The sequence below is a fragment of the Caldicoprobacter guelmensis genome, assembly GCF_016908415.1.
Classification (GTDB): Bacteria; Bacillota; Clostridia; order Caldicoprobacterales; family Caldicoprobacteraceae; genus Caldicoprobacter; species Caldicoprobacter guelmensis.
This window is the reverse complement of the sequence record NZ_JAFBDW010000004.1, coordinates 1-359,478: the sequence shown is the minus strand read 5'-3', so window position 1 is coordinate 359,478 and position 359,478 is coordinate 1. Positions and strand designations below refer to the sequence as shown.

The window sequence follows — 359,478 nt, the reverse complement described above, 5'->3', positions numbered from 1 at the left end:
TCCTATGAAGTTAAAGAAGATGGTTTTGAAACTCCCGTGTGTATTCTCTCCACCGATATAGAGCTTGGTAATGAGATAATATTGAGATACTATGCAGTACGTTGGACAATAGAGACCAGCTATCAGTATTTAAAGGAGAGTCTAGGTTTTGATGAGTACAAAGTAAGGAGTCTTGTTTCAATTGAAAGGTATATGTTGCTATGTTTTCTGGCGTATAACTTTTTAGAATATTACAGGGTAAGGGGGAAGCAACTAAATCTTGATACTATAGGGGATACGATAGAGCATATGAAGAAGGAGTCTATCAAAGATTTTGTAGATTTTGTGTATTACCATGCAAAGAATGATGTTCCATTGGTGGATATATACGCCAAATTAAAGCTTGTTGCTTAAATGTTTAGTGCTATTATACCAATATAGGATTATATAACCAATATTGGTAATTTAACTTTCAAATTTGCAGAACAAGAGTTAATAATTTCATGTACTGAATGCTGAATGTATTCAAAAGGATCTTTAATAGGAAGCATTTTCCCATGTTGCGAAATTAGATCAAAAAGTTTCTTGAGGGATACGCTAGTCAGGTTAGACCATAAAAATGCAATCACCAGTCCCAGAATAATAGCACCTGAGAAAACATTACAACTTATCTTTTTGATGTTAGACACCTTTTTCATTACATTCTCATACGGTTGGACCACCACATATCTCCAACCAGTATTTTGAGAAATGATATAGATAAAAAGCATGTCTTCCCCATTAAACATCCGTCTCTGATAACCTTCAGTTCCACCATCCATATCAATGAAGACTGGAATTTCATCAATTTGCGAAGGAAAAGCACTTAGAAGATAGCCATTCTCATCAGTAATGTATGCACATCCTTGTTCAGAAAATTCAAATCCATTCAATAAATTTCTTATCACATCTCCATTTAAGAGAAACATTACTTTACTCCGTCTACCTGTAGGTGTTGCCCCCAAATCTCTCATATATGTAAGAACTTTATATGAATTCCCCTTAAAGAACGCCTGACGCTCAGGAATAATAGTTCCTCGGTTATATACTCTGAATATTTCTTCTATCCATTCATTATAGTCAATACCTTCATAATTAAAGAAAAACCTATAGAATTGTTCTAACCGATATGTCTGTTCAGGACCTATGACAATTCCACTATTTAGATATAACACATAATAATCTAGAATAAAACTATTGGTTAGGCTATAATTATACAGTTGAGCTCTAGTTTCCAAAATCTTATAGGTATTCGCACCTTTAAAAGGTTCATTTATCATATTAAATCTGCTTATTTTACTATTCCAAGCTATCTGTTCAATAATACTATTAACCTCATCTATACGACTTTCCAACATACTTCTGATCTTATCAAGCATCTTAATATTAGAGTGTATAGTATATTGTTCTATTACCTTTAAAGAGCTAAAATAAATTATAGAAATAATAAAAATTGGTAAGAGCATAACTACAATATAACGAAACATAAAAATTTTTATAAATTCCCATTGAAACTGATTCTTAACCCTTTTCCTCAACGCAACCCCTCCTAACCAAAAACACATTTAAACTTTTTGTTAGCTTGCCTTATAACTCACACGAAGGTTTGTCAATCTTTAAGTTTAATATCTCTAAATCTGTTTTTTTATCCTATGAACAAAGATGCCTCAATAATAAAAATTAGTGTAACTCCATCAGTTCATGGAAGAATCAATAGGTTGAAACCGCACTTAAATTTATCACCTTTTCCTGTATTAATCATGTACCTTTGAAATCCTATATTCTTGCTCCTTAGACGGCTATAGAAAGTACCATAGTTCTACCATCAAGAAGTTAACTTCGAAATCTTGGCTATAATACGAGCTGCAAGATTGAGTAGAAACACAGTCCAATTAGTAAAAGGTGAATTCAGAAATTTCTCTACAACATCCTTTGCAAAGCCCACATCACGTGTTCCGCTACCATGTTCAATATACATGCTTTTCTTGGTATAAACAAGCTGCAGAAGATACATGAAAATATGGATTACAGGTATTCCCTTGGATTTATAAGCATTGGCTTCTTTGAATACCTTGTCAACAGAATATTCTTTACAAAAAGATGAAATTAATGTAATTATACTCTTTTCATCGTAAGCTTTTTGTGTTAAAATATTTATCCAAATATTTCTTATTTTTGGTATTTTTGTATTTTATAACCATTTACACTTATACCATAAAAAGGAGGAGGTTTTTATACTTTCATGCTGAAAAATGTTGATTTTTCAAGGTCCAATATATTTAAGGTGCGAAGTTCTAAGCATTTTATCTGATTTTTATACATATCCCTTCAATATCTCCATTAATATCAATAATTTTTCTCAATTCTTCTGGTATTTCATCCCACAACAATTCAAATTTCCCTTTCTCAATGTTTTGATTTAAAAATTCACCAAATTCCATAAAAATCCTTTTCATCACTGCAGACCTATGGATCATACAAGGTTCAGGGTCATTAAAATACTCTATACTCCTTAAGATGATAACTTCTTCTTTTAGAGGTATAGCAGTTAACTTTCGTTCGAAGAGCATTTTCCCTTGTTTATTTAAAAAACCTAGAACAATATCTCTCATATCTGCCACCTCTGATCATCAATTTGACAAATTACATATCAAAACCAAATAAGCACAACTATCCCAAATGCTAAAAATAATATTGCATTTATCAACTTAATGAAAGGCATCCTTCGACGAATAGCATCTGATACGTCAAATACTTCTTTTCCCTTATATATCACATATGTTACTAAAAGCAGAGGAATAATAAAAGCCAAATCGTATAATATAAAGTATAGTAATGCCTGTAAATTGAATGTAAAACTGCTTCTTAAGAAATATACAATGGTAGCTAGATATATCTGACCAGTACATAAAAACTCTCCTACCGAAATCATCGCACCCAACCCAAAGCTTAATACGAATAACCACCTACTATTTTGTCTTGAAAACAAATTCTTTATCCATTCATGATTATATCTTCTAAGCCAAGCAGGAAGCTGCAGACGAATCCTATCATACTTTTCATGCTTTGCTGCAAAATAATCTTGTATATTTATTAAAACTATAATGAATACCCCTACCAGAATAATTGTTTTTACAATAGTAGAAAACCATGGTATCTGAAATTTAAGAAACACATTAAAAAGGAGCGTCCCTAAAAGCAAATAGCTAAGGAACTTTCCGAAACAAAAAGCAAATCCCGTTCTCAGTATATTCGTGCCTTTGGCCACAACGAGTGATAAAAAAAACAATAGCATAGATAAAGAACACGGATTGAAACCATTCACTAATCCGGCCATTAGCACTCCTATAATATCATAACCGTTTAAACTCATGACAAAGCTTGAATCATGATACTCGCCTTCACTCAAATCAAGAGTAGTAATACCTTCTCCCGTCTCTATTTTTTCTATTAATTCTTCCTTGATTGCTTCCAAACCCGCTAAATAGGTATCCCCTATAAAAACAATGGGAACAAATTGATCATTTTCTGGTACCTTATAAACTTCAAAATATTTCTTTATTAGCTCCAAGTTTTTAGGTTCCCCAATGCTAAATTTTTTTATATTCACATATGTATATTTAGTACTATCCTCAAATTCCACCAGATAACGTTTTTTCAAGGTACTCAAAAACTTATCCACTTTTTCACACTCTCTACAATCAGGTACATAAAAGTACACAATAACTATTTGATTATTATTACTGTCCTTGTTATTTTCAACAGTATTAGTCCCTATACTATTCTTTTCCTGTAAAAATATATCCCTGAGGCCTGCCTTAATAGCTGTATCCCCAGCAAGAAATTGATCGTTAATAAAAAGTATGGGAGTAATTTGCTTTTCCTTCGGCACGTTATATCGTTCAAAATACTCTTTCAGTAGTTGTAACCCACCTCCCTTAAATACATTATACATAGCAATGTTTACTTTTACATTTTCTTTATCCGTTCCTACCAAAGAATTAAATAAGTCAATAAACTTTTCTTCCTCATTACATGAGGCACACGGATTATCATAAAAATAAACAATATTTATTTTTTGTAGTGATAAATTTGTTGCTTTTACTACAGTAACGTGAAATAATACAAAAATCATAACACATACAACACATAAAAAAATAAATCGCCTTTTTAAACATAATTTCAAGTTGAACATATTTATCTCCCTCCTATAATATCACATATGTACGTTCTCGAAAAGTCCGAGGATTTCACTTCGTTTTGTTTGCAGGTTCGGTCCAGAGGATTTTACACCCAAATTCTTGTAGAAGGTTGTCTTACAAAATCAATCACATTACGTCTATATAATTCAGCTACTTTTCTAGAGTATTTACACATAATGTATCTCTTTTATCCTCATCTCTAAAAATAATAATAGCATCTCCCCAAATTGTTATCAACATTAATTCCCATCAAAACGCCAAAAAAACATAAAAGGCATCCCTACATGAGGGATGCCAGACTTTCTTTGTCCAGTATGACGATTTTCCTTCGCCACCCAGCTTTATCGAGACCATCTTCTGGAAATATGAGAGCTTTCTGCTTAACATCTCGGGTGACATCCCGGTATAGGATGCCAGGTCGTCCTTGCTGAGCTCAAAGATCACTTAATCGTTATATAACTTTTAAGCCAAAACATCACAAACTCCTTACAAAGCGCTGGCCAAATTCCCTGCACTGCTCAAGCGCCTGCTCATCAGGGTTCCACAGAGCCCTTACGCCCTCATCTACAACCTCAAAGCCGGCATCCTTAAGCTCCTCATTGATAATCTTTACGCTTTCGCCGCTCCAGCCATAAGCTCCAAAAGCGGCCGCCTTTTTGTTCTTGAAGCCCAGGCCCTTGATCATCTCCAGGATACCCGATATGGAAAAGGAGATCCCCCTATTTATGGTGGGCGAACCCACCAGCACAGCTTTGGATTTGAACACCTCTGTGATTATATCGTTTTTGTCGTACTTAGAAGCGTTATATAATTTAACCACCACGGCATCATCGGCAGACCTTATACCTTCTGCAATTGCCTCTGCCATTCGCCTGGTGCCGTTCCACATGGTATCATATATGATGGTGATTTGGTTTTCCTGATAATTGTCAGCCCATTCCAGGTACTTGTTGACAATCTGAAGCGGGTTGTCCCTCCATATAATGCCGTGGCTGGTACATATGATATCGATGGGCAATCCCATATCCATAACCTCTTTAATCTTCTTTGTGACAAAGCTGCTGAAAGGCGTCAATATGTTGGCATAGTACTTCATGGCTTCGTAATACAGCTCATCCTGGTCCACCTGGTCATTGAAAAGCTGCTCCGATGCGTAGTGCTGACCGAACGCGTCATTGCTAAACAGTATATTCTCGCCCGTCATATATGTAAACATGCTGTCGGGCCAGTGGAGCATCCGCGCCTCGATGAATACCAGCTTACTTTCCCCTATATCCAGGGTATCGCCGGTCTTCACCTCAACGAAATTCCAATCGTGATGATAATGCCCCTTGAGCGATTTTACGGCATTGGCAGTGCAATATATGGGGGTATCAGGAATCTCCCTCATAAGCTCGGGTAAGGCTCCGCTGTGGTCAATTTCCCCATGGTTTATGACAATATAGTCGATCTTGTTGAGGTCTATCTCCTTCTTAAGATTTTGGACAAACTCACCTGCAAAGGGCTTCCACACCGTGTCTATCAGGACAGTCTTTTTGTCCCTTATGAGATATGAATTGTACGAGGAACCCCTGTGGGTTGAAAGCTCGTTGCCGTGAAACCTCTTAAGCTCCCAGTCTATCTTGCCCACCCAGGTAACCTTTCCTGTTATCTTTCGCGACATTAGCAGCACCTCCAATATACCTGAATTGATTATTTTTTAGTCTATAATCTGTAACCTTTATACAATTAATACACCCAAAGCTTGCATTTGAAACCATTTTATATTGAAATCACAGTACAAAAGTGATATTCTTACAGTGTAGGGTTTTGTTTTTGTTTGTTAAAATTTTGACAATGTTAAAAGCTGAACAGTTGTACTTATTGATACTCGCTTCTTTGACAAACAGCCTTATAAAAACACATCTTTAAGGAGGGATTCCATGAATAAATATCAGGAAATTGTTCAAAATTTAATCGATCAACTCGGAGATTGGTTTTTAGATGAAGAAAAGCTAAGATGGGGTAGAATGACAAAAGATCTCTATCCTTATGAGAAGCTTTTTTCTCCTATCCAAGTGAACTCTATAATAATAAAAAATCGCATTGTAATGGGACCCATGGGCAACATATCTATGGCCGAAGAGATGGGAAGGCCTAGCATTAAAATGATCAAATATTTTTCGGAAAGAGCCAAGGGTGGAGTAGGGCTAATCACAACGGGTTTGGTCCCTGTCAGCCACTATATTGACCCTACCGTAACAGAAAAAGGTGATAGGAGTTATTTCCCGCGAATAGACAAATCACGTACTGTATTTGCTGGATGGCGAGATATTGCAGAATCAGTCCATGCATACGGAGCAAAAATTTTTATTCAATTAACTCCTGGACTTGGAAGGGTAGGTTCTCCAGAATGCCTTATTAAAAAATTTAAACTTCCTGTATCGGCTTCGTGGAATCCTAATTTCTATATACCAAATATCCCTTGCAGACCTCTTACGGACAGAGGGCTTTATAAAATTATAAAAAATGCAGGACAGGCAGCCGCAGATGCAAAGGCATCTCTTATGGATGGGGTTTATTTACATGGACACGAAGGGTATCTTCTAGAGCAGCTTACAAACCCTGCATTTAACAGGCGAAAATGGGGTAAATTTTCAGATTGGCAGGCTTTCGGCATTGAACTGGTTAAAGAGATAAGAAGAAGAGTAGGCCCAGACTATCCCATAATGTACAGAATTGACCTTTCACTTGCTTTAAACGAGACATACAAAGAAAAAATGGATAAAGTAAAACCACTACGACTCTTTAAAAACGAAAGAACAGTTGAACAAACTCTAGAGTATATGAAAAATCTAGTTAAAGCAGGCGTGGACATGTTTGATGTCGATTTGGGATGCTACGATAATTGGTGGCTTCCTCACCCGCCTAACTCGATGCCTCCGGGTTGCTTCCTGATAATTTCAAAAATAGTTAAAGATTACTTTAGAGAAAACAACATAAAATCAAATAAAGGCCTCGATATACCTATTGTGGCAGTTGGAAAGCTAGGATATCCCGACCTTGCCGAGAAAGCGTTAAGAGAAGATATGTGTGACATGGTCATGCTTGCAAGACCCCTCCTTGCTGACCCAGAGTGGTGTAACAAGGCTTATGCTGGCAGGGTAGAAGACATAACGCCTTGTATAGGCGATCAGGAAGGTTGCATCAATGAATTTATAGAAGGCGGACATCCGCAATGCGCTGTCAACCCAAAAACCGGAAACGAAGATTTATATAGTGAAGAAACACCTGCCAGGGAAAAGAAAAAGATTGCAGTAGTAGGTGCAGGTCCTGCAGGTATAATGTGCGCCATCACCTTAGCAAAAAGGGGACACGATGTTACACTTTATGACAAGAAATCTCAAATAGGAGGCACATTGTTATTAGGGGCAATCCCCAAGATAAAATATGACATCGTTAACTATTTGAATCATTTGGAACATCAAGTCAAAAAAGCAGAAAAGGTGTATGGCCTAAAGCTTGAACTAAACAAAGAAGCATCCGCTGATTTATTAAAGAGTATGAATTATGACATAATCGTATGTGCCACGGGGACTAAAGAAAAGAAATTAAACGTCGAGGGAATAGACTTACCCCACGTTGTTACAGCACTCAACTTGCTACAATACCCTGAGCTTGCTAATGGAAAAGAAAATGTTGTGATCGTAGGTGGCGGCGCAGTAGGTTGTGAAATAGCCTATTGGCTGGCATATGAAAAAAATAAAAACGTTACAGTGATAGAAATGCTCCCATATTTCATGAAAGGTGTATGCACCGCTAACAGAGGGCATATAATCCATTACCTGGAGAGAAAAAATGTTAAACTGTTAAATTGCACCAGATTGAAGTCCATCAAAGAAGATTGTGTACTGGTGGCCAGAAAGTTGAAGAATGTACCTGACCCCTATGCTGTTTGGCAGCCTATTTTGCCGGAAAATATTGAAAATCCATTTGAGAAGAAAATCGGTGAGGAGGAAAACGAATTTGAAATAAAAGCAGACCTGGTGGTAATGGCAGTCGGACTTGTACCTGATGATTCGCTTTATTATCAGTGCATAAAAGAAAGGGCAGCACAAAACATATATAATATTGGTGACGCTTTCAGCCCTGCAAAAGTTTTCGAAGCCGTAAAAGCAGGTTATCTATTAGGACGCAGCCTGTAGAAAGTAGGAGGGATTTATATGAGATTAGAAAAAGATGAAATCGAAATGCTTGAAGGAAAAAGAGGCCCTCTTTGGCAAAAAATTATAAAATCTGTCGTCATGTATGGGGAAGCTTTTGGAGCTGAAAAGTTGGTGCCCCTCGATGGGGCACCCCATTTCGTGACATCATTTGGGGCAAGCATGATAAAACCTTATTTTGAAATATTGGACGAAATAATACAAAACGGTATCAAGACTTTTAAACCCTTTACGGTTGACCCTAGGCCCTTTGACCCACAAAATATAAATTATTCCTTTTTAGAAAAAATACTTTTCAATTTTATTTACGGGAAGCAAGAAAAATGTGAAGAACAGCTCAAAAAGCTGGGGCTTTTGGACGATAAGGCTTTTACTTGTACTTGTTATTTAGACGAGGTCGGGAACATTCCCAAAAAAGGCCAATATTTGGCATGGTCTGAGTCCTCAGCAGTTGTATATGCAAATTCAGTGATAGGAGCAAGGACAAACAGGAATTCCGCAGGCATAGACGTATTGTGCAATGTTTTGGGCAAAGCACCTTATTTCGGATTTTTAACCGATGAAGGCAGAAAAGCCTCTTGGCTCGTAGAATTAAAAGTAAGCAAGGTGCCCAACCCTCAGCTTTTAGGGAGTGCAATCGGCCTTAAAGTAATAGAAGATGTGCCGTATATTGTTGGCCTTTCGGAATTAATAGGAAATGAACTCACAAAAGAAGTAAAGGATTATCTAAAGGATATGGGAGCTGCTGCAGCTTCAAATGGAGCAGTGGGGCTTTATCATGTGGAAGGTCTTACTCCTGAAGCCAAGGAATATGGAAAGTCCCTTTTAAAAGAAAACTACAGAGTGTATGTAATTGATGACGATGAACTCCAAAAAATATACAATTCCTACCCCGTGCTTTGGAAAAATAAAGAAGCCAAACCAGTCGCTTGCTTTATAGGTTGTCCTCATGCCAGTTTAAATCAAATACACTGGTGGTACGAAAACCTGACTGCACGGCTTAAAAAACAAAAATTAAGTATCCCCGTCTATATTTGCGCTGCTCCTGACGTAATAGACACATTTAAAAAAGAGATAAAAACTTTTGAAGCCCTGAACAGTATGGGAGTCAAGCTCACTTCTATCTGCCCTCTCATGTACATGAATAATCCTTTATGCGCTAAAAAACCGATAATCACTAATTCAAATAAACTGAGGACCTACTCTACAGCAAGATTTTACACAGATGAAGAGCTTTTGGATATTTTAACAAAAATAGAATAGGGGGACCGCAGTCATGACAATTTTTAAAGGCAGGCCAATTATTCCAGGGAATGTTAAAGGGCAAGCCGTTGTAAGCAAAAAAGGCTTTAATACCCTTGCATCCTTCCAAAAGAGCATAATAATGAGAGCCAGGAAGGCAATATGTTCAGATCAAGACAACACAGATTTATACAAAAAGGTTTTAACAGATAAAGTGTTGTGCATACCTCAAACTATAGGCTCTACTACCGGTGGCCTTGTAATCTTAACTATTTCTAAGATGAACATAGGCCCCAGAGCCATTTTATTTTCAGAGAAGATTGATTCCCTTGCTGCGGCGGGAATAATTTTAACCGATGTGTGGTTAAATAAAAGAATAGTTACTGTAGATTCTTTAGGAAAAGATTTTCTAGAAAGCATCAAAGAAGGTTCAGAGGTAGAAATAAAAGAAGATGGTACTGTTATCATAGAGTAATCTCCTCGGACCGAAACCTAAGCCAGCGTAATATAAAAACTCCCACCGCGCTTACTGGCGGTGGGATATATTTTGCCGTCATTCAATATTCTAAGCCCAGCATTTCCTGCTATAACAAGACCACAGACAGTTTATCAAGAAAAACTTTAAGCAAAGCTTTTTTCGCATTAACAACGAACGATATAACACCTCACAACGACCCGCGCTTTTTCTTCGAGCCAGACTTTGGAGCCGGTTGCTTCTGCTGCTTCTTGCCCTGTTCTTTCGCATCCTGCAGCTTTTCCCTCAATCTGAATATCTCATCCCTGATTTGAGCAGCCTTTTCAAACTCAAGGGCTGCTGCGGCGTCCCTCATCTCCTTCTCCAGCCTTTCTATGCGGGAATATATCTCCTCGACCGACAGCTGCTCTTTTACATTATAATCGGCGGGCTGCTCGGCCACGGCTTTTGTAGCCTCTATGATGTCGTGTATGCCCTTCACAACAGTCCTGGGGGTAATCCCGTGCTTTTGGTTGTACTCCATCTGCAGGCGGCGTCGCCTGTTGGTCTCATCTATGGCCCTGCGCATGGAATCGGTTATGGTATCGGCGTACATTATGACCTTGCCGTTGACGTTTCTCGCCGCACGGCCAATGGTCTGTATAAGCGAGGTCTCGGAGCGGAGAAAGCCCTCTTTATCAGCGTCAAGTATGGCCACCAGCGATACCTCAGGAAGGTCCAAACCTTCCCTGAGTAGGTTTATCCCCACCAAAACGTCAAACTCACCCTTTCGCAGGTCGCGAATGATTTCCATGCGCTCGATGGTATCGATGTCCGAATGCAGATACCGTACCCTTATGTCCATTTCCCTCAAGTATTCGGTGAGGCTCTCGGCCATCTTCTTGGTCAGAGTGGTGACCAGTACTCGTTCGTTTTTTTCAACCCTTTGACGTATCTCGCCAATCAAGTCGTCGATCTGACCTTCAACCGGCCGCACCACCACCTCGGGATCAACCAGTCCCGTAGGCCTTATGATCTGTTCAACCACGCGCGATGATTTTTCAAGCTCATACGGTCCCGGAGTAGCGCTGACGTATATGACCTGGTTTATCTTGCTTTCAAACTCCTCAAATGTAAGGGGTCGGTTGTCATAAGCTGCAGGCAACCTAAAACCGTACTCCACCAGGTTGTCCTTTCTGGAGCGGTCTCCGGCATACATGGCCCGCAACTGCGGTATGGTAACATGGGACTCATCTATGAACATGAGGAAGTCTTCGGGAAAATAATCCAGCAGGGTATAAGGAGGCTCGCCAGGTTGCCTGCCGTCCAGATAGCGGGAATAGTTCTCTATGCCGTTGCAGTATCCCACCTCGCGCATCATTTCGATGTCATAGTTGGTGCGCTGCAGAAGGCGCTGGGCTTCAAGTAAACGTCCCTGGTCTTTAAGCTCCTTAACCCTTATCTCCAGGTCGCGTTCTATCTGTGCGATGGCCTGTTCCAGGTGTTCGCGCGACGATGCATAGTGCGAAGCAGGGAATATGGCCACATGAGTGCGGTATCCCAGCACTTCTCCGGTCAAAGCATCAATCTCGGCGATCCTGTCGATCTCATCGCCAAAGAATTCCACACGGATGGCCCGGCCCGAAGACCCTGCGGGGAATATCTCCACCACATCTCCCCTAACCCGGAAAGTTCCCCGCACGAAGTCTATATCGTTTCGCTGGTACTGTATATCCACCAGCTTGCGCAGTATTTCATCCCTGTCCTTTACCATCCCGGGACGTAGTGATAGCGTGAGGTTCCTGTATTCCTTGGGATTACCCAAACCATATATGCATGATACGCTGGCCACAACTATTACATCCCGGCGCTCAAGGAGCGCCGAAGTAGCCGAGTGGCGCAGCTTGTCTATCTCATCATTAATAGAAGTCTCCTTCTCGATGTAGGTATCGGTGGCCGGCACATAAGCCTCTGGCTGATAGTAATCGTAATAGCTCACAAAGTATTCAACGGCGTTGTCTGGGAAGAACGCCTTAAACTCGCTGCACAGCTGAGCCGCCAGCGTTTTGTTGTGCGCCAAAACCAGAGTCGGGCGCTGCACGCGCTCGATTATGTTGGCCATGGTAAAGGTTTTGCCCGAACCGGTAACCCCTATCAGGGTTTGGTGCTTTTCGCCTTTATTTAAACCCTCCACCAGGGCCTCAATAGCCTTGGGCTGGTCTCCCTGGGGTTTGAAATCCGACTTCAACTTAAAACGCATTGCCCGCTCACTCCTCCAGAGTCAATTATATCACAATTCATACGTCATCAAAATCTTCATGTTGATGAACGCTGTTACGTTATGTGAACTAGGTCCATCTATCGTACTTATAGATTGCTAAAATTGTCCAAACCAGTTTCACTGGTGGCTCTATAGTAAATATGCGAGCATCCTGACTGTTCATATTCTATTAATGACCAAAATAATGGAAAAAGCAGGTAACATTACCTGCTTTTTTATATTACCCTTATCCCTTTAGTTTTAATCTCTTTTACAAATGGGTCATCTTCTGCAAATGCATCGCTAGTGAATGGCCGTGGTGATATTCTGTTGTCAATTTTCCTCCTGAGCCGCATTAACAACAAAGTATCTTCTACTAAATCTCCTGAAAATGTATCAGATACAACCGCAACATCTATATCGCTGTCCTCGGAATAATTTCCGTTAACATATGAACCATACAGATACACTTCCTTTACACCTATTTCCCGTTTAAGCAATTCAGCATAATTTTTGACGATATTTTCCACTATTCCCAGAGTAAACTTAGCAGCCATTTTTTCATCTCCTTTATACGTTCAATGTTCTCCGATGCATATTCCTTGGTACACTTTTTATAAAACTCGTACTTATAGTCAGGATACCTAACACTAATGTTAAATGTTGTTAACAAATCCAGCACATCTTTTTGCTCATCTGTAGTATGAATATCAAGGCTTTCTCAGCTAATCTAGAAAGGTCATGAATTCTCGGAGGATTATCACTTACATTTTTCACATATATCGCCTTAATCAGCTTTTCAATAACCAGATGCCCTATAAAAAGACTCCAATGATAGTCTCCAGTCTCATACAAGTGGAGCATGGTATTATAATCTCGCAAAGCCGTATCAACCCAATAGCGAATTAATTCTTTTTTATCCATCAGGAATAACTCCTCTTAAATTAAACTATAGCCTCTTTACTAATTATATCGCTATACAACGATTTTATCAAGAAATAACAAGGTTGTCCAAAAGAAAGGACTCTATTTCGTAAGCAGGGAGGCACTGCACCAACTTGCCTCAGGAATTATATCCCTGGCCCCGCTTGAACGTCACACAGGCAATCACGAAAATGTAGGGGATACAACCTGAAATTGCAGCTTGCATCATCGCAATAGCAAAAATATAATAAAAAATGTAAAAATTTTAAAGGAACTGGAAGATGGTCACATATGGAAATAGTATACGTTAGCATAGACCAAGGAGTACCGCGCTATGTTTACACTGGTTGTAAAAACTGCTCAAGCATCATGGGCATAAGCCTGTGCAGCATTAAAAATAGAGGTTGCTGTTATTATTATCCCAGGTTCACACTTTTGGACATACAGAGGATGGCCAGGTCGCTGGAAGGATTGCGCGTCCTGGAGACCATAAGGCGGCTTCCCTCTGTCGAGATACACCCTTTCGAGATTCACGCCAAAGGATATTTTGATGAGGAAGGCTATGTCAGGTACATGGAAAGCGGGAATAGGATTGACGCAAGAGACATCCGGGACCATTCCATATTCTTCAAGGCGTGTCCATTTGTCAAGAGCGGCTATGGCTGCTCCCTTCCTCCGCGCTACCGATCGTACGTCTGCAACTTTTTCCTGTGTAATGAAGTGATAGAAAAGATAAAAAGCAGCAGCTCTTTTGAAGCTTATATAAAAGAGCGAGAAAGATATGTAAGGTGGGTGGAGTGGGAAAACACCTCTTTGAGGGAAATACTCTTTGAAAATAAGCTTGACCTTGTAAAGGACTTTAAAAGCACCATAAAGCTGCTTCAGGACATACCGCTAAATATCTATGACTTCCCTCAATTGCAGCGTATAACAATAAGCGCAGGGTTTAGCCGGGGAGCTTGATATTTGGTTCTCATTTGTGGTGACAAAAACTTGCCCCGCCTTCAATGGTTCCTACAAGCAACTTTTGTATAACACTCTCAACGCTGCCCTCCACTCCTGTTATTACCTCAATACCATATTCCTCCAACAATTGGGCTGCCTGCTTGCCTATACCACCGCAAACAATACAATTCACACCCTTGTCATGCAAAAACTTTGGTATAAATCCAGGAGAGTGCCCTGGATTGTCTATTACCTGTCCGCTGGTAACTTCTCCATTTTCGATGTCTATTAAAACATATTTCTGGCATCTGCCAAAATGAGGAGACACATATCCCTGATTAGCTGAAATCGCGTACCTTATAATTTTATCTCTCCTTTCACAATCGTCAAAATAATAAAAAATGATAAAAATTTGAAAATTTGGGGAGGAGAACCCCGGAACTTTCTCCTCCCCAACCGACTTATTTATCGTCTTCTTTTTCTGACTCCTCAATTTCTTTTATCCTGTCCTGGATATCCTGCAGCTGCTGTTTAAGTACCTCAGCCTGCTCCTTCAAGATGTCAATTTCCTTGAGCTGACTGGCATCGCCCACATAATAGGGGTATGCATAAGGATTGACCCAGCCGCCAAAGGCAGGATAGCCGTAAGCTGCCCGTATCCAACCAGGAAGACCGGTAGCCCAAAACCAGTGCCTGTAGCCCCGTCCCCTGCCGCGCCCGAAAAAGCGCGGATCACACCAACCTCTACAATGTTTGTTTAAAGGGACTACGCAGTATCCCCTCCCTCCACCTGTCATGGGCCCTTGCCCCAGAGGTCCCGTTCCATCAAAGCCGGGCATAAGATACACCCCCTTCTTCCCTTTTTTGAAATGCAGATGACAGTAAAGACATATGTAACGCAATTCATTCTTTCACACAGTCAGCTTTTTCAGTTCATCCACAAGTCTGTGCCACAATTTCACTACCTCATCGGTAAACCCGACGTTCCCTGCCTCCACTGGCGTCTTAAAGTTTTTCTATCACTGGAAAACCGTTTTGTTGGCAAAAACGGTCAATTTGTTTGGTTATCTCTGGGTTTAAGTCATATTTGTTTATGCATACGAAAGCAGGAATTCCAAAGTGCCGCGCCACATCCAGAACTCTTTCAAGCCCCCGAAAACCATTTTGGGCATATGCTCTAAATATATTCTATTTATATTAGGGGCATATGTCAATAATTTTACGCAAAAAAATTTTAAAAAATTTTTGCCCGAAATTACCTTGGTGACCTCCCCTCGATAAATTGAGGAGGGGATTACTGCCCCCCACACTCCCCCATATCTCTAAAACTGCTCCATAAATCGTTCGGCCACTGGTTTGAAAAAGTCAGGATACAGGTGATGCACCAGCTCAATTCGCCCTTCGTCGCCCAGCTGCGTTATATCAGGCACAAGAGGCAGGCTGCCCAGGAAGGGGATCCCTGTCTCCTCTTCCACTTGCTTTCCCTTACTCCTGCCAAAAAGCTCTATAACCTCTCCACATTTAGGGCATTGCAGATAGCTCATGTTCTCCACAAAACCCACAACGGAGACATTCATCGTCTTTGCCATATGTATGGCCTTCCTTACAATCAATCCCACCAGCTCCTGCGGCGAAGTCACCACCACTATCCCATCAAGGGGTAAAAACTGCATGACCGTCAGAGGAGCATCGCCTGTTCCAGGCGGCAGGTCCACAAGCAGGAAATCCAAATCACCCCAGTCCACTTCCTCGTAAAACTGCTTGACAACGCCAGATATTAAAGGCCCGCGCCATATCACCGGCTGGTCTTCTTTATCCAGCAGCAAATTTATAGACATGACCTCAATACCTTTGACTGTAACAACTGGCAGCAACGCCCCTTCCCTGCTCTTTGCTTTGCCTTTTATGCCGAACAACTTGGGTATGCTGGGGCCGGTGATGTCGGCATCGAGAATTCCCACTTTATATCCTTTCTCCTTCAGCCATGTGGCAAGCAGTGCCGTCACCGAGGACTTCCCTACCCCTCCTTTTCCGCTCATCACCGCAATCACGTGCTTTATATTGCCGTACGGGTTAGTGGATTTGGGAATATTCCCTTGGACCCTGTTTTTTTGATTTTGCATTTCCTGTGACATATACAATCTCCTTTCCTTGACTTTGCATTTGTTTATGATCTATTCAAAGATAGGAAAGCTGGCATTGCCTTTTTTTGTATAGTTTAACCCTTTACTCATGCAAACTATTTCTCACTTTTTTAATAAGGTACTGTTCAGACAATTTATTTCAGCTAACAAACACCGCAGTCTCTCAGGGTAAAAATTTATTGGCATATGCCAATTTTATTTTAACCTCATTTTGTCAAGCTGTCAACACCACGTCAACACCTATTGACTTTAAAAAAATGGAAGGCGCATTACATATTGTAGCTATATGAAATACAATGCTTACCTTCACCTTAAAATAAGAACCCCCTAGCAAAACTTTTGCATGTAAAACCTGTAAAAAACAAAGAGGCACAGTTACTCACTCTGTGCCTCTTTCAAACTATGCCGTATTCGTTTCCACAGCCTGAATATGATTCCCTTCTGTTCATCTATACGGAAATATCTGCCGGTGATACGCGGGACGAATATAATGCCCAGGTTCTCGATGGGATTCTGATAATCCCTGTACTCCAGGGTTATCACCTTATCCTTGCGTTTGACATCCACCCATATGAAATACATACACTGACTCAAAACCTCCTGCAGCATATCCTCGCTGTTTATGTCCTTGCCATTTAGCCTCAGCAATATATCCCCGCGCTGAACACCCATCTTTTGTGCCGGACCTTCTGGAAGCACCTCCAGCACCCTAAGCCCTCTCCATGGAACTGCAAAAGCCGGTTTCCCTTGCATCTGACCTCGCTTGCTCAAAATGATGAACAGCTCATGAAACAGAGGAGTACTCACCGCCGCAACGTATTTTACCCAGTAAACCCGTGATGAAACCACTGCCATGATTAAAATAGCCGTACTATATATTCCCAACCACACCCCCGACTCCCGCGTCCTCTCGTTCGGCAGCTGGGTTATGGCAATATCACCATACCCTAAAACAGCCACGATGGGTAGAAGGGCAAACACCTGCGCCATATTTTGTGGTTTAAATAGCGGCCACCAGTCCGGCATGGCAACGCCCCCACCCGAGGCCAGGCTGGCGCTCGCTTCGGGTATGACCAGCACTACCAGAGGTATGGGCCACACCTTTTGCATTAGATACGCTCCCACAGGCTTGAACATCTTATGCTCTATCCATACAGGAAGGCTATCCTTATAACCATCTAGTATGATGAGCAGGCTCTCCATGAGATGCAAGACCCCCACAAGAGCAATCAATGAGGATACATCTATCTTGGGCCAACCCATAAGCAGGCTTACCAGCGAGACTATCCCCCCAGCATAGGAAAAGCATATATACCTTTGATTGAACAACATAAGGAAGAGCGCCAGAGGCCAGATAAAAAGTATGGCATTGTAATCGATGGCAATGCCGATGACCACTATAAGAATACTGGCCATCAATCCCACCAACATGCCATACAGCACCACGTCAGCAAGCTGGGTAGACACTGGATTGCGCAAAACGCCCAGCCATGACTCTTCAAGCCGTGCATTCCTCTGGATATACAGATAAGCCACCATCACAATGCCAATAAAGAACAGGCTGGTTATAGCCTGCGCAAAAGAAGAAAATATAAGCTTTACTAAGGCCAAAACAAAGCCCCCCTACTTCTTCTCGCTAAGCATCTTTTTTATCTCCTCAATGCCCTTTTGCAGCTGAGCATCCAGTTCCGTGGGCAACTCTTTGCCGGGATTTTCCTTTAAGAATTTCTTGGCTTCCTCGCTCAGGTCAACCTCTATATCGGGTACAACGCCTTTTTGATGTATATCCCTTCCCTTTGGAGTAAAGTATTTGGCAATCGTTATTTTAAGCGCCGAACCATCCCTAAAGGGACCGCGCAACCCCTGGACCAATCCCTTCCCAAAGGTAGTCTTACCGATTATAGTGCCCACGCCGTAATCCTGAATGGCACCTGACAATACCTCGGAAGCACTGGCGCTGTATTCATTGACAAGCACCACCAACGGAATGCCCAAGTATTCTTTGTCAGAATAATACCTTTCGCCTCTACCCTGGCGGTCCTTGCTATATACTATTAACCCCTCGGGCAACAACATATCAGCGATCTCAGTGCACGCCTGAAGAAGGCCGCCTGGATTGCCACGCAAATCCAAAATAAGCCCTTTCATCCCCTGACCTTTAAGGTCCTCAACAGCTTTCTTGAAATTCTTGGGCGAATTTTCATCAAATTGGTACAGCCATATATAGCCGATTCCATCTCCTATCATCTTGTATTCCATATCGGGGATTTCAATAACTGCTCGTTCCAAAGTAAAGTTGAGTGGCTGACCATCCCTCAATATCGTAATATTCACCTTTGTGCCCGGCTCTCCCTTCATCATGCTGACCGCTTTTTCCAGCTCACTCCCACTCACTTCCACATTCTCGACTTTGATGATCTTATCTCCTTGCTGTATACCGGCTTTGGCAGCAGGGCTGTCCTTAAAAGCCCTAACAACAGTTATCAGGTTGTCATTTTCATCCACAGTAACCATAAGGCCCACGCCAGCGTAGCTGCCCTGCGTCTGCACAATAAATTCCTTATACTCTTTCGCAGTAAAATAGGTGGTATAAGGGTCACCCAAGGCAGCAGTCATACCCTTTATAGCACCCACCATCAGCTTATCCTGATCAGGCTGCTCTATATAGTCCTTTTCAATGGTCTGCCTCACTTCCTCAAGCATCTGATACTTTTCAAGCAGTTGATACACTTCCTTGGTTACCACATACCTGTTTCCGCTCTGTATGTCGATATACTTACTAACCTGAAAAGTTAAAAAGGACGAAAAAAATGCTGTGATGACGACAATTACAACTGCACCCAATGCAGCGGCTTTCTTGCTTATCATTTAACAATATTCCTCCTTAACACTTATAACAAATATTGACAACATAAAATATAATAGGATTTTGGCTTTATTATACCATCTTCTTTGAACTTTTCAAAATACTTTTTTGAACTTTTAAATACCAAAACCACAGGCCAGAGGAGAAGTTGTTCTCCCCTGGCCTGTGCGCTGAACATACTTCACCGTCCTAAATACGGTAAGGGATCAACAGGCACCCCATCCTTTCTCACTTCAAAGTGGGCATGGGGACCGGTTGATATACCCGTACTACCCACCTTCATTATCGGCTGTCCTCTTCTTACTTCCTGCCCTGCCGATACCAGTATTTGTGAGCCATGGGCATAAAGGGTAGTTATACCCCCTCCATGTTCAATAATAACACAATTACCGTAACCGCCATACCATCCTGCAAATATAACCGTTCCATCGGCGCCAGCCACAAAGTTTTGACCGTATACGCTTTGCCCTGGATTTGAGCCTATATCTATTCCTGTATGTAGTCTCCTGACACCATAAACAGGGTGTATGCGATAACCAAACGGCGAAGTTATGGTATAAAATCCTGGTACCGGCCATGCTAATATGCCGCCTGTATATTGGTTAACAGTTTTCTGGCTGCTGGTATCCCCATTCCCCCTAGATTGAGCCTGCCTTTTACGCTGTTCCTCCAGCTGCCTGAGCAATTGTTGGATGGTCTTTTCAAGTTCCTTTGACGTTCTCTCGAGCTCCTCCAAATCTCGTTCATAACGCTCCTGCTGTTTTTTCAATTGCTGCAGCCACAAGCTTTGCTCCTTCTTCTTTTGTTCGATCTCCGCCTTCTGTCTAGCTACTGCTTGCTTTTTCTGTGTAAGGGATTGTTCCAATGCTTCCAGCTCTGTTCGCTTTTTGTCCACCTGATCCTTATACTGTTTCATCTGGTCAAGAACCTGGGTATCAAACGCTATCAGCTGCCGTACCATGACCATCCGATCCAAAAACTCATTTATGCTTTTGGACTCCAAAAGTAACTCCAGGTACGAAGGCATCCCATTCATATATATAGCCCTTATTCGATCAGCCATCAACTTCTGCTGTCTTTCAGCTTCTTCAATAGCCTCTTCAAGCTCTTTACGCGTCACCTCCAGCTCTTCCTGCGTTGATTGCAATTCTTTTTCAAGCTTATTCAACTCACGTTCTTTTTGCTTAAGCTGCTTCTCTATATCCTGCAACTTAGCTACTACCTCGTCCTGTTGTTGCTTGACCTCTTCCAGCCGCTCTTCGGTATTTTCTATTTCCTCATTGACCTTTTTGAGTTCCTGTTTCTTCTGATCAATATTGGAAGCTGCCACAGCAGTAATTCCAGTAAACACAAACAAAACAACGCACAACAATACAACAATCCTATATCGCACCCCACTCACCCCCATATATCGTATTTACCCTATCCAGCCACATCGCCTTTCTGCAAATTAACAGCATGACATCGGGTTGACAAACCAGCCTTCATCTACGTATCTGCCCGGTTTGCCACCACACCTCTTGCCATATCAAAAAACACTTACAGACCCATTTGATACGCATGACCATCTTATACCTTCAAGTGCTTCCTAATCGACAGGCAGCTGGCCAACACGCCTACACACGCCCCTATAAGCAAAGAAGCTTCAAATACATACAACATTACTTTATTCAATGGCAGCAACTTAAATATTCCTAAATACCCCCATTTCATGTTTATATAGCTACTCTTATCAAGCAAATATTTATATCCCAAAGCCACTACACCCGTAGCTATTAAGCTGCCCATTATGCCTAAAATAAGCCCCTCAATGATAAAAGGCCAGCGAATAAACCAGTCGGTAGCTCCAATGTATTTCATGATCCCTATTTCTCTTCTTCTTGAATACACCGTCAACCTGATGGTATTGCTGATGACGATAACAGCCACACTCGCCAAAACAGCCACAAGGCCCATACCAATAAATCGAATGGTTCGTGCGAGCCATTTTATAAATTCAGCCACCTTACTGCTATAGTTCACCTCTTCAATGACAGGGATGCTTTTTGCCTTTTCCACAATAACACTCGCATATTCAGGCTTTTCTATTTTAACCAAAAAGGAATCCGGCAAGGGATTATTCTCTCCTGTATATCCATCAAGCAGATTCCCTTTATCACCCAGCTGGCGCTTCCACTCCTCAAGAGCCTGGTGCTTAGAAACAAATTCTACATCGTAAACGCCTTTCCAACTCCTTATCTCATTCTCCAAAGAAGAACGTTCATTGTCCGTCACGCCGTTTTTCAAAAACAATGTAATCTCCATCTTGGATTCCACTTCTCTCATCATTACATCCAAGTTGACGACAATAACCAATATTAAACCCAACACAATTAAAGCAACCATTATAGCCGTTACAGAAGCCAGCGACATGACTCGGTTCCGAAGAATATTTTGGAACCCATGGCAGACAAAAAATCTCCAGCTTCTAAGATTCATCAAAATATCCTCCTTCCCGTTCATCCCTGATGAGAACGCCCTTACGGAATTGAAGCACCCTTTTTCTCATGGCGTTCACGATACTTTTAGCATGAGTGGCCATAATTACAGTAGTACCTCGACGATTTATCAAATTTATTATCTTCATGACTTCCATGGCAGTTGCGGGATCCAGGTTGCCAGTAGGCTCGTCCGCAATGAGAATAGACGGATTGTTGACTAGTGCCCTGGCAAGAGCCACCCTCTGCTGTTCCCCACCCGATAATTGATGCGGATAAGCATGGGCTTTGGAGGCCAACCCTACCATACTCAACACAGCTGGCACTCTCCGACGAATCTCCTTTGGAGAAGCCCCCACAATCTCCATAGCAAATGCTACATTTTCATAAGCTGTCCTATCAGGAAGCAATCTGAAGTCCTGAAACACCACTCCCAGCTTCCGGCGATAATACGGAATCTCCTTTCTTTTCAAAGATGATAAATCAATATCATCTACAATTATACTGCCCGATGTGGGCTCAATTTCCTTAAGTAGCAATTTTATCAGCGTAGTCTTACCCGCACCGCTGGCCCCTACTATAAACACAAATTCTCCATTTTCAATTGTAAAATTTACGTTTGATAGTGCGCACAAACCATTGGGATAAACTTTTGTCACGTTTCTAAACTGTATCAAGAATAACACTCCCGTTTCTCTGATTATTTAGCATCATCATAATTTTGAATGTAACTGCGTCATGGAAGTTTCTCAAGTCAAGTCCCAGCGTCTTCTGGATCTTATCCAGCCGATATACCAATGTATTACGGTGAATATAAAGCTGTCTAGCTGTTTCACTCAAATTCAGGTTATTTTCAAAAAATCTATTAACAGTGGTTATCATCTCTTCGTTTAACACCTTGCGCGCCTCTTCGTTAAAAATCGTCTTACAATACTTTTGTGAAATCTGTATAGGAATCTCGTGAAGAAATCGCTCTAGAAGCAAGCTATCATATCTATATATTCTACCTGGCACACCATATATCAACCCTACTTCTATGGCCTGTATTGCTTCAAGATATGATTCCCTCAACTGAAAAATATTAGGCTTAATCTGCCCTATCCCAATACAAATCTTTACAGTGATTTCGTTCAGAATAGTCTCTTCCATAGCAGCTGCCATCTGTCCCAGTTCATCTTCACCTATATCGTCCTGTACCCGCTTAACAAGTATGACCGTTCGGCTATCAAACAATATCAAGATATCTCCCTGGCTTTTGGGAAACACCTTTAACAATAGCCTGTAAACATTTTCAGCCTCCATGCTAGAAGTACGTATAACAAGTACACATCGGGGCACGTTAGGTTCAAGCTTATATTCCCGAACAAGTTCCTGAAGTTCAAGGTCAGATACCTGAGCCAGTATCACCCTACGTACAACTTCTTCCCGATTCAACTTTTGCATATTGGACTTTAAATATAGCTCAATAATAGATGCAATTAGCACACAGTAATTCCTAACAACGTTGCCCACTCCATCCATTGCTATAAAATAAGCAACGGCCTTATCTATTGTGAACCTCATATAAGTCCTTCCATTGTAAACAAAAGTAGGCTTTCCATTTATGGCATCGTAGTCCTTTACAATAGGTTCAGCCCGCCCCACTCTCTCCCTGTCACTACTTGCCACAATCACTCCTGCTGTATCTACAATATCGGTTGTCACCTGAATATTGTGTACCACCTTATCCAATACCTTTTGTATCCTCTGCTCGGTTAGCATAATATTACCACCCGAATATAAGTATACATGAATTTCTAAAATAAAAAAAGCAGAAATATTATCCATATAGACAATATTTCTGCTTTTTTTACAAAACTCCTCTTTAATTTTATAAAGATATTTATCTGAGCAGAATAGTCTCTTCCGTATCCTTATCGAAGAAATGCAGCTTGTTGGTATCGAAAGCGATCTTGATGGTGTCGCCCACTCTCGCCTTGGACCTTGGATTAACCCTTGCCACCAGGTTTACACCCGATACCGTCAGGTACAGGAAGGTCTCAGAACCCAACAGCTCTACAACGTCCACATGGGCCTTTACTGTGCTGTCTTCCGCGCTTGCCAAGAATATCTCCTCATCATGGAGGTCCTCAGGACGAATACCCATTATAACTTCTTTGCCGATGTAGGAAGGATCTTTCAGCTTCCTTACTTTACCAGCCGGTACCTTGATCTTGTTGCCCTCAAACACAGCGTATACGTCATCGCCCTCTTTTACCAGATGCACGTTGATAAAGTTCATCTGCGGGCTACCGATAAATCCTGCTACAAACAAGTTAACAGGATAATCATAGAGATTCTGCGGAGTATCTACCTGCTGGATAAATCCGTCTTTCATAACGACGATACGAGTACCCATGGTCATAGCTTCCGTCTGGTCGTGCGTCACGTAGATGAAGGTGGTTTGCAGTCTTTGATGCAACTTTGTAAGCTCGGTCCTCATCTGCACTCTCAGTTTTGCATCCAAGTTGGACAAAGGCTCATCCATCAAGAACACCTTAGGTTCACGAACTATAGCACGCCCTACCGCCACCCTCTGTCTCTGTCCACCCGACAGAGCCTTGGGTTTTCTGTTCAAGAGATGCTCAATATCCAGCATCCGTGCGGCTTCCCTTACACGCCTATCAATTTCAGCCTTGGGTACCTTCCTCAACTTCAACCCAAAAGCCATGTTGTCATATACCGTCATATGTGGATACAGAGCGTAGTTCTGGAAAACCATCGCAATATCCCTGTCTTTAGGAGCCACATCGTTAACCAATCTATCACCGATGTAGAGTTCTCCTTCCGTGATCTCTTCCAGGCCAGCAACCATACGCAGCGTCGTAGTCTTCCCACATCCAGAAGGGCCTACCAAAACTATGAATTCCTTATCAGCAATATCAAGATTAAAATTGCTTACAGCAGTAACCCCTCCTGGATATACCTTAGACACATTTCTAAAAGTCACGCTTGCCATTTAAACCCCTCCATAACAGTATTTTCCGCATCCCTTGGATGCAAAACTTAAAAATTTAATTATAGAGTATGCTTATATTATAATGTCTTCAGGACAATCTGACTATAGATATTATTAACAAAAAAAGCGCTAACGTTTTTGAAAGTATTGCATAAATTCATTCGTAAATAAATCAAGCGGCCTTACTTCTGCCCATAATAGGCATTGGGTCCGTGCTTGCGCAGAAAATGCTTATCAAGTAGCACCTGATCAATGGTCTTCACATCGGGCGATAGAACAAAGGTATTGAAGGCCATCTTGGCCACCTCTTCCATCACCACTGCATTGTGAACCGCTTCATGAGGGTCTTTGCCCCAGCTGAAAGGCCCGTGGCCTTTAACCAGTACACCGGGCACATGCATGGGATTTATACCCCTTGCCCTAAACGTTTCCACTATGACGTTGCCAGTTTCAGCCTCATACTCCCCCTGGATTTCTTCAGCCGTCATAGCCCGCGTACAAGGGATCTCACCATAAAAATAATCGGCATGGGTGGTGCCCAGCGCAGGAATGCCTCTTCCCGCCTGGGCCCAGCTGGTAGCCCACGGCGAATGGGTGTGTACCACACCTCCGATCTCAGGGAAAGCGCGGTACAGTACCAGATGCGTAGGGGTGTCGGATGAAGGCCTAAGCCTCCCCTCTACCTGATTACCCTCAAGGTCTACCACAACCAGGTCTTCCAGCTTTAACTCTTCATAAGGGACACCGCTTGGCTTTATGACCACCAAGCCCTCTTCCCTGGATATGCCGCTGACATTGCCCCAGGTATATATAACCAGGCCTCGACGGGGCAGCTCCAAATTGGCCTCGAGCACAGCCTCTTTAAGCCATTTAAGCATATCAAAACATCACCCCTTCTTTATCCTCTAGTTCTAATCGATACAATTGAAAGCCCGTTGTTTCGCCAATACATTTCCCTCTCCTTTCAATCACTAATGCTTTGCTGCTTCAACCAAAACTCAATCAGCCTTAATTATTCCCATGAATGAAAGACGGGCGTCATTTCCCTAAATTCAACATTTCCTCCACACATCTCCCTCAGCATACCACAAAACTCATCCCAGCCCACAGGAACGACAACCTGCAAAGTAACTTTATCGGTATATTCCGCCTGCGTAACATGTACGCCCTTCTGGCGCAAGAAATACTCCACCTGTCCTATGTAAGCATAGTCTAAACATATAATACCTCTGGGGCTCAATACCATACGCTTTGTCCCGGCCCTATCCAAGACCTCAGCAGCAGTTCTAGAATAAGCCCTCACCAGCCCATTGGCACCAAGTTTTATGCCCCCAAAATAGCGCGTCACCACCACCAATACGTTTTTGAGTCCCCTGTTTTGTATTACCTGCAGAATAGGCATACCCGCAGTGCCCCCGGGTTCACCATCATCGTTAAACCGTTGAATCAAACCCTCTTGTCCCACTATATAGGCATAACAATGATGAGTGGCATCAGGAAACTCTGCCTTTACATTTTGAAGCCTTTCAAGGGCCTCATCCTCTGAAGTCACATAGAACGCGTCTCCTACGAATCTGGATTTTTGTATCACGACTTCATGTCGAGCCCTTTGCTTGATAGTGCAGTATTCCTTACCCATAATATTCAAGCACAAGAGGCTCCTCTTCGCCACGAGAAAGCCTCTTGTGCCTTCCTCCTTTTCTGACACTAAAATCTTTTACCTCATTGTGAGTTTTAACTCGCCGTATACCTTATCCGCCGAAAGATTTCTTAAAACAAAGTAACCGCCCCTTACACCGGAAAATATCCCTTTCTCTTGCCCATCGCGTTTTACATAATGCCAGATGCCTCTCATCTTTGAATCCCAGTATTACATCTACCGCCATCGACTGCATCCCTTTTAAATTACACCCATCTTCCTAAGATTATCTATGCTCAGCTTAACACTTTCCAACGGCGGCCTTTGACAAACATCCTGCTCAACTATTCCCCATTGCACACCTATTCCCTTTGAAACCTTTATAATACCAGCTATATCTATGCAACCCTCTCCCACCTCAGCAAAGGGCGGTTCCTGGCCCTTGATCATATCTTTGAGATGCACCATGGTAACGCGGCCCGATAAGCCCTTTAAATAATCAACAGGGTCGACGCCTGCATACTGAACCCAGAACGTGTCCACCTCAAGCTTGACCACATCGGCATCGGTGTTATCAATTAGGATATCCAGCCCATACTTGCCATCAAACTTTTCAAACTCAAAGGCGTGGTTGTGATAGTGCAGGTTAAGGCCCGCCGCTTTAATTCTCCCGCCCAAGTCCTGCAACTGCTTTGCAACGGCTATCCACGCTTCCTTGCTGTTTCGCCTGTTTTCAACAAGATAGGGTACTGTTATATCCTTAAGCCCGATCCCCAGCGCATAGGAAATCTCGGCGTCCAAATCTTTCTCTAGCTTCTCTATTGCCACATGGCTGTTTACTGGGACCAAATTAAATTCTCTCAACGCATCCCTTAGCTCATCTGCTGGGAGTCCACCATACCCTGCAAACTCTACACCCTGATAACCAAGTTCAGCCACCTTTTTTAAAGTACCTATAAAGTCTTTTTCTGTCTCACTCCGCAGAGTATACAACTGTAAAGCGATAGGTATTTTAACAGACATAATAAACACCCTTTCTTTATTTGATATGTACCTATATGACATTATACCACAGTTTAAACTCTTTTGAATACGAATTTGGTCTTGAAATTAGATTTTCAATCCATTAAACTTAGAGCATGTATACATACTCAAGTAAACGACGCCAATGAGTGCTGGCTTGAAAGCTTTTAATTTTAAGCTTTGCTAGAGGACGTTTTATGTTTGAAGTAATGCCTATATAAAGTGTCACCCCCATTAAACTGAAAAATTTTTAAAATTAAAAACAGGAGGGACCATATCATGAACAGGAAAGAAATGATTCAAAGGGCAAAGGAGCATTTCGGGAAGCTCATCGAAGAGCAACTCGAAAGGATAGAGAGGATGAAGCAGGATCAGGACTTTATTGATTACAGCAAGCTGCCCACAATAGTGATTGGCATAGTCGGCGGCGATGGCATCGGCCCATACATCACCTCTCAAGCCCAAAGGGTGCTGGAGTTTTTGCTTCAGGATGAGATAAAAGCTGGCAAAGTAACGTTCAAAGCCATAGATGGGTTGACCATCGAAAACCGCGCAAGGCACAACAAAGCCATCCCCGATGATGTATTGGAACAGCTCAAACAGTGCCACGTAATACTCAAAGGCCCCACCACCACGCCAAGAGCGGGAGACCCTTGGCCAAACATAGAAAGCGCCAATGTGGCCATGAGAAAAGAGCTTGACCTCTTTGCCAACGTAAGGCCTGTCAAGATACCTCAGGAGGGCATAAACTGGACCTTCTTCCGCGAGAACACCGAAGGTGCCTATGCTGTTGGCAACAAAGGCATTCACGTCAATGAAGACCTAGCCATAGACTTCACCATAACCACCTACGAAGGGTCATACAGGATCCTCAAAGCCGCTTTCGATTATGCCCGCAAGACCGGCTTAAACAGGGTAACGGTAGTGACGAAAGCCAACGTGGTTAAAACCACAGATGGGAAGTTTTTGGATGTAGCCCGAGAAGTGGCCAAAGAATATCCCGAAGTTGAGTGGGACGACTGGTACATCGACATCATGACCGCAAAGCTCCTCGACCCCAAACGCAGAACACAGTTCAAGGTGATAGTCCTACCCAATCTTTATGGAGATATACTGACCGACGAGGCTGCGGAACTACAGGGAGGTGTTGGCACCGCCGGAAGCGCCAACATTGGAAAACGCTATGCCATGTTTGAAGCCATACACGGCTCTGCTCCGCGCATGGTGGAAGAGGGCCGTACCCAGTACGCCGACCCCAGCAGCATAATCCGGGCTGCAGGCATGCTCCTTGAACATATAGGTTATGGGGATAAAGCTCGAAGGTTGGATATGGCGCTGGATATCTGTGGAATTTATGAGAGAAGAGTGGTCATAACCGGCAGGGATACGGGAGCCACAGGCGCACAATTTGCCGATTATCTAATGGAAGCGCTGTCTGATGAAAGACTGGAGAATCGCTGGGCAGAATATACAAATGCCTCTAAAGCTTGAAATGTGCAGCCGTGTTAAAAATTCCGCCTAAAAAGCCAGGGCAAATAAGGAACAACACGTTGTCCTGGCTTTTTATTTTTTAAAGCAAAGATTGTACTCCTTTATTATTTATATTCAAAATCGTATTGGGATAACAATATGCAGCGTTAAATTTTCCATCGGCATCTAAAATCTCACAATAAGTATTTACACCCGTTGAAGAACCTACTATTCCAGCTTTTATCTCTTTTCCTGCTATCAGTATCCCACCCAACACTACACTTTTGGGGTCTTTAAAAGAATTCTGTCTTTAGCTACTATCTTGGATTGATAGCTTCCGCGCCCCGTTACAAAGACACTACCACTGGATAAAATAAAGGAATTTTCGCAATAGCTAAAGGATATATTCACATCAGCCACATATCGTTGCTTAAGTGCAGCCTCATACTCTGCAAGTTCACTGCAAATTAAGCGCATTTTATCCAATCAATCTATCTGAAGAATATTTATGTTAAGCAACTCACCTTGTATTTTATTCAATAATTTAGAAATGTCCGTGGCCACTTCATCTTCTATCAACGGCAACAGACTTTCTAAATGCTCAATAAGCGTTTTCAGGTTAGTAGTCTCATTTATAACTCTATACATAAGCTGACCTAAATTTTGAGCATTTTGCTGTGAATATATCGTGGCTACCCTGTCAATAGCCGCTTTCAATTCATTGTTAATTTTGACTACAACAGGTCGTACATACAGATGTTCAAGTACGTTGGGACCAGCTGTAACTTTACAATTGATAACTTTACCGCGTATCTCTACATTTTTGCCAGTTTTTATTATAGCATGATAGCAGTTACCACAAATTATGATATCTCTACCTGCTATCACTTTTAATCCGTCCTTTACATCTCCTTTAACAACCACATCTCCATCAAACCTAATATTGCCTGTACTGACGTCTACATCACCTGGAACATTCATGACTGGATTCACGCTCACTACACCTTTCTCTAATAAAGGCCTCCCAGAAATAGCTGCCACAATTCTGTTGTTATTCAAAATCACGGCACCTTTTCCTGCTTTAAACACCGCCTCCTTCGCAGGTCGTGCTTTAATAACCTCGCCTGTAACCGTCATCCCATCCACACCTGGTATAGCAGGTATCACCTGTCCCATCGATGGCCTTATCTTTTTTAACCATCTCTTCTCTTTTTTTGGCTACCTCTACCCTGTAAATTCCTCTCCACTTGATAATCCCCCAAAGAATGACCCCCGGTGGTCTTATAGTATAAACCTTTAAACAATCTCTGGGGCAGTTATAATATTTTTCAGCGCGGAATAACGCCTCCTCTATATTATATGCCTTAATCAACATACCCCCCACCTTCTTTCATTAAAAAGAGGGTATTTTACTAAGATCGCATTTAATATTTTTGAAGAAGTAATTACCAAACAATGTTATATCAAGCGTTTCATTATCACTCACACTTCTGAGTAAATCATTTTTCACTACATAGCCCAATCACAAAGCTTTAAATTTTAGCGTATAGGTAAATATTACTTCATACAACGTGCCCTTTTATTAAATCGTATTTAACTTTTCTACAGCATCCTCTCCAAATAACTCTAAAAAAACTTCAACCACCTGGGGATCAAACTGTGTTCCAGCATTTCTTTTTAACTCTGCAAATGCCTTTTCTCGAGGCATGGCTTTTCGATATACTCGATCGCTGGTCATAGCATCATATGCATCTACCACCGCCAGAATACGGCTCAGCAGAGGAATCTCTTCCCCTTTTAACCCTCTCGGATACCCCTGGCCGTCCCACCGCTCGTGGTGGCACAGTATATACTCTGCTATATGCGTAAGCTCAGGGATGGCCTTTGCAATACGCCAGCCAAATTCGGAGTGTTTCTTCATCTCCTCCCACTCTTCAGAAGTCAACGGTCCTGGTTTTTGCAGTATGCTTTCTCTTATGCCAACTTTGCCTATATCGTGTAATATAGCTAGAAGAGCCAATTCATCCAGTTCCCTTGAAGAAAGCCCCATTTTCCTACCTATTATCAAACAGTAATCCTTAAGGCGCTCAGCATGTTCCTCGGTCTCTGCGCTCTTGGTAACCAGTGCCATAAGCATGCTATTCACTATGGCATTGCGATAGCTTCTCTCCTCCATAAGCTTTACTCGATACATCATTTCCTCTGCTTCTCTAACAATTTGGTTCAGACTTTCCACCGGCTTTTTCTTCACCGCATAGCCAAAGGCCATGCTCAAGGGTATTTTTTCGTCCTTTTCTTGCGAACACTCACCCTTTATCCTCTCTATGATTTTTTCCACCCCTTGCTCAGAAATTTGAGGTAGTAGTATCAAAAACTCGTCGCCATCCCACCTTGCTACTATATCGGTCTTCCTGCAGTTTTTCGCCAACATTCTAGCAGCTCTTTTGAGCATGTTATCCCCTTCCTGAACGCCGTACACATCGTTGATCATCTTAAGCCCATTGATATCGGCCACTATAACCGCAATGGAAAACCCTCTGGGAGAAGCCTGCCACCTTGCAAACTCTTCTTCTACAAAACGACGGTTATAAAGCCCGGTCAACAAATCGCTGTAGCTTAAGATATAAAAATTTTCATTCTCCCTCAGCATGGGCGTAGCTGTCGCTGCCTCTGTTCCATAGTATAATTGAAGCTGCGTATATTCTTCTAAAATGTTCTTGAGTTCTATTTCCCGGGTAATGTCGATAAAAAACGAAACGAATAGCTCTTTATCTACCGCAAAAACCGTTAACCTGTACCAGCGTTTTCTCAAAGGCAAATATATTTCAACTTCTTGGGGCTGTCCACTCAATGCCGTCATTTCATATAAGTCCACCCAACCCAAATCTTTAAAACCGATATCAAGCAGGACCTCCTTTATTCCCTTACCTACAATAGCATCCATCTTAACTTCAGTGATAGTTTCAAAATAAGGATTGGCATAGACGAAAACGTAATCTCTATCCCTTCCCTGTTTTTCAACTAATCTGTGAATTGCACACGCCATCGGAATACGGCGCAGAATATCCCATAAAATTCCCTCTATCATTTTATCCCCCTGTCCTTATTAAGCTTTATAATTTTTACAAATAAAGGGCTGTTGTGCACCTTACCACATAAAACCACGTAGCACAAATTTGAAATATACAAAGTATGGTGCTCAACAGCCCTTGACGACGCACCAGTCAAATATTTAACATTTATAGGGCTATTTTCCATTTTATTACATTTAATACGCAAATTACCCCCCCCCCCCCCCATACAAACATATGTTTGCGTATTTGCATAACACACTCAACAGAGGAAACCACGCTTATAATTCTCACGCCTGTAAACCTGTGTATATATGCCAAAAGAGACATATATTTTCACCACCGTACCACTCACTTAAACCACTTTTCATTCTATGCCCACACCTTAAAATAAAAAGGCTCTGCATACCGATTGCAAAAAGAGCATACCCAATCCTATGCAGAGCCATTACATATCTTTGCCTCACCCTTTGTGCAACCGGCTGCCATAGAACGACAACGTTCCGTAGGCCCGTGGCTTTGCGCCCCTGCCTTTCGACAGGTTTGCCCTTTGACAAAGGTTGCTTAATCTTCATTTTTATAGATTTCAGCCACTTCCTATACAGCATTCCAAGCTGTATATAGTAAAATTTGCTAATTTAATTATAGCAACATTTACCTCATATTTCAACAAATTACTTCATTTTTCTGCAATATTTTTATTGGACCTTTTATACACAGCCAACGAAAACCACTTGACGACAAAAAAAGCAAACGCCATCAAGCCTTCCTTATCAGCTCCTGCCTTTCGTATGCAACTGGTATTCCTTTCCCAATACATTTATCTCTCCAAGCTGTAGCTTAAGGTCGTGGATTTCCTTCTCCAAGGCATCTAGCTCATCCCGACACTGGTCATACTTAAGCTTTGCAGCCAGATACTCTTGCCGCTCTTTTTCCAGCCGTTCCTCTTTCGTCCCCAGGATGGAATAAAACAGGTTGGTAAGGCTCATCCCTTCCAGCTGGTCCACATCCCTTTTTTCTTTCTCAAGCTGCTTTTTAAGGTCATCAATGCGCTTGTGTAACTGGTTATAGCCCTTCTCTGCAGCCTCCAGCCTGCGCCGAATTTTGTAGTCTTCCTAGATTCGGTGTTGAAGCTCTGTCAAACGGCTATTCAATTCATTTTAACATGACAACACATCCTTAGGAATTCTGATTGTGGTATTAAGCAATACAAAAATTCAGCGTAAAACATCGACAGGGGTGTTTTATTCAAACACCCCTGTCTCAAGGTTACGCTTTCCCCTCATTTATAGCCCTTATCTTGCTCGGGTCAATTTTGGGCTTCCTATCATATGTCATAAGGCCGTTAACCTCCTGCTGCACATCGGTAAGCTGGGTATAGCAAAAACCGCATATATAGTCTATAGACATGATAGCACGGGTCAAATCCGCAAAACGCTTCAAAAACTCCTCCTCATCAGCCACCTTATCACCGTATCCCCATCCCTTGCTAGATGCAAAGGCTATACCACCATATTCGGTTATAAGCACAGGCTGGCCTTTATAACCATACCCTTCAGCAAATATGAATTTCCCTGCAGGAGCGCCATTTACCACCTTATCCTTATCTGCATAAACCCTCCTCAAATCCTCGCCATTTGAACGGTAATCGTGTATGGTACACAAATCTGTATCGGTATGCTCCCAGCCGTCATTGGACACCACCAGCCTGGTCCTATCCAGGCTCCTTATCATATTGACGAGCGCCACAGTATGGCTCTGCTGCTGCCTATCCACCATTACGTTGGGTACACCCCATGACTCATTGAATGCCGTCCAGGCTATGATGCAGGGATGATTGTAATCCCTCTCAATGACCTCCTGCCACTCCCTAATATACACATTGGCTGCCCTCGGGCTGTATTCATAATATGAGGCCATCTCGCCCCAGACCAAAAGCCCTAACTTATCGCACCAGTAAAGGTACACCGGGTCCTCCACCTTTTGATGTTTCCGTACGCCGTTGTAGCCAAAGGCCTTGGTCATCTTTATGTCGTTTATCAAGGCCTCTTCGCTGGGAGCGGTGAGGTTTGAACCCGGAAAATACCCCTGATCCAGTATAAGCCTTTGATAATAAGGATGATTGTTTAATAACACCTTACCGTCCTTGACCGACACCTTGCGCATGCCAAAATAACTGGCTACATGGTCAACCGTATCCCCTTTTTCATCCACCAACGTAAACGTTATATCGTAAAGATTGGGATTCTCGGGGCTCCACAGCATTAACCCCCACTTAAAGGCATGGCTTATGACGCTCACCTCGAAGATGACTCGTCGCTGAAGACAAGGCACAGTAACCGAAGCGACTGACACGCCATTAAAAGATATACAAGTTTTTAAACTGCAGCCCACGGCCTCCGGAGTGAGGAAAGCCTCTATGCTCACAGTGCCTTTGTCAATGTCAGGAGTCATGCGGACATTTATTATATGCGCCGGGTTCACGGACTCCAGCCAAACCGTCTGCCAAATGCCAGAGGTACGGTCATACCAACAATCAAAAGGCTCATCCAACCACGACTGCTTTCCACGGGCCTGCTGGCGGTCAGACGATATGTCGTCCGCCTTTACAACCACTTCATCTTTACCATCCCACTTTAGAGCGTCGGTTATATCAAAGCTAAAGGGCGTATGGCCGCCGGTATGACTGCCCATATAAGCGCCGTTTACCCACACTTTAGCGTGGTAATCCACTGCCCCAAAGTGCAATATGATCCTTCTGCCCTTCCAGTTGTCCGGCACTGCCAGCTTGCGCCTGTACCACATGTGATCATGGCGTGACGTATCTCCTATGCCGCTTAATTCGCTTTCAAAACAAAACGGGACATTTATGGTACGTGAAAAAGCGCGTTCCTCATACCACTTCTCTTTCTCCCCGATGTCTTCATCATCGAATTCAAACTCCCACACCCCGTTTAAATTGAGCCAATCTTTTCTTACAAAATTGGGACGCGGATACTCAGGTCGCGGTATGTTTGACATAAAAAACCCCTCCTTTTCAAGCTTATATACCAATTCGCTCATTGCTCAAAAGCGCTTTCTTCCTCCAATTACCTTTTTTATAGAAAACCGTGGTGATAATGGCACCGCACACCCAGGCAATCAGCAGGGATATAAACACAGACTCAGGCCTTCCGTTAGGATAAGTTTCACTTCGCGTCAAATAAGCGATGCCGTAAGCAATAGGCACACGCAAGGCGATGGTGGTGATAAGCGAAATCCACATGGGCGTTATAGTATCTCCAGCCCCGCGCATAACCCCTGACAGAACCTGCGTCACCGCCATGGCAATATACCCCACCGCAAGGATACGCATCATATGCATGCTCAAATCCACAAGTTCAACGGTATTGGTAAATACGTTCATGAGATATCTTCCAAAGAGCAATATAATTATTGTAATCACTGTAGAAACGCTAACTGCGATTATAAGGCCCTCCCGAGTTCCCCTTTCCACTCTGTCCATCTTTTTTGCACCAACGTTTTGCCCTGCAAAGGTGGTCATGGCAACGCCAAAGGTAAAGTTTGGCATCATGGCAAAACCGTCCACGCGCATGACCATGACGCTGCAGGCAATGACCATTTCACCGAAAGTGTTGGTCAAAGATTGCACGGCAACCATAGCAAATGAAAATATAGCCTGTGTAAGTCCAGACGGTACACCCAGCCTTATCAGCTGAGTCACATACTCCTTAAGAGGCTTAAGCACTTTCCAGTTGAGGTCAAATATACTGCTCATCCTTTTAAGCTTAATTAAACACAAGATAGCAGATACCACCTGTGCAATAACGGTGGCCAGCGCTACCCCTGGCACCCCCATGTTGAATCCCGCCACAAACCATATGTCCAGCACCACATTGAGAGCGGTGGATATAAGCAAAAACACCAGTGCTGAAAGCGAATCACCCAGGCCGCGTAGGATTCCCGATAAAATGTTAAAGTACGAAAAACCCCAGTTACCCACCAATAGTATCAAAAGGTAATTGGCGCACCAGTCCAAAATGGACTCGGGCGTGTTTATAAACACAAGTATAGGACGAACCACGATGGGCCCCACCACCATTATTATCAATGATGCCATAGCCGTAAGGGTGATACATACACCAATGGAACGGGAAAGCCTTTCACGGTCCTTTGCCCCGAAATACTGTGCCACCATTATGCCTGCCCCGGTGGAAACCGCCACAAAAAGCACAAGCAAAAACATCAATACAGGAAAAGCAGTGCCCACGGCAGCAAGGGCATTATCCCCCACATACCTTCCAATGACAATCGAATCAACTGTATTATAAAGCTGCTGCGCCACATTGCCAATCAGCATGGGAATCGAAAACTCGATTATTCGCTTCCACGGTTCCCCCTCTGTCATGTCCCTTGGGGCAAACAAGTCTGCAAGCCTTGCCATATGTACATTACCAACCCCTTTTCTTTATACTTTGCTGCTATTCCAGCCATCAAAGACAAAGCGCTCAAAAAATTTTGAATATCCTTTCAGCTCACTTTAACAAGCATCCCACACAAAGTTAAATGTGCATGACTATTACTCCACCCCCTATGTATCACATATCAAGCAAAACCCAAAAATTATTTTACCATATTTTTGTGAAATAGTCTCGTCTCACAGACTTTTTGTCAATTCTCAAATCCCCAAAAGAAAGCTTTTGCTGCTGTCACAAGTTATTGACAAATAACACGGCTGTGATTATTATATTACTCATATAGGATTACTTAAAAAATATTCGTTGCCAAAGAAAGCCGTATAAAACTTTAGTAGGTAGTAGCAGGAGAATAAGAATGTAATAGAGAAAAAAGAGGTTTCACCGAGAAAACAAAACTGGTTTAACAAAAATCATCCTCAGCATATAAGCTTTTAATATTGAGTAAGTGATGAAGAGGAGGTAAAATAATGCCTACTGATACACATGTCAATGAGGCACATGCCAAGTTGGAAGCATTGAAAGATTTGCTCAAATCGATGGAAAGCGTGGTCATCGCCTTTTCAGGAGGAGTGGACTCGTCTTTCCTGGTAAAAGTAGCCCACGACGTTCTGGGAGATAAGGTATTGGCCATAACAGCCAGGTCCTCAATGTATCCCGAAAGGGAATTCAACGAAGCGGTGCAGTTTGCAGCCGAACATGGGATCCCGCACAGGGTAATAGTGTCGGAAGAGCTTGAGGTGGAAGGCTTTTGTGACAACCCTTTAAACAGGTGCTACTTATGTAAACATGAGTTATTTCAAAAGATCAAGAAGATTGCAGAGGAAGAAGGCTTCAAGTTTGTAGCCGAAGGCTCAAATTACGATGACCTCACCGGGGACTACCGCCCCGGCCTTCAGGCGGTATCAGAGCTGGAAGTGGTAAGCCCCTTAAGGGAAGTCAAGCTCACTAAAGAAGAGATCAGGATGCTGTCAAAAGAGATGGGCCTTGCAACCTGGAACAAACCCTCTTTTGCCTGCCTGGCATCAAGATTCCCTTACGGAGAGAAGATAACGAAGGAAAAGCTGGAAATGGTGGACAAAGCAGAGCAGTTCCTTATAGACCTGGGCTTTAAGCAGGTCCGCGTAAGATATCACGGCAGCGTAGCCAGAATCGAGACAGATGAAAACGGATTTGACAAATTCCTGGATAGGCGGATGAGGGAAGCCATATACTCAAAGCTGAAGGAGCTGGGCTTTTTATACGTTGCCCTTGACCTTAAGGGATACAGAACAGGGAGCATGAACGAAGGTTTTTTTAAAAGGGGTGAGGCAAATGCATAAGGCCGTGCATACCGATAAAGCTCCCACTGCTATAGGGCCATATTCTCAGGCTATAGACACAGGGACTTTGATTTATACATCAGGCCAGATCCCCATAGACCCTTCAACCGGCCAGGTGATAAGTGGCAGGATCAAAGAGCAAACCGCTCAGGCGCTGGAAAATCTAAAGAACGTGCTTGAAGCGGCAGGGAGCGGCATGGATAAGGTCATAAAGACCACCGTATTTCTGAAGGACCTCAGCGATTTCTCGGCCATGAATGAGGTTTATGCAAAGTATTTTTCTGAGCCGTATCCTGCCAGGTCGTGCGTTGAAGTAAACAGGCTGCCCAAAGATGTACTGATAGAGATTGAAGCCGTTGCGCTAAAGTAAAAAAAGGAGCGATGACGTTTCATGGGAATATCCAAGCAATTAAAACTTGAAACCAAAGTGGTACATGGATATAAGGGTTGTGACCAGTACACCGGTGCGGTAAGCTTTCCGATATACCAGAGCGCTACCTTTAAGCACCCGGGGCTAAATCAAACAACGGGGTACGATTACTCCAGGGTTCAAAACCCAACAAGGGAGGAGCTTGAAAATACCATTGCAAACCTTGAAAATGGAAAATACGGCTTTGCATTTTCAAGCGGTATGGCCGCCATTTCAACAGTGCTTTCTTTATTTGAGCCAGGCCAGCACATCATCGTTTCAGATGACCTTTATGGCGGTACATACAGGCTGTTTGAAGAAATCTACAGGCGATACGGCATTGAATTCACTTATGTAAATACCAGCCGCATCCATGAAGTCGAACAGGCTATAAGAAATACCACAGCAGCAATATTTATTGAAACGCCTTCCAATCCCATGATGAAGGTCACCGATATTGCCCTTACAGCCGCCCTTGCAAAATCAAGAAAAATACTGACCATCGTGGATAATACCTTTCTTACCCCATATTTTCAAAGGCCTCTCGAACTGGGAGCCGATATCGTAATCCACAGCGGGACAAAATACCTCGGAGGCCACAACGATACCTTAGCCGGGTTTATAGTTGCAAACGACGACGAGATAGCCGAAAGGATAAAACTGATACAGAAATCCGAAGGAGCGGTTTTGGCTCCTTTCGATAGCTGGTTGATCCTCCGGGGAATTAAAACGTTGGCAGTAAGGCTTGAAAGACAGCAGGAAAATGCACTAGCTATCGCTAAATGGCTGCAAAACCATAAAAAGGTTGAAAAGGTGTATTATGTGGGGCTCAGCGATCATGAAGGCTACGAGATCTCCAGGAGGCAGGCTTCAGGTTTTGGCGCGATGATATCATTTTCAGTCAAGAACGCAGCACTTGTAGAACAGGTCCTTAAAAGGGTACAGGTAATCATGTTTGCCGAAAGCCTTGGAGGTGTAGAAAGCCTCATAACCTATCCTATTGTACAGACGCACTCAGCTATACCCGAAGAAATGAGAAGGCGAATTGGCGTTACAGATAAACTTCTTAGGCTGTCTGTAGGGATTGAGGCGGTCGAAGACCTTATATCCGATCTAGAACAGGCGCTGGACTAAGAACTGGAATGAATTTTGATTGCCAGCCTCGCCATATGCAGGTAAACGATATTCTCCTACAATCAAGCTAATAATCAGGGACAGGTGATATTTATATGAGATTCGCAACAAAATTAATTCATAACGGAAATGAAATGGATAAAAATACGGGAGCGCTCAGCATACCAATATACCAGGTTTCAACCTACCACCTGAGAGACATCGACCAACCACAGGAATACGAATACTCCCGCTCGGGCAATCCAACCAGAAAGGCCCTTGAAGAAACCATAGCCATACTGGAGGGAGGCGATAAAGGCTTTGCCTTTGCTTCCGGAATGGCCGCAATATCCTCGGTACTCTCGATTTTTTCGTCGGGTGATCATATTATAGTGAGCCAGGACGTGTACGGCGGAACCCACCGGATCCTTACATCCTTCTTTGCACGCTATCACCTCTCCGCCAGCTTTGTTGATACAACAGATATCGATGTCGTAAAGGAAAGCATTACCCCTAATACCAGGGCAATTTATGTTGAAACGCCTTCAAATCCGCTGCTCAAAATAACTGATTTAAGGAATATAGTTAAAATTGCCAGAGAGCATAACCTTATCACCATTATCGACAACACCTTTATGTCGCCCTATCTGCAAAGGCCTATAGAACTTGGGTTTGACATTGTAATTCACAGCGCTACAAAGTTTATCGGCGGACACAGCGACGTGATTGGAGGCCTGGTAGTGGTCAAAGGCGCTGAATTGAGCCAAAAGATATATGCAGTGCAAAATAACTTTGGTGCAATTCTCGGCCCTCAGGACAGCTGGCTACTTTTAAGGGGGTTGAAAACGCTTAAGGTCAGACTCGATTATCAGCAACATAGCGCGCAAAAGCTGGCAGAATATCTGCAGAAGAATAAAAATGTAAAACAGGTATACTATCCAGGGCTTCAAAATCACGAGGGCAGAGATATTCATTACAGCCAGGCGGATGGAGCAGGAGCTGTGCTCTCCTTTAAAACCATCGATGCCGAAAAAGCGAAAAGTTTTATGAAAAAAATAAAATTAGCCGCCGTGGCTGCAAGCCTCGGCGGCGTTGAAACCATCGTATCCTATCCGGTTAAAATGTCGCATGCCGCCATACCCAAATCAGAAAGAGAAAGGCTGGGGATAACAGACGATTTAATAAGAGTATCGGTGGGGCTTGAAGACATCGATGATTTAATTGAAGATTTCGAAAGAGCATTATGCTGATTCTTGAAACCCCTAACTAAAGGCTTACCTTAACTCAAGGTAAGCCTTTTTTATGAGTTTTTACAATTGGTGGTATTATTCATACATATTTATACTATTCATATAGGAATTATTTAAAATAATCGTTGACAGCCACCGCGTTTTTAAATAAAATTAAATAGTACTAATCATATAGGAATAGTATTATTTGCAGGAGGGTTGGAAATGAACTCGCACCATCCGTACCACTATCATCATACACACCTCGGCCATAAAGAGCGGGTTTACTACCATCATGTTGAAAACTTTAACGACTATATCCAGGCAGTAGAGGAATATAAAAAAAGCTTCCCTTCAAAAAGCGATGTACTGAAATACACCCCCGATCCGGCAGTCAGAGAAATGCTTCTACATATGGAAAAGGCCGGATGCGAAACATGTTTTGACCGCTTTGACAGACAAAAACCTCACTGCTCTTTCGGCATAGCAGGTGTATGCTGCAGAAACTGCAATATGGGCCCATGCAGGATCACTAAAAAAAGCCCCAAAGGAGTATGCGGCGCAGACGCCGACCTCATTGTGGCCAGAAATCTTTTGCGCTGGGTTGCAGCAGGAGTGGCAGCTCACGGAGCAAGGGGCCGCGAAATAATGCTGGCTTTAAAAGCTGCCGCTCAGGGGCTTCTAGATATGCCCATTGCAGGAGCTGATAAGTTGAAAAAGTCGGCCCTACAGCTTGGAATCAATACAGAGGGAAAAACCTTGGAAGAAATAGCTTCTGAGGTAGCCGATATTCTCATCGAAGATTTATGTAGAGCGGTCCCTGGCAAACATAAAACCTTGCACGCCTTTGCACCGAAAGAAAGAATAAGGGTATGGGAGGAGCTTGATATTCTCCCCATCGGAGCCTATCACGAGGTGTTTGAAGCTCTTCACAGAACAAGCACGGGGACCGATGGAGATTGGGAAAATGTCATGAAGCAGTTCTTAAGGTGTGGGCTTGCATTTGCCTGGACCAGCGTACTTGGTTCCTCCATCGCCATGGACAGCCTTTTTGGCATACCACAAAGAAGGACAGTAAGAGCGAATTTAGGAGCCTTGAAAGAAGGGTACGTCAATATTGCCGTCCACGGACACTCTCCATTATTGGTGAGCGAAATCGTAAAACAGGGAAGAAGCCCGGAGTTTGTGAACCTTGCAAAGCAAAAAGGTGCTTTGGGCATTCAATTTTACGGCATATGCTGTTCAGGACTTTCCGCAATGTATCGTTACGGCGGAGTCATTCCGCTATCAAATGCCATTGGCGTAGAGCTGGTGCTTGGCACAGGCGCTATTGACCTGTGGGTAGCAGATGTTCAGGATGTATATCCTTCCATAATGGAAGTGGCGAAATGCTTTAAAACAACTGTGGTGACAACCAGCGATTCTGCAAGGCTACCGGGAGCCGAGCATTACGGATACGACCACATACATTCGAATCTGAGCGAGACCAAAGCGCTCGCAAGGAAAATCATAAAAAGAGCTATTGACAGCTTTGCATCGAGGAGGAATGTTCCTGTTTTCATACCCCAATATGAAGTAGAAGCTGAAGTAGGCTTTTCATTGGAGTATGCCATCAGCCATTTTGGAAGCATAGAAGTAATAGCTGATGCCCTGAGAGACGGCAAGATCGCGGGAATTGTAAATCTCGTGGGTTGCAACAACCCAAGAGTGATTTATGAAAAGGCGATTACAGACATCGCATCGATCTTAATACAAAACAACATCCTCGTTCTGACAAACGGCTGTGCTTCATTCCCTTTGCTGAAATTGGGCTTTTGCAATAAATCCGCCCTTAGCATGACCGGGAGTGAACTAAGAGAGTTTCTCCAACCGGATCTCCCTCCGGTCTGGCATATGGGTGAGTGCCTTGACAACGCGAGAGCATCTGCGTTTTTCAGAGCACTGGCCGATGCCTTGGGTAAAGATATAAAAGATATGCCTTTTGCCTTTGCAAGCCCAGAATGGTCCAATGAAAAAGGAGTCGGGGCAGCTTTGGGGTTCAGGCTCCTCGGAATCAACTCCTATCATTCGGTTTATCCACCGGTGCAGGGTTCCGAAAAGGTGATGAAATTCCTATTTGAGGATACGCAAAAGACTCTGGGCTCGGTTATGGTTGTGGAAGTAGACCACGAAAAGCTTGCTGAAAGAATAGTGTCAGATATAAAAAACAAGCGAAAAGCCTTGGGATGGGAATAAAAATCATTACAACAATCATAGACAAATCGAAAGTAAATATTGGAGGGAAATATTAATGAAAGAAAAATTTATTCCAATCACCTTTATCCTTATATTAGCGCTTTTGATACTCAACCTGGCGGGCTGCAAATCAACATATGAGACAAATACACAGGCAGAGACAAAAACGATAAAGATAGCATATATTCCAATTACGCATGCAGTCCCGCTGTATATAGAAAATGAACTATTAAAACAAAACCCACAGGATATAAAGCTTGAACTCGTTAAGTTTAGCTCATGGCCTGAGGTTATAGAAGCTTTAAATGCGGGTAAAGTGGATGGCGCCTCCATATTGATTCAGCTTGCAATGAAAGCCCGAGAACAGGGAATTGACTTAAAAGCCGTTGCTTTAGGCCACAGAGACGGAAACGTTGTTGTGACATCAAAAGATATAAGCAGCGTTGCCCAATTAAAAGGGAAGACATTTGCAATTCCCCATCGGCTTTCTACCCACAATATTTTGCTGTATATTATGCTAAAGAACAATGGGCTTTCATACAATGACATAAACGTAATAGAACTCTCCCCGCCAGAAATGCCCGCAGCTCTGTCGGAAGGAAGGATATACGGCTATTCAGTTGCAGAACCCTTTGGAGCTGTGTCGGTTGCCAACGGTAAAGGAAAGGTATTGTTTGACTCTCAAAACCTGTGGGGGAATTCCGTTTGCTGCGCTCTTGTGCTGAGAAATGATTTCATTCAAAACAATAGATCTATCGCAGAAAAATTTGTACAGGAGTATGTAAATGCAGCCCATAAAGCAGATTCAAAAGACCGCGCTACATTGGATATCCTAACAAAATACTTAAGAACCGACTCACGCGTTCTTGAGCTATCGCTCAAATGGATTTCTTATAAAAATTTAAAACTTGAGGAAAAGGATTACAATGACCTTTCAAAATACCTTGTTGAAATGAGGCTTATAGAAAATCCTCCTCGATACAGTGATTTTGTAGACAATACACTAATAGATAATGCGAAGTGATGCTGTTATGGGGAAAATAGTAAAAGTTTTAAAAGTTATCTCAAGTTTGGCTTTATTCGTTGGAATATGGGAGCTGATAGTGCTTACAGGAAGATATGAACCATCCCTCCTTCCCTCCCCTGTAAAAGTGCTAGAAGGAATGGGAGAACTGGTAAAAGACGGGACCCTTATTACCCACTTTAAAGTCAGCCTGTCAAGATTTATAACGGGATATGCTATGGCTATAATTACAGGAATCAGCCTTGGACTTGTCTTAGGCTACAATAAAAAAGTATGGGAATTCGTAGAGCCCGTTGTGCAATTATTAAGACCTGTGTCTCCCATTGCCTGGTTTCCTTTTATCGTTCTTTGGTTTGGTATAGGCGATGTTCCTGCAATCATTATCATTTTCATTGCCGGGTTCTTCCCTACCCTTCTTTCCACCGTTTCCGGAGTTAGAAAGGTAGATCCTGTTTATTTGAATGTTGCAAACAATTTTGGCATCCGGCAGCCACACTTGCTTTTTAAAATCATACTTCCCGCCGCCTTCCCAATGATTGCCAACGGGCTGCACATAGCGCTGGGTACAGCGTGGGTTTTCCTGGTTGCTGGAGAAATGGTAGGAGCGCAATCCGGCTTAGGATACCTGATAATAGATTCAAGGAATTCCTTAAGATCGGATCTGGTTTTGGCAGGCATAATTTTTATTGGCATATCAGGGCTCGTTTTGGATCGGCTGATAAAACTCCTGGAAGGCTATATCGAAAGGCAATGGGGAGTTTCAGAGGGGAGGAGGTAACTAATATGTACATTTCTATCGAGAAAGTATCAAAAGCTTTTACGTTGAAAGATAAAAGCACCTTGACAGTGCTTGATAAAGTTGACTTGTATATAAAAGAAGGGGAATTTATATGCCTTCTTGGCCCCAGCGGTTGTGGAAAATCCACCCTTCTAAACCTGATAGCGGGATTTGATACACCGTCTACCGGCACCATCAAGATAGACGGAGATACCGTTACACAGCCCTCTATTGATCGCATAGTTATATTTCAAAATTATGGATTACTGCCGTGGAGAAATGTAATAAAAAATGTGGAACTTGGCCTCGAAGCTAAAAAACTGAAAAGAAAAGAGCGCCGTCAAATAGCGGAGGAATATATTAAGCTCGTGGGGTTATCGGATTACAAAATGCATCATCCGCCACAGCTGTCTGGAGGAATGCAGCAGAGAGTTGCGCTGGCAAGGGCCTTAGCAGTTGAACCCAAGATTTTGCTCATGGATGAACCTTTTGGGGCATTGGATGCCATGACCCGTATGCACATGCAGGATGAAATAGAGAGGATATGGCAGGAAAAGAAAAAGACAATTATATTTGTAACACATGATATTGAAGAAGCTGTCTTTCTAGCCGATAGAATCGTCATCATGACACCCTCTCCCGGAAGGGTTAAAACCATTATTGAAGTACCATTGCCAAGAAAAAGAGACAGAACAAGCCTTGATTTTCTTAAAATCAAGGACAAAGTATTTACGGAGTTCAATCTCAAACCAGCTGAAACAATTGAGTATTATTTGTGATTGTACTTCCTGCCTCCTCCTTTGTAAAACTTAAGAAAAGGCATGGGAATGGCTGACAATAGTTTAAAGCTTAGTGAATTGTCAGATATTTTGGAGAAACATAAGGGTGAAGCATGCTTTGCTCATTCTTATTCGTCATAGGAGAGAGCCAGCAATGAAAGATAAAACAATATAATGAGCGATTTATACCTAAAGGTAAAGCGATAAAAGGTATACCATTGCCAGAGATCAAAAACATAGAAAGGCGGATGAATGAATGCCCAGCCTCCATATAAATGCATATAAATAAATGAGTCGGGCATAGCTTTCTTATGCCCGACTTTTTTATTACACGAGGTACTTAAATGGCATCTTTGCCCTCCTCGCCAGTACGAATGCGAATGACACGTTCCACATCATAGACAAAGATTTTACCTTCGCCCATTTCGCTACCGGTTCTCGCACTGGCTATAATCGCCCGAATTAATGGGTCGACATCACTATCATTTACCACGATATCCACAGAAATTTTTTGATACGTCCAAAGCTATTACCTTTTTACTTGCCGAACACATTAATATATCCCTGAATAAGTACCACTATGATAATAGCAGGCAATATCCAGGTTAAATATCCTTTTAGCATACGGGGCATTTTCAGGCCCTCACCTGTATTGACTTCCTTTAGGTAATTGTCAAATCCCCATCCGTAGCGGGTAACGCAGAAAAGCACGTAAACCAGTGAACCCAAAGGAAGCAGATTATAGCTAAGTATAAAATCCTCAAGGTCCAGTATACCGGTACCCTCTCCTAAAGGCTGAATCCAGCTGAGAACATTGAAGCCTAAAACACACGGCATGGAAAGTACAATAATTAAAAACATATTAATTATAGATGCTTTCTTTCGGCTCCAGCCCCAGAGATCGACTCCAAAGGAAATAATGTTTTCAAACACGGCAATAACCGTAGAATACGCAGCAAATGACATAAAGATAAAAAATAGTGAACCCCAGATTCTCCCACCGGCCATTGAATTAAAAATATTGGGCAGCGTTACAAACACAAGACCTGGGCCTTGACCTGGGTCAACATTAAAAGCAAAGCAGGCCGGGAAAATAATAAGCCCTGCAATTAGCGAAACTGCAGTGTCCAGCATGGCGATATGAATGGACTCGCCAAGAAGGCTGCGTTCTTTCTCAATGTAGCTTCCAAATATGGCCAGAGAACCAATTCCTATGCTCAAGGTAAAAAACGCCTGGCTCATAGCTGCAAATACTACTTCCCAGATACCATATTCTTTTATACGATTAACATCGGGCATTAGATAGAACCTTAAACCTTCGCTTGCATTTGGAAGCGTCATGGATTTAACCGCAAGTACCACGATGATAGCCAGCAGCAATACCATCATGACCTTGGTAACCTTTTCGACTCCCTCTTGCAAACCAAGTGAACATATCCCAAAACAAATCACGGTTGTTATAACCATCCATATAGTCATTTCTACCGGATTTGCTATAAAATCTGTAAACACTTGACCAATCTGCTGAGTATCAAGCCCCTCAAATTGGCCTACCATAAACTTGTAGAAATAAGCCAGCATCCAGCCTGCGATGGTGGTATAAAACATCATAAGTATGTAATTCCCGGCTACACCAGCATAACCCATCCAATGCCATTTTTGGCCTTTTTTCTCCAGAACGTTAAATGAAGTAGCAATACTTTTTTGACTAGCACGTCCTACTGCAAGCTCCATTGTGATGACAGGCAAACCAAGCAAAAAAATGAATATCAGATAGACTAGAACAAATATTCCTCCGCCATATTGCCCTGTGATATAAGGGAAACGCCAAACATCACCCAATCCAATCGCACACCCCGCAGAGATCAAAATAAAACCTAAACGGGAAGCAAATCTCTCTCTTTTTTCCATTTCTCAATCTCCTCACAATTATAAAAATCAATCCACAACATTGAAAATGAACGGTTTACCCTTCAGGTCCGTTCATTCAATATGCACTAATACGCATTAGATTATATTACATTTTCTGCCCAATATCAACAAAACATTTTCAGCTACAGCTGTGAGGAGTAAATTTTTTAATAATTCCATGGTATCTTGTCACCGTCGGTGTATAATTGACCCAGGAGTAATGAAAAGGAATTGACCCACCCCCTGGCGAATTATCCTTTTGATTAATCTCTTACAAAAAATTAGAGGGAAATAAATGCTAGGGAGTGGATCTATTAACACGAATTAAAAGCAAAGGACAAGAATATTTGTGCAATCGCTAAAGAAACGTGATAATGCAAAAACAAGCAATGCTTTTTGCCCATAGACCAAAAATATAAAAATATATTTTTAAAACAGCTTTGAAAAATTGAATTTGCCGTAAAAACTTCATTTGCAGAACGTTCATTTTATAAAGCAACGCTTATAATATATGCAATTTTTCGCTTACTGTCAATTTTGCCTCAGAATCGCATGATAATATAAAAAGGGCTGCACCTTAGGTTACCCCATCAGCAGCCCTTATCTTTATGGTGGAGGCGAGGGGAATCGAACCCCTGTCCGAAGATGCTTCGGCGAAAGCATCTCCGAGCGCAGTCAGTGTTTTGGCATTCCCTTCACCGGGCTCCCACTGACAGGATCCCGGTGTCGGTAGCTTCATTGAAGTCCGGCCTGCCCCGAAGCAAAGGCAGGTTCGTTCCCCACTGAGTCGGCGCCCAGCACCTGTAGCGTGGGCACTACAGGGTGGACGTTAGCTGCTTCCTTACGCAGCTAAGGCTAATTGTGCATCGTCTGCACTTATTTTTTCTCCAGGTTGTTGACGCGGTCCCGGAGTCCGCGGCTCGCTTCTTTCGCCTCAACTATCCCCGTCGAAACCCAGTACGCCCCCACGTTATATCTTGTCTATATGAATGCACCATTAGGTGCATTTTTAAGCACGCTACATCTTCTGGCGCTGGCGGAAGGCCCTTTCTATTTCCCTTTGAGCATCGCGCTTGGCAATGCTCTGGCGCTTATCGTAACTCTTTTTACCTTTGGCCACCGCCAGCTCTATCTTCACCCATCCCCTCTTTAAATAAACCTTAAGTGGAACCAGGGTATAGCCCTTTTGCTGCACATAACCCGTCAGCTTGTTAATTTCCCTGCGGTGAAGAAGCAGCTTGCGTGTCCTCAAAGGGTCACGGTTAAATATATTTCCCTTTTCGTAAGGGCTTATGTGCATGTTATAGAGGAAAACTTCTCCATCTTTGATGACAGCATAGCTGTCTTTTATGTTTACATTACCCTGGCGTACCGACTTGACTTCAGTACCCGCAAGCACAATCCCTGCTTCGTAAGTTTCCTCAATGAAGTAGTCGTGCCTTGCCTTCTTATTCTGCGCTATTATCTTTATACCCTCATCTGCCATTCAATAAACACCTACTATCGACAAAATAACCCTACTTGAACTGATCAAGCAGCACAAATAGGGTTCATCTCACTGCTACCTCCTGTTCAATTGCAATCCAAGTATACCACACATCAAATAACATGTCAATAAGGGGACGGGGCTGTTTTTACTGCTCCACCAGCACAAAGTCGATATTTCTCGATGCTAGGTCCACTCCAACAACTCTTATCCTGACAGCGTCTCCGAGTCGGTATATCCTGCCTGTCCGCTGGCCGATCAGGCAATAGTGCTTTTCATCGTAGACGTAATAGTCATCGTCCATCGTGCTGATGTGCACCAAGCCCTCAACGGTATTGTCCAGTTCCACATATATGCCGTAATTGGTGACACCCGATATGATTCCGTCATACTCCATGCCGATCTTATCGAGCATGAACTCGGCTTTCTTCAAATCGTCAACCTCGCGCTCCACTTCATCAGCAACGATCTCGCGCTCCGAGCAGTGCTCAGCCATCTCGGGCAGAATGCTTTCAAGCCTGGCTATTCTATCCGAATCCAATCTGTTGTGCAGCATATCCTTTATTATCCTGTGGTCCACCAGGTCAGGATACCTCCTGATGGGCGAGGTAAAGTGGCAATAATGCTCTGCCGCCAGGCCAAAATGGCCCGTGTTGTCGGGGCTGTACCTGGCCTTTTGAAGCGACCTGAGCATGACGGTATTTATTATAGCTTCTTCCCGGGTCCCGCGGATCTTCTCCAGCAGCTGCTGCAGCGTCTTGGGATGTATCCTCCCACCGATGCCCTTCAGGTGATACCCGAAGTTGTGTATGAACTCGTTGAACTCCAGCATCTTTTCAATGTCGGGGTCCTCGTGTATGCGGTACATGAAAGGTACGTTCCTCCAGAATACATGCTGCGCTATGGTCTCGTTGCATATCAGCATGAACTCCTCTATCATGCGCTCGCTGACGCCGCGGGTATACAGCCTAACATCAACCACCTTACCTTCTTCGTTTAAGGTTATCTTGGCCTCGTTGAGGTCAAAGTCTATGCTGCCCCTTCTCATCCTCCGTCTGTGAAGTATTTCGCTCAGGCGCTGCATGTTCCTCAAATCCTCCAAGAATTCGGCGTACTTGGGCAAAAGCTCCTGGTCATTGTCTTCCAACACCCTGTTTACCTCTTCGTATATCATGCGCATCTTGCTGCGGATGACGCTCTCGTATATCTGGTAATCCACAACTTTACCTTCCTCGTTAATCTCCATCATGACCGAAATGGCAAGGCGGTCCTCGTTAGGATTTAAGCTGCATATGCCGTTGGACAGCTCAGGCGGCAGCATTGGTATCACCCTGTCCACTAGATACACGCTGGTGCCCCGTAAATATGCTTCCCTATCTATGGGTGACCCTTCCTTCACGTAATGGCTTACATCGGCTATGTGCACGCCCAAAAGGAAGTGCCCGTTGTCCATTATTTCCAGGGAAACCGCATCGTCAAAGTCCTTTGCATCGGCGCCGTCGATGGTAAATGTCCGTAAGTGCCTGAAATCCTGGCGTCCCACCATGTCCTCTTCCCGCACCGTCTGGCTGACTTCAGCGGCAGCAGCCTCAACCTCGGCAGGGAATTTTTCCGGCAACTTATACTGCCGTATGATGGACAGCACATCAACCCCAGCATCATCCTTGTGGCCCAGAACCTCGATGATTCTGCCTACCGGATTTCTCCTTTGTTCGGGCCATTTGTAGACCTCCACCACTACCTTGTAGCCCGTTCTGACATCAACGCCGTCTATTGAAGGAACAAATACGTCCATGCCAATCCGTGGATCGTCGGGCACTACAAACCCATGATGGCCCTTGCCGTTGGCCTCAAAGGTGCCGACTATAGTCTTGTTGGCACGCTCAAGTACCTTGTACACCTCGCCCTCACGGGACGGATAGCCATACACGTTGGACAAAAGGCGCACTATCACCCTGTCATTGTGCATGGCGCCGTTCATGTTCTCGGCCGATATATACACGTCCTCCTCTGCAGGGTCATCTGGGATCAAAAATCCATATCCCCTCGGATTGCCCTGGATCCTGCCTATTATATACCCCAGCTTCTCGGGCAGGGCATACTTCTTTTTCTTTGTCTGGATGATCTGCCCATCCTTGACCATCTCATTCAGTATGGACTGGAGCATCCTCTTTTCTCCGGGCGAAATGCCAAGGACCTCCATTAGCTGCTCGATGTACATTGGCGGTCTTTTGTCTTCATCTAAAATCTCGAGTATCTTTTCCTTTATCTTCAAGCCTTCCTTCCTCCACTTCATCTGTGTTAGTTTACCTAACACTTAGCTTACAATTTTGCTCAAAGCATTACGCAGTGTAAAAACGCTGTACGTATTTTCATAGCTTTTTCATATAGTTTAACCCTTTTTACCCCATCACAAACAGAAAACATTCTAAACAAGTTACAACCTCCAAGCAATTTGAGCTATAGCCGCAATCACAGCCCCAGATCGCCGCCTATCGCCCGCATGGCGTCAATTGCCAGGCTAATGAACTCTTCCAAAGAAAGCCCTAGCTCCTGACAGCTCATGATTTGCTCTCTCGAAGCGCCCCGAGCAAATGATTTTTCCTTGAACTTTTTTAACACAAACTCTGTATCCACGTCTGCCAGCTTTTTGCTAGGCTTAACCAGCGCAGCAGCCACTATCAGTCCGGTTACAGGGTCGGCAGCATACAATGCCTTGTCAAGCTTGGTCACACGTTGAAAACCCGTAGCCTCATTGTGGGCCTTGACGGCGTTTACCTCTTCCTCTCCCATTCCTGCCTCAAGAAGCATCTGAGCACCTATAAGCCCGTGCTGCGACGGAGCGTCGGCAGTCTTTTCATAGTCGACGTCATGGATAAGGCCTACCACTCCCCATTTTTCCTCGTCCTCACCCAGCCTCCTGGCCAGAGCGCGCATGACCGCTTCGGTGGCCAACATGTGCTTTACCAAGTTGGCATTTTTGACGTTTTCGTTTACCATCTTAAGCGCTTCTTCCCTTGTCATCCTTACTACCTCCCAAATAAATATAATTGTGCGTTCAGTGTGCCTGCAATGCCATGGTGAAAACGAATTGCAGCCTTATATAACAGAAAAAAACGACCACTGGGTCGTTTTTGCCATCTACCTTTATATCGTGATCCAATATATAATCCAGCTCATCTATTTACTGTTTATTAATGACGTCTTTACCTTATAATAACTTAAATAGAGGGTTAATAACCCTTTTAGTTCCTCATTTTCCCTAAATTATCGCTCCATTATTACCCTCTTTCACATTCTCACATTCATCAAAATGGTGTCCACAGCCACTTCTACTATTCCAGAATGACCAGAACCAGCGCAATCACTATAAACAACACAGCCGATACCTTAGTCCACCGCTGGAGCTTCCCCTCAAAACTCCTAGCCTTGTTCTTACCGAAAAACGTCTCGGCACCCCCTGCAATAGCTCCCGACAATCCGGCTTTCCTGCCTGACTGAAGCAGCACAACACCTATCAGAAAGATTTCTACCAATACAAGCAATCCAGTAAGTATATTCTTCACAACGGCCAAAGGAACTCCTCCTTCCTACAGATGACGGACTTATTGTACCATACCTTTCTGATAAAATCAAGGCAAAATTTTCAGTGGCCAGCAACTCACCTTCTGATGATTTTGGCTGCAACATTATTGGGCTGGAGCATAAAATAAATCCCCCCACTTTGTAAGTGGGGGGGATATCGCCTTATTTATTCTTCAGATTGAACCAGGCATTGAGGCCAGGATACTGCGCCACATCGCCTAATTGCTCTTCTATGCGGAGCAACTGGTTGTACTTTGCAACGCGGTCGGTACGGGATGGAGCGCCCGTCTTGATCTGGCCGGCATTTACTGCTACCACCAGATCTGAGATGGTGGTATCCTCAGTCTCACCAGAACGATGAGATACAACCGCTGTATACCCTGCGCGGTTTGCCATCTGTATGGCATCCAGTGTCTCTGTCAAAGTGCCAATCTGATTTACTTTAATGAGAATTGAGTTTGCAACTCCCATCTCGATACCCTTTGCCAGCCTTTGGGTATTAGTTACAAACAGGTCATCCCCCACCAGCTGTATCCTGCTGCCCAATTTCTTGGTGAGCAGCTTCCAGCCATCCCAGTCTTCCTCAGCTACGCCGTCCTCCAGCGATATGATCGGATACTTGTCAACGAGATTAACATAGTAATCTACCAGTTCGGCTGCCGTCCTTACAACGCCTTCTCCGGGGAAGTGATACTTTCCATCTTCTTCATTGTAAAGCTCGGTGGCGGCAGCGTCGATGGCGAGGCGTATGTCGTCACCCGGCTTATAGCCTGCCTTTTCAACGGCCTCAAGGATGACCTCGATAGCCTCCTCATTGGTCTTCAAGTTTGGAGCGAAACCGCCCTCATCGCCCACTGCGGTGCTGTAGCCCTTCTTATTGAGCACAGCTTTCAAGTTATGGAACACTTCGGAACACATGCGCAATGCCTCTTTGAAGCTGGTTGCTCCTACCGGCATGATCATAAATTCTTGAATGTCTACGGTGTTGTCGGCGTGCTTGCCGCCGTTCAGTATGTTCATCATGGGTACCGGCAGGACTTTTGCATTCGCACCGCCTATGTACCTATAAAGTGGCAAACCTACTTGCTCTGCAGCGGCTTTTGCAACCGCCAGAGATACGCCCAGTATAGCGTTAGCACCCAGCTTACTCTTGTTAGGCGTGCCATCAAGCTCTATCAACAGCTTGTCGATTCCCACTTGATCCAACGCATCCAATCCGATGATTTCCTCGGCAATCACGTTGTTTACGTTTTCTACAGCTTTTTGTACACCTTTGCCCATGTACCTCTTTTTGTCGCCATCCCTTAACTCGACGGCTTCAAATGCACCTGTAGAAGCGCCCGAAGGAACAGCAGCCCTACCTACCGCTCCCCCCTCCAGATACACCTCCACTTCTACAGTAGGGTTACCCCTTGAATCCAGAATCTCTCGCCCTATTACATCAACAATAGTCGTCACGGCTCTACTCTCCTTTCATTACAAGCTTATGTCAACTACTCCTACTTATAGAAGTAGGAGCTTCGCGCTTCAACAAGGCTCCTCCGCCTTTCGACAGGCTTGAGTTGGGGTAGTTCTTACCCTCCTATTTGTAAGGTGAGTGATTCCATTATCTGCCGCAATTCATCTCCAGCTTGTTATAACATTGTAAAAGATGTAGATTTCTTCTAAAGACGCAGCTAAATAATCGCCATTGTGTTCACTTCTTTAAAATCAGGCTCTCTCCTGTCATCTCCTTAGGTTTCTCAATCCCCATCAATTCGAGCATGGTGGGTATGATATCTGCAAGTCGTCCCCCTTCCCTCAAGGTCACATCCTTCCGTGTGTCATCTATCAATATAAAGGGAACGGGGTTTGAAGTATGAGCGGTATGCGGCTCACCGGTCTCATAATCTATCATCTGTTCAGCGTTGCCGTGGTCAGCCGTCACGATCACCTTGCCACCCCTTGCTCGAACGGCCTCTACCACTCGCCCCACGCATTTATCCACCGTTTCAACCGCCTCAATTGCCGCTTCCATGACGCCAGTGTGCCCCACCATGTCACAGTTAGCGTAATTTAAAATAATCACGTCGTATTCCCCTGAAGCGATCCTCCTCTCAACCTCATCGGTCACTTCAAATGCGCTCATGGAGGGCTTCAAATCGTAAGTTGCAACCTTGGGTGACGGTATGAGTACCCTGTCTTCGTTCTCGTTGGGGTACTCCACGCCGCCGTTAAAGAAAAACGTCACGTGTGCGTACTTCTCGGTCTCGGCAATCCTAAGCTGTTTTTTACCCAACTTACTTATATACTCGCCAAAGGTGTTGGTAAGAACCTGGGGCTCATAGGCTACATGGATGTTGGTAAATGTCTCATCATACTGGGTCATGGACACAAAGCATACAGGGAAATAGCCTTTGGCCCGCGGAAACTCATTGAATTCTGGCTGAATAAAAGCACGGGTAAGCTGCCTTGCCCTATCGGGCCGGAAGTTGAAGAATATAATCGAATCGTTGGGCCCAATTGTAGTAACCGGCTTACCATTCTCCAGCACCACTGTGGGGCGCACAAACTCATCGGTTACATCCGCCCTGTATGACTGCTCCATGGCCTCCACGCCTGAGGATGCAAACTCCCCTATACCCAAAACCAGCGCATCATAAGCCTTTTGCGTGCGATCCCATCTCTTATCCCTATCCATCGCATAATAACGCCCCATTACAGTGGCGATTTTGCCAAACTTATATTCATCAAGCTTTCGCTCAAGGGCCTCGATATATGACTTTCCGCTTGTAGGCGGAACATCCCTTCCATCGGTGAAGCAGTGTATGTAAACCTGCGGGAGACCACTTTTCTTTGCCAGCTCTACCAGTGCGTACAGGTGTTCAATATGGCTGTGAACTCCTCCATCCGAAACAAGGCCCATCAAATGCAGCTTTGTACCGTGCTTTTTGACATTCTCTATCGCAGTCAAAAGCGCCCTGTTATTAAAAAAGCTGCCATCCTCTATGGCCTTACTGATACGGGTAAGCTCCTGATATACTATTCTCCCAGCACCAATATTTAAATGTCCCACCTCAGAATTCCCCATTTGCCCTGCAGGAAGCCCTACATCAAGGCCGCTTGCCCCTATAGCTACATGCGGGTACTCATTCCAGTACCTATCCAAATTGGGAGTCCTGGCTTGATAGACCGCATTACCTTCCTTGCGATCGCTCAACCCAAACCCATCCATTATGATGAGGACGGTCAAATCCTTCTGCATATCTTCCTCCTAGTATTTCACGATTTTAGCAAAGTCCTGCGCTTTCAAGCTGGCCCCGCCCACCAGTGCGCCGTCAATCTCAGGCATGCTCATGAGCTCAGCGGCGTTTTCTGGCTTCACGCTTCCGCCGTACAGTATTCTCATCTGCTGAGCCGCCTGGCTGCCCAATACCTCTTCCACAACCTTGCGTATATAGCCTATTACCTCATTTGCGTCATTGCTGGAAGCCGTCCTGCCCGTACCTATAGCCCATATAGGCTCATAGGCGATGACCACTCTATCGGCCACATCAGGACTTAACCCTTTCAGCGCAGCGCGCGTCTGCCTGTCCACCACTTCCTCGGTAATCCCCTGCTCGCGCTGCTCCAAGGTCTCGCCAACACATATGATGGGGATAAAATTATGAACCACAGCCGACAGCACCTTTTTGTTTACCATTTCATCTGTCTCGCCAAAGTACTGCCTTCTCTCGGAATGGCCGATTATGACATACTCCACGCCTACCTCTTTGAGCATACCGGGAGCTACTTCTCCTGTAAATGCTCCCTGCTCTTCCCAGTGCATATTCTGGGCGCCCAGCTTGATGTTGGAGCCTACCAAAGCATCCTTCGCAGCCGGTAAACAAACAAAAGGAGGACACACAACCACTTCAACCTGTGCATCCTTCACCAAAGGTTTCAATTCATTTATGAGAGACACCGTCTCGGACGGCGTTTTGTGCATCTTCCAGTTTCCTGCTATGATAGGTTTCCTCATACTCAACTCTCCTTACATCACATCCCAACCTACCTGCCCGGGAAAACCCCGGGCAGCCATTGGTTGGGTAATCTATATAAAATTTAGGGGGCAATGTTGGCAACCTCACACTACCTTAATAAAATTACTTCTTAATTCAACACAACATTTATCTATTTAACATAACATTTATCGACATGTCAATACCTGTTTTAATTTGTAGAAAGCAATTTTTTGTTCTCAATCTCATCTATCGTTAAGGGCCGCAATTCCCGGTAGTACCTTGCCCTCCAGGAACTCCAGAGAAGCGCCACCACCTGTGGAAATATGCGTCATCTTATCGGCAAATCCCAGCTGCTCAACAGCGGCGGCCGAGTCGCCGCCACCAATGATGGTGGTACCACCGCATTCGCTTACATACTTAGCTACGGCCTTGGTCCCCTCGGCAAAGGCGGGCATCTCAAATACCCCCATTGGCCCGTTCCAAACGACGGTCTTGGCCTTCTTGATCTCCTCACCAAACAGTTCCCTGGTCCTAGGCCCTATATCCAAACCCATCCAACCGGGTTCTATCTTATCGCTGTCCACCACCTTGTGCGGTGCATCGGCCTTGAACTCCTGGGCCACCACGTTGTCCACAGGCAGTAGAAGCTTTACGCCCTTCTCCTTTGCCTTCTCCATAAGCTGCTTTGCCAGCTCGATTTTGTCCTCTTCTACTAAGGAATTGCCCACCTCATAGCCCTTGGCCTTAAGGAAGGTATAAGCCATACCCCCGCCTATAAGGAGGACATCCACCTTGTTGATGAGGTTCTCAATTACCCCTATCTTGTCAGATACCTTGGCACCCCCCAGAATAGCCACAAAAGGCCTGTCGGGATTCTCCAGGGCCTTGCCCATGACCTCCAGCTCTTTCTGTATCAGGTAACCCGCCACAGCCGGCAAGTAATGGGCAACCCCTTCAGTGGAAGCATGAGCCCTGTGAGCGCTGCCAAAGGCATCGTTGACATATATATCCCCCAACTGGGCCAAAGCCTTGGCAAACTCTGGGTCGTTCTTGGTCTCTTCCTTGTGGAAGCGAACATTCTCAAGAAGGACAACCTGCCCTTCCTTCATGTTGGCAACAGCATTTCTTGCGCTCTCCCCTATGACGTCTTTTGCCATAATGACTTCCTGACCCAGCAGCTTGCTCAAGTGCTTAGCAACGGGTGCCAGGCTGTATTTGGGGTCAAACCCTTCCCCTTTCGGCCTTCCCAAGTGTGACATAAGTATTACTTTGGCATTGTTTTTAAGTAAATACTGTATGGTGGGAAGAGCGGCCCTTATACGCGTATCGTCGGTGATGTTGCCGTTTTCATCCATTGGAACGTTGAAGTCAACGCGGACAAGCACGCGTTTACCTCTTACATCTATATCCTCTATGGTTTTCTTATTCACAAAGACCACTCCTTTACATTACAGGCCCTTGGATGCGATGTACATTACAAGGTCTGCCACCCTGTTGGAATAACCCCACTCGTTGTCATACCAGGCAACCACTTTTGCGAGAGTGCCATCTATCACCATGGTGGACAGAGCATCTACTATGGACGAACGAGGATCTTGCTTGAAGTCTATGGATACCAGCGGTTCTTCCTCATACCCGAGGATACCCTTCATGGGTCCTTCAGCAGCCTCTTTCAATGCAGCGTTGATCTCCTCTACAGTAGCAGGCTTCTCAAGGTCAGCCACAAAGTCGACTACCGATACGGTGGGTGTAGGCACCCTCATGGCAAATCCATTGAGCTTACCCTTAAGCTCGGGCAATACCAAAGCAACAGCCTTAGCAGCACCAGTGGTGGTAGGAATGATGGACAGTGCAGCTGCCCTTGCTCTCCTCAAATCCTTATGAGGCAGGTCCAGAATCCTCTGGTCGTTAGTATAGGCGTGAACGGTGGTCATAAGCCCTTTCTTAACACCAAACTTCTCATGCAACACCTTTACGACAGGAGCCAAGCAGTTGGTGGTGCATGAAGCGTTGGAGATGATGTGATGCTTTGCCGGGTCATACTTGTCCTCATTTACGCCGATGACGATGGTGATATCCTCTTCTTTGGCAGGAGCAGTGATTATGACCTTCTTGGCACCACCTTCGATGTGCTTGATGGCCTTATCCCTAGAAGTGAAGAGCCCTGTAGACTCGATTACGATGTCTACCCCAAGGTCCTTCCACGGCAGATTGGCAGGGTCTTTCTCAGCTAAAACCTTGATCTCTTTCCCGTTTACAACCAGCTTGTCGTCCTTTGCCACAACCTCGCCGTTGAACTTGCCAAAACAAGAGTCATACTTCAGCAGATGAGCCAGCGTGGCAGCATCGGTCAAGTCATTGATAGCCACAAATTCGATGTCGTTGCCGTATTTGTCCAAAGCTGCCTTGAATGCGTTTCTCCCTATTCTCCCGAAACCGTTAATACCAACCCTGATTGCCATATGTACATTCCTCCTCATTTTAAATTTTTATTGTAACCCATGAAAACATGGGACCCATACTAATGATATCAACTACACACGAAAAGTTCAAACTCTTAATTCGCATCGGGCTTATAATCCTCATTGTCCTCACATAATTGTATCATCTCTCGCGCTGCGCCTTCATCGGTCACTAATATGCCTTTTTTCCAATGTTTAAACACCGCCATTATGGCCTTTGCCTTTTGCCTGCCTCCCGCTACAGCTATAACCTTTGGAATGCGCTTTAAATTGTCCATCTTGAACCATATGGAGTTGCAGGCATAAACTATTTCGCCTTTTGAATTGAAAAAGTAGCCAAACGCCTCGGCCACAGCGCCACGCCTCTCTAGCTCTTCTTGCTGCTCATAGGTAAAGTTCCTTCTCTGCATCATATCCTGTGCCCGACCTATTCCATAAATAAGTATATCGGCATTTTGCAGGTTGTCAATAACGCTTTTTATATCCGGCTCACTTAAAAGCGTCTCCATCGACTCAGCCCTCAGCTGGTCAGGGATGTGAAGCAACCTGTACTGGCCTCCTAACTTTTTGGCAAAAATGGAGGCTATCACGTTAGACTGATGCTCTACCTCCCTGCCCATTCCACCCCTGGCGGGCAACACCACTACATCGGTACTATCGTTGACAGGCGAAAGGGCATCAGCTACCGCCCCTACGGTAGAACCGCCGGTCACAGCTATTATATTGCCCCGCTCAATAATGCCTTCTAAAAATCTGGCTGCAGCTTTGCCTATATCTTTCAAAACCAGAGGGTCCTCATCCACGTCCCCACTTACCACTATGGCGCGTTCCAAACCCAGTATATTCTGCAGCCTCTCCTCCAACCTATTGAGGCCTTTGAGCTCGTGAGTAAAATCTTTAAGCCCTTCCAGCAACAACTCGCCTTCTCGAGTCACTTTCATCCCCAAAGGGCTAATCTCCAGAAGGCCCGCATTTCTCAAAAATTCCGTCTCGTTACGTACCGTCCTTTCTCCCATACCCAAACGCGATGCCAGGGTTCTCCTGCCTATTGGCTGTAAGTTATATACATTACGCAATATAGTATATCTCTTCTCATATACTTCTATTAACTCTGGTACTATCTTTTTCAAAAGTATATGGGGCTGTAACATAGACTTCCCCCTGGACTAAAATTGTCCCGCCGTGCAAAAAACGTCCCACCGCGAATATAAAAACACCTCTAACACAAATGTACATCCACCTTATATTTACTCTATTTATTTTATACTAAACAACCAAAAATTTCAATACAACAGCGGAAAAAAGTCAAAAAATATTACAATCATCAACCACCGTTTGTCTCAGACCTTAATCTCCCCTTAAGCTCCAGTCCAGGAAAGCCCAATTGCCTTAACGCTTCATATACTATGATGGCCACAGAATTGGACAGGTTCAAAGACCTGGCCTCAGCCCTCATAGGAATCCTTATACAGCGATCATAGTACCTCCTTAACAAGTCCTCGGGAAGCCCGGCAGTTTCTTTCCCAAAAAATATAAAGCTGTCAGGGGTATACCGCACCGAAGCGTAATCCCTGGCCGCCTTGGTGGTGGAAAAGTAGAAATCCCCCTGCGGATACCGAGCAAATATTTCATCAACCGAATCGTGATAATGTATCTCCACCAGGGGCCAGTAATCCAGTCCCGCCCTTTTGAGGTATTTATCCTCGGTGGAAAAGCCCAGCGGCCTCACCAAATGAAGGATGCATCCGGTAGCGGCACAGGTACGAGCTATATTACCTGTATTTTGAGGAATCTCTGGCTCCACCAGGACAACATGTAAAGGCATGATGACCCCCCTTAAAATCCCGCTTCTTTTAACCACCCTTTTAAAACCTCGGCTGACCTTCTGAAGCCTTCCTGCTCAGATTGGCTTAAGGGAAGCTCTAACACACGTGCAATTCCCTTAGCATTGACCAGCGTGGGAAGGCTCAGGCATATCTCCTCTACACCATAATAACCCTGCATAAGCGACGATACCGGAAGCACCACATTTTCGTCTCTCAATATAGCCTCAACTATGCGCCTTACCGCAAGGCCAACAGCATAATAAGTAGCACCTTTGGCTTCGATTATTTTGTAGGCCGCATTCTTCACCTCCTCAAATATCTTCATCTTTACGTCCTCTTCACAGCTTCGCCCACACCTCAAGCAATACTGCTCTATCGGCATACCGGCTATATTGGTAATGCTCCAAGCAGCTACCTCGCTGTCACCGTGCTCGCCTATTATATATGCATGGACATTTTGAGTAGCCACATGGCAATGTTGCCCCAGCAGGAATCTGAAACGCGCACTGTCCAGGACGGTACCCGAACCCATGACCTGGGAGGGAGGCAGTCCCGAAATCTTGAGCGTCACATATGTCAGTATATCCACCGGATTGGTTACTACCAGTATTATGCAATCCTTATTGTGCTCCACAATCCTGGGTACAATGGAGCGAAAAACCTCTATGTTTCTCTTAAGCAGGTCAAGGCGGGTCTCACCCGGCTTTTGAGCCACTCCTGCGGTTATTATAACCACATTGGAATCAGCACAATCCTCATATGTGCCGGCGTGTATTCTGACCGGAGGAACAAAGGCTATGCCGTGATTCAGGTCCATCACCTCACCCTCCAGCCTTTTCTGGTTTATATCCACCAGTGCTATTTCCGAAGCCGTTCCGCCCATCATTAACGCATAAGCGGTAGTGGCTCCCACAAAACCAGACCCAATTATGGTCACTTTGTTACCATAAAATTTTGTTTTCACAAACAATCACCTATCCCTTTCTATCCTTAGATTTACGGTTTTTATTTTAACATTTTTTTGTATATTTTACCATTGCTTTTACCAGCTTTTTAATGCAAATGTTAATTCTCAATTTAAAGTAATCCCTGTAGAGCAACTTTTTATTCAGCAAATACCTGTGCCGTCCTAATCCTAAATCACTCAACACCAAAAACTTCGACAACCTTTAAAATGAAAATAGGACAAAGGGGTGCTTGCTTAAACCTCCGTTCAGTGGTAAAATGTGCAATGAGGTGATACCCCTTGTCCAATATAGTACGCCAGATATTTGAAGAAAAGCTAACAGAAATACAGGGACGTCTGCCTTACGGCGTAAACTTGGGCAGGCATGAGAGAAATGCCATATCATTTAAAGAGGTACTAAAACAGGCTGAAAGCGTTCAGCAAGCGGCTTTAAAACAGCCAAGTCAACAACAAAAAGAAGAAAACTCAAGCGTAAATACACCAGTCAAAAGCATCAATCGTACAAGTTTTCCCAATATACACATTCAACAACTAAATAGCCAAAACGTGTACAACCCCTTACTGTTTACTGCCCTTCTAAGCTCCTTAGGCTCAAGTGAGCTGGGTATGAATGAAATTTCTTCGCCATTTGGCTTAAGCAGCACCCCTTCACTTATCTATACAAACCTACTGCCTCTCATGGAATTATATTCACAACAAGCATATGGGGCGATGTATGCCTGGCAGCCGCTGATATATCAGCTAGGCTTACAAACCCAATTTGATGGCATCATCGAACAGATAGCCAACAGGTATGGGATAGATCCAGCGCTAATTAAGGCCATTATCAAAGTAGAGTCAAACTTTAATCCGTATGCCGTCTCTCCTGCCGGAGCCTTAGGCCTCATGCAGCTAATGCCAGCTACTGCCAAATCCCTTGGGGTTACAAACCCGTTTGACCCCGCCCAAAATATAGACGGCGGGGTGCGGTACCTGCAAAGCCTACTTAATCGCTTCAACGGCAACCTAGACCTTGCTTTGGCAGCTTACAACTGGGGACCGGCCAACATTGAATCAAGAGGCATCACCGATTTAAACGACCCTATACAGTTTGCAATGCTTCCTGCCGAAACGCAGAATTACATAAAGAAGATTCGTCAACTGCTCTCAGCTTAAAAAATAAACTGGCATATGACCAATCGCTTGAGAATCGGTTTGTGAAAATCCATTTAACAAAATATATTCGATGCAACGCTGAACGTATACAAAAACGCGCTTTGATTCATATTTATCAAAAAACAGCAGGCTCAAAATTAACTAACAATCGTTTAAGAGCATGAAAAGGGGGTTACAGCCATAATAGGCCGTAACCCCTTTGTTCTTCCCCAAACCGTTAACTGATATCTATCTTCCTGCCGCGCCGTGTGTATTCCTCGGCCTTGGGCAGCACAACTCTTAAGATACCATTCTTGTACTCTGCCCTTACGCCGTCCTCCTTCACACCTTCCAGGATGAAGGTGCGGGATACCTCGCCATATCTCCTCTCGCGGCGTATATAATCTGCTCTCTCTTCATCAACGGCCTCTTTGCGCCTTGCAGAAATGGTCAACCTGTCATCAAACAGCTCGATATCGATATCTTCTTTATCAAATCCTGGCAGTTCAGCCTCAACGATGTATTCCTTATCGGTTTCTTTGACGTCTGCGCGCATACCGGCTAAACCAGAACCAAACCCGGTTAAAAATCCCATATCAAAGAATTCATCCAAAAGGTCTCTCCCGAAAAAGTCTCTAATCCACTCACTCGGAGTTAATGCTTGACGTCTCCTCCTGAAGGGAGTAATATCACGCATGTATCACCACTCCTTTCCTAAAGAATAATTTTTATTCTGTTTTTTTACTTTTAAGTATCTCCTCTTGAGTTCGCTTTTATTATAAAAACTAAAGTCAAAGTAAGTCAAAGTCAATTGAATGTTATTAAAGAAGAATAGGCCCAAATTTTGCCTATTCTTCTCATCTAAAACAGTTTTTCCCCAATAATTCTCCTTATTACTTTAATTTTCTTATATAGCCAAATCTATACATAGTGTACCATAGGGCCTTATGGACAGAACGGTCACCGATCCCTTGCCAAATATGCCCTCCATGAGTTTCACATACTCATCCAGCAGCTCATTAGGCATGAACACCAGCACTGTTCCGGCAAAGCCACCACCGTGTACCCTATAAGCACCTTTCCCGCTGCCTTTCAAGAAATTTTCGGTCACGCTCAAAGCTAGCGTAATTCCCTGCTCATGTGGATTTTGGGTGGTATAGCAGTTTTGAAGCCATTTCCACGAACTATTTCCCGATTCATTCACCAGCCTCAAAAATTCACTAAAATCCCCTCTCTCCAGAGCCTCCACCTGCCGTACTACCCTCTGGTCCTCGGCCAAAAAGTGCATAGCTCTTAATATAGCACGGTCCCCCACCTGCTTCCTAAGCCTGGGAATATTTTGAATGACTTCTTCCATGGTGAGCTCTCTACAAACCTTCTTACCCAATGCGCTGGCCACCGCCTTCATCTCCCGGGGCACAGAGGCATAGTCATCGGTAAGGTCGGCATGGCTGCCCCCTGTATTGATAACCAGCAAAGAATAGTTTTGGGCTGCAAAATCGAAGTCGATCTTTCGAACAATGGGGTTGTCAAAATCTTTAAAATCAATGGTAACAAATCCGCCTACCGCACAGGCAATTTGATCCATCAACCCGCAGGGCTTGTTGAAGTATACGTTCTCGGCATACTGCCCTATTTTAGCTAAAAGTATCTCGTCGATTTTGCCGTCATTGTACAGGTGATTGATGATGCTGCCCAGCAGCACTTCGATACAGGCCGAGGAGCTCAGCCCCGAGCCGCCTAACACATCGCTGGTAATATAAGCATTGAATCCACCGATTCTATAACCCAATTCCCTCATGCGGCTGGCGATTCCTCTTATAAGCGCGGAGGTGGTCCCTTCCTCTTCTTTTCTAGGGGCTAGGCTGTCCAGCTCAACCACAAACGGGTCTGGATACCCTTCGGAATACACCCTTATGACGTAATCCGGCGATGGCGTTGCAACCGCGATGGCGTCCAGGCTGACGCCTGCCGCCAGTACCCTTCCCGCGTTGTGGTCGGTGTGGTTTCCGCCGATTTCTGTGCGACCAGGAGCGCTAAACAGATAAAACCCCTTGTGCGCCTCTTGTGGAAAAATTTGATAATATCGTTCAACCGCCTGTACATACCTGTCAATCTGCTTTTCAACGATTTCCGGAGCCTGGCCGTAGAGCTTTGCCAGCAATTGCCTGCCTTTATCGGAATTCAACTTCTCTTTAAGCTGCTCCAAAGTTATCATAGCCTTTTTACCTCCCAACTTAAACGATTTATCTAAATAGAGCATTTGCTAATATACCGTGTATTTACCAGCTGGTCTACGGCGTAAATTATATCACCACATCCCATGCAGAGATGTTGTGGCTCACACGCTCACTGCTGACTCCCTGCTTAGCCGCAGACTCGCCAGTTACTTTGGTGTACATATATTTTTACCCGCAATTCATCTCCATCTTGTAGAAGATATAAAATATACACATACACATTAAAAGCGCTCCGTCGACGGTAAAGCCAGTCAAACCCTCCTTATCCCAGCCATCTCCAGAAAGCGATCAAAAGCCTGACGCCCTTCTTTCGTAGCCTTAAACACGCCGGCATGATGCAACACCTGCAGGCACTTCTCGCCCACCGAATCCTTGATTATCCTGCGGGCAGCTTCATCATCAAGATTGGTGCCGTACTTGCTAATCAACTCTTTAATCCAGTGAAGGTGTTTATTGAGCGGATGAGACTCGTGATAGGTATCATCGCTCACAGGCTTTTTACCCGTCAATATATCGCAAATGTCTGCAAGTTCATCCTTCAGGCGCCCGGGGAGTATAAACAGCCCCATTACCTCGATAAGCCCTATATTCTCCTTCTTTATATGGTGGAGCTCTTGGTGTGGATGGAATATGCCCATAGGATGTTCTTCGCTGGTACGGTTATTCCTGAACACAAGGTCAAGCTCATAGAGACCATCCTTGCCTATCCTAGCAATCGGGGTAATGGTGTTATGGGGCACTTTCTTTCCCTTTTCATTTGTGGTAAATGCCAAAATATCCACCGACGGGTCGGAGTAACCCCTCCACAGGTGAAGCAGCTTATCGGCCAGCTCCACCAACGCCTGCGGCTTTGCATGGCGAAGCCTTAATACCGACATGGGCCAGTGAACCACACCCATAGTGACATCTGGATACTCCTCTGACTTCAGGTAATACTCAACGGAGGCCTTTTCCATAGGAAAAGTATAGTAACCCCCTTGAAAGTGGTCGTGATTGAGTATGGACCCTCCCACAATGGGAAGGTCGGCATTGGAGCCAATGAAATAATGGGGGAAATACTCAAGAAAATCAAAAAGGCGTTCAAAGGTCTCCCGGCTGATTTTCATGGGAACATGTTGCTCGCTCAACACAATGCAGTGCTGGTGATAATACACATATGGCGAATATTGAAAATACCACTGCTCACCCCTGAGCTTGATGGGCAGCACTCGAAGGGTCTGCCGCGCAGGATGGTTGATTCGTCCGGCATAACCCACGTTTTCGGGACACAGCAGGCATTTGGGATATCCCACCTGCGGTGCGTTTTTAAGGGCAGCTATCTCCCTGGGGTCCTTCTCGGGTTTTGTAAGGTTGATAGTTATCTCTAGCTGACCAAACTCGCTCTCATACTGCCACTTTATGTTGCGGGCAATGCGGCTTACGCGTATGTAATCGGATTTTTGACAGAGATTATAGAAATCATCAGTAGCGGCTTTGATACCTTTTTCAGCCTTTATCCTGTTAAAACGCTCAATTACCTCCGACGGTTTTGGCATCAAAAGCCCCATTATACGCGTGTCAAACAGGTCTCTGTAGGTAAGCGTGTCTTCAGGTATAAGCCCCCGCTGTACGGCATAGTCCAGCAGTTCTTCCAGTATAGGCGTTGCCGTCTCGGGCACCTCCAGGCTTTCAAGGTCTAGAGGCTGCGGATAAGGCTGGTCTATCTTTAGAAGGTCCAGCAGCTGATTCCTGGTATAGGTGACATCAAATTTAGAAATCATGTCATTAGCCAATGCAAAAGCCAGCAGCCTTTCAACCAGATACGCCGCACGTTGCTGCAGTTCGTCCATGTTTACACCCCTTTCGGCTGGTCGTTGCGGCAACCATCGCCGTGTTGACAACAGAAAGATTTATCTTCAACACAATGGACAAAGTAAGAGCCGTTCTCCTTGTTCATCCCAGTGACAATTATAGCATATTATACTTCAGCATTCCACAAAATAACCAAATGCGTCAGGCAAAAAGGGTTAAAGATTGATTCTGCTGCAAACTTAACTTGCTCAATGTAGCTTGATAAAATAACGCTTATGCATGTAATTTTTCGCTTACTGTCATTTTTCTTCGAAATTGCCGCGGTACCAAGCGACTGACTAATTTTTGCAGCTCACATTCAATAAAATTTCGTTTTGAAAAGCAAAATTTAACTTTACACCAAAATCTAGATTAAATGGCTCTAGCACTACGAACCAAGCTCAGCGTTCACAACATCATGGCGTTCTTGCCTTTCAATGTTTTCAAGGATTAACAGCAACATAACGCTGACCCCAAAGGTGACCATGATGAGCACAAAAGGAAGCTTTGGCGATACAGAGGAAAGCAACCCTCCTATATAGCCAAAGGGCGTTGTAAGCCCCAGTACCAACACATACAGGATGGACATGACCTTGGCCCTGTCTTCGTCGTTTATGCTGTTGGCCACCAGAGATTCAACAAAGGGATAGATCAATGCCATGCCTGTAGCCCCAATAGCCACGGCAAGCACCGAAAGATAAAATCGCCCCGACGGGGACAGCACGAAGATGCAATTGCTTATTATAGACAACACATACCCCCACAAAAGCGGACGGGTGATTTTGAGTTTCCCCAAAGTAGGCATGACGAACAGGTATATAAACAGCATTATGGCAGACGTAATAGTTGCAAACGTTGCAATGGTTCCCTCAGAAAGCCCAAGTCCCTTGGTGTAAAGAATTGCCGAAAAGGTGTTGCGCAGGGTGATTTGTACGTTATTAAAGAGCATAAGCGCAAAGGCCAACAAGGTATGTGGGGTTTTCAAAAGGTGTATGCATATCCTTCTATACTCACTAAATATCTCCATGATATTGAATCCCTTTGTAGTCCGCATCTTTATAAGCCCCATCTTTGTCTCGTGGGTAATCCTATTTCTAATAAAAAACATGCTGGTCATGGAGACAAAGGCAAATAAATAAAGCCCCCTCATGGCAGGAACCACGCCATACCTTTTAACGAGCCACCCCGCAATGGGTGCAAAAAATCCCGCTAAAAGCCCTGCAACCTGAATCCAGGTATACACGTGTACCCTCTCTTCAGGGCTGGTATCCTCTACCAGCAAACAGGTCCACGAGGTGTGCACTATTCTAAAAAAGCTGTTCACTATGCTGGCTGCCAAAAAATAATAAAAGTTCTGTGCAAGAGCCCATATAAGTACCGCCAGGCTCCAGCCGATACAGTCAAATATGAGGGTAGTCCTCTTTCGCCCCAGCCTGTCTGTGATATATCCGCTTATAAACGAAAAGAACATTTGGAAGAACAACCCTACCGAAGTTATAATACCTATGTGCTCATCAGTGCAACCCAGTTCAAGCATGTACACCGACGCATAAGGAATAAAAAGATTATAAGGTATTCCCCACAGAGGTTCAACCACTAAACATCCCCTTGCGTTACCCTTAAAGCTTTTTAATATATTCCACGACTCTTGAAGCTGTTTTTTGATTATACCCAACCCCATCCCCACCCTCTTTTTTTATGCACATTCAACCTTATTTTGATAATACCAACGCAAGCCTGATAAGCAAAAAAATAAGCCCGGCTAAAAAGAACAAGCCGAGCATCATTATACTTGATATTGGGAGATTAAGCAAGGAAGTGCGTAATTTTTTGTCCGTGTCTCTGTAGTGAATTTCCCACAAAAACACTATTTATTTCTTTTTTCTTGACAATAATCAAATTCCCACTCCTGCCCTGATAGTTGCCTATACTTTTGACTTTGTCAGTTAAAGTTTCAAAAACCTTAAAATCAAACCATTTTTTCCTTTTTTAAATACGCAAATTGTACCCATACCTATCCCTTACCAGGTAAAAAAGCCCTCGCTTCTTCAATGGATAGGACATTATTGGGTGGCGCCATTCGTAATACCCCCAATACCTTGTTCGCTTCTTCGCTCAGTTTCATCTTGAGCAAGTAAAGTTAACCGTTTATTTCCACCTCCATAAACGTCATCGAATTTAAAGTCTCCCTTATTTTGTTGGGACTCATCATAATCCCTTTCGTCTTCAAAACTTCTCATCAACCGCAATCGCTTCTTCGTTGACAATATTAATTTCTTCCTGTTACCTCATTAATTTTGTTGTTTTTGCTAAAACTAAAATCTCTAAAATTACTCCTGTTCTGCAAATTTAAAATCTAAATTACCAATATTGGTTATACAATCCAATATTATAAGATAATGATCCCTTTTTTAGGCAACTAACTTTAATTTGGCGTATATATCCATTAATGGAACATCCTTCTTTGCATGGTAATACACAAAATTTATAAAATCTTTGATAACCTCCTTCTTCATGTGTTGTATTGTATCCCCTATTGTCTCAAAATTTAGATTCTTCCGTGTTACCCTATAATATTCTAAAAAGTTATAAGCCAGAAAACAAAGTAACATATACCTCTCAATAGAAACAAGGCTCCTTACTCTGTACTCATCAAAACCTAGATTCTCCTTCAAATACTGATAGCTGGTCTCTATCGTCCAACGTACCGCATAGTACCTCAATATTGCCTTACTATCAAGTTCTATGTCAGTAGAAAGAATACACACAGGAGCTTCAAAGCCATCTTTCTTAACTTCATAGGAAATTAACAGAACAGCATTATCAAATGTACCGACTTTCCCCTCATATCGATATACCCTGTACTCCTTACCCTCAACGGTAACTAGGTCAAGGGTAGATGGCTCAATGTACTTCATAAACTGAGAAATCTTAATCTTGACTCCGCAAGGAGATATCGTCTTATTGGGTTTAACGCACCCAATAACATGATACCCTTTACTTAAAGCTTCTTCAACTAGCGAGGTACTTGTATACCAGCTATCAGTTAAAACATATAGCTGTCTAATATTTGAGGGAGTATGAAATTCCTTTATAAATCCTTTGGCAATATCTACTTTGCTCTCAAATTTAATCCCTAGCTCCTTGCACTTCTCCTCCCTATAATAAGGTTTGAAATGAAAGGGCATAGCATATGGTCCAGCTACAAAATTTGAGGTCACTACACAATGAGACCAGCAAGTCTTGTCTTCTGTATGGGAGTAATGAAAATCTAATCCTTCCATATGTTTAGTTCTTATATCTTTCAAGTTGGTAGTATCATCAATAACCAGAAAACCAACCTCACCTGGTCTTATGTTGTGTTCTAGATGATAACTAAGAAAGCTTATACGGTTTCTGTTCAATTGTTTATCATCCCAGGGGAATTTACTCAAAAACCTGTAAATACAGCTCTTATCCTTAGAAGTCACAACATTCTCTGCTATTTTGGATATCGATAGTTTGCCTTCAATCTGGATGCTGCCTTCCACCATTGTAATTAAATGATTAAATTGTGCTTTGTTCATTCCATAATTTACATCTTGCAAAAAGGCAACTAATTCGTTATCATGATTTACAATGGTTGTTGGCATAGTTACTAACCCCCTGTGATTGTTTTTTTATGATAAATCAATTTACCACAGGTTTAGTAATTATGCCATATTTAATTTTTGGTAACTCTACCAATTCCGCTTTTATTTTTGCAGAACAAGAGTAAAATTATCTTTTCTTACACTCTCAATTCAACTAATCGCTTTTCCTCTGAATTTTTACGATCCACTCAACATCCAAACCCCCTTAGACACAGCGCTTCTTATTACTCCTTTATCAACTCAGGATTTCGCACAAAGGGATCAGCCAGCGACATATGCCCAAACTCATTAGTTATTTTTCCGTTTACCAAAAATTGAATCTGCTTGACGTTATCGGTGTTAACAGGATCAGTGAGAGAGTTTACGATGGCGTAAAGGGCCATAATCTCACCCGTGCTCCCAAGCCCTGAAGCATTAAACTTTGATGGTAGATTCACAAAAGCGGTTTTTCCGCTTACATACGCCTTAATATCGCCCACTGAAATATTAGGCGGAATGACTGCCGCGTGCTTTTCTTGACAAGGACCCTCAATCAGCTCATTTAATATCTCATTTACTACATCTTTAGAATCATTACTTATAATCCTATACTCCGGAACTAGGTTCATCGCATCTTTATCGCTGAAATACACCTTGATCCTTCTACCCAGCCTAAAAGGCAAGCTGTCCTTGTCAAACCTTACATTTAAACCCATGGATACCACAGGCATGCCCACGTATTCGCCATTTTCATTCTGGTAATATACCCTTATCCAGTCCACGCCAGGTAAACCTACTAAGCTATAAACGAGGGAACCCACCATCAAGGTTTCAGAGTTGATTTCCCTGTTAAAAGATGATTTAAATTCTTTTGAAAAATACAGTTCAACTCCTTTTGATGAGTCTCCATCCTCAACAAACTTAACGCTCATAAGCTGCGTTCCATTGGGTATAGTAGGATACAGCCCCCAATCTACGTTTACTGGTCCCTTTATTAATTCACCCACGATGGCCTCAACGTATTTCCCTTGACTGACGGGAATATCCCTTATTTCTGGAACTAAAAATCTCTTCTTACCATCCTGAAAATATATTTCCCTTTTAATATATCTCACATCGCCTTGCGAAATGAGTTTCTGCTCTTCCAATCTAATTTGCTCTACATCATTTGGGTATTTCTCCAAAAGCCCCAAAATCTGTCCATCATCCTTACCATTATGAGTGAGTTCCCGCCCTTCCACGTATATCTTCACATACTTTGCTCCTTGCGTCTCCAATATGGTGTTTACCAGCGCAGCCCTGGCAACAGATATATCTTCGCTTTCCAAAAACTCCTTTGACAAGTATACGCTTACCACTTCCCCATACTGTTCTACTTTTTGTAACTCCACGTTAGGAGATACAACAGGTTTAAGCGTTTTAACCTTTGGCCCTTTCAAAAATTGCCTTATAACCTCATCCAAAATTCGATCGGTATCCCTAATGTTAATAGTTCGTCTTTCAGGTTCTAACTGATCGGTATCAGGATTATAAAAATACAACACCATATCAACAGGATAGGCGTCATTGTCTTCTAATACATACAAATTCTCACTTTTCTCAGAATCTTTTAAACTTTTAAATAGATGGCTTTGAGTTGATTCCCCCCTACTTTGCTGTGTTTCCATCTTTTCCTCCACCCTACTTCTCGGTGTTGCGCTACAGGAGGCAAACATCATAACCATAACTGCAGACGCAATCGTTAGGGCAATTACCCGAATGCACCTATACACCTTTACGATCCCTCCTTTGTCGTCAGCCTGTTGACCATTCTCCGTTGTCTACTAAATTACATCACCATCCTTACATGTTATTTATTCACAACCAACACCTGATGAGACTTTTACTAATTCTTAGTCACATTCTCAAAATATAACCAATTTTATACTAGCATCACTTTCAATCTTCTTTAGATTCTCCACTCTATTTAAATGACTTCTCCCTCTACAACACAATTATTGAACATTAGCAAAAAACCCCGGCAGCCTTACCTTCCAAATTCCCTCCTCATTTACCACCCTCAACACATCGCTGTCACGGCTTTCCTTTTTGCCATTGACATACTTAATTGCATATGTTAGCGTAACAAAAGCCTCCCCGTCCGGTTTAATCTCCTCGCTCATTATAAAATTGTTACTGTCAAACTCTACCCCTGCAATATAAGCCGAATATACCTTTTGTATCTCCTCTATAGGTGGGCGTTCACTCCCATCAGCATTCTTTCGTGCCAAGAAAGCATCGATTCTTTCCCAATCTGGTTCCCCTGCAAGAGAATTAAAAATTTGCCTTACCGTCTCAGAGGGGCTTAGAATAAAATTCTTGTTACGCGTAAGGGCCATAACAGGGTTACCCTTGTCAACATTTACCGTCTGTGAGGCTATAAGTTCAGCACCAATTTCCTCATAGCTAAGCGCCCGGTTATTGACTAAAATTTTCACCCTGTTTACTCCATCTAGTTCCGTCAACGAATTTACAATAGAATAAATGCACAGCCTCTTCATCTGAGCCAATACATTTGCTTTTTGCTCTTCCGGCACGTTATTTTTTCGCACCGCGGCAAGGTCAATATTACCCTTAAACTCCTCGCTTAAATTTACAAATACCGTATCGCCGTTACGGGTAACATCCAGCACCTTGACGTTAGGAGGCATTATAGCTACTCGTTCAAATTTTGTTGGCCCTTTTAATAGCTCAGATACTACCACGTACTCAAGCGACTGACTCCCCTTTTGCGCTACCCTTTTTTCAGGCACCAAATAATCGGCCAGATAGTGCTTGAAATACAGAGTCACATTGACCTGGCTGATTGGAGGCTCAGGGTTTATATACTTCTGCTGCTGTTTACCCCCCAAATTGCTTCTCCTGTTAAAAAATATTATCCTGTCAAAAAGAGCATTACACCCTGTAAGGATAGCAATTATAGCCAAAATCAACGCCAATATTGAAAAACGCTTTAAAGCCTGCATTTCCCTATCCCTTCTCCACCGTTATCGTTTTTATTATAACAAATTATTTTTACAAAAAATTTAAATAACTCTAACAAAATAACAACTTCTCATTGCTTTTCACTTTTAAGCGGCAGTTCTACATAAAAAGTACTGCCCTTCCCTTCCTCGCTCACCACTCGTATATTTCCACCATGTTGCAATACAATCTTCTGCGCTATAGAGAGTCCCAAACCTGTGCCACCTGTAGCTCTAGACCTTGCCTTGTCCACCCTGTAAAACCTCTCAAATATATGTGGCAAGTCTTTAGCTGGTATGCCAATACCTGTATCGCTCACCTTTATTACAGCATTTTCTACTCCTTTATAAACCTCAACGGTTACTCTACCGCCCTCAGGAGTATATTTAATTGCATTATCTACAATGTTACTTACCACTTGACGCAACTTCACTGCGTCACCATACACCGTCAAGTGGTCATCATAAAAAGTCTCCAGCCGTATGTTTTTATGGTGAGCCAAAATCTGCAAACCTTTTACAGTGCTGTCAACCAGTTCTACCAGGTCCACTGGTTCCTGTTTTAACTGTTCGCCCTCAGTATCTATTTTTACCAACGTCAACAAGTCGTTTATAATCGCATTCAACCTATCTATTTCCGAATTTATATCCTCCAAAAATTCTCTATAAATAGAAGGGTCATCAACATCCATATGAAGGAGGGATTCCGTCAATACCTTAATAGCACTCAAAGGTGTTTTAAGCTCATGAGAAGCGTTTGAAACAAATTCGTTACGTGCCTTATCAAGATTTTCAAGCTTTTCACTCATGATATTGAACGCTTCGGCCAACTGCCTTAACTCCTTGCTCCCTCGTATCTTCACACGCTGATCTAAATATCCCTGACTCATCTTCTTGATGACATTAGTCAATTCTTTGATAGGTTGTGTGATAAATCCGGATATTATATAGCTGGCCGTGATAATAATAGCGCTAATAATGATTAGATATGCGCTCACCCTGGTTTTTACCTCGGCCAACATGTGCTCAATCCTAGACAGCGAAGTAGAGATAATTACCATACCAATTATACCTTGTTTCTCATGTTGAATCGGAGCATAAGTATACAGCACCAGCTTTGGCTCACGTGACCCCTCTGGCCTTATATACAGCTCTTTAGGCTCCACCCTCTCCCCCGCCAGCACGGCATTAATTTCAGGGAAAACCTCACTTAAGTCCTGTTTTAAAAGGCTGTCAGACCCTCTCACTATGTTATAGGAATCGTAGTCAACCACCCCATGCTTGTTTAATATAAGTATCCGGGTGGCTTCCAGCTCTTTGTTGAAGATCTCCTCTCCCAAAGCCTGAAGGTCATACACTATGCTAGCAAGAATGTCGGGATCACCGCTGGCATAATCATAAGCAACAGCCTGAGCAACCCAGTTAGCATACAGCCTAAAAGCATTCTTCTTATTATCGATCATATATTTCCCTATAATATCCAAAACAGATACGCCGATAAAGGTAAATCCTATTAAAATTATTACCAAATAAGTGATCACTATCTGCCATCGAAGGCTTAAAAAAAAAGTCCTATTTGTCAGCAAAATAGTACCCCACTCCCCATTTTGTAAATATAAACTCGGGCTGGCTAGGATTTTTCTCTATCTTCTCTCTCAACCGGCGTATGTGAACATCCACTGTTCTCACATCGCCAAGATACTCATACTTCCATATGAGTTCCAGCAAATTTTCACGGGTATAGACCTTGCCAGGATTAGTGGCAAATAACTTGAGCAGCTCAAATTCCTTTGCGGTCAGATTGACTTCCTTACCATCTATAGTCACGCTGCGATTTGCTAGATTGATGGTCATATTTTTAATTCGGATAACCTGATGATCGTTTTTTGCAACCTCATTCATCCTTCTAAAAATGGCTTTGATCCTAGCCTTTAACTCCAAAATATTAAACGGCTTGGTTATATAGTCATCGGCACCATATTCCAGGCCTAGTATCTTGTCCATATCCTCACCTTTAGCCGTCAGCATTATAACAGGCACTGACGATTTCTCCCTTATCCTTTGTAGTACCGTCAAGCCATCCACTTTAGGAAGCATTACGTCCAGAATAACTAGGTCATATTGATTGGCCTCAAACATCCTTATAGCTTCCTCTCCATCATAGGCAGCATCAATCTGATAGCCATCTCTTTCGAGGCTAAACTTAAGCCCTTTTACAATAGCAGGCTCATCATCCACCACCAACAGCTTTTTTGACATAAGCCCTGTCCCTTCCTTTCAAACCCTTTCATACACAAATTTTATTGTACCATATGCCCAATACAAAATCAATTTTGCCGGTCAATCGGGTCAAGGGTGTCTCCCAGAGTATAGGATGCAAAAACCCATCAGTCATGCTCAACAATCAGTTGACTGTAATTAAATCCTTAATCTGCTCAAACGTTTTTTCACCGATCCCCGATACGTTTTTAATCTCTTCTATGGACTTAAATGGCCCGTTTTGCTCTCTATATTCTATAATCCTTTTTGCTTTGCTGGGCCCAATACCCGGCAAGGTATCCAGCATAGCCTCATCTGCGGTATTAATATTCACTTTCTGCTGTCCCTTCCCTGATGCAATGCCCGACGTAGTATTTGAAACATTAGGATCAGGGACCATCAACTCTTCTCCTTTCTTAGGAATTTTATACATGCCCTCATCCTGCACCTTCAAAGCCAGGTTTACCCTTTCAAGGTCAGCCTCCTCTGTAGCTCCGCCCGCCAGCTCAAGCACGTCTATCAGACGGCTTCCTTCTTCTACCTCTATAACCCCTGGATATCTTACCGCCCCTACTATGTATACCTTTATCTTTTTAACGGGCTGGTTAATTACGCCCTCTTTCGAAACAGGTTGGCTTACTTTATCCTGACCACCTTGCCCACCATCTTCCAATTGGGACACCACCACAATATCCTGCTCCCCGCGTGCGGCTGCCGGCCTAACGTTATCAGCAAATACATCCTTTAAAATGTATCCCGTCACTAACAAAACCAGAATAGTACCAAACACAAGCAGAACCCTTTTTTGATTGAGATCAAGGTTGAGCATAAAACCTCCACCCCGTAAACCAATTTCTGCACAAAGAGAGGTATAATTGCTGAACTGGTCCATCGAAGTTTGGAAAAACATTTTCGAGAATATTTTACCACATTTTTGCAACCAATTCACCATTCTTCAACTTTTTCTGTACAAACCCACCGATAATTTGTTATACTAAAAAGGCGAAATATCATTACAAGGGTAAGGAGTTTTGATGATGAAACGATTTTGGGCTTTATTAGCAGCATTATTTGTGCTATCATTTCATATTCAATCATCAGCTGCCATGCTCAACCCTAAAGACGCCGCCAAGCAAGTTGAAAGTTCTGGCTCAGCAGAAACTACACAGCCTCCAACTGCTTCAGAAATATTAAACCTCGATGCTGAAGGCGCCGTCCTCATCGAACAGGAAACCGGTAAAGTGTTATATGAAAAGAACAAGGATGAAAAGCTGTATCCTGCAAGTACAACCAAAATCTTAACGGCTCTGCTGGCAATAGAAAACGGAAACCTGGATGAAATAGTTACGGTAGGCAACGAGGCCAACCTGGCACCAAGGGACAGCAGCCTAGCCTGCATCGATATAGGTGAACAGATAACGCTGAAAGACCTGTTGGTGGGTCTTTTGGTATCTTCAGGCAATGATGCCGCCCTTACCATAGGCGCTCATATAGGCCGCATTGTAGCAGGTAACCCCGCCTTACCATACAATCAGGCGCTAGACAAGTTTTATGAGCTCATGAACAAAAGGGCCGCAGACTTGGGGGCCACCAACTCCCATTTTGTCAATCCTCACGGCTATCATAACAAAGACCATTATACCACAGCATATGACTTGGCTTTGATTGCAAGAGAAGCCATGAAACATGAAGCCTTCAGGGAAATCGTAAAGATTACTTATAGAGAATATCCTGACTGGAACGAAGTCGACAAAAACGACCCAAGCAAAAAAGCCACTCGTTACTGGGTCAATAAAAATAGGCTGCTGGACGAAAAAAGCGAATATTATTACCCTTATGCTACTGGCATTAAAACTGGCTATACATCGTATTCGGGCCATTGTCTGGTTTCGTCGGCCACAAAAGATGGCTTAAGCCTCATCGCTGTGGTACTAAAAAGTACGCGGGATGGGCAGTGGCTCGACTCAATAAAACTGCTGGAATATGGATTTGAGCACTACACTATATATGAACCCTTAAAGCAGGGGCAGGTAGTTGCTACTACCCAGGTGAGCAATCACGCCTCCGAAGATCCAGGGGCTGTGGACATTGTGGCAGCACAGGGATTTCGGGATGTAATAGCAAAAGAGGACGTGAACAATATACAGCAAAACATTGAATGGTATTACACTGACGAAAATAATCAACTACATCTTGAAGCTCCTGTTTACAAGGGGCAGGTGGTAGGGAAACTCACTTATACTTTGAACGGCAAAACCATAGGAGAAAGTGACCTTATCGCCGCAAGGGGCATAGAAAGAAAAAAGACTATAATTGACATGATAACCCCCGGGTCTGGAGATAAATTAGCTACCAGCGGCAAAGAACATTCCCGTTCATTGATTGTGGTTGTTGTATTGCTCCTTGCATTTATCGGCGCAGCATTTTACACCCTAAAGCGCAGAAGGCGAAGAAGATATATTCTGCGGCGGTATCGATAAGATTCTTTACTAAAACTTCATATGTGGTATATATATATAAAATGGGGGATTTCCATGAAAGTAATTAAAAGAGATGGGAGAACACAAGAATTTGATATTGAAAAGATTAAACTCACCCTGGAAAAGGTATCCGATGAGTTAAATGAACCTTTCACAAAGTCAGACATCGATAACATGACTAGAGAAATATATAAGGCCATATTGAGCATGGGAAAAGAATATATACATTCTTTCGAAATACACCGCATTGTGGTAGAGCAGCTCAAAGCTGCCGGCTTCGCCCATATAGCACAGGCATACGACGATTACCAAAGAAAACATTAGCACGTGTTCTTTAAATAGAAAGAGGGGGATATCCTAGACGAATATCCCCCTCAATTGCTCTTTCCGTGGTCATTTTATCATTACCTCAACTTTCCCATCATTTGAGACTGATGGCACAAAGTCGTCTTTATTTTACCACAATGTTGACCAACTTATTGGGCACCACAACCACTTTTACGATGCTCTTGCCATTTATGAATTCCTGTATCCTACTTAAGTTTAGCGCCATATTCTGAACCTCTTGCTGAGAAGCATCTACCGGCACCATCATGCGATCCCTGACCTTACCGTTGACCTGCACAACCACTTCAACCTCTTCCCGTACCAGAGCCTGCGGGTCGTAAGCAGGCCAGGATTGAGCGTGTATGCTCCCCTCATGGCCGGTTAGCTCCCACAATTCTTCTGTGATGTGCGGTGCAAACGGCGCCAGCAGCAACAGCAGATGGGTGATGGCTTCGCCCAACACCGACATATTCTGCTGCGACTCGTCAACCTTATCCCTATACTGCTGTATAGCGTTCACCATCTCCATGATGGCGCTTATGGCCGTATTGAAATTGAACCTCTCCTCTATGTCAACCGTTACACGCTTAATGGTGTTGTGCACAACGTACCTGAGCTCTTTATCACTCTCAGAGAAGTTAGCGGGCTTGTCGCCTATGTTGTAATGCTTGCACGCATCCTTGCACTCATTGACCAGTCTCCATACCCTGTTGAGGAAACGGTAACATCCTTCAACCCCCTGGTCGCTCCACTCAAGGTCCTTTTCGGGCGGTGCTGCGAAAAGTATAAACAGCCTGGCGGTATCAGCGCCATACTTGGCCACAATATCCTCGGGACTTACTATATTGCCCTTGGACTTTGACATCTTGGAGCCGTCCTTGAGCACCATCCCCTGCGTGAGCAGATTGGTAAAAGGTTCATCCACCGGAGACAGCCCTATATCGTACAGCACCTTGGTGAAGAACCTGGCATACAGAAGGTGAAGTATGGCATGCTCCACCCCGCCCACGTACTGGTCTACCGGCATCCAATATTCGGCTTTTTGGCGGCTAAAAGGCGCCTCGGTATTCTTGGGGTCGGTAAACCTCAAGAAATAGAATGACGAACATACAAATGTATCCATGGTATCGGTCTCACGCCTTGCCGGGCCACCGCACTGCGGACAGGTGGTGTTAACAAACGATTTGCTTTCAGCCAGCACCGACTGCCCTTTGCCGGTAAACTTCACATCGGTGGGCAGTATCACCGGCAGCTGATCCTCGGGTACCGGCACGATACCGCATTTATCGCAGTATATAATAGGTATGGGTGCTCCCCAGTAACGCTGGCGGGAAATCAGCCAGTCCCTCAACCTGTAGCTTACATGCCTCTTGCCTATACCCTTTTCTTCTATGTATTCGATGATCTTTTGCATGGCCTCCGTATTAGACAGGCCATCAAACGGCCCGGAATTTATCATTATGCCCTGCCCTTCAAAGGCATGTTTTAAATTATATACGTCTACACTATCATCTTCCGGCTTGATGACGGGAACTATTGGCAATCCGTACTTGGTGGCAAATTCGAAGTCGCGCTGGTCGTGAGCCGGAACGCCCATCACGGCACCCGTCCCATAATCCAGCAATACGTAGTTTGCTATATACAGCGGGACCCTCTGTCCGCTCAACGGATTGATGGCATATCGCCCGATAAATACGCCTTCCTTCTCGGTCTCCTCCGACGTGCGCGTGATCTCGTTCATGTACTGCATCCTGTCTATAAAGACGCGCACATCGCTTTCATATTCGGTGCCCTCAACCAGCTTGAGTACCAGCGGATGTTCAGGCGCCAGCACCATATAAGTCACGCCGTAAATGGTGTCAGGCCTTGTGGTAAAGACGGTGATGGTCTCCTCGCTGCCCTCCACCTTGAAATCCACCATGGCGCCTTCGCTGCGGCCGATCCAGTTCTGCTGCATCACTTTTACCTTTTCCGGCCAACCGGTCAACCGGTCAATGTCCTTGAGCAAACGCTCGGCATAGTCGGTGATCTTGAAGAACCACTGTTCCAGGTCCTTTTTGCCTACCAGCGTACCGCAGCGCTCGCAGTGCCCATTGACCACCTGTTCATTGGCCAGCACCGTGCTGCAAGAGGGACACCAGTTGACAAATGCTCGTTTCTTATATGCCAACCCTCGCTTAAAGAACTGCAGGAACATCCACTGGGTCCACCTGTAGTAGCTGGGATGGCAGGTAGCCACCTCTCGTTCCCAGTCATAGCTTATTCCCAAGCCTTTTAATTGCTCTCTCATGTTGTTTATGTTGTCCCATGTCCACGTACTGGGGTGGATTTGGTGGGCGATGGCAGCGTTTTCAGCCGGCAAACCAAATGCATCCCACCCCATGGGATGCAGGACGTTGTATCCTTGCATGGTCCTATACCTGGCTATGACATCGCCTATGGAATAATTTCGCACATGCCCCATGTGCAGTTTACCCGACGGATAAGGGAACATCTCCAGCATGTAAAACTTCTTTTTTGTAGGGTCCTCCACCCTGCGAAAAGCCTTCTCCTTCTCCCATCTCTCCTGCCACTTTTTCTCAATCTCACTGAATCTGTACTCCATAACAAAATTCCCTCCATATTAAAGTAAACCGCTCCATCTTAATTAACAGAAGATGGAGCTTTCTGCCTCAACCACATCACTAGCGTTTCCGCGTGCGGAAGCTTTAGTGTCGACTGTCAACCGATAGGGGTAAACTGTCGGCCCATAACCTCTCCAGATTGTAAAAAGCCCTATCCTCCCGATGAAAAATGTGTACCACCACATCGCCGTAATCCACAGCCACCCATCTACCGTGCCTATATCCTTCTTGCCCTCGGGCTTCTATGCCTTGTTCTCTTAAAGCCTTCATCATCTCGTCGCACAAAGCCCTTACCTGTATCTCGGTATTGCCACTGGCTATAACAAAATAATCGGCTATAATAGTCAAGTGGCTTATCTCAAGTACAACCACGTCCATTGCCTTTTTGGCATCCAAAATCTTCGCAATCTGCAAAGCCAACTCCTTTGCGTTATTATGCAACTCCTTCCCCCCATCTGCGTTTTCTTTTCTTTATTATATCCAATATACACAATTTGTCAACATAAGGAGAATCAGCCCGGCAGTTTTTGTAGCTTAAATCTCTTTAACATGTCATTCCATGCCTCAACCGTTCGGGGATGCAGAAAGCGGTCGGTATCCAAAACATATTTAATGGTTCGTCGTACCGCCAGCAATACAGCCTTATCCAGGTCTTCCATGGCTACACGCCTCAACTCCTCCACCTCTGGAAAATCCCTGTTGGGCTCTATGTAATCAGCCAGGTATATTATCTTATCAAGCAATGACATATTCCTTTTCCCAGTGGTATGGCACTCAATAGCGCTCAATATCTCGGGGTCTTGTATCCCAAACACCTGCCTGGCCATCACTGCCCCCACAGGCCCGTGCAATAAAGCCTCAACCCGGAACTCCTCAGGTCCAAGCTCTATCCCAACCTCCAACGCCTTGCCTATCATTTCTTCCCTCACCAAACCCTTAGCGCAATCGTGAAGCAGCCCCGCAATCCTCGCCTTGGCCACATCTGCACCGTACCTTTTCGCCAGCATGACAGCACTATCTCTGACACCCAAAGAATGCTCATACCTCTCCTCATCCATCAAAGTCCTGAGTTTTTCACACATCTCACTTTCCTGCATCATCTCGACCATCACATTACAAACCTCCTGTTGTCAAAATTGGACATACAAACGGTTATTGCTAATATACTCTTCCACCCTCTGCGGCACAAGATAGCGGATCGACTTCCCCTGCCTTATCCTATCCCTGATATATGTAGAAGATATATCGAGCAGCGGTCCTTGTACGGTATGCACAGACGCCCCCATGGTTTCCTTTAAAAATTGAACTTCCATTTCGACCACTTCATACCCAGGCCTTGTATACACCACAAATTGGCAGTATCTCACCACTTGCGATGCTTCTCTCCAGCCCTTGACTTCGGGCAAAGTATCGCTGCCTATTATGAAAAAAAACTCTACATTTTCAGGGTATATCCTTTTAAGCTCCCTTAAAGTGTCAACGGTATAAGTAAAACCTTCCCTTTTTACCTCTATATCGCTTATCTCAAAATAAGGGTTGTCCATTATGGCCAACCTGACCATCTCATACCTGTGAATAGCTGGCGTAACGGTGTATCCCCGTTTGTGGGGAGGGATACCGGTAGGGATAAAGAGCACCTTATCCAAATGGCATTCCTGCCTTGCTACCTCTGCAATTATGAGATGGCCTATATGTATGGGGTCAAAAGTTCCCCCTGCTATGCCCAACCTCACAGGCTGTATATCTTTATCATAGGCAACAGACGCAGCCCAATTTTTGGTAATGCTCGTCACCTCAAATCCCGCCCTTTTCAGGAGTTGTTGAATACAACACTCGTACAGTTGTGGCAAATTGTGGATACCATCCAATTCCCCGTAAGTAACTGTTGAATACACTCCCCCTTATGCCATTTTACCAAATTAAAGTGTCCATGCTGACAGCATGTAAACCGATATTTATTATAACACAAATTCATCCAAAACGATGAATAAACAAACGCCTTTTAGGGAAAAATTTCCTAAAGGGAGGTTTTGTAGCATGAATTCTTTGAAACGGCTTTTTTCAAAAATAAGCGAATGGAATTATTACATTGAAGGAGATAAGCCCGCATCAATTTTAAGCTGGGTGGTAGATGCCATAATATTGAGCATACTCACCCTTTGCATGTCATACCTATGGTTTGTTTACCAGTCTAAAATTCCCTGGCTGTCACTCATATTTGCTTTAATGGCAACAGCGACCGTTAACATAGTATATTTACAATGGAGAGCAGGGCAGTTCAAAAGAAAAAAACAGGCGAAACTCAATAAAATAGCTGCCGCCCACAGAATAAAAAGCCTTATGCAGCTTACGCCCACACAGTTCAAATGGCAGCTTGCCAAGGCACTGCTGCACAGTGGAAAATTTGAAGACATAAAAGTAGGCAAAAAGTTTTTGAAGGCTAAATACGATGGCAGGCAAGCGCTCATAAGCTTTTATCATACACCTTATAGCCAACAGGTACCTCCTTTTGAAATATATAAATTTTTAAATGTACTAAAACACAGCGGATATACAACAGGTTTTTACTTTACCTTATCAAGCTTTAGCAATACGTGTAATGCCATCCTTCAAGACCATGATGACATCGAGCTTCACCTCATCGATGGAAATAACCTGATCAAAATAATGGAAAAGGCAGGTATTTTCAATGACTCGGATGCCATAAAACTGCACCTTAGGGACGAAATTGAAAAATCAAAAATTAAGAAGAAGCAGGCCAGGAAAAATCTCTTCACCCCTGCAAAAGCCAAAACCTATATCTTTTACGGCTTTTTGTTTTTGGCAGTATCTTTTCTCTTCCGCACCTATTTTATATATTACATTATACTATCGGTGTCATTCGTATTGCTGGGAATACTGGTGTACATCGCTAATCCAGGGACTAAAGAGACTAAATCACAGGATGAAGTTTTAAATGATTAGGGCATAATTTATCAAGCTTATCAATCTAAAGAAGTCCCTATGCCCCTAGCTACTGGCAAAAACGGGCTAACCAAAAACTCGAAAGGGCAAGCCTAACATGGCGTTGCCCTTTTATACTTCCACTTCTTTGCGGTTTTTCCTTCTGTGCAGCTCATATTTCGGGTCGCCTTTTTTCCAACCACTCCTGGTCTTTTCTATTACCGTCGTCTTAGAAGTGTCGATTATAAATTCACCTTTGGCAGCACAATAGTACATAGGCTGACCCATCTTGCAGTTCTGGCACTGAATGCACTCCATAGCCGCTTTTCTTGACCCCCTACTAAACGAATTGATAACAATCCATCACTCGATGAATTCAAACTCCACATCATTGATACGCACCGTGTCACCATTTTGAATACCCTTTTCCTTTAAAGCATCAATGATCCCTCTCCTTCTCAGTACCCTTTGAAAATACTGCAGGGAGTCGTAATCTTCTAGATTGACGCTAGCCATCAGCCGATCCACAGCCGGGCCTGATACCACATACACATCTCCATCACGAGTAATTTCAAAGGGCTCCTGTTCTGGTATATGTTCATAGGTTTCTACCACCTCTTCCTCAAAGGATTCAACAGGCGGGAGCTGGTCAAGCATATTCACAATCTCCCACACCAGTTCCTTGAACCCCTGATTTTGGGTAGCAGAAACCGGAAACACCTTAATACCCTTAGGCTCCAATTCCTCTTTTAAGCGTCTCACGTTGTGCTCTGCTCCTGGCAGGTCACATTTATTGGCCGCCACAATCTGGGGGCGCTGCGCTAGCTGTGCACTATAGGCTTCTAGTTCTTTATTGATGATATAAAAATCCTGGACAGGGTCCCGACCTTCTAGTCCCGACGCATCTATCACGTGAACCAACATACGTGTGCGCTCTATATGGCGTAAGAAATCATGACCTAACCCTAATCCCTTATGCGCCCCTTCAATCAAACCGGGAATATCTGCCATGATAAAGGAATGTTCCCTGTCAACCTCTACCACGCCTAAATTTGGCGTCAAAGTGGTAAATGGATAATTGGCTATCTTAGGCCGCGCAGATGTGAGCACCGACAGTATAGTGGATTTGCCTACATTGGGGAAACCAATCAACCCTACATCGGCAATTGACTTTAACTCCAATACAATCCACCGTTCTTCACCCTTTTCGCCCGGCTGAGCAAATCTGGGGGTCTGACGCGTAGGTGTAGCAAAGTGCGCGTTTCCTTTTCCACCACGGCCTCCCCGTGCCAGAACTTTTTGCTGCCCGGGATGTGTCAAATCCGCTAGAACCCTGCCTGTCTCAAAATCCCTTATGACAGTACCGGGAGGCACTCTGATGATGAGGTCTTCACCGTCTTTACCTTTCATGTTGTTAGGACCACCGTTATGCCCCGACTCGGCCCTGTAATGCTTTTTGTACCTGAAATCCATCAAGGTGCGCATACCCGGGTCCACAACAAATATGACATCGCCACCGTCTCCCCCATCGCCTCCATCCGGGCCACCGCGGGGGATGTATTTCTCACGCCTGAAAGAAACAGCTCCTCTGCCTCCATCACCAGCTTTTATGAATATCTTGGCTATATCTACAAACATCTCATCACCTGTAATTCTACCGTGTGTCAATATTATATAATAAAAAATCGAGGATTTTCAACACAATCCTTATTTAAAACTCCTTTGATTTTTATTATTTCGAAAATTTGTAAAAAAATAAAAGAAGGTATTCAATCTTCTCATCCTGTATTCTGGGAAACTTTATATCTCTGAGAAATACACACATAAATACGTAAATAGAAATTTACTGGAAATGTTTTTGCTCATCTATAAAAGAACCTTCTCAACACTTTAGTACAAACAAATGACACCACAGCCCAATCTCCTACCAGCATTTCCAGCAGGTTGAGAGCGATAATCATCTGGGTTTTCATGGATAATAACTGATCGTCCCACCACCTCCCATACCTTGAACTTATCAGTGAAAAAAGTCATCCTGGCATAGCCGTTGTTTGAAAACAGTACCGGAAAATCCCCTGCATGGTTCCCGTGGAGTTGCTGTGTCGGATTCCAGTGTCCTCCCGCCTGCTGAAATGGGTCTTGTGGGTCTCCAACATCGCAATCACCATACTCGTGGATATGAAAGCCGTGTGGTCCTATGGGCTGCCCTCCAGGAGAGGCTGGCTGATACTGTGGAAGCCCCATCACCTCAACATAAACCTCTGTACCACCGGGCACATCAGTAAACACCACCACTCCTTTAAGTTGGGGAGCCAGTGGTCCCCCCTTTATCTTGGCAATAGCCATATACGGCCTAAACACTTCAACCTCACCCACCCTACAGCTATTTTGTTCAATCACACATGACCAATTGGCTTATTTGCCCTGTCTCCCTCTTTTGAATACGGAAAGACCATTATAGTTTATGCCATTATCTTGGGCTTTGTATTCAATATATTCACGCATATTAAAATCTGCCATCACTTTCCCACCCAAAAAAATAAAAGGCCTGCCGCATAACAGGCCTTTTATGCGTCACCTTATCACTGGTGCGCAGCAGCAGCTTCCGCCAGCTGCTCCATAGGATATACGCTTACCTTCTTCTTGTCCTTACCAAGCCTTTCAAACTTTACCACACCGTCAACCTTAGCAAAGAGGGTATCATCCTTACCCAAACCAACATTTAAACCTGGATGTATCTTGGTTCCTCTCTGACGTACCAAGATGTTGCCTGCACGTACAAACTGGCCATCAAACCTCTTTACACCCAGGCGCTTTGATTCGCTGTCACGCCCGTTACGTGAACTACCTACCCCTTTTTTGTGTGCAAAAAGCTGAAGATTCATCCTAAACATCTACCTCAACCTCCTTTCCTCAACTTTAATGTATGTCCCGTACCCCTCTTCTATGCTCTTTAATCCGCACAGCATGGTTTCCAAAATCACATTTGCCTTTTCTCTAAGGTCCTGAGAAAGTGCCTCAGAAAGGTTACACCGCGCTTTCCCCGGCCTCTGCTCATACTCAACTTCCAGACCCAACACATCCGTCAGGCCCAGAACGGCGGTCTGAACAACCGCCGACACGGCAGCACACACTATATCTTTACCGGCCTCGGCATATCCCGAATGGCCATATACTTCAAAACCTACTATATCTCCCCCATAGTCCCTCTTTATAACCACACGGATCATAAGTCAAACCGCTATCAAACCACTATAATCAACAAATTTTAACCGATAATCTTGGTGATGCGGATCTGGGTATAAGGTTGACGGTGGCCATATTTCCTACGATAATTCTTCTTGGGCTTGTACTTGTACACGATAATCTTCTTGCCCTTCCCATGCTTCAAAACCTCGGCCTCCACCTTTGCACCTTCCAGCAGAGGAGTCCCCACCTTCAGCTTATTTTCATCATCACTTACAGCCAGTACCTCGCTGATCTCAATGGTTGACCCTTCCGGCGCATCCAGCTTTTCAACATTCAAAATATCCCCTTCATGCACCCTATACTGCTTCCCACCTGTCCTAATGATAGCATACATATTGCATAACCTCCTCCAACCAGACTCGCCGAATGTTGGTATCCCAATAAAGGGGATTTTAGAACCACATTCGAGCGGTTCATGCACTCGCTAATTGTAGCATAAACGCGCTTTGTTGTCAATTTCGTATTGAAAAATTCGCTCAAAATTGGGTCTTGCATTTTTGAGGAATTTGTAGTATCATTGATAATGCTCAAAATGGTTATCTGGGTGTGGCGCAGCTTGGTAGCGCGCTTGAATGGGGTTCAAGAGGTCGGAGGTTCAAATCCTCTCACCCAGACCAACGCAAAGCCGCTCATCCGTAAGGATTGAGCGGTTTTTTTCATGCTCGAAAAATGAAACTAGCTAAGTGCTTTTTTAAAATTTTTCTAAACACCCTCTACTTTTCCTACATGACAAGCATTATAATTAAGATATAACGGAGCAGTGACCATATAACCATAACTTAATATCACCAGCCAGGTATCAACGGGAGGAGATTCTTAACTTATAAATAACCAATAACATGAACACTATAGAAAAGTAGCCACACAGCATAGGCACAACAATTGGTTAGAGTAACCTTGCAGAATAATTAGGGGGTGAAGCCCTCAAATCGAATCTGTAACAAAGCTAAAATAAAATTTTTAGACTTTTCAGGAACCTAAAACATAATAAAAGGGGGCCAAAAAATGTCCAATAACGCTATCAATAAAAAAATAAGAGGCAAAACGCCTCTTATTTTTTATGATGCTATGTTGGGATAGACGTAAATCTTATCCAGGTAATTCTTCAACACCACCTTATCATTGGCCATTGTTACAATGTAGTCCGGGCCTATTGGAATTTTTCCTCCACCACCAGGGGCATCGATTACGTAAGTGGGAACGGCATAACCGGATATATAGCCCCTGAGATTCTTTATTATGTCAATACCCGTCTCTACCGGCGTCCTAAAATGGCTTATCCCTTGTGCAATATCGCACTGGTACAAATAATAAGGACGTACCCTGGCTTTAACGAGTTTCAACAGTAGCTCCTTCATAGTTTCCACATTATCATTAACACCCTTTAATAACACCGTTTGATTTCCTAAAGGTATTCCTGCATCCACTATCTTTTCACAGGCTGCTACAGATTGTGGCGTAAGTTCGCTCGGATGATTGAAGTGAGTGTTGATCCAGATAGGGTGATATTTCTTCAACATGTTTAACAACTCGTCAGTAATCCTCATGGGCAACACCACAGGAGTTCGCGTTCCTATTCGTATGATGTCCACATGCGGAATATCCCTTAACCTTGAAATTATGCGCTCCAAAAACTCATCAGAGAGTATAAGTGGATCTCCACCTGATAACAGAACATCCCGTATGTTTCGGTTAACCCTTATATACTCTATCGCCTGGTCTATAGCCTTGTTGCTTATTGAAAAGTCCTCCTCGCCAACGAAGCGCCGCCTCGTACAGTGCCTGCAATACATGGAGCACTTGTGAGTCAATATAAACAATACCCTATCAGGGTAACGGTGCACTATATTGGGGACAGGGGAATCCGCATCCTCTCCAAGCGGGTCTGTTAACTCGTCTGGCCTAAACACCAACTCGTTGACAGTTGGAACCGCTTGTGCCCGTATAGGACACCTTGGATTCTCTGGATCCATCAACGTGGCATAATAAGGGGTAATGGCCATCCTGTATTTACCAAGACACATCTCTATCTCTTTTTGTTGCTCATCAGACAGAGATATGACCTTTGCTAACTGTTCTACAGTGGTAACCCTGTTCTTAACCTGCCACCTCCAATCGTACCACTGGTCAGGCTCTACATCTTCCCATAATTCTATTGAATGATAATCTCTCACACCACCATCTTCTTTCCTTAATAATTTTTAAAATCAAAAACGCCCGACAAGCGCGCATTGAGAGATTGATTTTTACATAACGGGAGCCATGCCATACCGCTTTAGGGCGCTATTCAATATCATCTTTATCAATGTATTATATTCCACTCCACAAAACTCTGCTATCATCGGATAATCGCTGTATCCTGGTGCCAAACCCGGAAGAGGATTAATCTCGATAAAATAAAACCTATTGTCCTTTGACATGCGGAAATCCATACGCGCAAAATCCCTGCACTGTAACGCACGGTAAACCTTGCCCGCAATATCCATAAGCTCCCTTTGCAACTCAAGGCTTAAATCAGGCGGACACACATACTCAACATATTTTTTATAATCCTTTTTAACATCAAAGCTGTATATGTTTCTCCCGTTCCGATCCTCCTTATACACGATTTCCATTGGAGTAAAAACCCTGGTTTCAGGGCCATTGCCTATAACGCCCACCGTAAACTCTCGACCAGGAATGAACTCTTCTATCAGCATAGGCTGACTATAGAGTCGGAAGTTTCTCTCAAGCAAAACCTTGAGCTGTTCCATATTATCCACTACAGCCATACTGGATATTCCTTTGCTGGAACCCTCGGCATTAGGCTTGACGATGATGGGAAACTTCAAATCACGCCTTATCCTTTCGCCCTGATAAGATATGAGCTGATGCTTGGGCGTCAGAATCCTAAAAGAAGTGAGCAGCCTTTTGGTAAGTGCCTTATCAAGCGCAATGCATAAAGTGGTTTCGTCAGACCCAGTGAAAGGTATGCCCAAAAAGCTAAGAATAGCGGGAACGTGCGCTTCCCTTCCCCGTCCTCCTAATCCTTCGGCAATGTTAAACACGATGTCCACTTTTGTCCGTTTAAGCTTATCCAAAAAAGTGTGGTCGGCCTCCATCAGTTCCACCTGACAGCCGGTGGCCTCCAACGCATTTTTAATGGCCATTACCGTATCTATGCTGTCATACTCGGCCTCGATGTCCTCCACGCTGCCTTGGATGCCTTTTTTCAAATTAAAGGCCAAACCTACTCTGTATGATGAGGCTTCACCGTCCAACTCAATCACTTCCTCCTTAAATACAATCTGCTAGAGCGCAAATTAATTTTGTTTTATCTAATTATAAGCATATTAAAACTCAAATAAAATCCTCAAAAAACAGCATCTGATATTATTTGAGAAAGCGTTGAAGCCTTACATCTCTTTATCTCCCTGTATTATTTCATATTGAAGTATTTCAAATGTTTACTCATTTCCACACTTTTGTAATTTTAGCCCAACCTTTAATCTGAAAATTTGCTATTTTTTCTAGAACCTTATTTCAGCCTATTTCATAGAATGTTAATGTTAAAAGATAAATACACAAATTCCTGGAGGTGAATAAGGTGTACAGATATAACGGTACAAATTATCATGATGACTACAACTATTACGATGATTACTATAATAATTACTTCAATGGTTACTACCCCGAATACAGCAATTACAACATGGATAATGAGCACTACGGCTGCTGGGACCCTTACGGTCCAGAAATGGGACACCACTGGTATCCTGTACTGCCCGACCTTATAAGAAACCTTGAAGAATATATTAAAGACGAGCTCACAGACAGCAGGTATTACGAACTTTTAGCACAAAAAGCACCTACCCAAAGAGCAAAAGACCTACTTATGGAATTTAGCAGAGACGAGAAGATGCACGCCCAAAACTTCATGAGCGCCTATTGTATGTTAACCGGGAGAAGGTATCAGCCCCCGAAAATCGAGGACCCCAAAGTCCCCGACGATTTCATGGAAGCATTACAGCAGAGAATACTAGCCGAAACTAATGACTACAAGAAATACGGAGAAGAATACCTCAGAGCCCCCAACGCTTATCTCCGTGACCTGTTCTTTATGACCAGGACATCAGAGGCACAACACGCCATGAGAATCCCTTATTTGATGCATGAACACCACAGGGGCACCATGAATTAAAAGGCATATAAACGAAAAAGGCAATTCACCCCTGCCTTGTCAAAGGCAAGGATGAATTGCCTTTCTATTTTATGTAAAACCAGTCGTTAATTTATTGCAGCTTCCAATATCTCCTGCTCGGTAACTGTAAGCACTTTTGACAGATCAAGGAGTATAACCAACCCGCTCTCTAATTTAGCAACGCCACTTATGTAATCCTTGTTTATCCTGGTCATCTCAGGGGGAGCACTTATCTTAGAAGAATCAATCCTCAAAACCTCTGTGACCTCATCCACTATAAAGGCTATTTTGTTTTTGCCTACCTCTGCTACAATAAAACGCGCCCCCCGGCCATAATCCGACTGCCCTAGTTTAAATCTCTTTTTAAGGTCTAGCACCGGTACAACCTCTTGACGGTAATCTATCACACCTTCGATGAAGTCAGGATTGTTCGGCACCTTGGTTGGCTTTACCGGCAAAATGATTTCCTGTATGTTGTGTATTTGCGCTCCGTATATCTCATTACCCAGCCTGAACACCACAAACTGCATCTCCCCCATTCGACATCCCCCTCTCTTTTTCCAGCTTTTCATTAATCCTATTATAATGTTTTTCTACATCTTCAATATGTTTTCCTGCTTTACGAGGAAAAAAACACAATCCTCGCTTCAATAACTTCAGCAGTAAACAAGCTAAAATAGAGCTCTTGGGCATTTCGAAAGCGTTACAAAAAAACATTCTAGAAAAGTGACTAAACAATATAGGCACAGCAATTGATTTTGTAGTGCAACCTTGCACAATAATTAGGGGGTGAAGTACCCAAGACGCAACCTGCAAGCAAGCTAAAATAAAGCTCTCAGACTTTTCGAGAGCACCCAAAAAAATAAAGAGGGGATGGGCCTGCAGCTTTAAGAAGCGTTGGCCAACAAATAAGCGTTTATAAACTGGTCAAGCTCACCATCCATGACTGCTTGAATGTTGCCGGTCTCAACCCCTGTACGATGGTCCTTTACCAGGTTATAGGGATGGAATACATAAGACCTTATCTGGCTACCCCACTCTATCTTTTTCACCTCGCCCTTAAGCTGCCTGAGCTTCTCCTCCTGCTCCCTCTCCTTAAGTTCAAGCAACCTTGCTTTCAGCATCTTCATGGCCGTTTCACGGTTTTGTATCTGAGAGCGTTCGTTTTGACACTGCACCACAATCCCTGTAGGGATATGGGTTATTCGCACCGCCGATTCGGTCTTGTTTACATGCTGACCACCCGCCCCACTGGCCCTGTAAGTATCTATGCGTAAGTCCTCGGGGCGAATCTCTATCTCGTTGTCATCCTCAAGCTCAGGCATGACATCCACCGACGCAAAGGAGGTGTGCCGCCGCCCTGAAGCATCAAACGGCGAGATCCTTACCAGGCGGTGTACCCCCCTCTCGCACCTTAAATAGCCATAAGCATTGGGACCAATGACGTGGAAGGTGACGCTCTTTATGCCGGCTTCTTCCCCCGGCAGCATATCCAAAACCTTGACTTCGTACCCCTTATCCTCACACCACCGGGTATACATCCGGAACAGCATGGACACCCAATCCATGGCTTCGGTACCGCCTGCTCCGGCATGAAGGGATACTATGGCGTTGTTTCGGTCATAAGGACCGTTAAGCAGGGTCTCCATATTAAATGCATTCACTTCTTTTTCTAACTTACGGAGGCTGCTGGTCACCTCATCAGCCACCGAATAGTCCTGTTCCTCCAGTGCAAGTTCTATTAAAACCTCCAGGTCCTCGATTTTAGACCACAGCTTTTTAAACCTTTCAACCTTGTTTCTCAAAGCTTTTATCTCACGGTTTACCTTTTGAGACCGCTCTATATCATTCCAAAAATCAGGATCGTTCATGGACTGCTCTAATTCCTTTATCTTTTGCTCGCAGCCCGATATGTCAAAGTGAACCACCTATCCTGGCAAGTGAATCTTTTATCGATTTAAGCTCAAATCTTGCATTTTCGAGTTCAACCACTCTATCATCCCCTTTCTTAAATTTTATTTTGACACGTCGCACTCAAACAGCGCGTCCGCAACACTTCTTATACTTCTTTCCACTCCCACAGGGACAAGGGTCATTGCGCCCTATCTTCTCGCCCTTTACTACAGGCTTTCTCACCGCCTCACCATGGGTGGCGGCAACAGGTTCAGCTACTTTTTCTCTCTTGGGCATATTCTCTTTAATCTTAAGCCTATAGAGCAACGATACCGTCTCCTCCTGTATGCTGCGTATCATCTCTTCAAACATCTCATACCCTTCTATTTGGTACTCAATCACCGGGTCTCTATGGCCATAAGCACGAAGGCCTATACCCTGCCTGAGCTGCTCCATGTTGTCTATGTGGTCCATCCATTTTTTGTCCACCACCCGCAACAGGATCACTCTCTCGGCCTCGCGCATATTTTCAGGGCCGTTCTCCTCTTCCAACTTGCGGTAGGTAGCCTCGGCAACCTCCAAAATTTTGGCTTTAAGCGATTCACGGGTCAAAGCAGGTAACTCATTTTCATTTATAACCACAGAACCTTTGGGCAAAAACAGCTCTTCAAGGTACTCGATAAGCCCCTGTATATTCCACTCCTCTGGCCTATCCACCCCTCCAGTATACATGGAAATGGCGTTTTCCACCACAGTAGCAACCATCTCCATGATGGCATCCCTGAGGTTCTCGCCCTCAAGGACCCTTCGCCTCTGGCTGTATATGACCTCGCGCTGGACGTTCATGACATTATCGTACTGGAGAAGGTGTTTACGGATCTCGAAATTACGCGCCTCCACCCTCTTTTGCGCCTGCTCAATTTGCTTGGACAAAAGGCCATACTCTATAGGCTGATTTTCATCTATCTTAAGGGCCTGCACTATCGACTTGATCCTATCGGAGCCAAACAACCGCATCAGGTCGTCCTCAAGGGATATATAAAACCGCGAAGAACCCGGGTCTCCCTGACGACCGGCACGGCCACGAAGCTGGTCGTCGATACGTCGGCTCTCATGGCGTTCGGTACCGATTATATGAAGGCCCCCAAGAGCGACTACTTTTTCCCGCTCCTTATCGGTCTCAACCTTGAATTTCTCATAAAGCTCCCTAAATACTTTCCTGGCTTCTAATACTTCAGGGTCGTCTATATCCTCAAATCCAGTGGCACGATTTATGAGGTCATCGGAATACCCCATCCTGCGCATTTCCTTTTTAGCCATGAATTCAGGATTGCCGCCCAGCAGTATGTCAGTACCTCGACCGGCCATGTTAGTAGCAATGGTGACTGCCTTGTACTTGCCGGCCTGGGCTATTATCTCAGCCTCTTTTTCGTGGTATTTGGCATTGAGCACCTGGTGGGGAATACCCCGCCGCTTGAGCATCTCGCTGAGCAGCTCGGAATTTTCAATGGACACTGTACCCACAAGTACCGGCTGCCCTACCGCATAGCGCTGGGCTATCTCATCCACCACCGCCCTGAACTTAGCCTCCTTGGTAAGATAAATTACATCATTGTAGTCCTTTCGGATCATGGGCTTGTTTGTGGGTATTACCACCACATCTAGGCCGTAGATGGTCTTAAATTCGTCTTCTTCAGTTTTAGCGGTACCCGTCATGCCGGCCAACTTTTTATACATGCGGAAATAGTTCTGGAAGGTGATGGTGGCAAGGGTCTTGCTCTCCCGCTCCACCTTTACCCCTTCTTTGACCTCTATGGCCTGGTGCAAGCCATCGCTGTAGCGCCTGCCCAGCATGAGCCTTCCGGTAAACTCATCAACTATTATGACCTGGCCATCCTTTACCACATAGTCCCTGTCCCGCTTCATGAGGGCATGTGCCTTAAGCGCCTGCTTTATGTGATGGGATATGGTTATGTTCTCAGGATCGGCCAGGTTTTCAACGCCGAAAAACTTTTCAGCCTTTGCCACGCCCTCCTCTGTCAGGTGGACGGTATGGGCCTTCTCATCGACTTCATAATCAATATCCTTTTTAAGCTGCAGGACAAACCTGTTCGCATGGTAATACAGGTCAGTCGATTTTTCGGCCGGCCCTGAAATGATAAGGGGGGTACGCGCCTCATCTATGAGTATCGAGTCCACCTCGTCTATAATGGCATAGTTGAGCTCACGCTGTACCATATCCTCCTTGTATATCACCATGTTGTCCCGCAGGTAGTCAAACCCAAACTCGTTATTTGTACCGTAGGTGATGTCAGCAGCATAGCTCTTGCGGCGTTGATCGGGCGTCAGGCCATGAACTATAAGCCCTACCGACAAACCCAAAAAGCGGTATATCTTGCCCATCCACTCGCTATCGCGCCGGGCCAAATAATCGTTGACGGTCACGATGTGCACCCCTTTGCCGGTAAGGGCATTTAAATATGCCGGCAAGGTAGCCACCAAGGTTTTACCCTCGCCAGTTTTCATCTCGGCGATCCTGCCCTGATGGAGCACTATGCCGCCCAGCAGCTGAACCCTGAAATGCCTCATGCCCAGCACGCGCCTTGCCGCCTCACGTACCACGGCAAAAGCCTCGGGCAGCAGGTCATCCAGCGTCTGACCGTCGGCCAGCCTTTTTTTAAACTCCTCCGTCTTCCCCCTAAGTTGGCTATCAGTAAGCGTCTGCATATCTGGCTCAAGCGCTTCTATCCTGTCAACCAGCTTTTCAAGCCGCTTTATCTCCCTCTCGTTGCTATCTCCCAGTATTTTTTTTAAAAGCGAAACCATATTACAACACCTCGATAAGCGCTACACCTTAAAGAGCGCATTCATTTCTATGGATTTATAACCATTTCATTTTAACATTTATTCAACAAACATTCAAGGATTTTCGGCAGCAATATGGTATTACAATTCTAAAAAATCAATGGAAAACCAAATGTGACAAAAGCTGCCCAAAGCCCGTAAATGGGTAAATAACGGGCAATGGCATCTTGTATGACATTAAGGCCTGCTTTATTCTTGAGATATCTGATATAAGGGAGCATAATCCATACTAGGTTAATATATACCACAATATTTAGGCCTAATACTGCCAGCCTATTGGGAGTGACTCCGTAAGAAGTAATTCTGAACACTATGGCTGATAAAGCCACACTATCAATGACAAGGGCAAGGAATATCAAAGCACAGTTTACATAATCGATGATGTTCTTTTCCTCACGAAAACGGCGCTCGATTATGGAAAATATTGTTAGCGCCAATACGCCCAGGAGTATTCCGTTAAATGATAAGAGAAAATTGCGATCCAAGAAGGGATTTTTGCCCATCCAAACAACTGTAATGAGATAAACCGACAAGGTAACCAAGAAAAGAGGGCTAAAAATTTCGGCCAGATAGGGGACGATGTTTTTACCAAGTTTAAAGCTTCCTGACACCAGGTATGCCGCCACCACAGCAAGGGCAGCGGCACCAAACAACACAACGTTTTCAAAGTACAATTCAGAAACATCCATACCGATGAATCTAAAAAGCTGGGTAGTCAACAGTGCGAGCAACATCCCACTTATTGCCATACTGGCATATAACACTATAAATTCCACGTTAAACTTCAAATAGTTCAACCTTGCAACGCTCTTTTTGTGTTCATTTCCTACATAGGCAAACCCCAGTAGCACCCACAAAAAAACCGGAAGGTGTAAGTATGCCAAAATTATACTGTCCTTTGGCTTCAGTGGCAATAAATTGATATATACCGCTGACACAAAAAACAGAGCTGCCACGGTATAAACAATACTCTTCTTAAGAGCATTACGGTAAATAAAATAAGCAGCAATAAACGGAAATACACCAAAGATAAGGTTAACAGAAGCTATTGTTCCTTTTTCTGCAAAATACAAGATTAGCCTGGTACTTATACCTGCAAGCACTGCAAGTACAGCTATCAACAAAAAATCTTTTCGATATAATCTGGTCTTCCTCTTTTCCACTTCTTCTCTTCTCTCATCATAATACAGCCTTTCATACCACACAGCAAGGACCTGTGAATCAGGATTGTGCTCCCACGCATATGTAAAAGCCTCTTTAAAGGCTTCCGGGTCTTTCCTATACATTTTTTCCAGCTCTCGCGGCCTATCAATATTCTCGATAATGAAGTTTTTAATATCAATTGAATCCACTGTTCATACCTCCTAGTTTAATTGGTTGATACTATTGTACTATAACAGTTATCATTACTTCAATTACAAAGTGAACAAAGAACATTACACTTTTCTTCAACTTGTGACACCGTAATCCTTGTTCGATAATAGTATTTCCATATAAAAAGGGAGCTTAACGGCTCCCTTTTTTTTACATGTATTCGGGCTCAATTAAACCGTAGTTGCCATCCTTGCGCTTGTAAAGCACCTTTACATGGTCATCATCACCATCGATAAATACGAAAAAGCTATGACCCAACAGCTCCATCTGTAGAATAGCCTCATCCACCGTCATAGGCTTTAACGGAAACCGTTTTGTCTTCACCACCCGGGGTGGTTCTTCATCCAACTCTGTTTGCTGGCCAAAGTCAGCATTATCATACCTCAATGCGCCGTTCTTAAACCTCCTTTCAAGCTTGGTCTTGTGCTTGTGTATCTGCCTTTCGAGTTTGTCAATGACATTGTCGATGGAAGCGTACATGTCATTTGTCATTTCTTCTGCGCGGATGACCAGCCCATTAAAGGGTATTGTTACTTCAACTATATGACGAAAGTTTTGGACCGACATGGTCACCTGCACTTCGGTTTCAGATGGAAAATACTTCTCCAGCTTTCCAACCTTTTTGTTTACATGCTCCCTTAAGGCATCGGTGATAGCCACGTTTTTACCAGTTAATTTAATCACCATAAGGCCAGCTCCTTTCATAATTGCTTTTATCTATTAGATTCGATAAAAGTTGAAAGACTCCTCCTTTTTTATTCATCTACTAAATTTTTACCCTTTGTCTAATTTAGCCAAACGCCTTTTAAAACCAATTATTTTTTGGGGGAATAATCCTATAATTTTGTGGTATTTTGTAATATTTCGTCATTTTTTTCCCACCAAAAGAGCGAAATGTGTCACAATATAGGAAAAGGAGGTGCAACAATGGATGAACAATGGCTAGTTAGGCAAATTGAAGAAAAGCGAGAGGCCTTGAAAAAATTGCTTCTCGTCAAAAATTTTAATTTAAACGATCAAGAGGTAATAAAGCTCAGCCAAGAGTTGGACGAGCTGATACTTCAATACGCCAAATATAAAACCCAAAAATAACTTCACCTGTTTACGACTTTATCTCAATAAACCTGATACCCGATACCTTTTGTATCTCCTCTTGGGGAACAACCCAGTGTTCCAGGGCCTTCCATTTATTTGCGGAGAATTTAAACCTCACAGCCGTATAGATGGCCCGACCTCCCCCTCGATGGCGGGCATACATGACAGCCGTATCACCGTCATTGTCATAAACCTGCTCGCTTATGTCCACCGAATACTTCTCTCCCTTTATAAAACCTACCTCCGTCAACTCCTCATCAGGTATAGGCCTAAACCCCACATCCACCAATCCCGCATCCAATAGCATTTGACGGTAGGTAGCCGTATCTATATCGCCCTCTACGCGCTGGGTGAATATGTCAATGGTTCGTTCCATCACCAAAGGCAACTGATACCCCAATGTAAACTTATACAGCGATATTAAAAACACTACAATAACCACGCATGCAATCAAAACCACAGCCAAACGAGTATATGCCATCTTTACTTCTTTGTTTTTCCACTTGCGCCATATGGTTTTGGCATTCAATACCACAATGGGCGCAAGGATTAATATGCCAATTAACCAAAAAACTATTGTAGCAGCCCTCAATTCTCTTCCTCCTTTATAAAACTTTGCTTAAGAAGGTACGGGTCCTTTCCTTCTTCGGATTGCCAAACAGCTCTTCAGGCGTACCCTCCTCCAAAATGACCCCTTCATCCATAAAGAGGATTCTGTCCCCTACTTCCCTGGCAAAACCCATTTCATGGGTTACCACCACCATGGTCATACCCTCCATGGCCAGCTGCTTCATGACAGCCAGTACCTCACCCACCATCTCTGGGTCTAAAGCCGACGTGGGTTCATCAAACAGCATGACCTCAGGGTCCATGGCCAAAGCCCGTGCAATGGCCACCCTCTGCTTTTGGCCCCCTGAAAGCTGGCTGGGGTAAGCATTGTCCTTATCGGATAAGCCCACCTTTCTCAGCAGCTCGATGGCTTTACGCCTTGCCTGATCCTCGGGCATTTTTTTGACCTTTACCGGAGCCAGCATGATGTTCTCCAGCACCGTCATATGTGGAAACAGGTTAAACTGCTGAAACACCATGCCTACCTTTTGCCGCAGCTTGTTGATGTCTTTCTTGTGTTCCATAAGCGAAATCCCGTCAATGTATATCTCCCCTTTAGTGGGCTCCTCAAGCAGATTTAGGCAGCGCAGGAAAGTGCTTTTGCCCGAGCCGCTGGCCCCTATTACGCAAACCACTTCCCCTTTTCGTATCTCGGTGTTTATGCCCCTTAGCACCTCCACATTGCCGAAAGACTTGTGCAGGTCAACCACTTTAATCACTTTGCCTGAGCCTCCTCTCCAGCCTGCCCATGAAGGCCGTCAAGATAGAAGTAAGATAGAGATATATAAGCGCCACCAATATGAAGGGGGTATAAGGGTCAAAGGTTCGCCCACGCACGATAGTCCCCGCACGAGTTAGGTCATCCAGAGCAATATACCCGGCCACAGCAGTCTCCTTAAGCAGGACAATGAATTCGCTGACCAGTGCAGGTAGAATATTCTTTACAGCCTGGGGTACTATGACATATCGCATAGCCTGAGCGTATGACAGCCCCAGCGACCTGGCAGCCTCCATCTGCCCCTTGTCGACCGCCTGTATCCCTGCACGTATGAGTTCGGTAACATAAGCCCCGCTGTTTATGCCAAAGGCCAGCGACGCCACCAACAATTTGGGAAGCTGACTGCTCCCTAGTATAGCATAGTATATCACAATCAGCTGAACTACTGAAGGGGTACCTCTTATAACATCAGTGTATGCCGTGGCAATCCTGTTCAATATTCTATTGTTTGTCAGCTTGGCTATAGCCATCATAAGGCCTATTATAACGCCTATTATTGCAGCAAAAACAGTGAGCTGTATTGAAACCTTAAGCCCGTTTACAAATAACATGTACCGCTCTTCCTTGATTAGATTGAAGTATATTGCATCAGATAAAACCCTGAATATACCCTCCAACACAATATTCTCTCCCTTTTCAATTAAATTTTACAAAAAAACAAGCTAGCACCGGCCTTGTACCAATGCTAGCTCATGCTTTAACTCTCAAGGTCATTTATTCTCCCAGGGAATACTTCTTCACCAGCTCTTCTATCTCTCCGCTCTTCTTCATCTCGTCAAGAACCTCATTTATGATCTTTTGAAGCTCGGTGTCGCCCTTGCGCACGGCCAGAGCATACTCTTCTTCCTCAGATGGGCTCTTATCCAGTATCTTTACCTCAGGATTCTTCTGTGCCAGCATCTGTGCAGGCAGGTTGTCAATTATCACAGCGTCGATATTCCCATTTTTGAGGTCCATGACGGCTTCCATACCGTTGTTGTAACGCTTAACCTCAGCCCCTTCAATCTCAGAAGCCACAAAGTCGCCGGTAGTAGCATTCTGTACGCCAATCCTTTTACCCTTCAAATCTTCAGGTCCCTTAATTTCCTGGTTATCCTTCATCACAATTATGACCTGTACCGCTTTAAAATAGGTATCAGTAAAAAGGACTTGCTTGGCCCTGTCAGGCTTAACGGTAAAACCAGCGGCTATAAAATCGATCTTGCCCGATTTCAATGCCGGCATGAGTGCCTCAAACTCCATATCCTCAACCACCAGCTCAACGCCCAGCTTGTCAGCAATCCTCTGCGCAATCTCGGCATCGATACCGATCACCTTATCCCCTTGCCTCATCTCAAAAGGCGCAAAAGCAGCATTGGTACCCCATATAATCTTTTTGGTCTCCTGTATGCGCTTCATGGTATCGATCTTCGAGCCACAACCCATTAACGAAAACACCAACACAATGGCAAGTATATAGATAAGTACTCGTTTCATTAAAACCTCTCCTCTCCCATTTTTTTAAACACAAAGATATATCAACTTTGTTAATTATAAACGAATATTTAACAAAAATCAATGCATATTTATGTGCCAAAAAATTCCTCAAATTTTGACATGCCATGTTATATGTCGGACAGGTATTTAGCGTTCTTTTGTGGATATGTGAATAATGAACTTGTGGATAATGTGGATAACCCTGTGCATAACTATGTTTTTGGCACTTTTTTCTGTGGATAAAATTTGGATATCCAATTACTTACACGTATCTTAAGCGCAATTTTCGACAAATACAGAGCAAATAAAAAAGCTCTGGCTTTATACCACCAGAGCTCTTGTTGACCAGCCATTTTTATCTGTGATTTCTATAGCAATCACTGCAGTAAACCGGTCTATCATTTCTGGGAACGAATGGAACCTTCGTCGGTGCACCGCACTCAGCACATACAGCATCGTACAGCTCCCTTCTGCCGTTCCCTCCGTTCCTCCTACCATTGGCCTTTCGAGCATCACGGCAGGCCTTGCAGCGAACAGGCTCGTTTTGAAATCCCTTTTCAGCGTAAAACTCCTGCTCTCCTGCGGTGAAGACAAACTCCGCACCACAATCTTTGCACACTAAAACCTTATCCTTGTACATGGAAATAACCCCTCACTTTGATAAATTTTTCCGCTCGCCATTTGAGCCCCGGCCTTCTCCCCTCATCCACCCATGATGCCATTCCTCAACTATGATCAAAGCAGGGGGTAGAGAAACCAGTGACCCAGGCTCGTTTGTGTACCACTATCAACTTCCGTAGGGAATCCGTAGGGATTATTTCCACTGGAAAACCTATGGACCACACAAAACAGAAAGACGCCGTTTCACCGTCAGGCTCTACAGCCTGCCATGTCATAGCTTCCATACACATCCATGGTCTGAGCGCCTTTTAAAACCGCAGGAGATACCCTGCAGGAGGCAACCTATGGATAACCACCGATGTCACGGACTTGGGGTGAACCCCAGGACCAAATATTGAGCGTTTATGTACATTATAAACCCTTTAGACACAAAAAGCAACTAGAAATTTTGGAATTTTTGCCCCCACTCTATCGAAAACGTAACGTTACTTTCTCTGATCTATAAACACGCCATCTGCCTGCGGCACTTGCTGCTTGTATGCGCTATACCCCCTTTTACCCCTATTTATATTGCTTATCCTGGCCTTTACATCCTGTAGAATATCACGAACCCGTTCTTGGTTTTGAACCTCAAGGCTGTAAATGGCTTCTACCACATCCTTTATTTCGCTGACCCTTGCACGGAGCTTAACATACAGGCCATACCCTTCAGGGTTATCATGCTTGAATCCATCACGGCATACCTCTTTCTTTATTCCACCAAAGATACCGCTGAACTCCTCATCCAGCGCCTTTATGGCGTCGATATGCTCTTGCTTGTCCTGTATGTACTTAAGCAGCTGGTCCACCTGCTCGGCTGACAAAACCTCCGACTGCTGACGCGTAAGTTCAAGAATGCAGTGCATATGCTGCTTTTTGAGCTCGGCAAGCTCGATCAACCTTTTTAACCCCTCATTTATCCTTTCATTGATTTTTAATCCATTGCTTTCCATCATATCCGAATTTACCGCCTACTCCTTTTTGTATACCTGCTTTCGCGTAATCTTCAAGGCCTCAGCCCAGGTATCGCGAAGCTCGGTCACAAACATAAGTACCTCTTCCAGGATGGCTACATCTTTCCTGGTATTGGCTTCTACAAGGCGCCTGTACAGATAATCATAAAGCGCCAGCAAATTGTGCGACACCTCATATTTCATATCCAAAGTGGACATAAACTCCAAGATGATATCCTGCGCCCTTATTATGGCCTTATGCGCTCCTTCCAGGTCTTTGTCGTTTATGGAGTCTATCGCCTGTTTGATGAACCGTATGCAGCCGTTATAGAGCATTACCACAAGCTCGCCCGGGCTTGCCGTCATGACGCTCTGCTGCTGATACTGCTGATAAGGGTTGTTTATAGCCATAGCCTTTTCCCTGGTCATCTAAACCGTGTGAGCCCTTCAGTTTAGATGGCTGGGGTATTTTTTACCGCCTCTTTAAGTTGCTCCACCCCCAGCAGGCGGTATTTGGAGCAACCATCTATTCATTCATCGCGAACCATTGTTAACACTGTCACAATAGCGACTTACTAATAGAGGAAATCACTATTCAACGCATATAAACATACGAATTAGGTTGAGCAAAATAAAGTCTGAACGCTATGAAGACCGATACATCCCCAGCTGCTGCATGAGCCACATGCTCTGAGCGTTCATTTTCTGAATAGCCTTCTCAAGGGCGGTAAACTGCGCCCAGTACTTGTTCTCCTGCCTTGTCATGGCTTCAACCGCCGCATCTATCCTCTTATCCAGGCGTTTGAGCTCAGCATCCATCATGTTTTGGAACTCGGTTATATCCCCCACGATGCCGGCCTTTTCAAGCAAAATACCTTTTCTGCCCTTTGCATCTCTCGTGGTGCGGATGTTGTCCATGAGCACGTCGTAAATCCGGTACATGAGCCCCGACTCGTTGTACCTTTGCGTTCTCGAGGTAGAATCCAGATTGGGCGAATAGTCGATGCTGGACTTCTTTATGAAAAGCTGCATCACCTGTTCAGGGTTATTCCTCAATGCGTCTTTTAGCTTGGCCTCATCGATATGGAGCTTTCCCCTTTCAGAATAGGAGCCAGTGGTGATGCCGATGGACGAAAGGCTTATGCCCACACCTGCCACAGCATCGCTCAAAGCCCTACGCATGCTATACACTATGTTTTGGAGTATAGAGTCGCCCCTTAAAAGCCCGCTCTTTGCCTTCTGCTCCCAAAGCTCTATCTCCTTTTCGCTCATCTCCTTCTTTTGCGCGTCTGTCAGCGGCAGATAATCGCGGAACCGCTCTTCATTGAGCTTGCCGTTTATCTTATCGATGAGCTCGTTGTACTTGTCAACGAAGTTCTTTATGGCGTTGTAGGCCTTGTCCACATCCTGCGTGACGGTGATGGTGATGGGCGCCATGCCCTCTGGTGTGGTATTTTTCAGCGTATAGGTGATGCCGTCAATGGTGAAGGTGTTGGTGGGGCTTGACCAGGTTATAAGATTACTGGGATCGCTAGGATCGCTGCTTCCTACTTTGAGGAAAGAGACTGTAGCGTCTGTGCCAGGTATTTTCTCTGCTCCGGTAGCCAGCAACCCTATATCCTGTAGGAAAGTACCCGTAACATCACTGAGCGCAATATCTGTAGCTGCACCAGTAGCCTTGGTCTGAAGTATAAACCTTTTCTCTATACTGGAATAAAACAAGTTAACTCCGGCCTTGTTATTGGTGTTTATGATATTCATGAATTGGCGCATGGTGGTCTTTGTGGGATCTATAACCACAATATCGCTTGGTGGCTCCTCTCCTTCTGCTGGAGTTCCTATTAAAAATTTGACTCCATTTATGGAAAACTCTGCCCTCCCATCCGCCGCAACCAGTCCAAGCTGTTCAAGCGTGCTATCAACGCTCTTGCCATCCGGAAATAGCCAATTTGTTCCTTTTATAATGGTGGGGGCAGCCAAGCTGGTGATGTTAGCAATAGTATATGTACCCTCCATGGCATTGGCATTTGCAGTAGCCGTCACGTAAAATTCAGCACTGGAAGTCACGCTGAACGTCCTATATGTATTCGATGAGAGCATGTATATATCGGTTTTTATAATGTTGAAGAACTCATCCTGGAAAGACCGAAGGAGATTTGTTATCTCCCTATAGGCTTCTTTGCGCCACTCAACCAGCTGCCTTTCCTGCTTTAGCCTGTCCACCTTCATCTGTTCAATGCGCATCAAGTCCTGGATTATAGAATCTACATCAAGGCCGCTAGCCAACCCACCTATGCGGAACATACCGGTACTGTATGTGTTGTAGGTAGAATTAACAGGCATCTTTTCACCTCCAAACCCCTATGTGCCTTTTATCCGATTACCCGCTCTAGCACCATCCTTCACTTGTACCATTTCCATTCTATCTTCCCACTGATAACGAGGCACTTATCCAAAATACTTATATTTACACCACTTCGTATTCACCTGTAAAATCTTGACAGTCTATATCTTTCTTGTCAAGTGTAACGCATCATGTTTTACGCTTTCTCGCTCGCATTAGCATCCCTTTTTATACCTTCTCATCCACAATTATCCCGGCCAGTTCCCACAGCTTGGCAATTAAGTTGAGTATCTTCTCGGGGGGAATCTCGCGTATTACCTCGTTTGTCTCGGTATCTATAACCTTTATCACTATAGTATTTGTCTGCTCATGGATGGAATACTCAAAGCGACGGTTTGTGCCTTCCAAGGCTTTGTTGACTTGCTTAACAGCGTAAATGATATCCTGATGATTCACATTCGTATCGGAATTAGTAGAACTCATCTCCTGCATATTGGAACCAAACTCTTTTGCTCCGGTACTTTTTATCTGATGTGCAATCCTGAGCACAGATTTTGTACCTATAACAGCTGGAATTCCTTCCACTCGCATGCAAACTCTCCCCTTCTATAATGTCTTCTGTCTTCTATAATAAAAATATCGGATTATTACAAACAAATCTTTACAGGATTCATGAAAATTAAAAGGCCTTCATTATACTGTTGAATTTCCTATTTACAGCAACATTACAGCTTATAGACATAAAGTTAAAATATTCCTACATACTTACCCCAAAATCCTTCAGCCTATCCTTGCATCTATGCTTAAGCCGGTATGTATTCATACTTTACCTTTTACGGTGCTACACTGATCTCAAACATCATTTGAAAATTCAGCTCTTCCTTTTTCCACATTGTATCCCTCCAAGTTAACATCTTTACTTCTTTGAGAAGCTAATAAACCTCGTCATTAAAGTTACAGTACAACATCCATAAAATTCCAGATGTTTTCGACAATATCCAGTATACGAGTATAAATATATAAAAAAGCCAGAGGAAAATTCCTCTGGCTTTTCTCATGCTTACCTGAGCAACTGTAACACCGCCTGAGGCAACTGATTGGCCTGCGCAAGCATTGCCGTTGCAGCCTGCTGCAGTATGGTCTGCTTAGTAAACTCCATCATCTCTTTTGCCATATCTACATCACGGATACGGGACTCGGCTGCCGTGAGGTTCTCTGCAGATACCTCAAGGTTGTTGATTGTATGCTCAAGACGATTCTGGTAAGCACCAAGCTTAGAACGTTCAGCAGATACCTTTTCAATAGCATCGTTAATAGTAGTAATTGCAGCAGTAGCTTTGTCATAACTCGATACATCAACACCCTTTACTTCAAAAGAAGTGTTACCACTAAGAGCCGCTCCTAATGTAAAAAGTTCATTCCCGGCAGCATCTTCAAAAGTTTGGCCATTTGAAGATCTAGCAACAACCTGACCGCTTGCATCCTTCAGTTCACCACTACTTGCATCATAAGTATAAGTTCCTGCCTCTAAACCTTTATTGGTCACTGTAGCAGTCCCTTTTGCCTCTAGAGTACCACTATTATCATAAATAGTAACAGTCCCGCTGATTACACCATCACTAAATGAAATTTGATCTGAAGCATTAGCTTTTGCAGTATATGTCTTGCCCCCATCGTTACTTGTAGCAATCACTAATCCATTACTATCAACAAGTTGATACTCATCCCTTGATGCATCATATTTTACTGCATACGTACCGGTTTCGAAACTACTATTAGTATTACCAACTGTACCAGTAATTTCGTACGTCACACCGCCCACTACACCTAATGCGAAACCTCTCATATCGCTTATCTGCAGTAATAAATTCTGCTTTTCATTGGCTCCAATCTGGAAAACACCATTAAAATTACCATTTAAGAGCTTCTGGGTATTAAATTCGGTAGTATTACCAATCCTTGCAAGCTCCTGGGCCAACTGATCTATCTCCTTTTGTATCTCTGCCCTATCAGTTTCTGTATTGGTATCGTTCGCCGCTTGGACAGCCAACTCTCTCATACGCTGCAGTATAGCATGTGTCTCATTCAAAGCACCTTCTGCAGTTTGAATCAATGATATAGCATCCTGAGCATTCTTGGAAGCCATAGTGAGGCCTTTGATCTGACCCCTCATCTTCTCTGATATGGCCAGTCCTGCTGCATCGTCTCCTGCACGGTTAATCCTCATACCAGATGAAAGCTTCTCCAGGGACTTTTGAACACCAGTATTATTAACGCTTAACTGTCTGTATGCATTAAGAGCGATAATGTTGTGATTAATCCTCATACATCATTCCTCCCTGAATTTTTATTTTTGCCCAAATCCTTTTGGGCATTTTAATTAAATGCCCCTCCTTTGCCCGGCCGCTGCAAAGGATAAGGCTTAGTTTTTGTTTTCACTTATATAAATCGACAAAATCTTATATAAACTTTAGTGGCTAAATTAGAATTTTTATAGACTTTTTACTGGCTTTTTAGAAACTTTTTATTGGTTTTTAGTAAATTTTGCCTGTACCTTTCAACACTCTCCTTTTGAAATCTCCAGTGGTCTCAAAAATTTTTAATTAAAGCTTCTCTACGGCTCCTATGGGTAATAACATACTTAACGCCACAATCTCCCACAACTCATACAGTTTTTCACCGTGGTAGCAATTATCTTCCTCAATACTACTCTCTCAGCACCCTACCCAGCTCTTCAAGCGAAATAGCGGCGCTGTCCACCACCGCCTCACGGTTGGCCTGGCTGACCTCATCCATGAGCTCCTTCCTTAGAATGGATATATCCTTTGGAGCATTTATCCCTATCCTGACCTGGTCTCCCTGCACCTCTATTATCTTCACCTCTATGTTGTCGCCGATTAATATCGATTGGCCCGGCTTTCGGCTTAAAACCAGCATGTCTCCACCTCTTAACTTTAAGTTACATGCAAAGCTCCCAATACTTTCAACAATAACCCAAAAAGCCCCTCATGCCTTGATTTGTAATTATTGTCCGTGAGCTTCTGCCAAGTACACCGTATTAGACACTTATCACACATGCCATAAACCACCACTTATGCCACTCCATCCCCTTATGCTACACAGCATATAATGCTTTTACCCCTCTATGCCCCTTTTCTCATCTCTTCGAGTATGTAGTGTCTTGTCGTGTACTTATCATCGTCCAGTATCACCTGCATGGCTATGTTCTTCTTGGCATTGATCACTATAGGCCCCTGTAAGTTAGCAGTCATCTTTGACATATCCTGCGGAATGACGACGATGGATAAAAAGCGTATATCTGACGGGTCATCCACCTCCAGCTTCTGTAAGACCTCCTCATTTATCGAAGGCGAATAGTCCTTTTTAAAAACAAACGGGTCTATGACCACAAAGCACACATTGGGATTATGTACCGCATGAAGCCACATGAAGGGGTTGTTGTCCCCCACTTTACCCAACAGCACATATTCCTTTATGTCCTCAAAGCCGTAAAGGCCGTAAGGAAATCGTATGATCTCCTCCTCGGATATTTCAATATAGCCAAAGTGCTTGGATTCAATGATCAATTTCACACCCTCCTGTCCAAATTACGCCCCACATATTCTATGGTAATGCTGGGGTACTGCCTTAAGTAAATATCGACTTTGTGAAGCGTAACCCTGTATCTCACGGGATGCACAACTGCATTAAAATGAACCTCGCCAGGATAATAATCTATGCTAACCCCACCCGTCACAAAAAACCTAGGTTTAGGGAAGGGTAGACTAATCGGTTCCGGTTCGGGCGTGTGGTATGACCTTTCCTCTGCAATATCGGCTATGGGGTTTCCTCCCTGCTCTATAGCAGCCAGCCTGTCGCCGTCCTGTGCTGTCTGGGCAATATACTCCATCACCCGCTGGTAACCCTTTTGAGCTTGAGCCCGTGCAAGGTCAAGAAAATTCTTATATCCCAACTCAGCAAAGCACTCATATTGATCAATGTACACTTTTGCCGGCTGGGTCTGTATATTAAGCCTCGGTGGTTGATGCTGCATCTCAACAAAAGGTCGAGAGGTATCTATCTCTAGTTGGGCCGGCTGCGTACGGATCCCTATCAAAGCCGGTGTGGTAGTGATACGCAAAAGCATGACTTCTCTCCTTGTATTGCGTAAAATTTCCCTCGTCTGTAAAATCCAAACAAAAGCATATAACCCATTTAACTAAATATTAAAAATGTTGCAAAATTATAAACCTGTTGTTTTATAGAGTTTTAAATGCCCATCATAAATTTACACTTATACATCAACAACACTCTTATCTCAAAAAGTCTACAAGCGTTGGCATGATGATGCGTGCACCTGCCGCCAACGATGCCCTGTACACATTCTCGGCCTCTTTAAGCCGCACTATCACCTCGGCGATATCGACATCCTCGTTCTGCGAGAGCAGATTCGTGAAGTTTATCTCCTCCTCCTTTAGCCTTGCCCGAATAAGCTCAAAGCGGTTTACCTTGGCGCCCACAGCCGAGCGTTGGGACAATATCTGGGTCATGCGCTGGTCTATCTCGCCGATGTAGCTGTCCAGGTTGGTATTCGCACCGCTTCTTAGATCGTTTTTAAAGCGCTCGAACACGTCGTAAATCTTGTCTATCTCGGCACCGCCATCACCACCTAGGACGTTCACCTCTATGCGGTTGCCAACACCTATCTCAAAGGCTATCTTGCCACCGTCGCCTTGATAAATAAGCTGCCCATTCTGCTCGACAAACGCCGGTTGATCCGTCCTGTACCCCGCAAATATGTACCGTCCCGCATAGGTGGCATTGCCTACCTGCACGATATGTTTCTGCAGCTGCTCGATCTCGTCGGCTATGGCCATCCTGTCCTCGGGGGCAAGGGCCCCGTTGCTGCCTTGGACCGCTAGCTCCCTTGCCCTATGGAGCACGTCGCCCAGGTCCTTGAGTGCCGACTCTGTAGCCTCAAGCCACGATATGGCGTTGTCGGCATTGCTCACATACTGCTGGTTATATGCAAGGTCCGCCCTCAGCTTGAGCGACTTGGATACCGCCACCGGGTCATCCGACGGCTTCAAGATCCTTTTACCGGATGAAAGCTGACCCTGCAGCTTTTCAAGGTTGCGCATATTTCTAGCATAGTCACGCATCATATTGGTGATGAGCATCCCATTGGTTACACGCATCTCTCAAACCACCTTTTTGCTGTTTCTAAGTTCAAATTTCCCTTGTAAATTCACTAACAACAAGCCATATTTATATAGCTATATAGCATATAATAACTCAAGCATTTCGCTTGCCTTCAAACTCCATCCAAAAATAAGTAACTTGTTTCTTCCGTTCTAAAGTCTATCCGCAAGCCCCAAAAACTACCTTCCCACAACACCCATCCTGTTTATCAGCACCTCTAGCATCTCGTCAATGGCAGTCAAAATCCTGGCAGAAGCGTTGTAGGCGTGCTGGAAGCGCACCATATTGGCCATCTCCTCATCCAGCGACACACCCGATACCGACTGGCGCCGTTTGTCCATCTCATTGACCAGGATTTCTTGGTTGTCAGCCATATGTGCTGCTTGACGGCTGGCTACCCCCAGGGTGGATATAAGGGCTTTGGTAAAGTTATCCATATTATCGCACTCCGGCACGTAGGTCTTGTGCCTTAAATCGAGAAGCCTCAGTATGTTTTTGTTGTTGCCCTTGGCTTGGGTCGGGTCAAACCCATTTTGGGGATCCATCCCGTTAAGTTTATCTTCTTCATCAAAATAAATAGCCGCGATATTGTTCCAGTCGTTTCTTATCTCGTCCGATATGGTTATGAACTTGGCTATGGGCTGTCTAACGCTAGCCGGGTCAAAATTGGCACTGCCGTCCGAGAAAAAGTATACACCGGTCTTGCCGTCCAATGTGTATCCCTGACTGTGGATTTCGTTGAAAGTAATCATAAGGGTATGGGCAAACAGGTTCCACATGCGCATGTAGTACGGTATACCGTATTCGGCGTTCTGGTTGGGTGCAGGCTGGAACTGGGCATTGGCGGATGAGGTGCCCATCTGGCCACTCGACATTCCTGGCTCTAGCAGCTCCTCTGGTACCCCAGGCAATGGCTGCTCCTTACCCCCTATGCCATCCCGCATGTCGATGAAGCCCTTCAACGTGCCCCCTGTGATGTTGACCCTTTCATCAGTGTCCTTCCACACCACTTCCACCAGCTCATCCACATCCACGTGGTTGTTCTTGGGGTACGGCATGCCGTTTATACTGCTGCTTCTGGGTATAACGTCCAGCTCATAGACTTTGGTATGACTAACCAGCGTCTGCCCCGCTATGTCCACCCTGAACCTGCCGCTGGCATCCTCATACACCGATACCTGCACTATCTTGGACAGGTTATCCACTATCAGGTTGCGCTGGTCGCGCAGGTCGTTAGCTGGTCGACCGGTAGACTCAAACTTGAATATCTGTTCATTTAAAGCCGCTATCTCCCGTGCAAAGGAATTTATATCGTTTACATATGAGATAATGGCTTGATTGGCCTCGCGTTGTAATTCTTCCAACTTCACATAGACATTCCTTATATTCTCAGTAAGTGCCAGGGCCTTTTGCTGCACCGTGGCGCGGGTAGTCGGGTCCTCAGGATTTAAGCTCAAAGCTTGAAGTGCATTGAAAAACTCGTTGAGCACCGTGTTTATTCCCGACTCTGAAGGCTCGTTGAATATGGCCTCGATGTATGCCAGCATATCCCTCCTTACTTCCCATTCGCCCAGAGCCGTCGATTCCTTGCGGTATTGCATGTCCAGGTACGCATCGCGTATCTGGCGCACCTGCTGTATGTCAACGCCACCTCCCACGGCATATCCGCCGTAGGTGGTAAACAGCCCCAAGCCAGTCCCAGGCTCTATAGCCTTCTGTATTACCTGCTGGCGGGAATACCCCTTTGTATTGGCATTGGCGATGTTGTGCGCCGTAACCTCCAGATTTGCCTGGTTGACGTGCAGCCCCTTCCTTGCAATCTCCAGGCCGTAAAAAGTAGAACGCATGAAGCTCACTCCCTGCTTTATACCTTTTTGTCTATCAGGCTGCGGCCCTGCTGCTTGGTACTGGCTTCTCCGGTTTTACCGTATATGCTTCCTGCCTGTCCCCGGCCGGTGATCAAGCCTATCGAAAAATTGATAAACTCCAGGTTGTTCTTGATGAGCCGCTCGTTTATCTGGTTTACCTGCTTCTGCTCCTCTATTATGCCGGACAAGCGATCCTGCAGCTGCTTGAGTTTCTCCTTAATCTGACCCTCTGACTGCGATACAAGATAGGACACCGTCACATCTTCAAAAGATAAACCCTGCTCTTCTGCAAAACCGGATACCAAATCCTCTCTTTTATCCTCAAGGCTCCTCAGCTCAAATATGAGCCGCTCCTCCATCTCCACGATCTTTTCAAGCTCACCTATATCGGCATTTGCAATAACCTGCGTCTTCTTTTTGGACAGTTCCAGCAGTATACCGTAAAGCTCGCACTCCTTTTCCAACACGTCAACAATTTTTTGAAGGTCCTCCATGAAACATCAGTCCCTCACACGCGATTTCGCCTTCACCGCTTGATACAAATCGTGCTTCCCTATGCTACCTATCCTGTTTCAGCAAGTCATCTACCATCTTTGAAGCGACGCTCCGGCTATCTATACGGTACTGCCCGCTTTGAATCCGCGCCCTTATCTCCTCCACTTTAGCCACACACACACCAGGATCCGATTTAGCAGCCTTTAAAGCCTCTTGAAACACTTTAGCCTCCTTTGACAGTATCACCTCATCGGCCTTGCCGCCTTTGTTCTTAACGCCGCGGACCTGCAGGTCCTGGCTGGCGTACAAATTCAATATGCGGGAAATGCGCGTCGAATCTATCTTCAAACCCTTTCACCTCTTTAACACGAGTCATATATAATATCGGCAAGAGCGCATAAAAAATTTAGGGGCAGTTTGTACTTTCCCCTTTAAAGCGCATTTTAGAACTTTGCTTAGTCATTTTTTGTTGATGTGTTTCACTCTTTGTTTTTCTTAATGATATAGTCAGCCAGGTGTATTTTGCCCACCTCATGCTTCAAATCAGCAACCTTTCTGGCGGACTCATTCAAGCCCTTTTTAAGGCCTCTTTCAAAGGCCGCAAGGCAATCCTTGCACATCCTCCCAGTGGTGATGGGCTTGCCACACCGCTCACAGGTCAGCGCTAGTGAGGGCTCTTTAAGCTCCAGCCTCCCCTCGCGCAAAAACTCGAGAATAATCTTCTCCTCCACCTCCGTAGCCTCTGAAACCTCGACTATTGTGGCATCGGGATGCTCGTACAAATAATCCCTCACCTTTTTGTACATCTCGTCCAGCTCCATAACACAGCTAGGACAGTACTTTATACCATTATACTGAAACAGCCTGTTGCATCGTTTACAATTGCGAATATCCATGTTTCCTCACCCCTTATAAATAAAAGTACGCCCTCGAAAAGTCCGGGAGCTTCATTTTGGCTTGTTTGAAGGTTCGGCCCAGAGACTTTACCCCCAAATTATTCTGGAAGGTTGTCCTACAAAATCTATCGTTATGCCTACATGACCCGGCTACTTTTCGAGAGTGTCCTAAAATAAAGCCTAACGGCCAGTAGCCAACGTAAACACATACACCTTTCGGGCTCCCGCCTCAAGCAGCACCCTGCTGCACTCGTCAACCGTACTACCTGTGGTAAACACGTCGTCTATCAGCAAAACCGACTTGTCCCGCACTGCTTCAGGCGCCTTAACCTCAAAGGCACCTTGCAAGTTTTGCATGCGCTGGAATTTACTAAGCCCTGCTTGTGGGGACGTATACTTCTTACGAACGAGCACATCCTCGTTCACCGTCACGCCGATGTATCTCCCCAGCTCTCGAGCCAGCAACGCCGATTGATTAAACCCTCTCTGGCGCTGCCTCCTTGAATGCAGCGGTACTGGCACAATGACGTCCACATTCCAGTTGCAACGCTGCTCAAAGGCCTGAACCATCCACCACCCCAGTGTACGGCTGAGATACGACACGCCGCCGTACTTAAAACGGTGTATGAGCTGTTTTATCTCAGGAGTATAGTGCAGGACAGATACGGCCTGCTCAAAATGATAGAGCACATAGGCACAATCGTTGCATATGCCCTCCTCAACCACTGGCCTGCCACACTTAGGACACACCGGCGGGACAATGACCGGGAGTGCATCAGCACATGCCCTGCAAACCCCTTTGTCGTCTATGTCCCTAACCCTTTGCCGGCACAGGATACAAGCTATGTTCTGGGGATACAGTATATCGAGAATAGCTTCCTTAATTGCAAACAGATTCAACAGCACCACCTGTTTCAATTTTTTAATATGATGACATAGAAATTTTGGGCTTATACACCTCTAATTTTCCTATAAACCAAAAAGTGTATTTTGCCGGTTTCTATCTCAAACCCCTTTAATTGAAAAATGTGGTGCCGCAAACAGTTTCCTGAAATGATGCATAAGTCCCGAATACCGCTTTTCCACGTAGTCGTTCCTCACCATGGCCTCGATGGCCCGTTCTCGCCCCACTATGACCACCATCTCCCGGGCCCTGGTCACCGCTGTATAGAGCAGATTGCGGGTCATGAGCATGGGCGGCCCCCACGCCAGGGGGATGATGACCACCGGAAACTCGCTGCCCTGGCTCTTATGAATGGATATGGCATAGGCAAGCTCCAGCTCGTCCAGCTGGGAAAAATCATACACCACTTCCCTGTCGTCATCAAATACAACGGTTACGCTCTGCTCTTCATGGTCTATGGCAGCGATGTAGCCTATATCGCCGTTGAAGACCCCTTCACCCTCCTCCACCACCTTACCGTAAACCTTCCTCTTCCACGATGTGCGGTAATTGTTTTTGATCTGCATTACCTTATCGCCTTCCCTGAACAATGTGTTTCGAAATAGCTTTTCCTGCTTTTCATGCGACGGGGGATTGAGCACCCTTTGCAGCTCGGTATTCAGATTGTTAACTCCAATATCGCCTTTGCGCATAGGCACAAGCACCTGTATGTCCTTCAATGGATTGTAATCTCCAAAAGCAGGTAACCTCCGGCATATGAGTTCCAGAACGGTATTCAATATCTGCTGCGGTGTCTCACGCCTTACAAAGAAGAAATCGCCGCCCTTTACGTTAAGTTGGGGCACCAATCCCTGGTTAATCCTGTGAGCGTTGAGCACTATCATGCTCTCCTGGGCTTGCCTGAAGATCTCGGTTAAACGCACCACTTTTATAATCCCGCTTGTGATTATATCCTTAAGCACGTTGCCCGGCCCTACCGAAGGCAACTGGTCCACATCCCCCACCAGGATCAGCCGCGTGCCAGGCACTAGGGCCTTCAAAAGGTGGTTCATAAGGAGCACATCCACCATGGATACCTCGTCTATTATCACCGCATCAGCCAGTATAGGATTGTCTTCATCCCTCTGAAAATAAGGGCCTTCATTGCCGTAGCTGTATTCCAGCAACCGGTGTATTGTCCTAGCCTCTCGGCCGGTGGCCTCGGTCATGCGCTTTGCAGCCCTGCCGGTAGGAGCCGCCAGCACCACAGTCATCCCCTGCTGCTCCATCAACTTTATGATGCAGTTTATAATAGTAGTTTTGCCGGTACCGGGCCCACCTGTTATGACCGTCACACCGTTCGATAAGGCTTCCATCACGGCTTCACGCTGCTTGAGCGCCAGGAGTATGCCTTCCTCTTTCTGAAATCTCCTGAGCATATCCTCCAAGTCAAACTCAGCCGGCCTCACATCCACCATGGACAGCTCAACGAGTCGCCTGCACACGCCCACCTCAGCGTAATAAAAAGGCGCAAGATACACCGCCGTCTGACCTTCGATATTCTCCAAAAAGGCCGACTGTTTAAGGGCAAGGGACGTAATGGCGTTTTCGACCAGGCCTTTGTCCACTCCCAGCAAAAGGGAAGCCTGTTCCACCGCAACATCCCTGGGCAAATAGGTATGCCCATCAGCCGCCGCCTGGGAAAGCACGTATTTTACCCCCGCCTCAATACGGTATGGCGAGTCAAAAGCCACGCCCATGTTTTGCGCTATCTTGTCGGCAGTTTTAAACCCTATGCCCGCTACCTCATCGGCCAGACGATAGGGATTTTCCTTTATGATGCCGATGGCGTCATTGCCGTACATTTTGTATATCTTTATGGCGTAAGTGGTGGTGATGCCATAGGACTGAAGGAACATCATGACTTCCCTGATTTCCCTGTGCTCGGCATAGGAAGCGACTATCATCTCGGCGCGCGCAGGACCAATCCCCTCTACCTCTGTGAGGCGCTCGGAATGAAATTCTATCACCTTTAACACATCCATGCCAAAGCGCTCGATGAGCTTCCTGGCGGTGGATGGCCCTACCCCTTTTATAAGCCCTGATGCAAGGTATTTTTCAAGGCCGTCTAAAGTAGAAGGCACGACGCTCTTCATGGCATGAATTTTAAGCTGCTGGCCATAATCGGGATGCATAGTCCACTCGCCCACGATTTGCACTTTCTCGCCCACATTGGCATAGGGCAGGCTGCCCACCGCCGTCACCAGCAGCCTGGTTTCATCATCCCGCACCTCTATGACGGTAAAGCCGTTGTCGTCATTGCGAAACACCACTTCCTCTATGACACCCGTAAGCTCCACCACTTTTACAAGCCACCCACTTCCTATGGACGCATTTTCAATATATGAGATAACATTTGCCAATACACTAAAATTAAGCACTTTGTGGTTGCCTAAAAAGTAAAAATGTTTTGTAGAAGTACAAGTGGTTTTAAAACGATTGATATAACCTCGTTTGGTAATTATTTCTTCAAAAATATTAAATACGCCCACTTCCTATAAATATTACTATAATACAAAAAAACACCTCACCGCATATCACAACATCGTATTATACTAAAATTTATGGTATAGCCAGCAACTGTATGCCTTTTAAGATATTTTACCATATCCCTTAAGATGATTCATCCCTTTTCTCCAATTTTGCTTTCTCTTACGCCGAATCTGTCGGGTAACCCCTTGTTAGCAATACCACATCACAAGAGAGATTACAGTTGCTTGTATAGCAACACATCTTTTAACCTACGAAAATTGCAAAATGGCGACGAAAAAAGTTACAATTGCTTGTACAGCAGGCATCTTTACCGACAAATCAACATTGAAACAGCACTACAGACTAAAGCTCACGCCCAACTGCCTGCGCCACTGGCTTTAGCGCCTCCATCAATTGGGCAAACTTATCCGGGTGGAGGGACTGCGCTCCGTCGCTGGCCGCATTGGCAGGGTCGGGATGCACCTCTATCATGAGCCCATCTGCCCCGGCGGCTACAAAAGCCTTTGCTACCGCCTCCACCCATCTCCAGTTTCCTGTACCATGGCTTGGGTCGGCTATAATAGGAAGGTGGGAAAGCTCCTTAACCACCGGAATGGCGTTGATGTCCATGGTGTTGCGCGTCGCCGTCTCAAAAGTGCGAATCCCCCTCTCGCACAGTATAATGTTTTGGTTGCCGGCATCGGCGATATACTCGGCGGCCATGAGCCATTCCTCGATGGTGGCCGACAGGCCGCGCTTTAAAAGCACCGGTTTGCCTGAAAGGCCGCATTCTTTAAGCAGTCGAAAGTTCTGCATGTTGCGCGCCCCTATCTGCAGTATATCTGCATATTGGCTTACTAGCTCCACATCTCTGGTATCCATCACCTCGGTAACCACTTTAAGGCCGGTCATTCGGGCAGCCTGATATAGCAGCTTAAGCCCCTCCTCTTCCATACCCTGGAAGGAATAGGGTGAGGTCCTGGGCTTGTAAGCCCCACCCCTGAGCACGGTAGCACCTGCCTCTTTTACCCTGCGGGCCACTTCGCATATCTGCTCCTCGCTCTCAACAGCACAGGGACCGGCCATCACCACCAGCTTTTTCCCGCCGATTTTCACATCGCCCACTTCCACCACCGTATCCTGCTTTTTAAGCTCGCGCCCCACCAGCTTATACGGCTTCATTATGGGGACTATGCTTTCCACCCCCGGCAATTGCGAGAGGTTATGCTCTTTCACCAGCTTTTTATCGCCTATGGCGCCTATCACCGTTTTTACCTCGCCGTGTATGGGATGGGTTTTAAAACCCAGCTCCCTCAACCGCTTTTCGACGTTTTCAATCTCTTGTTGAGTAGCGCCGGGCTTCATGACCACAATCATTTTAAAGCACCCCCTCCAAACATTTTGTGATAAACCCTCAAAATTACGGTTATAAAAAAATCCCCGTCCTGTTTAGGACGGGGAGCCTTTCCCGCGGTACCACCCAAATTGGTTATCGGTATACGATAACCCTCTCGTTTAAGGATACTTGCCATTGCTCAATTTAAAAAGGCAAGGGCGCCATATCCCCCTTCCTGTATAACGGCGAAGGCCACCGTCTCAGCCTACGCAGGGAACACCCCTCTACGCCCAATTTCACTGGTTTACACTTTCCTTGCCAGCCCTTACTCAATGGCCAGCTGCCCTGCCTATACCCGCTCATTCTGGCTCTTGGGTAGTTCCCCTTCAGCCTGCAGCTCCCGGGAGAACTTCCATATACCGCTCACCACCGGGCTCGCACCTTACCCCGGCTCTCTGTAGGCTCGCAGTACATGTACTTTTCCCGTTCACAGCCTTTTTATACGATATTTCCATTTTTATTGTGAGAAATTATACTATATCACTGCGGTAAGAGTCAATACCTCTTCCTAAATTAGGGCTATGACTTTTCCCGCCTCACCAAGCCATTTTTCAACGTTCCATAGCAGTTATGGCACGTGCCAGCTCGTGAATGGACTGGGTTAACCCCTCCAGCTTTCCCTCAATGCGCACCAGCAGATACACCGATAACACTATGGGAAAACCGACGTTGCCAACAAGGCTAAGCAGTTGTTCCATACATTTACCTCCCCAATTCATAATATTTTGTAAAACGCTCGATTGTACCTATAACAGCAATGTCACTTTGTCAAGATGGGTATCATTTTATGCATTTTATGCATAACAACAGCTCAATTGATGGCACAATATCATAAAAAACTAAACTCTAGCTGAAATGAAGAAAAAATCCTTTAACCTAGTCTCCTTTAAAAAAGATAGAGGAGTGGCGAGCACCCCTCTATCTTTCCTTCAAATCAGCTGCAAAGGCTGGACTTCCGTATCAATTATATTAGCTTCTGCTATCTCGACCAGCCCGCCTTCTATATCGAAGGGATTTACGCTGAGCACCAGGTCCATAAACGCTTTAACCTCAGCCGGCGTAAGGTCAGGGCGTGGGTCATCCAGCGTAATGCGGTAAGTTCTGCCCTGCCCTGTTTTAAAGACCATCTCCAGCGTCTGTGCCACCTGTCTCACCTCCCATACCAAAGTTTAAGCCAATTATACATTGACGTAGTCAAACTGCGCTGTTTTGCGTATGGCTATCACCGGGTGTGACTGAAGCGATGCCAAAGCCGCAGCTATGTTGTACAAGTCAGCGTCAGATACAGTGGGCTTTATTCTGGTCAAGCTCCTGGTTCTGGTGATCCGCCTTCCATTTTGGCCCTGCCCCATATCCAGCTGAATCTGAAGCCTTGTATCCATGGGCCTTACCTCCAACGCCATCGCCCTCACCTCCTTTTCTTTATCTACTTACTAGAATTCAAAACCTGCCTCTGAGAGACACATCATCCTAAACTTTGTCCAGATGTTCTCGCAGCGATTTTAAAGCCCTGTCCTTTAGCCTGAGCACCGATTTGTAATGGCTGTTCCTCAGCCTGGCTATGTCCTTATACTTCAATCCATAAAAGAAGTGCATGAGTATAATGCCCTTCTGTTTAGGCGACAGCTTGCCTATGGCGCTGTACAGCCGCCTTATTTCGCCGGATTTCTCCACCGCTTCCTCCACATTACCCTGAGGGTCCACAATTAAATCGCTTAAGGTACAGGTGTCTCCATCATGCCCTTCAATCTCCTTATCCAGCGAGATGGCTGAAACCCTTTGTCTGGCAGCATTCATTAGACTAAAATACATCCTCTTTTTTACGTACACCAGGAAGGGTACACCCCTTGAAGGGTCAAAATCCCTCAAACATTCAAGGACCACAAGGCAAGCCTCTTGATAAAGGTCCTCCCATTCATGCCCGGCTCCACATCGCCTTATGGCCGAGCAGACCAATGGCCTCAGCCTATTGATGACCTCTTGAATAGCAGCCCTTTCATTGGACTTGGCTTTTTCTACCAGCTCCTTAAACAAGTATTCCAACGCAATACGCCCTCCTTAAGCGAGGGCCGGCCCTGCATTTTTCAGCTGTACAGCTTCACAATACATGATAACCCAGGTATAAAAGACACCAAAAAGCCGGGGAATAACCTCCCCGGCATCAAATTAATTGGTTATTTTATCCATTAATTTAAAAACATGGGCCTGTATCTTGAATAAAACCCCATCAGGAATCGTGTATCAACCTGTTCAAATAACCACACAGCTCTCCCGGTTTCAGGAATTTTATACAGGGGTACTGTTTGGAAAGGCTCTCCATAACCTTTGGCGTATCATCGCACGAACCCACATCCACCAGCACGATGTTAATCAGCGAATCCTCATTTCCATCCACCGCCGTTTTAAACATAAACCCCCTCACAATGCCTTCTATGACATCCTCCTGATTTTGCGCCGTTATAACCACATTGAAACTCCCTTTTTTATTACCCAAAGCCATTGATATGTCCCGCAGTACCAACACCACGAAGCATATAAACCCGAATATGGCAAACACCCACAGGGCAATGGCAAGGTATGTATCAAGGTACATCACTACTCCCCCTCTGCGGCATAATATAATCCACCCACGCATTCATAATATGTTGCCGGGCTTTAAAGGGTGAGCATATAGATATAAATAAAAAGCCCCAATCTGGTTTTCAGACTGGGACTTTTATTGCAAGCTCACTCACATCAATTATCTGACTTATCTTCCAAAAGCCTGCTCCCTTAAAATCTCGGCCTTGTCCGTCTTCTCCCACGGCAGGTCTAAATCAGTACGCCCAAAATGTCCGTAAGCAGCCGTCTGTTTGTAAATGGGCCTTCTCAAATTGAGGTCCCTTATGATAGCACCGGGCCTTAGGTCAAAGTTCTTGTTTATAAGCTCCAGTATGAGCTCCTCGGGCACCTTCGCCGTACCAAAGGTATCAACGCTGATGGACACCGGTCTGGCCACGCCTATGGCATAAGCCACCGCTACCTCGCACTTGTCAGCTAACCCGGCTGCAACTATGTTTTTGGCCACGTACCGCGCTGCGTAGCTGGCAGAACGGTCGACTTTAGTGGGGTCTTTGCCTGAGAAGGCACCGCCGCCGTGGCGTGCATAGCCACCATAGGTGTCCACTATGATCTTTCGACCGGTAAGCCCTGAATCGCCTTGAGGTCCCCCCACCACAAACCGGCCGGTAGGATTGATAAGGTAACGTGTTTTGTCATCCAAAAGCTCGGGGGGAATAACGGCCTTTATGACCTTTTCGATTACATCCCTTTCGATGGTGGAGTGGTCGACGTCGGGGCTGTGCTGCGTTGAGACGACGACGGTATGTACACGCACCGGCTTGTCCCCTTCATACTCCACCGTAACTTGGGATTTCCCATCGGGCCTTAAATACTCCAGCGTACCGTCCTTGCGCACCTGGGCCAATCTCCTGGTAATCTTATGGGCCAGCGAAATCGGAAGAGGCATGAGCTCAGGTGTCTCGTTACAGGCAAACCCAAACATCATGCCCTGGTCGCCTGCACCAATGGCCTCTATATCGTCCTCCATCTCGTGCATCTTGGCTTCAAGAGCTTTGTTTACCCCCATTGCGATGTCTGGCGACTGCTCATCTATAGAGGTGATAACCGCACAGGTATCTGCATCAAATCCAAATTTTGCCCTCGTGTATCCTATCTCACGAACAGTATCGCGCACAATACTTGGGATGTCCACATAACACTCAGTGGTGATCTCCCCCATTACCAGCACAAGGCCTGTGGTCACAGCCGTTTCGCACGCAACTCTGGCATATGGGTCCTTGGCCAAAATGGCATCCAGCACGGCGTCAGAGATCTGGTCACATATCTTGTCGGGATGCCCCTCGGTAACAGATTCTGACGTAAACAACCTTCTCCTCATTTGCTCGCCTCCTCACACGGTAAAAATACTTGTTAAATCGTGAAAATTCTTTATTTTACAATGGATTTAAGTATAGCATACCCCCATCAAAAAATCAATAAAACACAGGAGCAAAATCTTCCCTTAAAAATTGAAAAAATATCAAAAAGGGTGGCTGACACAGATATATCAACCACCCTTTCCCTTGGTGGAGGGGGATGGATTCGAACCACCGAAGGCTGCGCCAACAGATTTACAGTCTGCCCCCTTTGGCCACTCGGGCACCCCTCCATGTCGAAAATTACAATCATACATCTCAATTGCAGTATATAATTATATGATAAGAACCCCATAAAGTCAACCTTTATTTTTAAAATCCAGCGGTTGATTAACCTTAATCCCAGCGGTTATAATAGGAAATAACCCTTAAATTCAAGGAGTGTGTAACAATGCAGATGGTTCACATAGATGATTTAAAAGGATGTCACGTTCACTTTGTGGGTATAGGCGGCATCAGCATGAGTGGCCTAGCTGAGATACTGCTCAAGCGCGGATATACAGTCAGCGGCTCGGATTTAAAGGATTCGCACATCATACAAAGGCTTAATGAAAAAGGCGCCAGAATATATATAGGGCATAGTCCCTCAAATGTTGAGGGCGCCCACCTGGTAGTGCACACCGCAGCCGTCAAGGCTGACAACCCAGAAATACAGGAAGCTTATAAGAGAAGCATCCCCGTAATCGACAGGGCTACGCTGCTGGGCCAAATCATGGAATCCTACCCCTATTCCATAGGGGTATCGGGCAGCCATGGAAAGACTACCACCACATCCATGCTTTCGACCATTTTACTTCATGCAAACCTGGACCCAACTATACTTGTAGGGGGAGAGCTGGATACAATAGGAGGCAATGTACGCATAGGCAGCAGCCCCTACTTTATAACTGAAGCCTGTGAATACGTGGAGAGCTTTCTCCACTTCAAACCGTACATAGCCATCATACTGAATATAGACGCCGACCACCTGGACTACTTTAGAGACATAAACCACATATACCAGGCATTCAGTAAGTTTGCACAGCTGGTACCACAGGATGGTTATGTGGTGGGCTGTGCCGACGACCCGCTGGTGAAAAAACTGCTTTCGGAAGTCAAAGGCAATGTCATAAGCTATGGGATAAATGGTCCATCAGACTGGCAAGCCTGTGATATATATTACAAAGACCTAGGCACAGCATCTTTCAAAGCATACTACAAAGGAAAATATATGGGCGATATAAGCCTGGCCGTGCCCGGTAAGCACAACGTGTACAATGCCTTGGCATCGGCAGCTGCTGCCCATGTATTGGGCGTACCGTTTGAAATAATACAGGATGCCCTGAAAACCTACCGGGGGACACACCGCCGCCTGGAATTTAAGGGCAAGATGGGCGAAGTCACTATAATAGACGATTACGCCCATCACCCCACTGAAATAAAGGCTACCTTGGAGACAGTTAAAAATTATCCTCACAATAGGATATGGTGCGTATTCCAACCCCACACATACAGCCGTACCAAAAAGCTATTTAATGAATTTGTGCAGGCTTTCAAGCAGGCCGACCTGCTTATAATAACCGATATCTACGCGGCGCGGGAAAAGGACACAGGTGAGGTCCACTCCCGCAACCTTGCACAGGCCATTTCCCAGGCTGGCCAACCGTGCATATACATGCAGTCTTTCGATGAAATAGCAAACTACTTAAAAGAAAACGCCAGCCCAGGAGATATAGTGATCACCATGGGAGCAGGAGATGTTTATCGTATCGGGGATATGCTAGTGACGTCCTTTCCTCAATGAATTGAGGGATATCCTCAAGCGGATGCACACATAAGGTTACCCTCGTGCTTCGGCTCGGCGACGCCGTGCCATCCCAGGTGGTATGACACAACCGCGGGCCGCGCCACACGGCCACTACTCCCCTTCACGGGAGATACCTTGTATGCCTTCTCGTAGATGTTCAACGCACCGTTTACGACCGACTGCGCCCTCCACTCGCAGGAAGATACATACAGGCCCCGGTGTATGCATTCCTAAAACAACCCCACTATAGTACCATCGGGCATTATGTCCATGTTTTCAGCAGCCGGATTTTTGGGCAACCCGGGCATAGTCATCATGGACCCGGTCAATACTACCACGAACCCTGCACCGGCCGATACCTTGACCTCGCGAACGTTTAGCTTCCAGCCCCTGGGCGCCCCTTTCAATGCCGGGTCATCCGAAAACGACATCTGCGTCTTGGCTATGCATACCGGAAGGTTGCCATACCCCAATTGTTTCAAGGTATCTATGGAGCGTTTGGCTTCCCGACTGTATATAACCCCATCCGCTCTGTAAACCCGACAGGCAATGGCTTCGATCTTTTCCTCAATTGATGCTTCAAGGTCATAAAGCGGCCTGAAATTGTTGGGCTCATGCATTGCCTCCAGCAACGCATAAGCAAGTTCAATACCCCCCTCACCACCGCGGGTCACCACTTCAGAAACCGCCATTTTCACACCTATTCTCGCACAATGCTCTTTAAGAAACTCTATTTCGGAGTAGGTATCGCTGGGAAACCTGTTTAATGCCACCACGACCGGCAGCCCAAAAACGTTTTTGACGTTATCTATGTGTTGATTGAGGTTAGCCAAACCCCTTTCGAGTGCTGCTAGATCCTCCTGATTTAAACCAGACAAAGGGAGACCGCCATGAAACTTAAGAGCACGGATTGTGGCTACCAGCACCACCACATCTGGCCTTATATTCGCAGTCCTGTAGACTATATCGAAGAACTTCTCGGCACCCAAGTCGGCCGCAAACCCACCCTCGGTAACGACGTAATCAGCCAGCTTCAAAGCCATGCGCGTAGCCATGATGGAGTTGTTGCCATGGGCGATGTTGGCAAATGGGCCTCCATGGATAAAAGCGGGCTGGCCTTCCAATGTCTGGACTATATTGGGCTTTATGGCATCTTTAAGCAATATAGCCATGGCGCCCACGGCTTTCAAATCCCTTGCATACACCGGCTGCCCATCATAGGTGTAAGCCACAACCATCTCCCCTAACCGTCTTTTTAAATCCTCCATGTCGGAAGCCAAACACAATATGGCCATAATCTCCGAGGCAGCCGTGATCTCAAAACCCGATTCCATGGGGATGCCGTTGGCTTTTCCTCCCAAGCCGGTAATTATGCTGCGCAACTGCCTGTCGTTCATATCCATAACCCGTTTCCATACCACTCGAGTAGGGTCAATTTTGAGGTCATTGCCCTTCACGATGTGGTTGTCGATCATGGCAGCCAATAAATTATGGGCTGACCCTACGGCGTGTATGTCGCCAGTGAAATGGAGGTTTATGTCCTCCATGGGCAGCACCTGAGAATAACCGCCGCCGGTTGCACCGCCCTTCATGCCGAACACCGGCCCGAGGGAAGGCTCCCTCAAGCACAAAGCCACCTTTTTGCCAAGTTTGCCCAGCGCCTGGGTAATACCCACGGCCGTTGTGGTCTTGCCCTCACCTGCAGGAGTGGGGGTAATGGCAGTGACGTATATGAGCTTGCCATTTGGCTTGTCCTTGATCCTATCCCATACCGCCAAGCTGACCTTGGCCTTGTATTTGCCATACAGCTCCAAGTCGTCCTCATAAAGCCCAATCTGAGCCGCTATATCAACTATGGGCCTGAGCTTTGCCTTTTGTGCAATCTCAATATCACTCAACATTATGTACGCATTTCCCCTTTCTTTTGTTATTTGTTGTTTCATCCGTTTGATCATTTAAACAAAATATGCAGCAATTGCTCTAATCTTTAATGCAATCTTTTCAAAATAAACTCTCTCTACAAATTTACACAACAAAAACTACATCATCGTAGAGCAGGATTAGCGTTTTATAAGGTTTTAACCTGTTTAAAAAAGCGTTTGCAAAAAACAGCTTTAATAACGGTTTCTGATTACATATAGAAATAATATAACATATCATGTAACATAATAAAAGGGGTATTATGACTGAACAAAAATACAACCTTAACCTTATATTTCAAGGCATATTAAAATCACAAATAACGCATACTTAAATATGAGGAGGGAACAGCCATGAAAAAGGCTTTAGCCCTCGCGCTTGCAATAGCCTGCTTCACGATACCCACCCGGATAGCGGCACAAACCAATTCAAACTACCAGGAAACTATAAACGAATATGTAAACGAGATATGCGCTATCACCCATTGAAAGCCAGAAGAGGTTCACCTGTTGGCCAGAGTGATAAACGCCGAAGCAAGAGGGGAACCATACCCAGGTAAGGTAGCAGTAGCCGCTGTAATAATGAATAGGCTAAAATCCCCTCTCTTCCCCAAAACTTTAAAAGAGGTCATAATGCAGCCCCACGCCTTTACATGCGTCCAGGACGGACAGATTTATCTCCCCCCTGATGAGGAATGCTATCAAGCCGCCCTGGATGCAGTAATGGGGCATGACCCAACAGGTGGATGCCTCTTTTACTATAACCCGAAGACCGCTACCTCTCGATGGATGAAAGAACGCAAAGCCGTAAGCAGCGTCGTTATAGGCAACCATGTATTCATGAAATGACCGGACAGAATCCGGTCATTTCATGTTTGGAGAAAGCCTGTCAAAAAAGCACAAAGCCATCCCCTTTTAAGAGATGGCTTTTTATAGTAGCGGTCAGCTTTCACTCGCCTGTACCGACACTTTACCATCTATATCCATTTGTTAAATAATTAATCCGGCATCAATCATATTAAAGACACCAGCTGGCTCAACAGGTCCATAAACAATATGGGGAATAATACGGCCAACATTAATATAATAGAAACTATGATTCCGGTAATTCCTCTCCCGATGTCACTCCTGAACAACCTGTACATGGGCCTCCCCCCTCTTTTTGGCTGTTTATATTATACCCCAAATATATTGCAAAATTTTTACATAACTTTTATAAAACCTTTAATAAGCATAAAACAAAGTATTACATGCCATATTCACAGCACCACAATTCTCCCTGTCAATGGGCGGGAAACCCAATAAAGGTCATTAAAATCATAATCTCTTATCTAGAGCAATGTATCGCTCAGCTTTGCTTCAAGATAATCTATAAACTGGCGAGCTGTACGGCCCGAACGACCGTTGTACCTCTTTTCCCAGCGAAGAGCCTCTTCCCTTAAGGCATCAACATCCATCTCAATCCCGCGACTTGCAGCAAGCCGTTCAACCATCTCCAGGTACGTCCTTTGGTTGGGAGCGATAAACGTCAGCGTTATGCCAAATCTATCCGACAGCGACAGCTTCTCCTGCATCGAATCGAGAGGCGAGATTTCGTCATCCTGGCCTGGATAAGTACCAATCCTATCATGATGGTATTCTCTTACAAGATGCCTGCGATTAGAGGTGGCGTACACCACCACATTGGCGGGTCTGGCCTTAAGCCCTCCTTCAAGCAGCGCTTTGATATGTTTGTATTCCACCTCACCTTCCTCGAACGACAGGTCATCTACAAACAGTATAAATTTCTGCTTGCGCCCTTCAAAATTTTCCAGTATCTGATAATAATCCCTTAAGCAGTCCTTGGGTACCTCTACAATCCTCAAACCCTGGTCAGCATATCTATGCACCAGCGCTTTGACCAAGGATGACTTGCCGGTGCCTTTATCGCCATAGAGCAACACGTTGTTGGCTTTGTAACCCTTAAGCAGCAGTTCGGTATTCTCGATGAGTTTTGCCTTTTGCTCCTCGTAACCCACCAGCTGGTCCAAAGTGATAGGATCCACAGCAGCAATTCCCTTAAGGCGTCCCCTGCCTTCCACTCGCTCCCACCTGAAGCCCTTGAATATCCCAAACATGCCAGAGCCGTTGCGGTAGAAATGATGTGCCAGCTCTTGTACCCCCCAGTTTACCACACGGTAATAGGGCACTGGGCGGGTTACACCCCCGCACGCAACCAAGGAATCCATCGCTACGACCTCGCCTTCAAAGGCAGTGAATACCTTCACATCAAATATATTTGCCCAACCATCCATGTTGGTTTTATACCTTGCCAGGGTCAAAAGCCCATTCCAGTCCACCATGGCTATTTGCCTCAAATTCTCAAGTTCAAATTCCATGGCGCTCTTTAGCCATCCCGGCACCCCTTCAAAACCTGTATGTTCGGCAAAGCGGCTAAAGGGCGTCTCGTGGCTTAACATAACGTATCCCCAATAAGCCTTCCACAGAAAATCCCCCACCACATTCCCCTGCCCCTGCACAGTACTCATATGATTACTTCCACAACTACTGGTATCGTGTACATTGTTGCAGCAGCCCATATCCTGCACATCGTCTGTATGCTGCATTTTTCCACAGCTGCATAATATATCGCTTACCTCTGACTGATATACACTTCTCCCTGGTAGGTAAACACCATCATTATACAATAATGCTGCTTTTTCACCTAGTGAAAGGCTGCTTACAGTAGGTTCACCATTGTGCCATGAATGACCTCCACCGTATTGAATGATGCCGGTTTCCACCAAGGCGTTCATCATACAGTACACAAAACGATGATAGTCATCCCACAGCTGCCCAGCACAAACGCCATCGGTTACAAGACCGGCTACAAAATCCTTGAATGCTTGAACAACCGGCTCATTCTGCAGCTGCCTGTACAAGACCAGGCCCTTTAAAGCCCTGTCAACCTTCCTTGCCTCTTCTTCAAGGCGGCTTATTGCAACATTTTCATAGGACATCTTCGGTTCCCCCCATAACCCTGCACCTTATCTTTTCAACCTCGTAATACACCCTCTCTACGTCCATGCTGGTCAGTTGCCGTTTCCTCATCAATATTCTGCCGTTTACAATAACGGTATCAACGTCAGCATCGCGCCCGCTGTACACCAGATGGACAACTGGGTCAGCAGCAGGATGATAATACGGCGCATCGCACCTCACCAGTATTATATCGGCCTTCCTGCCTACCTCCAGTGAACCTATCTCGTGACCCCACCCTATAGCCTTTGCTCCGCCAAAGGTAGCCATTTTAAGGGCTTGTTTTGCTGGAATGACGGTCGGGTCTTCGTTTATACCCTTGCCCAGCAGGCTGGCAAAGGTCATCTCTCGCATGACGCTCAGGCTGTTGTTGCTTGCTGCGCTATCGGTACCCAGCCCCACGTTTATCCCTTTTTTAAGGAGCTTAGAAACTGGCGCTATGCCGCTACCCAGCTTTAAATTGCTGACAGGGCAGTGCGCCACCTGTACATCATACTCTTTAAGTATATCCATATCGTGCTGCGTGAGGTGGACGCAATGTGCAGCCAAAACTGGCAGATTGAAAAAGCCCATGCCCTCCAGGTATTCAACTGGAGTTTTGCCGTACTTTTTCAATGCCTCTTCGACTTCAGTACGGGTCTCAGCCAAATGGATGTGAAGCCCCACTCCCAGTTGCCCCGCCAAATCCATGCAACGCTTTAAGTAGTCACCATCACAGGTATATATGGCGTGTGGCCCCACCATAACCCTTATACGGCCTTCAGCCTCGCCATGCCATTCCTCCCACAGGCGACGGTTTTCGATAAGGCGCTGCTCCGACCTGGCGTCCGGTCCCTGCAAACCCCGTGCCAGCACAGCCCTAATCCCTGAATCCTTCACCGCCCTTGCGGTTTGATCCATGAACATATACATATCAGCAAAAGCGGTAACACCGCTCATGAGCATCTCAGCAATGGACAGCATGGACAGCCAGTAAGCGTCCCGCGACTGCAACCTATCCTCAAGGGGCCATATCCTTCGTGCCAGCCACTCCATAAGAGGAACATCGTTGGCATAACCCCGAAACAGGGACATGGCCGAATGGGTATGGGCATTGACAAACCCCGGCAAAGCCAACATCCCGCCGCCATCAATTACCTCATCCGGCACAAAACGCGCAGGAAGACCTTTTTCCCCTCCTACATATACAATTGTATCGCCCTCTATTCCAATGCAGCCATCAGGATATCGATTATCCTGATGGTCCATGGTGATTACATAAACGTTTCTTATGAGAACCTTCATAAGGCGCCGGCGCAGCATACCCCATCTCCAGACAGGATATCACAGATACGCCCATTGCCTCCTTTCGCTCATTATACGATTTTCACCCCTGGTTTCACACATTGAGCCCATTTCACCCTTCGAAAACGCCTACTTCAAGACTGCATTCGTGTGCAAATTCAATAAGACGCAAGATAGCGCTCCTGCTCAGGAGTCAAGGAATCTATGTTAATGCCCATAGTCTGAAGCTTCATCCGCGCCACCTTGTAATCGATATCCCTTGGTACGCTGTACACTTTGGGTACCAGCTTATGGCCGTTTTCAACCAAATAATGCACACACAGGGCCTGCAGCGCAAAGCTCATATCCATAATTTCTGCAGGATGGCCATCGCCAGCTGCCAGATTGACCAACCTTCCCTGGGCCAAAAGATTCAGCACCCGCCCGTCCTTCATCACATAGCCCTCGACATTGTGGCGCATCTCCCGCTTTTCCACCGCCAGTGCCTCCAGATCAGGCTTGCATATCTCTACATCGAAATGCCCTGCATTGGCCAAAAGCACCCCATCCTTCATCCTTTCAAAATGCTCTCGCCTTATGACCTTGGTACAACCGGTGGTGGTTATGAATATATCGCCAATCTCCGCAGCCTCAAGCATGGTCATCACCCTGAAACCATCCATGGCAGCCTCTAAGGCCTTTATCGGGTCCACCTCGGTTACAATCACGTTTGCACCAAGGCCCCTTGCCTTCATGGCCACCCCTTTCCCGCACCAACCATACCCTGCCACCACCACGTTCTTGCCTGCAATGATGAGGTTTGTGGTGCGCATGATACCATCCCATACCGATTGCCCTGTACCATACCGGTTATCAAAGAGGTATTTACAGTAGGCATCGTTTACGGCAATCATGGGAAACTTAAGCTTTCCTTCCCGTTCCCTGGCCCGCAGCCTGAGAACCCCGGTAGTTGTCTCCTCACAGCCGCCTATCACCCTGTCACACAATTCCTGGTGCGATGAGTGCAGCATAGCCACCAGGTCTCCTCCATCATCGATGATGATATCCGGCCCTATGTCCAAGGTCCTGCTTAAGTGCTCTCTATATTCCTCTTCGGTAGCGCCGTGCCATGCATGAACTGTAAGCCCGGCTTTTACCAGCGCTGCCGCCACAGCATCCTGTGTGGACAGTGGGTTGCTCCCCGTCACGGCAACTTCTGCTCCTCCTGCTGCCAAAACGAGGCACAGGTAAGCCGTTTTAGCCTCCAAATGTATCGATACCGCAATTTTCTTGCCTCTAAAAGGTTTCGTGTCGGCAAACTCCTTTTCCAGCTGGTTAAGCAAAGGCATGTAGCGCCTAACCCACTCAATTCTTCTTTGTCCTTCATCCGCCAGAGTTATATCCCTAATAGTGCTGGCCATAAAAAAGTGCCTCCCCTTATTGATTTCAGCAAATACAATATAACCATATTTTAGCACATTGTCACAAAAAAGTATTGTTAAATTCTAAACTTATGACAATCCTTACCCCTTTTATCGGTTTTATGGGCGTGCTATAATTAATATAGCATCCCGTTTGCCGCTGCACTATATCTACAACACATATTTGCATATATATTATACCGTATTCCTTAGCGTTTTACTTCAACGGGAGTAAAAACGTATAAGGAGGAGTGGATATGGGGGCCCAGTATGTAAAGGAGTTTAACGCCGATTTAGGGGAACTTTCATTACTCGCAGGCGGCAAACACTGGAAGAGATTTCATGCCAGCAAAATAATCAAATTTCAACGCACCAGCGGTATAAAAAAAGTACTATTTTTCTCCAAGCCAGTTGAAAGGATAGAGGTTTACGTTCAAGGAGAAGATGCTCCTTACATCATCGAAAAAGGCGTAGTAAAAGATGATTTCCAGTGGATCGTCGACGTGCTTAAGAGGTTTGCAGAGAAGAACAAGGTGCCATTCAACGAGTAAAGTCCAGGTTAAACACCTGGACTTTATGTTTTACTCTGTAATTTTTATTAAACCTCATTAGTGACGTCCTCACCTCAATGAATTGAGGGACATCCTCAAGCAGATGCACACAGAGGTTTATCCTCCTAAATATTTTTCAACACTTTATGACTTTATGATAGGTGAACGCATATTTTTTATTCTCATTTTTTTATTATCATCAAATTACCACATACTATTCTAGGAACTTCTCTGGTATAATCTCATTTGCGGTGGGGTATTTTTTCATCCCTATACGTCATGTGGTATAACCGCTAGATGAACCTGTATTCATATAGAGGTGGGGTTTTATAGCCTTGCATAGAAGTCCTACAATTACCATGGAAATTATAAGCTCGGGAAGCAGGTAAGAGCCATTGTAGATTATTGAGTATACCCATGGGCTTTGCCCTTCTGGGGCATAGCTTGCAAACACCACTACTCCAGATATGACATGGCATATGAATCTTCCTAGTACCCCCATAAACACGCCGGCCATCACGCCAACCATACCCTTGTGCCTCAGCACGCCTGCCAAGCCAAGGCAACCAAAGGCTATAACGTAATCAAACAGTATGGACACTATATGGAAGCTATATTTTTTCCCCAGGATAAACTGCAGAATTCCATAAACCATACCGGCCAAGAGCCCTCTAGGAGTACCCCACCTCAAGGCAAAGATAAATATGGGTATCATCGAACCTGCCGTGACAGAACCACCCTGTGGCATCTCAAATAGTACGACATAGCTTAATACCTGCGCCAGAGCTATCATAACCCCGGCTTCCACCAGCATCCTGGTGTTACTTCTTTGCATATTACCATCTCCTCCCTTTTACGGGGAGAAAAAAAGACTACATGCCAAACCATAGGGCACGTAGTCCCCTTCCACAATTCGTTCCCTACGCTGGCATTACCCAGGTCAGGTTCAGCGGGTCGGAGTCACACAACTCCCTCTCAGCCGAATTGCTTCAGCTCCCCGTTTGATATTGAATTTTCTTGCCTATGATAATAACACTCTATATGAATTGTTGTCAATATTATGATTATCTCATTATCCACAGCCCATCCACAACTTATAATTGAGGAGTATACCCAAACATACATATACAGGCTACCATTATCTTGCGCTCAATTCTCTACACATTTATATGCAATATCCAAACCGCTAAAGTAAAGTATATTGTAAGGGAAATAGCGTCGGCAATGGTGGTGATCAAGGGACTAGCCATAACGGTAGGATCCACCCCTACCTTATCAGCAATCATTGGCAGCACCCCACCAATAATTTTAGCAATTATAACGACAAACACCAAAGTAAGGGATATTGTTATTGCAATACTAAAGCTATAGCCTTCAATAAAATATACCCTCAGGAAGTTAATCAAAGCCAACGCCAACCCAGCCAATGTACCAATCTGCATCTCTTTCCATATAACCTTTAGGATATCCCTAAACTCCAGTTCCCCCAGGACAAGGCTTCGTATCACCGTAGTCGAAGACTGTGACCCGGCATTGCCGGCAGTATCCATGAGCATCGGTATAAAGGCAGCCAAAGCCACCACTGCTTCCAATGCCACCTCGTACTTTCGTATTATATACCCACTGACAGTGGCAGAAATCATCAATATAAGCAGCCATAATAGCCTTTTGCGCGCTATCATAAACGGTGTAGCATCCAGGTATTCCTCCTCTGTAGGCTGAATGGCAGCCATGCGCTGAATATCTTCTGTGGTTTCTTCCTCAATTACGTCCACGATATCATCTATGGTGATTATACCGACAAGCCTCTTTTCCTGGTCCACTACCGGCACAGCCAAAAGGTCGTATTTCTTAAACACCTCAGCAACTTCTTCCTGGTCGTCATAGGTATCAACATATATCACATCTTTCTTCATTATATCTTCAACCTTGGTATCTGGAGAGGCCAAAACCAGGTCCTTTAAAGAGACTATACCTTCCAGCTTGCGCCGGGCATCGGTGACATAACAGGTATAGATTATTTCCCTGTCCCGACCGACTCTGCGAATCTTATCCAAAGCCTCAGCTACCGTCATCTCCTTCTTAAGGTCAACAAACTCAATGGTCATCAAGCTGCCAGCCGAATTCTCGGGATACTGCAAAAATTGATTGATCAGCTTGCGCTCGGCTTCAGATGTATTCCTCAGTATCCTCTTGACCACATTAGCCGGCATCTCTTCCAGGAAGTCGATCTTATCGTCAAAAAACAGGTCGTTTACAATCTCACTAAGCTCATTTTCATCTATCATCATGGATATTTCGCCTTGACGTTCAGAAGAAAGATAAGAAAAAACGTCGGCTGCTATCTCCTTGGGCAGCAACCTAAACAAAATAATGGCGTTTTTGGTATCCAGCTCATCGACAATCTCGGCTATGTCTTGTATCTGCATATTCTTTATCTTTTCTTTAAGCTCACTATACCTCTTTTGGCTGATCAGTTGCTTGATGTCATCGATAGCCATACCATTACCTCCTTTACGCTATATGATTTTGAAAGCACAATTAACCATCAAAGCTGTCCCATTTGAAGGCTATCCTTACTCTTCCCCATCTACTGCCTCGTGTTTTCCATTCATAAAGCCCCAACTTGATTCACAAACTTATTATTCCTAACATTTTCAAAACCATATAGCTCGGTAGGCAACGTATGGCCGCGACAATGGCGAAAAGCCTTCAATGCCAAAGTATGTTTAATTTTTAATTAAATGGAAAACAGAGGCAGTAGAACGCACCACCCCCTTATTTTCTATGTCATTAATACTCTTAGGTAAACTACTAGGGCCGGCGTCCATTCTACCACCTCCGCAATGCATCAAAATTTGTAAACTTTACGCGAATAGAATAACACATACCTGTCAAAAATTCAAACATAAATTTTAAAATGCCAAATAAGAAAGCGGGCTGAGTTTTGAAAATCAGGCCCGCTTATGCAACAAGCATTATCACATATACACAGTGACATTTTCACCACAGGAAGACACTCCTGAAAAACAGGAGGTCAAACTGTCTAATTCCATTTATTATCGGCCATAAAAACCTCGAAATCCTCGGAATTTCATTATATAAGCAATTACCCATATTACTCGCAGCAGCTACAGCAACACACTATGTATCTCTTTACCACCTCGTCAATTTCTCGCTCGTCATTGGAAGGTGCCTTTACATCGCCGATGAGCTCCCATTCTTCAATATGAGACAGCGTATTGCCAGGCTCAACAAGGGTCATAGGCGACAAAGTCTCCATCTCAAGCATGAAATCAGTAGTATAAGTCTCATACGAAACGCCAAAATCAGGATACTTTTTGCCCATCTGGTGCACAAACCGCTTGATAAACAAATTGCCGTGGTTGAAATATGCCGCCCAGCCATCTTCATTGTTTATACCAAACTTAAAGGGATGTTTGGTGCCAGGGTCCTGCTGCAATACGATATACTTATCTCCCCAGTATACCCTATGGTCGTTCATTTTGGAATAGGGCCACAGCGCAACAACACGATTGCCCAAAAGACCGGTATCCCTCTGAGGCTGGGGTACCACCTCTTTACCGCCGGGTGCCATGACAGTCAAGGCCCATGCAGCAAACTCCACAGGCCATGCATTCCTGTTTGTCAGGCGATGGACTATCCTTACCCTGTCGCAGCAGGATGCCAAAGTGATCTCCATCTCCTTTTCGATCTGCACCCATGGCTCCACCTTTTGTTTGACTTTTACGCCGCTTTCGATCTCCTGCCACTCCACCGGCTGGTCATCGGGTACATAGGTACGGGGGTTGTTTTCAGGGCTGTGCCACAGCCTGTGTCCACCCTTTATCTTCCATACCCCTCCTACAGGCTCCAAAACCGGCTGTGACGCCTGAGGTGCCTCACACAGCTCATTTTCCCTGCCTACAAAACCAAACCTTATAATCCTAGGCCCCACATCGACCGTCACTAACAGGTCAACCGTCCCGTTGGAAATCTCGACGCACCTGCCAAACTCCCTGTAGCTCACCTCTTTAACTGTAACAGGCATAACTTGACTCACTCTCCTTTCTGAATTTTTGGTATTGGTTTTTAAAAGGCCACATATGGCTTTTTACAATGATATTAAATTCTTCACAAACAGTTGAAAATCCTGCTACAGCGAACTCTTAAATTTGATTTCACACCAAACTCTATTTGCAGAATGCTTGTTGAAAAGTAAATTAACAGCCTGCGCTACAACATTCCTCACCCATATATCTTTCCCTCTGGCAAATACCTTTTAAGGCCCTGATAAAAAAAGTCCCTGAGCTCCTTCTCATCTTCATACGTCACGACTTCCCCCTCACAGCATACCATGGGAAAAGCAAATACATCGGTATCGTTCCTCATCCTGCTAATTCTCTTGAAGTGCTCCTTGCTCATGCGGAAGACCCCTATGTTGGCATCAAAAATCTTTTCCGCCGGGAGTATGCTGAAAACCTCATCCAAAAACTCATTATATACATGTTGCCAGCTGTATACCTTGAGCAATGGTTCAAAACACAACCTCACCTGCCATCCGTCTTGCAGGGCAGCTTTTATAGCCGTCAGCCTGGTCTTCAAAGGAGGGGCCAGCCTCTCATAGCGCCGTGCAACCTCACCGGGCGACAGTGACCATGCCAGTATCACCTGCTCTGCCGGTTTCAGGTGGGCAATGGCGCTGTAATTGGCGCTCTTGGTCCTCAGCTCGATGACCAGGTCCTGCCTGGTAGCTGCAAACTCTATCCAGCGTGAAGCATAAGGAACAATCCCTTCCAAAGCCAGCAGGTCGGTATCATATGAAGGACACAGGTACAAAGGCCCGCTCTCAAGCTTTCTATCCACAGCCTTGAAAAAATCTTCTATGTTTACGAAAATTACAATGTTGGCTGAAGGGTAAAGCCCCTGCAAATAACAGTAATCGCAATCATAGATGCAGTTCAAAACTGGCGATGTGTAGTAAAAGTTTGGGTGTCCGAAATCCTCGCACACCTCGGGACCGGGGTACAGAAACGGCTCCTGCTTGACAGCTAGTATAAGCTTGGGTGAAGCCTTTTGGCGCCGGAAGTTTTGATGTGGCCTGTTGAATACATCCTTGTAGTGCCGTATCGCCACCCTTATGGACCGAGGAAAACGGCTCAAGACGTGCTGTGTCACAGGATAGGCTGTAGCGCCTTCCTCTATATATATGTGGGAAAATTTACTCATAAAGGAGCAACCTCCTGATCTTCTCAAGCGCCTTTCTTCCCTCAGCCTTGACCTTTACCTCTGTTCTAGCAAATTCAGAGAGGTCAGGGAGCGACCTACCGGTCCTGAGCTTATACCTCCTCGCCATATCCATAAGCTGGTGGCTCTGCGTCACCGTAAGCCGCAGGCTTTGCTTAACTTGACCCAGCTGAAGGCGCTCATCCGGCGTCAGCACATCGCTTTCCACCCTGCATACCTTTTGAACCTGCTTTAAAAGCTCGTCCATCGCCTCCAGCGCCCCAGTTATACACTGGGTAACACGCTGGCCATTAAAATCTACTACATCCAGATGATCCCCCACCACCTTTACAATGTATATCTGGTGTGGAGCCAAAAAGCGGGATGCAGCCTGAAAAAAACCTGATGCCTCCATATCCACCAGATTAGCCTGCAGCTCTACTCGACTACTTAAAACGTCCTCCCGCCTTACCACTTGGTTACATGTTTCGACACTTCCCTCTTCAAAAGGGTGCTGTATTAGAATATCAGGGAAATATTGCTTGCCGGTCTCGTGGTCTATGACCTTATATATGAGGACCGACGTTCCAATCGGATACCGCTGGTCCACTGCGCCACATACCCCTATATTGATAACAGCCAGGCTTTCCTCCTCTTTAGCTTCTTCATGCTTCATGTTTTGAGCAAGCAAGTAAGCGGTAGCCATTGCTGAAGCTAGCTTGCCCACGCCGCTCACTATGAGAACCATATTATCTGCCCTGTAAAGCGGAAAATGCCTGCATGCCTCATCTCGCTTAAGACCATATTTTTTTATAATAGGGCTGGCTTCATACGGCAAAGCGGTCACAACGTATATCATACAACATTTCCTTTCGGTTTTGAGTTGGTATTATCCCAATTCACGCGTTTAACCGGCCTATTAAAAATTTTAGCGCATGGCATCATGGATAATCACGCTTATTTTATCCTACCTAGTCCAAAACTTTCCCGTATATACCTCCGCCTCCATGGGCTATGGTCAAGCGCCCCTGACGCCCTTTTATTATCAGGTCAACAATTGTTTGCGGAACCACCCTAGCCAGGTCTTCCGGTTCAACCCTGTGAAGGATGTTCATTTCTGTGCCAAATGCAGCAAGCAGCCTGTCTATGGTCTTCGGTCCCACGCCGGGTAAAAAATTAAGTGGCACTTGATAATAATAGGGAGGACGTTTACTATCTAATGGCTTTTTGCCAAACCCGTCTTTCACATCATCCGGGCTGACATCTCGATTCTTGATGACCTCTATCCGGTCTCTGACCCCCACAACTACCCTGTGTACGGGGTCATTGGGACATTCAAGCACTGGTGGCGGTAGGTCGGTAATCTCCTTACACTGCAGGCAAAATGTTCTGTGGTACTTCCCCAGCTTGGGGTCAAGGCCGTAATTTGCCACTATGCTCCTGCCGTCCTGCCCTTTTAGGGCTTTAAGCACCTCCTCATAGTTCAAAGCAGCCAGCCTCATAACGTTGTACTCCCTACCCATATTGATCAATGAATGAGCATCCGAGTTACTGGTAAAGGCCTTATCATCAAGCTCGGAAAGCAAACTGGCCATGTAGGTATCGGCGCTCAACCCCAGCTCTATAGCAGGAATTTTGGCAAAGGAACTCTCATCAAAAACGGTGTGCATGCTATGGGTACAACTGCCGTAAAAGCTCTTGTGGGGCGTAAATGCATGTGCCGGCATATAAAACCCGCCCAGCCAATCCACTATATCGAAAAGCTGCTGACCTGACAGCCTACTCATGGTGGAATTCTCCATCAAACTGGGCATATAGCCCTCCATTATGCGAGAAAACTCCTTGACCTGCCAAAGGTAAGGAAAGAACACCACAGAATGGGCATGGCACCCACCCTTTTCCCGTGTTTCGAGCTCAGAGCCCAGGAGTATGACCAGGTCGTCACGGTATACCATGCCCCCTTGAGGCAATTCCTCAAGCTCGCCCTTCCCTAGCATGTCCTCTATGTCCTTTATAACCCAGGGGGAGACACAATCCACCACCCCTATGATGTTTATGCCCTTGCGGTACCGAGCCTCATAAGCGATGTTGGCAAAAGTCAGGTCGTTGGCAGTACCACGCTTTACCACTTTACCATTGGAAGCCCTTCCGATATGGACATGCAAATCCACAAAGCATTCCTTCATCCTATTGCTACTCCTTTTAGTAGACAGATACTTCAACTATTTTTATGCCCTGGAGCTCTTTTTGTCTAAAAAATCTTTTATAGTTTTCTTCTTTCAAGCCAATTCCTTTTAAGGTCAATCTTCAGCTCCTAATATCGCTCTCACAGGCGCTCCATCGGCCCCAGCAATCTTCATGGGCAGGCAAATTAAATAATACATCCCCGGCTGTACGCCAGACAAGTCTATCCCTTCCAGAGCTACTGTGTCATTGCGTCCCAAAAATACGGTATGTATGTCCTTGGTATCACCATAGGCACCTATAGAAAAATAGTCTAAGCCAAGTAGCCTTACACCCTGGTCAAGCAGCCATTGACCCGCCTCAGCCGAAAGCCCAACATAGTCCTTATGGAATTCTCTGTCATTTATTATTCGCGAGTTGGTGGTCTTGATCAGCAACCTCTTGACTCCCGGCACTACAAGCCTTTTCAGAGCCTCAAGGTCTACATAAACGCCCCTTGAAGGAACCTCCACCACCTGACAAGGGCCAATGAGCAGGTTCAAATCCAGCTCATCCACCTTCTTGCCATCAGGTATGAAATGATAAGGAGCGTCCAGATGCGTGCCAAAATGAGCACTGCATTCAATGGTGGATACATTGGCATTGGAACCTTTGCCTATCTCGCGCGTCACACGGCGAGTAAACGGAGTGTCACCCGGCCAACACGGGCGCCCCTCTTCCATAGGCAGAGTTATGTCTATCCATTTCATCCTAATCCCTTCCCTTCTTTGAAACTCTTTATCCCATTTTTAAACAAATCTTTTGCTCGATTGCGACATTCAACCATAATTTGTGTTACACCATTTTTATTGTGTTATTTAACATCCCAACCATGACCATAGCAGATTATAAATTCCCTGTCAATTACATTTTAACCCTATTCTTATAAAATCAAAAAAGGGAACAAAAAGGATGGGATAACACCCCATCCTTTTTGTTCCCCCTACTTCTTCACCACCGTAAACGTTACCCTCTCATCGTTAATGTTCCATTCCTTGGTATATCCTTCGGCGCTTCCCTCCATTATCTCCTGCGCCAGGACCTCCTCGGCTATTGCCTCCTTGTTACGCTCAATTATGGCAGCAATCCTATCGTTGTCGCGATAATACAGAGCGATCCGGTCTGTTACCTCAAAGCCAGCTTCCTTCCTCATGTTCTGCACCTTGCTGACGATCTCGCGCACAAAGCCTTCCTCTATGAGTTCAGGTGTTAAGTTGGTATCAAGGGCAACGGTGATGCCGTGCTCGCTCTCCACCACAAAGCCCTCCATGTGTCCGGTCTCGATGAGCACGTCATCCCTGGTGAGTTCTACCGTCGTGCCATCCACAGTCAGCACAAACGGCCTGCCATTTTCAAATTCCTGTAGCGCTTTCTTGCCGTCCACAGCCTTGAGAGCCTCTGAAATTCTAGGCACCAGCTTGCCGTATTTGGGCCCCACGGCTTTGAGCTGGGGCTTGACGGTCACGACGGTAAACCTGTCAACGTCGTCGGTCAGTATCACTTCTTTGACGTTGAGCTCATCCTTGACCAGCTCGATGAAGCTTTCGGGCAGGCTGTGATTCAGCTTTGCATACAGGGCTTTAAGCGGCTGGCGTATCTTTATGTTGGCTGTATTGCGGCAGGCACGGCCCAGGCTCACAAGCTTGAGCACCATATCCATGTTCTTTTCCAGTTCCTCGTCTATCCATTTTGGATTAGACTGTGGGTAATCGCACAGGTGCACGCTCTCAGGAACATCATCCCTCACACTCTTCACCAGGTTGCAGTATATCTCTTCTGTGACGAAAGGCACAAAGGGCGCCGCCAGTTTAGCCAGCTCCACCAGCACAGTATATAAAGTCATATAGGCGTTTATCTTGTCCTGAGGCATGCCCTTCTGCCAGAAGCGCTCACGGCTTCTCCTGACATACCAGTTGCTTAAGTCATCAACAAAGTCCTGTATGGCCCTCGCCGCTTCAGTGATGCGATAGTTGCTCAAGCTGCAATCGACAAAAGCTATAAGCGAGTGCAGCCGCGACAGTATCCACCTGTCCATCACCGACAGCTTATCGTAGTCTAGCGCATACTCGGTGGGATTAAACTGGTCAATGTTGGCGTACAACACGAAAAATGCATAGGTATTCCACAGGGTGCCCAAGAACTTCCTTTGAACCTCGCTTACAGCCTCCTCAGAGAAACGGCTGGGCAGCCATGGTGCGCTGTTTACGTAGAAGTACCACCGTACCGCGTCGGCCCCCTGGCGATCAAGTACCAACCACGGGTCAACCACATTGCCCTTGTGCTTGCTCATCTTCTGACCATCTTTGTCCAGCACAAGGCCCAGCACGATGACGTTCTTATATGCCGGCTGGTCAAACAGCAGCGTAGAAATCGCCAGCAAGGTATAAAACCATCCGCGGGTCTGGTCAATGGCCTCGCTTATGAAGTCGGCAGGGAAGTTCTCATTAAAAAGTTCCTGATTTTCAAAAGGATAATGCCACTGGGCAAAAGGCATGGACCCAGAATCAAACCAGCAGTCGATAACCTCGGGTACCCTCTTCATTTTATTGTTGCCGCACACAGGACACTTCAAGAATACCCGGTCAATATACGGCTTGTGAAGCTCGATATCATCAGGCACGTCCTGCCCCATTTCCTTAAGCTCTGCTATGCTACCCACCACATGCCTGTAGCCGCATTCGCACTCCCATATTGGAAGCGGAGTACCCCAGTACCGTTCTCGGCTCAAACCCCAGTCAACCACATTCTCCAGGAAGTTGCCGAACCGGCCATCTCTTATGTGCTCGGGCAGCCAGTTGATCTGGCGGTTGTTCTTGAGCAGCTGCTCCTTTACCGCCGTCATCTTGATAAACCAGGTATCCCTAGCATAGTACAGCAGAGGAGTATCACATCGCCAGCAGAAGGGATAAGAGTGCTCATACTCCATGACGTCATACACCAGGTTTCTCTGTTGCAGGTGCTTTATTATCTCGGGGTCAGCATCCTTGACAAACATGCCCTTCCACGGCTCAACAGCGTCCACAAACTTACCTTCAGTATCCACCAGCTGAACAAAAGGCAGGTCGTACTGCCTACCCACCTTGGCGTCATCTTCACCGAAAGCAGGAGCGGTGTGGACTATGCCGGTACCTTCACTTAATGTCACAAAGTCGTCTGCCACTACATAATAAGCCTTTTTGTCTACTTTGACGAATTCAAACAGCGGCTCGTACTCCATACCTACCAGCTCTGCGCCGCTCATACGCTCCAATACTTCATACTCTTGTTTGAGCACGGTAGGAGCCAACGCCTCGGCCAAAATGTATATCTCGTCTCCACACCTTACCTTTACATAGGTCTCTTTGCCGTTGACGGTAAGCGCCACGTTGGACGGAAGCGTCCAGGGCGTGGTTGTCCACGCCATGAGGAAGGTGTTATCCTGCCCCTTCACTTTAAATTTTACGTAAATAGACGGGTCCTTCACCTCTTTGTAACCCTGAGCCACTTCATGGCTGGACAGCGAAGTACCACAACGCGGACAATAGGGTACTACCTTGTGACCCTTATACAAAAGCCCTTTCTCCCATATCTTCTTAAGGGCCCACCAAACCGACTCGATGTATTCGTTGTAATAGGTGACATAAGGGTTTTCCATGTCGGCCCAATAGGCTACCCTTTCGCTCATCCGCTCCCATTCCTGCTTGTATCTCCACACGCTCTCCTTACACCTGTGAATAAATGGCTCTATGCCATACTTCTCAATCTCTGGCTTGCCGTTTATACCTAATTCTTTCTCTACCTCAAGCTCAACCGGTAAACCGTGGGTATCCCATCCTGCCTTACGCAGCACCTTGTACCCTTTCATGGTCTTATACCGCGGGATGATATCCTTTATCACGCGGGTCAATATATGCCCTATGTGTGGTTTACCGTTTGCCGTAGGCGGTCCATCGTAAAAGGTAAAGGTAGGACAACCTTCCCTAATCTGTATGCTCTTTTCAAATATGCGGTTTTGCTTCCAGAATTCCAGTATTTTTTGTTCCCTCTGTGCAAAATCCAGGCTGGTTGAAACCTTTTGATACATACCGTCCCCTCCATTAATTTTATTAAATTCATTAGAACATATTAATGGATTACCGTGCACATCAGGGAGTAGATGCTCCTTATTTTATAGAGCAAATTTACCATCGGTAAGATATCCACAGGGCAGTAAAAGCCCAATCTCCCTCAGGTGTGCATTTATTACTACCTCTTTATACAATCAAGCGCAAACAGAAATTTTTGTTTAAAACCTAAAAATCTGGCGGTACAGCTACAAAACTCCCACACTATGCCAAAAACAAAAGCCTTTCATCCATAACCAGGACGAAAGGCTTTCCTTCCGCGGTACCACCTGATTTGGTACACGACAGGCGTGTACCCTCTCTTTACGCATACAGGGATTCCCTATATGCTCCCTCTGTAACGGCAGGGCTCCGTCCCAGCCTACTCATGTGTTGCTCTCTGGCAACACTTTTCGGTCGGCCGTTCCGGGGTGATATTCAGCACCTTCGTTGTGGACCGGGCTCGCACCATCCCCGGCTCGCTGCACCATCAAAGGTACCTACTCCTCCCCTTCATCACGTTTTTCTCAAGTATCTTATCTGCTCGATCCCCGTTTGCAAGTATTATAATCAAAATGTGCCCATTTGTAAAGGCCTGGTTGCAATTTTCATTTACAGTTGTCCACAAAAGCGTAGTAGATTGCCCTAACTGCGCGTTCCATATCTTCGTTTTCAACTCCTACGATTATGTTGATCTCGCTGGACCCCTGATCGATCATCCGTACATTGATGCCTTCATTGCCCAGTGCTGTAAACAACTTTGCCGCTATGCCAGGGGTGTGGGCCATACCACGGCCAACAGTGGCAATGAGCGCCATGTTGGAATGAACCTCCACTGAATCGGGCTGAAGCTGCTCTTTGATCTCCTCAATCACCTTTTCCAACTTGCCATCCAGTTGAGAATCGGCAATTACCAGCGATATGGTGTCTATGCCCGAAGGCATGTGTTCAAAGGAGATCCCATTGGATTCGAGGATGGAAAGAAGCCTCCTTCCAAACCCCAGTTCCACGTGCATAAACGTCTTCTCTATGGCAATCACCGTGAACCCCTTTTTGCCGGCTACTCCCGTTATAGCCCCTGTACAGGTAACCGGTTCGGCTTCATTGACAATTAAGGTCCCTGGCTCCTCGGGCGCATTGGTATTCTTTATGTGGACTGGAATGCCGGCCTTTTTAACCGGAAATATGGAATCCTCATGAAGCACGCTGGCTCCCATATACGCCAGTTCCCGCAACTCACGGTAGGTGATCTTGCGAATGGGCTTTGGATTTTCGACTATGCGCGGGTCAGCCATCAAAAAACCCGAAACATCAGTCCAGTTTTCGTATACTTCGGCATTCACTCCCCGCGCTATTATAGCGCCTGTAATATCGGAACCCCCTCGAGGGAAGGTCTTTATCTCGCCGTTTGGCATTGAACCGTAAAAGCCGGGTATAACAGCCCGTTCATGCCGGCTTAAGCATCTTGCCACAGCTTCATTGGTGCGCTCGCTGTCAAACATCCCTCTTTCATCAAAAAATATTATATCGGCGGCATCAACAAAGTCATATCCCAGAAACTTCGCCATGATAATGGCGTTCAAATACTCGCCTCGGCTTGCAACATAGTCTGCAGAAGCTCCAGCAGCAATCCTCTCCCTTATCTCCTTAAGCAGCGGCTCCACATCCAAATCCAGGTTTAAGTCCCTGATTATATCCCTAAAGCGCTGCGCTATAGCCTCAAATACCTCGCCAAACTCCTCTCCCAGGCTGGCTTTTTTATGACATGCATATAAGAGGTCGGTTATCTTGGTATCGCCGCTGTGACATTTCCCGGGTGCAGACACCACAACATACTGCCTTCGTGGGTCTTCCATTATTATCCTATACACCTTGCGAAACTGTACAGCATTTGCAAGGGACGTGCCCCCAAATTTTGCAACTATCACTCCCACTTCTTTCAATCCTCCTAACGCTAGAATAACAAGGATTATTATAGAATTATGCAATATAAAAGTCAAGTGTGACTGCTGCATCTTATCCGTGCACTATTCAAAATTTTGCAATTTTAATATATGTATTTTGCATTTTTGCAGTGGCTGTTAAATTCATCTTTAACAAAGCTGAGTGGACAAGCTCGAAAATAGTTTTGAATCCTGTGAGGTTTTGAAATACATTTTAGTATATCCTGCATTTTCTTCCTTTTATCCCATGCCAAGGCTCCAAAAAACACAAAAAGAAAAGCCCAAGGAAATCCTTCCCTGGACTTTATTAGCTAAAAACCTTTACCATTTGGGCTGATATGGATAAGGACACCGCGCACCTTTAAGCTTTGCTTTAATTTGGACCAAGCAGCCACACAACCTGCAGGTAGTACCATAATCGAGATATGTGCATTGCCTACAAATCTCAAGCCTAGCGTTATACTCCTCCTGAGTTACCAACTTGACGTTTCTTATCTTGAGCGTTTCGCCAAATATCTCTTCTATTTCATGCTGCGAAAGCCTGACAGTGGCACTGCATCCTTTGCATTCACCATTTTCCACAACGCTGCACCCCATTCTCTTTACTCCAAAGTCAGCACTACCACCGACTTAGACGGGAGCTTGATATCCAGCACATTACCTAGTAGAGCCGCATCGCTAAAAGCCACCGGCTTTACAGCATTGGGCTCGTCAAATGTATTGTGGGCATTCATCTCGGACGACGTCAAAATAGTTCCACTTACCTTGGTTCTGCTGGTTCCCCTAAGCTCACACTGTATATGCGCTGCCGAATTGGGATCTAAGTTGCACAGCGATATATTAATCCTGCCCTGCCCATCTTCGGAAGCAGAAGCGCTTATCTGAGGTATGCTCTCGTCTCCATAGGTGTACAAGCTGCTTGTGAATTCCAAAGACAGAAGCTGAGCATCTTGATGCACCTTGTACATGTCAAATACGTGATATGTGGGTGTGACTATCATCTTTTCGCCCTCGGTTAAAACCATGGCCTGCAGCACATTCACCGTTTGAGCCAGGTTTGCCATGTGCACCCTGTCGCAGTGGTTGTTGAATATGTTGAGGTTAACCCCAGCCACCACTGCATCCCGCAGGGTATTCTGCTGATACAAGAACCCAGGATTGGTACCCGGTTCTACGTCATACCACGTACCCCACTCATCCACGATGAGCCCTACCCGCTTTTCGGGGTCGTATCTATCCATAATAGTGGAATGCTTGGTAATCAGCTCATCCATAACCAGCGTCTTCTTCAAGGTGATAAACCATTCACGTTCATCAAACTGGGTGGCTGACCCCTTCTTCTGCCATGTCCCTGGCACTGTGTAGTAATGCAGGCTCAAACCATCCATATAGCGTCCCGCTTCCCTCATCAGCACCTCGGTCCAGTGATAGTTGGCATCCGAAGGCCCACAGGCGATCTTGTATATCTTGTTGCCGCTGAAGTTGCGCACATAAGTAGCATACTGACGGAAAAGGTCAGCGTAATATTCGGGGCGCATGTTTCCTCCACAGCCCCAGTTCTCGTTGCCTATACCGACAAAGGGCAGTTTCCAGGGCTTTTCCCTCCCGTTTTCCCTCCTCAAATTAGCCAGCCAGGAATCACCATCAAACGTTATGTACTCAATCCATTCCCGCAATTCCCTCACTGTACCGCTGCCCACATTGCCGGTAATATACGCGTCTGCCCCCAACAGCTCACACAGCCTGAAATACTCATGGGTCCCAAAGTGATTGTTTTCCACCACGCCACCCCAGTGGGTATTAATGGTCTTAGGCCGCTTCTCATAAGGACCTATACCATCGCGCCAGTGGTACTCATCGGCAAAACACCCTCCCGGCCATCTCAATACAGGAATTTTGACCTTTCTTAAAGCATCTACTACATCGTCGCGTATGCCATCGGTGTTGGGAATGGGTGAGTCTTTACCTACCCAAAATCCCTCATAGATGCACCTGCCAAGGTGTTCAGCAAAATGCCCGTAAATATTCTTGTTTATCTTTCCCTTTTTGATATCGGCATTCAAGATCATCTTGACCACTTTGAACCCCTCCTTTTTTCGTGTGCCACTGTTTAATATTTTTATTAAATGCTTAATATATTTATTTGTATACATTATAAATCAGTAATGCAATATCTGTCAATTTCGATTTTGCCAAGAAAACAACATCGGAACATCCGCTTTACTCAGTTCGCCTAAGTGGTTTATAATGATGTTAACCGTAAAACTATAATTACAACAAACATAAAAATACTTAGGCTATTACAAAGATTATGGCGTTACAATGGCGTAGGCAATAACAAAAACTTGTGGTCAACAACTGCAAAGTGTTATGATTTGCGTCCAAATATACATTAATTGAATATATGGGAAATACAAAGGCTGTGAAAGGAGGATAAGGCGCACCATTTGCCGGCAATTTAAAAGGCTACATTTTGCGCCACACATACATGAAGATAGACACGACAGAAAAATGGCTACCTGTTTACGAAGCATTGGCCAGCAATGTGAGGTTGAGAATAATAAACTTTCTAGCTCAAAGGCCCATGAACATAAAAGAACTGGCCGAAAGGCTGAACCTAAGCAACGCCATAATGACCATGCACATAAGGAAACTAGAAAAGGCCGGAATTATAAAAGTCGAGGTTACCCCATGCAGGGGCGGCTTACAGAAGCTTTGCAGTTTGGCCATAGATTCACTCGAAATAACCTTTCCTAATGCTAAAAAGCATGAAAGGAAGTACCATGAAGTGTCTATACCCGTGGGACATTATACCGACTTTAAGGTAACGCCCACCTGCGGGCTGGCCACTCTCGAAAAGGTCATAGGCCATTTTGATGACCCCCGTTATTTCCTTGACCCTGAAAGGGTAAATGCCAGAATCCTCTGGTTCACCCAGGGGTATGTGGAATACAAAATCCCCAACTATCTCTTGCCCAACCAGCAGCCCGAAGAACTGGAAATTTCGATGGAGCTGGGGTCTGAAGCGCCGGGCGTCAATAGCAACTGGCCATCAGATATATCATTCTTTATAAATGGAGTATACATAGGCCAATGGACCAGCCCAGGCGACTTTGGAGGCGAAAGAGGAATATATACTCCCTCCTGGTGGAGCAATAACATAAACCAATACGGGCTCCTCAAGGTGCTCCGTATAAACAGCGAAGGAAGCTTCATAGATGGCCAAAAAATATCCGACATTACCATCAAAGACATATTCCTTGACTTAAAGCAATGGACGTTTCGTATAGCGGTGCTAGAGGATGCTACACACATAGGAGGAGTAACCATTTACGGCAAGGGGTTTGGAAACTACGACCAGGACATCGTGGTGCGGGTGTATTATATATAAATAAAAACCAGCCTTTCTTTTGTAATGCAGGCTGGCTGTTATCACTAAAGCTTAATTGTCAGACAATTAAGCATCCTTATACACCTTCTCATAAGTATCTAACCATGCTTTTACTTCTCCTATATAACCGCTCAATGCGGACAGCTTTTGCTCATCGGGCAAATCCACAAACCGTCGGTTGATGGTCGCCAACTGTCGCACAAAGTCATGTAGCTCCTCTATCTTGTTTTTTAGCTCCTTGTTCGCTTTTTCCAGACGGACAAGTTCCTCGCCATTCACCTTTTCTCTGCCCCTTGCCGCCATGTCCACCAGCCGTTTTAACCCTTTGAAGAATTCCTCCACCGAGAAATCATCAAAAGTGGCCATGCTGGCAACAGCATCTCCAATTATCTCTATCAAGGAATCCTTGCGGGCATCCCCCATGCCCACATCATTTATGGTATCTGTGGTGATGTCTTTATTAGCAGAGGCTGATGCAGAATTGCCACCCACTACTTGCCTGGTATAAGGGTTGAAATACTTAAGTCCTTTTTGTGACATTTCGGCCATCAAACTCTCGACATATTCACGCTGGCTGGCTATGACGTTTCTATACTTGTTTTGTAATCTCAACATCTTCTTTGGATCTCCACCTGCTAAGCGATTGGCACACGAACGTACCGACTCACCTTCGGCCTGTGCCATCAATATAGACATGACCAGGTCTTTAACTTCATCTTCTGTGAAAGACTTGCCCGCTACTCCTTTCAAGGTTCTAACCTTTCCCTTCTTATCGCTTGACTCGGCCTCACCTATAAGTTGAGAATGCAAATAGCGGTAGTAATAGTTTCTTATGGTATTTACCTTAAGGCCGCTTTTTTTGGCAACAGCTTCAAAAGCCTGAAGCATGGGTACATTTTCCTCTTTGGCGCGAAGCACTTCTTCTCTCATAGAGGATATGAGTTCGGCATCGATTCCCGGCGCATTGTTTTCCATAGCGTTTGTGTTCTTCACGGTTTCATTCCTAGCCACCAGTAATCCCTCCTGTTTATTAATTTTTACCTATATTATTAACCATAATTATCCTGTTTATACAATATATTATAAAAATATATCATTCTTGCTCTACAATAACAATGGTTACTGTATCAGACTCAAAATTGGTTCCCACTTCTTCCACTTCTCCCAGCAATTCAAGCTCCTTATACAGAGCTTTACGCTGTTCAATAGACGTAACTTTCAAAGTGATGCTGTCTTCTGTCTGATCAACCATATCTATACCGTGTTGTAAAGCCCTTATTAAGACAGTTTGAGGAGTTACACATACCTCCTGTACCTTAAGCCTCACCTTATCCGATTTGATATAACCCTCAGCCTGGCGAAGCTGTGCCTGTGTTTCAGGCTCAGCATCAGAAGCGCTTGCATCACCTTTGCCTAATCTTTGCTGGACTTCAACCCTCGTTGCTGTACTATTGCTCGACTCTGTTGATTCTTGAACCGCTGAATCCTCTACTGAACTCTTGGACATATCCTGCGGAGCTGCCAAATCACTCTGCCCTTTCTCGCGCGAGTATCCAAACAAAAACCCATCCACGCTCAGTACCTTGATAGCCAAGACAATGACAATTGCCGCTGCAGCTATGCCCACCCACTTTATCCATCTTGAAAATTTGCCGTAGTTCTTATATGTCACCCCTGTTACTTGCCCATTCTCCAAGCGGGCACACAACCTATCCACAAAACCAACAGGTAATTCCTCTTCCTCCAGCCTCCTCACCATTTGCACTGCAGCCTTCATACGTTCAAACTTTCGCCTGCAATCAATACAGTCTTCTATATGGCCCTCCAGCTGCTGAGCCCGTTCTTTATCCAATTCACCATCTATATACAGGGAGATAAGTTCCTGCACCACACCGCAATCCATAAGCTCACCTCCTGTCACTCCAACATCTCCCTAAGTGCATCGCTCAGCGCAGCTCTCGCACGACTTATATGAGATTTAACGGTACCCAAAGGGACCTGCAAAATTTCAGCAATTTCCTCATAGCTGTAATTCTGTATATCCCTGAGTATAATGACGGTTTTGTATTCTGGCTTCAAAGCAGCAATACAAGCCTGCAGCTTTCGATATCGTTCCTTCTTTATCACCTCTTCCTCTGGCAGTGGGTCACCAGATACAAGCTCAATTCCAACGGCATCTTCATCTTTACCCGGATTTAACGATACAGTATCTACTTTACTGCCCTTTTTATATTTATCAATACATGTATTATATGCAATGCGGTAGATCCAGGTTGAAATCTTGCTGTTCCCCTTAAACGACTTTAGATTTTTATATACTTTTATAAACACCTCTTGAGCCAAATCCTCCGCATCTTCCTTGTTGTTTGTCATTCTATAACAGTAGTTGTATATCTTTTTTGCGTAAAGGGAGACCAGCTCTTCAAACGCCACCATATCGCCCTTCTTGGCCTTTTCCACAAGCAAGGCCTCATCGCCCATTCAATCCCCTCCCCTTTTTTGGGACTACATCCTCTTTCCACCGTGAACTACCATCCACACGACAATTTAAGGGCTTCCCCTTCCTACCATCAAGCCCAATTCATCTCTACCTTGTTGGCAACGCAAACTTTTTGCATGTTTTATGGCACATCATCAGAGATTTCAACCAATAATGACAATATATAATTTACAGTAATTATACCACACCCCAGGCATATATTTTAATATACACTATAAATTTTTTGACATTTTGTATAATTTCTTGTGATTTTTTGTGCACATTTAACCATTTACCCCACTAACCTAAAGGTTGAACCCTCCGGGGTCTTTATAACCTCAATCTGAACCGGAAATGCATCTTTTAGCTCCTGCACATGCGTAATCACCAATATCTTATCAAACTCATCCCTTATGGCATTTATAACTTCCACCAGGCGTTCCCGCCCCTGCTCATCCAACACGCCAAATCCCTCATCGAGTATCAGCATACGCATGTTGGCCCCCGCCCTGTTGGCCAATATCTTAGCAAGGGCAATGCGTATGGCAAAGTTTATACGAAATTCCTCTCCACCTGAATAGGTCTCGTATTTCCTGGTATCCATGCCATCGGATATTTTTATATCCAGCGTCTCTATCACATTGCCCGACCTGGTATCGCGCTGGGTCAAAAACTCTACAGCCAGGCGCCCATCGGTAATTTTAGCCAAAATTCGGTTGGTCTCGTCCTGCAGCTCGGGTATGGCATTTTCAATGATGGCAGCCTGAATGCCCCGCTTGCCATAGATTAAAGCCAGCGCCTTATAAACCTCGAGCTGTTCATGTAGCTGGCGCTGCTCCTCCTTTTTCTTTTCAAGCTGCTGCTCAGCAACCAAAATATTGTCCATACGCTCTTTTAAAGCCCCTCTCCTGGCCTCCATAGTGCGGATATCCTTTTGAACGCTTTCAAATTCTCTCTGCAGCTCAGAAAGTCTTGCCAGTATCTCAGGCAGGTCCTTTATAGAATCCCCAAGCGTCTCAAGCAAAAGCTCCATGTCCTTAACATGCTTTTTTCTGTCATCTATGAGATTGAGGATTCGCTGCAGGCTTTCAATGTCAGAATCCATTTGCACTTTAGCCTTCTGGGCATACTCCCACTGTTCTGGCACTTTTTCCAGACTATGCAGCTTATCTCGCACAATGTTGTGTTGCTGCGGGTCATAACCCACCTGTTGTATTTGACGTTCTATCTCATCTATCTGTTGCATGGCATTTTTTGCATATTCTTTTGTCTCCAACTGCTCTTTAAGAAAATCCAGCTGTGGCCGCAATTCCTGCAGCTTCTGCCGTGCCTCCTTTATTTCATTAAGCTGGCGATCTATCAACGCCATACGAGACTCTAGCCTGCTCCTACCTTTAAGCCTTGCCTTTATGCCATCAATGCGCAGTTGCGCCTGCTTCTTTTCGTTTTCAAGGTCAGCCATCGCTTTTTTGACCTTTTGTAAAGATTGTTGGATGGCCTTCCCCTGGTCTGCTATATCTTTTAACAACTCATCCCTGTGCTGGGCATCCAGCGGCCTTCCACAAACCGGACAACTCGACTCTACACCCTTAAGGGCAACATACCTCTCTCTCAGTTCCTCCAGCTGCCTTCGCAAAACACCTTCCTTCCCAGCCAGCTCCGCTGACTCGTGTCCAATGTCTACTACCCTTTTCTCCAGCACTTCCAGCTCTTTCTCCAAGACATTCAGCTCATCAATGCCTTTCTGGCAGGTTTTATACTCCTCCTGCAGGTCCTTCGCCTGAGCAATCACACCCTCGAGCTGTGCCTTTTCCTTCTCCAGCATATCAATACGGTGGCGCAACTCCTGCTCTTTGATGCGCAGTTCACCCAACAGCCGTTCCTTTTGGGTTTTAAGTTCAGCAATACGCTGGTATTTATAGGCAAAGGCCTTTTCCTGCTCCTCAAGAGCCTTAAACTCAGCGTAATTTTTCTCTATCTCGTGCTGGTTCTGCAGCACTTTTTTATAATTCTCAATTCGCACCTCCAGGTCTTTTTTGTCCTTTTCAAGAGCATCCAACTGCTTTTGTTCAAGTACAAGCTGCTGACGATGGTATTCAATCCTTGCCTTAATAGCATTTTTCTCTTCCCTCTGCCTGTTTAACGTTTCAAGCTGCTCCCTTAACCCCTTCTCCCTAGCCTGCAATTCACGAATAACATTTTCCACCTGAGCCATATCGCTGCGAACACATTCTTTTTCAGCAACCTGCTGCTGCAGCAAATCCATTTCCCTTTCTATAAGATCCAGGCGGTTTTGTACCTCGTTACGCTTATCCAGCGCCTTTCTCTCCAGCTTATCGTAAACCGCTAAATTGAGTATCTCGGCCAGTATCTCCTTCCGCTCGCTGGGTTTTTTAGTAGCAAACAGGTCAGCCTTACCCTGGCTCAAATAGCCGGTACACAGGTAGGTCTCATAATCCAGCTTAATGACCTCCTGGATCTTCTGCTGGGTCTCATCTATGCGATTCCCGCTTATGGGCACAAATGCGTCAGCCCTCTTTATCATGAAGTCCAGGGATGACAGACCCCTTCTCTTGTCACGCTTGCGCACCACTTTGTAAACCTGGCCATCTTCTTCAAACGTAAAGGCTACTTCCATTTCATCGGCACCCGTCCTCACCAAGTCATCCACGCCACCCCTGCCATCCATGCCTTTGCACTTTCCCCATACGCACCAGGCTATGGCATCAGCCAGCGACGACTTGCCGTTGCCATTATCGCCGCTGAGCAGTGCCACATCAAACATGTTAAAGTCCAATATAGGCGCTTTTTCACCATAAGACTTAAAATTGCGGAGGTATAAACTGATAGGCCTCATATGGCGCCCTCCTCTTTAAGCTCCTCAAAAAGCTGCTCATTTGCCTTAAGCAACGCCTGCAGCATGCCCTTATATTCTTGCTTCTTTGAAATGTATTCGACCACAGCCTGCATGGCATCCATCCTCTCGGTAAGGCCGGGGTGCCTCAAATGTGAAAGATCGGAAATTATATCCTTTTCTATCCCGGCCACATAAAACGCACGCTGGCGCAGTATACTGTAAAGCTCTTTTTCCTTAAGGCGGGACAGAGCATGCGCAGGTAGCTTCACTTTCACCTTTACAATCGCCTCTCCTAAAGAGTATCCTTCAATGGCATCCAACACCTTTTTGAAGGGGTCACCAGCGGTAGCATCTACATAAAAGGTTTTAAATGGACGGGTATCTAGCTTGATAAACTCAAAGGAAGCCTCGCCTTTTTTGAGCAAAACCTCGACAAACCCCTTATCCTCTTTCTCCTCGTTGAAGTCCACCCTATCCAGGCTTCCACAGTAGACAATAGGCGGCTTATCATAAAGCACCTGATGTTTATGTATGTGCCCCATAGCCACATAATCAATTTCGGGCCTGGCAAAGAATCCTACAGGAAGCATCACTTCTCGCCCCAACATGATAACCCTCTCTGACCCCGCCATAGCGCCTATCAGCGAGAAATGTGCCATGACCACAACAGGTAGAGACGGATCTAGCCTTTGTATCAGGATATTCAGCAAATTTCCCAGCTTCTCCCGCATACCTATGGAAATTTCCTCCATAGTAGCGGCTTCAACGGCCAGGTTAGTAGGCGATGCATAAGGAAGAGCCACCACCTGAAAAGCGCCGCGCCGTGTATCCAAAACATCTACGGTAGGTCTCCGACGCACATACACGCCCGGCAGGTCAACCACATCGTATATCTCCACCGATGTAGCCTTACCCGCAGCATTGTGAAGGTCATGATTGCCCACTATTATATACACCTTTATGTCGGCATCGGACAAGCGCTTCACCCTTTTGGCAAACTCCCGCTGCTGCGTAACGTCGGGTTCCCTGTTCTTAAAAACATCACCGCATATGAGCACGGCATCAACCTGGTTGCCTATAGCGTAATCCACCAGCTTATCCAAAGTGGCCAAAAAGTCAGCAATACGAGAATGGATGCCGGTAGCGCTATCCAGCCTACCGTAATTCTGCATCCCTATGTGAAGGTCTCCGGTATGAATAAGGCGTATAGGCTCCGTCATACGCCATACAACTCCCTCATGAGGTCCTCAAATTCTTTACCCGGCGGAGGTTCCTGCACCCCAGGGCTCTCTGCAAAGCCGCTGGTGTCAGAAGCCTGTTTAAACCCCACCATCGGCCTTCGACTAAACACGCCATCTTGGTCTTTGGTGATGTCCCTATAGAAGTTTTCATCGTACGTCCTGGTCTTTATAACCACGGGCATGGGAACAGCGTGCCCCATGATTATGGCCTGCTGTTTTGTGTCCAGGCTGGCAAGCACGTTACGCAACATCCTTGCATTGTTTACACCGCACAACACCGACTCTATATCCTTTTCCTCGGTGAGCAACGCCACTATTTTGGTCCCCAGCTGCGACAGCACCTCCGGGTCAATACCCGATGGACGTTGGTCCACCACCAGCAACGTCACGTTGTACTTTCTCATCTCCCTTGCGATCATTCCGAATATAGTTTGGCGCGACAACTCAGGGCTTAGAAATTTATGGGCCTCCTCGATGACTATAACCAACGGCGTGTTGTTGCCCTGCATTCCCCCCAGTACCCTTTCGCTGCGCTTGACATACAGCTCGTGTATACGGCGCGTCAAAATATTGGCCACCAGCATATAAGCCAGCATGCTCCTTTGATGGCCAAACTCCAGCACCACGTTCATCCCGCTATCCAGATACTGCATTATTCGCTCTACTGCGTCATCTGCCGGGTTTTCTTTTATAAACGGCAGCTTCTGGAGCCTGAACAGCTTGCGCTGCAATGCCAGTATCGCACCCGCATGAGCCCCCGTATTCTTAGCAAACTCTTCTATGGCAAACGCATCCATATTTAAAAAGGTGATCAGCCAGTCCTGCCCCAGATGCTTTTGTAACACGTATATTACCTCCAGGGCAGTGGGGTTTAAGTTGAGCTCATCCCGCACCATCACGATATCCTCGGCTTCAATAGCACGGTAGGGTATCTCCACTACAAAGTCGGGATGCACCCCGCGGTTGCGAGACGACTCGGCGTCCAGGGTGAAGATGGCCACCTTGGAACCAAACAGCTGCTTGAGCCCCTTGGCCTTCTTGCGCGTCTCGTCCTCGTCCTCGCCTTCCCAACCATACTCCGAATGCATGTCAAACACCAGCACGTTGCACAGCCCGCTTTTTATCATACCGCACAGCATTATACGGGTGTAAAAGGTCTTGCCGGTACCCGACTTTCCAAATATGCCATTAGACCTCTCTATGAACTTCTTCAAGTCTATGCACACCGGTATGTGGTCCATATCCAGGGGAGAACCCACGTGGAAATGCGTTCGGTCAGGCCGCCCAAATATCTTGAAGACGTCCTCCTCCCGTGCCTCACGGACACGGGACAGGTAAGAAGGTATGCTCTTTACGGGCTGCACCTTGCCGTCATCTCGCCTTATGGCAATCATGGGCTGAATCTTCACCTTGTCTATTATGCCGGTACCTCTAACCACTTCATTGAGAATCGAATTGTCCGACAGCGTCTCGTAAAAGGCCTTTGGATTGGCAGCTTCTATATCCTCATCCACCACCATAGAAAAAAAGTCATGTGTTTTGCCCTCTACCACGCAAAAGGTGCCCACCTTAACCTCTTCTATATTCTCACCTATATCCAACCTTACTTCCAGGCCACCAGAGAGCGAACCCCTAAGTATCGTCCCCCTCACGCCATATCCACCCTCTCTAAAATGGACTTGAGCCTCTGGGTATCGTAATTTAGCATCTTGAGAAGCTCGCGTCCCGCCCTTATAATGTATTCACGGGGTTCGGAATGAAAGCGCGCCACCGTGCGAATAGCCGCAGCCGTTAACTCTTCTCCGTTGCCAGCTGGACAGTTCAATGTCTTTTCGAGGAAACTTAAGTGCTGGGAAATGGTCAACACCTCTTGCTCATCCGCCTTTTCCACCGGCAGATGAAGGCTGAGGTGTATGGGCGGATAATATGGGTGATACCGCCCATTCTGAGCATACCCAACCACTACGCAAGAAAACTCGGTGCGAAGCAGATCAAAGATCTGCGGCTGTTCCATCTTGAGCTCATCGATGGACTTAAAGAAGGCCTTTGCCTTGCTCATGCCGTCCAGGCTACCCGTATAGGCCCCCGAAACGATGCCGTATACCCGCAGCTCACCATCCCTGACCCTGACAAATGAGCCATAGGCCGGCACCTGGTCATACCTGACCGCCTCTGCCACAAACTCGGCTGTCCTGCTTTCTATAATCTCACCTATCAAGGTATGCACCCCTCTCTAAAAAATTCTGGTGCGCTTGCGCAGCTCTTTGTTGGTAATACGGCTTGGAAGCCCCCGCCTGACAAACTGGCCTTCCACCAGACGGTAAAACGCCTCCCGCTCTTCACCCTTTATCACCGCAAAATGATGTGCCTCCTGAAGTGCAATGGGATAACCCATACCCTTTTGTGCCTGGTCATACACCGCCCAATGAAGCAGGTTGAGCAGGTGGTCGTTCTCCAGCACGTAATCGGGCGCCTCCACCCGTGCTATCTCGCTGCCCACGTTCAGGTAGAAAAACCCTATACGGTACAGTGGCCATTCACTACGCGGCAAAGTGTTGATACCACCGTAAAAGCAGGCCGACCGCTCTCCTGGCTTGAGAATGTGCGCAAACAAGGTAGTATCCCTTAAACCTTCCAGCCTGTGGCAGGGAGCTGTCACGTCGTTTCGACATTCGCAACTTACGCAGTTCATGACGGGTTGAGTACAGTCACCAGCCCGCAAAGTATTTATCACAAGGGAAGTGCGTGACCCCGATATGTACCCTGCCACCGGAATGCCAAGATTTTGCCCAATTTTAAAAACATCCTTAAAATGTGGTGCAGTAAAACCGCCTATGTCCTTTTTAGCCGATGCCGCCTTATCCCATGAAACCAGCGTTCCATCAACCAGCACCACTGCCGGAACACCCTCTTTACGCTGATTTAAAATCAGGTCTTTTAAGTGCTGGGCCTCCATAGCGGCGCGCTTCTCAGCCAGGTCTTCCCCCCTCAGTAGAAATACCTCCAGTTCCCCCTGCTTGTACAGGTCCTCATCACGGTAGTACAAATAAGGCAGGCTGTCCATGAGTGGCGGGTCCCCTGTACCGTAATGCAGCACCACCCTGCCTATGTTGAGCACATAGCACAGCACAATCTCGTGAGTATCAACATCAATCTGAGAGCCATCCACTGCCATGACAGTATATACTGGAATTGGCTGAGGAAGAGGAAAAGCATCATCCAATCTACCCTTTGGAAAAGCCACAAAAAAGTGGCGTGAATCGGAATCTATCTTTTCTATGTAATCCTGCGGTTTCTCCCGAAAATGACCCACAGCTTCCATCAAGCAGCTTTTCTTCTCCTTAATCCGCTGTATTTCCTGCTGCTGAGCCCACACCATCTCCATCAGTTGTAGACTTATTTTACTCAAATCAAGCATGCTTACCCTCTCCTGTTCCGTACCAATTTTGGGGGCAGTTTAATTTTTCCCATTTTTAGCCACATCAAGCAGGAAAGCAATAAAATTAGATTTCGGTACCAAAACTTCAATAGAGACGTCTCGAGGGTACAGTTATACAATCCCAATAAATACTCAACACCATCTGTCTTTTATCAAAAAACTCGTGCACCCACCTGTTCTTGTCAATAATCCTTTTTTAAGTGAACCCTCTCAATGATAAGTTAAAAAACTACACAACAATCCTTTTTATAGATAATATCATACATGAATAACATAGCCAACAGTATTCTATCATTTTTTGACCATAACATTCAAAATATTTATAAGCTCGACCTTTGTTTCAAAAGCAGTTAAGTAAATCATCATGTCATGCTGTTTTACCAAAAAGTATATTACAAAAAATTCATTATACAAAATATGGTGGACTCTGGTATAATATAATTTGTATCGGAGCAGTATAAATGTACAGGAGCGAGGTGAATGGCTTCATGGCCTCAGAACCAATGAGCAGATGCGACGTTTTAATAGTTTCTGCCAGCTACGGAGCAGGACATCACCAGGTAGCCAATGCACTGGCTACAGCCATAAAACAGCAGCGTCCCCATTGGAGCATCGAAATATGCGATTTCTTAAACTATGTAAACCCTCTTTTCAAGCAAACGTTGCTATTTGGCTACCACCAGGTTATCAAGCACTTTTCGACTGGATATAAATGGTTTTACGAGGCCACACGCCATCTACCTCCTGACTCAAAATGGCGCCGCATGCTGAACCAAATAGGCAGCCAAAAGATGCTGGAAGACATATACAACCGTTCCCCCAGCGTCATAGTATGTACCTTCCCCACTCCGGCGGGTGTGATCTCATACCTCAAATCCCGCGGCTACATAGACACACCATTGGTAACCGTTATCACAGATGTAGCTTTTCACAGCCAGTGGATCCACCCTTATGTGGATGCCTATATAGTAGCAGCCGACGTAGTGGCCAAATACCTGAAAAAGAAGGGCATACCCCCCTCGCATCTGTACGTCACGGGTATCCCCCTGCGACAGGAGTTTATGGCTTCCTGCCATGACCCCTCGATATGGAATCGTTATAGCCTTAAGCAAGGTCTTTTTACACTTTTAATGATGGGTGGAGGCTGCGGCCTGCTGTCAGATATAGAAGATATATGTGAAAGGCTTGCAAAGCTTGAGCTGCCCATGCAGGCCATAGCAGTAACCGGTACCAATTATGCACTGGCCAAAAAGTTAGAAGATATATCACAGCATTCTAAAGTCCCCCTTCGCGTGCTAGGTTATGTAGACAACATAGCTCAGCTCATGGAAATATCCGACTTACTGCTTACAAAAGCCGGAGGGGTGACTATATTTGAGGCTTTAGCTAAAAAGCTGCCCATGCTAATCTATAAACCCCTGCCTGGGCATGAAAGAAGCAACGCCCACTTCCTGGTTCGCCATAAAGCAGCTATACTAGCAGACGACCAGGATGAAGTGATCAAGAACATCATAAATTGCGTCACTGACCCATCCATACTTAAAAATATGGCCCAGGCCATGGAACCTATATCAAAACCTTTTGCTGCCATTGATGCCGCAAACATTATCGTAGAAATTGCCGAGAATTACAAGAACAATTCTCAGCAATCCCGGCTGTTTATATCATAAAGTGGGTTTGTCTGTCTTCAATGTATTTGCAGCGCGGTATGTAGCTAATGCTAGCCCTTAAACATCCAAATCACTTATAGTGTATTGCGCAGTGACTAAGCATACTGCAAAAGTTTATCTTTATAAATACCGGATAAATACCGGTGACATGAGAAATATGAGCTAGCCGCCATAGCCGAAAAAGCCAATCCCACTACTAAGGCAGAATCAACAATTTTTAAGTAGAAAATATGGAAACAAGCAAATGACAAATCTGCAACAAAATATATTCATGAGGAAAGGATAATAAAAGATGTGGGCATTCATCTTTATCACAATAGCTGCGACCATGATATTTGCCATTTACTGCATTATACCAAATTACTGGATGCGCAACCGCTCAAAGCGTGTGTTGCGGCATGGAACAGCTGAAAAGCCGTGGATCGCCCTCACCTTTGACGACGGGCCCAACCCTCTATATACGCCCCAACTGCTGGACATCCTAAAAGATGCCGGCATAAAAGCCACATTTTTTGTGATGGGAAAGCAAGCACTCAAGCATCCTTACATACTTGAAAGGATGCATTCCGAGGGTCATACAATTGGATGTCATTCATTTTCTCACCGCCATGCATGGCTTATGTCCCCCTGGCACACCTTCAAAGACCTTGAACTGACCTACCAGACTATCGAGAGCTTTTTAGGATACAAACCCCGCTGGTATCGACCGCCGTGGGGCATGTTCAATCTCTGCAGTGCAGCAGCCGCTCGAAAGCTTGACCTCAAAATCGCTTACTGGTCCATTGAAGCGCAGGACTGGGAAGCCACAACTACCGCTCAACATATATACGACACCATCATTTCCCGCGCACAACCCGGCTCTATCATAGTGCTACATGATAACAGGGGAGCACCCGGCGCACCTGCCAAAACGCTGGAAGCACTCCCTCCTATAATAAAAGCTTTAAAGAAAAAGGGTTACACCTTTGTAACCCTTGACCAGCTGAAAGGAGATACGACATGATCAAAAAGCTGATAGTCCCAATATTTATACTATGGGAAAAAATATTTGCCAGGTTACACCATATATATACGGTTGAAAATTCGCCTTATGGGCTTTTGAGGATGAACATACATCCTTACACCGGAGACCCCCTTCCCTTAGAGGATGGCTCAATCCTTCAGCCAGGGGAATATGTGGCCGAACTCCACATCTCCAACACCGTCATATACAGCGGTAAGGTAGGCAACGTGACAGTGGCTTCTGACATACACCTGCTTCCTCTATTTAGAGAAGAAATACAAAACTTGGCAAGGCTCGCCCGGAATGGTAAGCTAGATCCTCGGGTAAAGGCACTGTGGGGCATTACCCTGTTTGGTCCAGGAGTAAAACGCATGGGCTTTCAAATGCGGCCACTGCCGCCTAGCAAAAACGCTGTAATGCTCAAGATGTGGATGGGATTCCTGCGCTGGATCTTCTCACCATCCACTGCCCGCAAACGCTCCAAGACCAGCGCCGCCAGACAGGCCCAAGAGTTCTGGATGTCCATCAACCACCTGCTTGAAAAGTATAGCAATTAATCTCCATTTACAGCTCTGTGTTTCAAACTTTTACGCCTCTTGAAGAAGGACAGCGAATCCCGCACAAGATAGATAAGCATTCCGGACGTCAGAATAATCAAAAATATCACTACAGTAAGGGCAGTTTTAAGAATGGCCACCTTTCCTGAGTCTAACCCCCCTGGGTTTTGTGCCTTATCTGTAACTCCAACCGTTACTTCAAATTGCTGGCTTCTGAATTCCAGATCATTTCCTTCCTGATCCTGCGCTTTGACCACCACGACAAATGAGCTTGTTTCCTCCACACTGAGGTAGGGCAAATTAAAAGTCTTCTCCTCCCCAGGATTGAGCACAAGCGCGCTCCCCATCCCAACCTTTCTCTCTTTTATCAGATCCTCAATGAATACTTCTATATTCCGCAAAGCCACACCGCCATCGTTTTTTATGGTACATTTCACCCGTACAGCTCCCGCTTTTTCCAGACTAGGCGGTTCCACTTCCACATCAATTGATACATTAGCCGCCTTTTCGGATACTTCGGCAGGTATCAGCAGTTCATCGGCTTCATATTTATAAGGAGCTCCCGTCAACTCATCTTTGGCTGTCAAAATCGTCTTACTCACTATTCCGTCATCATCCATTTCCTTTTCTATTGAGACCACTTTTTCCTCGCCCGGCCTCAAGCTGTCAAATGAGGCTATATTTCCCATCTCGGGTTCATACACCTCTACACCTTTCAATGCTACTTTACCGGTATTACGGATTGTATATGTCAGCGTAACAATACCGCCTGGCGCCACTTTTGGGGGTTCAAACTTCCTTTCGATCTCTACTGCCGCTTCTACTTTGGATATCTCTACAGTATAACTGGCTTCCACCTTTTGTGTGCTATCTTCGGGTACGCCGCTACACGTTATGGTGTACTTTCCCGCTGAATCAACCATAGCTTTATAGGTTGCAACCGTCTCCTGCCCCGGGAGTAGCTGAATTATCTCATAAAAGTTCTTACCCTTCCAGTCGATACACTGAATATTCTTCAGGGTAACATCGCCGGTATTTTTAATCCTAAGGGTAAAGGTCACTTCCTGTGGCGAGGCTATTTGCCTTTTATCAACACCGCCTTCTAAACTAAGGGAATACACAGGCTGCGGCTTTACCACTTCAACCTTGACCCTTGCGTTTTGAAACTCCTGCTGCATATCCCCTCCTATCGCCAGAGGGTCTTTGTATTTCAATATAAGGTAACTCTCGGTACTTTTTTCTAGATTAAATTTGTTCTTCACAGTCTTCTCTTCGCCCGGCTCCAGCCTGGAAATTCTGCCCAGCTCGCCCAGCTGGCTGTCCATGACAACTATATCCTCCAAAACCACGTTTGATGTTGACTTAACCTCCGCAACGTATTCCACTCTTTCACCCGTTTTAATCTGGGGTGGGCTGGCAGAATAACTTACGCTAAATCCTATATTGAATATATCAAAAGTACCTTCTTTAAGAACCGCCCACTCACTTTGCCCTTCAACCTGATATTCCACCCGATAGGTCACATAACCATCAATAGCCACATAAGTACTACCCCCATCGGCGCTGCTTATTTCCTGCTTTTCTCCTGGTGCAATACTTCTCTCAAACACAGTGGTCTCATTTTCATTGGTACGATGATTATAAAAATCCTCCCTTATGCGTACCTTGATAGGTTTATCCATAGAATTGGTTATGCTATACATAATTTTAAAAGGCTCTCCCGGTTGTATCACAGAAGGGCTCACTTCTACCGAGATGGTGACTTTCCCTTGAGCAAGTACCATCACATCGCTCAACAATGCCTGGGCAATCAACATAAAAACCATGAAAATGGGTAACCATTTCCAATACCTGCCGTTCATTATTCCCCTCCCCCTGTTTCAGTAATTCACGCTGTTGTTATATGATCACGTCCTCCAAACTCTCACTCAGCTTCACAAAAAATCAAGGTCAATTACCAGCTTCGCGAGCTCCCCCCACCTCCGGCACTACCACCGCCGCCAGAGCGTCCGCTTCCAAAACCTCCACCGCCAAATCCGCCACCTCTCGTGCCCGGACCAAACCAGCCTCCATATCCTCCACCACCCCTGGAACGGAATACGGTGGAGGTAATAGCCCCTCTGAAGAAGGCAAAATCGAAAAAGATAAATGCCACAACGAGTACCAGCCATAATATAAATCTTGACAAAGAAAAACCATCTTCTTCAGGCTGCTCAGCAGGTAAACTCGGCTCTTCGAGCAGCATATCGTCTCCCACCAATTTGTCTATATAGCCGTACTCCTTATAAATCTCATTCACTATCGCATTGAACCCTGCAACAATACCTTGACTATACCGGCCTTGTCGGAAAAAAGGGATCATGTACTCATCCTGTATCCTGCCGGTTTTTCCGTCCGTAAGCACTCCTTCAAGGCCATATCCCACCTCAATTCTGGACTGCCTCCCCTGCACATCCACAAATATAAGCACGCCATTATCTTTACCCTTCTGGCCTATACCCCACTTACGGAATAGTCCAAGGGTGTATTCCTCCAGCGGCCTGTCATCAATACCTTCAACGGTTACCACCACTACCTGAGCAGTAGTGGTATCTTCCAATTCCTCAGCAACCCTTAAGATATGCTCCTTTGCATCGGCATCCAGAATATTAGCATAGTCATTCACATAAAAAGCATCAGTCGGTTCAGGATAATTATCCTCTTCAGCGCTGCAGCCAGAAAATAAGAATATAAGCGTCACTATACATATGACTATCCTCATATCATTTACATGTTTCATCTTCAAACACCTTTAATCCTCAAACAGTTTGCCCACGTTAGGCACCTGTTTAGCATCTTCAGATGCCTCGAAATACTCAGCACGTTCAAAGCCAAATATGCTGGCTACAATGTTCATCGGAAATCTTCTAATAGTTGTGTTGTAATCTCGTGCTTTTTCATTATAATCCCGCCTTGCAACCGTAATCCTGTTTTCAGTACCCGCCAGCTCATCCTGCAGCTGAATAAAGTTCTGATTAGCCTTAAGTTCAGGGTAGTTCTCCGCTATAGCAAGTAGCCTGGACAAAGCGCTTGACACTTGAGCATCTGCCTGTGCCATGTCTTGAACAGTAGCAGCACCGGCCAGCTTTGCCCTAGCCTCAGCAATCTGGGCAAAAACCTCCGACTCATGGGCAGCATATCTTTTAACCGTTTCCACCAGATTGGGTATCAAATCGTTTCGCCTTTGAAGCTGGTTATCTATCTGACTTAGAGCCGTTTGCACCTCTTCGCTCTTTGCTACAAGGTTATTGTAACCGTTTATCATCCAAACAGCAATCAAAACAAGTATTATTCCTATAATTAAGACCGCTTTCACCCAATTTTTCATGTCTTTACCCCCAAAGCAAAAAATTTATATACTCAACTTATAATTATTCTACCAGCATTTATACACCATTACAACAAGAAAAAATGGAAACCACTTGTAGTGTACTTGTTTATGCTATCAATTCATTTATATGTCTTTTTCAAAGTTTTATTATGAAAGTTTTTAAACAGTGTTTTTTACCTTGCTTACCTTGCTTAAGCGTGCATTACAGATAAGTTGTATTATTCTCGATAACAGGTATAATAATGAACAAGAGAATAAATTCTTTTGACCTTTATTGACTTTTGCTTTTGAGTATGATAATATAGTGTTGACAAAGCCAATAAATGCCTGTTTTAAAAGATACAGACACCCGAAAGGAGTTGAGGCATATGCCGTTTTTCTGGTACGACCCAACCATGGTACTGCTTTTACCGGCAATACTTCTGGCTATATACGCCCAATTTAAGGTACAGAGCACCTTTGCCAGGTATTCCAGAATTCCCGCACGCAGCGGTCTGACAGGTGCCGAGGTAGCCCGAGAAATCCTTCGTGACAACAGGATCTACGACGTAAGGGTTGAGATGACGCCGGGAATGCTCACAGATCACTACGACCCTCATAATAAAGTGCTAAGGCTTTCTCCTCAGGTATATAACTCCAGCTCTCTGGCTGCACTAGGCGTAGCAGCCCATGAAGCCGGGCACGTGATACAACATCAATATGGATATATACCTTTTAATATTCGCACGCTTATCGTGCCAGTAGCTGCCATCGGTTCACAGTTGGCATTTCCTCTATTGTTCCTAGGCCTGGTATTTGGTCTCAGAGAATTGGCGCAAATAGGCGTAATAGCCTTCAGCTTAGCTGTACTGTTTCAATTGGTCACCCTCCCTGTAGAATACAACGCCAGCAGCAGAGCCATAGAAGCGCTAGAAGTGGGAGGGTATCTCACCAGAGAAGAAACGCCGCATACGCGCAAAGTATTGAACGCTGCAGCTCTCACTTACGTAGCAGCCACTTTAACGGCTGTATTGCAATTGCTCAGGCTCATGCTCATATCAGGATTTTTCGGCAGAAGAGACGAATAATGGTACAGAAACATCAAAGCAATAGCAAAAGTCGGGGCTTAAAGCCCCGACTTAGCTTTGTTCGCATAAAACCCTTTTCAACACGCCAATAGAATAATCTATGTCATCATAGGTTAACGCATCCGACACCTGAATCCTTATTCTGGCCTGGCCTTCAGGAACGACCGGATATCCAAATCCCACTACATATACTCCTTCCTCCAACATCCTTGCAGCAATCCTTATAGCCTTTGCTGTGTCATAGATCATAATTGGAATGATAGCGCTATCACCTTCAATAGTAATAATGCCTGCTTTCTTAAGTTGGTCCCTGAAATACTTAACTTTTTGGTGTAGTGAATGCACCTTTTCCGGATGCTCTTCTAAATATCTAGGGCTGCAAGAGCAATAGCAGCCAATACCGGCGGTAAAGAATTTGAAAATAAATGAGGTCTCGACCGTTGTATGCATAAATCGATCACCTCTTTTCGCCCTGCAATAAAACCGCCTCCTGCCCCTCCTAAAGCTTTACCAAACGTACCGGTTATAATATCAACCTGCCCAAGCATATTGTAATATTCCGCAGTACCACGACCTGTATCACCTATTACGCCGGTTGCATGAGAATCATCTACCATAACAACAGCATCATATTTCCTTGCTAACTCTATAATACCAGGAAGAGGTGCGATATCCCCTTCCATAGAAAAAACCCCATCAGTGACAATAAGTGCCACACCGCCTCCCGCAGTAGCCTCTTTTAGCTTTTCCTCAAGTGAATCCAGGTCCGCATGGCGGTACACCAAACGCTGCACACCTTTTGAAACCAATCTACACCCGTCTATAATGCTGGCATGGTTTAATTCGTCAGATATTACAGCATCCCCTGGATTCAATAGTGCCGGAATAACAGCCGTATTGGCACTCCAGCACGAGGTATATGTCAATGCTGCCTCAGCATGAAGAAATTGTGCCACTTTATTTTCTAAAGTTCTGTGTATATCATATGTTCCGCAAATAAATCTAACGCTGGCAGCTCCTGCCCCATATTTCTTAAGTGCTTCAATCCCTTTTTCAATAAGTTTAGGATGGTTTGCCAATCCTAGATAATTGTTAGAACACAGTACGACGACATCGCCGTATTTTTCAACAGCACTCCTACCACTTACTGATGATACGAGGTAACGATATTCTTTATAGATTCCCTCTTCCTTCAATAAATTAAGCTGAGCGTTAATCCTCTCATACAGCCGTCTGCTCATAAAAACCCTCCTTTTTATTTTGAAACCTTAAGCAAAACCTTTATTGCCCTGTTTGCCTCCATCTCCATAAACCCTTTTTCTACATCTTCAAAATCCAGTACATGGGTAATTATAGGGTCTATCACTTTACCATTCTTTAGAAGAAAGCTTTCGCATTGATACCAAGTTTCAAACATCCTTCGGCCAGTAATTCCTCGCAGGGTAACTCCTTTGAATATTATCTGTTCGGCTAAATTGAGTTCTACTTCACGGGGCGGAATGCCAAGCAAGCTCACTTCACCGCCATTACTCAAAAGCTCCAACCCCAACCTTAACGATTGGCTATTCCCACTCATTTCAAGGAATACATCAGGCCCTAAACCATCTGTATACTCTATTATCTTTTCTCTCACATCAGCATCATAAAAATCCAGCACATGGTCAGCCCCTACTTTGAGAGCAATCTCTCTCTTAAAAGGATTGGGTTCCACTACTATAACCTTTCTGGCCCCATTCTCCTTGGCAATGGGTATAGCAAAAAGCCCTATGGAACCTGCACCGGTTATAAGAACGTTCTTCATGCTAACCGGCTGGGCCATGACAGTGTGCATGGCATTCCCTAAGGGGTCAAACAGAGCACCATAAAAGTCAGGAATGTCAGGATGTACCGTCCAGACATTGTCGGCAGGAACGCATACAAACTCGGCAAAACAGCCGTCTCTGTCAACACCCAGTATCTTCACGTCTTTACAAATATGCCCCTGTCCATTTCTGCAATATTTACAATGTCCACACGTTATATGCCCTTCGGCCGATACCCTCTGCCCTATCTGTAAATGCTTTACATTTTTCCCTATCGCATATACCGTTCCAATGAATTCATGGCCTATGATGAGGGGAGGTTTAACCCTGCCCTCAGCCCAAGAGTCCCATCTGTAGATATGCAGGTCAGTACCACAAATACCCACGATTTTCACTTTAATGAGCACCTCATCAGGACCTGGTTCTGGAATGACAGCAGTAGTGACTTCTATCCCCCGGCCAGGACCTTGCTTTCTCACAACCTTCATGGTGGACATATCAAATCCTCCCCTCCCCTACTTTGTTTAACATATCGAACCTTATGTTTATTATATTAAATAAACTATGCGCTGTCAATCCAAATAATTCTTAAATTTTAACAGTTGACCTGCGGGACATCCTGCAGCTATAATACAATTGCTACAATATATGAGGGCAAAATAGATTGAGCTGCAAAAACCTTCTATTTTCATTTAAAACTGCGATGACATACGCCGTAAGCAGGAAATAAATAAAATTTACTCTTTACAAGGCAGGGAAATCACAATGGATAAAAAGCAACCCCCAGCAATCGGGAAAAACATCGCCAACTACAGAAAGCAAAAAGGGATGAGCATGGATGAACTGGCCAAGAGGTCAGGGGTGTCAAAATCAATGCTTTCTCAAATTGAACAGGAAAAGACCAATCCCACAGTAGTTACATTGTGGAAGATCGCCAATGCGCTCAATATACCCGTTGAATACTTATTAAAAGCCCAATCGGTTTCACAGATAGAAGTGCTAAGGAAAGATGATGCACCCATATTTTACTCCGAGGATCGCTCTTGCCTCATACGCGTAAACTCCCCTGTCCACATGATAGACAATCTTGAACTTTATGACATGACTTTCAAGCCGAGGGGCAAACTCCATTCTAAACCCCATTTTCCCAACGCCGAAGAATTTTTGACTGTCATTACCGGTAAATTCAAAGTTACCGCCGGCGAGAGTTCAGCAGTACTAAACGAAGGGGATACAGGAAGATATAAAGCCGACAGGGAACACATAATAGAGAATTTAACCGACCAAGAAGCAAAGGCTTATTTGGTGGTGTGGTTCCCCCAGTAAGGCAAAAAAAGAAACCGCTCTTTTTAAATCTTTCAAAAGAGCGGTTTCTTCTATAATATATAATAACTTTCTTTTTTGTCACTTATACTCTCCCTGGCTTTGGTTAGCATAAAGCAGCCTTATTTCACCACTATCCTGTGATACGTCTTCTTGCCCTTGCGTACCAGCAAGCTGCCATCCTGCAGGTCCTGTTCAGTCAGCTGGCGTTCAATGCTGTCCACCCTTTCACCGTTTATATAAAGCCCGCCCTGTGCAATCAGGCGCCTGCCCTCACCCTTTGAGGGAATAAACCCTACCTTGTACAGCAGATCGATCACGTTGGCATTTTGCCTGTACTCCTCCAATGTTATCTCAGTTGTGGGCACGGCATCCAAATCCCCGCCGCTGCCAAATAAAGCTTCAGCAGCCATCTGCGCCTTCTTAGCCTCTTCCTCGCCATGGACGTTTTTGGTCACCTCATATGCCAGTACCTTTTTGGCCTCGTTTATCTTCTCACCCGGAAGGCTTGCCAGGCGCTCAACCTCATCCATGGGCAGGAATGTAAGAAGTGCGAGGCACTTCTTAACATCGGCATCGGCTATATTCCTCCAGTATTGGTAGAAATCGTACGGACTGGTCTTATGGGGGTCAAGCCATATAGCCCCCGCCCTGGTCTTGCCCATCTTCTGCCCATCACTGGTGGTGAGCAGGGTAAAGGTAATGCCGTACACCTGCTCTCCTTCCACCCTGCGTATTAGGTCAACACCCGCTAAAATATTGGACCACTGGTCATCCCCACCCATTTGCAGGCGGCAGCCATATCGCCTATAAAGCTCAAGGAAGTCGTAGCTCTGCATCAGCATATAATTGAATTCGAGGAAAGAAAGCCCTCGCTCCAGCCTGGCTTTAAAGCACTCAGCCGTCAACATGCGGTTCACCGAAAAATGCACGCCTATCTCTCTCAAAAACTTTATATAATTAAGGTTAAGCAGCCAGTCAGCATTGTTGACCATAATGGCTTTGCCTTCAGAAAAGTCTAGAAACCTTGAAAACTGCCTTTTAAAAGCCTCAGCATTTCTGGCAATGGTCTCTGCGCTCATCATCTCCCGCATATCGGTACGGCCACTGGGGTCCCCCACCATGGCAGTACCCCCACCTATGAGTGCTATAGGCCTGTGACCAGCCCTTTGCATGTGCGCCATGGCCATAATCTGGATGAAATGCCCCACGTGCAGGCTGTCAGCAGTGGGATCAAAGCCTATGTAAAAAGTGACGGCTTCCCGTCCCAAAAGCTCCCTTACCTCTTCCTCGTGAGTAACTTGCGCTATAAAACCCCTCTCTTTTAATACGTCAAAAACGTTTGACACTTCGATTCCTCCAACCTTTAATTATTTTAATCTCAGGAATAAAACAGCGATTCATTCAATGATTGGCTTTTCACAAAATTTTAACTTATACGCTCTACAAATTCAAGCCCCCGAGCTAGTAATTTATAAGGTCACCCTCACAACCTGTAAAATGCGGCGTTTAAGATATATTTACAAACTCCTTTCTCAAAATTGGCAGCGTATCCTCAACAATTTGATGAGGTACTGCCTTTTTCCGCACTTTCTTTAATGGTCAGCTCTTCGCAACTTTGCCCTTTTGGTATCATAGTCTAATGACATTCCATCAGCCTGTTTGCCTGCAACAGCGCTCAACTTTTCCATCCACAAAGAAACGGTATAACCGACAAGGAAAAATGCAACGCTCAACATCATCTGCACCGTGCTCGAAAAGCCTGAAGGTATAATCAAGAGAGTTGAAGCCACCACTATGCCTAAAATGACGTGATGGATAAAAACATGATACCTCTTGAGTAAAAAGTTGACAAACCTTGCCAGGCCTACTGCTGACAGCACGATCCCCACAAACAAAGGCAATATTACGTCCAACCTCATATCAGCAATGCCGGCTGCCATTGGCTGATAAAGGCCCAGGAATACGAGTATGGAGGATGAGCTTAAACCAGGTATCACCAAGCTCAATCCCCATATGGCGCCGCATAGAAAATACCATGCAGTGGTAGGAGCAATCTTGATGGTTTGCCCTGCTTTCAGAGAGGATAAAAACGCATAAAATATGACCAGGCTAACCACAAAATACGACCAGGAAACCGCCCCAGTACCCTTTTTTTCAACCTCACGAAAAAGCGAGGGAAACATACCCGCAATGAGTCCAACAAATAAAGAAGCCGCCAGGGCTGAAGAAGCATCAAAAAGCACTTCCACCACCCTCGCCAGCCCCAGAAAACCTATCACCCACCCTATCGCTATGGGTATGAACAGCCTGTAATACCTAATCAGTGACTGTACGGGATGAGAAAGCAACGCGATCATGGGCTGGTATATACCGAAAACCACGCACAGCACGCCTCCGCTAACGCCAGGCAATATGGCGCTGCTTCCTATAAGGGCACCCTGGATAATCCTCAAGGTCCATAATCTAATCAGGTATTTCAAATGTGATTGTTTGTTGCTTCTCATATTTTGCATCACTCTTTCATGAAGGTTATCCGTTTTGTTATACTCTTATATATTAGCAAATATTAGCAAATAATCAACGCTTAGGCCAGGAAACATAAGATAAAACTTTTAAACTAAAAGGCCTTTCACTTTGTATATCAGAGTACATGCAATCTGAGTTTTTGTTTTACTTCTTCTATAGTATATTTACAGCATTTGTTAACCTGTTCAAAATCATATACAACAGCTTTTACTCCTTTACATTCACACTGATGTCTCACTTTTTTAGAAAACTTTCTAGCTACCAATATCCCACCCATACATTCTTCTCCAATTTCATCCATATAACCTTTAAGCTGGTCAATATCTTCTTTCCGTGCCTCACCAGTTTTTACTTCTATAATAATCTTTTTAGAATATCCTACGGGCATACGACTTTTTATAAGAATATCAACATGCCCTTCTGATAAGGCTTTTTCACCGAGAACCTCATAATCTTCTGCATGTAAATCCAGCAGTCCTACGCTACTAAATAATGCCTGGAGATTTTCATACTGCGATAAATGCTGTCTTATTAAGGATTGAAGGATAATTTCCTGAAAAAAGAAAACCTCCGGCGTATTTTGAAGCTTTCTATCCCACACAATAACCGGTGTAAATGTCTCATATTTATCTAAATCCAAATTCTCAAGCTGTCCAGAATAAATTTGGCCCATTTGAGAGACTGATTGCAAAGTGGTTTGATCAGCCTGAAAGTGAGTCTTTCGATATCCTCCTCTTAACAACAAATTTTCGGCTACATATGCGAATTCCGGTTTAACCATCGATTCAACAAATTGGCGAATCGGCTCCAAGTGAAGTCTGAAAGGAAAATAATAAGTCTTTCCCGAACTGAAAGTAATTAGGGGCCATGGTGGAAGATATTGAGCATCCTTTAAAGCTTTCTTCTTGCTAACTCTATAAAGGTTATATACTTTTGCTCCGTATAAAAATGACACGAAATCTCCTTCCTGGATCTCCATAAAAGTCCACAAACCATTGATGCTATTTGTGAAACCTGCCAGTCCATATTTTATACATAAATCCAGATTGGTCTTATTGGACACGGAGATTAAGAAGTATGCCATGATATTACCCCCTACATAAAACTATCGAAAAGCTCATTGCTCCATTGCCTGAGCTGGGTTACCCTCTTGCTCCACACTGCCGGTCTCCATATACGCAGGTCATTTAACATCATCTCCACCGAAAGCACATCAGCAAAGCCGTACTTTTCGATCACTGTCCGTTGTCCCTCAGGAGTTATTGAACCCCAGATTAACACGGCTCCATCCACATGCACTTCGTGACCTCTTACCTTAACCTTATATGACTCTGGATGTTTCGCTAAGTGTAAAAATTTCAAAAAAGCCGTATTTCGATGGTGTTCAAGCTGCCATGCACCAGTAAGGCGTAAATATCTATAATTTTGAAACTCCAGCTCGCACTTCATCTCGGCCACAAAAATTTTACCGGTCTTTCGATGGCGAAGAGTAAAATCGAGAGTATGACCACGCGCTTCGCCGGGGGCATAAACGGTAGGCCGTCCCAGATCTTCATAAGGCGCCTGAAGGCAACTACACCAGTATCTCACAACTTCTTCGCTGAACAAACCAAAAAGGCGCGAAAGGAATTTATCCTTTGCAGCCTCACCACTGTGAAAAATTTTATCAAAGTCAATTGTCATGGTTGATTACTCCTCTTTCCACTCATACCCGCAATCCCTGCAAAAATGATCCGGGTTATCTTTCATGATGACGCAGCCACCTAGTTTTACCTCTCCGGCTTCAGCCCTCTTGAAAAGCTCATAGGTCGGCAAGCCATATACAATTTCCCCGCAATCTGTGGAACCGCATTTTGGGCATTTCACACAATCTGCCATAAGCTTTACTCCTCCTATTCTGCAAAGGGTCAACTTACCCATGTGACAAACATAACCAGTTATTATAATCAAACAACAATTATACCCAGACTATATTTTTTAAAGCTATTCTAATGCCCTACACAGTACCGCCTGTTCCAATCCTCGTCATCCCTGTACCCGTCCAGCAAATCATCCGCTATTTGCAATATAACATCCTTCAATTCCACTTTTTCAACCCACTCAGAAGGAATACGGCTCAAACCCAGATACGCCCCCAGTATATTGCCGGTTATGGCACCCGTGCTGTCGCTGTCTCCATCGTGGTTTACAGCAGCAAGTAATGCCTTCTTAAAATCACCTCTGTATTTCAATGCACAATAAGTTGCTATCCCTAAAGCCTCTTCTCCAACCCAGCCTTCACCAAGCTTTAAAATGGCATCTATATCGGATATATCGCTTTTTGATAGTTCAAGGGCCATGTTCAAACTTTGTATACATTCCTCGCTTCCCTCATACCACTTCAGCTTCTCAATAGCAGCCTTTACCACTGCTTCAATGTCTTCCCCTTCCATAATCAAGGCAATTATGTAGGCCAAAGCGCCAGCGGACAAATAACCCGATGGATGGCCGTGAGTGGTGGCTGCAAACTCGGCCGCCTTCTCAAAAGCCTCATCCTTTGGATAAAACAAGCCTGCCGGTGCAACACGCATCACCCCACCGCATCCCTTGCTGTTGTTGATGGGATTATCGATAGTACCCATCTTGCCGCTTGATAAGGCAGATAAACAGGTGTTGCCAGGCCCCCTCCTTGCATGAAGCTCTTTTACACCATACAGCCAACCACTATATATACCTTCATAAAGACCATCAACTAAGCCGATGCTCTCTGGTACTCCACGGCTCCCCTGTGTGTGCAACCACCTCAAATAAGCACGATACACAGATATAGTAGCATCACAATTGCCTCTGGTCCTCCGCGCAACTTCTGCTAGGAGTATGCCTTCAGCAGTGAAAAGCGTCATCTGCGTATCATCGGTGATTTCGGCTTTGCCGTTTATGGACACAACAAGGTCAGTAATGCCGCTTTCACCATATTTTGCCTTTATCTCACTTGTACGCATGAACTCCACAGGCCATCCCAATGCATCGCCAATTGCTCCGCCAAGCAGGCAGCCTCTGAAGTGGTCTTTGTCTTTTTTCATACACATCCAACTCCTGATTTATAAATCTCTTTGTTTCATCTTACCTATGGAATACGGGCAAAAATAGCTCACTCTATCCCAGCTACTTCTTACTGTTTCAGGTTGCGGACAATCTTATTCAGCTTCTAGCAATCAACGCATATACTTATCTTAAAAACACTACTTCAATTCCTTCCACTCTACTATTTGCGCATTTATCTGCCTCAAAGTCTCTTTTACCTTGTTCTCTAGCGTCATTGAATCTATCTCTTTTTGCGTTTGTGCCTCGATCTCTACTGTAACTTGTAGTTCAGAGCCACATTGTATCAAAGGCCTAAATACACCATTTACAATCTGGGATATCTTATCCCATGGAACGGTGACTTTCATGTACACGCCTTTCATTTTATTTGAAGGCAAAACTACAGGCGCATCACTTTGTCCTAAAGGTTGCTCACCTGCTGGTATAAATACAGATCTCGAGTTACGGGTATCCACACCACCAATATCAAATCCACTCTTTGGCGATTCTATTTGTCCCCCAACCTCGCCTTTCGGAACAGCTTCACTCTTTTCCTTTTCAATTTCGGCCCTTTCAGGTTTTACAACCACCATATCTACGCTTAACCCCGAGTAAAAAGGTTCCCTATAATAAAGCCTATTGCCGGCCCTTAATCCTACCAACCCATTCATGACACCGTTCTTTACGGCCTCAAACAATACATCTTCTTTTTCCAAACACGGCAGTCCAGGCGTTTTAAGAAAAACATCGTAAATCTCTTGAATAGTCTTCTCCTCTTCATCCTTAGCAAACCCGCGGTCCAATATCGCTTTCACGGTTATACTCGAAAGAACTCTTTCCTCTTTCTTTAAGTAGTCCATTATTCGTGCAGTCAATGAGCTATACTGTCCAACAGTGGCTATGCCCATATCTTTCCATATAATGCTTCCATTGCTGCGCCATCCTATATGCCGATAGGCGTTTATCACGGTATCCGGTATATCATCTTCCGCTCTCTTTAACCTATTTTGCAACTCTATTTTTGCATTTTCTGCTAAGGGGATGCTTGCATCCTCAGCAATGCTCTTTAACGCCAAATATCTCCTTATCTGTTGTTCAAGGTTTATATAAACCGCCGTATCCAGCGCTACCACAAATAGGGTGTTACGATAAATTCTGAACGAAACCCCTGCATAGTCAAAAAGCTCCTTTACAAACTTCTCGGTATCAACATCCCCATACCTGAACTCCGGAGACAGCACCACCAATTTCAAACTCCTGTTATCTGGAATATCAGAAGTAGCACGAGGCCAAACATATACATCCAACAAAGGCCCTTTTAGCATTCTTTTTAACTGCTTATCAAAATAGTCGTTAATATCATTAACTTCTATCAACGCTTCTTTGTCGATTATTACCCTATTGAGATTAGGCTGATTTTTGAAACTGTAGGTTCGCCCTTCTGCATGAAAGTACCACAGAGCCTCCTCCAGCTTATCTACAGCATCCCCTACAATGGTAGAGGGTATGCCTTCTCTCAGCAAGGCAACACGGAGCCACGGCAGATTTACCCCTCTGCTACTTCCTCTTCCGCTAAAAGAATAAAGAAAAACAGAAGTCGCTAGCCCTTTCGCAATCCCATATTTTTCATATTCGCTGCCCATCTCTTTATCTATCTGCACTGCTTTACCTGTAATATCCCCATCCACTACGCTATTGTACTCATTACCTATGTGTTTTATAAACTCTTGGCGCACAGGTATATCTGACAATTCTACCATGGATGATTGAATCAACGGAGCAGATACCCTGCGATCATAAAGAAACTTCACCACATTAGCTAAAAGCCTTAAAACCCCTCGAGTGCGTTGAAAAGTTTGGAAAGATCCCCATCGTTCATACAACACATCTATAAACTCCGGATGGAAGGGATAAGCCCTCTCTATCTTTTCTCGATACGCAGTCTCACGTACCTCCCTAGGAACATCATTGCCCAGGCTCTGGTAAAGCTTAAAATAAGCCTCTGCTACCTGACGATGAATTGTAACATCTCCCAGGTCTTCAAAAAGGCGTTTGCGGATAACTTCGTAAATTTCTATCCCCTCCACAGGCACATATATACTCTCCACCCTGCCTAATACCTTTTGTAATTGCATAAGAGCCTTTTCCGCTTCTTCATCATACTGCTCCAAAATACTGGCAGGCAAAGTTACCACAAGCACAGACCTGTCTGAGGTAGCCACCACTTCTGACAACTCCTGCATAAAAGCCAAGGTCTGTCCCTGTGTGATCTTTTCCTCCTTTTCAAATCGATTGGCTTTAACTACATATTCCAATAGCTCATCTATCAAAATCAGTGCAGGGCCGCTTTTTTGCAGTATTTCCTTGAGCCTTTCTTTACCCGGAGCTATTCGCATTTTGTCATGCTCTTTAACTACTTCATAGCACCCAAGCTGCTCGGCAATTGCACCCCACGGCGTCCTTCCTCTAATAGGGTCAGCCATTGTACCCACAAAAGCCGCTACTTTCTGACCCGATAACTTGTCTATATTCGGCAGCAGCTCTCGAATCTGAGCAAAATGTGAAACCTGCCCTGGCGTTTTTACCAGATGATAAAGGGACAGCAAGGCATGGGTCTTACCGCCGCCAAATGGCGTTTGCAGCTGTATTATCGGATCTCCCTGTCCAATAGTCAAACGCTCCACAACGTTGCGAATAAGGCTTTTAAGCCCCTGTGTAAGATAGGTCTTCCCGAAGAAAAGCCTTGGATCCTTATACTCCTCAGGTGCAGTACCAATTAAAACGTCACCCAAGTCAGCTGCAAAAATCGATTCACTTAAAGTCCCCTTTTTAATGTCTTCATGAGGTCTTACCACCTGCCACCAAGCCGGTAAACTCATGTTCATCCCCCTTCATACACTTATTTTCAATTCGCAAAAAATGACCATTAATTTTGCCACATATCCATTTGTACTCCTTTTTCACCGCCTTTTTCACCGCCACCATTGTTATTCCCTGCTGACTTTTGATAGCTTTCCCGTCCATACAGGAAACCTTGAAGCATCTGCTTTTCCTTATCCCCAGATGGCAATACTTCCGAAAGCGCCTGTGCTACCTGCCAAAAAGAGTTATTGTGAAGCTGCCCTGTCACGGTAAGGATTTCAGTGATTTTCTTGCGATCATTTTTCTCCCATAATATAAGACAGGCATGGAGAATATCCACCATATTCTCAAATCTAGCTCTCTCAATAAATCTTGTCCCTCTGTCCTTAGGTCCCAGCACCAAGATATATTCTCCGTCCTTCTTTATAAAGCCCTCGTCCCAGTATTGAGAAAGCTCAATACCCACCGCATTTGCAAGCTTTCTCGCCTCATCAAATATAACTCTTGCTCCATTGTAAGTCCAGCGCCAGAGAAGGTAAAATCTTGTTTCAGCATCAATTCCTCCTAAATGGCTATCTTTTAGGATTCGCGCCAAAGCATACTCGCTTACCGTTGTACGGATAAACTCCAGAAGTTCTGCTGCCTTTATTTCTTGACCAGCGTATGTTTCTACCCGCTGGTATTTGCCAAAAACCTCAAGCGCCGGACCGATGGCAGAAATAAAGAAGTCACTGCCACCTATGCCTTCGCTCCAGAACTGGTCAAGCTTCTGGCGAATCCTTTCCTCAACCAAGGACTTTATCTCGTTGAAATAGGCTGTCTCTTGGGTGGTACGCTTGCGGCAAACCATGTATATGGACGACGCCAATGCCGCAGACTCTTGAGCCCTAAGCCGCCCCTGCATCTCTGTGTTTATCGGCCAGGAAGCAGTAAGGTAAAGTCCCGATTCCAAAAGGGCGTTAATTATGGTCTCCCACGCATCCGTGCTCTTGTGAGCAAACACGATCACGGCAATGCCATCGGGCTTTAGCACGCGTGCCATCTCTTTAAAGGCTTTAGAAATCATGCGTTCGAAAAACCTCTTGCCTTCTTCAAAACCCCCTTGTTCATGTGTATATGCAACGATTTCCTCCGATTTTGGCGTAAGCGGTGTCGCAAACAAATCAGGATACAGCTCCCCAACTGTACGCTTAAGCCAAACATAAAAGAAATCCGAAAGATAGGAGTATGGTACATTGTCATAGTAAGGGGGATCGGTAATCACGGCGTCAAAGTAATTGTCTGGGTAAGGCAGGAAGGTGGCAGAAGCTTGTGTGACTTTGGCTGACTGAAAAACTAATAATAGATTTCCTAATACTTCTATTGTTGAACCGACATCCCATTGTCCTCTTGCATTACCAAATGGGTTAACTTCTCCATAATCCCATACTATAGGTAAAGCTTGTCTATCAAAAGCTCTTTCAAATGAAATAACATCAGAACGCCATCTAGTTAGTACTACTAAATATGTTGCCAATCTATCCACACCCAACGCCAAATACGTCACAACCGCCTTGGCATATTCCTCCTCGTAACCTTCCTCTATCATCTTCCCATACGCATCCCGCACCTTATCCGCGAAAGTCAGCAATGCAAGCTTCTGGCGAGAATTAAAGAGGTCTCCCCACGTAGTCATTCCCCAGTTATAAACAGAAAAGGCCCGTTCAGCTCCAGAACCTCCACCTTGAGGGGTAGGTTCATCCGGCACTGGCTCAAAACCCCACTTATCCCATAGTTCCTCGCGTTTTTTCTCCAGATACTTCTCTGCCTCACGGAAAATCTCAATATCATTTTCATTTGCCAGCCTGTAAAATTTGCCCTGCCTTTGCGGATGATGCATCACCACTGCCACCATACGCTGGCCGGCAATGCCTTCTTGGAACTGCTTGCGCACCTCTCTATCGGTAAGGCCACTGCCACAGCAAGGGCATATAGCTCTTGCCCGCGCTATGGTACCTTGAGAAGGGTCAAAGTCTATATTGTCAACTTCAACAATCTCAAAATTGACACAGTTATTCTTTGGTACAATGCGCAGCGCCACTTTTTTATTATCTTTTTTTGCCAGCCATGTTTGACGCATAAGCGGAATCTCGGATTTGCAATTAGGATTGTTGCATCTAACCGTCCTTGCCCAGATGTACCCTACAGGAATGCTGCCATCAGGCTCTTCAGGATAAAATCGCCCTATTTCCTTTTTAACCTCCTCCAACACCCATAATCCCCATTTTTTAACATCTTCCAGAAGCGGGTTATATTCTTTCTCTGCCTTGCCGCCTATTTGCAGCTCTTGCTTTATCTTCATTGTCTTACCATATTTTTGAGGGAATTCAAGCGTTGCCTTCTCAATAAGGACAGCTACGGGATTTAAGTCGCTGGCATAGGTTTCGCAGCCCAAGCGGAGAGCCTCCAGGGGTATGGCACCACCTCCGGCGAAAGGGTCCAGCACTTTGGGTGGTTCCCCATTGTTTGCCTCCAGTATTTCTCTCTTTGCCTTCTCTATATAAACAGGATTTAACGAATTTTCCCATTTAGAAAGCTCAGCGATAAATTTTGCCCGTTCTGCTCGCTGTTTTTCATTTTCCACTTCAGGGGTCAAAGCTGCATATATTGTAGCCCGTGAGGCTGCAAGAGGCCGTCTTGCCCACCAAATATGCAGGGTCGAAATATGACCATGGCGTATATTCTTCTCGCGAGCAGACTCCTCGCTCACAGATTTAACTGGAAAAGTTGATTCGATGAAAGCTCTCTTTTTGTTCAATTTACCACACGCTCCCTTTTTGTCTCCCTTTGTTTATTTTAAACCTTTTTGGCGGCATTTTGCCAGTCTTTAATAATATATCTCACTATCTCTATCTCTTCCTGTGGCTTAAAACAAGCAGCAGGATTTCGAATAATATAAAGCTGGGGATTGGTAGCCGCCTGCTCTACCACATATAACCAGTATTCCTCTTTTAAACGATTGGCCATTACCCATTCATTGGGAGTAAGAGCAATGGCTCCACTCCTGGCTCTGGCCTTGACTTCTATATATCTATAGGTGCCGTCTTTGGCAACCGAGCGGATATCGTAACCTAGAAATTGATTGGAAACATCTTCTGGTTCTCTGCCCTGTCGGCGTTCATATTCCATTGCTACTTCCATTCCTATTCTCTCTATCTCCCTATCGCTGACCATTTCCTCAGAAGGCTGCTTTGCTGGCACAACGCGAATGACTGCAAACACACTGGGTTCCGAAACTGTCAGATTGGTTTGTGCTCTTATCTCATCCAAAAGTCGCTTTTTCTTTTTCTCCAAATCCTCTCGCTTGCGTTCCTCCTGAACTATGGTGACATGCGGTATGTTCTCGCCCTTTAGCTTTCTTATTTCATAATCAGACAATTTGGCTTCTGACTCAAGAATCAGAGAGTCAAGTGACGTCAGCCCATACTTTCTCTTTATCTCAGCATCCTTTTGCCTGTATTGTAGTAGTTCATCCCTATAGGGATATAACAATCTCTCAAGAGCGAAGCAGACGACTTTTTCTTTCAAATCAGATGAGATTGAAGGAATTTCCATATTGTCATCCTTTACAGCCGGTTTTAGGTCCCAAATAAGCGAAGGGTTGACGTTGATTAAATTGCCTTGCTCATTCTGGTAAATACAGAACAGCTTTCGTCCTGCAATATCGCCCCTTCCATCCTTTATCTCTCCCATCAGAAACCACAGCAGTCCATCTTTTTTGCCATCCGGGTCAATAAATACCGCTCCTTTCAATACATCCTGATGATATTTATCAAATATGACCTCCAAGACAGCTTCCATGAGCGGATGGCCAATGGTTACAAACTCGGCTTGCCCCTTAAAAGCTTCCTCCTTATCGAATGCCACCTTTAAATATTCCCTGTACACCTCACCATATTTATACTTAATCTTGCTGGACTTATCACGGATTTCAAATGGTACAGACGGTATCCGCCAAAATCCATCCTGTCTTCTTTCCATTCGAATCTGCAATTCATTAGCAGCCCGTAAGAAAAACCTCTCGATATATTCAGGTACTAAACGGTTTTCCTTGGCTGCTCTTTGTTCGCCTATAATCCTGGACAAATCAATGTGTCGAGTGGCCAAAGCCTCCATAGTTACTTCTTTAACCCTGTTTATAGCCTCTACATCAGGTATGCGTTCCATTTCAGCCAGGATATCTTCCATAGTCCTTTGCTTTGTAATAGCCTGTATTATAAGGTCTTTTAAGTTAATGCCGGGCAACACATCCCCTATCACATCAAAAACCCTGTCTGACCCCAAATGTTGTTTCATACGATTTAATTTATCAAACAACGCCTGTAGGATCTTGCCTTCCAATGTGTCCTCAGCTACCAGATTGTAGATATAAACCTCTTGACGCTGACCATAGCGGTGAATTCTTCCCATCCTCTGTTCTAGCCTATTAGGATTCCATGGTATATCGTAGTTTACCATCAGCGAACAGAATTGGAGGTTGATGCCTTCACCTGCTGCCTCGGTAGCAACCATTATCTGGGCCCTATTTTTAAACTCATGTTCCGCTCTGATGCGGTCATCCATGTTCATTCCGCCATGAATCATCGAAACTGTAAAGCCCCATCTTTTTATTTTATCAGCCAGATACTCTAGAGTATCCCTAGACTCTGTAAAAACCAAGAGCTTTGCCCCTGATTCCTTTATTTTAGAATCTTCAATCACTTCACGAAGCCGATTCAGCTTGGTTTCAATCTCCTGCTTTTCAACCTCCTTTGCCATATCAACAAGCTGAGCGAGCTTATCTATTTCAACCTTTAACTCCTCAAGCGTTTCAGCAGAAGTAAGCTTTTCTAGAAGCTCATCTTCTCTCTCCCATCGCAGTTCCTCTTCCAAATCCTCCATATACTCTTCCGAATAGTCAAGCTCCTGCAAAACCAGTCCTTTTTGATACAATTCCTGTAATCTATTTAAACGTCGTTCTAGAGATTTCCGCACCGCACGAACACTTGACGCTAATCTGCGCTGCAAAATGGTCAAAGCAAAAGCAACATTGCGCTTTTCCTTCTGCAAAGCCTTATTGAAGTTCTGCCTTACATATTCAGTAACCGCATTGTAAAGCCTTTTTTCCTGTTCGCTCAACTGATACTTTACCGTCTCTACATGCCGCGGTGGAAAAAGAGGAGCATTATTGAAATCCTTAAGGTCCTCCTTTAATCGCCTTAAAAAGAGCGGGTTATCCCTGTCTTTAATAGAAGTTTCCAGCATCTTGGCGTCAGCAAAAAGCCCCGGTTGAAGTAAATCTAGGAATAATCTGAAATTTTCTGTATCTCCTCTGTGTGGCGTGGCCGTAAGGAATAAAAGAGATTTAGTAATCTGCGAAATTAGCTCACCAAACTGATAACGTGCCGTTTTGGTGATTTTTTCACCATATTTATAAGCTGACATTTTGTGTGCCTCATCAACTATAACCAAATCCCAAAAAGATTCTTTGAGAGAATCCATTACGTCATCCTGCTTTGCAAAATCTAAAGAGGTTATAACCTGATGCTGTTCCAACCAAATATTTTGTCCCCAGCTGGCACTCATCACACCACGATCAACGATTAAAAAATTCTCTTGAAACCGCTCTTTCATCTCCCTAAGCCATTGATACTTAAGGTGCCCTGGAACTATTATTAATACTCTGTTGACAAGCCCCCTGTATTTCAATTCTTTCAACAACAAGCCTGCCATGATTGTCTTACCGGCTCCAGGATCATCGGCAAGGAGGAAACGAATATTTGGACTTTTCAATATGTAGTGATATACCGCTTCAATCTGATGGGGTAGTGGATCTATCTGAGAAACGCTTACACCGTACAGTGGATCAAATTGAAATGCGTTGCGTATACGCATCCCTTCTAAATAAAGAAAGGCATGTTCAGCATTACCTGTAAACTCTAGGTCATATTCAACAGCTTTTTTAATTGTCTTCAACTCGTCAGCCGTCAAAACTGGATCATAATACCTTCGCGTATCAATTCCTACAGCTTCTATTTTCACCATTGTATTACCAATATAACTAACAGCTATTACCTTTACTCGCTCGGGAAAAAGTGGAGAGGAAATCACGTCTCCACTTTTAAAATTCACTAGTTGCTCTACCCCCACAACCATCCACCCCAAATTTAACCAATTGTTTATCATAGTTACTATTATACTCCTATCCACAAAACATTACAACTTATAATGATACACTATGTATGTCTATTAAACATAATTTGCATTAAACTTGGTTTGAATCTGGGACCCCACCATCCTTATTCCACTCAATTTATCCCTTTATAAAACGCAAAACAGAACCCTTTCAGCACATCCCTCTTAACTTATCCACAAAAGGAATATCGGCCGGTGCAAAGTCATAATCTGCAAGGTCATGGAGCTTGACCCAAGCCACACGGCTGTGTACCCTCAACCTGCACTGCCCGCCAAGTAACCTCGCCTTATATGCTACCAGCCTTATTGGCCCCGCTTCATAGGGGTATACATTTTCGCCGAAGAATTCACCAACCTCGATATCCAGGTTAAGCTCCTCTTTTATCTCCCGCTTTAAACACTCTTCCGGCGTCTCCCCTTCTTCAATTTTACCCCCGGGGAATTCCCACTTGCCTGCTAGCTTTTGGCCTTCAGCCCGCTGCGCTATAAGCACTTTATCGTCCTGCATTATGATGGCCGCGATAACCGTGGTCATAGCCTATACCTCCATATCTCAACTGCTATTTCCGTTTAGTAATTCTTATTTTTAATAATGTGCCATAATTGCGTCATGAAAACTGATTGTAAACATAAAAATAGGGTTTCAGGCAAATCCCGAAACCCTTTCCCTTGGCGGAGAGAGTGGGATTCGAACCCACGGTGCGCTCATCACGCACACACGATTTCGAGTCGTGCGCCTTCGTCCGCTCGGCCATCTCTCCACGCCATACGCAACCTATTTTCCTCTTTTTCCCCTAAAAAATTCCTGCATTATACGCCTGCATTCCTCCTCCATAACCCCGCCCACCACTTCCACCCGGTGGTTAAAACGCGGGTCTTGAAGAAGGTTATACAGGCTGCCAGCACATCCAGCCTTGGGGTCAAGTGCACCAAACACCACCCGCTGGATCCTGGCCTGTATTATAGCTCCTGCACACATTGGACAGGGCTCTATAGTAACATATAACTCGCATCCTGTCAACCGCCACCCGCCTAGATACCGTGCAGCCTCTCTTATGGCAACCATTTCAGCATGAAGGGTGGGGTCCTTTTCTGTCTCCCTGAGGTTATGACCCCTGGCGATGATTTCTCCTTCTTTAACTATGACGGCACCTATGGGGACCTCACCCAAACAAAAGGCTTTCTGCGCCTCTAAGAGCGCTTGCTGCATAAAATGCTCAAACAACAAAACCACACCCTGCCACCGCTCGGCTCCTGCTCAGCTCCTCCATTATTATGACACAATATGCTTAGAAAATCAATATCTACAGATCGACGACAAAGCAAATTTCCTTTTGGCTATTTTCTCGGATACCACAGGTATTCAACAGACGGCTTTTTATTTACAGGCTGAGGATACAAGCTCATTAGCTGCTGTATCTCCCTGTCAATGTCGCATGTTACCTTAAATCCTAGCTCTTTTGCCTTTTCATAAGTAATCGAATAATCATGAGTCCATTTGCCTTCCACAAGCTGGGTTGCTATATTTTGCGCCACATCATCTGGATAATTATCGCTCAAAAGCTCCAGCACCGCTTCTTTTGTTTGCTTTATTGCTTTTTCAGCAACATTAGCTAAAATATATCTGAAATCGGATTTTTCTTTACAACCTCAAGTACAGATACAGCAGTGAATTCACCGATTTGAGGGTCAACAGGTTCTAGCACCGCATCAGGCGCCATAACTATTTCATCTGCTGCAAGTGCAATTAAAATACCTCCCAACATTGCATGGTGCGGGACGTGAACAGTGACTTTTCCTTTGTGCCCCTTTATAACTCTTGCAATTTGAAGGGATGCCAAAACAAGTCCCCCAGGTGTATGGAGAATAATATCAAGCGGGATGGATGGGTCAGTCATCGAAATTGCACAAATGACCTCTTCTGAATCGTTTATATTATAATCAAACATAAACGGCTCCAAACAAAACAAAAGCTATTCAAAATATGATAAAATTATTATAGTAAATCTTTCAAGAAGAATGGGGAGAGGATATGCAAAGGGAAACCGTGCTTGTTGTGGATGACGAAAAGGAGATTGCAGAACTGGTGAGGGATTATCTTGAACTCGATGGATTTAATGTCATACTGGCCTTAGATGGACTCGATGCCCTTGAAAAGTATGATAAGTACCAGCCTGATATAGCCATTGTGGACATAATGCTGCCAAAACTGGACGGCATAGAAGTGTGTAAGGCCATACGTGCCAAATCTGCCATTCCCATAATCATGTTAAGCGCTAAAAAAAGCGATGCTGACAAGATACTGAGCCTGGGACTGGGAGCCGACGACTATGTAACCAAGCCTTTTAGCCCAAAGGAGTTAGTAGCACGTGTTAAAGCCCAATTAAGGCGTTACAGACAATTTACATACGCCCCAAGGAAAGCTGAAATTCTCTCGTTCCACAACCTTGTAATCGATCTCAATGGCCATACCGTATATGTAGAAGGCCGTCCTGTGCCTTTGTCTACAAAAGAGTTCGAAGTCTTAAGGTTTTTGGCCTTCCATCCCAATCATGTATTTACCCGTGAAGAAATATTCAAGCACGTATGGGGTTATAACGAATACGGTGATATCAATACAGTTACCGTTCACATAAGCAAGATAAGGGAAAAAATTGAGAAAGACCCTTCAAATCCCGTATACATACAGACCGTATGGGGTGTAGGGTACAAATTTACAGGAGGGGAAATATGAAGTTGACTTTTCGTACAAAGCTAATACTTTCATTTTTAAGCATCATAACCATACCGGTTATCATAACATTACTACTGATAAATCTGGCCACCATGCACATAAAAAATGACCCCGAAATCATCAGATTTTCAAAGATTGAGCTTAGATTCCAAAAAATTATCGACTCGGTTACACAAAATTATTTTAATATCCAAAACTACGACGAATTCTATACCCTCATAAACCCCGTTCTTAAGGAAACCGGCTGCAGGCTCCAGGTTATCGACAACTCAGGAAGATTGCTTTTTGACTCTGAAGACAGGGAAAGCTCTCTCCACAACAGGATCCTTAAAGTAAAAATCTCCGACGGCTTTGCTTTAAATTTAGAAGAAGATTTAAACGGCATGAACCAATACTCTTTCCCCATTAAAATAGATGATAAAATTGTAGGTAGCATAATAATCCAGTACGACCTAGATATGCTCCCTCCAAAAGTACTTCATAAAGTAATCCTGTATATAGGTGGAAGCTATATGCTGGGTTTGATATCCCTCGTAGCGCTGATAATCTTACTGTCTTGGCTTATATCAAGAAGCATCCTAGTGCCTTTGGGTGAACTCAATTCGGCCATCCAAAGCATATCCCAAGGCAACCTCGATTTCACCATAAACTACAACAGAAACGATGAACTAGGGCGCCTGTGTCAAGCCTTTGAGCTGATGCGGCGCAAGTTAAAGGAATCTCTCGAAAAACAAAACATGTATGAAAACTCCCGGAAGACCATAATAGCCAGCATATCCCACGACTTGCGCACCCCTATTGCCTCTATTAAAGGATATGTTGAAGCACTGCAAGACGGAGTAGCGCGGGACCCAGAAAAATTCAACCGGTACCTGAACATAATAAAGGATAAGACTGACAAGTTGGATCGCTTAATAGACGACCTTTTCCACTTTGCACAGATTGAGCTAGGGAAATTGCATATGGATTTCAAAGTTCAAAACAGCAGAGTAATGCTGGAGGAAATACTGGCGCCCTTCGAGGCAGAAGCTCAGAACGGCTTACTGCAGCTTATAGTGCAGCGCCCATTGCCCCAAGTATATGTCAAAGCAGACAGCAAAAGAATATCGCAGGTTATAGACAATATCATTGAAAACTCCAGGCGGTATATACCAAACAATGGACAAATCGTAGTAGGTGCTAAGATTTCAGGACCCTTCCTCGAAGTCTTCATTAAAGATAACGGTGAGGGTGTTGCCCCAGAAGACCTCCCCCATATATTCGAAAGCTTTTACCGTGGAGAGAAATCCCGCTCGCAAAATTATGGGGGTATAGGGTTGGGCCTAGCAATATGCAAGCACATAATCGAGGAACACGGCGGCAGGATATGGGCAGAGAGCATCAAAGGGCAGGGCACCACTCTATATTTCACCCTACCAATAGTCAACGAATAGTATAACGAGATGGAAGCCAATTGTACTGAGGATTTTCCCCTGCCTTGAGTCCCACCAAACCACGAGGCTAAAATTTCGTCTTTTTCGTGATTCAACACCACCTGGGTTGAGGCATGACACTGTGGAAAAAACTTTTCCGGCTCAAATATGCGCTCTTCTAACAAAACTTTATACCGCATCCCTTTACGCACTTTTATCATCCGGACAACTTCAAATCCTCTCTCTCCACTCCAAAATTTTATATGCCTCGTCTTCACTATCACAATGTCCTGACACATAAACGCCTTCAGGTGAAATCCTCTCAAAAAGCCACTGTATTTTATCAAGGGTAATTGAATCACTGTTTAAAACCAACAATTTACCCTTCTTCTGGATTCTCTCGTACAATTTAAGCCATGCCTCGGAAATCACATCTGGATTGCCGGCACCGGGAACCCACTGTATACCGTCTATCTCATCTATGTCCAACAACATATCAACATGGGGAATCTCTCCCGGGCCATCCAAATGGTATATGGTATGGTCAAGCCGACAAGCCTGTTCTTTCAAATAGGGAGCCACAAACCTTTCAAACATCTTGGGGGATATCATTGCTGAAAAATCGCACTGTATTGGATACCACCTCCTGGGGCACCACAACCCCATCCAGGCAGAAGTCCCTTCCATATACTGTGATAATATGCCATCAATTTCATCATATACATAATGCCACAGTTCCAAAATTTTATCCATGGCCATCAAAACCAGTTCAGGTCGCTCTATGAGGTCCATCAAAAGGTTTTCCGTCCCTCTTAAAGATGCCAAGACATCGGCCACTCCCCCTATATCGGTCATCCCCGGCACAAACTTTCCCTGACTTTTCTCTCCTATCAAATATGCAAGTTTTTTAGTATAAGCCCACCATTCATTATTCTCATCTAGAGAGTCAAGCAATTTTTCTATATCATCCCATTCCATGGGATGCTCAAACCATGCGGTATCACCCGTAAATTTCAAAAAGCCGGTGATATAAGCCGCCAACACTCCTGGGCCAAGGTTAATCCACAGATTGGGATATGCCCCTCCCAAGTACAAAATGTCCTGCGCTCTTTCTTCAAAGTTATCTACAGCTTTTTCAGGATCATCCTTTTCCCTCAATAGGTCCCAACCATCCCATTCATATGTCTTACCCTTATATTTTTCTTTAGACACAGTGATGCTCAAAAGTGGCTTTTTAGTCTCTTTATTCCACCATTTTTCATATTCCCATTTTATTAGCTCCCAGTCATTTTTGTATAACAAGTGACACCCCCCTTTCAAGAAAAGATTATACATACAGCAATTCGTTCTTACAAATCAGTAACCTCCTATCCATACTTTTTCGGTCGGACCATAGTACTTTCACCTCACAATCCTCTGAAAAATTTTAACACTCAATATTTTACCTTTCCATATATAAAAGCATATATGAACTCTTCCCCCCATCAAAAAGCTGTCCCATCTTCACTATCATAGCTATAAAATAGAAACTCCGCTCTAATCTTCGCCCAGCTTGATGGCCTGGTGTATTTTTATCCTAGATATTATGAATCCTAAAATAGACAGCCCTACTGTTAACATCATCAATATGACAGTATAAATCCTTACATAATCTTCCCGAGTGGCAACCACCCTAAAAGGCGGGACCTGCTCAGCTGCACTGTACACCATCTGAAGCAGCGGCACAAATAGATCGCTTGCAATGCCACCGATAATTATGCCAACCAGTATTGCCGTCCCAGATATCAACACCTGCTCACATACCAGCATCCCGATTATTTTCCTGACCGACAACCCCATAGCCCTGAATATTCCAAACTGAAGCACTCTCTGCTTTATCGATAAAATCCAGTAAATGAGAAAACCGATTGTGCTTACAGCCATAGTCACTATGAATCCCAGCGTCAGGGTGCCGTTGGTGCCCTGCAGCATCGGATCGTTTTTCTTTATTATGATTTTCTGGCTGCTATCATCTAATCTTTCTATTTGAAGCTTCTTGTTTTCAATATCCTTATATATCTGTTCGCTGGTAGCCCCCGGTGCTTTCTTAAGCCACACTTCATAAGGTTCCAGCGCCATATGGGCCTGTATATAAGGAAGATTTGCCACCACAAGATAAGGTGACTTAGTTTGAATGGGGCCTGTTACATTGGGGTTGAACGTTGGCCAATAATCCACGAACTCATATACCACTACCTCAAGATATCCCTGATCTCCCCAAGTAATCCATAACGAATCGCCTTTCTGCACTTCAAAGTCCTTCTTAAAAGACGTTGATACCAATGCTGCCTGGGGATGGCGCGACATCAAATTAAGATAGTGATACCAGTGGGGAGTTAACAAATCGTGGCGGAACCAAGCCACCTTGCCAAATTCGTTGGGGATTATACCCATGAGATAGACCCTGTTCACGTTCTGCCGTGTAGCAGTCTGTACCGTTACTCCCTCTTTTCTAAACACCTTGGTTGCCAATTCCACTCCCGATAGTTCAGTGTAGGGCAGAAAAGGAGGCTCTATGTATTGCACAGGCTCTTTATTCGACCCTGAAAGCTGTGACATTCCCATCATGTCAGCTGGATCCACTGGCATTACATCTGGCTTATTGTCTTCCCAATGGGCTTGAATCACTATATCAGCGCCTATATTGTACCTTATCTTCTCCTCGATGTTGTTATTGAGCGTTCGCGCTGCGTTGGCACTAAAAATGCCCAACGATAAAGTTAAAACTATAAACAGCATCAAAAACCTGTCCTGGCCGCTCGACCTTCCCACTTGTATAAAAGCGGCATACAACACGGGAGACCAAACTTTCCTCCCCAGCCAGAAGAGCAGCCTAATCATATACGGAAAAATTCTCAGAAAAACTAATCCTGCACCCAATACAAACAAAGTCGAAATGATAAACAACAGTGGATCTATAGCCAGGTCAGTACCGCTGACACCGCTTACCATTAAAGCCTGCTGCCGCATTTGATAGCTATAAAGTCCATAACCCGCAACGCCCAAGAGCACTACATCTAAAAAATACTTTTTCCACAGCATAAATACCGCCGTACGCGCCTTCCTTTGCTTGTACTGTACAATTGTGGTTCGCGAAGACAGAGAAGCTGGTATGAGCATGGTAACCATGAATACCAAAACCGTCCACAGAGAATAAATATATGCAGTTAAATTTAGGTGAACAGGAAGGGCTGTTCTCTGCACGAATTCCAAGAAACCATTGGATGCACCCAATAAAGAACACAACAGTAGTCCCAGAGGTGGTCCAATGGCAATAGCTATAGCGCTCAAAATTATGGATTCCAGCAAATATATCAAGAAGATCTGTATGCTGCTTGCGCCTCTGCTCTTTAAAACCGCAATTTCATTCTTTTCATGCTCAACGATAAGCTGAGATACCATGAAGACGTAAAAGATGAGCATAAGCATTATGGGAACCTGGATAACCCACAGCGTGGTCTTAAGCTGTTTCTCTCGCTCATAATACTGCTCCAAGATAGAAACAGCCGGCATCTTAAAGTCTATCCTCTTCTCGGTAAACCATCGGCTGTGCGATTTATATGCATCCACAATGGATGCGATGTTATCCAAGCTTATCTTGTAATAGTCAAAAGCATAATACCATTGACCTTTTGTCAGAAGAGGAACTTCCGCCTCTATAAATTCCTTATAGAACAGCGAATAGTCTATCAGAAAGCTCTCCCTAAATGCCCAAAGGCCTTGAAACCAATACGGATCAACCTGCTCCCTTATGGTAAACACGCCAACAACCTTTATTCTAAACGGTTCAGATTCAGGATTGATAAAATCGCTCACAACATAAACCTCATCCAAACGGAGATCCAAATTCTTCATTGCCTCTTCGGTCACAATGGCCTCAATAATACCATTCTCCTTTTGAGTGGAAAACAAGCGCCCATGAACAATCTTTATATGGTCCTGCAGCCCTGACATGGCTTCTATCTTGACAAACCGCTTTTTAGGCTCCTCTTCCCTCTGAACCTCAGGCAATGCGGTCATATAATCGATCACAAGGTCCTCTGCCTCGGCCAGAACCGGGAGCCCCATATCCCTGACCAAATCCTGCGTAACCTTTCTGTCAATCATATGATAGGCCTTTATACGATTACCGGCATCATAATGCGAATATATGCTGGCTTGTACAAGGCACTGTCCAGGGAAAACCCCAGTTGATATCTGATATTGTTCCAGGTCTTTTGTAAGCATCCGTTGAAGCACGCCATTGGTATAAATGGGTATGCTGCTGAGCATGGCAACTGCCAATACAGCACCCGTAAGCAGGCATACTACCATCCATTTGTTATTGAGCATCTTTCTGAGTACCATCAATATCAAGGCTTAGACCCCCTTCAATCCACAATTACCTTTTCACCCTCTTCAAGGCCTTTGATGATCTCCACTTCAGTAGGAGTCTCCAGCCCTACTTCAACATCGCGTTCCTTCTTGAGCCCATTTTCCAGCACCAATACATACTTACGGCCCATATAATTTCTTACCAGATTTCTCGGAAGGACTATAACATTCTCACGCTTATCCAGAGTAAGGGTAAATTGAGCTGTATCACCCATAGTGACATCTTCAGGCAAGTTGGGCACATCTATTCTAACAACATTTTTAAGGCTTTCATCGGCATTGACGGGTACCGTCGCAGGAGTCATCACCACTTGTCCCTCATACACATTATCGCGTATTTTCACTTCTACCTTCATTCCTACCTGGAAATCCGAAAGATTACTACCTGAATACTGGAGCTGAAGCTTGGTAGGATCGGCTATCTTAACAAGGGTGGAATATGCATCTATATAATCCCCCTGTCCCAGCCGGTTATCCACATAGACCACCGTCCCATCCATAGTAGACCTTAACTTTGCTTCTTCCAACTGACGCTGCAGATTTTTTAGCTGTAACCTCGCCAGTTCAACGTCACAGGCAGCTATTTCAAGAGAATACTTATCTCCACCCGACTCCTTTATTTGGTTATATCTCAGCTGCGCCTTACGGAGTACTAACTTTTGCTGCTCAATCTCGTACTCCAGCCCGGCAGTATCAAGCTCTGCCAGTAAATCACCCTTTTTGACCTTATCCCCTATCTTAACATGAATTGCCTTTATGCGACCTCCTCGTGCCTTGAAAAACATATTACCTTGCTCAACTGAAACAAAAGTACCCGAACCTGTAATCTTCTTCTCTATAGTTCCCCTCTTTACTTCCATAACGTCATAAGTAATTTCAGGGGGTTCAATTAACGGCGGCGCCAACACCGGCTCTTCTTTAGGGAACAAATAACACCCTGAAAGGAATACGCCCAGAAATGCTGCCAATAAAAAAGTTACAACCCATTTAAATCTCTTGGTATAGCAACAATCCATAATACAACCCTCCAATGCTCATTATAAATCAAAAAGATTTAATTTCACCAACCCCTGGGAAGCTTTGATACAATGAGTACTATAACGACTGATAGGATGAATATAAATGTCAATGATGGAGGTGAAATGCTGTGTGTGATAAGACTAAATCCTTAATGACAATTGTCATAATAATGGTGGCGATCATTTCACTGATACACAATGGCTATTCTTTTTTAGGGGAAAATTTTTATCGCTACGCAGACGCATTTTTACAGATACCCCCCATAAATGAACCGCATTACGGATATATACAGCCCCACGTAGTCGACGGCTTTACCGAGAGACCCATAGAAGGCGCAGCCGTGGTCATCCCTGAGCTAGGGAAAAAGTTTAAGACCAACGCTCAAGGTCTAACACCTGCCATCCGAGTCCCCATAATAGAAGACACACATTATAAAAACATACTCCCTAAAACCTGGGGCGAAATCACTCTCATCGTTTACAAAGAGGGGTATATCGACTACGTTTTGTTCCATACCCATGTATGGGAAAACCAATCCCGTAAAGGGCCTAAAATTCTCCTTTTCCCACAATCAAGGGAAGAAGTATCTGACCCCATGGCCATAATAGAAAGCCCTCACAGGCTTTGGGTAAAACAGCTTGTGGAAAAATTTAAACATTAACCTTGAGGTACAACTTTAAACTCCAAATCCGGCAAACGCCTCTCCATCTCCTGTATTATGTTCCTATCGTCATTGTCCCTGTAACCAGGCGATTCACCCATGACCACAATAGAAACATTATTCCTTTTTGCAAAATCCACCAGCGTATCCACCACGTGGTTAGAGCGAAGCACCGTCATCTCGGCACCCGCCTCTTTAGAGACCTGAAACAGGTAGTCCAATGCCTCCCCCTCATCAGGATTGCCCAAAAAATTTTCTCCATTTTTTGCTACATGAACCACATACAGTTTAGCACCGGCATGACTTTTTACCATCTGTTTACCCATTTTAATCAAGCGTTCGCAGGCTTTCTGCCGTGTCACACAAATCATAATATTACGCTCATTAGCCATCTGACAACCCCTTTTCCCCAAGCAATAACTTTGAAATTTATGCCATAGCTTGAGGGAACTGACAGTTTTACCAAGGCCAACTTAAAATCTAATCAAAAGCCCTCGCCCATCACCTCTCTAACATCAGTAACCAAAACGAAAGCTAAAGGATCCACCTCGTTTACGATGGCCTTTAGCTGTACTACCTGTGCCCTATTCACTACGCACAAGATCACATTTTTCCTTTGCATGGTATACGCCCCTCTGCCTTCTAGAAAAGTGACACCTCTGTCAACATCTGTCATAATCCTGTGGCTTATTTCATTGGCATGGTCAGAAATTATGATAAAAGCCTTGGCTGAGTTCAGCCCTTCCAATACCAGGTCTATCACCCGGGCACTCAAATATAAAGACACTAATGCATAAAGTGCTTGGCTTGGTCCAAATACAATAGCTGCTGTCAACACCACCAAAAAGTCAACTACAAAAAGTATCCACCCTACTCCTAGTATAGGAAAAAATTTGTGCATTATCTTCGCAAACAGGTCAGTCCCACCCGTAGTTGCATTACCCTGGAAGACAAGCCCTAAACCAATGCCCATCAATACCCCACCATAAATGGAAGCAAGTATAGAGTCATGCGTAAGCGATGGGACCTTAACGAAATCAATAAATGCCGATAGTAATACCGTTGCCAAAAACGTCTTAAATCCAAAATCTTTACCAAGCTCTTTAATGGCTATTATAAACATGGGAACATTGAGAACCAACATAGTAACGCCTACCGGTATTCCAAAGAGGTAGTACACTACCGTACCTATACCGCTCAATCCCCCCGGAGCAATCTTGTGAGGTATTAAAAAAAAGTTAAATGCCAGAGCAGTTAGAAACGTGCCCACCACAATAAGTACATAATCTTTTATGAGTAAATACAGCTTCTTCATGCCGTACTCCTTTTTAACCCTTTTGTCTGAAAGTAATAGTCTATTACCCCATCCCTTAACCACAACTCTTCACACAAAAAACATTACCTCATCCCCAACAACACCCTTAATCTTATCCCCAAAAAATTTAAATGCCATCCTCTCCCACCCTAAAGATCGATAAGCCCCAGGCTTATCTGAAGTGCCTCATTTACTTTTTCCATAACCTCAGGGGATAGCGTACATATCTTCTCCCTCAACCTCTTTTTATCTATTGTCCTTATTTGTTCGAGCAATATGACCGAATCTTTAGGCAATCCATACTCAGATGCACTGAGCTCCACATGAGTGGGAAGCTTTGCCTTGTTGATTTGCGAAGTGATGGCCGCCACAATGACGGTAGGGCTATACTTGTTCCCTATATCGTTCTGTACTATAAGCACCGGCCTCACTCCACCCTGTTCCGAGCCCACTACCGGGCTGAGGTCCGCATAATAAATTTCTCCTCTTCTCACTATCATAATTAATCATTCACTCTCCGATAAAAGGGCTTCATAAGCCGCTAAAGCCTCATTACTGGATTCAAATCCTACCTTGCTCAACTCTGCATTTAACTTTGCCATCTCCTCATAGCCCTTTTTCATCTTTTCCCTTATTTCCATCTTATGCCTCTCCCTAAGGTAAAGTTTCATGGCCTCTCGAATAAACTCACTCCTGTTTCGCTTCTCAATTGCAACAATCTCATCAACTTCCCTCAAAAGGCTATCAGGTAAGCTCACCAAAATTTTCCTTAATTCAGCCACAGTGGGCACCTCCTATAAGTTATGTACTCAAGATTCCCACTCCAACTGCTCCCCGTCAAAAAATGGAACTTCCCCCTCACACAAAATTATCCCCTGCTTTCCCCACACACCACCTATTATACCTATTTGGGAAAACAGGAAGATTCACAGGCACCTTTATCGAATATTGACACACACTTCGACTATATTCAGTATTATATACCATGTGACCAACTTTTACAATGCTTCCCCAACAAATTGTACATATTCTTAAGCGCCAGCGGCACGGTCTCTAGTATATCCCCCGCTATCATTCCCGCCTGGCCGTGAACCTCAGCCGCCAAACCACCAGCATAGCCATGGACAAATGCACCTAAAACCGCCGCATCAAAAGGCTCATACCCCTGAGCAATAAATCCGGCAATGATACCGGTTAAAACATCCCCACTTCCTGCCGTGGCCATACCTGAATTTCCAGTGGTGTTTAAATATATCTGGCCATCAGGATGACATACTACGGTAGTTGCACCCTTTAACAATACCACCACACCTGTCTGTTGCGAAAATTTCTGCGCCACCTCAACTGGAGACTGCACAATTTGAGCAACAGTAAGCCCCGTCAATCTAGCCATCTCCCCTGGATGGGGCGTAATTACCACAGGTCCTGAATGCTTCTTTAGCAGATTAATATCCCGGGATATATGATTCAATCCATCCGCATCTAATACTATGGATATATGGGTCCTACCCAAAATATTCCTTAAAACTTCAAAGACTGCACCGCTTTTCCCAAGCCCCGGCCCTATGGCTAACACATCCGCATCCCTCACCAAGTCCAGTATATCACCCAAAGCCTCCTCCTGCAGGCAACCCGTCCCGTTATCCGGCAGCGGTTTAGTCATAACCTCAGTCAGCTTGTTCTCCAAAATATCGTTCAGGCTTGCCGGAATGCCCAGCGTTACCAACCCTGCACCACTGCGCAGCGCAGCCATGGCACAAAGGCAGGCAGCCCCCGTCATGCCGGTAGAACCCGCTACCACAGCCACCCTGCCAAAAGTACCTTTGTGGCCCTCAGCAGGCCGCTCTTTAAGCATCCCAGCGGCTTCATTGACATCCAAGGTAAAAGCTTGTACTCCGATGGATTGAGCGCTATCAAGCGGCAATCCTATGGGTACCACATGTAATTCCCCTGTATACCTACGGCCCGGATACAGCAGGTGTCCCCTTTTAGGATATCCAAATGTCACGGTATGTGAAGCCCTTATAGCAATACCCATGACATGACCGTCTGCGCCATTGATGCCCGAAGGTATATCTATCGCCACAACCGGAACCGCCACACGGTTGACAAGTTCTATTACCTGTGCAAATATCCCTTCCACAGGCCTGGAAAGCCCCGTGCCAAATATGGCATCTATCACAAGCGTTGCACTTTTCAAGCTTTGCTCAAGCCTTAATATATCGTCTTCATCCTGGACAAGCGACAGGGAAAGCCCTAGTTTCTTGACAACATCCAGGTTGACCTTCGCATCTCCCAATACAACATCCTCCCGCGCCAACAAAAAAAACTCTACATCTATACCCCTCAAAAACAGATGGCGTGCAACGGCGAGGCCGTCACCACCGTTATTGCCTGCCCCCACCAACACTACAACCCTGTCCCGGTCTTTTAAGCGATAAACCCTATCTACCACCTCTACCACTTTAAGAGCGGCATTTTCCATGAGCACAATTCCCGGAATGCCAAACTGCTCAATAGCCCTTTGGTCTATCTTCCTCATCTCAAACGGAGTTACAACAAACATATGCCTCATCCTCACCTTCAATAATAGCCTGAGCAACCGCCAACCCTCTTATATGGGATATGGAAACCCACACCTTTTTACCACCTATACAGGATAGCCGATATGCTGCCCTGTCATAGAGATTTACATACGGTTTTCCATTGGGACAGTGGAGTATCTCTATATTCTTCCAGCCCACATCGAACCCCGTGCCTAAGGCCTTCATCACCGCTTCTTTGGCCGCAAAATTCCCACTTATTGTCTGAGGATTGTTTCCACACTTCTCAAAGTACTTTTGCTCTTCTTCTGTAAAAACTCTTTGCAAAAAACGTAAACTGCAACATGCTCTTTTTATACGCTTAACCTCGATTATATCAATGCCAACCCCAACAATCACCGCACTTCTTCCTTCCAAAAATTACATCGACTCATCAAAGCTACGCATAAAACTAGCATCTTCATACCCCAAACAATATTTTAACATATTATCCAATCCGGTACAATCAAGCTTTTCCATAGTCAAGAAAACACCGCCTGGTGGCATGCAGCTTTTCTACCTGTAAACAGAAAGCCTCTATCCTGGATTCTATAAGTTGTGGGAAGGGGTTACCATCCACTTCTATAGCCAAAAATGGAAGATTCAAGTGCTGCTCTAACACATTTCCTATATATTCTTTATCCTCAGCGCTCTTAAGTTTTTGTTCCTCCAACTTATGAGAAATTAAGGCCTCAGCTATTCTGCCCGGCATACAACCAAAGGGCGCCAGGGCTATAACCCCGTCTGCCTCATCCACAATTTCAGCTACTGTACCTCCAACCGTGAGTATCGCTTCACCCGTAAGCCTATCCGACATAAGCCCATTTGCACATTTAATTAACCTGTCCACATTTACAGTCACGAGCTGATAAAGCTTTGTACCCTTGAACATGGACTTTATTTTTGCCTCTTCCCTCCGCTTTATCAACCCACTCAGCTTCACCCTGAGGCTATCGCTCCATGTGGGTTTATCATGAAGTACAGAATTCTTCACTAGATAATCACAGTAATACAGCCACTCTATCAAGGGCGCAGTCCTGGTAACAATTCCTCTCTCGGCCAGCTTTTCTACTATATATTGACGGGAAAAATCGTCACTCCTTACATATATCTCTCCCAAAAGAGCTACTTTTTTGGCTTGCGATATATCACACACGACATCTATCTTAGAAAGCAACTTTACACAACTGGCTATCTCACTTTTCACATCCTTCCAGGATAGGTGTTCTAAAGCATACAGCAGCCTGTTCTCTACTTCTCTATAAATATCAAGCCCCTGTTGTTTATCTTTTGAGAGAGCAATCACCGCGCTGTATATATCATCCAATATTTCCGCTATCACCTGAGACCGCCATATTCTAAGCTGCATAGGTATGCTAAGTCCACCGTAAGCATTGGCCGACGAAAGCGACAAAAAGGATACATCCTCTATTTGGTGGTCCATTACCCAGTTTCGCATTAGCACGTTGTACTGGCCAAACCTACACGGTCCGCTGGTTTGAGGCATGAAATAGACTGTCAGCTCGTCCTTAGGCCTCGTTTCAAGATAGCGCTTCAAACTTCCCAAAGTAAGTATAAGGGGCAGACACTCCTTACACGAAGCATCGGCTCTGCCCAGCTTGAGCTCCTGCTCAGAAGGTGCAGGCAGTACAGACGCCCTTATACCGCAATATCTTAAGGCAGCCGCACCCAACTTTGATGACCGTTCCCCCATACAAGGTATTACAAGATGCACTTTCGGATGGGTAATAGGATATACATCTCCTTTGGAATCAATCACTTCCAGCATTCCCCTCTTGTATTCTACACGCGAGGGTTTAAACGGCATAGACGAAGTTACATGATAATATCTTTTTACCTGTTTATACCCCTTGATTATATCCAAAAAAGCCTCCACCCGGGTATCTATCCCTGCATCTGCTGTATGAGAATCTATTTCCAACGTGAGAGAAGGCTTTTGACCCATTATACGCCTGAAGTATCCTGTAATAAAGCTATCAGGCCCACAGCTGAAATTGGTTATATACACTCCAAAAAGCGAGGGATGCTTCTCAACATAGCGTGCAGCTTTAATTATCATCTCCCCCGTAGCCCAATACATATTATCCATAGAAAGCTCTTCTTCATAAGGAAGCATAAGGAAAGGAATCACATCATACCCTCTTGATGAAAATTTTTTGGGAATACCCATGTTTACTTTACCAGACAGAGCATTGTAGAGCCTACCAAAAATGACTATCGCCGTAGCCTCAGGACAGTTATCAAGTTGTTCCACGAATTCTTTTCCAATGTTTTTTAGCTTATTTAAATACGAGACCTGCTCGGCAACAGCTGCCCTATAAGCAGTCGCCGATTCTGCCACTGAAAAACCCATATCTACACCAATTTTTATAAACTCATCCATCATGTTGTCATACCCAGCCGCGAAATCAAGCACGGGAGACAATAGCTTAAAATTGTTAAGCTCATCAAAAGCCGCTTTCAAATAGTAAGGTTCAGCCTGCACAATAGGGCACGTCACTTTTGAAGCGACTTCACTTCCAGCAGGTATCTGTCTGACATGAGGGATAAAGATATAGTCAGGCTTAAGCTTTAAAAGAGAAGACATATAGCCATGGGAAAGCTCTGCGGGATAACAAAAGGCAGCACCCTTTCTCTCAAGCCCTTCTGGTTCAACGTCATTTGCTAAAATAACTTGAGCCCCAAGCTCCGTAAAGAAAGTGTAATACAGCGGATACAAGATATTTGTCATAAGCGAAGGCTGTATACCTACAGTAGGCCCATCTTTCTCTTTTTCGCTTTTGCTATAGTTACCAAACGTCAAACGTTCAAACTCAGCAACAAGGTCCTTACCTTGGTTAAGCCGGGATTTGGATATAACATTGCTGTATTTTGTGCATACACCGCCAAACGGGTAATTCTTCCCATCTATTTTTAAGATGTGTACGCTACACTTGCGGTCGCAGTTTTCAGGTTTACCAGAACATGTAAAAGACTTCACATGGGTTACTTCACGGTTAGATAGAACCTCTAGATCAAACTCCTGTTTCTGTATCTCGCCTTTTTCCAGCTTTTGCTTAACGACAAGCGCTACACCAAAGGCTCCCATAAGTCCTGGTTCAGGCGGCACTATTATCTTCTTACCTGTTATAGCCGCCATTGCCAGCGGAACAGCACGATTATAACACACGCCACCCTGCATAAAAACCTTATTGCCAACAGGCCTGTTCCCCTTCACCCTGTTTATATAATTTAAGCATACCGAATATACAAGCCCCGCTACAATATCTTCCCTGGCTACACCTTCCTGTATAGCCGTCTTGATATCACTGCTTATAAATGCAGCACACTGATCGTTAAAATTGGGCGGCTTTGCTCCACGTAACGCTATGTCAGCTATTTCATATACGCTTATGCCCAGTGTTTCCCCTGCAGCTTCTTCCAAAAATGACCCGGTACCGGCTGAACAGGCTTCATTCATGGCATAATCAGCCGGTACACCCTCAACTAGATAAGTGTACTTTGCGTCCTGGCCACCTATTTCAAATATGGTATCAACATCCTTATCAAAATATGCCGCTGCCGTTGCATGGGCTATTATTTCATTTACCACCGCTGAAGCCATGGCATGCAGCCCTGCTATCTGCCTACCGGAACCCGTAACGCCTAAACCTACAACTCTTGCTCCCCTTATTTCTCCTGCAATTTTTTTATAGCACTGCCGCGCTGCACCTACAGGATCACCGTTGGTCCTTAAATACTCGGAAGCCACTATAACGTTATCTTTCGTCCTTATGGCCACCGCCTTAGTAGTGGTGGAACCAACGTCCAGCCCCACAATGCACTCTTCACCCGCTTTTACGCTACCACGCGGCATCTCTTTAAACTCCACCATATCAGAATATTTAATAAGGGGGTCAAAATACGAAAAGGACGTAGCCAGCTCATCTATAAGCCTGCCTTCGCCTTCAGGCACACGGGCTTTATTCAATGCCGCCCACACCGCTGCCCCCAAAGCTTCAAAACAACCAGCTTCATCTGCTACTATTACGTCCGGGAACTCTTCCCTTATATATTCTACCATCAGTTTGTTTTCAGCGCATTTTCCTACCAAAAGTACTTTTGAAGCATCGCATTTCCTTAAAAGCTCTATCACTTTTGATGCCATCATCTTACATAGACCTGATACCACGCGCCCTTTAGGCTCCCCTTTGTTCAAAGCATGGGTACAGTCACTTTTACAAAACACCGAACAGCGTCCCGCTACAGCGTATGGCGGCTGCTGAGCAATCTTTAGAGCTTCTTCGGGAAGCAGGCCCATTCTTTTTATCTGCTGCATAAAGAATTCCCCTGTGCCCGATGCACATTTGTTGCCGGATACAATGCTCACTATATTGCCTTTGGCATTTAGCTTATATGCAATAAACATTTCGCCCCCAGCCGATACAATTGTGTCTACAGCAGGATATTTATTTGACAAATACCTATATGCTATTTCCACGGCCTCGGGCTCTGATATTTTTGGCAACTTTATACGCCGGGCAAATTTTCTACCCGTAACCGCTACATATTCACATTTCAAAGAAGAAAAGACTTTCTCAAAAACCGAATTTGGAGACCCACCATGGGGAATCCAGAGAGCATTAATTACCTCTAAAAATCCCCCTTCTAGTTGGACACTTGCTGTGCTTATGCTGGTTGAACCCAGACAGATACCTGCACTGACCATCTCACTTTTTATCCTCCCCGTCTTAAACATTGCAATATTTAAAAATATTTTAGCACCTTTTCTTAAATAATTCATCTCCTCTCTTTAAATTTACTCGTAGTCAAGGTCTAGTAGGTACCTTCACCTCTAAAGGCCGTATGTTTCTCAAACAGATTTGCTTGAAGTATGTTGTACAGCACGGCTCCAAAATGATACAATTCTATAAAACTCAAATCTTAAGGAGGTTCCTTATGTCAGGCTCAACCATAGGGAAGAACTTTACCGTTACTACATGGGGAGAATCTCACGGTAAAGCCATAGGCGTGGTAGTTGACGGATGTCCGGCTGGCATTCCACTGTCCGAAGAAGACATCCAAAAGGATTTAGACAGACGAAGGCCGGGAAAGTCCCCTTATTCCACCCCCCGGCAGGAAGAGGATAAGGTGACCATCTTGTCAGGGGTCTTTGAAGGCTTTACCACCGGTACACCAATATCGCTCATCATTCCCAATCAAGACCAACGTTCCAAAGACTATTCACAAGTTGCCCATATATACCGTCCTGGCCATGCCGACTATACTTATCATCAAAAATACGGAATATGGGATTACAGAGGAGGTGGCCGCGCATCGGGCAGGGAAACGGCCGCTCGTGTGGCAGCCGGCGCTATTGCAAAAAAAGTTTTGTCCCAACTCGGAGTCGAAATCCAGGCTTACACGTTGTCTATAGGTCCAGTAAAGATTGACCCACAAAAATTTGACAAACACGAGATATACCGAAACCCTTTTGCCATGCCCGACCGTGAAGCAGCTGAAAAAGCTGCAGAGTATATCCAGAAGCTTAAAGAAAAGGGCGACTCGGCAGGCGGGATTGTGGAATGCATCATACAGGGTCTACCCAGCGGAGTGGGAGAGCCGGTATTCGACAAGCTCGATGCCGCCCTCGCCAAAGCCATAATGTCCATCGGCGCAGTAAAGGGCATCGAGTTTGGCAGGGGATTTGAAGCCGCTTACCTCACCGGCTCGCAGAACAACGACCCTTTAGCTTCCAACCCAGATAAAGGGCTTATCAAGCTCACCAACAATTCGGGTGGCATAACCGGGGGAATAAGCGAGGGATTCCCCATCGTATTTCGGGCAGCCTTTAAACCCACACCCTCCATCAGCATTCCGCAAGATACAGTAACCCACGATATGCAAAACACACGGCTTAAGCTAACAGGTAGGCACGACCCGGTAATAGTCCCACGGGCCGTAGTAGTAGTGGAAGCCATGGCAGCCATTACAGTAGTGGACTTGCTTTTCCAGCGCATACTGTCCAGGATAGACCTCATAAAAAAGGCGTTATCTTAACAACAACTGTGTTTGAATTTTGTCCATGAAATTGGTTTATCACTATATATAGATAATTCACAAATTGTTCATACAATCTTCACACGACATTCACAACTTTAATATAAATTACGGGTACAATATTGATAAGACAAATTTAAAAAGGAGGTGCATAAACTTGAAGAAATGGTGGATTATAGCAATTGCCATAATGCTGGTAGGAGCCATTGCAGTTCCCATTGCTTGGGCTCAAAACGAAAATACACAGACTCCGGCACAAACTCCTTCCAACGCTACAGGAACACAGCTCAGTGAATCCCAGAAAAAGGAACTAGCAGCTCTCTACTCAAAAATTGCCGAGCTTAAAAAACAAATCGTGGATAAATATCTAGAGTTTGGAGTAATCGACCAGAAACGGGCTGAATCCATGAAGCAGAGAATAGACCAGATGGAGAAGTTCCGTGCCGAACAAGGATACCTGCCAGGATTTGGCCGTGGCAAATTCAACGGCGGATTCGGGCGGAGAAGAGGTATGGGTTTCGGTGGGCAGTGCCCATTTATCCAGCAAAACCCGTCGCAACCTACACAAACTTCTCAGTAAAAATACTTTAAAATTAAAGGGGGCTTTCAAGCCCCCTCCTTTATTTGCTGGATAATGAGGTCAGCCAGCTCATCGGCAGCATACGGCCTGCCTACCTCATGCATCATCTCGATCATATACTTTCTTCTGCTTTCATTGTGAAATAGATGATAGACCGCTTCGTCTGCCGGGAAAGTCTCGCTGGTCTTAATTGCCAGCCCATTATTAAGCAAAAACTCGGCATTCCTATCCTCTTGCCCTGGGATAGGGTTTATAAGGATCATTGGTATACATTTAGCAAGGCTCTCAGACACCGTAAGCCCACCAGGCTTGGTCAATATGCAATCAGAGGCATCCATCATGACATCCACGTTATCCACAAACCCATAATTATAAATCTTCTTCTTTATATTCATTGAATCAATCTTTTTCTTCAATGAAGCATTATTGCCGCACACTGAAATTATCTGAAAATCCATGTCCATGTTGTCCAGCCTGCGAATAACATCATCCACATTTCCATAACCCATACTCCCGCTCATGACCAATATTGTAGTCTTATTCTCAATTCCCAGTATCTCTCTTGCCTCCGCTTTGTCCAATTTATTGGCAAACTTCATAAAAATGGGAATCCCAATGGGCCAGACCTTTTCAAGAGGAATACCCTTCCTCTGGACCTGCAAGTTTAGCAGGCTGCTGGCAGTAACGTAATAATCCAAATTAGTATCCTCCCAAAAAGGGTGAATAGTGAAATCGGTTATGATACCCACGCTCTTGCATGACAATCCCTTTTCTCTAAGATAGCTTATAACCTGCGCAGGAAAAATGTGCGTGCAAACAATTACATCAGGTTGATATTCATTGAGAAACACCGTCAATTTCTTGGACAAAAGCGAGCTTATTATCTTGCCTATGTAAAGCTTCTCGTTGGATTTCTCCAGCCTTTCACCAAGCCGGTACAACTTCCCATAAACAGCGGGGGTAAATTTTGTAGAGATGAGATAAGCCTTGGCAACCGATTCGCTCAATATGGGATTTATATACTCAAATATATCTAATAACACGCAATCGACACCTTTAGCCTTCAAACTCTCTATAGCAGCCTTGGCGGTTTGATTATGGCCATGGCCCGCAGATACCGACAAAAACAAAACCTTCACAGCCTTCACCTTCCTTCTTTAGCACTCAGCAGTTAAATCCATGATACGCTCAAATCAAAATTTTATGAACCACCACTTACATTTGGCAATATCAAATATAATTCGTCATATTTAATCTTAACTATATTCTATCATGTTTTTTGATAGATGTATCCCTATACTTTTGCAAAATTTACATCAACCTGGTAATAGCCTTCCCTGATGATAGCCCTGTAAAAAATTTTAAGGCATAAAATTAGGGGCCTATTCCTTTGTTACAAGAAATCAGCCCCCATCAAGCTTATACACAAATAAATTAACGGATATTAAAAGCGGATAGCTTACTCTTCTATAAACAAATACCTTTACTTCTTGCCGTACAGCGGTCCAAAGGCAGCGCATGCCCTATAATCTGCAGCCTCCAAGTCGCTTGTGCCAAAGGCGTTCCATACGCTAGGCCTAAATATCCTGTCTTCAGAAACGTTGTGCATGCACACAGGAATCCTCAGCATAGATGCCAGAGTTATAAGCTCTGCTCCAATATGGCCATAACACACAGCCGCATGGTTAGCACCCCAGCTGTTCATGACGGTATATACATCCTTAAAGGCACCCTTACCTGTCAATATGGGAACAAACCAGGTGGTAGGCCATGTGGGATCGGTACGCCTATCGAGTATATCATGTACATCCTCAGGTAGCTCCACCGTATATCCCTCGGCTAGCTGGAGTACAGGACCTAACCCTTTTATGATGTTTACCCTAAACATGGTCACCGGCATCCCGCCTCTGGTGGTAAAATCTGTTGAGAAACCGCCACCTCGGAAGTAGCCCAGGTTGGCATACCTGAACTGTGTTGCGTCAAGGCATCGGGCAACTTCCTCAGGCGTTACTTCCCAGAAGGGCTTGATGACCGGCTTGCCGTCTTTTGTCTGTTGACCTGTACCGTCCAATGCCGCTGACCCGGAATTGATGAGATGAATAACGCCATTGGCTGCCAGCCCGGTTAATTCCTTACCGGTTACCCGCTTCACGGCCTCGGGGCTCCAATAAGTCCTCACATCGGCAAAAATCTGAGCTGTGCCGGTGAGCAAATGCCCAAACAGCATGGCAACACCGTTCAGCGAGTCGTTCTCGGTTGCAAGGATATAAGGCTGCCTTATGCCATTCCAGTCAAACGAGGAATTGAGTATGGTCTCCATAAAATCGCCGTTGGGGAAGTGGTCGGTCCACTGCCTTTGCCCCTGGAACCCCGCCACAATGGCATTGTGCCCTAAGGCTTCCTCCTCAAACCCCATCTCAGCCAATTTTGGATTGCCCACCATAAGGTCACGGGCAATCATGGTCATCTTTATGACCATCTCCCAGTCCTTATCCTTTTTCTCCCTGGGAACCTGTATCTCTGGCGGGTTGTTGTCAGGGCCTTCTTTGCAGTTTGCCTTCACCCAGCGCAAGGCCCGCTCAAACTCCTCTTTGTCGTAAATCCCTTCCTCAATACGCCTTATAAACTCGCTCATATCCACATATTCCACGCGCATTCCCAGATAACTCTCAAAGAAATCGGGATCAACCATTGAGCCAGCGATACCCATCGATACCCCGCCCATAGAGAGATATGATTTGCCCCTCATGTTTGCCACAGCCAAAGCAGCTTTGGTAAACCGAAGGAGCTTTTCCTTCACATCATCGGGAATGGTAGTATCGCCGGCATCCTGCACATCCCTGCCGTATATGCCAAAGGCGGGCAGACCTTTCTGGTTGTGAGCCGCCAGCACTGCTGCAAGGTACACAGCCCCCGGACGTTCGGTCCCGTTAAAGCCCCATATGGCTTTGGGAATAAAAGGATCCATGTCCATGGTCTCGGAGCCATAGCACCAGCATGGCGTCACGGTAATCGACACGCCCACCCCTTCACGGGCAAACTTCTCAGCCGCCTGTGCCGCTTCGGCCACCCCACCAATACAGGTGTCGGCAATCACGCACTCTACCGGCATGCCATTGTAATGCCTCACGTTTTCCTCAAGAAACTTGGCTACCGCCTTGGCCATGTTCATTGTCTGTTCCTCAAGAGATTCCCTGACACCCCGCCGCCTTCCATCGATGGTAGGCCGTATCCCTATTTTGGGCATACCTCCTTTAAACCTGTTGTGCGGCGGAATCAATTTGATTCCCTCAACATTGGCCATAAAATCTCCTCCTCTTTTATGTATTTTAAATTTTTGATTTCAGTGTAAAAAAACCTATTTTGCTACTCAAAACGGAATTCACAATTTAAGGATGGAGTGGTTTCGCCAATCCAATCGCTTCTGAGCATGTATATTTTTCCCAACAGCATTATATCAACTTTCACAGGCATAAACGGCATCTCATCATTTTACGCCTTATTCAAACACCACCATCTCGTGTCCTTCAACTTTCGGCACCACCACTTTTACATATCCATCTGTATACTCAAAATCCAGCTGTGTGCCTTTAGGTGCACAGTACACCCTTTCAGGCTTTGAAGGAAGCTTTACCTTCACCTCTACGTTACACAGAGGAATGACGTCTTCTATAATGTCTATTTCCTCGCACCGTCTTTGAGGAATATAATGGAGGATGTGGAGAACATACCGGTTATAGGGCTCCTGGTAATTCAATAGCATATGCGCCGTGGTAGGAGCATTGGTTTCAACCAGCTTATCAGGCAAAAGCAGCCTCAAAGCGTTTACCACCAGCTGCTTATAAACCCTTGCTCCGTGCTTGTGATACATTGAAAAGATAGGGTGTGCAAAATAGATGACGGAACCTTTCTGCGTAACCGCCGGATACCCACTTTCCTTTTCAGGTGGCGTCTGACGATGGGAACAAAAATGTTTGTAACTTCTGTTGAAATAAGGATTCCAGATTGAGGCCAACACTTTGGTCCCTTCCTGAGGCTTTACCCATAAGCCCCTGTCATACATGACATACTCTGTATTAAACAGGCCCTGATTTATGGCCTCACCTGCCACCACATAGTCGGGCGAGTATTCGGCATCGCCTACCAGCTCAACTCCCATACCAGACAGCACAAATTGTTGTTGACCTCTTGCCATCCCGGATTTATATGAGAGCAGCAGCTTACCACCGTTTGCAACGTAACTTTCCAGTTTATCTTTTAGGGCCTCATCCAGAGTGATTACATCAGGAAGAATGATGACTCTGTAACGGCTGAAATCCATCTGCTCATCGATTACGTCAAACTGATAATGCGACTCCTCCAACATTTTGTAAGCGCCTCTCAAGGATGGATGAAGCCTCACACCAGATTCTTCCTCAATCGCTTCAGGCGTGAACACCCCTATCTCGGTCACCGCAGTGACATCATCGCACCATGGTTCCTTCTCTTTAACCTGGTTATACACGCTACCAATAAGCTTGTATGTGGCTTTATTTATAGCCCCGCTGGGATGAAGCTGATCGCCTATGGAACACTTAGCCCCATGAGCCAGAGCCGTAAAGCATTCGTATTCCAGGGCTGCCTGATTCTTAAACCCACCGAAATCGGCCCACGACTTATGGAACCTGCCGGTCATCCCCAGATATTCGTATCCCAAATTCCTGGCATACCTCACAGTGATGGGAAAATGCTCGTATCCCCACCCACCACTAGGAAGGGATTCCAACTCCAAATGGGTATATGTATCCAACGTACCCCTAATCGAGGGACCAATGTGTCCCGCATTGTAGAAAATGGTACAGTCTTTATTGTATCTGCGCACAGTGGCCGTCATCCTTCTCTTGAAAGCATCCAGGACCTGTTTGGCAAACTTTTTGCGATCCTCCGGGTCTTCAGGGTTTAATCCCGCTCGTTCCATCCCTTCCATGCAATAGCTGCAGCAACAAGGATGTTGTATTATTATATCAAAGAACAAGCCATCCACCTCATCCCCGAACTTTTCCAAAACTTCAATGGTCTGTTCCTCCACATAGTCGATGTACGGAGTATTAAAGCATAAATGCTTCCATCCCGCCTCTAAAGGTCCTGCACCATAAGGCCTGCCATCCGGCATCCTCTCTAGCCACTCTGGATGCCGCTTTGCCATGTATTCATCCCAGCCCACGGTTATATAAATGGGCACGCGAATGCCCACTGCATGGCACGCTTCTATTTGCTCACGCAAGAGGTCTCTTTTAAGCCCCGGATGCCGCGCAGGGAATTTAGTGTCATAGTAAATCATGCCGTGGTGGCATCTGGCAAAGCAGGTAATGGAGTCAACCCCGGCTTCTTTTAAAGTGTTAGCAAACTCCTGAGGGTCAAAAGCATTCCCCACCTCCACAATCTTCTCAGAAGTGTGAAAATCCAGATGGACCTGTCTGAACCGTAATTTACCCATGTTATCTCCCTTTCCATTAAATTTGTTTTTAGTTTTTTCAAAAAACAAGTAGTCAAAAATACAATCCATTCTTTCTAACAGATTAACCTCAAAATTGAAACGGTTCAAATTGAAGGTAAACAATTAAAAAACATATTTAGAGGAACATAGCTACTATTTATTTAGGTATTAAAGTTTATCTTAACTGCTAAAGTTAAGAAATGACTCTTACCGAATCCCTCACAATCATCCTGGTATGAAGCCTGTGTACCTCGGGGTAACCCGTATAATCCCCCTTTATCCTCTTCAATATGAGATTGCCAGCTATTTCACCCATTTTGACAACCGGCTGTTCAATTACCGTCAAAGGAGGTTTTATAACATCTGACAACTCGAAATAATCGAAACCTATAAGAGATAGTTCCTGGGGAACCTTAATATTCAGTTCATGAATAGCCATTACAGTTCCCAGCGTCATGTAATAATTGGTCACATACAACGCAGTTGGAATATCAGGCCCTTCAAAAAATTCCTTTGCTGCCAGATAACCTCCCACCGTAGTGAAATTGCCGTACTTGATCCAACGGGATTCAACCGGCAGATTATATGCCTCCAGCGCTTGTTTATACCCCTCAAACCTCTGCTGGCTGACCCATGAACTAGGTGGACCATTGATTATGGCGATTTTGGTATGGTTGGAATGGATAAACCTTTCAACCGCCCTGAATGAAGCCCCAACATTGTCCACCAGCACTTTATCGGTATTAAAACCAGGGATATCTTCATTTACTATTACTATCGGAATCCCGTCCTGAATATACTTATCCATTATACTCAAATGAGCATTGTTGGAAAAAAGTACAAGTCCATCAACCAAACGGTCCCTCAGAAAGTTGAGCTTCTGCTCCAGCTTCTCAGTATCCCCCTCATAATCGCACAATATGATGCTGTAATTCTCCTTTTCCACAGTCCTTTCTATAGCAGTTACGATAGAAGTGCAAAAAATGTTTGTAAAATCGTCAATCACCACTCCGATGGTCATGGAACGGTTGCTTTTGAGGCCTTTAGCAATGATATTCTGTTTAAAGCCCAATTCCTGGATGGCTTTCTCAACCTTTATACGGTTTTCCTCACGAAGCTTATACCCATTGAGGTATCGGGACACCGTACCCAAAGATACCCCTGCTCGCTTTGCCACATCACGAATAGTTACAGCCATCTCTTTCCCCTACATGTCCTACAAAAATTGAACCAGTTCAATTATTATTATAACTTAGCATCGTGTACACGTCAAGATTTGGAAAGAAAAACCCCCGACCAAAATGTCGGGGGATAACGTCACACATTCCTCTACTCTTCAAATTCAACGCATATGCTGGCAATGCTATAGGGTTGAACCTCAAATGACACACGCTCACCATAAACAAAAATGTTAAGGCCGTTGTCTATCTTACACTCGTTTAAGTCCACATAATAAGCCCTCACCGGCTGTTTCCACAAACTGAGCGTGACTTTAGCCGCCTTGCCCTCAGGTTCGTAAGCTCTCACCACAACTCGCCTTACTTTACCCTGGTCCTCAGCCAGCTTAACAGCCGAAATTACCACATCCCCTTCCTCCAGGCTCATAAAACTGCCTAAAGCCGGCAGCAAGCCTTGGTGCACGGAAGAGGAAATAACGCTCAACGGATGATTGAAGTTATATGCCTTCTGGATAAGCTCTTTGCTGCTGGCATTATCCACCAGACAGACGGCAAAGCTGAACTTGTGTACCCCAAACTCGGGGTAAGGATCCGGATCATAAGAGCTGCGTATCAAGGTAATGGACATGGAATCGTCCACACACCTGAACCCGTATTTGGTATCCGTGACGAGCATTACCGATTTCCCGCCCGGCTGCTTCCTCACTCCTAAGGCCCAGCTGTTGGCCGGCACATCCCTGTCCATCCCCTCTCGCTCTATTGTGCCAAATGGAATATCGTACTTATAGCACGAACACTCATATGCGAGAGGCATGTAGAAGCTAAGCTGGGGTACGCTTATACCAGGTTTGCCTACCTCATGCCAGTCGCACTGCACATCATAGCGCAGCATAGGACTGTTATAATCCAGCGAAACAGTTACCTTCAAGCTGGAATCCCTGAAAGAACACTCATATGCAATTGACTGCCTGATATTGCCTGCTCCATACATTACCTTTTTAATCTTCACATCTTGGGTCAAGTCAATCACGTTCATGTGACGCCCTACCACCCACGCTGTCATACCCTTACTTGAGTCTTCTTCAATCAACCTAAAGATGCCAGCAGGTTTCCCTTTTATAAACTCTTCTCCTGTAGATTTATCTACCAACGATACAATTGATGCATCACGGCTACTGAATACAGCTTTTATATGATCGTTTTCGAGAATAAACTGGTCTATACCTTCTATCCGCGGATCCCTGGGGAAGGGGAATGCCGTATCCACTTTCTCATCTTCTGTCAAAATGTAAGTATTGTAGCCGCATGCAGGAACACTTGCCTTAATGAGCACCCTGATATAGTGGTGTCCCCAGTAAGAATTAAAACCCTTATCCAAAATCTGGTGCTCTACCCTATTGCCTTGCACATCCCTAAAAACCATCCTATTTACGTCGCCTAACCAATCCCAAACCACTATCTCGGCGGCTTCTTCTCTCTCTACCGGTGCAGAATTAAATATATGGAATATGCGAGTCTTACCCCTACCCCTCTCGGCTTGGGTCACTCTAAACCATTCTACGCCAAATCCCGCTCCAGCTCCTTCAGATATGCTATCCCTATCCTCCTCTTCACATACTACAAACTTTGACGTATCTATCTGTGCAGCAATGGCTTGCAGAGACAGACTTCTCCTACTACCTGCTATGGCCATGGTGTTCTGGAAAAGCCCCATGGCATACTCCCTGGTATCTATTGTCCCCGAACCCGGAATAATGTCGTGGAATTGGTTGAAAAGAACATTGCGCCATGCGCTTTCAAAAGCCTTGCCATCATATCTGTATCCAGCACAAAAGCTTGAAAACACATTAAACATCTCTGCCTCATTTAGCGCTGCCTCGCTGATACGGTTGGCCATCTTAATCCTGGATTGGCTGGTATAACACCCCGTGAATATGAAATTGCGTTCTCCCTTCACCTCAGGCAGCTCATCAGCAATCCTTTCCACTTGCCTGTAAAACTCTGCAAAGGTGCCAAAGCGAATCTGCGGAAATACCGGCCAACTATTCATATCTATGATCCGCTCCAAGTCCCTACGGGTTGGCCCACCACCGTGATCACCCACACCGTATACCTTCAACATGGTATCTAAATTGTGTTGTGTACAAAACTTGGGTACATATAATGCCATATCTGGACGAATCTCAGCATTGTACCAAAATGGTTCTCTGTATGCTATTATGTACTTACCTGAAGGCGCTACCCATTTATAGAGATAATGCCCTTCATAACCCCTGCAATGGTAATAATATTTAACTCCTCCACTACGCAAAATTTCCGGCACATTCTGATTATGACCAAAGGTATCGGGCTCAAAATCCAGGTTCAAGACTTCAGGGTCAATATCCAGTAACCTTGACAAGTATCTCTTGGTATACAATATATGCCGAGCCATGCTCTCGCCGTTGGGCATATTTTTATCTGCTTCAACCCAAGTGGAAGCTGTAACTTCCCATCGCCCCTCCTTAATCCTACTTTTAACCTCCTCCAGCATCTCGGGCGCGTAATCCTCCAATATTTTATACACAGACGCCTGTGACTGCGAAAAGGTAAAGTCAGGATATTCCTTCATCAGGTTGAGCACGGTTCTGAAGGTATCCAAGGTAACCATCACCGTCTCGTCCCAGCGCCACATCCAGTTCATGTCGATGTGAGCGTGAGCAGCGCAAATTACTTTAAATTTCTTGGCCTCCTGTGAAAGCTCTGCCATCATCTCTTCAGCTTTCTCACAGGTGGACCTTGTGATGGCACCTTCTTTGCTGAAATCCTCGTACACAAAATCAATGACTCTTGCAAGTAGCCCATCAAACTGATGTTCCTTTACCTCTGACAATTTAAGCCCATACTCGATCTGGGATATAATCCTTCTACCCCAATAACCAAGGTTTTTGTTCCTCATTTCGTCTAATCTTTTAAGACATTGTTTCATAATACTCCCCTTCCCTTTAAATATAAAAAAATGCTTATACAACTACACCCAAAAACAAAAACTCCACCTGACTTATTCATCAGGCGGTCTCACAACTGGTGGAGCTAAGGGGATTCGAACCCCTGACCTCAACACTGCCAGTGTTGCGCTCTCCCAACTGAGCTATAGCCCCACGATATTGACTTGTATCAGTCAGCGAGTTATATTATAACCCAATACAGCCGTTTTGTAAAGTAGAAATTTTACTTTCCCAGGCTGCTTGAATCCGACATTCATGCAGCCTGGGAATTTATTTTAACCCTATAGCTTACTGTATCATCTAGAAATACCCTGCTCACTTTCATAGCAGGCTTAATACGCCCTGGCAAAGTACACCATGTGTTTGGCCGGGCGCCCACAATAAACGCAGCTATCGCCTATATGCTCCTGCTCAAAGGGTATACATCGTGTAGTGGCCCCGGTTTCGGCTTTTATATTGTCCTCACATTCCCTTTCGCCACACCACATGGCCTTGACAAAACCTTTCTTTACCTCTATAGCTTCTTTAAACTCATCAAAATTATGTGCCACGTGAGTGAAATTCTCTCGCATTTTCAAGGCCTTGTCGTATATGCCCTTATGCACATCAACCAGCATATCGTTTATAGCCTGTACAACGCCATCCATGGGTACAGATATCTTCTCAAAGCTGTCACGTCGTACCAGCACCACCTGGTTCTTCTCTATGTCCTTAGGCCCTATTTCGAGCCGTATCGGTACGCCTTTGAGTTCCCACTCATTAAATTTCCACCCCGGCGTCTGTGTATCCCTGTCGTCAATTTCTACACGAATGCCGGCATCGGCAATTATCTTGTACATCTCTCTGGCTTTATCAAGGACCCCCTCTTTATGCATGGCAATAGGTATTATTACTACCTGTACAGGGGCAACTTTAGGAGGCAGTACCAAGCCGCGCTCATCCCCGTGCACCATTATTATGGCGCCTATCAGTCGAGTGGATACGCCCCATGAAGTCTGCCATGCGTATTTGAGTTGCCCATCCCTATCCAAATACTGGATATCAAACACCTTGGCAAAGTGCTGACCTAAATTGTGCGAAGTTCCTGCTTGAAGTGCTTTGCCATCTTGCATCATAGCCTCCATGGTATAAGTGCGTAGAGCGCCAGCAAACTTTTCCTTCTCAGACTTACGACCGACGACAACGGGAATAGCCAGCACGTTTTCTGCAAATTCCTTGTAAATGCCCAAAATCTTTAGCGTTTCTTCTTCTGCTTCTTCTTCGGTGGCATGGACGGTATGGCCTTCTTGCCACAGGAACTCAGCAGTTCTCAAAAAAGGCCTGGTCGATTTTTCCCAGCGCACTACATTGCACCACTGGTTGTAAAGGATAGGCAAATCCCTGTAAGACTGGACCCATTTGGCATACATGGCACATATGATAGTCTCTGAAGTAGGCCTTACCACCAAAGGCTCAGCCAGCTCTTCACTCCCACCACGGGTCACCCAGGCCACCTCGGGTGCAAAGCCCTCCACATGCTCAGCTTCTTTCCTAAGCAAGCTCTCGGGTATGAATAGCGGGAAATAAGCGTTTTTATGACCGGTAGCCTTAAACCGCGCATCTAACTCTTTTTGAATGTTCTCCCATATGGCATACCCATACGGTTTGATCACCATGCACCCTTTTACGGGAGCATAATCCACTAGGTCTGCCTTTAAAATCACATCGGTATACCACTGCGAAAAATCTTCCTCCCTGGGAGTTATATGAGTAACAAACTCCTGCTGCTTTTTTTCCATACACCAAGCTCCTTCCTTTCACAAAACGCGCTATATTTAAAACCATTGCCTAAGTTTCTTATTTTGGTATTTTAGCATCAGCAATATATATTTTCAACCATATTTGCCAGATTTTCAGCCAAAAAGACCCACCTTCTGATAAGAGGTATTACAAAAAATATGACACATGCTTCACATATCAATAACTCCGCTCAATAAGTCCCTCCACTAGGTTCTGTAGCGCCGCTTTGGCCGGAATGGATACAAGGCCATCAATAAATGTTCTGGCACGTTTTAAATAGTCTCTGGCTAAATTTTTGCTATATTCAATCCCTCCGCTTGCATGCACCAGCTCAATCACCCGTTCCACATCCTCAGGAACACAATCTTCTTTATCCAAAATTCCTATGACTTCATCCCTATATGACGAGTTAATGGCATATATCAATGGCAGTGTATATACCCCCTGAATAAAATCGCTACCTACGGGCTTACCCATCTTAACGGGATTGCCCGTAAAGTCCAGCAGGTCATCAGTGATCTGAAATGCCATGCCAAAGTTGAATCCAAATTCCCTCAAGCACCGTACAACCTTTGAAGAACATTCGCTTTCTTTTGCTCCGATGTAACAGCTCAGCGCAAACAGCAACGCCGTCTTGCGCCCTATTCTCTTTAAATACTGCCTTATGGTGACATGCTTATCATACCTCGATTGGTACTGGGCGATCTCTCCCTCACATACAGCCTTAACCACCTTGGATAAACCCTGCATATTTTCCACCGTGGTACTGTGTGCAAGCAACAAAAAGGTTTTGGCAAATAAAAAATCACCTGTAAATACAGCCACATCTTTCCCCCACCGTGACTGAATAGTAGGTCTGCCTCTCCGTATTTTTGACTCATCGATTATATCATCGTGAACTAAAGTGGCCATATGAAGTATCTCCACAGCTGCTGCCAATGGAATAAGCCTTTTTTCATCATACTTGCCAAACTTACCTGAAAGCAACACCAAAGCAGGACGAAGCCTTTTCCCCCCCGCTTCCAGCAATTCCTTCAATGCCGATTCCAATATCTTCTGTTTAGACGATAAAACGTTTTTTATATGCTCATCGACCTTTGTAAGGTCATCGCCAACAATATCCAAATAACTTACAGTCAATCCATTGTCCTTATTTTCCATCAACAACCGCTTAACCCCTTTCCCATCTAAACCACTTCTGAGATTCCAGATATTTAATCACATAATTAGATACCAAGCCAATAAAAAATCCGGTACCTAAAGCGGCAATAGTAAGTATTGGTAAATAGGTGAACAATATACCTATTGTTCCAAATACCCATGACGCCACCAGTAACTGCCCTATGTTATGTAAAATAGCGCCTGCCGTGCTAATGCCTATTATGCTGAAATAATTACGCCACCTTATATACAATAACCCCATTGTTAAACAGCTTAAAATCCCGCCTGCCAGGCTGTAAAGCATTGACGTAAAGCTGCCTGCAAGCAATGAACCCAATATCGAACGAACCATCACTACCATTAATGCCTCCTTGAAACCAAAAAAAACCAGAGTAACCAACGTCATGATGTTTGCCAGTCCCAGCTTTATTCCTGGTGCCACAACCGGCATAAAACCCTCAATTAAGTGCAAAACCAAAGCCTGTGAAATGATAAGCGCCAACATGACCATCTTTTTTACTTCATTCATACTTATCTCCTCAAGACGCTATATCGTCTACATCAGGAACTTCTTCCCGTCCAGATATTATCTTAACCACTACCTTATGCGGTAGACACACTATAGCTTGACCCGAAAAACGAATAAAGCCCGATTTAACGCAAATCTGGTCAGGGCAATTGGCTTCCTTTATTCTTACCCCTTCATATGTTATCAATACAACATTATATTGTCCATTGCCGGCATTTACCCGAAATTCTACCGGCTCCATGCCTTTATATACACGACATGAATACACTTCACGTCCATTTACCTCTACCACTACCTTCCTTTCATCATGGGATATCCCCATGGTATACATCCCCGACAAACCAACAGCAATCAATACGACAGCAAACGCATATACTATCAAATCTCCCACCCTTAAAGGCACTCTCATGGTTGAAGTTCATACTCCTTATCCGTCACAGTCAGTTTACCCTTTAAACCCTCTGATGCATATATCTTCTTATCGAATGTGACCGCAAGGGCTTCTATACCTTCCAACTTATCCACCAACTGAAGCCCTTTTTCAGCACCCATGATAAACACAGTTGTGGACAGAGCATCTGCGTCGATGGACTTTGGTGCCACCACCGTTGTAGCCATAAGTCCACTGTTTGCTGGATAACCCGTCGAGGGGTCAAATATATGATGATACCTCTTACCACCTTGTTCAAAATAACGTTCATAATCCCCAGAACTAACAACGCTTCCATCCATTATCTCTATGATGGTGATATGGCTTTGCATATTCTCAGACCTGGGATTACGCACTCCCACTCTCCAGGGCCTACCATCAGGTTTGCCGCCTAAGGCTACTACATTGCCCCCCATGTTTATAAGTGCATGAGTCACCCCCTGTTCTCTCAAAATTCTAGCTACCTCATCAGCAGCATACCCTTTAGCAATCGCTCCCAAATCTATACCCATGCCTTCTTTTTCGAGATAAACCGTCTTTTGGTCCTCATTCAAGACGACATCTTTATAATTCACAAATTTCAGCTTATCTTTTATTTCAGCCTCTGTAGGTACTCTGGGGTGCTCAGACGTAATCCCCCATAGCTTTACTATAGGATATATTGTTATATCAAAGGCACCATTGGATAGCTCAGCGTACTCCAATGCCTTTTTTATAACCTCAAAGGTATCATCGTGTACTTTCACTGGTTGCTTCCCAGCGTTGCTGTTTATGCGGCTCACATCGCTGTCGGGTATGGTAACGCTCATACGATTCTCTATCTCTTCAATGCGCTTTACTGCCTTGTCAAGAATAGTAGGGCCATCCTTCCCAGCATATAAGCGTATGTTCACCCAGGTATTGAGCGCAAATATATCCTTGCGGTATTCCTTAAGAGTCTCTACTTTGGTACAGCCCTGTAGTGTCACACACAACAATAATATAGCTAACATCGCTCTATAAAACCGTTGACATCCAGCCAAGAAATATATAACCCCCATCTCTTAATATTGATTTGACTGTAATACTTGTAATTTAACATAAAAATATAATACCACCTGATATCCTTTCTGACAAGCTTTCCTATGAACACAACTAGTTACATTAATAAAAGACCTGTCTTACGACAGGTCTTTTATGCTTACTTGCTCTGAGCTTCTTTCAAAGCTTCCTTCGCCAGGGTCTTGAACTTAGTTGTGGTTCCAGTGGCACCGGTATAAGTATCGACGGCATCAGGGTCCTGCTTTTCAACGAGGTCCTTCTCCAAAGTTTCATAGGCTTTTAACAGGTCTACATTCTTTTGCTCTTTGAATCTCTTATGATACTCTGTATCTTCGCTCTTCTTCTTGCCTTCCTGATTCACTTCATCATACTTGACCTCTGTGATCTTGCCGCCTTCTACCTTGATCTCAATCTGCCCCTTCCAACCATGATCATCAAACTGGGACTCCTCGGCTTTATATACCCCATCTTTATAAGCGGCGGTTTTGGTCCCTTGTTCCTGCTTTGTGGCGCCACCACAAGCTGTTAACAGAGCAACAGTTAACAGCACTATTAATCCCACACTAAGTAACTTTTTCATCTCCCTCACTCCTCCTTTTTGTTGTTAAACTTCAATCATTAATTATTGTATCGTAAAACATGGATACATTCAATGTCGGTATAGGTTTATTCTCCCCAATTTTTCCAATAATATGGATTATTACCGCTGTCCTGCTCTTTCTAGAACTTATATTACTCTATTTTTTAGTTTTAAGCACATTTGTCGATAAAATTGGCATATGCTTGTTAAAATTATATCCTTCACTTGATAAATTTATGTCTTTTAAATATTCAAATTATATGTTAAAATTGAGAAGTGTTAACTTTGTAACATTTTTATATACAATATATCCAAATCCCTATAATGTAAAGGAGGTAGATGCGATGTCCACCAAACAGGTGGTTATACTGGGAGCAGGGTATGGTGGGTTGGAAGCAGCTAAAACTCTTCACAAACTGCTAAAAAAGCGAAACGATGTAGAGATAACCCTGATAGATCAGAATCCCTATCACACGCTGCTCACCGAGCTACATCAGGTAGCGGGCCATAGAATTGAACCCAAGGGGGTTAAGGTATCAATCGAACACGTTTTGCAATATACCAAAGTAAAATTTGTTCACGACAGGATACAGAAGGCTGACCTAAAAAACAAAAAGCTGATATCGGCAAACCACGAATACAGCTTTGATTACCTGATTTTAGCTGCTGGGAGCCAGCCTGCATATTTTGGAATCCCTGGCATGAAGGACCATGCATTCACATTGTGGTCTCTTGATGATGCGCAAAGAATACACGACCACATAGTGCACATGTTTCAACTGGCGTCAAATGAGCAAAACCCTGATAAACGCAAAGAGATGCTCACATTTGTCGTTGGCGGCGGCGGTTTCACCGGGGTAGAGATGATGGGTGAGCTGATGGAATGGACAGCCACGCTGTGCCGTGAATACGGTATACCTAAAGATGAAGTGCGGCTTGCAGTAGTAGAAGCGTTACCCACAATATGCCCGATATTAGACGAAAGGTTGTCCAAAAAGGTAGTAGACTTCTTTAAGAAAAACGGCGTAGAGGTATACACAAACACGCCCATAACCGAGGTTCATCCCGACAAGGTATGCATGAAAACAGGAGATGTTATACCCACAAGGACGCTCATTTGGACCGGGGGTGTTGAGGCAAACGAGTTTGCAAAAGACCTAGGAGTAACTTTAGGCAAGCGTAATCGCATAGTGGTAAACGAATACCTACAAACCCTTGAATATCCCTATATATATGCCATCGGCGACATAATGGAGTTCACGGAGGATGGAAAGGTATTGCCGGCTCTTGTGGAGTCAGCCATGCAATCAGGCAAATGCGCAGCACAAAATATCGCTGCTGAGATTTTGGGCACACAAAAGCGCACTTTCAAACCCGAACTTCACGGCGTAATGGTATCGGTGGGCTCATTCTTTGCTGTGGCTCAGATCAAAGGTCTACCCCTGCTGGTAGGTATATGGGCCACCATCATGAAGCATCTTGTAAATATGCACTACTTGTTTGGAATAGGTGGCCTAGAACTCATTTGGGACTATATCTACGACCAATTCCTGTACAAGGCAAGAACTTATAACCCATTCATAGAAACGGCTATTGGACATATAAAGAGGCGGAACTTCACTTTCTGGCTTGTACCGCTTAGGATTTGGCTGGGAATCATGTGGCTGTCATCGGGTATACAGAAGATACAAGCCGGTTGGTTTGGCGACTGGGCAATGCTGGGACCTGGCGGTGCAACCGATACCACTTCATCGGCATCCGTCATCAGCCTGATAAGCGACCATACCCCCGGATGGTATGCCTGGATAGTAGAAAACGTCATATACCCTAACGCCCTGTTGTTCCAGAAACTCATAGTAATCACCGAAATTGGCCTTGGAATAGCTTTCATATTCGGAGTATTCACCTTCATCGCCGGCCTGGTATCTATCGCCATGAATATAAACTTTATGCTGTCAACTGGCCTACCTACCACCAGCACTGGGTTACCGGATTTATGGTACATCATGGCATCGGTAGCCATGCTTGCCGGAGCCGGAAGGTCTTTGGGAGTGGATTATTACCTGATCCCCTACCTCAGAAATCAAGTAAGATATTTCCAGAAAAACAGGACCTTCCATCTATTCAAGGGCTGGCAGTGGTAATTTCATGATGAGTTCAAGGAGAACTGTATTGGAATTTGAATAAAAAGGGGGCAAAGATTTTTTATGCATCTTTGCCCCCTTTTTATTGGATTTCTTCTTTGGAGCATTTTTATATCTTTGGCTTAGCAATATTGGCACTGGTGCTACTATTAATTCCACCCTACAGTACAACTTTATCCATCAAAGCTCGGCTGTTTTATTACACGCGAAGCATTGAGCACAGAAAGCACCGCTACTCCAACATCTGCAAAAACCGCCTCCCACATGCCTGCAAGACCAGCCACACCAAGCAAAAGCACCAACAGTTTAACTCCGAGGGCCATGATGACGTTTTGCCATACTATGCGTTTTGTACGGCGGGCTATCTTTATAGCCGTTACCAGCTTAGATGGTTCATCAGTCATGAACACCACATCGGCCGCCTCAATGGCTGCATCAGAACCTACCCCTCCCATGGCTATCCCTACATCGGCCCTTGCCAGCACAGGCGCATCATTTATGCCATCCCCAATAAAAACTATCTTGCTTTTCTTGGAAGATTTAGTCTTCTCTAATTCCTCTAATTTCTCAACCTTTTGGTGTGGGAGAAGCTCGGCATGCACCTCATCCAAATTTAGGCTGTACCCCACTTTGAGTCCGGCATGATAGCTATCCCCTGTAAACATAACAGTTCGCTTTACACCTAGCCGTTTTAGTTTGTCAACGGCAACCTTGGCGTCTTCTTTTAGCATATCTTCTATCAAAATGTACCCTGCATAACTTCCATCTATGGATATATGCACACAGGTACCCCCCGCTTCAATATCTGGACATGCTACGCCGTGCTGTTTGAGAAACCTAGCACTTCCCACCAGCACCTGTTTACCATTTATCTTGACTTTTACACCATGGCCTGGAACCTCAGTGTGTTCATCAACTGCCTGCTGATCCAAAGGTTTATTGTAAGCTTCCGCTATCGAGAGGGCTATGGGATGATTAGAAAATCCCTCTGCCAAAGCAGCATAATAAAGAAGCTCTTCTTCTGTCGTACCATTTGCAGGAACCACTGCTACTACTTTAAACACCCCTTTAGTGAGCGTGCCCGTCTTATCAAATACTACGGTATCGACATTGCCAAGTGCCTCAAGGTACTGCCCTCCTTTGACTAGTATGCCGTTTCTAGAAGCACCGCCCAAACCCCCAAAGAACCCAACGGGTATAGATATCACCAGCGCACAAGGGCATGACACCACGAGGAATACAAGTGCCCTGTATACCCATTCGCTCAAAGGCTGTTTCCACAACAAGGAAGGTATTATGGCGATGAGCACGGCTGCTAGTACCACCACTGGCGTATAATACCTTGCAAACCTGGTTATAAACCTTTCAGTAGGCGCTTTATTGTTTTTGGCTTTTTCTACTAAATTCAATATCTTTGAAGTGGTGGAGTTATTAAAATCGCTGGTAACCTCGACATATATGACACCGTTCTGATTGACAGAGCCCGACAAGACTGAAGCTCCAGGGAATACATCCCTGGGCAAGGGTTCGCCAGTCAAGGCTGATGTGTCAACAGCCGATTGTCCTTTGACGACAATTCCATCCAACGGTATGCGCTCTCCAGGCTTGACTACAATGATATCGCCCACTGCCACCTCATCCGGACGGACACGCTTCACCTCATTCCCTACTACCTTATTAGCATATTGCGGGCTTATATCCATGAGCTTGGCGATTGAACTCTTGGACCTTTTCACCACACTATCCTGTAACCATTCACCAATTCTATAAAACAGCATTACTGCAGCTGCTTCAGGAAACTCTTGGATGGCAAAAGCCCCCAGCGTAGCTATTGTCATCAAAAAGTTTTCGTCCAACATGTTCCCTTTAATAACATTTTTTACGGCTTTATATATGACTTCTCTACCTGCAAGCAAATAGCTTATTACATAAAGCACTATCTTTATCCAATCATATAAGGGGAGAAACGCCAGCACAAATAAAATACCACTCGCTAGCAGGTCAAGATTTTCTAAAGGCCCATCCCTTAATCTGGTTTCAGAAATACGCTCTGTCTTTACGCTGAGTTCACCACCACAGCTACAGCAGCTGCAGCTTTTTGCCTCACAGCAATTGTCTTTATTTATAACGTTGAACCTCACACGAAACCTCCTTTACTTTAAAAATAGATTCTATCTTTCCATCAGATACTGCAATCCCACTTTCATTATCTGGCCTATGTGTTCGTCATCCAACGAATAGTACACGTTTCTCCCTTCTCTATGGTATTTTATGAGTCGGCTGTGCCTCAATATTTTGAGCTGATGGGAAACGGCAGACTGATTCATCCCAAGAAATTCGCATAAGTCGCATACACACATCTCGGCTACCGAAAGCGCATGCAGTATGCGAAGCCGCGTGGGATCGCCAAACACCTTAAAAAACTCAGCCAGGTCATTTACAACGTCCTCGGATAAAGCCTTTTTGTATATATCGTTCAAGGTATCCTGATGAATGATATAATCTGAACATATATCAATCTTTTCATTGCATTGCTCCTGGCTCTCCAATCTTAACACTCCTTTTTTATAAAATTAAAAATAAATCATATGAACGTATTTTCATATATAAATTTTAGCAAAGGACATTTATATTGTCAACAGCGAATCTATTTGCAAAATACAAGCCGCTCTATAACTTCTATACAAAAAGATGACCTGTTCAAGGTCATCTTTAAAGCTGCCGCTTGTTAATTCTTACCACTTCTGAGCTTTCTTCGGGCATACCCCGGAAAACAAGACCATTGGTTTGCAATTCCCTACCCGACACAGTAAAGGACTCTTGGCTATCAAGATAAACCACATCATAAATCGCATCCTCCACTAAGCCTCTGGGATACACGATCTGCTCTTGCTTGGCCTTATTTAACCTGAAGGCAAACACCAACGCATCTCCCATACGGCTATTAAACTGAAATACCGGGAATCTCTCACCCTTGCCTCCCATCAACGGCTGGCCGGTTAACCTGTACGCATCTCCATTTAATATGAAATCCCTGTAGATTGAAGCATAAAAGTCACAAAGCTCTTTGAGCCTTTCCAAGCACCACTTAGGCATTTGAGGCAACCGATAGGAAAACCCTGGCACTCCCATCAGTACAGCGCGTATATAGTAGTCAAATTTATACTTTTCCATATCCTCAGTTATAGGGTTTCTTATTCCCAGGTTATGGTCCCCAAGTACCTCAGACCAGCTGAAATGCAAACAGGCACTTTGGTGAAGATAAGATAGAGCGCCCCAGAAGCATTGCAGGTGAAACTCTGTATAATCAGGGTCGCTCAAATGCGTCCAGTGCGTATGAGACATCATTTCGATATCCATACGCAGGCCACCTGACGAACAGTTCTCAATAACTACATCGGGATATTTCCTATGGACTTCCTCCAGCAAACGGTAATATCCCAAGTAGTGGGCATACAATCCATCACCAGGACCATGGTCATGGCCTTGTGCATTGCATCCTGGAGCTGGATCCAAATTGAAGTCGAGCTTTATCCATTTTGCCCCATATTCGCCCAGGATCTGGTCAATCACCGACATTGCCCATTTCCTGCCTTCTTCGCTGCCTAAACAGACATAGCCTAAAGATCTACCGTCCCTCTTTGCGATTATATGCCCATGTGTATGGTTAAGCTGGGCATACTTGCCTACCGCTTCAATCTCACACCAAATCCCCGGCAGTATTCCTATTTTTTTAGCATTATCACAAAGGGCCTTCATCCCCGATGGGAAGCCTTTTTGGTTTATAATAGCCCAATCGCCCCGTTTCTCGTACCAACCCTGACCATCTTTATTTTCACCAAACCAGCCTGCATCCATCACAGCATATCTACACCCTAATTCCTTTGCAATGCGTGCATTTTCTAAGTATACCTCTTCTGTAATGTATTTGTCCTCATAAGGCCACCATCCATTGTACTCCAAAGGCACATCGGCTATGCCCCCATCGTTTAGCAGGCTCAGCCTCGCGCGGAAATACCTGCGTAGCTGAAGGCATGCATCCTCCAGAGATTCTCCTGAGGCTACATATATGGATGCCGAGGCCAACTGTCCTCCCGGCACTACATCGGTAAAAAATTCGGGATAAGAAAAACCCATGGAAAACCTAAAGCTATCTTGATCAGGGGTTATTGTACAGTTCCAACTCCCAGACCAGGCCAAGGCAATGGAATAGCACTTTTCTGGCGTCACCAAACCCGCCCATGGCTCAAAGCCTTTGCAAGACCGTCCCGATAATGAACCAAATGAGAACTCATTCTCTATCTGCTTCTCATGCGGGAAAAACTCAGAACCCCAGTCTGAAGTAAAGTAGTGTAAAATTAGATTTTCTGTTTTAACAGAAACCCCTACGTCAAATTGATAAATCCGGACTATCTGATCGGAGTTGTTATAGAGATACGCAGTATATTTTGTAACGTCAAACTCAGCATCCTCTTCAGCAACCACCTCAATCTTGAGGTTAGCCTGACAATCCAAAAAACGTAGGTACTTCTTTTTTATGCAATCTCCCATCCTCTCAGCTGTATGGTTTTCTACTTCATGCATATAGTTCATATTGTTATATCGAATTCTATAGAGCGGATTCACGCCGTTTCCCTCCTCCTTAAAAGAACGCTATCCCCAGCTCAATAGGCCGGAGATAGCGTTCATATTTTATTACATATTATTTTACTCTGTCAATTTGAAATTGTCGATATAGGCCTGCCTTTCGGCTATTATCTCATCAATTCCCATTTCTTTGCAGGTCTTGCCCCACTCAATTACCAGCTTTTCAACCTCTTCTTCTGAATTGGCCGATAAGACCTTAGCCCAAAATTCCAATTTTGCATCTTTTATTGCTGGGAATTTCTGAGTCTCAACCTCGCCTGGCAGGAAGTAGTAATCCTTTGGAGGATCCATATCGGGCTTGTAATGATCACGAACCTCCTTACGATTCTCCCAACTCAGCTTGTTGTCTTCTCTGAGCAGCGCAGGCGGTGTGGTCTGCTTATCTGCAATTGCAGGAATATTGCACACCAGCTGTGCATAGTAGAATACCCCGTAAGCAGCAGCTTTATTCCAGTCGAGGTTATTTGTCTTTTCAATAAACTCTGGAGTAAAAACATACTTGCCTTCTTCATTCCAAGTATATGTTTTGCCTTCAATGCCAGCTTGTACCAATAGCTGCCCTTCCTCGGTTGCCAGATAATCCATCATGGCCAAGAAATGCCTCAGGGTCTCTTCGTCAACTTTCTTACTGATTATGACCGATGACCAGCACCCTACCCAGTTTGTCCAGTCCCTTAGGCGGCTTTTCTTTATTTCCTCTGAGGCATAAATCGGAGGTGGAGCTACATACATCAGCTCGGGTACCGCTTCCTTGGCATTATCGCTAAACGTATTCATGTCCCACCATGCCGCTGTAATGGCCGATGCCAGCCCAGATGAAACCTTCTCCTGAAATTGGGCGTGCTTTATGGTTAGCGCTTCTTTATCCAGCAGTCCTTCTTTTTTCAAGCTGAATATATACTTGGCAGCTTGCATCAGTTCCGGACTAGCGCTATACTCGTAATTTTTAACCCTCCAATTATCATTGGGGTCAAAAGGCAAGGTGTAAGTCTCATGCTGGCCAATCAACGGAAAAAATGGCTCGTAAAGCTGCTCAAGTCCTGATAAGTTTTCTCCCAACACTAAACCAATAACCGGCTGGCCGTTAACCTTTATTTCATTCACGCAGCGGCGCAAGTATTCCCTCAGCTCTTCTGGTGTTCTAGGATAGTCCATGCCCAGCTTATCCAAAAAATCCTTTCTGACATACAACCCATGGGGTGGTTCATTCAACACTTCATAGCCACGCCCAGTCTGCGTCGGAATGAAATAATTCTTGCCATCCTTTGTCTTGTATAGGATAAGCTCCGGCCGAACAAGCTCATAAAGATTTTTATAATCCTTGATTATCTCACTAATATCCCAAATCTGTCCACTTTGTCCCAATTTCTCATATATAGTCCGAGTATATGTGTCGTTACCTCCAAAGAAGATGTTCGGTACCTCATTAGATGCAACCATCAAATTCAGCTTTTGCGTGTAGTCATCCCCAGTAGGCACTGTCATGGGCTCATAAAGTATACGAAAATTGGTACGTCTTTCAATTTCCGGAGCAATGATGTCCTGTCCCTCTACCGGCCCAGTCCACCCCTGCTCAAAAAAGGTCACTTTTTCGGCATGGTGCTTGGCAAACTCTGGCCACTTGGAAGCCAACTCTGGAACCTGCCCATTATTTTCTCCTTTAGTAGAAGAGTTTTCATCATTATGCTTTGGCGTTTCATCGCTGTACAGGCTGCAGGAAGCCATTGCGGAAGCCATTAACACCAAAGCTATTACAAGGCATAACAAACGAAGCACTTTCTTCACATCCATCTCCCTTTCTTTTTAATTTTTTATACAAAAGCTGTGCTTTTGTATCAGCCTTTGATAGAGCCAATCATGATTCCCCTTATAAAATACCTTTGAGCAAAGGGATAAATCATGAATATGGGCAATACGGTTATAACCAGCATGGCCATCTTCAATGACTCAGGAGTAATGCGTATTTTTCTGATCATGCCACCCGCCGTTGAAAGATTTCTCTCCTTGAAAAAGCTCATCATATCAGTACCCTGTAGTATGTGCAAAAGCAATGTCTGCATAGGCCACAGCCGTGAATTGCTCATCATAATGGTGCCATCAAGCCAGTCATTCCAGTGTGCAATTCCTCCCAGCAATATAACCGTTGCCATTGCAGGCAAACACAGGGGGAGCACTATCTTAAAAAAGATGCGGCCGTATCCAGCACCGTCTATATATGCACTCTCCTCCAGAGACTCAGGCAGTTCCTTTATGCTGATCCTAAGCAACATTATATAAAACGGAGTGGCCAGCCAAGGGATCACATAAACCAGCACGTTGTTGGTCAAGCCCAGGGCCTTGCAAACGAGAAAATACGGTATTATACCCCCACTAAAATACATGGGTATTATGATCATCCAGTTGAAAAATTTCCTAAACGGTAAGTCTGATTTGCTGATGCCGTACGCAAACATGGCATTTACCAATGCCCCCAAAGCTGCACCTACCACAGTACGAAACACTGATATTAAGAAACTGCCTACCAGCCTCCTATCTTCAAATAATCTTCTATAATTCTCCAATGTAAACTTCCTCGGGAATAAATATATACCCCCTCTCATAGCATCCATACCGTCATTGAAAGAAAGCGCAATAACATAAATAAACGGATAAATACAAAGCAATGCAAATGTAGTCAATATGGCTATGTCAAAAGCTTGAAATATTTTCTCTCCCCTGGTAAGCCTCACCACAACACCCCCTATACAAATGACTCCTGATTACATTTCTTGAACACCCAGTTTGTAACTATAAACAGCAACAATCCAACTACCGACTTGAACATGCCCAGTGCAGCTCCTATAGATAAATCATCAACCGACCCGCTGGTTAGAGTGCGCAGCACTGCAGTGTCCAAAATATCGGCTATATCCCTCACTGCCAGATTGCTCATGGTCCACATTTGATCAAAGCCGGCATTGAGTATTCCACTGACTTGCATAATGAACAGCAGCGCTATCGTACTAGAAATACCTGGAAGTGTAATATATACCGCCTGCTTCCATCTATTAGCACCATCTATCATTGCGGCCTCATAATTTTCTACTGGTATAGTCGTTATAGCAGCCATATAAAATATAGTATTGTATCCCAACGACTTCCACAATTCAGTAAATACAATTATGCCATAAAATAAATCCTTTCTCTGCATAAATAAAACGGGATCTTTAATGACCTTGAGATTTATCAAAATCTGATTGACAACGCCTTCTGTAGACAGCAAACTGTACCATATACCAGCAACGATAACCCACGAGACAAAATTAGGAAGATATATAATGGTCTGCACGGTTTTCTTGAAATTGGTATTTCGCAGTTCATTGATCATCAATGAGAAGATAATGGGCATGGGGAAAGTGATAACGAGTTTTAGCCCACTTATAATCAGTGTATTTCGCAATGCACGTCCAAACACCGGAGAGCTAAACACCCGCCTGAAATTTTCAAATCCTACCCATTTACTGCCTAAAAACCCCGATACAGGGTCATACCTTTGAAATACCATCACCAATCCACCCATTGGCAGATAGGCAAATATAATGAGTATCAAGGCCCCTGGTATCAAGAACAGATACATAGTGCGGTATTTTTTTAGCAAACGCAGTGTTTCTTTAGAAAAAATCATTACGCCTACATAGCCTCCTTTTTAAGCGGCATAGTCCACATAAATAATTAGAGCCACGCCTAATTACAATATAGCATGGCTCTAATTATTTGTAATTGGACAAATAGAATTACAATGTGCACTTTATCTACATAACCTCTTTTCTATATTGTGTCGGCGTCTTACCCGTCTTTTTCTTGAAAATCCTGTGAAAGTATTGTTGGTCATCATAACCTACAGAAAGAGCTATTTCCTTGATGCTCATATTGGTTTTTGTAAGCAGCTCCACAGCACGCTTAATCCTCAAGTTTGTCAAATACTCGATAAAACTATACCCCACTTTATTCTTTATCATATTGGAGATATATTTGGGACTGAAGTTAAATTTTTGGGCCAGCATGTTGAGTGTGAGTGGAGCAGAATAATTTTCATCGATGTATTTTATTAACTGTTCAGCCTGTGGTAATAATTCTGCATATTGGCCATTTATTCTTACAGCACATTGTCTTAAAGCCTCTTCCAAATCCTTGCTTTTTATAGGTTTTAAAAGATAATGCTGCACTTCGTACTTCATAGCTCTCCGCGCATAATCAAATTCTGCATATCCGCTGATAATGATAAATTGAGTCACGCGATCGATTTTACGAATCTCCTCAATCAACGCTAAACCATCCATGCCCGGCATTTTTACATCGGTAATGACCACATCAGGTAAGACTTTTTTATAAAGCAAAAGCGCCTCTTCTCCATTTTCAGCTTCTCCCAAAATGCGCGTTTTTATCTCAACTTCTTGTAATGCGTATCTTACGCTGCTTCTTACCAATGGCTCATCATCAACGATCAGCACCGTTAACATAGGTTATATCTTCCCCTTTCTCGGACTTCGGTATTCTTATCCGCACCTCTGTATATTCCCCAAAGATGCTGTTTATGGTAAGGCCATAACCTTCCCCATAAAGCAGAAAAAGCCTTTCTTGAATATTCTTCAACCCTATGCCGAACTCATCTGTTTTGACTTTACCATCGGTGTCATATATATACTGGCGCAAGCGGTCAAGCTTATCAGCCGGAATCCCCTTTCCGTTATCGCGTATTACAAAAACAATATCTTCTTCTTCAAAGCCTACTTTTATTTCAAGCTGGTACCCAGTTTTCATATTCTCCATACTATGAGTTATAGAGTTTTCCACAATGGGCTGTAAAATAATATGAGGCATGCTATAGTCAAGCACTCTCTCATCAATTTCATATACTACCTTTATCCTATCCCCAAATCTTACCCGCTGAATATCAAGATAATTTTGTATATGCGCTATTTCATTCCTCACCTTTGTCATGGAACTTCCACTAGGGTTAATGTTATAGTAAAATATATCGCTCAGCTTTTCAATCATAGATACAACACCTTTAGCATCGTTCTGTTGGGCCAGCGCTTTAATAGATGCCAAGGTATTAAAAAGAAAATGCGGGTCTATTTGTTTTTGCAGCACATATATCTGCGCCTTTTTTCGCAAAATTTGGTTTTGCCGCACAGAGGCGATCATGGCGTTAAACGATCTGATCAGGTCACCCAATTCATCCTTTGCTTCTAGGCTAATCTGCCCCGCAAATTCCTTTCTCTCAATCTCGTGTATAAAGTCAATCAACCTGTTAATAGGTTTTATATAAGTCCTGGCTGTCAGCTTGGCCATGACAATTAACAACATTACAGTACTAACCGCAATAATACCCACCGAAAGTTGAAAATTTAGAATCTGCTTGTCAGCATATGCTTTGTCGGTAAAGGTGATGAACTTCCACCCGGTCAACCGTGAATTCCAAGATGAATAATAGTATTCACCTTTTCCTTTAATTGATATTACGCCTTTATTTGATAACTGTGACCAAAAATTCCCCTTCCTCGAAGTATTATATATAAACGGTCGAGAGCAGTAGGCAATGTCTCCATCCTGCCTTAACACTAAAACAAATCCTTTTTCCTTAAAACTAGTTCCTTTGAGCATCTCCCCAATGACAGATTTATCTATGCTGGCAATGACGTACCCATACATCTTCCATTTATAAACATCCCTCACTCGTAAAGCATATGCAAAATGCTCCTCCTTTGAAGATACAGGCGGAATAAAATTGGATAGGGGCAGTAACTCTATAGGGCTTTCTTCAAGCTGTTTATACCACTTCTGGTTGGTTACCCCCTTTTTACTATAGTTGCCAGTTACATCTGCTGGATTGGAAGACATAATATAATTTATATCTTTAACCACAATATAAACATGAATCCAATCATAGAACTCGTGGATGTTTTTTAAGTAAGCATATGCATCACGGTATACCAAATAAGAACCGTACTCGCTATAAGTCTTAAATATCAATGACTTAATGCTGTTTTGTCTACTGGTGGTCATAACAGTGTTTCTAAGGATTTCCATATACTGGTCAAATGTATTGACAATCTGCTTTGCTTGATTATCCAACAACATTTTTGCGTTGTAATACAATAAATTCTGTGAAATAATGGTTACTATAAATACCAGCGAAAATATCAACAATGCACCAATGATACATATAGCAACAAATAGTTTGTTTGCCATGCCCCTAGGAACAATTGCATCTATTAACCTACCTATCAATCTTCTAAAATACATACCCAAAATGCCTCACCTTATCCAAATGGTGTATCTAAATCAACCAAAATAAAGCAACCTACCATTAGTTAAAGTTTATTTCTTGCAACATATCCAAATCAACTCATTATCTCCTATAAGTTCTAACTGCTGATATCATAGCACGAATGTTCTCAACGGGGGTATCAAAGCAAATAGGACTACCATTGGCCATGATGAACCTCCCGTCTTTAGCCGCTTCCAATTGCCTTATAGTCTCCCTTTCTACGTCTTGTGTTGTCCCCTTAAGAAGGGTATAAACGCTGTCTAGATTACCAAATAGTACAACTTCCCCTTCAAGCATTCTGTATATTTCAGCTATGTCCAATACAAACGTCTTCTTGGACTCTTCAACCATCAATCCTTTGACGCCCAATTTCCTAATGTCCTTAATAATGGGTCTGATATCACCTAAAAAGTAAACAATTGGTACCAAGCCCATCTTGTCAATGCTCCTATAAAAGAACTGCTGGGCCGGAAACACTATATCACGGTACATCTGAGGAGAAATAATATCACAAGAACAGTACGTCTCCGAACCGATATAGCCGTGTGCTCCACTTGCAACCAGTGCTTCCATTCTAGGTAACAAACCTTCATATAGTCGAAATATAAAGTATTCCATCATGTCAGGCTTCTCAGCAAGTGCAGTCAAACCCTCAACGAATCCCATATAGCTGTCAAACACAGTGCATATGGGATTGCCTTCATTTAAGGCGATAAACACCTCTTCTCCGTATTTTTCCGATAATATTCGTATGTGGTCAAACACGCCGCTATTTAGTATTCCTTCTTTCGTAGGATATGCTAATTTTATAAATTCGTCTATAGCTGATTTTGACTCCAGCTTGCATACTTCTTTGAGCAGCCTATCGTATTCACGGTAATAGTTCTCATCCCTAGACACGCGTGAAGCACCCGTTGTCAAATGAAACATATCCGGTTTAAACGTCTCATAAAACAGTTCATCCACCTTTGCCAGCTCTTCTCCCGACAATGACCAAGCAGTAGCTTCTCCTTCGTACCCAGAGATAATTCCTGCCAGCTGGAACTTATATAATCCCCACCAATGCGGAGTAACAGGTATTTGGTCAGTTGCTTCTCCGCGAAATGTCTTTAGCATCAACTCCTTAGAAGTCATGACTGTCACTCCTTTTCTAAATTGGTATTATATGTAATTTAGTAGCTCTATATCCCTTTTTCTAACTTTTAATAAACAGTTTCAGCTATATATATATAATATTCTACATATCATAACATTACAAGACATTTTTAAAGTTTAACACTTAAAAATCTTTGAACTTTCCATCTCCATGAATGGTAAACATATACGATATCAAATAAAGCTTTTTTATACACTAGAGCTGGCAAACAGAACAAACATATTTACCTTAACTAAATTCATAGTGTATAATTTAATAAGCGCTTTTTCTAAAATTTTAAAAGAGAAGGGGAAGGGGTAGAGAATATGTCTTTTTACAGCAAAAATAACAGAAATTATTATGCTCTAATGATTGAAGGAACACTTTTTTTTACTGGCCTAGCTTTTTTAGACACTAACTCAGTAATTCCTATATTTATACACACATTTACGCACAGCCTCCAACTAGCAGGGCTGGCCAGTACAGCAGGATCTGCATCATCGCTATTGGCTCAACTTTTTATTGGACCATATGTACGCAAGATCAAGAACATGCCGGCTTTTATCTCGACAATAATGTTTCTATTTAGACCCCTTCCGTTGCTGATGTTACCAATTCTAATGTTTATAACCAATCCATACATAGTAGCATGGGCTTTCCTGGCAATATACGCGCTTTTATGGGCCAGCGATGGCCTCATTGTGGTACCTTGGTTAGATGTCTTTAGCCGCACAATCCCAGATGACCAACGGGGAAAACTACTTGGTAACCAACAGCTGTTAGGCGGCATAGGAAGTTTAATAGCAGGATTTATAATTAAAATAACGCTACAAAACGCTAAACTCCCGGTAACGAGAAAATATTGTGTACTTTTTGGAACATCAGGAATCCTTTTGCTTTTGTCAGCTCTAGCGATGACTTTTGTTAAAGACGCTCCAAGAAAGGATAATCACAAAAGTTCCAATATATTGGAATACTATTGTACCTTACCAGAACTTTTAAACAAAAACAAAGCCTACAGGCATATGCTAGCTACCCAGATAATAGGTAGCTTTGCAGGCATGACCTTACCTTTTTTAATTCTGTTTGGCCAAAATACCTTTGCCTTGTCTCCAAACCAGGTTTCCACACTCATATACATCCAAATCATTGGTTCACTGATTGGAGGACTATTTTGGGGAAATATCAGCCATCGTCTTGGCAATAAATATGTAATACTGACATCACAGATTATTAACCTTGTACTTCCTTCTCTCGCCTTGACAAGCCTTGGATTAAATAAATTTCTGTCACCTTTATTTATCCTTGTTCCCATATGCATACTAGGCGGAATAAATAAAGGAGCATGGATGGGGTATACTAACTACACCATCGACATAACAGACGAGGAAAACCGCCCTGCATATTTTGTGCTGACAAGCCTAATAACCTTCCCAGCCACCTTCCTCCCGTATCTGGCCGGAGCCATCGCAGATACCTGGGGATTTGTTCCATTATTCATTATTAGTGTGATAGCCGCCGTGTTTTCTACATATTTTGCGCTTACCCTCAAAAACACCAAGTAAAAAGATCGGGTGTTTATCCCGACCTTTTTTCAAACCTATTTATCCAGTACTCCATTGCTTAAACCCAAGGGTAATGGCGCCGGACGACTACACGAGCTATGAACGAGATAATGGCTTCCCCTTTCCGATGCATCTAAAAATCCCTGCATGACGTCCAATACGTGATAGGCCATCTCTCCATTTGCCCTGTGTGGTCTCCCTGTCAACAGTGCATAGGCCATATCAGCCACCCCAATGCCGCGACTGTTGTCAGCATAACCGTGAGTCAAAGGGATCTCTTTCCACTCACTCGCACCCTGTCGCCTTACAAGCACCGGTCCACCAAAAGTATTAGGATCAGGCACGCTGAGGGTGCCCTCACTACCGTAAATTTCTATTCGCGGCAAATTAGCATTCCATATATCGAAACTGGTTATTATAGTCCCAACAGCTCCATTTTCAAAATCCATAATGCCGGCAATATGCGTAGGCGTTTCTACCTTTATCTTCGTACCATATTTGGGTTGACTGGTAATAGTCCTTTCGGGGAATGTAATTCTAGCCGATGCCGTCACCCTCCTTATAGGACCTATAAGGGATATCAAAGCCGTCAAATAGTATGGCCCCATATCAAACATAGGCCCACCACCTACCTGGTAATAAAACTCAGGATCAGGATGCCAGCTCTCATGGCCATGGCATACCATAAAAGCCGTCGCTGCAACGGGCTCACCTATCCAACCATCATCTATCAACTTTCGACAGGTTTGAAGCCCCGCCCCAAGAAAAGTATCAGGAGCACACCCTACTAAAAGCCCTTTAGCCTTGGCTATGTCCAGTATCTTTTTCCCTTCTTCACGAGTGATGGCCAACGGTTTTTCAACATAGACATTTTTACCGGCTTCAAGAGCAGCTATACATATCTGAGCGTGTGCTTTAGGAACTGTCAAATTGACTACAATATCAATCTCGGGATCGGCAAGAAGTTCCTCCACCGAGCAGACTTTGGGAATATCGAATTCTTTTGCCCTGGCTTGCGCTCTTTCCAGAACCAAATCTGCACAAGCTACAACCTCTAAAATCTCAAACCGTTGACTACAGTTTTTCAAATAAATACCGCTTATATTACCACATCCCACAATTCCCACTTTTACTTTTCTCATCTCAACCATCCTTTCCCTAAAACATCCTCTTTATTGCTTGAATTGAAATACCCTCTTTATCCTTAACCTGCATAGCAATATCGTAACCTTCAGCTGCCCAGAGAAAACCTCTTCTCATTATAGTCCTTACAGGTTCCATCTGAAGCACATCTACATGATGCCCTAAAGAACAATAAAATACCCTACCTTTTCCCCAACGCTTGGTCCAAATAACCGGAACATCCACATGTCCGTTGGCAACATGAGGGCCATCCACTACAGGAAATCGTGTGGTGGCAAGTACTTCTATTGCTGGGTCAATATGTACATAGTATTGTTCGCTCCTTACAGTAAAGTCATCAATCCCTTCCACAATTGGACTGGATCCCCTTTTAATGTTAACGATGTATTCCACTCCATCACCGCCGGGATGAGCTACCCACTGTCCTCCTGTCATAAACTGCCATTGAACACACTCTCGGAAGGCGTCGCACATCCCCCCATGACATCCCGCAATGCCCACTCCACTAGCAACGGCTTCAAGGACAGGGCCCACTTGAGCGTCTGTAATCTTACCCATAGTCCATACAGGAATGATAAGATGAAGCGATTTGAGTTTCTCTACATTCAAAAATGCATCTAAAGTCTCAGATATCTCCACCTCAAACCCTTCTTCCACAAGGATATCGCGAAATAGTTCTGAAACCTCAACTGGCTGATGACCTTCCCAGCCACCTCTGACTATAAGGGCTTTTTTCTCCACAACATCACATCCCCTTTCAATGAGTTTTAATATAGCCTCTTTAACAAATTATACCAAAAAAATCACTACAATGACATAAAAACCTCCCCAGCCCGACCTTACAGCTGGAGAGGTTTAGAATCATTCATTCTTCCTTGACCAAGTCTCCGCGAATCAAAGCCTCTAAGTCATCCAGCATCTTGTTAACCTGACTTTTTGCAACTACAAATTCGGCCTTCCCACTACGGAACACCGCGTAAAAATCATTATCGTACGGTACATAATTCACATGGGCCTCTCTCCTTGAGCCCTTATTCAAGAAGAAAGTGGTTTTAACCTCTGGATTCTCCTCAGCCATCTCCTTATCTATTTCAGCATCTACCAATATACCAATCAGACTCTGATAAAACTTCTTAAAAGGTTTTTCTTGTACTTCCTTACCGTCTACCCTATAAGTGGTAATAACCTCGTCTTCCTCACCTTCCTTCTCAGCCTTTTTGGTTTGCCTGGTAAGGGTAAGCACATGGGTTTTGCCACGTCCTTCTATTATGATCTTATCTACGTTATCGATATTAACAATATAGGCAAATTTATCCACTATATCAAACGGCTTTGTATCAAGCAGTTTAGTCTTGCTCTTCTCCATAGTATACACCGAGTTAACATCTGCAGTCTTGAAGTATACGCTTTTACCGTCATCCGTATCTTTTCCAAAATATAAATGGAGCGTGTTTTCCTTATCTTTGACAATAAGTTCAGCTACTGGGTCATCTAATCCATACTTCGAGAGGTCCTGGGGGTTATCCTCTACAAACTCCTTGATGGCTTTGCTGGTAAGCGAGGATATATCATCCAAAACTTTTTGGAATTTATCAGATGATACGCCCATCGGCTCATTATAAGGCTGGGTCATTCTCCATAAACTCAACCCAAACTGTGCCTCATCTTTTGACTGCTCATCGTTCATCTCTATCTCAATAGTAGGCTTTCCCTTCTTGGCTATTTTCAGGTAGGTGAGCTCTTGAGTTTTTATCTCGGGAAGATCTTTTTCCCGCACATCCGAGAGCTTATAGCTGAAATGCTCACCATGGTTCATCCACACCGAATAAACCTTGGGGTCTCCTTCAGCCATTAAATAATAGGTATTGCCTGCCGGCGTCTTGTTACCCAAGTACAGCACTTTCTGTGTACCGTCTTTCAAAAAAGCCTTAGCAACAACAACCGGTTTATCCAGGCCATATACCGATAAATCCTTAGGTTCCTCCTCTATTATCCTTTCCGCGTATAGATTGGCAAAACTATAAGCTATATCATCAACAGTCGTCTGGTCCAAAACCACAGGATAGGGGTAATCCACCGTCCATTTACCGTCCTTCTTTTCAAATGTCAAAGTAGTCCCATCCCGTGATTCCAGCACCATTTTGACAATGTCCTCTTTTGGCACTTTGCATATCTCTACGGTTTTATTATTCTCAGCCTGCTTTTTGGGCCGGTTACTCACGTAAAAATACGCAGCAACCAGCACTGCCAGCACAACCGCAAGCGCAAGTATGCTCCGTTGCCTCTTTTTCATAGATGCCTCCTCCTCAGCCATACTGTGAGCCCTGACGCCAACACAATGAGAGGAATCAATACTACAACTATGCCTGAGAATATAAGCTGCTGGTAAGCTGATATTCTAAGCCGTGGGGTTGTCAAACTCTTGGGCCGTATCGAGATGCTTTCCTCCCTGTCTCGCAACCAGTTAAGACTGTTGAGTAGGAAATTGACGTTACCTGGTACTTGAGAAACCAATCGGCTGTTCAATATGTTGGTATTGGCCACCACTAACACCCTGGTCTCCTTGGTCTCATTATCCTGGTATATCTTATCAGTGATGGCAACCGCAATGTTAAACGGCCCTTCTAAATCCTGCTCTTCTTTCTCTATTGTTTTAGCTTCTAGGTTAGTTTTTGCCCATGCCTTATCAGAGGTAACCAGCAAAGGTTCTATAGTCAAGGTCCTCCTCTTCATCTCTAGCACCTCTATACTCTGCGAATGAGGAGCAAATACATACATTTGACCCGACTTAAGCGGGCTCAAAATACTGTGACTTTCCATATTGGGTATTATATAGAGAGGATTACCTGGATAATGCATGTTGGGATCCCCTTCTACCACCAAAACCCTCTGAAGCGCTACACCGTAGCTTTTGAGAAGGGATTCGAAATTGGGCAGCTCCCCATTTAAATTCTGTATGAAAAATATCGCTCTCCCCTGATTTTCTAAATACTTCCTAATCCTTTCTTCTTCTTCTTTTGTAATGTCCCTCTTAGGTGCAAGTACCAATAAAGCATGGGCCTTCTCAGGTACAGAATCCTGAGTAACAAGGTTCAAATCCTCTATAGTATAGTTTTCCAACTCAAGCTGTTTTCTTACATCATAAGGAAGCGAATCCTCTCCATGGCCTACCAGGGTATATACAACGGGTAACTCCTCAGCTGTCACATACAGTATAGCCCCTGTCAAGCGCTGTTCCACAGCCAGAGACTGAGCATACCACTGCCCAGAATATTCGTTGTAGGTGTAGTTTACTAAGTCGTACCGGTCAATAACCTTGAACTTGTCCCCGCTCTCTACGATCAAACTTCCAGCATTTAAAGATTCGCCGCCCTTCTCATACTTTGTAAGCAACTGTGGATATCTCTCGGGGTCGATAACAGTATAACTGATCCTTTTGGAGCGCTTTTGGTATCTTTCGATGATCTCAAGCACAGTCTTATCCTCTTCACCGGTCTCATAAAGAGCAATAATTTTAACATCTTGTTTTAAGTTATCTAGTACCTTATTGGTTTGCTCGGACAAAGAATACATCTGATTCTGCGTCAAGTCCAGTTCCCAAGGGATTTGGTCAACAATCAAATTGATTATTATAGCAATGGCAACGACAACCGCCACCATCAAAGTAGCGTATCCACCATATTTAAACTTTTTACTTCGAAAGGATTCCTTTATAGCTCTAAAGTCGAATTTCAAATGTAACTTCTTCATTTCGTCTCCCCCTTCTGGTTAGCTCCACCTTCTCTTTTCAATTACCCTTACAGTCAAGAACAGAAATACCGCTGAAAAAGTGATGTAATAAACTATGGGGCTTAAGCTTAAAATCCCCATCATAAATTTTTCATATCTTTTAAGTAGAGAAAACCACTCAAAGACCTTTACGATGAATCCATCAAAGAAATATTCGTTGCTAAAATATATGCCGGCTATAATACCAAAGCCTACCACAGCAATTGCGACGCTCACAAATATATTTCTAGTGGAAAAATACACCAAGGCCGCCACTCCTACCGCCAACGCACATGCAAACACTATACCTGAAATCCTATCAGTCGGTAACCCTTGTATGACCCAGTCCAAAATCCATATGAAAAGCAGTGCGCTGAATGTCACAACCGCAGCAATTACCTGATTGTCAGTTAAAGAAGAAATAAATAATCCTATGGATATGAATGCCGCTCCTAGCAGGAAAAAACCTATATACCCACCAACTATTTCCCAAACAGCAATAGTACCGAAAAAGCTTAAAATAACAGGATACAGACAAGTAATCAACAGAGTGAGCAAAAATACAGCTACAGCCGCAAAATACTTGCCCAACACTATCCCCGTAACGCTCAACGGACTGGTAAGCAGCAATTGATCGGTTTTTTGCCTGCTTTCTTCCGACATTAACCTCATGGTAAGAACCGGTACCACTATTAAAAATACAAACGTTATACTGCTAAGCACGCTTATATAATCCGGCCTTGCAGTGAGCAAGTTAGAAAAAGCGAAGAATATGCCGCATATCAGCAAGAAAAAGCCCATAAAAATATACCCTGTTGGCGATGCAAAATACGCTTTTAATTCCCTCTTGAATACAGCCAACATCAGGAAACCTCCCTTTCCTCAGTTGTAACTTGCAGGAATATCTCTTCTAAAGTTAAGTCAACCGACCTCATATAGAGTATCGGATATTCTGCGCGACTTAAAGCATAAAACAAAGGCCTTCGTATATCAATATCCCTTTCAGCCTCTACCAGTATATCTACCGTACCAGGCTCCTTAACTCCCTGTACTTCAGCATTTTTGACGCCCTCAAGCTCCCTTATTAGCTTCAATACCTGCTTCTCTGGCCCAGCCACCCGCAATGAAAGCCTCCCCGCACCACTTAACCGTTTGGATAAATTCTCCGGCGTATCGCTTGCAACAATCTTCCCCTTGTTTATTATTATCACTCGTCCGCACACAGCGCTTACTTCTTGAAGAATATGCGAACTCAATATGATGGTGTGTTCTTTTCCTAGCTCTTTTATAAGGCTACGAATCTCTATGATCTGTTTGGGGTCAAGGCCTACCGTAGGCTCGTCCAGTATGAGTACCGGCGGCGTACCTATCAAAGCCTGCGCTAAACCCACTCTCTGCTTGTATCCCTTAGAGAGATTCTTTATGAGCCTCTTACGCACATCGCCTATTTTCACCAAATCCATAATCTTCTCCATACTCTGTTTCTTGGTCGATTTATCTATCTTCTTGATGTCGCTGACAAAGTCCAGATATTCCTGTACCGTCATATCCATATAAAGGGGCGGAAACTCTGGCATGTAACCTATTCTCTTTTTGACCTCCTCGGGCTCTTCCAAAATATCAAAGCCGTCCACTTTTACAGTACCTTCGGTGGCCGAAATATAGCCGGTTATAATGTTCATGGTTGTGGTCTTGCCAGCACCGTTTGGCCCTAAAAAACCCAGTATCTCGCCTTTTTCAACAGTAAAATTAACATGGTCCACAGCTACGTGCTGGCCATATCGCTTGGTCACGTCTATAACCTGAATCAATTATATCCCCCCTACTCGCGATTTTATCTACTAAACATTATATCAAAAGTTTGTACCCTGTGTATGAACAAATTGTGAATTTTACAAGCTATTGCACGCTCTTAATCATTGTAAAAACTTCTATACCCAGGTACACAATCACAATGATTATTGCAGCTATAGCCGGCAGCATATCCTTTAGGGAGAGAGCTTTCGTCTCATCCACCATCAAAGTACGTATGCTTTCTTTACCATATGTAACGCGGTTAAATGAGGCTAGACAAGCAATAAAAAGCCCCAAACAGAAAAAGGCTATTATGCCCCACACGGTCAGGGCAGCAGCTAACAGCTCAGGCGGCATTTGTTCCACGTTTTCGGGCACCGCCATTCCATCCCTCAAGTAACGTTGCGCAACTTCCTGAAGAAACAGAAATGATATGGACAAAAAATTTTGTACGAAATGGTAAAACATTCCAGCAAAAAGGGAATTGGTGCGTATGACCACATAGCTGATCATAACCCCTAAAAATATGATAGCAGGCAAATTCACCAGATTTAGGTGAAGCACTCCAAATAGCACACCGCTTACGACCATAGCCGTCCATATTCCAAATCGTTCGTACCCCCTCAAGATCACCCCTCTGAATAAAAATTCCTCAACCAAAGCAGGCGTTAGCGCCATAGCTATTATTGCCATTATATATTGCCTACTCGTCCTAATTGGCGGCAAAACTGGCTCCACAGGGTTACCAATGCGGCTAAGTATCGAATACCACACCATATTAATAAATCCTACAATCGCGTACCCGAATACCGCCATGCCTAAAACCAGCAACAGTTCCACGCCCCTTACCCTATTTATCCTTGCCACTCGCTTTATATCCATCCTTGAACCCATAAGATAGAGCAAAGGCGGAACACCTATTACTATTATTTCCATGCCAAGAGTAACTACAAGCCATTTTTCGGTATTCATATTTGCTGGCCCCAAAATGCTAAACACTATACTTGAAATTGAAACCATCAACACCAATACTATAAGATACAGCGAGTTGCTTGCTAGTACGGTGGGCCACCGCTGCTGCCCATCATCCGCCCAATTAGCACGGTATAGATCCATAAGATTCTACCTCCTGTTAAATATACCCTTCTTGTGCCAAAATATAGGTTACAAAACTCAACTACAGCATACCCAATTAAAGCAGCGCTTCAGCATGCCTTGCAGCATGGCACTGTATATTGACCGCTACCGGTAGGCCCGCAATATGTGTGGGATAGGTTTCGATGTGTACAGCCAATGCTGTCACGGTACCCCCCAAGCCTTGAGGCCCGATACCCGTATTGTTTATGGCCTGCAGCATTTCCTCTTCCAGCTGTGCTACCAACGGCTCAGGGTTGTGCTGGCCAGCTGGACGAAGCAGTGCTTTCTTTGCCATGTATGCTGCTTTCTCCATGGTACCACCTATACCCACGCCCACAATGATGGGAGGGCACGGATTACCTCCCGCCTCAATAACGGTTTGTAGAATAAACTGTTTTATTCCGTCCAAGCCATCGGAGGGCTTCAGCATTTTAAGCTGGCTCATGTTTTCGCTGCCAAACCCTTTGGGTACAACGACGATTTTTAACCCATCTCCAGAAACTATTTCAGCGTGTATCACTGCAGGCGTATTGTCACCGGTATTTATCCTGGTAATGGGATGGAGCACGGAATTTCTGAGATATCCCTCTTTATATCCACGGCGTACCCCTTCATTTACCGCCTCGCAAAGGCTACCTCCAACTATATGAACATCCTGCCCAATTTCTAGAAATACTACAGCCATACCGGTGTCTTGGCATATAGGCAGCCCAAGCTCATGGGCTATGCAAAGGTTTTGAAGAAGCTGGTCCAGGATGTTTTTACCGTAAGGTGAGAGTTCCTGCCGTTTGGCCTTTTCCAACAGTATCCTAACGTCATCCCCTATATTATAGCAAGCTTCTATACACAGGCGTGCTACAGTTTCAATTATCGTGCTTACATGTATTTCCTTCATAGGGTTGCGGCATAAAAAAACAAAATGCTTAAAAGAAAACCGCCATCCTCCTTCCTTTCAAAGCAGTAAGTTGACTTGCCTATATTTTAACAGTTTTATACGGAAATTACAAACAGTAAATTTTTAATAAAATCCATGGCAACATGTCCCCATTATGTATTATAATAGGCATGAGTTAATTTTGCTCATAATGCCTTGGAAGGGTTACAAAGGGCCTTCTAAAAGCCATTACGGAAGCAGTAAAAGGTGGGTGTAAACTATTCTACAAAGTGTATAGCATAACCAAAACAAAAGAAGGAGCGACGGATGACATGGGATTTAGGGTATGTTCGCTTGCCAGCGGTAGCGATGGCAATGCTACGTACATAGGAACTGGCCGCACAAACATCCTGGTAGATGCGGGCTTGGCACTTAAGAACATCCTTGCCGCACTTAAAAGTATTGATGTGGAGCCCTCTGACTTGCATGCTATTCTTATATCCCATGAACATGTAGATCATATAAGGAGCGCAGGGATGCTGTCTAGAAAGTTTGACATACCTATATATGCTAACCAGGAGACTTGGAAAACCATACAGCAAAAGATAGGGGATATTGCTCCCAAGAATATTCGAATATTCTACACCGGCATGGATTTTTACATAAATGACATAAACATTCAGTCCTATGCTATACCCCATGATGCGGCTGAGCCTGTAGGCTTTTGCTTTTATAATGGCAATAAAAAGATTAGTATTGTCACCGATTTAGGGCATACTAACACTAGTATAATCAAAATGGTGGAGGGTTCGGATTTGATTTTGCTAGAGGCAAATCACGATATACATATGTTACGCATGGGGCCTTATCCCTGGCCACTTAAGAAACGCATTATGGGAAAATATGGGCATTTGTCCAACGAGCAGGCTGGTAAGGCGTTGGTGGAAATGCTTAAAGATAGAACCATGTATGTGCTTTTAGCGCATTTGAGTGAAGAAAACAATTTACCTGCACTAGCTTATGAGACTGTAACCAGCATACTTGTTTCAAATGGTATTAAAGTAGGAAAAGACGTAGTGATAGATTTGACATATCGTAATGGTATAAGCAATTTTTACCATATAGAATAATTATTTAATTATTTAATTAGGATACTAGGGGTATGGGGGTGATAATCCAAAAGAGAAGGTAAGGGGGTAATTTTTGTGAAAGAAGTAAAAAAGGTAATAAAAGCCGTGGCTTTAATAGGTGTATTTTTCGGAATTTTTTCTTTAATAAATGCTTGTGGTTGGAGTTGGCCTGTAGTACCTGAAGAAAAATACGACTATGAAAAACGACGGGAAAAGTTTTCCGAGAATGAATATATACAGCAAGAAACCACACCGGTACCTATTCAGCAAAGAAATGCTGGCTTTCAGACACCTATATCCCAAGTGGTGAAAAAGGTGATACCGTCGGTGGTGGGGATTTCAACCTTACATACGACCAAATCCACGGTATGGGATGATACCCAGGTAATAGAGGGGGTGGGATCCGGCGTCATTGTCCATCCCACAGGTTATATCTTGACCAATGACCATGTGGCAGGAGGCAATCCTAGCCACATAACGGTCATACTTAAAAATGGTGACGAACTAGAAGGACGTACCCTCTGGTCTGATCCTACTCTGGATCTGGCTATTGTAAAAGTGGACGCTGAAAATTTACCAGCCGCTACCCTAGGAGATAGCGATCAGCTGGAAGTAGGGGAAACCGCCATTGCAATTGGTACTCCGCTGGGGCTACAGTTTCAGCACACTGTGACGGCTGGAATCATCAGTGCCCTCAATCGCACCGTCCAAGTTCCCACCGAGCGAGGTCAAAATTTCATGGAAGACCTGATCCAGACTGATGCTTCCATAAATCCCGGAAACAGCGGCGGTCCACTTGTGAATATGAGGGGCGAAGTAGTGGGTATCAACACCATTAAGGTAACCAGCGCTGAAGGGATAGGCTTTGCCATTCCAATAAATGTGGCCAAGCCGGTTATCGAACATTTCATAAAAGAGGGTTCGTTTGTCACCCCCTATATCGGTGTGGTGGGTTTTGACAAAGAGATGGCCCGTTATTTCAAACAAGACCAGAACATACAACAAGGGGTATACGTAGTGGACATTGATGAACGCGGGCCGGCTTACAGGGCCGGTGTGAGGGTTGAAGATATAATAACCAAGGTAGGAGACAAAAAAGTCACCAAGATGCTGGACTTAAGAAGTGCTGTATATTCCTATAAAGTTGGGGATAGGGTTAGCATCGAAATCATAAGAAGGGGTAAAAGGCACACCGTTACCATGGTATTACAGCCAAAGCCTGAACTATAGGTTTCATTGAATAGGAAGGAGGTTGCTTTCATGGAAATAAAAAAAATCTTTCATGCACCGGTAATTCAGGAAGAGCTGGATACCCTCAAAATAGGTGATATGGTATATTTGCAAGGCAGCATATTCACTGCCCGAGACGCCGCACATAAAAGAATGTATCAGCTGATTAAAGAAGGCAAACCCTTGCCCATTGAACTAAAAGACCAAGTGATATATTATGCCGGACCGTGCCCTGCAAGACCCGGCCTTATGATAGGTTCGTGTGGCCCCACCACCAGCAGCAGAATGGATGCATATACCCCTCTCCTGCTTGAACATGGGCTCAAAGCAATGATAGGAAAAGGGCCCAGGTCGGCACAAGTGATCGAGGCAATGGTAAAATACGGCGCCGTGTACCTGGCGGCAGTAGGTGGAGCTGGTGCCCTGATAGCCTCGTGCATCAAGAAGGTAGAAATAGTGGCTTTTGAAGATCTAGGACCTGAAGCTATTTATCGTATGGAGGTAGAAAACATGCCTTTACTGGTAGCCATAGATGCCCAAGGCAACAACTTATATGAAATGGGCCCACTCCAATTTGCTCGTATTTAAGCTATTCTTATTTTTTACTTTCTTAAGACATTGTCAGCTCAGTTACCAAGCTTCTCAACAATATGGTCATCTCTAAACCACTTATCTCTTCACTAACTGCTCACCAACTTCAACCTAAATGCTTTATCTTCCTCGCTGACCCTCTCAATATCTGCTCCCAGGCTACGCAGCTTCTCTTCAAAACGTTCATATCCCCTGTCAATATGCTTGACATTTGTAACTTCAGTCACTCCATCGGCTATGAGCCCTGCAATAACCAGAGCTGCACCCGCACGTAAGTCTGTAGCCTCCACCTTCGCGCCAGTAAGCTTTTCAACCCCTTCAATTATTGCATTTCTATCCTCCACCTTTATGAGTGCTCCCATACGCCGCAACTCTTCCACATGGCGATACCTAGACTCCCATACGTTCTCTGTAATAATGCTTGTCCCTTCCGCCACGCTCAACAACACAGACATTGGCTGTTGTAGGTCTGTAGGAAATCCCGGATACGGAAGAGTTTTAATATTAACCCTTCGGGGACGTCCTGTACCGACTACCCTCACATAATCGTCCCCTTGTTCTACGTACATACCCATTTCAAGCAACTTAGCTGAAACAGCCTCTAGATGCTTAGGTATAACCCCTGTTATTTTCACATCACCTTGTGTAGCGGCGGCGGCAATCATAAAAGTACCAGCCTCTATCTGATCGGGTATTATGGTATATTCACACCCGTGCAACCTTTTTACCCCTTTTATCTTTATAATATCAGTACCTGCTCCCTTGATATTAGCGCCCATTGAGTTCAGAAAATTTGCCACATCCACTACATGGGGCTCTTTGGCAGCATTCACTATAGTAGTAGTACCCTCTGCTTTGACGGCAGCTAACATTATATTGATAGTAGCACCTACACTCACCACATCCAAATATATTTCGTTCCCTATGAGCTTTTCAGCATACGCTTTTATAAGCCCATGGCCTATAGACACGTCAGCACCCAAGGCCTGAAATCCCTTAATATGCTGATCCACAGGACGTGCTCCTATCTCACAACCACCAGGAAAAGCCACCTCAGCCTTACCAAATCGCCCCAATAGCGCTCCCAAAAGATAATAAGAGGCCCTCATGCGCCTAACCAGGTCGTAATCTGCACGGCAACTGCTAACTCCAGCCGCATTTATGGTTATACGCCCCTTGGGTTCCAGCGTCACCTGAGCTCCCATGTGTTTTAAAATATCAGACAGCATTATTACATCATCAATATACGGAAGATTATCTATAACACAGGTCTCATCGGTCAGCAAAGCAGCGGGTATTACAGCCACCGCAGCATTTTTTGCACCGCTGACCTTTACACTGCCTATCAATCTTTTTCCTCCACGTATCACCAACTTCTCCAATTAAGCGTTCCTTCTCCCTCTAGGAGAGGAACTTCACCTCCTACTCTATACCCACTAAACCTGCAGTCGCTTCATATAAAAAGAAGTTACACTTGTTATTTTACCACAATATTTATTTTTCATCTATAGAGATGGATGTCTTTCTGTTTCCTAACACACTGCCTACAAAACAACATGTTCTCCACAAGCTTGGTTTTGGGTAGACCATACCTCAGATAACGCCTATTCGTCTCCCTTTAAGATAAGAGACTTTTTGGCAATTTAGTTAAAAACAGCTTTGTCCAATTTTTACACAAAAAAGTATATCCACCAATCAATTACTACACCCACTACAACTGCGACAGCTAGAGCCAGAACATCCACCCGAACCAGAAGAACTGCCACTAATACCAAAATAACATTTACCCTCGTAAATTCGCTTTAAATCATTGCTTCCACATCTGGGACATCTCACTTTATCTACATTGCCACCAAATACCAATTCTTCAAATTTCTCCCCACATTCATTGCACTTAAAATCCAGTAAAGCCATATACATCTACCCCTTATTTTCAATAGACTTACCACTTGCAGAGTTCAACACTATAAGTATAGCGCTTTTTAGAGAAAAAATCAAATAGAATGAACTGGATTTTTACTACCAATTTAGCGATCTCAAGCGTTTTTGAAAAAAGTATTTCCATGATTTACCTGTTACTTTCTCACATGCCTTTATTAGGTCACATGCATTGGCATTTTTAAACTTATTTTCTCGATAATAATTCTGTAGAATGCCGTAAAATTTTTGAGAACCTACAGCCTGGCGAAGGTCATTAAATAGACTTGCCCCTTTACCATATACCACTAAATCATATGTAACCCAGTCTTTAAATTTATAGACCGGCTGATCAATTCTAGATGTAAATCCCTGAGCATAGTACTTTTGCAGTTGGGAACACTTGCCATCAACTATCACCCTATTATAGACCTCTTTACCCACATTTTCACCGTATCTGTTCTCATAATAAAGTATAGTCGAATATTCGGTCAAAGCCTCGTCCAGCCAAGGTTCATCTATTTGATCGTTGCCCACCACTGCATACCACCATTGATGAGCCGTCTCATGCACCGTGACATATTCCAGCCACTGCAGATCCTGGCTGTACAGACTACGATCTATCATAACAAGGCAAGGATACTCCATCCCTCCTACAAAGAAGTCAGCCTGAACCACTGAGAGATGTTCATAAGGATACTTCCCAAATCGACGATTAAAGATTTGCACTGCCGTTAAGGCATAATCAAGAGCTTTTACGCCTTCCTCCTTATAAGACGGCAAAAAATATGAATAAACCGTAAGACCATCCACCGTACGGGATATAACTTCAAAATCTTGACTGGCAATCCAAGCAAAATCTCTAACAGCCAATGCTTTAAACTGCCATACTTTATAGGCCCTTTCTGCTTTTACATCGAGGATTTCTCCTGTTGCAGCTAAGGTATAATCGTAAGGCACTTTAACATTCACCTGGTAATTTGCCACGTCACTATAAAATGGGTCCCCCACTGGATAGTAAGGATCGGTATTCCATCCGGTATGGTCATATACGCACACAATGGGATACCAATTTGTAACGTTAAAGGTATGCTTTCCATATCCAAATCTCCCAATGCAGTTAGGAATTTTCACGGTATACTTCATGTTGATTTCAATCATTTGCCCAGGCCTTAAGGGTGTCCCCAACACAATGCTGAGTATATTGCTGCTATAACCGCCAACATTGAATTCAACCGGATTCCCATTTATCATGACCTCTTCTATATCAAGCCAGCCAGGAGAAAAACCATTGGGATATGCCCTCTGCTTCTCTTCAGCCAAAAAAGGAACACGATTTTCATCCCTGAAGGCGTTGGGATAAAGATGGAAATAAAGCCTGTCAAACTCAACATCATGGTTGTTTCTATACTCCACAGTTTGTGTACAAATAAGCTTTGCCGTGTTAGGGTCAAATACTACATCTATATAATACCAACTCAAGTTCTCACTAGCTTTTGCAAGCTCTCCAGGGGGGTGTAGCTGCGTAACACTATCACAGCATAATACCCCTACCAGTATGGCAAAAACCAATATCGCCAATATAAATCCCCTTAAGACCTTTACATCCATACATTACCCTCTCGTCCATATTTTGTACATATACTACTCCTCATAGGGCAGTTCAATAGTAAACTTGGTTCCCTCACCCACTTTGCTCTGTACCCTAATATTCCCACCATGGTTTTTAACTATATTTTTACATATGGCAAGTCCCAGCCCACTACCACCTTTTTTGGTAGTATAAAAAAGCTTGAATATATCCGAAAGATGTTGTTCAGGTATTCCCACACCGGTATCTTCAAATTCGATCAAAGCCATACCCGACTCTTTATTTTTCAAAAGCCTTATCGTAAGTACACCACCTTTTTCCATAGCCTGTATTGCATTCTCTATTAAATTGATAATCACCTGCTGCATAGCATCTTTATCCACCTTTGCAAAGATATGCTTTTCTGGCATCACAAGCCTTATATCCACTTTCCCAATGCGAGCTTTAGCAAACATCAGATCCGCTACATGACAGATCAAATCATTTAACGAATATCGCATGAACTTCATCTGTGAAGGTCTGGTAAGGTTCTTAAAATCATTAAGGATTTTATTTATCCGTGTAACCTCTGTCAATATCTTATCCGCCTTAAGGGTATCCAGTACTTTTTCAAGCTGCAACAATTGCACATACGCACTTATAGTAGATAGGGAATTGCGAATCTCATGAGACAAAATAGAAGCAGTATTGACGATATCGCTGTTGAATTCAGATAACCTGTAATTACAAGCCTCCAGCTCAGCATATTTGTTCTTTAAAGCCAGTTGTTCTTCTATTCCCCTGGCTGCTAGAATAGCCAATCCTAACATCTCATATCCGGCATTCTCTTTCTCTATATAAATACCTAAAGCTCCTAAAATCCCACCATCCCTATCATGAATGGGGGCGGCAACACCCGCCCAACCTTTAAACACTGTTAAGAAATGCTGATCGCCAAACACAGCAATTGGTTTATCTATAACAATGCATGTTCCCAAACAATTGGTTCCTATATTGGCTTCTTTTACTATGTGCCCCTTTTCAATCCCTAAGTCTATTAGCTGAGGCGCTTTACCCATCCTACATAATATTAGGCACTCTCTATTACACAAAAGCACCATACTATTGGGATAAGGGATAATGCTCTTTATCATTCTAATATAAGGAAGTGCAGAATCGATAAGTATTTGGTCCTTTCTCAGTATAGCATTCCATTCATTCTCAGATACTGTATCCACCCTGGGTAAAGCCTGGCGTGTCAAACCGCTGTCTTTACATCGTTTCCACGACATGCATATCTCTTTATCAAAATCCCAAATATTCTGCTTCGATTCTTCCTCCATCCCAAAACCCATATCTCCTATCATCCTCAATCCTCCAGTTTGTACCCAAAATAAGAGAGGTAATCGATTGAAAAAAGTTTTACCTTTTTTTAATTGATAAATATAAAATTCTATATTAATCTTAAAATTCCTCCATAAACTAATCACCCAATACTTAAAGCCGCTCCATTACATATATAATCATTTAATTCCATACATATTCAGGTGTACATACTATTTGACAACAAAAAAGTTCAAATTTATAATGTAAAAGATCACTAAAAATTCATTACAAAAATTAAAGGGAGAAATAATATGTCCAAAACAATAGGAAGGGATTTGACAGAAGGCAGCATAGTAAAACACCTCATCGCCTTTTCATCACCCTTGCTGCTTGGTAACGTCTTTCAGGCATTATACAACGCAGTGGACAGCATATGGGTAGGAAAATTCTTAGGCCCGGGAGCCCTGGGAGCTGTGTCTGTAAGCTTTCCCATTACATTTGTATTGATATCCATGGTAATGGGTATTACCATGGCCACTTCTGTGCTGGTATCGCAGTACGCGGGTGCCAGAGATACAGAAATGGTTTCCAGGACCATAAATAACTCGTTTTTTATTTTAGGAATAGCCGCTATTGTATTTACAGGTATAGGGCTCATTTTCAGCCGAAAGGTACTGATGTTATTGAATACTCCCCAAGATATTTTAGGTTACGCCGTAGAATATTTGAATATATATTTGCTGGGTCTTGGATTTACGTTTGGATACAACGTGGTAAGCTCGGTATTAAACGGCCTGGGGGATTCCAAAACCCCGGTCAAATTCCTCATAATCGCTACAATTACCAACATAATTTTAGACCCCTTGTTCATATTTGGATTTGGCTTTATCCCCAAGATGGGTATTGCTGGAGCTGCTTTAGCAACAATACTATCACAAGGGTTATCATTTTTCCTGGTATTTAGGTATCTCATAAAGCACGATCACCTCATAAAACCCGATTTTAAGAATTTCAAATTTGACCGTGAGCTGGTATGGAAGCTTATTAAAATAGGGTTACCTGCCGGTATCCAGCAAATAGTAGTATCAATGGGATTGACCATGATGACAGGCATAATAAACCTGTTTGGCTCCAACTCGGTAGCGGCCTTTGGGGCCACTTCCCGGTTGGACCAGTTTGCTCATATGCCCGCTATGTCACTGGGGCTGGCCACGTCAGCCTTAACAGGTCAAAATTTAGGAGCGGACAAACACGAGAGGGTCAAAGAAGTGTTCAAGTGGGGCAATATACTAGCAGGTAGCATCACAGCTGTAATCGTAGCGTTGGTAATGGCATTTCCCAGAGCCATTCTACAAATCTTTACTAGCGATGTTCATGTGCTGGACATAGGTAGCAGGTACTTAAGAATTGTGGGTATTTCTTATATCCCTTTTTCTTTGATGTTTGTCACCAACGGAATATTAAGGGGAGCTGGTGATACGTTGCCCACTATGATTTTCTCTATTGTCTCTCTGTGGCTTATAAGAATTCCTCTGGCTCGTTACTTATCATCGCTTAAAAGCCTAGGAGTAGATGGCATATGGATAGCCATTGCTGTGAGTTCTATAATCTCCATGACCATGAGCATTACGTACTATTTGTCTGGTAGGTGGAAAAACAAAAAACTGGTCACCAAAAAAGCTCAATGACCTGCTTTTACTTTAACCAACTATCTCAATTTTTTTGAGCCACCACAGATTGGCAAAAACAGCATTTTAATCATCTGGTTCCCAAACATGGCATTTCTTTGACAACATCTTATCATGCGGTGTTTGGTATTTTCCCTTATTTTGGCTTTATCGCCCACCAAATAGATCTTTTACGACTTATCACTCTATACAAAATTTTCACGCATTCTTTGGACAAGATTGATATTTGAATTTCAAATTTTGTGGTATATAATATATGAAACCAAGAATATAATTTTTAAGTGAACATTCTCGAAAAGTAGCTGAGAAACATAGGCACAACGAATGATTTTGTAGGGCAACTTTGCAGAATAGTTAGGGGGTAAAGTCCCAAGGCCGAACCTACAAACAAGCTAGAATAAAGCTCTCTGACTTTTCGAGAGGGTACTTAAGTGAAAAAGGAGGTGGGCTAGACATGACGATAGAACGGCAGGTAAAGCTGGAAAAGCTCACCCAAGTGTGTGATTTCGTCAACCTGGCTTCCAAATACAGCTGTGATGTGAAGGTAAGGAGCAGCAACAATGAAGTAGACGGCAAGAGCATATTGGGCATACTGACCCTCTCCTTGTGGAAGCCGGTGACGGTATGGGCCTCGGGTGAGGATGCCGAGGAATTTGCAGCCCAATTGGATTCGTTTCAACCCCAGTGAAAAGGTATCCCTTAGATATCAACCTGCTAGAGGGATACCTTTTCATTTTTGAATGATTTCAGGTTTCAAACCCCAAAAAGTGCTTTATATTCCCAGCAACAAAAACCTTTAAATCAGCTCAAGGAAGCGAACCACTTGAGCTACTATTAAACACAATACAATACCCGTAATGGTTGGCACAGTAAACGCAACAAACGTCCATTTCCAGCTTCCAGTCTCCTTACGTATGGTAAACAACGTTGTCCCACAAGGAAAATGGTTGAGAGAAAACAACATGGTACACAGGGCAGTCAACCATGTCCAGCCATGGTGAACTAATATATTATGCAGCGCCTCAAGGCTGTCCAGCTCCACCAGCGTGTCGGTAGCCATATAGCTCATCAGTATTACTGGTATGACTATTTCGTTAGCTGGTAAGCCCAATATAAAAGCCATTAAGATATAACCATCCAATCCCAGCATTTTGGCAAAGGGGTCCAGGAATCCCGCAAAGCCATTTAACAAACTATTTCCTGCTACACTTACATTACTCATAATCCATATGATAAATCCTGCAGGAGTTGCTACTGTGACAGCGCGGGCCAGCACAAAGAGAGTACGGTCCAAAAGGGAGTGTAATAGAATACTACATACCCGAGGCTTCCTGTATGGAGGTAGCTCAAGCACGAAGGAAGACGGCAGCCCTTTTAATAGAGTGTGAGATAGTATTTTAGAAACCAACAGAGTGATACACACCGCCAACACTATCATAGTCACTACCATCAAAGTTGCTACCACTAAATTAAATTTTCCTGCTCCTCCTGCCATAAATATCGTCGCTAAAGCAATCAAAGTGGGAAATCGCCCGTTACATGGTACGTAATTGTTTGTTATTATCGCTAGAAGCCTTTCCCTGGGCGAATCAATTATACGACAAGCAATTACCCCGGCAGCATTACAACCAAATCCCATACACATGGTTAACGCCTGCTTGCCGTGAGCACATGCTTTCTTGAAAAAATTGTCCAGATTGAAAGCCACCCGAGGAAGATAGCCTAAGTCTTCTAACAAGGTAAACAAGGGGAAAAATATGGCCATAGGCGGCAACATCACCGACACCACCCAGGACACCGTACGGTATACCCCGTCAAGCAACAGGCTGTGCAACCATGATGGTGCGTTACAAGACATAAAAAGGTCAACCAACACTTTTTCGAGATAGTAAAACGCTTGGGATAGCATCTGTGAAGGATAGTTGGCCCCTTCAATAGTAATCCAGAATACCACACACAAAAGCCCAAACATAGCCGGTATACCCCACACTTTTGAGGTAAGCAGGTTATCTATTTTGTATTCAATGGTGTTGGCTGAGCTTTTTTGACAATACAAAACCTGACGGCTGACATCTTCTGCCTTGCGTATTAATGTACATGCCAATTTATCTCTCAATAGTTCAACATCCCACCCCTTATCTTTAAAAAACCTCTGGATTTTTTCCACTCCTTCCTTTAGCTCATCAACCCCCAAAATATCTATCCCATAATAACGTTTGAAAGCCTCTGTAACCCCTATATCTTCTTCAACAAGTCGTAACGCAAACCATCGGCTGTTGATATTACAGCCTAAGCCATTTATAACGTGGCTTATTAGCGGTTCAATAAAATTTATACCCCCCTCGATATCATCATCATACTTTATCGTTACGGGGTTTGTACTGAGCCTACCACAAGCCATTTGCCATATCTTTTCTTTTAAAAGGTCTAATCCATGCCCTGTAAGGGCGCTTATTCCCACCACCGGTACACCCAAAATAGCAGAAAGCTTTGTTAAATCAATCCAAATGCCTTTTCTGCTGGCCTCATCCATTAAGTTTACACACACCAACACCTTAGGTGTCATCTCAATAATCTGTAATACCAGGTTTAAATTTCGCTCTAAACACGTTGCATCTACCACCACAACAGTTACATGAGGATTACCAAAACATATAAAATCCCTAGCTATTTCTTCTTCTGGTGAGCTGGTCATAAGTGAATAAGTCCCTGGCAAATCCACCAAAACAATGTTTTTCCCGTTATACTTATAACATCCGTAAGCAGTACTTACCGTTTTGCCAGGCCAATTACCGGTATGTTGCCTTAAACCCGTCAAACGATTAAATATACTGCTTTTGCCTGTATTGGGGTTTCCTGCTAAAGCCACTATTATATTGTCAGACTTCCCAGGCTTTGCCTTAATTATATTGTGTATTGCAGTAAGGCCGGTCGACTGTCCAGTCAGCCCCACACAAGCCACCCCCCAATTATGAGTTGGTTGTTTTAACCAAAATTTTTGAAGCATCTTCATGACGAAGTGCAATCATAGCTCCCCTAACTTCATACAAAGTGGGATCCCCTAACAGGCTCCGGCGTACTACTTTAATTTCAGTCTCCGGTATCACTCCTAAATCCATAAGCCTTCTACGCAAAATGCCACTGACATTTATGTATTTTACCTTTGCTGTACACCCAACAGGAAGGAGGTTTAAAGGCAAAAGGATCATCATTAACACTCCCACCGTCTTGAGATTCAAAAGAATATCTACTTGAGCAATATATGCCTTAATTATGTTATATGTGCTTAATCTTTTTACTCAATTATCAACAAATACAAATTTTCTACAGCAAAACACATTCTTGATTGAAATATTAGGCTAAATATTGATAATGATTAAATTTATGTTTATAATAAAATTGTAACAATTGCAAAATTCTGTTATCATACAAACCTTAAATGTGTTTCTGTTTCAAAAAATAAAAAATTGAACTTCCCAAAAAGCCTTAGTTCTAAGAAGTAGAAGGAGGAAGTCACAGATGAAAAACACAATAAAACAACTTAAAGAATACTTAATAAACCACAATATAAAGCCTTCAACTATACGATTGAAAGTGCTGGAGTATTTGCTCAATAATCGAATTCATCCTACCGCCGACGACATCTATAAAAACTTGCTGCCTCAAATACCCACTCTTTCAAAAACGAGCATTTACAATACTATGGAGTTATTTGCCAATAATGGGGTAGTAAAAATTTTGAGCTTTGACGGAAAGGAAGCCCATTATGATGTAAATACCGAGCTGCATGGCCATTTTAAGTGCCGCAGGTGTGGTATAATATACGATTTTAATGTTCCATTTGATATTCCAATACCCAATGAATTAAAAGAATTTGACGTCAAGGAGGTTGATATAAATTTTTACGGCATATGCCATAAATGCAATAAACAAAGAGGGCAAGAAATGTAAATGAGATTTTATGTTCCCTCTAGGCTTTGCACATATCAAACAAATACGATGTGACATTATCAAAAAATGACCTAACGACTACCCATCAAAAGAAAAACAACCGGCAAAGAAAGAATGGAGGAAGGCTGCTTTAAGCTGCCTCCCTCAAACTTTATTACCTACTCCTTTTTAAGGATAAAAACGCCTCTCGCTATTCCAAAAGCTCAAGATGTTTCTTTATATTGTCAGCTACGTATCGATAGTGTTCATCCTCATGTTTGATCAGTATATCATAAATTTCTTCTCTCTTCTCATCCAGCAGTACACCGTATGATATATGCAGCAGCTGCCTTACTTTAGGATTTTGCAGAACCTGTGGGTTATCCAAATCCAGCCCTTTTTCGAAGTCCTGCTTGTAAATCGAAATCTTGTACGCCTTCTTGCTCTCCTCCAGATTATCCAGGGCAATGCTGTAAAGCTCCCTAAAAAGCTGTCTATCTTTGTCGTATATCACGTTCAAAGCCTGCAGCCAACTGGTACCTGAAGTCTTTATATGGAAGTTGTGCCGGGTTGCTTCGTTGAAAATCCTATATATGCTGAACTTGTCACTGCCCGAATGCAGACTCAACCTGTAGCCGCCCAGCATTCTCGCAACAGTACAGTGCTTGTTGAGCTCTACCACAAACTTATCCATATCACCTCTATAATCCACCGCCTTCTCAAACTCACCAGGGAATTTAGGGGCCAAGCTCCAAAAATCTATACCTTTTCTATGCAAGTATTCAGCTACGAATATATGATCCTCTATGGTAGTGTCTCTATCCCCTTCATCTATAGAAACCTCCAGGTCAAAATCTTTTACTCTCTCTTTAATCAAACCGTAAACTCGTTCTACGAAACACATGGCTTTCTCATATATCACGGCAGACCTCAACAGCTCTTCGCTCTTTATCGTATATTCCCCACCCTGAAAGATGATCTTTTTGCCACCAAAATCCTTTATTATGTCCAAACTCAGCTGTGAAAGACGGTCTGCATTAACTGCAAGTCCTTCTCCCTTTACTAACATCTCACTTACATCTAAAGTGTACATCGTATACCCCGCTTCAGTCGCTTGAAACAAATATTTCTCATCTTTTATGTGGTCAGCATCTGCACCAAACCCCCCATTGTAACCAGCCTCTAGCACACCCAACACAGCTTTGAGCAATACATCTTTAAAGTCCCTATGGGTTTTTTCAAGCTCCCGTGGTGATTGTTGAGCCAAAACAGGAAAAAAGTCAAAACCTTTGAAAGCATCAAGGTGAGCTGATGTAGCCAAACCAAGCCTGTCACCTGTACCAAATGACGCAGCATTTTTACATGGTGTTGGCCCAATGCCAAAATTATCCCTTAAAATAAGGTAGTTTTCAAAAACGAGCGGAAAAAGGTTAAAACAGAAATCAGTACCTTCTATATTAATATCTTCATCGAAAAATGGAGTTTTAAAACCGCTGACCCTTTCTTTGCTTAAAATCCCTACTTTCTTGCCATCATTGCCTCTAACTACAAAAACATAAATGCCCTCCGAAAGCTTCCTTACAGAATTGGGATACAACATAAATGAATGGCGCAACAGCGCACTGGAAAGTTGATTTAACATCTGCTCATCCAGCATATACACCTTCCCCTTTTATTGAAATTTTTCGCGTAAGCCGTTAACTTCCCTCAAACCTGCATATGTACAACTTATCAGAAAATTATTTTATCATATGTTTTGGGATAATGCATCTAATTTTTGCTACTTATGCTGTACCCACTGCCTTCACTTTTTATCTCACCAATTATTTTTAAAAAATTTATAGCCGGTATACAAAACCGGCTATATACTAACCATACGTCAATCATCTAAGGCTTCAAACATATCTTTGCCTACACCGCACTCAGGACATACCCAGTCATCTGGCAAATTCTCAAAAGTTGTACCTGGTGCAATCCCTCCATCTGGATCCCCTACTGTCGGGTCATAAACGTAGCCGCACACCGTACATTGATATTTTTTCATAAATTGTTCCTCCTTTTTATCGTCGTTTTCAACAACACTCCTTGTCTAACCTTTAAAGAAAGATTTTTATAACAAATATTTAACCTTTATTTTAATTACTAAAACAATTTTCTAAATCGCCATATTAAATACAATACCTTCAGCGTTTTGCCCAAAAAGAGTTAGTTGTGGAATTTAGCGATGCTTTTGCGCAAATGGCAGCGAAATGGCAACGAAAAAGCCCTCCTCGAATTTCGCAACACTTCTTGGAGGGCTTAAATTCTTGGAGCTGGCGGTGGGACTTGAACCCGCAACCTGCTGATTACAAGTCAGCTGCTCTGCCGATTGAGCTACGCCAGCTTATATATGGCGACCCGGAAGGGACTTGAACCCTCGACCTCTAGCGTGACAGGCTAGCGTTCTAACCATCTGAACTACCGGGCCGCATTTTTATGGTGACCCCGAGGGGATTCGAACCCCTGTTACAGGCGTGAAAGGCCTGTGTCTTAACCACTTGACCACGGGGCCATCAATGGTGACCCATCGGCGATTCGAACGCCGGACACCTGGATTAAAAGTCCAGTGCTCTACCACCTGAGCTAATGGGTCACACATCAACCAATGCAGATTATATAATACACAAGACTCAATAAATTGTCAACTGTAGAAATAACAATTTTATAAGAACAGCTCAAAAAATCGCCAAAATATATGCTCACATACCACTTTTTAAGCAATAATCCTCATCAAAGTTTTGAAGCTATATCTCTTGCCACCACAATCCCAGTCACAGAGGCCTGCATAAGCCCGCGAGTGATACCTGCACCATCTCCAATAGCGTACAAATTTTTAATGGGAGTCTCAAACTTGCTATTTACCTCTATCTTGCTGCTGTAAAACTTAACCTCCACACCGTACAGCAGCACATCACGAGAATAAAGCCCCGGTGCCAGCTTGTCAAAGGCTCTCAGCGCCTCCACTATTGATGTAAGATAACGCTGAGGTAATACATAGCTCAAATCACCCGGTACAGCGCTCTTTAAAGTAGGAATAGTAACCGACTTTTTGAGCCTACTATAATCGGTCCTCCTACCCATGAGCAGGTCTCCTAAACGCTGAACCATTATGCCACCGCCGGTTAGCATGTTTGCTAAATAAGCAATATACTTACCGTATTCTATGGGCTGATTAAATGGTTCGGTAAAACGGGTAGATACCAGCACGGCAAAATTGGTGTTATCAGTTTTAAGGGCCGGGTCTGCATAGCTATGCCCGTTTACAACGGCTATCTTTCCGTCATAGTGCTCCTCAGACACCACGCCCCCTGGATTCATACAAAAAGTTCTTACCTTGTTCTCAAAGGTATCAGAGTAATACACCAGCTTGGCCTCATACAAATCCTTGGTGAGATGGTCCATAACAGCATTGGGCACTTCAACCCGTACACCGATGTCCACCTCGTTGTTGTAGATGGAAATACCGTGCTTTTTGGCCTGCTGAGCCAGCCACTCAGCCCCAGCTCGTCCCGGAGCTACTACCACAAAGTCGCAGTCTATAACCTCTTTTTGCCCCTGCTTTAGTACTACAACCCCTGTAGCTCTACCCTCATTTACAATTATATCAACAGCCTCGGTCATTGGGCTAAACCTAACGTTGGCCTGACTGACAAGATACTCATACATCGCTTTAAGGACATCAATGGCCTTTTCTGTTCCTAAATGCCTTACACCACATGGAATGAGACGTATACGATGCTTCAAAGCCTGATACTTTATCTCTTCTATTCTGGCAGAATTGACACCGTGAAGTATGGCGGTAGCCCCAAAGCTCAAATATATATCATCGGCATATTTTATCAGCCGATTGGCTTCATCCTCATCCATATAATCCAGGATGCGGCCACCCACTTCAGCGCTTTGAGTCAGCTTGCCATCACTGAATGCACCTGCTCCACCCCAGCCGCTTACTATAGCACAGGGATGACAATTGGCGCATTTTCCTGTTATACGCGCAGGGCACGCTCTCTTATTCAGATGAGGGCCTTTATCCACTATAAGCACCTTTAATTCTTTCTTTTGCTTGACGAGCTCAAGAGCCGTAAAAATACCCGCTGGTCCAGCTCCTACTATCACCACGTCATATTTCTCCATAGCCTATGCCTCATCTCTTAGTTGTCTAAACCGCATAATAAAATCATAGGGTTTAGACAGCTGGGCTATTTGTAGTCCGCCCTTTAAGAGAGTGCCCACTCCCAGCAGGCGGTATTCAAGCACTCCCCAAAGCTTGGTATAATGCACTATCAATTTACAATCTCTAAGAAATCCGACACACAAAAGGGGAGATAACATTAGACGCCCAATAAATGATACCAGAAAAACCCGTCAAAATCAATTGTCTATATCCATCAAAGAAGCCCCTCCTTACAGCTTGTGTGAAGAAGGGGCTTTTTCTCATCTATCCAAAGTGCACACTATTTGTCCTTTAGGTAATCATTAAGCGCCTTTACAAGTTCTTCTACGTTTATCCCGTGAGCTACCGATGCCTCTTCAAGGGTTTCACCGCTCGATATAGGACACCCCAGACAGTGCATGCCAAACCGTAGGAAGATGGGCACTGTACCGCGATCGATTTGCAACACCTGAGCAATTGTCATATCCTTACTCACCTGCGCCATGGCACTACCTCCTTTTTTCTTTCTTTTCTTACATCATACACCTACTTATCCCAACAATCAACTCCTTTATTTAGGTTTTAACCTATTTCATCCAAATTATACGGCGTTTCTTGATATACATAATAGTTTAGCCAGTTGGAAAACAGCAAGTTTGCATGACTACGCCAATTCACAATTGGCATAGCATTGGGGTCATCTCCAGGAAAATAATTCTTGGGCAAACTTATGTTAAGCCCTTTAGCCTTATCCCTCTCGTACTCCTCCTTGAGGGTAAGAGGGTCATACTCCGAATGACCAGTTACAAATACCTGCCTGCCATTTTTAGAAGCCACTATATAAATTCCAGCTTCTTCTGATTCGGACAAAATTTCCAACTCGGGAACTTTAAGTATATCCTCCTTCCTCACCTCTGTATGCCTAGAATGAGGCACATAGAATATATCATCAAACCCCCTTAACAGCCTTTCGTTTTTCTTACATACCCTGTGCGGAAATACGCCGAACATCTTTTGTGGCAGCTTGTATTTGGGTATTCCATAATGGTAATAAAGTCCAGCCTGTGCCGCCCAACATATATGGAAGGTAGAGAAGACATGGGTCTTACTCCACTCCATGATCTCTTTAAGCTCTTCCCAGTAATCCACCTCTTCAAACTCCAGATGCTCTACCGGCGCACCAGTTATGATCATGCCATCAAACTTTTGGTCACATATCTCATCAAAAGTGTTATAGAACTTGATCAAGTGCTCCCTGGAAGTATTCTTAGAGACATGGCTCTTAGGATGAAGCAGCACTATATCCACCTGGAGGGGTGAATTACCCAAGAGGCGTAATATCTGGGTTTCGGTTACTATTTTATTAGGCATGAGGTTCAATATTACAATTTGTAAAGGCCTGATGTCCTGATGCAAGGCTCTGTCTTCAAACATTACGAATATATTTTCATTTGTCAATGTCTCAGCAGCTGGTAAATCGTTAGGTATCTTTATTGGCATATCTCATCTCCCTTCCTAAACTTCCTTGAATAGATCTGTTGACAGGTATCTCTCTCCCGTATCGGGCAATATGACTACTATGGTTTTACCCTCGTTTTCCTCTCTTTTAGCAACCTGAGTTGCTGCAAAGGCTGCCGCACCCGAGGATATCCCAACCAACAAACCTTCAGTCTTTGCAAGGGTTCGAGAAGTACTATAAGCCTCTTCAGTCTTCACCGTTATTATCTCATCTATAATGCTGGTATTGAGCACCTCAGGTACAAAACCAGCCCCTATGCCCTGAATCTTATGTGGGCCAGGTTTGCCTCCCGACAAAACTGGCGAATCAAAAGGCTCGACAGCTATAACCTTGACATCAGGTTTGCGCTGTTTTAAAATCTCGCCGACGCCCGTCAGCGTACCACCTGTTCCTACCCCTGCTACAAATATGTCCACTTCTCCATCGGTGTCTCGCCATATCTCCTCAGCGGTTGTCCTCCTGTGGATTTCCGGGTTTGCAGGATTCTTGAATTGCTGCGGCATAAACGATCCAGGTATGCTGGCTGCCAGCTCCTCAGCCTTCCTTATTGCACCTCTCATGCCTTCTGCACCAGGGGTTAACACGAGTTCTGCACCCAGCGCTTTAAGAAGGCTCCTGCGCTCAAGGCTCATGGTATCCGGCATGGTGAGTATCAACCTATAACCCTTGGCTGCAGCTACCAACGCCAGCGCAATGCCGGTATTGCCGCTAGTAGGCTCAATAATGGTGGAATTCTTGCCTATCAAGCCCCTTTTCTCAGCATCCTCAATCATGGCAAGGCCTATTCTGTCTTTAACGCTGCCACCGGGATTGAAGTATTCCAGCTTTGCAATCAAACGCGCCTTTAAGCCGTTAACTTTATTGTAATTGGTCAACTCCAACAACGGAGTGTTCCCTATGAGGTCAGTCAATCTCTTTGCAATCCTAGACATAAAATACCATCCCTTCCTTAAAAATTTAAATACTCTATACACTTTATGTTTTAAAACACATCTTGCATTAAATATAATACATATACCCATTCATCACGTCCTTTTCATACGCGTCAGCCAACTCTTTCAAGGTAATGCCATCTACTACCTGGTTTACCTCATCCCTTATCCTGGCCCATACATATCTTGTTATGCATTGACCTTCTCTAGGACATCTCTCCTTTTTGCCGCGTTGCCTCACACATTTGACAGGAGCCAAATCTCCTTCTAAAGCCCTCAAGATATCGCCCAAAGTAATTTGATGGGGAGGTCTAGCAAGCGCGTATCCTCCATTAGGCCCCCGTATACTTTTTACTAGCCCAGCTCTCTTAAGCACAGACAGCACCTGTTCAAGGTACTTTCCCGGAATGTTCTGCCTTTCGGCAATGCTCTTTACCGGAACGTTGGTTCCCGACCAATTTAAAGCCAGGTCCAGCATGGCTTTAACCCCATATCGTCCCTTAGTCGAAATAGTCATAATCAGCCATTCACTGCCTTTCTCAATGCCTGTTCAAGGTCATAAATGAGGTCGTCTACATCCTCTATTCCTACAGAAACTCTGATCATGTCCGGGGTCACACCTGCAGCCCGCTGCTCCTCTTCGGATAACTGAGCATGGGTGGTACTTGCAGGATGGATCACTAGAGATTTGGCATCAGCCACATTGGCCAAATGCGAGAATATCTCCAGGCTATTTATAAACCTCTTACAGGCTTCTATATCACCCTTTATGCCAAAGGTAAATATCGACCCCGCTCCCTTAGGGAAATATTTTTGTGCCAGTTGATAGTACTTATTCCCTTCAAGGTTTGGATAGTTGACCCATGAAACCGCAGGATGGGATTTCAAAAATTCCACAATTTTGCGGGTATTTGATACATGTTTCTCCACCCTCAATGAAAGCGTTTCAAGCCCCAACAAAAGGAGAAAAGAGTTAAACGGGCTTATGCAGGCACCTGTATCCCGCAGCAGTTGAGCTCTAGCTTTCATGATATACGCCGCAGCACCAAAAGCCTTAGTATATATTAGCCCATGATAACTTGGGTCGGGCTGTGTGAGGCCCGGAAATCTTCCGCTGGCTTCCCAATCAAATTTCCCCGAATCAACTATCACTCCACCTATGGATGTACCATGCCCGCCTATGAACTTGGTGGCTGAATGTACCACTACATCTGCCCCATATTCTATAGGCCTTATCAGATAAGGGGTACCAAAGGTATTGTCAACGATAAGAGGTACGCCATTGTCATGAGCAATTTTGGCTACCACCTCAATATCAATGAGATTTATGCCTGGATTCCCTATTGTTTCAATAAATATGGCCTTGGTTTTATCGGTTATGGCCTTCCTGAAATTTTCCGGATCATCGGGATTTACAAATATCACCTTTATGCCCAGCTTGCTGAAAGTGGCTGAAAACAGATTGTATGTCCCTCCATACAGTGTGCTGGCAGATACTATCTCATCACCTGCTGAGGCAATATTTAAAATAGCGTACGTGATAGCCGCAGAACCTGAGGCAACAGCTAATGCCCCAATACCACCCTCCAAAGCTGCCATCCTCTTTTCAAAAACATCAGTTGTGGGATTCATGATCCTGGTGTATATATTGCCCTCTTCTGCAAGAGCAAATAGCCTAGCAGCGTGTTCTGTATCCTTAAAGACATAAGATGTGGTCTGGTAAATAGGCACAGCCCTTGCTCCTGTAACTGGATCAGGTATTTGGCCCGCATGGACCTGCAATGTGTCAAAACCGAGCTTTCTTTGGTTCACTTGTATCATCCCCCCTAAAATAAGGTATAAACTTGACTAACTACAGATTTTATCTACCTTGTTATGCACTGCGGCTGCTCAAAAAAACATAACTATAGCCAATTTTCAAATAAACTTAGCCTAAATTGATGCCGCGAGTTGCTGACAAAATTTGAAAACAGAGTTCTTATGGCTTCAAATATAGTAAATTAATGAGGATGTCTCTATCATCTTTCTGTATTCATTTACCAGATCTTCGATGGTTAAGGAATTCAACACCCTGTTAATTCTATCATTTATCTTGCTCCAAACGTTTCTCTCCAGAAATTTTTCCATTGTATCCTGCAACCCGGTCTCCTTCTGCGGCGGTTCCACCACCGAAAGCTCACCTTCCAGCACCCTAAGCACATCTCCCACCGTGGTGCTGGCGCTATCACATGCCAGGATGTAACCACCGCGCGAGCCTTTGACGCTCTTTACCATACCTGCTTTTTTAAGGGCATTGAACACCTGCTCGAGATACTTTTCCGAGATCCCTTGCCTTTCGGCTATGCTGCTGAGCGCCGTATATCCCCCTTTTGAATACACAGCCAAATCGACAACCGCTCTCAGCCCATACCTACCCCTGGTGGATATTTTCATTTTAGCTTTCTCTTTGACCCTCCTTTCTTTCTAATAAGCACGCCTTCTATTTATCTCTACTAATCCTATATGAATAATGTCATTTATAAATATTACTACACTTATTTTGGATTGTCAAACATATTTTTTTAAAAAGGTTCATTTGATTTTTTGCCTCCTAACTGGACATACTAAAGATGCTTATAACTCGCCATTGTAAGGAGGAATTTCTTATGAACCAAACTGCGCTACCCAAAGTAGCATACTTTTGTATGGAGTACGGCCTTGACCCATCATTCCATATATATGCCGGTGGGCTGGGCATACTAGCCGGAGACTACCTAAAGGTAGCAAAGGAATATGACATGCCTATCATTGGAGTAGGAATAAGGTGGAGGCAAGGGTACACCCATCAGGAAATTGGAAAAGACCTCAAGCCCTACGATATATTCCATGACTATGAATACGATTTTCTCAAAGATACCGGCGTAAAGGTTACTGTACAGGTTCAAAACCGACAGGTAGTATGCAAAGTATGGAAAGTTGACACATTTGGCAATGCCCCCCTTTATCTGTTGGATGCCTATCTTCCCAAAAACGAAGACGCATGGATTACTAGTCAATTATACGGGAGAATGGGTGAAGAGAGGATTGCTCAGGAGATCGTCCTCGGAATAGGGGGGGTTAAAGCCTTAAAGGCCATGGGAATACAACCCGACGTATATCATTTTAACGAAGGGCATGCCGTTCTGGCAGGCCTTGAGCTTATAAAGCAAAACATGTCGGCTGGCATGCCTTTTAACAAAGCTTTAGAAACGGTCCGGGATAAAATCGTATTCACCACCCATACCCCTGTCGTAGAAGGCAATGAATCCCATCCTTTAGAACAGCTGATGTATATGGGAGCCAATAATGGGTTGAGTTATGAACAACTACAGGTCATCGGTGGTTCACCATTTAATATGACGGTGGCGGCCTTAAGGCTATCAAGAATATCCAATGCCGTATCGCAGCTCCACTGCCAAACCGCAAACAACATGTGGAAACATGTGAGCAACAGGTCGGAAATCATCGGCATAACCAATGGCATACATATCCCTACTTGGGTAGACAACAACATGCTGCTAGCAGCCGAGGGACACGGAAATCTATGGGAATGTCATATGACTAACAAAATGAAACTGATAAGGTTTATCAAGGAAAAAACCGGCATAATGCTGGATCCGGAGGTACTCCTCATAGGATTTGGAAGGAGAGCAACAGCCTACAAGCGCCATGACCTTATATTTAAAGACCCAAATACAATATTCCCTTTACTCAAAAACAAAAAGCTACAGATCGTGTTCTCGGGAAAAGCCCATCCTATGGATAATGTAGGCAAAGAAATTATAACAAACATAATCAAGATATCGAAACAATTCCCGGAATCAGTGGTTTTTTTAGAAAATTATGACATGAACATTGGTAAATTGCTTACCAGGGGTGCCGACGTATGGCTCAACAACCCTCGCCGACCCATGGAGGCCTGCGGTACTTCTGGGATGAAAGCCGCCATGAATGGGGTACTAAATTTAAGCATTCTAGACGGCTGGTGGGCAGAGGCATGTGAACATGGCATAAACGGCTGGCAGTTTGGGGACGGTTTTACCAATATAAATTATGCGGTTCAAGATTCTCATGATTCAAAAGCCTTATACCACGTTCTTATCAATGAAGTAATACCCACCTACTACCATAATCGCCAAAAATGGATCGACATGATGAGAAACAGCATACTCAGCACCAAGGACAGATTTAACATTAAAAGAATGATGGATGAATACTATTCGCGGATGTACATTAAAAACAACTAGACAACTCGAAGCTGCAAAAAGATTAGCATTTAAATGAGGCACTAAGAATTGCCTCCTGTGAGCTGTTAAGTTTATCCCATTGACAGCAAACAACTTCATCCGCACATTGATATTATTCCTGTTTGCTGGTATCATATTAAGGAAGACAAAGCCTTTGTAAACGAGGATGATTTTTATGGCTCTATGCATGTTTGACAACAATTACCATATGTTTGATGTAACGCCAGTAGAAAACCTGTTTATCCAAGAATTTATGCTAAAAGCCCCGGGCGATTTTGTAAAGGTATATCTTTACGGGCTCAAGCAGTGCTATTACCCTGAATACGCCGAAAATTCACTGGAGGATTTCGCACGAGCGTTAGAACTTGATCGCGAAGTTGTTATAAATGCTTTCCGTTACTGGGAAAGACAGGGTATATTGAAAATTATTGAAAAAGAGGATGGAAAGTTCGCTGTACAATACTTCAATATAAAGGATATCATGTACAACAAAAATCTGAGTGTTGAAGATACTCTTTACAAGTACAGAGATTTCAACCAAAACCTCCAGCTGATCTTCGATAAACGGCTGCTTACACCGCAGGAGTACCTCAAAATATACGATTGGCTGGAGGTCCTCCAACTGCCCAAAGAAGTGGTGCTCATGATGATACGGTTTTACATATCAAAGAAAGGCCCTAACATTAGCATCAACTACCTCGACAAGATAGCACAGCAATGGGCCAGGGAGGGAATAAACACTCTGCAAAAAGCCGAAGAGTACATAGAGAGCTGTGAATCGTGTTATCAGGATACCACCGCTGTGCTGAAATACCTGGGAATCCATAGAACGCCTACCAAGGCCGAACTGGAGCTTTACAAAAAATGGCGGGATATCTGGGGATTTTCGCTGAACGCCATACTGCAAGCCTGCAAGGAAACAACCAAAACCAGTTCGCCCAGTTTGGGGTATCTGGACAAAATACTGGAAAACTTTAATAGGCTGGGGCTCAAGACGCCCCAGCAGATAAACCAATATCTGGAAAACAGAGAAACCATCATGAGCAGAATAAAGGAAGTACTTTTTGAGCTGGGATACAAGGATACCACCCCCACTCCCGAGTACCAGGCCTTTTACATGAAATGGACAGGCCAGTGGCAACTACAGCACGAGGTTATTTTGATTGCCTGCAAACAATGCGTCCGCAAAAAGCTGGATACCAGCTTTGAAACGGTAGATGTCATGCTAAAACGCTGGGTAGAAAAGGGCCTGCGCACAAAAGAAGATATCAAGGAGTACCTTAAGAGAAGACAAAAGCTTAACGAACAGATACAGGCAGTCCTTGAACGGGTGGGCGAAGAGAGGTCTGTCACGCCGGCGGATCGCAAGCTATTCCTGAAATGGACCGAAGAATGGAAACTGCCCTACGAACTTATACTTCAGGCTGCTGAATATTCAGTTATAGCCGAAAATAAACTTTCGTTCATGAACAAAATCCTCTACAGCTGGTATAATAGCGGTATAAGGACGGTTGAGGAGGCCAGAACCGATCATGAACGCCATTTGAAAGGGCTGTATTTGGTAGCACAAAACAAGTCCTTGAAAAAACAGGTGGATTTCAGTAAATTCGAACAGCATACTTATACCGATGAAGAGCTGGAGTTTCTGTTTGAGGACATCGAAAACGGCTAATTTTTGGGGGCACTTGCTATGAAAGAAGTGATTCTCAAGGAGATATTGAAGGAGTATGAGGATATACGCCATCAGGAGGAAGAAGTTCTAAAACAAAGGGAAAACCACATAATGCAAGTAATACCTGAAATCGCTGATATGCGCCGTGCTTTGGTGGAACTGATGGCACGGCGCTCCATGGAAATAATACGGAACCCAAACAGTTTTAGCCAAGCGCTGGATGATCTGGAACAAAGGATACAAGAGCTAAAACGGAAAGAAAAAGAACTGCTTGTTGAGCACGGCTTCCCCCCTGATTACCTGTCCATTCACTACCGTTGTCCAAAATGCAAGGACACTGGATACACGGGAGACCTCATAAAGGAAAAATGCTCCTGCCTTGTTCAAAGGCTCGTTGAAAAAACCTATCAATTGTCCGACATAAAAGAGCTGGAACAGCAAAACTTTGACACCTTCAACCCACAGGTATTCCCCGACATACCCCTTGAAGGCAGCCGGCTGACCCAGAGGGAGTACATGGTCCAGCTTAAAAACCGTCTTATGGAATATGTCAGCGAATTCCCTAACAACCAGAGAAAGACCATACTCTTCTCGGGCAAGACAGGGCTGGGCAAGACCTTTTTGCTCAACTGCATGGCAAAGGCCATCCTGGACAAAGGATATACCGTCATGCGTATCTCGGCATACAAGCTGTTCAACCAGCTGTTCCTCAGCGCTCTGCAGGATAACGAGCAAAACCAGTTCCTGTTTAACTGCCTGTTTGAAGTGGACGTGCTCATCATCGATGACTTGGGCACCGAAACCCAAAGAAACAACTTTACCTCGGAGGATTTATTCAACATACTAAATGAACGCCTGATACAGCAAAAACACACGTTTTTATCCACTAACCTGGGCCTTTCTGAGATAAAGGAACGGTATTCTGACCGAATTGCATCGCGCCTTTTTGATACATCCAATACCATGCTGATAAAGTTCATGGGCCAGGATATACGGATAAGGGGCAAAAGCTAATTATCTTTCATATGACAAAATTTATGATAACTTTATATTGATTTACCATAGAACTGCTTTGCTCGCTATAAAAAGAAACTCCTTTTAGCTTTATTGCTATAAAAAGGAGCTTCTTTTTAATGGATTCCCACCATAAACCTATTCTATCCCTGCTAAGCTTAGTTTATCAGCAAAATGACAACTTACAAAATGTTCTTTACCGTTCTTTCCTATATTTATTAGAGAAGGATACTCTTGTTTGCATATATCCTTAGCATAAGGGCACCTTGGATGGAAATAACATCCGCTGGGTGGGTTGGAGGGGTCTGCCACCTCTCCAAATAAAAGCTTTTTGGTTTCTCTATATTTGGGATCCGGCTTTGGTACCGCAGCCAATAATGCCTCGGTATATGGATGCTTTGGATTCTCAAATAGTTCTTCCGTTTCTGCAATTTCCACTATCTTTCCCGTATACATTACAGCCACTCTATCGCTTATATGTTCTACCACCCCCAAATCATGGGAGATAAATAAATATGTGAGATGGAATTTTTCTTGTAAATCCTGCAAAAGATTTAACGTCTGGGCTTGAATAGACACATCCAATGCTGATACCGGTTCATCACATACTATCAATCTCGGATTTAAAGCCAATGCCCTTGCTATCCCTATACGCTGGCGTTGCCCACCACTAAAAGCGTGAGGATACCTTATCATATATTCTGGTCTCAATCCTACTGCCTTCATCAATTCCGCAACTCTGTCTTCTAATTCTTTACCTCTTGCTACTCCATTTACCAACAATGGTTCACCTATTATATCCCTTACTGTCATTCTTGGGTTCAATGAAGAATATGGATCCTGAAATATCATCTGCATATGTTTTCTTGTTTGTTTCAGTTCTTTTCTATTTAATTGTAGTATATTTATTAAATTACCGTTTATGTTAAACAAAATTTCGCCTTCCGTCGGCTCTATCGCTCTGAGAATAGCTCTTCCTGTAGTAGTCTTGCCACTACCAGATTCGCCAACCAATCCTAAAGTCTCTCCTTCTTTTATATAAAAACTTATATCGTCTACTGCTTTTACCTCTCCTACCTTCTTCCTCCAAAACCCTTTTTGAATAGGAAAATATTTCTTTAAACTTTTTACCTCCAGTAATACATTGCCACCCATTTTCATCTACCTCCGTATAAAAAGCAACTGACCTTATGTCCTGGGGTTATCTCTATCTCTGGCGGTTCCACTTTATCACATTTGCCCTTCATATATGAGGGACACCTTGGATGAAATCTACATCCCGTAGGCAAATTATAGGGATCTGGCACCATACCCTCTATGGACTCCAATCTCCCTTTAACTTTCTCTCCTACTTTAGGTATGGATTTCAACAATGCCACAGTGTATGGATGTTTTGGATTATAAAAAATCTCATTTAACGGCCCGCTCTCAACTATCTTTCCCAAATACATGACCGCTACATCATCTGCCATTTCAGCTATTACTCCCATATTATGGGTAATCAACATTGTCGCCATTCCCATTTCTTTTTGTAGATTCTTTATAAGGTCTAAAATTTGTGCTTGTATAGTAACATCCAGAGCCGTTGTTGGTTCATCTGCTATTAAGAGGCTTGGATTGCTGGATATAGCCATAGCTATCATTGCCCGCTGACGCATTCCGCCTGAAAGTTCAAAAGGATATGCATCTACCCTTTCTTCTGGTTTTGGTATCCCTACTCTTCCCAACAAATCTATCGCTATTTTTCTCGCCTGCTCTTTTGTAACATTTTGATGTAATAGGATGGCTTCTATTATCTGATCGCCTATGGTATATACAGGAGCAAGGGCAGTCATTGGTTCCTGAAATACCATTGCAATCTCTTTACCCCTTATATCCCTAATTTCTTGGCCTTTAGGATTAAGTTTAACCAAATCTACAGAGCCATCTTCTCTGTAAAGTGTAATTTCGCCTTCAACGATTTCTCCCCGTGGAGGAAGAATCCTTAAAATAGATTGAGCAGTTATGCTCTTACCACATCCAGATTCACCTACCACTCCAAAAGTTTTGCCTTTTTCTATCTTAAAATTAACCCCATCTACAGCTTTAACTACACCCTCGTCAAGAAAAAAGTAAGTTCTAAGATTTTTAACTTCTAACAAAACATTATCTCCCATGGGATTATCCTCCTTATCTTGAATAAGGATCTGCTGCATCTCGCAAACCATCACCTAAAAAGTTAAAAGAAAGGACAGTTACTATTATGAAAAACGCAGGAATAAGCCTCCAAGGATAATGAGCCACGGCAATTACCTGCTGTGCATCCTGAAGCAGTACGCCCCAGCTAATGGCCGGCGGTCTCAATCCCAACCCTATGAAGCTTAAAGATGTCTCCCCAAGTATCATGCCAGGTATAGAAAGAGTAATAGAGGCTATCAAATGACTGGCAAAAGACGGCAACATGTGCCTGGTTATTATCCTCCATTCACTAGCACCAATTAACCTTGCTGCTAAAATGAAATCCTCTTCTCTCAAACTCAGCAACCTGCCACGTACCACTCTTGCCAGACCACCCCAGCCTACGAGAGAAAGTATTATAGTAATAGCAAAATAGGTTCTTATAACTGACCAATTTTGTGGAATGGCTGCTGATAATGCCATCCATAATGGAATAGTTGGGATAGACACGAGGAAGTCTATAGTGCGTTGAATAACCTCATCAATAGTTCCTCCGAAATATCCCGAAATCCCTCCAAGCAGCGTTCCCAAAATAAAGCTTAAAAAGACCCCCACCAAGCCAATAGTTAACGATATTCTCGCCCCATATATAACCCTTGAAAACAAATCTCTGCCTAATTCGTCGGTCCCAAACAGAAAGACCGGACCATCTTCAGACCCAAATAAATGCAAGTCACTTTCAAATAAACCCCACAATTTGTATTTACTCCCCCTGACAAACAACCGAATACCATACTTTTTACTTTTATCTTCAACAAAAACCTTGCGAAAAGTCTCCATGTCCATTTCTTGCTTCATCCCATATACAAATGGTCCTCGGAACCCTTCTTCTTTAGAATAAAAACGTACCAGTTGAGGAGGCGCATTCTTATAATCTTCAAACCGCTCCCATGGATCGTAGGGCGCTATAAACTCACAAAAGAGGACAATGATATAAAGGAAAGCCAAAATACACATGCTTACTATGGCCAATTTGTGTCGTTTAAATTTCCACCACATCAATTGCCATTGCGAGGCCAAAAATAACTTCTCATCTTTTTTAATTTCTTCTTTTTTTCTTCTAGCGAGTTTAGTAAATGATTGCATCATTATTTCCCCCCTGTATTCCCATATCTGATTCGAGGGTCAGCCCAGGCCAATAAAATATCAGAAATCAAAGTACCTACCAAAGTGAGGGCTCCCATTATCAAAATTAGGCTTCCTGCAAGATACATATCCTGAGCCAAAAGCGCTTGCATGAGCAAAGGACCTATAGTTGGCAGATTCAGAATTATAGATGCTAAAGATTCACCAGAAAAGATGGCCGGCAATGTCCAGCCAATAGTGCTAATCATTGGATTCACAGCTATGCGAATAGGATATTTAATCAATAATCTCGTCTCCGACAAACCTTTGGCCCTGGCAACGGTTACATATTGTTTTCTCAATTCATCCAGCAAGTTCGCTCTCATAGTGCGGATATTCCCCGCTATCCCCGAAACTGCAATAATTACCACTGGCACCCATATGTGTTTTAGCATATCCAAAATCTTAGCTAAACTCCAAGGAGCATCCACAAACTGCTGAGAGAAAAGGCCGCTAATGTATATGTCAAATTTGGTATACGCAAACCAAATAACCAATAAAGCCAACAGAAAGCCAGGTATCGAAACGCCAATAAAGCCTATAAATGTGAAGATATAGTCAAATATCGAATACTGTTTAACGGCTGAATAAATTCCAATAGAAACGCCTATAATCCATACAAACACAATCGAAAACAATGAAATCACAACACTTAAAGCCACTCTCTCTTTAATGAGTTCAACAACTGGCCTATTCCACCGGAAAGAACGGCCAAAATCCCCGTGTAAAATTATATTTTTAATCCAGGTAACATACCGGATATGCAGCGGTTTATCCAAAGCGTATTGTTTAACTAATCTGGCAACTTCCTCCTCGCTGATTAAAACTCCAGAACTCTTTAACTGTTCTATGTAGACCGTTAAGAAATCTCCTGGGGGAAGTTCGATTATAATAAAGACGATAATGGAAAGGATAAACAGCAATGGGATCAAAGATAAAAATCTGCGAATCACATAACCAGCCATATCCAGTCTCCTTTCTTTTCCCCTGGATGGTGGGATGACCACCATCCAGGGGAGTTGTGACTATTCACCATAGAAAAGTACCTCGCCAGCAAAATTGGCCATAATTTGATATCCCTTCTCCGGAACATTCTTTATCCTATTGGAAACAATTAAAGGAATCATAACGTCTTCAACAGGTACAATCAGGAAGAGAGAATCGTGCATTGCCTTTTCCCACTCGTCCATATAAGTTCCTATTTCTTCAAAGCTTTCACTTGCTCGTATTTTCCGGTAAAGTTCAAATACAGGCTTAAGTGAATCAGGCGGCTCTATTCCCTCTTTGCCGAATCTGGTATACCATTTATGGAAACCGTCTGAAACCTTATAACGATCATTTAGAAATACCCACTCTAACATGTAAGGATTACCCTGCGCCACAGGCAAATCAAACCAGCTCGAAACAATGACTTGAGTTTCATTCGCCTGTACACGCGAACTCAACAGTGAAGACTCTACTTGCTTCATCGTCGTATATATGCCTATATTTTTCCAGTATTCAACCAGTAACTCAATCATCGGTATGAAGTCGGTAGCTGGAGCGCTTGTTTCTATTAAAAGTTCCATCCTTTTTCCATCGGGTCTTAACCGCCAGCCTTCAGAATCTCTCTTATCCAATCCCATGCTGTCTAGTAATTGATTTGCTTTTTCAGGATCATACTCGCTGGGCGTTATTTTTGATGGAGAGGCAAAGCCGTGATAAACTGCGTCTATTATTTCCTCGCGATTGATGGCTAAGTTCAAAGCCTGTCGAAATCTCGTATCCCACACTATCTCACGCCATACGGGATCCGGATTGCTATAGTTAAACGTAATCGGAATGGGGCAATGGAATTTTAGAGGTATTACCCTATAACCGCCTTTCTTCTCATTCTCTTTATATAGAGCTACCTCGGTTATGGATACCGCCTGGCGCGCTAAATCAACTTCTCCTCCCATTATCTTCATAGGAAGCATATCCACCGTAGTAACCGTATCCGCCCTAATCTCATCTATATATGGCAACTGGTTTCCTGCAGCATCCACCTTCCAGTAATAGGGATTCCGCCTCAGTATTGCCACTTGAGCACTCGGCATATCTACCAACATATAAGGAGCCAAAGTCGGGCATCCAATTCGAGTTTTCTCTAATGCCCCTCCTCCCCAGGAATAGAGGCTATATAACCTATACCATTCGTTTTCTCCTAGACCATTCTCCTCCAATAAAGGCTTTAATTCTTCTAATGGAGTATATTTAATGTGAAACTTTTTCATATAATGGCTAGGTTGGAGCAGAGGCCCAGAATCCCATGTCTGCCAATGAAGACTTAAAGTGTAGGGAAACAATGCGTATGGTTCCTTAAATTTAATACGGAACGTATACTCATCTACTATCTCCAATTCACAGGGTGTACCATCTGGATTTGCAAGCCAGGTAGGAAAAACTGGAGTAAGTTCTTCATTTAACAGAACGTCTTCGTACGCAAAACGAACATCTTCTGTCGTCACCGGATGACCATCCGACCATTTTAGCCCTTTTCTCATATAAAAAGTGAAAACTTTTCCATCTTCAGACATATCAAAGTCCTTTAAAACATTACCTACGGGTTTTTCTCCTGGAGTACCAAAGCCAGGCTGATTCAATAACGGTTCACGTGAAATAGCCCACCATTCTCCACCACCTGGACTGCCAGGGTTAACTATCCTTAATGTTCCGCCATACTTGCCTATTTCAAGTTTAGGCAAATTGTCAACAGGTACTTCCGTGCCCTCCACATAAACTAACGGTTCCTCAGGCAATCTCTCTTTTACGGGTGGCAATTTTCCTTCCTTTACTAATTGAGCTAGCATTGGGGCTTCTTTAAAACCCTCTATTTTTTCCTCCCCGGCGTTTTCTGTTTTCTTCTGTGTATCTTCTGATTGTACTTCTTTTCCAACATTTTCTTCAGGAGTGTTTTCCTGTTCTTTAGAAGTTGTCCCTGCTTTACATCCACTGATGGAAAGAATGATAACAAACAGAGAAACCAACACTAATGCAATTGTCTTTCTAATTTTCATTTTACCTCCTCCTTTTTAGCTTTTTTCAAAAGATTGTATATGACCTAGGGCGGAGATCCCTCTAATATTTACCATACACAAATAACAAAGGGATTCCCGCCTAGTAAAAATATAAGGCTTTGTAATTTTGCAAATACATTTTAAAACTAACCGTGAAACAAACATGACATTTAAATAAGAACCTACATTTATTAAAGTTTGAATTACTAAATAGCCTGCTAATCTAATTAAATCATTCCTATATCGTTTTTCTAATGTTAAATCTATTCACTCTCTGTCCATAGTATGACTTTCTTATATGTTATCACACATTTCGTGTTATAAGCAACCACGAAAATAAGTGGATTTGTTTAATTTTAATTTATTTTAACAGATCCAATTTAAATTTTTTACAAATTCTCATTATAACACTAAAAGTGTAATATAATTGCCTTTATTTTGTGTAAAATATAAACGAAGAGGGGGTTAAGATGTTTTCAAAAAGATTAAAAGAATTAAGAAAAGAACATAAAATGACGCAAACAGAATTGGGAAAAATCCTTGGACTTAGTACATCAGCAATTGGAATGTACGAACAGGGGAGGCGCGATCCCGATTCATTTACCTTGCAAAAAATTGCAGATACCTTTAATGTAACAGTAGACTATTTATTAGGTCGGTCTGATATACGAAACCCTTATACTTGTATTAACAATAAAAATTCAGAAAAAGACAATAAAAAATATTACTACATAATAGCCGACGAAAACGAATTTATATCAGTTAAAGAACTGTGTGAATTCATAAGTAAAAACAAAAAGAAAAGGTAATTTTTAGTCATAAAAAGCCGTCAGTATTCTTCCTGACGGCTTTTTTCGTAGTTTGCAAATTTGGTGTATTGTCCCAACCATACCAGTTCAACAGTGCCCGTAGGACCGTTTCGCTGTTTGGCAATTATTATCTCGGCTATATTCTTCTTATCAGTATCGGGGTTGTAATACTCGTCCCTGTATATAAATACAACCAAGTCAGCATCCTGTTCAATTGCTCCCGATTCGCGCAGGTCACTTAACATGGGGCGGTGCTGAGTCCTAGCTTCTGGAGCACGGCTGAGCTGCGACAGCGCAATAACGGGAACTTTCAACTCTCTGGCCAAGGCTTTCAGCGAACGGGAAATCTCCGATATCTCCTGCTGGCGGTTTTCTGCTCTTCCCCTGCCTGACATGAGCTGCAAATAGTCAATGACCAGCAATCCCAAGCCCTTCTCCATCTTAAGCCTGCGGGCCTTGGAGCGTATCTCCATGACCGAAAGCCCACCCGTATCGTCTATGTATATGGGAGCCTGTGACAGCGGGCCAGCAGCCCTCACCAGCTTTAACCAATCTTCTTCACTTAAATTCCCTGTACGAATCTTCTGCAGTTCTACATTGGCCTCTGAACTCAACATGCGCTGCACCAGCTGTTCTTTGGACATCTCCAGGCTGAATATGGCAACCGGCACTTTTTGGCGTAAAGCTACATACTGCGCAATATTGAGCACAAAGCTGGTTTTACCCATTGAGGGTCTGGCGGCCACCAATATCAAGTCAGAGGGATGAAGTCCCGAAGTTTTCTGGTCAAACTCATGGAAACCCGTAGGCAAACCTATTACTCCACCCTTTTTCTTAGAAAGCTCCTCAATCTTTGCATAAGTCTCAAGGAGAATGGTTTTTATGGGCTCAAAGTAATTTGTGGTCTGGCGCTGTGATATTTCAAATATCCTCTTTTCTGCCCTGTCCAATATGATGTCCAGCTCTTCCTGCGCCTCATAGCTGTCCTTTATAATCTCGTTTGACGCCGCGATAAGCTGGCGCAGTATCGACTTTTCTCCCACTATCTGTATGTAGTATTTCAAATTGGCTGTACTAGGGACAGCCACAGAAAGGTCAGATATATACGCAGCGCCCCCAACCCCTTCCAATGTACCCCTCTGCCTTAATTCTTCCACAACAGTAACTAAATCCACAGGTTCACCACGGTCATACAGATTAAGCATGGCCTCAAATATTTCTTTATGGGCTTCAGAATAAAAATCCTCTGCTTTCAAAGACCCTGCTGCCACTGAAACGGCTTCAGCATCAATCAGCATTGACCCCAGTACCGATTGCTCGGCTTCCAGATTGTGAGGAGGTATACGGTGGAGCAACTCAGCCATGACAATTCCCCTTTTCCTTCAGGTCATTCCGCCTCAACTTTTACCGTCAGCGTAGCTGTAACTTCCGGATATACCTTTACCGTCACCACATAGTTTCCTGTACTCTTTATAGGTTCAAGCAATACGATTTTCTTCTTATCGATATCCACGTTGTGTTGCCTTTTGAGCTCTTCTGCAATCTCCTTGTTGGTCACCGACCCAAACAGCCTGCCTTCGCTACCGCTACGTGCCTTTATCACCACCGTCAAACCCGAAAGGGCATTGGCCAGCTTTTGTGCTTCCGCCAGCTCATGCTCTTTTCGTCTAGCCTCTGCTTGCTTCTTTTCTTTAAGCGCCTTTAAATTGTGCTCGGTAGCCTCTATAGCCAATCCCCTTGGAAAAAGATAGTTTCTAGCATACCCATCGCTCACATTCACCACGTCGCCCTGTTTTCCTTGTCCTTTCACATCCTGAAGCAAAATCACCTTCATAAGTCATTTTCCCTCCTCTAAATAATCTTTAAGCGCTTTAATAACTTTCTGGCGAGCCTCCTCAAGGCTTATACTGCCCAGCTGCGCTCCTGCAACCGTCAAATGCCCTCCCCCTCCCAGTCTTTCCAACACCATCTGAACATTTATATTCCCCAAAGACCTACCACTTATCATGACACCATCACCGCTGGGATACAGCACAAAGGATGTGTGTATACCCTTTATGGTAAGCAGGCTATCGGCAGCCTGAGCAGCAATCAACGAACCGTTTTTGATATTGGGCGGGCAATACGCCAGAGCCACACCAGGAGCAATTACCTGAGCATTTTTAACCACTTCAGCACGGCTCAAAAAAGTCTCAAGGTCATCTTGGAACAAATGGCGCACTGCTGCAGGGTCAGCACCAGCCCGCCTGAGGTAAGAAGCAGCTTCAAAGGTACGCACGCCAGTTTTAAATATAAAATTTTTGGTGTCCACCGTAATTCCAGCAAGCAAGGCATCAGCCTCTATGGGCTTAAGCTCTACTTTCTCGTCGAAATACTGTACTATCTCGGTAACCAATTCACTGGTAGAAGAGGCATAGGGTTCTAAATACATCAAAGTGGCGTTTTCTATTGCCTCGGCACTCCTTCTATGATGATCTATTACCACCACCTTGTCTACGACAGTTAAAAGCCGTGGCTCCTCCACAAAAGCTGGACGATGTACATCTACCACCACTAACACCGCCTGGCGATCCGCTTTGAGCAAAGCCTCATCAGCTGTTATGAAAGAATTGCGGTATTCTTCATCTTCCAAGAGCCTACTCATTAAAGGTTTTATGGAAGGATTAGCTCGGCTCATCACTATATAAGCCGGTTTACCTACCTGGCGAGTACATCGGTAAATACCCAAAGCTGCACCTAAACAGTCCAGGTCGGCAGCCTCGTGTCCCATGATAAAAACTCCCCATGACTGCAATATCAGCTCCTTGAGAGCATTGGCAATTACTCTGGATTTAACCTTGGTTCGCTTCTCGACCTCTTTGGTCTTGCCTCCATAAAAAAACAGCCTAGTTCCCCGCTTTACTACCACCTGGTCGCCTCCACGCCCCAACGCCAGATCAAGGGCAACCTGCGCATAATGGCTAAGCTCCAGAGGGGTTTTGCCATCTGCTCCCACCCCTATGCTCAACGTTATAGGAATCCTGTTGCCTGCACTGATAGCCCTAACGGCATCAAGTATTGGAAACTTATTCTCTTCCAATGCCTTGAGCGCCTTAGCTTCAGCAAAAACCACAAATTTATCACGGTCAAATTTTTTCCAGCCAGCATTGAGGGAAATAGCCCATTGACTCAAAGTAGCCTCAATTTCAGCAAGTACCACCGGCCGCTTTGCCTCATCGGTGTTGCTCATCACCTCATCATAATTGTCAATCTGCACCAGCATGACCACTAGCCGTTCATCATGATACTTTTCCTTCAGCAAGGCCTCTTCAGTTACATCCTGCAAATACATAAAAACGATAATTTTACGGCTCTCTTTGTAACCATTAATGCCTAATGGCGTACAAAACAAGCGGTACTTCCTACCCTTTAGCTCTATTTGTACGCTATCCCCTTCTTTATTTTTAATCAAAGCATAAAGGTCAAGCTTGGGGATATAATTCTTTATATTTTTGCCAAACAAGCTTTCCCCTTCAAACAACTGTCCAAACCTAGGGTTATACCAGTTTATAGTTCCATCCAGCTCCACTACCACAAAGGGCATAGGAACGCTAAACACCGCATTTTTTGTAGACCAGTCTATATTTTCAGATAAATTTTCCAGATAGCGCGTCCATTCAATTCTTCTTCTCCGCGTAATTTTCCAGTTATAGTAAACTAAACAGGCAAACAGAAAAAGAGCTGCAAGGCCAATTTCCCAACTAAAATGCCACACCACAAGCGAAAGCACCAATATAACGGCTAAATATATAGGATTTTCGGGAACATTGAGCCCTTTAACCGTGGGCTTTTTCACTAAAAATCCACCTCTTTAACCCGTTTCAATTCATCCTTCTATACACCGACCGCAGCCTAAACACCTGCTCCAGTACCCCTATCGACATGAGCAACATCGGGGCAATCATAAACAGCACAGCCACTATCACAGCACGCAAAAATTGAGGCACCTTGCTCATCTTAAGCTTCATAAAAAACATCAAAACAGCCATCCCTTGGATAGAAAACACAAACGAGCACACAGACAACACAGTATAAAACACAACCTCAAAATTCTTCACATGTAACAGAGTTCCTACGTAAGCAACAAGCAGCATGGCCATAAATCCCAATCCGGCTCCTTTAGGCAGCATCCACTCGGAGAATTCGGGTAATCCATCAAGCACGTACCCTAGCTTTTTAAGCGCCATGTGCGACACAAGCAAATTCATGGTTCCATACAAAAGCGAAAATATAATTATCGCTGATGGAACAAGCGGCATAAACTGTTCCAGCTGGCCAATAATCACCTCGGCAAATTCCGCAGCAGACATCGACCTTTCTACCATCTTAAGTTGTGCGTACAGGTCCATTATGCGGCTGAAATCCAATATATTGCTTGAAAAAAATCTACGTATACTATTTGCAATATATTCAAATACCGTCTGACCTGTAAACCACGAAAATGCCTTTAAAAATGCTAACGCCGAACCTAACACAGCCCCTGTCGATATAACAATGTATTCAAACAGGTCAAACCGCCTTTTTATAGTCCAGGCAAGTACCGCCACCAATGGAAAATTCATCAAAAACACCGCAAATCCCACAAACGGATGAAAGACAATCCCTAGCAACACACTGGCTACCATAAGGCCTAAGATTCCTGCCCAAGGTTCCCTTCTGACCCCCTGCACGATAAAAGGCACTGGCCAAATAAGTATAATAACGTTTAACACAGGTATAAAAGACAGTATCACCAACAGCACAGCGCTCACTGCGGCAAGTAGAGCACTTTCCAGCACAACCTTTAACTTTAAATTCATATTACACACTCCACACTCATTCTCTGTTGGCTTTAATATGCTGCCTCAATTCGGATAAATCCCCATAGTCTTTTTCTATCTCATGTTCCTCCAAAATCCCCAAACGAATCTTGTTTGCAATTTTTTGCTCGATCACGCTAAAATGAATGCCCAACCTCTTACCCAATAAATAAGAAGCTATGATTATACTGGCAAGGCAATCAGCTAAGCTATCGTAAGAAGCCCTGGCTCCCCTGGCCAACAAGCGAAACATCTCGGCAACAGACAGCAATATCTCGCTCTTGAGCCATTCTATGACCTTTAAATTTTTAGTAATATCCAACTCCTTTTCATTATCCATCCGCAAGGCTTTGACCCCTCTCCTCCCTAAATCTGGGATATGACCCCAGAACAGCAAAATAACGACTTTGCTCAGCTAGTTCCCTCAAAGCGTCCTGCACCACGGCGTCCTGCACATGCCCCTCAAAATCCACCAAAAACAAATATTCGCCCAGATTGGTTTTCATAGGACGGGATTCGATTTTTGTGAGGTTTATCTCCCTTTCAGCAAAGGTCCTGAGGGCGCGATACAAACTCCCAGGCTTGTGGTCTACGCTAAACACAATGGACGTCTTATCACACCCCGTAGGCTGGCTGTATTTCTTGGACAGCACAACAAATCTGGTACAGTTACCCCCACGGTCCTCGATGTTCTCTGCTAGGATATCCAGGGCAAACACCAGTGCAGCATGCCTACTTCCTATGGCTCCCCACTCTCGTCGACCAGTTGCCACTTCCTTGGCTGCTGCAGCGGTGCTGGAAGTAGCAATCAACTCTACCCCACGCAACCTTTCATATAAAAACTTACGGCACTGGGCCAGAGCCTGGGGGTGAGACAGCACCACTCGCAATTCATCTAGCCGTACTCCCGGCTTTACCAGCAAACAATGATGTATGGGGAGAACTAATTCCTGCGTTATATACACCTTTACTTCATGAATGATCACATCAACCGTTACATTTACCGTCCCTTCCATGGAATTCTCCATAGGGACCACCGCATAATCTACCTCACCCTTGTCTACCCCATATATGAGGTCTGGAATGCTGGAGTATTCCACTAAATCCACCTGTTTTCCCCTTGAATATACCACAGCCGCTTCATGGGTAAATGTACCCTCAGGTCCGAGATAGCCCAACTTATCCATATCTTTCCCCTTTTTAAGATATCTCGTCAAGTTAATTGTATACGCCACACGCCTCTTTGTCAATGCAATACGCCCCTTTATTCCTTGCGCAGTCAATCCATACAGTACATCTCATAGAGCAATAGTAGCTACTCCACATGCAATTCCCGCGTGAGCCTATTCATTATCTTATGTATAAGCTCCCAATCAAATCCCCTGCGTGCCAGGGCCTGGACAGTCTTGTGCACCCTTTCTCCTTCATCCATTTCTTTGTATTTATCATAATATTTCTGAGCCAATCTGTTTGCCACCTCCTCTTCCTGTTTGTTGGGGATTGAGGCCATAACTTCGTCGATTATACCGCCCTCAACACCCTTTTGCCTTAACTCAAACGCTATGACCGCTCTCCCCTTCGGATTGTTCCGCATTCGGCTGTTTATCCAACTTAATGCAAAAGCCCTATCGTCGATAAATCCATACTCTTTCAGTTTTTCTATGGCCTTTTCAATCACTTCTTCCCCAAAACCCTTTCTCTTTAAATACTCATCCACCTCTTTTTGAGTCCTAGCCCGAAACCCTAGGTATTTTAAAGCTTTTTGATATGCCTCGTCCACCTTGGGGTCATCATAATTAAAATCAGCAGCCATATGGGCTTTCACCTCGTCTGTTGTATATAACGCCACCTAGGGGCTATTTTTCTGTAGAATATCCCCTGAAATACAGCAAAAAAACACACCCCTCCATCTCAACAACTCACTCATGAAAGACCAACGCTTCAAATGTTATAAAAAGACGGTGTTGTAAAAACACCGCCCTCACACACCGCTGTATTGTTTTAAGCGCTAGCAAATACCTCTTCAAACTCTTCTACATCCAGCTTTTCTTTTTCAAGCAAAGCCTCAGCTACTTTGTGTAGCTTATTGATGTTTTCTTTAAGCAACTTTTCTGCACGCTCATAAGCTTCCTGTACGATGTTCTTAATTTCTTTATCTATAAGGGCAGCCACTTTTTCGCTGTAATTGCGGTAAGTGCCCCAATCCCTCCCCAGGAATATCTCCTCGTATTTACCTCCAAAAGTCACCGGCCCCATATTTTCGCTCATCCCGTATTCTGTTACCATTTTTCTGGCGATCTGCGTGGCTCGCTGTATATCATTGGAAGCACCGGTACTGATATCATTTAGTACCAACGCCTCTGCAGCCCGTCCGCCAAGCAACTGAGTAATCTCGTCCATCAACTCCGATTTGGAAGCAAAATACTTGTCCTCCTGCGGCAGAGTCAAGGTATAGCCTCCGGCCATACCACGTGGGATTATGGATATCTGATGAACAGGGTCGGCATGCGGCAGGAGTTTTGCCACCACCGCATGACCAGCCTCATGATAAGCCACTAGCCGCTTATCCTTCTCGGTAAGCACTCTGCTCTTCTTCTCTGGCCCAGCGATGACGCGGGTAATGGCCTCCTCCAGTTCAGTCATACTTATTTGCTTCAACCCTTTTCTAGCAGCCAGAATTGCGGCCTCGTTCATCACATTCTCAAGGTCAGCCCCAGTAAACCCGGCTGTCCTTTTGGCCAAAACCTTTAAGTCCACTTCGGGTGCCAAAGGTTTGCCCCTGGAATGAACCTTCAGTATCTCTTCCCTGCCTTTTACATCGGGTATACCAACAGTGATGCGCCTGTCAAATCTGCCAGGCCTCAAAAGTGCCGGATCCAAAATGTCGGGCCGGTTGGTAGCAGCAATCACTATAATACCCTCATTCACAGAAAATCCATCCATCTCAACCAGCAGCTGATTAAGTGTCTGCTCGCGTTCGTCGTGGCCTCCACCTAAGCCAGCACCACGATGACGTCCCACTGCATCTATCTCATCTATGAATATAATGCACGGCGAATTCTTTTTAGCCTGTTCAAACAAGTCGCGCACCCTGGCGGCTCCCACGCCTACAAACATTTCAACGAAATCCGAACCACTAATGCTAAAAAACGGCACACCAGCTTCCCCTGCCACAGCCTTGGCTAGGAGAGTCTTACCAGTACCAGGAGGCCCTACCAGCAAAACCCCTTTCGGAATACGCGCTCCCAGCTCCAGGTATTTTTTAGGATTTTTAAGAAAATCTACAATTTCCCTCAACTCATACTTCTCTTCGTCGGCCCCCGCTACATCGCTAAAGGTTACCCTGTGTTTGGTATCAGTATGCAACCTGGCACGGCTTTTACCAAAGGACATAACTCGATTTCCACCGCCCTGGGCCTGCTGCATGAAGACAAACCAAAACGCCACAAAAAGTAGGATGAGTACTGCAAAGGGCAATAAATTAAGCCACCACGGCGGCTCTGCCGGCGGCTGTGGATCCCATTCAAAGCTAAAGTCCGCTGGTGTCACCTGCTCGGGCGATTTGCCCAACCTTCTTGCCTCGGCAGCCTTTACATCCTCAATAAAAGCCTCTTTTGAAGGCAGATATACCTCAAAGTCATATTTATCAGGAAAAATAACCTCATATTTGGAGCCCTTTCTCACACCTATAGCGGCATTTTCCACAGTCCTCAACTTGGAAATGTTGCCCTTTTCAATTTCTTTGATCAACTCGGGATACGAAATCTTTTCAGCCCCTGCATCAAGGTCTAAAAACGTTACCAAAAATATTATTGCAACCAACAAAATAAGATAAAAGCCCGGGCCCCTTAAAAATTTTCTCAAACCCAGCCCTCCCTTTTCTTTATTACTGCTCTTTTTATAATACACCATTTTATGATGATACAAACATCCTTTCTATCATATTCTTTTTTTATTGTATCACAGCTATACCGTACAATGCAACGCAGCTTTTGTCCAAAAAAGTAATGGCAAAACTATTCAACCTTGTCAGGATCCAATATGCATATATATGGGAGATTACGGTATTTCTCAGCATAATCCAGGCCATACCCCACTACAAACGCATCGGGAATGCTAAAACCTATATAGTCCACCTTTACAGGCACCTTGCGTCGAGAAGGCTTATCCAGGCAACAGCATATCTTCAAGCTCCTGGGATTTCTGGACATCAACAACTCAGTTAGATAATTGAGGGTAAGACCAGTATCTATTATGTCCTCTACTATGAGGACATCCTTGCCCTCTATCTCCTCATCTAGGTCCTTGATTATGCGTACCACGCCCGACGAGTGGGTGGAACTCCCATAGCTTGACACCGCCATAAAATCCATAACCAACGGAAGCCTTATACGCTTGACAAGGTCGGCTAAAAACAATACCGATCCCTTCAATATCCCTACAACTACTAGATCCTTACCCTGATAATCTCTAGTGATCTCTTCCCCCATCTCGTCTATGCGCCGCATTAAAGCTTGTTCATCGATGAGAATTCTTCCTACGTCCTCCAACATATTCCTCCTCCTCTGCTAGTTTTCATATCTTTCGTGCCTCAAGCTGCACAATGTTACGGGTCTGTGGCGTAACCTTGTAATCATCGTTGATCTGCCATCCCACCACCCATATGATGTTTTTTTCATCCGCCACTAGCGGTATACCATCCCTCTCATGTCGGGGCACTTTCTTGTCGATAAAATACTCCTTAAGCTTTTTGCTTCCCTTTAGGCCAAACGGCTTAAAGCGATCCCCTTGTCTTCTGTTGCGTACCCGCAAATTCCCATTGATAACGTCTCCATCAATATACGCACGCCAAGGAGAAGAAAAAGAAACCTCTTGGCGCTGCACCCTATGGGCTTTGATTTCAATGCCACACTCCTTTATAACAACCCTGCCAGGAAGGTCTAGAAAATATTCAAACAGCGGCACTGAGGGCAACTCCCCGCGCCATATCTCAATGCTGTCATATTTTTTTAACACTCTCATGCCATTGGGCAGAGTGAGCATGGTGCCTGTCGTGGAGTTAAGCGCCATATCCAGCACATCTTCAATGTGATGGGCGCCTATCTCATCCAGAGTCCCACCTACAACCATTAAAGCCTTCCTCAACATCCTGCGCCTGATGGCAATGTGCTGAACCAGCAATCCTCCCAAATCAATGCTGAGTCGGTTTTGGCTAAGAGCTTTCACCAACCTATCATATTCCTTCTTACAGTAATCCTCTAAAAACTCCTCCTCATCGCGTATTATTGTTCCCATCCTGACAAGGGTATCTACGATATTAGGGTTGAAGTACTGCTTTATATATGGTATCAACTCATGACGTATTCGATTGCGAGTATAGGTCATATCCTGGTTGGTTGCGTCTATCCTGAATTCTAAGCCGTTTTTGCGGCAATACTCCTCTATTTCCGCCCTCGAAACCTCTATAAGAGGTCGTATAAACCTGTTCTGTCGTACCGGCTTTATGCCCTGCAACCCCTGCAGCCCTGTTCCACGCAATACGCGATGTAGGATGGTCTCAGCCTGATCATCACGATTGTGTCCCAGCGCAACTTTATGACCTCGTATATCTTGTAGCACCTTTTCAAAAAAGCGGTAGCGGACAATCCTACCTGCCTCCTCTAAAGACAACCCCCTTTCATCAGCCACACGCGGCACATCCACCTTTTCAACAAATAAAGGGACATCCCACTGCTGACACAGCCGCTCCACAAATTCCATATCCTGGTCAGCAACAGTCCCTCTAATTCCATGGTGTATATGGGCAGCATACACACAAATGCCCATATCCCTTTCAAGCTGTTTTAAAACATGCAACAAAGCCACAGAGTCAGGTCCTCCAGAGATACCAACCAATACCCGTTCCCCTTGTGATAACATATTGTACTTGTGAATGGTTTGGAGAACCTTTGCCAGCATCCCATCACCTTTTTATTACACTCAAAATAGAATATTAACATTTTAGCCCTTTTGTGCGTATTTTTCAAGGGTAAATTTCACGAAAAATACGGTTTCCACACCCGGCTTACCATCACCGTCATATCATCTCGTGCAATCCCATCAGCCTTTTTTAACGCCTCATTCATTATATGGTCTGCAAGTTCCTGAGGATTGCTTGTATTTAGCTTCGAAATTACGTCTATCATCCACTCTTCGGCATTTAGTCCTACCTCTACGCTGTCTAAAACCCCGTCAGTCATCATAATGATCATGTCACCGTCTTCAAGCGCTTCCTTAACCCTCTCAACTTGGATATTTTCTAGTATTCCCATAGGTAAAGCCGGCGCCTTTATCACCTTTACACCATCCTTTTTCTTGATAAAGGTAGATACCGCTCCAATTTTAATGAAATCAGCGCTGCCCGTCACCAAGTCTATCACACACAGGTCAGCTGTCGCAAAAATCTCTTCTCTGGAACGAAGTATCAGCACTGAATTTATGGTCTGAATGGTCGAGTTGAGGTCAAATCCCGCCTCAAGAAAATTTTCCAGCAGCGAAACCACTATGCTGCTTTCTGCATCGGCTCTGCTGCCCGAACCCATTCCGTCGCTTAAAACCAGCAGATACTTGTTTTGATCTATCGGTATAGATGAATAGTTATCACCACACGCATCTGAATATTCTCTGGCTTTTCTGGCAATTCCAGTCATCACCTTATACCTTTGAGCCTCGACAAACTTAAGGGTACACTCCGGATGCGAACAACCTCTGCCCTCATCGGTTTTACATAACATTGGTCTCCTCAGCACTTCACTTACGGCTCTTTCAACAATGCGCGTACACTCTCTTCGACCACCACATGACTTTTGGGTAATGCTTACTTCCATCCTCCCATCCGCTTTTTCTATTACCATAACATTTCGGACATGTATACCTCTTTTATCCAACTCCACCAGAATAGCGTCTTCTAAGTCTTTTTTAAAGCGTACATCTATATCAAGTTCCTGTGCCAATCGGGTTATCACCCGAGATATTCCCTCGAGTTGTTGAGCCACCAGATTTCTACACTCCTCTATCTTTTGTTGCCATCTGTAATTAAACTTGTAAGCCTCATAAACCTCGTTCATGGCTTTTACAACCTCGTCCACGCGAAAGCAGGCTTTGCATAAGTCCTCCGCCAGGTCTTCCTTTCGTATGTTCCCCTTATTTTCTATTATGCTTATAAGGTCAAACATGTTGTTATAGGTAGCATAGAAGTTGCGTTGCCAGCAATTTCGATAAAATGTACAGGCTGTACACACCTTGCTTGCCACCGCGTCCAACAACCTGTTTATACCTTCCCGACCTTTTATCACGTCAAATTGAGAAATCTGCGAAAATGCTTGTGCCAAATTATGGAACACATGCGAAAATTCCTCTAGCCTGCTTACTGTAAGCTCCTTCAGTTTAGAGGTATATCTACTGCCCTCCTCTCTAATATGGCCCAGATTCCAGATCTGCCGCATATATCCAACAGCCCGTTGAGGAACTAAAAATAATAAACAGCTTGATATTGCAATTTCTTTAAAAGGAAGTATGGTTACAGTTGAACGATTAATATAAAAGGTCATAAAGGCATTAGATAAGATAAACGCCAGACTTAATCCAGCTCTTCCCAAATCTTTAAAAGCCCCTGCTATCATTCCACCCACAGCAAAAATCCCTATAAATTCAACAGACAGGCGAGTGGCCATGGAAATGAACAGTCCAACCATACAGCCTATGGATGCTCCAATACCCGCCCCACCTACATATGCAGACAGCAATACCAACACGATAGCAAATACATTACGAAGAGAAATGCCAAATAGGCTAATCTCCCAAAAACCCACTGTCAGCAACCCAAGGAAAATAGCGGTACCAATCAATTCATGGTTAGCCAATACACGACGAAACCTTATATTTATGAGTAAATCCATTACCGGGCTAAAGACATAAACCATAATCATGCCAATAACGCTTTCCAGTCCAGCAAGAATCAAGTCATAAAACAGCATTCCCTGAAGATAAGCAAACGTCAAATTAACAGACAAAAGCGCAAAACCAACAACCAAAGCCACATGCAATACACTCAATTTCTTTCGCCTTACAAGAGGAATCTGGCTATAAATGAAAAGGAGGCAGGCTGTCAGCATGTACTTTAGCACAAAAAGGTGCACCCCCTGGCTTAAAAGCCCTAATATGACTGCAACTAAATATACAGCCGCATTTTTCTTCCTAGGTATTACGCTGGCAAACAGCGCTACCCCAAAGGGAGCTACTTCTTCGAAAATCACTGCTCGTCCCATTAAAAAGCATAACGTGCATATTAGAATGTCATAAGATATTTGTTTCCATATTACCGGCAAAACTGCAATCCGCCTTACAGCATGTCCACTCAAATCCTGGTAAGAGTATGCTTCCCTCTGCATGACCATCACACCACCCGCTTTACATTTCTAATATGTTATAATCGAAGCACACTCATTATACCAGAGCTTCGATAAATATTTTGTCAACATTAGGAAATAAACTTTGAAAACTTTACGACATAAACTTTAAAAAAAGCGAAAAAGCCGCAGACATCCAAAAATATCAGCATCTTTCTCTAAAGAACGCCATAAAGGATTACAGACATGATTTTGAGAAAATAAAAAATCTCCGGCACCTCTCCGGAGATTTAAAACACTGGTGGGCGCAACAGGACTCGAACCTATGACCCCTTGCTTGTAAGGCAAGTGCTCTCCCAGCTGAGCTATGCGCCCACATCGATTTAACTTTTTAGGCCCTTTATTATAACAATGGTGGCGGCGAACGGATTCGAACCGCTGACCCTTCGGGTATGAACCGAATGCTCTAGCCAACTGAGCTACGCCGCCGCAATATCAAACATGCATTTTAATCTCTCTAAAACAAAACTGGTTGCGGGGGAGGGATTTGAACCCTCGACCTTCGGGTTATGAGCCCGACGAGCTACCTGACTGCTCCACCCCGCGACGTCTAAGCTTTCTTTGATGTTTCCTTCTCCCTAACGGCAAGTTATATTCTATAATAAAATCTTTTTTAAGTCAATACCCTCTTCAACCTTTTTATCTTTTTATCACCTTTTAAGCTTTCAACCCCTCCCGCGCCAATACCCACCTCCTCGTTTTGCCTCGCGATTCTTTCTTATGTCCTTGAGCTTTTCTTCGCTCTCCTTCATGAACTTCGCTAAGCGTTCCTCAAAGGTCATGACAGGTTCCTGAGCTCTGCGTATGGATAAGTTTATCCTGCCCCTCTCATCTATCGACAAAACCTTTACCATTACCCTCTCATCTTGCCTCAAATATTGATGTATGTCCTTTACATAGGTATCTGCCACTTCGGAGATGTGCACCATGCCAGTCCGCCCATCGGGCAATACTATAAACGCTCCAAACTTGGTTATGCCCGATACCCTACCTTCCACTACTTGTCCCACTTCAACAGGCATATAGAAACAAATTCCTCCTCTTTATCAGTTCTGTTTTTCGATAAATTTTATCTCCCCTTCTTTTACCCACCCAAAGCGCTCCCTGGCCGCCTTTTCAACGTATTCCTCCGATTTTGTATACTCGATCTGGCGTTCCAGCTCGGCATTGTATTCTTCAACCTGCTGAATCTGCTGTCTCAAGTGTTCCATCTGTACATGCTGCTCCCGCATCTTTATTTCTTGGTGAACAAAAGTAAAAATAAAATAGCCGATCATCACCACCGCAATCATCAGCTTGGCTCTGGGCTTTAGCACATACCTACGCCTTGCCATTCCATCACCTTCTCAAGAAAAAACTGCCTTTACCCACTGTAACAACGACTCTAACCTTTCTTAAGTATTATTATTCGACGTTTCACATAAAAATCCTCTTTTTATGCCCTAATTTTCTCACTAATCTTATTAAAAAAATTAAACAGAGCACGCAAAGGCCAGGACGCAAACCTGATGATGTATCTAACCCCCTTTTCTATAACTCTGTATATAAGTGTTAATGCTTTTATCACCCAAGGACTTATCGTCAGCAGGTATAGGCTCCACCCTATTGCCAGTCCGACAAAATTATAAAATCTCACTTCTCCGTCATTGGCATATAGTAGAGCTACAAACACCAAGGCAGCTACCACCAGCCAAAAAAACAAATCCATTATGCCCACAACCCACGGCCTAGGCTTAAATGTCCAACGAAATACCCTGTTCAAATCATAAATGAATCCCACAACCATTCCCGCATAAACTGTGGCCAGAAAGACATATACCTGGTTAGCCGTTGACATCAGCATACAATATGCACCCTTTTTTATCTGAATAGCCTGCTAAAAAAGCCGGAACCCTTTCCTCCTAGCCCGTCGTGATCGCTATACTGGAGAGCGATAATTTCCCCTTCGACTATGAGCTGTCCTTCTTCCAGGTTCAGCTTGTTTATGTGGAGGTCCTGGCCGTGAAGTGTAATGTAGCCCATATCGGTCACCAACACTACTGTTGCCTCATCAAAGCTGTCAACATCAACTACACCTGTTATGGTCACCTTCTCGCGGTTTTCCATAAGCACGCTGTGGCTTCTACTTCTTACAGCTTTTTTATCATCCATCTCCCTGATCATCCCGTTCCCCCCTGATATAATACCCTTAGTTGATTATATGATTACTGCTTTCAATGTATGCATGCAAAAGCCCGGCTTTATATTGCCGGGCTTTAAATCCACCTTAAGGCCACAGTTTAACGATCTGAACACCTTTGAAGTAATGTTTAATTATATCCTCGGCTTTCTTCCCTCGTTTAGCCATGCTATAAGCACCCCACTGGGACATACCCACGCCATGCCCATAACCCCTGCCTTTAAATATAACTTGGTCGCCGTTTAACCGTACCTCATCCAGCAGGGTTGACTTCATCCTGGTGCTCCCCAGTGCGATGCGCAAGTCAGGGGCCGAAACCGGCGTGGAATCGAGAACGATTTCTATAGCACGCCCTGATGGACCCCTTCTACCTATCTTGATACTGGAAAAATCGTCTATCTGTTTGCCCATTTGCTTAACAGCCTTTATAACTTCCTGTTTTGAAAACTCAGCACTCCAGCTCTTTTCATCCGGAGGGATAACTGAAGAATCATCAGGGGAGCTGACAACCTGTATATAAGGGGGATTGCCTTCCTTGTAAGCCAAACCTTCTACAGCCGTAGCTGTCTTCCCCCCCGCATTGGAATGAAACCATGCATTTACATAATCTCCATTATATACGATCACTTGTCCTCTCGTTTCAGCTACCGCCTTCTTTATACGCTCATTAACAGCTTCCATATTCCACGCTTGAGCTTCTTCAATATCAGTTGAAATGTGGGCATTGCCATATTTAGAGTGACCTTTATCTTTTATGAATTTGAGAACAAAAGTTCTGGCAATAATGGCCTGAGCTTTAATGGCCTCCATCGGCCAATCGTTTTTGATCTCTCCCCCTACAACTCCGGCTACATATTCTTCAAACGGCATCTCCTGTACCCTGCCTTCTTCCTTTATATACACCTTAAGCCGCGGCTCCTGCCCGGTCGGGCTGCCCAAAGCTTGAGGAATGGGTGGCTTCTTTGCCATCTGCTCAGGAACAGGGGTCGGCGGCTCCGTTCTCCTCACTCCTGCACAAGCTGGCAATATTAAAGTCAATATTGCCGCAGCAGCTAAAAAAACAACCCATTTAGATCTCCCTTTATTCATCCTCATACCTCCTGTAGTCCCTGACTGTTTTGCCAATTAAAGCTCCAATGTCTAGTATTTGCTTAAACTCAGGAGGTAATACCACAAAAATCAACCGGTTTTGTAGTACGGCTTTAAGATTTTATAACTCTCTGTACATCTGTGAAGCTTCTCCTTTGACAACATGCTCAGCTATTGAGAGCACCTCAAAACGCCGCACACGTTCACCAAACTGTATCTCTATTATATCGCCTTCTTTCACCTCTGTACTGGGTTTGGCCACCTTGCCATTTACAAAAACCCTTCCCTGGCTACACACCTCATTGGCCACTGTCCTCCTCTTCATGATCCTGGACACTTTTAAGAACTTATCTATTCGCACGGCCTTACCCCCTTCAAAATTATAAAAACCGGGTTTTTACCCGGTTTTTAAGTTGATTTTTTAAAGTTTATTGAACGGCGTCCTTTAAAGCTTTGCCAGCTTTGAACACGGGAGCCTTAGAGGCGGGGATGATGATCTCCTCTTTTGTCTGAGGATTTCTGCCCTTCCTCTCTGCCCTCTCGCGGACTTCAAAGGTACCAAAGCCGACAAGTTGGACCTTCTCGTTTCTGGCCAATGCTTCAGTAATTACGGAAATCAGAGCATTAATAGCGCTTTCAGCTTCCTTTTTTGTCAGCTCACTTCTCTCTGCTACAGCAGCAATCAACTCAGCTTTATTCATATGCGAACCCTCCTTGAAATAAATTCTTATAGCATATTCGCTATTTTTTTTCAAATTCCTCCTTGTTGACCAATAATTTTTGAAATTTTTACATCTTTTTTCGCCCGCTTTCTCTAGAGGAATCTTGATAATATCATTACCATATTTTTCTTAAATTATACATGTTTTTACCTCAAAGATAGCTTTTTGGCCTTATTCCAAAGCTCGTCCATCTCCTCTAGTGTCATTTCCTGCAAAGGACGTTCAGCGTTTTTTTCTATGTATTCAAAACGGGTTATGAACTTCTCTATGGTATCCTTCAAAGCCAATTCCGGATCAACTTTTAAAAACCTTGCGACATTGACTGCCGCAAACAACAAATCTCCTATTTCCTCCCGTATTTTTTGTTCATCACCCCCTCGATATACCTCCTTCAACTCTGCCAATTCTTCTTCTAGCTTTTGCATGGCGCCCTCCACACTCTTCCAGTCAAATCCCACCAATGCCGCCTTTTCCTGCACTTTATAACTCCTTATAAGAGCGGGGAGGATGCTAGGTATATCGCGTAAAACCTGGGTGTGGGTTGCAAAGCCCTTTTCGTGCTTCTTCAAGTCCTCCCAATTGGCCACCACCTGCTGTGCGTTCTCAGCTACGGCACCCCCAAATATATGGGTATGCCGCTGTATCATCTTTTGACATATCCTTGTGATAACATCGAATATATCAAAGGCTCCTCGTTCTTTTGCAATCTGGCTATGGAACACCACCTGTAAAAGGACATCACCCAACTCTTCCAGCAGCTTGTCCTCATCCTTACTGTCAATGCTCTCTATCACCTCATAAGCCTCTTCTATGAGATACCGCTTAAGGCTATCATGAGTTTGTTCCTTGTCCCATGGACAGCCTTCGGGCGAACGGAGTATCTCCATAATTTGTTTTAAATGGTTCATGTCAAAGGATTCAAGCCGCTCAAATTTAACGGGCGGAAGATAGAGGCAGGTAGTGTGGTCATAGCGTTGCTGCCGATCAAGCTGGTAAAGGGATATAGCCCTGTACTCCAGCCCTTTATCCTGGGTTTGCCAGCTTACAAAAACCTTTAGGTCATGGGGATAAAAGCGAAGTAGGAGCAGCTTAACATCTGATGCCACCAAAGCATCGTATATATTTATAATCACCGTCGACAAACGCACGTTTATCAAGTCCTCTGTTATCTCAGGGGCATTCAATATCTTCAACCCTTCTATACCGGCCTGCCCAATAAAAGCCAGCAACATGTCAGCTTGGCTTATCCCTGGTATGATATCAATGCCATATATCTTTCTATCTAACTGCCTCAAAAGCTCAAAGGTAAGCCTCTCACCTATAAGGGGATGCCCCGGAACGCCTACCGCCACCTGTCCGTATTGAGCTATATCAGCAATGCGCTTTACCATAGCCTTGTAAACATCATCGAAATTCTCACCGTTCTCATAAATATCGTCCATAGAAGTATAATTAATTCCTTCTGCCCTTAAAAACGGCGCCACACCGTGCCTTTCAGTTCGCAAAATAACGGTAGATGCCTGTCGCAAAGCTTGCAAAGCTCCCAAGGTGAGACCATCCTTATTGCCCGGCCCCAATCCCACAATTTTCACGTTATACTTCATCGTTTAAGCCCCCTGTACACAACGCACTAATATATAATACACCGTCTATGCGCAGTGTGCAACCATCTACTGCACTTTTTTAGCAGCCTCCACAAATCAATCTGCGCCCTTTATTACTGCCAGTGGCGCCAGGCGCACAACCGGTACGGTAGCACCCCGCTTAACTAATACTGATACCACCTCTTCAACATCTTTATATGCCAGAGGGGACTCGTCCACTATATCCTTGTATGACGCCGCATTATATATGACATCGCCCATCGCCTTTTCAAACTCCTGCTTTGTAATCGATTTTGCTTTGGTTCTCGACAACCTGCGCCCAGCTCCATGGTTAACCGAATAGAAGCTCTCCGCCAGCCTATCGGTCCCCACAACCACATAAGAACCGGTACCCATACTGCCGGGCACCAAGGCAGGATGCCCCGTTCCCATATAACTGACAGGGTTTTGATTGTGCCCTGCAGGCAAAGCCCTAGTAGCACCTTTCCTGTGCACCAAAAGGTCTCTGCCGCCATGGCGCTCCCACTTTGCAATGTTGTGAGCAACGTCATAGACCAGCCTAAAACCCATGGAATCAGCTGGCTTTTTGAGAATATCCTCAAAAGCCTTTATGACATCGCACATGATGATCTGCCTGTTTGAAAAAGCAAAATTGACGGCAGCCGCCATGGCTTTGTAGTAACTCTTTCCCTCTTTTGAATCTATCGGAGCCGCAGCGAGGCCCTTCTCGGGCACATCAATGCCGTATTTTTTAGCCGCTTCCCACAAAATTTTGGTATAATCGGTAGCAATCTGATGCCCAAAGCCCCGGCTTCCCGTATGGATCATCACAGTCACCTGACCCTGAAACAGCCCAAATGCTGATGCCAGCTCCTCGTCCAAAACACAGTCAACCCGCTGAATCTCTATAAAATGGTTCCCGCCACCCAGCGTGCCCAGCTGCTCTTCTCCCCTTTCCTGCGCTTCCCTGGATACAGCAGAAATATCAGCGCCGTGAAGCTTTCCACCTTCCTCGATATAGTCTAAGTCTTCATAGCTCCCAAAGCCAGCCTCAATTACCGCTTCAACCCCTCTGTGCACAACATCGTCGAAAATTTGGCGGGTAACCCCTGTGTGTTTACCCTTTTTCCCTATCCCTGTTGGAACATAATGCTCAATCCTCTCTATCAGCTTGTACAAAATTTCTCTGCTTAAATCCCTGGCTTCAATGTCGGTCCTCAAAAGCCTTACGCCACAGTTAATATCATAACCTACAGCACCAGCAGAAATAACCCCTTGCTTCTCTATGGCCATGACCCCTCCAATAGGCAGCCCAAACCCCTCATGAATGTCAGGCATCCCTATGACAGGATCCACTACCCCCGGCAGCGTAGCAGCATTGACAAGCTGCCTCAACGACTGGTCCTCATGTAAGGTCCCCTTTAAGGCATCGCTCACGTATACTACAGCATCCACTTTCATTTTGCCAAATTTAGGTATACGCCATTTGTTGACCCCTTCTCTCACTAAGGTATAACCCTGTACTATTTCGACGCCCATGTTATTATCATCTGCCTTTCATGCCGTATAGCCCATTACATTTATCTGTATCTATTATAACAATGATAATAAAACATTTAAACATTTTGAAGCGCCTTTTCATATATTCCCATTTCATCTGAATATCCTGAGCTGATACAAGAACCTGCCCAGCCTATCCCCACCGGGCAACAGCTTAAAGTCCTTCTCATTAAGTGTACCCATCATCAATAACACCGAGCCATATACAACAATACCGGCAAGAATGGACAGAATAGTAGCTAAAGTTAAACCCACAGCATCTTCCATCAATTTATAGAGTATTGAAACTGTAATAGCCATTATGCCCACAGCCACCATCGGCTTCACCACAAAATCAACAAACGGTATAAAAGCTCTGGTATATCTTATAACGGCAACAAAATCCAGCAACGATGCAATGGCGTAACATACCAGTGTACCTACAGCCGCTCCCATAATATTAATCTGTGGTACCCCCACCAAAGTATAGGTAACCACCACCTTGACCAACGCTCCTATAGCAAGGTTCTTAACCGGTACAACCGCCCGGTTAATACCCTGTAAGATGCCCGTTAAACTCTGAATGAGGGTAAGAAACACCACCCCGAAAGATAATATGCTCAAAAGGTTGCCAGCCAAAACCGCCTGGTTGTCATCCAAAGCCCTATAAAGCAACCTTATAATTGGATAAGACAAAACCGACATCCCCACACCTGCCGGCAAGCCCACTAACAGGGTCAAACGTATGGCCACAGCCGCCTTGCGCATCACTTCTTTCTGATTCCCCAACGCCCAAGACTCAGAAATGGAAGGCACTATGCTCATAGCCAAAGCCACCGTCAAGGTAGCAGGAAAGTTAATGAGGGGATTTGCATAAGCCGTCAACAGTCCATACAAGCTGGTAGCCTCTTTGACTGTATATAAAGCCACAGTACCGGCTCCTATGCCGACAAGGCGGTTCACCACTATCATGCCGTCTATTAAGCCCACCAGAGGCATGAGAGAAGCCCCTATGGTCACCGGCACAGCAATACTTGCCAGATTCCTTATTATTGCGTGCGACGGTTCGGCATGTGTAGCCTTAAGATTTGTCTTTATGGCTCTTTTTTGCGCTTGTTCTTTCAACCCTACTTTCTTATATAAACCTATCAGCAAGAGAAAAGCCGCTATCTCACCCAAAGTAACTCCTAGGACAGCACCTGCAGCCCCAAATTCAATCCCTTTTCTTACAAAAAGCCATGCCAACAATAAGCCCATAAATAACTTGCCCGCTTGCTCTACTATTTGAGATAGAGCAGTAGGCCCCATTATCTGCATACCCTGGAAATACCCTCTAAATGCCGAAAGCACAGACACAAAAAAGAGTGCTGGGGCAATAGCTAGTATAGAATACACTGACTTAGGATTGCCCAAAGCATTTGATATCACACCGCTCAAGGCCATCAAAATCATAGATGTACTCAAGCCCAGGCAGGTCAACAACCTTAAAGAAACTTTGAAAACCCTGTAAGCTCCTAAGTAATTCCCATAGGCCATCCTTTCTGAAACCATCTTGGAGATGGCTACCGGCAAGCCCGCTGATGATATCACCAGAAGAAAAGAGTATATGGGATAGGCCATCTGATATAAACCCATGCCCTCAGGGCCTATTATGTACGTAAGGGGAATGCGGAATATCGCCCCAAGCACTTTGACCAATAGCCCGGCAAAAGCCAGTATAGCCGCTCCCTCAACAAAAGACCTCTTTTTCACGAAAACCCTCCTCACCGTGGTCATATTGTGTCTTTAAATAATTTATATTAAATTCCCTTTACCTTACAATACTTTTAGAGTATAAAAAAATAAAAAAGGCACTGAGATTACTCAATGCCTTTTTTCCACCTTATTTTTCACTGTTCCATCTGCTTGCCTATGAATGCCGCTGCGGCTTGTGCTATCTTCATCTCAGTATCCCCCATGGTGATATTGGGTTCCTTAGACAACAGTATAACAGCTCCGATGGATTCCCCTCCTGAAATTATAGGAACGATAACCTGGGCAGTATAGTCTATCTGCCCACCTTCCTTCTCCAACACAGGGTAAATGGCATCCTTATTGGCACGATTAGCCAACACCATCTTCTTTTCATTTATGATGCGTTCCAGGTCCTCGCTAATTTTCTCCTTTTTGAAACGAGCTTGAGGAATTCCCGCCACAGCCACAATGAAATCCTTATCTGATACGCAGGTAATATGTCCAAGGATCTTGTGTAGAGACTCCACATATTCGTCTGCCAAATCACTCAGGTCCTCTATTGGAGAATATTTTTTTAAAATCACTTCCCCTTCCTCGTCGGTGTAGATCTCCAGCGGGTCACCTTCACGTATTCTTAGGGTACGACGAATCTCCTTGGGTATCACTACTCTGCCCAGCTCATCAATTCGCCTTACTATCCCCGTTGCTTTCACACACATCCCTCCTTAATCTGTATCAATTTACAAAACCATCCTTGCATTCATATTATTTTACTGTTCATGTGCTTTTATTCATCTTAACCTAGGAGGGACCAAAAATTCCATTTAATTACAGTCTGTTTTCGTACTTCTTGATTTTTGCCTCCTTTTTCCATTCTTCAAGTAAAGAATTCCACTTATCATTGCGTTTATCGTCCAAAACCACAGCTTCTATCTCTTCTTTTTTCTCCTCTAGGGTAAAAACCTTCTCAGGCAACTTTTCATATAGCTTTATGATGTGATAACCGAGGGGTGAGCCAATGGGTTGGGACACCTCGCCCTCATCAAGCTCCAGGGCAGCCTGCTCCACCTCTTCAGCAAACAAGCCGCTTCCCTTATATATCACATATCCATCTTCTTTATTTGTAGCGCTTTTATCCTCACTATAGGTCTCAATCAGCGCCTCAAAGCTCTCTCCCGCCTTTACCTTATCGTACACTTCTCTTGCCGTTGGCTCAATCGCCTTTAACTTTTCATCAAGATATTTTTTAGCTTCTTCCTGCTTGCCTTGTTGTATTAAATTATAATACCCCTCACGTTCTTCCGAAGAAAGCGGAATCAAGATATGCTTCACCCTCACCCAGCCAGCAGGCCTATAAAGTTGCACAAGGGCTGTTTCTACAAGGCTCGGGTCCTGTTTCTGCTTGTTCAGCTGTTCATCGTAATACTGCTTTATGTCCTGCTCAGTAACCTTCACATCCTCCAGCATCTTCTCTGCAAATTTTTCCAGCATTATGTCCTCAGCCCGCCTTGTGATGTATTCTTCCTCCGTAAGCCCCGCGTTATTCAGCTGCTTACGCCATTCATTTCTTGCTTCTTCAAGGTAATCCTTCTCTCCTTGGGCCTTTTCCCCTTGCGATTGAGCCTGCTGCTTCAACGTCTCCGCATAGCTTTTGAACTGTTCTTCCAGCTCCTTACGAGCCTCATTGATATACTCCTCATTTACCGTAAAACCAGCCTGCTCAGCCTTTTTTTGCAATACTTTTCGCGTGATGAGCTGCTCCAACACATCCTTTTTGATCTCCTTTATGGTATCCTTGTACTGGGCGTCTTTTTCGATTTCCTCAGTGATACCATAATAGGCCTTTTGCTGGTTATAGACATCCAAGAACTCACCCTTGAGTATCTTCTCCCCGTAAACCTCAGCTACCACCCTCTGCCTGTCCTTTTCGGGTACCACTTCAATCAGCGTACATCCTGCCGCGCTCAATATAAATACAAGTACAATCAGCATCGCACAATATTTGCCAAAGCGTCTCATAACCCTTTCCCACCCTTTCAATTTAAATAATTTAGCATCTCCTCTAACACACCCTTAGCTGCTTGCAAAGCCCCATTAGGCGACGAATCTTTCAGCCTTACCGTTAGTATCGGCACAGGCGTAGATGAAAAATCCACATACCCCCTGTTTTCATTTAAAATCACCATGAGTTTATCTGGGGATATGGCTTTAGAATCCACCAGCTTCATCTTCACCTCCTTACCTCGATGGACGACTTCGACGATGCGCATCCTCCTTGCAAGAGCTTTCACATATGCCACATCAATCAAATTTTGCACAGCCGAAGGTATATCCCCAAACCTGTCCACCAGCTCTTCTTCCACGTCAATTTTATCCTCACGTCCTTCAATAGCCGCAATCTTTTTATAAATCTCTATCTTATGATTCTGGTCAGGAATATAGTCATCGTCAATATAAGCATTGACTTTTATGTCTATAGCAGTCTCTACCGACTGAGGCAGCTCTTCTCCCTTCATTGTACGGATGGCTTCCTCCAGCAGCTTACAATACAGGTCATAGCCCACAGCCGCCATGTGGCCATGTTGCTCTGGACCAAGCAGGTTGCCTGCCCCTCGTATCTCAAGGTCTCTCATAGCAATCTTAAAACCGGCACCAAACTCGGTAAATTCCTTTATGGCTTGCAATCGCTTTTCAGCCTGCTCGGATATTATCTTATCCTTCCGATAAGTAAAATAAGCGTATGCCAGGCGATTGGAACGGCCTACCCGTCCCCTGAGCTGGTACAGCTGGGCTAAACCAAAATGGTCAGCATCGTACACGATAATGGTGTTCACGTTGGGGATATCCAAACCGTTTTCTATTATAGAGGAACACAACAGCACATCAAACCTGTTTTCATAAAAATCCATCATGACCTTTTCCAGCAGGTCTTCGTCCATCTGACCATGGGCCACAGCGATTTTGGCCTCGGGTACCAGCTTTTTAAGCTCTTGCAGCATCCAATCCATTGTCTTTACTCTATTGTACACAAAGTATACCTGTCCCCCCCTCTGAAGCTCACGCAAAATAGCATCCCGAATTAGGGACTCGCTGTACTCCACCACATATGTTTGCACAGGATATCTATCCTCAGGTGGCGTTTCAATTATGCTTATATCCCTTATGCCCATCAAAGACATGTGCAGGGTACGCGGAATTGGAGTTGCTGTAAGAGTCAAGACATCCACATTTTTCTTTATATCCTTAATCATTTCCTTATGCGCCACGCCAAATCGCTGTTCCTCGTCTATAATGAGCAGCCCCAAGTCTTTAAATTTCACATCCTTGCTGAGCAGCCGGTGCGTGCCTATTATTATGTCGATGTTACCCTCCTTCAAATCCCTGAGGATTTGCCGTTGCTCTGCTGGCGTTTTAAAGCGGCTCAACACCTGTATGGTAAACGGGAAGTCCTCAAACCGCTTAACGAAGGTATTATAATGCTGCTGCACCAATATGGTAGTGGGAGCCAGCACAGCCACCTGCTTTCCATCCATAACGGCTTTAAATGCTGCCCGTATGGCCACCTCTGTCTTTCCATAACCCACATCGCCACATATCAATCGATCCATCACTCTGGGCGATTCCATATCCCGCTTAACATCCTCTATAGCCTGGAGTTGATCTGGCGTCTCCTGGTATGGAAACAGTTCCTCAAATTGTTTCTGCCATTCGGTATCAGGCGAAAATTTATACCCTTGCACCGATTGCCTTATAGCGTATAACTTTACCAAGTCTATTGCCAGCTTTTGCACCGATTGGCGTACTTTATTTTTGGTCCGTTGCCACTCGGCCCCCCCTAACTTTGATAACTTTGGGGGTTCATCTCCCATACCGACATAGGGCTGAATGAGGTCAAGCTGATCAATAGGGACATACAGCTTATCGGTCCCTGCGTATTTTATATACAGGTAATCTTTCTTTTGACCATCTATCACCAGGGTTTTTATCCCCAGGTATTTTCCTATGCCGTGGTTTTCATGCACAACATAGTCGCCCACCTTCAAATCCAAAAAGCTTTCAAGCTTCTTGGATTTCTTTTTAGGCTTAACGCGCCGCTTTTGAACCCCATACACCTCTCTCGCGGTTATTACGGCAAAGCGCGCATCAAGGTATTCAAATCCATGGCTTAAAATTCCAGGAGCCACAACCACTTGGCCCGGCTGTAACTCCCTTTCCATGCCTTGCACCAGCAGAGGCTGGATACCATGCTCCCTTAAAAAGTCCGCTATTCCCTCTTGCCTGGCTTGGCTGTCTAACAAAAATAACACGCAATACCCCTTCTGTCGCCACAGCTTTATATCCTCAGCCATCAACTGTAGCTTACCGTTATATGAAGGAATGCCTCGCGAGGCAAAGCTATAAACCTCTCTCGGCTCAAAATCGGGATGGAAAGAAGGCAAAGCTTGAAACATCAGCCAGTTGCGCCCTGATAACTTCTTTAAAAATTCGGTATAGTCCAAAATAAGGCTGGCTTGCTCGGGTAAAACCTCAAATTTCTGCAACAGGTCCTTAAAATGTTCTTGAAACTCGGTGCAATAGCCCTCGCACCGTTCTTTGATCCTTACAGGCTCGTCTAATACTATCAATGACGAAGCACCCAAATAATCGAATATGGTGGTCCGTTGTGGATAGAAGAAACAAAAATACATCTCCAATGAGCCATCACACACTCCCTCTGCTAGCGCACCCAAGGCGCGCTCCACTTTTTCTTTTAAAGCAACATCTATGTTCTTTCGTCCAATTTTATTTAAAAAATCTTGATAGCTCTTGTTTATATTATCCCTACCCTGGGCAATCGAATCAGCAGTTAATATAAGCTCCCTAGCCGGGGAAATTATCACCTCAGAGCGGTTTTCAATTGACCTTTGCGACAGCAGGTCAAACGCCCGAATGGAATCCACTTCTTCATCAAAGAACTCTATCCTGTAGGGGTCATCAGCCGTCAAAGGAAATATATCCAGTATACCCCCTCTTATGCTGAACTGCCCCTTTCCCTCAACGGCAGGCACGCGCTCGTAACCCATCTGCACCAGCCTTCCTGCCAGACAAGAAAGGGATACGATATCCCCCACCTTTATGATAAGAATAGCGTCTTTAAATATGTGTGGCGGGGTTTGCAAGGACAAAAGGGCTTCTACCGACGCCACCACTATTACATCTTTTCCCAACAATAGCTTTTCCAGTGCCTCTATCCGTTGCTGGGTAATTTCTAGACTCCGGGCTGCTACGTCGTAAAGCAGCATCTCCCGTTCTGGCAGATATACCACTTTCCCCGGATAAAAAAACGAAAGGTCCTCATATATCCTTTTAGCCTGAACATCCCCACTGGTTATATACAGGCAATTACCTTTAAGAGGATATAACATGCTGGCCAGCATATGGCATTTTTGGGAATCACCCAGCCCCAAAAATGCCACACGGCTGGCGCCTTTCATGACCGCCTCTTTAACAGTGTCAAAGGTTTCCCATCTGGTCATGGGCTCCAGCCAAATTGGAGTCATCCTATCACCAACTTCGCCCATTGATTTGCGTTATATACCGTTTTCCATTGAAGCTGCTTTTTTCTAACCATTACACCTGCTCATTGCCTCCTGAATACCTTTGGTAATTATAAGCTCCACCCCTTTTACCGCCCTTTCGCAGGCAGCCAAAAAAACCGGCAGCTCCTCCTTCTCAAAAGGGGACAGTACATAATTGGCCAGGTCCTGTCCCGGAGGAGGGGCACCTATACCTATCCGAATACGGGGGAACTCCTCTGTTTGAAGCTGATATATTATGGAACGCATGCCGTTATGAGTACCAGCACTACCTGCAGGGCGTATACGCACCTTTCCCAGTTTCAAATCTATATCGTCGTAGATCACTATCAGGTTAGAAGGTTCTATCTTATAGCCGCGAACCAGATCCAGTATGCTCAAACCACTTAAATTCATGTAGGTCTGCGGCTTGGCCAATACCACCTTATGTCCTCCAATAACCCCCTCCCCAATGACCGCCTTGTATTTTATATACTCCAATGGTATTCCATATGCACGAGAAAGCATGTCAATTACAATAAACCCTGCATTGTGCCTCGTGCCCGCGTACTCCTCTCCTGGGTTGCCCAATCCTGCTATGACATACATGACAACTCATCACCTTACCACGGCTCTCATTCAAAGAGCGGACTTACCGAGATATCCTCGTATATCCTGTCAATGGCCTCTGCAAAAAGCGGGGCCACCGACAAGACCTTTATCTTGTCGATGCGCTTTTCCGGCGGCAACGGAATAGTATTGGTAATCACGAGTTCCCTTATGGGCGAATTCTTTATCCTTTCCACTCCTGGTCCCGAAAGCACGCCATGAGTGCAGCAGGCATAAATCTCAGTGGCTCCTCGTTCAACCAACGCCAGAGATGCCTGCGTTAGCGTTCCCGCCGTATCCACCAGGTCATCAATCAGTATGACCTTCTTGCCCTTAACATCTCCTATGACATTCATGACCTCGGCCACGTTGGCTCTGGGCCGTCGTTTATCTACAATAGCCAGCGATGAATTCAAGCGATTGGCAAAGCTTCTGGCCCTGGTCACGCTACCCACATCAGGGGATACTACCACCACTTCATCGCCCTCAAGCCCTCGTTCTATGAAATACTGGGCAAGGATAGGCATTCCCAGCAGGTGATCAAGCGGAATATTGAAGAATCCCTGTATCTGCGGCGCATGCAAGTCCATAGTAAGCACGCGATTGGCACCTGCACTGGTGATCAAATCAGCCACCAACTTTGCCGTGATTGGGTCTCTGGCCTTGGCTTTGCGGTCCTGCCTGGCATAGCCATAATAAGGAATTACTGCAGTAATACGTCCAGCCGAGGCCCTCTTAAAAGCATCTATCATTATCAACAACTCCATCAAGTTATCATTTACTGGATGGCATATGGATTGGATGACAAAAACATCCGCTCCCCTAACTGTTTCGTATATATTCACGCATATCTCTCCGTCGCTAAACGTACCAACCTCTGCATTCCCCATGGGAACCCCCAAATACCGTGCAATTTCCCTCGCCAATTCGGGATTGGAATTACCCGCAAAGACTTTGATGCCTGTTCCATGGGTGATCATCTGAAGCCTTCTCCTTTCTTTCGTGTTTTTTATAATCTTTTAAACTCCACTGCACGCACAAAAACGCCCTTTAATATTTTAAATATCTATTCATGGGACTGCATGCCCTGAAACTTCTGCCTTCGCCGTTCCACCCAACCTTGCTTGTTTATCTGGCGCTCTCTGGCAATAGCCAACGCCTTGTCAGGGACATCTTCGGTAATGGTAGACCCCGCGGCTATATACGCCTCTCGTCCTACCTTCACCGGTGCCACAAGGTTGACATTGCAGCCTATAAAAGCCCTGTCCTCTACCACCGTCCTGTGCTTTTTAAAACCATCGTAATTGACGAACACCACTCCACAACCCAGGTTGACCTCTTTACCCACCTCAGCATCCCCAACATATGTCAGATGAGAAATTTTGGTACCGTCACCTATAGTAGAGTTCTTTATCTCAACGAAATCGCCAATGCGCACACCACTACCTATGACGCTCCCAGGGCGAAGATAAGCATATGGCCCCACTGTCGTCAAATCGCCAATGCGGCTATCCAAAATCACCGATGCCTGTATCTTCACACCGTTCCCTATGACCGAGTTCACTATACGATTATTGGGATAAATTACGCAATCCTCCCCAATAACTGTACTGCCTTCTATCACATTGCCAGGATAAACCACTGTATCGCACCCAATCACCACATCCAGACCGATGTAGGTATGCTCAGGGTCTATTATGGTCACCCCTTTTTCCATATGAGACCTATTAATCCTCAAGCGCATCTTTCTATCCACTTCGGCCAGTTGTGCTCTGGTGTTTATGCCCAACACCTCGTCGGCATCCTGCGCCATCAGCACTCCTACTTTGATACCCTGGCGTTTCATAATTTCAATCACATCAGTTAAATAATATTCTCCTTGAGAATTACTATTGTTCAGCTTTTCAAGGCTGGAAAATAAAAGCTGAATATCGAAACAGTAAATTGAGGAATTTATCTCTCGTATCTTTTGCTGTTCTCCTGTAGCATCCCTGTGTTCCACAATCCTCTCCAAGTCTCCATTCTCATTGCGTACTATCCGCCCATAACCTGTAGGGTCATCCACAAACGCAGAGAGCACCACTGCGCCATACCTTCCCGCGACAGCGTGCTGAACCATCTGCTGGAGGGTGCAGCTTCGAATTAAAGGCGCATCCCCTGCAAGTACCACGACATAACCCTCTTTATCCTCAAAGGCTGGCTTAGCCATCATCACGGCATGCCCGGTGCCCAACTGCTGCGGTTGATAAGCGTATCTCACCCTGTCTCCGAGGTATTGCTTAACCTCCTCTGCTTTGTGGCCCACCACCACAACCGGCAAGTCGTCCGATACCTCGGAAGCTACTCGAACCACATACTCTATTATGGGATACCCACAGACCTGATGTAACACCTTCGGTCTATTGGATTTCATCCTAGTCCCTTCGCCAGCAGCCAAAATAACGGAAAAAACCTGTTTTTCCATTCACCTATTCCCCTTTACCTAAAAATTTTGCAACACCATCGCTATTATATCATAATGCAAAAATACTGTCATTGGTCCATAAATTGTTAGATTTGAAGGTGGCGATTTTAAATGCCTTAAGATGACCCACTGCCACAAAAAAACCCAAAAACAAGCTTTAAAGGAGAGGCTATGCTCTCCTTTAAAGCTTATTCTTCGCTCATTTTATTGTACTTTTCTAAAATGAGCGTTTGAAGCTGCGTTCGTGTTTCGGAATTTATGGGATGGGCAATATCGCGATATTCCCCATCAGGGGTTTTCCGGCTAGGCATGGCAATGAACATCCCATTATCGCCTTCAATTACCTTGATGTCGTGCACCACAAATGCATCATCAAAGGTAACCGATGCCACTGCCTTCATTCGCCCTTCACCCTTGACTTTCCGAACGCGAACATCGGTCACATTCATGTTAGCTCACCACCTTCCAGTTGATGAAACAATAATTGCTTAAAGATATTAATTCGCCAAAAAAACCTATACTCCTTCTTAAATTAATAAAATTTTTATAAAGCCGGCTGCACCACTACTTTTCGCCCCACTTCATCTACCTCTTTGAGCTGGATGAGCGCAACGTACTGCTCTACCATCTTATGTTTTGGCTGCTCAGTAGCAATCATCACCCCTACACCCACTATATCAACATTGAACTCCTTAAGCAGGTCCACCATGCCCTTAGCTGTACCGCCGCCCCTCATGAAGTCATCGATGATCAAGGCTCGCTGACCTTCCTTAACCGCTCTCTTAGCAAGCGACATGGTCTGAATCCTCTTAGAAGAGGCAGAAACGTAATTTATGGTAACGACGGAACCTTCTGTAACCTCGTTATCCCTTCGAGCAACCACCACTGGGCAGTTGAGCGCCCTAGCCGTCATCATGGCAATGGGAATACCCTTGGTTTCCACAGTAATTACAAAATCGGGACTGGCCTCATAAAAACGCGAAGCCATGATCTCTCCCACTTGCTGCACTATATGGGGCGTAAATAAAAGGTCAGCTATATATAGGAAGCCGCCGGGCAAAATGCGCTCGGGCTCAGACAGCTTATTGCACAGGTCCTGTATAAAATTCGAGACGTACTCCTCGTCAGGCTGGGGTACATACTTAATTCCTCCTGCTGCTCCTACCATCGTCTCCAAGTTGCCAAGATTAAAAGCCTTCAAAGCTCGGCGTAAAGCCATCACGTCTTCGCTGATGGTAGATTTGGCCACACCAAACAATTCTCCAAAATAATTCAACGTGTGAATTTGATTGGGCCTATCGGATAAAATTTTAGTCATAACGCCAATTCTCTCGCTTCTGCTGAATTTGTTCATACCCCATCTCCTTTTAACCAAAAATCCAAAATTTCGCTTCCACTTGTAATAGATTATACCACAAATGCGACAAAATACTGAATATTTTTTTACTTTTTATTTGGTAAATTCAATAATATCTGCCTTTTCATTAAATCCTTTATGCAAAAATCTGTTTCACTCCAACTTTTAACCAACGGGCACACTCAAAACCTATTCTACCTCAAATAAATATAAAAGCCTTGATTGACTGATATGCCTTGTGCAAAAAAGTATGTATTAACTATCCAAAGCAACTGTGGTATAATGAAAGAGCCTTTGAAAGTATTATTTTTAAACTCTACTACTAGAAAGGAGAGAAGAAGGGCGTCTTTTTTTACTGGAAATGAAATCTGGCGCACCTGCACACCATGAGAAGAATATTAGGTTATCTCAGAAAAGCTGTAGAAGACTTCCAAATGATACAAGAAGGGGACAGAATTGCAGTAGGGGTATCAGGAGGCAAAGACAGCCTACTCTTGCTCAAAGCCCTTAAGCTGTATCAATACTTTTCACCCGTTCCCTTTCATATAGAAGCCATAACCCTTACCATGGGTTTTGAAGGCTTTGACACATCACCCATTGAGGCATTTTGTAAAGAACTAGGTGTACCTTATACTGTAAAACATACCTTGATCGGAAAGATAATATTTGAGACCAGAAAAGAAACCAATCCATGTTCGCTTTGCGCACGCATGAGGCGGGGAGCCCTGCATGATGTCGCGTTGGAACTGGGATGCAAAAAGGTTGCTTTGGGCCACAACTTAGACGACACCATAGAGACGTTTTTCCTTAGCCTTTTCTACGAAGGGCGCTTTAACACCTTTTCGCCAGTAACGTACCTTGACAGAAAAGGAATTACGGTAATACGGCCGCTAATCTATGCACCAGAACCTGAGGTCATCGGAGCCGCAAAGCGCCACAACCTACCGATAGTCCAAAGTCCCTGCCCCGCTGCCGGACACACCCAGCGCCAAGAGATGAAAAAGCTGGTGCGTTCTTTAGCAAAAACATTTCCTGATATAAGGATGAGATTTTTAACCGCCCTCAAAAACAAGCACAATCGCAATCTTTGGGACTGATATTGGCCATTTCAATCACCCTTTTTATCAACCAGGGCAAACATGACCTCTCCTTCTACAGCCACTTCACCATCCACTAAAGCCCTTACCGTCCCTTTGCCCATCGACCCCTTCATCTTGCTGATTTCGGCTTCAAGGCGTAGCTGATCGCCCGGAACAACCTGCCTGCGGAAGCGCAGCTTATCTACCCCTGCAAAAACAGGTATCTTACCCCTATTTTGTTCTCCATAAAGCACCACCACGGCTCCCAGCTGAGCAAGCGCTTCAAGTATCAACACCCCTGGCATTATAGGCGTTGAGGGGAAATGCCCTTGAAAGAACCATTCATTTATTGTAACATTTTTTATTCCCACCGCTCTCTTACCTGGTTCAAACTCAATGATTCGATCAATCAATAAAAAAGGATAACGGTGTGGTATACATTTCATTATTTCTTCTATCTTCATCATATACAACCGCAAAAAATCCCATCTTTATTAAGATGGTATAAATGCGTTCACCTTCCTTTCTAAGAGTAGAAAGTTTCTATTCCCTTAAATTGTTGGCCAAACGCTCCATTTCATCGGCCGACTGCAAAACCCTTGCGCTGAGCTGATAGGCTCTTTGTGCCAATATAAGTTGGGCCATCTCCTCTGCCAAATCTACGTTTGATAGCTCTATAAAACCCTGCCTCACTGTAGCTGGATAACCGTACACAGCCTGGCCACTGGCCTCGGTCTCCACAAAACAATTATGGCCGACGGCCTCAAGCCCTTCGGGATTAGGAAACACCGCTATACCAAAACGACCTGCTATGGCGTCCATGTTATCTACTTCTAAAGGTTGTCCATTTAAATCCAAAACATACTCTCCGCGGGAGGTAACCAGGCGCTTTACCACCCTCTCGCCCACTTGTTCGGCTGAAATCTGGAAACTCCCATCTCTGGTATAACACAGCCTTCCATCAGGACGCAAAAGTACAAAAAAGCCTTCTCCTTCAATGGCAAAATCCAAAGGACGACCGGTCTCCTGCATCTTTCCGTAACCGAAATGGCGCTGGGTGGCCGCTACCCTCACCCCATTCCCTATCTGCAGGTTTACCGGCTCAGGCCTTCTTCTGGTATCCATAGCAGAATAAAGCGCATCCTGAAAAGCGGACCTTACCTTCTTGTATGCCACTGTGTTCATATTTGCAATATTATTGGATATTATATCCAGATTCTGTTGCTGAGCCGCCATGGCTGAAGCCGAACTGTACAACGCCCTAATCATTTACTACTACCTCCTCTATACTCTGCCCAGCTCGTTTACCGTCTTGGACAGCACACCATCTATCATCTTGATGACCTTTTGGTTAGACTCATAATTGCGTACAGCTATTATCATATCAACGGTCTCCCGCACCACATCCACATTGGAACCTTCAACGAACCCCTGAGCAACTTCCCCTGCAAATGCCACTTCAGGATTGTTTTCAGGATCAGGATTTATGTAAAGGTTGTGGCCTACTTTTCTCAAGGCTTGAAGGTTTTGGAAGTTTACTAGCCTCAGCCGATCAAGGTACACGCCATCCACTATCACATTGCCCTGGGAATCAATTACAAAATCCCGGCTTTCTATAAATATCGGACCTCTTTCTCCAGCCACTGGCCATCCATCAACCGTCACCAGACGTCCTTGGTTGTCCAGCATAAACCCACCGTCTCGGGTATACCTTTCGCCTTCCTCCGTAAGTATGACAAAAAAGCCGTCCCCCCTGATGGCCACATGAGTAGGTTCACCCGTCTCCTGTAAGACCCCCTGCTCAAACGAGGTTATGACCCTATCCACATAAACGCCGTGATTTATGGTGCCTATATGCCTGTCGAAAGGAACTTGTCCCTTATCAACCCTTAACAACAGCTCTTCATCAAACGCACGGCTCACCACTTGGTCTCGTTTAAACCCCCGCGTATTTACGTTGGCAATGTTGTTGGCCACCTTGTCCAGCCTTGTTGCCTGATTTATCATACCGGTAGCCGCAGCATATAAACCTCTCACCATTTTCAGCACCGTCCCATATAAACGTGGAATTTTATCCTTTATTAATAATATCGTCACACATTGAAATTGACTTTAACACCTCAACTGAAATCTCACGATAATGACAGCTCAACATTTATACCATCATCCCTGATAGGCCGCTCCTCGAGAGTATTCCATAACAGCCATAGACCCATAGACATCAAGAGCCTCCAGGGCTTTGCCTGTCCCAAGGGCAACACAAGATATAGCATCCTCCATCACATGAACGGGAATCTGAGTATGCTTCTGCAAAAGCTGGTCCATACCATAGAGCAGTGCACCACCGCCTACCATGATAATTCCTCGCTCGTGTATATCAGATGCCAGTTCAGGGGGCGTTTTCTCCAGCATGGCATGTACCGCCTCAACAATTGCCTGAAGAGGCTCCTCCAAAGCCTCCACTACATCGTTGGAAGTAACCGTTACCGATTTTGGCAATCCCGAAATCAAATTCCTACCGGTTACCATCATTGATGGCCCATCTGGCCGTGGAACAGCTGAACCCACTTTTATCTTTATGTCTTCGGCCGTTCTCTCTCCTATGAGGAGGTTATACTTCTTTCGCATATAACGTATTATGGCTTCATCAAACTTGTCCCCGGCTACTTTTATAGAGTCTGACACCACTATGCCGCCCAGGGATATAACTGCGATGTTTGTAGTACCGCCCCCTATATCTACCACCATGTTGCCGCAAGGCTTGCTTATATCAATTCCAGCTCCAATAGCAGCTGCAATGGGCTCTTCTATAAGATATGTACGCCTGGCACCCGCCTCATAAGCAGCATCCAGTACAGCCCGCTTTTCCACCTCAGTAGCTCCACTTGGTACACATACCATCACGCGAGGCTTAAAAATCAGCGGGTGCCCGCATACTTTACGTAGAAAATACCGAAGCATCTTCTCGGTAACCTCATAGTCCGATATAACCCCATCCCGAAGCGGTCGAATTGCCACTATATTCCCGGGGGTCCTACCTATCATCTTCCGAGCCTCTTCACCCACTGCAAGTATCTTCTTGGTATTATTGTCAATAGCAACCACTGATGGCTCCCTGAGCACAATACCCTTCCCTTTTACGTAAACCAAAACGCTGGCCGTCCCCAGATCAATGCCTATATCTTTAAACACCAACACGCGTATCTATCCTTTCTTTTGTTTTTTACAAACCCAAAATTTCTATTAGAATATTCTACTTTTTTCCCAAAAATCCTCTTTGTTTTTTTAATTTTGTTCTTTTATCTTTTTGTATTTTAGTCGGGTAGCCTTACCTCCTCTTATATGCCGTTCAGCCTTATTGTATTCCAGTACCTTTTTCACCTCTTCCCACAGAATTGGATTGATTTTAGGAAGGCGTTCAGAAACATCCTTATGTACCGTACTTTTGCTTACTTTGAAAACTTTAGCCACCTCTCTAACGGTAGCTTTTGATTGAATCATGTAATTGGCCACTTCAAGAACCCTTTCCTCAATATAATCCTTCAAGTCTAAGACCCCCCTTACGGCAATCCCTTTGATACAATAATTATGCAGAAAATAACTTATATAGAAGAATAAAGATAAAAAAAGAGCCCCGTAAAACCAATTTACGGAGCCCTTCACTCTAGATAGTTCTTGGGGTCAACATTCTTCCCGTCCTTTAATACTTCAAAGTGGACATGCGGCGGATCCAATATCTCGCTTATTGCCGTCCTGCCCACCCCACTTATGACCTGGCCCATTTTCACCTGCTGATTGACCCTCACCATGTCTTTGGTGGAAAGATTGGCATACCGCGTTTTAAGCCCGTTTCCATGATCAATGGTGATTACAATGCCCATCAAAGAATCTTCTTCTATAGATTCTATTACCCCATCCATTGCAGCTTTTACCGGACTTCCCTGTGGGCTTTCAATGTCGATTCCCGGATGGGTTGTCCACTCCTTAAGCGTTTTGGAATACTGCAAATGGTCGGTAGCAAAGTCCACTATTATATTTCCATCCACGGGCTTTTTCATCAAAATTCCAGAGGGTTTTTGTGTCTGAGCTGAAGCGCTCGTCTTTACAACCTCAGGCCTAGCCTTTGTGCCACTCACCACAGCCTTATTTACTGCAACTTTGGATTTACCACTGCTATGGTCATCTTTGTAGGCTTGTCCCTGAGATGATGCTTGATTTTGTTGCCCCTGGCTATCTTCACCTTTTACCACGTCTTTTATCTTTATCTCCACCTTTTCGTCAGCATCCGCCTGTTGTACTGGCTGTTCATTAACATCATCCTGTGTTTGTTCCTGAACTGTCATATCATCTTCAGCCTCTTCCGACCTTTGCGCTTCTTCTCTATCAAGGGAGGTCAAAAATGCGGTAGCACCTATTGCGCAAATGCATATAAACAGGATGATATAGAAGCCCTGCTTGTTCCAGAAGTCCTTAAGCGCCTGCCTACTAAATGCTTTTTTCATCTTATCTTTGTATTTGCTAAAACTCATTTACACCACCTCCCTTTAGATTTTATCCAAAAAAATAAAAAAAAATACAAATATATGAATTTCATCTGTATTTTTCTATTTCAACCCCTTTATAGTAATGTTTTAATATTTCCACATATGTATACCCCAGCTGTGCCATATAATTTGCCCCCACCTGGCTCATGCCCACACCGTGCCCATACCCCGTTGTTTCAATAACCACCCTATCATCCTCAAATTTAAACTTAAAATCGGTGGAATTAAGGCCATAAAGATAGCGAAAATCAGTCCCCTTTATGGTAACATCCCCTACCACCAACTCTGCAACTCTACCGCTCTTTGTATAACTCTTTATCTTTATTTGTGAAGCCAAGTTTTTAGCATTTAAATTGCTGCGAGGGTACCTACTTTTAAAAATCTTGACAAACTGGTCATTGGAAAAGGCAAATATTTGCTTGTATTTAGGGCTGTTTTCATCGCCAGGGCTGTCCACTACGGTATAATAAGGCAACGAATGCGAAAAAACCTCACCGGCATCCTCGGTTTTGCCATTGCTGGTAGAGTGAAAGAACACTTCTATAGGAACGCCATCATATGTCATTATGTAGCCCCTGGTCTCTTCGACTGCCTTGACTACCCTTTCATGGTTGACGGCATAATCGGTACCCCAATTCTTTTTCTGCTGCTCATCGGAGATCCACGCCTGGCAATGGCTGTACAGGCTACACACATCGGCCTGCGGATGATTTGAGCAGCCCTCACCACCAAAGGCTCGCATCTTCCTTATAGCAAAAGTCCTAGCAGCCACCGCCTGAGCCTTTAACGCCTCCAATTCAAACGAAGCCGGCATCTCGGCTGCTACCACTCCCACAACATATTCTTCCAAGGGCATTCTGATTATGTTTTTTGTTATATGGTCATAAACAGCTATTTCGGGTTCACCCATACTTTTTTCATTTGGATGTATAACATCGACCTTCACATCTAACGGATTGGTGTTTTTAAAGTAAGAATTCTTGCCTTTAGATTCAAAAAGAAAAAAATTTTGCACAGTAAACATAGGTATAACCAGCACAATTATGACAATCGAAAGCAGCAGGCTGATCCCCCATCTCATCCTCTTTCCCACTCTCCATCAAGGCTTTAATCAATAATACCATTCTATGATGGAGAGCAAGAGGTTAGAACTTCCAAGACCTCTCTTTTACTAAAAACATAAAAGGCGTTTCCTTAATATTCGATACTTATGACGGGCGTCCCCACCCACATATATGTCCTGTCCTTGTATGAATTGTACCGCATAGCCACTTGAATGTTGACCTGCTTACCTCCTGATATAATCCCCTTCCCAAGCAGCATCGAATAACCGCTTATGCTTACAAATCCTTCATCATGTATGCCTTCTACCGCTGTGCCTCGCAGGTTTTTTAACATTGTGTCACAGATGTTTTGCATCTTTGTAAATTCAAGCCTGCCTTCAAAACTTCCCACATACGTAACGGTAACGGTGGGTCTTTCGCCTACTTCCTGTAAAAAATCATGCACCCGTCTTTTAAACAAGCTACCATCCACATTTTGGCTATGATCTATTACATTGACGACTATATAGCTTTCAAAATCGCCAAGGTCACGATTTAAAACACCCTTGCTTTGACATATTATTATAGAGACTACCTGTTGACGGTCATTAACGCCCGTTATATTGACTTGGGTTATACTCTGACTCTGACTAGTAAAAACATCAAAATCGCCTACAACCCCAAAAAATTCCGCTGCCTCTTCAGCCAATAGCCTTAATTCAAGTAGAGATTTAGGGCCTCCCTTAAGGGGGCACCAACCGTTTATATCCAGGTATTCTATTGTACATCCTAGAGACATCATGATCGATTCTACCAAGACAGGCTCTTGTATTGCCCTACTCTGGAAAGAAAAGATAATGGACAAAACCAATGCAGTTAACACAACTAAAACATTCTTATATCCCATTATACCCCCGCATCCTTTCAACAGCTAATTACTTTAAGGCTAATATTATTTTGATTATTGCCAGATGCAGGGGTTTATATACATAGTCAAAACTCAACTATCCTTGAATGCTTTTAAAAATCCGCGGTTTAAAAAAATAATAAAAGGCCGATAGATTATAAAACATCTAACGGCCTGTCTATTTATTTGTGCAAACCTATAAAAATTCCTCTTAATCCACCAAAGCGTCCTTTTTCTCAAGCATATCCTTTACCTTCATCAACCTGGTACGGTTACCGCGCTCGTTTTCATCTAGCTTCATGGTGATATATCGTATGGTCTCCTTAAGCTGAGGAATCACCACGTATTCCAGGGCATTGACTCTGCGACGGGTCTTCTCTATCTCATTGGCTAGCATCTGGCACGTTTTCTCTATCTGAGCCAGCTCCACCATAAGGGGAAGGATATCGGAAAAAGCAGCGATGGCACCGTCCAATTCTGCCGACGTGGCTGCAAAGCTGTAAGGATAAGGCGAAACCTTCTGGTCGGTCACTTCCCTGTAGTCAATTACCGGAACAGTCACCCCCATAATATTGCCGGTTGAGGGCTTTATCTCCACCTTACGGGTGGGAAACATTATAGCCTCCTCCAGCACCTCGGATGACATGACGGCCCGCGCCATCAAAAAATCCTTGAACGCCAGGGTTAATTTTTGCTCCACGCGCTCCCGCAATTCCTTATTCTGCCTTATAAGGTCTATAAACCTGCGCATCATCTCGTCGCGCTTATCTTTTAACAGCTTGTGCCCCCTTATAGCCACCTGGAGCCTGTTTTTTAAGCGGGTAAGCTCCATGCGCGTGGGGTTAACCCTCATTATAGCCATAAACTATTCATCCCCTTTGTTTCCGGGAAAATATTTATCGATGTACTCATCCCTGATGCGCTTAAGCTCACTCCTTGGCAATATAGAAAGCAACTCCCAGCCCAGATTGAGCGTCTCTTCAATCGAACGGTTGGTCTCAAAGCCCTGGGATACATACCGCCTCTCAAACTCATCAGCAAATTTGGCATACAGCTTATCTATATCAGTGAGGGCCGCTTCACCCAGCACCACTGCCAGCTCCTTGGCTTCCTTACCCCTTGCATAGGCTGCAAACAGCTGGTTCATGGTATCGGCATGGTCCTCGCGTGTCTTGCCTTCACCGATACCTTTATCCTTCAAACGGGACAGCGACGGCAGAACGTCAATGGGCGGGTTTATACCCTTGCGATAAAGCTCCCTGCTCAGTATTATCTGCCCTTCTGTGATATAGCCCGTCAAATCAGGAATGGGATGGGTCTTATCATCCTCCGGCATGGTAAGTATGGGGATCTGCGTGATGGAACCTTTTTTGCCCTTTATCCTTCCTGCCCTTTCGTACATTGTAGCAAGGTCAGTATACATGTAGCCCGGATAACCGCGACGCCCAGGCACTTCCTTGCGGGCAGCCGATATCTCTCTCAAGGCTTCAGCATAATTGGTGATATCGGTAAGTATGACCAGCACATGCATATCCTCTTCAAAGGCCAGATACTCAGCCGCCGTCAACGCCATACGGGGCGTGGAGATGCGCTCGATGGCCGGGTCGTCGGCCAGGTTCATAAACAGCACAGCCCTTTCAATGGCGCCGGTCCTTCGAAAGTCCGATATGAAGAAGTCGGCCTCTTCAAAGGTTATACCTATGGCAGCAAAGACTACCGCAAAGCTGGTATCGCTGCCTGGTACACAGGCCTGACGGGCAATCTGCGCAGCCAGCTGGGCATGGGGAAGTCCTGCTCCCGAGAAAATGGGCAGCTTTTGCCCACGCACTAGAGTATTAAGGCCGTCTATAGCCGAAATCCCTGTCTGGATAAACTCTGAAGGATAATCCCTAGCCGCCGGGTTGATGGGTTCACCATTTATGTCCATGCGCTTTTTGGGAACAATCTCAGGCCCTCCATCTATTGGCCTTCCCATGCCATCAAACACGCGCCCCAGCATATCCCGGGATACGCCTAGCTCAATGCTCCTTCCCAAAAAACGCACCTTGCTATCGGCAATCCTCAACCCATGAGAACCTTCAAACAGCTGCACCAGAGCCCTGTCACCATCCACCTCAAGGACGCGACCCCTGCGAATCTCACCATTGGCCTGTTCGATCTCCACCAGCTCGTTATACTTTGCCCCTTCAACGTGTTCCACCAGCATCAAAGGGCCCACTACCTCGGTGATGGTCCTGTATTCTTTAAGCATAGCTCATGCCTCCCTCTGACATCAAGGACGACATCTGTTCCCTTAGCTCTTTCAATATCTCATCCAGCTGTCCAAGCTGCCCCTCGGGAATGTATTTTGCCCGCCCTATGCGCTCCCTCACAGGCAGGCTTACCACCTGGCTGAACTCGGCCCCTGCATCCAAAGCTTTTTGCCCAAGACGATAGAACTCGATGATCAACTTGAGCATCTTATATTGTTTGGCAAGGGAGGTATAGGTATCCACATCGTGGAAAGCATTCTGGTGCAGGTAATCTTCCCTTATGGATTTGGCAGCCTCCAGCACCAGCCTTTCCCTCACCGACAATGCATCCACGCCCACCAGCCTGACTATCTCCTCAAGCTGTGCCTCCTCCTGCAAAAGGGCCATTGCCTCTTGCCTAAGCCTGAGCCATTCCTCCGACAACTCTTTGTCATACCATTCGTTCAACCGGTCAATATACAACGAATAGCTTGTCAGCCAATTTATAGCAGGAAAGTGCCTGCGGTATGCAAGCTGCGAATCCAAAGCCCAGAAAACTTTCACTATGCGCAATGTAGCCTGGGTAACAGGTTCTGAAAAGTCACCGCCGGGTGGCGAAACGGCGCCAATAGCAGTTATGCTTCCTTCACGGCCGTCCTTCCCCAAACATATGACGCGTCCAGCCCGCTCGTAGAACTCCGCCAGCCTGGAGCTTAAGTAAGCCGGATAACCCTCTTCCCCCGGCATCTCCTCCAGACGGCCCGACATCTCACGAAGGGCCTCAGCCCACCTTGATGTGGAGTCAGCCATTATAGCCACATCATAGCCCATGTCCCTAAAATATTCCGCAATGGTAATACCGGTATATATGGAAGCCTCACGGGCAGCTACAGGCATATCAGAAGTATTGGCAATGAGCACTGTCCGCTGCATAAGCGGTTCACCGGTTTTAGGGTCTTTAAGCTGCGGAAATTCCATGAGCACGTCGGTCATCTCATTGCCCCGTTCGCCGCAGCCTACGTACACTATGATGTCGGCATCGGCCCACTTGGCCAGCTGGTGTTGCACCACCGTCTTGCCGCTGCCAAATGGACCAGGTACGGCAGCCACACCTCCCTTGGCAACAGGGAAAAAGGTATCAATAACCCTCTGCCCAGTGATCAAAGGAAAGGCAGGTGGCAACTTTTGCTTGTACCTTCTTCCTATACGAACGGGGGTCTTTTGCATCATAGTAATATCTACCACGGTTCCATCAGCCTTTTTTACCCTGGCAACCGGCTCTACTATGGTAGCCAGCCCTTCATAAACCCACTCCACAATACCTTCTATCCCCTGTGGCACCATAATGCGGTGTTCCACTATAGAGGTCTCCTGTACCACCCCTATTATATCGCCGGGCTCAACCCTATCACCCGCCTTGACGCGGGGTACAAACTCCCACTTGCGTTCCCGATCCAGCGAAGGAACATCCACTCCCCTTACAATGCGGTCCCCCACCTTTTCACGGATGAGGGTCAAGGGGCGCTGTATTCCATCAAATATGGAACCTATAAGCCCCGGCCCCAACTCTACGCTTAAAGGCTCGCCGGTAGAATACACTGGATCCCCCGGGCCTAAGCCGGAAGTCTCTTCATATACCTGAATAGAAGCCTTGTCTCCCCGCAGCTCTATTATCTCGCCGATAAGCCGCTTGTCGCTTACCCTCACCACGTCAAACATCTTGGCATCGGCCATCCCTTCGGCTACCACAAGCGGCCCCGACACCTTTACTATCCTACCCTGCATAGCTCACCTACCCTCGCTCTCCAAATAAAATGTCGACTCCTACCGCTTTTTCTACGCTGGCTTTGATGCCTTTCATCCCCAACCCCATGCTTCCAGCATTGTTGGGAATTAACGTAATAATGGGAAAAGGCTGGGTATTATATCGATCTATGGTCTCCTGGATATCCTTTGCAAGCTGCTCGGTTATGAATAAAACGGCATAGTTCTCTTTTGCCAGCCTGTGAATGAGCCTGGCAGCCTGTTCAGGCTGTGTAACCGGAAAGACCGAAAGGCCCAAAGCCTTAAACCCAAGTATTGAGTCTTTGTCACCAATCACGCCCATCTTATACATACACATCACGTAGCCTTTCACGGATTTTTTCGGCAGGTAGGTTGTTTATCTTGCCTACCATGATTATGCGTATCAACCTCACCTCATTTTCTTTTGCTAACAGATACCCTACAATTGCCTCTATCCCAAAAGGGTTATACTTTACCGACTTAACATAATTCAAAAGATAGTCATCCATAAGCCTCTCAAAAGCAGTCAAAGTACCCGTCCGCAAAAACTCCTGGACACCTTCACCTATAATTTTCCCGTAAGGAGTGGATTCCATCTCTTTAATAAGCTGCTCATATGCCTGCTCAATGGCATGGCTGTAGAAGGAAACGTCCAGGCTGCCATGCGGGATCAGCATTTCTTTCAAAAATTCAAATCCCTGGTTCAGCCTCTTTGCCCGCAAAAGCGAACGAAGGTTTAAAAGGTCAACCTGCATTTGAAAATAACGAAGGGCAAACGCATTTCTTTTCTTGCGACACACTTCAAATATATGGTCATACATGGCACGGTCCAATACGGTATCAATCTTTTGCGGGTCAACATTCAGTAAGCATGCTTCGTCAACTTCCTTTACAGCCTTGGCTACAAAAGGAGGTAGCAGCCCACTTTCGGGCTCTTCCACGCCCTTTTTTAAAACCTCGACAGGAACAGTACCCATTTCAGCCAGTGGAAGGTCCTCAACCTGACCTTCCATGTATTTGCGTTTCATCAAGACTTTAATATTATGAAAATCGTATTTTAAAAAAAACAGGTCGGTAATAGCAGGGGCAGGCGAGATTTCGTCTATAAAGTCTCGCACCCTCTTCATCTCTTTAGAAATAAGCTCTTCATATTCATATGGGGAATTAAGCTCTGCTACCAATGGAGCATAGCTGGTCTCCGACAGCACTTTTAACGCATCCTCAGGTGACTGTGCATCCACCATGCGCTCAATGCGCTCCCTCGTAAGCACCCGGGTCTCCAAAACCCTGACCCTGGCCACACCGTATTCATAACTGGGTTGAGGCATTATACCATCCTTCCTATCGCCAACAACAAGACGATTTATGTATTTCCACCCTCATACTATTTGAAGCTTGCTTGACTACTCAATTTATGCAAGTTCACCAAACAGAATTTCAGCCACTTGAGGTTCCACATCCACGCGCAAAGCCCTCACAATAGCTTCAAAAGAAGCGTTTATCTCAATCCCATGCCTTCGGAGAACAAAGCCTGCTTTAAACTGCCCTCTATCGGGTGCCAGGCGCAGCTCTCCTTTTCGCCCCTGTTTTTTTAGCTGTTCATTGACATAGTCCAAGAAGCTCTGATCCAAGCGGTACTGGTCATAAACCGAGAACACCACCTCTTCATCCCCTTGAATCGGGGCATTCAAAAGCATGGATGCGATAACTCCCCTGTACTGGTCATCGGCCATGCCGCTTATCCTCTCAATAACCCCTTTAAATACAGCCTCTATCATATCACGCTTGGCGGCCAGCACCTTTTTCTTTATCTCCAGCTGGGCTGATACCAGCAGCCTTCTCTTATGTTCTCGAGCCGCCTCCATGTTTTGTTCAGTAAGGCGCTTTTTTAATTTGCCGGCCTCAGTCGCTTTGGCCTCCTTAATCTCCCTTGCTTTGCCTTCTGCAGACTGGATTATGCGTTCAGCTTCCTGCCGGGCATCTTCCATAATGCGCTGCTTTATGTTGTCAAACCCATTCATGGCGTCCACTCCTATACCGGGATACCGTTCACCATGAGGAAGGAAGCCAGCAAAGCCAGCACAGCATAGGTTTCGACCACTACCGGGAATGTGATGGCCTTACCCAGCTCCTCAGGCCGCTTCGCAATTATCCCAATGGCAGCCGCAGAGGTTCTCCCCTGGTATATGGCCGATATAAGCCCCACAATGGCAATGGGCAGAGCGCTCACAAATAGCAACAGACCCGTCTCGGTGGAAACATCTATCATACCGCCAAAGATGTTCAGCTTGTTCATGATGATAAAACCTATAAGCAGGCCGTAAATCCCCTGCGTACCGGGCAAAGCCTGAAGCAGCAACACCTGGCCAAACTTATCAGGGTCTTCGGTTACCACACCTGCCGCGCTTTGTCCAGCGATGGCAACCCCAAATACCGAACCCAATCCTGCCAACACCACTGCTGTAGCAGCTCCCAAAATGGCATATATCTGTCCCAGGCTTAAACCCGGCTCAGTAGTCGACGCCACAGCTCCCAATACTGCAAAAATCTGTCCTAATTGCATATCAAACAGCCTCCTCTTCCTTGTATACATCGATAAATTTTGTCTTTATCCTCAAAGGCTTGAAGGCATGGCCTCCAGCCTCAAAAAACCTGCCAAAAAACTCTATGTACTGCAACCTGCTGGAATGAACATATGCACCCAGTATGTTGATGAGTATGTTGAACGAATGTCCCGCTACCAAAACTACGATGGCAATTATCCAGCCAATCCACGACTTGGCTGCCATAAGTCCCAGCTGGTTTATGACAGTCCCAATGACGCCACCGGCCAGTCCCAGAGCAAAAAGCCTGGAATACGAAAGCATATCACTGAAATACCCAGTAATATTGTACAGGCTCAATAAGCCAGACAACAATCTCTTTATAATGTTCTTTTGATGCCTGCCCTGAGTGAGCACAAGCCCCATTGCCCCGGCCAGTGCCATGCACTGCCCAACCACTTTCGAATATGTCACCATCAGCACCAGGCCTATTAAAGTAATATACCAGAATCCCTGGTCAAATATGGCGTCCCAAACCTTGCCCTGGCGTATGCTCATATAAGCCTTGATGCCCATGCCCACAAAAATCTGAATGAGGCCTAAAGCGAAACAAAATATGAGCATCTTTATGGGTTGACCAGCTGGATCAAACCACAACGGAGGTAACCCTAAAAGCTGTCCCATATTGCCAAACCATCCTCCAAACACAGCACCCCACAGGAAAGTAGATATCCCGCCCAAAAACACCAGCATGCCCAGCTTTTTTCCCATCCCCTTGAGCCTTAGCTTACGCATGGCCAAATAAGCTACAGATGCGATTACAATGCCGTATCCAGCGTCTCCCATCATTATCCCGAAAAATATGAAGAAGAAGGGCGCCACAAAGGGGTTGGGGTCTATGCTGCGAGGATGGGGCGTGCTGTAAAGCTCAGTAACCAGCTCAAAGGGCTGTACCAAAGGTGGGTTATCATACGCCACAGGGAAGAGCTCATCGGGCGCCGGATCTTCCAACCGAATATAGACCGCCGGAGTGACGCTTTGCATTTTAGATACAAATGCTTCGGCATAGCGGCTGGGAATCCATCCTTTGAGCAGGAAAGCCTGACCGGTTTTAAGAAGCTTTAGCCCTTGCTCCTCCTTTTCCTTCTGTATTGACAAGGCATCGTAGAGAATCTCCAGCTCATTGACCCGCACTGCCAGCGACCTTGCCTGCTCCTCTATCTTTTTTCTTTCGGCCTCTATAGCCTGCAGCTCACGGTCACATCGCTGTATGATATCAACAGGAGTGCCTTGCATATTGCTGAAGCTTACGCGGCTAAAACCCAGCTCCTTGAGCCGAGCCTCCACTTCTTCAGCCAAACCCTTGTGATATGCCAAAAAATAGTTAACCTGCTCTTTGTCCTCTCCCACCTTCTGTATGTAAAATTCTCTTGAACCCAGCTCCTGTATCATTTTCTCCTCAAACTGGGCTGCAACCCCCTTTTCTACCGTACCTATCATGGTATGAACAGTCACGGTATCTCCTATCTGTTCCAGCGGCACATTAAGTTCCCGCCAAGGCAAAAGCTGTTGTTTGGTGCTGAGCACGCGGGTTGCCCTGGCTGACAGCTCAGTAAGGCGCTGTTCCAGCTCGCGGCAGGTACCAGCCACCTGCAATATAGAATCGGCATTCTTGCGCACCTTGTTAAGCTCTTTTAGGCTGACAGCAGGTTTGGGTGCAAACACCGAACGCTTCACATTATTATAGCGCCCAATAAAATTCAGCGCAAACTTTATCTCCGATAGCTGAGATTCGATACGCTCCACAATCCCCTGACCATCATATCTTTCTAAAAGCTGGCTCTCGCCGCCGTACCCCTCTCCTATGTATTCATCAAGCTCAATATCATCGATTTCTACATTTCCCATGAACTGAATAGCGTTCAATATCCTATCTTTGTCAGCCTGTAAACCAATGAGGAACAGCTTCTTCATTTCAACTATGGCCATGCATATCCACGACCTTTCCCATAACCAGAGAGATGGCTTCCTCCAATTTTGCCTGGGCCATTTGACGTATCCTTTGACATTCTTCCTCCGCTTTTTGATGTAAAGCCTCTATCTCCTTTTTGGCTTCCTCTTCAACCTGATGCATAAACTGCTGCTTCTCCTGCTGCGCCTGTTGGACCACCTCTTCCACAAACCTGTTCCCCTCTTCTTCGGCCCTTTTTAATATCTCCCTTGCCTTGTCCACCGCCTGCTTTTTTATCTCCTCAGCTCGTTGCTCTGCCTCCCTAATCTCTTTTATGATATCCATATCCATCCCCAGCACCACCTCTCTAAAAACCACTGTTGTGCGTTACTATTCTGTCTTACGGTGCAACCGACTCACCAGGTCATTTTGTCCCAAAAAGCCTATCCCCTGCATCCCCTAAACCAGGTACTATATATCCGTGTTCATTGAGGCATTTATCTATGGCTGCCACATATATATCTACATCTTCATGGTCTCGTCGAAGGCGTTCAATTCCCTCGGGTGCAGCTATCAAACATACAAATTTTATATTCTTTGCACCTTTTTGCTTTATCAAATTCAATGCCGCAGATGCCGACCCCCCAGTGGCCAGCATGGGGTCAGTCACAATGAGCTCCCTCTCTTCAACATCTGCAGGCAGTTTGCAGTAATACCCTACCGGTTCCAACGTTTCGGGGTCACGATACAAGCCAATATGCCCTACCTTGGCAGCCGGTATAAGTTTGAGCATGCCGTCCACCATTCCAAGCCCCGCTCTTAAAATGGGTATGATTCCTAGTTTCTTGCCGGATATGACCTTAGTCTTAGCCTTGCCAATCGGAGTCTCTATCTCCACTTCTTTGAGCGGTAAATCACGGGTGACCTCATAGGCCATAAGCATAGAGATCTCCTCTACCAGTTCCCTGAACTCCTTGGCCCCCGTCTCCTTATCCCTGACAAGGGACAGCTTATGCTGAATCAACGGATGATCTAAAACGTGTACTCTACCCATTCTACCTCTCCTTTTTTATCATTAGGCTTTCTTTGGCTGCACGGCATTCATCCTTTTTGAGCAGCCAGCATCACTTCCACTCCGTCCTCCCACGCGATCAAGGCCTTGTGGGCCATCCCTAAGAACAAGCCGGTCTCCACCACTCCCGGAATGGATTTCAGCACGCGATTTAGCCAATATACATCAGGCGCTTCGTCAAAATAAAGGTCCACCATGAAATTGCCATTATCGGTCACCACAGGGCCTGCTTTTCTGACCGCCATCCTGAGCTCAGGCCTGGCACCGATTTCTTTGACCTTTCGCATCACCAAACCAAGAGCTGCGGGAATGACCTCCACCGGCACCGGAAAAGATACAGCCAGCCTTTCTACCAGCTTGGAATGATCAGCTATGATTACAAACTCATCGGCCATGGCTGCTACAATCTTCTCTATAGTATTGGCAGCGCCACCGCCTTTTATGGCGTTTAGGCTGTAGTCGATCTCATCTGCACCATCTATGGCAATATCCAGCCTGTCCACCAACGAAGGATCCAGCAATGGTATACCATACTTATAGCACATAAGCTTGGCTTGATAAGACGTCGGTACGCCGCGAATGATAAGCCCCTCTTTGACCCTTCGACCCAATTCCTCGATAAAAAACGCAGCCGTACTGCCTGTCCCAATCCCGACCGTCATACCATCTTTTACCAGGTCAGCCGCTGCTAAACCGACAACTTTCTTGAGATTTTTACTGTCTTCTTGGGATTTCATGCTTCACTATACCCCCCAAAAACATTCTTTACTATTATAACCTATTGTATGTGACAATTGCAATAAAAAATTAAGCTTTCAGCTTTTCTACCAGTTTCTTAAGAACTTCTTCTAGCTCTATGGCACAGCTCTCATACACCTCAACAGGTTTACCAAAGGGATCTAGTATCTCCGCCATTTCCCCTTTAATTGCCCCGTCTTCGACGTATTCCTTAAGCACATGTATCTTAGATGTAGCCTGCGGATACATGTTGCTCAGTATCGATTTATGTCGATAAGTCATGGTCAGTATCAGGTCAGCCTCTTCCACAAGTGAAGCATCTACATTTTTAGCGCGATGATCGCTTAAGTCTATCCCTCTTCGCTGCATGACTTCAATAGCATGAGGAGTAGCCCTGTCCCCTTCAATAGCGGCCAGCCCTGCAGATACGGCTTTTATATCCTCCAACCCACTCCTCCTTGCCAGGTACTTAAACAAGGCCTCAGCCATGGGGCTTCGGCAGGTATTTCCTGTACACACGAACAGAACCGTTTTCAACCTCTAAAACCTCCCCCAACGGTAGAACTTTCCGCATCAACCACACGGAAGGCTGCTGCCCTCAACATGCGGTTCATTATTGCTAAGCCTTCATCCTTGGGCTCTATCCACTCTGCTAAAACAATATTCACTCCCATGTCGTCAAACTGCCTCAAAGCCGAAAATAGGTTAGAAGCCATAATGGCTGGCTGAGTGCGACTGCCCAATACCAGCACTTTGCCTTCCTTATAATGATCTTTTGTTTCGCAAGTAGCAAGTATTCCTACTGTCACCCCTTGCTCCATATACTCCTGCGTTAACTCATTTATCTTCTTTATCATTTCGTCAATTTGTCCTCGCACCACCACTACCTGAGCACGCGGCGCATAGTGTACGTATTTCATACCAGGAGATTTAGCAAGTCGCCCTTCAAGAGGCTTTAAAGCGCCGGAATCAATCTCTACTTCTCCCAACAGTTGCGTCAACATCTCATAGGTGACGCCGCCAGGCCTCAAAATTGTGGGAACGTCGGCCGTCAAATCTAAAACAGTGGATTCCAAACCCACCTCACACTTTCCCCCATCCAGAATGAGGGGAATCCTGCCGTCGAGGTCATCCAAAACATGCTGAGCTGTGGTGGGACTGGTATGGCCCGACCTGTTGGCGCTTGGAGCCGCAATAGGAACACCGCTGTATTCTATAAACTTTAAAGCCACTGGATGCCGCGGCATCCTAATGGCCACCGTATCCAAACCAGCCGTCACTATATCTGGCACGACGCTGGACTTCTTTAAAATCAGAGTAAGGGGACCTGGCCAGAAACGCTCCATAAGTACAGTGGCTATCAGAGGCAATTCCCTTACCAGCCTGTCCACATCTTGCAGCTTTGAAATATGCACTATAAGGGGATTATCCCCTGGCCGTCCCTTTGCCTCAAATATCTTTCGAACTGCGCCTGAGTTCAAAGCATTAGCTCCCAAACCATATACCGTCTCGGTAGGAAAGGCCACTAATTCACCTGCCTGTATCAGCTTGGCAGCCTCCAACAGGGCACCGCAATCTTTGTCTATGTCATTTATCCTTAGTATCCTGGTCTCCAACTACACCTTTCTCCTTTCAGGGGAACATACATAATTTAATGTCTTGTTAAATATAATACCCTTCATCCTGTGCACAAAACAATATATTAAAGCAGAGAAGACACCACAATCCCTGCTATCACTCCCACTATAAGGCCCAGACCAGGGACTCTACCTCTGTAGAGGTCTCTTGACCTGGGTATCAGCTCTAAACACGTTATGTACAGCATAGCGCCTCCAGCAAATCCCAAACACAGGCTTATAAAGTAAGGCGATATCTCACCCAGCAGATACCCCACCAAAGCCCCAATACCGGTTGGAACGCCGGCCATGACGGCCGATAAAAAGACCTTCCATTTGCCCATGCCCCCTATTCTCATGGGCGCAGCCATGGCAATGCCCTCAGGAACATCGTGGAAAGCAATAACCAGGCTCAATCCCAAGCCGTAGGACTCCATAGCCGTAAAACCCGAACCTATGGCCAGCCCTTCTGGGAAATTGTGAAGCGCAATACCTATGCCCAGCAATACCCCGGTCTTTATATACTGTCTTAAAAAGGCAGAATTTCTATTTCGTTTAAAATAGCTCTTCCAGGAAGTTATAGCCTCATCACAGGTTACAATCATTATCACGCCCAAGCATACACCTATTATACTTATACCAAATCCCCCTATTTCAAATGCCTCTGGCAAAAGGTCAAAACACACCACTGCCATCATTAACCCAGCAGAAAAATTGAGCAGGGTGCTCAAAAATCGCCTGCTCGGGTTGTTTAAAACAAATCCCATTAAGCCCCCCAAGCCGGTACCCACAATACCAGCTGCTGTGCCCATAATACAGCTAAACGGCAGTTTATCCAACCCAAACCATCCCCATACATTAGAGCTCTTATACCACTATATAATAATTATTCAGTGGGATGTCTGGGTATTCTTAAGCCTTTCAGTCTGCTCATTTATTATAAGCTCATTTATGACTTCATCCAGGTCTCCATCTAAAAAGCTTTCTAAGTTGTATATGGTCAATCCAATCCTATGGTCGGTGACACGCCCCTGTGGAAAATTATAGGTCCGTATCCTTTCGCTTCTGTCGCCTGTACCCACTTGGCTCTTCCTGGCCTGAGCATATTCCTGCTCTCGTTCCCTCTGAATGGCATCCAGCACTCTGGCCTTCAAAACCCTCATGGCCTTTTCCCTGTTCTTCTGCTGCGACCTTTCATCCTGGCAGGTAACCACTATACCCGTGGGCAAATGGGTTATGCGCACGGCCGAGTCAGTTGTATTAACGCTTTGGCCCCCATGCCCTGACGACCTGAATACATCGATCCTTAAATCATCGGGATTTATCTCTACTTCAACGTCTTCCGGCTCTGGAAGCACAGCCACAGTAGCAGTGGATGTGTGGATCCTCCCGCCCGACTCGGTGGTGGGAATTCTCTGCACCCGATGAACTCCGCTTTCATATTTTAATCGACTGTAAGCGCCCTTACCCTCTACCACAAATATGACCTCTTTTACCCCTCCCATATCGGTGTAATTGGCACTCATGACCTCTATCTTCCAGCCCTTGCGCTCCGCATACCTGCTGTACATCCTAAAAAGGTCTGCACCAAAAAGGGCAGCCTCTTCCCCCCCTGCTCCTGCCCGTATCTCCATCACCACGTTTTTATCGTCGTTTGGGTCTTTAGGCAAAAGCAGCAGCCTAAGCTCGTGCAGCACCTTTTCCTTTCTTTCCTCAAGGGCATCCAGCTCATCCCGAAGCATGGCCAAAGACTCACCATCTAGCTTTTCTTTTAGCATCTCACGAGCCACCGCTATGTCCTGTTCTATGGCCTTGTATTCCCTGTATTTGACCACAATATCTTCCAGGTCGGCGTGCTCTTTGACCAGCTTTTTCCATTCATTCTGTTTAGCAATTATATCTGGATCAGCAAGTGCCTTGCTCAACTCTTCGTATCTTTTTTCGATGAATTCCAGTTTCTCTAGCATATACCTTCCCCTTTTATCACGAGTTTATTTAAAAAATGAAACAAGATAATGGGATCATAGCGACGCCGAGTTTAAGCTAAATTCAACGGCGCATGGCTAAAACCACGCGCTCAATACCCGCCAAATCCTTGTGTACGGTAATATCCCCATAACATCCCGTACTTTCCAATAAAGCTTTAACCTTTTGGGACTGTCCATACCCTACTTCAACTGCTAGTAAGCCGCCAGCCTTTAACCACTCCAATCCCTCTCTGGCCAGGCGGCCGTAAAACTTTAAGCCATCATCCCCTCCATCAAGGGCAATACGCGGCTCATAATCTTTAACCTGTACCTCCAAATCCTCAATCTCCGAAGTGGGGATATACGGTGGGTTGGATACAACAACGTCGAAAGGTTGGGCATCAGGACAGCCATACAGAGGCGAAAACAGATCCCCTTCAAGAAATGTTATGCGGTTCTCAACGCCATGCCGTCGAGCGTTAAGCCTTGCCACATCCAGCGCCTCCCCCGAAATATCCACAGCGGTTACACAGGCATTGGGCAAAAAAACTGCAAGGCTTATAGCAATTGCACCACTTCCCGTGCCTACATCCAGTATACGAATACGTTCCACCCTTTTGCGCGCCCAAGCAATGACGTGTTCCACAAGTATTTCGGTATCGGCACGGGGTATCAATACCCTGTGATCAACATAAAATTCCAGCCCCATGAATTCCTGCCTGTTGGTTATATACTGAATGGGACAGCCTTCACAACGCCTGTATATTAGGTCAAAAAACTCCTGCGCCTGAGTACCATCCAGTCTCCAGTCCCTTGTAAGGTACAGGTCATGCCTCTGGCACTTCAGCATGTGGGCCATCAAAATCTCTGCCTCCAACCTGGCTGCCGGGATATCACAGCACTCTAAAATTTTTTGCCCCTTCCTCAACACCTCCATCCCTTTCAGCTGCATCTTAAGCCTCCTTGCCGCTCAGCCCTGCAGCTTCCACAAAAGCCCTTATGGCAACTTCCAGCTGGGCATCATCAGGTTCCCGTGTAGTCAGTTTTTGCAGCATCAATCCTGGGAACATTACCAATCTTACGCCCGGCCAGCTGGTCCTCCCCGCCCATTTTATTATTTCGTATGAGACACCGGCCACCAAAGGCAACAACAGTATCTTTATGAGGATGCGAACCATCACGTTATCCCAGCTCAATGCCGAAAAGGCTACTATACCTACCACCATCACCACCAGCAAAAAGGCCGTACCACACCTGGGATGCAGCGTGCTGTATTTCCTAACATTTTCTATAGATAGCTCCTCGCCGTGTTCATAGCAGTGAATAGTCTTGTGCTCTGCCCCATGATACTGGAAAACCCGATGGATATCTTTGATTCGGGCTACCAACACAATATACCCGATAAATATGATAAGACGCATTAAGCCCTCGATCAATCCTAGCGCAACACGGCTGTTCACCCATCCCTTCAGTAACCCCGTCAGCATGGCGGGAACCACAACAAACAGAACTATAGCCAGTCCGACAGCCAGCAACAGCGCAAACCAGGACATCACATCTTCCACCTTTTTGCCGGTCTTCTCAGCCACAAACTTTTCAAACCTGGATGGTCGATAATCTTCCATAGCGCTTGGATCTCCATACATCTCGGCAGAAGCCATAAGGGACTTTATGCCCACAACCAGCGTCTCAACAAAAGTTACAATTCCCCTTATAATCGGCAATTTAAAGATTGGATGCCTATCCTTCAGGGAAGACAGCTGTTGGCTGTGCACCACAATCTCTCCATCATACCGCCTTACAGCCACAGCCACACGTGAAGGAGCGCGCATCATCACCCCTTCCAGTACCGCTTGCCCCCCTATATCACACTTCCTCATATATTAACACCCCTTAAACAAACAAAAATGCAGACCAGGGTATAACCCCAATCTGCACTTTCATGTGGAATTCATACCTGGTCGCTATCAAGACCATACCTCTTCTTAAACCTTTCCACACGTCCTCCTGTATCTACTAGCTTTTGCTTCCCGGTAAAGAAAGGATGGCATTTAGAGCATATCTCAACCCTGATCTCCTTTTTGGTAGAGCCGGTAACAAATGTCTCACCACACGCACACCTTACTACGGCCTCTCCATACTCGGGATGTATACCTTTCTTCATCACTGTCACCTCTTTCGTTGATAATTACAACCCTTTTATAACTACTACAGTATAGCATATCGAGAACATGGATTTCAAGACTTTTTCAGCCTCAAACACTAGCTTTGCCCTCATTTTACGTCTTCCACTGAGGCAAAATCCTGGCCTTTTGCAAAGCCTTTATAATGGTTACGATGATGGGGCCTAAAAACAGCCCTACGATTCCAAAAAGCTGCAACCCTACATATATCGAGATAAGGGTAACGAGGGGATGTAGGCCCAGGCTTTGCCCCACCACTTTGGGTTCTAAAAACTGACGGACTATCAATATTACTATATAAAGCGCTATAAAGCCAAAAGCCTTCGAAACGTTGCCCAACATCAGGTTAATGGCTGCAGCAGGGATAAGGATGGTACCGGTGCCCAACACCGGCAGAGCATCCACCATTGCTGTTATAAGGGCAAATGAAAAGACATACTTTACACCAATTAAGGTATAACCTATCAAGAGTTCAATGAAGGTAACGGAAATGAGGACAGTCTGGGCTTTCATAAAGCCCACCAGCGCAGCAAACAGGTCCTCTTTGACCGTACGGACCTTGCTTCTCCACCCCTCGGGCATTTGGTTGTATATAAATCGAGAAATCTTTTCCCTGTCTCTGCTCATGAAAAAGGAGGCCACCAGCGATATCACTATAAATAGAAACATTTGAGGCAAAAATTTCACCATATTGAGTAGATAATTCAACAAGCTTTGTAAAAACGCTGATATGCTCCCCACAAGAGAGCCCAGGCTGTCCCTTATGGTTCTTTCAAGCTCGGCAGGCAGGCTCAAATACAAGGTCTGTATCCTGCCCAGCAATACATCTATATACTCTTTAACCACTTGAGTACTGGGTATCTCCCTTGTTAAACGCCATATCTCATTGATCAGTTCTGCAAAAATGAGTACTACAATTCCACCTGTAATCAGGGTAAAAAGTAGGAGAACTAAGCCCACCGCCGCTCCCCGGCGTAACTTGACCTTGACTGTCAAAAACCTGATCGGACGTTCAATGATAAAGGTTATAAACATGGCTACTACAAAGGGAGCAACATACGGTAAAACTTTGATGAGTAGAAAGAATATCAGCAGTAAAACCAGCGCTATCCATGCTACGCCTTTTAAATACTTCCTATGTCGTGGACTTATATTTATCATGATTTACCCATACCCCACCACTATTTTATCGATAGCTGTAATAGCTGTCGCGCTCGACAAAATATCCATCTCTCTCCATCTTTTCAAAGTGCTCAAGCATTAAATCTATAAACTCTTCATTGGAATTGGTACGCAGCAGGTCATTGATTATAATTTCGATTACCCTGTCTGGCCGCCCTTCGCTTAAATTCTTGCGTATGGCCCATACGCACTCCAGTTCCCTCTGGCTGAGCAACAGCTCTTCCCTTCGCGTACCCGACTTGAAGATGTCAATAGCCGGGAAGATTCTCTTTTCAGAAAGCTTTCTATCCAAATGGATTTCCATGTTGCCCGTACCTTTAAATTCTTCATATATCACTTCATCCATACGGCTGCCCGTGTCTATCAAGGCAGTAGCAATAATGGTTAAGCTGCCGCCCTCTTCAATATTGCGTGCTGCGCCAAAGAACCTCTTGGGTTTATGAAGGGCCGCTGAGTCAATACCGCCTGATAATATCTTACCGGTTGCCGGAACGGTGAGGTTATAAGCACGAGCCAGGCGAGTAAGGCTATCCAGCAGTATTACCACATCCCTGCCGTGCTCCACCAGCCTTTGAGCACGTTCCAAAACCATCTCGGCCACTTTTGTATGATGCTCAGGCAGCTCATCAAAAGTGGAATACACCACGTCTCCTTTTATAGACCTCTGCATATCGGTAACCTCTTCAGGCCGTTCATCTATAAGCAATACTATGAGATATATGTCAGGGTAATTGGTTGCAATGCTATCGGCAATCTTTTTGAGCAGGGTAGTTTTTCCTGCTTTCGGAGGTGATACGATCAATCCCCTCTGCCCCTTTCCTATAGGGGCTATAAGGTCAATAAGCCGCGTAGCCAGCTCTTTGGGATTCTTGGGATTCTCCAATGTTATGCGCTCATTGGGGAATATGGGCGTCAGCTCATCAAAAGGCTTTCTCTGAGTGGCTTTTTCAGGGTTTTCGCCGTTAACTGCGGTCACATAGAGAAGCGCTTGAAATTTTTCGCCCTCTTTTGCAGGACGGGTCTTGCCTTCTACCAGGTCCCCGGTTTTAAGATTAAAACGTCGTATCTGCGATTGGGAAACATATACGTCTTTACTACCCGGCATATAGTTCTCGGCACGTAGGAATCCATAACCATCCGGCAGCACTTCCAATACGCCCTTAGCATCACCGCACTCACCTGTGCTAAGCAGAATGGGCACAGCAGGGTTGGAAGTGTTAAAGTATTTACGGGCATAGGCAACCTGTCTTTCATACTCCTCCCTATCTGTAATAATTCTTTCCAGCAGGTCCTCCTTTTTACGCGCCGCAACAGCTTTATCCCTTTCTTCCTGCTGCTCTGGTTGTTCTTCTATTTGGTATCGTTCACCATCCTGTACCTGTCGTTCTTCGGATTGACGTACGTCTTCAGCCTGTGCCTGCTGTTCCTCAGGTATAGGCTTTTCCTGAGGCTTGACCCCTTCTTGTTCTAATTGTCTCTCCTCAAGCTGCTCAGCCTTTTGAACCTGCACTTCCTCTTGGTCCTGCTTTACCATATGCACATGTCGTTGCTCTAAATCTTCCCGCTTTTCATCTACACCTTTTTGTGCCTGCTGCTCCACCTGATCAAGCAAGTGCAGCTGCTGAGCAGCTTCTTCACCCTTTGTATCCTCTCGCTGTATTAACTCTACTTTCTTTTTTCTGGGCCGTCCCCTTCTAGTAGGCTTAGGCTGAGCAGTTTCCTGCTGCAGCTGAATAGCCGGCTCTTTCTGCACCGTCTGCTGTTCCGTCTGTTGCTCGACCAGCCTTTCTTCCTTCTCCTGTTGCACGATTTCACTACCCTGTTCTTCCTGCTCAAGCTGGGCAATTTGCCACTCTTTTTGCACAGTTTGATCCTGCTCAGTTTCCTGCTGCGTCATCTGCTGAGCATTCTCATCGAAAGGTTGAACCTCTCCCCTTAGGAGAAGTCCGCCCCGTTCTCCCTGCTTTTGGGCAAGCCACTCCCTCTGCTGCTCCTCAGCTATTTCCCTTAGCCTTGTCTTTATACGCTCAATGAGTTCAGCCTTTTTATATCTGGTAACACCTTTTACCCCTATTTCCTTGCCAAATTCCCTAAGCTCAAATATGTTGTTGTTTTCCAAATTATTTAAATCAAATCTACTTAAATCCAAAGTCCTTTCTCCTCGCTTTCTGTGTGGAATTTTTATTTGCTGTATTTTTAGTAGTAGTTGGATTTATACAAGCACAGGAATATCATGAACACGGGGATGCTTTTTCAAATGCCGACGGGAATACGTTTTTTTCACTTCCATATTATTTCCAGCTTCTCGTCTTTCATACAGCCATACCCTAACATCTAGAAATAGTATAAAAACGCTCGTATAAGGCACAGCTTTTCAACATAATACAACTATATTTACCACACTACCTTTTAACCCAAAACACCTTTTATTATAAACACTACAAAAGCAAATTGGACAAAACTTAAGCTTTTGTGTAAAGTTAAACTTTCCCATCTGAGAAAGTAGATTTGAAAGGCAGCCAAGGGTACCCACAAATATGGTATTATGAACAGTTTAGAGATATCATAATCTAAAACACTTAAGCTGTCAACAAAAAAATTCACAAAAAAACCCCACTTAAAATTAGCAGGGTTCCACAAAAATTAAGTCCCTTATTATTTCTTGCAATTTCTATATCTCAAAGCAGCCCCTACAAAATCCCTAAATAGAGGATGTGGCCTATTAGGACGAGACTTAAATTCAGGATGATACTGAACACCCACAAACCAAGGATGACCAACCAATTCCACCGCTTCCACCAGACGATTGTCCGGCGAAATACCTGAAACAATAAGTCCGTGAGATGAAAGTATATCTCTAAAGCTGTTATTGTATTCATACCTATGCCGATGTCGCTCCTCTACAACCTCCTGTCCATAAGCCTTTCTAAGCAACGTATTGTCCAAAGTCTTGCACGGATATCTTCCCAATCGCATGGTCCCACCTTTTAGGTACACTTTTTCCTGCTCCGGCATAAGGTGTATCACAGGATAGGGGGTATTGGGATCAAATTCAGTACTATTAGCACCGGCAAGCCCCACCACATTTCGTGCAAATTCAACTACTGCCAGCTGCATACCCAAACATATCCCAAAATAAGGAATTTTGTTTTCCCTGGCATACCTGCTGGCGTACATCTTACCTTCTATGCCTCGATCCCCAAAGCCTCCCGGCACCAATATTCCATCTACATCCGACAACAGGGTGTTCACGTTATTTTGGTCTACTTGCTCAGAATGAATCCACTTTATATTCACTTCGGTATCATGATAAAGACCCCCGTGCGAGAGTGCCTCCACTACACTGAGATACGCATCATGAAGCTCCACATATTTGCCTACAAGCCCGATGACAACCTTGTTTTTTAAATTTTTCATGCGCCTTACCATTTCACACCATTCATCCAAATCAGCTTGTCCACAGTTGAGCTTCAACCTTTCAATCACCAGGTCATCCAGTCCCTCTTTTTTGAGCAGCAAGGGTACCTCATATAAATTATCGGCATCCAGGTTTTGTACCACCTGCCTAGCTTCAACGTTGCAAAACAGTCCTATCTTTTCCTTAAGTTCCCGGCTGAGTGGCTTTTCAGACCTGCACACTATTACATCAGGCTGTATACCTATGCTGCGTAGCTCTTTAACGCTGTGCTGAGTAGGTTTGGTCTTGAGTTCTCCTGCCTTACCCAGATATGGGACCAGAGTAACATGTATATACATGCAATTGTCTGCCCCTACTTCCCACTTGATTTGACGGATGGCCTCCAAAAAAGGTAGGCTCTCAATATCTCCCACCGTACCACCAATCTCAGTGATTACCACATCCACATTTGACTCCTGCGCTACGCGGAAAATCCTATCCTTTATCTCGTTAGTCACATGGGGAATCACCTGAACTGTGCCTCCAAGGTAATCCCCTCGACGTTCCTTGTTAATGACTGACCAGTAAATCTTTCCAGCAGTCACGTTGTTATTCTTACTTAAATTCTCATCTATAAACCGTTCGTAATGCCCCAGGTCTAAATCGGTCTCGGCACCATCTTCAGTGACAAAAACTTCCCCGTGTTGATATGGACTCATCGTACCCGGGTCAACATTAATATAGGGGTCGAATTTCTGGATGGAAACCCTCAACCCCCTGCTTTTCAACAACCTTCCTAAAGACGCAGCGGTTATCCCTTTCCCGAGAGAAGACACCACCCCTCCGGTGATGAATATGAATTTAGCCACTGTATCCCCCTCCGAAACATGCTTCAGCAAATTTCTACAACCATCAATTTTATACAGCTTTAAATCTCATTGTCAAGGAATTTTTAGTGGGATTTGTACTCCAGTACCAAGACACGGGTCTCCTTGCTGTCCACATCCTCCTTTTTAACTTCCAATGTATGGCTGTTAAGGTAATTGCCCCCTCCCATGACCTCAAGGAATTTATCCACGCCATCAATAGGGAAATGAACCTTATCGGTCTTATAATGCATAGGAATCACTATGGAAGGCTTTAAGGACGATACCACGTTAGCCGCTGTACTTGCACCGATGGTATAGGTTCCACCCACAGGAATGAGCAGCACGTCCACTTTTCCTATTTGCTCAACCTGGTCATTCGAAAGGGCATGTCCTAAATCTCCCAAATGGCATACCTTTATTCCATCTATGTACAATACATATATTATGTTTATACCCCTTTTGCTACCACCCTGGTCATCGTGATAGCTCTTTACTCCCTTAATGGATATATCCTTTATGTAAAAATTCCCTATCTTGTCCACTACCTCTGGATTACCCCGTATTCCCTGCACATAATTATGGTCAAAATGCTGATGGCTCACTGTGACAACATCAGCCTGTTCATTGGGAAGCCTATATCCTACGGTTTCATCAAACGGGTCAGTAATTACAACCACTCCAGAGTCTGAAACCAATTTAAAACAGGCATGTCCAAACCAAGTTATTTTCATAATCCTCTTCCTCCTTTTTTTAATAGTTTTCAATATCCACCTTGCCAGCATATTCTATTTCCCTGTTTAAAAAACGGCTGCCTATTTGTTTAAATCGTTGGCTAAAATCACTTAAATAATAGAGATATTCGGGCTCTTGACCGCTTTTATTGAGCATATCCCTCTGTTCCAAAATCCGCTTAACTTCAAGAGCCGTCCCTATCGCAGGATTAACCAATATTACATCAGGGCCCATGACCTTTGAGATGGTATCCATAAGCAAAGGATAATGGGTACATCCTAGTATAAGTGTGTCGGCACCCCACTCCTTCAAAGGCCCAAGATATCTCTCGGCAGTTAAATAAGCTATAGGCGTGTCACTCCACCCTTCTTCCACTATAGGTACAAACAAAGAACAGGCTATGCTGCGAGTCTGTATATGTGAATCCAAACTAGCAATCGCCCGCGCATATGAGCCGCTTTGTACTGTAGCCTCAGTACCTATTATGCCCACCCTGCCATTGCGCGTAGCTTTAACAGCAGCTGCCGCGCCGGGTTTAACAACCCCTATTATAGGGATATCAAAAACCTCTCTTACGGCATCAAGAGCCATTGAGCTTGCTGTATTACAAGCAATTACCACTACCTTTATGTTCTGAGTAAGGAGAAACCGTATACACTGCATGGAATACTTAATAATGGTCTCCCTCGAACGGGTGCCATATGGGAGGCGCGCCGTATCGCCAAAGTATATAATATTTTCGTAAGGAAGCTGAGCCATCAACTCTTTCATCACCGTCAAGCCGCCCAGTCCTGAATCAAATACTCCTATAGGCCTTAAATCCACCGCCCAATCTCCCTTCATTGAGGATGCTTTTCCTTAAACCGATCCATAGCAAGCTCTATTAAGCGATCTATGAGCCTGGAATACGGCACACCCGTTGCTTCCCACAATTTAGGATACATGCTTATTCTGGTGAAGCCAGGTATAGTATTGACCTCGTTTATAAACACCTGCAAGGTATCCTTTTCAACAAAGAAATCTACCCTGGCCATTCCGCTACAATCCAACGCTTTGTATGCCTTTATGGCCAACTGCCGTATCTCCTGGGTTTTTTCCTGCGGCAGGTCAGCCGGTATAATGAGGCGCGACTTCCCATCATCAAAGTATTTTGCGTTGTAATCGTAAAATTCATTGCACGGGATGATTTCTCCCAATACCGATGCCTGAGGGTCATTGTTACCCAACACAGCGCATTCAATCTCCCTGCAGTTTATAAACGCTTCCACCACAATCTTTCGATCATACCGCCCCGCCTCTTTCAATCCATCAATAAGCTCTTGCCTGTCATGCGCTTTTGTAATTCCCACGCTGGAACCCATATTGGATGGCTTTACAAAACAGGGGTAACCCAATTTCGATTCAATGGCTTCTATCACATCCTGCAGCTTTTGTTCAAACTCTTGCCTTAGCACAACCAGATACTTACCTTGAGGCAAGCCAAAGCTATCAAAAACCGCCTTTGCCATAGCTTTATCCATGGCCACTGAAGAAGCCACCACATCACATCCCACGTAAGGGATGTTAGCCAGCTCCAGCAGACCCTGTATAGTCCCATCCTCGGCATGAGGCCCATGCATTATTGGAAAAACCACATCCACTTTGTATATTTTAGAAGGGTTAGCCACAAGAAAAAAGCCCTTGAATGAAGGATCTCCGGGAAACACTATGGGCTGCGCCCCAGCTTCCCATTTTCCGTTTTGTATGTCCTCCACATCTCCCTCAAACAGGAGCCATTTGCCTGTTTTAGTAATGCCTATAAAGTATATATCATACTTGTCACGATCCATGTTTTTTACCACTGAAGTACACGACATGAGGGAAACCTCGTGTTCACCCGATTGACCACCAAACAGTATAGCTACCTTCAACTTTTCAGACATATTCCCTTCCTCCTCAACCCCATCTGACCATAGCTATATTCTACTATGCAAGCGCCAATTATTCAACGTTTAAGCAACATTTTTCTTACAATAATGGTATGGTACCTTTTAAAAGATTATGCCCAAAAGGTTAAGCGGAGGCGTATGGCCTCCGCTTAACCTTTTACTCATTATATGGTTACTTGGTACGGTTTATACTCCTCTCAGCCATTTCTATGGCCTTGGCCACCATGTTCCCGCAATCACGAGAAGTTACGTCGCCCCAGCCCCTGTTCTTGACGATGTCATACACGCCCAATTCTTTGGCAATCTCCTCTTTAAGCCTATCAGACATGACCCCACGCCTTCTGGCCATATAATATAACCCCCTTTTTAGCAAAAGACTTTTTTGCCCTTTGCTAATATTAGTTTTACCCGTCTTAAAGTACGTTATGCTGCAAAAAATATGGCTAGATTACCAGGCTTCCATTGGCAGTATCAATTATCTTCAATATATTTACTTCTTTACCACTATTTACATCAATGTATACTATAAAATTGTCACCCCCATACTCGCCCTTAAACTCATAGCACAGCTTTTCTCCACCCGATTCGGTAGGGATAATAGCCAGGCCTTCAGATTTTATCTTGAGATTGGGGTTCACCAGCTTTCGGGCTTCATCAAGCGACAATTTTGGAGGGGTTATATCTCGTTTTTTATGGGCTATAAGGTAGTTACGGGCATCAAATCCCACAATAGTTCCATCCTCAAGCGATACCTTTACTTTGATGAGGTCGGGATATACTACGATGTCGTCTTGTTTGTACGCGAAGTTAATCACTAAAGTACCGCCAAATTTTTGGCTATAAGTAGGGACCATGGACTTATACCCTTTTTGTGATAAAAACTTTTCGGCCGAACGCCGCGCCTCTGCCAAGGAAAGCTTTGCTGCTTTGACCTGTCCGTCAGAAATCATGTTTACTACCCTGCCGCCTCTTTTACTTACAGAAACAAATATGGTACCCCTGCCATCCTTAAGTTTTACGTATACCCCCCATGTATCTATGTCGGCAGTGGTCTGAGGCCCGCTGTGTACTTCAGCCACCCTATCCCTTCCTATAAAATTAGCAGCTATCTCATTGGCCTTCCTCTGGTCTATAGCCTCTCCCTGAAGGCGAATATCCCTCCTTTGCTGAAGCGTCTCAGAAAATGGACCATCGTATATCAGCGTTGGATAATCGATGCTCGTCCTCTCTATTCTGATAAACTGTCTCTCAATGAGATTTTTTACATCTTCATTGAGCTCTTGCTTGACCTTTGATTGCCTTATCTCTCCCCACTTGACACCGCCAGAATTGACGTTATCGACCAGCAGCTTGAGCTCCTCGTTCAACTTTACACAGCTGTTATGTAACTTTTGGAGATTGTTCATCTCCTCCAACGATATAGTTTGGTCCCGTCCCACTTTTTTGGTAAGATAATAGCAGTAATCTGCTAATTGATTTAAAAATTTTGAAGTCTTGATAAGCGAAAGATGACCTAGCGGCAACTGCCCTAGATTAACTTGTGCAGCATCGGCTTGTCTCCACACGTCAGACAACAACACCATGCTTTGCCCTTGATCTCCACTTACCATGACCTTCGAAAGCTTTGTCTCTATATCTCCTATCTGACCTACCAGCTCAAAAAACGACTTTTGATACAGGTTTTCCATATAGTTGCGGTACTCCAAATTCTGTAAATACTGGTTATATCCCCATAGCCCTACAACTATTAAAGCCACCGCTAACACTATTGTCAGTATCCATCTCGTCATGTACCCTGCCTCCTGTTAACATATTATTACCCGTCAAAACAGGTACAGCCCTGCTCATTAGATGCTTCGTTTACTATATCGGTCGGTGTGTCACACGCTTATTTGGCAAAACGGTGATTGCCGATGACAATGTGTACCGGCCTTGACCATATCCAACTGCTGGTAGTTTTGGCTGGATTATAGTAATAAAGTGCTCCATAAGTGGGGTCCCAACCGTTCAGCGCATCCCTAGCAGCGCGCAGCGATTCCTCATCGGGGGCCAGATTGATTTGACCATCAGCAACAGCCGTGAATGCCCCTGGCTGGTATATCACTCCTGCGATGGTATTGGGAAAAGCAGGGTGCTTTACACGGTTCAACACCACTGCCGCCACTGCTACTTTCCCAATATAGGGTTCTCCCCTTGCTTCAGCGTGTACCAATCTAGCCAGTAAGTATAGATCGCCGCTGCTGTGTGTGCCACCACCCCTTGAAGCACGATAAGATGTGGTAGTGGCACCCCTGTTCAAAGTAATGCCCATGGCAGCTGCCGTTTGCGGTCCAACCACCCCATCAACTTTAAGGCCATTTTTTCTTTGAAAAAGCTTTACCGCTTCAAAGGTCTTTGGGCCATATACCCCATCGATAGGCCCATCGTAATAGCCCCACTGTTTAAGCTTTCTTTGAACTTCCATCACTTTACTACCTGTCGAACCCCAATATAATGCAGTCTCGAGAGCAGCGCTCTGGCTTTTCCAATGCTCGATCAGCATTGCCCCACAAATAAAAAGGGTTAACAAAACTGCTATAACAGAAAGCCGTACTTTGTACCCCATATCATCTCCCTTTCTAGCATATGGCTTCTGTTATATTTTTTGTTAACCCAAAACCAAATATACTTGCTAAAATATTCCCTTATTAAAAATGGACCTGATCACATATCCAGCACTTTAATATAGTTGATAAATGGGTCTTCTGTTCCTTGAAGCTGCGTTTCCTCTTCTTTCAACGCCTTGACATACTCTATCACCTCATGGGTAATCCGTTCCCCCGGACATATAACGGGAATACCGGGCGGATACGCCATTATCATCTCCCCGCTTATTTCGCCCACGGCCTCTTCCAGCTTAACGCTTCGTTTGGGACTATAAAAGGCATCTCGAGGCCTTACAATCATCTCCGTCTTACAAGGAACTAGGTTACAGTTTGGCTTGTTATTTACCCCCCTCTTTCTAGCGATGTCCTTCAAGGCTTCAATCAGTTTTTCTATATCCTCCTTCTGATCTCCCAGGGTTACAATGGCCATTATATTATAAAAGTCCGAAAGCTCAATCTGAATGTTGTACTCCTTGCGGAGTACGCTCTCCATTTCATACCCTGACATGCCCAGCTGACGAACGTATATGCTGAGCTTGGTTTCATCAAAATCGTACACCCCCGGGCTACCAACCAGTTCCTTACCAAAGGCATACAACCCCTCAACCTCGTTTATCTTCGCTCTGGCATATCGAGCTAGCTCTACCGCCTTGCTAACCAGTTCCTTGCCACGCAGCGCCAACTGCTTTCGCGCCATATCAATTGAAGCCATTAAGACATATGACGCGCTGGTGGTCTGCGTCAGGTTAAGCACAGACTTTACCCGGTTGCTGTTTACCTTATCGCTTTCACGAATAAATAAAGCTGAACTCTGAGTCATCGAGCCAACCGTCTTGTGAAGGCTGGCGGCACTCATATCCGCTCCTGCTTCCATGGCCGATATAGGCAACTCATCGCAGAACGGCAAATGTGCCCCATGAGCCTCATCTGCCAGCACCAGCATGTTGTTTTCATGAGCTATTCGACAAATTTCCCTGAGGTTGGATACCGCACCGTAATAGGTGGGATTTATGACAAACACCGCCTTGGCTTTAGGATGATTGCGTATTGCCTCTTTCACGCTTTCCACCGACATGCCCATGGCGATACCGAGGTCATAGTTAATCTCGGGTTGAACATATACCGGTATAGCGCCACTCAGTATCATGGCCCCAATGGTGGATTTATGTGCGTTTCTAGGTATGATTATTTCATCCCCTGGACCACATGCATAAAGTATCATGGCCTGTACGCCTTGCGTAGTGCCATTTACCAAAAAAAATGAATCGTCGGCCCCATATAGCTCAGCCAGAAGCTTCTCCGCCTCTTTTATAACGCTTATAGGGTTACATATATTGTCTAGGTCCTCCATCCCGTTAAGGTCTATTTGAAATACTTTTTCCCCTAAATATTCTACCAGTTCGCCAGCTCCCTTGCCCTTTTTGTGCCCTGGTACGTGGAATGGTATCACTCCATCCTCCACGTTTTTCCTGAGAGCTTCAAACAAAGGGGCTGTATTCTGATCTAGCTTTTTCATCCTTTATACCCCTTCCCTTAAAAGAAAAATCAAAAATCCTTTTGCTTACAAAGAATAATTACACCACAAATCGGCATCAATTGCAATAACAATTTTTTATAAACAAAAAAGGGTGCTCATGCACCCTTTTTAACGATCCCAAAAGCTCAAAAAAGAAAACAGCCTCTTTATCTTATTGCTTGATACCTCTATCCACTCCACCAGTTTCCACCTGTACTGTATTTCCCCAGAACTTTCAACGCCTCTTTCAGCATTATAAGGCATAGACACACGTTGACGGTCTTCAACATCATCCTGTTGAACAGATCTGCCTTTTATCCCATTGCTTGCCACTTCATTATCATTTGCTTCACTTCTTACCACATATTTTTCACCTTCGTTGATCGATTTTGGAGATGTAATTGCCCTGCGTCGAGATTGGTTTCCTTCCACTTTAACGGCACCATCGACTTGCGAAGCATTATCATCCCTTGCCGTCGCATTTTCTTTTGGCCTAGCCACTCCATGAGAGATATCTATAAAACAAAGTGGTGGAAACATTACACACCACCAGTTTGCCCCTTCTCCCTTGCCTATAACCACCTTTAATGCCTCATATTCTCCTGCCGGCAAAACCAGATTTCCATACGCCTTGGTAGGAAACGAAAATCGCCCAAACTGAACTTTTACAGGATATGATTTGCCTGCCCGCTTTACCTCAAGAAGAGCAATTTTTTCAATCTCATCAATGTTCTCCATGACCTTCTCTCTTTCTTTCTCAATCGAGTCAATACCAGCAAACTCCTTGCCAAATTCTTCAAGGAGTTTATCCCTCACCCTCAGCTTCAAGGCTTGATCTTCCGGAGAATCGCTGTTTGCCACCACATGAAAACGGATATACTCCTTTTGAGTAGCATTTCCATATATATCCATCGTTATAAGCATTGTTATCAATATCAACAATACTACAAACGGGTAAATTACTTTTGGTCCATTCTTCACTGTCAATACCCCCAACCTTACGTATTATTCAACAAAACCGGTATTAGAAGTATTGACAGTTTTAAATTTTTTAATCAATTGTACAGGTATTTTTCTGCCATTTCCATATATATTGTCCCCAGTGAATGTCCCATCTTTAAATCTAACATAGGTCCTTGCATGTCGTTTGCACTCTTCTCAACAATGGGATAACACAGATCATCGTGGGCATTTGTACATCGATTTACAAGGTCTGACGTGTTATGCCCTGCCAATATGACCGCATCCATCCTTAAAAAACCTCCTCTACTACCTGTACTCCTAGGCTCACGGTTTTAACAACAAAGCAATATGAATGCCTCTGCTTCAGCGCCGCATATGCCTTTCGAGCGGTATGTTCATCTTTAAAAAGGCCATACACAGTAGGACCGCTCCCGCTCATACAGCAACCCACAGCCCCTTGCCTCATAACATCCTCTTTAATAGCTCTTATCTGAGGGCATAGACCGACAGTTACTTCCTCAAGCACGTTTACCATATTTAAGGCAATGCCTTTGAAGTCCCTTTGATGTAAGCTGTTAACCATGCTGGTCACATCCGGCCTTTTTTGTATCTTGCTCAAATCTAACTTGCCATAAACTTCAGCTGTAGAGATGCGCTGGTCAGGCGTAATCAGCACCAACCATATCCCTTGTGCAGGAGGCAACTCTGTTATATCCTCTCCCCTACCCTTAGCCAAAGCAGTACCTCCTACGACGCAAAATGGCACATCGCTTCCCACAATACCTGCTAATTCCATAAGCTCTTCTTTTGAAAGATTAAGCCTCCACATCCTGCTAAGCCCCACAAGGACAGCAGCCGCGTCAGCGCTCCCCCCTGCCAAACCCGCCGCCACAGGGATATTCTTTATAAGCTCAACCTGGATCCCTTTTTCAATGCCAAACCTCTTTTTTATCAAAACAGCAGCACGGTAAGCCGTATTGGTTACATCTACAGGAAGGCTGTCTATACTGCACTTTACGCTTATCTCCTCACCCTTTTCTTCAAGGATAACAGCATCCCACAAATCCACCGACTGCATGACCATCTCCACATCATGATAGCCATCAGGGCGTTTACCTAGAACATCTAGCGCCCAATTAATCTTTGCATAGGCCTTTAAAACAATCCTCCTCATTGCATACCCAACTCCCACTTTATATCCAATATTTAACTATAATTCCAAACATTTTTAAAAATATTGCCCCTCCAAGAAAATCAACTTTACTCATTATACCTTAACGCATACCTCTTTGCCAACGCCTTTCAAGTCGCCAAAAATAAAAGCGTGTTCTACCGCCCCATACATAATGGGCTCAAGCCGGGGCCATGAACACGCAAAAACCTGTGATATCCTCTTATTTCATACCGAAACCTGCAGCTTCTTGTATATGATCAGCTTATCTCCCGGAGTCAATACCTGTGACTCATCTATTGCATTGTATTTCAAAATACTGGCTATCGTAGTATTATATTTCTTGGCTATCGACCATAGGCTGTCTCCTGGCTGAACAAAATACACAAAAATGCCTGAATCCAATCCCTCTTTTAATTCCTCAACCTCTACGTCCAAGAATACTTCCTTTTCCAAGCTGGTAAATACACTCACACTTGCTGTCATCACGGCACGAATTTCCACTTCATCATGAGCGATTAATGTACAGCTGACATGATCAACGACCAGCTGGCTTTGACACTCCATGTCTTCATAAGCTCCTTCAAGCTCTACGCTGTGCCTGAAGGGGATATCTTCCTTTATGCTGGCTGGTCCGTAGGACGGATCCGTGGGTTGATAGATCACCTTGCTTACCAGCACCCCCTCAATGACCACTTTACCATCGCTTATGCGCTGGTCTGTGACGACGGGTTTTGCTTCAACGTAAAGCACTCTAGCGGCCTGAGGGACGTTCTGAGGAAATGCCACGCTCTCTTTTATCACCACCTGATCCTGTGCTTCACCCACCGACTGTATTAGATTTATTTTCCTCTTCCTAGGCTTAAGGGATAAACCTGGACAGTAAGCATCTACTAGCAGTTCTTTTGTTTCTGTTTCGAATACTCTAACCTCAGCCTCTATGACAGCCTCCACACTGAGTACCCGCATTTCCCCATTTATATCTTCCCGCGGCTCAACAAAAAGTTCTTGTACCCATACATCAGCGGTACATTCCAATCCTTGATATGCCCCTACTATGTCCACCGATTGAGTAAACGGCATATCATAACTCACGTGTTGAATTGGTTCACTAGGGTCATCACACAGATAAAGCAGCTGAATCTTTATATCCCCTTCTATAACCACCCTGTTATCCATAACTTTTCGATTATTTAATTTTATTGAAGCATTTTTTTTCAATATTTTTTGTATAGAGGGCATGCCTTCTTCTAACTCCAGGTCTTCTCTAACTATGGCTTGTGAACCACCCTGTCCCTGACTGTGCGACACCACTACCTTATCCTTTAACGTCTGCATGTTTGGCATACTCTTAAAATTCTGTACTACATCAATTTGAAGAACATCATTTACCCTACCCTGCAAATTAATCACAGCTTTTATATTGAGTTTCCTGCTGTTGATGACCTCATATTCAACATGCTCGACCTGATACTTCAATGTAGATAACATGTTGGGTCTGGCACCAGGCACATCAAGATAATGAGTAAAGCCCAACTCCGACTCCAGGCTCTCTACAAGCTTAGCCTCGTTTTGGCCGATGTATAGGACAGTACAGCGCACTACTCCTTCTATCATCACCCTGTCCTGAATTACTTCTTTGCTATTCACAACCACTATGCCGTCAACATCCAGCACCCTGGCAATATCTGGCTTGGACTCTGGAACCACAATATCTCCTTCTACCAGTGCTTGCGACAACTCCTCTCCAATTGTCTGGTCTACCTTTAAAATATCCCTCACACATTCGACAGTCACCTTCATTCCTCCTCCCCATACTTTTGTCCCATAAGGATATCTATTATATAAATATAAGGAACGCTCAAAAAATATGTTCAAATCCTCTGGTTATTTTTGCATATCACCACTTCTACATTGGAAGTCAGTATGTCGAAATATGTAAAGGAAAGCGTCTGGACAGACTTATCGTCTATGTTGACGCGTACGGTAAAAATGCTAGGATAAACCTCATGAATAACGCCTTCCCTAATAAAACTCTTTCTTCGCCCCCTGTTGGCTTTAAGCTTTACCTTTTCCCCTATATTGGATTCCACCGCCTTTTTAACATTCATCAAAGCCTGTGCGTCAATCATAAACCTCACCTTTAATAAATTTTTTCACTTAGGATTATTTTTACCACAAATGGCATAAAATATATACACCAATCACATCCCTTAATTTATTTCTTCACCAAAATGAAAACGCCCGTGCTTATTTAACAGCACGGGCATACATAACTTATCAATAATGTAAAATTATTCCTCCTCTTCATCCTCATTCTCTTCAAACTCTTCATCAAATTCTTTATCGATTTCCAGGTCCTCCAGCGGTTCTAAGTCCTCTGGTTCAGCTAAGTCCTCTAAATCTTCCAAGGGATTCAAATCGCCGTCTATATCCTCATCAAATACCTCCAACTCTTCATCGTCTGTTAACAGGAAATCATCCCACCGTTCACCTTCAACTCGTTCTCCCTCTGCCTCTTTCATGCGCTCCATCGCACACTGGTAACACATCTCTTCCCCTGGTTCAATGATGTTTTCCCCACACTCCGGGCATATATCATATTCTTCCTCCCTATCATTATCACTTAAAGATTTACCAACTTCCTCTAAGCATACTTTACATAAAGACTCCGTGTCTTTGATATAGTTCAAATTACAACGTGGGCATTTTTTATAAGCCATTCCCTTATATCCCTCCGAATGTAAAGTCTTTAAAATGCCATTAAGTAAATTGTACAATTTACTTAAACTCTTTATTCATCAACCTCTAACAAAATTCTCTTAAATAAATTAATATAAATCTATATTAAAATCAAGAGTTATCTACAACTTGTTTATAAAGTTATCCACAATATCCACAGAATTATCCCCAGGCCTTTATCTTTACAGCTTTTTAGGTTGTGGATACATAACTCGCTTTTCCACAAAACTCACACCGATATCCACATATTAAACAAAAGGATATATCAGAAGTCCACCGTCAAGTACCCTTAACCGTTCAAATCCCAACTGTTTAAGCTTAACATAGGCTAAAGAGGCCCTTCGGCCCCTCTCACTTATCAATACTATGAGGCGCTCCCTGTCCAATTCATCTTTTCGGTTTTCCAATTCCTCCAAAGGTATGTTTATTGCACCAGGCAATGTCCCCATTTTAAACTCAGATTCAGTGCGCACATCCAGTAAAACTACCTCCTCATTATGCACAAGAGAACTTAATTCTAAAGGAGAAATGCCTTTCAACTTCCCTTGTAGCTTATTGAGCATGACGTGAGCCACAAGCAAAATGGGATGCTGGTTCATGGAAATGAGATCCAGCACGGCCAAATCTTTGACCGTACCATCCATACCCATGACAGTAGCCACTATATCCACCAATTTATCTGACAAAGCGCCTCCTACACACTGAACCCCCATTATCTTGCCATTGGACCTATTCACAATGAGTTTAATAGTATTCTCCCTGTAGCCCCCACCACCAGCATACCTGTCGTCATACACCGAAACTATAGCCGCTTCCCCATCGTAGCCCTCCTGCCAAGCCTGCTGAAGCGAAAGGCCAGCTCGAGCTATTCCAAGGTCAAAAGCCTGTATGCCTATAGCGCCTAACACACCTTTCTCTAGCATACAATCATTGTCGCCAAGTATGTTTTGGCTTATTACATGAAGTGCTACATCATCAACTGCCTGCCAGTAAACCCATACAGGCTTACCTGTTATGTGATGAACCCTCTCGGCACAGCTACCCATCGCGTATATGCCGGGCACATTGGTTTCCATATACTGGTCAACCTCAATAGCACCGCTGGCTCCTATTATGATTCCCGCTTTTTTTGCTACTTCCACATTGGGCTTCATATCATCTAGCCATATAACCACATCAGCAGGAATAATGTGCTCGGGGGTGTGGACCTCAACCACATCTCCTTTAGCATTGCCTATCAGAGAAAGCACTTTTTCCCCCACCAGGACTTCAACACCTTTACGCCCCATCTGTCTCCTGACCAACTCAGCCATTTCAATGTCCAATTCAGGAAGTATCTGTGACCCTCTTTCCACAAGGCTTACCTTCACGCCTCGCTTCCACAGGCTTTCAGCCAGATATACTCCCGCCATATGAGCTCCTACTACCACCGCCTTTTTCAATCGCCCTTCCTTTATTCCTTCTTGAATGATGGCTACATCCTCCGGAGACTTAAGAAACAGGACATTCCCCAGGTTAATGCCCTCTATCGCTGGAACAACCGGCGAAGCTCCTGTAGCGATAATCAGCTTATCATATTCTAACACAGAGCTATGACCATCTTTTAATTCTTCAAATATCACCTTTTTTTCCACAGGAAGGATGTCAGTTACCCTTGTTTCAGTTAAAATATCCATGCTGCCCTGGACTCTAAAATTGTCCATAATGCCTTCTACCAAAGAAAAAACATCCTCTTCGGAGTTTTGAATAAAATAGGAGAGCATATAACTGTTAAACGAAGGATATTTTCCCGGAATCAAAACCTTTGCTTCTACCTCAGGATTTTGGCAAATAGCTCTGGCCGCCGCCTTTATACCATCAATTTCATCCCCAATCACAACTAACTTCTTTTTTCCCATAAACTACTCCTCCTTTATACTGTCAGAAAAAGGAACTTCATCATCCAACAGTACTTTCACAATTTTAAGGGCCTCTTCATTGACCACCGAATACTTTATTTCCACTCCCCTTCGTTCTCCTTTGATGATGCCCCTGGCCTTCAATATACCTAAGTGCTGGGAAATTGTGGACTGGGGAAGTTTCAAACACTCTTGAATTCCCGACACATTACATGTTTTATGCATAAGACCATGTACAATACACAACCTCACTGGATGCCCAAGCGCCTTTAAAAGCTCAGCCTTTTGTTGATACTTCGACACATCCATTTATAATCCATCCTTCCTATCATAAACGCTTTTCATGTCGTCTATCTATTATATCCTTGTACTATCATATTATGATAGGAAGGTACTGTCAACATTTATTAAAGGCTCACCCTATGCTGAGCGCTCCATGCTCAGCTTGTCGGCAACAAGTGCAATAAATTCCCCATTGGTGGGCTTTTCATTCTTATTATATACAACATATCCAAACAACTTATTTATATTCTCTACCTTCCCACGGCTCCAAGCCACATCAATGGCATGGCGTATAGCTCTTTCAACTTTGCTTGGGGTTGTGTTAAACTTTTTAGCAATGCCTGGATAAAGTTCCTTGGTGATACGGTTTATAAGGTCAGAATTCTCTACCACCATCTTAATTGCCTCTCTTAAGAAGTGATAACCTTTGATATGAGCTGGAATGCCAATGGTTAAAAATATGTTAGAAATCTTCTCTTCAAGGTTCTCACTTTTTACAGTATCGCTCGCATTACATTTTGCTGGCTCTGTTTTGCGCATGACTTCCCTTATCCTCTTAACCATCATTCCTAAGTCAAACGGTTTCACCATATAATATTTGGCCCCTAATTCTATAGCCCTTCTTATCAAATCCTCCTGTCCTATTGCCGACAGGCATATAACTGAAGGAAGGATTTGTAGTCCGGACACATTGAGATGCTCAAGCACTCCCAAGCCGTCTAATTTAGGCATAATCATATCCATAATAACCACGTCAGGACAAAACAATTTTATAGCTTCCAAACCTGCCACTCCATCTCCTGCCACCCCAACTACTTCCATGTCATCTTGCATGTTAATATACTCTTTCAAAATCTCCCTTATACCCGCATTGTCATCCAAAATAACAACCCTAATTTTCGATCCCATTTTCCACCCTCTCCCCTTAAAACTTCATCTCGCATGTTAAAATTTCACGAAATTTGTTATTTTTAATCGAATTTTCCCATAATTAGTATAATTTGTAAAACACTTTTATATTTTACCATATTTTTTGGGAATTTGAAAGATGGTGTTAACAATATTTTTGCACAAAAAAAGGACAAAACGCTAAACACAGCGCCGCCCTTTTTATTTTTTAACATCCCAACTTAACAACTCCCAAGGGGTCGCGCAAATTCACTCAGATATATTCAGCAAGGATAAGCAATCTCGCCGGTACAAGCATCTATATACAACAGCCAATAGCCCATTCCAAAACCATACCTGGATGGCACCCATCTGGAAAACCCTTGCATAAACATAAATGGAACAGGGCCATATGGTCCCGGAACTCCATACGCTACATAGCGAACCTGCCCGTTCTCTCTCACAAGCCCCACGATGTAATGGTCACAATAATAGTTGTTGCTAATATGCTGGGGTGCTATGTAGCCATAATGGCCATAATCATTTTCACACGGCACCTCCACCCATTCAATTTCTCCAACTTCTGCAAAGAAGGGATACACCCTTCTATAAGTCTCAAACAACCAGGTATAGTAGTCCTTAGCCTTATCCCAATAGGTTTGCCCCTCCAACAAGTTAGATCCATGGCTTTCAACATTATCCTCACAAGCTTGTTCTTTAATATCTCTCACTGCCTCTTTCTCTGCATCGTTTTCGTAAGGCATGTTCTTCTGTGAGCCTTCAATCCCGCTAGTCTGCATACTTGTCATACCTTGTAACTCTTCCGACATCTTATTATCCTCAACATCTTGTATCTCTACCTTCTCCTTTTCCTCTATTAGCATTGCACTGCCTTCAAGCCCCTCACTATCGTTAGCCACCCCTTTTACGCCATCCATATCTTGTCCCGCTTTTACTTTATCATTGCCCATTTCATTTTCCTGCCTTCTGCTCTGTAATAAAGGCCCTAGCGCCACAATTATATCCTGTAAGGTCTTTTGCTTATTATCCTGCTTATTATCCTGCTTATCGTCCAGCAAAAATGATATCTCTTTCTTAGCACCTTCATTCTTTTTTTCTTCAACCAACTTCGCCGGGCTACTTCCTTTTTTGCTTTCAACTGTTGGCTTTATCAATTTATTATACAGCCTACCGAGCTCTTTCTTTATCCGCCCTTCCCAGTCCAGTTCTACCCGTTTATTTGCGTAGCCCACTAATGGATAGCTGATGCCACCACCATCATTGCACACAACAGCTAGTCCATGAAATTGCTCAAGAGAATAACCTGAGCCACCTACTCTGTCTACATCTATTTCTACAGCACATTCCCCCCGTCCTCGTTGATCAACGTAAATGCTTGCAATCTTTTGCGGCAAAATCCCCTCCTGTGCAGATATTAAAAAGATGTCATACCCCCCTTGCTCACTATCACGAGGTTTTAAATCCTGTACATGAAAGTACATCTTGCATTTGTCATTACGTACTTCAATTTTACAGTAACCCGTTGCCGGCTTCTCACCCTTTATGTTGAATTTGGGATCTTTAGGTTGTAAAATAACAAATGAACGATGGTAATATCCTTTAGCCAACGCTTCTCCCTCCCTTATCCTTTTTCACTATAAAATATATGAGCCAAAACAAAAAAAGAAACCCCAATTTATTAGAATTAGGGTTTCTTTTAGCACATACATTCTCACTCGTCAATCCTTTGCCCCTCTAAGTATAAAACATTGGCTATATCAGCATACTGCTGTATGGTAAGGTCCTCACCCCGTCTCCTCGGATCAATGCTACATCTGTCCAACACATCATACAATTTTTCTTTGCTTATACCCTTCAACTCTAAAGCAGTCAAGGCATTGATTATGGTCTTCCGCCTTTGGTTAAAAGCCGCCCTTACCACCTTAAAAAACAACCTATGGTCCTGTACATCGACTGGTGGACTTTGCCTCCTTTTTAGCAACACAATAGCTGAATCCACCTTGGGAGGAGGGAAAAACACGTTAGCCGATACCACGGCTACTATCTCGGGACAAGTGTAGAATTGGACAGCAATAGACAGCATCCCGTAATCCTTTGTACCAGCCACAGCCGTCATCCTCTGAGCTACTTCCTTTTGTACCATCACTACCATGGATTCATAAGGCAAATCGCTCTCCAAAAACATCATCAACACGGGGGTGGTAATATAATAGGGTAAATTGCCAACTACTTTAAATGGCTGCTCCCCAAAGTGCTGCTCTAGCAGCTGCTTTATATCCAGTTTAAGCACATCTCCCTGAACAAGCTTCACATTATAACAGCCTGCCAACGTCTCATCTAAAATAGGGAACAGCCTGCTGTCTATCTCAATTGCCAACACCTGTTTAGCAGCGCCAGCCAGCTCCTTGGTCAATGTCCCTATTCCCGCTCCAATCTCCAACACAAAATCTTCTTTATCAATTGCAGCTGCATCCATTATCTTCATAAGTATGTTTCTATCAATCAAAAAATTTTGTCCCAAACCCTTCTTAAAACTCACCCCATGTCGAGCCATTAACTCTTTTACCACTCTGGGTGAGGTAAGCGATTGTATATCCTTACACATCATCATTTAGGGAAATACACCTTAACACTCCTTCTACCAAATCTCAAACATTGGCTTTCACTGTCCATAAACACGTCAATCCTATATCCTTTGATAGCTCCTCCAATATCCATAGCTTTGTAATAGCCGTTTAAGTGTTCCCATCCCCGTGGAAATTCTATATACACCGTTTTGTATAATGGAATTATCCTGGGATCGACCGCAATGTAACCCTCCTTGGGCATAACTCCCGTTTTTGTACGATTCCCAGTATGGGTATAGGCTGTAGCTTCAAAAGTTTTCACTACTGAATAGCGTAAAACATCGCCACGCGACGTTATCTTTTTCTTTACAGTACCGACATATACAATGCGATCTACTGGCTGTACAGCCACCTTTTCCTCTATAACTTTTCTCGATATTTCCTGGCCATCTCGATAGGTTACCAGTATTTTTCTCTGCAGTTCCCCTTCTCTCCCCTCCTGTACTACCTTCTGCACCCCTTCATCCATATTGTCATCCTTTTTAACGATCACCCTGTAACCGATAGGCTCTCTCTCAACTATAACTTCTTCGTCGTATCTAGTCACTATAATTTTTTCTCGCGGTATGGCGCAGGCATCCAACCTGTAATTTACCACATCCTTTTCTCCCAAGACAATACCCGCTTTGTTGAGCACATCGGCTACTGTGGCCCCTTTAGGTAAGTATACAGTTTTTTCTTGCTGATCTGCTACAACATAAAATGGCAGCCTACGAACCACCTCAATGACAATACCGTCCCTAAGCCTATATTCTCTATCAAGATTTATATTGTCTCCTGGCCCCAGTTCAATTTCGTATTTTTTAAGAAAATCGCCCACCGTTTTTTCTAACGTAACAATTTCTACCTCATGACCACCATCCTTTAACGTGACGGCGTAGCTTATGCTGTCTATGTAGAAAGCGGCTGCAGCTGAAACCCCGCTTAACACCAGCAGGGCTATAAGGATCACCACTAAAAGTTTAGTAACCAGTGCCCTGTCTGCCCCGCCTATTTGAGGCTCCATAAATCACCCTCCTTCTCTGTTCAATGGCTTTAGGGGGTATACCTAAAAGCTGTTACTTTATTGTAATATTTTTTTAACATTTTGTCAACATTTTGTAACATTTAGCAGAAATTTCGCATCTAATTTCCAGTATAAATTTTTTGTAATAAGGAATCAACGTTTTTCCATTTTATTGTAATTCTGGAATTTGAAAAGACCAT

At 44.5% G+C, this 359,478-nt stretch carries 319 protein-coding genes, 11 tRNA genes, 1 other RNA gene, 5 pseudogenes, 2 riboswitches and 3 other annotated features; of the genes and pseudogenes, 50 read left to right on the top strand and 286 right to left on the bottom strand.

What is annotated here, in order from left to right; genetic code table 11:
- Positions 1–393 (top strand): transposase (locus JOD02_RS07805; protein ID WP_204488468.1); only part of this gene is annotated, 393 nt, incomplete at its 5' end.
- 29 nt (positions 394–422) lie between these two features.
- Here the strand turns inward: JOD02_RS07805 and JOD02_RS07800 are convergent.
- The 5 genes from JOD02_RS07800 to JOD02_RS07780 all read right to left on the bottom strand — a co-directional run bounded on the left by JOD02_RS07800 (position 423) and on the right by JOD02_RS07780 (position 5,883).
- The gene (locus JOD02_RS07800) at positions 423–1,556 is read right to left on the bottom strand and encodes a cache domain-containing protein (RefSeq protein WP_204488466.1); all 1,134 of its coding nucleotides are present in this window, start codon (positions 1,554–1,556) and stop codon (positions 423–425) included.
- A gap of 765 nt (positions 1,557–2,321) precedes the next feature.
- Positions 2,322–2,630 carry a hypothetical protein gene (locus JOD02_RS07795; protein WP_204488464.1) on the bottom strand — a complete coding sequence of 103 codons (309 nt, stop codon included), beginning with the start codon at positions 2,628–2,630 and terminating at the stop codon, positions 2,322–2,324.
- A 38-nt stretch (positions 2,631–2,668) separates the two neighbouring features.
- Positions 2,669–4,213 (bottom strand): hypothetical protein, encoded by a 1,545-nt coding sequence (locus JOD02_RS07790; protein ID WP_204488463.1) that lies wholly within the window; start codon positions 4,211–4,213, stop codon positions 2,669–2,671.
- A 256-nt stretch (positions 4,214–4,469) separates the two neighbouring features.
- Complete coding sequence (locus tag JOD02_RS07785; protein WP_243426396.1) at positions 4,470–4,607, bottom strand: hypothetical protein; 138 nt, start codon at positions 4,605–4,607, stop codon at positions 4,470–4,472.
- Positions 4,608–4,695: 88 nt separating this feature from the next.
- The gene (locus JOD02_RS07780; RefSeq protein WP_204488459.1) at positions 4,696–5,883 is read right to left on the bottom strand and encodes an anaerobic nitric oxide reductase flavorubredoxin; all 1,188 of its coding nucleotides are present in this window, start codon (positions 5,881–5,883) and stop codon (positions 4,696–4,698) included.
- Between the two features lie 259 nt (positions 5,884–6,142).
- Between JOD02_RS07780 and JOD02_RS07775 the strand changes: the two genes are divergently transcribed.
- The 3 genes from JOD02_RS07775 to JOD02_RS07765 are packed head-to-tail and all read left to right on the top strand — an operon-like array spanning position 6,143 to position 10,139.
- Positions 6,143–8,404 carry an FAD-dependent oxidoreductase gene (locus JOD02_RS07775; protein ID WP_204488458.1) on the top strand — a complete coding sequence of 754 codons (2,262 nt, stop codon included), beginning with the start codon at positions 6,143–6,145 and terminating at the stop codon, positions 8,402–8,404.
- 18 nt (positions 8,405–8,422) lie between these two features.
- The gene (locus JOD02_RS07770) at positions 8,423–9,685 is read left to right on the top strand and encodes an aconitase X (protein ID WP_204488456.1); all 1,263 of its coding nucleotides are present in this window, start codon (positions 8,423–8,425) and stop codon (positions 9,683–9,685) included.
- Between the two features lie 13 nt (positions 9,686–9,698).
- Entirely contained in the window at positions 9,699–10,139 is a 441-nt protein-coding gene (locus tag JOD02_RS07765; protein WP_204488455.1) for an aconitase X swivel domain-containing protein, read from the top strand.
- Positions 10,140–10,329: 190 nt separating this feature from the next.
- Here JOD02_RS07765 and uvrB read toward each other — a convergent pair whose 3' ends face one another.
- From uvrB to JOD02_RS11660, 4 genes are all read right to left on the bottom strand, one after another.
- Positions 10,330–12,378 carry an excinuclease ABC subunit UvrB gene (gene uvrB / locus JOD02_RS07760; protein WP_204488454.1) on the bottom strand — a complete coding sequence of 683 codons (2,049 nt, stop codon included), beginning with the start codon at positions 12,376–12,378 and terminating at the stop codon, positions 10,330–10,332.
- Positions 12,379–12,614: 236 nt separating this feature from the next.
- Complete coding sequence (locus JOD02_RS07755; protein ID WP_204488453.1) at positions 12,615–12,935, bottom strand: nucleotidyltransferase domain-containing protein; 321 nt, start codon at positions 12,933–12,935, stop codon at positions 12,615–12,617.
- The gene (locus JOD02_RS11665; protein WP_341534559.1) at positions 12,908–13,060 is read right to left on the bottom strand and encodes a HEPN domain-containing protein; all 153 of its coding nucleotides are present in this window, start codon (positions 13,058–13,060) and stop codon (positions 12,908–12,910) included. Before JOD02_RS11665 ends, JOD02_RS07755 begins: the two co-directional genes overlap by 28 nt.
- A complete protein-coding gene (locus tag JOD02_RS11660; RefSeq protein WP_279380672.1) occupies positions 13,045–13,302 on the bottom strand; it encodes a HEPN domain-containing protein in 258 nt (85 codons plus the stop codon). The genes JOD02_RS11665 and JOD02_RS11660 overlap by 16 nt, the downstream gene beginning before the upstream one ends.
- A gap of 291 nt (positions 13,303–13,593) precedes the next feature.
- Between JOD02_RS11660 and JOD02_RS07745 the strand changes: the two genes are divergently transcribed.
- On the top strand, positions 13,594–14,265 hold the full coding sequence (locus JOD02_RS07745) for a hypothetical protein (RefSeq protein WP_204488452.1): 672 nt from the start codon (positions 13,594–13,596) through the stop codon (positions 14,263–14,265).
- A gap of 10 nt (positions 14,266–14,275) precedes the next feature.
- Here the strand turns inward: JOD02_RS07745 and JOD02_RS07740 are convergent, their stop codons facing one another.
- The 14 genes from JOD02_RS07740 to JOD02_RS07680 all read right to left on the bottom strand — a co-directional run bounded on the left by JOD02_RS07740 (position 14,276) and on the right by JOD02_RS07680 (position 27,394).
- Positions 14,276–14,740 (bottom strand): NifB/NifX family molybdenum-iron cluster-binding protein, encoded by a 465-nt coding sequence (locus JOD02_RS07740; protein WP_204488451.1) that lies wholly within the window; start codon positions 14,738–14,740, stop codon positions 14,276–14,278.
- A complete protein-coding gene (locus tag JOD02_RS07735) occupies positions 14,709–15,086 on the bottom strand; it encodes a DUF5320 domain-containing protein (protein WP_204488450.1) in 378 nt (125 codons plus the stop codon). The genes JOD02_RS07740 and JOD02_RS07735 overlap by 32 nt, the downstream gene beginning before the upstream one ends.
- Before the next feature lie 483 nt (positions 15,087–15,569).
- A complete protein-coding gene (locus JOD02_RS07730; protein WP_204488448.1) occupies positions 15,570–16,382 on the bottom strand; it encodes an Mrp/NBP35 family ATP-binding protein in 813 nt (270 codons plus the stop codon).
- A 384-nt stretch (positions 16,383–16,766) separates the two neighbouring features.
- Positions 16,767–18,002 (bottom strand): PDZ domain-containing protein, encoded by a 1,236-nt coding sequence (locus JOD02_RS07725; protein ID WP_204488446.1) that lies wholly within the window; start codon positions 18,000–18,002, stop codon positions 16,767–16,769.
- A gap of 12 nt (positions 18,003–18,014) precedes the next feature.
- The gene (locus tag JOD02_RS07720) at positions 18,015–19,259 is read right to left on the bottom strand and encodes a S41 family peptidase (RefSeq protein ID WP_204488444.1); all 1,245 of its coding nucleotides are present in this window, start codon (positions 19,257–19,259) and stop codon (positions 18,015–18,017) included.
- 179 nt (positions 19,260–19,438) lie between these two features.
- Positions 19,439–20,650, bottom strand: a complete 1,212-nt coding sequence (locus JOD02_RS07715; RefSeq protein WP_341534558.1) for a murein hydrolase activator EnvC family protein — start codon at positions 20,648–20,650, stop codon at positions 19,439–19,441.
- A 176-nt stretch (positions 20,651–20,826) separates the two neighbouring features.
- Positions 20,827–21,735: a permease-like cell division protein FtsX gene (ftsX, locus tag JOD02_RS07710; RefSeq protein ID WP_204488442.1), complete on the bottom strand. Its 909-nt coding sequence runs from the start codon at positions 21,733–21,735 to the stop codon at positions 20,827–20,829.
- Positions 21,725–22,411, bottom strand: coding sequence for a cell division ATP-binding protein FtsE (ftsE, locus tag JOD02_RS07705; RefSeq protein WP_204488440.1), 687 nt, complete (start codon positions 22,409–22,411; stop codon positions 21,725–21,727). The genes ftsX and ftsE overlap by 11 nt, the downstream gene beginning before the upstream one ends.
- Positions 22,398–23,495, bottom strand: coding sequence for a PucR family transcriptional regulator (locus JOD02_RS07700; RefSeq protein ID WP_204488438.1), 1,098 nt, complete (start codon positions 23,493–23,495; stop codon positions 22,398–22,400). Before JOD02_RS07700 ends, ftsE begins: the two co-directional genes overlap by 14 nt.
- Before the next feature lie 121 nt (positions 23,496–23,616).
- Positions 23,617–24,732 (bottom strand): ABC transporter ATP-binding protein, encoded by a 1,116-nt coding sequence (locus JOD02_RS07695; RefSeq protein WP_204488436.1) that lies wholly within the window; start codon positions 24,730–24,732, stop codon positions 23,617–23,619.
- Positions 24,733–24,914: 182 nt separating this feature from the next.
- Positions 24,915–25,610: an L-ribulose-5-phosphate 4-epimerase gene (gene araD, locus JOD02_RS07690; RefSeq protein WP_204488434.1), complete on the bottom strand. Its 696-nt coding sequence runs from the start codon at positions 25,608–25,610 to the stop codon at positions 24,915–24,917.
- A gap of 134 nt (positions 25,611–25,744) precedes the next feature.
- The gene (locus tag JOD02_RS07685) at positions 25,745–26,404 is read right to left on the bottom strand and encodes a YigZ family protein (RefSeq protein WP_204488432.1); all 660 of its coding nucleotides are present in this window, start codon (positions 26,402–26,404) and stop codon (positions 25,745–25,747) included.
- Between the two features lie 79 nt (positions 26,405–26,483).
- Entirely contained in the window at positions 26,484–26,618 is a 135-nt protein-coding gene (locus JOD02_RS11655) for a hypothetical protein (protein ID WP_279380671.1), read from the bottom strand.
- A gap of 14 nt (positions 26,619–26,632) precedes the next feature.
- The gene (locus JOD02_RS07680; RefSeq protein WP_204488430.1) at positions 26,633–27,394 is read right to left on the bottom strand and encodes a sugar phosphate isomerase/epimerase family protein; all 762 of its coding nucleotides are present in this window, start codon (positions 27,392–27,394) and stop codon (positions 26,633–26,635) included.
- Positions 27,395–27,673: 279 nt separating this feature from the next.
- Here JOD02_RS07680 and JOD02_RS07675 point away from each other — a divergent pair, with 279 nt between their 5' ends.
- Positions 27,674–28,885: an isocitrate/isopropylmalate family dehydrogenase gene (locus JOD02_RS07675; RefSeq protein WP_204488428.1), complete on the top strand. Its 1,212-nt coding sequence runs from the start codon at positions 27,674–27,676 to the stop codon at positions 28,883–28,885.
- Positions 28,886–29,350: 465 nt separating this feature from the next.
- On the opposite strand, the gene JOD02_RS07670 is transcribed toward JOD02_RS07675, so the two are convergent.
- The 6 genes from JOD02_RS07670 to JOD02_RS07645 form a co-directional block, all read right to left on the bottom strand.
- Positions 29,351–30,040: a FapA family protein gene (locus tag JOD02_RS07670; RefSeq protein WP_204488426.1), complete on the bottom strand. Its 690-nt coding sequence runs from the start codon at positions 30,038–30,040 to the stop codon at positions 29,351–29,353.
- Positions 29,976–30,239, bottom strand: coding sequence for a hypothetical protein (locus tag JOD02_RS07665; protein WP_204488424.1), 264 nt, complete (start codon positions 30,237–30,239; stop codon positions 29,976–29,978). Before JOD02_RS07665 ends, JOD02_RS07670 begins: the two co-directional genes overlap by 65 nt.
- 207 nt (positions 30,240–30,446) lie before the next feature.
- Positions 30,447–31,952 carry a bifunctional diguanylate cyclase/phosphohydrolase gene (locus tag JOD02_RS07660; RefSeq protein WP_204488422.1) on the bottom strand — a complete coding sequence of 502 codons (1,506 nt, stop codon included), beginning with the start codon at positions 31,950–31,952 and terminating at the stop codon, positions 30,447–30,449.
- A 453-nt stretch (positions 31,953–32,405) separates the two neighbouring features.
- A riboswitch (cyclic di-GMP riboswitch) is annotated at positions 32,406–32,493 on the bottom strand.
- A 215-nt stretch (positions 32,494–32,708) separates the two neighbouring features.
- On the bottom strand, positions 32,709–32,942 hold the full coding sequence (locus JOD02_RS07655) for a hypothetical protein (RefSeq protein WP_204488414.1): 234 nt from the start codon (positions 32,940–32,942) through the stop codon (positions 32,709–32,711).
- A gap of 262 nt (positions 32,943–33,204) precedes the next feature.
- A complete protein-coding gene (locus JOD02_RS07650; RefSeq protein ID WP_204488412.1) occupies positions 33,205–34,956 on the bottom strand; it encodes a glycoside hydrolase family 2 protein in 1,752 nt (583 codons plus the stop codon).
- A 22-nt stretch (positions 34,957–34,978) separates the two neighbouring features.
- On the bottom strand, positions 34,979–36,379 hold the full coding sequence (locus JOD02_RS07645) for an MATE family efflux transporter (protein ID WP_204488410.1): 1,401 nt from the start codon (positions 36,377–36,379) through the stop codon (positions 34,979–34,981).
- A 501-nt stretch (positions 36,380–36,880) separates the two neighbouring features.
- Here JOD02_RS07645 and larE point away from each other — a divergent pair.
- The 8 genes from larE to JOD02_RS07605 all read left to right on the top strand — a co-directional run bounded on the left by larE (position 36,881) and on the right by JOD02_RS07605 (position 45,299).
- The gene (gene larE, locus JOD02_RS07640; protein WP_204488406.1) at positions 36,881–37,732 is read left to right on the top strand and encodes an ATP-dependent sacrificial sulfur transferase LarE; all 852 of its coding nucleotides are present in this window, start codon (positions 36,881–36,883) and stop codon (positions 37,730–37,732) included.
- Entirely contained in the window at positions 37,725–38,102 is a 378-nt protein-coding gene (locus JOD02_RS07635; RefSeq protein ID WP_204488396.1) for a RidA family protein, read from the top strand. Before larE ends, JOD02_RS07635 begins: the two co-directional genes overlap by 8 nt.
- Positions 38,103–38,123: 21 nt before the next feature.
- Complete coding sequence (locus tag JOD02_RS07630) at positions 38,124–39,275, top strand: trans-sulfuration enzyme family protein (protein ID WP_204488392.1); 1,152 nt, start codon at positions 38,124–38,126, stop codon at positions 39,273–39,275.
- 95 nt (positions 39,276–39,370) lie between these two features.
- Positions 39,371–40,504 (top strand): trans-sulfuration enzyme family protein, encoded by a 1,134-nt coding sequence (locus JOD02_RS07625; protein ID WP_204488388.1) that lies wholly within the window; start codon positions 39,371–39,373, stop codon positions 40,502–40,504.
- Positions 40,505–40,708: 204 nt separating this feature from the next.
- On the top strand, positions 40,709–42,718 hold the full coding sequence (cooS, locus tag JOD02_RS07620) for an anaerobic carbon-monoxide dehydrogenase catalytic subunit (protein ID WP_204488385.1): 2,010 nt from the start codon (positions 40,709–40,711) through the stop codon (positions 42,716–42,718).
- Positions 42,719–42,773: 55 nt separating this feature from the next.
- Complete coding sequence (locus JOD02_RS07615; RefSeq protein WP_204488383.1) at positions 42,774–43,742, top strand: ABC transporter substrate-binding protein; 969 nt, start codon at positions 42,774–42,776, stop codon at positions 43,740–43,742.
- A gap of 7 nt (positions 43,743–43,749) precedes the next feature.
- A complete protein-coding gene (locus JOD02_RS07610; RefSeq protein WP_204488381.1) occupies positions 43,750–44,520 on the top strand; it encodes an ABC transporter permease in 771 nt (256 codons plus the stop codon).
- Positions 44,521–44,525: 5 nt separating this feature from the next.
- Complete coding sequence (locus JOD02_RS07605; protein WP_204488378.1) at positions 44,526–45,299, top strand: ABC transporter ATP-binding protein; 774 nt, start codon at positions 44,526–44,528, stop codon at positions 45,297–45,299.
- A 340-nt stretch (positions 45,300–45,639) separates the two neighbouring features.
- Here the strand turns inward: JOD02_RS07605 and JOD02_RS07600 are convergent.
- The 15 genes and pseudogenes from JOD02_RS07600 to JOD02_RS07530 all read right to left on the bottom strand — a co-directional run.
- Positions 45,640–45,810, bottom strand: a pseudogene (locus JOD02_RS07600) (P-II family nitrogen regulator); the annotation flags it as partial.
- Positions 45,811–45,836: 26 nt separating this feature from the next.
- Complete coding sequence (locus JOD02_RS07595) at positions 45,837–47,210, bottom strand: sodium-dependent transporter (protein WP_204488375.1); 1,374 nt, start codon at positions 47,208–47,210, stop codon at positions 45,837–45,839.
- 609 nt (positions 47,211–47,819) lie between these two features.
- Positions 47,820–48,177, bottom strand: a transfer-messenger RNA (tmRNA) gene (gene ssrA, locus JOD02_RS07590).
- A gap of 51 nt (positions 48,178–48,228) precedes the next feature.
- Entirely contained in the window at positions 48,229–48,696 is a 468-nt protein-coding gene (gene smpB, locus JOD02_RS07585) for an SsrA-binding protein SmpB (RefSeq protein ID WP_204488373.1), read from the bottom strand.
- Between the two features lie 148 nt (positions 48,697–48,844).
- Positions 48,845–50,971, bottom strand: coding sequence for a ribonuclease R (gene rnr / locus JOD02_RS07580; RefSeq protein ID WP_204488371.1), 2,127 nt, complete (start codon positions 50,969–50,971; stop codon positions 48,845–48,847).
- Between the two features lie 197 nt (positions 50,972–51,168).
- Positions 51,169–51,720 (bottom strand): HDIG domain-containing metalloprotein, encoded by a 552-nt coding sequence (locus JOD02_RS07575; protein ID WP_204488369.1) that lies wholly within the window; start codon positions 51,718–51,720, stop codon positions 51,169–51,171.
- Positions 51,721–52,031: 311 nt separating this feature from the next.
- Complete coding sequence (secG, locus tag JOD02_RS07570; protein ID WP_204488367.1) at positions 52,032–52,271, bottom strand: preprotein translocase subunit SecG; 240 nt, start codon at positions 52,269–52,271, stop codon at positions 52,032–52,034.
- 172 nt (positions 52,272–52,443) lie between these two features.
- Positions 52,444–53,739, bottom strand: coding sequence for a phosphopyruvate hydratase (gene eno / locus JOD02_RS07565; protein WP_204488365.1), 1,296 nt, complete (start codon positions 53,737–53,739; stop codon positions 52,444–52,446).
- 238 nt (positions 53,740–53,977) lie between these two features.
- Positions 53,978–55,525 carry a 2,3-bisphosphoglycerate-independent phosphoglycerate mutase gene (gpmI, locus tag JOD02_RS07560; protein ID WP_204488363.1) on the bottom strand — a complete coding sequence of 516 codons (1,548 nt, stop codon included), beginning with the start codon at positions 55,523–55,525 and terminating at the stop codon, positions 53,978–53,980.
- A gap of 9 nt (positions 55,526–55,534) precedes the next feature.
- Positions 55,535–56,281, bottom strand: coding sequence for a triose-phosphate isomerase (gene tpiA / locus JOD02_RS07555; protein WP_204488361.1), 747 nt, complete (start codon positions 56,279–56,281; stop codon positions 55,535–55,537).
- Positions 56,282–56,506: 225 nt separating this feature from the next.
- A complete protein-coding gene (locus JOD02_RS07550; protein ID WP_341534557.1) occupies positions 56,507–57,703 on the bottom strand; it encodes a phosphoglycerate kinase in 1,197 nt (398 codons plus the stop codon).
- Between the two features lie 9 nt (positions 57,704–57,712).
- The gene (locus JOD02_RS07545) at positions 57,713–58,726 is read right to left on the bottom strand and encodes an ArsJ-associated glyceraldehyde-3-phosphate dehydrogenase (RefSeq protein ID WP_204488357.1); all 1,014 of its coding nucleotides are present in this window, start codon (positions 58,724–58,726) and stop codon (positions 57,713–57,715) included.
- 95 nt (positions 58,727–58,821) lie between these two features.
- A complete protein-coding gene (locus JOD02_RS07540; protein ID WP_204488355.1) occupies positions 58,822–59,877 on the bottom strand; it encodes a sugar-binding transcriptional regulator in 1,056 nt (351 codons plus the stop codon).
- Between the two features lie 173 nt (positions 59,878–60,050).
- Positions 60,051–60,551 (bottom strand): tRNA (uridine(34)/cytosine(34)/5-carboxymethylaminomethyluridine(34)-2'-O)-methyltransferase TrmL, encoded by a 501-nt coding sequence (gene trmL / locus JOD02_RS07535; RefSeq protein WP_204488354.1) that lies wholly within the window; start codon positions 60,549–60,551, stop codon positions 60,051–60,053.
- Positions 60,552–60,562: 11 nt separating this feature from the next.
- Entirely contained in the window at positions 60,563–61,516 is a 954-nt protein-coding gene (locus JOD02_RS07530) for an L-lactate dehydrogenase (protein ID WP_204488353.1), read from the bottom strand.
- Between the two features lie 282 nt (positions 61,517–61,798).
- Here JOD02_RS07530 and JOD02_RS11650 point away from each other — a divergent pair, with 282 nt between their 5' ends.
- Positions 61,799–62,674 (top strand): lytic transglycosylase domain-containing protein, encoded by an 876-nt coding sequence (locus JOD02_RS11650; RefSeq protein ID WP_279380670.1) that lies wholly within the window; start codon positions 61,799–61,801, stop codon positions 62,672–62,674.
- 217 nt (positions 62,675–62,891) lie between these two features.
- On the opposite strand, the gene JOD02_RS07520 is transcribed toward JOD02_RS11650, so the two are convergent.
- The 11 genes and pseudogenes from JOD02_RS07520 to JOD02_RS07470 all read right to left on the bottom strand — a co-directional run bounded on the left by JOD02_RS07520 (position 62,892) and on the right by JOD02_RS07470 (position 76,424).
- Positions 62,892–63,350 (bottom strand): Hsp20/alpha crystallin family protein, encoded by a 459-nt coding sequence (locus tag JOD02_RS07520; protein ID WP_204488352.1) that lies wholly within the window; start codon positions 63,348–63,350, stop codon positions 62,892–62,894.
- A 210-nt stretch (positions 63,351–63,560) separates the two neighbouring features.
- Positions 63,561–64,871, bottom strand: coding sequence for a galactokinase (locus JOD02_RS07515; RefSeq protein ID WP_243426395.1), 1,311 nt, complete (start codon positions 64,869–64,871; stop codon positions 63,561–63,563).
- 273 nt (positions 64,872–65,144) lie between these two features.
- Complete coding sequence (locus JOD02_RS07510; RefSeq protein ID WP_204488351.1) at positions 65,145–66,722, bottom strand: UDP-glucose--hexose-1-phosphate uridylyltransferase; 1,578 nt, start codon at positions 66,720–66,722, stop codon at positions 65,145–65,147.
- A 389-nt stretch (positions 66,723–67,111) separates the two neighbouring features.
- Positions 67,112–68,398 (bottom strand): MFS transporter, encoded by a 1,287-nt coding sequence (locus JOD02_RS07505; protein WP_204488350.1) that lies wholly within the window; start codon positions 68,396–68,398, stop codon positions 67,112–67,114.
- Between the two features lie 339 nt (positions 68,399–68,737).
- Positions 68,738–68,953, bottom strand: a pseudogene (locus JOD02_RS07500) (IS1634 family transposase); the annotation flags it as partial.
- A 181-nt stretch (positions 68,954–69,134) separates the two neighbouring features.
- The gene (locus JOD02_RS07495; RefSeq protein WP_204488347.1) at positions 69,135–70,355 is read right to left on the bottom strand and encodes an IS701 family transposase; all 1,221 of its coding nucleotides are present in this window, start codon (positions 70,353–70,355) and stop codon (positions 69,135–69,137) included.
- Between the two features lie 224 nt (positions 70,356–70,579).
- A complete protein-coding gene (locus JOD02_RS07490) occupies positions 70,580–72,001 on the bottom strand; it encodes a GerMN domain-containing protein (RefSeq protein ID WP_204488345.1) in 1,422 nt (473 codons plus the stop codon).
- Between the two features lie 327 nt (positions 72,002–72,328).
- Positions 72,329–73,339 (bottom strand): GerMN domain-containing protein, encoded by a 1,011-nt coding sequence (locus JOD02_RS07485; protein WP_204488343.1) that lies wholly within the window; start codon positions 73,337–73,339, stop codon positions 72,329–72,331.
- Between the two features lie 89 nt (positions 73,340–73,428).
- Positions 73,429–74,922, bottom strand: coding sequence for a sensor histidine kinase (locus JOD02_RS07480; protein ID WP_204488342.1), 1,494 nt, complete (start codon positions 74,920–74,922; stop codon positions 73,429–73,431).
- Positions 74,909–75,595, bottom strand: coding sequence for a response regulator transcription factor (locus tag JOD02_RS07475; protein WP_204488341.1), 687 nt, complete (start codon positions 75,593–75,595; stop codon positions 74,909–74,911). The genes JOD02_RS07480 and JOD02_RS07475 overlap by 14 nt, the downstream gene beginning before the upstream one ends.
- A 145-nt stretch (positions 75,596–75,740) precedes the next feature.
- On the bottom strand, positions 75,741–76,424 hold the full coding sequence (locus JOD02_RS07470) for a helix-hairpin-helix domain-containing protein (RefSeq protein ID WP_204488340.1): 684 nt from the start codon (positions 76,422–76,424) through the stop codon (positions 75,741–75,743).
- Between the two features lie 208 nt (positions 76,425–76,632).
- On the opposite strand from JOD02_RS07470, the gene JOD02_RS07465 reads away from it, so the two are divergent.
- Both JOD02_RS07465 and JOD02_RS07460 read left to right on the top strand, forming a co-directional pair.
- Entirely contained in the window at positions 76,633–78,075 is a 1,443-nt protein-coding gene (locus JOD02_RS07465; RefSeq protein ID WP_204488339.1) for a D-alanyl-D-alanine carboxypeptidase family protein, read from the top strand.
- Between the two features lie 54 nt (positions 78,076–78,129).
- Positions 78,130–78,399 carry an ATP cone domain-containing protein gene (locus JOD02_RS07460; RefSeq protein WP_204488338.1) on the top strand — a complete coding sequence of 90 codons (270 nt, stop codon included), beginning with the start codon at positions 78,130–78,132 and terminating at the stop codon, positions 78,397–78,399.
- 127 nt (positions 78,400–78,526) lie between these two features.
- Here the strand turns inward: JOD02_RS07460 and leuS are convergent, their stop codons facing one another.
- From leuS to nadD, 4 genes are all read right to left on the bottom strand, one after another.
- Positions 78,527–81,007, bottom strand: coding sequence for a leucine--tRNA ligase (gene leuS, locus JOD02_RS07455; protein ID WP_204488337.1), 2,481 nt, complete (start codon positions 81,005–81,007; stop codon positions 78,527–78,529).
- A 103-nt stretch (positions 81,008–81,110) separates the two neighbouring features.
- Complete coding sequence (gene rsfS, locus JOD02_RS07450) at positions 81,111–81,467, bottom strand: ribosome silencing factor (RefSeq protein WP_279380669.1); 357 nt, start codon at positions 81,465–81,467, stop codon at positions 81,111–81,113.
- A gap of 71 nt (positions 81,468–81,538) precedes the next feature.
- Positions 81,539–82,135, bottom strand: a complete 597-nt coding sequence (gene yqeK, locus JOD02_RS07445) for a bis(5'-nucleosyl)-tetraphosphatase (symmetrical) YqeK (protein WP_243426413.1) — start codon at positions 82,133–82,135, stop codon at positions 81,539–81,541.
- A gap of 21 nt (positions 82,136–82,156) precedes the next feature.
- Entirely contained in the window at positions 82,157–82,921 is a 765-nt protein-coding gene (gene nadD, locus JOD02_RS07440) for a nicotinate-nucleotide adenylyltransferase (RefSeq protein ID WP_341534556.1), read from the bottom strand.
- Between the two features lie 142 nt (positions 82,922–83,063).
- Here nadD and JOD02_RS07435 point away from each other — a divergent pair, with 142 nt between their 5' ends.
- Positions 83,064–83,990, top strand: coding sequence for a restriction endonuclease (locus JOD02_RS07435; RefSeq protein WP_204488336.1), 927 nt, complete (start codon positions 83,064–83,066; stop codon positions 83,988–83,990).
- Positions 83,991–84,101: 111 nt separating this feature from the next.
- Here the strand turns inward: JOD02_RS07435 and JOD02_RS07430 are convergent, their stop codons facing one another.
- The 6 genes from JOD02_RS07430 to rplU form a co-directional block, all read right to left on the bottom strand.
- Complete coding sequence (locus JOD02_RS07430) at positions 84,102–84,287, bottom strand: hypothetical protein (protein WP_204488335.1); 186 nt, start codon at positions 84,285–84,287, stop codon at positions 84,102–84,104.
- 45 nt (positions 84,288–84,332) lie between these two features.
- Positions 84,333–85,607, bottom strand: a complete 1,275-nt coding sequence (obgE, locus tag JOD02_RS07425; protein WP_204488334.1) for a GTPase ObgE — start codon at positions 85,605–85,607, stop codon at positions 84,333–84,335.
- A gap of 252 nt (positions 85,608–85,859) precedes the next feature.
- Positions 85,860–86,315, bottom strand: a complete 456-nt coding sequence (locus JOD02_RS07420; RefSeq protein WP_204488500.1) for a superoxide dismutase family protein — start codon at positions 86,313–86,315, stop codon at positions 85,860–85,862.
- 236 nt (positions 86,316–86,551) lie between these two features.
- Complete coding sequence (gene rpmA, locus JOD02_RS07415) at positions 86,552–86,863, bottom strand: 50S ribosomal protein L27 (protein WP_204488333.1); 312 nt, start codon at positions 86,861–86,863, stop codon at positions 86,552–86,554.
- Positions 86,864–87,199, bottom strand: a complete 336-nt coding sequence (locus JOD02_RS07410) for a ribosomal-processing cysteine protease Prp (RefSeq protein ID WP_204488332.1) — start codon at positions 87,197–87,199, stop codon at positions 86,864–86,866.
- Between the two features lie 38 nt (positions 87,200–87,237).
- Positions 87,238–87,552 (bottom strand): 50S ribosomal protein L21, encoded by a 315-nt coding sequence (gene rplU / locus JOD02_RS07405; protein ID WP_204488331.1) that lies wholly within the window; start codon positions 87,550–87,552, stop codon positions 87,238–87,240.
- 11 nt (positions 87,553–87,563) lie between these two features.
- Positions 87,564–87,642, bottom strand: a sequence feature (ribosomal protein L21 leader region).
- A 116-nt stretch (positions 87,643–87,758) separates the two neighbouring features.
- On the opposite strand from rplU, the gene JOD02_RS07400 reads away from it, so the two are divergent.
- Positions 87,759–87,835, top strand: a tRNA-Pro gene (locus JOD02_RS07400).
- A gap of 441 nt (positions 87,836–88,276) precedes the next feature.
- On the opposite strand, the gene kamA is transcribed toward JOD02_RS07400, so the two are convergent.
- Positions 88,277–89,392 carry a lysine 2,3-aminomutase gene (gene kamA / locus JOD02_RS07395; RefSeq protein WP_204488330.1) on the bottom strand — a complete coding sequence of 372 codons (1,116 nt, stop codon included), beginning with the start codon at positions 89,390–89,392 and terminating at the stop codon, positions 88,277–88,279.
- A gap of 72 nt (positions 89,393–89,464) precedes the next feature.
- Positions 89,465–90,487 (bottom strand): D-alanine--D-alanine ligase family protein, encoded by a 1,023-nt coding sequence (locus tag JOD02_RS07390; RefSeq protein WP_341534555.1) that lies wholly within the window; start codon positions 90,485–90,487, stop codon positions 89,465–89,467.
- A 317-nt stretch (positions 90,488–90,804) separates the two neighbouring features.
- Between JOD02_RS07390 and JOD02_RS07385 the strand changes: the two genes are divergently transcribed.
- Positions 90,805–91,398 (top strand): ferritin-like domain-containing protein, encoded by a 594-nt coding sequence (locus JOD02_RS07385; RefSeq protein ID WP_204488328.1) that lies wholly within the window; start codon positions 90,805–90,807, stop codon positions 91,396–91,398.
- Positions 91,399–91,484: 86 nt separating this feature from the next.
- Here the strand turns inward: JOD02_RS07385 and JOD02_RS07380 are convergent, their stop codons facing one another.
- From JOD02_RS07380 to hpf, 5 genes are all read right to left on the bottom strand, one after another.
- Complete coding sequence (locus JOD02_RS07380) at positions 91,485–91,937, bottom strand: chemotaxis protein CheW (protein WP_204488326.1); 453 nt, start codon at positions 91,935–91,937, stop codon at positions 91,485–91,487.
- Between the two features lie 348 nt (positions 91,938–92,285).
- Positions 92,286–93,390 (bottom strand): peptide chain release factor 2 gene (gene prfB / locus JOD02_RS07375; RefSeq protein WP_341534554.1). Its coding sequence is split into 2 segments (ribosomal slippage): positions 92,286–93,314 and positions 93,316–93,390, totalling 1,104 coding nucleotides; the frame shifts between segments, so codons are not numbered across the junction.
- Between the two features lie 42 nt (positions 93,391–93,432).
- Positions 93,433–96,117 (bottom strand): preprotein translocase subunit SecA, encoded by a 2,685-nt coding sequence (gene secA / locus JOD02_RS07370; protein ID WP_204488322.1) that lies wholly within the window; start codon positions 96,115–96,117, stop codon positions 93,433–93,435.
- 128 nt (positions 96,118–96,245) lie between these two features.
- The gene (locus tag JOD02_RS07365; RefSeq protein ID WP_204488497.1) at positions 96,246–97,499 is read right to left on the bottom strand and encodes a DUF4153 domain-containing protein; all 1,254 of its coding nucleotides are present in this window, start codon (positions 97,497–97,499) and stop codon (positions 96,246–96,248) included.
- A 181-nt stretch (positions 97,500–97,680) separates the two neighbouring features.
- Positions 97,681–98,217, bottom strand: a complete 537-nt coding sequence (gene hpf / locus JOD02_RS07360) for a ribosome hibernation-promoting factor, HPF/YfiA family (RefSeq protein WP_204488320.1) — start codon at positions 98,215–98,217, stop codon at positions 97,681–97,683.
- A 240-nt stretch (positions 98,218–98,457) separates the two neighbouring features.
- Here hpf and JOD02_RS07355 point away from each other — a divergent pair, with 240 nt between their 5' ends.
- A complete protein-coding gene (locus JOD02_RS07355) occupies positions 98,458–98,622 on the top strand; it encodes an aspartyl-phosphate phosphatase Spo0E family protein (RefSeq protein WP_204488318.1) in 165 nt (54 codons plus the stop codon).
- Between the two features lie 10 nt (positions 98,623–98,632).
- On the opposite strand, the gene JOD02_RS07350 is transcribed toward JOD02_RS07355, so the two are convergent.
- The 5 genes from JOD02_RS07350 to JOD02_RS07330 form a co-directional block, all read right to left on the bottom strand.
- Positions 98,633–99,217: a hypothetical protein gene (locus tag JOD02_RS07350; protein WP_204488316.1), complete on the bottom strand. Its 585-nt coding sequence runs from the start codon at positions 99,215–99,217 to the stop codon at positions 98,633–98,635.
- 13 nt (positions 99,218–99,230) lie between these two features.
- On the bottom strand, positions 99,231–99,953 hold the full coding sequence (locus JOD02_RS07345) for an ATP-binding cassette domain-containing protein (protein ID WP_204488314.1): 723 nt from the start codon (positions 99,951–99,953) through the stop codon (positions 99,231–99,233).
- Complete coding sequence (locus tag JOD02_RS07340) at positions 99,946–100,632, bottom strand: amino acid ABC transporter permease (RefSeq protein WP_341534552.1); 687 nt, start codon at positions 100,630–100,632, stop codon at positions 99,946–99,948. The genes JOD02_RS07345 and JOD02_RS07340 overlap by 8 nt, the downstream gene beginning before the upstream one ends.
- A gap of 94 nt (positions 100,633–100,726) precedes the next feature.
- Positions 100,727–101,488, bottom strand: coding sequence for a basic amino acid ABC transporter substrate-binding protein (locus JOD02_RS07335; protein WP_204488312.1), 762 nt, complete (start codon positions 101,486–101,488; stop codon positions 100,727–100,729).
- Positions 101,489–101,843: 355 nt separating this feature from the next.
- Positions 101,844–102,128, bottom strand: a complete 285-nt coding sequence (locus tag JOD02_RS07330; RefSeq protein ID WP_204488311.1) for a zinc-ribbon domain containing protein — start codon at positions 102,126–102,128, stop codon at positions 101,844–101,846.
- Between the two features lie 119 nt (positions 102,129–102,247).
- Between JOD02_RS07330 and JOD02_RS07325 the strand changes: the two genes are divergently transcribed.
- Positions 102,248–102,421 carry a hypothetical protein gene (locus JOD02_RS07325; RefSeq protein WP_204488310.1) on the top strand — a complete coding sequence of 58 codons (174 nt, stop codon included), beginning with the start codon at positions 102,248–102,250 and terminating at the stop codon, positions 102,419–102,421.
- Positions 102,422–102,594: 173 nt separating this feature from the next.
- On the opposite strand, the gene flgN is transcribed toward JOD02_RS07325, so the two are convergent.
- The 23 genes from flgN to JOD02_RS07210 all read right to left on the bottom strand — a co-directional run bounded on the left by flgN (position 102,595) and on the right by JOD02_RS07210 (position 122,927).
- Positions 102,595–103,104, bottom strand: a complete 510-nt coding sequence (gene flgN, locus JOD02_RS07320) for a flagellar export chaperone FlgN (RefSeq protein WP_204488309.1) — start codon at positions 103,102–103,104, stop codon at positions 102,595–102,597.
- Between the two features lie 15 nt (positions 103,105–103,119).
- Positions 103,120–103,512, bottom strand: a complete 393-nt coding sequence (gene fliS / locus JOD02_RS07315) for a flagellar export chaperone FliS (RefSeq protein ID WP_204488493.1) — start codon at positions 103,510–103,512, stop codon at positions 103,120–103,122.
- Between the two features lie 234 nt (positions 103,513–103,746).
- On the bottom strand, positions 103,747–105,444 hold the full coding sequence (gene fliD, locus JOD02_RS07310; RefSeq protein WP_204488308.1) for a flagellar filament capping protein FliD: 1,698 nt from the start codon (positions 105,442–105,444) through the stop codon (positions 103,747–103,749).
- Between the two features lie 229 nt (positions 105,445–105,673).
- Positions 105,674–106,036 (bottom strand): flagellar protein FlaG, encoded by a 363-nt coding sequence (locus tag JOD02_RS07305; RefSeq protein WP_204488307.1) that lies wholly within the window; start codon positions 106,034–106,036, stop codon positions 105,674–105,676.
- Between the two features lie 469 nt (positions 106,037–106,505).
- Positions 106,506–107,771 (bottom strand): flagellin N-terminal helical domain-containing protein, encoded by a 1,266-nt coding sequence (locus tag JOD02_RS07300; protein ID WP_204488306.1) that lies wholly within the window; start codon positions 107,769–107,771, stop codon positions 106,506–106,508.
- Positions 107,772–108,151: 380 nt separating this feature from the next.
- Positions 108,152–108,382, bottom strand: coding sequence for a carbon storage regulator CsrA (gene csrA / locus JOD02_RS07295; RefSeq protein WP_204488304.1), 231 nt, complete (start codon positions 108,380–108,382; stop codon positions 108,152–108,154).
- 206 nt (positions 108,383–108,588) lie between these two features.
- Entirely contained in the window at positions 108,589–109,032 is a 444-nt protein-coding gene (gene fliW, locus JOD02_RS07290) for a flagellar assembly protein FliW (RefSeq protein ID WP_204488302.1), read from the bottom strand.
- A 2-nt stretch (positions 109,033–109,034) separates the two neighbouring features.
- Entirely contained in the window at positions 109,035–109,592 is a 558-nt protein-coding gene (locus tag JOD02_RS07285) for a DUF6470 family protein (protein WP_204488300.1), read from the bottom strand.
- A 166-nt stretch (positions 109,593–109,758) separates the two neighbouring features.
- Positions 109,759–110,643, bottom strand: coding sequence for a flagellar hook-associated protein FlgL (gene flgL, locus JOD02_RS07280; RefSeq protein ID WP_204488299.1), 885 nt, complete (start codon positions 110,641–110,643; stop codon positions 109,759–109,761).
- 183 nt (positions 110,644–110,826) lie between these two features.
- Entirely contained in the window at positions 110,827–112,494 is a 1,668-nt protein-coding gene (flgK, locus tag JOD02_RS07275) for a flagellar hook-associated protein FlgK (RefSeq protein ID WP_204488297.1), read from the bottom strand.
- A gap of 17 nt (positions 112,495–112,511) precedes the next feature.
- Complete coding sequence (locus JOD02_RS07270; RefSeq protein WP_204488295.1) at positions 112,512–113,009, bottom strand: flagellar protein FlgN; 498 nt, start codon at positions 113,007–113,009, stop codon at positions 112,512–112,514.
- Between the two features lie 64 nt (positions 113,010–113,073).
- Positions 113,074–113,358, bottom strand: coding sequence for a flagellar biosynthesis anti-sigma factor FlgM (gene flgM, locus JOD02_RS07265; RefSeq protein WP_204488294.1), 285 nt, complete (start codon positions 113,356–113,358; stop codon positions 113,074–113,076).
- A 131-nt stretch (positions 113,359–113,489) separates the two neighbouring features.
- The gene (locus JOD02_RS07260; RefSeq protein ID WP_204488292.1) at positions 113,490–113,906 is read right to left on the bottom strand and encodes a TIGR03826 family flagellar region protein; all 417 of its coding nucleotides are present in this window, start codon (positions 113,904–113,906) and stop codon (positions 113,490–113,492) included.
- A 180-nt stretch (positions 113,907–114,086) separates the two neighbouring features.
- Positions 114,087–114,806: a ComF family protein gene (locus JOD02_RS07255; RefSeq protein ID WP_204488290.1), complete on the bottom strand. Its 720-nt coding sequence runs from the start codon at positions 114,804–114,806 to the stop codon at positions 114,087–114,089.
- Between the two features lie 105 nt (positions 114,807–114,911).
- Positions 114,912–117,152 (bottom strand): SF1B family DNA helicase RecD2, encoded by a 2,241-nt coding sequence (gene recD2, locus JOD02_RS07250; protein WP_204488288.1) that lies wholly within the window; start codon positions 117,150–117,152, stop codon positions 114,912–114,914.
- Positions 117,153–117,684: 532 nt separating this feature from the next.
- A complete protein-coding gene (aroF, locus tag JOD02_RS07245; RefSeq protein WP_204488286.1) occupies positions 117,685–118,698 on the bottom strand; it encodes a 3-deoxy-7-phosphoheptulonate synthase in 1,014 nt (337 codons plus the stop codon).
- Positions 118,699–118,768: 70 nt separating this feature from the next.
- Positions 118,769–119,157: a binding site (T-box leader), on the bottom strand.
- Positions 119,158–119,268: 111 nt separating this feature from the next.
- A complete protein-coding gene (locus JOD02_RS07240) occupies positions 119,269–119,415 on the bottom strand; it encodes a YvrJ family protein (RefSeq protein WP_204488284.1) in 147 nt (48 codons plus the stop codon).
- 231 nt (positions 119,416–119,646) lie between these two features.
- Complete coding sequence (locus JOD02_RS07235; RefSeq protein ID WP_341534551.1) at positions 119,647–119,862, bottom strand: DUF2922 domain-containing protein; 216 nt, start codon at positions 119,860–119,862, stop codon at positions 119,647–119,649.
- A 33-nt stretch (positions 119,863–119,895) separates the two neighbouring features.
- Complete coding sequence (locus tag JOD02_RS07230) at positions 119,896–120,120, bottom strand: DUF1659 domain-containing protein (protein ID WP_204488283.1); 225 nt, start codon at positions 120,118–120,120, stop codon at positions 119,896–119,898.
- 67 nt (positions 120,121–120,187) lie between these two features.
- Positions 120,188–120,760 carry an RNA polymerase sigma factor gene (locus JOD02_RS07225; RefSeq protein WP_204488281.1) on the bottom strand — a complete coding sequence of 191 codons (573 nt, stop codon included), beginning with the start codon at positions 120,758–120,760 and terminating at the stop codon, positions 120,188–120,190.
- A gap of 184 nt (positions 120,761–120,944) precedes the next feature.
- The gene (locus JOD02_RS07220) at positions 120,945–121,310 is read right to left on the bottom strand and encodes a hypothetical protein (RefSeq protein ID WP_204488279.1); all 366 of its coding nucleotides are present in this window, start codon (positions 121,308–121,310) and stop codon (positions 120,945–120,947) included.
- A 156-nt stretch (positions 121,311–121,466) separates the two neighbouring features.
- Complete coding sequence (gene metK, locus JOD02_RS07215; RefSeq protein ID WP_204488277.1) at positions 121,467–122,657, bottom strand: methionine adenosyltransferase; 1,191 nt, start codon at positions 122,655–122,657, stop codon at positions 121,467–121,469.
- A 185-nt stretch (positions 122,658–122,842) separates the two neighbouring features.
- Positions 122,843–122,927 (bottom strand) — tRNA-Tyr (locus tag JOD02_RS07210).
- A 158-nt stretch (positions 122,928–123,085) separates the two neighbouring features.
- Here JOD02_RS07210 and murC point away from each other — a divergent pair.
- Complete coding sequence (gene murC, locus JOD02_RS07205; protein ID WP_204488275.1) at positions 123,086–124,477, top strand: UDP-N-acetylmuramate--L-alanine ligase; 1,392 nt, start codon at positions 123,086–123,088, stop codon at positions 124,475–124,477.
- Between the two features lie 233 nt (positions 124,478–124,710).
- Here murC and JOD02_RS07200 read toward each other — a convergent pair whose 3' ends face one another.
- Positions 124,711–126,381: a formate--tetrahydrofolate ligase gene (locus JOD02_RS07200; protein ID WP_204488273.1), complete on the bottom strand. Its 1,671-nt coding sequence runs from the start codon at positions 126,379–126,381 to the stop codon at positions 124,711–124,713.
- 372 nt (positions 126,382–126,753) lie between these two features.
- Here JOD02_RS07200 and JOD02_RS11645 point away from each other — a divergent pair, with 372 nt between their 5' ends.
- Both JOD02_RS11645 and JOD02_RS07195 read left to right on the top strand, forming a co-directional pair.
- Positions 126,754–126,888, top strand: a complete 135-nt coding sequence (locus tag JOD02_RS11645; protein WP_279380668.1) for a hypothetical protein — start codon at positions 126,754–126,756, stop codon at positions 126,886–126,888.
- Positions 126,889–126,918: 30 nt separating this feature from the next.
- Positions 126,919–127,248, top strand: a complete 330-nt coding sequence (locus JOD02_RS07195) for a cell wall hydrolase (RefSeq protein WP_341534561.1) — start codon at positions 126,919–126,921, stop codon at positions 127,246–127,248.
- Between the two features lie 164 nt (positions 127,249–127,412).
- Here the strand turns inward: JOD02_RS07195 and JOD02_RS11640 are convergent, their stop codons facing one another.
- From JOD02_RS11640 to JOD02_RS07180, 4 genes are all read right to left on the bottom strand, one after another.
- Entirely contained in the window at positions 127,413–127,544 is a 132-nt protein-coding gene (locus JOD02_RS11640) for a hypothetical protein (RefSeq protein ID WP_279380667.1), read from the bottom strand.
- 186 nt (positions 127,545–127,730) lie between these two features.
- Positions 127,731–129,398, bottom strand: a complete 1,668-nt coding sequence (locus JOD02_RS07190; protein WP_204488269.1) for an ATP-binding protein — start codon at positions 129,396–129,398, stop codon at positions 127,731–127,733.
- Positions 129,388–130,719 (bottom strand): amidohydrolase, encoded by a 1,332-nt coding sequence (locus tag JOD02_RS07185; RefSeq protein ID WP_243426394.1) that lies wholly within the window; start codon positions 130,717–130,719, stop codon positions 129,388–129,390. The genes JOD02_RS07190 and JOD02_RS07185 overlap by 11 nt, the downstream gene beginning before the upstream one ends.
- Positions 130,720–130,859: 140 nt before the next feature.
- Positions 130,860–132,101 (bottom strand): adenosylhomocysteinase, encoded by a 1,242-nt coding sequence (locus tag JOD02_RS07180; RefSeq protein ID WP_204488267.1) that lies wholly within the window; start codon positions 132,099–132,101, stop codon positions 130,860–130,862.
- Positions 132,102–132,358: 257 nt separating this feature from the next.
- On the opposite strand from JOD02_RS07180, the gene JOD02_RS07175 reads away from it, so the two are divergent.
- Positions 132,359–132,652, top strand: a complete 294-nt coding sequence (locus tag JOD02_RS07175) for a hypothetical protein (protein WP_204488265.1) — start codon at positions 132,359–132,361, stop codon at positions 132,650–132,652.
- 277 nt (positions 132,653–132,929) lie between these two features.
- On the opposite strand, the gene thiT is transcribed toward JOD02_RS07175, so the two are convergent.
- The 11 genes from thiT to JOD02_RS07120 all read right to left on the bottom strand — a co-directional run bounded on the left by thiT (position 132,930) and on the right by JOD02_RS07120 (position 148,195).
- A complete protein-coding gene (gene thiT, locus JOD02_RS07170) occupies positions 132,930–133,487 on the bottom strand; it encodes an energy-coupled thiamine transporter ThiT (RefSeq protein WP_204488263.1) in 558 nt (185 codons plus the stop codon).
- 65 nt (positions 133,488–133,552) lie between these two features.
- Positions 133,553–133,662, bottom strand: a riboswitch (TPP riboswitch).
- 147 nt (positions 133,663–133,809) lie between these two features.
- Positions 133,810–135,153, bottom strand: a complete 1,344-nt coding sequence (gene mgtE, locus JOD02_RS07165; RefSeq protein WP_207754247.1) for a magnesium transporter — start codon at positions 135,151–135,153, stop codon at positions 133,810–133,812.
- A 617-nt stretch (positions 135,154–135,770) separates the two neighbouring features.
- A complete protein-coding gene (locus tag JOD02_RS07160; RefSeq protein WP_204488261.1) occupies positions 135,771–136,703 on the bottom strand; it encodes a hypothetical protein in 933 nt (310 codons plus the stop codon).
- 197 nt (positions 136,704–136,900) lie between these two features.
- On the bottom strand, positions 136,901–137,881 hold the full coding sequence (locus tag JOD02_RS07155; protein ID WP_204488260.1) for an SPL family radical SAM protein: 981 nt from the start codon (positions 137,879–137,881) through the stop codon (positions 136,901–136,903).
- On the bottom strand, positions 137,874–138,737 hold the full coding sequence (locus JOD02_RS07150) for a 5'-methylthioadenosine/S-adenosylhomocysteine nucleosidase family protein (RefSeq protein WP_204488258.1): 864 nt from the start codon (positions 138,735–138,737) through the stop codon (positions 137,874–137,876). The genes JOD02_RS07155 and JOD02_RS07150 overlap by 8 nt, the downstream gene beginning before the upstream one ends.
- 112 nt (positions 138,738–138,849) lie before the next feature.
- Positions 138,850–140,064, bottom strand: a complete 1,215-nt coding sequence (locus JOD02_RS07145) for an endonuclease Q family protein (RefSeq protein WP_204488257.1) — start codon at positions 140,062–140,064, stop codon at positions 138,850–138,852.
- A 114-nt stretch (positions 140,065–140,178) separates the two neighbouring features.
- Positions 140,179–140,811, bottom strand: a complete 633-nt coding sequence (locus tag JOD02_RS07140; protein ID WP_204488256.1) for a cyclase family protein — start codon at positions 140,809–140,811, stop codon at positions 140,179–140,181.
- Between the two features lie 233 nt (positions 140,812–141,044).
- Positions 141,045–144,164, bottom strand: a complete 3,120-nt coding sequence (ileS, locus tag JOD02_RS07135; RefSeq protein ID WP_204488255.1) for an isoleucine--tRNA ligase — start codon at positions 144,162–144,164, stop codon at positions 141,045–141,047.
- A 274-nt stretch (positions 144,165–144,438) separates the two neighbouring features.
- Positions 144,439–144,709, bottom strand: a binding site (T-box leader).
- An 82-nt stretch (positions 144,710–144,791) separates the two neighbouring features.
- Entirely contained in the window at positions 144,792–146,117 is a 1,326-nt protein-coding gene (locus JOD02_RS07130; protein ID WP_341534550.1) for an aspartate kinase, read from the bottom strand.
- A gap of 330 nt (positions 146,118–146,447) precedes the next feature.
- On the bottom strand, positions 146,448–146,723 hold the full coding sequence (locus JOD02_RS07125) for a DUF6171 family protein (RefSeq protein WP_204488253.1): 276 nt from the start codon (positions 146,721–146,723) through the stop codon (positions 146,448–146,450).
- 5 nt (positions 146,724–146,728) lie between these two features.
- Entirely contained in the window at positions 146,729–148,195 is a 1,467-nt protein-coding gene (locus tag JOD02_RS07120; protein ID WP_243426409.1) for an alpha-N-arabinofuranosidase, read from the bottom strand.
- A 419-nt stretch (positions 148,196–148,614) separates the two neighbouring features.
- Between JOD02_RS07120 and JOD02_RS07115 the strand changes: the two genes are divergently transcribed.
- Entirely contained in the window at positions 148,615–149,517 is a 903-nt protein-coding gene (locus JOD02_RS07115) for an ArsR/SmtB family transcription factor (protein WP_204488486.1), read from the top strand.
- Positions 149,518–149,583: 66 nt separating this feature from the next.
- Here the strand turns inward: JOD02_RS07115 and JOD02_RS07110 are convergent, their stop codons facing one another.
- The 8 genes from JOD02_RS07110 to JOD02_RS07075 all read right to left on the bottom strand — a co-directional run bounded on the left by JOD02_RS07110 (position 149,584) and on the right by JOD02_RS07075 (position 159,512).
- The gene (locus JOD02_RS07110; RefSeq protein WP_204488251.1) at positions 149,584–150,528 is read right to left on the bottom strand and encodes a hypothetical protein; all 945 of its coding nucleotides are present in this window, start codon (positions 150,526–150,528) and stop codon (positions 149,584–149,586) included.
- 82 nt (positions 150,529–150,610) lie between these two features.
- Complete coding sequence (locus tag JOD02_RS07105) at positions 150,611–151,420, bottom strand: anti-sigma factor family protein (RefSeq protein WP_204488249.1); 810 nt, start codon at positions 151,418–151,420, stop codon at positions 150,611–150,613.
- Positions 151,421–151,434: 14 nt separating this feature from the next.
- A complete protein-coding gene (locus JOD02_RS07100) occupies positions 151,435–151,998 on the bottom strand; it encodes an RNA polymerase sigma factor (RefSeq protein ID WP_204488247.1) in 564 nt (187 codons plus the stop codon).
- A gap of 290 nt (positions 151,999–152,288) precedes the next feature.
- The gene (locus JOD02_RS07095; RefSeq protein WP_204488245.1) at positions 152,289–154,853 is read right to left on the bottom strand and encodes an AAA family ATPase; all 2,565 of its coding nucleotides are present in this window, start codon (positions 154,851–154,853) and stop codon (positions 152,289–152,291) included.
- Positions 154,850–156,073, bottom strand: a complete 1,224-nt coding sequence (locus JOD02_RS07090; protein ID WP_204488243.1) for a metallophosphoesterase family protein — start codon at positions 156,071–156,073, stop codon at positions 154,850–154,852. Before JOD02_RS07090 ends, JOD02_RS07095 begins: the two co-directional genes overlap by 4 nt.
- Positions 156,070–157,746, bottom strand: a complete 1,677-nt coding sequence (locus tag JOD02_RS07085) for a helicase HerA domain-containing protein (protein ID WP_204488241.1) — start codon at positions 157,744–157,746, stop codon at positions 156,070–156,072. The genes JOD02_RS07090 and JOD02_RS07085 overlap by 4 nt, the downstream gene beginning before the upstream one ends.
- On the bottom strand, positions 157,743–158,312 hold the full coding sequence (locus JOD02_RS07080; protein WP_204488239.1) for an HAS-barrel domain-containing protein: 570 nt from the start codon (positions 158,310–158,312) through the stop codon (positions 157,743–157,745). The genes JOD02_RS07085 and JOD02_RS07080 overlap by 4 nt, the downstream gene beginning before the upstream one ends.
- Positions 158,313–158,327: 15 nt before the next feature.
- A complete protein-coding gene (locus JOD02_RS07075) occupies positions 158,328–159,512 on the bottom strand; it encodes a DNA double-strand break repair nuclease NurA (protein WP_204488237.1) in 1,185 nt (394 codons plus the stop codon).
- A gap of 509 nt (positions 159,513–160,021) precedes the next feature.
- On the opposite strand from JOD02_RS07075, the gene JOD02_RS07070 reads away from it, so the two are divergent.
- The 3 genes from JOD02_RS07070 to JOD02_RS07060 all read left to right on the top strand — a co-directional run bounded on the left by JOD02_RS07070 (position 160,022) and on the right by JOD02_RS07060 (position 162,763).
- Positions 160,022–161,203 carry an MGDG synthase family glycosyltransferase gene (locus tag JOD02_RS07070; protein WP_204488235.1) on the top strand — a complete coding sequence of 394 codons (1,182 nt, stop codon included), beginning with the start codon at positions 160,022–160,024 and terminating at the stop codon, positions 161,201–161,203.
- Between the two features lie 292 nt (positions 161,204–161,495).
- Complete coding sequence (locus tag JOD02_RS07065) at positions 161,496–162,206, top strand: polysaccharide deacetylase family protein (protein ID WP_204488233.1); 711 nt, start codon at positions 161,496–161,498, stop codon at positions 162,204–162,206.
- Positions 162,203–162,763, top strand: coding sequence for a YkoP family protein (locus JOD02_RS07060; protein ID WP_204488231.1), 561 nt, complete (start codon positions 162,203–162,205; stop codon positions 162,761–162,763). The genes JOD02_RS07065 and JOD02_RS07060 overlap by 4 nt, the downstream gene beginning before the upstream one ends.
- On the opposite strand, the gene JOD02_RS07055 is transcribed toward JOD02_RS07060, so the two are convergent.
- From JOD02_RS07055 to JOD02_RS07045, 3 genes are all read right to left on the bottom strand, one after another.
- A complete protein-coding gene (locus JOD02_RS07055) occupies positions 162,760–164,625 on the bottom strand; it encodes a hypothetical protein (RefSeq protein WP_204488229.1) in 1,866 nt (621 codons plus the stop codon). The genes JOD02_RS07060 and JOD02_RS07055 overlap by 4 nt on opposite strands.
- A 92-nt stretch (positions 164,626–164,717) precedes the next feature.
- Positions 164,718–165,542 (bottom strand): TPM domain-containing protein, encoded by an 825-nt coding sequence (locus JOD02_RS07050; protein WP_204488227.1) that lies wholly within the window; start codon positions 165,540–165,542, stop codon positions 164,718–164,720.
- A 12-nt stretch (positions 165,543–165,554) separates the two neighbouring features.
- Entirely contained in the window at positions 165,555–166,130 is a 576-nt protein-coding gene (locus JOD02_RS07045; protein WP_204488225.1) for a LemA family protein, read from the bottom strand.
- 371 nt (positions 166,131–166,501) lie between these two features.
- On the opposite strand from JOD02_RS07045, the gene JOD02_RS07040 reads away from it, so the two are divergent.
- The gene (locus JOD02_RS07040) at positions 166,502–167,200 is read left to right on the top strand and encodes a zinc metallopeptidase (protein ID WP_204488223.1); all 699 of its coding nucleotides are present in this window, start codon (positions 166,502–166,504) and stop codon (positions 167,198–167,200) included.
- Between the two features lie 51 nt (positions 167,201–167,251).
- Here the strand turns inward: JOD02_RS07040 and JOD02_RS11635 are convergent, their stop codons facing one another.
- From JOD02_RS11635 to tdh, 3 genes are read right to left on the bottom strand one after another with little or no spacing between them, the layout of a single operon-like run.
- Positions 167,252–167,545 (bottom strand): aminotransferase class I/II-fold pyridoxal phosphate-dependent enzyme, encoded by a 294-nt coding sequence (locus JOD02_RS11635; RefSeq protein ID WP_341534548.1) that lies wholly within the window; start codon positions 167,543–167,545, stop codon positions 167,252–167,254.
- 17 nt (positions 167,546–167,562) lie between these two features.
- Complete coding sequence (locus JOD02_RS07035; protein ID WP_279380665.1) at positions 167,563–168,441, bottom strand: aminotransferase class I/II-fold pyridoxal phosphate-dependent enzyme; 879 nt, start codon at positions 168,439–168,441, stop codon at positions 167,563–167,565.
- A 14-nt stretch (positions 168,442–168,455) separates the two neighbouring features.
- Positions 168,456–169,499, bottom strand: coding sequence for an L-threonine 3-dehydrogenase (gene tdh / locus JOD02_RS07030; RefSeq protein ID WP_204488221.1), 1,044 nt, complete (start codon positions 169,497–169,499; stop codon positions 168,456–168,458).
- A 268-nt stretch (positions 169,500–169,767) separates the two neighbouring features.
- On the opposite strand from tdh, the gene JOD02_RS07025 reads away from it, so the two are divergent.
- On the top strand, positions 169,768–170,328 hold the full coding sequence (locus tag JOD02_RS07025) for a helix-turn-helix domain-containing protein (RefSeq protein ID WP_204488219.1): 561 nt from the start codon (positions 169,768–169,770) through the stop codon (positions 170,326–170,328).
- A 119-nt stretch (positions 170,329–170,447) separates the two neighbouring features.
- On the opposite strand, the gene tyrS is transcribed toward JOD02_RS07025, so the two are convergent.
- From tyrS to JOD02_RS11505, 13 genes and pseudogenes are all read right to left on the bottom strand, one after another.
- A complete protein-coding gene (gene tyrS / locus JOD02_RS07020; RefSeq protein ID WP_204488217.1) occupies positions 170,448–171,674 on the bottom strand; it encodes a tyrosine--tRNA ligase in 1,227 nt (408 codons plus the stop codon).
- Between the two features lie 246 nt (positions 171,675–171,920).
- Complete coding sequence (locus JOD02_RS07015) at positions 171,921–172,832, bottom strand: DUF368 domain-containing protein (protein ID WP_204488216.1); 912 nt, start codon at positions 172,830–172,832, stop codon at positions 171,921–171,923.
- Between the two features lie 137 nt (positions 172,833–172,969).
- Complete coding sequence (locus JOD02_RS07010; RefSeq protein ID WP_204488215.1) at positions 172,970–173,938, bottom strand: hypothetical protein; 969 nt, start codon at positions 173,936–173,938, stop codon at positions 172,970–172,972.
- Positions 173,939–173,949: 11 nt separating this feature from the next.
- A complete protein-coding gene (locus JOD02_RS07005) occupies positions 173,950–174,537 on the bottom strand; it encodes a hypothetical protein (protein WP_204488214.1) in 588 nt (195 codons plus the stop codon).
- A gap of 6 nt (positions 174,538–174,543) precedes the next feature.
- Positions 174,544–174,732 carry a hypothetical protein gene (locus JOD02_RS07000; RefSeq protein WP_204488213.1) on the bottom strand — a complete coding sequence of 63 codons (189 nt, stop codon included), beginning with the start codon at positions 174,730–174,732 and terminating at the stop codon, positions 174,544–174,546.
- Between the two features lie 110 nt (positions 174,733–174,842).
- The gene (locus JOD02_RS06995; protein ID WP_243426393.1) at positions 174,843–175,916 is read right to left on the bottom strand and encodes an ADP-ribosylglycohydrolase family protein; all 1,074 of its coding nucleotides are present in this window, start codon (positions 175,914–175,916) and stop codon (positions 174,843–174,845) included.
- Positions 175,917–176,075: 159 nt separating this feature from the next.
- Positions 176,076–178,796 (bottom strand): ATP-binding protein, encoded by a 2,721-nt coding sequence (locus tag JOD02_RS06990; RefSeq protein WP_204488211.1) that lies wholly within the window; start codon positions 178,794–178,796, stop codon positions 176,076–176,078.
- 47 nt (positions 178,797–178,843) lie between these two features.
- Complete coding sequence (locus JOD02_RS06985) at positions 178,844–181,576, bottom strand: DUF1156 domain-containing protein (RefSeq protein ID WP_204488209.1); 2,733 nt, start codon at positions 181,574–181,576, stop codon at positions 178,844–178,846.
- Between the two features lie 38 nt (positions 181,577–181,614).
- Complete coding sequence (locus JOD02_RS06980; protein ID WP_243426392.1) at positions 181,615–184,983, bottom strand: helicase-related protein; 3,369 nt, start codon at positions 184,981–184,983, stop codon at positions 181,615–181,617.
- Between the two features lie 160 nt (positions 184,984–185,143).
- The gene (locus JOD02_RS06975) at positions 185,144–185,527 is read right to left on the bottom strand and encodes a (deoxy)nucleoside triphosphate pyrophosphohydrolase (protein ID WP_204488206.1); all 384 of its coding nucleotides are present in this window, start codon (positions 185,525–185,527) and stop codon (positions 185,144–185,146) included.
- A 135-nt stretch (positions 185,528–185,662) separates the two neighbouring features.
- Positions 185,663–185,753, bottom strand: a tRNA-Ser gene (locus tag JOD02_RS06970).
- A 14-nt stretch (positions 185,754–185,767) separates the two neighbouring features.
- The gene (gene tadA, locus JOD02_RS06965; RefSeq protein ID WP_204488484.1) at positions 185,768–186,202 is read right to left on the bottom strand and encodes a tRNA adenosine(34) deaminase TadA; all 435 of its coding nucleotides are present in this window, start codon (positions 186,200–186,202) and stop codon (positions 185,768–185,770) included.
- Between the two features lie 128 nt (positions 186,203–186,330).
- Positions 186,331–186,890: pseudogene (locus JOD02_RS11505) on the bottom strand (SDH family Clp fold serine proteinase).
- Positions 186,891–187,024: 134 nt separating this feature from the next.
- On the opposite strand from JOD02_RS11505, the gene JOD02_RS06950 reads away from it, so the two are divergent.
- A complete protein-coding gene (locus tag JOD02_RS06950) occupies positions 187,025–187,726 on the top strand; it encodes a response regulator transcription factor (protein ID WP_204488204.1) in 702 nt (233 codons plus the stop codon).
- Positions 187,723–189,159, top strand: a complete 1,437-nt coding sequence (locus JOD02_RS06945) for a sensor histidine kinase (RefSeq protein ID WP_204488203.1) — start codon at positions 187,723–187,725, stop codon at positions 189,157–189,159. Before JOD02_RS06950 ends, JOD02_RS06945 begins: the two co-directional genes overlap by 4 nt.
- A gap of 210 nt (positions 189,160–189,369) precedes the next feature.
- On the opposite strand, the gene JOD02_RS06940 is transcribed toward JOD02_RS06945, so the two are convergent.
- The 3 genes from JOD02_RS06940 to JOD02_RS06930 all read right to left on the bottom strand — a co-directional run bounded on the left by JOD02_RS06940 (position 189,370) and on the right by JOD02_RS06930 (position 194,567).
- Positions 189,370–190,440: a hypothetical protein gene (locus tag JOD02_RS06940; RefSeq protein ID WP_204488202.1), complete on the bottom strand. Its 1,071-nt coding sequence runs from the start codon at positions 190,438–190,440 to the stop codon at positions 189,370–189,372.
- A gap of 234 nt (positions 190,441–190,674) precedes the next feature.
- Positions 190,675–193,524, bottom strand: coding sequence for an FtsX-like permease family protein (locus JOD02_RS06935; RefSeq protein ID WP_243426407.1), 2,850 nt, complete (start codon positions 193,522–193,524; stop codon positions 190,675–190,677).
- A 23-nt stretch (positions 193,525–193,547) separates the two neighbouring features.
- On the bottom strand, positions 193,548–194,567 hold the full coding sequence (locus JOD02_RS06930; RefSeq protein ID WP_204488198.1) for an efflux RND transporter periplasmic adaptor subunit: 1,020 nt from the start codon (positions 194,565–194,567) through the stop codon (positions 193,548–193,550).
- Positions 194,568–194,698: 131 nt separating this feature from the next.
- On the opposite strand from JOD02_RS06930, the gene JOD02_RS06925 reads away from it, so the two are divergent.
- Positions 194,699–195,232 carry a hypothetical protein gene (locus JOD02_RS06925; protein WP_204488197.1) on the top strand — a complete coding sequence of 178 codons (534 nt, stop codon included), beginning with the start codon at positions 194,699–194,701 and terminating at the stop codon, positions 195,230–195,232.
- Here JOD02_RS06925 and JOD02_RS06920 read toward each other — a convergent pair.
- From JOD02_RS06920 to JOD02_RS06890, 7 genes are all read right to left on the bottom strand, one after another.
- A complete protein-coding gene (locus JOD02_RS06920) occupies positions 195,229–195,624 on the bottom strand; it encodes a universal stress protein (protein WP_204488196.1) in 396 nt (131 codons plus the stop codon). The two genes, JOD02_RS06925 and JOD02_RS06920, sit on opposite strands and share 4 nt — an antisense overlap.
- A gap of 92 nt (positions 195,625–195,716) precedes the next feature.
- Positions 195,717–196,547 carry a YitT family protein gene (locus tag JOD02_RS06915; protein ID WP_204488195.1) on the bottom strand — a complete coding sequence of 277 codons (831 nt, stop codon included), beginning with the start codon at positions 196,545–196,547 and terminating at the stop codon, positions 195,717–195,719.
- A 149-nt stretch (positions 196,548–196,696) separates the two neighbouring features.
- Positions 196,697–197,047, bottom strand: a complete 351-nt coding sequence (locus JOD02_RS06910) for a type II toxin-antitoxin system PemK/MazF family toxin (protein ID WP_025748012.1) — start codon at positions 197,045–197,047, stop codon at positions 196,697–196,699.
- A gap of 6 nt (positions 197,048–197,053) precedes the next feature.
- The gene (locus tag JOD02_RS06905; RefSeq protein WP_204488194.1) at positions 197,054–197,329 is read right to left on the bottom strand and encodes a ribbon-helix-helix protein, CopG family; all 276 of its coding nucleotides are present in this window, start codon (positions 197,327–197,329) and stop codon (positions 197,054–197,056) included.
- 194 nt (positions 197,330–197,523) lie between these two features.
- On the bottom strand, positions 197,524–199,113 hold the full coding sequence (locus JOD02_RS06900) for an NAD(P)H-hydrate dehydratase (RefSeq protein ID WP_204488193.1): 1,590 nt from the start codon (positions 199,111–199,113) through the stop codon (positions 197,524–197,526).
- Positions 199,091–199,489 (bottom strand): holo-ACP synthase, encoded by a 399-nt coding sequence (acpS, locus tag JOD02_RS06895; RefSeq protein ID WP_204488192.1) that lies wholly within the window; start codon positions 199,487–199,489, stop codon positions 199,091–199,093. Before acpS ends, JOD02_RS06900 begins: the two co-directional genes overlap by 23 nt.
- A 106-nt stretch (positions 199,490–199,595) precedes the next feature.
- The gene (locus JOD02_RS06890; protein WP_204488190.1) at positions 199,596–203,858 is read right to left on the bottom strand and encodes an acyl-CoA dehydratase activase; all 4,263 of its coding nucleotides are present in this window, start codon (positions 203,856–203,858) and stop codon (positions 199,596–199,598) included.
- Positions 203,859–204,088: 230 nt separating this feature from the next.
- Here JOD02_RS06890 and aroC point away from each other — a divergent pair, with 230 nt between their 5' ends.
- Both aroC and JOD02_RS06880 read left to right on the top strand, forming a co-directional pair.
- Entirely contained in the window at positions 204,089–205,189 is a 1,101-nt protein-coding gene (aroC, locus tag JOD02_RS06885; RefSeq protein ID WP_204488188.1) for a chorismate synthase, read from the top strand.
- Positions 205,190–205,346: 157 nt separating this feature from the next.
- Positions 205,347–205,769 (top strand): YckD family protein, encoded by a 423-nt coding sequence (locus tag JOD02_RS06880; RefSeq protein ID WP_204488186.1) that lies wholly within the window; start codon positions 205,347–205,349, stop codon positions 205,767–205,769.
- Positions 205,770–205,795: 26 nt separating this feature from the next.
- On the opposite strand, the gene JOD02_RS06875 is transcribed toward JOD02_RS06880, so the two are convergent.
- The 12 genes from JOD02_RS06875 to JOD02_RS06820 form a co-directional block, all read right to left on the bottom strand.
- Positions 205,796–206,908, bottom strand: a complete 1,113-nt coding sequence (locus JOD02_RS06875) for an MGDG synthase family glycosyltransferase (protein WP_204488184.1) — start codon at positions 206,906–206,908, stop codon at positions 205,796–205,798.
- 344 nt (positions 206,909–207,252) lie between these two features.
- Positions 207,253–209,073: an L-fucose isomerase gene (locus tag JOD02_RS06870; RefSeq protein WP_243426390.1), complete on the bottom strand. Its 1,821-nt coding sequence runs from the start codon at positions 209,071–209,073 to the stop codon at positions 207,253–207,255.
- 195 nt (positions 209,074–209,268) lie between these two features.
- Positions 209,269–211,245, bottom strand: a complete 1,977-nt coding sequence (locus tag JOD02_RS06865; protein WP_204488182.1) for a beta-galactosidase trimerization domain-containing protein — start codon at positions 211,243–211,245, stop codon at positions 209,269–209,271.
- A gap of 193 nt (positions 211,246–211,438) precedes the next feature.
- Positions 211,439–212,443 carry a LacI family DNA-binding transcriptional regulator gene (locus JOD02_RS06860; protein WP_204488181.1) on the bottom strand — a complete coding sequence of 335 codons (1,005 nt, stop codon included), beginning with the start codon at positions 212,441–212,443 and terminating at the stop codon, positions 211,439–211,441.
- 131 nt (positions 212,444–212,574) lie between these two features.
- Positions 212,575–215,391: an alpha-mannosidase gene (locus JOD02_RS06855; RefSeq protein WP_204488179.1), complete on the bottom strand. Its 2,817-nt coding sequence runs from the start codon at positions 215,389–215,391 to the stop codon at positions 212,575–212,577.
- Positions 215,392–215,487: 96 nt separating this feature from the next.
- Positions 215,488–215,563 (bottom strand) — tRNA-Ala (locus JOD02_RS06850).
- Positions 215,564–215,742: 179 nt separating this feature from the next.
- Positions 215,743–217,188, bottom strand: a complete 1,446-nt coding sequence (gene proS, locus JOD02_RS06845) for a proline--tRNA ligase (protein ID WP_204488177.1) — start codon at positions 217,186–217,188, stop codon at positions 215,743–215,745.
- Positions 217,189–217,366: 178 nt separating this feature from the next.
- A complete protein-coding gene (locus JOD02_RS06840; protein WP_243426405.1) occupies positions 217,367–218,350 on the bottom strand; it encodes a polyprenyl synthetase family protein in 984 nt (327 codons plus the stop codon).
- 10 nt (positions 218,351–218,360) lie between these two features.
- Entirely contained in the window at positions 218,361–218,879 is a 519-nt protein-coding gene (locus tag JOD02_RS06835) for a Gx transporter family protein (RefSeq protein ID WP_204488174.1), read from the bottom strand.
- A 10-nt stretch (positions 218,880–218,889) separates the two neighbouring features.
- A complete protein-coding gene (locus JOD02_RS06830; protein ID WP_204488172.1) occupies positions 218,890–219,288 on the bottom strand; it encodes a NusG domain II-containing protein in 399 nt (132 codons plus the stop codon).
- On the bottom strand, positions 219,285–220,331 hold the full coding sequence (locus JOD02_RS06825) for an FAD:protein FMN transferase (protein ID WP_204488170.1): 1,047 nt from the start codon (positions 220,329–220,331) through the stop codon (positions 219,285–219,287). Before JOD02_RS06825 ends, JOD02_RS06830 begins: the two co-directional genes overlap by 4 nt.
- Before the next feature lie 158 nt (positions 220,332–220,489).
- On the bottom strand, positions 220,490–220,930 hold the full coding sequence (locus JOD02_RS06820) for an FMN-binding protein (protein WP_204488168.1): 441 nt from the start codon (positions 220,928–220,930) through the stop codon (positions 220,490–220,492).
- Between the two features lie 344 nt (positions 220,931–221,274).
- Between JOD02_RS06820 and JOD02_RS06815 the strand changes: the two genes are divergently transcribed.
- Entirely contained in the window at positions 221,275–223,074 is a 1,800-nt protein-coding gene (locus JOD02_RS06815; protein WP_204488167.1) for an FAD-dependent oxidoreductase, read from the top strand.
- Positions 223,075–223,247: 173 nt separating this feature from the next.
- On the opposite strand, the pseudogene JOD02_RS06810 reads toward JOD02_RS06815, so the two are convergent.
- The 9 genes and pseudogenes from JOD02_RS06810 to JOD02_RS06770 all read right to left on the bottom strand — a co-directional run.
- Positions 223,248–225,074 (bottom strand): annotated as a pseudogene (locus JOD02_RS06810) (heavy metal translocating P-type ATPase); the annotation flags it as partial.
- Positions 225,075–225,245: 171 nt separating this feature from the next.
- Positions 225,246–225,623 (bottom strand): ArsR/SmtB family transcription factor, encoded by a 378-nt coding sequence (locus JOD02_RS06805; RefSeq protein ID WP_204488163.1) that lies wholly within the window; start codon positions 225,621–225,623, stop codon positions 225,246–225,248.
- Between the two features lie 163 nt (positions 225,624–225,786).
- Positions 225,787–227,700 carry an alpha-galactosidase gene (locus JOD02_RS06800; protein WP_204488161.1) on the bottom strand — a complete coding sequence of 638 codons (1,914 nt, stop codon included), beginning with the start codon at positions 227,698–227,700 and terminating at the stop codon, positions 225,787–225,789.
- An 81-nt stretch (positions 227,701–227,781) separates the two neighbouring features.
- Positions 227,782–229,506, bottom strand: a complete 1,725-nt coding sequence (locus tag JOD02_RS06795; RefSeq protein WP_204488159.1) for an extracellular solute-binding protein — start codon at positions 229,504–229,506, stop codon at positions 227,782–227,784.
- 50 nt (positions 229,507–229,556) lie between these two features.
- A complete protein-coding gene (locus JOD02_RS11500) occupies positions 229,557–230,450 on the bottom strand; it encodes an ABC transporter permease subunit (protein WP_204488157.1) in 894 nt (297 codons plus the stop codon).
- A gap of 11 nt (positions 230,451–230,461) precedes the next feature.
- Positions 230,462–231,385, bottom strand: coding sequence for an ABC transporter permease (locus JOD02_RS06785; protein ID WP_204488155.1), 924 nt, complete (start codon positions 231,383–231,385; stop codon positions 230,462–230,464).
- A 127-nt stretch (positions 231,386–231,512) separates the two neighbouring features.
- Complete coding sequence (locus tag JOD02_RS06780; RefSeq protein ID WP_204488154.1) at positions 231,513–232,220, bottom strand: response regulator transcription factor; 708 nt, start codon at positions 232,218–232,220, stop codon at positions 231,513–231,515.
- On the bottom strand, positions 232,198–234,009 hold the full coding sequence (locus tag JOD02_RS06775) for a cache domain-containing sensor histidine kinase (protein ID WP_204488152.1): 1,812 nt from the start codon (positions 234,007–234,009) through the stop codon (positions 232,198–232,200). The genes JOD02_RS06780 and JOD02_RS06775 overlap by 23 nt, the downstream gene beginning before the upstream one ends.
- 106 nt (positions 234,010–234,115) lie before the next feature.
- Positions 234,116–235,168, bottom strand: coding sequence for a uroporphyrinogen decarboxylase family protein (locus JOD02_RS06770; RefSeq protein ID WP_204488150.1), 1,053 nt, complete (start codon positions 235,166–235,168; stop codon positions 234,116–234,118).
- Between the two features lie 327 nt (positions 235,169–235,495).
- On the opposite strand from JOD02_RS06770, the gene JOD02_RS06765 reads away from it, so the two are divergent.
- Entirely contained in the window at positions 235,496–236,734 is a 1,239-nt protein-coding gene (locus JOD02_RS06765) for an MFS transporter (protein ID WP_204488148.1), read from the top strand.
- A gap of 35 nt (positions 236,735–236,769) precedes the next feature.
- Here the strand turns inward: JOD02_RS06765 and JOD02_RS06760 are convergent, their stop codons facing one another.
- The 8 genes from JOD02_RS06760 to JOD02_RS06725 form a co-directional block, all read right to left on the bottom strand.
- Entirely contained in the window at positions 236,770–237,876 is a 1,107-nt protein-coding gene (locus JOD02_RS06760) for a Gfo/Idh/MocA family protein (RefSeq protein ID WP_204488147.1), read from the bottom strand.
- Positions 237,877–237,892: 16 nt separating this feature from the next.
- Complete coding sequence (locus JOD02_RS06755) at positions 237,893–238,618, bottom strand: ThuA domain-containing protein (RefSeq protein ID WP_204488146.1); 726 nt, start codon at positions 238,616–238,618, stop codon at positions 237,893–237,895.
- Positions 238,619–238,742: 124 nt separating this feature from the next.
- Positions 238,743–240,170, bottom strand: a complete 1,428-nt coding sequence (locus JOD02_RS06750) for a DUF4340 domain-containing protein (RefSeq protein WP_204488145.1) — start codon at positions 240,168–240,170, stop codon at positions 238,743–238,745.
- A complete protein-coding gene (locus JOD02_RS06745) occupies positions 240,167–241,627 on the bottom strand; it encodes a GldG family protein (protein WP_204488144.1) in 1,461 nt (486 codons plus the stop codon). Before JOD02_RS06745 ends, JOD02_RS06750 begins: the two co-directional genes overlap by 4 nt.
- An 18-nt stretch (positions 241,628–241,645) precedes the next feature.
- On the bottom strand, positions 241,646–242,509 hold the full coding sequence (locus tag JOD02_RS06740; protein WP_204488143.1) for an ABC transporter permease subunit: 864 nt from the start codon (positions 242,507–242,509) through the stop codon (positions 241,646–241,648).
- Positions 242,509–243,456, bottom strand: a complete 948-nt coding sequence (locus JOD02_RS06735; protein WP_204488142.1) for an ABC transporter ATP-binding protein — start codon at positions 243,454–243,456, stop codon at positions 242,509–242,511. Before JOD02_RS06735 ends, JOD02_RS06740 begins: the two co-directional genes overlap by 1 nt.
- An 88-nt stretch (positions 243,457–243,544) precedes the next feature.
- On the bottom strand, positions 243,545–244,555 hold the full coding sequence (locus tag JOD02_RS06730; RefSeq protein WP_204488141.1) for a CPBP family intramembrane glutamic endopeptidase: 1,011 nt from the start codon (positions 244,553–244,555) through the stop codon (positions 243,545–243,547).
- 76 nt (positions 244,556–244,631) lie between these two features.
- Complete coding sequence (locus JOD02_RS06725) at positions 244,632–245,471, bottom strand: fumarate hydratase (protein ID WP_204488139.1); 840 nt, start codon at positions 245,469–245,471, stop codon at positions 244,632–244,634.
- 311 nt (positions 245,472–245,782) lie between these two features.
- Between JOD02_RS06725 and JOD02_RS06720 the strand changes: the two genes are divergently transcribed.
- The 3 genes from JOD02_RS06720 to JOD02_RS06710 all read left to right on the top strand — a co-directional run bounded on the left by JOD02_RS06720 (position 245,783) and on the right by JOD02_RS06710 (position 248,398).
- Positions 245,783–246,580: an MBL fold metallo-hydrolase gene (locus JOD02_RS06720; RefSeq protein WP_204488137.1), complete on the top strand. Its 798-nt coding sequence runs from the start codon at positions 245,783–245,785 to the stop codon at positions 246,578–246,580.
- A gap of 75 nt (positions 246,581–246,655) precedes the next feature.
- Complete coding sequence (locus tag JOD02_RS11800; RefSeq protein ID WP_204488135.1) at positions 246,656–247,810, top strand: trypsin-like peptidase domain-containing protein; 1,155 nt, start codon at positions 246,656–246,658, stop codon at positions 247,808–247,810.
- Positions 247,811–247,840: 30 nt separating this feature from the next.
- Positions 247,841–248,398 carry a Fe-S-containing hydro-lyase gene (locus tag JOD02_RS06710; protein ID WP_204488133.1) on the top strand — a complete coding sequence of 186 codons (558 nt, stop codon included), beginning with the start codon at positions 247,841–247,843 and terminating at the stop codon, positions 248,396–248,398.
- Between the two features lie 92 nt (positions 248,399–248,490).
- Here the strand turns inward: JOD02_RS06710 and JOD02_RS06705 are convergent, their stop codons facing one another.
- The 4 genes from JOD02_RS06705 to JOD02_RS06690 form a co-directional block, all read right to left on the bottom strand.
- Positions 248,491–249,783 (bottom strand): UDP-N-acetylglucosamine 1-carboxyvinyltransferase, encoded by a 1,293-nt coding sequence (locus JOD02_RS06705; protein ID WP_204488131.1) that lies wholly within the window; start codon positions 249,781–249,783, stop codon positions 248,491–248,493.
- A gap of 313 nt (positions 249,784–250,096) precedes the next feature.
- Positions 250,097–250,315 carry an FmdB family zinc ribbon protein gene (locus JOD02_RS06700; protein WP_204488129.1) on the bottom strand — a complete coding sequence of 73 codons (219 nt, stop codon included), beginning with the start codon at positions 250,313–250,315 and terminating at the stop codon, positions 250,097–250,099.
- Between the two features lie 105 nt (positions 250,316–250,420).
- A complete protein-coding gene (locus tag JOD02_RS06695) occupies positions 250,421–251,929 on the bottom strand; it encodes a M1 family metallopeptidase (RefSeq protein WP_204488127.1) in 1,509 nt (502 codons plus the stop codon).
- A 33-nt stretch (positions 251,930–251,962) separates the two neighbouring features.
- A complete protein-coding gene (locus tag JOD02_RS06690) occupies positions 251,963–253,255 on the bottom strand; it encodes an ATP-binding protein (protein WP_204488125.1) in 1,293 nt (430 codons plus the stop codon).
- A gap of 270 nt (positions 253,256–253,525) precedes the next feature.
- On the opposite strand from JOD02_RS06690, the gene JOD02_RS06685 reads away from it, so the two are divergent.
- Together JOD02_RS06685 and JOD02_RS06680 are read left to right on the top strand one after the other, a co-directional pair.
- Positions 253,526–254,902, top strand: a complete 1,377-nt coding sequence (locus tag JOD02_RS06685; RefSeq protein ID WP_204488123.1) for an MATE family efflux transporter — start codon at positions 253,526–253,528, stop codon at positions 254,900–254,902.
- Positions 254,903–255,356: 454 nt separating this feature from the next.
- Positions 255,357–255,590, top strand: coding sequence for an HPr family phosphocarrier protein (locus JOD02_RS06680; protein WP_204488121.1), 234 nt, complete (start codon positions 255,357–255,359; stop codon positions 255,588–255,590).
- 108 nt (positions 255,591–255,698) lie between these two features.
- On the opposite strand, the gene feoB is transcribed toward JOD02_RS06680, so the two are convergent.
- Entirely contained in the window at positions 255,699–257,855 is a 2,157-nt protein-coding gene (gene feoB, locus JOD02_RS06675) for a ferrous iron transport protein B (protein ID WP_204488119.1), read from the bottom strand.
- Positions 257,856–257,871: 16 nt separating this feature from the next.
- On the bottom strand, positions 257,872–258,111 hold the full coding sequence (locus JOD02_RS06670; RefSeq protein WP_204488118.1) for a FeoA family protein: 240 nt from the start codon (positions 258,109–258,111) through the stop codon (positions 257,872–257,874).
- 310 nt (positions 258,112–258,421) lie between these two features.
- On the opposite strand from JOD02_RS06670, the gene JOD02_RS06665 reads away from it, so the two are divergent.
- Positions 258,422–258,853, top strand: coding sequence for a Fur family transcriptional regulator (locus tag JOD02_RS06665; protein WP_204488116.1), 432 nt, complete (start codon positions 258,422–258,424; stop codon positions 258,851–258,853).
- A gap of 190 nt (positions 258,854–259,043) precedes the next feature.
- Here the strand turns inward: JOD02_RS06665 and JOD02_RS06660 are convergent, their stop codons facing one another.
- From JOD02_RS06660 to JOD02_RS06600, 13 genes are all read right to left on the bottom strand, one after another.
- Positions 259,044–260,489 (bottom strand): tagaturonate epimerase family protein, encoded by a 1,446-nt coding sequence (locus JOD02_RS06660; RefSeq protein ID WP_204488114.1) that lies wholly within the window; start codon positions 260,487–260,489, stop codon positions 259,044–259,046.
- Between the two features lie 222 nt (positions 260,490–260,711).
- A complete protein-coding gene (gene rd / locus JOD02_RS06655) occupies positions 260,712–260,876 on the bottom strand; it encodes a rubredoxin (protein ID WP_204488112.1) in 165 nt (54 codons plus the stop codon).
- Positions 260,877–261,139: 263 nt separating this feature from the next.
- Positions 261,140–261,215: transfer RNA gene (locus JOD02_RS06650), tRNA-Thr, on the bottom strand.
- A gap of 7 nt (positions 261,216–261,222) precedes the next feature.
- Positions 261,223–261,299, bottom strand: a tRNA-Asp gene (locus JOD02_RS06645).
- Between the two features lie 9 nt (positions 261,300–261,308).
- Positions 261,309–261,383 (bottom strand) — tRNA-Glu (locus tag JOD02_RS06640).
- A 5-nt stretch (positions 261,384–261,388) separates the two neighbouring features.
- Positions 261,389–261,464 (bottom strand) — tRNA-Lys (locus tag JOD02_RS06635).
- A 137-nt stretch (positions 261,465–261,601) separates the two neighbouring features.
- Complete coding sequence (locus JOD02_RS06630; RefSeq protein ID WP_204488110.1) at positions 261,602–263,005, bottom strand: NAD(P)/FAD-dependent oxidoreductase; 1,404 nt, start codon at positions 263,003–263,005, stop codon at positions 261,602–261,604.
- Between the two features lie 320 nt (positions 263,006–263,325).
- Entirely contained in the window at positions 263,326–263,529 is a 204-nt protein-coding gene (locus tag JOD02_RS06625) for a DUF1858 domain-containing protein (RefSeq protein WP_204488108.1), read from the bottom strand.
- 77 nt (positions 263,530–263,606) lie between these two features.
- Positions 263,607–264,524 (bottom strand): homoserine O-acetyltransferase MetA, encoded by a 918-nt coding sequence (gene metA / locus JOD02_RS06620; RefSeq protein ID WP_204488107.1) that lies wholly within the window; start codon positions 264,522–264,524, stop codon positions 263,607–263,609.
- Positions 264,525–264,539: 15 nt separating this feature from the next.
- Positions 264,540–265,475 carry a cysteine synthase A gene (gene cysK / locus JOD02_RS06615; protein WP_204488106.1) on the bottom strand — a complete coding sequence of 312 codons (936 nt, stop codon included), beginning with the start codon at positions 265,473–265,475 and terminating at the stop codon, positions 264,540–264,542.
- A gap of 67 nt (positions 265,476–265,542) precedes the next feature.
- Positions 265,543–265,992, bottom strand: coding sequence for an RrF2 family transcriptional regulator (locus tag JOD02_RS06610; RefSeq protein WP_204488105.1), 450 nt, complete (start codon positions 265,990–265,992; stop codon positions 265,543–265,545).
- A 2-nt stretch (positions 265,993–265,994) separates the two neighbouring features.
- Positions 265,995–267,287 carry a homocysteine synthase gene (locus JOD02_RS06605; RefSeq protein WP_204488104.1) on the bottom strand — a complete coding sequence of 431 codons (1,293 nt, stop codon included), beginning with the start codon at positions 267,285–267,287 and terminating at the stop codon, positions 265,995–265,997.
- 174 nt (positions 267,288–267,461) lie between these two features.
- Positions 267,462–267,908, bottom strand: a complete 447-nt coding sequence (locus JOD02_RS06600) for an RrF2 family transcriptional regulator (protein WP_204488103.1) — start codon at positions 267,906–267,908, stop codon at positions 267,462–267,464.
- A 212-nt stretch (positions 267,909–268,120) separates the two neighbouring features.
- Here JOD02_RS06600 and glgP point away from each other — a divergent pair, with 212 nt between their 5' ends.
- From glgP to JOD02_RS06585, 3 genes are all read left to right on the top strand, one after another.
- Positions 268,121–269,740, top strand: a complete 1,620-nt coding sequence (gene glgP / locus JOD02_RS06595; RefSeq protein WP_204488102.1) for an alpha-glucan family phosphorylase — start codon at positions 268,121–268,123, stop codon at positions 269,738–269,740.
- 175 nt (positions 269,741–269,915) lie between these two features.
- Entirely contained in the window at positions 269,916–271,412 is a 1,497-nt protein-coding gene (locus tag JOD02_RS06590; RefSeq protein WP_204488101.1) for a DnaD domain protein, read from the top strand.
- 18 nt (positions 271,413–271,430) lie between these two features.
- Positions 271,431–272,426: an ATP-binding protein gene (locus tag JOD02_RS06585; protein WP_204488100.1), complete on the top strand. Its 996-nt coding sequence runs from the start codon at positions 271,431–271,433 to the stop codon at positions 272,424–272,426.
- A gap of 138 nt (positions 272,427–272,564) precedes the next feature.
- Here the strand turns inward: JOD02_RS06585 and JOD02_RS06580 are convergent, their stop codons facing one another.
- From JOD02_RS06580 to JOD02_RS06560, 5 genes are read right to left on the bottom strand one after another with little or no spacing between them, the layout of a single operon-like run.
- Positions 272,565–273,581 (bottom strand): ABC transporter ATP-binding protein, encoded by a 1,017-nt coding sequence (locus JOD02_RS06580; protein WP_204488098.1) that lies wholly within the window; start codon positions 273,579–273,581, stop codon positions 272,565–272,567.
- Positions 273,582–273,583: 2 nt separating this feature from the next.
- Entirely contained in the window at positions 273,584–274,582 is a 999-nt protein-coding gene (locus JOD02_RS06575) for an ABC transporter ATP-binding protein (protein ID WP_204488096.1), read from the bottom strand.
- Positions 274,583–274,595: 13 nt separating this feature from the next.
- On the bottom strand, positions 274,596–275,732 hold the full coding sequence (locus tag JOD02_RS06570) for an ABC transporter permease (RefSeq protein ID WP_243426389.1): 1,137 nt from the start codon (positions 275,730–275,732) through the stop codon (positions 274,596–274,598).
- On the bottom strand, positions 275,732–276,733 hold the full coding sequence (locus tag JOD02_RS06565; RefSeq protein ID WP_204488094.1) for an ABC transporter permease: 1,002 nt from the start codon (positions 276,731–276,733) through the stop codon (positions 275,732–275,734). Before JOD02_RS06565 ends, JOD02_RS06570 begins: the two co-directional genes overlap by 1 nt.
- A 60-nt stretch (positions 276,734–276,793) precedes the next feature.
- Complete coding sequence (locus JOD02_RS06560; protein ID WP_204488093.1) at positions 276,794–278,806, bottom strand: ABC transporter substrate-binding protein; 2,013 nt, start codon at positions 278,804–278,806, stop codon at positions 276,794–276,796.
- Between the two features lie 470 nt (positions 278,807–279,276).
- On the opposite strand from JOD02_RS06560, the gene JOD02_RS06555 reads away from it, so the two are divergent.
- Positions 279,277–279,615, top strand: a complete 339-nt coding sequence (locus tag JOD02_RS06555; protein ID WP_204488091.1) for a helix-turn-helix domain-containing protein — start codon at positions 279,277–279,279, stop codon at positions 279,613–279,615.
- Between the two features lie 20 nt (positions 279,616–279,635).
- Here JOD02_RS06555 and dnaB read toward each other — a convergent pair whose 3' ends face one another.
- The 32 genes from dnaB to purR form a co-directional block, all read right to left on the bottom strand.
- Positions 279,636–280,979, bottom strand: a complete 1,344-nt coding sequence (gene dnaB / locus JOD02_RS06550; protein WP_204488090.1) for a replicative DNA helicase — start codon at positions 280,977–280,979, stop codon at positions 279,636–279,638.
- A 23-nt stretch (positions 280,980–281,002) separates the two neighbouring features.
- Complete coding sequence (rplI, locus tag JOD02_RS06545; protein WP_204488088.1) at positions 281,003–281,449, bottom strand: 50S ribosomal protein L9; 447 nt, start codon at positions 281,447–281,449, stop codon at positions 281,003–281,005.
- A gap of 3 nt (positions 281,450–281,452) precedes the next feature.
- Positions 281,453–283,450: a DHH family phosphoesterase gene (locus tag JOD02_RS11795; protein WP_204488086.1), complete on the bottom strand. Its 1,998-nt coding sequence runs from the start codon at positions 283,448–283,450 to the stop codon at positions 281,453–281,455.
- A gap of 25 nt (positions 283,451–283,475) precedes the next feature.
- Complete coding sequence (locus JOD02_RS06535; protein ID WP_204488084.1) at positions 283,476–284,453, bottom strand: DUF2232 domain-containing protein; 978 nt, start codon at positions 284,451–284,453, stop codon at positions 283,476–283,478.
- A 16-nt stretch (positions 284,454–284,469) separates the two neighbouring features.
- On the bottom strand, positions 284,470–284,793 hold the full coding sequence (locus JOD02_RS06530; protein ID WP_204488082.1) for a MazG-like family protein: 324 nt from the start codon (positions 284,791–284,793) through the stop codon (positions 284,470–284,472).
- A complete protein-coding gene (pheA, locus tag JOD02_RS06525; RefSeq protein WP_204488081.1) occupies positions 284,786–285,640 on the bottom strand; it encodes a prephenate dehydratase in 855 nt (284 codons plus the stop codon). The genes JOD02_RS06530 and pheA overlap by 8 nt, the downstream gene beginning before the upstream one ends.
- Positions 285,641–285,768: 128 nt before the next feature.
- Positions 285,769–286,266: a regulatory protein RecX gene (locus JOD02_RS06520; protein ID WP_204488079.1), complete on the bottom strand. Its 498-nt coding sequence runs from the start codon at positions 286,264–286,266 to the stop codon at positions 285,769–285,771.
- Positions 286,267–286,454: 188 nt separating this feature from the next.
- Positions 286,455–288,317, bottom strand: coding sequence for an ATP-dependent zinc metalloprotease FtsH (gene ftsH, locus JOD02_RS06515; RefSeq protein WP_243426388.1), 1,863 nt, complete (start codon positions 288,315–288,317; stop codon positions 286,455–286,457).
- Between the two features lie 152 nt (positions 288,318–288,469).
- Positions 288,470–289,006: a hypoxanthine phosphoribosyltransferase gene (hpt, locus tag JOD02_RS06510; protein ID WP_204488078.1), complete on the bottom strand. Its 537-nt coding sequence runs from the start codon at positions 289,004–289,006 to the stop codon at positions 288,470–288,472.
- Between the two features lie 22 nt (positions 289,007–289,028).
- Positions 289,029–290,372, bottom strand: a complete 1,344-nt coding sequence (gene tilS / locus JOD02_RS06505; RefSeq protein ID WP_279380674.1) for a tRNA lysidine(34) synthetase TilS — start codon at positions 290,370–290,372, stop codon at positions 289,029–289,031.
- Positions 290,373–290,488: 116 nt separating this feature from the next.
- Positions 290,489–292,882: a stage II sporulation protein E gene (spoIIE, locus tag JOD02_RS06500; protein ID WP_204488074.1), complete on the bottom strand. Its 2,394-nt coding sequence runs from the start codon at positions 292,880–292,882 to the stop codon at positions 290,489–290,491.
- A gap of 257 nt (positions 292,883–293,139) precedes the next feature.
- Positions 293,140–293,215: transfer RNA gene (locus tag JOD02_RS06495), tRNA-Val, on the bottom strand.
- A gap of 37 nt (positions 293,216–293,252) precedes the next feature.
- Positions 293,253–293,329: transfer RNA gene (locus JOD02_RS06490), tRNA-Met, on the bottom strand.
- Positions 293,330–293,369: 40 nt separating this feature from the next.
- Positions 293,370–293,446, bottom strand: a tRNA-Met gene (locus tag JOD02_RS06485).
- A gap of 119 nt (positions 293,447–293,565) precedes the next feature.
- Complete coding sequence (locus JOD02_RS06480; RefSeq protein WP_204488072.1) at positions 293,566–293,922, bottom strand: S1 RNA-binding domain-containing protein; 357 nt, start codon at positions 293,920–293,922, stop codon at positions 293,566–293,568.
- Positions 293,923–293,946: 24 nt separating this feature from the next.
- The gene (locus JOD02_RS06475; protein ID WP_204488070.1) at positions 293,947–294,234 is read right to left on the bottom strand and encodes an FtsB family cell division protein; all 288 of its coding nucleotides are present in this window, start codon (positions 294,232–294,234) and stop codon (positions 293,947–293,949) included.
- 101 nt (positions 294,235–294,335) lie between these two features.
- Complete coding sequence (gene yabQ / locus JOD02_RS06470) at positions 294,336–294,743, bottom strand: spore cortex biosynthesis protein YabQ (protein ID WP_204488069.1); 408 nt, start codon at positions 294,741–294,743, stop codon at positions 294,336–294,338.
- Between the two features lie 17 nt (positions 294,744–294,760).
- Positions 294,761–295,063, bottom strand: coding sequence for a sporulation protein YabP (gene yabP / locus JOD02_RS06465; protein WP_243426387.1), 303 nt, complete (start codon positions 295,061–295,063; stop codon positions 294,761–294,763).
- 103 nt (positions 295,064–295,166) lie between these two features.
- Complete coding sequence (locus JOD02_RS06460) at positions 295,167–296,168, bottom strand: SpoIID/LytB domain-containing protein (RefSeq protein ID WP_204488067.1); 1,002 nt, start codon at positions 296,166–296,168, stop codon at positions 295,167–295,169.
- A gap of 121 nt (positions 296,169–296,289) precedes the next feature.
- Entirely contained in the window at positions 296,290–296,529 is a 240-nt protein-coding gene (locus JOD02_RS06455) for a S4 domain-containing protein (RefSeq protein ID WP_204488065.1), read from the bottom strand.
- A 67-nt stretch (positions 296,530–296,596) separates the two neighbouring features.
- A complete protein-coding gene (locus JOD02_RS06450) occupies positions 296,597–296,893 on the bottom strand; it encodes an HU family DNA-binding protein (protein WP_341534560.1) in 297 nt (98 codons plus the stop codon).
- Positions 296,894–297,036: 143 nt separating this feature from the next.
- Positions 297,037–298,494 carry a bifunctional methyltransferase/pyrophosphohydrolase YabN gene (locus tag JOD02_RS06445; protein WP_204488064.1) on the bottom strand — a complete coding sequence of 486 codons (1,458 nt, stop codon included), beginning with the start codon at positions 298,492–298,494 and terminating at the stop codon, positions 297,037–297,039.
- Between the two features lie 96 nt (positions 298,495–298,590).
- Positions 298,591–300,033 (bottom strand): RtcB family protein, encoded by a 1,443-nt coding sequence (locus JOD02_RS06440; RefSeq protein ID WP_204488062.1) that lies wholly within the window; start codon positions 300,031–300,033, stop codon positions 298,591–298,593.
- 114 nt (positions 300,034–300,147) lie between these two features.
- Positions 300,148–301,785, bottom strand: a complete 1,638-nt coding sequence (locus tag JOD02_RS06435) for an oligosaccharide flippase family protein (RefSeq protein WP_204488060.1) — start codon at positions 301,783–301,785, stop codon at positions 300,148–300,150.
- 137 nt (positions 301,786–301,922) lie between these two features.
- Entirely contained in the window at positions 301,923–302,480 is a 558-nt protein-coding gene (gene spoVT / locus JOD02_RS06430) for a stage V sporulation protein T (protein WP_341534547.1), read from the bottom strand.
- Between the two features lie 115 nt (positions 302,481–302,595).
- The gene (locus tag JOD02_RS06425; RefSeq protein WP_204488057.1) at positions 302,596–303,786 is read right to left on the bottom strand and encodes a peptidylprolyl isomerase; all 1,191 of its coding nucleotides are present in this window, start codon (positions 303,784–303,786) and stop codon (positions 302,596–302,598) included.
- Between the two features lie 17 nt (positions 303,787–303,803).
- Positions 303,804–307,307 (bottom strand): transcription-repair coupling factor, encoded by a 3,504-nt coding sequence (gene mfd, locus JOD02_RS06420; RefSeq protein ID WP_204488055.1) that lies wholly within the window; start codon positions 307,305–307,307, stop codon positions 303,804–303,806.
- A 63-nt stretch (positions 307,308–307,370) separates the two neighbouring features.
- A complete protein-coding gene (gene pth, locus JOD02_RS06415) occupies positions 307,371–307,931 on the bottom strand; it encodes an aminoacyl-tRNA hydrolase (protein WP_204488053.1) in 561 nt (186 codons plus the stop codon).
- Between the two features lie 26 nt (positions 307,932–307,957).
- Positions 307,958–308,911, bottom strand: coding sequence for a ribose-phosphate diphosphokinase (locus tag JOD02_RS06410; RefSeq protein ID WP_204488051.1), 954 nt, complete (start codon positions 308,909–308,911; stop codon positions 307,958–307,960).
- An 86-nt stretch (positions 308,912–308,997) separates the two neighbouring features.
- Positions 308,998–310,395, bottom strand: coding sequence for a bifunctional UDP-N-acetylglucosamine diphosphorylase/glucosamine-1-phosphate N-acetyltransferase GlmU (gene glmU, locus JOD02_RS06405; protein ID WP_204488050.1), 1,398 nt, complete (start codon positions 310,393–310,395; stop codon positions 308,998–309,000).
- A gap of 188 nt (positions 310,396–310,583) precedes the next feature.
- The gene (gene spoVG / locus JOD02_RS06400) at positions 310,584–310,844 is read right to left on the bottom strand and encodes a septation regulator SpoVG (protein ID WP_204488048.1); all 261 of its coding nucleotides are present in this window, start codon (positions 310,842–310,844) and stop codon (positions 310,584–310,586) included.
- Between the two features lie 95 nt (positions 310,845–310,939).
- Complete coding sequence (gene purR, locus JOD02_RS06395; RefSeq protein WP_204488046.1) at positions 310,940–311,749, bottom strand: pur operon repressor; 810 nt, start codon at positions 311,747–311,749, stop codon at positions 310,940–310,942.
- Between the two features lie 389 nt (positions 311,750–312,138).
- Here purR and JOD02_RS06390 point away from each other — a divergent pair, with 389 nt between their 5' ends.
- Positions 312,139–312,849 (top strand): tRNA 2-thiocytidine biosynthesis TtcA family protein, encoded by a 711-nt coding sequence (locus JOD02_RS06390; protein ID WP_204488044.1) that lies wholly within the window; start codon positions 312,139–312,141, stop codon positions 312,847–312,849.
- Between the two features lie 11 nt (positions 312,850–312,860).
- Here JOD02_RS06390 and fabZ read toward each other — a convergent pair whose 3' ends face one another.
- The 48 genes and pseudogenes from fabZ to JOD02_RS06150 form a co-directional block, all read right to left on the bottom strand.
- Positions 312,861–313,298 carry a 3-hydroxyacyl-ACP dehydratase FabZ gene (fabZ, locus tag JOD02_RS06385; protein ID WP_204488042.1) on the bottom strand — a complete coding sequence of 146 codons (438 nt, stop codon included), beginning with the start codon at positions 313,296–313,298 and terminating at the stop codon, positions 312,861–312,863.
- Between the two features lie 76 nt (positions 313,299–313,374).
- Complete coding sequence (locus JOD02_RS06380; protein ID WP_204488040.1) at positions 313,375–314,100, bottom strand: flagellar hook-basal body protein; 726 nt, start codon at positions 314,098–314,100, stop codon at positions 313,375–313,377.
- Positions 314,101–314,115: 15 nt separating this feature from the next.
- Entirely contained in the window at positions 314,116–314,871 is a 756-nt protein-coding gene (flgF, locus tag JOD02_RS06375; protein WP_204488039.1) for a flagellar basal-body rod protein FlgF, read from the bottom strand.
- 123 nt (positions 314,872–314,994) lie between these two features.
- Entirely contained in the window at positions 314,995–316,029 is a 1,035-nt protein-coding gene (gene mreB / locus JOD02_RS06370; RefSeq protein WP_394355752.1) for a rod shape-determining protein, read from the bottom strand.
- Positions 316,030–316,116: 87 nt separating this feature from the next.
- Positions 316,117–316,377 (bottom strand): sporulation transcriptional regulator SpoIIID, encoded by a 261-nt coding sequence (spoIIID, locus tag JOD02_RS06365; RefSeq protein WP_204488037.1) that lies wholly within the window; start codon positions 316,375–316,377, stop codon positions 316,117–316,119.
- Positions 316,378–316,490: 113 nt separating this feature from the next.
- Positions 316,491–317,360, bottom strand: a complete 870-nt coding sequence (locus JOD02_RS06360; RefSeq protein ID WP_204488035.1) for a M23 family metallopeptidase — start codon at positions 317,358–317,360, stop codon at positions 316,491–316,493.
- 61 nt (positions 317,361–317,421) lie between these two features.
- A complete protein-coding gene (spoIID, locus tag JOD02_RS06355; RefSeq protein WP_204488034.1) occupies positions 317,422–318,456 on the bottom strand; it encodes a stage II sporulation protein D in 1,035 nt (344 codons plus the stop codon).
- Positions 318,457–318,569: 113 nt separating this feature from the next.
- Positions 318,570–319,325 carry a YwmB family TATA-box binding protein gene (locus JOD02_RS06350; RefSeq protein ID WP_204488032.1) on the bottom strand — a complete coding sequence of 252 codons (756 nt, stop codon included), beginning with the start codon at positions 319,323–319,325 and terminating at the stop codon, positions 318,570–318,572.
- 211 nt (positions 319,326–319,536) lie between these two features.
- Positions 319,537–320,187, bottom strand: a complete 651-nt coding sequence (locus JOD02_RS06345) for a V-type ATP synthase subunit D (protein WP_204488031.1) — start codon at positions 320,185–320,187, stop codon at positions 319,537–319,539.
- 3 nt (positions 320,188–320,190) lie between these two features.
- Positions 320,191–321,576 (bottom strand): V-type ATP synthase subunit B, encoded by a 1,386-nt coding sequence (locus JOD02_RS06340; protein ID WP_204488029.1) that lies wholly within the window; start codon positions 321,574–321,576, stop codon positions 320,191–320,193.
- The gene (locus tag JOD02_RS06335) at positions 321,569–323,341 is read right to left on the bottom strand and encodes a V-type ATP synthase subunit A (protein ID WP_204488028.1); all 1,773 of its coding nucleotides are present in this window, start codon (positions 323,339–323,341) and stop codon (positions 321,569–321,571) included. Before JOD02_RS06335 ends, JOD02_RS06340 begins: the two co-directional genes overlap by 8 nt.
- 7 nt (positions 323,342–323,348) lie before the next feature.
- The gene (locus JOD02_RS06330) at positions 323,349–323,672 is read right to left on the bottom strand and encodes a V-type ATP synthase subunit F (RefSeq protein WP_204488026.1); all 324 of its coding nucleotides are present in this window, start codon (positions 323,670–323,672) and stop codon (positions 323,349–323,351) included.
- Positions 323,665–324,669, bottom strand: a complete 1,005-nt coding sequence (locus JOD02_RS06325) for a V-type ATP synthase subunit C (protein WP_204488024.1) — start codon at positions 324,667–324,669, stop codon at positions 323,665–323,667. The genes JOD02_RS06330 and JOD02_RS06325 overlap by 8 nt, the downstream gene beginning before the upstream one ends.
- 84 nt (positions 324,670–324,753) lie before the next feature.
- The gene (locus JOD02_RS06320; RefSeq protein ID WP_204488023.1) at positions 324,754–325,362 is read right to left on the bottom strand and encodes a V-type ATP synthase subunit E; all 609 of its coding nucleotides are present in this window, start codon (positions 325,360–325,362) and stop codon (positions 324,754–324,756) included.
- Between the two features lie 11 nt (positions 325,363–325,373).
- The gene (locus JOD02_RS06315; RefSeq protein ID WP_204488021.1) at positions 325,374–325,904 is read right to left on the bottom strand and encodes a V-type ATP synthase subunit K; all 531 of its coding nucleotides are present in this window, start codon (positions 325,902–325,904) and stop codon (positions 325,374–325,376) included.
- 1 nt (position 325,905) lies between these two features.
- Complete coding sequence (locus JOD02_RS06310) at positions 325,906–327,873, bottom strand: V-type ATP synthase subunit I (RefSeq protein ID WP_204488019.1); 1,968 nt, start codon at positions 327,871–327,873, stop codon at positions 325,906–325,908.
- The gene (locus tag JOD02_RS06305; protein WP_204488018.1) at positions 327,860–328,186 is read right to left on the bottom strand and encodes a V-type ATPase subunit subunit G family protein; all 327 of its coding nucleotides are present in this window, start codon (positions 328,184–328,186) and stop codon (positions 327,860–327,862) included. The genes JOD02_RS06310 and JOD02_RS06305 overlap by 14 nt, the downstream gene beginning before the upstream one ends.
- 73 nt (positions 328,187–328,259) lie before the next feature.
- Positions 328,260–328,889 (bottom strand): uracil phosphoribosyltransferase, encoded by a 630-nt coding sequence (gene upp / locus JOD02_RS06300; RefSeq protein ID WP_204488016.1) that lies wholly within the window; start codon positions 328,887–328,889, stop codon positions 328,260–328,262.
- Between the two features lie 47 nt (positions 328,890–328,936).
- Entirely contained in the window at positions 328,937–329,644 is a 708-nt protein-coding gene (gene rpiA, locus JOD02_RS06295) for a ribose-5-phosphate isomerase RpiA (protein WP_204488015.1), read from the bottom strand.
- A 70-nt stretch (positions 329,645–329,714) separates the two neighbouring features.
- A complete protein-coding gene (locus JOD02_RS06290) occupies positions 329,715–330,182 on the bottom strand; it encodes a low molecular weight protein arginine phosphatase (protein ID WP_243426384.1) in 468 nt (155 codons plus the stop codon).
- The gene (locus JOD02_RS06285) at positions 330,179–331,261 is read right to left on the bottom strand and encodes an L-threonylcarbamoyladenylate synthase (RefSeq protein WP_204488013.1); all 1,083 of its coding nucleotides are present in this window, start codon (positions 331,259–331,261) and stop codon (positions 330,179–330,181) included. Before JOD02_RS06285 ends, JOD02_RS06290 begins: the two co-directional genes overlap by 4 nt.
- An 86-nt stretch (positions 331,262–331,347) precedes the next feature.
- Positions 331,348–332,073, bottom strand: coding sequence for a ZIP family metal transporter (locus tag JOD02_RS06280; protein ID WP_204488473.1), 726 nt, complete (start codon positions 332,071–332,073; stop codon positions 331,348–331,350).
- A 78-nt stretch (positions 332,074–332,151) separates the two neighbouring features.
- Positions 332,152–333,228 carry a peptide chain release factor 1 gene (gene prfA / locus JOD02_RS06275; protein ID WP_204488011.1) on the bottom strand — a complete coding sequence of 359 codons (1,077 nt, stop codon included), beginning with the start codon at positions 333,226–333,228 and terminating at the stop codon, positions 332,152–332,154.
- A gap of 82 nt (positions 333,229–333,310) precedes the next feature.
- On the bottom strand, positions 333,311–334,180 hold the full coding sequence (prmC, locus tag JOD02_RS06270; protein ID WP_204488009.1) for a peptide chain release factor N(5)-glutamine methyltransferase: 870 nt from the start codon (positions 334,178–334,180) through the stop codon (positions 333,311–333,313).
- A gap of 1 nt (position 334,181) precedes the next feature.
- Complete coding sequence (locus tag JOD02_RS06265; RefSeq protein ID WP_204488008.1) at positions 334,182–335,108, bottom strand: DUF1385 domain-containing protein; 927 nt, start codon at positions 335,106–335,108, stop codon at positions 334,182–334,184.
- Between the two features lie 71 nt (positions 335,109–335,179).
- Positions 335,180–335,392: a 50S ribosomal protein L31 gene (gene rpmE, locus JOD02_RS06260; protein WP_204488006.1), complete on the bottom strand. Its 213-nt coding sequence runs from the start codon at positions 335,390–335,392 to the stop codon at positions 335,180–335,182.
- A gap of 115 nt (positions 335,393–335,507) precedes the next feature.
- Positions 335,508–336,572 (bottom strand): sporulation integral membrane protein YtvI, encoded by a 1,065-nt coding sequence (ytvI, locus tag JOD02_RS06255; protein ID WP_204488004.1) that lies wholly within the window; start codon positions 336,570–336,572, stop codon positions 335,508–335,510.
- A gap of 25 nt (positions 336,573–336,597) precedes the next feature.
- A complete protein-coding gene (rho, locus tag JOD02_RS06250; RefSeq protein WP_243426382.1) occupies positions 336,598–338,742 on the bottom strand; it encodes a transcription termination factor Rho in 2,145 nt (714 codons plus the stop codon).
- Between the two features lie 506 nt (positions 338,743–339,248).
- The gene (locus tag JOD02_RS06245; RefSeq protein WP_204488002.1) at positions 339,249–340,859 is read right to left on the bottom strand and encodes a CTP synthase; all 1,611 of its coding nucleotides are present in this window, start codon (positions 340,857–340,859) and stop codon (positions 339,249–339,251) included.
- Between the two features lie 83 nt (positions 340,860–340,942).
- Positions 340,943–341,590 (bottom strand): MBL fold metallo-hydrolase, encoded by a 648-nt coding sequence (locus JOD02_RS06240; RefSeq protein ID WP_204488001.1) that lies wholly within the window; start codon positions 341,588–341,590, stop codon positions 340,943–340,945.
- Between the two features lie 19 nt (positions 341,591–341,609).
- Complete coding sequence (murI, locus tag JOD02_RS06235; protein WP_204487999.1) at positions 341,610–342,416, bottom strand: glutamate racemase; 807 nt, start codon at positions 342,414–342,416, stop codon at positions 341,610–341,612.
- A 14-nt stretch (positions 342,417–342,430) separates the two neighbouring features.
- A complete protein-coding gene (locus tag JOD02_RS06230; protein ID WP_204487997.1) occupies positions 342,431–343,513 on the bottom strand; it encodes a D-alanine--D-alanine ligase family protein in 1,083 nt (360 codons plus the stop codon).
- 178 nt (positions 343,514–343,691) lie between these two features.
- Positions 343,692–343,868: an alpha/beta-type small acid-soluble spore protein gene (locus JOD02_RS06225; RefSeq protein WP_204487996.1), complete on the bottom strand. Its 177-nt coding sequence runs from the start codon at positions 343,866–343,868 to the stop codon at positions 343,692–343,694.
- Positions 343,869–343,962: 94 nt separating this feature from the next.
- Entirely contained in the window at positions 343,963–345,309 is a 1,347-nt protein-coding gene (ypeB, locus tag JOD02_RS06220) for a germination protein YpeB (protein ID WP_204487994.1), read from the bottom strand.
- Positions 345,310–345,407: 98 nt separating this feature from the next.
- The gene (sleB, locus tag JOD02_RS06215; protein WP_243426398.1) at positions 345,408–346,061 is read right to left on the bottom strand and encodes a spore cortex-lytic enzyme; all 654 of its coding nucleotides are present in this window, start codon (positions 346,059–346,061) and stop codon (positions 345,408–345,410) included.
- A gap of 161 nt (positions 346,062–346,222) precedes the next feature.
- Positions 346,223–347,680, bottom strand: a complete 1,458-nt coding sequence (locus JOD02_RS06210) for an aminotransferase class I/II-fold pyridoxal phosphate-dependent enzyme (protein ID WP_204487991.1) — start codon at positions 347,678–347,680, stop codon at positions 346,223–346,225.
- A 501-nt stretch (positions 347,681–348,181) separates the two neighbouring features.
- Positions 348,182–348,559, bottom strand: a pseudogene (spoIIR, locus tag JOD02_RS11920) (stage II sporulation protein R); the annotation flags it as partial.
- A 176-nt stretch (positions 348,560–348,735) separates the two neighbouring features.
- Entirely contained in the window at positions 348,736–348,930 is a 195-nt protein-coding gene (locus tag JOD02_RS06200; protein WP_204487987.1) for a hypothetical protein, read from the bottom strand.
- 2 nt (positions 348,931–348,932) lie between these two features.
- Positions 348,933–349,817: a 4-(cytidine 5'-diphospho)-2-C-methyl-D-erythritol kinase gene (gene ispE / locus JOD02_RS06195; RefSeq protein ID WP_204487985.1), complete on the bottom strand. Its 885-nt coding sequence runs from the start codon at positions 349,815–349,817 to the stop codon at positions 348,933–348,935.
- 225 nt (positions 349,818–350,042) lie between these two features.
- Positions 350,043–351,617: a DUF3794 and LysM peptidoglycan-binding domain-containing protein gene (locus JOD02_RS06190; RefSeq protein ID WP_204487983.1), complete on the bottom strand. Its 1,575-nt coding sequence runs from the start codon at positions 351,615–351,617 to the stop codon at positions 350,043–350,045.
- A 71-nt stretch (positions 351,618–351,688) separates the two neighbouring features.
- Positions 351,689–351,946, bottom strand: coding sequence for a Veg family protein (locus JOD02_RS06185; protein WP_204487981.1), 258 nt, complete (start codon positions 351,944–351,946; stop codon positions 351,689–351,691).
- 162 nt (positions 351,947–352,108) lie between these two features.
- Complete coding sequence (locus JOD02_RS06180; RefSeq protein ID WP_204487980.1) at positions 352,109–352,537, bottom strand: hypothetical protein; 429 nt, start codon at positions 352,535–352,537, stop codon at positions 352,109–352,111.
- Positions 352,538–352,804: 267 nt separating this feature from the next.
- Complete coding sequence (locus tag JOD02_RS06175) at positions 352,805–354,454, bottom strand: FAD-dependent oxidoreductase (protein ID WP_204487978.1); 1,650 nt, start codon at positions 354,452–354,454, stop codon at positions 352,805–352,807.
- Positions 354,455–354,457: 3 nt separating this feature from the next.
- A complete protein-coding gene (locus JOD02_RS06170) occupies positions 354,458–354,763 on the bottom strand; it encodes an ArsR/SmtB family transcription factor (protein ID WP_204487976.1) in 306 nt (101 codons plus the stop codon).
- A gap of 111 nt (positions 354,764–354,874) precedes the next feature.
- Positions 354,875–355,645 (bottom strand): sporulation transcription factor Spo0A, encoded by a 771-nt coding sequence (gene spo0A / locus JOD02_RS06165; RefSeq protein ID WP_204487974.1) that lies wholly within the window; start codon positions 355,643–355,645, stop codon positions 354,875–354,877.
- Between the two features lie 263 nt (positions 355,646–355,908).
- The gene (locus tag JOD02_RS06160) at positions 355,909–357,252 is read right to left on the bottom strand and encodes a hypothetical protein (RefSeq protein WP_204487972.1); all 1,344 of its coding nucleotides are present in this window, start codon (positions 357,250–357,252) and stop codon (positions 355,909–355,911) included.
- A gap of 104 nt (positions 357,253–357,356) precedes the next feature.
- Positions 357,357–358,256, bottom strand: a complete 900-nt coding sequence (rsmA, locus tag JOD02_RS06155) for a 16S rRNA (adenine(1518)-N(6)/adenine(1519)-N(6))-dimethyltransferase RsmA (protein ID WP_243426381.1) — start codon at positions 358,254–358,256, stop codon at positions 357,357–357,359.
- Entirely contained in the window at positions 358,253–359,278 is a 1,026-nt protein-coding gene (locus tag JOD02_RS06150) for a 3D domain-containing protein (RefSeq protein WP_204487970.1), read from the bottom strand. Before JOD02_RS06150 ends, rsmA begins: the two co-directional genes overlap by 4 nt.
- Positions 359,279–359,478: the final 200 nt, after the last annotated feature.

What these genes read in the sequence shown, in the direction of transcription:
- JOD02_RS07795 (WP_204488464.1), bottom strand. Translation starts at nt 2,630, where the DNA reads ATGAGAGATATTGTTCTAGGTTTTTTAAATAAACAAGGGAAAATGCTC.
- JOD02_RS07790 (WP_204488463.1), bottom strand. Translation starts at nt 4,213, where the DNA reads ATGTTCAACTTGAAATTATGTTTAAAAAGGCGATTTATTTTTTTATGT.
- JOD02_RS07785 (WP_243426396.1), bottom strand. Translation starts at nt 4,607, where the DNA reads ATGTTAAGCAGAAAGCTCTCATATTTCCAGAAGATGGTCTCGATAAAG.
- JOD02_RS07780 (WP_204488459.1), bottom strand. Translation starts at nt 5,883, where the DNA reads ATGTCGCGAAAGATAACAGGAAAGGTTACCTGGGTGGGCAAGATAGAC.
- JOD02_RS07775 (WP_204488458.1), top strand. Translation starts at nt 6,143, where the DNA reads ATGAATAAATATCAGGAAATTGTTCAAAATTTAATCGATCAACTCGGA.
- JOD02_RS07770 (WP_204488456.1), top strand. Translation starts at nt 8,423, where the DNA reads ATGAGATTAGAAAAAGATGAAATCGAAATGCTTGAAGGAAAAAGAGGC.
- JOD02_RS07765 (WP_204488455.1), top strand. Translation starts at nt 9,699, where the DNA reads ATGACAATTTTTAAAGGCAGGCCAATTATTCCAGGGAATGTTAAAGGG.
- uvrB (WP_204488454.1), bottom strand. Translation starts at nt 12,378, where the DNA reads ATGCGTTTTAAGTTGAAGTCGGATTTCAAACCCCAGGGAGACCAGCCC.
- JOD02_RS07755 (WP_204488453.1), bottom strand. Translation starts at nt 12,935, where the DNA reads ATGGCTGCTAAGTTTACTCTGGGAATAGTGGAAAATATCGTCAAAAAT.
- JOD02_RS11660 (WP_279380672.1), bottom strand. Translation starts at nt 13,302, where the DNA reads ATGGATAAAAAAGAATTAATTCGCTATTGGGTTGATACGGCTTTGCGA.
- JOD02_RS07745 (WP_204488452.1), top strand. Translation starts at nt 13,594, where the DNA reads ATGGAAATAGTATACGTTAGCATAGACCAAGGAGTACCGCGCTATGTT.
- JOD02_RS07735 (WP_204488450.1), bottom strand. Translation starts at nt 15,086, where the DNA reads ATGCCCGGCTTTGATGGAACGGGACCTCTGGGGCAAGGGCCCATGACA.
- JOD02_RS07730 (WP_204488448.1), bottom strand. Translation starts at nt 16,382, where the DNA reads ATGTCACAGGAAATGCAAAATCAAAAAAACAGGGTCCAAGGGAATATT.
- JOD02_RS07720 (WP_204488444.1), bottom strand. Translation starts at nt 19,259, where the DNA reads ATGATAAGCAAGAAAGCCGCTGCATTGGGTGCAGTTGTAATTGTCGTC.
- ftsX (WP_204488442.1), bottom strand. Translation starts at nt 21,735, where the DNA reads ATGAATCTTAGAAGCTGGAGATTTTTTGTCTGCCATGGGTTCCAAAAT.
- JOD02_RS07700 (WP_204488438.1), bottom strand. Translation starts at nt 23,495, where the DNA reads ATGCTAACCGAGCAGAGGATACAAAAGGTATTGGATAAGGTGGTACAC.
- JOD02_RS07695 (WP_204488436.1), bottom strand. Translation starts at nt 24,732, where the DNA reads ATGGCAAGCGTGACTTTTAGAAATGTGTCTAAGGTATATCCAGGAGGG.
- araD (WP_204488434.1), bottom strand. Translation starts at nt 25,610, where the DNA reads ATGCTTAAATGGCTTAAAGAGGCTGTGCTCGAGGCCAATTTGGAGCTG.
- JOD02_RS11655 (WP_279380671.1), bottom strand. Translation starts at nt 26,618, where the DNA reads ATGGCGGTAGATGTAATACTGGGATTCAAAGATGAGAGGCATCTGGCA.
- JOD02_RS07680 (WP_204488430.1), bottom strand. Translation starts at nt 27,394, where the DNA reads ATGTCTGTTAAAATACCTATCGCTTTACAGTTGTATACTCTGCGGAGT.
- JOD02_RS07675 (WP_204488428.1), top strand. Translation starts at nt 27,674, where the DNA reads ATGAACAGGAAAGAAATGATTCAAAGGGCAAAGGAGCATTTCGGGAAG.
- JOD02_RS07670 (WP_204488426.1), bottom strand. Translation starts at nt 30,040, where the DNA reads ATGGGACAGGTGATACCTGCTATACCAGGTGTGGATGGGATGACGGTT.
- JOD02_RS07665 (WP_204488424.1), bottom strand. Translation starts at nt 30,239, where the DNA reads ATGTTGATTAAGGCATATAATATAGAGGAGGCGTTATTCCGCGCTGAA.
- JOD02_RS07660 (WP_204488422.1), bottom strand. Translation starts at nt 31,952, where the DNA reads ATGATAGAGGGAATTTTATGGGATATTCTGCGCCGTATTCCGATGGCG.
- JOD02_RS07650 (WP_204488412.1), bottom strand. Translation starts at nt 34,956, where the DNA reads ATGTCAAACATACCGCGACCTGAGTATCCGCGTCCCAATTTTGTAAGA.
- JOD02_RS07645 (WP_204488410.1), bottom strand. Translation starts at nt 36,379, where the DNA reads ATGGCAAGGCTTGCAGACTTGTTTGCCCCAAGGGACATGACAGAGGGG.
- larE (WP_204488406.1), top strand. Translation starts at nt 36,881, where the DNA reads ATGCCTACTGATACACATGTCAATGAGGCACATGCCAAGTTGGAAGCA.
- JOD02_RS07635 (WP_204488396.1), top strand. Translation starts at nt 37,725, where the DNA reads ATGCATAAGGCCGTGCATACCGATAAAGCTCCCACTGCTATAGGGCCA.
- JOD02_RS07630 (WP_204488392.1), top strand. Translation starts at nt 38,124, where the DNA reads ATGGGAATATCCAAGCAATTAAAACTTGAAACCAAAGTGGTACATGGA.
- JOD02_RS07625 (WP_204488388.1), top strand. Translation starts at nt 39,371, where the DNA reads ATGAGATTCGCAACAAAATTAATTCATAACGGAAATGAAATGGATAAA.
- cooS (WP_204488385.1), top strand. Translation starts at nt 40,709, where the DNA reads ATGAACTCGCACCATCCGTACCACTATCATCATACACACCTCGGCCAT.
- JOD02_RS07615 (WP_204488383.1), top strand. Translation starts at nt 42,774, where the DNA reads ATGAAAGAAAAATTTATTCCAATCACCTTTATCCTTATATTAGCGCTT.
- JOD02_RS07610 (WP_204488381.1), top strand. Translation starts at nt 43,750, where the DNA reads ATGGGGAAAATAGTAAAAGTTTTAAAAGTTATCTCAAGTTTGGCTTTA.
- JOD02_RS07605 (WP_204488378.1), top strand. Translation starts at nt 44,526, where the DNA reads ATGTACATTTCTATCGAGAAAGTATCAAAAGCTTTTACGTTGAAAGAT.
- JOD02_RS07595 (WP_204488375.1), bottom strand. Translation starts at nt 47,210, where the DNA reads ATGGAAAAAAGAGAGAGATTTGCTTCCCGTTTAGGTTTTATTTTGATC.
- smpB (WP_204488373.1), bottom strand. Translation starts at nt 48,696, where the DNA reads ATGGCAGATGAGGGTATAAAGATAATAGCGCAGAATAAGAAGGCAAGG.
- JOD02_RS07575 (WP_204488369.1), bottom strand. Translation starts at nt 51,720, where the DNA reads ATGACAAGGGAAGAAGCGCTTAAGATGGTAAACGAAAACGTCAAAAAT.
- gpmI (WP_204488363.1), bottom strand. Translation starts at nt 55,525, where the DNA reads ATGCAGAAGGATTTGACCGTCCTCATCATAATGGATGGGTTTGGGTTG.
- tpiA (WP_204488361.1), bottom strand. Translation starts at nt 56,281, where the DNA reads ATGAGGAAACCTATCATAGCAGGAAACTGGAAGATGCACAAAACGCCG.
- JOD02_RS07545 (WP_204488357.1), bottom strand. Translation starts at nt 58,726, where the DNA reads ATGGCAATCAGGGTTGGTATTAACGGTTTCGGGAGAATAGGGAGAAAC.
- JOD02_RS07540 (WP_204488355.1), bottom strand. Translation starts at nt 59,877, where the DNA reads ATGTTACAGCCCCATATACTTTTGAAAAAGATAGTACCAGAGTTAATA.
- trmL (WP_204488354.1), bottom strand. Translation starts at nt 60,551, where the DNA reads ATGCCTTTACATGTTGTCCTGGTGGAGCCAGAGATTCCTCAAAATACA.
- JOD02_RS07520 (WP_204488352.1), bottom strand. Translation starts at nt 63,350, where the DNA reads ATGCGTGATATTACTCCCTTCAGGAGGAGACGTCAAGCATTAACTCCG.
- JOD02_RS07515 (WP_243426395.1), bottom strand. Translation starts at nt 64,871, where the DNA reads ATGATAACTTTGGAGCAGCTTAAAGAGAAGTTGAATTCCGATAAAGGC.
- JOD02_RS07510 (WP_204488351.1), bottom strand. Translation starts at nt 66,722, where the DNA reads ATGGACGAACTGCAGCAACGTGCGGCGTATCTGGTTGAAAGGCTGCTG.
- JOD02_RS07495 (WP_204488347.1), bottom strand. Translation starts at nt 70,355, where the DNA reads ATGCCAACAACCATTGTAAATCATGATAACGAATTAGTTGCCTTTTTG.
- JOD02_RS07490 (WP_204488345.1), bottom strand. Translation starts at nt 72,001, where the DNA reads ATGGAAACACAGCAAAGTAGGGGGGAATCAACTCAAAGCCATCTATTT.
- JOD02_RS07485 (WP_204488343.1), bottom strand. Translation starts at nt 73,339, where the DNA reads ATGCAGGCTTTAAAGCGTTTTTCAATATTGGCGTTGATTTTGGCTATA.
- JOD02_RS07475 (WP_204488341.1), bottom strand. Translation starts at nt 75,595, where the DNA reads ATGTCAAAAAAGCTGTTGGTGGTGGATGATGAGCCTGCTATTGTAAAA.
- JOD02_RS07470 (WP_204488340.1), bottom strand. Translation starts at nt 76,424, where the DNA reads ATGCTCAACCTTGATCTCAATCAAAAAAGGGTTCTGCTTGTGTTTGGT.
- JOD02_RS07465 (WP_204488339.1), top strand. Translation starts at nt 76,633, where the DNA reads ATGAAACGATTTTGGGCTTTATTAGCAGCATTATTTGTGCTATCATTT.
- JOD02_RS07460 (WP_204488338.1), top strand. Translation starts at nt 78,130, where the DNA reads ATGAAAGTAATTAAAAGAGATGGGAGAACACAAGAATTTGATATTGAA.
- leuS (WP_204488337.1), bottom strand. Translation starts at nt 81,007, where the DNA reads ATGGAGTACAGATTCAGTGAGATTGAGAAAAAGTGGCAGGAGAGATGG.
- yqeK (WP_243426413.1), bottom strand. Translation starts at nt 82,135, where the DNA reads ATGGTCGAGATGATGCAGGAAAGTGAGATGTGTGAAAAACTCAGGACT.
- JOD02_RS07435 (WP_204488336.1), top strand. Translation starts at nt 83,064, where the DNA reads ATGAATTCTTTGAAACGGCTTTTTTCAAAAATAAGCGAATGGAATTAT.
- JOD02_RS07430 (WP_204488335.1), bottom strand. Translation starts at nt 84,287, where the DNA reads ATGGAGTGCATTCAGTGCCAGAACTGCAAGATGGGTCAGCCTATGTAC.
- obgE (WP_204488334.1), bottom strand. Translation starts at nt 85,607, where the DNA reads ATGTTTGTAGATATAGCCAAGATATTCATAAAAGCTGGTGATGGAGGC.
- JOD02_RS07420 (WP_204488500.1), bottom strand. Translation starts at nt 86,315, where the DNA reads ATGGCTATTGCCAAGATAAAGGGGGGACCACTGGCTCCCCAACTTAAA.
- rpmA (WP_204488333.1), bottom strand. Translation starts at nt 86,863, where the DNA reads ATGTTTAGGATGAATCTTCAGCTTTTTGCACACAAAAAAGGGGTAGGT.
- JOD02_RS07410 (WP_204488332.1), bottom strand. Translation starts at nt 87,199, where the DNA reads ATGATCCGTGTGGTTATAAAGAGGGACTATGGGGGAGATATAGTAGGT.
- rplU (WP_204488331.1), bottom strand. Translation starts at nt 87,552, where the DNA reads ATGTATGCTATCATTAGGACAGGTGGGAAGCAGTATAGGGTGCATGAA.
- JOD02_RS07380 (WP_204488326.1), bottom strand. Translation starts at nt 91,937, where the DNA reads ATGGGGGAGATGCAGTTTGTGGTGTTCAGGCTGGGTAATGAGATATAC.
- secA (WP_204488322.1), bottom strand. Translation starts at nt 96,117, where the DNA reads ATGGTTTCGCTTTTAAAAAAAATACTGGGAGATAGCAACGAGAGGGAG.
- hpf (WP_204488320.1), bottom strand. Translation starts at nt 98,217, where the DNA reads ATGGTGATTAAATTAACTGGTAAAAACGTGGCTATCACCGATGCCTTA.
- JOD02_RS07355 (WP_204488318.1), top strand. Translation starts at nt 98,458, where the DNA reads ATGGATGAACAATGGCTAGTTAGGCAAATTGAAGAAAAGCGAGAGGCC.
- JOD02_RS07335 (WP_204488312.1), bottom strand. Translation starts at nt 101,488, where the DNA reads ATGAAACGAGTACTTATCTATATACTTGCCATTGTGTTGGTGTTTTCG.
- JOD02_RS07330 (WP_204488311.1), bottom strand. Translation starts at nt 102,128, where the DNA reads ATGTACAAGGATAAGGTTTTAGTGTGCAAAGATTGTGGTGCGGAGTTT.
- flgN (WP_204488309.1), bottom strand. Translation starts at nt 103,104, where the DNA reads ATGATGGAAAGCAATGGATTAAAAATCAATGAAAGGATAAATGAGGGG.
- fliS (WP_204488493.1), bottom strand. Translation starts at nt 103,512, where the DNA reads ATGGCTATAAACAACCCTTATCAGCAGTATCAGCAGCAGAGCGTCATG.
- fliD (WP_204488308.1), bottom strand. Translation starts at nt 105,444, where the DNA reads ATGCCTGTTAATTCTACCTACAACACATACAGTACCGGTATGTTCCGC.
- JOD02_RS07305 (WP_204488307.1), bottom strand. Translation starts at nt 106,036, where the DNA reads ATGCGAGTGGAAGGAATTCCAGCTGTTATAGGTACAAAATCTGTGCTC.
- JOD02_RS07300 (WP_204488306.1), bottom strand. Translation starts at nt 107,771, where the DNA reads ATGAGGATTAATCACAACATTATCGCTCTTAATGCATACAGACAGTTA.
- csrA (WP_204488304.1), bottom strand. Translation starts at nt 108,382, where the DNA reads ATGCTGGTTTTAAGCCGAAAGCCGGGCCAATCGATATTAATCGGCGAC.
- JOD02_RS07285 (WP_204488300.1), bottom strand. Translation starts at nt 109,592, where the DNA reads ATGCTTTTGCGTATCACTACCACACCGGCTTTGATAGGGATCCGTACG.
- flgL (WP_204488299.1), bottom strand. Translation starts at nt 110,643, where the DNA reads ATGCGTGTAACCAATGGGATGCTCATCACCAATATGATGCGTGACTAT.
- flgK (WP_204488297.1), bottom strand. Translation starts at nt 112,494, where the DNA reads ATGCGTTCTACTTTTTACGGCCTGGAGATTGCAAGGAAGGGGCTGCAC.
- JOD02_RS07270 (WP_204488295.1), bottom strand. Translation starts at nt 113,009, where the DNA reads ATGGAGGACCTTCAAAAAATTGTTGACGTGTTGGAAAAGGAGTGCGAG.
- JOD02_RS07260 (WP_204488292.1), bottom strand. Translation starts at nt 113,906, where the DNA reads ATGGATATTCGCAATTGTAAACGATGCAACAGGCTGTTTCAGTATAAT.
- aroF (WP_204488286.1), bottom strand. Translation starts at nt 118,698, where the DNA reads ATGATTGTGGTCATGAAGCCCGGCGCTACTCAACAAGAGATTGAAAAC.
- JOD02_RS07240 (WP_204488284.1), bottom strand. Translation starts at nt 119,415, where the DNA reads ATGGAACAACTGCTTAGCCTTGTTGGCAACGTCGGTTTTCCCATAGTG.
- JOD02_RS07230 (WP_204488283.1), bottom strand. Translation starts at nt 120,120, where the DNA reads ATGGCGTTGGAGGTAAGGCCCATGGATACAAGGCTTCAGATTCAGCTG.
- JOD02_RS07220 (WP_204488279.1), bottom strand. Translation starts at nt 121,310, where the DNA reads ATGTACCTTGATACATACCTTGCCATTGCCCTGTGGGTGTTTGCCATA.
- metK (WP_204488277.1), bottom strand. Translation starts at nt 122,657, where the DNA reads ATGAGGAGAAGGTTGTTTACGTCAGAATCTGTTACCGAGGGGCATCCC.
- murC (WP_204488275.1), top strand. Translation starts at nt 123,086, where the DNA reads ATGCAGATGGTTCACATAGATGATTTAAAAGGATGTCACGTTCACTTT.
- JOD02_RS07200 (WP_204488273.1), bottom strand. Translation starts at nt 126,381, where the DNA reads ATGTTGAGTGATATTGAGATTGCACAAAAGGCAAAGCTCAGGCCCATA.
- JOD02_RS11645 (WP_279380668.1), top strand. Translation starts at nt 126,754, where the DNA reads ATGAAAAAGGCTTTAGCCCTCGCGCTTGCAATAGCCTGCTTCACGATA.
- JOD02_RS11640 (WP_279380667.1), bottom strand. Translation starts at nt 127,544, where the DNA reads ATGTACAGGTTGTTCAGGAGTGACATCGGGAGAGGAATTACCGGAATC.
- JOD02_RS07190 (WP_204488269.1), bottom strand. Translation starts at nt 129,398, where the DNA reads ATGTCCTATGAAAATGTTGCAATAAGCCGCCTTGAAGAAGAGGCAAGG.
- JOD02_RS07185 (WP_243426394.1), bottom strand. Translation starts at nt 130,719, where the DNA reads ATGCTGCGCCGGCGCCTTATGAAGGTTCTCATAAGAAACGTTTATGTA.
- JOD02_RS07180 (WP_204488267.1), bottom strand. Translation starts at nt 132,101, where the DNA reads ATGGCCAGCACTATTAGGGATATAACTCTGGCGGATGAAGGACAAAGA.
- JOD02_RS07175 (WP_204488265.1), top strand. Translation starts at nt 132,359, where the DNA reads ATGGGGGCCCAGTATGTAAAGGAGTTTAACGCCGATTTAGGGGAACTT.
- thiT (WP_204488263.1), bottom strand. Translation starts at nt 133,487, where the DNA reads ATGCAAAGAAGTAACACCAGGATGCTGGTGGAAGCCGGGGTTATGATA.
- mgtE (WP_207754247.1), bottom strand. Translation starts at nt 135,153, where the DNA reads ATGGCTATCGATGACATCAAGCAACTGATCAGCCAAAAGAGGTATAGT.
- JOD02_RS07160 (WP_204488261.1), bottom strand. Translation starts at nt 136,703, where the DNA reads ATGCCTGTTACAGTTAAAGAGGTGAGCTACAGGGAGTTTGGCAGGTGC.
- JOD02_RS07155 (WP_204488260.1), bottom strand. Translation starts at nt 137,881, where the DNA reads ATGAGTAAATTTTCCCACATATATATAGAGGAAGGCGCTACAGCCTAT.
- JOD02_RS07150 (WP_204488258.1), bottom strand. Translation starts at nt 138,737, where the DNA reads ATGATATACGTTGTGACCGCTTTGCCGTATGAAGCCAGCCCTATTATA.
- JOD02_RS07145 (WP_204488257.1), bottom strand. Translation starts at nt 140,064, where the DNA reads ATGAAGGAATGCTTTGTGGATTTGCATGTCCATATCGGAAGGGCTTCC.
- JOD02_RS07140 (WP_204488256.1), bottom strand. Translation starts at nt 140,811, where the DNA reads ATGAAATGGATAGACATAACTCTGCCTATGGAAGAGGGGCGCCCGTGT.
- ileS (WP_204488255.1), bottom strand. Translation starts at nt 144,164, where the DNA reads ATGTATCAAAAGGTTTCAACCAGCCTGGATTTTGCACAGAGGGAACAA.
- JOD02_RS07125 (WP_204488253.1), bottom strand. Translation starts at nt 146,723, where the DNA reads ATGGGGTGCAGCGTTGTGGAAAATGGTGAATGCAAAGGATGCAGTGCC.
- JOD02_RS07120 (WP_243426409.1), bottom strand. Translation starts at nt 148,195, where the DNA reads ATGATCTTGAATGCCGATATCAAAAAGGGAAAGATAAACAAGAATATT.
- JOD02_RS07115 (WP_204488486.1), top strand. Translation starts at nt 148,615, where the DNA reads ATGAAGATAGACACGACAGAAAAATGGCTACCTGTTTACGAAGCATTG.
- JOD02_RS07105 (WP_204488249.1), bottom strand. Translation starts at nt 151,420, where the DNA reads ATGGATTGCGGTGTGGTGCAGGAACTTATCTCCCTGTATATAGATGGT.
- JOD02_RS07100 (WP_204488247.1), bottom strand. Translation starts at nt 151,998, where the DNA reads ATGGGCGATGAGGCCTTGCTTGTGGAAAAGGCCAAGAAGGGCGATATG.
- JOD02_RS07095 (WP_204488245.1), bottom strand. Translation starts at nt 154,853, where the DNA reads ATGAGGCCTATCAGTTTATACCTCCGCAATTTTAAGTCTTATGGTGAA.
- JOD02_RS07090 (WP_204488243.1), bottom strand. Translation starts at nt 156,073, where the DNA reads ATGACGGAGCCTATACGCCTTATTCATACCGGAGACCTTCACATAGGG.
- JOD02_RS07075 (WP_204488237.1), bottom strand. Translation starts at nt 159,512, where the DNA reads ATGCTTGATTTGAGTAAAATAAGTCTACAACTGATGGAGATGGTGTGG.
- JOD02_RS07070 (WP_204488235.1), top strand. Translation starts at nt 160,022, where the DNA reads ATGGCCTCAGAACCAATGAGCAGATGCGACGTTTTAATAGTTTCTGCC.
- JOD02_RS07065 (WP_204488233.1), top strand. Translation starts at nt 161,496, where the DNA reads ATGTGGGCATTCATCTTTATCACAATAGCTGCGACCATGATATTTGCC.
- JOD02_RS07060 (WP_204488231.1), top strand. Translation starts at nt 162,203, where the DNA reads ATGATCAAAAAGCTGATAGTCCCAATATTTATACTATGGGAAAAAATA.
- JOD02_RS07055 (WP_204488229.1), bottom strand. Translation starts at nt 164,625, where the DNA reads ATGAACGGCAGGTATTGGAAATGGTTACCCATTTTCATGGTTTTTATG.
- JOD02_RS07050 (WP_204488227.1), bottom strand. Translation starts at nt 165,542, where the DNA reads ATGAAACATGTAAATGATATGAGGATAGTCATATGTATAGTGACGCTT.
- JOD02_RS07045 (WP_204488225.1), bottom strand. Translation starts at nt 166,130, where the DNA reads ATGAAAAATTGGGTGAAAGCGGTCTTAATTATAGGAATAATACTTGTT.
- JOD02_RS07040 (WP_204488223.1), top strand. Translation starts at nt 166,502, where the DNA reads ATGCCGTTTTTCTGGTACGACCCAACCATGGTACTGCTTTTACCGGCA.
- JOD02_RS07035 (WP_279380665.1), bottom strand. Translation starts at nt 168,441, where the DNA reads ATGAGCAGACGGCTGTATGAGAGGATTAACGCTCAGCTTAATTTATTG.
- tdh (WP_204488221.1), bottom strand. Translation starts at nt 169,499, where the DNA reads ATGTCCACCATGAAGGTTGTGAGAAAGCAAGGTCCTGGCCGGGGGATA.
- JOD02_RS07025 (WP_204488219.1), top strand. Translation starts at nt 169,768, where the DNA reads ATGGATAAAAAGCAACCCCCAGCAATCGGGAAAAACATCGCCAACTAC.
- JOD02_RS07015 (WP_204488216.1), bottom strand. Translation starts at nt 172,832, where the DNA reads ATGAGAAGCAACAAACAATCACATTTGAAATACCTGATTAGATTATGG.
- JOD02_RS07010 (WP_204488215.1), bottom strand. Translation starts at nt 173,938, where the DNA reads ATGGCATACTTCTTAATCTCCGTGTCCAATAAGACCAATCTGGATTTA.
- JOD02_RS07005 (WP_204488214.1), bottom strand. Translation starts at nt 174,537, where the DNA reads ATGACAATTGACTTTGATAAAATTTTTCACAGTGGTGAGGCTGCAAAG.
- JOD02_RS07000 (WP_204488213.1), bottom strand. Translation starts at nt 174,732, where the DNA reads ATGGCAGATTGTGTGAAATGCCCAAAATGCGGTTCCACAGATTGCGGG.
- JOD02_RS06995 (WP_243426393.1), bottom strand. Translation starts at nt 175,916, where the DNA reads ATGAAAAAAGACAAAGACCACTTCAGAGGCTGCCTGCTTGGCGGAGCA.
- JOD02_RS06990 (WP_204488211.1), bottom strand. Translation starts at nt 178,796, where the DNA reads ATGAGTTTACCGGCTTGGTGGCAGGTGGTAAGACCTCATGAAGACATT.
- JOD02_RS06980 (WP_243426392.1), bottom strand. Translation starts at nt 184,983, where the DNA reads ATGATAAACAATTGGTTAAATTTGGGGTGGATGGTTGTGGGGGTAGAG.
- JOD02_RS06975 (WP_204488206.1), bottom strand. Translation starts at nt 185,527, where the DNA reads ATGACCACGGTTATCGCGGCCATCATAATGCAGGACGATAAAGTGCTT.
- tadA (WP_204488484.1), bottom strand. Translation starts at nt 186,202, where the DNA reads ATGCAGCAAGCGCTCTTAGAGGCGCAGAAAGCCTTTTGTTTGGGTGAG.
- JOD02_RS06950 (WP_204488204.1), top strand. Translation starts at nt 187,025, where the DNA reads ATGCAAAGGGAAACCGTGCTTGTTGTGGATGACGAAAAGGAGATTGCA.
- JOD02_RS06945 (WP_204488203.1), top strand. Translation starts at nt 187,723, where the DNA reads ATGAAGTTGACTTTTCGTACAAAGCTAATACTTTCATTTTTAAGCATC.
- JOD02_RS06935 (WP_243426407.1), bottom strand. Translation starts at nt 193,524, where the DNA reads ATGGTACTCAGAAAGATGCTCAATAACAAATGGATGGTAGTATGCCTG.
- JOD02_RS06930 (WP_204488198.1), bottom strand. Translation starts at nt 194,567, where the DNA reads ATGGATTGTTGCTATACCAAGAGATTTAAATGGGTTGTAACTTTTTTA.
- JOD02_RS06920 (WP_204488196.1), bottom strand. Translation starts at nt 195,624, where the DNA reads ATGGCTAATGAGCGTAATATTATGATTTGTGTGACACGGCAGAAAGCC.
- JOD02_RS06915 (WP_204488195.1), bottom strand. Translation starts at nt 196,547, where the DNA reads ATGAAGAAGCTGTATTTACTCATAAAAGATTATGTACTTATTGTGGTG.
- JOD02_RS06910 (WP_025748012.1), bottom strand. Translation starts at nt 197,047, where the DNA reads ATGATAGTGAGAAGAGGAGAAATTTATTATGCGGACCTCAGCCCGGTA.
- JOD02_RS06900 (WP_204488193.1), bottom strand. Translation starts at nt 199,113, where the DNA reads ATGTTTGTTGTAACTCCGTTTGAGATGAGGAAGATAGACCAAAGGGCT.
- JOD02_RS06890 (WP_204488190.1), bottom strand. Translation starts at nt 203,858, where the DNA reads ATGGTCAGTGCAGGTATCTGTCTGGGTTCAACCAGCATAAGCACAGCA.
- aroC (WP_204488188.1), top strand. Translation starts at nt 204,089, where the DNA reads ATGTCAGGCTCAACCATAGGGAAGAACTTTACCGTTACTACATGGGGA.
- JOD02_RS06870 (WP_243426390.1), bottom strand. Translation starts at nt 209,073, where the DNA reads ATGGCCAATGTTGAGGGAATCAAATTGATTCCGCCGCACAACAGGTTT.
- JOD02_RS06865 (WP_204488182.1), bottom strand. Translation starts at nt 211,245, where the DNA reads ATGGGTAAATTACGGTTCAGACAGGTCCATCTGGATTTTCACACTTCT.
- JOD02_RS06860 (WP_204488181.1), bottom strand. Translation starts at nt 212,443, where the DNA reads ATGGCTGTAACTATTCGTGATGTGGCAAAGCGAGCAGGGGTATCTTTG.
- JOD02_RS06855 (WP_204488179.1), bottom strand. Translation starts at nt 215,391, where the DNA reads ATGAAACAATGTCTTAAAAGATTAGACGAAATGAGGAACAAAAACCTT.
- proS (WP_204488177.1), bottom strand. Translation starts at nt 217,188, where the DNA reads ATGGAAAAAAAGCAGCAGGAGTTTGTTACTCATATAACTCCCAGGGAG.
- JOD02_RS06840 (WP_243426405.1), bottom strand. Translation starts at nt 218,350, where the DNA reads ATGGAAAATAAGGACAATGGATTGACTGTAAGTTATTTGGATATTGTT.
- JOD02_RS06835 (WP_204488174.1), bottom strand. Translation starts at nt 218,879, where the DNA reads ATGAATGAAGTAAAAAAGATGGTCATGTTGGCGCTTATCATTTCACAG.
- JOD02_RS06830 (WP_204488172.1), bottom strand. Translation starts at nt 219,288, where the DNA reads ATGAGAGTGCCTTTAAGGGTGGGAGATTTGATAGTATATGCGTTTGCT.
- JOD02_RS06820 (WP_204488168.1), bottom strand. Translation starts at nt 220,930, where the DNA reads ATGAAAAAGTTACTTAGTGTGGGATTAATAGTGCTGTTAACTGTTGCT.
- JOD02_RS06815 (WP_204488167.1), top strand. Translation starts at nt 221,275, where the DNA reads ATGTCCACCAAACAGGTGGTTATACTGGGAGCAGGGTATGGTGGGTTG.
- JOD02_RS06785 (WP_204488155.1), bottom strand. Translation starts at nt 231,385, where the DNA reads ATGATTTTTTCTAAAGAAACACTGCGTTTGCTAAAAAAATACCGCACT.
- JOD02_RS06780 (WP_204488154.1), bottom strand. Translation starts at nt 232,220, where the DNA reads ATGTTAACGGTGCTGATCGTTGATGATGAGCCATTGGTAAGAAGCAGC.
- JOD02_RS06775 (WP_204488152.1), bottom strand. Translation starts at nt 234,009, where the DNA reads ATGTATTTTAGAAGATTGATAGGTAGGTTAATAGATGCAATTGTTCCT.
- JOD02_RS06770 (WP_204488150.1), bottom strand. Translation starts at nt 235,168, where the DNA reads ATGACTTCTAAGGAGTTGATGCTAAAGACATTTCGCGGAGAAGCAACT.
- JOD02_RS06765 (WP_204488148.1), top strand. Translation starts at nt 235,496, where the DNA reads ATGTCTTTTTACAGCAAAAATAACAGAAATTATTATGCTCTAATGATT.
- JOD02_RS06760 (WP_204488147.1), bottom strand. Translation starts at nt 237,876, where the DNA reads ATGAGAAAAGTAAAAGTGGGAATTGTGGGATGTGGTAATATAAGCGGT.
- JOD02_RS06750 (WP_204488145.1), bottom strand. Translation starts at nt 240,170, where the DNA reads ATGAAAAAGAGGCAACGGAGCATACTTGCGCTTGCGGTTGTGCTGGCA.
- JOD02_RS06745 (WP_204488144.1), bottom strand. Translation starts at nt 241,627, where the DNA reads ATGAAGAAGTTACATTTGAAATTCGACTTTAGAGCTATAAAGGAATCC.
- JOD02_RS06740 (WP_204488143.1), bottom strand. Translation starts at nt 242,509, where the DNA reads ATGTTGGCTGTATTCAAGAGGGAATTAAAAGCGTATTTTGCATCGCCA.
- JOD02_RS06730 (WP_204488141.1), bottom strand. Translation starts at nt 244,555, where the DNA reads ATGGATCTATACCGTGCTAATTGGGCGGATGATGGGCAGCAGCGGTGG.
- JOD02_RS06725 (WP_204488139.1), bottom strand. Translation starts at nt 245,471, where the DNA reads ATGAAGGAAATACATGTAAGCACGATAATTGAAACTGTAGCACGCCTG.
- JOD02_RS06720 (WP_204488137.1), top strand. Translation starts at nt 245,783, where the DNA reads ATGGGATTTAGGGTATGTTCGCTTGCCAGCGGTAGCGATGGCAATGCT.
- JOD02_RS06710 (WP_204488133.1), top strand. Translation starts at nt 247,841, where the DNA reads ATGGAAATAAAAAAAATCTTTCATGCACCGGTAATTCAGGAAGAGCTG.
- JOD02_RS06700 (WP_204488129.1), bottom strand. Translation starts at nt 250,315, where the DNA reads ATGGCTTTACTGGATTTTAAGTGCAATGAATGTGGGGAGAAATTTGAA.
- JOD02_RS06695 (WP_204488127.1), bottom strand. Translation starts at nt 251,929, where the DNA reads ATGGATGTAAAGGTCTTAAGGGGATTTATATTGGCGATATTGGTTTTT.
- JOD02_RS06690 (WP_204488125.1), bottom strand. Translation starts at nt 253,255, where the DNA reads ATGATAGGAGATATGGGTTTTGGGATGGAGGAAGAATCGAAGCAGAAT.
- JOD02_RS06685 (WP_204488123.1), top strand. Translation starts at nt 253,526, where the DNA reads ATGTCCAAAACAATAGGAAGGGATTTGACAGAAGGCAGCATAGTAAAA.
- JOD02_RS06680 (WP_204488121.1), top strand. Translation starts at nt 255,357, where the DNA reads ATGACGATAGAACGGCAGGTAAAGCTGGAAAAGCTCACCCAAGTGTGT.
- JOD02_RS06670 (WP_204488118.1), bottom strand. Translation starts at nt 258,111, where the DNA reads ATGATCCTTTTGCCTTTAAACCTCCTTCCTGTTGGGTGTACAGCAAAG.
- JOD02_RS06665 (WP_204488116.1), top strand. Translation starts at nt 258,422, where the DNA reads ATGAAAAACACAATAAAACAACTTAAAGAATACTTAATAAACCACAAT.
- JOD02_RS06660 (WP_204488114.1), bottom strand. Translation starts at nt 260,489, where the DNA reads ATGCTGGATGAGCAGATGTTAAATCAACTTTCCAGTGCGCTGTTGCGC.
- rd (WP_204488112.1), bottom strand. Translation starts at nt 260,876, where the DNA reads ATGAAAAAATATCAATGTACGGTGTGCGGCTACGTTTATGACCCGACA.
- JOD02_RS06630 (WP_204488110.1), bottom strand. Translation starts at nt 263,005, where the DNA reads ATGGAGAAATATGACGTGGTGATAGTAGGAGCTGGACCAGCGGGTATT.
- JOD02_RS06625 (WP_204488108.1), bottom strand. Translation starts at nt 263,529, where the DNA reads ATGGCGCAGGTGAGTAAGGATATGACAATTGCTCAGGTGTTGCAAATC.
- metA (WP_204488107.1), bottom strand. Translation starts at nt 264,524, where the DNA reads ATGCCAATAAAGATACCTAACGATTTACCAGCTGCTGAGACATTGACA.
- cysK (WP_204488106.1), bottom strand. Translation starts at nt 265,475, where the DNA reads ATGTCTAGGATTGCAAAGAGATTGACTGACCTCATAGGGAACACTCCG.
- JOD02_RS06610 (WP_204488105.1), bottom strand. Translation starts at nt 265,992, where the DNA reads ATGACTATTTCGACTAAGGGACGATATGGGGTTAAAGCCATGCTGGAC.
- JOD02_RS06600 (WP_204488103.1), bottom strand. Translation starts at nt 267,908, where the DNA reads ATGAAAATATCCACCAGGGGTAGGTATGGGCTGAGAGCGGTTGTCGAT.
- glgP (WP_204488102.1), top strand. Translation starts at nt 268,121, where the DNA reads ATGAACCAAACTGCGCTACCCAAAGTAGCATACTTTTGTATGGAGTAC.
- JOD02_RS06590 (WP_204488101.1), top strand. Translation starts at nt 269,916, where the DNA reads ATGGCTCTATGCATGTTTGACAACAATTACCATATGTTTGATGTAACG.
- JOD02_RS06585 (WP_204488100.1), top strand. Translation starts at nt 271,431, where the DNA reads ATGAAAGAAGTGATTCTCAAGGAGATATTGAAGGAGTATGAGGATATA.
- JOD02_RS06580 (WP_204488098.1), bottom strand. Translation starts at nt 273,581, where the DNA reads ATGGGTGGCAATGTATTACTGGAGGTAAAAAGTTTAAAGAAATATTTT.
- JOD02_RS06575 (WP_204488096.1), bottom strand. Translation starts at nt 274,582, where the DNA reads ATGGGAGATAATGTTTTGTTAGAAGTTAAAAATCTTAGAACTTACTTT.
- JOD02_RS06570 (WP_243426389.1), bottom strand. Translation starts at nt 275,732, where the DNA reads ATGATGCAATCATTTACTAAACTCGCTAGAAGAAAAAAAGAAGAAATT.
- JOD02_RS06565 (WP_204488094.1), bottom strand. Translation starts at nt 276,733, where the DNA reads ATGGCTGGTTATGTGATTCGCAGATTTTTATCTTTGATCCCATTGCTG.
- JOD02_RS06560 (WP_204488093.1), bottom strand. Translation starts at nt 278,806, where the DNA reads ATGAAAATTAGAAAGACAATTGCATTAGTGTTGGTTTCTCTGTTTGTT.
- JOD02_RS06555 (WP_204488091.1), top strand. Translation starts at nt 279,277, where the DNA reads ATGTTTTCAAAAAGATTAAAAGAATTAAGAAAAGAACATAAAATGACG.
- dnaB (WP_204488090.1), bottom strand. Translation starts at nt 280,979, where the DNA reads ATGGCTGAGTTGCTCCACCGTATACCTCCTCACAATCTGGAAGCCGAG.
- rplI (WP_204488088.1), bottom strand. Translation starts at nt 281,449, where the DNA reads ATGAAGGTGATTTTGCTTCAGGATGTGAAAGGACAAGGAAAACAGGGC.
- JOD02_RS06535 (WP_204488084.1), bottom strand. Translation starts at nt 284,453, where the DNA reads ATGAATTTAAAGTTAAAGGTTGTGCTGGAAAGTGCTCTACTTGCCGCA.
- JOD02_RS06530 (WP_204488082.1), bottom strand. Translation starts at nt 284,793, where the DNA reads ATGGATAATGAAAAGGAGTTGGATATTACTAAAAATTTAAAGGTCATA.
- pheA (WP_204488081.1), bottom strand. Translation starts at nt 285,640, where the DNA reads ATGGATAAGTTGGGCTATCTCGGACCTGAGGGTACATTTACCCATGAA.
- JOD02_RS06520 (WP_204488079.1), bottom strand. Translation starts at nt 286,266, where the DNA reads ATGGCTGCTGATTTTAATTATGATGACCCCAAGGTGGACGAGGCATAT.
- hpt (WP_204488078.1), bottom strand. Translation starts at nt 289,006, where the DNA reads ATGTTGGAGGACGTAGGAAGAATTCTCATCGATGAACAAGCTTTAATG.
- tilS (WP_279380674.1), bottom strand. Translation starts at nt 290,372, where the DNA reads ATGTTATCACAAGGGGAACGGGTATTGGTTGGTATCTCTGGAGGACCT.
- spoIIE (WP_204488074.1), bottom strand. Translation starts at nt 292,882, where the DNA reads ATGCAGAGGGAAGCATACTCTTACCAGGATTTGAGTGGACATGCTGTA.
- JOD02_RS06480 (WP_204488072.1), bottom strand. Translation starts at nt 293,922, where the DNA reads ATGCCTGTTGAAGTGGGACAAGTAGTGGAAGGTAGGGTATCGGGCATA.
- JOD02_RS06475 (WP_204488070.1), bottom strand. Translation starts at nt 294,234, where the DNA reads ATGGCAAGGCGTAGGTATGTGCTAAAGCCCAGAGCCAAGCTGATGATT.
- yabQ (WP_204488069.1), bottom strand. Translation starts at nt 294,743, where the DNA reads ATGCTGATGTCAACGGCTAACCAGGTATATGTCTTTCTGGCCACAGTT.
- yabP (WP_243426387.1), bottom strand. Translation starts at nt 295,063, where the DNA reads ATGATCAGGGAGATGGATGATAAAAAAGCTGTAAGAAGTAGAAGCCAC.
- JOD02_RS06460 (WP_204488067.1), bottom strand. Translation starts at nt 296,168, where the DNA reads ATGAATAAAGGGAGATCTAAATGGGTTGTTTTTTTAGCTGCTGCGGCA.
- JOD02_RS06445 (WP_204488064.1), bottom strand. Translation starts at nt 298,494, where the DNA reads ATGAAGTATAACGTGAAAATTGTGGGATTGGGGCCGGGCAATAAGGAT.
- JOD02_RS06440 (WP_204488062.1), bottom strand. Translation starts at nt 300,033, where the DNA reads ATGGGCGTCGAAATAGTACAGGGTTATACCTTAGTGAGAGAAGGGGTC.
- JOD02_RS06425 (WP_204488057.1), bottom strand. Translation starts at nt 303,786, where the DNA reads ATGAGACGCTTTGGCAAATATTGTGCGATGCTGATTGTACTTGTATTT.
- mfd (WP_204488055.1), bottom strand. Translation starts at nt 307,307, where the DNA reads ATGACTCCAATTTGGCTGGAGCCCATGACCAGATGGGAAACCTTTGAC.
- pth (WP_204488053.1), bottom strand. Translation starts at nt 307,931, where the DNA reads ATGTATGTCATAGCAGGATTGGGCAACCCAGGAGAGGAGTACGCGGGC.
- JOD02_RS06410 (WP_204488051.1), bottom strand. Translation starts at nt 308,911, where the DNA reads ATGATCACCCATGGAACAGGCATCAAAGTCTTTGCGGGTAATTCCAAT.
- glmU (WP_204488050.1), bottom strand. Translation starts at nt 310,395, where the DNA reads ATGGAAAAACAGGTTTTTTCCGTTATTTTGGCTGCTGGCGAAGGGACT.
- spoVG (WP_204488048.1), bottom strand. Translation starts at nt 310,844, where the DNA reads ATGAATGTGACCGATGTTCGCGTTCGGAAAGTCAAGGGTGAAGGGCGA.
- purR (WP_204488046.1), bottom strand. Translation starts at nt 311,749, where the DNA reads ATGAACAAATTCAGCAGAAGCGAGAGAATTGGCGTTATGACTAAAATT.
- JOD02_RS06390 (WP_204488044.1), top strand. Translation starts at nt 312,139, where the DNA reads ATGAGAAGAATATTAGGTTATCTCAGAAAAGCTGTAGAAGACTTCCAA.
- fabZ (WP_204488042.1), bottom strand. Translation starts at nt 313,298, where the DNA reads ATGATGAAGATAGAAGAAATAATGAAATGTATACCACACCGTTATCCT.
- JOD02_RS06380 (WP_204488040.1), bottom strand. Translation starts at nt 314,100, where the DNA reads ATGATTAGGGCGTTGTACAGTTCGGCTTCAGCCATGGCGGCTCAGCAA.
- flgF (WP_204488039.1), bottom strand. Translation starts at nt 314,871, where the DNA reads ATGGTGAGAGGTTTATATGCTGCGGCTACCGGTATGATAAATCAGGCA.
- JOD02_RS06360 (WP_204488035.1), bottom strand. Translation starts at nt 317,360, where the DNA reads ATGAGTTTTAGCAAATACAAAGATAAGATGAAAAAAGCATTTAGTAGG.
- spoIID (WP_204488034.1), bottom strand. Translation starts at nt 318,456, where the DNA reads ATGAGATGGGGGATCAGCCTGCTGCTTTCGATTGTCATAATTGTGCTG.
- JOD02_RS06350 (WP_204488032.1), bottom strand. Translation starts at nt 319,325, where the DNA reads ATGGGATATAAGAATGTTTTAGTTGTGTTAACTGCATTGGTTTTGTCC.
- JOD02_RS06345 (WP_204488031.1), bottom strand. Translation starts at nt 320,187, where the DNA reads ATGGCTATAATGAGGGTTAACCCCACGCGCATGGAGCTTACCCGCTTA.
- JOD02_RS06340 (WP_204488029.1), bottom strand. Translation starts at nt 321,576, where the DNA reads ATGCTTAAAGAATACAGGACCATCACCGAGGTAGTGGGCCCTTTGATG.
- JOD02_RS06335 (WP_204488028.1), bottom strand. Translation starts at nt 323,341, where the DNA reads ATGCAGGGTAGGATAGTAAAGGTGTCGGGGCCGCTTGTGGTAGCCGAA.
- JOD02_RS06330 (WP_204488026.1), bottom strand. Translation starts at nt 323,672, where the DNA reads ATGTATAAGATGGGCGTGATTGGTGACAAAGACTCAATACTTGGGTTT.
- JOD02_RS06325 (WP_204488024.1), bottom strand. Translation starts at nt 324,669, where the DNA reads ATGCCTCAACCCAGTTATGAATACGGTGTGGCCAGGGTCAGGGTTTTG.
- JOD02_RS06320 (WP_204488023.1), bottom strand. Translation starts at nt 325,362, where the DNA reads ATGAATGGGTTTGACAACATAAAGCAGCGCATTATGGAAGATGCCCGG.
- JOD02_RS06315 (WP_204488021.1), bottom strand. Translation starts at nt 325,904, where the DNA reads ATGCAATTAGGACAGATTTTTGCAGTATTGGGAGCTGTGGCGTCGACT.
- JOD02_RS06310 (WP_204488019.1), bottom strand. Translation starts at nt 327,873, where the DNA reads ATGGCCATAGTTGAAATGAAGAAGCTGTTCCTCATTGGTTTACAGGCT.
- JOD02_RS06305 (WP_204488018.1), bottom strand. Translation starts at nt 328,186, where the DNA reads ATGGATATGGATATCATAAAAGAGATTAGGGAGGCAGAGCAACGAGCT.
- upp (WP_204488016.1), bottom strand. Translation starts at nt 328,889, where the DNA reads ATGGGTAGAGTACACGTTTTAGATCATCCGTTGATTCAGCATAAGCTG.
- rpiA (WP_204488015.1), bottom strand. Translation starts at nt 329,644, where the DNA reads ATGAAATCCCAAGAAGACAGTAAAAATCTCAAGAAAGTTGTCGGTTTA.
- JOD02_RS06280 (WP_204488473.1), bottom strand. Translation starts at nt 332,073, where the DNA reads ATGGGCACAGCAGCTGGTATTGTGGGTACCGGCTTGGGGGGCTTAATG.
- prfA (WP_204488011.1), bottom strand. Translation starts at nt 333,228, where the DNA reads ATGCTAGAGAAACTGGAATTCATCGAAAAAAGATACGAAGAGTTGAGC.
- prmC (WP_204488009.1), bottom strand. Translation starts at nt 334,180, where the DNA reads ATGCAGCTGAAAGGGATGGAGGTGTTGAGGAAGGGGCAAAAAATTTTA.
- JOD02_RS06265 (WP_204488008.1), bottom strand. Translation starts at nt 335,108, where the DNA reads ATGAGGAAGTGTGATATAGGGGGGCAAGCGGTACTGGAAGGGGTGATG.
- rpmE (WP_204488006.1), bottom strand. Translation starts at nt 335,392, where the DNA reads ATGAAGAAAGGTATACATCCCGAGTATGGAGAGGCCGTAGTAAGGTGT.
- ytvI (WP_204488004.1), bottom strand. Translation starts at nt 336,572, where the DNA reads ATGATAAATATAAGTCCACGACATAGGAAGTATTTAAAAGGCGTAGCA.
- JOD02_RS06240 (WP_204488001.1), bottom strand. Translation starts at nt 341,590, where the DNA reads ATGAAAATAACTTGGTTTGGACATGCCTGTTTTAAATTGGTTTCAGAC.
- JOD02_RS06230 (WP_204487997.1), bottom strand. Translation starts at nt 343,513, where the DNA reads ATGTCTGAAAAGTTGAAGGTAGCTATACTGTTTGGTGGTCAATCGGGT.
- JOD02_RS06225 (WP_204487996.1), bottom strand. Translation starts at nt 343,868, where the DNA reads ATGGCCAGAAGGCGTGGGGTCATGTCTGATAGGCTTAAAGAGGAGATT.
- ypeB (WP_204487994.1), bottom strand. Translation starts at nt 345,309, where the DNA reads ATGACGAGATGGATACTGACAATAGTGTTAGCGGTGGCTTTAATAGTT.
- sleB (WP_243426398.1), bottom strand. Translation starts at nt 346,061, where the DNA reads ATGCTGATCGAGCATTGGAAAAGCCAGAGCGCTGCTCTCGAGACTGCA.
- JOD02_RS06210 (WP_204487991.1), bottom strand. Translation starts at nt 347,680, where the DNA reads ATGAAAAAGCTAGATCAGAATACAGCCCCTTTGTTTGAAGCTCTCAGG.
- JOD02_RS06200 (WP_204487987.1), bottom strand. Translation starts at nt 348,930, where the DNA reads ATGGATGCGGTCATATTGGCAGGGCATAACACGTCAGACCTTGTAAAT.
- ispE (WP_204487985.1), bottom strand. Translation starts at nt 349,817, where the DNA reads ATGAGGAGGATTGTTTTAAAGGCCTATGCAAAGATTAATTGGGCGCTA.
- JOD02_RS06190 (WP_204487983.1), bottom strand. Translation starts at nt 351,617, where the DNA reads ATGAAGGTGACTGTCGAATGTGTGAGGGATATTTTAAAGGTAGACCAG.
- JOD02_RS06185 (WP_204487981.1), bottom strand. Translation starts at nt 351,946, where the DNA reads ATGATTGACGCACAGGCTTTGATGAATGTTAAAAAGGCGGTGGAATCC.
- JOD02_RS06180 (WP_204487980.1), bottom strand. Translation starts at nt 352,537, where the DNA reads ATGGCTTATAAAAAATGCCCACGTTGTAATTTGAACTATATCAAAGAC.
- JOD02_RS06175 (WP_204487978.1), bottom strand. Translation starts at nt 354,454, where the DNA reads ATGGGAAAAAAGAAGTTAGTTGTGATTGGGGATGAAATTGATGGTATA.
- JOD02_RS06170 (WP_204487976.1), bottom strand. Translation starts at nt 354,763, where the DNA reads ATGGATGTGTCGAAGTATCAACAAAAGGCTGAGCTTTTAAAGGCGCTT.
- spo0A (WP_204487974.1), bottom strand. Translation starts at nt 355,645, where the DNA reads ATGGGATCGAAAATTAGGGTTGTTATTTTGGATGACAATGCGGGTATA.
- rsmA (WP_243426381.1), bottom strand. Translation starts at nt 358,256, where the DNA reads ATGATGATGTGTAAGGATATACAATCGCTTACCTCACCCAGAGTGGTA.
- JOD02_RS06150 (WP_204487970.1), bottom strand. Translation starts at nt 359,278, where the DNA reads ATGGAGCCTCAAATAGGCGGGGCAGACAGGGCACTGGTTACTAAACTT.